Source organism: Nocardia sp. NPDC051052, assembly GCF_044456045.1.
Classification (GTDB): Bacteria; Actinomycetota; Actinomycetes; order Mycobacteriales; family Mycobacteriaceae; genus Nocardia.
Genome location: NZ_JBITFL010000004.1, coordinates 341,841 through 745,127, shown reverse-complemented (window position 1 = coordinate 745,127; position 403,287 = coordinate 341,841). Strand labels below are relative to the sequence as shown.

Annotated in this window: 394 protein-coding genes, 5 tRNA genes and 3 pseudogenes (1 of these 402 cut by a window edge); 138 read left to right on the top strand and 264 right to left on the bottom strand. The window is 66.4% G+C overall.

Translation table 11 applies throughout. The features are described 5' to 3' along the window. Positions 1–183 precede the first annotated feature (183 nt). On the bottom strand, positions 184–918 hold the full coding sequence (locus tag ACIBCN_RS17525) for an SDR family NAD(P)-dependent oxidoreductase (protein WP_396992556.1): 735 nt from the start codon (positions 916–918) through the stop codon (positions 184–186). A 73-nt stretch (positions 919–991) separates the two neighbouring features. Beyond that, positions 992–1,540, bottom strand: a complete 549-nt coding sequence (locus tag ACIBCN_RS17520; protein WP_396992606.1) for a TetR family transcriptional regulator C-terminal domain-containing protein — start codon at positions 1,538–1,540, stop codon at positions 992–994. A 206-nt stretch (positions 1,541–1,746) separates the two neighbouring features. Between ACIBCN_RS17520 and ACIBCN_RS17515 the strand changes: the two genes are divergently transcribed. Next, a complete protein-coding gene (locus ACIBCN_RS17515; protein WP_396992555.1) occupies positions 1,747–2,760 on the top strand; it encodes a DUF559 domain-containing protein in 1,014 nt (337 codons plus the stop codon). Here the strand turns inward: ACIBCN_RS17515 and ACIBCN_RS17510 are convergent. Together ACIBCN_RS17510 and ACIBCN_RS17505 are read right to left on the bottom strand one after the other, a co-directional pair. Then, positions 2,726–3,109: a gamma-glutamylcyclotransferase family protein gene (locus tag ACIBCN_RS17510; protein ID WP_396992554.1), complete on the bottom strand. Its 384-nt coding sequence runs from the start codon at positions 3,107–3,109 to the stop codon at positions 2,726–2,728. The two genes, ACIBCN_RS17515 and ACIBCN_RS17510, sit on opposite strands and share 35 nt — an antisense overlap. Positions 3,110–3,376: 267 nt before the next feature. Next, on the bottom strand, positions 3,377–4,285 hold the full coding sequence (locus tag ACIBCN_RS17505) for a hydrogen peroxide-inducible genes activator (RefSeq protein ID WP_396992553.1): 909 nt from the start codon (positions 4,283–4,285) through the stop codon (positions 3,377–3,379). A gap of 123 nt (positions 4,286–4,408) precedes the next feature. On the opposite strand from ACIBCN_RS17505, the gene ACIBCN_RS17500 reads away from it, so the two are divergent. The 3 genes from ACIBCN_RS17500 (at position 4,409) to ACIBCN_RS17490 (ending at position 6,445) form a co-directional block, all read left to right on the top strand. Continuing rightward, positions 4,409–4,996, top strand: coding sequence for a peroxiredoxin (locus ACIBCN_RS17500; RefSeq protein ID WP_107658151.1), 588 nt, complete (start codon positions 4,409–4,411; stop codon positions 4,994–4,996). An 84-nt stretch (positions 4,997–5,080) separates the two neighbouring features. Continuing rightward, positions 5,081–5,620, top strand: a complete 540-nt coding sequence (locus tag ACIBCN_RS17495; protein ID WP_396992552.1) for a carboxymuconolactone decarboxylase family protein — start codon at positions 5,081–5,083, stop codon at positions 5,618–5,620. Between the two features lie 150 nt (positions 5,621–5,770). Then, positions 5,771–6,445, top strand: a complete 675-nt coding sequence (locus tag ACIBCN_RS17490) for a PhzF family phenazine biosynthesis protein (protein WP_396992551.1) — start codon at positions 5,771–5,773, stop codon at positions 6,443–6,445. Between the two features lie 100 nt (positions 6,446–6,545). On the opposite strand, the gene ACIBCN_RS17485 is transcribed toward ACIBCN_RS17490, so the two are convergent. The 4 genes from ACIBCN_RS17485 to ACIBCN_RS17470 all read right to left on the bottom strand — a co-directional run bounded on the left by ACIBCN_RS17485 (position 6,546) and on the right by ACIBCN_RS17470 (position 9,830). Then, on the bottom strand, positions 6,546–7,274 hold the full coding sequence (locus ACIBCN_RS17485) for an anti-sigma factor domain-containing protein (protein WP_396992550.1): 729 nt from the start codon (positions 7,272–7,274) through the stop codon (positions 6,546–6,548). Beyond that, positions 7,267–7,926: a sigma-70 family RNA polymerase sigma factor gene (locus ACIBCN_RS17480; RefSeq protein WP_396992549.1), complete on the bottom strand. Its 660-nt coding sequence runs from the start codon at positions 7,924–7,926 to the stop codon at positions 7,267–7,269. Before ACIBCN_RS17480 ends, ACIBCN_RS17485 begins: the two co-directional genes overlap by 8 nt. A 69-nt stretch (positions 7,927–7,995) precedes the next feature. Further along, complete coding sequence (locus tag ACIBCN_RS17475) at positions 7,996–8,697, bottom strand: DUF5134 domain-containing protein (protein ID WP_396992548.1); 702 nt, start codon at positions 8,695–8,697, stop codon at positions 7,996–7,998. Between the two features lie 95 nt (positions 8,698–8,792). Then, complete coding sequence (locus ACIBCN_RS17470; protein WP_396992547.1) at positions 8,793–9,830, bottom strand: AraC family transcriptional regulator ligand-binding domain-containing protein; 1,038 nt, start codon at positions 9,828–9,830, stop codon at positions 8,793–8,795. A gap of 271 nt (positions 9,831–10,101) precedes the next feature. On the opposite strand from ACIBCN_RS17470, the gene ACIBCN_RS17465 reads away from it, so the two are divergent. Then, positions 10,102–10,830, top strand: a complete 729-nt coding sequence (locus tag ACIBCN_RS17465) for an SDR family NAD(P)-dependent oxidoreductase (RefSeq protein WP_396992546.1) — start codon at positions 10,102–10,104, stop codon at positions 10,828–10,830. On the opposite strand, the gene ACIBCN_RS17460 is transcribed toward ACIBCN_RS17465, so the two are convergent. Continuing rightward, entirely contained in the window at positions 10,831–12,462 is a 1,632-nt protein-coding gene (locus ACIBCN_RS17460; protein ID WP_396992545.1) for an acyl-CoA synthetase, read from the bottom strand. 128 nt (positions 12,463–12,590) lie between these two features. Here ACIBCN_RS17460 and ACIBCN_RS17455 point away from each other — a divergent pair, with 128 nt between their 5' ends. Then, entirely contained in the window at positions 12,591–13,091 is a 501-nt protein-coding gene (locus ACIBCN_RS17455) for a GNAT family N-acetyltransferase (RefSeq protein ID WP_396992544.1), read from the top strand. A 114-nt stretch (positions 13,092–13,205) separates the two neighbouring features. Here the strand turns inward: ACIBCN_RS17455 and ACIBCN_RS17450 are convergent, their stop codons facing one another. Next, a complete protein-coding gene (locus ACIBCN_RS17450; protein ID WP_396992543.1) occupies positions 13,206–14,429 on the bottom strand; it encodes an aspartate aminotransferase family protein in 1,224 nt (407 codons plus the stop codon). A 209-nt stretch (positions 14,430–14,638) separates the two neighbouring features. Then, entirely contained in the window at positions 14,639–15,265 is a 627-nt protein-coding gene (locus ACIBCN_RS17445) for a Pr6Pr family membrane protein (RefSeq protein WP_396992542.1), read from the bottom strand. 127 nt (positions 15,266–15,392) lie between these two features. Between ACIBCN_RS17445 and hrpA the strand changes: the two genes are divergently transcribed. Then, positions 15,393–19,736: an ATP-dependent RNA helicase HrpA gene (gene hrpA, locus ACIBCN_RS17440; protein ID WP_396992541.1), complete on the top strand. Its 4,344-nt coding sequence runs from the start codon at positions 15,393–15,395 to the stop codon at positions 19,734–19,736. Positions 19,737–19,878: 142 nt separating this feature from the next. On the opposite strand, the gene nrdR is transcribed toward hrpA, so the two are convergent. From nrdR to ACIBCN_RS17425, 3 genes are all read right to left on the bottom strand, one after another. Continuing rightward, positions 19,879–20,349: a transcriptional regulator NrdR gene (gene nrdR / locus ACIBCN_RS17435; protein WP_357378891.1), complete on the bottom strand. Its 471-nt coding sequence runs from the start codon at positions 20,347–20,349 to the stop codon at positions 19,879–19,881. Between the two features lie 220 nt (positions 20,350–20,569). Then, entirely contained in the window at positions 20,570–21,826 is a 1,257-nt protein-coding gene (locus ACIBCN_RS17430) for a hypothetical protein (RefSeq protein WP_396992540.1), read from the bottom strand. Between the two features lie 135 nt (positions 21,827–21,961). Next, entirely contained in the window at positions 21,962–22,501 is a 540-nt protein-coding gene (locus ACIBCN_RS17425; RefSeq protein ID WP_396992539.1) for a hypothetical protein, read from the bottom strand. A gap of 318 nt (positions 22,502–22,819) precedes the next feature. On the opposite strand from ACIBCN_RS17425, the gene lexA reads away from it, so the two are divergent. Further along, entirely contained in the window at positions 22,820–23,551 is a 732-nt protein-coding gene (gene lexA, locus ACIBCN_RS17420; protein ID WP_357378885.1) for a transcriptional repressor LexA, read from the top strand. Positions 23,552–23,695: 144 nt separating this feature from the next. Next, positions 23,696–25,720 carry an ArnT family glycosyltransferase gene (locus ACIBCN_RS17415; RefSeq protein ID WP_396992538.1) on the top strand — a complete coding sequence of 675 codons (2,025 nt, stop codon included), beginning with the start codon at positions 23,696–23,698 and terminating at the stop codon, positions 25,718–25,720. Between the two features lie 154 nt (positions 25,721–25,874). Here the strand turns inward: ACIBCN_RS17415 and ACIBCN_RS17410 are convergent, their stop codons facing one another. The 18 genes from ACIBCN_RS17410 to ACIBCN_RS17325 form a co-directional block, all read right to left on the bottom strand. Next, entirely contained in the window at positions 25,875–26,633 is a 759-nt protein-coding gene (locus ACIBCN_RS17410) for a DUF6390 family protein (protein ID WP_396992537.1), read from the bottom strand. A gap of 15 nt (positions 26,634–26,648) precedes the next feature. Beyond that, positions 26,649–27,728 carry a hydrogenase expression/formation protein HypE gene (gene hypE / locus ACIBCN_RS17405; RefSeq protein ID WP_396992536.1) on the bottom strand — a complete coding sequence of 360 codons (1,080 nt, stop codon included), beginning with the start codon at positions 27,726–27,728 and terminating at the stop codon, positions 26,649–26,651. Continuing rightward, on the bottom strand, positions 27,721–28,833 hold the full coding sequence (gene hypD / locus ACIBCN_RS17400; protein WP_396992535.1) for a hydrogenase formation protein HypD: 1,113 nt from the start codon (positions 28,831–28,833) through the stop codon (positions 27,721–27,723). Before hypD ends, hypE begins: the two co-directional genes overlap by 8 nt. Next, on the bottom strand, positions 28,830–29,165 hold the full coding sequence (locus tag ACIBCN_RS17395; RefSeq protein ID WP_396992534.1) for a HypC/HybG/HupF family hydrogenase formation chaperone: 336 nt from the start codon (positions 29,163–29,165) through the stop codon (positions 28,830–28,832). The genes hypD and ACIBCN_RS17395 overlap by 4 nt, the downstream gene beginning before the upstream one ends. Positions 29,166–29,181: 16 nt before the next feature. Beyond that, a complete protein-coding gene (gene hypF, locus ACIBCN_RS17390; protein ID WP_396992533.1) occupies positions 29,182–31,461 on the bottom strand; it encodes a carbamoyltransferase HypF in 2,280 nt (759 codons plus the stop codon). Continuing rightward, complete coding sequence (locus tag ACIBCN_RS17385; protein ID WP_396992532.1) at positions 31,458–31,700, bottom strand: HypC/HybG/HupF family hydrogenase formation chaperone; 243 nt, start codon at positions 31,698–31,700, stop codon at positions 31,458–31,460. The genes hypF and ACIBCN_RS17385 overlap by 4 nt, the downstream gene beginning before the upstream one ends. A gap of 3 nt (positions 31,701–31,703) precedes the next feature. Then, a complete protein-coding gene (locus tag ACIBCN_RS17380) occupies positions 31,704–32,207 on the bottom strand; it encodes a hydrogenase maturation protease (protein ID WP_396992605.1) in 504 nt (167 codons plus the stop codon). A 1-nt stretch (position 32,208) separates the two neighbouring features. Continuing rightward, entirely contained in the window at positions 32,209–32,532 is a 324-nt protein-coding gene (locus tag ACIBCN_RS17375) for a hypothetical protein (protein WP_396992531.1), read from the bottom strand. A 15-nt stretch (positions 32,533–32,547) separates the two neighbouring features. After that, positions 32,548–32,667 (bottom strand): DUF6893 family small protein, encoded by a 120-nt coding sequence (locus tag ACIBCN_RS17370; protein WP_396992530.1) that lies wholly within the window; start codon positions 32,665–32,667, stop codon positions 32,548–32,550. A gap of 12 nt (positions 32,668–32,679) precedes the next feature. Further along, entirely contained in the window at positions 32,680–34,005 is a 1,326-nt protein-coding gene (locus ACIBCN_RS17365; protein ID WP_396992529.1) for a hypothetical protein, read from the bottom strand. Continuing rightward, positions 34,005–34,673: a DUF6084 family protein gene (locus ACIBCN_RS17360; protein ID WP_396992528.1), complete on the bottom strand. Its 669-nt coding sequence runs from the start codon at positions 34,671–34,673 to the stop codon at positions 34,005–34,007. Before ACIBCN_RS17360 ends, ACIBCN_RS17365 begins: the two co-directional genes overlap by 1 nt. Then, entirely contained in the window at positions 34,673–35,314 is a 642-nt protein-coding gene (locus tag ACIBCN_RS17355) for a DUF5947 family protein (protein ID WP_396992527.1), read from the bottom strand. Before ACIBCN_RS17355 ends, ACIBCN_RS17360 begins: the two co-directional genes overlap by 1 nt. Further along, a complete protein-coding gene (locus ACIBCN_RS17350) occupies positions 35,311–36,120 on the bottom strand; it encodes a NifU family protein (RefSeq protein ID WP_396992604.1) in 810 nt (269 codons plus the stop codon). The genes ACIBCN_RS17355 and ACIBCN_RS17350 overlap by 4 nt, the downstream gene beginning before the upstream one ends. A 162-nt stretch (positions 36,121–36,282) precedes the next feature. Next, positions 36,283–38,079 (bottom strand): nickel-dependent hydrogenase large subunit, encoded by a 1,797-nt coding sequence (locus ACIBCN_RS17345; protein ID WP_396992526.1) that lies wholly within the window; start codon positions 38,077–38,079, stop codon positions 36,283–36,285. An 11-nt stretch (positions 38,080–38,090) separates the two neighbouring features. Then, on the bottom strand, positions 38,091–39,146 hold the full coding sequence (locus tag ACIBCN_RS17340) for a hydrogenase expression protein HypE (RefSeq protein WP_396992525.1): 1,056 nt from the start codon (positions 39,144–39,146) through the stop codon (positions 38,091–38,093). 85 nt (positions 39,147–39,231) lie between these two features. Continuing rightward, positions 39,232–40,074, bottom strand: a complete 843-nt coding sequence (gene hypB / locus ACIBCN_RS17335; protein WP_396992524.1) for a hydrogenase nickel incorporation protein HypB — start codon at positions 40,072–40,074, stop codon at positions 39,232–39,234. Next, positions 40,032–40,406, bottom strand: coding sequence for a hydrogenase maturation nickel metallochaperone HypA (locus ACIBCN_RS17330; RefSeq protein ID WP_396992523.1), 375 nt, complete (start codon positions 40,404–40,406; stop codon positions 40,032–40,034). Before ACIBCN_RS17330 ends, hypB begins: the two co-directional genes overlap by 43 nt. Before the next feature lie 71 nt (positions 40,407–40,477). Beyond that, the gene (locus tag ACIBCN_RS17325) at positions 40,478–41,125 is read right to left on the bottom strand and encodes a TetR/AcrR family transcriptional regulator C-terminal domain-containing protein (protein ID WP_396992522.1); all 648 of its coding nucleotides are present in this window, start codon (positions 41,123–41,125) and stop codon (positions 40,478–40,480) included. Positions 41,126–41,218: 93 nt separating this feature from the next. Between ACIBCN_RS17325 and ACIBCN_RS17320 the strand changes: the two genes are divergently transcribed. Then, positions 41,219–42,694 (top strand): FAD-dependent monooxygenase, encoded by a 1,476-nt coding sequence (locus tag ACIBCN_RS17320; protein ID WP_396992521.1) that lies wholly within the window; start codon positions 41,219–41,221, stop codon positions 42,692–42,694. A 452-nt stretch (positions 42,695–43,146) separates the two neighbouring features. Then, complete coding sequence (locus ACIBCN_RS17315) at positions 43,147–43,449, top strand: hypothetical protein (protein WP_396992520.1); 303 nt, start codon at positions 43,147–43,149, stop codon at positions 43,447–43,449. On the opposite strand, the gene ACIBCN_RS17310 is transcribed toward ACIBCN_RS17315, so the two are convergent. The 5 genes from ACIBCN_RS17310 to ACIBCN_RS17290 all read right to left on the bottom strand — a co-directional run bounded on the left by ACIBCN_RS17310 (position 43,450) and on the right by ACIBCN_RS17290 (position 48,286). Continuing rightward, positions 43,450–43,632, bottom strand: coding sequence for a YegP family protein (locus tag ACIBCN_RS17310; protein WP_396992519.1), 183 nt, complete (start codon positions 43,630–43,632; stop codon positions 43,450–43,452). Positions 43,633–43,710: 78 nt separating this feature from the next. Next, positions 43,711–46,326 carry a hypothetical protein gene (locus ACIBCN_RS17305; protein WP_396992518.1) on the bottom strand — a complete coding sequence of 872 codons (2,616 nt, stop codon included), beginning with the start codon at positions 46,324–46,326 and terminating at the stop codon, positions 43,711–43,713. Next, complete coding sequence (locus ACIBCN_RS17300) at positions 46,323–47,327, bottom strand: hypothetical protein (RefSeq protein ID WP_396992517.1); 1,005 nt, start codon at positions 47,325–47,327, stop codon at positions 46,323–46,325. The genes ACIBCN_RS17305 and ACIBCN_RS17300 overlap by 4 nt, the downstream gene beginning before the upstream one ends. 351 nt (positions 47,328–47,678) lie before the next feature. After that, a complete protein-coding gene (locus tag ACIBCN_RS17295; RefSeq protein ID WP_396992516.1) occupies positions 47,679–47,849 on the bottom strand; it encodes a hypothetical protein in 171 nt (56 codons plus the stop codon). Positions 47,850–47,932: 83 nt separating this feature from the next. Next, positions 47,933–48,286: an ArsR/SmtB family transcription factor gene (locus ACIBCN_RS17290; protein WP_396992603.1), complete on the bottom strand. Its 354-nt coding sequence runs from the start codon at positions 48,284–48,286 to the stop codon at positions 47,933–47,935. 139 nt (positions 48,287–48,425) lie between these two features. On the opposite strand from ACIBCN_RS17290, the pseudogene ACIBCN_RS17285 reads away from it, so the two are divergent. The 5 genes and pseudogenes from ACIBCN_RS17285 to ACIBCN_RS17265 form a co-directional block, all read left to right on the top strand. After that, positions 48,426–49,076 (top strand): annotated as a pseudogene (locus tag ACIBCN_RS17285) (energy-coupling factor ABC transporter permease); the annotation flags it as partial. A gap of 45 nt (positions 49,077–49,121) precedes the next feature. Further along, positions 49,122–49,475 (top strand): PDGLE domain-containing protein, encoded by a 354-nt coding sequence (locus ACIBCN_RS17280; protein ID WP_396992602.1) that lies wholly within the window; start codon positions 49,122–49,124, stop codon positions 49,473–49,475. After that, positions 49,476–50,237 (top strand): cobalt ECF transporter T component CbiQ, encoded by a 762-nt coding sequence (gene cbiQ / locus ACIBCN_RS17275; protein WP_396992515.1) that lies wholly within the window; start codon positions 49,476–49,478, stop codon positions 50,235–50,237. Beyond that, positions 50,222–50,953, top strand: a complete 732-nt coding sequence (locus ACIBCN_RS17270) for an energy-coupling factor ABC transporter ATP-binding protein (protein WP_396992514.1) — start codon at positions 50,222–50,224, stop codon at positions 50,951–50,953. The genes cbiQ and ACIBCN_RS17270 overlap by 16 nt, the downstream gene beginning before the upstream one ends. Positions 50,954–50,996: 43 nt before the next feature. Next, entirely contained in the window at positions 50,997–51,449 is a 453-nt protein-coding gene (locus ACIBCN_RS17265) for a GNAT family N-acetyltransferase (protein WP_396992513.1), read from the top strand. 16 nt (positions 51,450–51,465) lie between these two features. Here the strand turns inward: ACIBCN_RS17265 and ACIBCN_RS17260 are convergent, their stop codons facing one another. The 3 genes from ACIBCN_RS17260 to ACIBCN_RS17250 are packed head-to-tail and all read right to left on the bottom strand — an operon-like array spanning position 51,466 to position 53,991. Continuing rightward, a complete protein-coding gene (locus ACIBCN_RS17260; protein WP_396992512.1) occupies positions 51,466–52,161 on the bottom strand; it encodes a peptidoglycan recognition family protein in 696 nt (231 codons plus the stop codon). A 34-nt stretch (positions 52,162–52,195) separates the two neighbouring features. After that, entirely contained in the window at positions 52,196–53,233 is a 1,038-nt protein-coding gene (locus ACIBCN_RS17255; RefSeq protein ID WP_396992511.1) for an NlpC/P60 family protein, read from the bottom strand. 26 nt (positions 53,234–53,259) lie between these two features. Continuing rightward, positions 53,260–53,991: a hypothetical protein gene (locus ACIBCN_RS17250; protein WP_396992510.1), complete on the bottom strand. Its 732-nt coding sequence runs from the start codon at positions 53,989–53,991 to the stop codon at positions 53,260–53,262. Positions 53,992–54,090: 99 nt separating this feature from the next. Here ACIBCN_RS17250 and ACIBCN_RS17245 point away from each other — a divergent pair, with 99 nt between their 5' ends. Then, the gene (locus tag ACIBCN_RS17245) at positions 54,091–55,560 is read left to right on the top strand and encodes an APC family permease (protein ID WP_396992509.1); all 1,470 of its coding nucleotides are present in this window, start codon (positions 54,091–54,093) and stop codon (positions 55,558–55,560) included. A gap of 624 nt (positions 55,561–56,184) precedes the next feature. Here the strand turns inward: ACIBCN_RS17245 and ACIBCN_RS17240 are convergent. The 6 genes from ACIBCN_RS17240 to ACIBCN_RS17215 all read right to left on the bottom strand — a co-directional run bounded on the left by ACIBCN_RS17240 (position 56,185) and on the right by ACIBCN_RS17215 (position 67,408). Next, positions 56,185–56,457, bottom strand: coding sequence for a hypothetical protein (locus ACIBCN_RS17240; protein ID WP_396992508.1), 273 nt, complete (start codon positions 56,455–56,457; stop codon positions 56,185–56,187). A gap of 1,189 nt (positions 56,458–57,646) precedes the next feature. After that, positions 57,647–57,970: a hypothetical protein gene (locus tag ACIBCN_RS17235; protein ID WP_396992507.1), complete on the bottom strand. Its 324-nt coding sequence runs from the start codon at positions 57,968–57,970 to the stop codon at positions 57,647–57,649. A gap of 421 nt (positions 57,971–58,391) precedes the next feature. Beyond that, positions 58,392–59,198 carry a lytic transglycosylase domain-containing protein gene (locus ACIBCN_RS17230; RefSeq protein ID WP_396992506.1) on the bottom strand — a complete coding sequence of 269 codons (807 nt, stop codon included), beginning with the start codon at positions 59,196–59,198 and terminating at the stop codon, positions 58,392–58,394. Positions 59,199–59,244: 46 nt separating this feature from the next. Next, a complete protein-coding gene (locus ACIBCN_RS17225; RefSeq protein ID WP_396992505.1) occupies positions 59,245–60,315 on the bottom strand; it encodes a hypothetical protein in 1,071 nt (356 codons plus the stop codon). Between the two features lie 303 nt (positions 60,316–60,618). Then, positions 60,619–60,945, bottom strand: coding sequence for a hypothetical protein (locus tag ACIBCN_RS17220; protein WP_396992504.1), 327 nt, complete (start codon positions 60,943–60,945; stop codon positions 60,619–60,621). A gap of 13 nt (positions 60,946–60,958) precedes the next feature. Then, positions 60,959–67,408 (bottom strand): PA14 domain-containing protein, encoded by a 6,450-nt coding sequence (locus ACIBCN_RS17215; RefSeq protein WP_396992503.1) that lies wholly within the window; start codon positions 67,406–67,408, stop codon positions 60,959–60,961. A gap of 1,177 nt (positions 67,409–68,585) precedes the next feature. On the opposite strand from ACIBCN_RS17215, the gene ACIBCN_RS17210 reads away from it, so the two are divergent. Beyond that, positions 68,586–69,563 carry a transglutaminase-like domain-containing protein gene (locus ACIBCN_RS17210; RefSeq protein WP_396992502.1) on the top strand — a complete coding sequence of 326 codons (978 nt, stop codon included), beginning with the start codon at positions 68,586–68,588 and terminating at the stop codon, positions 69,561–69,563. Positions 69,564–69,695: 132 nt separating this feature from the next. Here the strand turns inward: ACIBCN_RS17210 and ACIBCN_RS17205 are convergent, their stop codons facing one another. Beyond that, positions 69,696–70,841, bottom strand: a complete 1,146-nt coding sequence (locus tag ACIBCN_RS17205) for an acyl-CoA dehydrogenase family protein (protein WP_396992501.1) — start codon at positions 70,839–70,841, stop codon at positions 69,696–69,698. A gap of 256 nt (positions 70,842–71,097) precedes the next feature. On the opposite strand from ACIBCN_RS17205, the gene ACIBCN_RS17200 reads away from it, so the two are divergent. After that, positions 71,098–73,101, top strand: coding sequence for a glycosyltransferase family 39 protein (locus ACIBCN_RS17200; RefSeq protein ID WP_396992500.1), 2,004 nt, complete (start codon positions 71,098–71,100; stop codon positions 73,099–73,101). Positions 73,102–73,143: 42 nt separating this feature from the next. On the opposite strand, the gene ACIBCN_RS17195 is transcribed toward ACIBCN_RS17200, so the two are convergent. The 6 genes from ACIBCN_RS17195 to ACIBCN_RS17170 form a co-directional block, all read right to left on the bottom strand. Beyond that, positions 73,144–74,049 (bottom strand): lysophospholipid acyltransferase family protein, encoded by a 906-nt coding sequence (locus ACIBCN_RS17195; RefSeq protein WP_396992499.1) that lies wholly within the window; start codon positions 74,047–74,049, stop codon positions 73,144–73,146. Positions 74,050–74,441: 392 nt separating this feature from the next. Then, positions 74,442–75,896: a GTPase HflX gene (hflX, locus tag ACIBCN_RS17190; protein ID WP_396992601.1), complete on the bottom strand. Its 1,455-nt coding sequence runs from the start codon at positions 75,894–75,896 to the stop codon at positions 74,442–74,444. Between the two features lie 256 nt (positions 75,897–76,152). Then, on the bottom strand, positions 76,153–77,055 hold the full coding sequence (gene dapF, locus ACIBCN_RS17185) for a diaminopimelate epimerase (RefSeq protein ID WP_396992600.1): 903 nt from the start codon (positions 77,053–77,055) through the stop codon (positions 76,153–76,155). 33 nt (positions 77,056–77,088) lie between these two features. Further along, positions 77,089–77,925 (bottom strand): TrmH family RNA methyltransferase, encoded by an 837-nt coding sequence (locus tag ACIBCN_RS17180; RefSeq protein ID WP_396992498.1) that lies wholly within the window; start codon positions 77,923–77,925, stop codon positions 77,089–77,091. Beyond that, positions 77,922–78,854 (bottom strand): tRNA (adenosine(37)-N6)-dimethylallyltransferase MiaA, encoded by a 933-nt coding sequence (gene miaA, locus ACIBCN_RS17175; RefSeq protein ID WP_396992497.1) that lies wholly within the window; start codon positions 78,852–78,854, stop codon positions 77,922–77,924. The genes ACIBCN_RS17180 and miaA overlap by 4 nt, the downstream gene beginning before the upstream one ends. Further along, positions 78,851–79,600, bottom strand: coding sequence for a hypothetical protein (locus tag ACIBCN_RS17170; RefSeq protein ID WP_396992496.1), 750 nt, complete (start codon positions 79,598–79,600; stop codon positions 78,851–78,853). The genes miaA and ACIBCN_RS17170 overlap by 4 nt, the downstream gene beginning before the upstream one ends. Before the next feature lie 253 nt (positions 79,601–79,853). Between ACIBCN_RS17170 and ACIBCN_RS17165 the strand changes: the two genes are divergently transcribed. Beyond that, the gene (locus ACIBCN_RS17165) at positions 79,854–81,215 is read left to right on the top strand and encodes a DUF349 domain-containing protein (protein ID WP_396992495.1); all 1,362 of its coding nucleotides are present in this window, start codon (positions 79,854–79,856) and stop codon (positions 81,213–81,215) included. A 28-nt stretch (positions 81,216–81,243) separates the two neighbouring features. On the opposite strand, the gene ACIBCN_RS17160 is transcribed toward ACIBCN_RS17165, so the two are convergent. The 3 genes from ACIBCN_RS17160 to ACIBCN_RS17150 all read right to left on the bottom strand — a co-directional run bounded on the left by ACIBCN_RS17160 (position 81,244) and on the right by ACIBCN_RS17150 (position 84,061). After that, complete coding sequence (locus ACIBCN_RS17160; protein WP_396992599.1) at positions 81,244–81,876, bottom strand: hypothetical protein; 633 nt, start codon at positions 81,874–81,876, stop codon at positions 81,244–81,246. Positions 81,877–82,114: 238 nt separating this feature from the next. Further along, positions 82,115–83,674 (bottom strand): tRNA (N6-isopentenyl adenosine(37)-C2)-methylthiotransferase MiaB, encoded by a 1,560-nt coding sequence (miaB, locus tag ACIBCN_RS17155; RefSeq protein WP_396992494.1) that lies wholly within the window; start codon positions 83,672–83,674, stop codon positions 82,115–82,117. Positions 83,675–83,785: 111 nt separating this feature from the next. Continuing rightward, on the bottom strand, positions 83,786–84,061 hold the full coding sequence (locus ACIBCN_RS17150) for a hypothetical protein (RefSeq protein WP_396992607.1): 276 nt from the start codon (positions 84,059–84,061) through the stop codon (positions 83,786–83,788). Here ACIBCN_RS17150 and ACIBCN_RS17145 point away from each other — a divergent pair. The 5 genes from ACIBCN_RS17145 (at position 84,045) to ACIBCN_RS17125 (ending at position 89,936) form a co-directional block, all read left to right on the top strand. Next, positions 84,045–84,773, top strand: coding sequence for an amino acid ABC transporter ATP-binding protein (locus tag ACIBCN_RS17145; protein WP_396992598.1), 729 nt, complete (start codon positions 84,045–84,047; stop codon positions 84,771–84,773). The two genes, ACIBCN_RS17150 and ACIBCN_RS17145, sit on opposite strands and share 17 nt — an antisense overlap. Before the next feature lie 97 nt (positions 84,774–84,870). Then, on the top strand, positions 84,871–85,707 hold the full coding sequence (locus ACIBCN_RS17140) for a glutamate ABC transporter substrate-binding protein (RefSeq protein ID WP_396992493.1): 837 nt from the start codon (positions 84,871–84,873) through the stop codon (positions 85,705–85,707). A 95-nt stretch (positions 85,708–85,802) separates the two neighbouring features. Then, on the top strand, positions 85,803–86,483 hold the full coding sequence (locus ACIBCN_RS17135) for an amino acid ABC transporter permease (RefSeq protein WP_396992492.1): 681 nt from the start codon (positions 85,803–85,805) through the stop codon (positions 86,481–86,483). Next, positions 86,480–87,382, top strand: coding sequence for an amino acid ABC transporter permease (locus ACIBCN_RS17130; protein WP_396992491.1), 903 nt, complete (start codon positions 86,480–86,482; stop codon positions 87,380–87,382). The genes ACIBCN_RS17135 and ACIBCN_RS17130 overlap by 4 nt, the downstream gene beginning before the upstream one ends. A 304-nt stretch (positions 87,383–87,686) precedes the next feature. Next, the gene (locus ACIBCN_RS17125) at positions 87,687–89,936 is read left to right on the top strand and encodes a M20/M25/M40 family metallo-hydrolase (RefSeq protein ID WP_396992490.1); all 2,250 of its coding nucleotides are present in this window, start codon (positions 87,687–87,689) and stop codon (positions 89,934–89,936) included. 6 nt (positions 89,937–89,942) lie between these two features. On the opposite strand, the gene ACIBCN_RS17120 is transcribed toward ACIBCN_RS17125, so the two are convergent. The 3 genes from ACIBCN_RS17120 to ACIBCN_RS17110 are packed head-to-tail and all read right to left on the bottom strand — an operon-like array spanning position 89,943 to position 91,591. Then, on the bottom strand, positions 89,943–90,797 hold the full coding sequence (locus tag ACIBCN_RS17120) for a helix-turn-helix domain-containing protein (protein ID WP_396992489.1): 855 nt from the start codon (positions 90,795–90,797) through the stop codon (positions 89,943–89,945). Next, complete coding sequence (locus tag ACIBCN_RS17115) at positions 90,778–91,296, bottom strand: DUF6879 family protein (protein ID WP_396992488.1); 519 nt, start codon at positions 91,294–91,296, stop codon at positions 90,778–90,780. The genes ACIBCN_RS17120 and ACIBCN_RS17115 overlap by 20 nt, the downstream gene beginning before the upstream one ends. Then, on the bottom strand, positions 91,277–91,591 hold the full coding sequence (locus ACIBCN_RS17110; RefSeq protein WP_396992487.1) for a hypothetical protein: 315 nt from the start codon (positions 91,589–91,591) through the stop codon (positions 91,277–91,279). Before ACIBCN_RS17110 ends, ACIBCN_RS17115 begins: the two co-directional genes overlap by 20 nt. Positions 91,592–91,766: 175 nt before the next feature. On the opposite strand from ACIBCN_RS17110, the gene ACIBCN_RS17105 reads away from it, so the two are divergent. Beyond that, positions 91,767–92,168, top strand: coding sequence for a hypothetical protein (locus ACIBCN_RS17105; protein ID WP_396992486.1), 402 nt, complete (start codon positions 91,767–91,769; stop codon positions 92,166–92,168). 362 nt (positions 92,169–92,530) lie between these two features. Here the strand turns inward: ACIBCN_RS17105 and recX are convergent, their stop codons facing one another. The 3 genes from recX to ACIBCN_RS17090 form a co-directional block, all read right to left on the bottom strand. Continuing rightward, entirely contained in the window at positions 92,531–93,079 is a 549-nt protein-coding gene (recX, locus tag ACIBCN_RS17100) for a recombination regulator RecX (protein ID WP_396992485.1), read from the bottom strand. Positions 93,080–93,422: 343 nt separating this feature from the next. Next, a complete protein-coding gene (gene recA, locus ACIBCN_RS17095; protein WP_396992484.1) occupies positions 93,423–94,463 on the bottom strand; it encodes a recombinase RecA in 1,041 nt (346 codons plus the stop codon). 298 nt (positions 94,464–94,761) lie between these two features. Continuing rightward, positions 94,762–95,784, bottom strand: a complete 1,023-nt coding sequence (locus ACIBCN_RS17090; RefSeq protein WP_396992483.1) for an Lrp/AsnC family transcriptional regulator — start codon at positions 95,782–95,784, stop codon at positions 94,762–94,764. Positions 95,785–95,882: 98 nt separating this feature from the next. Between ACIBCN_RS17090 and ACIBCN_RS17085 the strand changes: the two genes are divergently transcribed. Beyond that, positions 95,883–97,289, top strand: a complete 1,407-nt coding sequence (locus tag ACIBCN_RS17085; RefSeq protein WP_396992482.1) for an MFS transporter — start codon at positions 95,883–95,885, stop codon at positions 97,287–97,289. A 263-nt stretch (positions 97,290–97,552) separates the two neighbouring features. Here the strand turns inward: ACIBCN_RS17085 and ACIBCN_RS17080 are convergent, their stop codons facing one another. From ACIBCN_RS17080 to ACIBCN_RS17070, 3 genes are all read right to left on the bottom strand, one after another. After that, entirely contained in the window at positions 97,553–98,002 is a 450-nt protein-coding gene (locus ACIBCN_RS17080; protein ID WP_396992481.1) for a nuclear transport factor 2 family protein, read from the bottom strand. Positions 98,003–98,017: 15 nt separating this feature from the next. Next, a complete protein-coding gene (locus tag ACIBCN_RS17075; protein ID WP_396992597.1) occupies positions 98,018–98,863 on the bottom strand; it encodes a pyridoxamine 5'-phosphate oxidase family protein in 846 nt (281 codons plus the stop codon). Positions 98,864–98,976: 113 nt separating this feature from the next. Beyond that, entirely contained in the window at positions 98,977–99,438 is a 462-nt protein-coding gene (locus ACIBCN_RS17070; protein WP_396992480.1) for a VOC family protein, read from the bottom strand. Positions 99,439–99,590: 152 nt separating this feature from the next. Between ACIBCN_RS17070 and ACIBCN_RS17065 the strand changes: the two genes are divergently transcribed. Beyond that, positions 99,591–100,109 carry a CGNR zinc finger domain-containing protein gene (locus ACIBCN_RS17065; protein ID WP_396992479.1) on the top strand — a complete coding sequence of 173 codons (519 nt, stop codon included), beginning with the start codon at positions 99,591–99,593 and terminating at the stop codon, positions 100,107–100,109. A gap of 3 nt (positions 100,110–100,112) precedes the next feature. On the opposite strand, the gene ACIBCN_RS17060 is transcribed toward ACIBCN_RS17065, so the two are convergent. The 4 genes from ACIBCN_RS17060 to ACIBCN_RS17045 all read right to left on the bottom strand — a co-directional run bounded on the left by ACIBCN_RS17060 (position 100,113) and on the right by ACIBCN_RS17045 (position 103,145). Next, positions 100,113–101,345, bottom strand: coding sequence for a phosphotransferase (locus ACIBCN_RS17060; protein ID WP_396992478.1), 1,233 nt, complete (start codon positions 101,343–101,345; stop codon positions 100,113–100,115). Continuing rightward, positions 101,339–101,530: a DUF3046 domain-containing protein gene (locus ACIBCN_RS17055; RefSeq protein ID WP_396992477.1), complete on the bottom strand. Its 192-nt coding sequence runs from the start codon at positions 101,528–101,530 to the stop codon at positions 101,339–101,341. The genes ACIBCN_RS17060 and ACIBCN_RS17055 overlap by 7 nt, the downstream gene beginning before the upstream one ends. Positions 101,531–101,575: 45 nt before the next feature. Continuing rightward, positions 101,576–101,905, bottom strand: a complete 330-nt coding sequence (locus tag ACIBCN_RS17050) for a hypothetical protein (protein WP_396992476.1) — start codon at positions 101,903–101,905, stop codon at positions 101,576–101,578. A gap of 76 nt (positions 101,906–101,981) precedes the next feature. After that, on the bottom strand, positions 101,982–103,145 hold the full coding sequence (locus ACIBCN_RS17045; protein WP_396992474.1) for a glycosyltransferase: 1,164 nt from the start codon (positions 103,143–103,145) through the stop codon (positions 101,982–101,984). A gap of 141 nt (positions 103,146–103,286) precedes the next feature. On the opposite strand from ACIBCN_RS17045, the gene ACIBCN_RS17040 reads away from it, so the two are divergent. Then, positions 103,287–103,859, top strand: coding sequence for an HD domain-containing protein (locus ACIBCN_RS17040; RefSeq protein ID WP_396992473.1), 573 nt, complete (start codon positions 103,287–103,289; stop codon positions 103,857–103,859). 110 nt (positions 103,860–103,969) lie between these two features. Here the strand turns inward: ACIBCN_RS17040 and ACIBCN_RS17035 are convergent, their stop codons facing one another. From ACIBCN_RS17035 to ACIBCN_RS17025, 3 genes are all read right to left on the bottom strand, one after another. Further along, positions 103,970–104,683, bottom strand: a complete 714-nt coding sequence (locus ACIBCN_RS17035; protein ID WP_396992472.1) for a PIG-L deacetylase family protein — start codon at positions 104,681–104,683, stop codon at positions 103,970–103,972. Between the two features lie 214 nt (positions 104,684–104,897). Then, positions 104,898–105,068, bottom strand: coding sequence for a hypothetical protein (locus tag ACIBCN_RS17030; protein ID WP_396992471.1), 171 nt, complete (start codon positions 105,066–105,068; stop codon positions 104,898–104,900). A 131-nt stretch (positions 105,069–105,199) separates the two neighbouring features. Beyond that, a complete protein-coding gene (locus ACIBCN_RS17025) occupies positions 105,200–106,132 on the bottom strand; it encodes a LysR substrate-binding domain-containing protein (RefSeq protein ID WP_396992470.1) in 933 nt (310 codons plus the stop codon). A 99-nt stretch (positions 106,133–106,231) separates the two neighbouring features. Between ACIBCN_RS17025 and ACIBCN_RS17020 the strand changes: the two genes are divergently transcribed. Together ACIBCN_RS17020 and ACIBCN_RS17015 are read left to right on the top strand one after the other, a co-directional pair. Further along, positions 106,232–106,732 carry a cupin domain-containing protein gene (locus tag ACIBCN_RS17020; protein WP_396992469.1) on the top strand — a complete coding sequence of 167 codons (501 nt, stop codon included), beginning with the start codon at positions 106,232–106,234 and terminating at the stop codon, positions 106,730–106,732. Beyond that, on the top strand, positions 106,729–107,622 hold the full coding sequence (locus ACIBCN_RS17015) for a BTAD domain-containing putative transcriptional regulator (protein ID WP_396992468.1): 894 nt from the start codon (positions 106,729–106,731) through the stop codon (positions 107,620–107,622). The genes ACIBCN_RS17020 and ACIBCN_RS17015 overlap by 4 nt, the downstream gene beginning before the upstream one ends. Positions 107,623–107,930: 308 nt before the next feature. On the opposite strand, the gene ACIBCN_RS17010 is transcribed toward ACIBCN_RS17015, so the two are convergent. Both ACIBCN_RS17010 and ACIBCN_RS17005 read right to left on the bottom strand, forming a co-directional pair. Then, positions 107,931–108,680 (bottom strand): DUF2382 domain-containing protein, encoded by a 750-nt coding sequence (locus ACIBCN_RS17010; protein ID WP_396992467.1) that lies wholly within the window; start codon positions 108,678–108,680, stop codon positions 107,931–107,933. Positions 108,681–108,717: 37 nt separating this feature from the next. Next, positions 108,718–108,885 carry a hypothetical protein gene (locus ACIBCN_RS17005; RefSeq protein ID WP_396992466.1) on the bottom strand — a complete coding sequence of 56 codons (168 nt, stop codon included), beginning with the start codon at positions 108,883–108,885 and terminating at the stop codon, positions 108,718–108,720. A 380-nt stretch (positions 108,886–109,265) separates the two neighbouring features. Between ACIBCN_RS17005 and ACIBCN_RS17000 the strand changes: the two genes are divergently transcribed. Beyond that, positions 109,266–109,460: a hypothetical protein gene (locus ACIBCN_RS17000; protein WP_396992465.1), complete on the top strand. Its 195-nt coding sequence runs from the start codon at positions 109,266–109,268 to the stop codon at positions 109,458–109,460. A 461-nt stretch (positions 109,461–109,921) separates the two neighbouring features. On the opposite strand, the gene ACIBCN_RS16995 is transcribed toward ACIBCN_RS17000, so the two are convergent. The 5 genes from ACIBCN_RS16995 to pgsA form a co-directional block, all read right to left on the bottom strand. Next, a complete protein-coding gene (locus ACIBCN_RS16995; protein WP_396992464.1) occupies positions 109,922–110,797 on the bottom strand; it encodes a hypothetical protein in 876 nt (291 codons plus the stop codon). A gap of 136 nt (positions 110,798–110,933) precedes the next feature. Beyond that, entirely contained in the window at positions 110,934–111,764 is an 831-nt protein-coding gene (locus tag ACIBCN_RS16990; protein WP_396992463.1) for a PspA/IM30 family protein, read from the bottom strand. 200 nt (positions 111,765–111,964) lie between these two features. Beyond that, positions 111,965–112,444, bottom strand: a complete 480-nt coding sequence (locus ACIBCN_RS16985) for a helix-turn-helix domain-containing protein (RefSeq protein WP_396992462.1) — start codon at positions 112,442–112,444, stop codon at positions 111,965–111,967. Between the two features lie 115 nt (positions 112,445–112,559). Continuing rightward, positions 112,560–113,099: a CinA family protein gene (locus ACIBCN_RS16980; RefSeq protein ID WP_396992461.1), complete on the bottom strand. Its 540-nt coding sequence runs from the start codon at positions 113,097–113,099 to the stop codon at positions 112,560–112,562. Next, positions 113,096–113,755 carry a CDP-diacylglycerol--glycerol-3-phosphate 3-phosphatidyltransferase gene (gene pgsA, locus ACIBCN_RS16975; protein ID WP_396992460.1) on the bottom strand — a complete coding sequence of 220 codons (660 nt, stop codon included), beginning with the start codon at positions 113,753–113,755 and terminating at the stop codon, positions 113,096–113,098. Before pgsA ends, ACIBCN_RS16980 begins: the two co-directional genes overlap by 4 nt. Before the next feature lie 235 nt (positions 113,756–113,990). Between pgsA and ACIBCN_RS16970 the strand changes: the two genes are divergently transcribed. The 3 genes from ACIBCN_RS16970 to ACIBCN_RS16960 all read left to right on the top strand — a co-directional run bounded on the left by ACIBCN_RS16970 (position 113,991) and on the right by ACIBCN_RS16960 (position 115,545). Further along, positions 113,991–114,557: an amino-acid N-acetyltransferase gene (locus tag ACIBCN_RS16970; protein WP_396992459.1), complete on the top strand. Its 567-nt coding sequence runs from the start codon at positions 113,991–113,993 to the stop codon at positions 114,555–114,557. A gap of 18 nt (positions 114,558–114,575) precedes the next feature. After that, complete coding sequence (locus ACIBCN_RS16965; protein WP_396992458.1) at positions 114,576–114,860, top strand: YciI family protein; 285 nt, start codon at positions 114,576–114,578, stop codon at positions 114,858–114,860. A 160-nt stretch (positions 114,861–115,020) separates the two neighbouring features. After that, entirely contained in the window at positions 115,021–115,545 is a 525-nt protein-coding gene (locus ACIBCN_RS16960) for a hypothetical protein (RefSeq protein WP_396992457.1), read from the top strand. A 15-nt stretch (positions 115,546–115,560) separates the two neighbouring features. On the opposite strand, the gene ACIBCN_RS16955 is transcribed toward ACIBCN_RS16960, so the two are convergent. After that, positions 115,561–116,532, bottom strand: coding sequence for a TerC family protein (locus ACIBCN_RS16955; protein ID WP_396992456.1), 972 nt, complete (start codon positions 116,530–116,532; stop codon positions 115,561–115,563). 133 nt (positions 116,533–116,665) lie between these two features. On the opposite strand from ACIBCN_RS16955, the gene ACIBCN_RS16950 reads away from it, so the two are divergent. The 6 genes from ACIBCN_RS16950 (at position 116,666) to ACIBCN_RS16925 (ending at position 118,832) form a co-directional block, all read left to right on the top strand. Next, positions 116,666–117,490, top strand: coding sequence for a class I SAM-dependent methyltransferase (locus tag ACIBCN_RS16950; protein WP_396992455.1), 825 nt, complete (start codon positions 116,666–116,668; stop codon positions 117,488–117,490). A gap of 107 nt (positions 117,491–117,597) precedes the next feature. After that, complete coding sequence (locus tag ACIBCN_RS16945; protein ID WP_396992454.1) at positions 117,598–118,215, top strand: hypothetical protein; 618 nt, start codon at positions 117,598–117,600, stop codon at positions 118,213–118,215. 268 nt (positions 118,216–118,483) lie between these two features. After that, positions 118,484–118,556, top strand: a tRNA-Trp gene (locus tag ACIBCN_RS16940). Positions 118,557–118,582: 26 nt separating this feature from the next. Beyond that, positions 118,583–118,664: transfer RNA gene (locus ACIBCN_RS16935), tRNA-Tyr, on the top strand. Between the two features lie 12 nt (positions 118,665–118,676). Beyond that, positions 118,677–118,748, top strand: a tRNA-Trp gene (locus ACIBCN_RS16930). Positions 118,749–118,758: 10 nt separating this feature from the next. Continuing rightward, a tRNA-Leu gene (locus tag ACIBCN_RS16925) sits at positions 118,759–118,832 on the top strand. A gap of 224 nt (positions 118,833–119,056) precedes the next feature. Here ACIBCN_RS16925 and ACIBCN_RS16920 read toward each other — a convergent pair. Continuing rightward, a complete protein-coding gene (locus tag ACIBCN_RS16920) occupies positions 119,057–119,626 on the bottom strand; it encodes a TetR/AcrR family transcriptional regulator (protein WP_396992453.1) in 570 nt (189 codons plus the stop codon). A gap of 80 nt (positions 119,627–119,706) precedes the next feature. On the opposite strand from ACIBCN_RS16920, the gene ACIBCN_RS16915 reads away from it, so the two are divergent. After that, positions 119,707–120,480: an oxidoreductase gene (locus ACIBCN_RS16915; protein WP_396992452.1), complete on the top strand. Its 774-nt coding sequence runs from the start codon at positions 119,707–119,709 to the stop codon at positions 120,478–120,480. A 37-nt stretch (positions 120,481–120,517) separates the two neighbouring features. Beyond that, positions 120,518–120,886, top strand: a complete 369-nt coding sequence (locus ACIBCN_RS16910; RefSeq protein ID WP_396992451.1) for a VOC family protein — start codon at positions 120,518–120,520, stop codon at positions 120,884–120,886. A 223-nt stretch (positions 120,887–121,109) separates the two neighbouring features. On the opposite strand, the gene ACIBCN_RS16905 is transcribed toward ACIBCN_RS16910, so the two are convergent. Next, positions 121,110–122,123: an SDR family oxidoreductase gene (locus tag ACIBCN_RS16905; protein WP_396992450.1), complete on the bottom strand. Its 1,014-nt coding sequence runs from the start codon at positions 122,121–122,123 to the stop codon at positions 121,110–121,112. Here ACIBCN_RS16905 and ACIBCN_RS16900 point away from each other — a divergent pair. Then, positions 122,122–122,469, top strand: coding sequence for a hypothetical protein (locus tag ACIBCN_RS16900; protein WP_396992449.1), 348 nt, complete (start codon positions 122,122–122,124; stop codon positions 122,467–122,469). The two genes, ACIBCN_RS16905 and ACIBCN_RS16900, sit on opposite strands and share 2 nt — an antisense overlap. A gap of 474 nt (positions 122,470–122,943) precedes the next feature. Here the strand turns inward: ACIBCN_RS16900 and ACIBCN_RS16895 are convergent, their stop codons facing one another. Further along, positions 122,944–123,219 carry a hypothetical protein gene (locus tag ACIBCN_RS16895; protein WP_396992448.1) on the bottom strand — a complete coding sequence of 92 codons (276 nt, stop codon included), beginning with the start codon at positions 123,217–123,219 and terminating at the stop codon, positions 122,944–122,946. A 14-nt stretch (positions 123,220–123,233) separates the two neighbouring features. On the opposite strand from ACIBCN_RS16895, the gene ACIBCN_RS16890 reads away from it, so the two are divergent. Beyond that, complete coding sequence (locus ACIBCN_RS16890; protein ID WP_396992447.1) at positions 123,234–123,518, top strand: hypothetical protein; 285 nt, start codon at positions 123,234–123,236, stop codon at positions 123,516–123,518. Positions 123,519–123,616: 98 nt separating this feature from the next. On the opposite strand, the gene ACIBCN_RS16885 is transcribed toward ACIBCN_RS16890, so the two are convergent. Beyond that, positions 123,617–124,621, bottom strand: a complete 1,005-nt coding sequence (locus tag ACIBCN_RS16885) for a hypothetical protein (RefSeq protein WP_396992446.1) — start codon at positions 124,619–124,621, stop codon at positions 123,617–123,619. Between the two features lie 361 nt (positions 124,622–124,982). On the opposite strand from ACIBCN_RS16885, the gene ACIBCN_RS16880 reads away from it, so the two are divergent. Next, a complete protein-coding gene (locus tag ACIBCN_RS16880; RefSeq protein ID WP_396992445.1) occupies positions 124,983–125,213 on the top strand; it encodes a hypothetical protein in 231 nt (76 codons plus the stop codon). A 209-nt stretch (positions 125,214–125,422) separates the two neighbouring features. On the opposite strand, the gene ACIBCN_RS16875 is transcribed toward ACIBCN_RS16880, so the two are convergent. Beyond that, complete coding sequence (locus ACIBCN_RS16875; protein WP_396992444.1) at positions 125,423–125,830, bottom strand: hypothetical protein; 408 nt, start codon at positions 125,828–125,830, stop codon at positions 125,423–125,425. A 423-nt stretch (positions 125,831–126,253) separates the two neighbouring features. On the opposite strand from ACIBCN_RS16875, the gene ACIBCN_RS16870 reads away from it, so the two are divergent. Then, positions 126,254–126,703 (top strand): MaoC family dehydratase, encoded by a 450-nt coding sequence (locus tag ACIBCN_RS16870; RefSeq protein WP_396992443.1) that lies wholly within the window; start codon positions 126,254–126,256, stop codon positions 126,701–126,703. 455 nt (positions 126,704–127,158) lie between these two features. Here the strand turns inward: ACIBCN_RS16870 and ACIBCN_RS16865 are convergent, their stop codons facing one another. Both ACIBCN_RS16865 and ACIBCN_RS16860 read right to left on the bottom strand, forming a co-directional pair. Next, positions 127,159–129,732 carry a DNA translocase FtsK gene (locus tag ACIBCN_RS16865; RefSeq protein ID WP_396992442.1) on the bottom strand — a complete coding sequence of 858 codons (2,574 nt, stop codon included), beginning with the start codon at positions 129,730–129,732 and terminating at the stop codon, positions 127,159–127,161. 247 nt (positions 129,733–129,979) lie between these two features. Beyond that, positions 129,980–130,603, bottom strand: coding sequence for a TIGR03085 family metal-binding protein (locus ACIBCN_RS16860; protein WP_396992441.1), 624 nt, complete (start codon positions 130,601–130,603; stop codon positions 129,980–129,982). A 213-nt stretch (positions 130,604–130,816) separates the two neighbouring features. Between ACIBCN_RS16860 and ACIBCN_RS16855 the strand changes: the two genes are divergently transcribed. Continuing rightward, the gene (locus ACIBCN_RS16855; RefSeq protein WP_396992440.1) at positions 130,817–131,167 is read left to right on the top strand and encodes a DUF4189 domain-containing protein; all 351 of its coding nucleotides are present in this window, start codon (positions 130,817–130,819) and stop codon (positions 131,165–131,167) included. A gap of 29 nt (positions 131,168–131,196) precedes the next feature. Next, on the top strand, positions 131,197–131,757 hold the full coding sequence (locus tag ACIBCN_RS16850) for a hypothetical protein (RefSeq protein ID WP_396992439.1): 561 nt from the start codon (positions 131,197–131,199) through the stop codon (positions 131,755–131,757). A 60-nt stretch (positions 131,758–131,817) separates the two neighbouring features. On the opposite strand, the gene ACIBCN_RS16845 is transcribed toward ACIBCN_RS16850, so the two are convergent. Both ACIBCN_RS16845 and dapA read right to left on the bottom strand, forming a co-directional pair. Further along, complete coding sequence (locus ACIBCN_RS16845) at positions 131,818–133,875, bottom strand: ribonuclease J (RefSeq protein WP_396992438.1); 2,058 nt, start codon at positions 133,873–133,875, stop codon at positions 131,818–131,820. Positions 133,876–133,960: 85 nt separating this feature from the next. Next, on the bottom strand, positions 133,961–134,809 hold the full coding sequence (dapA, locus tag ACIBCN_RS16840) for a 4-hydroxy-tetrahydrodipicolinate synthase (protein ID WP_396992596.1): 849 nt from the start codon (positions 134,807–134,809) through the stop codon (positions 133,961–133,963). Between the two features lie 282 nt (positions 134,810–135,091). On the opposite strand from dapA, the gene ACIBCN_RS16835 reads away from it, so the two are divergent. Beyond that, entirely contained in the window at positions 135,092–135,535 is a 444-nt protein-coding gene (locus ACIBCN_RS16835; protein WP_396992437.1) for a hypothetical protein, read from the top strand. 70 nt (positions 135,536–135,605) lie between these two features. Here ACIBCN_RS16835 and ACIBCN_RS16830 read toward each other — a convergent pair whose 3' ends face one another. The 8 genes from ACIBCN_RS16830 to dapB form a co-directional block, all read right to left on the bottom strand. Continuing rightward, entirely contained in the window at positions 135,606–136,805 is a 1,200-nt protein-coding gene (locus ACIBCN_RS16830) for a winged helix-turn-helix domain-containing protein (RefSeq protein ID WP_396992436.1), read from the bottom strand. Positions 136,806–136,863: 58 nt separating this feature from the next. Then, positions 136,864–137,883, bottom strand: a complete 1,020-nt coding sequence (locus tag ACIBCN_RS16825) for a hypothetical protein (RefSeq protein ID WP_396992435.1) — start codon at positions 137,881–137,883, stop codon at positions 136,864–136,866. Continuing rightward, on the bottom strand, positions 137,876–139,156 hold the full coding sequence (locus ACIBCN_RS16820) for an ATP-binding protein (protein ID WP_396992434.1): 1,281 nt from the start codon (positions 139,154–139,156) through the stop codon (positions 137,876–137,878). The genes ACIBCN_RS16825 and ACIBCN_RS16820 overlap by 8 nt, the downstream gene beginning before the upstream one ends. Before the next feature lie 94 nt (positions 139,157–139,250). Next, on the bottom strand, positions 139,251–139,937 hold the full coding sequence (locus tag ACIBCN_RS16815; protein ID WP_150405770.1) for a response regulator: 687 nt from the start codon (positions 139,935–139,937) through the stop codon (positions 139,251–139,253). A gap of 165 nt (positions 139,938–140,102) precedes the next feature. Continuing rightward, positions 140,103–140,558, bottom strand: a complete 456-nt coding sequence (locus ACIBCN_RS16810; RefSeq protein ID WP_396992433.1) for a flavodoxin family protein — start codon at positions 140,556–140,558, stop codon at positions 140,103–140,105. A 376-nt stretch (positions 140,559–140,934) separates the two neighbouring features. Next, on the bottom strand, positions 140,935–141,432 hold the full coding sequence (locus ACIBCN_RS16805; protein WP_396992432.1) for a hypothetical protein: 498 nt from the start codon (positions 141,430–141,432) through the stop codon (positions 140,935–140,937). Beyond that, positions 141,429–141,554: a hypothetical protein gene (locus ACIBCN_RS16800; protein WP_396992431.1), complete on the bottom strand. Its 126-nt coding sequence runs from the start codon at positions 141,552–141,554 to the stop codon at positions 141,429–141,431. Before ACIBCN_RS16800 ends, ACIBCN_RS16805 begins: the two co-directional genes overlap by 4 nt. A gap of 124 nt (positions 141,555–141,678) precedes the next feature. Continuing rightward, positions 141,679–142,425 (bottom strand): 4-hydroxy-tetrahydrodipicolinate reductase, encoded by a 747-nt coding sequence (dapB, locus tag ACIBCN_RS16795; RefSeq protein ID WP_396992430.1) that lies wholly within the window; start codon positions 142,423–142,425, stop codon positions 141,679–141,681. Between the two features lie 133 nt (positions 142,426–142,558). On the opposite strand from dapB, the gene ACIBCN_RS16790 reads away from it, so the two are divergent. Further along, positions 142,559–143,380, top strand: a complete 822-nt coding sequence (locus ACIBCN_RS16790) for an alpha/beta fold hydrolase (RefSeq protein ID WP_396992429.1) — start codon at positions 142,559–142,561, stop codon at positions 143,378–143,380. Here ACIBCN_RS16790 and ACIBCN_RS16785 read toward each other — a convergent pair whose 3' ends face one another. The 3 genes from ACIBCN_RS16785 to ACIBCN_RS16775 are packed head-to-tail and all read right to left on the bottom strand — an operon-like array spanning position 143,381 to position 144,579. After that, positions 143,381–143,830 (bottom strand): type II toxin-antitoxin system VapC family toxin, encoded by a 450-nt coding sequence (locus tag ACIBCN_RS16785; protein WP_396992428.1) that lies wholly within the window; start codon positions 143,828–143,830, stop codon positions 143,381–143,383. Then, positions 143,827–144,108: a type II toxin-antitoxin system Phd/YefM family antitoxin gene (locus ACIBCN_RS16780; RefSeq protein ID WP_396992427.1), complete on the bottom strand. Its 282-nt coding sequence runs from the start codon at positions 144,106–144,108 to the stop codon at positions 143,827–143,829. Before ACIBCN_RS16780 ends, ACIBCN_RS16785 begins: the two co-directional genes overlap by 4 nt. A gap of 48 nt (positions 144,109–144,156) precedes the next feature. Beyond that, the gene (locus ACIBCN_RS16775) at positions 144,157–144,579 is read right to left on the bottom strand and encodes a hypothetical protein (RefSeq protein ID WP_396992426.1); all 423 of its coding nucleotides are present in this window, start codon (positions 144,577–144,579) and stop codon (positions 144,157–144,159) included. Positions 144,580–144,668: 89 nt separating this feature from the next. On the opposite strand from ACIBCN_RS16775, the gene ACIBCN_RS16770 reads away from it, so the two are divergent. Further along, positions 144,669–145,109 carry a MarR family winged helix-turn-helix transcriptional regulator gene (locus tag ACIBCN_RS16770; RefSeq protein WP_396992425.1) on the top strand — a complete coding sequence of 147 codons (441 nt, stop codon included), beginning with the start codon at positions 144,669–144,671 and terminating at the stop codon, positions 145,107–145,109. 57 nt (positions 145,110–145,166) lie between these two features. Here the strand turns inward: ACIBCN_RS16770 and ACIBCN_RS16765 are convergent, their stop codons facing one another. After that, a complete protein-coding gene (locus tag ACIBCN_RS16765) occupies positions 145,167–146,279 on the bottom strand; it encodes an alcohol dehydrogenase catalytic domain-containing protein (RefSeq protein WP_396992424.1) in 1,113 nt (370 codons plus the stop codon). A gap of 69 nt (positions 146,280–146,348) precedes the next feature. Then, positions 146,349–147,599: a DUF418 domain-containing protein gene (locus ACIBCN_RS16760; RefSeq protein WP_396992423.1), complete on the bottom strand. Its 1,251-nt coding sequence runs from the start codon at positions 147,597–147,599 to the stop codon at positions 146,349–146,351. A 181-nt stretch (positions 147,600–147,780) separates the two neighbouring features. Here ACIBCN_RS16760 and ACIBCN_RS16755 point away from each other — a divergent pair, with 181 nt between their 5' ends. The 4 genes from ACIBCN_RS16755 (at position 147,781) to ACIBCN_RS16740 (ending at position 151,453) form a co-directional block, all read left to right on the top strand. After that, the gene (locus ACIBCN_RS16755) at positions 147,781–148,449 is read left to right on the top strand and encodes a response regulator (protein WP_396992422.1); all 669 of its coding nucleotides are present in this window, start codon (positions 147,781–147,783) and stop codon (positions 148,447–148,449) included. Continuing rightward, the gene (locus ACIBCN_RS16750; protein WP_396992421.1) at positions 148,446–149,528 is read left to right on the top strand and encodes a sensor histidine kinase; all 1,083 of its coding nucleotides are present in this window, start codon (positions 148,446–148,448) and stop codon (positions 149,526–149,528) included. Before ACIBCN_RS16755 ends, ACIBCN_RS16750 begins: the two co-directional genes overlap by 4 nt. A 188-nt stretch (positions 149,529–149,716) precedes the next feature. Further along, complete coding sequence (locus ACIBCN_RS16745; protein ID WP_396992420.1) at positions 149,717–150,064, top strand: VOC family protein; 348 nt, start codon at positions 149,717–149,719, stop codon at positions 150,062–150,064. 261 nt (positions 150,065–150,325) lie between these two features. Next, positions 150,326–151,453: an SGNH/GDSL hydrolase family protein gene (locus tag ACIBCN_RS16740; RefSeq protein ID WP_396992419.1), complete on the top strand. Its 1,128-nt coding sequence runs from the start codon at positions 150,326–150,328 to the stop codon at positions 151,451–151,453. 3 nt (positions 151,454–151,456) lie between these two features. Here the strand turns inward: ACIBCN_RS16740 and ACIBCN_RS16735 are convergent, their stop codons facing one another. Further along, complete coding sequence (locus ACIBCN_RS16735; protein WP_396992418.1) at positions 151,457–152,860, bottom strand: pentapeptide repeat-containing protein; 1,404 nt, start codon at positions 152,858–152,860, stop codon at positions 151,457–151,459. Between the two features lie 218 nt (positions 152,861–153,078). Here ACIBCN_RS16735 and ACIBCN_RS16730 point away from each other — a divergent pair, with 218 nt between their 5' ends. The 3 genes from ACIBCN_RS16730 (at position 153,079) to ACIBCN_RS16720 (ending at position 156,730) form a co-directional block, all read left to right on the top strand. Further along, a complete protein-coding gene (locus ACIBCN_RS16730; RefSeq protein WP_396992417.1) occupies positions 153,079–153,486 on the top strand; it encodes a hypothetical protein in 408 nt (135 codons plus the stop codon). Between the two features lie 97 nt (positions 153,487–153,583). Next, complete coding sequence (locus ACIBCN_RS16725; RefSeq protein ID WP_396992416.1) at positions 153,584–155,056, top strand: SDR family oxidoreductase; 1,473 nt, start codon at positions 153,584–153,586, stop codon at positions 155,054–155,056. A 738-nt stretch (positions 155,057–155,794) separates the two neighbouring features. Further along, on the top strand, positions 155,795–156,730 hold the full coding sequence (locus tag ACIBCN_RS16720; RefSeq protein WP_396992415.1) for an FAD-dependent oxidoreductase: 936 nt from the start codon (positions 155,795–155,797) through the stop codon (positions 156,728–156,730). 173 nt (positions 156,731–156,903) lie between these two features. Here the strand turns inward: ACIBCN_RS16720 and ACIBCN_RS16715 are convergent, their stop codons facing one another. Continuing rightward, on the bottom strand, positions 156,904–157,791 hold the full coding sequence (locus ACIBCN_RS16715) for a VC0807 family protein (RefSeq protein WP_396992414.1): 888 nt from the start codon (positions 157,789–157,791) through the stop codon (positions 156,904–156,906). Positions 157,792–157,864: 73 nt separating this feature from the next. Between ACIBCN_RS16715 and ACIBCN_RS16710 the strand changes: the two genes are divergently transcribed. Next, positions 157,865–158,359, top strand: a complete 495-nt coding sequence (locus ACIBCN_RS16710; protein WP_396992413.1) for a MarR family winged helix-turn-helix transcriptional regulator — start codon at positions 157,865–157,867, stop codon at positions 158,357–158,359. On the opposite strand, the gene ACIBCN_RS16705 is transcribed toward ACIBCN_RS16710, so the two are convergent. From ACIBCN_RS16705 to ACIBCN_RS16695, 3 genes are all read right to left on the bottom strand, one after another. Beyond that, positions 158,337–158,645, bottom strand: coding sequence for a hypothetical protein (locus ACIBCN_RS16705; protein ID WP_396992412.1), 309 nt, complete (start codon positions 158,643–158,645; stop codon positions 158,337–158,339). The two genes, ACIBCN_RS16710 and ACIBCN_RS16705, sit on opposite strands and share 23 nt — an antisense overlap. A gap of 77 nt (positions 158,646–158,722) precedes the next feature. After that, positions 158,723–158,794 (bottom strand) — tRNA-Gly (locus ACIBCN_RS16700). Positions 158,795–158,867: 73 nt separating this feature from the next. Then, the gene (locus ACIBCN_RS16695) at positions 158,868–160,088 is read right to left on the bottom strand and encodes an MFS transporter (RefSeq protein WP_396992411.1); all 1,221 of its coding nucleotides are present in this window, start codon (positions 160,086–160,088) and stop codon (positions 158,868–158,870) included. Between the two features lie 94 nt (positions 160,089–160,182). Between ACIBCN_RS16695 and ACIBCN_RS16690 the strand changes: the two genes are divergently transcribed. Together ACIBCN_RS16690 and ACIBCN_RS16685 are read left to right on the top strand one after the other, a co-directional pair. Continuing rightward, positions 160,183–160,512 carry an ArsR/SmtB family transcription factor gene (locus tag ACIBCN_RS16690; RefSeq protein ID WP_396992410.1) on the top strand — a complete coding sequence of 110 codons (330 nt, stop codon included), beginning with the start codon at positions 160,183–160,185 and terminating at the stop codon, positions 160,510–160,512. A gap of 63 nt (positions 160,513–160,575) precedes the next feature. Continuing rightward, on the top strand, positions 160,576–162,057 hold the full coding sequence (locus ACIBCN_RS16685) for an adenylate/guanylate cyclase domain-containing protein (RefSeq protein ID WP_396992409.1): 1,482 nt from the start codon (positions 160,576–160,578) through the stop codon (positions 162,055–162,057). 4 nt (positions 162,058–162,061) lie between these two features. Here the strand turns inward: ACIBCN_RS16685 and ACIBCN_RS16680 are convergent, their stop codons facing one another. From ACIBCN_RS16680 to ACIBCN_RS16665, 4 genes are all read right to left on the bottom strand, one after another. Continuing rightward, complete coding sequence (locus ACIBCN_RS16680; protein WP_396992408.1) at positions 162,062–163,357, bottom strand: M16 family metallopeptidase; 1,296 nt, start codon at positions 163,355–163,357, stop codon at positions 162,062–162,064. An 86-nt stretch (positions 163,358–163,443) separates the two neighbouring features. Further along, positions 163,444–165,735: a polyribonucleotide nucleotidyltransferase gene (locus tag ACIBCN_RS16675; protein WP_396992407.1), complete on the bottom strand. Its 2,292-nt coding sequence runs from the start codon at positions 165,733–165,735 to the stop codon at positions 163,444–163,446. Between the two features lie 373 nt (positions 165,736–166,108). Continuing rightward, positions 166,109–166,378, bottom strand: coding sequence for a 30S ribosomal protein S15 (gene rpsO / locus ACIBCN_RS16670; RefSeq protein WP_396992406.1), 270 nt, complete (start codon positions 166,376–166,378; stop codon positions 166,109–166,111). A gap of 149 nt (positions 166,379–166,527) precedes the next feature. After that, positions 166,528–167,499, bottom strand: a complete 972-nt coding sequence (locus tag ACIBCN_RS16665) for a bifunctional riboflavin kinase/FAD synthetase (protein ID WP_396992405.1) — start codon at positions 167,497–167,499, stop codon at positions 166,528–166,530. A gap of 236 nt (positions 167,500–167,735) precedes the next feature. On the opposite strand from ACIBCN_RS16665, the gene ACIBCN_RS16660 reads away from it, so the two are divergent. Next, complete coding sequence (locus tag ACIBCN_RS16660) at positions 167,736–168,404, top strand: metal-dependent transcriptional regulator (RefSeq protein ID WP_396992595.1); 669 nt, start codon at positions 167,736–167,738, stop codon at positions 168,402–168,404. A 7-nt stretch (positions 168,405–168,411) separates the two neighbouring features. Here ACIBCN_RS16660 and ACIBCN_RS16655 read toward each other — a convergent pair whose 3' ends face one another. After that, positions 168,412–169,497 (bottom strand): tartrate dehydrogenase, encoded by a 1,086-nt coding sequence (locus tag ACIBCN_RS16655; protein WP_396992404.1) that lies wholly within the window; start codon positions 169,495–169,497, stop codon positions 168,412–168,414. Continuing rightward, positions 169,494–170,963: an NAD-dependent succinate-semialdehyde dehydrogenase gene (locus ACIBCN_RS16650; protein ID WP_396992403.1), complete on the bottom strand. Its 1,470-nt coding sequence runs from the start codon at positions 170,961–170,963 to the stop codon at positions 169,494–169,496. Before ACIBCN_RS16650 ends, ACIBCN_RS16655 begins: the two co-directional genes overlap by 4 nt. Before the next feature lie 142 nt (positions 170,964–171,105). Here ACIBCN_RS16650 and ACIBCN_RS16645 point away from each other — a divergent pair, with 142 nt between their 5' ends. Both ACIBCN_RS16645 and ACIBCN_RS16640 read left to right on the top strand, forming a co-directional pair. Then, positions 171,106–172,347, top strand: coding sequence for an aspartate aminotransferase family protein (locus tag ACIBCN_RS16645; protein WP_396992402.1), 1,242 nt, complete (start codon positions 171,106–171,108; stop codon positions 172,345–172,347). A gap of 78 nt (positions 172,348–172,425) precedes the next feature. Beyond that, on the top strand, positions 172,426–172,923 hold the full coding sequence (locus ACIBCN_RS16640) for a DUF3830 family protein (RefSeq protein ID WP_396992401.1): 498 nt from the start codon (positions 172,426–172,428) through the stop codon (positions 172,921–172,923). 100 nt (positions 172,924–173,023) lie between these two features. Here the strand turns inward: ACIBCN_RS16640 and ACIBCN_RS16635 are convergent, their stop codons facing one another. Together ACIBCN_RS16635 and ACIBCN_RS16630 are read right to left on the bottom strand one after the other, a co-directional pair. Next, positions 173,024–174,409 (bottom strand): amidase, encoded by a 1,386-nt coding sequence (locus ACIBCN_RS16635; protein WP_396992594.1) that lies wholly within the window; start codon positions 174,407–174,409, stop codon positions 173,024–173,026. A 104-nt stretch (positions 174,410–174,513) separates the two neighbouring features. Next, a complete protein-coding gene (locus ACIBCN_RS16630; protein WP_396992400.1) occupies positions 174,514–175,479 on the bottom strand; it encodes a D-2-hydroxyacid dehydrogenase in 966 nt (321 codons plus the stop codon). A gap of 86 nt (positions 175,480–175,565) precedes the next feature. On the opposite strand from ACIBCN_RS16630, the gene ACIBCN_RS16625 reads away from it, so the two are divergent. The 3 genes from ACIBCN_RS16625 to ACIBCN_RS16615 are packed head-to-tail and all read left to right on the top strand — an operon-like array spanning position 175,566 to position 177,719. Further along, positions 175,566–176,306 carry an Asp/Glu/hydantoin racemase gene (locus ACIBCN_RS16625; RefSeq protein WP_396992399.1) on the top strand — a complete coding sequence of 247 codons (741 nt, stop codon included), beginning with the start codon at positions 175,566–175,568 and terminating at the stop codon, positions 176,304–176,306. Positions 176,307–176,320: 14 nt separating this feature from the next. After that, entirely contained in the window at positions 176,321–177,052 is a 732-nt protein-coding gene (locus tag ACIBCN_RS16620) for a maleate cis-trans isomerase (protein WP_396992398.1), read from the top strand. Beyond that, the gene (locus ACIBCN_RS16615; RefSeq protein WP_396992397.1) at positions 177,039–177,719 is read left to right on the top strand and encodes a GntR family transcriptional regulator; all 681 of its coding nucleotides are present in this window, start codon (positions 177,039–177,041) and stop codon (positions 177,717–177,719) included. The genes ACIBCN_RS16620 and ACIBCN_RS16615 overlap by 14 nt, the downstream gene beginning before the upstream one ends. A 225-nt stretch (positions 177,720–177,944) precedes the next feature. Here the strand turns inward: ACIBCN_RS16615 and ACIBCN_RS16610 are convergent, their stop codons facing one another. Both ACIBCN_RS16610 and ACIBCN_RS16605 read right to left on the bottom strand, forming a co-directional pair. Beyond that, positions 177,945–178,367 carry an EF-hand domain-containing protein gene (locus ACIBCN_RS16610; RefSeq protein ID WP_396992396.1) on the bottom strand — a complete coding sequence of 141 codons (423 nt, stop codon included), beginning with the start codon at positions 178,365–178,367 and terminating at the stop codon, positions 177,945–177,947. Between the two features lie 492 nt (positions 178,368–178,859). After that, positions 178,860–179,279, bottom strand: a complete 420-nt coding sequence (locus ACIBCN_RS16605) for a DUF4345 domain-containing protein (RefSeq protein WP_396992395.1) — start codon at positions 179,277–179,279, stop codon at positions 178,860–178,862. Between the two features lie 141 nt (positions 179,280–179,420). On the opposite strand from ACIBCN_RS16605, the gene ACIBCN_RS16600 reads away from it, so the two are divergent. After that, positions 179,421–180,032: a TetR/AcrR family transcriptional regulator gene (locus ACIBCN_RS16600; protein WP_396992394.1), complete on the top strand. Its 612-nt coding sequence runs from the start codon at positions 179,421–179,423 to the stop codon at positions 180,030–180,032. A gap of 181 nt (positions 180,033–180,213) precedes the next feature. Here ACIBCN_RS16600 and truB read toward each other — a convergent pair whose 3' ends face one another. The 3 genes from truB to ACIBCN_RS16585 form a co-directional block, all read right to left on the bottom strand. Beyond that, on the bottom strand, positions 180,214–181,119 hold the full coding sequence (gene truB / locus ACIBCN_RS16595; RefSeq protein ID WP_396992393.1) for a tRNA pseudouridine(55) synthase TruB: 906 nt from the start codon (positions 181,117–181,119) through the stop codon (positions 180,214–180,216). Next, complete coding sequence (npt, locus tag ACIBCN_RS16590; RefSeq protein ID WP_396992392.1) at positions 181,119–181,787, bottom strand: 4'-phosphopantetheinyl transferase Npt; 669 nt, start codon at positions 181,785–181,787, stop codon at positions 181,119–181,121. Before npt ends, truB begins: the two co-directional genes overlap by 1 nt. A gap of 227 nt (positions 181,788–182,014) precedes the next feature. Continuing rightward, positions 182,015–182,974: a metallophosphoesterase family protein gene (locus ACIBCN_RS16585; protein ID WP_396992390.1), complete on the bottom strand. Its 960-nt coding sequence runs from the start codon at positions 182,972–182,974 to the stop codon at positions 182,015–182,017. A gap of 225 nt (positions 182,975–183,199) precedes the next feature. Between ACIBCN_RS16585 and ACIBCN_RS16580 the strand changes: the two genes are divergently transcribed. Continuing rightward, entirely contained in the window at positions 183,200–183,607 is a 408-nt protein-coding gene (locus tag ACIBCN_RS16580; RefSeq protein ID WP_396992389.1) for a hypothetical protein, read from the top strand. Positions 183,608–183,762: 155 nt separating this feature from the next. On the opposite strand, the gene ACIBCN_RS16575 is transcribed toward ACIBCN_RS16580, so the two are convergent. The 8 genes from ACIBCN_RS16575 to rimP all read right to left on the bottom strand — a co-directional run bounded on the left by ACIBCN_RS16575 (position 183,763) and on the right by rimP (position 192,544). Further along, positions 183,763–185,178, bottom strand: coding sequence for an MATE family efflux transporter (locus ACIBCN_RS16575; protein ID WP_396992388.1), 1,416 nt, complete (start codon positions 185,176–185,178; stop codon positions 183,763–183,765). A gap of 229 nt (positions 185,179–185,407) precedes the next feature. Next, on the bottom strand, positions 185,408–186,409 hold the full coding sequence (locus ACIBCN_RS16570) for a bifunctional oligoribonuclease/PAP phosphatase NrnA (RefSeq protein WP_396992387.1): 1,002 nt from the start codon (positions 186,407–186,409) through the stop codon (positions 185,408–185,410). Positions 186,410–186,422: 13 nt separating this feature from the next. After that, the gene (rbfA, locus tag ACIBCN_RS16565; protein WP_396992386.1) at positions 186,423–186,866 is read right to left on the bottom strand and encodes a 30S ribosome-binding factor RbfA; all 444 of its coding nucleotides are present in this window, start codon (positions 186,864–186,866) and stop codon (positions 186,423–186,425) included. Between the two features lie 24 nt (positions 186,867–186,890). Further along, the gene (locus ACIBCN_RS16560; RefSeq protein WP_357378586.1) at positions 186,891–187,181 is read right to left on the bottom strand and encodes a DUF503 domain-containing protein; all 291 of its coding nucleotides are present in this window, start codon (positions 187,179–187,181) and stop codon (positions 186,891–186,893) included. 98 nt (positions 187,182–187,279) lie between these two features. Then, complete coding sequence (infB, locus tag ACIBCN_RS16555; RefSeq protein WP_396992385.1) at positions 187,280–190,303, bottom strand: translation initiation factor IF-2; 3,024 nt, start codon at positions 190,301–190,303, stop codon at positions 187,280–187,282. Between the two features lie 110 nt (positions 190,304–190,413). Then, positions 190,414–190,773 carry a YlxR family protein gene (locus ACIBCN_RS16550; protein WP_396992593.1) on the bottom strand — a complete coding sequence of 120 codons (360 nt, stop codon included), beginning with the start codon at positions 190,771–190,773 and terminating at the stop codon, positions 190,414–190,416. Positions 190,774–190,841: 68 nt separating this feature from the next. Next, the gene (gene nusA, locus ACIBCN_RS16545; RefSeq protein WP_107658281.1) at positions 190,842–191,873 is read right to left on the bottom strand and encodes a transcription termination factor NusA; all 1,032 of its coding nucleotides are present in this window, start codon (positions 191,871–191,873) and stop codon (positions 190,842–190,844) included. Further along, positions 191,870–192,544, bottom strand: coding sequence for a ribosome maturation factor RimP (gene rimP / locus ACIBCN_RS16540; protein WP_396992384.1), 675 nt, complete (start codon positions 192,542–192,544; stop codon positions 191,870–191,872). The genes nusA and rimP overlap by 4 nt, the downstream gene beginning before the upstream one ends. Before the next feature lie 197 nt (positions 192,545–192,741). Here rimP and ACIBCN_RS16535 point away from each other — a divergent pair, with 197 nt between their 5' ends. Continuing rightward, positions 192,742–193,344, top strand: a complete 603-nt coding sequence (locus tag ACIBCN_RS16535) for a hypothetical protein (protein WP_396992383.1) — start codon at positions 192,742–192,744, stop codon at positions 193,342–193,344. Then, on the top strand, positions 193,341–193,775 hold the full coding sequence (locus ACIBCN_RS16530; RefSeq protein WP_396992382.1) for a ferritin-like domain-containing protein: 435 nt from the start codon (positions 193,341–193,343) through the stop codon (positions 193,773–193,775). The genes ACIBCN_RS16535 and ACIBCN_RS16530 overlap by 4 nt, the downstream gene beginning before the upstream one ends. A 57-nt stretch (positions 193,776–193,832) precedes the next feature. On the opposite strand, the gene ACIBCN_RS16525 is transcribed toward ACIBCN_RS16530, so the two are convergent. Both ACIBCN_RS16525 and ACIBCN_RS16520 read right to left on the bottom strand, forming a co-directional pair. Beyond that, on the bottom strand, positions 193,833–195,584 hold the full coding sequence (locus ACIBCN_RS16525; protein ID WP_396992381.1) for an acyl-CoA dehydrogenase family protein: 1,752 nt from the start codon (positions 195,582–195,584) through the stop codon (positions 193,833–193,835). A gap of 161 nt (positions 195,585–195,745) precedes the next feature. After that, positions 195,746–197,503 carry a proline--tRNA ligase gene (locus tag ACIBCN_RS16520; protein ID WP_396992380.1) on the bottom strand — a complete coding sequence of 586 codons (1,758 nt, stop codon included), beginning with the start codon at positions 197,501–197,503 and terminating at the stop codon, positions 195,746–195,748. Positions 197,504–197,561: 58 nt separating this feature from the next. On the opposite strand from ACIBCN_RS16520, the gene yaaA reads away from it, so the two are divergent. Beyond that, complete coding sequence (yaaA, locus tag ACIBCN_RS16515; protein WP_396992379.1) at positions 197,562–198,305, top strand: peroxide stress protein YaaA; 744 nt, start codon at positions 197,562–197,564, stop codon at positions 198,303–198,305. Between the two features lie 727 nt (positions 198,306–199,032). On the opposite strand, the gene ACIBCN_RS16510 is transcribed toward yaaA, so the two are convergent. The 5 genes from ACIBCN_RS16510 to ACIBCN_RS16490 form a co-directional block, all read right to left on the bottom strand. Then, positions 199,033–199,995 carry a DMT family transporter gene (locus ACIBCN_RS16510; RefSeq protein ID WP_396992378.1) on the bottom strand — a complete coding sequence of 321 codons (963 nt, stop codon included), beginning with the start codon at positions 199,993–199,995 and terminating at the stop codon, positions 199,033–199,035. After that, entirely contained in the window at positions 199,968–201,017 is a 1,050-nt protein-coding gene (locus tag ACIBCN_RS16505) for an iron-containing redox enzyme family protein (RefSeq protein WP_396992377.1), read from the bottom strand. The genes ACIBCN_RS16510 and ACIBCN_RS16505 overlap by 28 nt, the downstream gene beginning before the upstream one ends. Beyond that, positions 201,004–202,053 (bottom strand): hypothetical protein, encoded by a 1,050-nt coding sequence (locus tag ACIBCN_RS16500; protein WP_396992376.1) that lies wholly within the window; start codon positions 202,051–202,053, stop codon positions 201,004–201,006. Before ACIBCN_RS16500 ends, ACIBCN_RS16505 begins: the two co-directional genes overlap by 14 nt. Positions 202,054–202,633: 580 nt before the next feature. After that, a complete protein-coding gene (locus ACIBCN_RS16495; protein WP_396992375.1) occupies positions 202,634–203,311 on the bottom strand; it encodes an NADPH-dependent F420 reductase in 678 nt (225 codons plus the stop codon). Between the two features lie 85 nt (positions 203,312–203,396). Then, on the bottom strand, positions 203,397–204,965 hold the full coding sequence (locus ACIBCN_RS16490) for a PucR family transcriptional regulator ligand-binding domain-containing protein (protein WP_396992592.1): 1,569 nt from the start codon (positions 204,963–204,965) through the stop codon (positions 203,397–203,399). 172 nt (positions 204,966–205,137) lie between these two features. On the opposite strand from ACIBCN_RS16490, the gene ACIBCN_RS16485 reads away from it, so the two are divergent. From ACIBCN_RS16485 to ACIBCN_RS16475, 3 genes are all read left to right on the top strand, one after another. Continuing rightward, positions 205,138–206,628, top strand: a complete 1,491-nt coding sequence (locus ACIBCN_RS16485) for a CoA-acylating methylmalonate-semialdehyde dehydrogenase (protein ID WP_396992374.1) — start codon at positions 205,138–205,140, stop codon at positions 206,626–206,628. A 53-nt stretch (positions 206,629–206,681) separates the two neighbouring features. Then, positions 206,682–208,049 carry an aspartate aminotransferase family protein gene (locus ACIBCN_RS16480; protein ID WP_396992373.1) on the top strand — a complete coding sequence of 456 codons (1,368 nt, stop codon included), beginning with the start codon at positions 206,682–206,684 and terminating at the stop codon, positions 208,047–208,049. 98 nt (positions 208,050–208,147) lie between these two features. After that, a complete protein-coding gene (locus ACIBCN_RS16475) occupies positions 208,148–208,561 on the top strand; it encodes a PPOX class F420-dependent oxidoreductase (RefSeq protein ID WP_396992372.1) in 414 nt (137 codons plus the stop codon). Between the two features lie 20 nt (positions 208,562–208,581). Here ACIBCN_RS16475 and ACIBCN_RS16470 read toward each other — a convergent pair whose 3' ends face one another. Continuing rightward, positions 208,582–210,042, bottom strand: a complete 1,461-nt coding sequence (locus ACIBCN_RS16470; RefSeq protein ID WP_396992371.1) for an MFS transporter — start codon at positions 210,040–210,042, stop codon at positions 208,582–208,584. Between the two features lie 234 nt (positions 210,043–210,276). Further along, positions 210,277–211,482, bottom strand: a complete 1,206-nt coding sequence (gene cobA / locus ACIBCN_RS16465) for a uroporphyrinogen-III C-methyltransferase (protein ID WP_396992591.1) — start codon at positions 211,480–211,482, stop codon at positions 210,277–210,279. A gap of 220 nt (positions 211,483–211,702) precedes the next feature. Between cobA and ACIBCN_RS16460 the strand changes: the two genes are divergently transcribed. The 3 genes from ACIBCN_RS16460 to ACIBCN_RS16450 all read left to right on the top strand — a co-directional run bounded on the left by ACIBCN_RS16460 (position 211,703) and on the right by ACIBCN_RS16450 (position 214,319). Continuing rightward, positions 211,703–212,677: a hypothetical protein gene (locus tag ACIBCN_RS16460; RefSeq protein ID WP_396992370.1), complete on the top strand. Its 975-nt coding sequence runs from the start codon at positions 211,703–211,705 to the stop codon at positions 212,675–212,677. A gap of 173 nt (positions 212,678–212,850) precedes the next feature. Next, a complete protein-coding gene (locus tag ACIBCN_RS16455; protein WP_396992369.1) occupies positions 212,851–213,324 on the top strand; it encodes a nucleoside deaminase in 474 nt (157 codons plus the stop codon). 35 nt (positions 213,325–213,359) lie between these two features. After that, entirely contained in the window at positions 213,360–214,319 is a 960-nt protein-coding gene (locus ACIBCN_RS16450) for an isopenicillin N synthase family dioxygenase (RefSeq protein ID WP_396992368.1), read from the top strand. Between the two features lie 10 nt (positions 214,320–214,329). Here ACIBCN_RS16450 and ACIBCN_RS16445 read toward each other — a convergent pair whose 3' ends face one another. After that, positions 214,330–215,691 (bottom strand): DoxX family protein, encoded by a 1,362-nt coding sequence (locus tag ACIBCN_RS16445; RefSeq protein ID WP_396992367.1) that lies wholly within the window; start codon positions 215,689–215,691, stop codon positions 214,330–214,332. A 150-nt stretch (positions 215,692–215,841) separates the two neighbouring features. Beyond that, on the bottom strand, positions 215,842–217,140 hold the full coding sequence (locus tag ACIBCN_RS16440; RefSeq protein WP_396992366.1) for a DoxX family protein: 1,299 nt from the start codon (positions 217,138–217,140) through the stop codon (positions 215,842–215,844). A gap of 430 nt (positions 217,141–217,570) precedes the next feature. Between ACIBCN_RS16440 and ACIBCN_RS16435 the strand changes: the two genes are divergently transcribed. Both ACIBCN_RS16435 and ACIBCN_RS16430 read left to right on the top strand, forming a co-directional pair. Further along, positions 217,571–218,701 (top strand): phosphotransferase family protein, encoded by a 1,131-nt coding sequence (locus ACIBCN_RS16435; protein WP_396992365.1) that lies wholly within the window; start codon positions 217,571–217,573, stop codon positions 218,699–218,701. 8 nt (positions 218,702–218,709) lie between these two features. Further along, a complete protein-coding gene (locus ACIBCN_RS16430; protein ID WP_396992364.1) occupies positions 218,710–219,807 on the top strand; it encodes a hypothetical protein in 1,098 nt (365 codons plus the stop codon). A 1-nt stretch (position 219,808) separates the two neighbouring features. On the opposite strand, the gene ACIBCN_RS16425 is transcribed toward ACIBCN_RS16430, so the two are convergent. The 7 genes from ACIBCN_RS16425 to mqo all read right to left on the bottom strand — a co-directional run bounded on the left by ACIBCN_RS16425 (position 219,809) and on the right by mqo (position 227,381). Continuing rightward, the gene (locus ACIBCN_RS16425; protein ID WP_396992363.1) at positions 219,809–220,201 is read right to left on the bottom strand and encodes a VOC family protein; all 393 of its coding nucleotides are present in this window, start codon (positions 220,199–220,201) and stop codon (positions 219,809–219,811) included. A 74-nt stretch (positions 220,202–220,275) separates the two neighbouring features. After that, positions 220,276–220,659, bottom strand: a complete 384-nt coding sequence (locus ACIBCN_RS16420; protein ID WP_396992362.1) for a cobalamin biosynthesis protein — start codon at positions 220,657–220,659, stop codon at positions 220,276–220,278. A gap of 96 nt (positions 220,660–220,755) precedes the next feature. Next, positions 220,756–222,210 carry a cobyrinate a,c-diamide synthase gene (locus ACIBCN_RS16415; RefSeq protein WP_396992361.1) on the bottom strand — a complete coding sequence of 485 codons (1,455 nt, stop codon included), beginning with the start codon at positions 222,208–222,210 and terminating at the stop codon, positions 220,756–220,758. A 193-nt stretch (positions 222,211–222,403) separates the two neighbouring features. Then, a complete protein-coding gene (gene cobO, locus ACIBCN_RS16410; RefSeq protein ID WP_396992360.1) occupies positions 222,404–223,018 on the bottom strand; it encodes a cob(I)yrinic acid a,c-diamide adenosyltransferase in 615 nt (204 codons plus the stop codon). A gap of 194 nt (positions 223,019–223,212) precedes the next feature. Further along, positions 223,213–225,246, bottom strand: a complete 2,034-nt coding sequence (locus tag ACIBCN_RS16405; RefSeq protein WP_396992590.1) for a magnesium chelatase subunit D family protein — start codon at positions 225,244–225,246, stop codon at positions 223,213–223,215. 137 nt (positions 225,247–225,383) lie between these two features. Continuing rightward, the gene (locus ACIBCN_RS16400; RefSeq protein WP_396992359.1) at positions 225,384–225,833 is read right to left on the bottom strand and encodes a GNAT family N-acetyltransferase; all 450 of its coding nucleotides are present in this window, start codon (positions 225,831–225,833) and stop codon (positions 225,384–225,386) included. A gap of 18 nt (positions 225,834–225,851) precedes the next feature. Then, a complete protein-coding gene (gene mqo / locus ACIBCN_RS16395) occupies positions 225,852–227,381 on the bottom strand; it encodes a malate dehydrogenase (quinone) (RefSeq protein WP_396992358.1) in 1,530 nt (509 codons plus the stop codon). A 206-nt stretch (positions 227,382–227,587) separates the two neighbouring features. On the opposite strand from mqo, the gene ACIBCN_RS16390 reads away from it, so the two are divergent. After that, on the top strand, positions 227,588–228,652 hold the full coding sequence (locus ACIBCN_RS16390) for an alpha/beta hydrolase (protein WP_396992357.1): 1,065 nt from the start codon (positions 227,588–227,590) through the stop codon (positions 228,650–228,652). On the opposite strand, the gene ACIBCN_RS16385 is transcribed toward ACIBCN_RS16390, so the two are convergent. The 6 genes from ACIBCN_RS16385 to ACIBCN_RS16360 all read right to left on the bottom strand — a co-directional run bounded on the left by ACIBCN_RS16385 (position 228,632) and on the right by ACIBCN_RS16360 (position 233,898). Further along, positions 228,632–229,195 (bottom strand): alpha/beta hydrolase, encoded by a 564-nt coding sequence (locus ACIBCN_RS16385; protein WP_357378528.1) that lies wholly within the window; start codon positions 229,193–229,195, stop codon positions 228,632–228,634. The two genes, ACIBCN_RS16390 and ACIBCN_RS16385, sit on opposite strands and share 21 nt — an antisense overlap. A 47-nt stretch (positions 229,196–229,242) precedes the next feature. Next, positions 229,243–229,635, bottom strand: coding sequence for a PIN domain-containing protein (locus ACIBCN_RS16380; RefSeq protein ID WP_150405688.1), 393 nt, complete (start codon positions 229,633–229,635; stop codon positions 229,243–229,245). Beyond that, positions 229,632–229,925 carry an AbrB/MazE/SpoVT family DNA-binding domain-containing protein gene (locus tag ACIBCN_RS16375; RefSeq protein WP_396992356.1) on the bottom strand — a complete coding sequence of 98 codons (294 nt, stop codon included), beginning with the start codon at positions 229,923–229,925 and terminating at the stop codon, positions 229,632–229,634. The genes ACIBCN_RS16380 and ACIBCN_RS16375 overlap by 4 nt, the downstream gene beginning before the upstream one ends. Positions 229,926–230,022: 97 nt before the next feature. Continuing rightward, positions 230,023–231,567: a cobyric acid synthase gene (locus ACIBCN_RS16370; protein WP_396992354.1), complete on the bottom strand. Its 1,545-nt coding sequence runs from the start codon at positions 231,565–231,567 to the stop codon at positions 230,023–230,025. A 34-nt stretch (positions 231,568–231,601) separates the two neighbouring features. Next, a complete protein-coding gene (gene map / locus ACIBCN_RS16365) occupies positions 231,602–232,465 on the bottom strand; it encodes a type I methionyl aminopeptidase (RefSeq protein ID WP_379284638.1) in 864 nt (287 codons plus the stop codon). 422 nt (positions 232,466–232,887) lie between these two features. Beyond that, positions 232,888–233,898: an LLM class flavin-dependent oxidoreductase gene (locus tag ACIBCN_RS16360; protein WP_396992353.1), complete on the bottom strand. Its 1,011-nt coding sequence runs from the start codon at positions 233,896–233,898 to the stop codon at positions 232,888–232,890. Positions 233,899–234,116: 218 nt separating this feature from the next. Here ACIBCN_RS16360 and ACIBCN_RS16355 point away from each other — a divergent pair. Next, positions 234,117–234,353 (top strand): annotated as a pseudogene (locus tag ACIBCN_RS16355) (GIY-YIG nuclease family protein); the annotation flags it as partial. Between the two features lie 140 nt (positions 234,354–234,493). Here ACIBCN_RS16355 and ACIBCN_RS16350 read toward each other — a convergent pair. Further along, positions 234,494–234,919, bottom strand: coding sequence for a universal stress protein (locus ACIBCN_RS16350; RefSeq protein ID WP_396992589.1), 426 nt, complete (start codon positions 234,917–234,919; stop codon positions 234,494–234,496). Positions 234,920–235,383: 464 nt separating this feature from the next. Here ACIBCN_RS16350 and ACIBCN_RS16345 point away from each other — a divergent pair, with 464 nt between their 5' ends. From ACIBCN_RS16345 to ACIBCN_RS16335, 3 genes are all read left to right on the top strand, one after another. After that, complete coding sequence (locus ACIBCN_RS16345; RefSeq protein WP_396992337.1) at positions 235,384–235,722, top strand: PadR family transcriptional regulator; 339 nt, start codon at positions 235,384–235,386, stop codon at positions 235,720–235,722. Then, positions 235,707–236,360, top strand: coding sequence for a permease prefix domain 1-containing protein (locus ACIBCN_RS16340; protein WP_396992352.1), 654 nt, complete (start codon positions 235,707–235,709; stop codon positions 236,358–236,360). Before ACIBCN_RS16345 ends, ACIBCN_RS16340 begins: the two co-directional genes overlap by 16 nt. 465 nt (positions 236,361–236,825) lie before the next feature. Continuing rightward, positions 236,826–237,500 (top strand): hypothetical protein, encoded by a 675-nt coding sequence (locus ACIBCN_RS16335; protein ID WP_396992351.1) that lies wholly within the window; start codon positions 236,826–236,828, stop codon positions 237,498–237,500. 50 nt (positions 237,501–237,550) lie between these two features. On the opposite strand, the gene ACIBCN_RS16330 is transcribed toward ACIBCN_RS16335, so the two are convergent. From ACIBCN_RS16330 to ACIBCN_RS16290, 9 genes are all read right to left on the bottom strand, one after another. Beyond that, positions 237,551–238,012, bottom strand: coding sequence for a hypothetical protein (locus ACIBCN_RS16330; RefSeq protein WP_396992350.1), 462 nt, complete (start codon positions 238,010–238,012; stop codon positions 237,551–237,553). Positions 238,013–238,555: 543 nt separating this feature from the next. Then, positions 238,556–239,713, bottom strand: coding sequence for an acyl-CoA dehydrogenase family protein (locus ACIBCN_RS16325; RefSeq protein ID WP_396992588.1), 1,158 nt, complete (start codon positions 239,711–239,713; stop codon positions 238,556–238,558). 77 nt (positions 239,714–239,790) lie between these two features. Continuing rightward, on the bottom strand, positions 239,791–240,807 hold the full coding sequence (locus ACIBCN_RS16320; RefSeq protein WP_396992349.1) for a 3-oxoacyl-ACP synthase III family protein: 1,017 nt from the start codon (positions 240,805–240,807) through the stop codon (positions 239,791–239,793). A gap of 31 nt (positions 240,808–240,838) precedes the next feature. Beyond that, positions 240,839–241,852 (bottom strand): 3-oxoacyl-ACP synthase III family protein, encoded by a 1,014-nt coding sequence (locus tag ACIBCN_RS16315; RefSeq protein ID WP_396992348.1) that lies wholly within the window; start codon positions 241,850–241,852, stop codon positions 240,839–240,841. Then, positions 241,849–242,130 (bottom strand): acyl carrier protein, encoded by a 282-nt coding sequence (locus ACIBCN_RS16310; protein WP_396992347.1) that lies wholly within the window; start codon positions 242,128–242,130, stop codon positions 241,849–241,851. Before ACIBCN_RS16310 ends, ACIBCN_RS16315 begins: the two co-directional genes overlap by 4 nt. A gap of 9 nt (positions 242,131–242,139) precedes the next feature. Next, a complete protein-coding gene (locus tag ACIBCN_RS16305) occupies positions 242,140–244,482 on the bottom strand; it encodes a hypothetical protein (RefSeq protein ID WP_396992346.1) in 2,343 nt (780 codons plus the stop codon). 2 nt (positions 244,483–244,484) lie between these two features. Continuing rightward, the gene (locus ACIBCN_RS16300) at positions 244,485–245,726 is read right to left on the bottom strand and encodes a hypothetical protein (RefSeq protein WP_396992587.1); all 1,242 of its coding nucleotides are present in this window, start codon (positions 245,724–245,726) and stop codon (positions 244,485–244,487) included. A 181-nt stretch (positions 245,727–245,907) separates the two neighbouring features. Beyond that, a complete protein-coding gene (locus ACIBCN_RS16295) occupies positions 245,908–250,779 on the bottom strand; it encodes an SDR family NAD(P)-dependent oxidoreductase (RefSeq protein WP_396992345.1) in 4,872 nt (1,623 codons plus the stop codon). Between the two features lie 29 nt (positions 250,780–250,808). Next, positions 250,809–252,332, bottom strand: coding sequence for a PfaD family polyunsaturated fatty acid/polyketide biosynthesis protein (locus ACIBCN_RS16290; protein ID WP_396992344.1), 1,524 nt, complete (start codon positions 252,330–252,332; stop codon positions 250,809–250,811). Between the two features lie 1,100 nt (positions 252,333–253,432). On the opposite strand from ACIBCN_RS16290, the gene ACIBCN_RS16285 reads away from it, so the two are divergent. Together ACIBCN_RS16285 and ACIBCN_RS16280 are read left to right on the top strand one after the other, a co-directional pair. Then, positions 253,433–254,527 (top strand): ParB/RepB/Spo0J family partition protein, encoded by a 1,095-nt coding sequence (locus tag ACIBCN_RS16285; RefSeq protein WP_396992342.1) that lies wholly within the window; start codon positions 253,433–253,435, stop codon positions 254,525–254,527. A gap of 77 nt (positions 254,528–254,604) precedes the next feature. Further along, a complete protein-coding gene (locus tag ACIBCN_RS16280) occupies positions 254,605–255,162 on the top strand; it encodes a YbhB/YbcL family Raf kinase inhibitor-like protein (RefSeq protein ID WP_396992341.1) in 558 nt (185 codons plus the stop codon). 42 nt (positions 255,163–255,204) lie between these two features. Here ACIBCN_RS16280 and ACIBCN_RS16275 read toward each other — a convergent pair whose 3' ends face one another. The 3 genes from ACIBCN_RS16275 to ACIBCN_RS16265 are packed head-to-tail and all read right to left on the bottom strand — an operon-like array spanning position 255,205 to position 257,284. Continuing rightward, a complete protein-coding gene (locus ACIBCN_RS16275; protein WP_396992340.1) occupies positions 255,205–255,942 on the bottom strand; it encodes an ABC transporter permease in 738 nt (245 codons plus the stop codon). Beyond that, positions 255,942–256,664: an ABC transporter ATP-binding protein gene (locus ACIBCN_RS16270; RefSeq protein WP_396992339.1), complete on the bottom strand. Its 723-nt coding sequence runs from the start codon at positions 256,662–256,664 to the stop codon at positions 255,942–255,944. Before ACIBCN_RS16270 ends, ACIBCN_RS16275 begins: the two co-directional genes overlap by 1 nt. Beyond that, positions 256,664–257,284 (bottom strand): LppX_LprAFG lipoprotein, encoded by a 621-nt coding sequence (locus ACIBCN_RS16265; RefSeq protein WP_396992338.1) that lies wholly within the window; start codon positions 257,282–257,284, stop codon positions 256,664–256,666. Before ACIBCN_RS16265 ends, ACIBCN_RS16270 begins: the two co-directional genes overlap by 1 nt. A 104-nt stretch (positions 257,285–257,388) precedes the next feature. Here ACIBCN_RS16265 and ACIBCN_RS16260 point away from each other — a divergent pair, with 104 nt between their 5' ends. Beyond that, complete coding sequence (locus tag ACIBCN_RS16260; protein WP_396992337.1) at positions 257,389–257,727, top strand: PadR family transcriptional regulator; 339 nt, start codon at positions 257,389–257,391, stop codon at positions 257,725–257,727. Between the two features lie 611 nt (positions 257,728–258,338). On the opposite strand, the gene ACIBCN_RS16255 is transcribed toward ACIBCN_RS16260, so the two are convergent. The 11 genes from ACIBCN_RS16255 to ACIBCN_RS16205 are packed head-to-tail and all read right to left on the bottom strand — an operon-like array spanning position 258,339 to position 268,101. Further along, positions 258,339–258,737: a VOC family protein gene (locus tag ACIBCN_RS16255; protein WP_396992336.1), complete on the bottom strand. Its 399-nt coding sequence runs from the start codon at positions 258,735–258,737 to the stop codon at positions 258,339–258,341. 10 nt (positions 258,738–258,747) lie between these two features. Next, the gene (locus tag ACIBCN_RS16250; RefSeq protein WP_396992335.1) at positions 258,748–259,746 is read right to left on the bottom strand and encodes a 3-oxoacyl-ACP synthase III family protein; all 999 of its coding nucleotides are present in this window, start codon (positions 259,744–259,746) and stop codon (positions 258,748–258,750) included. 37 nt (positions 259,747–259,783) lie between these two features. Further along, positions 259,784–260,206: a hypothetical protein gene (locus ACIBCN_RS16245; protein ID WP_396992334.1), complete on the bottom strand. Its 423-nt coding sequence runs from the start codon at positions 260,204–260,206 to the stop codon at positions 259,784–259,786. Between the two features lie 35 nt (positions 260,207–260,241). After that, entirely contained in the window at positions 260,242–262,155 is a 1,914-nt protein-coding gene (locus ACIBCN_RS16240) for an anthranilate synthase family protein (protein WP_396992333.1), read from the bottom strand. Then, positions 262,152–262,802, bottom strand: coding sequence for an isochorismatase family protein (locus tag ACIBCN_RS16235; RefSeq protein ID WP_396992332.1), 651 nt, complete (start codon positions 262,800–262,802; stop codon positions 262,152–262,154). Before ACIBCN_RS16235 ends, ACIBCN_RS16240 begins: the two co-directional genes overlap by 4 nt. Position 262,803: 1 nt before the next feature. Next, complete coding sequence (locus ACIBCN_RS16230; RefSeq protein WP_396992331.1) at positions 262,804–263,574, bottom strand: 2,3-dihydro-2,3-dihydroxybenzoate dehydrogenase; 771 nt, start codon at positions 263,572–263,574, stop codon at positions 262,804–262,806. Between the two features lie 10 nt (positions 263,575–263,584). Continuing rightward, entirely contained in the window at positions 263,585–264,778 is a 1,194-nt protein-coding gene (locus tag ACIBCN_RS16225; protein ID WP_396992330.1) for a 3-deoxy-7-phosphoheptulonate synthase, read from the bottom strand. Positions 264,779–264,827: 49 nt separating this feature from the next. Further along, a complete protein-coding gene (locus ACIBCN_RS16220; protein ID WP_396992329.1) occupies positions 264,828–265,844 on the bottom strand; it encodes a 3-oxoacyl-ACP synthase III family protein in 1,017 nt (338 codons plus the stop codon). Positions 265,845–265,858: 14 nt separating this feature from the next. After that, a complete protein-coding gene (locus ACIBCN_RS16215; RefSeq protein ID WP_396992328.1) occupies positions 265,859–266,668 on the bottom strand; it encodes an arylamine N-acetyltransferase in 810 nt (269 codons plus the stop codon). Positions 266,669–266,682: 14 nt separating this feature from the next. Further along, a complete protein-coding gene (locus tag ACIBCN_RS16210) occupies positions 266,683–267,675 on the bottom strand; it encodes an amidohydrolase family protein (RefSeq protein ID WP_396992327.1) in 993 nt (330 codons plus the stop codon). A gap of 21 nt (positions 267,676–267,696) precedes the next feature. Next, positions 267,697–268,101: a YybH family protein gene (locus tag ACIBCN_RS16205; RefSeq protein ID WP_396992326.1), complete on the bottom strand. Its 405-nt coding sequence runs from the start codon at positions 268,099–268,101 to the stop codon at positions 267,697–267,699. Positions 268,102–268,238: 137 nt separating this feature from the next. Here ACIBCN_RS16205 and ACIBCN_RS16200 point away from each other — a divergent pair, with 137 nt between their 5' ends. Next, positions 268,239–268,973, top strand: a complete 735-nt coding sequence (locus ACIBCN_RS16200) for an NAD(P)H-dependent oxidoreductase (RefSeq protein WP_396992325.1) — start codon at positions 268,239–268,241, stop codon at positions 268,971–268,973. A gap of 75 nt (positions 268,974–269,048) precedes the next feature. Here ACIBCN_RS16200 and ACIBCN_RS16195 read toward each other — a convergent pair whose 3' ends face one another. Both ACIBCN_RS16195 and ccrA read right to left on the bottom strand, forming a co-directional pair. Next, the gene (locus ACIBCN_RS16195; protein ID WP_396992323.1) at positions 269,049–269,774 is read right to left on the bottom strand and encodes a TetR/AcrR family transcriptional regulator; all 726 of its coding nucleotides are present in this window, start codon (positions 269,772–269,774) and stop codon (positions 269,049–269,051) included. 86 nt (positions 269,775–269,860) lie between these two features. Continuing rightward, a complete protein-coding gene (ccrA, locus tag ACIBCN_RS16190) occupies positions 269,861–271,093 on the bottom strand; it encodes a crotonyl-CoA carboxylase/reductase (protein ID WP_396992322.1) in 1,233 nt (410 codons plus the stop codon). Positions 271,094–271,311: 218 nt separating this feature from the next. On the opposite strand from ccrA, the gene mce reads away from it, so the two are divergent. From mce to ACIBCN_RS16175, 3 genes are all read left to right on the top strand, one after another. Further along, complete coding sequence (mce, locus tag ACIBCN_RS16185) at positions 271,312–271,731, top strand: methylmalonyl-CoA epimerase (protein ID WP_396992321.1); 420 nt, start codon at positions 271,312–271,314, stop codon at positions 271,729–271,731. 98 nt (positions 271,732–271,829) lie between these two features. Then, a complete protein-coding gene (locus ACIBCN_RS16180) occupies positions 271,830–272,384 on the top strand; it encodes a hypothetical protein (protein WP_396992320.1) in 555 nt (184 codons plus the stop codon). Positions 272,385–272,472: 88 nt separating this feature from the next. After that, entirely contained in the window at positions 272,473–273,441 is a 969-nt protein-coding gene (locus ACIBCN_RS16175) for an isopenicillin N synthase family dioxygenase (RefSeq protein ID WP_396992319.1), read from the top strand. 52 nt (positions 273,442–273,493) lie between these two features. Here the strand turns inward: ACIBCN_RS16175 and ACIBCN_RS16170 are convergent, their stop codons facing one another. Genes ACIBCN_RS16170 through ACIBCN_RS16150 form a run of 5 tightly spaced genes read right to left on the bottom strand, consistent with a single transcriptional unit; the run spans position 273,494 to position 279,742 of the window. Then, positions 273,494–274,426 carry an acyltransferase domain-containing protein gene (locus ACIBCN_RS16170; RefSeq protein ID WP_396992318.1) on the bottom strand — a complete coding sequence of 311 codons (933 nt, stop codon included), beginning with the start codon at positions 274,424–274,426 and terminating at the stop codon, positions 273,494–273,496. Beyond that, the gene (locus tag ACIBCN_RS16165; RefSeq protein ID WP_396992317.1) at positions 274,426–276,384 is read right to left on the bottom strand and encodes an FAD/NAD(P)-binding protein; all 1,959 of its coding nucleotides are present in this window, start codon (positions 276,382–276,384) and stop codon (positions 274,426–274,428) included. The genes ACIBCN_RS16170 and ACIBCN_RS16165 overlap by 1 nt, the downstream gene beginning before the upstream one ends. Then, positions 276,365–277,576, bottom strand: coding sequence for an FAD-dependent monooxygenase (locus tag ACIBCN_RS16160; RefSeq protein WP_396992316.1), 1,212 nt, complete (start codon positions 277,574–277,576; stop codon positions 276,365–276,367). The genes ACIBCN_RS16165 and ACIBCN_RS16160 overlap by 20 nt, the downstream gene beginning before the upstream one ends. Beyond that, positions 277,577–279,163, bottom strand: coding sequence for an AMP-binding protein (locus ACIBCN_RS16155; protein ID WP_396992315.1), 1,587 nt, complete (start codon positions 279,161–279,163; stop codon positions 277,577–277,579). It lies immediately after the preceding gene. A gap of 33 nt (positions 279,164–279,196) precedes the next feature. After that, positions 279,197–279,742, bottom strand: a complete 546-nt coding sequence (locus ACIBCN_RS16150) for an SRPBCC family protein (RefSeq protein ID WP_396992314.1) — start codon at positions 279,740–279,742, stop codon at positions 279,197–279,199. A 574-nt stretch (positions 279,743–280,316) separates the two neighbouring features. On the opposite strand from ACIBCN_RS16150, the gene ACIBCN_RS16145 reads away from it, so the two are divergent. After that, on the top strand, positions 280,317–281,525 hold the full coding sequence (locus tag ACIBCN_RS16145; protein ID WP_396992313.1) for an IS701 family transposase: 1,209 nt from the start codon (positions 280,317–280,319) through the stop codon (positions 281,523–281,525). Between the two features lie 113 nt (positions 281,526–281,638). Here the strand turns inward: ACIBCN_RS16145 and ACIBCN_RS16140 are convergent, their stop codons facing one another. Then, positions 281,639–282,337 carry an NAD(P)-dependent oxidoreductase gene (locus ACIBCN_RS16140; protein ID WP_396992312.1) on the bottom strand — a complete coding sequence of 233 codons (699 nt, stop codon included), beginning with the start codon at positions 282,335–282,337 and terminating at the stop codon, positions 281,639–281,641. A 108-nt stretch (positions 282,338–282,445) separates the two neighbouring features. Between ACIBCN_RS16140 and ACIBCN_RS16135 the strand changes: the two genes are divergently transcribed. Beyond that, positions 282,446–283,159 carry a TetR/AcrR family transcriptional regulator C-terminal domain-containing protein gene (locus tag ACIBCN_RS16135; protein WP_396992311.1) on the top strand — a complete coding sequence of 238 codons (714 nt, stop codon included), beginning with the start codon at positions 282,446–282,448 and terminating at the stop codon, positions 283,157–283,159. A 105-nt stretch (positions 283,160–283,264) separates the two neighbouring features. Beyond that, entirely contained in the window at positions 283,265–284,725 is a 1,461-nt protein-coding gene (locus ACIBCN_RS16130; RefSeq protein WP_396992310.1) for an MFS transporter, read from the top strand. Positions 284,726–284,743: 18 nt separating this feature from the next. On the opposite strand, the gene ACIBCN_RS16125 is transcribed toward ACIBCN_RS16130, so the two are convergent. Next, on the bottom strand, positions 284,744–286,129 hold the full coding sequence (locus ACIBCN_RS16125; protein WP_396992309.1) for an adenylosuccinate lyase family protein: 1,386 nt from the start codon (positions 286,127–286,129) through the stop codon (positions 284,744–284,746). Positions 286,130–286,218: 89 nt separating this feature from the next. Further along, a complete protein-coding gene (locus ACIBCN_RS16120) occupies positions 286,219–287,613 on the bottom strand; it encodes an FAD-binding oxidoreductase (RefSeq protein ID WP_396992308.1) in 1,395 nt (464 codons plus the stop codon). Between the two features lie 218 nt (positions 287,614–287,831). On the opposite strand from ACIBCN_RS16120, the gene ACIBCN_RS16115 reads away from it, so the two are divergent. Next, positions 287,832–288,800, top strand: coding sequence for an NADPH:quinone reductase (locus tag ACIBCN_RS16115; RefSeq protein ID WP_396992307.1), 969 nt, complete (start codon positions 287,832–287,834; stop codon positions 288,798–288,800). A gap of 19 nt (positions 288,801–288,819) precedes the next feature. Beyond that, complete coding sequence (locus tag ACIBCN_RS16110; protein ID WP_396992306.1) at positions 288,820–289,692, top strand: PfkB family carbohydrate kinase; 873 nt, start codon at positions 288,820–288,822, stop codon at positions 289,690–289,692. 214 nt (positions 289,693–289,906) lie between these two features. On the opposite strand, the gene ACIBCN_RS16105 is transcribed toward ACIBCN_RS16110, so the two are convergent. The 3 genes from ACIBCN_RS16105 to ACIBCN_RS16095 all read right to left on the bottom strand — a co-directional run bounded on the left by ACIBCN_RS16105 (position 289,907) and on the right by ACIBCN_RS16095 (position 293,093). Then, positions 289,907–291,259, bottom strand: a complete 1,353-nt coding sequence (locus ACIBCN_RS16105; RefSeq protein WP_396992305.1) for a lipase family protein — start codon at positions 291,257–291,259, stop codon at positions 289,907–289,909. 614 nt (positions 291,260–291,873) lie between these two features. Then, complete coding sequence (locus ACIBCN_RS16100; RefSeq protein WP_396992304.1) at positions 291,874–292,455, bottom strand: hypothetical protein; 582 nt, start codon at positions 292,453–292,455, stop codon at positions 291,874–291,876. Further along, positions 292,452–293,093 (bottom strand): papain-like cysteine protease family protein, encoded by a 642-nt coding sequence (locus ACIBCN_RS16095; RefSeq protein WP_396992303.1) that lies wholly within the window; start codon positions 293,091–293,093, stop codon positions 292,452–292,454. The genes ACIBCN_RS16100 and ACIBCN_RS16095 overlap by 4 nt, the downstream gene beginning before the upstream one ends. A 270-nt stretch (positions 293,094–293,363) precedes the next feature. Between ACIBCN_RS16095 and ACIBCN_RS16090 the strand changes: the two genes are divergently transcribed. Further along, the gene (locus tag ACIBCN_RS16090; RefSeq protein WP_396992302.1) at positions 293,364–294,212 is read left to right on the top strand and encodes a C1 family peptidase; all 849 of its coding nucleotides are present in this window, start codon (positions 293,364–293,366) and stop codon (positions 294,210–294,212) included. 1 nt (position 294,213) lies between these two features. On the opposite strand, the gene ACIBCN_RS16085 is transcribed toward ACIBCN_RS16090, so the two are convergent. After that, a complete protein-coding gene (locus tag ACIBCN_RS16085) occupies positions 294,214–294,942 on the bottom strand; it encodes a GntR family transcriptional regulator (protein WP_396992586.1) in 729 nt (242 codons plus the stop codon). 148 nt (positions 294,943–295,090) lie between these two features. Between ACIBCN_RS16085 and ACIBCN_RS16080 the strand changes: the two genes are divergently transcribed. From ACIBCN_RS16080 to ACIBCN_RS16045, 8 genes are all read left to right on the top strand, one after another. Then, the gene (locus ACIBCN_RS16080; protein WP_396992301.1) at positions 295,091–296,218 is read left to right on the top strand and encodes a TIGR03364 family FAD-dependent oxidoreductase; all 1,128 of its coding nucleotides are present in this window, start codon (positions 295,091–295,093) and stop codon (positions 296,216–296,218) included. Between the two features lie 8 nt (positions 296,219–296,226). Further along, positions 296,227–296,916, top strand: coding sequence for a phosphonatase-like hydrolase (locus ACIBCN_RS16075; protein ID WP_396992300.1), 690 nt, complete (start codon positions 296,227–296,229; stop codon positions 296,914–296,916). An 82-nt stretch (positions 296,917–296,998) separates the two neighbouring features. Then, on the top strand, positions 296,999–298,072 hold the full coding sequence (locus tag ACIBCN_RS16070) for a 2-aminoethylphosphonate ABC transporter substrate-binding protein (RefSeq protein WP_396992299.1): 1,074 nt from the start codon (positions 296,999–297,001) through the stop codon (positions 298,070–298,072). Positions 298,073–298,100: 28 nt separating this feature from the next. Beyond that, positions 298,101–299,288, top strand: a complete 1,188-nt coding sequence (locus ACIBCN_RS16065) for an ABC transporter ATP-binding protein (protein WP_396992298.1) — start codon at positions 298,101–298,103, stop codon at positions 299,286–299,288. Between the two features lie 112 nt (positions 299,289–299,400). Beyond that, positions 299,401–300,297, top strand: coding sequence for a 2-aminoethylphosphonate ABC transporter permease subunit (locus ACIBCN_RS16060; RefSeq protein ID WP_396992297.1), 897 nt, complete (start codon positions 299,401–299,403; stop codon positions 300,295–300,297). Positions 300,298–300,301: 4 nt separating this feature from the next. Further along, the gene (locus ACIBCN_RS16055) at positions 300,302–301,099 is read left to right on the top strand and encodes an ABC transporter permease (RefSeq protein ID WP_396992296.1); all 798 of its coding nucleotides are present in this window, start codon (positions 300,302–300,304) and stop codon (positions 301,097–301,099) included. 80 nt (positions 301,100–301,179) lie between these two features. Beyond that, the gene (locus ACIBCN_RS16050) at positions 301,180–301,776 is read left to right on the top strand and encodes a DUF4126 domain-containing protein (RefSeq protein ID WP_396992295.1); all 597 of its coding nucleotides are present in this window, start codon (positions 301,180–301,182) and stop codon (positions 301,774–301,776) included. 127 nt (positions 301,777–301,903) lie between these two features. Further along, entirely contained in the window at positions 301,904–305,197 is a 3,294-nt protein-coding gene (locus ACIBCN_RS16045) for a hypothetical protein (RefSeq protein ID WP_396992294.1), read from the top strand. Positions 305,198–305,405: 208 nt separating this feature from the next. On the opposite strand, the gene ACIBCN_RS16040 is transcribed toward ACIBCN_RS16045, so the two are convergent. Beyond that, positions 305,406–305,765, bottom strand: coding sequence for a DUF4254 domain-containing protein (locus tag ACIBCN_RS16040; protein WP_396992585.1), 360 nt, complete (start codon positions 305,763–305,765; stop codon positions 305,406–305,408). A 527-nt stretch (positions 305,766–306,292) separates the two neighbouring features. Then, positions 306,293–306,715, bottom strand: coding sequence for a ribonuclease domain-containing protein (locus ACIBCN_RS16035; protein ID WP_396992293.1), 423 nt, complete (start codon positions 306,713–306,715; stop codon positions 306,293–306,295). Between the two features lie 167 nt (positions 306,716–306,882). Here ACIBCN_RS16035 and ACIBCN_RS16030 point away from each other — a divergent pair, with 167 nt between their 5' ends. Continuing rightward, positions 306,883–308,307 (top strand): aminotransferase class V-fold PLP-dependent enzyme, encoded by a 1,425-nt coding sequence (locus ACIBCN_RS16030; RefSeq protein WP_396992292.1) that lies wholly within the window; start codon positions 306,883–306,885, stop codon positions 308,305–308,307. A 311-nt stretch (positions 308,308–308,618) separates the two neighbouring features. Then, a complete protein-coding gene (locus ACIBCN_RS16025) occupies positions 308,619–309,482 on the top strand; it encodes a helix-turn-helix domain-containing protein (protein ID WP_396992291.1) in 864 nt (287 codons plus the stop codon). Here ACIBCN_RS16025 and ACIBCN_RS16020 read toward each other — a convergent pair. Together ACIBCN_RS16020 and ACIBCN_RS16015 are read right to left on the bottom strand one after the other, a co-directional pair. After that, on the bottom strand, positions 309,479–310,303 hold the full coding sequence (locus ACIBCN_RS16020; RefSeq protein ID WP_396992290.1) for an ABC transporter permease: 825 nt from the start codon (positions 310,301–310,303) through the stop codon (positions 309,479–309,481). The two genes, ACIBCN_RS16025 and ACIBCN_RS16020, sit on opposite strands and share 4 nt — an antisense overlap. Beyond that, on the bottom strand, positions 310,300–311,115 hold the full coding sequence (locus ACIBCN_RS16015; protein WP_396992584.1) for an ABC transporter permease: 816 nt from the start codon (positions 311,113–311,115) through the stop codon (positions 310,300–310,302). The genes ACIBCN_RS16020 and ACIBCN_RS16015 overlap by 4 nt, the downstream gene beginning before the upstream one ends. A 213-nt stretch (positions 311,116–311,328) precedes the next feature. Between ACIBCN_RS16015 and ACIBCN_RS16010 the strand changes: the two genes are divergently transcribed. Both ACIBCN_RS16010 and ACIBCN_RS16005 read left to right on the top strand, forming a co-directional pair. After that, entirely contained in the window at positions 311,329–312,711 is a 1,383-nt protein-coding gene (locus tag ACIBCN_RS16010) for an APC family permease (RefSeq protein WP_396992289.1), read from the top strand. Between the two features lie 92 nt (positions 312,712–312,803). Next, positions 312,804–313,304, top strand: a complete 501-nt coding sequence (locus ACIBCN_RS16005) for a hypothetical protein (protein ID WP_396992288.1) — start codon at positions 312,804–312,806, stop codon at positions 313,302–313,304. A 1-nt stretch (position 313,305) separates the two neighbouring features. Here the strand turns inward: ACIBCN_RS16005 and ACIBCN_RS16000 are convergent, their stop codons facing one another. Both ACIBCN_RS16000 and ACIBCN_RS15995 read right to left on the bottom strand, forming a co-directional pair. Beyond that, positions 313,306–313,749, bottom strand: a complete 444-nt coding sequence (locus ACIBCN_RS16000) for a DUF4254 domain-containing protein (protein ID WP_396992287.1) — start codon at positions 313,747–313,749, stop codon at positions 313,306–313,308. 378 nt (positions 313,750–314,127) lie between these two features. Further along, a complete protein-coding gene (locus tag ACIBCN_RS15995; RefSeq protein WP_396992286.1) occupies positions 314,128–314,880 on the bottom strand; it encodes an SDR family oxidoreductase in 753 nt (250 codons plus the stop codon). 72 nt (positions 314,881–314,952) lie between these two features. Between ACIBCN_RS15995 and ACIBCN_RS15990 the strand changes: the two genes are divergently transcribed. The 6 genes from ACIBCN_RS15990 to ACIBCN_RS15965 all read left to right on the top strand — a co-directional run bounded on the left by ACIBCN_RS15990 (position 314,953) and on the right by ACIBCN_RS15965 (position 318,482). Then, the gene (locus tag ACIBCN_RS15990) at positions 314,953–315,282 is read left to right on the top strand and encodes a winged helix-turn-helix transcriptional regulator (RefSeq protein ID WP_396992285.1); all 330 of its coding nucleotides are present in this window, start codon (positions 314,953–314,955) and stop codon (positions 315,280–315,282) included. A gap of 42 nt (positions 315,283–315,324) precedes the next feature. Continuing rightward, positions 315,325–316,389: a MerR family transcriptional regulator gene (locus ACIBCN_RS15985; protein ID WP_396992284.1), complete on the top strand. Its 1,065-nt coding sequence runs from the start codon at positions 315,325–315,327 to the stop codon at positions 316,387–316,389. Then, on the top strand, positions 316,386–316,877 hold the full coding sequence (locus ACIBCN_RS15980; RefSeq protein WP_396992283.1) for a hypothetical protein: 492 nt from the start codon (positions 316,386–316,388) through the stop codon (positions 316,875–316,877). The genes ACIBCN_RS15985 and ACIBCN_RS15980 overlap by 4 nt, the downstream gene beginning before the upstream one ends. 166 nt (positions 316,878–317,043) lie before the next feature. Further along, positions 317,044–317,244: a hypothetical protein gene (locus ACIBCN_RS15975; RefSeq protein WP_396992282.1), complete on the top strand. Its 201-nt coding sequence runs from the start codon at positions 317,044–317,046 to the stop codon at positions 317,242–317,244. 234 nt (positions 317,245–317,478) lie between these two features. Further along, on the top strand, positions 317,479–317,979 hold the full coding sequence (locus ACIBCN_RS15970) for a peroxynitrite isomerase (protein ID WP_396992281.1): 501 nt from the start codon (positions 317,479–317,481) through the stop codon (positions 317,977–317,979). Positions 317,980–318,323: 344 nt separating this feature from the next. Then, the gene (locus tag ACIBCN_RS15965) at positions 318,324–318,482 is read left to right on the top strand and encodes a hypothetical protein (protein ID WP_396992280.1); all 159 of its coding nucleotides are present in this window, start codon (positions 318,324–318,326) and stop codon (positions 318,480–318,482) included. On the opposite strand, the gene ACIBCN_RS15960 is transcribed toward ACIBCN_RS15965, so the two are convergent. The 5 genes from ACIBCN_RS15960 to dxr form a co-directional block, all read right to left on the bottom strand. Next, on the bottom strand, positions 318,476–320,227 hold the full coding sequence (locus tag ACIBCN_RS15960; protein WP_396992279.1) for a penicillin-binding transpeptidase domain-containing protein: 1,752 nt from the start codon (positions 320,225–320,227) through the stop codon (positions 318,476–318,478). The genes ACIBCN_RS15965 and ACIBCN_RS15960 overlap by 7 nt on opposite strands. Positions 320,228–320,498: 271 nt before the next feature. Continuing rightward, positions 320,499–321,365: a GNAT family N-acetyltransferase gene (locus ACIBCN_RS15955; RefSeq protein WP_396992278.1), complete on the bottom strand. Its 867-nt coding sequence runs from the start codon at positions 321,363–321,365 to the stop codon at positions 320,499–320,501. 112 nt (positions 321,366–321,477) lie between these two features. Continuing rightward, positions 321,478–322,635: a flavodoxin-dependent (E)-4-hydroxy-3-methylbut-2-enyl-diphosphate synthase gene (gene ispG / locus ACIBCN_RS15950; protein WP_396992277.1), complete on the bottom strand. Its 1,158-nt coding sequence runs from the start codon at positions 322,633–322,635 to the stop codon at positions 321,478–321,480. A gap of 143 nt (positions 322,636–322,778) precedes the next feature. Then, positions 322,779–323,981: a M50 family metallopeptidase gene (locus ACIBCN_RS15945; RefSeq protein WP_396992276.1), complete on the bottom strand. Its 1,203-nt coding sequence runs from the start codon at positions 323,979–323,981 to the stop codon at positions 322,779–322,781. A 208-nt stretch (positions 323,982–324,189) separates the two neighbouring features. Next, entirely contained in the window at positions 324,190–325,329 is a 1,140-nt protein-coding gene (dxr, locus tag ACIBCN_RS15940; RefSeq protein WP_396992275.1) for a 1-deoxy-D-xylulose-5-phosphate reductoisomerase, read from the bottom strand. Positions 325,330–325,479: 150 nt separating this feature from the next. On the opposite strand from dxr, the gene ACIBCN_RS15935 reads away from it, so the two are divergent. Together ACIBCN_RS15935 and ACIBCN_RS15930 are read left to right on the top strand one after the other, a co-directional pair. Then, complete coding sequence (locus ACIBCN_RS15935; RefSeq protein ID WP_396992274.1) at positions 325,480–325,749, top strand: DUF2631 domain-containing protein; 270 nt, start codon at positions 325,480–325,482, stop codon at positions 325,747–325,749. Between the two features lie 139 nt (positions 325,750–325,888). Next, complete coding sequence (locus ACIBCN_RS15930) at positions 325,889–326,212, top strand: hypothetical protein (protein ID WP_396992273.1); 324 nt, start codon at positions 325,889–325,891, stop codon at positions 326,210–326,212. 159 nt (positions 326,213–326,371) lie between these two features. Here ACIBCN_RS15930 and ACIBCN_RS15925 read toward each other — a convergent pair whose 3' ends face one another. Next, the gene (locus ACIBCN_RS15925) at positions 326,372–327,310 is read right to left on the bottom strand and encodes a LysR family transcriptional regulator (protein WP_396992272.1); all 939 of its coding nucleotides are present in this window, start codon (positions 327,308–327,310) and stop codon (positions 326,372–326,374) included. Positions 327,311–327,427: 117 nt separating this feature from the next. Between ACIBCN_RS15925 and ACIBCN_RS15920 the strand changes: the two genes are divergently transcribed. Further along, complete coding sequence (locus ACIBCN_RS15920) at positions 327,428–327,841, top strand: DUF5997 family protein (RefSeq protein WP_396992271.1); 414 nt, start codon at positions 327,428–327,430, stop codon at positions 327,839–327,841. Positions 327,842–327,888: 47 nt separating this feature from the next. Here the strand turns inward: ACIBCN_RS15920 and ACIBCN_RS15915 are convergent, their stop codons facing one another. Together ACIBCN_RS15915 and ACIBCN_RS15910 are read right to left on the bottom strand one after the other, a co-directional pair. Continuing rightward, a complete protein-coding gene (locus tag ACIBCN_RS15915; RefSeq protein ID WP_396992270.1) occupies positions 327,889–328,485 on the bottom strand; it encodes a hypothetical protein in 597 nt (198 codons plus the stop codon). Further along, a complete protein-coding gene (locus ACIBCN_RS15910; protein WP_396992269.1) occupies positions 328,482–329,099 on the bottom strand; it encodes a papain-like cysteine protease family protein in 618 nt (205 codons plus the stop codon). The genes ACIBCN_RS15915 and ACIBCN_RS15910 overlap by 4 nt, the downstream gene beginning before the upstream one ends. Before the next feature lie 310 nt (positions 329,100–329,409). On the opposite strand from ACIBCN_RS15910, the gene ACIBCN_RS15905 reads away from it, so the two are divergent. Together ACIBCN_RS15905 and ACIBCN_RS15900 are read left to right on the top strand one after the other, a co-directional pair. Continuing rightward, positions 329,410–330,267, top strand: a complete 858-nt coding sequence (locus ACIBCN_RS15905; RefSeq protein ID WP_396992268.1) for a C1 family peptidase — start codon at positions 329,410–329,412, stop codon at positions 330,265–330,267. Between the two features lie 400 nt (positions 330,268–330,667). Further along, positions 330,668–332,638 (top strand): glycosyl hydrolase family 18 protein, encoded by a 1,971-nt coding sequence (locus ACIBCN_RS15900; protein ID WP_396992267.1) that lies wholly within the window; start codon positions 330,668–330,670, stop codon positions 332,636–332,638. 77 nt (positions 332,639–332,715) lie between these two features. Here the strand turns inward: ACIBCN_RS15900 and ACIBCN_RS15895 are convergent, their stop codons facing one another. Then, positions 332,716–334,131, bottom strand: a complete 1,416-nt coding sequence (locus ACIBCN_RS15895; RefSeq protein WP_396992266.1) for a serine/threonine-protein kinase — start codon at positions 334,129–334,131, stop codon at positions 332,716–332,718. Positions 334,132–334,288: 157 nt separating this feature from the next. After that, entirely contained in the window at positions 334,289–334,873 is a 585-nt protein-coding gene (locus tag ACIBCN_RS15890) for a TetR/AcrR family transcriptional regulator (RefSeq protein WP_396992265.1), read from the bottom strand. 85 nt (positions 334,874–334,958) lie between these two features. Here ACIBCN_RS15890 and ACIBCN_RS15885 point away from each other — a divergent pair, with 85 nt between their 5' ends. Both ACIBCN_RS15885 and ACIBCN_RS15880 read left to right on the top strand, forming a co-directional pair. Then, positions 334,959–336,116, top strand: coding sequence for an FAD-dependent oxidoreductase (locus ACIBCN_RS15885; RefSeq protein WP_396992264.1), 1,158 nt, complete (start codon positions 334,959–334,961; stop codon positions 336,114–336,116). Between the two features lie 121 nt (positions 336,117–336,237). Then, positions 336,238–337,188 carry an alpha/beta fold hydrolase gene (locus ACIBCN_RS15880; protein ID WP_396992263.1) on the top strand — a complete coding sequence of 317 codons (951 nt, stop codon included), beginning with the start codon at positions 336,238–336,240 and terminating at the stop codon, positions 337,186–337,188. Positions 337,189–337,347: 159 nt separating this feature from the next. Here ACIBCN_RS15880 and ACIBCN_RS15875 read toward each other — a convergent pair whose 3' ends face one another. From ACIBCN_RS15875 to ACIBCN_RS15865, 3 genes are all read right to left on the bottom strand, one after another. Next, complete coding sequence (locus ACIBCN_RS15875) at positions 337,348–337,647, bottom strand: hypothetical protein (RefSeq protein ID WP_396992262.1); 300 nt, start codon at positions 337,645–337,647, stop codon at positions 337,348–337,350. Between the two features lie 232 nt (positions 337,648–337,879). Then, the gene (locus ACIBCN_RS15870; protein WP_396992261.1) at positions 337,880–338,164 is read right to left on the bottom strand and encodes a hypothetical protein; all 285 of its coding nucleotides are present in this window, start codon (positions 338,162–338,164) and stop codon (positions 337,880–337,882) included. A gap of 289 nt (positions 338,165–338,453) precedes the next feature. Continuing rightward, a complete protein-coding gene (locus ACIBCN_RS15865) occupies positions 338,454–339,167 on the bottom strand; it encodes a MerR family transcriptional regulator (RefSeq protein WP_396992260.1) in 714 nt (237 codons plus the stop codon). 62 nt (positions 339,168–339,229) lie between these two features. On the opposite strand from ACIBCN_RS15865, the gene ACIBCN_RS15860 reads away from it, so the two are divergent. The 3 genes from ACIBCN_RS15860 (at position 339,230) to ACIBCN_RS15850 (ending at position 341,508) form a co-directional block, all read left to right on the top strand. Then, a complete protein-coding gene (locus ACIBCN_RS15860) occupies positions 339,230–339,706 on the top strand; it encodes a DUF6194 family protein (protein WP_396992259.1) in 477 nt (158 codons plus the stop codon). Between the two features lie 181 nt (positions 339,707–339,887). Next, positions 339,888–340,193: a helix-turn-helix domain-containing protein gene (locus ACIBCN_RS15855; protein WP_396992258.1), complete on the top strand. Its 306-nt coding sequence runs from the start codon at positions 339,888–339,890 to the stop codon at positions 340,191–340,193. A gap of 160 nt (positions 340,194–340,353) precedes the next feature. After that, the gene (locus ACIBCN_RS15850) at positions 340,354–341,508 is read left to right on the top strand and encodes an NADH:flavin oxidoreductase (protein WP_396992257.1); all 1,155 of its coding nucleotides are present in this window, start codon (positions 340,354–340,356) and stop codon (positions 341,506–341,508) included. An 11-nt stretch (positions 341,509–341,519) separates the two neighbouring features. Here the strand turns inward: ACIBCN_RS15850 and ACIBCN_RS15845 are convergent, their stop codons facing one another. Beyond that, a complete protein-coding gene (locus ACIBCN_RS15845) occupies positions 341,520–342,305 on the bottom strand; it encodes an SAM-dependent methyltransferase (protein WP_396992256.1) in 786 nt (261 codons plus the stop codon). 360 nt (positions 342,306–342,665) lie between these two features. Here ACIBCN_RS15845 and ACIBCN_RS15840 point away from each other — a divergent pair, with 360 nt between their 5' ends. Further along, positions 342,666–343,343 carry a hypothetical protein gene (locus ACIBCN_RS15840; RefSeq protein WP_396992255.1) on the top strand — a complete coding sequence of 226 codons (678 nt, stop codon included), beginning with the start codon at positions 342,666–342,668 and terminating at the stop codon, positions 343,341–343,343. 727 nt (positions 343,344–344,070) lie between these two features. On the opposite strand, the gene ACIBCN_RS15835 is transcribed toward ACIBCN_RS15840, so the two are convergent. Together ACIBCN_RS15835 and ACIBCN_RS15830 are read right to left on the bottom strand one after the other, a co-directional pair. Next, positions 344,071–344,898: a helix-turn-helix domain-containing protein gene (locus tag ACIBCN_RS15835; protein ID WP_396992254.1), complete on the bottom strand. Its 828-nt coding sequence runs from the start codon at positions 344,896–344,898 to the stop codon at positions 344,071–344,073. 4 nt (positions 344,899–344,902) lie between these two features. Continuing rightward, complete coding sequence (locus tag ACIBCN_RS15830) at positions 344,903–346,207, bottom strand: cytochrome P450 (protein ID WP_396992253.1); 1,305 nt, start codon at positions 346,205–346,207, stop codon at positions 344,903–344,905. 528 nt (positions 346,208–346,735) lie between these two features. Between ACIBCN_RS15830 and ACIBCN_RS15825 the strand changes: the two genes are divergently transcribed. Then, positions 346,736–347,197: a phage tail protein gene (locus ACIBCN_RS15825; RefSeq protein WP_396992252.1), complete on the top strand. Its 462-nt coding sequence runs from the start codon at positions 346,736–346,738 to the stop codon at positions 347,195–347,197. Between the two features lie 21 nt (positions 347,198–347,218). Here ACIBCN_RS15825 and ACIBCN_RS15820 read toward each other — a convergent pair. The 3 genes and pseudogenes from ACIBCN_RS15820 to ACIBCN_RS15810 all read right to left on the bottom strand — a co-directional run. Then, positions 347,219–347,560: pseudogene (locus tag ACIBCN_RS15820) on the bottom strand (23S rRNA (adenine(2503)-C(2))-methyltransferase RlmN); the annotation flags it as partial. 24 nt (positions 347,561–347,584) lie between these two features. After that, complete coding sequence (locus ACIBCN_RS15815; RefSeq protein WP_396992251.1) at positions 347,585–348,262, bottom strand: hypothetical protein; 678 nt, start codon at positions 348,260–348,262, stop codon at positions 347,585–347,587. Between the two features lie 11 nt (positions 348,263–348,273). Next, a complete protein-coding gene (locus ACIBCN_RS15810; protein ID WP_396992250.1) occupies positions 348,274–349,488 on the bottom strand; it encodes a hypothetical protein in 1,215 nt (404 codons plus the stop codon). A gap of 193 nt (positions 349,489–349,681) precedes the next feature. Here ACIBCN_RS15810 and ACIBCN_RS15805 point away from each other — a divergent pair, with 193 nt between their 5' ends. Next, positions 349,682–350,479, top strand: coding sequence for a YbaB/EbfC family nucleoid-associated protein (locus tag ACIBCN_RS15805; protein ID WP_396992249.1), 798 nt, complete (start codon positions 349,682–349,684; stop codon positions 350,477–350,479). Between the two features lie 242 nt (positions 350,480–350,721). Here the strand turns inward: ACIBCN_RS15805 and ACIBCN_RS15800 are convergent, their stop codons facing one another. Both ACIBCN_RS15800 and rlmN read right to left on the bottom strand, forming a co-directional pair. After that, entirely contained in the window at positions 350,722–352,203 is a 1,482-nt protein-coding gene (locus ACIBCN_RS15800; protein WP_396992583.1) for an ATP-binding protein, read from the bottom strand. A gap of 233 nt (positions 352,204–352,436) precedes the next feature. Continuing rightward, positions 352,437–353,546 (bottom strand): 23S rRNA (adenine(2503)-C(2))-methyltransferase RlmN, encoded by a 1,110-nt coding sequence (gene rlmN / locus ACIBCN_RS15795; protein ID WP_379284703.1) that lies wholly within the window; start codon positions 353,544–353,546, stop codon positions 352,437–352,439. Between the two features lie 125 nt (positions 353,547–353,671). Between rlmN and ACIBCN_RS15790 the strand changes: the two genes are divergently transcribed. Beyond that, complete coding sequence (locus tag ACIBCN_RS15790; protein WP_396992248.1) at positions 353,672–354,046, top strand: lipopolysaccharide assembly LapA domain-containing protein; 375 nt, start codon at positions 353,672–353,674, stop codon at positions 354,044–354,046. Here the strand turns inward: ACIBCN_RS15790 and ACIBCN_RS15785 are convergent. The 7 genes from ACIBCN_RS15785 to rpsB all read right to left on the bottom strand — a co-directional run bounded on the left by ACIBCN_RS15785 (position 354,019) and on the right by rpsB (position 359,897). Beyond that, positions 354,019–354,558, bottom strand: coding sequence for a hypothetical protein (locus ACIBCN_RS15785; protein ID WP_396992247.1), 540 nt, complete (start codon positions 354,556–354,558; stop codon positions 354,019–354,021). The genes ACIBCN_RS15790 and ACIBCN_RS15785 overlap by 28 nt on opposite strands. Further along, the gene (locus tag ACIBCN_RS15780) at positions 354,555–355,235 is read right to left on the bottom strand and encodes a hypothetical protein (RefSeq protein ID WP_396992246.1); all 681 of its coding nucleotides are present in this window, start codon (positions 355,233–355,235) and stop codon (positions 354,555–354,557) included. Before ACIBCN_RS15780 ends, ACIBCN_RS15785 begins: the two co-directional genes overlap by 4 nt. Positions 355,236–355,287: 52 nt before the next feature. Then, a complete protein-coding gene (locus ACIBCN_RS15775) occupies positions 355,288–356,130 on the bottom strand; it encodes a phosphatidate cytidylyltransferase (RefSeq protein ID WP_396992582.1) in 843 nt (280 codons plus the stop codon). A 353-nt stretch (positions 356,131–356,483) separates the two neighbouring features. After that, positions 356,484–357,041: a ribosome recycling factor gene (frr, locus tag ACIBCN_RS15770; protein WP_396992581.1), complete on the bottom strand. Its 558-nt coding sequence runs from the start codon at positions 357,039–357,041 to the stop codon at positions 356,484–356,486. A 50-nt stretch (positions 357,042–357,091) separates the two neighbouring features. Next, entirely contained in the window at positions 357,092–357,820 is a 729-nt protein-coding gene (gene pyrH / locus ACIBCN_RS15765; RefSeq protein ID WP_396992245.1) for a UMP kinase, read from the bottom strand. 254 nt (positions 357,821–358,074) lie between these two features. Then, the gene (gene tsf / locus ACIBCN_RS15760) at positions 358,075–358,899 is read right to left on the bottom strand and encodes a translation elongation factor Ts (protein WP_396992244.1); all 825 of its coding nucleotides are present in this window, start codon (positions 358,897–358,899) and stop codon (positions 358,075–358,077) included. A gap of 101 nt (positions 358,900–359,000) precedes the next feature. Further along, positions 359,001–359,897 (bottom strand): 30S ribosomal protein S2, encoded by an 897-nt coding sequence (gene rpsB, locus ACIBCN_RS15755; protein WP_396992243.1) that lies wholly within the window; start codon positions 359,895–359,897, stop codon positions 359,001–359,003. A 392-nt stretch (positions 359,898–360,289) separates the two neighbouring features. Here rpsB and ACIBCN_RS15750 point away from each other — a divergent pair, with 392 nt between their 5' ends. The 3 genes from ACIBCN_RS15750 to ACIBCN_RS15740 all read left to right on the top strand — a co-directional run bounded on the left by ACIBCN_RS15750 (position 360,290) and on the right by ACIBCN_RS15740 (position 361,926). Further along, complete coding sequence (locus tag ACIBCN_RS15750) at positions 360,290–360,745, top strand: hypothetical protein (protein ID WP_396992242.1); 456 nt, start codon at positions 360,290–360,292, stop codon at positions 360,743–360,745. 6 nt (positions 360,746–360,751) lie between these two features. Next, positions 360,752–361,279, top strand: a complete 528-nt coding sequence (locus ACIBCN_RS15745) for a M23 family metallopeptidase (protein ID WP_396992241.1) — start codon at positions 360,752–360,754, stop codon at positions 361,277–361,279. A gap of 134 nt (positions 361,280–361,413) precedes the next feature. After that, the gene (locus ACIBCN_RS15740; protein WP_396992240.1) at positions 361,414–361,926 is read left to right on the top strand and encodes a DUF1990 family protein; all 513 of its coding nucleotides are present in this window, start codon (positions 361,414–361,416) and stop codon (positions 361,924–361,926) included. 26 nt (positions 361,927–361,952) lie between these two features. Here the strand turns inward: ACIBCN_RS15740 and ACIBCN_RS15735 are convergent, their stop codons facing one another. The 7 genes from ACIBCN_RS15735 to ACIBCN_RS15705 form a co-directional block, all read right to left on the bottom strand. After that, positions 361,953–362,318, bottom strand: coding sequence for a hypothetical protein (locus ACIBCN_RS15735; protein ID WP_396992239.1), 366 nt, complete (start codon positions 362,316–362,318; stop codon positions 361,953–361,955). 55 nt (positions 362,319–362,373) lie between these two features. After that, positions 362,374–364,290 (bottom strand): alkyl/aryl-sulfatase, encoded by a 1,917-nt coding sequence (locus ACIBCN_RS15730; RefSeq protein ID WP_396992238.1) that lies wholly within the window; start codon positions 364,288–364,290, stop codon positions 362,374–362,376. 123 nt (positions 364,291–364,413) lie between these two features. Continuing rightward, a complete protein-coding gene (locus ACIBCN_RS15725) occupies positions 364,414–364,722 on the bottom strand; it encodes a DUF202 domain-containing protein (RefSeq protein ID WP_396992237.1) in 309 nt (102 codons plus the stop codon). Beyond that, positions 364,719–365,084 carry a YidH family protein gene (locus ACIBCN_RS15720; protein ID WP_396992236.1) on the bottom strand — a complete coding sequence of 122 codons (366 nt, stop codon included), beginning with the start codon at positions 365,082–365,084 and terminating at the stop codon, positions 364,719–364,721. Before ACIBCN_RS15720 ends, ACIBCN_RS15725 begins: the two co-directional genes overlap by 4 nt. Then, complete coding sequence (locus ACIBCN_RS15715; protein ID WP_396992235.1) at positions 365,081–365,542, bottom strand: DUF3159 domain-containing protein; 462 nt, start codon at positions 365,540–365,542, stop codon at positions 365,081–365,083. Before ACIBCN_RS15715 ends, ACIBCN_RS15720 begins: the two co-directional genes overlap by 4 nt. Positions 365,543–365,692: 150 nt before the next feature. After that, positions 365,693–366,424, bottom strand: a complete 732-nt coding sequence (locus ACIBCN_RS15710; RefSeq protein ID WP_396992234.1) for an acetoacetate decarboxylase family protein — start codon at positions 366,422–366,424, stop codon at positions 365,693–365,695. Between the two features lie 129 nt (positions 366,425–366,553). Further along, positions 366,554–367,276, bottom strand: a complete 723-nt coding sequence (locus tag ACIBCN_RS15705; RefSeq protein ID WP_396992233.1) for a TetR/AcrR family transcriptional regulator — start codon at positions 367,274–367,276, stop codon at positions 366,554–366,556. Between the two features lie 54 nt (positions 367,277–367,330). On the opposite strand from ACIBCN_RS15705, the gene ACIBCN_RS15700 reads away from it, so the two are divergent. After that, the gene (locus tag ACIBCN_RS15700; protein WP_396992232.1) at positions 367,331–368,791 is read left to right on the top strand and encodes an MFS transporter; all 1,461 of its coding nucleotides are present in this window, start codon (positions 367,331–367,333) and stop codon (positions 368,789–368,791) included. A 265-nt stretch (positions 368,792–369,056) separates the two neighbouring features. Here ACIBCN_RS15700 and ACIBCN_RS15695 read toward each other — a convergent pair whose 3' ends face one another. From ACIBCN_RS15695 to ACIBCN_RS15640, 12 genes are all read right to left on the bottom strand, one after another. Beyond that, the gene (locus tag ACIBCN_RS15695; protein WP_396992231.1) at positions 369,057–369,980 is read right to left on the bottom strand and encodes a tyrosine recombinase XerC; all 924 of its coding nucleotides are present in this window, start codon (positions 369,978–369,980) and stop codon (positions 369,057–369,059) included. A gap of 48 nt (positions 369,981–370,028) precedes the next feature. Then, entirely contained in the window at positions 370,029–370,463 is a 435-nt protein-coding gene (locus tag ACIBCN_RS15690) for a type II toxin-antitoxin system VapC family toxin (RefSeq protein WP_396992230.1), read from the bottom strand. After that, the gene (locus ACIBCN_RS15685; protein ID WP_396992229.1) at positions 370,460–370,699 is read right to left on the bottom strand and encodes a ribbon-helix-helix protein, CopG family; all 240 of its coding nucleotides are present in this window, start codon (positions 370,697–370,699) and stop codon (positions 370,460–370,462) included. Before ACIBCN_RS15685 ends, ACIBCN_RS15690 begins: the two co-directional genes overlap by 4 nt. 65 nt (positions 370,700–370,764) lie before the next feature. Beyond that, positions 370,765–371,901 carry a DNA-processing protein DprA gene (dprA, locus tag ACIBCN_RS15680; protein ID WP_396992579.1) on the bottom strand — a complete coding sequence of 379 codons (1,137 nt, stop codon included), beginning with the start codon at positions 371,899–371,901 and terminating at the stop codon, positions 370,765–370,767. Positions 371,902–372,014: 113 nt separating this feature from the next. Next, on the bottom strand, positions 372,015–373,523 hold the full coding sequence (locus ACIBCN_RS15675; protein ID WP_396992228.1) for a YifB family Mg chelatase-like AAA ATPase: 1,509 nt from the start codon (positions 373,521–373,523) through the stop codon (positions 372,015–372,017). Continuing rightward, positions 373,523–373,879, bottom strand: coding sequence for a YraN family protein (locus tag ACIBCN_RS15670; protein ID WP_396992227.1), 357 nt, complete (start codon positions 373,877–373,879; stop codon positions 373,523–373,525). The genes ACIBCN_RS15675 and ACIBCN_RS15670 overlap by 1 nt, the downstream gene beginning before the upstream one ends. Positions 373,880–374,024: 145 nt before the next feature. Next, positions 374,025–374,330, bottom strand: coding sequence for a DUF2469 domain-containing protein (locus tag ACIBCN_RS15665; protein ID WP_011210678.1), 306 nt, complete (start codon positions 374,328–374,330; stop codon positions 374,025–374,027). Between the two features lie 46 nt (positions 374,331–374,376). Next, the gene (locus ACIBCN_RS15660; protein ID WP_396992578.1) at positions 374,377–375,132 is read right to left on the bottom strand and encodes a ribonuclease HII; all 756 of its coding nucleotides are present in this window, start codon (positions 375,130–375,132) and stop codon (positions 374,377–374,379) included. Positions 375,133–375,211: 79 nt separating this feature from the next. Beyond that, positions 375,212–375,973, bottom strand: a complete 762-nt coding sequence (gene lepB, locus ACIBCN_RS15655) for a signal peptidase I (RefSeq protein ID WP_396992577.1) — start codon at positions 375,971–375,973, stop codon at positions 375,212–375,214. An 80-nt stretch (positions 375,974–376,053) separates the two neighbouring features. Next, positions 376,054–376,824: a signal peptidase I gene (gene lepB, locus ACIBCN_RS15650; RefSeq protein ID WP_396992226.1), complete on the bottom strand. Its 771-nt coding sequence runs from the start codon at positions 376,822–376,824 to the stop codon at positions 376,054–376,056. A gap of 78 nt (positions 376,825–376,902) precedes the next feature. After that, complete coding sequence (rplS, locus tag ACIBCN_RS15645) at positions 376,903–377,244, bottom strand: 50S ribosomal protein L19 (protein ID WP_029893064.1); 342 nt, start codon at positions 377,242–377,244, stop codon at positions 376,903–376,905. Positions 377,245–377,405: 161 nt separating this feature from the next. Then, positions 377,406–377,972, bottom strand: coding sequence for a helix-turn-helix domain-containing protein (locus ACIBCN_RS15640; protein WP_396992225.1), 567 nt, complete (start codon positions 377,970–377,972; stop codon positions 377,406–377,408). 75 nt (positions 377,973–378,047) lie between these two features. On the opposite strand from ACIBCN_RS15640, the gene ACIBCN_RS15635 reads away from it, so the two are divergent. Next, on the top strand, positions 378,048–378,482 hold the full coding sequence (locus ACIBCN_RS15635) for a hypothetical protein (RefSeq protein ID WP_396992224.1): 435 nt from the start codon (positions 378,048–378,050) through the stop codon (positions 378,480–378,482). Here the strand turns inward: ACIBCN_RS15635 and ACIBCN_RS15630 are convergent. Both ACIBCN_RS15630 and ACIBCN_RS15625 read right to left on the bottom strand, forming a co-directional pair. Continuing rightward, a complete protein-coding gene (locus ACIBCN_RS15630; RefSeq protein ID WP_396992223.1) occupies positions 378,479–379,633 on the bottom strand; it encodes a serine hydrolase domain-containing protein in 1,155 nt (384 codons plus the stop codon). The genes ACIBCN_RS15635 and ACIBCN_RS15630 overlap by 4 nt on opposite strands. A gap of 22 nt (positions 379,634–379,655) precedes the next feature. Then, positions 379,656–380,075 carry a DoxX family protein gene (locus ACIBCN_RS15625; RefSeq protein WP_396992222.1) on the bottom strand — a complete coding sequence of 140 codons (420 nt, stop codon included), beginning with the start codon at positions 380,073–380,075 and terminating at the stop codon, positions 379,656–379,658. Between the two features lie 129 nt (positions 380,076–380,204). On the opposite strand from ACIBCN_RS15625, the gene ACIBCN_RS15620 reads away from it, so the two are divergent. Then, positions 380,205–381,074 (top strand): sigma-70 family RNA polymerase sigma factor, encoded by an 870-nt coding sequence (locus ACIBCN_RS15620; RefSeq protein WP_396992221.1) that lies wholly within the window; start codon positions 380,205–380,207, stop codon positions 381,072–381,074. Positions 381,075–381,129: 55 nt separating this feature from the next. Here ACIBCN_RS15620 and ACIBCN_RS15615 read toward each other — a convergent pair whose 3' ends face one another. From ACIBCN_RS15615 to ACIBCN_RS15595, 5 genes are all read right to left on the bottom strand, one after another. Then, entirely contained in the window at positions 381,130–382,026 is an 897-nt protein-coding gene (locus ACIBCN_RS15615) for a hypothetical protein (protein ID WP_396992220.1), read from the bottom strand. A gap of 24 nt (positions 382,027–382,050) precedes the next feature. Beyond that, positions 382,051–384,444 carry a Tex family protein gene (locus tag ACIBCN_RS15610; protein ID WP_396992219.1) on the bottom strand — a complete coding sequence of 798 codons (2,394 nt, stop codon included), beginning with the start codon at positions 384,442–384,444 and terminating at the stop codon, positions 382,051–382,053. Positions 384,445–384,677: 233 nt separating this feature from the next. Beyond that, positions 384,678–385,145, bottom strand: coding sequence for a hypothetical protein (locus tag ACIBCN_RS15605; RefSeq protein ID WP_396992218.1), 468 nt, complete (start codon positions 385,143–385,145; stop codon positions 384,678–384,680). A gap of 109 nt (positions 385,146–385,254) precedes the next feature. Continuing rightward, positions 385,255–386,880: an AMP-binding protein gene (locus ACIBCN_RS15600; protein ID WP_396992217.1), complete on the bottom strand. Its 1,626-nt coding sequence runs from the start codon at positions 386,878–386,880 to the stop codon at positions 385,255–385,257. Then, positions 386,880–388,499: an AMP-binding protein gene (locus tag ACIBCN_RS15595; RefSeq protein ID WP_396992215.1), complete on the bottom strand. Its 1,620-nt coding sequence runs from the start codon at positions 388,497–388,499 to the stop codon at positions 386,880–386,882. The genes ACIBCN_RS15600 and ACIBCN_RS15595 overlap by 1 nt, the downstream gene beginning before the upstream one ends. Before the next feature lie 166 nt (positions 388,500–388,665). Between ACIBCN_RS15595 and ACIBCN_RS15590 the strand changes: the two genes are divergently transcribed. After that, entirely contained in the window at positions 388,666–389,517 is an 852-nt protein-coding gene (locus ACIBCN_RS15590) for a LuxR C-terminal-related transcriptional regulator (RefSeq protein ID WP_396992576.1), read from the top strand. Positions 389,518–389,520: 3 nt separating this feature from the next. Here the strand turns inward: ACIBCN_RS15590 and trmD are convergent, their stop codons facing one another. The 14 genes from trmD to ftsY all read right to left on the bottom strand — a co-directional run. Then, positions 389,521–390,210 (bottom strand): tRNA (guanosine(37)-N1)-methyltransferase TrmD, encoded by a 690-nt coding sequence (trmD, locus tag ACIBCN_RS15585; RefSeq protein ID WP_396992214.1) that lies wholly within the window; start codon positions 390,208–390,210, stop codon positions 389,521–389,523. Between the two features lie 89 nt (positions 390,211–390,299). Further along, complete coding sequence (rimM, locus tag ACIBCN_RS15580; RefSeq protein WP_396992213.1) at positions 390,300–390,824, bottom strand: ribosome maturation factor RimM; 525 nt, start codon at positions 390,822–390,824, stop codon at positions 390,300–390,302. Then, the gene (locus ACIBCN_RS15575) at positions 390,825–391,067 is read right to left on the bottom strand and encodes an RNA-binding protein (RefSeq protein WP_011210690.1); all 243 of its coding nucleotides are present in this window, start codon (positions 391,065–391,067) and stop codon (positions 390,825–390,827) included. Then, the gene (gene rpsP, locus ACIBCN_RS15570) at positions 391,067–391,501 is read right to left on the bottom strand and encodes a 30S ribosomal protein S16 (protein WP_396992212.1); all 435 of its coding nucleotides are present in this window, start codon (positions 391,499–391,501) and stop codon (positions 391,067–391,069) included. Before rpsP ends, ACIBCN_RS15575 begins: the two co-directional genes overlap by 1 nt. Before the next feature lie 352 nt (positions 391,502–391,853). Then, positions 391,854–392,405, bottom strand: coding sequence for a dihydrofolate reductase family protein (locus tag ACIBCN_RS15565; RefSeq protein WP_396992211.1), 552 nt, complete (start codon positions 392,403–392,405; stop codon positions 391,854–391,856). Positions 392,406–392,482: 77 nt separating this feature from the next. Continuing rightward, positions 392,483–393,172 carry a class I SAM-dependent methyltransferase gene (locus tag ACIBCN_RS15560; protein WP_396992575.1) on the bottom strand — a complete coding sequence of 230 codons (690 nt, stop codon included), beginning with the start codon at positions 393,170–393,172 and terminating at the stop codon, positions 392,483–392,485. A gap of 115 nt (positions 393,173–393,287) precedes the next feature. After that, on the bottom strand, positions 393,288–394,271 hold the full coding sequence (locus tag ACIBCN_RS15555; protein ID WP_396992210.1) for an LLM class F420-dependent oxidoreductase: 984 nt from the start codon (positions 394,269–394,271) through the stop codon (positions 393,288–393,290). A 129-nt stretch (positions 394,272–394,400) separates the two neighbouring features. Further along, positions 394,401–395,495, bottom strand: a complete 1,095-nt coding sequence (locus tag ACIBCN_RS15550) for an amidohydrolase family protein (RefSeq protein ID WP_396992209.1) — start codon at positions 395,493–395,495, stop codon at positions 394,401–394,403. Between the two features lie 304 nt (positions 395,496–395,799). Further along, positions 395,800–397,365, bottom strand: coding sequence for a signal recognition particle protein (gene ffh, locus ACIBCN_RS15545; protein WP_396992208.1), 1,566 nt, complete (start codon positions 397,363–397,365; stop codon positions 395,800–395,802). A gap of 183 nt (positions 397,366–397,548) precedes the next feature. Further along, a complete protein-coding gene (locus ACIBCN_RS15540) occupies positions 397,549–397,863 on the bottom strand; it encodes a hypothetical protein (RefSeq protein ID WP_357378324.1) in 315 nt (104 codons plus the stop codon). Between the two features lie 118 nt (positions 397,864–397,981). Continuing rightward, the gene (locus ACIBCN_RS15535; RefSeq protein ID WP_396992207.1) at positions 397,982–400,462 is read right to left on the bottom strand and encodes a [protein-PII] uridylyltransferase; all 2,481 of its coding nucleotides are present in this window, start codon (positions 400,460–400,462) and stop codon (positions 397,982–397,984) included. 65 nt (positions 400,463–400,527) lie between these two features. Next, a complete protein-coding gene (locus tag ACIBCN_RS15530) occupies positions 400,528–400,866 on the bottom strand; it encodes a P-II family nitrogen regulator (protein WP_040737447.1) in 339 nt (112 codons plus the stop codon). Positions 400,867–400,871: 5 nt separating this feature from the next. After that, positions 400,872–402,251: an ammonium transporter gene (locus ACIBCN_RS15525; protein WP_396992206.1), complete on the bottom strand. Its 1,380-nt coding sequence runs from the start codon at positions 402,249–402,251 to the stop codon at positions 400,872–400,874. A 405-nt stretch (positions 402,252–402,656) separates the two neighbouring features. Beyond that, positions 402,657–403,287, bottom strand: partial view of a signal recognition particle-docking protein FtsY gene (ftsY, locus tag ACIBCN_RS15520; protein ID WP_396992205.1) — the 3' portion only. It continues 965 nt past the right edge of the window; the window shows 631 of its 1,596 coding nt (coding positions 966–1,596); the start codon falls outside the window, past its right edge — the gene reads right to left on this strand; the stop codon is at positions 402,657–402,659.

Below are 403,287 nucleotides of genomic sequence, written 5' to 3'. Positions count from 1 at the left end.
CCTCGTCACGGCATCAAGTGTCGTCATCACGGCACCTTCCCGCTGAACATCAATCAGCGTGTTGGGCCGGAACCACCGTTAAATCCACAGTCCCCGCTCGTGACGTAGGTTGCAACCTACGTCACGAGGATGCTTCGTACGTCAGGTCGGGTGTGGTGGGGGGCTTGGTGTTGGTGTGGGGCATCAGGCGGGGCGGCCGGTGGTGAAGCCGCCGTCGATGGGGAGGATGTGGCCGGTGGTGAATTCGGCGTCCGCTAGGTACAGGACTGCGGCGGTGGTTTCGGAGACCTCACCGATTCGATTCAGCAAAGCCAGTCGGCCGGAGGTAGTTTCGTCGCGGTCTCCGAACAGGGGGGTGCGGATGATGCCGGGGGCTACGGCGTTGACTCTGATGGCGTCTGCTGCGAGTTCCGCGGCGAGGCTGATGGTGAGCGCGTGCACGCCGCCTTTGCTGACCAATGCCGCGGAGGCGGGTAGGCCGGCGAGGGCGTGGGTGACTAGCACCGTGCCGATATTCACGATGCTGCCGCCGGAACCCTGCTGCTTCAACTGCCGCACCACCGCTTGTGTGGTGAAGAACGTGCCTTTCAGGTTGCCGTTCAAGTAGCTGTCGAGGTCCTCCTCGGTGACGTCGACGAACGGCTTGGCGCCGAAGATGCCGGCGTTGTTGACCAGCACGTCTACGCCGCCGAACCGCTCGACCGCGGCCCGCACCAGCTCCGAACCCGTTGTGGGAGAACCGATATCGCCTGCGAAGGTGGCCACCCGCTCGGGGGCGCCGAGTTCCGCGGCCACACCGGCGAGCCTGCCCGAGTCGCGGCCGTTCAGCACCACGTTGTCCCCCCGCGACACGAAGGCGCGGGCGATATCGCGCCCTATGCCGCTGGAGGATCCCGTCACAATCACTGTCTTCGTCATAAATGCTCCTCATTGATACGACCGGTCGTCTTGATATAGGCCTGCCAAGACAACCTGTTAAGAATGCCCCTGGTCAGGGCAGGAAGTAGTCCCCCAGCAAACGGTCCAAACATTTGGTCAGCGGCGCCACCGTCCGATCGATCTTCATCCGGATCACCGCCCCCTCCCACGATTCGAGCAACAGATCCGCCAGATCGATCGCGTCGATGTCTCCCCGAATCATCCCCAGCCCCTGCGCTTCCCGCAGTTGCTCAGCCACCCGATCGCGCCACATCCCCCACGCACTCGACAGCGACTCTCGAAGCAGCTCACTACCTTCGAGCTCCCCACCCAGATTCGCGATCAAGCACCCCCCGGTGAACTCCGCCTCGACGAACTCATCCCTCAGCTGCCCGAAAAACGCCCGCAACCCGCTCACCGGATCCGCCGCCGCTCCGAACGCCGCACTCAAATCCCGCTGCACACACAGCGAATGATGCTCGATCACCGCCCGCCCAAAATTTTCCTTGCTATCGAAGTAGTTATAAAACGACCCCTTAGGCACCCCCACCTTGTCCAAAACCTGCTTGATCCCAGTCCCGTGATACCCATTAGCCAAAAACCCAGCAGCCCCCTCCTCCACCAAGAGCTGCCGAGTGTCCCCACTCCGTCGCGGTCGCGCCATACCCCCAATATACGACCGGTCGTCTACAAACGCCACTCCCCAGTTGCCCCCTCAAGAGCTGGACGAATGATCACGAGGAACTGGTGCTGGCAACGGCCGAGAGCCTCCCGACACCAGTTCCCCCTCGCTCAACCATGTCGGTGGCCGGGGGCATAGTGCGGCGCATGGGGGTCTTGGATGAGCCGTTTCCTGGGTCTTGGGCCACAGCCGCAGGGCTGGTCACGCGATGGGAACTTCAGCACAACTTCGTACGGGTATTCCCCGATGTCTACCTGCGCAAGGGGCACCTGCTCGACGCGGCGGGGCGCGCCCGCGCAGCAGCACACTGGGCGAAAGGCGCCGGTGTGCTGATCGGACGCTCGGCGGCTGCTTTGCATGGCACCCGCTGGCTGGACCCAGACCAGCCCGCCGAGATCGCGCGAACGTCGCACTGCAAGCCGCCCAACGGGATTCGCACCGTGCGCGCCGACTTCGAACCGTCCGAATGCTGCGAGGTCGACGGTTTCCGGGTCACGACGCCGGCGCGGACCGCATTCGATCTCGCCCGACGGTTGTCTCGCGACCAAGCCTTGCCGATCCTGGACGCATTGAGCGCAGCCACCGGCCTGAATCCAGTGGAAGTCGCCAACGTGGCCGGCGCGCATCCCGGAGTGCGTGGAGTCGCTCGGCTGTCGACAATCCTCCCTTTGATCGATGCCGGTGCCGAGTCACCTCAGGAGTCGCACACCAGACTTCTCCTGATCGACGACGGATTACCCAGACCCATCACACAACTAGTGATCCGCGATGGGTACGGCGGTTTCGTCGCCCGCGTCGATATGGGTTGGGAAACATGGCGTGTCGCCGTCGAATACGACGGCGCCCATCATTGGACCGACCCCACTCAGCGCACAAAGGACATCGATCGCATAGCCGTCCTGGAATCCCTGGGCTGGCGAGTAATTCGCGTCAACGCCACCCTCCTCCACCACCGCCCACACGTAATCCTCGACCGAGTCCGATCCGCTCTGCACGCCCACGGTTGGACGAATGATCACGAGGAACTGGTGCTGGCAACGGCCGAGAGCCGCCCGACACCAGTTCCCCCTCACGTCAAAGGTGCCGCCTTCCGCTCCCAGAAGGGGCGGTGTGGGGGTTCGCATGCTATCGGTGGGCGCGCCATTCGGCGCAGTGGGTGACGAAGTGGGCGAGGTGGGTGGTGGCGAAAAGGTCTGGGTGCCAATTGCCTTGGGATACGGCGGCTGCCCAGATGTAGGTCCAGGTCGGGGTAGGGGTGTTGGCCAGATCGATTGGGCGGAGGTCGTATTCGTCTTCGAAGGCGTCGAGGATCTGCCACTCGTCGGCCGTTAGGCCGTGGAGCACGATGCCGTGGGCCAGAGTGTTCGGTTGCGGGACCAGTCCTGGGTACACGCGGCCGGGTAGCGCCGCTACTCGCCAGCCGGGGGCGGCGGCCGTTGTTTGCTGCGGCACGCGGCCGATCAGGACCTTCAGTACCTCGGGGAACTGCAGGGTCCCGTAGGCGAACAACGAATGCCCCTGTGTAGCAATCGCATTGCATCGCGTGCTGCTCGACGGTGGCCGGTCCATCCGCGTCTCCTCTCGCATGCTCGGTCCGCGCGCTGCATAAGTAGACCCGAACTCGACAACAGCGGACACCGCCGGTGGCTTCTTCGTCAGATGTGTGGCGGCTCGATCATGCCCGCCGCTGCCACCCGCTGCCACGTTCATGCCGTCTTTGCCATCATCATGGCAAGCCCCACTGCCGAAAATGACTGGCGGCGAAGATCTTCAGCCCTACTCCGGCCGTATGGTGCGAATGATCGCGGCGAGGTACTCGTAATCCTCCGCGCGGGCAGTGGACGTCCGATAGGCGAGGCCGATGGTGCGACCCGGTGCCGGGGTGGCGAAGTGGGCGGTATCGAGAGTGCCGCGGGCGGTTTCGGCGGCGACGGCCATCTGCGGGATGAGGGTGACGCCGAGACCGCCTGCGACACACTGCACTACGGTCGCCAGCGAGGCGGCGCGGGTGTCGCCGACCGCGGCTGGATGGATTTCGGCGGAGCGGCACAGGTCCAGGGTTTGGTCGCGCAGGCAGTGGCCCTCGTCGAGCAGCAGCAGGGGCAGCGAGTCGAGGACGGACGGGGCGAGGTCGGTGCGGCCGGCCAGTTCGTGGCCGCGCGGTGTCACCAACACGAATTCCTCGGTATAGAGCGGGATCTCGACCAGACCGGGAATGTCGGTCGGCAACGCGAGCAGTGCGACGTCGAGCACGCCGGTGCGCAGACCGTCCAGCAGTCGCGCGGTCTGGTCCTCGATCACCTGCGGGTGGAGCGTGGGTAACTTCTTCTGCAACTCCGGAAGAAGACCTGGTAGCACATACGGAGCAACCGTCGGAATGATGCCTATGCGCAAGGTGCCCCCGAGACCGTCCCCGGTCGCCGACGCCACGAAACGATCGGCCGCCTCGAGCGTCGCCATCGCCTTGGGCAGCAACCGCATCCCCGCGGCGGTGACCAGAACCCGCCGCGTGCTTCGCTCGATCAGTTGTAGCCCGAGCCCGTGTTCAAGCGCCGCGAGCGCCTGCGATAGCGTGGGCTGGCTCACACTGAGCCGCGCTGCGGCAGTGCCGAAGTGGCGATATTCCGCGACCGCCACGAACGCACGCAGCTGTGACAGGGTCGGCTGATAAGTCTGATCGGTCACGGCTATCAGTGTAGTGCGACTGATCACCTTTACCTTTCACCAGCCCTTCGGCAAGATCGCAAGGGAGCTTTTCTGCTTTTCTGCACAGTGCTAGCAAACCCACCCAGAACGAGGAGATTAGGCATGGCCTTGCTGACCATCGGCGACCAATTCCCGGCATACAACCTCACCGCTGTCATCGGTGGTGATCTGTCCAAGGTCGACGCTCAGCAGCCTGACGATTACTTCACCCAGATCACCAGCGACGATCACGCGGGCAAGTGGCGGATCGTCTTCTTCTGGCCGAAGGACTTCACCTTCGTGTGCCCGACGGAGATCGCCGCGTTCGGCAAGCTCAACGAGGAATTCGCGGACCGTGACGCGCAGGTGCTCGGCGCCTCGGTCGACAACGAGTTCGTGCACTTCCAGTGGCGTGCACAGCACGAGGACCTGAAGACCCTGCCGTTCCCGATCCTGTCCGACCTCAAGCGCGAATTGGCCGCCGCCACCGGCGTTCTCAACGCCGACGGCGTCGCCGACCGGGCGACCTTCATCGTCGACCCGAACAACGAGGTCCAGTTCGTCTCGGTCACCGCGGGTTCGGTCGGCCGCAACGTCGACGAGGTGCTGCGGGTGCTCGACGCGCTGCAGTCCGACGAGCTGTGCGCCTGCAACTGGAAGAAGGGCGACCCGACCATCAACGCGGGCGAACTGCTCGCCGCGAGCGTCTGAGTCCAAAAACGCTGCGTCAGTACATGAATGACTCCCATTTCACCGTCCCCCGCGCAGGCGGGGATGATCCGAGGATAGAGATACATGAGTGTTGAGAACCTGAAGAACTCCCTCCCCGAGTACGCCAAGGACCTCAAGCTCAATCTGTCATCGCTTGCGCGCACCACCGTGCTGAACGAACAGCAGCTGTGGGGCACCCTGCTGGCGTCGGCTGCCGCCACCCGGTCGGCGACCACGCTGCGCGAGATCGCCGAGGAAGCCGCGGACGTGCTGTCCGAGCAGGCGTACAACGCCGCGCTCGGCGCCGCCTCGATCATGGGCATGAACAATGTGTTCTACCGGGGCAAGGCGTTCCTCGGCGGGCGCTACGACGACCTGCGGGCCGGTCTGCGCATGCAGATCATCGGTACCCCCGGGGTCGACAAGGCCGATTTCGAGCTGTGGTCGTTCGCGGTGTCCTCGATCAACGGCTGCGGGCATTGCCTGGAGGCGCACGAGCACACGCTGCGTGAGGCGGGCGTGTCCCGTGAGGTGACCTTCGAGTCGCTGCGCGCGGCCGCGATCGTCGCCGGTGTCGGCCAGGCAGTGGAGTCAACCGAAACGCTTGCCGCCGCCACGGTCTGAGCAATCGAATCGAGGCCGTCGACGAGTCCGCCCAGCGGACCGTCGGCGGCCTCTTTCATGCCCGGCTGACCAGCGTTGACGCTGCGACGAACACTCTGTGTGCGCTACGCGACAGTTCGGTGTCGGCATCGGATAGTAGTCTCGGCAACCATGGGCACACAGCTTGACGTAGTGCGAGTTTTCACCGATTCCGCCGGGCGATTCGGCAACGAACTGGGGATCGCGCGGGCCGCGGACGTGGCCGAAGCCGACCGGCAGGCGCTCGCGGCGAAGGCCGGATACAGCGAGACCGTCGTCGTCGAAGACCCGGTCGACGAGATCGCGCGGGTGCGGATCTACACCCCCGCCGTGGAGCTGCCGTTCGCCGGCCACCCGTCGGTGGGCACCGCCTGGTGGTTCGCCGAGCAGGGCAAGCCGGTACGACGGCTGACCGTCCCGGCGGGACCGGTCGCGGTCGAGCTGTCCGAGGGCCTCACCTGGATCACCGCGCGCGGCGAATGGGCACCAGACTTCACTTTCCATCAGCTCGCCGATATCGACGAACTGACCGCCCTGCGCCCCGACGACTTCACCGGCGGCCCGCACTACTTCTGGGCATGGACCGACGAGAACCGCGGCGTCCTGCGCTCGCGAATGTTCGCGCCCACCTTGGGAATCGCCGAGGACGAGGCCACCGGCGCCGCGGCCGTCGCCATCACCGCACTGCTGCGCCGCGGCTTGGTCATCACCCAGGGCAAGGGATCCCAGCTCTTCACCGCCTGGGATTCCGATGGCTGGGTCCGCCTCGGCGGCCGCGTCGTCGCCGACCAATCAGTGGAGATCTGAGCGCACCACAGGCACCCGATCGGCGGCGGGGCGTCGCACTTCGCCGCCGAATCGCCTGTCGCACAGGGCGGTACAGCGCAGGAACACAAAGCAATCGAGCTCAGGGCAGCGGCACCCCGGTGATCGGGGCAGTCGTGGGCCCCGGAGAGCCACCAGGTGGTTCGACAGTAACCGCCAATGTCTCACCAAAGTCGAAGGCCGTAACGAAAGGCTTTGCAGCCGAAGGCAATCCGTCGAGCACCCCCGCCGACCGCGCCTTCGCCCCCGCACCGGGCGGCACCAGCCACACCTGATACACCCGCCCGGACGGCGGTTTGGCCACTCCATCGAACGCGATCACCGCGAGCCGTTGCTGTGGCGAGAATTCCACCACGACGGTGCCGCCACCGGTGACCGGCTTGGTCACCGTGCGCGCGTCCGGCTGCCGGTGCACCTGCTCCGCGCCAGGCACTCCGGGCGGCGGCGCATCGATCCGGTCCGCGATCACGCTGCCACCGATAACCAGGCACGCCGCGGCGGCCACCGGCACCGCCCAGCGCGTCCGCCGCTGCCACGCAGAGGGAAGTTCAGGGCGCCCGTCGTCGGGCAGCGCCGCCAGAATCCGGGACTCCAACTCCGGCGGCGGCGACTGCGAGTCGAGTTCGGCGACCCGCGCCATCACCTCGTGCATCCGTTGCACCGTCTCCGAGAACGCTTGCCGCACAGCGGGATCAGCCTTCGCCAGTCTTTCCTCGATGTGTCGGCGTTCGATATCACCGACCGCGTCCAACGCGCACGGGTACGCCAGGTCGAGCAGTTCCGCGTCGGACCGCGGGGGGTTCTCAGCCATCGGCGCCTTCTCCGGACAAGCATTTCTCCAGTCTCTTCAGCCCATCACGGATGCGCGTCTTGATGGTGGGTAACGGCACCGATAGCTGGTCTGCGACTTCACGGTACGTCCGTCCGGTGTAGTAGGCGAGGGCGATCGCCGCACGCTGCGTCGCGGTCAGCACGTCCAGGTAACCGAGGACCGCCTGCTCCGCCACCGATTCGGCGACGACGTCGTAATCGCGGCCCGCGTGTGCGGAGGTCTGGTCGCTGACCGCGGCGGCGGCTTCCGCGCGCACCCGGTCGACGGCGCGGCGGTGCGCGAGCATCATGAGCCAGCCGACCGGGCTCGACAACGCGGTGTCGTAGTGGTCGGCGGTCGACCACACCTGGAGATACACCTCTTGGGTGACTTCCTCGGCGGTGGCACGACTGTGCAGGATGCGCACGGCGAGCCCGAAGACCCGCGAGCTGGTGAGCCGATAGAACTCGGTGAACGCGGCGCGGTCCCCCGTTCCGGTTGCCGCGAGCAGTGCGGCGAGTCGGCCGGCCAGTGCGGATCGGTGTCGGTCGAGCTCGCTGGGCAGCACGCACAGGCGTAACGGCTCATCCCGTGCGGCACCCGGCGCCGGGTCGACACATCGATGGGCTGATGCAAGAACGTGCTCCGTCATCGCCGAATCGCTGCCTGCATAGACAGGGGTTCGGTATGAGTTGGCGCGCGGATTGGTCCGCGACGCCGGTCAACTCGAAACTGCCGCGATCAGCATGTAGGCCGTGCCGAGATCCATGACCACATGCGGCACCAGCGCGGACCGCCGTCGCGGACCGGTCAGTGCCGCGACACACCCACCGGAGCGCAGCAGAATGCCCAGGTAGCCGGGCGTGTCATCGACTGGACGGCCGACCGCGAGCGCTACCAGCAGCGCGTCCGCGGCGAACACCGCGGCGAGACCGAGCGCCGGAATCGTGCCGGGCCCACCGGTATGACCCGACATCGCGTGCCCGGACATGGCGTACAGCATGGCGGCGGCGGTTACCGTGTGGTAGCCCAGCGGCACGAGCAGCTCCACCGGCGTGGTGTCAGGCGCGCTGTGCCAAGCCGAGATTCGACTCACCAGCAAGGCCGCGAAGACCACGATCATCGCGGTGAGCACTCCACGCACCGCCGACGGGCTCGCCCCTGTCGGAAACACCAGCATCGCGAGCATCACCAGGCACATGATCAGGTGCGCGGCATCGGACTCGTGATACCCGGCGGTAATCGGGCCGACAGGCGTCGAATCCCCTTGCCGCCAACCGTGATCCACCGCGCCGGATGGTTCAGCTTCGGCGACGAGCCGAACGGGCGCGGCCAGCCTCCCGAGCACGATCGCACCCGCGATCAGAAACGCCACCACCACCGACCACCGCAATGCGGCGTGCTCCTGCACGAACTGCGCCACACCCCACCACCTCTCGTCGCGGCGACCGTGGACCTGCCCGTTCTATGCTCGCACCCGATAACGGCAAGGGTGCCCTTTTCGCCCGCCACGCACGCTCAGTGCGGCACCGTCTGCCGGTATCGATCAACGGCCGAGCGCGCGAATCGCCCCGGCGAAACCCCACGCCACTGCTTGAACGCGTTCGAAAAGCTCGGCGCGCCCGAGTATCCCATCCGGTAGGCGACGTCCTCGACGGTGAGACCGGTCGAGAGCAGTTCCTCGGCGAGCGTGCCGAAGGTTTCGGCGCAGAGCTGACGGTAGGACGTACCCTCGTCGGCCAACCGCCTACGCATGGTGCGCAGGCTCATGTGCAGCCCGGCCGCGACGTCTTCCTGACTGAGCCTGCCGTTCATCTGATGCATCAGCATCGACCGCACCGAACCGGCCACGCCTTGGCGCAGGCCGCGACGCTGCAGCAGGTCGTCACATTGCTCCTCGAACAGTTGCGCGGTGAGTGGACTGGCCTGCGGCATCGGCTCATCGATGCCGGTGGCGTCGAAGACCGCGGTCTGCAGTTCCGCCGAGTCGCTGCTGGGGATCTCGAATTGGTCGAAGATCGGCGCCAGCCGCGGCCGCAGCCCGCCCGCGACCTCGACGCGCAGCACCGGCGGCGGCACGCCGAACACCAGAAACCAGTTCGTCAGCAGCGCGGACACGTCGCGTTCGGCCAGGAAGCCGCGCAATTCGGCGGGCAACTCACGGTCGTCGCCGTAGAGCCAGATCTCCTCGCCCCGGTAGACGTGCCAGGCGCGGGAGAACGAGGTCATCAGGCTGAAGTACCGCATGGCGACGTCGATGGCCTGTCGCATCGTCGGACTGCTGAGCACGGCGAGGGCGAACACGCCGAGGGTGGTGATGTGGGTGCGGGTGCCCGCTTCGAAGCCGAGGCCAGGCTTGTCGTCGAGCAGCGTGACGATGTTGCGGACAATACCGAGTTCTTGCGCGGCCGTGATTTCCGCACCGGGTGTCTTCAGCACCCGAGGATCCAGATCAGTGCCACGCAGGCACTGATTCTGGGTGAGACCGTGATCTTCCCCTAGCTCGACGAGGATCACCGCGTGTGTCACCGACCGCCGCCACTCCCATGAGGCCACTCATCCATCGTTGCTTGCTATGGCCGATATGCGCAAGGTTTTTGGCCGGAGATCGTATGTTCCGCTCTCCCAAAGGGGTTCGGACCGAGAAATAAAACCGTCCGACCGGTTCGACGTGGCCGCTCTCCGCAACCTTCTCGGCCGAAGTCCGCATGGACAACACGAAACCGACCACCCTGGCCGGATTGCGCAAAGTGCTGACCCGATATCGCATGGAACGCCTGCCGGCGACCATCTAGCGTTGGAAAGAGACTAAGGCAGGCGAAATCATATGTCTCGGAAGACACTCGCTGGCAAACGGGTCGCGATCACCGGGGGCGCGCACGGCATCGGACGCGAAACCGCGTTGGCGTTCCTGACAAAGGGGGCCGATGTCGTCATCGGCGACGTGGACGTGGGGGCGGTGCGCGCGGTCGCCGATCAACTCGCCCGGACGCACGCGGGCACGGCGATCGGGCTGGCGCTCGACGTCACCGACAGCGCCCGTTTCGGGAGCTTCCTCACCTTCGCCGAACGTAAACTCGGCGGCCTCGACGTGGTGGTGAACGCCGTCGACGTGATGCCGTCCGGCCCGTTCCTCGCGGAATCGGAGGCCGAGTCGGACCTGCAGATCGATATCAACCTGCGCGCGGTGATCATCGGAACCCGGCTGGCCGCAGAACGATTCATCAGTCAGGGGCACGGCCAGATCGTGAACATCGGCACGGCGGCCGGGGTGCCCGCCGCGCTCGGCGTCGCGGTGTATTGCGCGACCAAGCGCGGCGTGGTCGGTCTCGGCGCGGCACTCGACCTGGAACTCGCGGACAAGGGCGTGACGGTCAGCACCGTGTCCTCGGGGTCGCTCGCGGACCCGGAGGCCGTCGCCGACGCCGTGGTCGATTGCGTCCTGCACCAGCGCGGCGGCCTGATCAGCGTGCCGCCGGCCAGCGCACTGCGTGCCGCGCTGCGCCCGCCTGGCGGAATGCTGCGCCGCATGTTCACCCGCAACGGGCAGCACTGATCAGAGTTCGCGCAGTACGCGTTTGAGCACCTTCCCGGTCGGGTTGCGCGGCAGTTCATCGATGAACACGACATCGCGCGGCACCTTGAAACGAGCCAGATGCGCCTTGACGTGCTCACGCACCTCGTCCTCGGCGAGCGAATACCCCTCCCGCACAACGATCACCGCGCGCAACCGCTGCCCGTACCGGTCGTCGTCCACGCCGAAGGCGCTCACCTCCGCGACCGCGGGATGCGCGGAAAGCAACTCCTCGACCTCGCTGGGGAAGACGTTCTCACCACCGGAAACGATCATGTCGTCGTCCCGGCCGTCGATAAAAAGCCTTCCCGCACTGTCGAAATGACCGACGTCGCCGGACGACATCAGCTTGCCGACGCGCGCCTTGTCGCCGCCGCCGGTGTAGCCGTCGAACTGAAAGTTGTTGCCCACGAAGATACGACCGGTCTGACCCGGGGGCAGCTCCGCACCGTGCTCGTCGAGGATCTTCACGATCGCGCTCGATACCGTGCCACCCACACACCCCGGTTCGACCGCCAGATCGGCGGGGGTGGCGATGGTCGCGTAGGCCACCTCGGTGGACCCGTACAGGTTGTAGACCACCGGACCGAAGGCCTCGGTCACCTTGACGCACAGGTCGGCACCCAGCTGCGATCCGGCGACGAAGATGATCCGCAGCGCGGAGAAATCATGTCCCGCAAAGGCTTCCGGACCGAGATCGACCATCCGCCGCAGCATCACCGGTACCACCACCAGGGCGGTGGCGCGATGCCGGTGCAGGCTGTCCAGCACCACCCTCGGATCGAACCGGCGCCGGATCACCAGCGTCGAACCGAAGCCGAGCGCGATGAACATGTGCGCGAAGCCGAGCGTATGGAACAGCGGGGCCGGGCATTCGGTGATCTGCCGGGCCCGGAACGGCACCTTGTCGAGGATCGCGCCGAGCGGCGCCAGCGAGGTCGGATCGCTGCGCGGCGCGCCCTTCGGGGTGCCGGTCGTCCCGCTGGTCAGCAGGATGACCTTCGCGGTGGTGGTCGCCCGCCGCGGCGTCGAGCGGGTCGCACCCGCGATCAGGTTCGCCAGGGTGTCGACGCCGGGCTGCTCGGCCCAGGCGCGGTAGCGGCCGCGCGGCGGGGTGAGGTCGCCGAGCATCTCCCGGTACTCCTCGTCGAACACCAGCAGGTCGGCACCCTCCCTGGCCACCACCTCACGCAGCTGCGGGCCCGCGAAATCGGTGTTCAGCAACACGATTCGCGCGCCACACTTCGCCGCGGCGAACACCGCGTAGTGGAAGCCGCGATGGTTGCGGGCAAGGATCGCCACCACCTCACCGTCGCGCAGGCCGCGCGCCCGCCAGGCGTTGGCCAGCGCGCTGGTGTGGTCGTCGAGTTCGCGAAAGGTGAGCGAACCCAGTTCGTCGATGAGCGCCGTGCGGTCCCGATAGCGCTGGGCGGCCACCGACGGGATCGCGCCGAGCATGCCGAATCGGTAGACCGCCGCGGCCATCTTGGCGAGCCGATCGGGCCGTTCCGGGGTCACCAAGCCGGCGCGAACGGCCAGTGTGGCGTAATAGGTTTCGTCGGCGGCGCGGCGAGCGGCGCCCGCCGCCAGCGTTGCGACCTTGGCGAGCTTCATGATTCAGACCCCCTGGGCCGGACGGCGACGTCCACCGAGCAAGTGCGGGCAAGTGCCCTCTCAGTAAAGCGCGTCGATCCGGGTCCGTCGAGTGATCATGAGGCCGCGAGACGATGCACTATGTACAAATGTCTAGCAACACCGACCAGTCTGCTACCGCGGGCTCGACCGCGCTGCGCATAGTCCTGGACGACCTCTCCGGGCCCGAGATCGCCGCCCTGCTCACCGAGCACCTGTCCGAATTGGGCGCGCAATCCCCTGCCGAGAGCATGCACGCGCTCGACCTGGACGCGCTGCGCCGTCCGGAGATCACCTTGTGGAGCGGCTGGGACGGCGACACGCTGGCCGGGTGCGCCGCGCTCGAGCACCTCGACGACGAGCACGCCGAGATCAAGTCCATGCGCACCGCCGCGACGCACAAGCGCCGCGGCATCGCGTCAACTCTGTTGCGCCATTTACTGTCCGAGGCGACCGCCCGAGGGTACCGGCGGGTGAGCCTGGAGACGGGCACTCAGGACTTCTTCATCCCGGCCCAGAGGCTCTACGCCGCACACGGTTTCGAGTTCTGCGAGCCCTTCGGTGACTACGTCCTCGACCCGTACAGCCGCTTCATGACGCGCGCGCTCTGAGCAAGACAGCCTCCTGGTTCCCGCACCGAGATTCGTAGCCGATTTCCGGTGCGGGAATCAGAAAGCGTGCCGCCGATCAGTGGGCGTGCGGTAGATCAGCGGGCGTGCGGACGCTCACCCGAGAGCGCGGGTGAAGCCTTCGACCATCTCATCGACCTGCTCGTCGGTCATCACGAACGACGGCGAGATCTGCATGGCACCCTGGCCCGCGGCGCGACTCGAAACGCCATGAGCACGCAGGGTTTTCACCATCGGAAGACCTTCGGCCGGATCGACCAGCTGGACCGCGGCGACCGCACCGAGCCCGCTGCGCACTTCGGCGACGCGCGGGTGTTCGGCCAGCGGGGCGAGCTTTTCGTGCAACGTGGCTTCCAGCCGGGCCGACTCGTCGAGGAGGTTCTCCCGCTCGACGATGTCCAGGTTGGCCAGCGCGGCTGCGGCGGCACCCGCGTGCCCGCCGTAGGTGTACCCGTGCCGCCACCAGACGCCACCCGCGAAGAACGGCTCGGCGATGTGCGGCGCGATGAAGACCGCACCCATCGGGACGTAGCCGGAGGTGAGCCCCTTGGCGGTGGTCATCAGGTCCGGCTGCAGGTCGAAGCGGGAGGAGGCGAACCACGATCCGCCGATCCGGCCGAAGCCGGTGACGACCTCGTCGACGACGAACAGGATGTCGTGCTCGCGGCAGATGCGGCGCACCTCGGCGAGGTAGCCGTCCGGCGGCAGGTAGATGCCGCCCGCGCCGATGATCGGCTCGCAGAAGAACGCGGCGATGCGGTCGGCACCGATCTCCTCGATCAACGCGAGCAGCGACTTGGGGTCATCCCATTCGATGGTGCGCGCGTCGGCCATGAACTCGCCGTAGCCCTCGCGGTTGACCGGGATGCCCGCCAGCGCGGTGCCCGCGACGTGCATGCCGTGGTAGGCCTTCTGCCGCCCGACCACGATGGTCTTGTCCGGCTTGCCGAGCTCGTGCCAGTAGCGGCGGGCGAGCTTGGCGGCGGTGTCCACCGAGTCCGAGCCGCCGGAGGTGAAAAAGATCTTGCTGCCCGGCACCGGTGCCAGCGCGGACAACCGCTCGGCGAGCTGCTGGGTGGCCGGTTCGGCGAAATCACCGAAGTTGGAGTAGTGCGCGATCTGGCGCAGCTGCGCGGCGACCGCGTCGGCGATCTCGCCGCGGCCGTGGCCGACGTTGGTGAACCAGAGCCCCGCCGTCGCGTCCAGGTAGCGGTTGTCGTCGGCGTCGTAGATGTAGGCGCCCTCGCCACGGGCGACGACGAACGCGCCGTCCCGCTCGACCGCACCCATATCGGCAAATCCATGCCATAGCGAGTTCATGTGTCCACCTTTACCGGAGGAAGGTGTCGCCCTCCGAATCGCGCCGACGGCTTACCTGTTCAGCTATCCCCGCAAAACCTGCCCCACCAGGCCGAATACCATCCTGCCCGATGACCCGTATGGCCATCAACACGTCTGCGCGGGCAGCGACCGGGACATGATCGCGGCACACTTCGAGACGCGCCGCCGTGCGATCCCGTTCGGTGAGCTCACGGCGTTCGGCGGCGAGCCAGTCCGCCGACGGCCGCTATGGCCACGGCCAGGAGGGTGAAGACGCCGGTGAGCACGATCAAACCGATCGCCAGCGAGACGTAGCCCTGGTGCCGAGGGTCGATGAAGGGGTACGGATACCAATCGACGATCGGTCCGCGAATCAGGGTGTAGATGCCGTAGATCAGTGGATAGATAAGCCAGAGACAGACCAGGCGCGGCGCGAGCGTGAGTCGCTGGCGGGCCGGGATCAGCACCCAGTCCGCGACCATCACGATCGGCATGACCCGATGCATGATGTCGTTGATCCAGCGATCGGTGAGCATCACATCAATATTGGCCAGCAGCACCGCGTAGATCACGCCGGTGATGAGCAGATACAGCGCACTCGCGCCGCGCACTATCTCCCAGCGGCGGCCGTGCGGGTCGAGTAGACCGCCGATCAGCAACACCAGCACACCGAGCACATTCGATTGAATGGTGAAGAAGCTGAAGTAGTTTCCCGGCGAGAACGTCGCCTCGTGCAGGTTCCGCAGCGGGATCCAGGCCAGCGCCACGGCGCCGAGCACACCGAAGGCGATCCGTAAACCGCGATACACCCAAGCCGTGCCCGAATCGGCGTCCATGGCCCGATCCTCGCATATCAAGCACCGTTGACCCGGGAGATCCGGACGGTCCGCACACTGTGGGCAACCCGGTCGTGCCGCCTGACGGAAATACCACTTGCCGCCCTTCGCTACGCTTATCACTGTAATGACCAGGACAGCTGACACCGGACCCCGCGAGCTCCGCACCCGCCTGGCGAATCTCTCCCTCCGCGACGAATACCGGCTGCGCCGCCAGCTCGACCGGGCGCGCGGTGCCGATCTCGGCAAGGTCGAGGCCGAGATCGCCGCGGCCGAGCTCCGCATAGAGGCGCGCCGAGCCGCCGTGCCGGAGATCCGCTACCCCGAGCAGCTGCCGGTCACCCAGCGCCGCGAAGACATCGCCGCCGCCATCGCCGCGCATCAGGTGGTGATCGTGGCCGGCGAGACCGGCTCCGGCAAGACCACCCAGATTCCGAAGATCTGCCTGGAACTCGGCCGCGGCATCCGCGGCACCATCGGCCACACCCAGCCGCGCAGGCTGGCCGCGCGCACCGTGGCCGAGCGCATCGCCGAGGAGCTCGGCACCGAACTCGGCGACGCCGTCGGCTACACGGTCCGCTTCACTGACCACGCGTCCGACCGCACGTTGATCAAGCTGATGACCGACGGCATCCTGCTCGCCGAGATCCAGCGCGACCGGCTGCTGCGCCGCTACGACACGATCATCATCGACGAGGCGCACGAACGCAGCCTCAATATCGACTTCCTGCTCGGCTACCTCAAACAGCTGCTGCCGCGCAGACCCGACCTCAAGCTGATCATCACCTCGGCGACCATCGATCCGGAACTGTTCGCCCGGCACTTCGCGACGCCAACAGTCGACGACGAGAAGGACACTCCCGCACCGATTGTCGAGGTGTCCGGCCGGTCCTATCCGGTAGAGCTGCGCTATCGGCCGCTGTCGCTGGAACTGCCCGGCGCCGACGACGAAGACGACGAGGACACCCGGGTGGTGGACCGCGACCCGGTGGACGCCATCGGCGACGCGGTCACCGAACTGTTCGCCGAGGGCGATGGCGATGTGCTCGTGTTTCTCTCCGGTGAACGCGAAATCCGGGACGCCGCCGACGCTTTGCGCGATCTGAAGCTGCCGCGCACCGAGATCCTGCCGCTGTACGCGCGGCTGTCCACCGCCGAACAGCACCGGGTGTTCGCGCCGCATCCCGGCCGTCGCGTGGTGCTGGCCACCAATGTCGCGGAGACCTCGCTGACCGTGCCCGGCATCCGGTACGTGGTCGACCCTGGGACAGCACGCATTTCGCGTTATTCGATGCGCACCAAGGTGCAGCGGCTGCCGATCGAACCGGTCTCCCAGGCGTCCGCGCGGCAGCGCGCCGGTCGTTGTGGTCGCGTCGCCGACGGCATCTGCATCCGGCTGTACTCCGAGGACGATTTCGAGTCGCGGCCCGCGTTCACCGAACCGGAGATCCTGCGCACCAATCTGGCCGCCGTCATCCTGCAGATGACCGCGCTCGGGCTCGGCGATATCGAGAACTTCCCGTTCGTAGAGGCGCCGGACAAACGGGCGATCCGCGACGGCATCGCGCTGCTGGAAGAGCTCGGCGCGCTGTGCCAACCCACCCCGCCGGCTCCGCCGGCTGCCGTCCCCCGGGGGCGGCGGACGGGCAGCGACACCGAATCCGATGCCGGACTCACGCTGACCTCGATCGGGCGCGACATGGCGCAGCTGCCGGTCGATCCGCGGATGGCGCGGATGCTGGTGGAGGCGCACAGCAGCGGGAATCTGGCGGAGGTGCTGATCATCGTCGCGGCACTGTCGATTCAGGACGTGCGCGAGCGACCCGCCGACAATCAGCAGGCCGCCGATACCAAGCATGCGCGGTTCATCGTCGATGGGTCGGACTTCCTTGCCTACCTGCGCCTTTGGGACTATCTGACCGAGCAACGGAAGTCGTTGTCGTCCAACCAGTTCCGGCGGATGTGCCGGGAGGAGTTCCTGCACTACCTGCGGATTCGCGAGTGGCAGGACCTGCACGGGCAGTTGCGCACCATCACCAAGGGACTCGGGTGGTCGGCGCCCGACTCGCGGGTAGGCGCCGCGAGCGGGTCGCGCACTGGACGTTCGGGCGACGACGGTGCGTCAAGCGGACAGCCCGACTCACCAGAAGGCACCGAAAGCGGGTCGCGCCGTGGACGGTCGGGCGAGCAGGACGCGGACAGCTCGGCGAGTGGACAGCATGGTTCAGGCGGCGAGAGTGGTTCGCGGCGTCGGCGGTCGGGCAAGGTCGCCGTGCAATCCGCCGAAAATCCGCAGTCGGGCGCACGCGGCGGGGCATCGAACCGGCAGGATGCCAACGCAGCTCGCGGTAGTCGCTCAAAGCGCGGCGGCGCACCGCAGGCCACGGACAGCTCGTCGCTCGAATCCGATGACATGCCTTGGGATTCCACCGGGATCCATCAAGCCCTGCTGGCGGGCATGCTGTCCCATATCGGGCTGCGCGAAGCGGAGTCGCGAGAGTTCCTCGGCGCGCGCAACGCGAAGTTCATGATCTTCCCCGGCTCGTCGCTGGCGAAGAAGCCGCCCCGCTGGGTGATGGCCGCCGAGCTGGTCGAGACGTCGCGGCTGTGGGGTCGGATGGCGGCCAAGGTTGAGCCGGAGTGGGCTGAACGGCTTGCGGGCGATCTGGTGAAACGCACCTACTCCGAGCCACATTGGTCCGCCAAACGCGGCGCGGCCAGCGCCTACGAGCGGGTCACTCTGTACGGCATCCCGCTGGTGACCGGCAGGCAAGTGGACTATGGCCGCATCGATCCCGAGCTGTCGCGCGAACTGTTCATCAGACACGCCCTGGTGCAGGGCGAATGGCAGACCCGCCACGACTTCTTCCACCGCAACCGCGAATTGATCGACGACGTCGCCGATCTGGAGCATCGCGCCCGCCGCCGCGACATCCTGGTCGACGACGAGGTGCTGTTCGAGTTCTACGACAAGCGCCTGCCCGCCGACATCGTGTCGGTGCGGCATTTCGACAGCTGGTGGAAGTCCGCGCGCCGGAAAGACCCGGCCATGCTGGACTTCTCGACCTCGACCGTCGTCAACGCGGGCACCGCCGTGCTGGATCCGGCCGCCTTCCCCGATGCCTGGCGACAGGGCGAGCTCAGCTTTCCGCTCACCTACCAATTCGAGCCGGGCACCGAGGAAGACGGTGTCACCGTCCGCATTCCGGTCGAGCAGCTGGCCCATGTGCGTGCCGTCGGCTTCGACTGGCTGGTGCCGGGCATGCGCGACGAGTTGGCCGCGGCACTGATCAAAACGCTGCCGAAGGCGTTGCGGCGCAGTGTCGTTCCGGCGCCGGATTTCGCGGCGGCGGCACTGGCCGCGCTCACCCCGCGCGCCGAACCGCTGCGCATCGGGCTGGCGCGGGAACTGTCGCGCCTCGGCTCGATCACGATCGACCCGACCGACCTCGACACCGGTGCGCTGCCGGATCATCTGCGGATGACGTTCGCGGCCGTCGACGCCAAGGGCCGAGTGCTGGCCCGCGGCAAAAGCCTGCCGACGCTGAAAACTCAGCTGGCAGAACAGGTTGCCGCTTCTGTTGCCCGCGCGACGGCGGGCGCGGAACGGGCACCCGCGGCGGCGTGGACCTCGGAATCGCTCGGCACCGTGGAGCCGACGGTCCGCCGCGAGGTCGCCGGGCAGACCGTCACCGGCTATCCCGCCCTGGTCCCCGAGGGCGACGGGGTGGCGGTTCGCGTGCTCAGTTCCCCTGCCGCACAGGCCACCGCGATGCGGGCAGGCACCCGCGCCCTCGTCCTGAAGGCGCTGCCGACCTCGGTCCGCACCGTAACGTCGAGCCTGCGCCCCGCGGATCGTCTTGCGCTGAGCCAGAATCCGTCCGGATCGCTGGACGCGCTGATCGAGGACTGCCGCGCCGCGGCCGCCGACGAGCTCATCGCCGCCGCGGGCGGACCGGTGCACAACCCGGACGACTTCGCCGCACTGATCGCCAAGATCCGCCCCGACTTCGTCTCCGCCGTCGCCCAACTCGTCCGCCTGGTGGTGCCGATTCTGGCGGAGGCACACCGGGTTTCGGCCGCACTGGCGGAAACCTCCGAACGCGACATCGCCGAGGACGTCCGCGACCAACTCGACAACCTCGTCTTCCCCGGCTTCGTCTCCGAATGGGGCAGCACCCGGCTGCGCGAACTCCCCCGCTATCTCCAGGCCGCCGTCGCCCGCCTGGAGTCGCTGCCCGCCTCCGCGATCCGCGACCGCCAGGGCATGATCGAACTCGACCGCGCCCTCACCGCCTATGACCGCCTGGTCAACTCCCTGCCGGAAAACCGCCGCCACGCACCGGCCGTGGTCGACATCTGGTGGATGCTCGAAGAGTTCCGCATCAGCCTGTTCGCCCAGAAGCTCGGCACCCCATACCCGGTGTCCGCCAAGCGCATCGAACGCGCCATCGCCGCCATCCGCCGCTGACCCAACTGACCCGCCGCACACCCAATCGCATACCAACCGGTATACGGCACACCAAAGCATCTGCGGCCGTTGCCATTCAACCGCGACAGCCGCGCAAGCGACGCATCCGGCGCCGAAGCAGCCACACGCCTGCGGCTGTTGCTTATTCGGCCGCGACGGCCGCCGCCTCGCGGGCGGTACGCATCTCCTGGATCTCGCGTTCGAAATCCGCTGCGGAGGTGAAGGAACGGTAGACCGAGGCGAAGCGGAGGTAGGCGACCTCGTCCAGGTCGCGCAGCGGGCCGAGGATGGCCAGGCCGACCTCGTGGCTGGGCACCTCGGGAGAACCCTTGGCGCGCACCGCGTCTTCCACCTTCTGGGCGAGCAGGTTCAGCGCGTCGTCGTCGACCTCACGCCCCTGGCAGGCGCGGCGCACGCCGCGGATGACCTTCTCCCTGCTGAACGGCTCGGTGACGCCGCTGCGTTTGACCACGGACAGGATCGCGGTCTCGACCGTGCTGAACCGCCGCCCACAGTGCGGGCACGCGCGGCGGCGGCGGATGGCCGCGCCTTCGTCGGCCTCGCGCGAGTCCACCACCCGGGAGTCGGGGTGTCGGCAGTACGGGCAATGCATCCGAGAGATCCTTCGTCGATGCGCGCGCTCGCGGCCGGCCCGGCAACCGATCGGGGTGACCGTCCCGGCGAGCACGTGTACAGGGGCCTAGACCCCGGCACCAGGTAAACCTCAGGCGATATGCGGAATACCTGCATAGCTCTTCGAGGATACCTGTCCGGGTACCCGGGATGTCCCACTCACCCTGCGTTGCCCCGCGCAATCGCCACCTATGGCCGGACTATTCGACGACCTGCCACTGCGATGTCAGGTCGGCGATGAGCTCGGGCAGGCGCGGAACGAGGCGGCCACGGGCGAGTTTGTTCCAGAACGACTCGCCGAGTACAGCGGGGGCGAGCGCGGGATTCAGTTCCATATCGATATGGCGCGGGACGAGGTCGCCGGTGATGTAGGTCCAGCGAGTGTCGCGGTCGGCCCAGTTGAAGTCGGGCAGCGGGGTGCGCAGGGCCAGGGTGCGGCCGCCGAGATCGGCGCGGACGGTGGCCGGCGCGAACACGCCCGGAGCGCGGACACCTGGCACGGCGGGTTTGCCCGCGATGGTGCTGACGTAGGTGAGCACGCGGCCGATCGGCGCGCGGCCCGCCGAGGTCGCGTCCCACTGGTCGGCGATCACCCGGTTCTGTTCGCGGTCGGTCATCCGGATCAGCGCGTCGATAGTGCCCTCGCGGGTGCCCGCGGCGATCGACCGCCACGCGGTATGGATGTCGGCATCGAGCACACCCGCCTCGGACATCTCGTCGATGCCCCGCATACCCAGCGCCGCATACGCTTCGTGCATCGGAACCAGGTCGGTGAAAATGTGCTTCTGCATGATCATCAGCCGAGTCTGGTACCAGGCGACATCCTCGGCGCTGAGCCGCGATCCCTCCTCGGCGAGCAGACGGATGTCAGCGGGCAACTCGCGCACGAGTTCCGGTGGGGTGTTTCGCAACAGGTCGGCGACGGTATCGCCGAGTTGATGGATGCCTGGCACGTCGAGCACCACACCGACATCGCTCATATCGAAGAATCCGGAGGCGAACGAACCGCCCGCGATGCCGGCCAGCCCGGCCCAGTAGAACTCCGGATGCTGCGTGGCGAGCCGCAGGTAGTTGACGTACACCTGGTTGAATGTGCGCTCGTTGGCTCGCACCCCACGCGCCGGATCCCAGGCCGCAAGATCGATGTCGGCGTTGCGCGTCGCGACGACCAGCCAGTACTGATGCAGCAACGTCGCATACCGGCGCGGCGACACGCCGTCAGCGCGCGCCTTCTCCACCGCGGCGGACAAGGCCGACTCGTCCAGTGGGAGCGCCGGATTCAGCCCGCCACCGCCCGCACCGTCACCGTTGACGGCGGGTAGGTCCAGGTACGCCGCATAGGCAGGCGCCGCCTGAGCGGCCGGAATAGATCCGAACCCGAAAACGAGACACAGAGCGAGCCCGGCGATTCGGGCGAGAAGCCGGGCAGGTCGTCCGGCGGTGGCGAGGTGCGTCATTGCTAGTCCCGAACTCGTTCGAAGGCCAAGGCCATGTCTGGCAAAGACCTTTGCCAGATCACGTTTTCAGCACACTAGCAACATGTTCTAGCCGACGATCAACAAATCCGGCCACATCGCGCCGGGACAGCGGCGTCAGCGCGGTGCGGTTACCCCTTGCGGCAGCAGACTTCCCGGCGCGACATCGACGGGCGCCGACTGTCCATCGACCACAGCGGGCACCGTGGACGTCGAGGTGTCGCCACCCCAGTCCCCCGCCCGCAGGTGCGCCAGCGTGATGAGCGCGGCCACCACGAGCGCACTCAGTAGCGCGGCCACCGCGAGTACGGCGAAACCGACCTGCGCCTGCTCGACCAATTCCCCCGGGTGCGCGCCACTGGGGCGGCGCACCGTCGAAGTTCGTGTGCCACGGTCGTATACCGCGACCCCGCCGGGCCGTGCGCCACGCGGGCGCCGGTCGACGGTGGACCGATGTGTCGAATCCAGTGTCCGCGTACGCAAGGTGCCTCGATGCACGCGCGGGACGGTGGCGAAGGCCAGATCTATCTCGGCCGAGTCGATGTCGCGCGGGTCGACCTCGCGAGTATCGATGACACGGGCCTCGTCGACGAGCGGCACGAGGGCCGCTCCGGTCGTGCCGACCTCCGTGTTGATGTCGCTGATCGCAGTGCTCATCGGACAAACCTCCGTGGTGGGTGCTCCGTCTGTGTTCGAGCTGGGTTGTTCGAGCTGGGCGGGCCGGTCGGGCTGGTCGGTACCGCTGTTCAGTGCCACTTTTCGATGCATTGTTCGCTCAGGTGTTCGAAGAACTGATGTTCGATTTCTACCACGCGCCACCGACAATGTCAGCAGGAAACGCCCGACACTCTCGAACAGATGTTTGAAACATTGGCTCGACCGGACTAGATTCGAAAGACGAAATTGCAAGACAGGCCATGCACAGATATGCCGGGCAACGGATCAGCCCGGACACAGCAAGGAAGGGCGGTTGCGGTGAGGCACACAGACGACACGGGCGTAGAGAGCGAAGGCGGCGCCGACACGGCGGTTACCGGGGCGGATCTCACCGTGCGTCAGCGCAAAGTGCTGGATGTGATCCGGTCTTCAGTGAGCGAGCGCGGCTACCCGCCGAGCATCCGGGAGATCGGCGACGCCGTCGGGCTCACCTCGACCTCCTCGGTGGCTCATCAGCTGCGCGCGTTGGAGCGCAAGGGCTTTCTGCGACGCGATCCGAATCGTCCACGCGCCGTTGACGTTCGCGGCCTCGACGAGGTCGGCCGCGCGGTCACCAGCCTGCACGCCGCCACGGTGGACGAATCCGACAGCGCCGCAGTCGATCCGAGCAGGCCGACGCCGACGTTCGTGCCGGTACTCGGTCGGATCGCCGCCGGTGGCCCGATCCTGGCCGAGCAGGCGGTCGAGGACGTGTTCCCGCTGCCCCGCGAACTGGTCGGCGAGGGATCGCTGTTTCTGCTGAAGGTCGTCGGGCAGTCGATGATCGACGCGGCGATCTGCGACGGCGACTGGGTGGTGGTGCGGCAGCAGAACGTCGCCGACAACGGCGACATCGTCGCCGCCATGATCGACGGCGAAGCCACGGTGAAGACGTTCAAACGCACCGGCAAGGATGTCTGGCTGATGCCGCACAACCCGGTGTTCGAACCGATCCCCGGCAACGATGCACAGGTGCTCGGCAAGGTCGTCACGGTCATCCGCAAGATCTAGCCGAGCTCGATACTCGAACGGCCGCACGGTGATCCGTGCGGCCGTTCGCGGTAAACGCCCTCGTTTGCCCAGGCCACAGGCGTTCACAGCACATTGCCAGCGAGCGCCCAGCGCCTTCACCGCTGCGCCGGTCATGCTCCTGCAGTGACCACGATCAGCGCCGAACCGGCCCTGCCCGATGCGACCGACACCGCCGACACGCCCGACCCGGACGGCCTGCCACCGGCCAGCCGCTGGGAGCGAGTGGGCCTGGTCGCGCTCCTGATCGGGACGGCTGCCGCGTACCTATGGCACATCACCGTCAACGGCATGGGCAACAACTTCTACGCCGCCGCCACCTGGGCGAGCTCCCGCGACTGGAAAGCACTGCTGTTCGGCTCGCTCGATCCCGGCAACTTCATCACCGTCGACAAACCACCCGTCTCCCAGTGGGTGATGGGACTGTCCGGCCAGCTGTTCGGCTTCAGCAGCGCGAGCATGCTGATCCCGCAGGCGCTGATGGCGGTCGCCGCGGTCGGCCTGACCTACGCCGCGGTCACCCGCGCGACCGACAGCCGCGGCGCCGGACTGCTCGCCGGCGCGGCGCTGGCGGCTACCCCGGTGGTGGCGTTGATGTTCCGGTTCAACAATCCCGACGCCGTGATGGTGCTCCTGATGACCGCGGGCGCGTACTGCACCATCCGAGCGCTGCGGCACGCGAGCCCGCGCTGGCTGATGCTGGCCGGTGTCGCGCTCGGGTTCGCGTTCCTGGCCAAGATGCTCGAAGGGTTGATGGTGCTGCCCGCCTTGGGCATCGCCTACCTCATCGTCGCGCCGAACACGCTGCGGAATCGGTTGTGGCACTTGACCGGTGCTGCTGCCGCGTTGATCGTCTCGTCCGGTTGGTATGTGCTGCTGACCATTCTGTGGCCCGCGTCATCGCGTCCCTACCTGGCCGGGTCGACGAACAACACCTTCATGGATCTGGTGCTCGGCTACAACGGGTTCGCGCGATTCCTCGGCCAGAATCATCGGGGTGGCGGCAACCGCTTCGAGCTGCCGCCCGGGTACGAGATGCCGCGCGATCTCGGTGGTGGCGGCTTCGGTGGTTTCGGTGGGTTCGGCGGATCGAGTCATTGGAAGCTGTTCACCGGTGAGATCGGGTTCGAGATCTCCTGGCTGCTGCCCGCCGCGCTGCTGGCGTTCGCCGTGGTGCTGGTGTCCCGCTGGCGCGCGCCGCGTACCGACCAAGTACGCGGTGCCGCTTTGGTTTTCGGGCTGTGGCTGGTGATCGACGGCATCGCGTTCACCACCATGAAGGGTGGCATGCACGCGTATTACACGCTGGCGATCGGGCCGGCGATAGCGGGCATGTTCGCCATCGGCGTGCACGAAGTGTGGCGGCGACGCGACGAGGTATTCGGCCGAATCGGCGCCGCCGCACTTGTTCTCGCGACCGGCGGGTGGGCGTTCGTGTTGCTGAGTCGCAATTCCGATTGGCTGCCGTGGCTGCGCTGGACCCTGCTCACGGTGTCGGTGCTCGCCGCACTGGGACTGCTGGCCACCGCCTTCCCCGCGGTGTCGAGCCGACTGCGCACCCGGACCATCTCGGTGCTGGTGGTCGCGGGCGTGCTGGCCGGACTGGGCGGCACCTCCGCTTACGCGGCCGCCACCTTGCCGCAGGAACATGTCGGCGGCGGTCCCTCCGTCGGACCCGCCAAGCCCGAGAAACCCGGCCCCGCCAACCAGATGCGCCGCGCAGTCACCGCGTTCCTCGACGGCACGACCGAACCTCAGGTCGTCGAGATGCTGCGCAACACGACGACCACGTGGTCGGCCGCGGTCGACCGGTCCTCGACAGCCGCGAGCCTGGAACTCGACAGCCGCACGCCCGTGATCGCCATCGGCGGCTTCACCTCCGACGACCCCGTGCCGACCCTCCCCGACTTCGAGCACCTCGTCAGCACCCACCAGGTGACCTATTACCTGGCCCAGGAGGTACAACTGCCCGACTCCTGGAAGGTCGCGGACCAGCCCGGCGTCCTCTCGGAACCCGTCCAGGCACCGAAGAGCAACGGCCTGTGGCGACCCTCCGGAAACAAGGAAATCGCCGATTGGGTCGCCGCCCACTACAACTCGGTCCACATCGGCAACGTCGCGGTCTACGACCTGACGAAGCCGACACACTAGGCAACCACGTCCGTCGACCTCAACCGCCAAACCCTCGCGCTCCTCGTCGAAATCCGCACTCTCGCTTGGGTTCTGCACTCGGAATAGGGCCGTGAATCGAGTGCGGATCCCGAGGAAGGGTGCGGATTTGATGTGGCGGGGCCGTGGTCTGCGGTCAGTGTGGGCTGGCTAGGCGTTGGTTGGTGACGTGTAGTTGGCGGGTGGTGCTGGTTTCGAGGTTTTGGACTTGGCTGGGGTTCAGGCGGTCGCAGAGGCGGCCCCAGTGCACGGCTACTTGGTCGCCGGGGGTCACGTCGGGGACGGCTGAGTAGCCGTCGGTCCAGATTTCCGCGTGCTGGGGTGCGGGGGCCGACAAGCTCAATTCGTGTCCGTCCCAGACTAATTCGCTGCGGCTCAGGGTGATATCGGTTCCCGCGCAGTCGATTACGGTTCCCCAGGAAATGCGGCAGCCGTCGAGGACCTGCACCGGATGGTTGCTCTTCGCTTTGCCGAGCAGGCGAGTCCATGGGTACACGCCGAATACGTGGAAGCCGTGGTTGGCGGCTGCTTCGGTGGCGAGGTCGGCGGTCAGATGGGTCCAGTAGTGGCCTGCCAGCGGGCCGATGACGGCCAGCAGTTCGGCCGCGAACGCCTCGGGGTCGAGGTCGGCGCCGAGACCGCCGCCCAGCCAATACGACTCGACGAGGCGGTGGTCCAGCGGGTCGGCGATCCCGCTCAGTCTGGACATCACCCGCAGGTAGGGCCACGCGCCGGAGAACTGTCCGGCCACCGCGCGCACGTCGGCTTCGGAGCCGCCGCGCAACGCGACGGCTTCCGGTGGTCCGCAGTAGCCGAGCCGGTTCGGCGCGTACGCGTATCGTGCGAAGAACTCGGTCCCGCTGACGACCTGCTCGATTACGGACTCCTCACTCACTCGACGGCCGGCTGCTCAACAGATGCGCGGCAACTGCTCTCCTGCCGGGAGATCTACCACGCGGGTGCCACCCAGCGCGGTCCGCGCGACCACCATGCCCGGGTGCTCCTCGACGCAGACGCCGATGACAGCGGCGCGGGAGCCGAGCGGATGCTCGCGCATCGCGGCCAGCACCATGTCCGCTTCCTGCGGCGCGATGAAGGCGACCAGCTTGCCCTCGTTGGCGACATACATCGGGTCGAGCCCGAGCAGACCGCACGCGTCGCGCACCGCCGCGGGCACCGGTAGCTTCCGTTCGTCCAGTGACACACCGACTTTCGCGGCCTTGGCGATCTCGTTGAGCGTGGCCGACATGCCGCCACGAGTGGGGTCGCGCAAGACGTGCAGGTCGGCGCCGGTGGCCAGCATCGCGGCGACCAGGCCGTTGAGCGGCGCGGTGTCACTGCATACGGTGGTGCCGAATTCGAGGCCCTCGCGGCAGCTCATCACCGCGACGCCGTGCACCCCGATATCGCCGCTGACGATCACGACATCGCCGGGCCGCGCCCGCTGCGGCCGGATGTCGACGCCGTCATCGACAATGCCGATGCCCGCGGTGTTGATGAAGATGCCGTCGCCGTGCCCGGAATCGACCACTTTGGTGTCGCCGGTGACCAGGGTGACGCCCGCCGCGAGCGCCGCCGTACCCACCGCCTTGGCGACCTGGGCGATGTCGGCCAGCGCGGTGCCCTCCTCCAGGATGAACGCGGTGGACAGCACCATCGGGCGCGCGCCCGACATCGCAAGATCGTTGACCGTGCCGTTCACCGCGAGATCACCGATCGAGCCGCCGGGGAACATCAACGGCTTCACCACGAACGAGTCGGTGGAGAACGCCAGCCGGACACCGCCGAGGGTGACCACCGCGGAATCGCCGAGCCCCGCGTCCGCGGCCGCCCCGAAGGCGGGCAGGAAAAGGTGCTCGATCAGCTCGCCGGACATCGCGCCGCCGCCGCCATGGCCCATCACGATGTTGGGTGAGTCCCGCAACGGCATCGGGCAGACCCAGCTCTCCATGTCGATGGTCGCCCCCGCGACGACCGTTTCGTCAGGCATGAGCCACCGCCGCGGGCAGATCCAGCCGCCGGTACAGGTAGTAGGCCGCGCACGCGCCCTCGGAGGACACCATGGTGGCGCCCAACGGGTTTCGTGGCGTGCACTCCTTGCCGAACGCGGCGCATTCGTGCGGTTTGATCAGACCTTGCAGTACCTCGCCGGAGCGGCAGATCGACGACTCGTCGGTATGCATGTCGCTGACGGAGTACCGGAGCTCGGCATCGTAGTCCTGATAGCGCTCGGACAGCTTCCACCCGCTCTGCGGGATCATGCCGATCCCGCGCCAGGCCCGGTCGGTGACGTCGAATACATCACGCAGCATCGCCCGCGCGGCCGGGTTGCCTGCCGACTGCACCGCGCGCGGATAGGCGTTCTCCAGTTCGTATTTGCCCGCCTCCAGCTGAATCACCGTGCGGCGGATGCCTTCCAGGATGTCGAGCGGCTCGAAACCGGTAACCACCATCGGCACCTTGTACTTCGCGGCGAGCGGCGGATACTCCTCGGTGCCCATCACGCTGCAGACGTGTCCGGCGGCGAGGAAGGCCTGGACCCGACAGCTCGGCGACTCCATGATCGCCGCGATGGCGGGCGGCACCAGCACATGCGAGACGAGCAGCGAGAAGTTCTCGATACCAAGGCGTTTCGCCTGATACACGGTCATCGCGTTGGCCGGGGCGGTGGTTTCGAAGCCGATGCCGAAGAACACCACCTGGCGATCAGGGTTCTCGCGGGCAATGTTCAGCGCGTCCAGCGGCGAATAGACGACACGTACGTCGCCACCCTCGCTCTTCACGTGGAAGAGGTCCTTCTGGCTGCCTGGCACGCGCAGCATGTCGCCGAAGGAGCAGAAGATCACGCCGGGTCGCGCGGCGATCGCCAGAGCCTTGTCGATCACCTCCAGCGGGGTGACACACACCGGACAACCGGGGCCGTGGATCATCTCGATCTCGTTCGGCAGCAACTGATCGATGCCGTGCCGGATGATCGAATGCGTCTGTCCACCACAGACTTCCATGATCGCCCAACGTCGGGTGGTCACGCTGCGGATCTGGTCGAGCAGCTTCGCCGCCAGCTCCGGATTGCTGAACTCGTCGAGATACTTCATGGCGTCACCTCTGTATCTGGTTGTGGCGAAACGGCTGCAGTGGCGGTGGGGTCGGCAAGCCCGGCTTGTTTGGCGGCCAGGGCGAAGCCGTCGCCGAATTCCTCGTTGAGTACGCCTAGGCGCTCGAATTCGGCGAGTGTCCTGAGCGCCGATTCCTCGTCGAGGCGCTGGATCGCGAATCCGACGTGGACGACCACGTAATCGCCGACGGCAGCGTCCGGGATATATTCCAAGCACACGTCTTTGTGCACGCCGCCGAAGTCGACGACCGACATCAGGGTGCCGTCCCGCTCCTGCAGGTCGAGCACCTTTCCTGGTACTGCCAGGCACATGGCCGCGCTCCTTTCCTCATCCCGCGCTGACGGCGAGTAGTTGCCCGAACGCGAGTCCGCCGTCGTTGGGCGGCAGCCTGCGATGGGAGATGACGTGAAAGCCGTTGTCCTGCAACAGGGCGCGGGATCGCGCCAGCAGGAGGGCATTCTGGAAGACGCCGCCGGAGAGGGCGACAGGGATCGACGGTGCCGAATAGGCCACCGCCAGTTGGAGAATCAGGTGCGCCACGGCGTCGTGGAAACGCGCGCCGATCGCGGCGGCCGAGACACCGTTCGCCGCGTCCGCCACTATCGCCGCGAGGACGGGCGCCGGGTCGAGTAGTGCGGGGGCGGTTTCGTCGCCGCGCTGGGCGTCCACCGCGAACCGGTATCCCGCGTCGATCGGAACGCCGCGGGCCAGTCCCTCGAGCTCGATGGCCGCCTGCGCCTCGTAGTCAACCACGTGCCGGACGCCGGCCAGTGACGACACCGCGTCGAACAATCTGCCCATGCTGGAGGTCGGCACGCAGCCGAGGCCGGTCTCGAATTGATGTGCCAGCACGGCACGTTCGCCGGCGGGGCAGGCGCGGACCGACGGGATCGACTCCGACCACTCGATGCCTGCCGCCCACAGGTGGGCCAGCGCCATTCGATACGGCCGGTGCACGCTCACGTCACCGCCCGCCAATGGCGCGTACTTCAGGTGGGCCAGCCGCAGGAAACCCTTGTAGCCGGCCAAGAGCACCTCACCGCCCCACACCGCGCCGTCCGGGCCGAATCCGGTGCCGTCGAAGGCGATACCGAGAACCGTTGCCGCCGCGCCCAATCCGTGCTCACCCATGACCGAGGCAATGTGTGCGTGATGGTGCTGCACCAGGCGCACCGGTCGGTCGCCCGCATTGCGCTGTGCCCAGGCGGTGGAGCGATAGCGCGGGTGCGCGTCGGCGACGAGTTGGACCGGATGTACGCCGGTGAGCTGTTCGAGGTGGTGCTCGGCGTCGTCGAAGGCCCGCAGCGTGGCGAGGTCGTCCATGTCGCCGATGTGCTGACTGAGCCACGCGTATCGCCCCTCCGCCACCGCGCAGGTGTTCTTCAGATCCGCGCCCACTGCCAGCGTCGGCGGCATCGGGACGGGCAGTGCCAGGGGCAGCGGTGCGTAGCCACGAGAGCGGCGCACGGGCAATTCGAGGCCATCGACCAGCCGGACCACCGAGTCATCGCACGGAACGAGGATGCGCCGATTGTGCGACAGCCAACCGTCCGCGAGTCCGGTCAGGCGAGTGCGCGCATCGGTGTCGTCGTAGCAGATCGGCTCACCGCCGAGATTGCCCGACGTCATGACCAGCACCTGCGGGCCGGGCGGATCACCGGGCAACCCGAACAGCAACAGGTGCAACGGGGCGTAGGCGATCATGACGCCAAGGTCAGGATTGCGGGGAGCCACCGAGGCCGCGGGTCCGGCTGCGTCGAGGGGGGCCAGCAGCACGATCGGTCGCGCCGGGCTCATCAGTAACGCGGCGGCCGCGGGATCGACCTCGACAATCGAGCGGGCGGTGTCCAGGTCGGGCACCATGACCGCGAAAGGCTTGTCGCCTCGGCGCTTTCGCTTGCGGAGTTCGGCGACTGCGGATTCGTTGGTGGCGTCGCAGGCCAAGTGGTAGCCGCCGATGCCTTTGACGGCGAGGATGCCGCCGTCACGCAACAGGTTTCGGGCGGCGATGAGTGGGTCGCCGGTGCCCGTATAGGCGAGGGTGGGGCCGCAGTGGGGGCAGGCGATCGGCTGGGCGTGGAAGCGGCGGTCGGCGGGGTCGGCGTATTCGCGGGCGCAGTCGGCGCACATCGGGAAGCCGGCCATCGAAGTCTGCGGGCGGTCGTAGGGCAGGGTCGCGATGATGGTGAAGCGGGGGCCGCAGTTGGTGCAGTTGATGAAGGGGTGGCGGTGGCGGCGGTTCGCGGGGTCGGCGAGTTCGCGGGCGCAGTCAGCGCAGAGCGCGACGTCGGGCGAGGCCAGGGTGCGGCCCGCACCGTCGCGGGTGGTGTCGGCGATATGGAAACCGGTGCCGCCGCGCAGCGGGATAGTCTGCTGCTCAACGGATTCGACCACCGCGAGCGGTGGCGGACTGTCCCGGACGCGTCGCACGAATTCGTCCAGATCGGCCGGCGCGCCTTCGATTTCGATGATCACGCCGGAGCTGTCGTTCGACACGCGCCCGGACAGCGCCAGTTCCGCGGCGGTGGTGTAGACGAAGGGCCGGAAACCGACCCCCTGCACCACGCCACGCGCCACCACTCGGCGCCGGGACCGGTGCCCGGTCATGGTTCCTCACCGCTTCCGAGCATGCGCAGCCCCGCCAGCGCCGATGCCGCGCCGGCCTCGTCGGTCTTCTCCACGACGAAGCCCATGTGGATGATCACCCAGTCGCCGGGCCGCGCCGGGTCGTCTTCCAGCAGACCGATATTCACCTTGCGCTTCTCGCCCTGGACATCGATCAGCGCGATCTGATTGTGGTAGCCGTCGAGGATTTCGACGACGCGGCCGGGAATGCCAAGGCACATCGGTCATTCCTCCTGTCGAGCTGCGGTGGGCGTGGGTGGGTCATCGAGTGGCGACAGATCCGCGAGGACTTCGGCTACCGCTGCGACCGCCATATCCACTGCGGCGGCAACAGGTTCGGACAGGCCCATGCCCTCGTCCACCGATTCGATCTGGCAGCCGATCACATAGGTCGGCGGTAGGGTGCCGCCGAGCGCGCGAACGCTGGCGAACACCGCCGCCGGATTCATCGCGTGCGCGTCGAGGTTCGCGGCGCCGTCGTTGTCCGGTTCGGCCTGGAGCACCTGAACGCGGCCCGGCGCACCGCGATTCGGCACCGCGTCGATCAGCACCAGCGCGTCCCATCCGTCGAGTAGGTCGTAAGCCAGGTGCATGCCGCGGATGCCGTAGTCGACCACGCGCACCGCCGGGTCGGCGTGGGGCGGCAAGCGCCGCACCACCTCTGGCCCGAATCCGTCGTCGCCGAGGAAGATGTTGCCGATCCCCGCGACCAGCACTGTCGTCGTCAGATCACCCCTGATCCTCGGTCGGCGCGGTGGCCCCGCCGACTTCCGCGCCGCCGACCTCGCCGGTGGCGGTCTCGTTCGGGTCGTGCGCTTCGTCTTTGCGGCCCTCGTACGGCGGCACCGCGGGCTCGGCGTCGGAACCGGCGGTTTCATTGGTGAATTCGGCGGTCCGCTCGGACTCGGTGCCTTCGGCGGAGGTCGTCTCTTCGTGTCCGATGTCGCCCGCCGGACGATCCGGATGCCCGGCCACCGTATCGGCACCGGTATCTCGCGAGCCCGGCTCGCCCCGCTCCGACTGGGGTTCCTCGCGCTGATCAGGGTCGGTCATGACATCTCCTCAGTGCTACATGTGCCGAATCTTCAAGTACCGCCGCAAATCCGGGATCGATCGCACGCCGACATAGGCGGCTGCGAGGACGATCACCGCGACGACCGCGGTCGCAATAATTCCGACGATCTCCATATCGGACCTTCCTTACTTTTCGGGGCTGGTGAGTGGTTCGATCTCGTCCGGCGCGAAATACAGGTAGCGGCCGTACCATTCGTGCAGATCCGCCGCCGGGTCGTCGTCGATGACGACGCCGACGTGGGCGTGGCCGTCGACGTCTTCGTGCACCGAGGTGACGCGGGCGATCTTGCCGTCGAAGAACAGGTCTTGCGCATCGGCCCGCCGGGAGGGGTGCAGCCGCACCTTGCTGCCCTTGCGCACCCGCACGCCCGCGATCGATACCGCGTCGGATTCGGGTCGTACGGCGTTGTCGGCCAGTGGATCCCACCAGTCGACGCCCTCGGGGATTTCCGGAATCAGGTGTGGCTGCCCTAGATGCGGGTCGCGCAGTACCCCGTGTAGCTGCTGCATCGACTCCGGCGTCATGGCGTCACAGCGGTCGATGATCTGGGCGGCACGCGGATCGGTGGCGCGGGCCTGCGCCTTCTCGTCGTCGGTCATCGTCATTACGCGCAGCGTGAGGATCTCGTCGATCTCGGTGGAGTCGAACAGCGGACCGTCGCTCTGTTCGGCGATCTCCGGATGGTCGTAGAGGATGATCGGCGTGATCAGCAGCAGGCTCTGGTCACCGGGTGGCCCGGCGAGCACCGGGAACCAACGGTCCCGCACACAGCGGGCGGCGGCATCGGCCGCGTCATCCGGCGGCTCGAGCAGCGAAAGAAACTGTCCGTCAGAGACTTCAGCGATGACGTGCGCGCCGATCAGCGAGCGGGCGATGGCGTCGCGCTGATCCGTCACGGCCGCCCCGGCATTGCGAGCCAGCACCGAAAGCCGTGCGTAGCCCGCGACCTGATCGACGGAGAGCTCGAGTTCCGCGTCCAGCGCGAGGCGAGTGCGCACCAATCGCCCGGCGACCTTGCCTGTCGCGTTGGTGATGTCTTCGATGTCGGTCCCACCCGGCACCCGCACCGGCCAGGTCCCTGCGGCGAGCGGCAGTGGGCCGACCACGAATTCGCGTTCGACGGCCTCGTCCCAGGTGATCCACGAATGCGAGCCCACCGTCAACTCCGCGAGCCGCGCCCCGTCCCGATCCTCGACCGCCCGCCGCTGCAGTTGCAGGAATCGGACCGTCAGCGTGATCGCCGTGTCGGCGGTGGTGTCGACCAGGCATTGCGCCGACATGCTCGACTCTTCGCCGAGCCCGGCCGCGGCGGCACCCACAGGACCGAGCACGCCGAACTGCCAGCGCGACTGATTCTTTCGCGAACTCGCCCGATAGGGATACAGCAGATATCCCTCATACAGCACCGCGTCGGCGACGGCACGCGCTCTGGCCCTGGTCTCGGCGGTCATCACTGCGCCTCGCCGGTCGACGGGGCATCTTCCGCGCGACGCGCCAGCAACTGAGTCACCGCGTCGTCGAAGCCGAGCAGTCCGTGGGCGGACTTGTAGGTGGCGAGCGCGTCCAGCGTCTCTCTGCTCAGTCGCAGCCAGCCGGAGTTCGGGTAGTGCGCGGCCATCACGTCACGCCAGACCGAGACCGGCATGTCGAACTTGTCCTCGCGATCCCACGGGATCTGCTGAATGCCGAAACCCGTTGTCCCTTTGAGGAATACCGTGCCGCTGAACAGAAAGATCAACGGCACACTGCCCTCGTGCAGCGCGTGCAGATACTTGGACCCGGTCACCTCGAAGTCGTAGGTGACCGGCATCGGCAGATCCACCTCGGACCCGCCGTGGAAGCCGCGAATCATGGTGGCACAGTGCATCCAGAGAAAGGTTCGCTGGGTGTCGCGCCAGCGTTCCCTCGGGCCGAACAGATCGGCCAGGCCGGCGCCCTCCTCCTCGGAGTAGCGGCGGCGGTGCGGTTCGATGCGCACCTGCGCGCGTAACGCGATCGCGTGCACGGGTTCGTCGGCGAGCGAGGCGATCCCGATGCGCGCGGACAGATTCGGCGCGGCGGCAAAGGGTTCCGGCTGCACGTCGAGTACCGCGAAGGTCATCGAGTTGACCGGGCTCATCACGCGCCGCCCGGCCTGGCCGGTTTCGCGCGGGCGGACACCGCGGCGAAGAACTCGTCGAGGTAGTCGTGCACATCCTGGCCGCCGTCGAATCCACGCCACAGCGTGCGCATTCGGCCGACGAACTCGTAACAGGTGTCGATCGGCAGCAGCAGGCACACGGCCTCGCCGGTGCCACGTTCGGGAACCCGGATGAGCAGCGCCTCGACATCCGGTGCCAGCACGGCCAATTCGGGATACCGATCCAGCACCACCTGCCATTCGGCGAGCGGCAGTTCGGATTCGGTGGCTCCGGCAGGCCCCGGATAGAACGCGACGGTCCGGTCGAGGGCGGAGTTGCGGAAGAAGAAGGCAAGTCCCACCGGGATTTCCAGCCCGTCCCACTCCCCCTGACTGATGGTGAACTCCGGGAAGTGCAGATACCGGTCCGGCACCGCGCGGTAGCGCAACCGCGCGCCCTGATCGGTGAACAGCAGATAGCACCCGCGACAGGTGCACATCAACTGTCTGCCTTCGACGTTCACCACATGCTGGTGTTCATCGGAGATCGGCTCGGCGCACATCTCGCATCGCTCGCCGACCGGCGCCGCGGGCGGGCGGTCGGCGGTGATCCGCTGTAAGGCGCGAAACGGTGAGGTCACCCGCTCACCCCCGCCGGCACGGCCACCGACAGTTCACCGGAACGGACCAGCACGGGCAGCGGTTCGAGGTGACCCTCGCCGTCCACCCGCGCGCCGGCCCGCACCGCGTCGAAATGCGCGAGGCAGTTCGGACAGCGCAGCACCGCGTCGCCGACCGGATAGCCGACCCGTCGATGCAGCGCGGCACCGGCCAGCGAGCTGTCGCAGGCCGGGCAGTGATCCCGGTAGGCGAACAGGGTGTCGCCCACCCGGCAGGCCAGCACGATCAGCCCGGCGATCGCGAACCCGCCCACCTCGCCCGGCTTCAGTTCCGCGAGTTCCGGTACCGCGACCCAGTTTCCGGCGGGCTGCTGACCGTTGGCGTGCACCCGCGAGAACAGCGAGTCGGCAGAAATCAGACCTGCCGCCGTCTGTGCCTCGGCCACCTCGATGGACACGATCTCTGGCGCGGCGGCCCGCACCGCGTCCTCGACCGCCAGCTCCAACGTCACCGACGACGACGGACAGGTCTTGCAGCTGCCGGACAGTTCGAGCCGAACCACACCGTCGGCGACGCCGAGCAGCGCCACGTCCCCACCGTGCGACCCGAGGTAGGGCCGCACGGTGTCGAGCGCCGTCCGCACCCTGGTGTGCACATCGTGCGGGTGCAGTCCGTGCACCAGCAGCAGACTGGCCACCAGTTCGTCACGGACGAGCCGATCGATCGTGTCGGTGTCGTTGCCGAGCAGCCGCAGCACCCGCTGCAACCCCGCGCCGTACAGATCCGCGATTTCCCGCACCAGGTTCTCGGCGCGCTCACGGGCCATGGCCCCGCCCGCCGAACTCGCGTCCAGCAGGGTCTCGATCCGTTCACCCGCTGTGCGCCACCGTGTCTCGTTATCGAGCGCAGTGTCATCGAGCGCGGTGTCTGGCTGGTCTCCCGGGCGATCGTCCACTGTCATCTCTGCGACCTTCCGCTCGACCGGGCCTCACTCCGCGGTCAGCGTTTGCGTCGGCGAGTGCAGTTTCTCCAGCGTCTTGCCGTTGCCGAGATACATGTGCACGCCGCAGGGCAGGCAGGGATCGAAGCTGCGCACGGTGCGCATGATGTCGATGCCCTTGAAGTGCTCGCGGTCGTTCTCCTCGAAGATCGGCTGACCCTGCACCGCGTCCTCGTACGGGCCCGGCGTGCCGTAGCTGTCGCGTGGGTTGGCGTTCCACGGCGTCGGCGGGTACGGGTGATAGTTCGCGATCTTGCCGTCCCGGATCACCATGTGATGCGACAGCACGCCGCGCACCGCCTCGGTGAAGCCGCAGCCGATGCCCTCGTCGGGCACCTCGAACTTCTCCCAGGTCTTGGTGTGGCCTGCCCGGATCTCTTCGAGGGCCTTCTCCGCGAAGTGCAGCGCACACGCGGCGGCGTAGGCCTGGAAGTAGGTGCGCGCCCGGTTGCGTTCGATCGTGTTGCTGCCGTGCACCGGAACCTGCCATTCGAAGCTGACCGGGCCCTTCAGCGCGGTCTTCGGCAGGTTGATCTGCACGCTGTGCCCGGTCGACTTCACGTAGCCGATGTCGACCAGCCGGGCCAGCGCCGTCGACCACAGGCGGGCCAGCGGGCCGCCGCCGGTATCCAACGCGAGATGGTCCTTGCCGTCGTACCAGCGCGGTGACATGACCCAGCTGTACTTGTCGTCCATGTCGCGCTTCTGCGGCCGGGGATTGGTGTGCTGGTTCCATGGGTGGCGCCGGTCCACCGGGTTGCCGAGCGGATCGGACTTGACGAACATCTCCTGATCGGTCCAGTCGTCGTAATACGAACTGCCCAAAAGGATTCGGATGCCGAGGTTGATATCGACCAGCGAGGTGGTGACCAGCTTGCCGTCGACGACGACGCCGGGGGTCACGAACATCTTGCGGCCCCACTCCGCCATGTCCTGGTAGTTGAAGTTGCAGACGTCGGGATCTTGGAACGATCCCCAGCAGCCGAGCAAGGTGCGGCGCAGGCCGACCTGTTCGTAGCCGGGCAGCGCCTCGTAGAAGAAGTCGAACAGGTCGTCGTGCATCGGCACGACCTTCTTCATGAACTCGACGTAGCGCATCAACCGGGACATGTAGTCGGTCATCAGCTGAATGGTCGCGACGGTGCCGACGCCACCGGGATACAGCGTCGACGGATGCACATGCCTGCCTTCCATCAGGCAGAACATCTCGCGCGTATATCGGCTGACCTGCAAGGCTTCCCGATAGAACTCGCCGGTGAACGGGTTGAGCGCCCGCATGATGTCGGCGATGGTCCGGTAGCCGTGCTCGTTGGAGTGCGGCGAGAGCGTCTTCTCCGCCATGGCCAGCACGGCGGGATTGGTTTCGGCGACCATCTTTTCGCAGAAATCGACGCCGACCAGATTCTCCTGGAAGATGTTGTGGTCGAACATGTACTCGGCGGCCTCGCCGAGATTGACGATCCACTCACCGAGAGCCGGGGGCTTCACCCCGTACGCCATGTTCTGGCAGTAGCACGAGCAGGTGGCGTGATTGTCGCCGCAGATGCCACAGATGCGGCTGGTGATGAAATGCGCGTCGCGCGGGTCCTTGCCCTTCATGAAGATGGAGTAGCCGCGGAAGATGGACGAAGTGCTATGGCACTCAACCACTTCCCGGTTCTCGAAATCGATCTTGGTATAGATACCCAGGCTGCCGACAATGCGCGTGATCGGATCCCAGGCCATCTCGACGAGGCTGTTGGGTTCGATCTTCTTATGCGACGGCTCGGGGACAATGGCAGTCATCGAAGATCCTCCTACCAGGTGCGAGTCGCGCCAGTTGTCAGCTTCTCGCCCTTGTGCCGCCAGCGCGGCTCTTTGTCGACCGTGCGGCCGGTGATGTGTCGGAGGCTGCGGATCATCGATCCGTAGAGTCCGGATGCGGCGGAGGAGAGCTTCCCGCCGGGTGGTTCGTCCATGAACGGCATGAATTTGTCGGGGAAGCCGGGCATGGTGCAGCCGATGCAGATGCCGCCCACGTTCGGGCAGCCACCGACGCCATTGATCCAACCGCGTTTGGGCACATTGCATTTGACGACCGGGCCCCAACAGCCCAGTTTGACAATGCATTTCGGCGAGCCGTATTCGGTCGCGAAATCGCCCTGCTCGTAATAGCCTGCGCGATCGCATCCTTCGTGCACGGTCGCACCGAACAACCACTTGGGTCGCAGCGCCTCGTCGAGCGGGATCATCGGCGCCTGACCGGTGGCCATGTAGAGCAGATAGGTGAGCGTCTCCGACAGATTGTCCGGCTGAATCGGGCAGCCCGGCACGCAGACAATCGGAATGCCCGCCTTGCTCGTCCAGTCCCAGCCGAGGTAGTCGGGCACACCCATGGCGCCGGTCGGGTTGCCCGCCATTGCGTGGATGCCGCCGTAGGTGGCGCAGGTACCGACCGCGACTATCGCGGTCGCTTTCGGCGCCAGCCGGTCCAGCCACTCGCTGGTGGTCATCGGCTGGCCCGTCGCGGGGTTATTGCCGAAACCACACCAATAGCCTTCGTCGTGCAGCTTTTCGTTAGGTATCGAACCCTCCACGACCAGCACAAAGGGTTCCAATTCGCCTCTGTCGGCTTTGAAAAACCACTCCAGGAAGTCGTCGGCCCCACCGTTCGGGCCGCACTCGAAATCGATCAGCGGCCAATGCACCGCGATTTTGGGTAGCCCGGGTAGGGCGCCCAAGGCGATCTCTTCGATACTTGGCTGGGTGGCGGCGGTTAGCGCTACCGAGTCACCATCGCAACTGAGGCCCGCGTTGATCCAGAGCACATGGATCAGAGTCTCTTCGGCGCGCACTGCTTCCTGAGTTGGCATCTAGCTGCCACCTTCCACAGCGGATCATCGGGTTTGCGTCTCGCTGGGCTTGAAGACGCATCAACCGAATGTGATCCTGATCACGTTATTCTAAGCTCAGCTCGACAGCATCCTCAAGGGCGACAGTTTTGAGAGGACGTCGTTGCTCCAAAAGCCATGAGTACCAACGATCTACGCCGTGACCTGTGGTTACCGACAGCGGGAGGATCTCGACACCGGGATTCACCGCCCTGGCAAACTCGCCGCACTTGTCCAGATCGAAGTCGACATAGGGCAGCAGATCGATCTTGTTGATCAGCACCAACTCGGCGGCGGCGAACATGTGCGGATACTTCAGCGGTTTGTCGGTGCCCTCGGTCACCGAGATAACCACGACCTTGCTGCGCTCGCCGAGATCGAAGAGCGCCGGGCACACCAGATTTCCGACATTTTCGATGAACAATAGAGTGCCGCGCGCGGGGTCCAGGGTTTCCAGCGCACGCTGCATCATCTCGGCGTCCAAATGGCAACCGGCGCCGGTGTTGATCTGCACGACTTTGCAGCCGGTCGCTTGAATGCGCTCGGCATCGAGCAGCGTCGCCTGGTCGCCCTCGATGACCGCCACCGGCAGCTCGCCGAGCTCGCGGATGGTCCGTTCGAGCAGCGTGGTCTTGCCCGCGCCAGGCGAGCTCATCATGTTGAGCGCGAGGATGTCGCGTTTCGCCAGCCACTCCCGATTGCGTTGTGCCAGTTGATCGTTCTTGGCCAGGACCTTCAGTTCCAGGCTCACCGTCTCGGTGCGCGGTAGGTGCACATGGTCGGCGCCCGGACCGTGCTGATGATCATGGCCGTGTTCGTGGTCGTGCTCATGATCGCCGTGCTGGTGGTGTTCGTGCGGGACGCGGATCACGGCTGCCGCGTCGTCGCCACATCCACAGGTTGCGCACATGCTTCGCTCACTTCCATCGACCGGATGCGGAGGTCGCGCCCGGAAAGGATCTCGACGTCAGCGCTCCCGCAACGACACAGCACAATCGGATCGGCCAGACCGAATTCGGCGCCGCAAGAACGACACTCGGCGGTGCCGAGTATTTGCTGAATGACGAGTCGCGCGCCTTCCGCGACCGTCCCCTCGGCGGCGAGTTCGAAACAGAATCGCATCGCGTCGGGCACCACCGCACATAACGCACCGACCTCGACGGTGACGCTGTGTACGGTCCGGCCGGCGGCATGCTCACACACGGCGTCGATGACGCTCTGGGTAATGGCCATTTCGTGCATCGCGGTTCTCGGATCATCGAGTAGGAACCCCTTTCGAGGCTACCGCCGCGCCAAGCGCCGTCGTGGCCGAATCAGATCGCTTGTCCCGCTCGGGTAGCGACGACTCCGGCCAGAATGACGCGCAGACCGTGGACGAACTCGGCGTCGAAGTCGGCGGTGAAAAGGGTGTCCACCAATGTGGCCGTCAGCGGGTATCGGGCGGTATCGATGACCTTTTCGATGTGATCGCGCCGGTAGGGATTGCTGTCGTATTCCGTTCCGCCGCGCGCCTGTTCCTCGATGACGAAGCCGACCGTGTAGTGCAACAAGATCGGGAACACGCGGCCGGCCTCGACGGGTTCGAAGCCCGCGTCTTCTAGCGTGCGCAATGTCAATTCCACTGTGCGCCACATTGCTTCGTCGTTGACGTAGGTGCCCGCGAGCACACTCGCGCCGTCCCGGTAGCGCAGCATCGACCGACGCAGCCGGGTGGCGAGCCCGATCGTCCACTCCTGCCAGGTCTGCCCCTGCCGCGGCGCCTCGACGCCCTCAACCGCCGCGACGAAGACGGTCCGCGCCATCGCGTCGAGCAGTTCGCGCTTGTTCTTGACGTGCCAGTAGAGCGCGGGCGCCTGCACGTCGAGCGCGGCGGCCACCTTGCGCATGGTCAGACCCGCGAGGCCGACATCGTCGAGCAGGTCCAGTGCCGCCTGGGCGATGACCTGGGTATCGAGCTTCACAGTCGCCTCCTGTCGGGAACCTCTTGACAGCTTAACAGCGTTCGCTGTCTACTTAACATCGTTAAGTGATTTAACGTTGTTAAGGAGCGGGTGATGGAGACGACCGAGGTGGTTATCGCAGGTGGCGGGCCTACTGGACTGATGCTGGCGACCGAATTGCGACTCGCCGGGGTCGAGGTGATCCTGCTCGACGGGCTGCCGCGGCGCACCGGCGAATCACGTGCCGGTGGCATCCACGCGCGCACCATGGAGATCTTCGATCAGCGCGGGTTGCTCGACGATCTACTCCCCCAGGGCCGCGTCATGCAGGCGGGACACTTCGGTGCGTTGCCCTTGGATTTCAGCGACTTCCCCACTCGCTACCCGTTCATGCTCGCCGTGCTGCAGTCCGTGATCGAGCGCGAACTAGACCGGCGCGCAACCGAATTGGGTGCGCCGGTGCGATGGGGATCGCCGGTCGTCGGGTTCGAGCAGGACGCGACCGGTATCGACATCGAGGTCAGCGGACCGGACGGGACCCGCCGGATTCGCGCCGCCTACCTGGTCGGCTGCGACGGTGGCCGCAGCACGGTCCGCAAGCTGGCCGGCATCGGCTTCAGCGGGACCGACGCGACCGCGACCGGAATGCTGGCCGATGTCGAACTGACCGATCCGCCCGCGGAACCGTTCTTCGGCCTGCGCCGCGGGGCAGGCGATTACTCCGCGGTGCAGTTCGAGCCCGGCTGGTGGCGGCTGGTCGTGCAGCGACACGACCTCGTGATGGCACGCGGCTCGACGCTGACGTTCGAGGACTTCCGGAAGCACTACCTCGAGATCGCGGGTACCGATTTCGGCATGCACAGCCCGCGATGGGTGACGCACTACGGTGACGCCGCACGGCAGGCCGATCGGTACCGGAACGGACGCGTGTTCCTGGCCGGCGATGCCGCGCACATCCACTACCCCGCGGGTGGGCAGGGGCAGAACCTCGGCGTGCAGGACGCGGTCAATCTCGGCTGGAAACTGGCAATCGCGCTGCGTGGCAACGGGTCCGACGAAGTGCTCGATACCTATGAGTCGGAGCGGCTTCCGGTGGGCGCTCGCGTGCTGCACAACACCCGTGCGCAGACCGCGTTGCAGCGGCCGGGGGCGCGCGTGGAGGCGTTGCGGGACATCATGGGCGATTTGATCGATATGGATGTGGTCCGGCAGCGGCTCGGGCTGATGATCACCGCGCTCGATATCCGGTATGACACCAAGGGGGATCATCCGCTGGCTGGACGGCGGGTGCCGGACGGTGATCTCAGCACGGGCGAGGGCGACACTCGGGTCTTCGAGCTGCTGCGGTCCGGTCGGCCGATGCTGTTGCGTCTCAATGGAAATCAGGTTTCGCCGGGGGACGGGTGGCGTGATCGGGTGGAGGTGGTCGATGCCCGTAGTCGCCAGGAACGGTGGGCGGTGCCCGGGGTGGGCGAAATCGCGGTGCCCGGCGCCATCCTCATTCGGCCGGACGGTTACGCCGCGTGGGTCGGTCAGGACGGCAGTGGACTGTCGGAATCGCTCGGTACCTGGTTCGGTCCGGCCTCCTGAGCTGGTCCAGCAGTGCTGGGGAGGGCCCCGTATGGTGCCCTCCCGCGCACGTTCGTCGGCGACCGGACGCGTCGGCTCGAGGGTCTGCTCGGCGTTCTGTCATGTCCAGCACGTTGGTGGACGGCGGCGCGTAATCCGGTCGCGACATCTCACGAATCGTGTGGTGGCAGCGTCTTCATGGCGTGAGCACGCAACGGAAGTTGTCCGGAAACCACGCGTTTCGTTCCCGCGGTGACGCCGATCGTCCCTCGCCGCGGCTACGAAATCTAGGGCTCTTTCCTCCTCGTCCGGCTCCCCCACCGCACACCGAGGCCGAACTCGAGCGCCTCATGGTGACGTTGCGGCAACAAGCTCGAAGTGGCACGACCGTCAGCATCGGACACAGCCGAGATCCCCACTCCGCCGCTGCCGCGCAGGCATTTGCCTCGGCGTGGCGGGAGCGTGGCTACCGCGTGTCGGCCGTCGTCGACTGGCCCGAGGATGCCGCATCCTGGCTGCGCCAAGCCAGCACCCTCACCGCTGGCGCTCCCGACGCCTGGGTAATCGCCGCCGCGGTCGAGGGTTTCGTTCAGTTGAGCCGACGCCTCGTGCACTCCACCCGCTGGTCCGCGCGCCGCACCTTCGCGTTCGCAGCGCTGGCCGACCCGATGGTCCCCGCGCTCGCGGGCCCTGAGGTCCTCGACGGACTACGGGGCGTGACCAGCGCGGGCGGCAGCTGGGCGATCGCCGGCAACGAAGTTATCTTCGCCGACTGACTACCCGGTCTGATCGTCGACCGTGGCGACGGGGGCGTTCTTCTGCACCGACTCGATGCCGTTCTTCGCCGCCGCCTTGCTCTCGTAGGCCTGACTGGCGGCGATGACCTCGCCGTTCGCCGCCTTCAGTCGCCACCGGGTCTTAGCGGCCTTATCCGTATACAGCTCGAATTTGGCGGCCATGACTACCTCACCTTTCACTCGACCGGAAAACATCTGTCCCTGGTCGAGTAACCCGTCAGCACCTGCTCAATCAGGGACCTATCCGGCTGATCGCAGCACTGCCAGCAATTGAGCGAGGTTCACGCCCGCGGCATCGGCAAGTGCCGCAATCGGCGCGGCCGGCGGATCCAACGGAAATTGCGCCTTTGTCGGGGGAAAGCCGTCAGCATTGGCCAGGACCGAGAGCGGTGTACCGATTGCCGACATCTCGAAGACGCGCCATCGCTTGGCACGCGACTCCCCGAAGGCGAGCGTCCGACCACTCTGGATCACCACGCAAAACCCACTCGTATTGGACGCGACGGCGACACACGGATCCCCTGCCAGCGTCGCGATCCGCGCGGCAACCCTCCTGAGCAACTGACCATCGACGGTCGCGAACCATGCGCCATCATGGTGTTCCGCCGCGATCCCCTCCTCGTCCAACGCGGCGCGGATCTCCGCCTCCGGGCCGTCCGCGGATTCTTGCGCGAGGGCGATCACCGCGGCGACACCAGACTCGGTCGCTACCCGCGAATAGCCTTGTTTCGCGCTGATGAGATACCCGGCGACGAGTTCGTCCTCCGCGTACGCCGCCCATTCACCCACTTCGTTCCAGACAGATCGCAAGAGCAGGTCATCGGCAGTGCCGCCATGCAGGCGCGCATCTTGGAACAGCAGCGCGAGCGACACTGCCAGCAGCGAACACATCGCATCGATGGCTCGACCCGGGATGCTGTCGAGCTCGGTTTCGCTGGGCGGCAATGCCTTTACGATGTCGGCGAACTCGGCGCGCCACTCATCGTCCGGCCCCCAGACTCCCGCGGCGAGCAGATCGAGATGCAGCAGGGTGACCACCATCCGCAGTTCCAGCGGCGGCCGAGGCCGAGTGGTGGTGACGCGGCCGCGTAGTTTGGCAGCCCACTTCCGCCATGACTGGCGCTGCGTGGTGTCGATGACCATCGCGCCACGACCACCGCTGACCGAAACCCCGTCGGCTATCGGGTCGACGTCCTCCTCGTTTTCGTCGTCCGCGATGTCGAGTGGAGCCTGCGCGTCGACAGTCCATTGCGCGGTGTCCGCCTGCGCCGGCGACACACTGCCGGGAAACACCAGTCCGGCGAGAGACGGACCCAAAACGCGCTCCGTCTCTTCAAGCCACGCACCCCATCTATCGCTGTCGCGCAACGTCTCGGTAGCTTTCGCCGCTCCCGTCAGCGCGGGTGCGGTCGCACGATATTCACTGATCGTGCTCATCAGGCGCGCCAGATCCGCGTTGAACCTGGCTGCTAACTGCGGGTCTATGAAGACCTCCTCGAGGTTGTAGTCACGAATCAGTCGAGGTGCCGACGGATCGATCGAATTCGGCTGGCAGCGAGCGATATCGGTGACAAAGACCACCGACGACAGATGCCGGGCGCTGCCGTCGTCCAGCCATGCGCGTACCGCGGCGCCTGCGGTATCCAGGGCGGGAAATGACGCGGAGATCGGTCCGGTGGTGTCGACGTCCACGACGTGTCGTGGCAGCCATGTCGCAGGCGCTCCAGTCGGCGAAGTCTCGATAGTGATCGCGCCCCCACGTCGCGCGACCAACTCCACTTCGATCCCGTCCGCGAGGCGGCGCGCGCCCAAGATGGTCAACGGCACCGGCTGCCTGCGCGTCCGTTCGGCGGGAACCGTCGAACGTCGGCGGATCTGGTCGGGGCCTACTGTATCCCCCTCCGGCACTAGAGATTCCGGCGTGGGAAAGAGCGCGACGAGTTCACAGTTACCGGCTTCGCGAGTGGACAGCAGTAGCGCCGATCGACTGAGGTTGGCGCTGCCGACCATTGCGGTTCGCCCGGCGTCACCCGTCCATTCGACGAGCTTTCCGTGGTAAGTGCGTTGGTCATCGATGAACTGGAATTCGACATGGTCTACCGATGACGTTGCGGCGACAAGGCTTTCGCCGCAAAACTGCGACAACTTCTCCTGTAGCGCGATCGTGATCTCGTCGGGTTCGAGTCGCGCGACGAGCGCACGAACCGCATCGGCGGCCGGATCGAAAAACGGCGCGCTCAAACCCAACGACGAGACCGGACCGGTGGGCAATCGCTCGACGATCGGCCGGTTAATATTTCCGAGAATGCGCAGTTGCGCGACGGATTGATCGATTTCCGCCGGTGTGATCAGCGCGGCGAGTTCGGTGATGGTGTCCGCGATCCACTTCGGCATGAACACCACATCCGGCAGCTGCGTGAGCCATCCGGCCAGGTCACCGAATGCTGCCGGACGGGCGCGAGAGGCGGACCGAGCCACCAGCCACAACTCGGCGTTGTGCCCCCAGCCCGAGGTTGTGGGATTGCCCGATCCGATGGCAATCCAGATATCGTCGTCCCCGATAAACACAGCGAGCTTGGGGTGAAAAGCTCCGGTACAGCCGACGTTTCCGTGCTGATACGACCGGCCTGCCTTGCGTACGTCGACCGGCTCGTGCACCGCCTGGTTGGCATCGGACAATACGGTGACCCGCGCGCCGAGACCGCGCGCGGCCGGCAGGAAACGCTGCTCGAAGAACACCAGATCGAGCGTGTAGCCCATAACCAGAGCCTCGCGAAGGCGGGCCCCGTCGGGTCGCGCACCCCATTGCCTCAGCAACGTCAGCGGCGAATGGAATCTGATGGCGATCTCGGTCATCGCGGGAGGCCAAGCAGGTCGCAACCCAACTCCGTCACGGTCCTACGGCTGCCCAACTCGTCGAACAGTCCCAACTGTGTTGCCAACGTGCCGAGTTGTTCGATACGCAGCCCGACGTTTCCAGAACCCTCCGCCCCCGAAGCGAAATATCGTCCCTCACGCTCCTCCAGCTTCGTGAACAGCACCATGCGACCGGCCGTGTCGACTGTCATCTTGCGAAGCGCCACCCGACGGGACTGAGCCAGCATGTCGTCGACAATTGCGCACGCGAAGTCGGCAAGAGGCAGATCGAGATGTTCAGCGCACCGATATCCGATCCAGTTGGGGTCCAGGAACTGTCGCCCGGATCGGCCGCCGCGAAATGCTTCCCGAGTAACTCCGGGTAACTGTTCGTTTCGTTTGGCCCCGAGCATCAGTATCGCCAGATCCGCTTCGACCGGCCCGAGAGAACGACGCAATTCATCCTCGGCGGCCTGTGGTTGTCCTTCGCTGTCGACGGTATCGGGACACGACGCCATGAATTTCCGCACGGATGAACCACTCACGCACGAGCGGATCCATTCGTGCAAGTCGTCTTTGGAGACCGGACCGTCGTCCGCGTCAAGAACTCGGTCGACGAGGCACGACCACAGCCGTCGCCATGCACCTACCGAGTGGTGCCGTAACAACACACCGCGCCATGCCTGCGCTCGTATCTCCTTCGCGAAGACCGGATCCGAACCGATGAGGTCACCATAGGCGAGGACATCGGTAAAAATTCGCGTCCATCCGGTTGCGGTAGGTGATCCGAGTTGAACAGCGCGAGCAAGGATTCGAAACACCGATCGACGGGTGCAGTCTTCGCCTTTCCACTCGGTGGGATCATGTGCTCCATCGCGTACCGCGACCATCAGGTCACCGACTGAGCCGAGATCCGGAGAACCGCTAGCCATCTCCGACAGTTCGGCGAAGTCTCGCACGTCGGCCACGGCCACCGGGCGCATGCCGACCAGTTCGAACAACGGCCGAAACATCGTTCGCAAGGCGGCGGGGCAGCGTCGTGGCCCGGCACGAAGCGCTCCCGCCCGCATTGTTACCGCGCCCAATACGACACTCGGCCCGCCGTACTGTGACCAAAAGCCCCACGCTCGTGGCGAATACGAGCCCGCCCCCAATTCCGCGAGGCCCGCGACGGCGCCCTTGCACACCAGCGACCGCACCCGGTCGGCACCGTGCATCGCGCCAACACCGTCGAAGCTCCCCGTTGCAGGATCGAACAGCGAGCCCAAGGCCAACGCCACCTCCGCACGCCGAAGCACCGTCCGGCACGCCTCGATATCCAGCTCACGATCGGCGGCGAAATCTGCCAGGGCCTAGTACAGGGCGTAATACCGGGCGATGCGAGTCAGCGTGGATACACCGGGAACAAGTTTGTCCACCATGCTGAGCACAGGACTCTCCACGGCAAGTGGGTATCGTCCACTACGGAAGCCGAGGCCGGGCTCACACCACAGCGGACCCTCGATCGATGTCGCTATCGACACCTCGGAATCCTCTCAGGTTCTGTCGCTCACGCGACGTCTATCGTCATCTCCGCGCTCGACGGCGGTTGCCGTCCTGCGTGCGATCAGGGGCTGGTCGCGGCGGCCTGGTCGATCGATTCGTCCGCGTGGGTGGCGCCGATCCAGTGCAGCAGGTCGTGGATGGTGTCGTCGGCGAGGCGGTAGCGGACTATGCGGCCATGTTTCGAGCTGGCGACCCAACCTTGGTGGCGGAGTAGGCGCAATGCGTGCGAGACGGCGGTTCCGGACATGCCGACCGCGGCGGCGAGGTCGCTGACGCTGATGTCGGGTGCGTGGTGCAGACACACCAGGAGGCGGAGCCGGTTGGCGTCGGAGAGCAGGTCGAAGCGACCTGCCCAGTGCTCGATGCCGGCGATATCCAAACCCGACGCGGCACGGCCTGCGTGATCGGGGTCCAGCGGAATGCTCACTGCCACACATCTACTCTGCCGGTCCTGAACGGATACGACCAGTCCTTGGCAACATAGGAACATCTGTTCACCTGAACAGGTATCGCGCGTATCGTCTTCAGGGGTGAGCTCCAGCAGCACCCAGGCCATGCACATGAGCGACGGCATCGTCAACGCGCCGACCTCGATGATCTTCGCGGTAATCGCGGTCGCCGGCCTAGGTTTCGCGGCCTGGCGGGCCCGGGCCGAACTGGACGAGCGAGCCGCGCCGATGGCCGGACTGGTGGCCGCGTTCATTTTCGCGGTGCAGATGGTGAACTTTCCGATCATGCCGGGGGTGAGCGGGCACCTCCTGGGCGGTGCGCTTGCCGCGATTCTGGTCGGCCCGTATGTCGGTGCGCTGTGTGTGGCGATCGTGCTTGTCGTCCAGGCGCTTTTGTTCGCCGATGGCGGGTTGACCGCGCTCGGCACGAACATCACGAACATGTCTTTGATCGGGGTCACCGTCGGGTACACGGTCGCGCGCTTGGTGTTGCCGGTGCTGTCGCGTCGACGAGCCGACGCGGGGATCGGGATGGTCGGATTTGTCGCCGCGTTCGTCGGAACTGTCGGTGCTTCATCGGGTTTCGTCATCGAGTACGCGATCGGTGGTGCGGCAGGCTCGACCGTCGGGGCGGTCGCAGGATACATGCTCATCACGCACGCGTTGATCGGTGTCGGCGAAGGCATCATCACCGCGATCACACTCATCGCCGTGGTCAACGCGCGACCCGACCTCGTTTATCTGTTGCGAATCACCGGTCAGCGCCGCACCTCCGCGACACCGTTGCGGCCGAGACTCTCGATGACCGGATTCCTGTTCGCGTTCGCCGCGGTGGCCGTGCTCGTCGCGGGACTGCTGTCGTACGTGGCGAGTTCGCAGCCGGACGGGCTCGACGCGACTACGCAGCGTGGTTGCACCGTGGTCCAGGTCGACGGTGCCGAACAACTACAGGGCGACTGCATCGCCAAGAACGCCAAGGAGCATCACCTCGCGAAGTCGCCACTGGCGGGATACGCGATCGATGGCGACAACACACTCACCGGCGTCGCGGGCGTGCTGGGGGTGGCTGCCGCGTTCGCGGTGCTGTTCGCGCTGGTGAACCTGATTCGGTCGGGGCGGAAGAACCACGGGCACGCCGAGTCGGAGTCGACGTAGGTGACCGTTGTCAGCCACCGCCTGTATCTGCCGGGAAGTTCACCGGCGCATCGGGTTCCGGCCGAGGTGAAGATCGTCTGCGCGGTCCTCGCGGTGTTCGCTGTCGTGGCGACCCCGCGAGAAATGTACTGGCCCTTCGGTTGTTACGCGCTCGGCTTGGTCATGCTCTGGCGGTGGGCGAGTATCCCGCTGCGCTGGATCGGGCCGCGGTTGCTCATCGAACTGCCGTTCGTTGTACTCGCGGTGCTGCTGCCGTTCGCGACGGGTGAGCCGAGGACGACGCTTCTCGGAATGTCGCTGTCCACGACGGGGCTGTATACCGCGTGGGGAATCGTCGCGAAAGGGACTATTGGCGTGGGTGTTTCATTGACATTGGCGGCCACGACGAACGTGCGTGAGTTGCCGGGCGGCCTGACCAGGCTGCGCGTTCCCGGCATGATCGTCACCATTATTGTTTTGATGCTCCGTTACGTCGACGTGCTGCTCGAGGAGGCGGCGCGGATGCGACTGGCGCGGATCTCCCGCGGCGACGACCCGCGAACCCTGCGCCAGGCAGGCGCGACCGCGCGCGGTGCGGGCACCCTGTTCCTGCGCTCCTACGAGCGTGGCGAACGAGTACACCTGGCGATGCTCTCGCGCGGATTCAACGGCGCTGTGCCGTATTTCGGCACCGAACCCGCGACACGAACGCAATGGCTACTCGGCTGTCTGCCCGCCGCCGCCGCGATCTGTCTCTGCCTGGCCGCATGGGTGCTCCGATGACCGACCTGGCGACCCCCGCAGTACGTTTGGTCGACCTGACCTTCGCCTACCCCGACGGGACCGGCGCACTGCACGGCGTCGATCTCGCCATCGCGCCCGGCGAACGAGTCGCCGTCCTCGGCCCCAACGGCGCCGGAAAATCGACCTTGATGCTGCACCTGAACGGCGTACTCACCGCGGCGTCGGGCGAGGTACACATCGGCGGAATCCTGTTGAACCGCACCACCGTTCGCGCCATCCGCCAACGCGTCGGCCTCGTCTTCCAAGACCCCGACGACCAACTCTTCATGCCGACCGTCGAACAAGACGTCGCCTTCGGCCCCGCCAATTTCGGCATCCGCGGCGACCAACTCACCGAAACCGTCCGCGACGCGCTAGCCGCCGTCGGCATGTCCGACCGAGCCGACCGCTCCCCCACCCAGCTTTCCGTAGGCGAACGCCGCCGAGCCGCCCTGGCGACGGTCCTCGCCTGCCAGCCGGAAGTCCTGGTCCTGGACGAACCAGCGGCCAACCTCGACCCCGTCGCCCGCCGCGAACTAGCCGACGTCCTCACCGCCCTCCCCACCACAATCCTCATGGTCACCCACGACCTCCCCTACGCCGAGCGCATCTGCGATCGCGTCGTGATCCTCGACGACGGCCGCATCGTCGCCGACGGACCGACCGCCGAAATCCTCAACGACACAACTCTTCTCGCCGAACACCGGCTGAGCTGACCGCACCCGACCGACCGACCGGGCCGTCGATTACGTTGTGCGCATGAGTGATATCCAGATCTCTACGGCACTGCACGCCACGGCCGAACTCACCCAGGAGCTGAACGTACTTGTGCGGCAGCTCTCGAAGACCGCCGCTCCCCTCACCATCGACGCGCTCGCCGCCCTCATCGCGTCCGACTCCGCGATGCTGCTCCTCGCCGAGTCCGAGGCGGGCGTCGTCGGCATGCTCACGCTGATCACCTACCCGATCCCGACCGGCATCCGAGCCCGCATCGAGGATGTCGTCGTCGACGAATCCGCCCGCGGGAAGGGCGTCGCGTTCGAACTCACCAGTGCGGCAGTAGAACTCGCGCGCCAAGCCGGAGCCCGCACCGTCGACCTGACCTCGCGCCCCGAACGGGAGTCCGCCAACCGCCTCTACCAGCGAGCAGGCTTCAAACCCCGCGACTCCGTCACCTACCGCCTGACCCTTTCGACCGCGACAGCGCACTGACCTCGGCCGCTGCTGGCTAACCGCAATAGATTTCGGCGGCTTCTGCCCGCAGGAGTGGGAGCAGGTTGTAGAGATGGTCACCGGGGCAGTCGGCCGGGCCTGCGACATCGGACCAGTCCCGGTGGCCCGAGATGGCCGGCTTGTCGACGGTGAGACCGGTGTCCGGATTGGTGTAATGAACCTGGCTCAGTGGATTCAGGCCCAAGCCCGCACACAGCGTGCCGAGGACATCACGCAGTGCGACGACGGCGGCTGTGGTCGGCTGGGTGACATCGAAATTCCCGATCAGGCAGATACCGATATTGCCCGGGTTGGCGTTGTAGACGTGGCCGGCCTGAACGACTTCCGCGCCGGGCCGCAATACCGCACCGGGCCGGAAGATAGGAGCGGAATCGCCGGTATCGCGCCCGGCGTAGACCACCCCGTTCGGATCTATCACCAGGTGGTAGCCGATATCGCCCCAGCCCCGGCCGCCGTGCGCGGGCGAGGCGTGGAATTCGTACACCGCGCGAACGACCTGCCGGTAGTCGGTAGCACCACTACCGTCGAAATCCAGCGTGTGGTGGACAGTGATCAGTTGAGCCGGATCGAACTGGTGATCCGTCCATGTCATCAACGATTCGTCCGCCGCCCAACCCTTCCTGGTCACTGCGGCGAAGCCCCACGCGAACGACGCCTCGGTGGGGTCCCTGAACGGCGGGGCGACAGCCATATCTCCAGGATAGATCCGAAACGCGATCCGGGGCCTAGCTGCGCAGGTATCGTTGCGCGCCCCAATAATCCGGGCCGAACCGGGCCGGGGTGATGCGTACCGGCGTGGCGGAGTCGAATGCCTCGATCATTCGATCGTCGCCCACGTACATCGCCACGTGATAGATCGACTCAGGGTCCTGGGTGTCATGCGCGTAGAACAGCAAGTCACCAGGTTGCAGCTCGTTTCTGTCGACCGCGCTGCCGTGCCCGTCGGTGGCTTGCGGTCCGGCATCCCTGGGCAAGGTGATCCCGTGGACCTGATAGATCGTCGAGGTGAACCCGGAACAATCCACTCCGAATCCGGCGCGTCCGCCCCACAGATACGGCCGATCCACGAACACGGACGCGAACCGCACGAGATCGGCGGCGGTGGGATAGGGGATGTCCGTGGGTTTCCGGTAGACATCGACGGTGGCGGCGTCCAGCCATTTCGGACCACCACGCGGGGTGCCGACCATAATCGCGGCACCGGTGCGATTCAGCACGGGAAGCCGAGTGTTGGCACTGATTTCGAGGTCCCGGTGCGAGAGCTCGGGGTCGCTGTAAAGCCAGGTGGTCGAGTCGTGGTCGGCGAGGGCGAACGGGGCTACCGCCTTCAACTCGGCGAATTCCAGGCTGGTGGTCAGCTGAACGCTCGGTATCCAGCCTGGATAACCCAGAGCATTCTTCGGTGTGGGTTGCCCGGGTACCACCACCTCTGACCAATCACCTTGCTGCCGCAGCACATAGACGCGATCTCCGTACAGCGCCTGCGTTTGTGTCAGGTTGTCGGAGGTGAGGGCTTCCTGCTCCGCCAATGTCATCTCCGCGATCCAGCGGTTGATGTCGACCGGGTTGGTCAGGGCAGGCCGATCGACCGGACGAGGGCTCTGCGGCGTGGTCCATACCGTGGCCGCCGCGACATCGACGTACGCGCTGGGCGGTTCCGACGGCGGCGACTCCGCGTGGGCCGGAAGCGACAGCCCGACAACGACACTCAGTGCGCACAACAGGATGCCTGGACAGCTCAGCCGACGATGCGAGGACCCCATGATGTCATTGTCGCATTACCGACCGGCTATCGCGGGCATCGTCCACTGGGTAATTGTCGAAGATGGCCGCCGACCCACTCGGTGAGCCCGTCGAGCAAGGCAATGCCGTCGGCGAAGGTACCCGACTGCGGTCGAGCGCCCACCACCACGGCGGTCCAGCCCGCCCCATTGGGAATCACCCCCAGTTGCCGGACCAGGTGTGCCCCCTTCTCGTCTGGACCCCATCCGCCCTTAACAGCTGCACCTGGCAAGCGTGCCAACCCCCATTGCTGCTCGGGATCGAGCGTCCGCATCAGCGCGAGGACATCGGGGCCGGCCTCGAGGCACGGGAGATGAGCGGTGAACAGAGCTTGCCGGGTGGTACTCCATTCGGTCTGACCGAAGGCGGTGTACTCCGGCCGGATACGGCGCGACGGCACCCGAGTGACGGTGTCGCCGCCCTCGCTCAGCACGCCCGCTACCGCCGCGGCGGCGGCGGCCGGCGGGCCGAGCATGGACCACAGCTGCTCGGCCGCGGCGTTGTCAGAACGGGTGATAGCCAGTGCCACAGAGGATTTCGCGACCACCGGAGCCGCGCGCAATGCGGCGATCGCCAGCGGCACTTTGCTGGTCGACCAGGCGACGCCATCGATCCACTCGCCGAGCGTGACAACCCGTCCGCCCCCGACCGGGGCATAGGCGAGTCCGACGGTGCCGCGCAGTGACTCGGCGTACGAGGCGAAACTCGAGGCCAGGGAACGGGATTCATCGACGGCCATACCCCAGCATGGTCCCGCGGCAACACAGAGGCGGGAAAACAGCGATTCGGGCGCGCGGGACGGACCCGAGCCGGATGATCGTAGACGAAGGGGGTAGCTATGGCACCCGCTGATTCCACCGGAAAACCGGGCCTGGCGCGCGGCGCTATCGGCCTGCGCGAGGTGCTGTTCCAGTCCGTCACCTCCATGGCGCCGGCGGGCGCGGTCGCGCTGTCGATCGCGGTCGGCGCTACCTATGCCGGTGGTGCGCTGCCGCTCGCGGTGCTGCTGGCGTTGGTAGCGTGCCTGCTGGTCGCGAGTTCGATCGGGCAGCTCGCCAAGCACCTGCCCTCGGCGGGCAGCATCTACACCTATCCTGCTGAGGCACTGCACCCGGTGATCGGTTTTCTGGTCGGCTGGGGGTACGCGCTCGTCGAGGCGCTGATCGGCCCGACGACAACGATTCTCGTCGGTTATCTGGCCGGCTCGGTGCTGCACAGCGAATTCGGCTGGCCGTTCACCACCACCTGGATCGTGGTCATGATCGCGGCGGCCGTGCTGATCGCCTTGCTGAACTATCGCGGCGTACGGGTCAGCGCGCAGGTGGGCACGGCCTTGGGCATGTTCGAGATCCTCGTCTTTCTCGCGCTGGCAGGCTGGCTCGTGGTCAAGGCCGGAACGGGAAACACCGCAGCCGTTTTCACTCTGCATTTCGCGACAATCGAGGGCTACCACGGGTTCTCCGGTGTCGCCGCGGCGTCGATCTACACCATTCTCGCCTTCATCGGCTTCGAGGCCTCGGTACCGCTGGCCGAGGAAGCCCGCAACCCCCGCCGCACTATTCCCATCGCCGTAGTGGCGTCCTGCGCTGCCATCGGCGTGTTGTATGTCTTCACCACCTACGCGGGCGACGTGTTCTTCGGGCCGAACCGATATGTGACCTTCGGGGAGCTCGGCGACGGAAGCCCGTGGATAACGCTCGCGCGCGACGTGTGGGGTCTCGGCTGGGTGGTGGTGCTGTTCGCCATCCTGAATTCGACGTTCGCCAACGGGAACGCGGGCACGCTGGCCACCACCCGGACCTGGTACGCCATGTCCCGGATCGGCCTGCTGCCCGCCGCGCTGTCTCGCACACATCCGCGGTGGAACTCGCCGCACATCGGCGTGATCGCCCAACTGCTGGTGACACTCGCCATCGGCCTGCCGGTCGGCCTGCACTTCGGTCCGGCCACGGCCTTCGTATTCCTCGCCACGATGCTCGCAGGCGTCATGATCGCCGTCTACATCGTGTTCAACCTGTCGTGCACGATGTTCTACCTACGACGACGACGTGCCGAATTCAATTGGCTACTGCACCTGGTGTTTCCGGTCCTCGGCATCGCAGCGTTCGTCCCGGCCTGGCTCACCTCGATGGGGATCGGCGCCACGACACTGAAATTCGTCACCCCACTCACCTACCCGTCGAGTCAAGTCGGCCTGGTCATCGGAATCTGGTATCTGATCGGGCTCGCCGTACTCGCCTACCTGTACCTGCGACACCCGGCCAGGCTCTCGGAGATGAGGCGAGTGTTCGTCGACGAGCCGCATTGACCGCAACTCGACCATCGGCCTCACAGTCCTCCGGTTGACCTCGAAACGCCGCCGACAGACCAATGGCATGCAGGACGAACTCGTCGACGGTCCACACGGGCACGTACTACACGTGATGGACCATCCGACGTGATGCAACCGGCGCTGACCGCAGCGGTACTTGATATCAACCAAACCGCCCGTCGCTCGCGGCAGATTTCGATCGGAGTCTAAATTCTATGACTCGCCACGGTATTTAAAGACGCTTTCAGCCATTTCTTCCAGCCGCTCCGGCCCTATCACCGACTCCACGATTCTCCCAAACGGCCTCGCATCTTCGCCAGTCTCTGAAATACCTCTCTATCGACAATGCACTCCACCAGAATCTGCAGACCAGCGCCGAACGCGATACGCGAGAGGATTCGATCGAGCGATACCACAAACTCTTCCAGGTTACAGAAGATCTCGACCGCTTCAGTAAGCGACAGTGACACGTCGGAATTATCTGGACTCATCGCTCCACCTCGATGTTCGATACAGCTTGATCCATTTCTCTTACCTACTCAGTGATGTTCATATGAGTTTATGGCGTGAAGTAACAGCAAATCCCACGCCATTCGAGGCCCCCGCCTTTCAGCAGCTAGATCATTGCGCCGACGAAGACTCCCCGGGATAGGCGTAGACGCCTTCGGCAATTTCCTCCAGCTGTTCAGCTCCAATTACCGGCTCAACTAGTTCGATCAAGCGGCGTCGCGCCTTCGCCAACCTCTGGAAGACTTCTCTGTCAACAATGTAATCCACCAGAATCTGCGGATCGGCGCCGCCGAATGCGATACGAGAGCGAATTCGATCGAGCGATTTCACAAATTCTTCCATATCGCAGAAGAGTTCGATCGCGTCAGCAAGAGGAAGGGACACGTTACGGTTATCTTGAATTATCGCACCACCTTAACGTTAGACATAAAAACCAACACACCAACACGTCACCCTAACGTGGAAAAGGGCGTGCCGGCCGAACGGATGCGGGAGCGAGTAGCGGGAGACACACGGCCCTCGAGGTTCAGATAGCCGTCCAGAACAAGGGCGCTGCCGACGAACTCTCTGAGTGCTTGGGCCAACGGGTCGCGTGGTCGCTTGCGCGACGAGATCACGACAGAATCAGGGCCGCTCCCGCAGGAGACCCGTGCCGAGTTCGACCGGTTCAGGGCCGCACTCAGCTGAGGGCCACAAAGCAACTGGTCACAGGAACGAGCTGATGGTTACGCTGGGTCGAGCCGGCGTCAAGCGCGCGAATCGCCTGCGCACGCAGGTTCTCATTCGCGCTGAAGTCAAGTTCTTGCGCGTATTCACTCGATGGGCCGCAGCAATCGGTTTCGACCCGGTACCGTTCTACGAGCTGCTTTGTGTGACGCGGGTATCGCACAAGTTCAGCCCGACCGGCCTCGTCCGAGGAACCTCTTACGTATGTCGCTACCAACGCGATCATCAGCACTATTAAACTATTGTCCACGCTGCCGCACTCCGGAAGCCCCACAGCACCAGCAACGGCTGCGGCAACGTTCCGCGATGACAAACCCTGCTCACGTCCACATCCCGATATCGGGCCCCAGCAAAAGGGGCTAATGAAGTTCAACGACATACCGGATTGTCGCGAGCACTTAACGCCCGCAACCATTTTCGCGGCCGCCCCGAGCATTTCCGTCGCACAACGCGCCCGATTGTGCAGCCTCCGTCGAGCCTCCTGGCCCCGAGGCTGCGCAAGGACTACGACTCCACACAAGGTGACGAAAACCTGCTCATGGCAGGGCTTCTCACCGCATTCTCTCGGCCGGAGAATCCTTCAACCCGGCTCGGCGCGCCCTGCGGCCGAGCATCACCTCACCAAACCCGGCCCATCCGGGTAACCGGCGACCGAACGCCATGTCACACATCGACGTAGCGCACGGCCGCCTCCCCATTCACACATCTGCCGCTCGTCCATAGCCGGGCCGGCCATACATCAACGAGTCGACAACCCCAGCACCTGATCCTTGACGCAATCGCCGTCCCGAATAGCCTCTGCGAGAAGCGACCTCGGCGACGGCTGATCGCATCGGAACGCGCATTACTACGGGCAGCCGTTGGTGGTCGGGTTGGTGACGCACAGGGCAGAGCTGCCAGTGCCCGCACTCCCGGTGCCCGCGCTGCCCGTCGACAGCGGGGTGCCGGCAACGTTGCCGTTGCCGACCTTGACGCCACCGCTGACCGAGGAACCGGAGTCACTGCTACCGGTGGCCAGCGAATCGAGCAGGCCACCCAGCGCACCCGCCGACCCGGTGCTCGCGATGGGCGCGGCGGGAGCCGCCTCCTCGGCCGAAGCCGTACCCGCTGCCGCCAGCATCAGACCCGATGCCACGACCATCGCGGCACCGACCGCATGAAACTTCTTCATAGAATTTCTCCTCATCAGGAATTTGTATCGCTACCCATCTGGTCCCCACCGAAAGGGTCGCGGCCGAGTCAACAAAAGCTGCGGCGACGAATTTTTAACATATCTCCGCGAGACTGACAAATCGAAGAACAACCCTGTGTAAACCTTCTGCGATCTGCAAAAACTAATCGACGAACCTGTCCATGAACGATAGGCACGTCGAATCACCCGTACCCTAATTCAGGTACGGGTTGATTTCGACATATATATGCGCCACTGTAATCTTTACAGCCCTGGGCAACGCAAAGATGAACCTTTGCCGTATAGATAAAGTGGGCGGTCACGAGTGCGATACGACGTTCGCGTCCACGGTGACATGCCCAAGGTGTTGGCGCACTGAACTACCAGGGTGGATCTGCGTACTCGCTTGTGTGAGATGGCTTTAAGCGGTGTAGCTGGTGGCGGTGGCGTGTATTTGCCTCACGTAGGTGTCGGAGTGGTTATAGGCGAAGATGGCGTTTCGCCAACCACGCGCGCTGGCCAGGTCACCACCGGAGGCGCACAGGTAGCGTCCCGCTGCCAGAGCTGCGTCGTCGATATTGTCCGGGCTGCCGACCTGTTCGTCGGACGCCGCCGATTTAGCTTTCTGCAACGTGCTGGCCAAAGTTTTGTAGTCGGTGTCGGCGCGTACGCCCCAGCGTTTCCAGGTGTCGGGGATGAACTGGAACGGACCCGCCGCCGTCGCATAAACGGTGTGACCAGTGCGCGCCGAGACGTCGGGATCGATGATGCGAGCGTTGCCGTTGGTGCCATCAAGCGCGACACCACGGATCGGAGGTTTCACTACACCGTCGGTCGCGATCTTCGCGCCGCGATGGCGACCGTGGTCGCTTTCCACGCGGGCGATGCCAGCCAGAGTGGTCCACCCGAGATGGCAGCCGGGTTGGGTTTTGGCCAGCACGACCGTCGCGTACCCGTAGGCCTGCAACGCACGCACCGGAATCCCGTACTTGCCGCCTCGGCGCCGCGCCCAATCCTCCAACGGCCCGGCGGGCCGACCAGCCGCGACCAGCTGGATCACCGGCACCGGCTCACCCGCACCAGGCGGTGCGACACCGACCTCACGATCGGGTCCGCGACCGCATCCCACCACGGCGGTAGTCACGGCGACTACCGACACCAGCAACACAAGAAGTGGCCCGATCCCCCGCCGCCCGCCTGCGCCCGGTGTGTATCTGCTGTTCGTCATCTATCGAAACTCGCTACCGTCTTCGCCGCCGATCCTTGTTCGTCACCTATTTGCACGGCTGGGCCGTGGTCGTCGTGGTGGTCGGCTTCTTCGACGTCGGTGCCGGGGTAGTCGCGCGCGTTGGGGTTGTCGTGGCCTGTGCCCGGGTGGACGTTGTCAGTGACGGTGTCGTCGTTTTCGTCTTCGACGGTGTCGTTGTCGTCGGGCACCCGGTCGGCTTCGACGCCGACGGCTTTGGTTGTTGAGGTGTTGTCGTCGCCGGGACAATCACGGTGACAGTGGACGGTTGCGGTGGCGTTGTACCGGCCGGGACAACCACCGTGACCGTCGACGGACCACCAGGAACCGCCGTAGACGGCTGACGCGAGGCCTGCACCGAAATGCTGCCATCGATCGAGAACCCGGGGCCGGGGCCCGCGGTCGGGGTCTCTGTAATCGTGGACGGCGCAACGGTTTCGGTCGTCACGCTGGTTTCCGTCGACACTGGGTCTCCGCTGACGTTCTCGATCGGGGCCGAGTCGGTCACCGCCACCGTGGCGGGCGTGATCGACTGATCAATGCCCTCGGGTTCCACACTCGGGATATCACCCGGCGGGGGCACATCACTCGGTGTCTCGGAAACGGTCGTCGGAAAGCTCGTCTCGAGCGGTGTCGTCGTATTCGCCAGACCGCCTTGCAGCAGTTGAGTGATGTCATCGAAGCTTTGAGTCCCCGACGACGTATCCGAGGACGAGGCGGTATCAGTCACCTCATCAGTCTTTTTCGGGCCGGTTCCAGTCGCGATCACCACGGTGATCACCGCGATGATCGCGACGGCCGCTGCCGCGGCGTAGGGCAAATGCCGACGAACATCGCCTGTGGTGACGTAGTCGGTAACCCGCCGCCATCGCCGCACCAGCGGCGACACCACCTCCTCGTCAAGACCCTCGTCCTCATCAGAGTCATCCGCATCCGCCACTTCGTCGGCCAAATCGTCCGGCCCGTCGGCTGTATTCGTCTCGTCCGGACCGTGCTCGCCGTCGAAGGCATCAACAGGAATAACGATGACTTTTGTCGCGTCGGGGTCGTTGTTGTCGGGTTCGTTGTTGTCGGGTTCGTTGTTGTCGGGTGCTCGCACGACGGTGCTGCTTTCTCCTCGGAGACGAGCCGACCGACAGACCAATGGCATGCAGAACGAACTCGTCGACGGCCCAGACGGGCACGTACTACAAGTGATGGACTATTCGATGTGATGCGAACCGCGCTGCCCGCAGCGGTCCGCGAATCGCGGGCGGCTATGCCCGTCAGACACAGCACAGCCGCCCTTCCAAGGTCACTCGCACGGCCAACGTGGCTGTGCGATCGCCTGACCTCCAACCTAATTCGATCAGCGCGCCAGCGTCGCAAACGGTATTCACGGGCGAGGCGCGCAAACGGGGGGTTAGCCCGTCCCCTCCGCCCCGACCCAAGCAACAAGACGATTGATGATTCTTTCCAGCTCAGATACATCTTGTGGAGAAAAATGCGTGTACGACGGGTCCTCGTCGCCATCGGCGTCCACGAGAATCAGTTCTACATCGTTAGATCGCCACAACGAAACCTTGCCGCCACGGGAACCGTGATCTATATGTATCCAGAAAACTGGATCATTTCCCGCACTGTCGGCATTTTCACCCCATCCACATTCCGCTCCCGCAGCCTGCAACTGCCCGAGCTCTTCGTCAATCCACATCCGTAAATTCGATATCAGCTGCGAGTTCATCACCATTGCCGCATCCTTACTATTTCGACTCCACCACGACGATGTTCGTCGCGGGTACGCCGCTGTGTATATTGAATTTCTCCGGATATTTCGCCTGCCAGGCCTCGGGAGAGATAATCTGCGCCCACCCTGGATTGCCTCCCGGATTAAGACTCTCCCGAGGTACATTGAATTCCACGTACAAACTACCGGACGGTGCCTGACTTCTGAAACCCTCTGGGTTCGCAGGGTAAAGTACGTACGTTGTCCCCCCGGCCCCGACCTGAACCTGGCTCGTCCCGAGCATCTTCTGATACTCATCAGCACTCATCCAACGCCCAACTCGGACGCTGTCGTCATCCTTGGTGTTAGTCCCCGGGTTCGATGAAGGCGCAGGGTTGATCGGCGCCGGTTGCGTGTCGGGTTTATCCGTCTTCGCCGGATCGTCCTTCATCAACTCTTCGGTCAGGACCCCGGCGATAATCACCTCAGCCAACGGAATGAGCAGAGGTAGGAGCACGGGAAGTTTACCGGTGAGGTCTAGATTGTTGATGGGATCGGCATTGACGTAGTCGTAGTCGTTAGCGGATCCACCGGCGATCGGATCGGTTTGAAGGAATCGTCCCAAAATCGGAAGGTAGGTGCGGGCACCCATCTCGAGGGCTTGCTGGCTGGCGACGTGCTCAACTGGGACGACGTGCTGTCCGAGCCACCCGAAGTCCATCCCACCCTCAGCAGTGGCCGGGATCGGAATGTCACCGATGACACCGGTCACGGAGTCGATATTCTGCCCATACGGGTCATACAAATGCAGTGCGCCGGTACGGGCACCCGAACCGTCTGCAGTGAACAAAATGCTGCCGTGCACATTCGGATACGACCAGTTGGCCGATGTACCTGCGGTGTAGTTCTTGGTCAGCAGGACCCCGCCGGGCAGCTTCACCACACGCTGCCGAAGTGCGCCCTTGTTGTCGAGGACGAATTCGGTACCGCCATCACTATCTGTGAACCCGTATTTGGTTACCTGTTCGGGGTTGGCGCCGTCTTTGGTGCTGCGGGCGGTGATGCGGTCGGTGACATCACGAGTGTAGGTAACAGATTTACCGGCAGCGGTGGTAGTGCTGATGTGGCGGCGCGTCGAGTCGTAAGTCAGGGTATCGCTACCGACTTTGGTTGCGTTGCCGTAGTTGTCATAGGTGAATGAAAGGTCAGTGGCGCCGCGGGTCGACAGCAATCTGTCGGCGTGGTCGTAGCAGTAGTTCGTCACGGTTGCCGGTGCACCGTTGTGACGGTCGGTGAAACTGGTCCGGTTGGTATTCAGCCCCGCCTTGGGGTTCGTGCCGCATCCGCCGTCTGCGGCGAATCCGTACGTCATTTGATGGAACGGTACGTCCGCCGCAGCCAATCGACCGACACCGTCGTAGGTGTAGCTGTAGTTGAACGCAGCACCGCTGTTAGCGGTGTCGGTGACAGCTTCGTCGATAATCCGCTGATCTCGTGAACGAGTCACGGCACTGGTCACCGTCGAACCACCCGCAGCCCAGGCTAGGTCAGTGGTGCTACCGGTGTCGTTGCGCCCGATCGTTAGCCCGGTGTTGTTGCCGTAGGCAACGGTCCGTACTTCACCGGCCTGGTAGGTCGGTGTCGCGACCACCGCACCGTCCAATTCCAGGCTCGTAAGTCGTGAGGCGTCGTCCCATCGATAGTTCAGCGTCGATGAGGTGCCCTTGACTGTGCTGGTCTGGCTGGTTTTTCGACCGGCGGTGTCGTAGGCGGACGTAGTGACCGTGCCGGATGCATCGGTGTAGGACACGACTTGGCGGAGGAGGTCGATGGCAGTCTGGGTCGATCCGCTGGCGTCAGTGACCTTCGTTTTGCGAGGATCGCCGCTGACTGCGTAGTCATAGGAGATAGTCCGTGACGGCTGGCCGTCCATCGCAGGGAAGGACTTGCTGAGGGGCCGGTTACGAGCGTCATAGCTCTCACACGACCACGGTTTGCCGTCGGTTCTCATAGCGACGACCAGGCCAGCTGCGTTGTAGACGGTCTCGAGCGCGTTGACCACACCGTCGGAAGTCTTCGCCGAACGTACGGTCTTGACCCGGCCACCTTGGTACACCGCCGCAGAGTCCGAAACACAAGGATTCGCACGGGTTTCGGTGTCACCGTAGTACTCCGAGGTACCACGAGTGTCGGCGCTGGCCAGGTCACCGGCGGGCCTGGACGCTGCTACCTGGCGCATGAACCCGTCGCCAGGCTTCTCGAATCGGTGCCGACTTGCCAGGCCAACGCCACTGGGGTCGGCGATGTGCGCGGTCCGCAGCCCGAAAACGGGATCGATTCCGTTCGCAGGGTCGGAGTACTCACTCGCAGTGTTGAGCCCCGCCGCACGTTCTGTCCCGCTACCGGTGGTGTTCTCACTAGCCTTGCTGGTTTCCAACCCATAGCGAGGAGCGAGGGCGCTACCCGGCACGGTCACTGCGGTGCGGGTGCCCGGAGGCGTCCACGTGAAGTTCAGCGCGCCCGAGGTGCCGCTGCGGTTGTAGTAGTCCACCCGTACGCGGTGCCAACTGCCCGCGACCGCGTTGGGAACCTTCGCTGATACCGAAGTCGCGGCCTTGTCAGTCCACGAATCCACGACCAGCGCATTGTCGACCCACAGCCGGACCCCGTCGACCGCGGTGAATCCCAGTTGGTATTCACCGGTCGCCGGGAACTGGATCTCGCCCGTGAACCGGCCTGACCAGCCTGCGGTATTGGCTACTGGTGGAGTAGCACCCCAGTTCCGTGACAGCGTGCCGTCGGGTGTACCGACACCGGTACGCCATTCCTTCGGGACACCGACCAGATGCGGATTGTCGTAGATTGCGGTTTCGAGGCCTTGCAACCCCTCGTCGTAGGTCTGACGGGTGTGCGGCATGGCATCCGCGCATTCCGGCTTCGGGAGGTCCCCATCGAAGCACGCCTGCGGCGCCGGGCCGTATGCGTCGGTCGGCCGATCTGCGTGATCATAGATCGCGGTGCTACGACGGCCGGTCGAGTCAATGAGAGCTGTGGGCTTGTCCTTGTCGTTCCATTCGCTGCGCGTAGTGTCGCCGACAGCATCGGTCGACGAGGTTAGCCGGCCGCCATCGTCCCAGGTTACGGTGCGAACATTCAATGTATTGAGCCCGCCAATACCCATAAACGCTTTTTTATTCGCGATATCGTATCGATACCCATGCATTGGCCGCACGCCCCTGTCGCGCCCGTTCGGCGTGGGTAGATCGACCCTGATCACTCGTGAATGAGGTGGCCGACCTGTCGAAACATCGTCGGAGAAGGCGTCGTATTCGATGGTTGTGCGTTCGTAGCCGGGGTCGGTCAATCCCGCGGCGCGCAGGTCAACAGCCAGGCCGTCGCGGATCTCGTTGAGCAAGCTGACGGCGTTCATCGCCTTCAGCTTTTTCTCGGTGTCATTGCCTGCCTGGTCGTAGTCGAGCTTCGCACCTGCCAGGTTCAGATAGCTGTAATCCCGAATTTCCGCGCCGGGGTTCTCGATACGGCCGAGTGCACCCACGATGTACCAGAGCCGGGTTTCGGTACCATCCCAGTATTTGATCCGACACAGCTTCTGCGGCGGCGCTGAGTGCGTGCCGGGCGGGAAAGAGGCTCCGCCATAGCAGTTGTTGGTGTTATCGGTGTTGTAGTGCAGGGTATGCGCGCGACCCGACACCGGGTCCTTGATCTGGGTCAACCGCGCCGGAGCCCCAGAATACAGGTATTGCAGGGAGGCAGGTTTCTTGCTGTCGGCCACCGATGACACTGCCGCCAGGGTGCCGTCGACGTTGAAGACTGAAGCCACACCGTTTCTCGTGACCGAGATTCGGCCACCGGCATCGACGGCTAGAACACCGTCTTCATCCTTCGGCGGTGCGTAACCACCAGCTGAGACCTTGGTCCACGTGGCTGTGCCGCCTGCCGCGTCGGTGAGAACGACCGACCCGTCGAGCATCTCGGCACGAACATACTTGCTGCCCATCAATCCCAGCGTCCAGCCATTCGGCAGGGGCGAGGGGTCTTGTGCGAACAACCAATCCGTGGTCACGATCCGCGGGGCCAGGTTGTGGGTGCGCTGGTTGCTGGCGCCGGTCGTGCTCTTGGCCCACAACACCATCTTCGGTTTCTCGGTCGAGCGGTGATACAGCTCGACCTTGATCGGCACGCGCTGGCCAGCGGTCAGCGATACATCGGTGTTCTTCTTGGCGACCGCATTGGAGAAATCATCGCCGACCGAGGCAGCGTTCGGATTGTCGTAGACGGGCTTGTTGTCGATCCAGATCTTCGCACCGTCGGCGTGCGAACCCGCGAAGCTGAAATCACCTGTCACCGCTGGCATAAAGTGACCCTCCCAGCGGATGACGAACCACTGCTTGTCCAGCGCAGCAGGCATCGGATCTTCCTTGAAGGGCGAATTCTCCGAAACGTTGGACCAGATGTTGCCCCAGTCCAGATTCACTTGCGCTTCGCTGCGCACCATCACTGGCGTCGCGTCCGCGGTCCCGTTGTGATCGGTGTCGTTGAAGTACGAAGCCCGTACACCATGGGAGTCCCCGCCCGCTCGCGAGTTGTACGCGAACGTTATCCCCGCCGACCCACCGAGCGTCTCGAACTTCGGTCCGGCGGCGTCGGTATGGAGGTTGCCGTTGAAGAAGTTGACCGTGGCAGGACCCACCTGATCGTTCGGCGTCGGGCCTGGTTTTCCGATGCGCAAGTCAAACTTGAACTGGCCCACCCAGTTCGCCGGAGTCGGCGTTGTTCCGCCCGACGCTACGGTCGCAACGGTCCAGCTATAGCGACCGCCGTCGTGCAGTACATGTTCTGGCACCCGCCACTTCGGGTCCTTCAGACAACCCGAGTCGACCACGCTGCCCGAACGACCGTCGAAACCAGTAGAAATCTTGAAGCAGTACTTCGTACCCGACGGGCCAGCACTGACCTCCAGCAGTGGTTGATCACTCGCGATCACCGCCTCGTTTACCGGGCGAATCAGGTTCACCTGTGGACCCGGAGTGGGGTTTGTCGGATCAGTCGGGTTCGTCGGACCAGTGGGGTTGGTGCCGCCGTCGCCGTAGTCGATGATCAATGCGGCTTGCAGCTGCTTGAAGGAGTAGGTGTCGGTTTCGGTGCCGCCCAGCATGAACCAGGTGTTCTTGGCGGTGGCTTTCGCACGATCACCGACGAAGGTGGTCAGCGCGGGTGCGGTCAGCGATCCCGATTCACCGACGCTGGCCGCGGCGAGCTTGGCCCCGAGCGCGTCGTAGTCAAGAGGGGTTTTGGCTTGGTACAGAGTCACCTGGGACGCGGTCGTCATTTCTACCGGCGCTAGCGCCGAGGCTAGCTTCAAGTCCAGGCGCGCACCGGTCACGGACTTACCCGCCAGCGGCGCGAGGTCGTAGCGAATCGCCGAGCGCCACAACACGTTCTGGCCCGCCCAGTCCCGCGCGTTGCCGGTCCGGATGCCACAGTCCGCGGTACACGGGGCCGCGCCTTGCTGGTAGGCAATCGTCTCGGCTTGCTGACCGAATCCGAAGGTGTAGGTCGGGTCGACCGTCACCGGGAACTTGCGGGCGGAGTCTTTCAACCACTTCTTGTCCACCGTCACCGTGAGCTGCCACGCTTCACCATCACGGGCCAGGCTGTAGTCACCGCCGGCACGCGCCGAGGGCTTTTTATCCTTATTGCCCGCGGAGTCCCAGACCTCGATCGGCGGCAGCGCGCCGACCACCTTGCCAGCCTTATCGCTGATCTTGACGGTTTTGCCGTCGACCTTCGGCGTCAGTGCACCGGTGTTCAACTTGAACACCCAACGTCCCTCGCCCACCGCAGAAGCGGCTTTCAGGATGATCGACTCTTTGATTGCGTCTGCGGACACGTCGTAGGTGACGTCGGTGTTCGGCAGCGCGTTTTCGTATTTCGCGGTCGAACCGGTGACCTTCCGGCCTACCTTGCCCGCACCCTTCAACTCGAGGGTGACCAGCGCGCCGTTCTGACTGACCCGGAACAGATTCGGGTCGTTGGCGAACTCCGCCAGATCGACGCCGACACCGGTGCGTGCCGCGGTGACCCGCTTGGAGTCTTTCTGCTCTATCAGCCGGGTGTCGATCGGATCCCAACCACCACGGTTGTTGCGCACACTGACCGGCACCTGCGACAACACCATCGTCTTGGTGCCGTTGGCATTGGTGAACTCGACCGAATCCTCGGTACGCGCCGACTCTTTCGATGTCTTGGGATCGAAACCACTCTTCGGAGCAGCAGCTGCAGCGCCACCACCGGCGAGCAATGGTGTGAAGTCCGCTTCCGGCGCGGACTGCTCAACGGTCGGGGAAGGCTTCGATTCAGCCTTCGACATGATCAGCGGAAGATCCCGCGGATTCTTCGTTTTCGGCCCCGCAGCGGCCTCCGGGGAAACAACAACCTGTACCAACGTCGCGATCAACGCGGCCACCAACACCGCCGACCACGACACCACTCTCAACCGATACCAACTAGCAGGGAACCAACGCACCAACGCGTCGCCCTGACGGCGAAATCTCATCACACTCCACAACACCTGAGCCCATCCCCTTGATGGGCCATCCCCAAATCGGGCGAAAGCGTAGCAACGCGACAAAACATTTCAAGGTGGAATCAGTTGTGCACGATCTATGCGAGTTGTGAGATGGATCACTCGAATCCCTTTGATGCATGACCCGAGCAAACATTCATCGGTTTATTCTTCAACTTTGTTCCAGGGCAAGGGATCTGAGTAATTGACACAACGGAGCCCGCTGCGCCGCTCCCCCGAACTGACCAGCCGCTCAAACGGACTCAACTCCCCAACCAGTTCATGACCCGCAATACAGCAAGGCGTTCCGTCGAGTTCCGATAAACGGCAGACCATCTCGTGGATGCAAGCCGATTCCACGAAAGCACCCACTCGCGACTTGAGCCTTAAGCGCCTTCGGCACAACACTTTTCGATACCGTCAGCTATGCAGTCCTGGCACCCTAAACTTCGGGCCGTCAGTAAAACTATTGGCTCCGAACAACATTGGCGCATTATCCTTCCATTCGGAAGAGCTTCACGCATAAGAGACGGCGCCGATGATCGGACTGCGACCCTGTCGCGACCCAGATGCGGCCCACAGGAGGCCGAACCGGCCCGCCCAGCCATCCAGAAGTGCCTACACCACAGATCCGAACACTCGACCAAATCGGCTGCACCGCTTCATATCTGACGAAATCTTCATCTCAGCATCCAGTCAGCGCAGCGCCCAGCGACCAGGGCCCGACCTAGACATCGAGCAAGCACGGATACTGGCGCGCTCAGACTTCTCTCAGCTTCCACTCAGCCTCTCCACATGCGAATACTCCATAACATCGCCCCGAATCGCTCCACTATGTCCAGTTAATGCGTTGTGTAACAAGCATTTTTCGCAATGCCGCCCACAATCGTGCACCTAGGACGGCATCCCATCAGGTGGTACAGCAAACCTCGCGCGACAACCGTCAACGAACACAGCAACCGGCCAGATCAGGGCCCGAAACGTGGGATAGATCACCATTCAGGGGTCCTGCAGTAACGCTTCCGCACGCTCCGATGTCGCGATCAGGCCACGTGGCGGCTCAACCCGTTGTCCCGATATGGCCACTCCCGGAACACATTCCAACTACTTTGCCGAGTTGTCGAACCCCGGCGCATTGTCAGTGCTCGTTCCTAACATGGGCTCTATGACTGAGCTCTCGTACTATGCGGCACAGAGCAGAATGACCGAGCCGGGGTGCCGGGCCGAGCTGCTGACAGGACTTCCCGGCGACATCGCGGAGTTACGACGGGTCGTGTCGGGTCTGGTTATCCACTACCGCGCTGACAAGCCGATGGAAAAGGGCGTGCCGGCCGAGCGAATGCGGGAGATCGACACTCGCTATGCCGAGACCATGCTGGGCAGGCTGGCCGAGCTCGCCGACGGACCGCTCAGCACGCCACGCTCGGCTACCGAACGCCTCGTCGGCTGCTGCCGCGACTTCACGGTGCTATACGTATCGGCACTGCGGGCCCGCGGCATCCCGGCCCGCGCGCGTGTCGGCTTCGCCACCTACTTCGTTGCCGATTACGCCATCGACCATGAGGTGGCCGAAGTCTGGGACACCGACCAGGCGCGCTGGCGCCTCATCGATGCTGAGATCGACGAAGGTCACACCAGCCCGGCCGGCACGCGCGTCGATCCGCTCGATCTGACGCCGGATCAGTTCGTGCTGGCCGGTGCCGCGTGGCAGCAGTGCCGCAGAGTTCTGGCCGATCCGACAAGCTTCGTAGTCGACCCGGGTCTTGACGTCCCAGAGACACGCGGCTGGCCCCAGATCGCGCATGACCTCGTGCAGGATCTGGCAGCGTTGAACAGCACTGAAATGCTTCTCTGGGACGGGTGGGGCTGGGGCGACGGCAGGCGATTCACCGATGCAGAGCATGAACTGCTCGACCGGGTCGCGGCGGTAACGACGGCCGGTGACGGCGAGGACGCACGCAAGCTTTACGAGAACGAGACGTCGCTGCGCGTGCCCGACACAGTTACCAGTGCGGACCCGCTCGGCGGTCCAGACCGTCATATCGCCTGGCGTTGACGGAACGAGATCATTCATCGACGGCTTGTTCCACCGAGAGGGTGGTACCACCCCGGAACGGGGGTTACTCCCACCCCGGGACGGGACACAGCCGGAACAGCCGCATCCGACTGACCTCGAAACCGCCTCGTATCAGGACAGTTTCAGCGAACGCCCGATGATCTCCTTCATGATCTCGGTAGTGCCGCCGTAGATGGTTTGGACGCGGGCGTCCATGTAGGCCTTGGCGATCGGGTATTCCTTCATGTAGCCGTAGCCGCCGTGCAACTGGAGGCAGCGGTCGATGAGTTCGACCTGTTCTTCGGTGCTCCACCACTTGGCCATGGCGGCGTCCTCGACGGAGAGCTTGCCACGGTTCAGGTCTTCGATGAAGCGGTCGACCAGGACGCGGACGGCGGTGGTCTTGGTGGCGAGTTCGGCGAGGACGAAGCGGGTGTTCTGGAAGGTGCCGATCGGCTTGCCGAACGCCTTGCGGTCGCGCACGTACTGGATGGTCATGTCCAGGCACGCTTCCATGGCAGCGGCGGCCATCACGGCGATGGAAAGGCGCTCCTGCGGGAGGTTCTGCATCAGGTGGATGAAGCCGGCGCCCTCCTGGCCGAGCAGGTTGGCGGCGGGCACCCGGACGTCGGTGAAGCTGAGTTCGGCGGTGTCCTGCGCCTTGAGGCCGATCTTGTCCAGGTTGCGACCGCGCTCGAAGCCGGGCATGCCGCGCTCGACGACGAGCAGGCTGAAGCCCATCGCACCCTTCTCCGGGTCGGTCTGCGCGACCACGATGACGATGTCGGCGTTGATGCCGTTGGTGATGAAGGTCTTGGCGCCGTTGAGCACCCAGTCGTCACCGTCGCGGACCGCACGGGTCTTGATGCCCTGGAGGTCGGAACCGGTGCCGGGCTCGGTCATCGCGATCGCGGTAATGATCTCGCCGGAACAGAATCCGGGCAGCCAGCGCTGCTTCTGCTCCTCGTTGGCCAGCTCGGACAGGTAGGGCGCGATCACGTCGTTGTGCAGGGCGAAACCGAGGCCGGAGTACTGGCCGCGGACCGATTCCTCGGCCACGATCGCGTTGTAGCGGAAGTCCTTGACCCCGCCGCCGCCGTACTCCTCCGGCATGGCCATGCCGAGGAAGCCCTGCTTGCCCGCCTCGAGCCACACCGCGCGGTCGACAATCCCCTGCTCTTCCCACTTCGCGTGGTTCGGCGCGACGTGCTGATCGAGAAACTTGCGGAACGACTCCCGGAACAGATCGTGCTCGGGTTCGAACAGTGTGCGCTCCACACCAACCTCCTAGTGACCACACCGGCCGGTCCACACCGACCCGTCGTTGCCTCATACGGTACCCGGAACGAGAATCTCAGTTCACTTCTGGGGCGGAATCGTTTGTTAACCAGGCGCGGCGTGGAGTAGCGCGGAAGAAGACCGAGATTCTCGACAAACCGAGGGCGCGCGTGCAGTGTCCTCGACCACAGAATCACGACGCCGTGTTAACCCGCTGTCCAACTTTTGGTGAACATCAGCATGCGACGGTGGGGCGATGGCGGCGACCCTCATCGCGACGGCTCCGACCGGTTCCGTCGCTTCAACCCCCAGTCCGACAATCCTGCCACCGGCCCGGCCGGTGGAACGTCTCGGCTTGACCGTGCTGCTGCTCGGTACCGCGATCGCGTACCTGTGGCGCATCACCGTCAACGGCATGGGCAACAACTTCTACGCGGGCGCGACCTGGGCGGGGTCGCGGGACTGGAAGGCGACGCTGTTCGGGTCGCTCGATCCGAGCAACTTCATCACGGTCGACAAGCCGCCGGTCTCGCAGTGGGTGATGGGGCTGTCCGGGCAGTTGTTCGGGTTCAGCAGTGCGAGCATGCTGATTCCGCAGGCTTTGATGGCGGTGGCCGCGGTCGGGTTGACGTACGGGGCGGTGGCGCGCGCGACCGGCAATCGGGGAGCCGGGCTGCTGGCCGGGGTGGTGTTGGCGGTTACGCCGGTGGTGGCGTTGATGTTTCGGTTCAACAACCCGGACGCGGTGTTGGTGTTGTTGATGACCGCGGGCGGCTACTGCACGATCAGGGCGTTGGAGCGGGCGAACGAGCGGTGGCTGATGCTGGCCGGTGTCGCGCTCGGGTTCGCGTTCTTGACCAAGCTGCTCGAAGGGCTGATGGTGCTGCCTGCGCTGGGCATCACGTACCTCGTCGTCGCGCCGACCACATTGCGGAATCGGTTGTGGCACTTGGTAGGTGCTGCGGCGGCGTTGGTTGTCTCGGCGGGTTGGTATGTGTTGCTGACCGTACTGTGGCCCGACTCGTCGCGGCCGTATCTCGCCGGCTCGACGGACAACAGCTTTATGGATTCGGTGTTCGGCTACAACGGATTCGGCCGGTTCCTCGGCCATACTCCGGCGACCGGGCAGATCGCGTTGCCGTCCGGCTATCAGACGCCGCCCGGATTACTGCAGAGCTTCAATGATTTCGGCGCGCCCGGGGTCGGACGATTGTTCGTCGGCGAGAGCGGATTCGAGATCTCCTGGCTGGTTCCTGCCGCCCTGCTGTCGTTCGTGGTGGTGTTGGTATCCAGGTGGGGTGCGCCGCGTACTGATCAAATACGCGGCGCGGCACTGGTTTTCGGGTTGTGGTTGATCACCATGGGCGGGGCCTTCAGCGCGATGAAGGCCATCGAGCACTCGTACTACACGCTGACTCTCGCGCCCGCTGCGGCCGGGATGGTCGCGGTGGGAGTGCATGAGCTGTGGCTGCGGCGCGACGAGTTGCTCGGCAAGCTTGGGACCGCCGCACTGATACTGACCATGGGTCTATGGGCTTTTGTTGTGCTGCAACGCAATTCGGGCTGGCTGCCGTGGGTACGCTGGACCGTCGCCGCGACGGCGGTGGCGGCGGCGCTTGGGCTGCTGATTACCGCGATTCCGGTGACGGCTGGATGGCGTGCCGCGCGGACCAGGGCTACCGCGATTCTGGTCGTCGTCGGGGTGCTCGCCGGACTCGGCGGATCGACGGCCTACGCGGCGGCCACGCTGCCGCAGGCCCATGTCGGCCGCAGTCCCGTTGTCGGACCGGCCAAACCCGTCGAGACCGGGATCGCGGCGCTGATCCATCGTCAGACGCAGAACTTCGCCGACGGTGGTGCGTTCACCAATCCGCAGCTCGTCACGATGCTGATGAGCAGCACGACGAAATGGTCGGCCGCGGTGGACCGAGGCTCGATCGCCGCCGCGCTCGAATTGGCCAGCCGCACACCGGTGATCGCCATCGGCGGTTTCGCGGCCGAAGACCCCGTACCAACGCTAGAGGAGTTCCAGAAGATCGTGGCCGACCATGAGTTGACCTATTACCTGGTGCAGGAGATGCAGCTGCCCGCGTCGTGGAAGGTCGGCGGTCAGCCGGGCGCGACGACCACACCGTCCACCCCCGAAAAGCCGTGGCAGGTGACCGGGAAGCCGGAGATCGCGGAGTGGGTCAGCCATCACTACACCGCAACACACATCGGCAACATCGCGGTATACGACCTGACGCCGCACCCGAACTAACCCCAGCCCCGGCACAATTCGGACACCGAAAGTGGTGTGGTGTCAGCGGCGGAGTCGGTCGCGCAGGCGGCCGACGAGGGTGCGGCCGGAGTCGCGTTCGCGTTCGGTGAAGAGGAATTTCAGTTCCTCCTCCAGGGCCTTGCGGGTGACGTCGCGCAATTCCTTTGCGGCGGTGGTGAGGTCGTCGGCGTCGCGCCAGGGCGCCGGGTCGATAGGGGTGCCCGCGGAGAAGTAGAAGCGCTCGGGACGCGGGAGGATGGTCGGGCCGAGGCCGCGCAGCAGTGGGGGTGTCAGCTCGGGGTTCATGCCGAGGGCCTGCACGGTCCAGCGCAAGGGGCGCAGGAGTGGATGGTCGCCGTCGATGACGATGTCGTAGGCGTCGTCGACGCCGATCATCGCGATCGGCACGATCGGTGCGCCCGCTTCGATCGCCATCCGGGCGAAGCCGGTGCGGCCCTCCCATTTGAGGACGTATTTCTCGTTCTTGCGGCGCACCGCCTCGCGGCCGCCGCCGGGGAACACGATGACGGCGTCGCCGCGCTTCAGCAGGGCGAGGCAGTTACCGCGGGTGCCGCGGACCGCGCCGTAGCGGTGCAGGAAATGGCGCAGGCCGGGGACGCCGATGAGTATGTTTTCGGCGAGGCCGCGGATCAGGCGGCCGCGGCGGCGCAGCACCTCGGGCAGCAGCAGCGGGGCGTCGATGCCGCCCATCAGGTTGTGGTTGCCGACGAGCAGGACGGGACCGTCGGTCGGGATGTTGTCGAGGCCGTAGAACCGCGGGCTGGTCCACGCGCGCAGCGGCGACAGCAGCGCCTCGATTACCCGAAGATCGCTGTCGGTCAGCGAAACCGCCAGCGGGGCACCGTCGCTGAGCACCGGCTTGTCGAGCAACAGCGCGCCGGACGCCTTGTTCGCGGAATCGGCCGAACCCACACGGTCGTGCGACATGCATCCCTCCTGATGTCGACACGAACGATACCGTAACGAAATCCACTGTGCCGCATCGAATGTGAGCGCCAACACAGTCCGATCGGTCTGCTATGAACCCGGCGTCCCTAGCCCCACCGCCGAAACCGCCGCCTGCCTGCCGCGCACCCCTCCGCGTCCCGCGCACAAATTTGCTGGCGATTTCATCCCCATCAGCACAACATGTGCGCGCGGCATGACTCATGTGCGCCAGCACAACCATCGCCGAGCCATCCTGCGAACATTCACAGCCGCAGCTCACCTAGCGCTGACAACGCCAGCACTTCGCCAAACCGCACTCGACTCGGGACCGGCCGCCCGCCGAGCGGGACATGGTGCGAGTGGGCTCGCCGTCATGTCCCGCGGCAGGTGGACTAGCCCTCCCCCTGGCCGTTGGTTTCCGGCGAACCGGTGCCGCCGGCGTGGGCGTATTCCGACAGGGCCGCGGCGAGGGAATGGGGTACTCGGGCGTGGACTCGGGTGCCGCCTTCCTCGTGGGTCGAGTCGATGATGCGGCCGTCGGCGTGGATGCGGGCGAGCAGGTCGCCGCGGCTGTACGGGAGCAGGATGCTGATTTCGGCGTCGAGGCCGCCCAATACCTCGGCGAGACGATCGCGCAGCGCGTCGATGCCGAGTCCGGCGCGGACGGAGACGTATTCCGCGTCGGGGAGCTGGCCGCGCAGGCGGGTGAGCGCCATCGGGTCGAGGGCGTCGATCTTGTTGACCACCAGCAGTTCCGGCGGAGCCGAGGTGCCCTGCTCCTTGATGACGTCGGTGATCACCTCGCGGACCGCCTTGATCTGTTCGGCGGGCAGCGCGTCGGCGCCGTCGACCACGTGCAGCAGCAGGTCGGCGCCGGTTACTTCCTCCAGCGTCGACCGGAACGCCTCGACCAGCTGGGTCGGCAGGTGCCGGACGAAACCGACGGTGTCGGTGAACACGACCTCGCGGCCGTCGTCGAGATCGGCGCGGCGGGTGGTCGGGTCGAGGGTGGCGAACAGCGCGTCCTGCACCAGCAGACCGGCGCCGGTGAGGGCGTTCATCAGGCTGGACTTGCCCGCGTTGGTGTAGCCGACGATCGCCACCGACGGGATGCCGCTGGAGGTGCGGCGGGCCCGCATGGTGTCGCGGGCGGTCTTCATCTCGCGGATCTCGCGGCGCAGCTTGGCCATTCGCTCGCGGATGCGGCGACGATCGGTTTCGATCTTCGTCTCACCGGGACCGCGCAGACCGACACCGCCGTTGCTGCCCGCGCGACCACCGGCCTGCCGGGACATGGACTCGCCCCAGCCGCGCAGTCGCGGCAGCATGTACTCCATCTGAGCGAGCGCGACCTGCGCCTTGCCCTCGCGGGAGGTGGCGTGCTGGGCGAAGATGTCCAGGATCAGCGCGGTCCGGTCGATCACCTTGACCTTGACGACCTTCTCCAGCGCGGTCAGCTGCGCGGGCGTGAGCTCACCGTCGCAGATCACGGTGTCGGCGCCGGTTTCCAGCACCACGGCCCGCAGCTCTTCGGCCTTGCCGGAACCGATGTAGGTGGCCGGGTCTGGCTTGTCGCGGCGCTGGATGAGCCCCTCGAGCACCTCGGAACCCGCGGTCTCGGCGAGCGCGGCCAGTTCGGTCATGCTCGCGTCGGCCTGTGCCGCGCTGCCCGTGGTCCACACGCCGACCAGCACGACCCGTTCCAGGCGCAGCTGCCGGTACTCGACCTCGGTGATGTCGGTGAGTTCGGTGGACAGCCCGGCGACGCGACGCAGCGAGCTGCGTTCGTCGAGCTGCATCTCGCCGACCGTCGGGTTGGCGGACGTCCAGCCGCCCGAGCGCTTCATCCGCGCGGCGTGCTCGGCCACGACATCGCCGGTGACGGCGTCGTCGGATGGAGCGCCCTCGGTGGCAGCGTCGAGCTGGATGTCGTCATCGGCCGTCTCGGTGAAGTCGTCGGCCGGAGTGAATTCATAAACTTTAGATTTCGTCATACAAGATCCATGATCCCACGATGCACCGACATGGCGCATTCGGATATTGAGCACAGCGTGTTGGGGGGTTGTCGGGTCAAGTTCGCGCGGCGCGAGGCCTGAGGTGCGCCTAGCGCGAGCCGAGGTGCTGCCACCAGCCCTCGGCGATGGCTCCCGAGGCGACCAGCACCGACGGCCCGCACAGCCACGCGGTGCCCTTGTCCAACCCGACGGTGACCTCGCCGCCGGGAATGCGGACGCGCACCTCGCCGGTGTCGGTGGCGATCCGGAAACCCTCGCGAGCCAGGGCCGCGGCGGCCGCGGCAACGGTTCCTGTTCCGCAGGAACGGGTTTCGCCGACGCCGCGTTCGTAGACGCGCATGTCGACGGAGCCGTCGGCGAGCGCCATCACGATTTCCACGTTGACGCCGTGCGGGAACAGGTCGGGGTCGTAGCCGGGGGGCACGGTGAGGTCGAGTTTGGCCAGGCCGTCGGCGGACAGATCGGGGACAACGCAGGCCAGATGCGGATTGCCGACGTCGATGCCGATACCGGAGTAGGCCCAGCCCTCGACGGTCGCGGTGGATTCGCCCAGTTCGCGCACGGTGCCCATGTCGACCGTGACCATGTCGACGGTGACGTCACCGTCGACCGCGGTCGCGGAGTGCACCACGACCGGTCGCCCGCCCGCCCGGCTGCCGACCACGAATTCGTGCGCGGACTCCAAGCCGGACGACACCAGGTAGTGGGCGAAAACGCGCACGCCGTTGCCGCACATCTCGGCAATCGAGCCGTCGGCGTTGCGGTAGTCCATGAACCAGTCGGTCTCGGCCACCCCCGCGGGCAGCTCGGCGAGCACACCCGCGTCACGCAACGCACCGGCCCGCGCCACCCGCAACACACCATCGGCACCTAGGCCGCGCTGGCGGTCGCACAGCGCGCTGATCCGCTCGGGGGTGAGCTCCAGCCGAACCTCGAGGTCCGGCAGCACCACGAAGTCGTTCTGGGTGCCGTGCCCCTTGGTGAACTCGATATCCGACACGTCCGTGTTCTCCCTACTTGCTCGTCATTTGGCAAACGTCCGGCGCTGCCGGGAAATTTCGTAGAGTGCGACGGCCGCGGCCGAGGGCGCGCCGAGCGAGCTGGCCGTGCCGCCCATCGGGATGTGCACCATGGCGTCGCAGGCCTCCTGCCAGGCGGCGCTCATCCCGCTGGTCTCGTTGCCGACGACGAGGATGGTGGCCTCGGTGAAGTCGTGGTCGTAGGCGGCGTGCGGGCCGTTCTCGTCGGTGCCGATGATCCGGGTGGGGATGCCGCGCCGCACCTGCCGGTCGCGGAATTCGAGGACCTGCGCGGCCCCGGCGGCACGCACCACCGGCATCGCGAACAGCGAGCCCGTCGACGCGCGAACGGCCTGCGGGTCGTACTGGTCGGCACCGTGGCCGGTGACGATCACGCCGCTGGCACCGAACGCGTCGGCCGACCGGATCAGCGTGCCCAGATTGCCCGGCGAATTCGGGCGGTCGAACACCACGACCACGGGCGCGTCCTCGCCGGGCTCCCCCGGCTCGAAGGCGTCGAGCTCCTGCTGCCGCGACACCGCGACGGCCACCAATTCCGGTATACCGCCGACCTTTTCGCCGAGCTCGGCCATCAACTCCGGAACCAGGCCGACCTGCGGGACGTCGCTGGTGTCCAGCAGCTCCCTGGCCCAGTGGGACAGGTCGGGGGTGCCGAGGCGGTAGAGCAACGTCTCCAGCGGCCAGTCGTTGGCCACGGCCTGGGTGATCGGGCGGACGCCCTGCACCAGGAAGCGCCCGTCGCGGTGGCGTTTGGTCCGGTTGTTCAGGTAGGCCTGCCACACCTGGACCGAGGCATTGCGGGTGCTCACACGTCGGGTCACTGCGGGGTCCGTTCTTTCTCGTCGAGCAGGGCGAGCGCGGTCGCCACCAGATCGGGGGCGGCGCCGTCCACCCAGCGCACCCGCGGGTCACGCCGGAACCAGGAGCGCTGCCGCCGAACGTAGCGCCGGGTGCCGATCAGGGTGCGTTCTCGCGCGTGCTTCAAGTCGTATTCGTTGTCGAGGTAGGCCAGGACTTGTGCGTACCCGATGGCGCGCCGAGCGGTGACGCCGTCGCGCAGGCCGTGCTCGATCAGCGTGCGTACTTCGTCGACGAGTCCGGCGGCGAACATCAGCTCGGTGCGCCGTTCGATCCGTTCGTCGAGTTCGGCGGTGTCGCGGTCGACCCCGATGATCACCGTGCCCCAGCGCGGCGTGCCGATCTCGGGTGCCGAGGCCGCGAACGGCCGACCGGTGAGTTCGACGACCTCGAGCGCGCGCACCATGCGGCGGCCGTCGGTGGGCAGGATGGTGGCCGCCGCGGCGGGATCGGCCGCGCGCAATGCCGCGTGCACGGCGTCGACTCCGCCCTCGGCGAGCATCGCCTCCCAGCGGGCGCGCACCACCGGGTCGGTGGCCGGAAACTCCCACTTGTCCAGCAGCGCTTGGACATACATCATCGAGCCGCCCACGATGACCGGGACGCGGCCGCGCGCCATGATGTCGGCCACGTCCGCGCTGGCCGCGGACTGGTAGGCGGCGACGGTCGCGGTTTCGGTCACGTCGAGTACATCGAGCTGATGGTGCGTGAGGTCACGGCGTTCGGCGACGGTGAGTTTGGCGGTACCGACATCCATGCCGCGGTAGAGCTGCATCGCGTCGATATTGACGATTTCGCCGCCGAGCCGTTCGGCGAGGTCCAGACCGAGATTCGATTTGCCGGTGGCGGTGGGCCCGACGACAGCGATCGGGGTGATGCCGGAGGCACTCACGACGCGCCACCTGGTCGCCACAGGCTCACGTCGTAGCCGACGCCGAACGGTGCGTCCTGATAGAGCGTCTCGACCATCGGATCAGTGTCGAACAGTCCGGCCAGCACCTGGTAGGCGGCCCGGCCGGACATCACCAGTTCTGCGCACAGCGCCGGATCGAGCGCGCGCAACGCGGCCAGATCCCCCGCGGCCAACGCGCGATCGAGCTGGTCCTGCACGGCACCGGCCCGCTCGTCGAGATAGCCCGGAGCCTTCAACGACAGCGTCGCGGCACCGTCGGCGATCATCAGCACGCCGTGCCGTTCGTCCGAATCGTCCGATTCCGCGCGCAATTTCGCGCCGAGTTCCAAGCAGCAATGCGCCGGAGTGTCTTCGGCGACGATGCGGACCTCGGCGTTCACGGCGGGTGCGACCTGTCCCCGCAACCACCCGGCGATCAACACCGGCAGCGGATGCTGAGGATCCGGCTCCGCCGTCGCGCCCGCGGACAGCGCGACCCGCACGTCCGCGCCGAACCCGCGGAACGTACCGACCGTCTCGGAACCGAACACCTGGTCGGCGGCCCCGGTGCCGATTACTGTCCAGCGGTCTGTCACTGTCGCAAGGACTTCCGCGGCGGCCAGCACGGCCGCGCGCAGCACCGCTCGCGGGTCACCCTGCTGCCCGGGAAGCGCGCCCGTCGCACCGCCACAGAGCTCGGGCACCAGGATCGGTGGCGACGGGACCAGCGCGGCAATCGAGAACACGTGGTAACCGTAACCGTTGGGCGCGACGCCGCTACGCACCCCGGGTACCGCCCGGCTTCGAGTGTCTCTGCCGCAAAGCTGGTCGAGATTGCTACTGTTCGATGAGCTACAACCCAGGTCATCAGGGGTTGCAATCCCCGAGATTCCTCCGCGTGAAGGCGTGGGTCGATGGTCACAAGGGCTCAAACCGGGTTCAATGGGATGAGCTAGGGCGTAACCAGGCAGCCGTGACGCGCGGCAGGGACGAGGAGCAATGACCGACAGCAACGGAACCGCGAAAGCCAGCCCCGGCGCGATGCCGCGCTCTTCCGGTGCCCCGAAACCCGGTGGCTCGATCCAACCCCCCAAGCCGCACGCGACGCCGGGCCAGGCTCAGCATCCGCATCCCGTGGTGCCGACCACCTCCGACCCCAGCGCGTGGGGCCGGGTCGATGACGACGGCACCGCCTGGGTGAAGACCGCCGACGGTGAGCGTCAGGTCGGCTCCTGGCAGGCCGGTGACGCCGCCGAGGGTCTCGCCCACTTCGGCCGCCGGTTCGACGATCTGGCTACCGAAGTCGCACTGCTGGAAGCCCGCCTCGCCGCAGGCGCGGACGCCCGCAAGACCAAGGCCGCCGCCGTCAGCCTCGCCGAATCGCTGCCCACCGCGGCCGTCATCGGCGATATCGACGGGCTGGCCAAGCGCCTGGCCGCGATCGCCGAACACTCCGAAGAGGCTGCCGCGCATGCCAAAGAGGAGAAAGACAAGGCGCGCCACGAGCACACCGAGCGCAAGGAAACGCTGTGCGCGGAGGCCGAGAAGATCGCCGCCGAGTCCACCCAGTGGAAGGCCGCGGGCGACCGGCTGCGCGAGATTCTCGACGAGTGGAAGTCGATCCGCGGCGTGGACCGCAAGGTCGACGACGCGCTGTGGAAGCGGTACTCCAAGGCGCGTGAGGCGTTCAACCGCAGGCGCGGTGCGCACTTCGCCGAACTCGACCGGGAACGCGCCTCCGCGAAGACGCGCAAGGAAGAGCTGTGCGTGCGCGCCGAGGAACTGTCCGGCTCGACCGACTGGGTCGGCACCGCGGGCATCTTCCGCGACCTGCTCGCCGAGTGGAAAGCCGCGGGCCGCGCGCCGCGCGAGGCCGATGAGGCGCTGTGGCGGCGCTTCAAGAGCGCGCAGGACGTGTTCTTCGCCGCCCGCAACGCCGCCGTCACCGAACGCGACGCCGAGTTCGACACCAACGCCGCCGCCAAGGAAGAGCTGCTGCAGGCCTACGAGCACATCGACCCGGCCAACGGCCTGGAGGCCGCCCGCGCCTCGTTGCGCGAGCTGCAGGACAAGTGGGACGCCATCGGCAAGGTCCCGCGCGAACGCATGCAGGAGCTGGAAGGCAAGCTGCGCACCATCGAGAAGCGGGTTCGCGACGCCGTCGACGCCCAGTGGCGCCGGACCGACCCGGAGGCGATGGCCCGCGCGGCCCAATTCCGTGAGCGGGTAGCGCAATTCGAGGAACAGGCCGCCAAGGCCCAAGCCGCGGGCAAGGCTCGCGACGCCGAAAAGGCCCTCGAACAGGCCAAGCAGTGGCGAGAATGGGCCGAAGCCGCCGAGGGCGCGGTCACCAACCGCTAGCGCGCAGCACAGAAAGTGTGCGGCTACTTCAGTTTTCGCCGGTGCGGCGGCGGCGGTCGCGTTCCTCGGCGGCGATGGAGGCGTTGCGGCGTTGTTCTTCGGCGGCCAGTTGCAGGGCGGTGCGGCTCCAGACCACGCGAATCCAGTGGAAGGTCAGCACGATTGCGGCGATGGTGCCGAGGATGAGGCCGATGGCGGGGCCAGCGCCGTGGTAGTTGTTGATGCCGGGGGTTTGCCGGTGCCAGATGGAGAAGACGCCGAACACGCTCGTGATGGCGGTGCCAGCGACCGCGATCCAGGCCAGGAACCAGCGGCGGGTCATCAGCGCCAGGGTCGAGAAGCCGACGCCGAAGACGACGAGGAACCAGACGAAGATCCGGGACGGCAGCCCGATGTGCTCCAACCGGGCGGCCTCGGTGCCGAGCAGCACGTCGAAACCGCGCGCGCCACCGGCATGCGGCAGCACCAGCGAGAGCAGCAGGACGAACACCGCGCCGGCCACCACCATGGCGCGCACGCCGGGGTCGATCTCGCCCGCGATGCGGCGTTCCACCGCGTCCAGGTCGTCGCGGAACTGCTCGAAGTTGCTGCTCTCGACCGAGTTCACTGAACCCTCGTTTCGTTCGGCTTGTTCGTGGTTCGCTGCACTGCCCGCGTCCACTGTGCCATCACCGGGTTCGTTTGCCTCGGCCGACCCACTACCGCCGGTAGTAGGTTTGCGATGCGTGGGCCGATCGCTGGGCTCCGCGCCGCCGGCCACGAAGCCGTCTTCGCCAGGCTTGTCGTTCACGCTTCCCCTTCGCGGATACTCGGTTCCGTCTCGCGCGCTACGCGTCGACCCGTATCGCGTTCGGCTCCAGCATGACCGAGTGCCTCGGCGATGTCCGCGGTTCGCGAACTCACGCGCCACAACCGGTCGAACAACCCGCGGCCGACACCGGCTCCGGCGCGGGGGCACCGATGCGGGGCAGACCGAGGCCGACGCCGATCGGGGCGGTCTTCGGGGTGATGCCGCGTTCGTGCGCGTCGCCGGCGGCGGTGCGGCGGTGCGTCTTGATCGGCGCGTCGGCGATCAGGTGATGCGGTGCCGCCGCGGTGATATCGACGGTGATGATGTCGCCGGGACGGATCGACTCGGGTGTGCCACCCGGCCGGAAATGCACCAGCCTGCCGTCGCGGGCACGGCCGCTCATCCGGGCGGTGGCGGCGTTCTTCTTGCCTGCGCCGTCGGCGACGAGCAGTTCCACCTCGGTGCCGATGAGTTCGCGGTTCGCGTCGAGCGAGACTTCCTCCTGCAACGCGATGAGCCGCATATAACGTTCCTGCACAACGGCTTTCGGCAGCTGATCGGGCATCTCGGCGGCGGGCGTGCCCGGGCGCTTGGAGTACTGGAAGGTGTACGCGCTGGTGAACCGCGCCTGCCGGACCACGTCCAGGGTCTCCTGGAAGTCTTCCTCGGTCTCCCCCGGGAACCCGACGATGATGTCGGTGGTGATCGCCGCGTGCGGCATCACGGCCCGCACCTTCTCGATGATGCCGAGGTAGCGCGCCTTGCGGTAGGAGCGGCGCATCGACTTGAGCACCTTGTCCGAGCCGGACTGCAGCGGCATATGCAGCTGCGGGCAGATGTTCGGTGTCTCGGCCATCGCCTCGATCACGTCGTCGGTGAACTCGGCCGGATGCGGCGAGGTGAAGCGCACCCGCTCCAGTCCGTCGATGCCGCCGCAGGCCCGCAACAGCTTGGCGAACGCGCCACGGTCGCGCGCCTCGTCCGGATCGGCGAACGAGGCACCGTAGGCATTCACGTTCTGCCCGAGCAGCGTCACCTCGAGCACGCCCTGGTCGACCAGTGCCTGTACCTCGGCGAGCACGTCACCGGGGCGGCGGTCGACCTCCTTGCCGCGCAACGACGGAACGATGCAGAAGGTGCAGGTGTTGTTGCAGCCCACCGAGATCGACACCCAGCCCGAGTACGCGGACTCGCGCTTGGCGGGCAGGCTCGACGGGAACGCCTCCAGCGATTCCAGGATCTCCACCTGCGCCTCGGCATTGTGCCGCGCCCGTTCCAGCAGGACGGGCAGCGAGCCGAGGTTGTGCGTGCCGAACACCACGTCCACCCACGGCGCCTTGCGCACCACGACGCCGCGGTCCTTCTGCGCCAGGCAGCCGCCGACGGCGATCTGCATGCCGGGCTGGTCGGCCTTGATCGACGCCAGCTGGCCGAGGGTGCCGTAGAGCTTGTTGTCGGCGTTCTCGCGCACCGCGCAGGTGTTGAGGACGACCAGATCGGCCGTCGCCCCCGCCGCCGCCTTCACGTAGCCCGCGTCCTCGAGTAGTCCGGACAGGCGTTCGGAATCGTGCACGTTCATCTGGCAGCCGAAGGTGCGGACCTCATAGCTGCGGGTGCCTTCAGAGGCGAGGTGGGTGGGTGTCACCACTGCCTGTCCGATCGATTCCACGGGTCCAGGGTACGGGCTCGCTTAACCCCAATTTTAGGGGCATGCATCCTGCGAACGCGCCGCCAAACGACGGCGCGTTGGACGTCGGCCCGCTCGGTCGCGGTTGTGGCCTTACTCACCCGCACCACCCCTGATCAGGCATGGCGCGACGGTGGCGCGCCCGGACGCGGCCGGAAAACCGGCGATCCGGACGAACCGGTCGATCCGGTTAACGTGACGTGTCATCTCGGCGTGGCAAAACGGTGTGTCGCGGAAACTCGGGCAAATCCGCATTTTGCCTTTACAGTCTTGGACCATGACCGACGACGCCGCCGCGCCCGATACAACCGGGATCGCTTCAACCGGGGACGCCAGCGCCGCCAGCGTGCCGATGATCTCGATGCGCAACGTGCAAAAGCACTTCGGTGAATTGCACGTTCTGCGCGATATCGACCTGGAAGTCCCCAAGGGACAGGTAGTCATTGTTCTCGGGCCCTCGGGCTCCGGGAAATCGACGCTGTGCCGCACCATCAACCGCCTCGAACCCATCGACTCCGGTGACATCGCCATCGACGGTGTCCCCCTGCCCGCCGAAGGCCGCGGCCTGGCCGCGCTACGCGCCGACGTCGGCATGGTTTTCCAATCGTTCAACCTGTTCGCGCACAAGACGATCCTGGAGAACGTCATGCTCGCGCCGATCAAGGTCCGCAAGGTCAAGAAGGACGCGGCGCGCACGCACGCCATGGAACTGCTCGACCGGGTCGGCATCGGTAACCAGGCCGACAAATACCCGGCCCAGCTGTCCGGTGGCCAGCAGCAGCGTGTCGCCATCGCCCGCGCACTGGCGATGAGCCCCAAGGTGATGCTGTTCGACGAGCCGACCTCGGCGCTGGACCCGGAAATGGTCCAGGAAGTGCTCGACGTGATGGTCTCGCTGGCCAAGGACGGGATGACCATGCTGGTCGTCACCCACGAGATGGGCTTCGCCCGCCGCGCGGGTAACCGAGTCCTGTTCATGGCCGACGGCCAGGTGGTGGAGGACGCCGAACCCGAGGTGTTCTTCACCGCGCCGAAGTCCGAACGTGCCAAGGACTTCCTCGGCAAGATTCTGAGCCACTGAAACATAGAGATCGACCCGCTGAGCTCGTGCCGAACCGAGGGACGGCCTCGTCCCCCGCGCACGGCCGGCAAACCCATGAGAGGGAGAAGGAAACTCGATGAGGATCAACCGTGCTCTGCGACTCGGAGTCGGCGCGATCGCGCTGACCGTCGTCGCCGCGACCGCCACCGCGTGTGGCGGCGGTGACAGCAAGTCCGCCCTGGATCACGCCAAGGACGGCAAGCTCACCATCGGCATCAAGTTCGACCAGCCCGGCATCGGCCTGCGCAACAAGGACGGCTCCTACAGCGGCTTCGACGTCGAGGTCGCCAAGTACGTGGCAGGCAAGCTCGGCGTGAAGCCGGAAGGCATCACCTTCAAGGAATCGCCGTCCAGCCAGCGCGAAACGCTGATCGAGAACGGCCAGGTCGACTACATCGTGGCCAGCTACTCGATCAACGACGCACGCAAGCAGAAGGTCGACTTCGCCGGCCCCTACTACGTTGCGGGACAGTCGTTCCTGGTGCGCGCCGACAACACCGACATCGGCACCCCGGAGTCGCTCAAGGGCAAGAAGGTCTGCTCGGTGAAGGGCTCCACGCCCGCGCAGAACATCGATAAGAACTTCAAGGACACCCAGCTGCAGGCCAACGACACCTACTCGCTGTGCCTCGAGGGCCTGCGCGCCGGTTCGTGGGACGCGGTGACCACCGATGACATCATCCTGGCCGGCTACGCCGCCCAGAGCACCGGTGCGTTCAAGGTCGTCGGCAAGCCGTTTACCACGGAGAACTACGGCATCGGCCTGAAGAAGGGCGACAAGGAGCTCCGCGACAAGGTGAACGACGCGATCGAGGCGATGTTCGCCGACGGTTCCTGGAAAAAGGCCTTCGACGCGAGCGTCGGCGGATCCGGATACCAGGCGCCGACGCCGCCCAAGGTCGACCGGTACTGAGTTCTACCCCGCACGGGTGGCCCGATCCCACCGGGCCGGGCCACCCGCCGCATTCCCCCTGACAATCGAGACCCGATGGGAGGGACACGTACGCCGTGTTCGACCTGATCTCGAGGTATGACGATCAAATCCTCGACGCCTTCTGGGTGACCATCAAACTGACCGTTCTTTCCGCGGTCGGCGCGCTGATCCTGGGCACTTTAGTCGCCGCGCTGCGTGTGTCCCCCATACCGATCGCCCGCGTGGTAGGCACCGCCTACGTCACCATTTTCCGCAACACCCCGCTTACGCTGATCATCGTCTTCATGTCGCTGGGCCTCTACACCACGATGGGCTGGAAGCTCGCCGGCGAGGGACCGGATTCGGTCGCGCAGAACAACTTCCGCTACGCCATCGTCGGCCTCAGCATCTACACCGCGGCGTTCGTCTGTGAATCCCTGCGCTCCGGCATCAACACCGTCGCGATGGGCCAGTCCGAGGCGGGTCGCTCGCTCGGCCTGTCCTTCAGCCAGAATCTGCGGCTCATCGTGCTGCCGCAGGCCTTCCGGGCAGTCATCGCGCCGCTCGGCAGCGTGCTCATCGCGTTGACCAAGAACACCACGATCGCCTCCGCCATCGGCGTGGTCGAGGCCGCGTTCTTGATGGCGGACATCAACGAGAACGCCGCAGACGTCATCTCCGTCGGCGCCATCTTCGCCCTCGGGTTCGTCATCCTGACCCTGCCGACCGGCCTGTTCTTCGGCTGGCTCGCCAAACGATTCGAGGTCGCACGATGACTGCTGCGCCTTCGGTGCTGTTCGATGCACCAGGCCCCCGCGGACGCCTTCGGCACCATCTCTACTCGGTCGTCGTTGTCGTGGCCGTGGCATCCTTTCTCTGGGTGCTCTACAGCGGCTTCGCCGACAAGGGGCAGTTCACCGCCGAGAAGTGGAAGCCCTTCCTCGACCTCCAGGTCTGGCAGACGTATCTGCTGCCCGGCCTGAAGGGCACCGTCGTCGCGGCATTGCTGTCGATTGTGTTCGCGCTGGTGATCGGCATGGTCTTCGGCATTCTGCGGATGTCCGAACATCGCGTGGTCCGATTGGTCGCAGGCACGATCGTCGAGGTGGCGCGAGCCATTCCGGTGCTGATCCTGATGATCTTCCTGTTCTTCACGTTCGCCAAGTACCAGACGTTCAAATCAGACGATCTGGCGTTGGCCGCCGTCGTGATCGCGCTGACCATCTACAACGGCTCGGTCATCGCGGAGATCGTGCGAGCGGGCATCCGCTCGCTGCCGAAGGGCCAGACCGAGGCCGCGGTGGCCCTGGGCATGCGCAAGAACCAGCTGATGCGACTGATCCTGCTGCCGCAGGCGATCACCGCCATGCTGCCCGCGTTGATCTCCCAAATGGTTGTCGCCCTGAAGGATTCGGCGCTGGGCTACCAGATCACCTATGTCGAGATCGTGCGCTCCAGCCAGCAGCTCGGCTCGGCTGAACAGAACACGATCCCCAGCCTCATGGTGATCGCTGTCGTCATGGTCATTCTCAACAGCGCCCTGACCCAGGCGGCCACCAGGCTGGAGCGACGACTACGCGCACGCAAGCGAGGCAAGGGTGCAGGCGCGGTGGTCGGGGCGGAATCGATCCTCACCGATGCCGCGCCAGGAATGGACCTCACCGGCAAGAAGTAGCTGTTCGACTCCGACGCGACGCGGCGGTGCCTTGGATGCGGTAACCCGCTCCAGCGCACCGCCGTTCGTTTGCGCTCTGAAACAGGCGCACAGGTTTTGACATACGCACGCGTGTTTGCGCGGCGAGTCGTGGTACGGGACATAAGAACCCGTGCGGCGGGTCGGCGGTGGCCGCAGCAACCTGTCTGGACACTGCACTCACGGACCTGTGCGCGGGTCGAGTAACCGTGCGCGAGGCCGGCGGGGCAGTGACATTGGGGGCGGCGGGGTGTCAGGGGGGCCGACTACGATCGAGGTGGTGCAGATGGGGCGACGGGTTTCGGGGTTCTTGGCGTTTGCTGTGCTGCTCGCTGTCGCGGTGTTGACCGCGTGGGATCAGCAGCCGCACGGGCATCGGGCGGAGTCGGCGCCGGGCGATGTGTTCAGTGCTGAGCGGGCGTTTCGGGTGGTGCAGGAGATCGCGCAGCGGCCGCATCCGATCGGTACGGCGGAGCATGACCGGGTTCGTGACCATCTGGTCGGGGAACTGCGGAAACTCGGGGTGGACACCGAGATTCAAGAGGGGGTGGGGCGCTACCCGACCGGACTGCAGCGAGACGTGCTCGGGATGGGGCGGGTTGCCAACATCGTCGCCCGGCTGCCCGGCACGGATTCGACCGGAACGGTTTTCCTGACGGCGCATTATGATTCCGTCGCCTCGGGGCCCGGTGCGAATGATGACGGCGTCGGGGTCGCGGCGGTGTTGGAAGCCGTGCGCGCGCTGCGGGCCGGCGGTACGGCGTTGCGTAATGACGTGGTCGTGCTGCTGACCGACGGCGAGGAGACCGGGCTGCTCGGCGCGGAAGCGTTCGTCGCGGCCGGTCCGGGCGGTCGCGGCACCGGAGTCGTCATCAATCATGAGGCGCGCGGGGCAGGCGGCCCACCGTTGTTGTGGCGGACCACCCATCCCGACGGCACGCTGGTGGACGCCGTCGAGCAGGCCGCGCCGTATCCGAACACCGACTCGTTGACCACGACGCTGGCCGGCGCGCAGACTGGAAGCAACACCGACTTCACCTCGTTCAAGCCGGGCGGCCTGCGCGTGCTGGACTGGGCCTTCGCCGGTCGCAGCGCGTACTACCACAACCGTCTCGACGATCCGGCGCACGTGGACCTGGCGACGGTGCAGCAGATGGGCGACAACAGCCTCGCACTGGTCAAGGAGTTCGGCGGCAAGGACCTTACCGTCGCGGACGACACCGATCGCGCGTTCTTCCAGCTGCCGTTCGGTGTGCTTGTGGTGCTGCCGTTCTGGGCGATCATCGCGCTGGCCGCGGTCACCCTGGTCGGCGTGGCGTGGCTCTGCTGGCGGCTCCGGCGGACCGGCGAGACCAGTCTGCGGGGGATACTCGGCGCTGCCGCAATGGCTTTCGTCGCGGCACCGCTCGCGGCGGTCGCCGTGTACGGGCTGTGGGAAGTGGTGCAGACGATCCGGCCGGAGTACCGGCCGCTGATCGGCGACCCATATCGGCCCGAGTTCTATTACGTGGCGATACTCGTGTTGTCGGCCGCGGTGCTCGTCGCTTGGTATGCGATCGCACGACGACTGTTCGGCACCACTGGCGCCGTGGCCGGGTTGTTGTGCTGCCTGGCGATAGTGGGCGCGGCACTCGCGATCCTCGCGCCAGGCACCGCGCACGTGGCGGTGGTGCCCACCCTCGGCGCGCTGGTGGGGGTGGCGGCCACCTTCGCGGTGCCCGATCGATGGCGGCTGCCGGTGCTCACCGTCTTCCTCGTGCCGGCGGCGATATTCCTCGGCAGCGCAACGTGGCCCGCGTTGCAAACCGGCATCACCACGGCCCCGTTCCTGGTCGCGCCCACGGTGGTGCTACTCGGCGGGCTCCTCCTGCTCACCCTCACCCAGGCGTGGCCCGATCGGCGCGGCTGGGCGATCCCGTCGACCGCGTTCGTCCTCGCCCTCGTGCTCGCGGCTGCCGGGCTGGCGGTGGACCGCTTCGACGATCAGCATCCGCTGCCGTCCCAGCTCATCTACGCGCTCGACGCCGACCACAACGAGGCGCTGTGGCTTTCGCGTGCAGCGCCCGATCGCTGGACCCGCCATCTCGTCGACGACACCGCGCCCGGTGCGCGATTCGCCCAACTCTGGCCGGACATCGTCGCGAGTGGCGTCGCGCCTGCCGAGAAACTCTCCCCGCCGGTCGCCGAAATCCTCTCCGACACCACCGAATCCGGACAACGCACCGTCCACCTGCGGTTGCGTTCCACCCGCGGCGCGACGAACATCGCCCTGCGCTACGACACCGCACCCCTCTCCCTGCGGGTGGCAGGCCGCGACGTGACTTCCCCGCCGAAATCGGGCTTCCAGTTCTACGCCCCCTCACCCGACGGTGTCGACGTGCAGCTGGTCGCACCGGCCGGACCGCTGCCGCTGCGACTGGTGGACTACACCTGGCTCCCCGACTCCGGGATACCGTCCTACCGAAATCCCCCGGCCGACATCTTCTTCCGCCAGGACAGCCTGGGCGCCGTCTTTGTCACCATCCCGGGACTGTGAGCGGTCCTATCCGTCCAGCTCGCTCAGCACCCGCAGGATGAGTCCTCGTGCGTCGCGGCCATAGACGGCCGCGCCCTTGAGCACCTCGAACATGCGCGCATACATCGCGCACTCGGCAGGCTGGGTGACCTGAATGCCCGCGGTCGGCGTCTCCAACGCGACCATGGCGTCGTCGAAGATCCAGAATCCGGTGGAGCCGACCGCCTCGCGTTCGGTCATGAGCGGAATGATGCCGAGCGAGATGTTCGGCATCGACATCAGTTCCAGCAGCCGACCCAGTTGTCCCGCTTGGATTTCCGCCGTGCCGAACCAGGTGCGCAGCGCCTGCTCCTCGAGCACGGCCACGAACCGTTTGCCGCCACGATGCAGCACGCGTTGCCGCTCCATGCGCACGGCGACGGCTTCCTCGAGGTCGTTGGGGGTGTCGAGAAAGCGGATCCAGAACGCCAGCATGGCCGCCGTGTACTCCGCCGTCTGAAAGAGGCCGGGGATGACGTTGTGCTCGTAGATGCGAAACACCTTCGTCGCCTGGTACCGCTCGGGCGTGTGCGCGCCGAGCACCCGCTTCATGCCTGCCCGGCTCTGCCGACGGTATTCGAGATAGGCCGTGTCGACCGCGCGCAGTGTCGCGACCAAGTCGAGTTCCTGATCGACGGCGGCGCAGACCTGGCACCAGGCGCGAATGTCGCGATCGGTCGGGAACTGCACGCCGTTCTCGATCTTGGACACTCGCGTGAAATGCTGGCCGGTCTCCGCGCCGAGCTGGCGGATGGTGATACCGGCGGCTTTGCGGATGTCCCGCAGCCGGCTGCCGAGGGCCCGTCGGGCCTCCTGCGCGGAACTAGCTGGGCCGGTAGTCACGGTGCGGTGTGGCCAGCCGCCACACGGCCTCGAAGGCGGTGCGGCACAGCTGAATATCGTGCGGGTCGATGGAAGTGACCCTATCGGTGGCCACGCCGCTGCCCGCATAGTGGAGGAAGATCACGAGTCGGTTGTCCAAGAGGTAGAAGTCGTTGCCGGGGATGGCCACCGACGACGTCAGGCGCCGAGGAACCCAGCGGATGTCCTCGCCTGCCTCGACCATCGGCGCGGCGATACTGTGCGACCAGCGCTGATAGTCGCTCAACGGCTCCGACACGATCCTGGCTCGGCGCACCGACCGGCCCGCCGACACGTGGTCGCGGACGGTTGCGCACCAGCCCTGCAGCCAGGCCAGGTCATCGGGCTCACCGGCGGTCCACTGCGCGATGTGTGGCAGCTCGATCGCCGTCCGGTAGGTGTCCCGAGTCTCCAGATGTACTGACTTCACCACGAACTCGTCCAGTAATCGCTCGAACTCTTCATAGGCTATCGATGCCACGGTCTCCCTTCCTGAAGAACTGGATCATCCTGTCGGGGATCTCCACGCAGGTTTCGCCCTGCGGAATGTTCATGTGGGCAAGAGCATCGGGGTCGGTCACTACCCATCCCTGCACGATCCACGAATCCCGGTCGGTGCGATACACCGTGGGCGAGCCGTTCGGATTCGAGCCCGGATCCTCGCCGATAAAAGTCAGACGCATCGTTGACCCCTTGTCATGGGATGTTGCGAACTGTTGCCCCGAGCGTGTCGATTGTCTCGCTTCGCCCGACCACGGGTCAAGAGGAAAGAGCATCTGGGAACTAGCGAAAATGTATGCTGTGCAGGGGAATCCGCCACTATGACCAGTCATCTAGAGGCAGAGTGCTTCACTCCCGCAACCTTTCGCAACATGCTTCCATCCGGCACTAGCCACTTCTAATCTCGGAGATTGCACGGGTCACGAGCAACCGACGAGAGGGCAACTGGGGATGTGGGGAAGGCCTACCGCGATCGGCTATCTGCGCCGCGATGTGTCGGGGGTGTCGCAGGTCTGGGACGAGACCCAGATCCGCAGCGTGGCAAAGAGACTCGGCTACGAGCTGGCCAAGATCGTGGTGTTCGGCGCGCACACCGACGAGCCGGTGGCGCAACTGTTGAACACGATCACACGAGTCGACGCGGACGCGGTGGTCACGCCGACCCTGGCCCATCTGGCAGACGAGCTGGACCGGGTGGTGCGAGTATGCGATGTGATCACGGTGAACCCGGAAAACACCTACGCCCGCTGGGCATTGCCGACAGACCGCTGGCCTGCCCCCGGAACCGACGCGGCAACCCCCCTCGACACGACAGGCCGACAACGGCCGGACGGCGCCGAATACCCGGACTAACGTCCAGCCAGGCAGCGGCGGCGTCAACCGCCGAACTCAGCTACGGCGAAGAACCTCCAACCTCGAATTCCAACCAGGTGCAGCAAGCAACGGCCCGACACCGGGATAAGGCACGGCAAGCACAGGCGACCTTGACCGTCCGATTCGGGTCAGCGGCAAGAGGCCTCACAGCTGGCGAGAAAACTACGGCCCCGAACATACGAACTCAGGTCCGCCGAGCAAGCAGCGGACCGAACATCCGACTCGAACACCGGAGCTCAGCCACGGCAAGAAACCCACTCGACCGTGCTGATTCCAGGTTGGCGGGCAAGCAGCTACGTTGCACATCCGAGCTCGGACCTGGCGGACAAGGGAATTCGCCGTTAGTTCTGTTCGAGGTCCGAGGTGTCGAATTCGGCTTGGGACAGTTCGGATTTCACCACGGTGAAGGCGGTGGACTGGTTGTAGCCGCGGCGGGCGAGCATGCCGACCAGGCGGCGGAGTGTTTTGTCGCGGTCGAGGCCGGACGGGATGCTGCGGAGTTTGCGGCGGACGAGTTCGCGGGCGCGGGATTCCTCGTCGTCGGAGCTGATGGCGTCGAGGGCGGGCGCGGCGTCGGTATCGGCTACGCCTTTGCGGCGGAGCTCCTGGGCGAGCGCCTGTTTACCCTTGCCGGAGAAGGTGTGCCGGGCGTGCACCCATTCTTCGGCGAAGGCCGCGTCGTCGATCAGGCCGACCTCGGTGAGCCGGTCGAGGGCCGGGTCGGTGACCTCCGCGCTGTAGCCCTTGGCCGCGAGGCGTTGGGCGAGTTCGGCGCGGCTGCGGGCGCGGACGGCGAGCAGGCGAAGACATGCCTCCTTCGCCTGCTCGACCGTCCCGCCTGGCGGGGTGAGCTCCGTAGAGCGGGCACCCCGCTCGGATCCGGCCGCCACCGGATCCGCCCATCGGCCTTCGGCATGTTCGGAGTCAGCCGACTGGGAGTCTGTGCGCCGGGACGCCTTTCGACGTCCGCGGCCGGACCCAGTCGAACGCGCCCGCTGCGGATCGGACGCGCTCGACCGAGTTCCCAACGTGTCCGGTTCGGTCGAACCACCTTCGACCGACCGGACTCGTCCGGGGTCCTGTTCGCCGGGCCAAGATCCAGCAGGATCGGTGGAGGCACCAGAGGCGTTCAGGAGTTCAGTGAGCCGACGCCGCATCTCCTGCACCGTTTCGGACCGCGACTCATCGGGCGCGGTCCAGGGCGGCTGGGGCGAGTGTCGGCCGTTCATCGGATCAGAAATCGGCGGGGGCCTCGGCGGCCGCCGCTGTCACGTCGGCGCCGATGCCGAGCTTCTCCTTGATCTTCTTCTCGATCTCGTTGCAGACATCTTTGTTCTCCAGCAAGAACTTGCGGGCGTTCTCCTTACCCTGGCCGAGCTGGTCGCCCTCGTAGGTGTACCAGGAGCCGGACTTGCGGACGAAGCCGTGCTCGACACCCATATCGATGATCGAGCCCTCCTTGGAGATGCCATGGCCGTAGAGGATGTCGAACTCGGCCTGCTTGAACGGCGGCGCCACCTTGTTCTTCACGACCTTCACCCTGGTGCGGTTACCGACCGCGTCGGTGCCGTCCTTGAGCGTCTCGATGCGGCGCACGTCGAGGCGCACGGAGGCGTAGAACTTCAGCGCCTTACCGCCCGTGGTGGTTTCGGGGGAACCGAACATCACGCCGATCTTCTCGCGCAGCTGGTTGATGAAGATGGCGGTGGTGTTGGAGTTACTGAGCGCACCAGTCATCTTGCGCAGCGCCTGGCTCATCAGGCGGGCCTGCAGACCGACGTGGCTGTCACCCATCTCGCCCTCGATCTCGGCGCGCGGCACCAGCGCGGCCACCGAGTCGATGACGAGGATGTCGATGGCGCCGGAGCGAACCAGCATGTCGGCGATTTCCAGCGCCTGCTCACCGGTGTCCGGCTGCGAGACGAGCAGCGCGTCGGTGTCGACACCCAGCTTCTTGGCATAGTCCGGGTCGAGCGCGTGCTCGGCGTCGATGAACGCGGCGACACCGCCCGCGGCCTGCGCGTTGGCCACCGCGTGCAGCGCGACGGTGGTCTTACCCGAGGATTCCGGGCCGTAGACCTCGACGACGCGGCCACGCGGCAGACCGCCGATGCCGAGCGCGACGTCCAGCGCGATGGAGCCGGTCGGGATCACCGCAAGCGGCTGACGTACCTCTTCACCGAGGCGCATGACCGCACCCTTACCGAAGCTCTTCTCGACCTGAGCAAGAGCGAGTTCGAGAGCCTTGTCGCGGTCGTACGCCTGTGGTGCCATGTCTTGATCCCCTTTTCGACGGATAAGTCTCTGCTGTGGTTGGCGCCAACATTAGAGGGCGGCACCGACAAGTTCTGGCGCCAAGATTAGACGAACACGTGTTCGAGTCAAGCGACGCGCCCGGGAACACGGAGTAGAACTTCCGCGGCCTCGGCAAACGCCGCGCTAGCGATTCCGCCTCTCCGGGTATTCAGGCCGGACTCGTGTGCCACCGAGGTGCCGTCGGCGGCCGGCGGCGGATCGCAGCCGGTACCCGGCGAGTTACCCATGTACGAGCGAAATCAGTGGTCGACCTGGGTTAATGCACGGGCGATACCCGGTCGCTGTCGAGCAGCGTCTGCGCCTGCTTGAACACGCGTAGCGCCGGTGTCACCTCCAGGTCGGTGATGCCGTCCAGTGCGCCGAGGCGTTCGGTGATGTAGCGGTAGAGGTGGGGCGTGTCGCGGCAGAGGATCGACGCCATCATGTTGGTCGGGCCGGTGGTCGCGGCAACGAACACGATCTCGGTGTGGTTCACCATCGCCCGCCCCACGGCGTCCAGGTCGGCCGGGCGCACCCGCAACCACAGCGCCGCCCGCACGGTGTAGCCCATGCCCTCGATCGCGAAGTCGAGGTCGAAATAGAGCACGCCGGACTGCGCGAGCTCGGTCATCCGCCGCGCGACTCGTGGTGCGGTCCAACCGGTTTGGGCGGCAATCTGCGCGTAGGGCGCCCGCCCGTCGCTGCCGAGCAACGCGAGCATCGCCTCGTCCTCGGGCGTCAGGTCCGGCGGCGCATCCGGTCCCGGTCCCGCCGCCCGGGAGCGCTGTGGGCCCAGTTCGCGCAGCTGCTCGCCGGTGAAGAGGTGGCTGAGGCGCGGCCATTCCTCGTCGGCCTCGAACCGGTGCATCACCTCGTGCGCGGTCACCTCGCGCACCTGACTCGCCCGCGGCAGCGTGTGCAGTAGCAGCGCGTCGCGTCGTTCGAGGGAGCGTGGCCTGCTCACACACGTCACCTCGGAGCCGGTGGACAGCAGCGTGACCCAGCTCAAATCCGGGAATCTGGCCAGTGATTCGGCCAGCCGCAGCGCCTTGTCCGGTGTGGACTTGATCCGCAGCACCCACCGCGCGTGCCCGAGTGGCACCGCGTTCACCTGCCCCGACACGTGCATGATGCCGCGCTCGCGCAGCGCACGGTAGCGGCGCGCGACCGTCTGCTCGGAGACATCGAGAATGCCGCCGAGCTTGGCGAACGGGATCCGGGCGTCATGCACCAGCGCGTGCAGGATCTGCCAATCGAGAATGTCCAGCGCGGAGGATTCCGAAGGGACATCGTGCTGCATAGGAGGAATCTAACGCAGCTGGCCGTCTGACTAGGTAGATACATTCGATTGCCGCACGCTTGGCGTCGATATCGTTCGATTCCGCCGTGGAGGCCCCCGTGAAGAAATGGCTCCCCCTGTTCGCCGCGTGTCTCGGCACGCTCATGCTCCTCATCGACGTCACCATCGTGAACGTCGCGCTGCCCAACATCGCGGTCGATCTGCACGCCGGACTGTCCAGCCTGCAATGGGTGGTCGATGGTTACGCACTGGCCTTGGCGGCACTGTTGCTGGTCCTCGGTTCGCTCGCCGATCGGGTCGGCGCGAAACGCGCCTATCTCGCCGGGCTCGTCTTGTTCGCCCTCGCCTCGCTCGGCTGCGGCATCGCCGATACCTCGTCGAATCTCATTGCGGGGCGGGTACTTCAGGGCATCGGCGGCGCCGCCATGTTCGCGACAACGCTGTCGCTGCTGCACTCGACCTACACCGGACGCGACCGCGGCATCGCCTTCGGCGTCTGGGGCGCGGTGTCCGGCGCGGCGGCGGGCATCGGCGTGGTGCTCGGCGGCGTGCTGACCGAGGCGTTGTCGTGGCGGTGGATCTTCTTCGTCAACCTGCCGATCGCGGTGCTGGCAATCGCGTTGACCGCCAGCGTGTTCCCCGCGTCGGTGCGCCGCGCGGACCGGGCCGTCGACGTGCCGGGGATGCTCGCCTTCGCCACCGCGGCGACCGCACTCACCTACGGCGTCATTCGCGGTGGTGAGCACGGCTGGTCGGATGGTCGCGCGGTGACGGCGCTGATGCTGGGTGTCGTCGCGGTGATCGTCTTCGCGGTCGTCGAATCCCGCAGTGCGGCACCGATGTTCCCGCTGGCCCTGCTGCGCAATCGCGACTTCGGGGCGACCCTGCTCGGGGCCTGCGGGCAAACGTTCGCGGCTTTCGCCAGCGCTCCCCTGGTTTCGCTGTGGTTGCAGCAGCAGTTGCAGATGACGCCGTTGCACGCGGGGTTGGCGTCGCTGCCGATGGCCGCCACCGCGTTCCTGGTCGCCGGGGTGTTCGGTCGGTTGATGCACGACGCGCCGCCTAAGTGGACCATCGGCGCGGGACTGGTGGTGGTCGGCATCGGCACCGGTCTGCTCACCGTGATCGACGCCGGATCATCCTGGCCGGCACTGATTCCGGGGTTCGTGGTGATCGGCGCGGGGATCGGCATCAACGCACCCGCCCTCGTGTCGGTGGGCATGGCGGCGGTGCCGCCGCAGCAAGGTGGCACCGCGGCGGGTGCGGTGAACACGGCACGGCAACTCGGGCTCGCGCTCGGAGTCGCGGTGCTGGGCACGGTATTCCGTGGCGTATCGAACGGGGATCAGCCGATGACGTTGCCCCACTTCGTAGCCGGGCTGGACGCCGCTTTCACGGTCGCCGCAGCCGTAGGCATCGTCTTCGGACTACTCGCCTTCGCCCTCTTCCACCGCCAACGCCCCGTGGTGACATCGAGCGAAGCCGAGCAGAAAATCGCCGCCTGACCGCGCAATCCACGTTCCCCAACCACGGCGCCGTCCACCCGGACGGCGCCGCTGCGCATGAGTCCTCTTGCTCCGCATGCACTTGCTGACGATTCGTACGCGCCAAGACAATCGGTGCGCGGCCGGAAGGACTGCGCTTGTTCCGGTTGGACTACTGATGGGCAAGATCGCGACCATCGCCGTCCGCTCACCAACCTCCCATCGCAACGGGATACGTTGGCGTGGCCGCATTTCCCGCCGCCATACCCGATTGGGCAAGATGGCTACTGCTGGGGCAGCGGTGAGTCGTCGCCTGGTTCGCGGGGGCCGAAGACGCGGCGGTCGGATTCGGCGATGGGGACGTCGTTGATGCTGGCCTCACGACGCGACATCAGACCGTCGGGCGCGAACTCCCACTGTTCGTTGCCGTAGCTGCGCCACCATTGGCCGGATTCGTCGTGCCATTCGTATTGGAAGCGCACGGCGATGCGGTTGCCCTCGAAGGCCCAGAGGTCTTTGCGGAGCGCGTAGCCGGTTTCCGAAGCCCATTTGCGGGTGAGGAATTCGATGATGGCGGGGCGGCCGGTGAAGAACTCGCCGCGGTTACGCCATACCGAGTCCTCGGTGTAGGCGGCGGCGACCTTCGCGGGATCGCGAGTGTTCCAAGCGTTTTCGGCGGCGAGCACCTTGGCTTTGGCGGATTCGAGATCGAAGGGTGGTAGTGGTGGGCGCACGAATGACTCCGTTCTTCAGGGGTTGACCGGCGAGAGTTCGGGCGGGCCCCAGCGCAGCGGGCCCGCACCGGAGCGCTCGACGACTTCGGCGATGGTGAAGTCGATCGAGCATTGTGCACCGACGGCGAAGGTTTCCGGTGCCCAGGTCAACTCGGCGGTGCCGGTGAGTTGCAGGGTGCCGCCGGTGGCCCAGTTGGGGATGAGGATGCCACAGCGCGGGTTCACCTCGATGTTCCCGAGCGTCATGAACATCGAGTTGCCCCGGTAGTCGGGCCAGCGCAGCCTGGTCGGCGAAAGCACTTGCAGAAAGCCGGGATTGCCGCCGCGATGCGAGGCGTCGGCATTGCCCTCGGTGTCGGCGGTGGCGACGAAGAACGCGTCGGCCGCCGCGATCGCCGCCTGCTGGCGGGCGTCGAGCGCGGTGCCGTGCCGTGGCAGCGGCGGTTCTACATCCGGCTGGTACGACTCGATGTGCCTGCGGGTGATGTACTTCGGGCAGTTCGCGTAGACCTGCTCGGTCGCGATGCGTAAGCCGTCGCCCGCCGCCGTCGCCGAGCCGTTGACGCGCATCCGCCTGCGCCGCTGCGGTTGCAGGGCGATCATGCCGATCCGGGCGGGGTGGGTCAGCGCCTCCCGCAACGGATCTCCCGCGGTGGGGCGCGCGTCGACGGCGATGGTGTCCGCGTCGAGGGCGTGCAGAAAGCCGGGCGGTCCGACCAGTTCGCTCGCCCACAGCCTGCCCGCGGCGTCGGCGGCGGCGATCACCACCATGGGCTGCTCGGCCAGGAAAGCGGCGGCGACGGCCGGAATGTCGGCGCGGACCGACCGGCCGACCCGGTCGGCGATATCCGTCTGACCCATGCGCTGCTGGACGGCGAGTTCACCGGAATGGAAGGGCGCCACCGTAATACTCCTGTCGCGGGAAATGCTCCGACGACGGGATGCGCCGTCGAAACGTTCAACAGCACTGCGGCTCAGAAGAATCCACAGGTCGGCGCCGCGCCGCTGGGCGCGGGTGCGGACTCGGCGCCGGTCGGCGCGTAGACCTCGAGCCGGATGCCGTCGGGGTCGGTGAAGAAGATGCCGCCGGAGGCCGTGCCCTCGCCGTGCGCGACGACGCCGTCATGGATGATGGCCACCGAACGCTCGCGCAGCGCCGCCTCGATCGCGCGCACCTGGTCGATGTTCTCGACCTGGAACGAAAGATGATGCAGGCCAGGGGTTTCAGCGGAGAACACACCCGCGCTCTGCTGCCATAGCGTCAGCGAGAGCTTGCCGCCCGCACCGAGGAACGCCCATTTCCGGTCGCCGTCGGTGCTCGCGGTGAGCTGCTCGAAACCCAACGCGCCTCGATAGAAATCGACCGAGCGGTCCAGATCGGAGACGTTCAGGCCGATATGCCCGGTGGCGAGCTGGGGCGCGGCGACAGTTGTCATGCAGTCCTCCTCTAGCGGCAAACCGTCTTTATCGGTTTGACTGGTTAGACGATAACCGCGATCGCACCACCGAGTCAACCTGTAAACTCAAATTAACCGGTTAGAGAATCGGTGGTTGTCACGACCACAGAAGGAGCTGGATACCCTCAGTCATGCACGATCCACGCCCCCACCTCGGCGAACCGCTGGCACTCGACCTGCTGGACACGCGGTGGAACCAGCACGGGCACCCGCAGGACCTGCTCACCGACGTGGCGGGCCTCGGCGTGTGGCTGGCGTCGGCCGGGCTGACCGACCGCACGATCGCCGACCAGGCGACACTCGACGCGCTCCGCGCGGCGCGCACCGCCGTCTACGACGTGGTGCAAAGCGCCACGCACACCGCGCTGAACGAGGTCCTCGACCACGGCCGGATCCGGCGCACACTCACCGACGCCGGACCCGAGAACGTCATCGACGTCCCCGACATCGCTTGGCTGCCCGCGTGGTTGGCGGCCGACAACCTGCTGCACCTACTCGCCGAGGCACCGGACCGTATCCGCCAGTGCGCCCATCCCGACTGCGTGCTGTTCTTCTACGACACCTCGAAAAACGGCACCCGCCGCTGGCATTCGATGGCGACGTGCGGCAACCGCGCCAAGGCGGCCCGCCACTACGCCAGGAAGCCTTGAGCCTCAGAACAATTCGTCGAGCAGGCGGTAGTACTCCAGGCGCCGGTGATCCGGTTCGGTGAGACCGTACGCGGCGAAGAAGGCGGTCACTTCGCCCTCGCCGAAGTCGTCGCGTAGATCGCGCACGGCAAGCGCCAGGTCGCGGTACCGGTCCGCCACGCCGAGCGCGCCCACGTCGAGCAGGATCGCGCCTTCCAGCACGTTGGGTGGCGTGAAGTCGCCGTGCGCCACCACCAAGTCCTCCTGGTCGGGACGCTCGCTGCGCAGTTGCGCGAGAACGTCCTCCGGGGTGCGGTCCCGGTTTTCTGCCTCGAAATCGTCGAGATCCACCAAGCCCTCGACCACCTGACGACGCGCCTGCGTCAGCACTACGTCGAGCCGTCCATCGAAGGGACACTCGGCAACCGGAATGCTGTGCAACCCGCGCAGTAGCTCGCCCATGACCGTGCCGGCACCCGCATCGGTTCGCGCGGCCAGACTCGCGGCACCCGCGTCGGCAAGCACCAGCACGTCACCGTCGAACGCGACGACCTCCGGCAGCCGGATCCCGCGGTCGCGCAGCCAGTTCAGCCGCTCGTGTTCGGCAACAGCCTTCGGTCCCCGCTTGATCCAATAGGTTTCGTTGACGAACGCGACACCGCCGCTGCGCCCCTCGTGCTCGGCCGACCAGGTCGGCGCGGCACCGAGCAACGCGGCGACCGTCGGTGGCAACGGAATCGGCAGCGCGGGCAGTCTTTCCAACGCCACCCGAGTCGATTCGATCAGTTCGGTGTCGCCCTCGGCCGTCCGCAAGTCGAGCGCCTCACGCAGCAACGCATGCGCTTCGGTCAGCTGATCCTGTTCGGCCAGCGCCTTTCCGAGATGTTGCACGGCGTATGACAGCACGTCCGGCGCGGCTACCCGCGCGTGCTCGACGGCCCGCCGGTAGAGCGTCTCGGCGGTGGCGGCGTCGCCCTGATAGCGATAGACATCGCCGAGGTTGATCCACACCGTGATCCGGCGTTCCTCGGTGTCCACGAGTTCCAGCGCCCGATCCAGCAGGTCTAGGGCCTGGTCGTAGCGTCCGAGCAGCATCGCTTCGATGCCGGTCTGCCGGAATCCGGCGAAGTCGACTGGCTCGGCCTTGGCCAGCCGCGCGGCCAGCCGTTGCGGATCGACCGGGATCATCCGCTCGCGCTCGTCGAACCGATACAGCGGCCCGTCCCGATCCACCGCCCGGTCCGGCACGCTCACCATCGCCCGCGCGGCACGTCGAATTCCGAGCAGAGCGCCCGCCACACGTCGCGCGGGTCAACCCCCGCCTCGATGGCATCGGACCCCGTCCGGCCCAACGACGGGATCACATGATCGGCCAGCAGGGCATCGCCCCGGGCCGACCCGAATTGGGTATGCAACAGCTCCTGAAACTCCGTCAATCGCACCGTGCCCAAGATACCCGCGCCGACCCGCGAGCCCCAGCTGCCCCGCTACTCGCCGACGGTGGCTGCGCGGAGCAGCTCCTGAATCACTTCCCAGCTGTTCCACTGGATCGGCGTTCCCCGACTGGCGTAGTGACCGTTGGCGTTCTCGAGCCGACTCAGCAACGCCGTGAGGTAATCCGGGATCGTCTGGTTGTCCCAGTTGGCCGGTGGGCCGTCCGACCAGTCGTCGAGCAAGGCCCGGACGGCGCCGGCCAGCCGTTCCTCTTGGCGAACGGCCGGCGCCGACGGACACCCGGGGACACCGCAGTCCTCGTCCGGATCTCCGTCGATGAACGCGTCGTGCTCGAATTCGTAATGGAAGCAGACGTAATGCATCTGTTCGAATACGTCGTAGTGGCTTCGGTTTACCTGAACAGGCCGTCCACAACGACGACAGTCGAAGTCGGCCATGCTAACTCGCGCGGACCGTGTCGAGGACCTGGTGGCACAGCCGGATCGGGTCGGCGACGTCCGAGGCCGTCGACGCCGCCTCTTTCGCGGCGGTGGCGAACTGCGGAGTCGACAGGATCCGCAGGACGGCGGCGCGCACGGCGGCCGGTGTCAGCGGTCGGACGAGGAGTGAACTCCCCTGGCGGACAGCTCTATTGGCCAGCTCCCATTGGTCGCCGCCACCGGGGACGGTGACGACGGGGACGGCGGCCGACAGCGACTTCGCGAGCAGGCCGTGACCACCGCCACCCACGACTACCGAAGCGTGCGTGAGGAGTTCGTCCTGGCGACCCAAACCCGCCGTGGCCCAGGGTGGTAGATCCGCAGGCGGGGTGTCGAGAGTCGAGATCGCCACGCGCACATCGGCACCCGCGAGTGCGTCGAGGACCGTCTCGACCATGCCGGTCACGCCGGTGTGTGCGGTAGAGGGGGCGACCATCACCAGCGGCGCGTCGCCCGGCGGGGGTGCCAGGATCGCGTCGGTGGGTTCCCAGAAGAGCGGGCCGATGACGTGCGCGTTGTCCGGCCAATCGGGACGCGGCACCTCCAGGGCGGGGAGGGTGGCGATCAGGCGGGCGGCCGGACCCGGATCGGTGGCGGGCAGGCCGACGCCCTCGCGGGCCTGTTCACGCTGACGCAGGCCGTTGCGGATGTCGCGGGCGGTCATGGTGCGCAACATGCCGTCCCGCATCCGTCCGCGCAGCCCTTCGCCGGGGGCGAGGCCACTTCCGATGGGCGGCAGGGCTTTCGACGGCAGGTACAGCGGGTGCGGGGACAGCTCGACCCACGGCACGCCGAGCCGTTCCGCGGCCATTCCGCCACCGGCGGTGAGCACGTCGGAGACGACCAGCTCGGGCAGCATGGCGCCGAGGTCGGGCAGGATCTCGGTGGAGATGTGCGCGGCGCGCTCGTGGATGCGCTGGCCCGCGTCGGTGTCGTCGTCGGCCGGGCGTGGGGCAAGGCCCTTGAGCCGTCGGACACCGATTCCGGCGTCGCGGGCGGCGTCGAACCAGCGCGGGGCCGTGAACAACACCGGCTCGTCACCGGCGGCCAGGAAACGCAAGCACAACGCGATGGCGGGAAACGCATGCCCGGGATCGGGCCCCGCGACTACGGCTACTCGCATCCGCATAGCCTGCCACACCGCCTGATGGCTCGGACGCATCCGCATCCCGCGTCTTCACCTGCTCGACAGCAGAACTTCACGTGACCTCCGATCCGCACGGCGTTATGGTCTAGACCAATTGGTATCGGAGAGGGAGCGATCGTGCTGGTGTCCACGGTGGACGAATTGATGGTGCTGCTGGCGAACGGCGAGGACGTCTGGGACATGCCGGACCGCAGCGGCGATCCGGTCGACATCCTCGACCACGATCGGCAGTGCGCGGAATTGCTGCGGCAGCGGTATCCGCGGGATGAGGAGCTGCAGGTCGCCGGGTTGGTGCACGACATCGGTCATCAGCTGTTCCCCGGCGACGACGCGGGCCACGGCAGGCACGGCGCGGACGCGATCCGCGTGCTGCTCGGCGCTCGCGTCGCCCGTTTGGTCGAGCTGCATGTGGTCGCGAAACGCTATCTGGCAGCGACGGATTCAGCGCACACCGCAGGCCTGTCCCCGTCCAGCCAGCGCACATTGGTAGCCCAGGGCGGCCCGATGGACGCCACGGAGATCGCCGAGTTCGAGGCCGACCCGGACTTCGCCGCCGCCCTCGCCCTGCGCCGTGCCGATGACGCGGGCAAGGTCGTCGGCCTCACCGTCGCTCCCCTCGACTCCTGGATCCCCCTGATCAGGCGGGTCGCCCAGCAGCGGCTCGATCAAGATCAGGGGGTGTCGGAGTAACGCGAGAGGCTCCTGACGCCAGTTCCCCCTCGCCGGCATCCGCGACCAGGATGCCCCTTGCCTCGGGGAGCGTCGGTTCGGTTCAGCGGCAACGGATCTCGTCGGGGAGGTCAGTTCGCGGGGTCGCTGAAGTAGTAGAGCTCGAAGCCGACGGCGCGCTCGGCCGGGAAGCCTTCGATCGGGCCGGTCGCCCTGTCGACAATGGCGCGAACCTGCTCTTCCACTGGTTCCGAACTGAGTACCTCCAGGTAGCGGCGATGCTCGGCCAGCGATGCCCTGGCCTGATCGATGTGCGCGGTGACGTCGACGGCGTGAGTTACCTTGGGGCCCATCACCGCTGCCCAACGCGGCGACCACGGCGCCTCGGTGAGTTCGGGGAAGATCCACTCGTTGCCCGCGTCGGAGATGGCGTCCAGCGCGGCGCGGCCGACGGCGCGGTGATCGGCGCTGTTGGCGTAGCCGGGCGCCCAGGTGTCGCCGAAGTTGAAGAGCACCACCAGTTCTGGTTGATGGCGACGAATGGCGGCGGCCAGGTCGCGGCGCAGCGGCAAGGATTCCTCCACCCGTCCGTCCGGGTAGCCGAGGAATTCCACCTGGTGCACGCCAACGGCTTTGGCGGAGGCGATCTCCTCGGCCTCGCGCACCGGTCCGCATTCCGCGGGCGGCAGGCCCGCGATCCCCGCCTCGCCGCTGGTGACCAAGACGTAGCGAATGTCCTTGCCCTGCCCCGTCCATCGGGCCACCGCGGCTGCGGCACCGTATTCGATGTCGTCGGGATGCGCGACGATCACCACCGCGCGCTGCCAATCCTCCGAAAGCTGCACTTGTCCGCCTCTCTGCGTATTCAGGCCGGACTCAAACATAGAAGGGGCCGTGCGCTTTCCCCTCATCGGGGAGCGCACGGCCCCTGGTCGGGCGGGTTCGCGACTTCGCTCGCGCCTCCCGGTGGCATCCCGGCCACACCTGGATCCGCCCGACTACCGCCCACCCGGCTTCGCAGCGCTACCCGGCGCGCGGAAGCCGCTCCGCAGGCGGAAGCTACAGCTTGCTGACCGAGGAGTCCTTGCCCGACACCGCCTTGTACAGCAGGTACAGGCCGAACACGATGGCGCTGATCACCAGGATCGGGAACAGCCCCTTGATCAACGCACCGATGATGGCCAGCGCGATCCAGACAACCGCGACGACACCGATAATCTTCCACAACATTTGCCAGCCTCCGAGAGTCTCCGCGAACCGCTCTCCCACGATCCGACAGGTTCTACTCTGGCAGCTGCGCGGCGATAAATCACCAGGTCAGCAACGATATCCGGGTGAAGATCAGGGTGAACCCTGACTACCTACCCGCCGGGAGTACTACCCGGCGGGTCGGTCGCGCCCTCGGCGGCCAGTTCGGCACCTACCTTCGTGGCGGTTCGAATGAAGGCCGCCACCAGGGGCCGGGTGTCGCCCGCCCGGCAGGCGACGGCCAGCACCGCGGGCGCGACGTCGAGCAGTGGCCGGGTGATAACACCAGACCAGGGGAAGAAACGGGACACGGAGGCGACCGAGACCGCGACCGCCTGGCCGCTGCCGACCGCGGCAAGCAGGTCTTCCAGGGTGGCCACCTCGGCACCGATGATCGCCTGACCCTCGCGGTATTCGGCCAGTGTCATGAAGTCGCGCGCGGCGACATCGCGGTTGTCGGTCCACCACGCGAACGGCTGGACGGCCAAATCCTCCGGCCGGACCGCGGTGTCGGCGGCGAACGGATGATCCGCGGGGAGCAGGGCGATCCGCTCCTCCGACAGCAGTGGCGTCACGTCCAAGCCCGCCGGCGCGGGCAACCAGATCAGCCCGACATCCGAGGCGCCGGCCAGCACGCCCGCGCTCGCGTCGTCGAATTCGACCTTGCCGACGGTCACCGCGACGTGCGGATACTCGGCGGCGAAGGCGCGCAACACCCGGGGCGTGATATCCAGTCCGGTGACGCCGCGGATGCCGACGATCAGTTCGGTGCGCTCGCCGGATTCGGTGTCGCGGGTGTCGGCGATGGCCGAGCCGACGGTGTCCAGGATGTCGGGCACCCTGGCCAGCAGCGTCCGGCCGGCGTCGGTGAGCGTGACCTGACGGCTGTTGCGCTGGAAAAGGGTCGCGCCGATGCGGGTTTCGAGCTGCTTGATCTGATTGCTCAACGCCTGCTGGGTCAGGTGTAGCCGGGCCGCTGCCCGGGTGAAATTCAGCTCGGTGGCCAGTGCGTGGAAAGCGCGCAGGTGCCGGAGTTCCACATCCACAACTCTGGATTGTAGATCCGACAGCCGATCGGTGTTTCCCTTCTCGGCTCGCCGGATCGAGCATGGATCACATCGAGTTATCAATCGAGGAGCCATGCCTTGCCGGAACAACGTCACGAACTCGGGCCGCACCAGCCGATCGCGGAGTGGGCGTTCGGGTGCCTGATGATCTGGCATCAACGCGCCGAAACCACCGGCGGGGTGCTCTCGCTCGCCGAGGTGGTGCTGCCGAAGGGTGACGAGCCGCCGGTCCATTTGCACTCGCGGGAGGACGAACTGTGCTTCGTTCTGGACGGTGAGCTCACCGTGCACCGCGGACTGGCTCGCATCCAAGCCGGACCCGGTACCTCGGTGTGGCTGCCTCGCGGTATTCCGCACGGGTTCGCGGTGCACACCGCCACGGCGCGGGTGCTGCACCACTACACCCCGGCGGGCGTGGAGCGGGCGCACCGGACGTTCGGCACCGCGGCCACGGAACTCGTACTGCCGCCCGCCGATACCCGGCGACCGTCCGGCGCGGAGGTCGAGGCCGAATTCGCGCGCTACGGAGTCACTGTCGTCGGTCCCGCGCCATCGAATCCGAGAGAGGAGCGAAAATGACTGTGCCGCAAGGCATTGTCTGCTCGACCCGGGCATCCGAGCCGGGGTGCGCGCAGGTGCGCATCCTCGGGCCGGTGGCGGTCACCGACGGGGCGCGGATGATCGCGGTCGATCGTCCGCTGGAGCGCGCGGTGCTGGTCCGGCTCGCGCTCGCGGGCGGCGTTCCCGTCCCCGACCGGCGACTTGCCGCCGACCTGTGGGGCGACGGTGAGCTCTCGCGACCCGTCGAACGATTGCGCGTTGTCGTCTCCCGACTGCGAACAGCGTTGGGCGCGTACGGCGGAACGGTCCTGCGCACCCCGGCGGGCTACCGGACGACGATGGTCGTCGGCGACCTACTCGCCGCCGAAGCCATCGCGGACCGGCTGCATGCCGCGCAGCGGGCCGGTCGATACGCCGAGGTCGGCGCGGCCGCCGACGAAGCGCGGCGACTCTGGCGCGGACCGGCATTGGCCGACCTGCAGTGGGCGCCGTACGCGGTGGTGGAAGCCGCGCGACTGGACGCGTGGCGACTGGAACTCACCGTCACCGGATTGGCGGCCGCGCTGCGCCTCGGCTCCGGCCTCGAATGCCTCAGGGAGATGAGCATTTTGGCGGGCGAGCACCCGCTGAACGAGCCGCTGGCTCGGCTACACGCGCTGGCCCTCTACCGGGCGGGCAGGCAGGTCGACGCACTCGATCGCCTGCGCAACGTGCGACTCGGCCTCGCCGAACAATTCGGCGCCGTCCTCGCGCCGGAAACCGTCGACCTCGAGGTCCGCATCCTCCGCCACGATCCAGACCTACATCCGACTCGGACCACCGTAACGCCAAGTAGCCCAGCATATTCGAACGCCCAACGGATTACGCGGTACCGCGACGTCGCAGCACTCGCGCATCGCTTCCGGTAGCCGAAACCTGGCTGCTGACCGACCACCACAACCGCCAGCCGACAACAACCTCGCCAATACCGCTGCCGCCCTGCACAATTGATTGATCCGCGTGAACAAAGGGGGCTCGGCGTGCTCGACCTTGCCGCGGGACACCCGGTGCAGAGACCCCGCACGCATTGCTTCCATCGCCTGACTTATGACCCGACGTATCCGATACCGTTGCTGCCCTGGGTGATTGGCCGACACGAGCCGTCGACGGCAGATATCTGGGTGAGGATCAGGTTCAGCTGATCCTCACCCAGTGATATCAATCGAGGGACCGTCGGTCACTTATTGCGCGGGTTGCGGCGATCGTTCTCCACACCCTCGGTCTCGATCCGCTCCTTGCGCACCGTGTCGGACACGGTCTGCTCGTCCTGGACCTGGTCGACGGCGAGGCGGACCCGCTCGACCGGCACCGCTTCCTTCTGCACCGTCACGCGCTCCTCATGCAGGGTGACCTCGGCCTCCTGCTCGCCGATGTCGGTGCGACCCACCTGCGACCGGTCGGTGATCGGCTCGCGCTCGATCCGGACCTCTTCATGGGTGGTCGGCACGGTGACGGTCTGCTCCTCGGTCACCACGTACTTGTGCAGGCGCGCGTGGCCGGCCTCTTCGTTCTGCTTGTTGACCGCCAGCCGCTCCTCGGAGCGCACCATGCCCTGGTCGTCGGGGCGGCGACCGCCGCGCATCTGCTGCTTGCCGCCCATTTCCATGCCGGCCCGGTTCGGGTCGATGTGGTAGTGGTCGAACAGTTCGCGCTCGGCTTCGGGGCTGATCAGACCGTCGTGCTCGAGATGCGGCGCGGTCTTCACCTCCTCCTTCTCGACGCGCACCTGCAGTGCTTCCGGGTCGTGCCGCAGCTGTGCGCCGGCCAGCGGGACCAGCGAGTCACCGCTGAACATGCCGGTGGTCACCGACACCCAGGTCGGTGCGCCGGAGGTGTTGTCGACGTAGATCCGCTTGACTTTGCCGATCTTGTCGCCTTCCGGCGAGTACACAGCGCTTCCGATGAGTTCTTCCAGCATTCCGGTCATGATTCGATTCCTCCGCGTTGCGTTCGATGAGAGTTGTTCAGGCACTTGCCTTTTGATCGGACTGGTCGAGATCCTCGGCGATTCGCTGCGATTGCCGCGAGCGTCGGACCGGATCATCGACGTTGCCCCAGGCCAGATATCTGCTGATATCCAGCCGTTGCGTGTCCTGGTCGATCGCGGATTTTCGGTAGGCAATATCAAGCATCTGACTGCTCCTGCCTTGTAGTGAATGTTCCCGATCCCTGTGATGGAATCCGGCCGATCAGCTACATGAAGGCAACTACCCGGCGTGATCTACACCAAACGCCTCGTCGGTGAAATCGGCTCCCGACCGGGCGATGTGTCGCGGACGAGCAGTACGGTCCGGCAAAGTTGGAGTTCCGGACGGCCCCGCCGCCTATTACGCTTCGCGAAAGGCTTGGGTTTTGCGCTCTCCCGGCCGCTCCGCCGGTCAGTGTACGGTTGTACTCTGATCTTGCGCGCAGCTTTCCGGATAGTCGCAGTCAGGAAGGGATGGTCGGCTTATGTACACACCATGTTCGGCACACACTCATACACTGAATCCCACGTGACGGTCGGTGCCTGATGGAAAATGAACTCGCCCAAGAACTCGCGGCGGCGGCCCGTCGCCACGGTGGAGCCATCGCCGGGATCGTCGGCGGCGCCGCCCGCAAAGCCTCCTGGGAGGTGCTCGACCTGATGGCCGAGGGCCGCGAACTGGTGAACGCCGCGCTGCGCGCCCGAGCCGAAGACCTGCGACGCAAGGACACCCTGCGCTGAACCGGTAGCGCACGGATCACGAACGCGGCACCCTGTCGACTGTTCGACGGATACAGCGATGCCCGTCGAACAACGACGATGAACCGATGAGCGAGGCCACGACGTCCCCCGAGCACTTGACGATCCGATACCTCGACCCACCGCGCCCATCAGCCCATCGCACTTCACCTCGCTACCTGGCCGCACAGTATCCGGGTCCGCCGTACCGCGCACCCCGGCCCCCGCCGCGCCGAACATCGTAAGCCTCACGGCCACAGTGCTTTTCGTGCTGCTGACGGTCAGCCTCGTGCGCCCGCTCCGCAAGCTACTGATACGCCGGCTGCTGCCCCGCCGGTGACTGTCTGTCCGGCAAACTCCTCCCGCCGGACAGACCAAAGGCCACCTTCCCTCTGCCGCCTGCACGCGGGGGAGGGTGGCCGCTCCGTCTCTGGGCGATAGCCGATGTCAGTGCCGTGCGACGCTCAGTGTTGCCCCGGGTGCCCGAGCGGCACCTGCTGGTCGGCGACCTCGGTGAGGGCTTGGGCCCAGCCGTCGAGGCGGTCGGCGGCGTGGCGTAGGTCGGCGACGATCGCGTCGAAATTGTGGCGTAGGACGGCGCTTTCGGGGACCGCGAGGATGCGGCCTGCGGCGGCGACTACCTGTTCGTATTCAACTACGCCGGTGTCCAGGCGGCCGAGGGCGAACTGGAGGTTGTCCGTGAGCCCTGCTGCCGCCGGGGATTGGGAGCGGCCCATGGCGCCGAGGGCTTGTTCCATCGCGGTGATGTCGGCGGCGAGAGCATGCAGGGCAGCGGAGCCGGAGTGTGCCGTTTCGAGCATGTCGGTGAGTTCGTCGTCGGGCAGCCGGTTGCCGCGGGCGATCTGGGTGCCGAGGCCGTGCAGGGCGCGTTCGGCGCGGACCAGTCGGGCGATGGGTCCGCGCGCGCGAGACCACAGGCGTGGCTGCTTGCTGGGAATGAAGGTGGCCTGGGGCAGCGGCGTGTTACGCAACCGCAGGTAGCGGCGGGCGCTGAGCGCGGTGCCGGTGACGAGGGCGACCGCGCCGCCGCCGATCACCACGACGATCCAGGCGGGCGCCGTCAGGACCACCAGCCCGACGGCTCCCGCAGTGGTGATGCCGGAGGCGGTGCCGAGTTGGAAGCTGCGGCGGCGGGCCCGGCGCCGACGGCGCAGTTCCCGTTCGCGCGGGTCGGCCCAGCGACGCACCGTGACCAGTGCGTGCTCGCCGACCTCGCGCAGACTGTCGGGCAGGCTTCCCGGTTGCGGAGCTAGCGCGGCTTGCGCCCGCACGATCGCCGCATCGCGCCTGCGGCCCGGAAGCGCCTTATCCCGAGTCATGCCATCTCTCCCACTGGTAGCGCGGATCGGACCAGCACGGTCCCGGCGCGGCCGACGGCCGGCCCGCCGGGAACCCGTGCAGTACTTGCCAGTGAACCATCCACCACCGACAAAGTCCGCGCCGCGCGTCCGACCGTTACTGCTGTGCGGCCTGGCCCTTGTTCATCTGCGGCTGCGCCGGATTGGCCTGGGCCGGTGCGGGATTGACGGCGGGCTGCGCCGCGCCACCCGCGGGCAGCTGATCGCCGCGCATCGACGCACGGATCTGCTCGAGCTTGCTGTGCCCGGCCATCTGGATGCTGGCCTGCTGCACCTCCAGCATGCGACCCTGCACGGTGTTCTGCGCGAGCTCGGCGGAACCGAGCGCGTTGGCGTAGCGGCGCTCGATCTTCTCGCGCACCGCGTCCAGGCTCGGCGTGGAGCCCGGCGCCGACAGCGTCGAATCCATCTGCTGCAGCGACGCGGAGACCTGCTCCTGCATCTTGGCCTGCTCCAGCTGGCTGAGCAGCTTGGTGCGCTCGGCGACCTTCTGCTGCAACAGCATCGCGTTCTGCTCGACCGCCTTCTTGGCCTGGGTGGCCGCCTGCAGCGACTGGTCGTGCAGCACCTTGAGGTCCTCGACCGACTGCTCGGCGGTGACCAGCTGTGCGGCGAACGCCTCGGCGGCGTTGGTGTACTGGATTGCCTTCTCGGTGTCGCCGGCGTTACCAGCCTGGTCGGCGAGCGTGACCGCCTGGCGCGCGTTGGCATTGAGCTTCTCGACCTCATCGAGCTGCCGGTTCAGCTTCATCTCCAGCTGACGCTGGTTGCCGATGACCGATGCGGCCTGCTGGGAAAGGGCCTGATGCTGGCGCTGAGCTTCCTCGATAGCCTGCTGAATCTGGACCTTCGGATCCGCGTGCTCCTCGATCTTCGAATCGAAGAGGGCCATCAGGTATTTCCAGGCCTTGACGAACGGATTAGCCATCGATTGATCCCGCCTCCATCTGACGTGCCGCGCCCTCGACGCGGCTCCGGTGCGCGACCGTCACGCACTCGATATATGCCTATCCTCCACCATGCGACCGGTGGGCCGGGTATACCCGGCCCAACCGACGCCTAGTGAGAATCTATCCGCTTCGGGCGCCGGCCCGCAGCGTTGCCGCGGCAGCCACCTGTTGCTCGGTGTCACATGCCCTTCACCAGGACCAGCATGTCGGCCTTCGGTGCGGGAATGACGATTCGGGTGTCCATGGCCAGCGGCAGCGGACGGCCGCCCGCTCCGGCCACCGACAGGCTGGCACTAGCGGGTGCCAGCGCGGGCTCGGCGGCGGGCGCGTCCACGGCGGGCGCGGCCTCGGCGTCGGCGGTCTGCTCCGCATCGACCGGCAGCGGCGCGGCCGCGGCGTCGGCCGGGGTGCGCGTTGGCAGGCCGTCGGCACCGGCCATGATCGTGCTCACATCCCAGAGCACCCGGGACAGCGGCACATCGAGGGCCGCGCAAATGGCGGCCAGCAACTCACTGGAGGCTTCTTTGCGGCCCCGCTCGACCTCGGAGAGATAGCCCAGGCTCACGCGCGCCGAGGTGGACACCTCGCGCAGGGTCCGGCTCTGGGCGAGACGAGCACGCCGCAGACTGTCCCCGATGGCCTCTCGCAGCAGCGTCATCTCGTTCTCCTTCGCTCCCTGTCAGGGGACCTGCATGACACTCACGAGTGCCACGCACGCCGTTCTTTCTGGCACAACGTCGGACATGGGCCGGTTGGTTCCCGCCCGGTACAAATCACTCACCTTGCCCGACCGGACTCGGGTCCGGCCGTCGTACACAGCGCAGTAACTCGCGCACCGCGATGTGCGTCGCACTGATCCTGATCGTCCACCGGTCCCCGAGGAGTTTCAACCGCATCACCTCGGTGTGCCCAGGGCCGGCCAGACCGAGGAAAACGGTGCCGACCGCATGTCCATCCTGCGCGTCGGGCCCGGCGACACCGGTCAGTGCTACTCCCCAGTCTGCCCCGCACTGGGTTCGGGCGCCCACCGCGAGCTGTTCGGCGGTGCTGGCGGCGACCGGACCTTCCGTCTTCAATACTTCGTCGCTGACGCCGCCGAGGCTGTGTTTGAGGTCTGTGGCGTACACCACGAGTCCGCCCCGCAGCACCGCGCTGGCGCCGGGCACACCGGCGATGGTGGCGGACAACAGCCCGGCGGTGAGGGATTCGGCGGTGGCGACGGTCTGGCCCGCCGCGGTCAGCACGTGCACCAGGTCGGCGGCGGGCACGTCCGCGATCAGCGGATCGGTCGGCACCGAGGAGGTCGCCGTCATGCGCCCCGCGCTCGGCCCGGCCCGCCCGCGAACCACACCCGAGTCGCCTGGCCGACATAGTCGAGGCCGGTGATCACGGTGAGCGCGACGGCCACATACATCAGCACCATGCCCGCCGAGGCGAGCCAGCCGCCGAGCGGCAGCAGCAAAACCGCGATGGCTAGGGACTGCACAAGGGTTTTCAGCTTGCCGCCGCGTCCGGCGGGAATCACGCCGCGGCGCACCACGGCCAGCCGCAGCAGGGTCACGCCGACCTCGCGGCCGCAGATGACCAGGGTGATCCACCAGGCCAGGTCGCCGAGCACGGACAACCCGATCACCGCGGAACCGATCAGCGCCTTGTCCGCGATCGGATCGGCGAGCTTGCCGAAGTCGGTGACCAAACCGTATTTGCGCGCGAGTTGCCCGTCGAAGCGATCGGTGATCGCGGCGATGCCGAACAGCGCGGCCGCGACGAGCCGCCACCCGGTCTCGTGCCCACCGTCGACGAACAGCGCCACCACGAACAACGGGACCAGTGCGATCCGCAACATGGTCAGGATGTTCGCGATATTCATCAGCGGCACGACGGGTTCGGCGTGCGGTGCGACGATGCCGGAGCGGACCGGACTGGCAGCGGACCAGCGTCGCTCTATTTCTTCAGGCTGTGCACTCATGCCTCCACCTCGCTAGCGCTCGGCTCCGGCATGAGCGCACGAGGCAGCTGCAACATTGCTCGCTCGCTGCGCTCGCTCATGCCTGCCCCGGCCCTAACACGGCACAACGACGCCCGGCGCCTGCCCGGCGTGCGTCATGCCGGACCCGCTGCCCGGCATTATGCGGTGAGCGGGACGACTGGATGTGTGGCACACGTTCAGCCTATCGGTAACCCACCCGACTACTCTGCACCCCATGAACTCTCGGGGACCACTAGGTGGTTCGACCAGCGACGCACATCCAGGCGTGCCGTTAGGCGCGCACAGCTCCGCACTGGTTGTCCGACGCGCTCGAACCTCCGACGTGCCCGAGATCAAACGCCTCGTCGACGTCTACGCCGGCCGGATATTGCTGGAAAAGAACCTGGTCACGCTGTATGAAGCGGTGCAGGAATTCTGGGTTGCCGAACTCGACGACCGGGTGGTCGGCTGTGGTGCGCTGCATGTGTTGTGGGCCGATCTCGGCGAGGTGCGCACGGTCGCGGTGCATCCGGATGTCAAGGGCGGTGGCGTCGGCCGGATCGTGGTGGAGCGGCTGATCTCGGTGGCCCGCGAGCTGGAGCTGCGGCGGGTGTTCGTGCTGACGTTCGAGGTGGATTTCTTCGCGCGGCACGGTTTCGCGGAGATCGAGGGCACGCCGGTGACCGCCGAGGTGTTCGCGGAGATGTGCCGGTCTTACGACACCGGCGTCGCCGAGTTCCTCGACCTGAGCTACGTGAAGCCCAACACCCTCGGTAATACTCGGATGCTGCTCACTCTCTGACATAGGAAGCGATTCGCCGTGCCGATCTTCGCCGTTCACTACACCTACTCCGAGGCCACGGTCCCGGGCCGGGACACCCATCGCCCCGAGCACCGCGGCTGGCTCGCCGATCAGCTCGCGGCGGGCGCGCTGCTGACCAGCGGACCGTACCCGGATGGGTCCGGCGCGCTGATCCTGTTCCAGGCCGAGGACGCCGCTGCTTTGCAGACGCTGCTCGCGGCGGACCCGTTCGCGAAGGAGCGGTTGATCGATGACGTTCGCGTCGTCGAATGGCTTCCGGTGCTCGGCGCTTTCGCGTCCTGAAACCTGCCGTCCCACGCACGCCCTGATGCCTCGCTCGCCGGTTCGACGGGCGGGGCATCAGGCGGCGAGCCCGAGTAGTTAGTCGAAGTCAGCTAACTTGCGGCGACACACCGTGCGTGATACAGACATACCCGATACCTCACACGGCAGACTCGCGGCCATGCGCACATACGTAGCGGTTTTCGCGTCGACGGCTGCCACCGCCGGCCTGTTGTACGCGTACCTGGGTGTACTGGACAAACCGGACCCAGCAACCTCTTCCTCCGCCCGTCCGCTGACCCAGCCCGGCGTCGCCGACCCCGTGCTATATCGGAACGCCGACGGCTATTACTTCCAGACCGCGGACCGCCAGATCACCTGCGGCATCCTCGACGAGCCGACCGGCCAGCCCCGCCGCACCGCGGGTTGTCAGGGCGCGACCGGCCCCGCACCGCCGCACATGCGGAAATGCTGGAGCACCGCGCCGGCCGCCGCCGCGGTCGCGGTCGGCGAGGACGCCGGATACCTCTGCGTGAACCAGGGTTTCTACACCGGGCCGCAGGTCGCCGGACCGGTGCTGCCCGCCGGATCCACCCTGCGTGCGCACGGATTCACCTGTCGGGCCGAGACTTTCAGCGTCATCTGCAGCAACGACAACGACGGGCACGGGTTCGAGATCGCACCGGACAGCAACCGGGTGTTCTGAGCGTTCGCGTCCCGCTCAGTCCGAGCGGGTGCGCAGCAGGCTGGCGACCGTCGCGATGATCAAGATGCCGAGGATCACCCCGAGCGAGACCCCGGTGGAGATTTCCGGCACGCTGACATGCTCGCCGCCATTGATGAACGGCAGCGTGTTCTCGTGCAGCGCGTGCAGCACCAGCTTCACGCCGATGAACGCGAGGATCGCCGACAGGCCGTAGGACAGGTAGACCAGACGATCGAGGAGCCCACCGATCAGGAAGTACAACTGCCGTAAACCCATGAGCGCGAACGCGTTTGCGGTGAATACCAGGTACGGCTCGCTCGTCAGACCGTAGATCGCCGGGATCGAGTCCAGGGCGAACAGCAGGTCGGCGAAGCCGATCGCCAGCAACGCGAGCAGCAGCGGGGTCACCGTGCGACGTCCGTCGACGCGGGTGATCAGCTTGTCGCCGTCGTAGCTGTCGGTGGTCGGCAGTACCCGTTTGGCCAGCGCGACGATCCGGCTGTCGCGCTTCTCCTCATGCTCGGGCTCGTGCCCGCTCTCGCTGATCAGCTTGATCGCGGTGTAGACCAGGAACAGGCCGAACAGATAGAACACCCAGCTGAACGCGCTGATCGCGGCCGCGCCGACGGCAATGAACACGCCGCGCATCACCAGCGCGATCACGATGCCGATCAGCAACGCCTTCTGCTGGTACATCCTGGGCACCGCGAAGGTGGACATGATGATGAGGAAGATGAACAGGTTGTCCACCGAGAGCGCCTTCTCGGTGACGAAGCCCGCGTAGTACTCCCCCGCGAATGTCGAACCCCACCGCCAGGCGACGAAACCGCCGAAGGCCAGGGCGATTCCGAGGTAGACGGCGGACCAGAAGCCGGATTCCCGGAAGGTCGGTTCGTGCGGGGTGCGCACGTGAGCGAAGAAGTCGAAGACGAACAAGCCGAGGATCACCACGATGGTGATCACCCACTCGACAGCGGTTACCTGCATGCGGTGCGTCGATCGATAACGAAGGTCATGGCGTTCATCATGCCCGATTTGTCCATTCTTGTCGGCTAGCGGAGTGGTTGCTGACCATAATTTCACATGCGCTAGCCGCACCGTCCATGCCAGAGTGACGACCGTGACCGACGACTACCGCCACCTCAACAGGGCCAACTGGGACGAGCGCGCGCCGGTGCACGCCGCATCGCGCGATTACGCGGTACACCGATTCCTCGCGGAACCGGACTTTCTCAGCGAGGTGGTGCGGTTCGATCGGCCGCTGCTCGGCGACGTCAGCGGGCTGCGCGGGGTGCACCTGCAATGCCACATCGGCACCGACACGCTCTCGCTGGCCCGGCTCGGCGCCACCATGACCGGACTCGACTTCTCCCCCGCGGCACTGGTGCAGGCCCGATCACTGGCCGAAAAGACCGACACGCGCATCGATTTCGTCGAGTCGGACGTCTATGACGCGGTATCCGCGCTCGGCGGTGCGCAATTCGACCTGGTGTACACCGGAATCGGTGCGCTGTGCTGGCTTCCGAGCGCCGACCGCTGGGCGCGGACCGTCGCAGGCCTGCTGCGCCCCGGCGGGCGGCTGTTCATCCGGGAGAGTCATCCGATGCTGTGGGCGACCGACGAAAATCACACGGACCGACTGGTTCTCGGTTACCCGTACTTCGAAATGCCGGAGCCGATGGTGTTTTCCGACGGCGGCACCTACGTCGACACCGACGCCGAGTTCGTTCAGACGACGACGCACGAATGGAACCACGGATTCGGCGACCTGGTGACCGCGCTGTTGAACGCGGGCCTCTCGATCACCGGCCTGGTCGAGCATCGGAGCGCGCCGTGGAACGCGTTGCCCGGATTGATGACGCTCGGGGACGGCGGCGAGTGGCACCTCACCGAGCACCCTGAGCGGTTGCCGCTCAGCTACACCTTGCAGGCGCGCAAGCACTGATCCCGCTCGTGCAGCGTCACTACCTGGGGTGATGACGGAACGCGTGCGACGACACCGGCAACGGCGCGCCTAACCGAAAGCTTGCTGTCGCACGACAGAATGCCGTCATGCAAATCCGAGGAGCTCGTATCGCCGTGCTGCCGTGCGCCCTCGCGCTGGCGTTGCTGGCCGGGTGTGGCAGCGACGACAAGGGTTCGGCCACACCGACGTCCAGGACTTCGGTGCCCAGTTCTGTCCCGGCGAGCTCATCCGCCGCACCGGTTCCGACGACCTCCTCGGCCGCCCCCACCGCGACGCGGCCGCCGGCGTCCGGTCCGGTCGATCCGGCCCGGTACCGGCAGCAGATGGGGTACTACTTCCAGTCGCCGAGCGGGTCCTTCCTCTGCGCGATCCTGGATCAGCCGATCGATGACAACGCTCAAGTCGGCTGTCAGGGACCCACCGCGCCCGCGCCCGCGGAGTTCAAGGAGTGCTGGAGCAAGAATCCGCAGGCGAGTGCGCTCACCGTCGGCGCACACTCGGGGGCACGGTGCTTGAATCAGGGTGTGTTCGTCGGCGCGCCGATCGACGGCGGTAATCGTGGCGGCGGTCGAGTGTTGCCGTACGGCGGAGTGCTCACCGTCGGACCGTTCACGTGCGACTCCGCCGAGAGCGGGGTGACCTGCACGAACGACAGCACCGGCGCCGGATTCAAGATCACGCGGGAAGGCAACCGAACCTTCTGACCGAAAATCGGTTCCCATCCCGAAATTCGGATGTTAACGTCGGTACCACAGAAAGCACACCACTCAGGAAGGCGAAGACGATGACCGGGACCCCGCAGCGACAGTGGTCGCGCAGCGGTGCCTGGCAGTCGTACGCCGATGCCGTGCTATCGACGGTCGCCTATCGACGGCTGACCGTCCGGAGCGGCCCCTGACCCGTGTCTTTCATAGACCCGAGCAAGGGGTCACTCCGCGGCAAACGCCAAGGGGTGACCTCTTTTTCGTGTATACGGACGTAGCTCAACTGGAAGAGCAGCGACCTCCAAAGCCGCCGGTTGTGGGTTCGAGTCCCGCCGTCCGTGCTCGACAACTTCATAGCGACGGACACGGCAGTATGCCCGAGCGGCCGAAGGGGCCTGACTGTAATTCAGGTGTATTCACCACCGGAGGTTCGAATCCTCCTGCTGCCACCCGTGTTTCATATCCGTGTAGCTCAGTGCAAGAGCGGCACCCGCCAAAGGTGCAGGCCGGTGGTTCAACTCCACCCACGGATACGAAACCCGATCCCTCGTAGCCCAATCGGTAGAGGCACCGGACCTAGATTCCGGGAGGTGCGAGTTCGAATCTCGCCGAGGGAACCTTAGCGGCCTGGTCACGGTGTCACCACATCAGAATCGTCCGGCTGAACTTGACCCGCTCCCACGGTTATCCCACTGTTCGTCGACGATTCTCCCACGAACATCTCCAGCGCCGGAGTCGAGTCCGGCACCAGGGCATCGCGTTCGATGTAGTGCATCGGAGTGACCTTGGAGCCCGGCAGATGCCCAAGCTGTGCGCCCGCCTTGTCGGGACCAGAAGACGTCTAGGCGTTTGTTGCGCCGTAGCGCAGACCGTCATACAAAATCGTGGCGATGCGTACCGCGTCGTCCTTCCAGCCGGTGGTGCGGATTCCGCAGATGCCGCCGAGAGCGCGCAGGACAATGCGCCCACTGATTCCCCTACGGAGCAGGCCGACGGCAGCGCCCGCGGTGAGCAGTTCGTCAAGGGCGTGGGCCATCTCCTCGCGCGTGTCCTCGAAGGTCGGGGAGTCGGTCGCCATGATGCTCTCCAGCACTTCGCCCATCCCCCTGCCGACTGCCGCATGCTCCACGAGCAGCAACAGGAAAAGGCGCAGAGCTTCGTCCGGAGCGTGTAGCGCGAGCAGCCGGGCAGGGGCTGTGCAGAGCTCGGCCACCTCCTGGCGGTAGACCTCCGCGACGAGCACTTCGCGCGCGTCGAAGTGGCGGTACAGGGTGCCGACGGACACGCCGGCTCGCCGAGCGATGTCCTCCACATGGGCGTCGCCGTCGGCAAGGAACTCCGCACGCGCCGCGGCCAAGAGTGCTTCGCGGTTGCGGCGGGCATCGACGCGCAGCGGGCGTGATGAGGGCACTGATCCTCCATAAGGTGAGTCCGACTCCGTTTAGGGGTACAGTTTCCGGAGTCTGGTTCACTTTACTGAAGGATATCTCCGTGACGTTCGTAGACGAAGGACTCGCAGGCCTCCGGGTGCTGGTGACCGGCGGTAGCCGGGGGCTGGGGCAGGCGACGGCTCGTCGCTTCGCCGCAGCCGGCGCCACCGTGCTGACGGCCTCACGTACCGCACCCCCGGAAGACTTGCCCGCCACCTTCATTCCCGCCGACCTGCGGACAGAGGCGGGAGCAGCGGAACTCGGGCAGCGGGTGCTCGACAGCGTCGGAGGCGTTGATGTCCTGGTCAACAACGCGGGAGCGGCGACCACGCCGATGCCGACCCTGGAGCGGTCCGACGCGTCCTGGCTCGCCGACCTGGAGATGAACCTGCTCAGCGCAGTCCGTCTCGATCGGGCGCTGGTCCCCGGGATGGTCGAGCGCGGCTCCGGCGTCGTGGTGCACGTCTCCTCCATCGCCAGCCACCTCCCACAGCCTGCCGAGGCGTCCTACGCCGCGTCGAAAGCGGCACTCAACGCCTACAGCCGCGAATTGGCGACGGCGGTGGGAGAACACGGCGTCCGCGTGGTGTGCGTACTGCCGGGCTTCGTCCTCACCGAGGGAGCGGCCGGTCACCTCCAGCAGATGGCCGACAGCCAGGGCGTCGGCATCGACGCTGTCACGCAGCAGATCATGGATCACCTCGAGGTTCCGATGGGGCACCCCGGTGAACCCGAGGACGTCGCAGAGTTGATCGCGTTCCTCGCCTCCGGCCGCGCCAAATGGCTCACCGGTGCGCAGTTCCGGGTCGACGGCGGCATCATTCCCGTGGTCTGAGTAACCCTCTCCCACAAAAGAATTGGAGACAGACACCATGAACCTCAGCCTGACGTCACTGATCGTCGAAGCTGCGGACCTGGACAGCGAGAGCTCGTTCTGGCACCGGCTGCTGGGCGGTTCTATTACGAAGACGGCAACGCACCACTTTCTGCAGACCGACGGTTTCCCCGTGCTCGTGATCCAGCACGCTCCCGGCCATGAGGCGCCACAGTGGCCCGACGGCGCCTCTCAGCAGATGCACCTCGACCTGGCTACCGACGACGTGGGGACCGCGGACAACAAGGTGCTCGACGCCGGCGGTCGACGGCTGCGACCGACCGACGATGTCGGCGCTTCCGACCAGCAGGGCTCCCGGGTATACGCCAGCCCGGCCGGACATCCGTTCTGTCTCCGCTCAGTCTGATCTCGATCGCGCGCCGACCATTCCCGGCAGTCAACGCACTCTCGTAGCCGCCGAGCGGGCGTTCGATCGACGACAAGCCGCGGCCCGCAGTTGATCTCGCGAGCGTCCGCTCACTTCCGATGAGCGTGTGGGGCGGCGTTAGTCGGTGGGTATTGGGTCGTTGTTGGCGGATCTACACCAAGGTGGCCGTGGGCAGACCCTGGTCAGGGAGCAGGACCGCTGTTCATAGGCCGGCACCGCCGGTTACATCGATCGTGGCGCCGGTGATCCAGCGGGCGTCCTCGGACGCCAAGAAGGCCACCGCGTCGGCGATATCGGGGACTTGGCCGATCCGGCCGAGGGCGGTCAGGCCGATAGTGCGGGCCATGTTCGCAGGATCGGCCAGCGCCTCGGCCATCATGTCGGTGCGGGTGTAGCCGACCGCGACGGAGTTTACGGTGATTCTTTGTGGCCCAAGGTGTTTGGCCAGGGTATGACTGAACACGTCGAGTGCGCCCTTGGTGAGCGCGTCGCCGATGCCGGGGACCGGGGCGAGGCGGGCGACGACGGAGGAGATGTTGATGATCCGGCCGCCGTCACGCAGCCGTGGCAGCAGCCGCTGGGTGAGGAATACCGGCGCCTTGACGTTGACGGCGATCATGCGGTCGAACTCCTCGGCGGCGAGAATCTCGATCGGCCGCCCCATGACGTAGCACCCCGCGTTGTGCACCAGGATGTCGATTCCCCACTCTCCGTGCGCGTTCAGTTCAGCATCCAGACCGTTCGCGAGGGTCTCCACATCGCCGGGAACGCCCAACTCGGCACCCACGATGAACACCCGGCCACCTGCCTCGGCGATGGCCGCTGCGGTCTGCTGCGCCGCTGCTTCGTTACTGCCGTAGTGCACCGCGACCAAAGCGCCGTCCCGGGCCAAGCGTTCGGCGATGCCTCGCCCGATGCCGCGGCTGCCGCCGAGGTCGTAGACGGAGTCGCGGTGTGCGATGTGCCAGACGCCGTCGTCACGGCGCACGCGATCGAGGAAGCGGTTGTGGATCGTCGCGCCGAGACCGGAGTCGAGGTGGTCGGCCAGCAGGATCGCATTGGTCTCGACGAACGCGCGATCGCCCGCGAATTCGATGGCCGGGGAGCCGATGAAGTGCTTGTTGGGCAACGGGCCGCCGCTGAGGCGACGGGAGCCGTCGATGAAGTCGCGGGCACTGCCGGAGAACCATTTGTCGCCGGGCGAGGTCGTCGGCATGCTGGCTGATCGATTACGCCTGCTCGAGCCCGAAGTATTGGTGCCTGGTTCGGTGTCGGCCAGATCCGCTGTGTCCGAGCAGTTTCCGGTACTACTCCTCGTTGGCCCGACCGCCGTCGGCAAGTCGACCGTGGGTTGGGAGGCGCTACAGATGCTGTGGGGTCGTGGCCTCACCGCTGCCTATATCGACGCCGATCAACTCGGGTTCTTCACAGCGGACTCGGCGCCGAAGATCAAGGCCGACAACCTCATTCAAATCTGGCGCGGCTATCGACGCGCGGGCGCGGGCGCTGATCGTCGTAGCCAGAGGGACGCCGCACCCATATCAGCATGCCCTCGCCGGTGAACATGTCACCACGGTGTGTCTGCAAGCGTCGCAAAGCGAGCTGGCGAAGAGAATCGCGCAGCGTAGTCGGGGCGACGGAGCCCGCCTGGCAGGAGACTCGCTGATCGGGACCTCGGCCCAGCAACAGCAGCGTTTGCTATCACGTTCCAGTACCGAAGCGGCAGTCCTGCAACGATGCCACGATGGCGCTGTGACCATCGACACCGAGCATCGAGCGAGTTCGGCAGTAGCCGCCGATCTGGCCGATCTGGCCGATCTGCTCTATGCCGACACCGCCAGCAGTCCTCCATAATCGCGCTTGCATGAGGCAGGGAGATCAGAGCAGCTCAGGTGTCGGTGACGAACGTCCGGAAATCAGCGTAAGGCGTTTTGTGTCAAGCGGTTTGGTCGGTGCCCCGTGGTCTGTCGTCGTCCTGGGCCCGGTGGTGCCCGCAGGAGCGCGCACAACCGACAGATGCGTCGCAAGTGCGCGTTTTACGCGTTCGGGTCCCAGTCTGCGAGCTGCTCCATCGGCTCGGTGTCGCCGGTGGTCTCCAGGCCGTCGAGCGGGACGCGCTCGTAGAAGTAGAGGACCAGTTCGCTCGCTGCGCCTTGCATCGCCATGTCGCCCGGCTCCGCTTCGGCGGCGAGATCGTCGCAGCGGACGCCGTCGGCGTTGAGGGTCAGACGCCAGGAGCGGCCCTCGGTCGTGTGCAGGTCGAGCCGGTCTACGCCGCCAGAATCCAGAATTCGATGCAGTCTTCGACCCACAAGCGCTCGGCGCCATGCCCGCAGGGACACCGGCTGGGGTATTCCTGCCCCAGTTCGTGCCGATCGCCGACCGCGACGCGACGACACTGTTCATCGACACCCGAGGCGGCGAACTCTTCGGTTGCGTCACCGAATACGCCGACGAAAACGCCGACGACGAAGGCCCACTGTGGGTCTCGCTCACGGCGATGCTCACCGACCTCGCCGACAGCCTCAAGACCGGCACAGCATTCATCCGCTACCGACCCACCGCCGTGGCAGGCGAGCTGATCTGGGAACGGGCGCACGATCTGCGATAAGCGGTTGCCGCATCACCGTTGCGTTCTCCAACATCGGCTGGCCATTCCAGCCGATACGGGTTGACTTGATGATCTGACTCCTGTCAGACCTGGGGGGGTCAGTTCGAGCCGGGGCGTTGGTTGCTACCGCTCGGGGCGTTGGTGCTGTTGCTCGGCGGTGAGTTCGGGGTCCGCGATGTGTTCGTCGGCTTCGGCACGCTGGTGGACGGTGTCAATGACTCGGGCATGCTGGTCGATGGTGTCGACGATCCCCGCTCGCTCATCGACGGTGCCGAACCGCTGGTCGTCGGCCTTTTCGCGCCGTCGCTGCCGTTCGGCGGGGTCGTGGTCGTCGGCACCCGGCTCTGACCGGGCTGCACGTTCTCGTCCTCGTCGCCTGTCGAGGGCTTGTCGGGCTGGCCACTCCCGCCACCACTCCACAGGTGGCCGACGGTGGTGACCTCGTCGCCCGAGATCGACTTCCCGATGACGCCCTCGAAACCGGTGATCGCCAGAATCGCGATGACGAACCCCACCACGCTGGTGCCGATGATCAACGGCCAGTGCAGGCTATACCGGCGACGTAGCTGCTCTGCACCGGTTTCGGCACCCGCGACCGGCGATTCGGGACTCAGCCGGGGAATGAACACCGTGGGTTCCCCGTCGACGGGCCGTCCGGCACTGGCCCGTGGCACCCCGTGGGGTGTGGGGTGCCTTGGCCCCCACTGAGTTCGGTACCCGGCACCGGCTCCTGGACGAATGTCGTTTCTACCCGTTACCCGGTGCTGCGCGGCAGGTTGGTAGCCGATCGCTCGTTGTCCGGGCACCTGTCGCGATTGCTGAACCGGCCCGGCCTGCTCCCGAGTACTCGAGTCGGTCAGCGCCAGCGCCGCCTCCTTGGTGCGCTGCGCCGCCTCCTTGGTCTTGCTCAGTGAGCGCAGGTACAGCTCACCGCCTACCGTCGAGACCACGCTCGCGATCCCGGCACCCACCACGGTGCCGGCCACGCCGAGCGTCGATCCCAGAAAAGCCGCAGTGACCGCCGCCAGCGCCGCCGCGGTGACCTGTGACGGTTTGATGCCGCCCTTTTCCTCAGAGGTGCCTTTCTGCTCTTCGCTCATCATCCCGATCTGCTCGCAGTGTTACCGCTTCGATTCCGCAACGGTATAAGCCGTGCGGGCCGCTACGTCTGTTGCCGGGACTACTTGTGACACAACGCATTCCGGACCCTTAACGCGCATAAAGTCGCCCTAACAATTACCAACGATCCAGACATGGGGATTCAGCTCCGCCCCCGGGTACCGGAGCTGGCGGAACGAGAAGGTGGGCGAGCTGTGCCGCGTGGATGTCGTAGCCCGTGTCCCCGGTCTGGCTCTTCGCCCGCCGCGGTCCGAACGAGCGGATGGTTACTTCTGTGCAATCGGGATATTCCGTGTCCGTAGATCGAGCAAACTCACACGAATGCGATTCGAAGGAGGAGATCTCATGAGGTTCGCTAAAGCGGGTTCCTCGGTTGTACTACTGGCAGGTTTGCTAGCGGCCGGGGCAGGTGTGGCCCACGCCGACCAGACCGTCACCGTCACCGCCGATCTGCTCGGCTGCGCAGCTCGCGCTGACATCGACGTTTCCGCACTAAATGGCGTCACCGTCGGATCACAGGCGACGCTATCGGACTCGTTGGCAGCGCAGCTGCAACAGAACGGCTGCTTGCCCTAGACGTTCGCGAGCTCCGGGCGCTCGCAATCAGGGATGACTGCGAGCGCCCGCACCACCCCGTCCTGCTTGCTCGAGCCGCAACGAGATTCGCCAACTCGTCGAGTCCCTGGGCGGCCTTGTGGAGATCTTGCAGCCCGCCGCCGGAACCGACGAACCCGAGGTCTACCGCCAACTCGCAGTGGCGGGTCACTCGAGGCCTGGTTGTCGTTTCAGCCGATGAGGGCGGGATGGCGTCGATCATTCGCAAAGGTCACCTGCGGCTCCCCGCGAAGCTGCGGCACGCCGCCGGTGCCGAGATCGGTGAGCGTGCCAGACAATCCGCCAACGATCACCGATGCTGTAAGCAGCGAATATCGTCGCAACACACAGGTCGCCTGGACGGTGACCCGTGTGTCGAGTGACCGGTCGTCGACAGTCTTCACCAGGCCGGAGCCATCCCGTAACCTCGGCTCTGCTTGCCCTACGACATCCGCACCCTGCTCACGGTCATCGAACGCCTCAACGAACACGGCGCCACCGTCATCGTCATCGTCATCGAACGCGACCTCGACATCATCGCAAACGCCGACCACATCATCGACATGGGTCCCGCCGGCGGCGCCGCCGGCGGCCGGCATCCTCGCCACCGGCACCCCCGACAAGATCACCGCCGACCCGCACAGCACTACCGGCCGCTACCTCACCGACCACCTCTGTGCCCATGTGTGACCGCCGAGGTTGCCAGACCACGGCCACTGCGGGCAGCAGGGGCACATGTTTAGGGGAAATCGATTTCTTCGTGCCGTAGATCAGGCGGATCTTCGCGGCTCGAGGAGCGGGCGGGTGCTGCTGTAGATCGTGCTGTTTTTATAGTCGGCCCTGTCGATTGGCCATCTAGCTCGAGTTAACCCCAGTGAGCTGTAATGGCTAGCCGCATGGCGCGCTGTTCGAACCGGCCGTGGCGGCTGCGCATCTGCCCCGACGAGCGTGCATACCTGTGAGCGCGCCGCATCGCGGGGGTATGCCGGTCGGCGTGGTGCTGGGGTCGTTAGCATCGGGCGATGATCATCATTGAAGGGGTGGACGAGCTGGTGACCGCCGCTGGGCGGGAAGCAGTTTCGGATTGGCAGACGATCACACAGTTCACGATCAACCGGTTCGCCGATGTGACCGGGGATCGAAATCCACTGCACGTGGACCCGGAATTCGCGCAGCAGACACCGTTCGGTTCGACGATCGCGCATGGCTGGTACCTGGTCGCGGCGGCGCCTTCGCTGATGACCGAGCTGTGGCGGCTGGACGGGTTCGCTTTCGCGGTGGCCTATGGCGTCAACCGCGTCCGCTTCCCGGCACCACTACCGGTGGATGCACGATTCCGAATGCGGTTGGCGATCAAGGCGATCAACAAGATCAGCGGAGGCGCGGAAGTGGTGACGGAGTTGACCTTCGAACGCGAGGGATCGGACAAGCCGGTATGCGCGGCCGAGGCGCTCTACCGCGTCTACAGCTGACTGGCCGCGGATTCCTTCTCTGTTCTGTCCGTCGTTGGCCTTGGCAGCGGGTACGGGCGAACACTCGCTCTATGCCGCTTATCGCGCGATCAAAAGGTGCCGACACGAGTGCACAAAAGATCAACTGGCGGAGACTGACTCGGTATGCCGAACGCACTGTATTAGCCGATTCCAGGACGTTTCAACGTGACGAGTCACGAGTACACCGTCAGGCGTTGCCGAGACCTGTATTGCAGACAGCAGGACGCGGCAGATACACCAAGAGGAATGTGCAACCAAAGCGCCGCCTCCGACTGGGCGGCTAGAGTCTGTCGACTTCCTCCATGATCACGCAATCACCCTAACATTCGTCCCGGTTTCGGGCCGGTAGCCGTCGACGCCTCGATCGCAGCGCGTGTTGGCGGTTCTTGCCGAATCGTGACGGTAGCTCAGCCGCAACGCCGGCTGGCTGGTTCCTAGTCGGACTCCTCCGGAGGGGGCTCGTCACCACCGCCGCGGATGGTCCACAGCAAACCATCCAGCTCGTCGGGCTTGATGAGGACGTCGCGGGCCTTGGAGCCCTCGCTGGGGCCGACGACGCCGCGGGTTTCCATCAGGTCCATCAGGCGGCCCGCTTTGGCGAAGCCGACGCGGAGTTTGCGTTGCAGCATTGAGGTGGAGCCGAATTGGGAGGTGACGACGAGTTCGACGGCTTGGATGAAGACGTCGAGGTCGTCGCCGATGTCGGGGTCGACGTCTTTTTTCTCGCCCTGCTTGGCGGCGGTGACGCCCTCTTGGTATTCGGGCTCGGCCTGGTTCTTGGCGAAGTCGACGACGGCGTGGATTTCCTCGTCGCTGATGAACGCGCCCTGTAGGCGGGTGGGCTTGTTCGCGCCCATCGGCAGGAACAGGCCGTCGCCCATGCCGATCAGCTTCTCGGCACCGGGCTGGTCCAGGATGACGCGCGAGTCGGTCAATGACGACGTGGCGAAGGCCAATCGGGACGGCACGTTGGTCTTGATCAAGCCGGTGACCACGTCCACCGACGGGCGCTGAGTGGCCAGCACCAGGTGAATGCCTGCGGCGCGGGCCTTTTGGGTGATCCGCACGATCGCGTCCTCGACGTCGCGGGGCGCGGTCATCATCAGGTCGGCGAGCTCGTCGACGATGGCGAGGATGTAGGGGTAGGGCCGGTACACCCGCTCGCTGCCCAGCGGCGCGGTGATCGCGCCGGACTTGACCTTCTTGTTGAAGTCGTCGATGTGGCGAACCTTGTTGGCCTGCATGTCCTGATAGCGCTGCTCCATCTCCTCGACCAGCCAGGTCAGCGCGGCGGCCGCCTTCTTCGGCTGGGTGATGATGGGCGTGATCAGGTGCGGAATGCCCTCGTACGGGGTGAGTTCCACCATCTTGGGGTCGATCAGGATCATCCTGACCTCGTCCGGTGTGGCCCGATGCAGCAGCGAGACCAGCATCGAGTTCACGAAACTCGACTTACCCGAACCGGTGGAACCCGCGACAAGCAGGTGCGGCATCTTGGCCAGGTTCGCGGCGAGATAATCACCTTCGATGTTCTTGCCGAGCCCGATCACCAACGGATGGTGGTCATTTCGGGTCGACGGTGCCTTGAGCACGTCGGCGAGCCGGACCAGCTCACGGTCGGAGTTCGGCACCTCGATGCCGACGGCGGACTTGCCGGGAATCGGGGCGAGCAGCCGGACATTCTCGGTGGCAACGGCATACGCGATATTTCGGGCCAGCGCAGTGATCTTCTCGACCTTAACGCCGGGTCCGAGCTCCACCTCGTAGCGGGTGACCGTCGGCCCGCGCACAAAACCGGTGACGGCGGCGTCAATCTTGAACTGCACCAGCACCTCGGTGATCGCCTCGATCATCGATTCATTGGCGGCACTGCGCTTCTTGGGCGGATCGCCGTCGGTCAGCAGCGACATCGGCGGCAGGATGTAGTCGCCCTCGACCTCCCGGTCCGCGACGAATTCGAGCTGCTTCGGCGGCGGCGGGGTCTGGTCTTCGACCTTCACGACCGGGCGCTGCTTCTTCGGTTTCGGCTTGACGGCAGGCTCTTCCGTCGCGATCGGCTTGGCGTCCTGCAACGGCGGCTCACCGATCACCTCGGTCACCGCGTCGGGATCGCCGAATTCGTCGGCCGGGTAGTTCTCCACGGGGGTGCGGCCGCGGCGCTTGGCCTTGGCGGAATGCAGCGGGAACCCATCGGCGTCGTATTTGGCCGGGTCGTACCCGAATTCGCCGTCGTACTCGCCGTATTCGTCGCCACCGCTGCCGGTGCCGAAGTACTCGCGCAGCCTGGCAGGCACCTCGCGCACCGTGGTTCCGGTCAGCAACAGCACGCCGAAGACGATGGCCAGCAGCAGAATCGGCACCGAAAGCCAGGCGGTGAGTCCATTGGTGAGCGGTCCACCGACCACGAAGCCGACGAAACCCGCGGCGCGCGAACGCCCGTGCGGATCGGCCGGCGCCCCGGCGATGACGTGCCACAGTCCGAGAATCGGCAGCCCGACCAGCAGGCCGCCGAGCACCAGCCGCGGCCGGATCTCCGGATGCGCCTCGGTCCGCATGAGAATGACCGCGATCGCGGTGGCCACGAACGGCAGCCCGGCCGACGCCGAACCGGCCACGGCGCGGATGGCTTCACCCACCCAGTGCCCCACCGGCCCGCCCGCCGACAGCCACACCGCCGCCGCGATCACCGCGCTCAACGCGATCAGCGCCAGCGCGATGCCGTCCCGGCGATGGCCGTGCTCGATCTCGCCCGCCTTGCTCAGGGTCCGGGTGGTGGCGCCGAGGCCGCGCGCGAGCATGTTCCAGCCGCTGCTGATGCCACGGGTCAGCACCGCGAGCGGCGCGGTGTTCGACCTGCGTTGCACCGGCCTGCGCGCGGGTGGGCGGCGCCCGCGCGGGGTCGCCGTGGTGCGGGGCGTGGCCGCGCGAGAGCGAGCCGCCGTGGTCCTCCCCCGCGCCGATCCCGCCCGCGCCCGAGTAGTCGTGGTGCTGCGGGACTTACCTGCCATGAACCTAGGCTAGCCGCAAACGCCCCTCCCAGACCATCCGCAACACTAGTATCGCCCGTCTCAGGAGTGCCGAACTGTGCAGATGCCCAGGTCGCCGGGGATCCGGCTGCGCACGCCCCCAGCGGCCGATCCCGCGTGTCGAAGCCGACCGGTCGGGCCACAACTTCACACAGCAAACCGCGTCTTCACACCAGTCTTCACCGCCGACTCGGTGTGCGAAGAACTGAACAAGTCTGTGAAGTAGCCGTCAGACGGAGCGATCGAGGGCCAAAACGGCTTGGACGGCTTCCGGAGTGCCGGTGGTCTCGATGCGAACCTCATTGCGGCCGAACGAGTGCAGCAGCAGCTCCGACGGCGCGCCGGTCAACACCACCTCCTCGCCCGACTTCGACCGAACGACCGCCCGCTTTTCGTCCAGCGTCTCCAGCACCACCTGTACCGGCGATTTACGGTAGGACCGCCGGGCCATGCGGCTGACCAGCGACCAGTATTTGTCCTCGTCCTGCTGCGACAGCGCACGCGGCTCCCAGCCGGGGCCGGCGCGGCGCACATCCTCGTGGTGGACGAACATCTCGGTCAGATTCGCGAGGGCGTCGACCGGTCGGAGCGGTGACCACCACGGCGGCCCGGTCCGAACCAGTTCCAGCAGCTCGGGGAACGGCTGGCCGGCCACTTTCGCCTGCACGCCTTCGAGATACCCGGCGAACGGCTTCAACATGATGCCCGGCGCGGCATCGAGCCGCCGCTCCCGAACCACCAAGTGCGCGGCGAGGTCTCGCACCGTCCAGGTGCCACACAGCGTCGGCGCCTCCGGCCCGACCGCCGTCATGGTCTCGACGAGCTTCTGACGTTCCCGCTGCGCGATGCTCACCCCCTGAACATACCGACCACCGCACCTTCCGGTTCCCGCACAGGCATCACGGACTGCAAAAGGGGCGTGCGCCACCGCCGCCCGAGGCCCCGAATTCTTGGGTAGCGCAATGAGTGTTCGCTATGTACCTTGTCACTCGGTCCATCGGGTCGTGGACCTAATGACAAGAAGGGCAAATTCCCTGTGAAGAAGTTTGTTACTGGTGCAGCCGTTGTGGCCGCCGCCAGTTGCGCGCTGGCTATCAGCGCGCCTGCCGCTCAGGCCAAGGCGTACAACTACGGCGCGATCGCGTTGTCCACCTCTACCGGACTTATCGGCTACTCCTACGACTATCCCGATTCGGGGGCGGCGCAGGCGCGCGCGATCCGCAGCTGCGGTGCGGGTGACTGCGAGACGGTGGTCTGGTTCGCCAATGGCTGTGGGGCGGTAGCCTATTCCAGCCGGACCGGCGCCTACAGCTGGGGCTACGCCGCCTCGCGTAGCGGCGCGCAGAGCAAGGCGCGGGCCAACAACTCCTCCGACGCCTACATCGTGCACTGGAACTGCACGTCCAACCACGGCTGACGTCCGCGAATCGATTCAGGGGAAACATCGTGAAACACCGCACTTTCCGGGCCGCCGTGGCCGTCGTGCTGACCGCCGCCGCATGCACGCTCACCGCCTGCGCCTCCGGCGACAAGGAGACCGCGTCGCCGAGCACCACCGCCAATGCCGACACCAAACCCGGCGAGCTGCAGGGCGGAAGTGACAAGGGCGACAAGGAAACCGGCTCCGCGCCGACCACTCCGTCCTCGCCGGTGCTGGCCAAGCCTTCGGCCCAGCAGCTGAACGACCGCCTGACCAAGGCGTTCGATCCGAACGTGCCGAACAAGGAAAAGATCAGCTGGATCCAAGCCGCGGAGCAGGATCCCTACCTGGTCGCCAACCTCGTCGACGCCGCCAAGAAGCAGGGCGTCAAGGTCGAGATCACCAAGGTGAACGACCCCAGCGACGGCAAGCTGAAGGCCGACGCGAAGGTCACCATCAACGGCAGCCCGGTCGACGACGCGTTCGTCTCCTTCGTGTCCGAGGGCGGCGAATGGAAGGTCGACCACACCTTCGCGTGCAACATCGTCAAGAGCGCGAAGATCGCTTCCGCGGCCTGCGAGGAATGAGCTAGGACAACCGAAAGCGCCGGAAGCCAATGGCTTCCGGCGCTTTTCAGTATTCGTCGATCAGACGCCGATCACCGTCGGCACGATCATCGGGCGACGACGGTAGGTGTCGGCGACCCAGCGGCCGACGACGCGCCGCACGCTCTGCGCGATCCGGTGGATGTCGGTGACACCCTCGGTGGCCAGCCGCTGCAGCTCCGCGTCGACCAGCTCGGCCGCGACGGTGAGCGCCGTCGGATCGTCGGAGAAGCCGCGTCCGTTGACCTCGGGCGCGCTCACGGCCTTGCCGGTGGTCTCGTCGATCGCGACGGTGATCGAGATGAAACCACCCTCGCCGAGCACCAGCCGGTCCGACAGCGTCGATTCGCCGACGTCGCCGACCGAGAGGCCGTCGACGTACACGTGCCCGACCGGCACCCGGCCCACGATCGAGGCGATGCCGTCGACCAGGTCGACCACGACGCCGTCCTCGGCGAGCATGACCCGATCTTCCGGCACGCCGGTCGCGATGGCGAGCGCCGCGTTGGCGCGCAGGTGCCGCCATTCGCCGTGCACCGGCATGGCGTTGGTGGGCCGCACCGCGTTGTACAGGTACAGCAGCTCACCGGCGGACGCGTGCCCGGAGACGTGCACCTTGGCGTTCTGCTGGGTGATCACCGTGGCGCCTAGCCTGGCCAGGCCGTTCACCACCGCGAACACCGAGTTCTCGTTGCCGGGGATGAGCGAGGAGGCCAGCACCACGAGATCGTCCGCGTGGATGGTGATCTGGCGGTGATCGCCGCGAGCCATCCGGGACAGCGCCGACAGCGGCTCACCCTGCGAACCGGTCGAGATCAGCACCAGTCGATCGCCGGGCAGCGTCGCGGCCTGATCGAGGCTGACGACCACGCTCTCCGGCACCGTCAGATAGCCGAGATCCTGCGCGATCTCCATGTTGCGCACCATCGAACGACCGACGAAACAGACTCGCCTGTTGTACTTCTGGGCAACGTCGACGACCTGCTGGATGCGATGCACGTGGCTGGCGAACGAGGCGACGATCACCCGGTTGCGCGCCTTGCCGATCACCGTGTCGAGTACGCCGCCGATCTCACGTTCCGGCGTGACGAAGCCGGGCACCTCGGCATTGGTGGAGTCCACCAGGAACAGGTCGACGCCCTCGTCGCCGAGCCGGGAGAAGCCGGCGAGGTCGGTGAGGCGGCCGTCCAGCGGCAGCTGGTCGAGCTTGATGTCGCCGGTGTGCAGCACCACGCCCGCGGGGGTGCGGATGGCGACGGCGAGCGCGTCCGGAATGGAGTGGTTGACGGCGAAGTATTCGCAGTCGAACGGGCCGTGCTCGGTGTGCTGGCCCTCGATGACCTCGATCAGCTTCGGCTGCTGGCGGTGCTCCCGGCACTTCGCCGCGACCAGCGCGAGAGTGAACTTCGAGCCGACCACCGGAATATCGCCGCGCAGCCGTAGCAGGAACGGCACCGCGCCGATGTGGTCCTCGTGGCCGTGCGTGAGCACGACGGCGACGACATCGTTGATCCGGTGCTCGATGGGCCGGAAGTCGGGCAGGATCAGGTCGACGCCGGGCTGCTGGTCCTCGGGGAACAGCACGCCGCAGTCGACGATGAGCAGCTTGCCGCCGTACTCGAAAACGGTCATGTTGCGGCCGATTTCGCCGATGCCGCCGAGCGCGAAGATGCGCAGGCCGTTCTTGGCGAGCTTCGGCGGGGCGCCCAACCGCTCGTGCGCGAGCGACGCGGGACGCGAATCCTGTTGCGGCGCGGACTGGTCGGCGCGGCCACGGCCGGACTGCTGCCGGCCACGGCCGGATTTCCTTGCCTGCTGGCCGTTTTGCGGTGCCTCGGCACGCGGACCCGACTTCTTCGCGGGCGCGGACTTCTTCGCCGCGGTGGCCTTCCTCGGCTGCGAGGTCTTCGCCGCCGCGGGCTCGGATTGCGCGGTCACTTCGGACCGCACGGCGACGACCTCCGCCTGCACCGTAACCTCGGGCTGCGGCGCGGCTTTCGGCGGCGCAACGGGCGCGGGCTGCTCGGCCGGAACAGGCGGCGGCGCGCCCGCGGCGCGGGACGCGGTCCGGCGGGGACGACGTGCGACAGGCTCGGTCATGCCCACACCTCGCTAACCCTCGTGCCCGAGGTGCCCTGAATAATCAGCTCGCTCTGCTGTGTGGTGATTCGCTTGCTCCGCTCTCTCATCCGAGCACCCCCGCTGCCCGTAAATCAGCAGCAAGGAGCTCGAGTTGTTCAGGATTCGGCATCAACTGCGGCAATCGCGGCTCGCCCGCGTCGATCCCGAGCAGGCGAAGGCCGCCTTTGCTCATCGCGACACCGCCCAACCGGAACATTGCCGAGTTCAACGGCACCAGGGCCGCGTTGATCTCCCTGGCGCGCGCCACCGCGCCGGAGGTGTAAGCAGTAAGCAACTCGCGCAGCCGTTCGGGCACGAGATGTCCGATGACGCTGATGAATCCGGTCGCGCCGATCGACAGCCAGGGTAGGTTCAGCGTGTCGTCACCGGAGTAGAAGGCCAGGCCGGTGTTCGCGATCAGGTCGGCGCCCGCGTTCATGTCGCCCTTGGCGTCCTTCACCGCGACGATGCGCGGGTGCTCGGCCAGGCGGCGGATGGTGTCGCTGGCGATCGGCACCACCGAACGCGGCGGAATGTCGTAGAGGGTGACCGGCAGGTCGGTGGCGTCGGCGACCGCGGTGAAGTGCGCGAACAGACCCTCCTGCGACGGGCGCGAGTAATACGGCGTCACCACGAGCAGGCCGTGCGCGCCCGCGCGCTGGGCGTTGCGGGCGAGTTCGATGGAATGCGCGGTGTCGTAGGTGCCCGCGCCCGCGATCACGGTGGCACGGTCGCCGACGGCGTCGACGACGGCGCGGAGCAGGTCCGCCTTTTCCTGTTCGCTGGTCGTCGGCGATTCGCCGGTGGTACCGGAGATCGCGAGGAGATCGACACCGCGATCGACCAGGCGGGCGGCGAGCGCGACGCCGGCATCGATGTCGAGCTTGCCGTCGGCACTGAACGGGGTCACCATCGCGACGCCCACGGTGCCGGACGCCTGCGGCTCCGACTGACGCGCGGTGCTCGCTGCCACTCCGTGGTTACGCACGCTGCCGCCTTCGGCCCCCACGCTCGCATCGCGGGGTGGCGTCGATTCACCGTTCGTCATGGTCAGAAAGGCTACCCGGTCGAAGGAACGCCCTCGACACCGTCGTCACTGAATGGACCGGCCGGTCGGGTGTACGGTCATCCGCCGCACGTTTGTGATGCCACCCCCGTCCTTGCGTGACATCAAATTTGGCGTCACACTGATGTCATGGATTTGAACAAGTACACCGCCCGCCTGCGCGAGGACCTGATCGCGGCTGCCGCCCTCGGCGACGAAAAGACCCAGGCCACCGCGGCGGCGTTGGCCGCGGCGACCGAGAGCTCGGCCCGGCTGGTGCTCCTTGCCGCGCTATCCGAACTCGCCACCGAACTCAGCACCGAACTGAGCGACCGCACGGTGCACCTCTCCTTCGACGGCACCGAAGCCAAGGTCGACCTGCGCAAGAAGTCCGGCGCCGACGACCACCCCAGCTTCGACGAAATGACCGGCGACATCAGCCGAGTCACCCTGCGCCTGGTCGAAACGTTGAAGTCCAAGGCCGAAGAGGCTGCCGCACAGAGCAACCAGTCCCTGAACTCGTGGTTGTCCGGCGCTGTCTCGGGCGCCCTGCGCGACCAGATGCGCGGCTACGGCCAGAAGCGCGACGTCTGACCGACAGCCGCACTCTTTCTCGGGATCCGCACCGTGATACGCGGGCCGCAGCTGGCCAGGCTCGGGTTGGTCACAGCAGGGGTGCGAGGTTGCCGCGGGGGCCGAGTACTACCTTGTCCAGTTCTAGCCAGTCGGCCATGTCGCGCAAGGCCTCGGTGAGGGCGTGGGCGGTGGCGGGGGTGTCGTGGCCCGGTTCGGCGAAGGCGGCGGGGACGGAGAGGCGGCCCGCGGCACGTTCGGCGCGGAGGTCGACGCGGCCGACGAGTTCGCCGTTGAGTAGGAACGGAAAGACGTAATAGCCGTGTACCCGTTTGGGTTCCGGAGTGTAGATCTCGATGCGGTAGTGGAAATCGAAGAGCCGTTCGGTGCGGGCGCGGAAGAAGATCAGCGGGTCGAACGGGCACAGCAGGGCGGCGCCTTCGACCCGGCGCGGGATGGGGGTGCCCTCGCGCAGGTAGGCGGGCTTATCCCACCCTTCGACCTCTACCGGGAGAAGTTCGCCCGCGTCGACGAGGTCGGCGATAGCGGGTTCGGTTTGGCTGCGGTGTAGTCGGTAGTAGTCGCGCAGGTCGGTTTCGGTGCCGATGCCGTGCGCGGTGGCCGCGCGGAGCACCAGTTCGCGCACCGCGTCCTCCTCGGAAACGGTGCGCGCCAAGACGTCCGGCGGGATCACCCGTTCGACGAGGTCGTAGTGCCGCGCGAAGCTGACGCGCTTGTCGACCGAGAGCGCACCGGAGGCGAACAGCTGCTCGCAGATCATTTTGGTGTCGCTGAGATTCCACCAGGAACCCTTGGCGCGCGGCTTGTCCAGTTCCAGATGCCGCTCCACCTCGCCGGCGGTGCACGCGCCGACCTCGGCGATCACATCCAGGATGTCTTTGCCCAGGGTGGGATTGCGCTCCACCACCTTGGTGGCCGACGACCACCGGCCGTTCTCGAACCGCTTCATCCGCCATCGCATCAACGGCCAATCCTCGACCGGGATCAGCGCCGCCTCGTGCGCCCAGTACTCCACCAGCCGCCGCGGCCGTCGCGCGTTGTGACTCCATGCCGCCTCGTCGAGCAGCGCCCGATCGTAGGCCCCGATCCGGCTGAACACCGGCGCGTAGTGCGCCCGCACCACCGCCGACACCGAATCCAGCTGCAACAGTTGCGTTTTCTCGACCACCCCGAGCACCGACCGGCGCGTACTGCGCACCGGCTTGCGCGCCGCGAACCCCTGCGCCGCCAGCGCCACTCGCCGCGCGACCCCCACACTGATCTTCCGCATGCTTGCACAATGCCACGCGGGTCCGACACCTTTTCCCGGCGCGTCAACCGGCCGGGCCCTAGGTGGATATCTTGATGCTTCCCGCCGCGTCTATCTCGGTGCGGCGATCCTGGTGGGGCGCGTTGGCGAGGACGGTGGCGAGGATGCGGCGACCCATGGGCAGCACTCGGACGGTGACCGAGCCTACGTTGGCGGCGTCCAATTCCTTTGTCGCCGCTTCGATCACCTGCTGGCGGACCCAGCGGGGTACGCCGGCGAAACCGCCGTCATCGAGTAGCACCACCTCGACGCCGCGACTCCTGGCACCGCGGGCGGCGCTGCTGAGTTCGTCGGTGACGAGTTGCGGGGCGCGCAGGCCGTCGCGAAGTTCGGCTTCGAGCAGTCGGCATTGCTCGCGTTCGGTGGCGGTGAGTTCGACACCGTCGGCGATGCGTTCCAGGATCGGCCTGGCCACCTTGTCGAGGCGGGCCAGCTGACGATCGCGTTCGCCGTTCTCCGCGGCCATGGTGGCCTCGGCGGCGGCGCGCATCGTCGACTCCTCCCGCAGCAACCGCAACGAACGCTGGGTGGGTCGCATGATCACCGCGAAGAGCGAGACGCCGGCCACCGTGGAGATCGGCACGATCGAGCCGGCGATCACCTCGCCGCGCAGCCCGTTCACCACGCCGACGGTCGCGATCACCACCGCGACACCACCGACCCCGAGCCACGCCGCACCCAACCGACCGCGCAGCACCAGCACCGCGAGCACATAGGACGACGCGAACGCGGTCCACACCTGCCTCGACCAACCGTGCTCGGCATCGAACGAGGTGAGCGCGGTCGCCAACGGTCCGGACGCGGCGACGAATATCGTCGCGGGCAACGGCAGCGGATCGACCGGGATCACCAGCACCAGCACCCCGGCCGCGGCCAGCAGCACCAGCGCGGCCACCGCCGCGATCAGCGGCGAGTCACCGAAGTTGCGGACCATGTACAGCACGATGGTCGCCTGCAGGATAAGCAGGAAAAGCCCGGCCGCCGGATCCCGCAGTCCGAGCAGATCGCGCAGCCCGAATTCGGTATCCGTGTCAGCCATCGCTGCCCCACACCAACGTCACCGTGGTGCCCTCGCCCGGTTGTGATTCGACGAAGCCCGCGCCGCCGGCCAGCTGCCGCATCCGCCCGAGAATGCTCACCGAGATGCCGAGGCGATCGGCGGGCACCTGACCCATATCGAAACCCGCACCGTCGTCACGGAATACGACCCGGATGCCGCCAGCGCTGATGGTTACCGTGACGGTGCGCTGCACCTCACGTCCGGGCACGGTGGCGTGACGCAAACTGTTGCGCACCGCCTCGGTGAGCGCCGCGGCGATGGTGCCCGCCGCGTCCACCGGCAACCGGAGGTCGTCGAATCCGGACCAGCGTCGAGCGGTGAAACGGATACCGGAGTTGACCTCATGCACCGCCGAACGCAGGAAACCGGTGGCGGACTGGGCATCCAGCCGATTCGGTTCCACGTCGCCGACCCGGCATTCGTCGAGCTGTTCGAGTGTCCGTTCGGCTTGCCGACGCAGCACCGGCGAATCGGTGCCCGCCCGGGACGCGTCCAGCAGGGTGGACAGCACCGCGTCGTGAATCAGCGCGGCGAATCGCGCGCGTTCGCGGTCGCGGGCCGCGGCACCGGCCACGGCGGCCGCGCGCCTGCTCTCGATCGCCGACTCCCGGTCGACCCGATCGGCGGCGGCCTTCGCGTAGATGGCGCACCACAGGAACAGCGCGCACAGTCCCGCCGCGCGCACGAAGTCACCGGCCCACACCACGGGCGTCGCGTCGGGCAGCACGAAGACGTTGGCGAACGCCGACAGCGCGGCACCGATCACCAGATAGCCGACCGCGAATATCGGGCGCCACGCCAGCACCGCCGCGAGCACGCCGAGCGCGAGCACGCGATACAGCCATACCGAGGAGGCCTGGGGCACCGGATCCGGATACGCGAACGGAATCACCGCCATCGCCGCGAGAAAACTCACCGCCGCCGCGCCGGAAACCAGCTGGATGAGCTGCCTGCTCGAGGCGATCGACACCGCGGCGAGCACCGGGAACAACCCGAACGCCAATATCACCGTGAGGATCGTCCAGCCGCCCGCGATCAATCGGCTCTGGTCCGCGATCTCCGGCAGTTCGACCACCGCGACGATCACCCCGGCGATCCCTATCGCCAACCCGAAGCGACGCAGGATTCGATCGGACGCGCCCTCGTACCCACTCTTCTTGGACACCTGAGTCGCTCCCCTGCGCCAACGGCTCGGCGCGATGCGATCGAGCGACACAGGGGCGTGGGTGTCCAGCATGCTGGACGCAGTCATGACTCCGCCTCGCTACCGCTCGGCTCCGTCGTGCTGACGCTCGACTCCATCACGCGCACGTGAGCGGCTGTGCCTACGCGCTCGCTGCGCTCACTCATCCGCGTGGATGCCGCTCGGGCACTGGGAGCCAGCCGTCCTCGACCGCCCGCTTGTACAGGTCGGTCTTGGTCGGCGCCGGGCGTCCCGCGTCGGCGTACTTCTGCCGGATGCGACCGAGGTAGTCGTTGACCGTCTGTTCGGACAGCCCGGTCAATCGTGCTACCCGAGAAGCCTTCTCACCAGACGCGTACAGCGTGAGCACCTCTTCCTGACGCGGGCTGAGCCCGACGTCGGACAGCTGCGGATCGCCGTCGATGGCGGCGGCCCAGTCGGTGGTCACCACCTGCTCGCCGGAGCCCGCGCGGCGCACGGCCGCGACCACGGTCTGCACGTCCTCGGATTTGCGCACCACGCCGAGCACCCCGGCCCGCGCGGCGGACCGCACCAGAAACGCGTTGTCCGCGCCGGTGAAGATCAGCACCTCGATGCCACGGTCGCGCAGTGCGCGCACGTTGTCCTCGGGCGTCGACCCATCGGCCAAGCGCAGATCGAGTACGACCAGATCCAGTTGCGGTAGATCCTGAGCGGCGGCCAATAATTCCGGTACCGTGCCCGCGGTCAACACCAGGTCGAGATCGGGTTCCGGCGCCAGCATGGCTGCCAGTCCGATCGCTACTGATTCGTGGTCCTCGACCACTCCGATCCGGCGCGGTGCGTTATTGCCCCCTTCGGCCAACGTCACCTGAAATCTCCATTCCCGAGCAAACTCGTCACATCCCCACCGCAACAACGTTCTGTCAGTATGCCGGGCCGAAGCACCGAATGGTCAGACACCAGAAATCGGGGCCGTCCCGAAATCGCTTCCGGCAGCGATTGTCACGCCCAGCTATTTCGGGGACAAAAACTGTCAGTCGCCCATTAGTTGCGCGGCAATGGTCGCACCGAGCTCCCAGCACCGCTGGATGTCGTCCTTGGTCGGCGGTCCGGACACGATGACCGACGCGGCCGCCTGTTGCCAGCCGAGGCCGGTGGTGACGCGTTCCACACCTCGTTCAGCACCCTCGGTCCCTTCGTTGCCGTGCAAGTAGAAACCGAATGGGCGGCCGATGGTGGAGTCTAGACATGGGTAGTAGAACGTGTCGAAGGCATGCTTGAGCGCGCCCGACATGTAGCCGAGGTTAGCCGGGCTGCCGAGCAGATATCCGTTGGCGGCCAAGACATCCGAGGCCGTAACGGCGAGGGCCGCGCGGCGCACGACCTGCACTCCTTCGATCTCCGGGTCGGTCGCGCCGGAGACCACCGCCTCGAACATGGCCTGCATGTGCGGGGACGGTGTGTGATGAATGATCAGCAATTGCGTCACAGGAATGAGCGTAGTGCGCGTGGCGCGACGCGCGATCGACGCGGCCCGTCCAGGATGCCGCGAAGCCGCGTTCGAATCATCGCGCCGAGTCGGTCCGGGATATCTGCCGCGGCACTCCGTAACGGGCGCTATGCCCTGGCGGTGAGCTGATACCAACCGCGAATATCCGCAGACGAGAGCGAATTTGCCGGTCGTTTGGCGGTACCCGGCCGATTCGTCCAGCACGGCGCCGGGCTCGTAGCAGCTGTCCGTCGCCGCGTCGACTTTGTCATCGGCGAAGTTCGCGTCGGTCGAATATCCGCGGGTTTGTTCCGAATTGCGCAACGGCGGCGGGTCCACTCGTGGGGAATGTCACCGATCAGTGCGCGCGGTCCGCCTACCCGGCTTGGTCGCGTTCCAGTTTTTCCAGTGCTACCGCGCGGCGCATGGTGTCGCGGGCGCGGGTGCGATCGCCGGCGTAGTCGTAGGCGCGAGCGAGGCGGTAGGAGACGCGCCAGTTGTCGGGGTCGGCTTCCCATTCGGCTTTGACCTGGGCGAACAATTCGTCGGCCGCGTCGCGTTCGATGCGGCCTGAGGGGCGGTGGGGTAGGTCGGAGGTGTCCAGTTCGCGGCCCTCCTCGTGGATGCGCCGGGCGAGGCGCTGGTGAGCGAGGGCCGCGCGCACGGTGGCCGCGACGACCCAGACGCCGACGAACGGCAGGATCAGCACGCCGATGCCGATGAGGATGGCGGCGACACCGCCGGTGCCGATGAGGCTGAACGCGATTCGGCCGAGGAGCAGGAAGTAGAAGCCGAGCACGAGCACCAGCACCGCGAGGAACGCGACGACCTTGACGACTTCCCGGTTCTGCTCGGTCCCGTCCGCGGCGTTCATTCCCGGACCTCGATGCTCCTGGCCGCCCGCTCGCCCACCACATTCGCGCTCGCCTCGTTCTCGGCCACGCGTCGGCGTCGCGCGGCCGTTCCATGCACGGTGTCGATGGTTCGCTCGCTCACTACCGCACCCCGCTCATCCGCGGTTCTGCCTTGCGCGAGAGCGCATGATGTTGCCGGTTCGCCCGCTGACGCTCGCTCACAACCCCGCTCACGCGCTCCCGCCGGTGCGCCCGTTGACGCTCGTTCACAGGTCGAGGAACGGGTCGAGCCCGACGGTGAGGCCGGGGCGGTGGGCGATCTCTCGCACGCCGAGCAGCACGCCGGGAGCGAAGGAGGTTCGGTCGATGGAGTCGTGCCGGATGGTGAGGGTCTCGCCCTGGGTGCCGAACAGCACCTCCTGGTGGGCGACCAGACCGGCCAGCCGCACCGAGTGCACCCGCACGCCGTCGACGTCGGCGCCGCGCGCGCCGTCCAGTTCGGTGGTGGTGGCGTCGGGACTGCGGCCGACACCGGCCTTGTCGCGAGCCGCGGCGATCAGGCCCGCGGTGCGGTAGGCGGTGCCCGAGGGCGCGTCGGCCTTGTTCGGGTGGTGCAGTTCGATGACCTCGGCCGATTCGAAGAACCGGGCGGCTTGTTCGGCGAAGCGCATGGAAAGCACCGCACCGATGGCGAAGTTCGGTGCGATCAGCACGCCGGTTTCGGGGCGGTCGGCCAGCCAGCCGCGCACCTCGTCGAGGCGGGCGGCGTCGAAGCCGGTGGTGCCGACCACCGCGTGGATGCCGTTGCGCACCAGGAACTTCAGGTTCCCCATCACCACGTCCGGGTGGGTGAAGTCCACGACGACCTGCGCGTTCGCCTCGGTGAACGCGTCGAGCGAATCGTCCTTGTCGACGGCGGCGACCAGTTCCAGATCGGCCGTCGCGGTTACCGCCGCACAGATGGCCTGTCCGACTTTGCCGCGCGCTCCGAGCACTCCGACCCGTATGGTCACCGCACCTCCTCATTCCGCTTTCGTCGGTGTCAGCCTATCGACCGTGTCGGGGCGCGGTCCGCTGACCTCTGTGATTTACATTGCTACATGCGCATGTTTGCGCATGGCCGCCCGCTCCCCTACCGTCGCGGGCGTGACTTCGATTCGGGAACGGGCGGCGACCTTCCTACGGCAACACGACCGCAAGAAACTTGCTGCCGGGCAGCATGATTGGCAGTACTACGTGGGTGGTGCGGGCGATCCGGTACTGCTGCTCGGCGGCGGCTCTGGCATCGGCATCGGCTGGCTCGATCTGGCGGATGCGCTGGTGTCGCGGTTCCGAACGATCGCGCCCGATTACCCGTCGGGCGTCGGGTCCTGCGCTGAGTTGGTCGACGGTTTTGTCGCGATACTCGATGCGGAGGGGGTCGATCGGGTTCATGTGGTCGGCCAGTCGGCGGGCGGCATGTACGCGGAGCTCCTTTCGCGTCGTGCGCCGGATCGGGTCCGGTCGCTCACCTTGTCGAGCACCGGGTTGTATGGGGCGGAGGATGTCGATCGATTGCGGATGCGGGTGGACACGACCCTGGCGACGCCGTGGCCGGAGACGCAGGAGGCGATTCGTACCGCGTTGCGGAGCACCTGGCGGGACTCCGACGACGCCGAGTTCTGGATCGAGCAGGTGGCGACGGCCACCGATGCGGCCGGGAGTGCCGGTGCCGCCAATTCCTATCGTCTACTTCTCGAACTTGCCGAGGGGGTCGACGAACTCCTGCGGGGTCCCGCCTGGGATGGCCCCGCGCTGATCTTCCGAGCGGACGACGATCCGCTGATCACCAGCACCCACACCGGACGCCTGCGCGACCTGCATCCCGGCTGCGAATTCCGCACCTTCCCCGAGGGCGGCCATTCCTTGCTGATCAGCCGAACCGCCGACTACATCGACCTGGTGACCGAGTCCCTCACCCGCACATAGCTATTCATCCCACGGGCACAATAATCGCACGCCGGTGCCACGAAAGTCCTTGCGGTTGCGCGTGACAACGGCGAGTCCGTGCGCTTCGGCCGTCGCCGCGATGAGGGCGTCCACCGCGTCTACGCGCTGCCCGACACCTTCGGCTCTGGCGCGGATTCGCCCCCACGCCTGCGCGACACCGAAGTCCACCGGCAGTAATCGCTGATCGAATCTGTCGGCGACCTGCTCCGACAGCCAGGTAGTCAGGCGAGCCTTCCTACGTCCGTCCGACATCCGATCGACGCCGCGGCGGATCTCGCCGATCGTGATGACGCTCAAGAACATCCGTTCCTCGTCGGCTTCGTGCAACCAGCCGATCAGCCCCGGGTCAGGGCGCGGTTTGATCCATTCCGAAACGGCGTTGGTGTCCAGCAGATAGCCCGCGGGCTCGACTTCGAATGCCGTGCTCACAGGGTCACGTCGCGGTGTTGCGGATCCGTCCTGTCACGTTCCACCACTAGACCCGAATCGCGTAGCGGCGAGTCGGCGAAGAACTCGGCGAGACTCCCCTGCCGCGCGTTACGACGACGCCATTCATCGATGGGTACGACAACGACGACGTCCCGACCGTGCTTGGTGATCACTTGCGGTCCCTCCCGTTCCACGGTGTCGATCAACTCGGACAATCTGGCCTTCGCGTCGGCAAGGGGCCATGCGATATCGGGCCGCTCCGACCGTTTTCGAGGCATGACCCCTCCGTTTCGACCATTTTGACTACTCTGACCAGATCAGGTTACCTACCGCACCTGCTCAGCGCCAGACATATTCGCGGCCATCTTTTCCAGCACCCGCATGGTCTCGGCGAATTGCTCATCGGTGATGCCCTCGGTCATCTGCCGACGGCGCGCGCCGATCCGAATCCAGGCCTGGCCGTGCACATCTCGACCCGCGTCGGTCAGCGAGAGCGTGCCCGACTCGTCGACCACGAGCCCCCTGGTGACGACCGCGGCCAGCTCGGCGTCCCACTCCGCCTGGCCGTTCAGGAAGGTGTCGAGCGCGGCGTGCAGCTCGCTCGCCTGCTGCGGACCGTCCGACAGCGAGTGCAGGATCTGCCAGTGCCTGCGGCCCAGTTCGCCGGCGGCGAGATCCTCGTCGAATCGCTCGGTAATCAGTCGATCGAGCTCTACGAGCCAGTAACCGATGTGGCGCCGAACGGCCATGATGTCCTCCAAAAGCATGTAGCTAAACAACTACATGTACTATTACATACAACTCCGACGGATGGAAGAGCGCACGACAGGAGGAACCGATGAACGAGCACGACGCGATCACCGAGGCCGTCGAAGCGGCGATGGTCCGGATCCGGCGCAGACAGACCCGAGGGGCACTCGCAGGCAACTCGCCGATCCCGATCGCCCTGCACCGACTCCTCGACGCGGTCGCCGCCACCGATTCCCCCACCGTCAGCACCCTGGCCCCTACCCTCGGCGTAGATCAACCCCGAGCCAGTCGCCTTGTCGCCCAAGCTGTTTCGCACGGACTACTGGAACGCGTCGCCGACCAGCACGACGGACGCCGCGCCGTACTCCGCCTCACCGCCGACGGACAGCAGGCCATGACGGCCGCCAGCACCGGCCGCCGCACCGCGATGGCCGCCGCCATGGCCGACTGGACCGCGACCGAACGCCGCGAATTCGCCCGCCTCCTAGCACGTTTCGTCGACACCGTGGACGCGCCGAACTCACCCTGACCGCAGTGCACCACGGCGCGACGTTCTCGCTTGCCGCCATGAGCCACTCGCGGGCGGTCAGTCGAAGATGATGACCTGACGCAGGGCGTGGCCCGCGGCGAGTTCGTCCATGGCGTGGTTGATTTCGTCGAGGCCGATGTGGGCGGACACCAGGCGTTCGACGGGCAGGCGGCCCTCGCGCCACATCTGGACGTAGGTGGGGATATCGCGCGCCGGCACGGCCGAGCCCAGATAGCTGCCGACGATCGAACGGCCCTGTGCGACAAGGGCAAGCGGGGAGATGCTGGCGCGGGCATCAGGGGCGGGCAGTCCGACGGTCACCGTGGTGCCACCGGGAGCCGTTGCGGCGACCGCGGTTTCGAAGGCGCGGATATTGCCCGCGGCTTCCACGACGATCTCCGCCTGCACACCCGACTCGGCCACCTGCGCTGGGGTGTAGGCCGCAGTAGCACCCAATTCCTTTGCCAGCGTCAGCTTTTCCGAAACCGTGTCGACGGCGATGACCTCGTGACCAGCGGCGGCCAAGGACACCGCGACCAGCACCGCCGCCATGCCGACACCGCCGAGCCCGACCACCATGATCCGATCTCCCGGCCCCGGTCGCGCCGAATTCAACAGCGCGCCACCGCCGGTCAACACCGCGCAGCCGAGCACCGCCGCGACCTCGGGCGGCACGTCGTCGTCCACCGGAACCACCGACCTGCGGTCCACCACGGCGTGCGTCGCGAAGGCGGACACCCCGAGATGATGGTGCACCTCCTCGCCCGCCCGGCTCAACCGCCGCCCACCGCCGAGCAGTTCGCCCGCGTTGTTGGCGACGCTGCCTGGCACGCACGGCGTCCGCCCCTCGGTCGCACAGCCCGCACATTCACCGCAGCGCGGCAGGAAGGTCATCACCACGCGCTGGCCGACCGCGAGATCGCTGCCACCCGGCCCGATCGCCTCGATCCGCCCGGCCGCCTCGTGACCGAGCAGCATCGGCACCGGCCGCACCCGGTTCCCGTCCACCACCGACAGGTCCGAGTGACACAGCCCGGCCGCCTCGATCCGAACCAGCAGCTCCCCCGCCCCCGGTTCGCCGAGCTCCAACTCACCCACACTGATCGGCGCCGATTCGGCGAACGGCACGGGCGCCGCGATCCGCTCCAGGACCGCCCCACGAATCTTCATTCCGCCGACGCTACCGTCCCCACTGTCCCAGGCACAGGGGCCGCGCTCCGCCGACGACGCCGAGCGTGACTATCGGACGCGATCGGCTACGGCGGTTGCGCGGTGCAGCAACCATTCGAGGGGGCCGCGGCGGAAGAAGCGGCTCCAGTAGTAGGCGAACATCATGATGATCGCGCTCAGGCCCAGCAGGACAGGGAGGCTGCCGGCCGGCAGGACGTCGAAGCCGAGCACCGCGATCGCGACCACGTGGAATACGTAGGCGGTCAAGGACATGCTGCCGACCGCGATGAGTGGCGTGGCCAGCCGCCGGAATTGCTGGAATCGGTCGCAGGCGGCGAGGCAGGCGATCAGGACCGTGAGCGCGACACCGGTGTTCGCGACGATCGACAACGTGGTTTCGCTGTGCGGCATCGCCACCACCAGCTGTCGCCAGCCTGTCGGATCGTCGGCCACGTCGGACCACCATGGCGCGTACAGGATTCCGGGCCGCGCCGCCGCGCCGGGCGCGAGAGACAGGGCCAGCGCCGAGCCGCCGTATCCGAGCACCATCAGTCCGAGGCCGGTCGCCGCCAGCCGACCGCGAATCACGGTGTCGGACAAGTCGAGTCGAGCGACCGCCATGCCCGCGAACACGAACGGCAGCCAGCTCAGCGCGGGATAGCCGCCGTTGAGCAGCAGCCCGATCAACCCATCGTTGCTCGAGCTCGGATCGCCGCGGCCGCTCAGCCAGGCCAGCGGATCGAAGCGATTGACGGCGGCGGTCCAGCCGGAGTCGGTCGCGATCACCGTGAACATGATCTGTGGCAACACCAGCACGCTCGCCACCGCGATCACGGCCAGCGTATCGGCGCGCAGTCGAGCCAACGGCAGTGCCAGCAGGAAGTACAGCCCGTAGTAGGCCAGGATCACCTCGACCTTCGTCCCGGACGCGGTCAACAAGGTACCGAGCACCAGCAGGATGGCGGCCCGGATCAGGATCTTCACCCGCGCCTGTCGACCGGCCGGCCCGGTCTTCGGCACGCGCCGCCCGGTGATCAGCAGAATCGAGAATCCCGCGAGAAACGCGAACAACGCCGAGGACCGCCCGTGCGTCACCTCCATGACGAATCCGATTACCCCACCGTCCCCCGGGTTCGGCCCCACATGCGCCGCATACATCCCGAGCACCGCAAGACCGCGCGCGAGGTCGACGCCGACCAACCGGGTAGTGGTCCGCGCCGCGTCGCCACCCTGCACCACATCCCCCACCCGCACCGTGTCAGCTCCCCGAGTCGACTGACCGACGCCATCACCAGGGGCCGGAAGTCCGTTGTGTCCCATGCTTTCAGCGTCGAGAACGCGCGATCCATCCGGTATCCGGCACGCGTCCAGTCCCGCTCCGTCCATCAGCCGCCGGTACCCCGCCGAACGGCTGGACCATCCCCGCCGATCGGCCGTCCGACCGCCGCGCCGACAGGTCGCCCGCTCGACCGGATCTAGGCTCACGTGCGGAAATGACACTATGGTGCAGGAGGTGTGGCGGGTGATCCGGGTGGTGGTCGTCGACGACGAGGCGCTGGTGCGCTCCGGGTTCGAGTTGATCTTGAACGCGGCCGCCGATATCGAGGTGGTGGCGACGGCGACCGGGTCGGCGGCGCTGCGGGCGGTCGAGTCGACCCGGCCGGACGTCGTGCTGCTCGATATCCGGATGCCCGACGTCGACGGCCTGACGGTGCTGCGGCGGCTGCGCGCCCTACCCGACCCGCCGGTGGTCGCGATGCTAACCACCTTCGACACCGACGACTACATTCTGTCCGCATTACGTTCCGGCGCAGCGGGTTTCGTACTCAAGGACACCGAACCCGAACAGCTCGCACAGCTGACGCGCACCCTCGCCACGGGCGGCGTCGTGCTGTCACCGAAGGTCTCGGCCGCCCTGCTGCGCAACGCGGAGCCCGCCACCACCGCGGACATCGACGCCGACGCCGCACGCGTCGAACGGCTCAGCGAACGAGAACGCGCGGTACTCGTGCTGATCGCCACCGGCCTGTCGAACGCGGAGATCGGTCAGCGGATCCACCTGAGCGTCGGCACGGTCAAAGACCATGTCAGCGGGATCTTCACCAAACTACGGGTGTCCAGCCGCGTGCAAGCGGCGCTGCTCGCCCAGCGGGCCGGGCTGCTGCCATGAACCGGCTCCCGCCGTGGCTGATCGACCTGGGGCTCGTCGCCGTGGCCGTGGCCGACGTGCTCGTCGACGGCCAGGACAACTCTCGGATCGAGTTCGCCGCAGGCATTGTCGCGTGCGCCGCCCTCCTGCTGCGCCGTCGCTACCCGCTGCTGGCCTTCGCGCTGACGCTGCCCGCCAGCTGGATGCTCGCCAACCTCGCCGCCCCCGCCATCGCGCTGTACACGCTGGCCCAGCGCATCAATAATCGCCCGCTGCTGTGGGGTTCCGTGCTCGCCACCTCGATCGCCGCGTCCGCGCCGTGGCCGCCCGGGCACAGCCTCGACCAGCGCGGCATGATCGTCACGTTCGCGTACTCGCTGGCCTGGGCGGGTGCCCCGGTGCTGCTCGGTCAGCTGGTGCGGACCCGCCGCGATCTGTCCGTCCGGTTGGTCGAGATCGAGGAGGCGCGCGACCACGAACGGCAACTGCACGCGCAGGCGGTGCTGGCCCGCGAACGCGCGCAGATCGGCCGCGAAATGCATGACGTGGTCGCGCATCAGGTCAGTTTGATCGCGGTGCGCGCGGGCGCGCTCCAGGTCGCCGCCACCGACCCCGACGCCGCCGAGGCCGCACGCACCATCCGCAGGCTCAGCGTGGACACCTTGGACGAGCTCCGCCACATGGTCACGCTGCTGCGGGCCGCGGGCGGTCAGAGCACCGAGCTCACACCCCAGCCGACGCTCGCCGACCTGCGAAAGCTGCTCGACTCCAGCGGCATTCAGCTCGAGCTGCGCGGCGAGCTGCCCGACGAGCTCGCCGCGCCCGGCCAGCGCACCATCTATCGGACGGTGCAGGAGGCGCTCACCAACGTGCGCAAGCACGCGCCCGGCGCGACCGCGACCGTGACGCTGTGGCATGACAGCGACCACTTCGGCGTCACCGTCACCAACACCGAGCCGACCCGTCCCGCGGTGGCGCTGCCCAGCTCTCGGCACGGGCTGATCGGCCTCGCGGAACGGGCGGAACTGCTCGGCGGCAGCTTCGAGTCCGGGCCGACGGCCGATCGCGGCTATCGCGCGGTGCTGCGCCTGCCGCGCTGACGCGAAACATGGTCTGGGTCATAGGATGGTGGCGAGATCCATGGGATGTTTGCTAGCGTCGTTGACCGTGACGGTGCTCCCGTTGGCCGCCTTGTACCGAGCCCGGGGTCGGGACCGTCACGGCACAAGGAGAAATTTCACTGTCAGTACAGTTCAATCACACCATTGTCGGTTGCCGCGATAATCGAGTGACCGCCGAATTCTGGGCGGACATCCTCGGCACGGAACTCGGGGCCGAATGGGGCCCGTTCATTCCGCTTCCGCTGGATAACTCGGTAACCTTCGATTTCGCGAACGTGCCACCGCACGTCACCGAAATCTCGCCCCAGCACTACGCCTTCCTGATCTCCGAACCCGAATTCGACGTGGCCTACGCCAAGATCCAGCGCTACCAACTGGACCACTGGTCCGACCCGCGTCAACAGGGCGTCAACGAGATCAACCACAACGACGGCGGCCGCGGCGTCTACTTCCTGGACCCCAACGGCCACTTCATGGAATTGATCACCGTCCCGTACGGCGGCTGGCCGAGCTGATAGACCAGGGGCGGCGTCCGTACGGACGCCGCCCCTCGTCATCTCCTCACCAAGCGTGGGGAATAACCGCTGGCTAAACCGACTGATCGCTTTGCGCATCATGATTTCCGCTGTGCCGGTTTGTTTTTCGAGTTGGACATGGCGGCGCTTCCAGATGAGTACCCTTGACGTACTCCGGAAGGCCTTGCGGTGGTTCGCGTTTGCGAACGCTCATATCGAAACTCGTGCCCATGGCACGAGAAACAGAACTGCGAGTTTTCCATGCCTATCGCACTGCAGAATTTGATCGTGCTCGGGGACAGTCTGTCCGACATCGGGAACAAGAGAGAAGCAGCTACGGGGCTGTTCGCGCGCGCCATCAAGGCGATGCGCACCAACGAAATCGGCCGGTACAGCGACGGAAAGAACTGGACGGATTTCCTGATCGAGTGGGCGGGAGCGGATCCGCTGGTCCGGTCCACCAAGGGACTCACCGAGGAGGCGACCGAATACCACCGCGGTCTGACGAAGCACTCGCTGCTGCTGCGGACGGACGTCGACGCGAATCCGCCTGTGCGCTATGCCAATTACGCCGAGGGCGGCGCCATCGCGGGTTCGGACTGGAGTCCGAAGGCCGGCGCGCTGGGCTACCTGAAGACGCAGGTCGCCGAGTACATCAAGGCACGCAAGGCACTCGGCGACCAGTACACCGGTGACACCATGCATATCGTCTGGATCGGACTGAACGACATCGTCACCGCCGAACGCGCCGAGGGCATCACCATGACCTCCCCGGACGGCGTGTACGAAGTACCGAAAGGTCTCAAAAACCAGGCGGGCACCGGCATTACACCCGTGGTAGCGGAGATCAAGAGTCTTGTCGACAGCATCGCCAACGCCTTCCCCGGCCCGCCCGATCGCAACCATTTCATGCTGATCGATCTGCCGAGCCCCACCGTCTCGATCCGGTTCCAGGACCAGATCGCCGACGGCAAACGCAAACAGGTGGACCGGTTTTCGGCCAACACCGCCCGCTTCAACGACGTGCTCGACTATTTCACCACCCACTGGCCGATGACCGCTGCGGATCCTCAGCCCGGGGCCACGAAAGCCCAGGTGTCACTGGTGCGCATGTGCGACTGGATGACCTACGTCGCCGACAACGCCAAGGCCTTCGACCTCGCCGGCTTCGCGCAACTGCACGGCGTCCCGGTGCCCTACCTCGGCCAGCCGGACAACGTCGAGCCGGAGATCCGCCGCTGCCTCACCACCAGCGACCTCGCCCACCCCACCCAGGCGGTGTACGAGCTGATCGCCAGGAAGATCGCCGACGACCTACTCGTCGGATACACCCTTGGCCGACTGAACGCGCAGTCCTGGCACGCGATTCGCCCGTACACGGACGCGTAACCCTCACTCGCCGGACAGCTCCGGCGGCCACGGGTTGGGTTTGACGTTGGCCGGCTTGCGCGTCGGAATGTCGTCCCAGTCGAAATGAGTGCCCACCCAGGCCGTCGGGCGATCGAAGGTGACCTCGGTGGCGGTGAAGCGCGCGTCGACGAAGGAGATGTCGCCGAAGAAATCGCCCTCGGTGAAATCGACGGATCGGCCGGCGAAGGTGGTACCCGCGAAGGTGATCGTGCCGTGGAATTCGGCTCGGCTGAAGTCTGTTTCGCGGGTGCCGCGGTTGCGCATGCGCGCGGGGGTGCCGATGCGGGTGTCGTCGAACGCGACGGCACCCGCTTCGAACTGGGCGCCAGCGAAGGTGATTCGGGGGCTCGCGAGGTCGGCGCCGGTGAAGGCGAGGTGCTGACCGTCCAGGGTGGCGCGCTCGAACGAGGTGAGCTCAGCGTGGAACTTTGTGTCCTGGAACGAGGTTCGGGCGCCGGTGGTACGGATACCGATGAAGGTCGTTCGCGACCCTACGAAGGTGGACTTTTCGAACGACACCGAACCGTCGAACGTCGCGCCGTCGAAGGTGGTGCCGTACCCGGCGCGTTGGACCTTCTCCGGACGGGTCGACCCGAATTGCGCATGGTCGAACAGCACGGGACCGTCTTCGAAAACCGCGTCCCGGAAGGTGACGTGCGGACCGGCGAAGATCGCGTGCTCGAAGCTGGTGCGGCCGACGAATACCGCGCGGGCGAACGAGACATTGCGCCCGGTGAACACCGCGTGCCGGAAGTCCGCGCGTTCGATGACGGCATTGGTGAAGGTGAACTCACAGTCGGACCAGGAGACGTCGGCCGAGCGCTGCAGATGATCGGCGATCACCTGCACGATGGTGCGGCGCACCTCCCGATCGTTCTGCCGGAACTGGTAGACCCGTTCGACCTTCAGGCCGGACTCGTCCACCGTTTCCGCCTGCGACACAAGGTGATTCGCACCGGCCACCGGGTCGTAGGGCAGGCGCAGGTAGGCACAGAGCACGTCGACACATTGCTGGCGTCGAGTCGGGGAACGGAACTCGTCGGCGATCCCGGTCATCGCGTAGACCCCGGCGATCCGCACCGCGACGTCGGAATCGCCGAGCTGCCGCGACGCCGCCCCGAACAGTTCGGCGAACCGCCCGCGTTCGAGGTCGCGCTGCCGCCGGTAGGCCACCACCAAGGCGACCGCGCCGCCGACTCCGGCGGCCACCGCCAACGCGATCTTGGTGAGATCCAGCTGATTCGGTGTCTCGGCCTTCGCGCCGAGCGCCAGCCACAGCAGCCACCAGGTGAGCGCCGCGATACCGAGGCCGCAGGCGACCGCCACCAGCACCGCAAGCAGCAACGCCGCGCGGTGCAGTCGGTCGCCCAACCTCCCCCATCGCATTAGCGCATGGTAGCCGCATCGCCGCCCGTCGACTACCGGACAAGATCGGCTATTGCTGCGCCCCAAACGCTTTCAAATGTCCTCTATCCATGCGTCGCACACCATGTCCAGCTGTGCCGCCATCAGCCGCGACGCGTAGGCGCCGGATGGCACAATACGGACAGTAGGTGGCCGCGTCGTTGGGTCACTCGGACGGCTCGCTCGAGTAGTCTGCGGACATGTCTGCTTCCGATTCGCTCGATCCGTCGGCCGAGGTCGAGGCCGTGCACGCGCTGCTCGCCACGTGGCTGGGGACCGAGGCGGAGCCGGACGTCCTGGAACGTTTCGCCGCGACCCAGCACGACACGATGTCCATGGTGACCACCTCTGGCGCTCGGTTGAGTCGCTCTGAGCTGCTGTCCGGACTGCGGCGCGCGCGCAACTCCCGGCCCGGCCTCGATATCGAGATCTCCGAGGTCGAGGTGCTGCTCACCGAAGGAAATGTGACCGTTGTTCGTTTCATGGAACGCCATCACTTCTCCGGCAAACACACCGATCGCTGGACGACCGCGGTACTGACCACCGAGTCCATCCCGCCCCGCTACAGCTGGCGGGTGCTGCACGAGACCGCGACCCCCGGCGACTGATCCGCGTCGATGTCACCTGGGTCCGGTAGAAAGGGTGGAGCGAACGTGTGGCACCCAGTCCGCGCACCGGACTGTCCCAGCGCACCGGAGGCTCTCCATGAGATGTGTGGTGTTCGGCGCGACCGGCTACATCGGCGGACGTTTGGTCCCGGCACTCGTGGCCGAGGGCCACTCGGTGCGGGTGCTGGTGCGCACCCCCGGCAAGCTCGACGACGTGCCGTGGCGCGAGGACGTCGAGATCGTCACCGGTGATGTCACCGATCCGGCCTCGGTGACCGCCGCGCTGGAAAACCAGGACGTCCTCTACTACCTGGTGCATTCGTTGACCCAACGCGACTTCGTCGACATCGATCGCCGCGCCGCGCGCATCGTGGCGACCGCGGCCTTGACGGCCCGACTGTCCAGGATCGTCTATCTGGGCGGCATCATCCCGCAGGGCGAGCGGTTGTCGCCGCATCTGTCGTCCCGGGCGGAAGTCGGCGAAATCCTGCTCGGCTCCGGCGTTCCCACCGTCGAGTTCCGCGCCGCGGTGATCATCGGATCCGGCTCGGCGAGCTTCGAGATGTTGCGCTACCTGTCCGAACGGCTGCCCGCGATGATCACGCCGCGCTGGGTGCGCAACCGCATCCAGCCGATCGCCATCCGCGACGTGCTCTACTACCTGACCCGCGCGGGCACGCTCGGCGCAGCGGTGAACCGTTCCTTCGACATCGGCGGACCCGACGTCCTCACCTACCTCGACATGCTGCGCAGATACTCGGTGATCGCCAAGCTGCCGCGGCGCGCGGTGATGCCGGTTCCGGTGCTGACGCCGTGGCTGTCGGCGCAGTGGGTCAACCTGGTCACCCCGGTGCCGCGAGGCATCGCCGTGCCGTTGATCGAGTCGCTGGTGCACGAGGTGGTCTGCGGCGACCACGACATCGCCGAGCACATCCCGGACCCGCCGGACGGCCTGACCGGCTTCGAACGCGCGGTGGAACTCGCGCTGGCCCGGATCCGCGACTTCGACGTACCGACCCGCTGGTCCGACGCCGACACTCCAAGGGCACCATCGGACCCGCTCCCCAGCGACCCCGACTGGTCCGGCGGCACCCTCTACCAAGACGTGCGCGAACGCCACACCGACGCCGCGCCGGACACCGTCTGGCAGGTCATCGAATCCATCGGCGGCGAACACGGTTGGTATTCGTTCCCCCTGGCCTGGTCGATCCGAGGCTGGATAGATCGGCTCGCGGGCGGCGCCGGACTGCGCCGCGGACGCCGCGACCCCCACCGCCTACGGGCGGGCGAAGCACTCGACTGGTGGCGCGTAGAACACCTCGACCGGCCACGCCTACTCCGTTTACGCGCCGAGATGCGAGTACCAGGCGACGCCTGGCTAGAACTATCCGCCGCCCCCGACCCCAACGGCGGCACAACATACCGCCAACGCGCAATCTTCGAACCCCACGGCCTATCCGGGCACGCCTACTGGAAAGCAATCTCCCCATTCCACGAAATCATCTTCGGCGGCATGATCCGCAACATCACCGGCGCAGCCGAAGCAACTGAACGTCGACAAGATTCGTAGCTGACCTTCCATGGTCACTCGAGACCCCCCGGCGAACAGGTCGCATGGCGCCAGGCACCGGAATTCCATTGGTGCTGAGCACTTCCCAGCCCACCCACAACCGCACCTCTCAGGCGCACTCGACGCAAGTCGCACTCTCTTAACGCACGTTGCAACCCACGTCAAGAGCACACTCGCTACGTCAAGTCGGCGGAGGGGTAGGGCGTCCGACCAAGCATGCGCATCCACCGATTCTGCACGTCGACGCTGGTGATGCGGTCGGGCGTGCATCCGCCTGGGGCAGGCCTCGGCGTTCGTAATCGCTAGCCCCATCCATGCGCGGCGAGCCGACTCAACTGCGGTGGGGCCAGCCTCCGTGAACCGACTCGCATCCAGGACTCCGCTGCACGCAGCCTCCGGCCAAGAGCTGTTCGGTTGCGCAAGAACGTCGCTAGCAGTTCCATGCGCGGCAGGCTGTCTCGTGCGCAGGCATCCGGCGATCGCAGCCTTGCACACGAATCATTCTGCCGCGCACGAGATTGCTAGGCACGTCATGCGCGACGGCTGCTTACCCGTGCGTGTTCGCCGAGCGCAGTCCCGCGCACCTATTGTTCGTCTGCGCATGGAATTGCTGGCAGTTTCGTATGGGACTTAGCGACTCGTGCGCGGCTGGTTGTCTCGTGCGTGGGGCGGGGTGTGGGGTGCGTGCATTCGTTCTTTCCAAGGTGGAGAACGGGATTCGTGGGTACCGTCGCGAATATGGCTAATGATGTGTTGGTGCTGGGGGCGGGTGTTATTGGTTTGACTACCGCGGTCTGTCTGGCGGAGGAAGGTCATCGGGTGCGGGTGTGGGCGGAGCGGCCGCCGGGGCGGACTACCTCGGCGGTGGCGAGTGGGTTGTGGGGGCCCGGTACTACGCCAAGGGATTTGGCGTGGAGCCGGGTTACCTTCGCCGAATTCTCGGAGCTGGCCGATGATCCCGCGTCCGGCCTGCATTTCGAACGCGGACTGCAGGTTTCGAGCTCCTGGTCCGAACCACCTTCTTGGGTGCATGATTTCGTCGACGTGGACATGTGTGCTCCCGATGAACTGCCCGACGGCATGCTGTTCGGCTTCTGGTGCACCGCCCCGCTCATCGATCTGCCGCGCTACCTGCGTTATCTGACCGACCGGCTGGCAGCGCAGAATGTCGAGATCGAGCAGCGGACGGTGCGCGATCTCGCCGAGGCCGCGGCCGCCGCACCCGTCGTGGTGAACTGCACCGGCGTGGCCGCGGGCAAACTCGCCGCTGACGATGCCGTGCAACCGGTGCGCGGGCAGCACGTGATCGTGCGCAATCCCGGTCTGGCCGACTTCTATGTCGAGATCGGCGGCGAATGCGAATGGGCAGGCTTCTTCCCGCACGGCGATCGCCTGATCCTCGGCGGCGTGCGCCAACGCGGCGAGTGGAGCCTGGACCCGGATCCCGAAGTGGCGGAACAGATCCTGCGCCGCTGCATCGCGGTCGAGCCAAAACTCGCCGGCGCCGAGGTGATCGGTCACGAGGTCGGCCTGCGCCCCGGCCGCACCGAGGCCAGGCTCGACGAGGAGCGCATCGACGGCTCGAGGGTCGTGCACAACTACGGTCACAACGGGCTCGGCGTAAGCCTCTCGTGGGGCAGTGCCCGCGAGGTCGCGGAAATGCTCGCCGACTGACCGCCCTGGATCCCCTCGGGACGAATCAACGCGCCGGAGCACCCGCAATGCGGATCCTGCTGAGCCAAATCCGCACCCCCACTTGGGATCCGCACTTTCTATGGGGTCCCAGAGCGAGTGCGGACCCCGAGACAGGGTGCGGATTTTGGCGACGACGCCGTCGGCGCGTGAGATCACCCTGCGGTGAGCTCGTGATCGGCATCCGAAATTCGTGACGCCTCAGTCATTTCCAGGTCGAGTAACCGCTCCGCTCGCGGCACGACGAAGGTGCGGTTGATGAAGAGCCACAGTCCGATCAGCACGATCAGCGGTAGGCCGGACACCAGCGATGACTCCCCTGCCTGGTCGGAGGAGTAGCTGTAGATCACTACGACACGCAGGACCGCGTCCGCCAGTAGTACCGCGCCCAATGTCGCGGTGACGAACCGGTAGATCAGCCGGAACCGGGCCGATTTCAGCCAGGTTCGGTCGAATCCTTCGGCGCGCAGCGGATCACCCTTTGCGGCAACAGGTTTGAGTGCGTCGCGCATGAACGGGTGTTCGGTCCAGGCACTGGCGAGGATGACGATACCGGCGACCGCGATGTACAACGAACTCCGTGCCAGCACGAACCGGGCGTCGCCACTGATCGAGGTCAACACGATCCCGGCCACGACTTCGGCCAGCACCAACACCGCGAAACGGTCGATCGGGTGTGTCCGGTTGCCTCGCAACCGAGTTCGCAGGAGGTCGCCGACGATGATCAGCCCGGCGACCACCGTGCTCGCCACCATGCTCGTCGTATCCGCGCACCCGCCGAGGTAACACCCGATGAGCACCGCGGTGGATACCGCGGTCACCACGATCGCGAATCGCCACCGGAACGCACCGGTCTGCAGGCCGCCGCCGATGGCCTTGGCGGCCAGCAATGTGCCGCCGAGAGACAACCGGATCACAACAGGCAACCCCGTCGGCGCTAGCAGCGCGAACACCACCGTCGGGAGGAACAGGTCGATGGCCGTGTTCGCCACCATCAAGGCCAGCCAGCCGGCCTTCTTCCGCTTCTCGATCGTGCCGTGCATGGACTCCCCAATTCTCTCAGCGAATAATCCTCTTAGTTACTAAGATAGTGAGAGACTAAGGTATATTGAGAACATGACGCAAGAGCTACCCCCACCGGAAACCGCGGACCACACCATCCTCGGCCGCGAATTCGCGTCGGCCATGGTGAACTTCCACGCCGCGACAGGCAAGCTGCTCGGACTCAGCGCGGTCGAGCGCAAGTGCATGGACACGCTGCGCATCCTCGGCCCGGTAACCGCGGGCACCATCGCCGAGCACACCGGCCTCACCACCGGCGCGGTCACCGGGTTGGTGGATCGACTGGAGAAGGCCGGTTATGCGAAGCGCATCCGCGACCCGCACGACAGGCGCAAGGTTCTCGTGGAACTCGTGCCCAACGAACAGGTCGACGCGCTGATGGCCGCGGTCTTCATCCCGTTCGGCACCGAGTTGACCGAACTGATGTCCAGGTACTCCCCCGCGGAATTACAGGCGATCAGCGACTGGATTCGCCGAACCACCGACATCCTGGTAAGCAACACCCACCGGATCTCCGACCCCGATTTCAAGCAGACGACACAGCGGTGAGTCGAGCTGTCGCCTTGCGGCAGAACGGGACTCGCACCGCTCGGGCGCCGTCCAATAGGCGATACCAGGTACGCGCCATGTTGAACGAATTGCCGCCACCGTTGTCCCGCGAGCAGTACACGGACAGGCCGTTCTCGTCGGATGCGGCACAGACGAACCGGCCGAACCGCTGATGGTCGCCGGGCTGCCATTTGGGAATGTTCGTGCCGCCGGGAAATTCGCGGCACGCGTAGTGCACGATCGCCGGTCCGGATACCGCGAGGCGGCCGGTAATTGATCTCTGCATGGGAAAGACGGTAGGAATAGCCCGTCTCAATCCCGTTTCACAGCCATCTCGCGCACTGCGCGAACGACTTTCCTGAGAGCGGATGACGGGATTTGAACCCGCGACCCTCACCTTGGCAAGGTGATGCGCTACCACTGCGCTACATCCGCGTTCGCACCCCGGGTGACTCCGTGATGCGAGAAAAACTTTAGCCGATCGACGGCGGAAAATGCCAATCCGCGCTCATGCGACCTGTTCGACGTCCGCACGGGGGCTGCGCAGACCGAGTCCGGCGGCGGTCAGGCAGGCCAGCGAGACGACCACGACGAACCAGGGGAACACCGTGCTCAGGCCCCAGGTGGTGGCGGCCCAGCCGGCGAGGATGGTCGGCAGCGCCATGGCCGTGTAGGCGAGCAGGTAGTACGCCGACATGGTCTCGCCCCGCTTGTGTTGCGGCACAACCTCGGACAGGTGGCGCAGCGATCCGCCGAAGCCGAGCCCGAAGGTGGCACCGAGCAACACGCCCGCCAGCAGCACCACGACCCAGTTGCCGGTATGCAGCGCGGGCACGGTGAGCAACAGCGCCACCGCCATACCGGTGTCGCCGCCGATGGCCGCACGACGAGCCGGAATCTTGGTCGCGAACAGCTGCGCGGTAGCACCGGCCAAGGCGGTCGACGCGACCACCGCGCCGCCGAAAACCAGGTTGTGGATACCGGTTTCGGCCGAGGCCAGCGACGGGTACAGCGACAGCAGCACGCCGAGCACCGACCAGGCCGCCATCACGCCGAGCGCGGAGAACCAGAAGTCGCTCCGAATCTCCTGCGGCACAGATGGTTTCACGATCCGGATGCGACCGGGGAGGCGGCCGGTGTGCGGTTCCTCCAGCGCGATGACGCCGATACCGATCAGCAGGCACACGACGGTGATGACGACATAGGGCGTGCGCAGCGGATGCGGCGCGTATTGCGCGAGCAGCGCCGAGCCCAGAATCGCCACGGCCATACCGACATTGAACGCGACACCGGTCAGCTGACCGGACCGCGCACCGTGTTTGGGCCGCAGATCCAGCAGCGCCGCCGCACCGGCGACCACCGTGGCGCCGACCGCGAAACCGTGCAACGCGCGCGCCACCAACAGCATCACCACGTTGTCGGCCAACAGGAAGACCGCCAGCCCGGCGATCATCGTGACGAACGCCCCGAGCAGCACCGGCTTGCGCCCGACCACATCGGAAACCTTGCCGGACACCAGCACCGCGCCCAGGGCCGCGAACGCGTACACCGCGAACACGAAGGTCGTGGTCAACGGCGAGAAGTGCCATTCCTTCTGATACATGCCATACAGCGGGGCAGGCACCCCGGACACCCCGAGCGCGACCCCACCCGCAGCCAAAATGAGCCCGTAGGCCCAGCGTTGTGATGTCCGCTCGCCCGCGGCGGGTACCGCCGTCGTCGCTGCCATCGAAAACCCCGATCAGGTAAGTTTGATAATGATCGAACCTCGCCTGACAGTACAGTTAGTATGACGATCATCAAACCCCATAGTGAGGTAGATCATGACCGACGCTAAAGAAGCGGCGGCTGAGGCCCCGCCGGTGGCCTCGCTGGCCGCCGTGCTCGGCGCGATCCAGGACCCCATCCGCCTGGAGATGGTGCGCAGGCTGAGCAACGCGGGCACCGCGGTCCGCTGCAACGAGCTCTACGAGGTGATCAACAAGTCGACCGCGACGCATCACTTCAAGATCCTGCGCGAGGCGGGCGTCATCGAGCGGGTGATCGTGGACGGCCAGATCTGGCAGCGCCTGCGCGCTGCGGACGTCGAAACGGCGCTGCCCGGCCTGCTCACCTCAGTGGTCGACAACGCCAATCGCGCCGGCGACGCCTGACCCGCGCAGCTCACCCGTCGCGCGTCCGCCGAAATCGGCAAGCGATAGAGCATTATCGAGCGGGTGGCGCGCAAACACGATGTCGCATTCGTCACCAAGGCGCTGAGGCTGCTGCCGGTGCTCGGCTGTCTCGTCGGCATGTGCAGCGCGCTCCTCACGATCTTGTACGTCCCGATGCCGTTCGGCACGCTGTGCGTCATCGCCGTCGCTTCACTGCTCGTCTACGGCAGTGATGCCGCGCTGTGGGTGGGCCCGACCCGGACCCGGCTTCGAGTCCTCGACACCTGGTCGCGAACCCGAGAGAATGCTGCCGACGCCTGGCAGGCGGTCGCGGACCTACCCTTCGCGCCGCTGCGGCAGAAGCGCACTTATCCGGTGGTCATCGCACTCACCGTGGCGTGGAACAGCGTCGGCGTCCGCCTGGTCGGGCTGTCACCACAGTCGTTCCTGCTGTTCTTCCCGGCGTCGATATTGACCTGGCTGTACTGGCTGGCGCTGCGTTTCTACCTCACCGAACTGCTGATCCGCCCGGTCCTTGCCGACATCAGCGCCGACCTTCCGCACAGCGAGGTCGCACCGGCTCCGCGCCTCACCCTCCACCGACGGCTGCTAATCGCGGCGCCTGGGCCGATGCTGATCGTCGGCACCGTCGTCGCAGGCTTGGTCGGTCCGCACACCATCGGGACCATCGTGGTCGGGATCGGGGCGTCCGCGCTGGCCGCGGCGGCCATCACCAGCTGGCCGATCGTGCTACTCGCCAACTCGGTGACCGCGCCGATCGCACACCTGCGCGATGCGGCCGAACGCATCGGGACCGGCGATCTGACCGCCCGGGTGCCGATCGTCTCGACCGATGAGATCGGTGTGCTGGCGCACGCGTTCAACGCCATGGCCGACGGGCTACGCGAACGCGAACGAATCCGCGCCGCGTTCGGGACTTACTTGGATCCCGTTGTCGCCGAGCACATTCTGCGCGCGGGACCGTCATTAGCGGGCGCGGAGATCGAGGTGACGGCCTGGTTTCTGGATGTGCGCGGCTTCACCGGTTATGCCGAACGGCTCCCGGCGCGACAGGTGGTTGCCTCGCTCAACAACCTGTTCGAGCTGGTGGTGCCGATCGTGCGCCGCTACGAGGGACACGTCGATAAATTCGTCGGCGACGGATTGCTCGCTGTCTTCGGCGCGCCACTGCCCCGCCCCGATCATGCCGACCAGGCTTTGGCCGCGGCCCTCGACGTCGCGGCGGCGGTGCATGGGCAGGAACTACAGATCGGGATCGGCCTGAACTCCGGCCAGGTCATCGCCGGAAACATCGGCGGCGCAGGGCGATTCGACTACAGCGTGATCGGTGACACGATCAACGTCGCGGCACGCGTTGAGGCCGCGACCCGGCAGACGGGCGACATCGTCCTGCTCAGCGAGCAGACCCGGAGGTTACTGCGCGCCGAACAGAACGAGCTGATCGCGCGGCCAGGGATCACGCTCAAAGGCAAGTCCGCACCCGTAACGCTGTACGCGCCCACGAATTTCAGCGTCGAGAACTAACGCCTCAGCCCTCGACCAATCGGCGCACCGCGGCGGGCAATTCACGAGTTCGCTTGTACGGCCCGGCAATCGACGCCGCGAAGGGCCGCGACAGCAGCGTGTTCGCGACGGCGGAGACCTCGTCGGTGGTGACCGCGTCGATCCGCGCCAACGTTTCCGACACGCTGCGGTGATTGCCGTAGCTGAGTTCGCTGCGCCCGATCCGATTCATCCGGGACGCGGAATCCTCCAGGCCGAGCACGAGCCCACCGCGCAGCGAGCCCTTGGCACGAGCGCATTCGGCATCCGTAATGCCGTTCGCCGCAACCTCTTCGAGAACGTCACGAGCCAACGTGGCTACCTTGCCGAGGTTTTCCGGCTGACAGCCGATATACACCGAGAACGCGCCGGTATCGGCGAAGGTGTCCACGCTGGAGTACACCGAGTACGCCAGCCCGCGTTCCTCCCGGATCCGTTGGAACAGACGGGAACTCAGCCCACCACCGACCACGGTGTTGAGTACCGAGAGCGGCCAGCGCCGCTCCCCCTCGTGCCGCCCGAAGGCGCGCACACCGAACGCCAGGTGCGCCTGCTCACTGTCGCGGTGGCTCCAGTGCAGTTCCGGATCGCTGGCAGGCCGGAACCGGCCCTCGCGCCGCTTGGCCGGCGTGGCAGCGGGATCGAGCCGATTCTGGAACGCGCGGTGCACCAGCTCCACCGTGTGATCGTGTTCGACATTGCCCGCGACGGCGACGACCATCCGGTCCGGCCGGTAGCGCCGCAGATGGAAGCCGCGCAACTGTCCCGCGTGCATCGACTCGATGGATTCGATGGAGCCGATCACCGGCCGCCCGATCGGATGGTCCCCGAACAGCGCGGACAGGAACGCGTCGCCGACCAGGTCCTCCGGGTCGTCGTCGCGCATGGCGATCTCTTCGAGCACCACCTGACGTTCCAGGTCGACGTCCTCGGCCCGGCACAGCCCGTTGAGCACCACGTCGGAGACCAGGTCCACGGCCAGCGGCAGGTCCTCGTCGAGCACGTGCGCGTAGTAGCAGGTCTGTTCCTTCGCGGTGAACGCGTTGAGCTCACCGCCGACGGCGTCCATCGCCTGCGCGATGTCCAGCGCCGTCCGCGTGGGCGTCGCCTTGAACAGCAGGTGTTCGAGGAAGTGTGCCGCACCGGCGACGGTGGGCCCCTCGTCGCGCGAGCCGACCCCCACCCAGACGCCGATCGACGCCGAGCGCACGCCGGGGACATGTTCGGTCACCACACGCAGCCCGCCGGGTAGCACGGTGCGTTGTACGCCGGGATCGATCATGTTGGCTCGCAGCTCCAGTGACGAACCCCCCTGCTCGCGTCGGAGCAGAGGGGCTGTCGTCTTCTTCGTCGTCACAAAGACAAGTACTACTCGGTCGCTGCCGCGCCCGCATCAACGGTCTCGGCTTCCGCGGAGTTCCCTGCCTCTTCGGCGTTATCATCCTCGACCGGGACCAGCGAGATCTTGCCGCGGTTATCGATATCGGCGATCTCGACGCGCAGCTTGTCGCCGACGTTCACCACATCTTCGACCTTGGCGACGCGCTTGCCGTTGCCGAGCTTGGAGATGTGCACCAGGCCGTCGCGGCCCGGCAGCAGCGAGACGAACGCGCCGAAGGCGGTGGTCTTGACGACCGTGCCGAGGAAGCGCTCGCCGACCTTCGGCAGCTGCGGGTTCGCGATGGCGTTGATCATGTCGATCGCCGCCTGCGCCGCGGGGCCGTTGGTCGCACCGACGTAAACCGTGCCGTCATCCTCGATGGAGATGTTGGCGCCGGTCTCCTCGGTGATCTGGTTGATCACCTTGCCCTTGGGCCCGATCACCTCGCCGATCTTGTCGACCGGGATCTTGATCGCGGTGACGCGCGGCGCGTACTGGCTCATCTCGTCCGGGGTGTCGATGGCCTCGGCCATGACCTCCAGGATGGCGGTGCGAGCGTCGTGCGCCTGGCTGAGCGCGCCGGCGAGCACCTGCGAGGGGATGCCGTCGAGCTTGGTGTCGAGCTGCAACGCGGTGACGAAGTCACGGGTGCCCGCGACCTTGAAGTCCATGTCGCCAAAGGCATCTTCGGCGCCCAGGATGTCGGTGAGGGCGACGTAGCGCACCTCGTCCTCACCCTTGTCGTTCTTGATCGTGTCGGATACCAGGCCCATGGCGATGCCTGCGACCGGCGCCTTCAGCGGCACACCGGCGTTGAGCAGCGACAGGGTCGAGGCGCAGACCGAGCCCATCGAGGTGGAACCGTTGGAGGACAACGCCTCCGACACCTGACGGATGGCGTACGGGAACTCTTCCTGGCTCGGCAGCACCGGCATCAGGGCCCGCTCGGCGAGCGCGCCGTGGCCGATCTCGCGACGCTTCGGCGAACCGACGCGGCCGGTCTCACCGGTCGAGTACGGCGGGAAGTTGTAGTGGTGCATGTAGCGCTTGCTGGTCTCCGGGCCGAGCGAGTCGACCTGCTGGGCCATCTTCACCATGTCGAGGGTGGTGACGCCGAGGATCTGCGTCTCGCCACGCTCGAACAGCGCCGAACCGTGCGCCCGCGGCACCACGGCGACCTCGGCGGACAGCGCGCGGATGTCCGCGAGACCGCGGCCGTCGATGCGGAAACCGTCGGTCAGGATGCGCTGGCGCACCAGCTTCTTGGTGACCGAGCGGAACGCGGCACCCAGTTCCTTCTCGCGGCCGACGTAGTCGTCGCCGAGGCGGGACAGCACGTCCAGCTTGATCTCGTCGATCTTCGCCTCGCGCTCCTGCTTGTCGGCGATGCCGAGCGCCTCGCCGAGCTCACGCTTGGCGGTGCCCTCGACGGCCTCGTACACATCGGACTGGTACGGCGGGAACAGCGGGAACTCGCCGACCGGCTTGGCGGCCAGCTCGGCCAGATCCTGCTGCGCCTTGCACAGCCGGGCGATGAACGGCTTGGCGGCCTCCAGGCCCTCGGCCACGACGGCCTCGGTCGGCGCCTGCGCGCCGCCCTCGATCAGCGAAATGACCTTCAGGGTGGCCTCGGCCTCCACCATCATGATCGCGACGTCACCGGACTCGACCACGCGGCCCGCGACGACCATGTCGAACACGGCGCCCTCGAGCTGCTCGACAGTCGGGAACGCGACCCACTGGCCCTCGATCAGCGCGACGCGCACGCCGCCGATGGGGCCGGAGAACGGCAGGCCGGAGATCTGGGTGGACGCGGACGCGGCGTTGATCGCGACGACGTCGTACAGGTCGTTCGGGTCCAGGCTCATGATCGTGACGACGACCTGGATCTCGTTGCGCAGGCCGTCGACGAACGACGGGCGCAGCGGGCGGTCGATCAGGCGGCAGGTCAGGATCGCGTCGGTGGACGGACGGCCCTCACGACGGAAGAACGAGCCGGGGATGCGGCCCGCGGCGTACATGCGCTCTTCGACGTCGACCGTCAGCGGGAAGAAGTCGAACTGGTCTTTCGGGTGCTTGCCCGCGGTGGTGGCGGACAGCAGCATGGTCTCGTCGTCCAGGTAGGCGACGACCGCGCCGGCGGCCTGACGGGCCAGTCGGCCGGTCTCGAAGCGGACGGTACGGGTGCCGTAGCTGCCGTTGTCGATCAGCGCTACCGATTCGAACACACCGGGCTCGACCTCTACGGCCGAGGACTTGCGTTCAGTTGTTTCGGTCATTCTCTTCTCTCAACCTCTCGTCTTCGCCGGATCGAGCGCCATCTGGCGCGATCCGGCTCTTCGTCAGCCGTACCTGGTACGGACGCGCGGCAACCATCCTGGCTACGGCACGAGCACCCGGCCGGATCCCCTTGGATCACGGCGACGCGGAGGCGGTCATCGATCGAAGCCCGCCGGCGGTGTTTGCCCTGCCGGGAGGCCACTACCGAAGACCGACGCCACGCGGGCGGGTGCTTACGGCTGTGCACTGTCGTCGTATTTCCGGGCTCGCTCGAAGGCGGCGGCCCGCATACACGAATAGCCAACGGGGAGATTGTACGTCTCCCCGTTGGCCGGGTCTGCGGCTACCTCGGGTAGCCGGCGTGTGGAGCTATCAGCGGCGCAGGCCGAGACGCTCGATCAGCGAACGGTAGCGGTGGATGTCGTTGGCGGCCAGGTACTTCGACAGCCGACGACGGCGACCGATCAGCGCGAGCAGGCCGTGCCGGGTGTGGTGATCGTGCTTGTGCACCTTCAGGTGCTCGGTGAGGTCGGAGATACGCTTGGACAGCAGCGCGATCTGGGCCTCCGGCGAGCCGGTGTCCTTCTCGTGCAGGCCGTATTCCTTGAGAATCGTCGACTTCTGCTCAGTGGTCAGAGCCATGCGGCATCCACTCCCTATTTCAGTCCCGCGCTCGAGTGTCCGGTTACCCGGGTCGGGTGCCACCGCGGACCGCAGCAAACCCGAGGATCCACCTTACCGGATCGAATCCGGCAGACCGAATCGGCCGGGGGTTTATCCCCTGGCGCGGATTATCGGTCGTCGACGGCGGCGAGGATCTTGCGCGCGTTGTCCACGTCGCGGCCCATGTGTTCGATGAGCTCGTCGATCGAGTCGAACTTGCGCTGACCGCGGACGTGGTCGACGAAATCGACCGCGACGTGCTGGCCATAGAGGTCGGCCTCGCCGTCGAGCACGTAGGCCTCGACGGTGCGGGCGCGGCCGGAGAAGGTGGGGTTGGTGCCGACCGAGATGGCGGCCATCGCCCGCTCGCCCGGCGTGACGGTGCCGATGGTCGGGCCGGGGCCGAGCACGGTGAACCAGCCCGCGTACACGCCGTCGGCCGGGATCGCGGCGTGCATCGGCGGCGCGACGTTCGCGGTCGGGAAGCCGAGCTGGCGGCCGCGGCCGTCACCGTGCACCACCACGCCCTCGACCCGGTGCGGGCGGCCGAGCGCCTCGGCCGCGGCGGCCATGTCGCCCGCGTCGACGCAGGCGCGAATGTAGGTGGAGGAGAAGGTGACCGCGTGTTCGCCGAGCAGCTTCACGCCGTCGACCTCGAAGCCCCAGCGCCCACCGAGCTCGCGCATGGTGTCGATGGTGCCGGCGGCCTTCTTCCCGAAGGTGAAATTGTCGCCGACCACGACCTCGACCACATGCAGCCGCTCGACCAGCAGGTCGTGCACGTAGCGCGCCGGGGTCAGCTTCATGAAGGCCTGTGTGAAAGGCATCACGCAGAACACGTCGATGCCGAGTTCCTCGGCCAATTCCGCCCGCCGGGTCAGCGTGGTGAGCTGCGCCGGATGCGAGCCGGGCCGCACCACTTCCATCGGGTGCGGATCGAAGGTCATCAGTACCGCGGGAACCCCGCGCGCGGCTGCCGATTTCACCGCTCTGCTGATCAGCTGCGCGTGACCGCGGTGCACACCGTCGAACACCCCGATCGTGAGTACGCATCGGCCCCAGTCCGCGGGAACGTCGTCCAGCCCTCGCCATCTCTGCACAGTCGGCAGCTTATATCGCGCGGCTGAACGGGGTTCGACCGAAGCCCGCGATGTCACACGACGCATCCGGTGTTGTGTACGGGTAGTGAATCCCTGATTCCACTGTGCGGCGAGCTGTGTCATTCGGCAGCCATGTGCCTAAGCTCGAGTATGTGCCCGGTAAACGAGACATCGCCACCCGCCGTGAGCTAGCCGCTACCGCCGCGCCGAAACCAGCCACCGGCGGCACCGCGACGATCGCGCCGGTGCTCTCCTCGGTCGCCCAGGACTATCTCAAGGTGATCTGGACCGCACAGGAGTGGTCGCAGGACAAGGTGTCGACCAAGCTGCTCGCCGAGCGCATCGGGGTGTCCGCGTCCACCGTCTCCGAGGCCGTGCGCAAGCTCGCCGATCAAGGACTGGTCGAGCACGCCCGCTACGGTTCGATCACCCTCACCGAGGGCGGGCGCCTGGCCGCGATCGCGATGGTGCGCAGGCATCGGCTGATCGAGACGTTCTTGGTCAACGAGCTCGGCTACGGCTGGGACGAGGTGCACGACGAGGCCGAGGTGCTCGAGCACGCGGTCTCCGAACTGCTGATGGCGCGGATCGACGCGAAACTCGGCTACCCCGACCGTGATCCGCACGGCGACCCGATCCCGTCGGTCGACGGTGCCGTGCCGACGCCGCCTGCCCGTCAGCTCAGTGACTTCCGGGCGGGCGAGTCCGGTCGGGTGGCGCGCATCTCCGACTCGGATCCCGACATGCTGCGCTACTTCGACTCCGTCGGCATCGCGCTGGACACCGCCATCACCGTGGTGGAACGCCGAGACTTCGCCGGCACCATCGCGATTCGCATCGGCACCGGCGAAACCCCTACCGATCTGGGCAGTCCTGCGGCGGAAGCCATCTGGCTCACCACCTGACCTTCGCTCAGCCCGATTCGGCGCCTACCGCGTCGACCAATTCGGCGGCGCGACTTGCGATGGCCGTGGCCAATTCCGTAGTTGTCGCGGTGCCACCCAGGTCCGGAGTGCGGACCTGGCCCGCGCCGAGTACGTCACAGGCGGCCCGGTCCACCGCCGCGGCCGCGGCGTGTTCGCCGAGATGGTCGAGCAGCATCGCGCCCGCGAGAATCTGCGCGACCGGATCGGCGATGCCCTGCCCGGCGATATCGGGCGCGCTGCCGTGCACCGCCTCGAACATCGACGGGCACGCACCCTCGGGATTGATGTTGCCCGACGGTGCCAGTCCGAGCCCACCGGTCACCGCGGCGGCCAGATCGGACAGGATGTCGCCGAACAGGTTCGAGCCGACGATCACATCCAGGCGGTCCGGGTGCAGCACGATCTCGGCGGCCAGCGCGTCGACATGCATCTGCCGGGTCGCCACGTCGGGGTATTCGACGGCGATCTGCTCGAACACGCTGTCCCAGTACGGCATCGAGTGGATGAGGCCGTTCGACTTGGTGGCCGAGCACAAGCGGCCGCCGCGTTCGCGGGCCCGCTCGAAGGCGTACCGGATGATCCGTTCGCAGCCGACCCGGGTGAAAACCGACTCCTGCAGCACGAATTCGTCGTACCGGCCCGGATTGTGCTTACCGCCGATCTCGGAGTATTCGCCCTCGGAGTTCTCCCGCACGATGAGAATGTCCAGGTCCGCGGCGGTCCGGTCGCGCAACGCCGACTCGGTGCCTGGCAGCAACCGGACCGGACGCAGGTTGACGTACTGACTGAACGCGCGCCGCAACGGAATCAGCAGCCCCCACAGCGAAACATGGTCCGGCACACCGGGAAACCCGACGGCACCGAGCAGGATCGCGTCGAACCCGGCCAGCAGTTCCGGCCCATCCGGCGGCATCATCTGGCCGGTGCGCAGGTAATTCGCGCAGGACCAATCGAATTCGGTCCACTCGATCCCGGGCAGCACGGTGTCGAGCACCGCGACGGCGGCCGCGGTCACGTCGACGCCGATGCCGTCGCCGGGGATGGTCGCGATGCGGTAGCGGCAGTCGTTCACAGGCGCACTCCGATGTATTTGGTCTCGAGGAATTCGTCGATGCCGACCGAACCGCCTTCGCGGCCCAGCCCGGATTCTTTGACGCCGCCGAAGGGCGCGGCGGGGTTGGACACGACGCCCTGGTTGAGGCCGACCATGCCGGTCTCCAAGGCCTCACAGACGCGCAACCCGCGGCGGAGGTGCTCGGTGAAGACGTAGCCGACCAACCCGTACGGGGTGTTGTTGGCGCGCGCGACGACCTCGTCCTCGGTGTCGAAGACGGCGATCGACGCGACCGGCCCGAAGATCTCGGTGTGGCACATCGCCGCGTCGTCGGGCACCCCGGTCAGCACGGTCGCGAGATAGAAGTTGCCAGGCCCGTCGATCGCGGCACCGCCGGTCAGCACCCGCGCGCCGCGGCGGCACGCGTCGGCGACCAGCTCACTCACCTTGGTCACCGCCGCCGCGTCGATGAGCGGACCGACGACAACCCCGGGCTCGGTGCCCCGGCCCATCGGCAACGCGGCCATCCGAGTGGCGAGTCGTGCCGAGAACTCGTCGATGATGCCGCGCTGCACGAAGATTCGGTTCGCGGCGGTGCACGCCTGCCCGATATTGCGCATCTTCGCCGCGAGCGCGCCTTCGACGGCCTCGTCCAGGTCCGCGTCGTCGAACACGATGAACGCCGCGTTGCCGCCCAGCTCCATCGAGGTGCGCATGACCGTCCGCGCGCACTGTTCGAGCAGCCGCTTGCCGACCGCGGTCGAGCCGGTGAACGACAGCTTGCGCGAGCGGCTGTCCAGGATGAGCGGCGTCATCAGCGCGCCGGGGTCGGCGGTGGTGAGCACGTTGACGACCCCGCGCGGCACGCCGACTCGATCGAGCAGGTCCGCGAGCGCGAGCATCGACAAGGGTGTCTGCTCAGCGGGTTTCACCACGCAGGTGCAGCCGGCGGCCAGCGCGGGCGCGATCTTGCGGGCGCCCATCGCCATCGGGAAATTCCACGGCGTGATCAGCAGGCTCGGGCCCACCGGCTGCTTGGTCACCAGGAACCGCGCGCCGCCGGTGGGTGCGGGCAGGTAGCCGCCGTCGAGGCGGACGGCTTCCTCCGCGAACCAGCGGAAAAACTCTGCCGCATAGGCGATTTCGCCGCGCGCCTCGGCCAGTGGCTTGCCCATCTCGAGCGTCATGATCAGCGCGAGGCGGTCGGTGTCGCCGAGTAACGCGTGGTGTGCGCGCATGAGGACATCGGCGCGCTGCCGAGGCGGTGTCGCCGCCCACGCCGATTGAGCCGCGGCTGCGGCGGCCAACGCGTCGAGTCCGTCCTGCGGGCCGGCGTCGGCGACCGCGCACAGCGGCTGGCCGGTGGCCGGATCGAGGACGGGTAGCTCGGCGGTCGTCTCGCACCACTGGCCGTCGATATACAAACCCGTTGGCACAGTGTCGATTACGGCCCGCTCCGCGGCGGACAAGGTCTCGGTGAGCATCGGCGCCGGACTCCTTTCGCTACCGGGCGCGGCCGCAGGCTATTGCTGCGGCCGCTGTCGCCATGTTATGCATATTGTCAACAATCCGACAATAGACAATCTGCGGATGTTGAGCGCACCACTTCCCGGGAGGCGGATCACCATGACCGAACTTTCGCCCGTTCTGCGGCAGGCCACCCCGGTGACCGTCGACCACGGGTCAGGCTGCTACCTCTACGGCACCGACGGGCGCCGCTATCTCGACTTCACCGCGGGCATCGGCGTCACCAGCACCGGGCACTGCCATCCGCAGGTGGTCGCGGCGGCCCAGGCCCAGGTAGCCAGCCTGATCCACGGCCAATACACCACCGTCATGCACCGGCCGATGCTGCGGCTCATCGAACGCCTCGGCACGGTGCTGCCGGACGGCTTGGACACGCTGTTCTTCGCCAACTCCGGCAGCGAGGCGATCGAGGCGGCGCTGCGACTGGCCCGCCAGGCGACCGGACGGCCGAACGTGGTGGTCTTCCACGGCGGCTTCCACGGCCGCACCGTCGCGGCGGCGACCATGACGACCTCGGGCACCCGATTCTCGGCCGGGTTCAGTCCACTCATGTCCGGCGTGCACGTGGCGCCCTTCCCGACCGCGTACCGCTACGGCTGGACCGAGGCGGAGGCCACCGCGTTCGCGCTGCGCGAGCTCGACTACCTGTTCGCGACCATCACCTCGCCCGCGGAAACCGCCGCGTTCGTGGTCGAGCCGATGCTCGGCGAAGGTGGCTACATTCCGGGCAATACGGAGTTCTTCCGCGGGCTGCGGGAACGGGCCGACCGGCACGGCATCCTGCTCGTCATCGACGAGATCCAGACCGGCTTCGGGCGCACCGGAAAGTTCTTCGGACATCAGCACTTCGGGGTACGGCCCGACATCATCACCATCGCGAAGGGACTCGCCAGCGGGTTCCCGCTGTCCGGCATCGCGGCCTCGCGCGAGCTGATGGCCAAGGCGTGGCCCGGCTCGCAGGGCGGCACCTATGGCGGCAATGCCGTGGCCTGCGCCGCGGCCGTGGCGACCCTCGAGGTGATCGAAGCCGAGCACCTGGTGGACAACGCGGCGGCACGCGGCGCGCAGCTGTTGACCGGACTGCGGACCAGCGCCACCAAGGCGATCGGCGACGTGCGCGGCCTCGGACTGCTGGCCGGTGCCGAATTCACTACCGCGACAGGCGAACCCGACACCGAGACGGCCAGTGCCGCGCAACGCCTCGCGGTCGAGAAGGGGTTGCTGCTGCTCACCTGCGGCGCGCACATGAACGTGGTGCGGATGATCCCGCCGCTGATCGTGACCGATACTCAGATCGAGGACGCGCTCGCGATCTGGACCGAAGTACTGGCCGAGCTCTAGACACAGCGGCCGCGCTCAGCCGACTGGCCGCACCGCTCGACCCGAACGCCCCGACCGACGACCAGAAAGCAGAATCCGATGGCCCGCTATATCACCATCACCCTGACCAAGGCCGCCGTCACCTGCCGCGCCCGGCTCCTCGACGCGGAGGCCCCGCACACCTGCGCCGCGGTGTGGGACGCGCTGCCGCAGGAAGGAGACGCGTTCCACGCCAAGTACGCCCGCAACGAGGTGTACACGCTGGTCCCCCGCATCGCCGCGGCCCCGCACCGGGAGAACCCGACCGTCACCCCCATCCCCGGCGACGTCTGCCTGTTCGATTTCGAAGCCTGGGAAATCGGCAACCCCGCCTACGGCTACGAACCCGGCTCGACCGCCCACCACGACCAAGGCGCCACCGACCTCGCAATCTTCTACGGCCGCAACAACTTACTCATCAACGGCGACATGGGCTGGGTCCCCGGCAACGTATTCGCCACAATCGAGGACGGCCTGGCCGACATAGCCGCCGCCTGCAACGACCTCTGGCTACACGGAGTCTCCGGCGAAACCCTCTCCTTCGCCCGCACCCCATAGCTCCTAGTTGAGGTGAGTCAAAAGGTCGCTGCCAAAGATCAACAAGCGACCTTTTGACCAACCTCGGCTGTCGAAACCTCTAGTGCCGCAGCGGCGGTGGTCAGGGGGCGAGGATGCGTTCGGCGTAGCGGGCTACGGCCATGACCAGGTCGTCGGAGTGGCGGGGGCCGATGATTTGCATGCCGACGGGGAGGCCGTTTTTTGTGATGCCGGCGGGGATGCTGATGGCCGGTTGCTGAGTCATGTTGAAGGGGTAGGTGAATGGGGTCCACTGGGGCCAGGTTGTCAGGCCGCTGCCCGGCGGGACGTTGTGACCCGCTTCGAAGGCGGTGATCGGCATTGTCGGGGTGATCAGTACGTCGTAGGCGGTGTGGAAGGCGCCCATGGTGATGCCGATTTCGGCGGCTACGTTGCGGGCGGCGAGATAGTCGACAGCTTTGACTTCGTCGCCCTGTGCCCAGACCTCGCGCAGTGCCGGATCGACCCGGTCGCGCGAACCCTCGGGGAACTTCGACAGCATGGTGGCGGCGCCCGCCGCCCACAGCAGTTCGAATGCCTCGCGGGGATCGGCGAAGCCGGGATCGCTTGCGACAACCCTTAATTCGGCGTCGGCGAGCTTCTGTACCGCCGCGTCGACCAGTTCGGCGACCTCGGGGTCGACCGTCGCGTAGCCGAGCGTCGGCGAATAGGCGACGGTGAGGCCGCGGACATCGCGAACGACCTGCCCGCGGAAGGTCGTCAGGGTTGGCGCGAGGCTCGTCGGGTCGCGTGGATCGGGCAGCGACAGGATGTCCATCAGCAGCGCGGCGTCCTCGACGGTCCGCGTCATCGGCCCCGCGTGCGCGAGCGGACCGAACGGGCTTGCCGGATACAACGGGATCCGGCCGTGTGTCGGCTTGAAGCCGACGATGCCGCAGAACGCCGCCGGAATGCGAATGCTGCCACCGCCATCGGTGCCCACCGAGACCGGTCCCATACCGCCGGCGACGGCGGCGGCACTACCACCGGACGAACCGCCCGCGGTCGTCCTCGGGTCGACGGGATTGCGGGTGACACCGGTCAACGGGCTGTCCGTCACCGCCTTCCAGGCGATCTCCGGCGTCGTCGTCTTGCCGAGGAACACCATGCCGTCCTCGCGCAGCCGAGCCGCGACCGGACTGTCCACTGTCCACGGTCCGGCCGGGTCCACCGAGGTGGATCCACGCTTGGTCGGCCAGCCCTCGGTGAGGAAGATGTCCTTGATCGAGATCGGGACGCCGTCGAGCAGCCCGCGGGCATGCCCCGAGTGCCATCGCCCCTCGGAATCCTTGGCCTGCACCAACGCCCGATCGGGGTCGACCAGGCAGTACGCGTTCACGTCCGGATCGCGGGTGGCGATGGCGTCGAGCACGGCCTCGGTCGCCTCGACCGGGGAGAGCGCGCCCGCCGCGTACGCCGAGACCAGCTGGACGGCGGTCATCGCCGCCGGGTCGGTCGGAGTATTGATGTCGGGGTAGCTCATGGCTGCGCCTCGCTCGCGCTCGGCTCCGCCATACCTACGGCGCGCTGGCACATGATTCGCTCACTACGTTCGCTCATGTATGGGCTCCTTCAGCCGGGCACGTACCCCAGCTCCTTGTCGACCACGTTCTGCAGTGGCCGGCCGGCGATCCAGTTGTCGAAGTTCTCGGCGAACGCGGTGACGATATCGGTCCGCCAGCCGATGAAATCGCCCGAATTGTGCGGTGTGATCGACACGTTCGGCAGATCCCACAGCGGGTGGTCGGGCGGCAGCGGCTCGGGGTCGACCACATCGAGCGCCGCCCCCGCAATCGATCCGGCGCCGAGTGCGGCGACCAGATCTTCGGTAACTACGAGTTCCCCGCGGCCCACGTTGACAAACCTCGCGTGTGGTTTCATCGCGGCGAATTCTCTGGCGCCGAACATCTTCCGGGTCTGCGGCGTCAGCGGGGCGATCGCCACCACATAGTCGGCCACCGGTAGCTCGGCGTAGAGGTCGGTGCCAACCGTGCCGAAATCTGGGTCGTCCGAGCGCATTCGGCGGCCGACCGCGCGAATGTTCATCCCGGCCGCGCGCAGCAATCGCGCGATGGCCCGGCCGATCGAGCCGGTGCCGACGATGAGGACCGTGCTGCCCGCGACCCGTTCGTTCTCGCGATGCTCCCACTCGTGGCGCAGCTGCCTGCGCATCGATCGGGGCAGGTCCTTGGCGAAACCGAGGATCTGCCCGAGCACGTATTCCGCGATGGCCGTGTCGAACAGACCGCGCGTATTGGTGACGACGACGTCGCTGGCCCGCAGTTCGGGGAACATCGCCGGGTCCACCCCGGTCGATCCCATGTGCAACCAGCGCAGCCGGTCGGCCGATGGCCACGCGCCGGGGATCGCGCGGGTCAGGAAGTCGTAGACGAACAGCACGTCGGCACCGCGCAGCGCCACCGCGAGACCGGATGCCTCGGTGTAGCGCACAGTCGCCCGAGCTGACACGGCGGCCATCAGTTCCGCCTCGGGCACGCGGTCACTGTGCAGGACGGTGACAATGGGGCCCGTTTCCACATTGACACAGTAAGATCGCATCGTATGATTGTCAACAATCCGACTCTGCTCGGAGGTCAACGCAGCTGAGTGCGAGAGGGGCCGGAGTGGAACTCAGCTTTCCGGATATCGAGGGCCCCGTCGCCCAACGGGGCATCGGCATCATCGCTCCGTTCGACCTCGCGCTCGAACGTGAGCTCTGGCGCTGGGCACCGATGGAGGTCAGCCTGCACCTGGCCCGAACGCCCTACGAGCCGGTTCCGGTCTCCCTGGCGATGGCCGAACTGGTATCGAACCCAGCGCATTTGACCACCGCGACCCGCGATGTGCTACACGTGGAACCGGAAGTCGTTGCCTACCTGTGCACTTCGGGCAGCTTCATCAAGGGCCTGGAGTACGAGCGGTCGCTGCGCGAAACCATCTGCGCGGCAGGCGCGTTGGACGCGGTTACCACCTCGGGGGCGCTGATCGAGGCGATCCGCCATCTCGACATCAGCCGGGTCTCGGTGCTCACCCCGTACGACGAGATCCTGACCAACAAGCTGCACGACTTCCTCGGCGAAGCGGGCTGCCGCGTCATCCGTTCCGACCATCTCGGCTTGGGCGGTGGCATCTGGAAAGTCAACTACCGCACCATCGCCGAACGCATCGTCGGTGCCGATGATCCGGCCGCCCAGGCCATCTTCGTCAGCTGTACCAACCTGCCAACCTACGACGTCATCGAGCCACTGGAACAAGCACTCGGCAAACCCGTGCTCACCGCGAACCAGCTCACCATGTGGGCCTGCCTCGGCCGGATGAAGCTGCCGATGATGGGTCCGGGCAAATGGCTACTGAACGTCTTCTGATCGGGAGAACAGACATGCGGACACCCACCATCGGTTTCATCTACCCGGATCACGCGGCCGAGGACGACTACCCGCTGGCCGCCGCCGCGCTCGGCGCGGGCCTGCCGGTAGCGCATATCTACGGCACCGACTTGCACGCCATCCCCGAACTGCTGGATCTGGGCAGCCCGGACAAGCTGCGGCACGGGGCCGAACTACTCGCCCCGCACGCGCCGGAAGCAGTCGTATGGGCCTGTACCTCAGGCAGTTTCGTCTACGGACCGCGCGGTGCCCGTGATCAGGTCGACGCGCTGGCCGCGGCCGCCGGGGTGCCGGCGACCAGCACCAGCCTCGCCTTCGTCGACGCGGTGCGCGCACTCGGTGTGCACCGTGTCGCCATCGCGGCCAGCTACCCGGACGACGTCGCGGCGCTGTTCGTCGAATTCCTCGCCGACGCCGGGATCCAGGTGGTCTCCATGCGCAGCGCCGGAATCGACACCGCCGCCGAGGTCGGCACCTTGGACGCGGACCAGGTACGGCAGCTCGCGGTGGCCAACGATCATCCCGACGCCGAGGCGCTGCTCATCCCCGATACCGCCATGCATACTCTTGCCGTGCTGCCGGAACTCGAAGCCGCCCTCGGCAAGCCCGTACTCACCGCCAACCAGGTCACCATCTGGGCGGGGCTTCGGCTGGCCGGCGCCGCCGTGACCTGCCCGGCCCTCGGCACCCTGTTCACAGAAAGGCACGCGCATGCCGCTCGTTGAGATCGAGCCGGTCAGCAGACAGTCCACGGCGGAGGTGATCGCCGATCGGCTCCGCGAGGCGATCATGCGCGGCAGTTTCGCACCGGGCGACCAACTCGGCGAGGCCGACCTCGCGGCCCGCTTCGACGTGTCGCGCGGGCCGGTACGCGAAGCGATGCAGCGACTCGTCTCCGAGGGGCTGCTGCACAGCATTCGCCATCGCGGCATCTTCGTCATCGACCTGACCATCGACGACGTCGTCGACATCTACCAGGCCAGGACCGCCATCGAAGGTGGTGCGCTGGAACTGATCCTGGACGGCCGCCGCGATATCGCCTACGCGGCGCTCGGCGACAGCGTCACCCAGATGTGCGCGGCCGCCGAAATAGGCGACGCCGCCGCCCTTTCCGACGCCGACCAGGCCTTCCATGTGGCCCTGGTAGACAGCGCAGGCAGTCCCCGGCTGGCCCGCGCCGCCCGGACCCTGCTGATCGAGACCCGAATGTGCTTGGGCGCCTTGCAGACAACAAATCCGGACTTGACCGAACAGGCCCGCGAGCACGTCCACCTGCGCACCGCCATCGGCACCGGCCCCGCCTCCCGAGCCAGAAAGCTGCTGATCGACCACATGCAGGATGCGGTCCGAGCCATCGCCGCCGACAGGAACTCGGTACCAGCCGAAGCCTGACCCCGCGAACGGGGCCGGACGGCACGATTATCAGCGTGTCGCCGCCACCACATCCCGCTCGGCGAAACTCCTGGCAGCCAAGCGATCCCAGGGTGGCGCTGGCTACCGCTGCGAACGGGATATGAGGGCGGGCGGATCGGCGTGTTGCCGCCATCATGTCCCGGTCGGCGAATCGCTACCGGTCGGCTGGCGGGGCGATCAGGGTGGCGGCGCGGTCGGTGGCGGTCAGTGGGAGAGGAAGTTGAGGAGGGTGCGGAATTCGGGGAGGGAGAGGTAGCCGTCGTTGTCCTGGTCGGCGGCGGTTAGGAGGTCGGCGGCGGGCTCGTCGATGCGGCCCTCGCCGACGTGGCGGATGAGGGATTCGAGTTCCTCGACCGAGATGCGGCCGTCTTGATTGGTGTCGAAGACCTTGAACGCGGCGTCGGCGTCGGTCACCTCGATGCGACCGCCCACCAGCGCGGCATCGAATTCGGCTCGGGAGACCAGGAAGTCGCCGTCGGTGTCGGCGGCGGCGACCATCCGCTGCACGGCATCGTCGTCGACCGCGAGGCCGAGCGACCGGATACCCGCGGTGATGTCGGCGACCGAGACGAGCCCATCGCCGTCCCGATCCCACAGCTCGAACATATCGATCGGTCGTTCACCCATTGCCCACTGCCTCCCACTGTCGCACCGTCGAGCGGCCAGTGCACACTGTACGGATTCCCTTGCCGGAGAGCAGCTCAGACCAGATTCACCGACCGCGACACAGTCGCGGTTCACTGCGGCCAAGTCCTCGTTCGGCGCAGTCGTCCTGCCTGCCACGCCTGGCAGACGGCTCCGCACGCGCCCGCGTCAACCGAAGGTGGTGCCTGCCACCGCAGATTGTAGCGGCGAGCTTTCGTCGGCAATGGCGAGCCAGAAACAGACCGGCGGCAGGACTACCTCAATGCCAAGTCCTCGTTCGGCGCACTCGTCAGATAGACGGCTCAGCACACGCCCACGTCAGCTGAACGCCGGGGCGCTGCCTGCCATAGGAGTTGTAGCGGTGCGCTTTTCGTCGGCGGTGGCAAGCCAAAAGTAGACCGACGGCGGGACTACCCCAATACCAAGCCCTCGTTCGGCGCACTCGTCAGATAGACGGCTCAGCACGCGCCCGCGTCAGCTGAACGCCGGGGCGCTGCCTGCCATTGGGGTTGTGGCGGTGCGCTTTTCGTCGGCGGTGGCGAGCCAGAGGTAGATCGGTGGGAGGGCGACCTCGATGGCGGTGAGGGCGATCTGGAACCAGTGCGGCCAGCCGTAGACGGCGACGGAGATGAAGCGGCCGACGGCGCCGAGCAGGAAGATGCTCGCGAGCCAGCGGATGACGGTGGCCGGGATCGGGGTCTGGCGCGCGGCCCAGATCCAGACGACGCCGTAACCGAGGAAGATCGCGCCGAAGAACCTGGTCTGACTGTCGGCGGTGGCGCCGTCGTCACCCATGTCGGGGATGCCGTCGATGCCTGCCGCCAGGTGGAAGATGCCGATCGCGACGCAGGCGACACCCATCGTCATCGAAAGCCATTTGAGTGCGGTTGCCATGCTGCCCTCCACGGACGTGCGACGAATCCTGCTGACGGACAGCGGATTACCACTCTCAGCACCGGCCGCGCGCAAGTTGACGTTTGTCTACTACCAGACCCTACGACCCTAAGTAGACAGACGTCAACTAGAGTTTTCGACATGAGCACTCGCCGCCGCCTGTCCCCCGACAAGCGCCGTCAGGTGCTGCTGGCAGCGGGCGCGCGACTGTTCGCCGAGCGCGCCTACGACGCGGTTCTGATGGAGGACGTCGCGGCGACCGCCGGGGTCTCCCGGGCCTTGCTCTACCGCCATTTCCCGAGCAAGCGCGACCTCTTCGCCGGGGTCTACGAGCAGGCCGCGGACCAACTACTGGTCGCCACGCCCCTCGACAACGGGGGGCCGCTCGCCGAGCAACTCGCCGCCGGACTGAACACCCACTTCGACTACTTCGAGGCCAACGCCAACAGCGTGCTCGCGGCGAATCGCGTCCTCGCGGGCGATCCCACCATCCAAACCATCATCGCGGGCGAACTCGGCGAACTGCGCCGTCGGCTCCTCGACGCCATCGGCGTCGAAGGAGCCACCCGAACCCAGGTGTCCTCCGTGCTGCTGAGCTGGCTCACCTTCGTCCGGGTACTGACGGTCGAATGGTTGGAGAATCGCCATTTCACCCGCGCCGAACTGCTCGAAATCAGCGTCAACTCACTCCTCGGCGCCCTGCAGCCGATCCTTGGACCCGATCTCCACGCAGCCGTGGCGAAGCAGTCATGATCGGCTTCCAAAACCTCGCTGGGCAACGGCCTGCACACGGTCATCACGCACGCTGCCGCCCTGTCGAGGTAACGATAGCTCGGGCGCGGCCGTGCCCGCATCGCCCGGTCGAGACCAGAGTCCGCCTGCGTCTTCGAGCACGCCGCCTACGCGAGCAGGCCGACGGGCACCTGCCGCAGGGCTACAGATTGGACGGGCGGACGACCATTACGGACGCCGCGCGCTTGCCGCTCTCCTGGAGCAGGGCGATCGCCCGACCTTCCTGATCGATCGCGGCGTAGATGCCGGGGAGGCCGATGGGGTCCAGCCAGCGGCCGTTGCGGAGGTCGTTGGTTTGGGCGTCGTCGATCTCCCTGTGCGGGAACGCGGTTCGCACCGCCTCGTCCATGTCGAGGCTGAGCATGGCGGCCTCCGATTCGGCGGCTGTCGCCAAATCGGCCAGGGTGCGGGCGTGTTCGAGGGTGAAAGGGCCAACCCTGGTGCGGCGCAGGGCCGTTAGGTGGCCGCCGACGCCGAGTGCGGCGCCGAGGTCACGGGCCAGGGCGCGCACATAGGTGCCGGAGGTGCATTCGACGATCACGTCGAGGTCGACGAACGCGCCGTCCTCGACGTCGCGGCGGGCGAGGATGTCGAAGCGGGACACGGTGACCGGGCGGGCCGCCAGCTGCACTTCTTCGCCCGCGCGGTGCCGGGCGTAGGCGCGTTCGCCGTTCACCTTGATAGCGCTCACGGTGGCGGGCACCTGTTCGATGTCGCCGGTGAGTTTCGCCGTGTGCGTGGCGATTTCGTCATCGGCGAGATGCAGCGCCGGAGCGGTCGAGAGCACCTCGCCCTCGGCGTCGTCGGTGGTGGTGGCCTGGCCGAGGCGGATGGTCGCGGTGTACGCCTTGGTGGTCAGCGTGAGCAGGCCGAGCAGTTTGGTAGCCCGTTCCACGCCGAGCACGAGCACGCCGGTCGCCATCGGGTCGAGCGTGCCCGCGTGCCCAACCTTCTTGGTGTGCAACAGCTTCCGGCATTTCGCGACGACGTCGTGGCTGGTCATGCCGCTGTCCTTGTCGACGATCAGCAGCCCGCCGAGACCGTCCATCAGGCGTGCACGATCGCGGTGAGGATGAACCCGTCGGCGATCAGCCACCGGCCGTCGAACGAAATCAACGGCACCCCACCATCGTTGGTTTGTCCCGGCACCAGCAGCTCGCTGTGGAAGGTGCCGTGGCCGGAATCCTCGGAGCTGTCCTGGATCTCGAAGGTGATGTGCGCGTCCTCGAAACCGAGCCAGCGATCGGTCAGCGGCCACCACGCCTTGAACGTCGCTTCCTTGGCGCAGAACAGCAGCCGGTCCAGGTTCAGCCCGGAATAGGTGGTATTCAACCACTCTCGCTCCGGCGGCAAACTCACCGAATCCAGCACGCCCTCCGGCAGCGCCGCGTGCGGCTCGGCGTCGATGCCGATCGACCGGAAGCGCATCTTGTGCGCCAGCGCGGCGGCCCGATACCCGTCGCAGTGCGTCATGCTGCCGACGATCCCGCGCGGCCAGATCGGCGCGCCCCGCTCCCCCTTGCCGATGGCCACCGGCGGTTCGCCGAGCTCGGCCAGCGCCAGCCGCGCACAATGCCTGGCCCCGATGAAGTCCCGGCGCCGCTTCTCCACCGCCTTCGCGATGAGATGCTCCTCCGCCGGATGCGCCTTCAGGTCCTCCGGATACTCCAGCAGCTCAGCCGACGCGACACCCGCGGGCAAAATGTTCTCGATCAACTCGTCCGCCTCCTCGAAACTTCAGGCCGGACTCGTGAGCCACCCACGTACGAATGGCGTCCGGCGGTCAACGAGTGGCTGAGTGTGCCCGCACCCGACGAGTTACCCATGTACCCACCAAATCAGTAGTCGCGTTGGTAATCAAATTGTCGTGCGGGAGCTGGCAACCGGTCACGCGGCGAGCCGCCCGCACTCACCCGGTCGACCAGCTTCGCGACTGCCGGCGGTCACACCCCGCGGCGACGCTCGGCTTTGGCGCGCATCTCCGCGGCGGCGGCTTCCATCTCCGGGGTGACCTTGAAGTGTCCGCCCCACTCGTTCAGCGAGCCCGGCGGATATTCCGGGGCGGGGAGGATCTGGCGGAGCAGGCGTTCGGGGAGGCCTCGGCGCTGCCATTCGCGGGGGTAGCCGAGGGACACCTCCTCGAAGCGGACGCCGTCGTAGTGCGAGGTGCGCGGGATGTGCAGGTGGCCGTAGACCGAGCAGAGCACGTTGTAGCGGGTGTGCCAGTCGGCGGTCAGTTCGGTGCCGCACCAGAGCGCGAACTCGGGGTAGAACAGCACGTCGGTCGGCTGGCGGACCATCGGGAAGTGATTGATCAGCACCAGCGGCGTGCCTTCGGGCAACGCGTCCAGCTTGCGCTTGGTGACCTGCACGCGGGCATGGCACCACGCGTCACGGGTGAGGTAGGGGTCGGCGGAGAGCAGGTATTCGTCGGTGGCCACCACGTTGCGGTCCCGCGCGATGGCGAGCCCCTCCGCCTTGGTGGTGGCGCCCTTCGGCAGGAACGAGTAGTCGTACAGGAGGAACAGCGGGGCCACCGTCACCGCGCCGCCGTGCTGCTCGGCGCCGGCACCCTCCCACACCGGGAACGGATCCTCCGGGGTCAGCACGTCCAGATCCCGGCAGATCGACACGAGGTAGTCGTAGCGTGCGACGCCGGTCATCTGCACCGGGTCCTTCGCCGTCGTCCACAGCTCGTGGTTGCCGGGCACCCAGATCACCTTGGCGAAGCGGCGACGCAACAGCTCGAGCGCCCACCGGATGTCGTCGGTTTTCTCCCCCACGTCCCCGGCCACGATCAGCCAGTCCTCCGGCGAGTCGGCATGAATCTGCTCGACCACCGGCCGATTCCCCTGGTGCCCGACGTGAATGTCGCTCACCGCCATCAACTTGGGTATCACCATATCTACCTTGGCACACCCGCCCCGTTCTTCGCCTGCCACCCCGCCGCGCGTCCCCGGCCGGGTGGCTCGCGACGCGAGCGGTGCGCCATGCGGGATGGACCGTCGAGAGCCCGGTCAAACCGAAATGAGGCATTTGTCTCGGAACCCGCTACCTCGCGGATATCGACCCACCACCCGGTAGGTTGTCCGAACATGATCGCACGCAACACTTTCCGAGGGATTGTCGTGGCATCATCGGCCGCGGCAGCCATTGTCCTCGCCGTTCCCGGCCTGGCCGGAGCGACCATTACGCCACCGAGCAGCGCGAAGTTGGAACTCGCCGGCGAAACCGTCGCCGCGACGCTGAGCCAGATCAGCACCGACGTAGCCGACGGCACGGTCCAGTGCACGCTGCTGATCGACGGCGATCCGCGGCAGAACGCGCTGTCCGAGCGCAAGCCCGCGCCGTCAGACTTCACGCTGACCCGCCCGCTGGCCGCGGGCGAGCATCTGGCCCTCACCTACTGCGCCGACTTCCCGGCCGATAGCGATACGCCGAACTCCTACCCGACCCTGGCCTGCGCCAAAATAACGGTGCCCGCCGCGACAGTCGAAGCATTGCCCAACGACCAGTGCTTCCTCACCAACAGCTGACCCACCCCAACGGCGAAATCTGCACCCCGCACTCGGAATACAGCCCTATTCCGAGTGTGGATCCCTAGTCCAGGTGCGGATCTTCAGCACCTTTACGCGGGTCTAAGCGGGTCGCTCCGCACGCGAGACCTCGGGCGCTGTCGGGGTTTCGTTAGTTATCCGGCGTTGCGGACGGGACTTGGGACTTCGGATCCGACGCGAGCCCACCGGCCGGACCAGGCACGCCAGGAGACAGCTATCAGGCGCAGCAGCATGAAAGCGACCAGGCCGGACCAGATTCCGGCGATGCCCCAGTCGAAGACCAGGGACAGCCAGATCGCGGGCAGGAAGCCGAGCAAGGCCGAGCCGAGGGTGGTGGTGCGCAGGTAGGCGGCGTCGCCCGCGCCGAGCAGGACGCCGTCGAGGGCGAACACGATGCCTGCCACCGGAATGATGCATACGAAGAACCACCACGTGACGTGGGTGCGGTCCAGCACCGCGGGATCGTCGGTGAACAGTTTCGGGATCAGCCCGGCACCCGCGGCGAAGCACGCGGCGAGACCGAGCGCGAAGATTTCCGACCAGCCGGTGACGCGCCGGGCCAGCGCGCGGGCACCGGGTGCGTCGCCCGCGCCGAGCGCCGCGCCGACCAGCGTCTGGGCGGCGATGGCGAGCGCATCCAGGGTGAGCGCAAGGAAATTCCAGAGTTGCAGCACCAGCTGATGCGCGGCGACCGAGGCGGCACCGAAGCGGGCGGCAACGGCGGCGGCGGAGACAAAGCAGGCCTGGAAGGCGAGGCTGCGGACGATCAGGTCCCGGCCGAGGACCAGCTGCGCACGCATCACCGACCAGTGCGGCGCGAGCGAAACCCGTTCCCGAACAAGGGCATTCAGAAACAGCCCGGCCATCACCAGCTGACCGGCCACATTCGCGACCGCGGAGCCGGGTAACTCCAGCCGCGGCGCGCCGAGCAGCCCGTGCACGAGCACCGGACACAGCACACCCGAAACACCAAGCCCGGCAACAACATAGATGAGCGGCCGCCGGGTCTCCTGCACCCCGCGCAACCATCCGTTGCCCGCCATGGAGATCAGGATCAGCGGCACCCCGAACAACGCGATTCGTACCCAGTCGAGCGCCTCGTCGGCGATATCCCCACCACCGGCGATCGCACTGGTCAGCGGCACCGCGAAGAGCTGAACCAGCAGCAGGATCAGCAGGCCGACCGCGATCGCCAGCCAGGTCGCCTGTACGCCCTCGGCCACCGCACCGCGTTCGTCACCCGCGCCGTGCTTGCGCGCCGCCCGCGCGGTCGTGCCGTAGGACAGGAACGTCAACTGCGAACTCGTCTGCGCCAGAATCAATCCGCCCACCGCGAGCCCGGCCAGCGCGAGCGCGCCGAGCCGCCCGACCACGGCGAGATCGAACAGCAGATAGATCGGCTCGGCGACGAGCACGCCGAGGGTCGGCACCGCGATCCGGAGTATCCGCCCCGGCCCGGCCTCGGCCGCCGGGTCGAGCACGCCCGCACCGGTGGCCGACGGCACCGCATCCGCCGCCGGATCGCCCTCGGCCGACAACTTGCCGTTCATCAAACCTCCCTCACCACAACGCATCCAGCGCGCCGGACAGTCCGGGCCCACGAACGGATCGCGATCATCCGCGCACCCGGCAAACGCGGGCCGGGGTAGCGCCTACACCCGTTACCCTGCCATGAGCCACCGACAGATCAGCGACTTCGCACCCCTCATCGCCACGCGTATATAGATGTCCGGACGCGAGGCCTCAGCAGTGGAGGGCAAGAGCGCGAGCAACCCACGCTCAACCCAGCGCGGCAAGCAGCCCGGCCACCAGGTCATCGGGACTGCCATAGGCCGTATACCCGGCGGCGAACCGATGACCACCACCCCCGAGCGCGGACGCTACCTCCGCAACGTCCACCCCATCGTCGGCTCCCGGCTGACTGTCGCGAGCACGCAACGACACCGTCCACCGGTCCCCACCGGTACTGGATTCCTTGAACACCGCCGCGATCCCCGCCTCCGAGGTCGTGCGAACGATGTCGATAACGCTCTCTGCCTCTTCCGAACTCACCTCGGCGATATCGGCGAGCCGCACGAACGCGTACACCAGCCCGATGCCACCGTGCACGCCCGGCACCAGCTGCGCGGTGCCGAGCACCCGGGACAGCATGGTCAACCACCCGAACGGATGGGTGTCCAGCAGCGCCCTGGCGATCTCGGCCCCGTCGATGCCGGTGGCCAACAGCCGCTGGGCCAGCTCGTGCGTCCCGGGACGAACCCACCGGAACGAGCCGGTATCGGTCACCAGGCCCGCGTAAAGGCAATGCGCCACTTCGGCATCGATCGCCACGCCCCACACATCGAGCAACCGCACGATCAGGCTCGTCGTCGACTCCGCACCCGCGTCGACCACATTGATCGTCCCGAACCGGGCATTGGAGCGATGATGGTCGATCACCAAAGTTTGTGCCGCACCGGGCATTCGATCGGCCAGCGCACCGAGCCGACCGGCACTACCGCAATCGACCGCGATCAGCAGATCGACCTCGGCGGGCACGTCGGCAGGCGCCACCAGGTGCCGCACACCGGGCAGCGACCGCATGGACTCGGGCAGCTCGGCCGGTTCGGCGAACGACACCCATACCGGCACCCCGCGCCGGTGCAGGATCAGCGCCAGCGCGAGGCCGCTGCCGATGGTGTCGGCGTCCGGTTGTACGTGGCAGACGATGGTGACCGAACGGGCGGCGTTCAACGCCTCGACGGCAGATTCGAGGTCGACCGCGTCCCGCATTATCGTCATCGTCTACCGCAGGTCACTCTGCGTCGTCGCGTTCGACCTTGTATGGGTCGGCGTCGCCCGCGTGCCTGGCGTTGGCGGCCACCTTCGCCACCTCTTCGTCCGCTGCCTTGGCCCTGGCCAGCAGCTCTTCCATGTCCTTGGCGACCTCGGGCACCTTGTCGAGCACGAACGTCAGGGTCGGCGTGAACTTCACGCCGGTGCCCGCGCCCACCTTCGAGCGCAGCACCCCCTTGGCCTTCTCCAGGCCCGCTGCCGCGCCCAGATAGTCCGGTTCGGCATCCAAGGTTTCGCCGAGCACCGTGTAGTACACCGTCGCGTCGCGCAGATCGCCGGTGACCTTGGCGTCGGTGACGGTCACGAAACCCAGCCGCGGATCCTTGATCTCGTACTCGATCGCGGTGGCCACGATCGAGGAGATCCGCTTGGCGAGTCGGCGTGCCCTGGCTTGATCCACCATGGCTGAACCTTCCTCACTAGATAGTTAGTCTTCGGGTCCGAAGATCCTGCGGCGCACTGCCAGCAACTGTAACTCCGGACGTGCCGCGACGTGCCGCTCACAGCGGTCGAGTACCTCGGTCAGGTGATCCATACCGGAACTGACCAGGGCAACCCCCAGCAATGAGCGACGATGGCGGTCTTGCTCGCCGCCCTCGGCGGCACTCACCCCGAAGCGCTGCAATTCGGCCAGGATCGGCCGGATCACGGAACGCTTCTCTTTCAGCGAGTGCACGTCTCCGAGGAGAAGGTCGAACTCGAGTGCCCCCAGAAACAACTACGCACCTCTTTGTGTCGAAAAAGGCCCGAGCTTCGCAGAGCTCATCCCGCACGTCACGCCGAGCGGGTGCCCGGCGTGACGTGCGGTGTGTGAACTCAGTCGCGCGGCTTCTCGCGCAGCTCGTAGGCCTCGATGATGTCGCCTTCCTTGATGTCGTTGTAGGTCAACGTCAAACCGCATTCGAAGCCCTCGCGGACCTCGGTGACGTCGTCCTTTTCCCGCTTCAAGGAAGAGATCGTGACCGTTTCGGCGACCACCACGTTGTCGCGGAGCAGGCGCGCCTTGGCGTTGCGCTTGACCGAACCCGAGGTGACCATGCAGCCGGCGATGTTGCCGATCTTCGACGAACGGAAGATCGCGCGGATCTCCGCCCGGCCCAGCTCGACCTCTTCGTAGATCGGCTTGAGCATGCCCTTGAGGGCCTTCTCGATCTCGTCGATGGCCTGGTAGATCACCGAGTAGTACCGGATGTCCACGCCTTCGCGGTTGGCCAGCTCGGTGGCCTTGCCCTCGGCCCGGACGTTGAACCCGATGATGATCGCGTTCGACGCCGATGCCAGGTTGACGTTGGTCTCGGTGACACCACCGACACCGCGGTCGATGACCCGCAGGCGAACCTCGTCGTCGATCTGGATACCGAGCAGCGCCTCTTCGAGGGCCTCGACGGTACCGGAGTTGTCGCCCTTGAGGATCAGGTTGAGCTCCGAAGTCTCCTTCAGTGCGGCATCGAGATCTTCCAGGCTGATCCGCTTGCGGCTGCGTGCGGCCAGCGCGTTGCGCTTGCGCGCATTGCGGCGGTCGGCGATCTGGCGAGCGATCCGGTCCTCGTCGACAACCAGCAGGTTGTCACCGGCACCCGGCACCGACGTGAAGCCGATGACCTGGACCGGCCGCGACGGCAACGCCGCGATGACATCCTCGCCGTGCTCGTCGACCATGCGCCGGACGCGACCATAGGCGTCGCCCGCCACGATCGAGTCGCCGACGCGCAGCGTGCCGCGCTGGATGAGCACGGTCGCCACCGGGCCACGGCCGCGGTCGAGGTGCGCCTCGATGGCAACACCCTGCGCGTCCATGTCCGGGTTCGCCCGCAGGTCCAGTGCCGCGTCCGCGGTGAGCAGCACAGCCTCGAGGAGGGCCTCGATGTTGATGTTCTCTCGCGCGGAGATGTCGACGAACATGGTGTCGCCACCGTATTCCTCGGCAACCAGGTTGTATTCGGTCAGCTGCTGCCGGATCTTGTCCGGGTTCGCGCCTTCCTTGTCGATCTTGTTGACCGCCACCACGATCGGCACGTCGGCCGCTTGCGCGTGGTTGATCGCCTCCACCGTCTGCGGCATGACGCCGTCGTCGGCGGCGACCACCAGGATCGCGATATCGGTGGCCTTCGCACCACGGGCACGCATGGCGGTGAACGCCTCGTGACCCGGGGTGTCGATGAAGGTGATCAGGCGATCGTTCTCGCCGAGGTGCGTCATCACCTGGTAGGCGCCGATGTGCTGGGTGATGCCACCGGCCTCGCCCTCACGGACGTTGGCCTTACGGATCGTGTCCAGCAGTCGGGTCTTACCGTGGTCGACGTGACCCATCACGGTCACCACCGGCGGACGCTGCTCGAGGTCGTCTTCGCCGCCCTCGTCCTCGCCGTAGGTCAGGTCGAACGATTCCAGCAGCTCGCGGTCCTCGTCTTCCGGGCTGACCACGTGCACGACGTAGTTCATCTCGCTGCCGAGCAGCTCGAGGGTCTCGTCGTTCACCGACTGGGTCGCGGTGACCATTTCGCCGAGGTTGAACAAGGCTTGGACCAGTGAGGCCGGGTTGGCGTCGATCTTGTCCGCGAAGTCCGACAGCGACGCGCCGCGGGCGAGACGGATGATCTCGCCGTTACCGCGCGGCAGCCGCACGCCACCAACGGCGGGCGCCTGCATGCTCTCGTACTCGGCGCGCTTCGCCCGCTTCGACTTACGGCCACGGCGAACAGCGCCACCGGGACGACCGAACGCGCCGGCCGCGCCGCCACGTCCACCCGGACCACCGGGACGACCGCCACCGCCACCGGGACGACCACGGAAACCACCGGCCGCGGGAGCACCGGCACCCGCACCGGGCGCACCCGTGCCGCCACCGCCACCACCGGGACCGCCGCGGTAGCCACCGCCACCGCCGCCGCCACCGGGACGACCGCCCGGTCCACCGGGACGACCACCCGGACCACCGGGACGACCGCCACCCGCGCCGCCGCCCGGAGCCGGACGAGCCGAACGAGCGGGCATGGCACCGGGATTAGGCCGCGGCGGCATCGAGCCGGGGCTCGGCCGCGGACCGCCGGGACGGGGACCGCCCTGACCGGGCGCTGGGCGCGAACCCTGCGCCGGAGTACCCGGACGCGACGAACCCTGCGCCGGGCCGGGACGCGGGCCACCCTGAGCCGGGCCGGGACGCGGGCCACCCTGACCGGGGGCCGGACGCGGCGCGGGACGCTCGGGAGCCGACGAATAAGGATTGTTGCCGACCCGGGGGGTCTTCGGACCCGGACGCGGGCCCGAACCACCGGGACGCGGCGAACCCTGTGCCGGGGCACCGGGACGCTGCTGCTGACCCGGACGCGCGGCGTTCGGCGTCGGGCGCGGCCCGGCCGGTGCCGCGGGTGCGGAGCTCGCGGCCGCCTCGGTGGACGCCGACGCGGCGGCTGCCGGTGCGACTTCCTGGGCGGGCGCGGGCTTGGCCGCGGGAGCCGGGGTGGGACGTGCCGCGGGTCCCGGCTTCACGGCCGGTCCCTCGCTGGTACGCGGGGTCTCGCGGACGGTTTCCTGCTGAGCCGCCGCGGCCGGTGCGGGCGCGGGAGCCGACGGACGCGGGCCCGGACGGGGACCGTTTCCTGCGGGCTTCGCGGCCGGACGGGCCGACGAGGACGGGCCGGGGCGTGATCCCGACTTGGTGCCGTTCGCGGGGGCTGATTTGGATGCGAACGACTCACGCAGCCGACGCGCGACGGGAGCTTCCACCGTCGAGGACGCCGACTTCACGAACTCGCCCTGCTCTTTGAGCTGTGCGAGTAGTTCCTTGCTGGTGACACCGAGTTCTTTGGCCAACTCGTGCACGCGGGCCTTGCCTGCCACTGCTCTCCTCACTGAGAGGTCGAGCAGGTGCACCCGTTGTTCAGGGACGGGGCCCGCACGACCTCGGGTTATCTCCGATGGACGTTCATCGTTGGTGCTTCACGGTGTGCTCATGAGTGCTCGTGCCTGTTCTCGAGGTACTTCTCCAGGGCTGAGATATCCAGATTTCCGGACACTCTTAGTGCTCTGCCGAATGCTCGGCGCCGCTCTGCCGCGGTCAGACAAGCCGAGACGGGGTGCAACCAGGCACCCCGTCCGGGAAGTCTGCGCCGCGGATCGGGAAGGATCGTGACGGAATTCGGGCCGTTTCCGGTATCCGTTTCCCGTGCCACGATCCGCAACAGATCGGCGGCCAACTCGCGCTTCCGGCATCCGATACAGGTCCGAATCGGTTGCGCGTGCTGAACCTGTGTCCACTCTACCGCCGACCCGGTCGGATCAACGAACCGCTCCCCCGCGGAAGTTACCAACATGTCATCCCGACGGTCCGATTCGCGACCCGAGATGTCCAACGGACGGTGCGCCGCGTCGGTTCCGGTCAACTCCGGTGCGCCTCCGTCCGCACCGAGCCGCCGCCCATGTCCGGGGCGGCGTCGCTGCGGATATCGATTCGCCAGCCGGTCAGCCTGGCGGCCAGGCGGGCGTTCTGCCCCTCCTTGCCGATGGCGAGCGAGAGCTGGAAGTCCGGCACCACCACCCGCGCGGCACGCGCCTCGGGATCGACGATGGTGACCGACACCACTTTCGACGGCGACAGCGCATTGCCGACGAACGTCGCCGGATCCTCCGCGTAATCGATGATGTCGATCTTCTCGCCGGCCAGCTCGCTCATCACGTTGCGCACCCGCTGCCCCATCGGGCCGATGCAGGCGCCCTTGGCGTTGACCCCGGACACGGTGCTGCGCACCGCGATCTTGGAGCGGTGCCCGGCCTCGCGCGCCACCGCGACGATTTCCACCGAGCCGTCGGCGATTTCGGGCACCTCGAGCGCGAACAGCCGCCGCACCAGATTGGGGTGCGTGCGGGAGAGGGTGATCTGCGGGCCGCGCGGACCGCGCGAGACACCGACGACGTAGCACTTGATCCGGTCGCCGTGCTCGTAGGTCTCACCCGGCACCTGCTCGGCGGGCGGGATCAAACCCTCCGCGCCGTGCAGCTCGCTGCCGATGCGCACCACGATGGTGCCTCTGGCGTTGGCTCTGGCGTCGCGCTGCACCACACCGCCGACGATGTCGCCCTCGTGCGTGGAGAACTCGCCGAAGGACTTCTCGTTCTCGGCGTCACGCAGCCGCTGCAGCACCACCTGACGGGCGGTGGTCGCCGCGATGCGGCCGAAACCCTCTGGGGTGTCGTCCCATTCGGAGACCATGTTGCCGTCGGCGTCCAGCTCGCGCGCCATCACCCGGACCGTTCCGGTCTTCTGGTTGATGTCGATGCGCGCGTTGGGCTGGTGGCCCTCGGTGTGCCGGTACGCGGTGAGCAGCGCCGACTCGATCGCGGAGATCACGGTCTCGATCGAGATCCCCTTGTCGGCGACGATCGCGCGCAGGGCTTCGATTTCGATGTTCATTCCACGATCCCTTCGGTCGGCGAATCGGACGCTGTTACTGATTCGGGTAGTAATGGTGTTGATCCTCGAACATCCGCGGCGTCGACCGCCGGCTCATCGTCTTCCTGGCCAGGTACCGGGCGACCGGGGATGATGCCCCCGGCGAGTGCCAATTCCTTGGCGCCCGGCTTAGAGAATTCCACTTGCACGACCGCCTCGGCGATATCGGCGAGCGGGACGTGCACCACATGTGGTTTGTGCTTACCGCCGAGCACCAGCGCCACCGTATCGCCGCTGAGCTCACCCACCCTGGCCTCGAACTTCGCCGATCCGCCCGGCTCGGGGGCCTGCGCACCCTCGCGTAGGTGGACGCGCGCCTTGCGTCCGCGCGCGCGACGCCAGTGCCGGTCCGCGGTGAGCGGACGGTCGACGCCCGGGGTGGTGACTTCCAATAAATACGGCGTCTCGCCGAAATCGCCTGCCTCGTCGAACAACTCCGAGAGCTCGGTGCTGAGGGTGGCGATGGTGTCCAAATCGGAAGGGCCGTCACTGTCGACGGTCACCTTCAGTCGAGCCTGCGCGTCCGCATGCTTACCGGTCATCGAAATCTCGACGCCCTCGAGGTCGAATCCTCGGCGTTCGACGAGTCCAGCTACCAGCTGGCTCAGCCTTTCCTCGGTCGGCATCGGCATATGGGGCGGCTCCTGGTTCAGTTGTCACGGCGGTGTCGTTTCTTGCGCGCTGCGAGCAGTCGCAAGCGGTGGGAATTTTCTACCGAGGGGTCTAGCGTAACGCGCCCAGAGAGTGTAAAGGACCAATGGGCAGGCACTACGCGCGCCACGTCTATGCCTGGCCCGGTGCGGTCTCGCGAATCTGGCACGATGGTGCCGTGCCTATCCGCCTTCCCGCGCAGCCGATCGTCCTGTGCACCTCCGGCATCCCCTCCGACCGGCACGATTCCCGGCTCGCCATGGACCGCCGCGGCATGTTACGGCTCGCCGGTGGCGGTGCGGTCGGTGTGCTCGCGCTCGGCGCGGCGACCGGCTGTGGCGATGACAAAGTGTACGAACCGGATCCGCTTGCCACCCAAGAGATTCAGGCCCGCACCGATGCCGCCGCGGCGACCGCGGCCATCGCGTTGGCGCCGCAGCGGCACAGCGCGCTGACCGCGATCGCGACCGAAAGGACCGCGCACGCAGACGCTTTGAAGGCTGAGATCGATCGACTGATCGGCGTTTACGGTGACGGCACCAAGCCGGTCCACCGGACCCGCGCGAACGGCCCTGCGCAGTCCTCCGGCCCGTCCACGGTGTCGTCCGGGACGGCGATACCGCCGAGCCCGCCGCCGACGGTCGAGGCGCTACGGGTTCAGCTCACCAAGTCGCAGCAGGCGGCCGCCGAGCTGGCTCGCGGCCAGTCCGGGTATCGGGCGGGGCTGCTCGCCTCGATCAGCGCGGCTTGCGCCGTTCACGCAGGAGTGTTGCTCGCATGACAGATGCCGAACGCCAAGCACTGCTCGATGCGCTGCGTGCCGAATACGGGGCGGTCTACGCCTACGGTGTGATCGCCGCGTATGCCTCCGCCGAACGCGGCCGCCTCGTCGCCGCGAACACCGCCGCGCACCGTGCCCGCCGGGACGCCACCATCGACGCGCTCACCGCGGGCGGCGTCACCGCGCCACCGCCGGACGCCGCCTACACCGTCCCGTTTCCGGTCAACGATCCCATTCCGGCCGCCCATCTGGCCGCGACGGTCGAAGCCGACACCGCCGTCGCGTGGCGCTCGGTGGTCGAACGTGGCGACTCCGAACCCATCCGCCGGTTGGGCGTCGACGCGTTGACGGAAAGCGCTGTGCGGCTTGCCACTTGGCAGTCGATCCTGGGCACGAACCCGCCGACGATCGCCTTTCCAGGCAAAGCCTGACCCCTAACTCACCGAAAAGGCCGGTCCCGCTGTGGACCGGCCTTTTCGCGGCAGCGACTACGGGCGCATCGCGTACGCACCGTCATAGGACGCGACCTCGGCCCAGACGCGGTCGAAGCGCGGGCGGTCGGCGACCGGCGGACGCAACGCCGAAGCGGCCCAACCCTGTTGGTCGGGAGTGGCGGACGGCTTGCCGTACAGCGTGGTGGCGTAGGTGTTGAAGTCGCGGATCTGGAAGTCGAAGATCTGGTCGAGCAGATCGCGGTCCAGGCCGGTGATCGCCGCCTGCTCCAGGATCAGCTGGCCGTAGACCACCAGGGAGAACAGGTGGCCGATGGTCAACATGAAGTCCAGGTCCTGCTGCTGGTCGGCGCTGGGGGCGGCGGTGGACAGCAGCGTGCGCAGCGCCTGGGCCTGCTCGAAGAAGCGGCCGACGTTCGGGATGTCGGCGTGCTTCTCGTAGGCGGGGGTCCAGTCGGCGAACTGCACCTTGCCCGCGCCGCGCGCCGGGCCCTGCTGCCAGAAGAACCCGTCGTCGGCGGCGTCGCGCCGGGTGCCGATCTCCGGGTAGTCCTTCGGGTTGAACAGGTAGTTCGGCATGAACTTCAGGATCTGCCCGACGTTCACGTGCACGGTGCCCTCGAGCCGGGGCAGCGTGTTGATCAGTCGCGCCACCTCGGCGAAGTAGGTGTTCTTCTCGAATCCCTTGGCCGCGAGCACATCCAGCAGCAGCGTCATCACGGTCTCGCCCTCGGAGGTCACCTTCGACTTCGTCATCGGGTTGAACAGCAGGTAGCGCCGGTCCTCCAGGCTCGCGCTGCGGAAGTAGTCGACGGCGCGATCGCTGAACAGCTTCATCGCCACGATGCGGGCGTAGGCATCGACGAAATTCGTTCGCACATGCGGGAACTCGGTGACCGGGTTGCCGTAGAGGATGCGGTTGTTCGCGTGCGTGATCGCCTCGTAGAAGGAGTGCTCGACCATGCCGATGCCGCCGTGGCAGAGGTTGAACTTGCCGACGTTGACGGTGTTCAGCGCCGCGGAGAACGCCTCGGGTCCGGTATGCAGGATGTCCTGCGCGCGCACCGGGTAGTTGTCCAAACGGAAAGTGCTGACGTACATCTGCTGGTGCACCACGTTGCCGAGCAGCTGATAGTTCTCGTGCCTGCTGTCCGCGGCGAACCACACGTAGCCGTCCGCGCCCTCGATGTCGTCGCGCCGCGAGAACACCGAAACCATGCTCGCCACATTGCCGTTGCCGATGTAGTACTTTTCACCGTTGGCGCGGAACAGGATTCCGGCCTCGGCGTCGGCGCTGCCCGGCTCGCTCGGGGTCAGCACGAGGTCGGTGTTGTAGATGTCGGCGCCGTGCTCACGCTCGGACAGCCCGAACGCCATCACCTGTCCCTCGGCCAGGTCGGCGGCCGCCCGTCGCTTGGCCTCCTCGTTGTCGCTCTGCCAGATCGGGCCGAGGCCGAGGATGGTCACCTGCTCGGCGTACCAGTACGCCAGGCCGTAGAAACCGAAGATCTCCGACAGTGCCGCGTTGCGGGCCGCGTCCCAGCGCCGGTTCTCGTCGCCGTCGGCGTACGCGGCGGGGGTCAGGAAGGTCGCGAACAGCTTTTCCTTCGCGACGAAGTCCAGGAAGTCCGCCGTCCACACCGCGTCCGCGTCGTCGGCCAGCAACTGCTGCTTACCCCGCGACTCGAACCACTCGATGGTCGCGCGCAGCAGCCGCCGAGTCTCGGCGTCGAACTGCTGCGGGTCGTAGGTGGCCGGGTTGAACAACAACGCGTCGGTGCTCGTCATGCCGTTAACTTACCAGCGGGTAATCGCACTCCGGAGCAGGTCTGTCCTACCTCACACAGCAAATCCCGCCTACGCCACCGTAGGTCCGCCGGTCTGTTCCCCGGCAAAAACAGCGCGGCCCCGATGGCGTATCCATCGGGGCCGTGCCGCAGCGTTGGTGGCTAGCCGCGGACCTTCGCGACGACGGCGGCGACGGCCGAGTCGGCGGGCAGGTCTTCGGCTTCGCCGGTGAACCGGTCGCGGAGTTCGACCTTGCCCTCGGCCCAGCCGCGGCCGACCACGAGAACCAGCGGCATGCCGAGCAATTCGGCGTCCTTGAACTTCACGCCGGGGGACGCGGTGCGGTCGTCGAAGAGCACGTCGAGGCCTTGGGCGTTGAGGCCGGCCACGACTTCTTCGGCACCAGCGCGGGCGGCCTCGTCCTTGTTCGCGATGACGACGTGCACGTCGTAGGGCGCGACCTCGGCGGGCCAGCGCAGGCCCTTGTCGTCGTGCTGCTGCTCGGCGATCACCGCGACCATGCGGGAGACACCGACGCCGTAGGAGCCCATGGTCAGGCGCACCGGCTTGCCGTTCTCGCCGAGCACGTCGACGTCGAAGGCGTTGGTGTACTTCTGGCCGAGCTGGAAGATGTGGCCGATCTCGATGCCGCGGGAGGCGACCAGGGGGCCGCGGCCGTCGGGCGAGGGATCGCCGTCACGGACCTCGGCGGCCTCGATGGTGCCGTCGGGGGTGAAGTCACGCCCGGCGACCAGGCCGACGACGTGCTTGCCCTTCGCGTCCGCGCCGGTGATCCAGGCGGTGCCGGTGACAACACGAGGATCGACCAGGAAGCGAACACCGTTGGCCTGCAATGCCTTCGGCCCGATGTAACCCTTCACCAGGAACGGGTTGGCGGCGAAGTCGGCCTCGGTGAGCAACTCGACCTCGGCGGGTTCGACGGAGGCGCCGAGGCGCTTGTCATCGACCTCGCGATCGCCGGGGACGCCGATGCCGACGATCTCGGACTTGCCGTCCGGGTGGCGCAGCTTCACCATCACGTTCTTCAGGGTGTCGGCCGCGGTGACGGGACGGCCGAACTGCTCCGCGATCCCGGCGCTGTTGGCCCAGTCGACGAGGGTCGCGATGGTGGGCGCGTCCGGGGTGTCGTGCACCACGGCCTCGGCCAAACCCTCGAGGGGCAGCGGCGCGGGCGCGGGCGTGATCACGGCCTCTACGTTGGCCGCGTAACCGGACTCGACACAGCGCACATAGGTGTCCTCACCGACCGGGCTGTCGGCCAGGAACTCCTCGGACGCACTGCCGCCCATCGCACCGGACGTGGCCGCCACGATGACGTACTTGACGTGCAGCCGGTCGAAGATCCGCTGGTAGGCCTCGCGATGCGCGGCGTAGCTCGCCTTCAGGCCGTCCTCGTCCAGGTCGAACGAGTACGAGTCCTTCATGATGAATTCGCGCCCACGCAGGATGCCCGCGCGGGGCCGTTCCTCGTCGCGGTACTTGTTCTGGATCTGGTACAGCATGACCGGCAGGTCCTTGTACGAGTTGTATTCGCCCTTCACGGTGAGCGCGAACAGTTCCTCGTGGGTCGGGCCGAGCAGGTAGTCCGCGCCCTTGCGGTCCTGCAGGCGGAACAGGCTGTCGCCGTACTCGGTCCAGCGGTTGGTGGTCTCGTACGGGTCGCGCGGCAGCAGCGCGGGCAGCGAGATCTCCTGGGCGCCGATCGCGTCCATCTCCTCGCGCACCACGTTTTCCACCCGGCGCAGCACGCGCAGTCCCAGCGGCAGCCAGGAGTACACGCCCGGCGCGACGCGCCGCACGTATCCGGCGCGGACGAGCAGTTTGTGGCTGGGCACCTCGGCGTCGGCGGGATCGTCGCGCAGGGTACGCAGGAAAAGGCGAGAGAGGCGGGTGATCACGGATGCACAGGGTAGTCGCTGGCTGAGCAATGTTCACAGCGCATTACCGTTATCGCTCGTGCTGGTGCTGCTGCCTCCCTCCGAAACCAAGTCCGACGGTGGTACGGACGTTCCGCTCGACCTCGGCGAGCTGTCGATGCCGCAGCTCACGGCGGTGCGTGACCGGCTCGTCGATGAGCTGACCAAGCTAGCCACCGACCCGGACGCCAGCCGCGCGGTGCTCGGCCTCGGCAAGGGGGCTGACAGCGAGATCGCCCGCAACGCCGCCCTGCGCACCTCCCCCACCCGGCCCGCGCTCGAGCGCTATACCGGCGTGCTCTACGACGCGCTGGACGCGAACTCGTTCAGCAAGCCGCAGCGCGCCAAGGCGTACGCGCGACTCGGCATCGGCTCCGCCCTGTTCGGCGCGGTGCGCGCGAGCGACCCGATCCCGGCCTATCGGCTCTCCGGCGGCTCGAAACTGCCCGGCCTGCCCACCCTTTCGGCCGTGTGGCGCGACTCGCTCGCGGAGGCCCTGCTCGCCGAGGCCGCCGGCGACCTCGTTGTCGACCTGCGCTCGGGCACCTATCAGCAGCTCGGCCGGGTTCCCGGGGCCGTCACCGCCAATGTGCTCACCGAGCATGCCGACGGCAGTCGCACCGTGGTGAGCCATTTCAACAAGCATCACAAGGGTCTGCTCGCCCGTGCCCTGGTCCTCACCCGCGCCGAGCCCACCGACGTCCGCGGCCTGGCGAAGGTCGCGGACAAGGCGGGCTTGCGTGCCGAAATCGCCTCGCACACCGAGTTGTTGATCATCACCTGAGCGGCTCGTCCTACCGCGTCAGGCCGCCGGTCCGGTGAGTTCGGTCAGCTCGCGCAGGTTCGTCTCCGTCGATGTCCCCATCCGCACAGTCTGACGAGCCACGCGGCCGCCGACAATGCGCGGGCGCTGTGGCCTACAGCACGTGCGTGGAAAAAATGAGATGCGCCGACCCGCGGCGGTTCCGTACCGTGGCATGGGAGCTCGGGGGTTGCCGGAACGGGAGGATTCGGCGGCCCCGAGCTGAATGTAGGTGCACCGCGCGGTAATGCGCGGCGGGGACGCCACTTTCGTAGAAATACCGCTCGGGGCCGACCGCCATCGGCCCCGAGCCCCACAGACTCCCTCGCCGCGCGCGGGGGGAAGCGCAGCAGCGCACAACTCGATCTGAAGCCAAAGCTGAATCACGCGGCGTCAGTGGGGGTTCGAGTCCCCCTCCGGGCATCCAGGTCCGGGTAGCCCAACTGGTAGAGGCAACCGTGGCCAACCTCAGACTCTCGCTCCAGCACGAGTATTCGCCGCCGAACACCGCAGGACGAGGAAAGGACATCCCGCGACGAGATGCCGGTTCAACTCCGGCCTTCCGCGCCCATGCGGAGGTGGTCTAACCGAATGACACGTCGCTGACCTCGGGCTCATCCGATCCCGACGCCGGGGTGTGCGATCGGGCGGCATTCTCGAGCCCGGGAGCAGGCTGCGCTCCCGGGTTCTGCATATCCGGCGCCCTCGATCAGCCCGAGCCACTGCGCGCCTCGCCCTGCTCGACCACGATGTCCTGCGACACCTCGTCGTCTTGTCCCTCCGTGTTCGCACCCGCGAGCGACTCTCGTCGATCGATGGCGTATTGCAAGGCCAGCGCGCCGAAGACGATTGCGGCACCGGCAATCTGATGTGCGTAGAGCACATCGCCGCGCAGTCCTACCCCGAGTGCCACCGCGACCAGCGGCATCAGATAGAAGGCGAGCCCGGCCTGCAACGGCCCGACCGCACCGATCAGCCAGTAGTTGAGCAGGAACGCCACCGCCGTGCCGATGCCCATCGCGATCAGCGAACCGGTCACCGCGGGAGTCGGATTCATGGTTTTCAGCAATTGCGGCGCGGTGACCACGAGCATCAGCAGACCGGCGACGATCGCCTGACTCGCCGCCAGCGCCACCTTGGAGTAGCCGAGCGTGCTGATCAAATGCTTCGCGTACGCATAGGCCACGGCGTAACAGACAGCGCCGCCCAGGCACGCGAGCTGCCCGGTCAACGTCGAGCGTGACTGTTCGCCCCACGGCGCCATCAGCACGATGATCCCACCGAACCCCAGCACCGAGGCGACCACCTCGCCACGACTCCCCTTGTGCCGCAACAGCAGCCAGACAACAGGCAGCGACGCCAACGGCGTCACGCTGTTGTAGATGCCGGCCATGCTGACCGACACGTTCTGCTGCCCCCAGGCGAACAGCATCCACGGCAGCGCCTGCCCGAGCACCCCCATCAGCAACAGCCGCGCCCAAATGCCCCAGCCGCGCGGCAACTGCCGCCGCATCGCCACGCAGATGGCCAGCAGGATGGCGCCACCCAGCCACAGCCGTGCCGCCACGATCTGCGCCGGATCGGCGCCATCCAGGGCCACATCGACCAGTAGGAAGTTGGAGCCCCAGATGGCCGCGAGTGCGATCAGAGCAAGGCGGCTAGCGGCGAGCACGTGAGCGCCCTTCCCGTCTCCACTGGATAGTTGTCGGTGAATATGCGCAGCCCGCCGTCGGCGTACCAGGACATGATCTGGCTATCCAGTCGAGCGCGCAGCTCGATGATATCGACGACCGCCTTGGCGCATTCGTTGAGTTCCTCGTGGCCGACGAAGGAGAATTCGGCGAGCAGATCGAGGGTGACGGCCTCGTGCTCCTCGTCCTCGTTGACACCGGAATGCGCGGCGATCGGCTTGGCGAATTCCTCGGACAGCTCGTGCTCCCGGCAGCGGGTGAGGAACAGTTCGAGGAAATCGGGTTCCGGTTCCTCCATCGGGAACAGCGTGCTGATGATGCCGAGCGGGAACTGGTAGGCATGCACCCCCATCGTCGCCATGATCGACATGGTCGCGGGCAACGGCTGCATCCGCAGCAGCTGATCCCGGGTGATGCCCACGGCTTTCAGCGACTTTTCCAGCATGCGGTCGTGGTTGCGTTCGGCTTGATAGAACGCCATGAACTGCTGCCAGACCTCGATACCGATATCGTCGCGCGCCAACAGCGGGGCCAACGCGCGCGGGCACAAATGCGTGACGTGCCAGTATTCGATGGCATAACCGATGATCTGGTCCCTGCTCAGCTCGCCGGAGACGAGCGCATCGCTGAACGGGCTGTTGATGGTCGCCCGCGCCGCGTCGGCCGCGCGCTTGAGGTGGGCGTAGGCGCCGACACCGGTGGTTCCGCTCGACGGATCGACCGCATCCGAGTCGGCCAGCATGCCCTGCTCGTCGAGGGCTTCCAGGACCGCGTCGAACTCCTCCCGGCTCCCGGGGAACTCGGCGGCGAGATCGTCGGCCGACCGGGCACCGGATGCCAACGACAGAAAGAACTTTCGTGATTCGTCCGCGCGACCCTCGAGGTATTCGAGCTCGATCCAATGCTTGTCCGCCAGGTAGGACAGCCGGATGCCGTCGGCCGTCTCGGTCCGCTCGACCTCGCGGCGCAATGTCGGACGCCGCAGCATCTCATGACCGGCCATCTTCAACTCCTGCGGTGGTAGTGACGGGTGACGAGCCGATCGTGCGCACCAGCGGCCGACCGGGATCGCCGTAATATTCGAGAATTCCGTTGAAGAACTCGGCATAGGCCTCGACGAACAGATGCGCCTTACCGACCAGGCGCGCTTCGGTGCCGACGGGAAGCGGCGGCAGCGCCGCGAAGAACTCCCGGCTCACGCTGCCGTGATCATGGCCGGCATTGACCTTCGCGTGCTGCCGCAGCGGCTCGACGAAATGCGGCGCGATTCCCGCGGTAGCACAGGCGCGCAGGAACGAATCGTAGTAGGCGCCTTCGCCTTCGGCCTTTTCCAGACGTCCTTCGAGAATGCCGATGGTGGCGATGAAGAACAGCGGATCGGTCCGCGCCCACCAGGACAGCAATTTGATCAAGCCCGAGGTGGTGGACAGCGGCCGGGCGGCCACCAGGTCCTGGCGACTGATGCCCAAGCCTTCGAAGGCCCGGACCACGATGTCGTCGTGGCGGTGCTCCTCGTGATAGAAGTCGTTCGCCATGACGCGGATCGCGTCGCTGCTCGGATAGGACAGGATCGCGGAGTCGAATTCGCTTTCGCGGGACAGGAAGAACCAGTTCTCCAGTCCGAACCCGTAATACACGTTCGGCTCGACCTGTTCCGGGTGGTCGAGGATGGCGCGCCAGAACGGGCCGTCGTAGATCAGTTCCTCGAGCAGTCGATTCACCACGTGTTCGACGCCGCTGAGCACCGCCATCGGCGATTCGGCCTCGGGCACCGAGCGGTCGGCGAGCAGGCCGGCGATCTGCGCGGGTAGCAGGATCGTCGTGAGCTGGTCCGGCGCGACGCCGGTCTTCGCCGAGATCTCCGCGAGGGATGCGGAACCATCGGTCGAGCGCAGTACCGCGCCGAGCTGCTCGGCGGTGATGTCACCTTCCGGCTCGACCTCGAATGTCACCTCCCCACTGCGCAATTCGAGAGTGTTGGCGGAGGTGTCCGATACCTCCGCCAAGAGCTGGGGCTTGCCCGGGATTGTTCGAGTCACCGCGCCGTCGACCTTTCGTACCAAGGAATTCAAGGGGCGGGTGGGGCGCCCCGATGCAGGGCCGCCCCATCCTTACTCTGCTGCGAACTCAGAGATGAACTGCGGTCAGAGCGACAACCTTCGAAGTACGACGAATTTTCATGACAAACCTCCCCTCGGAGACCATGCGCTGGTGCGCCAACCGCTGCGTGGGCTGACGCCGAGCGGCTAACGAAATGTCCGATATCGGACGCCCCAAGAATAACAGCGGCCACACAGAAGTGAGGCGAAATCTATTGCCCCCCTTAACATTTAGATAGTCCACCCCTATTATTCGGGGCATGACACCACACATTCTGTCAGCGGTGAAAGCTCAACGCCCCTGCGCCCGGCGCGGACTAGACAATCGGCACAGCAAAGGAGGCGGAGGTAATTGAGTGGTCACTTACTCGTATCGAACCGAGTTCACCTGCACGGCAATGGATCAGGCGCACGGACGACACGTCGTCGAAAGCTGACACGACATCGAAAGGGTAGGCCACCCTCGGACGGCACTGAACCCGGGAGCGCCGCAACGCTCCCGGGTTCATGGTGGCCGGCGTTACCGCTGGGCCGCGTCCACCAATGCGCGAATCGTCTCGGCGCCGGCCGGCGCGCCCGCGTTCTCCCAGAACGGAAGTGCCGACGAGTACACATCCCCGTACACCGGCGTGTTCACCTGGAAGCGCCAGCTCTCGCGCAACGGGCCGACGTCGACGATGTCGTACCCGAGTACGTCGAGCAGATGTGCCGCAGCGGCTTTCGCCGCCGGGTCATCGCCGGCGATCGGCAGCGCCGTGCGGTCCGGCGCGCCGGCCGGGCGGGCCAGCTGGCCGAGGTGCGCGAAATAGATGTTGTTGAACGCCTTCACCACCTTCGAGGTCGGCAAATGCCGCTGCAGCAGTTCGCTGCTCGTGGTCGACCCGTCCTCGATCTCGGCGAACGTGCCGTCCCGATCCGGATAGTAATTGTTGGTGTCGATCACGACCTTGCCCGCCAGCGGCGCCACCGGCACCTGCCGGTAGTTGCGCAGGGGCACGGTCACCACCACGATGTCGCCCGCCGCGGCCGCCTCCTCGGCGGTGGCCGCCCGAGCCCGTGGACCGAGCTCCGCGACCAGATCGGCCAGCGTCTCCGGACCACGCGAATTGCTGAGCACCACATCCAGCCCCGCGACGATGGCGAGCCGCGCCACGGTACTGCCGATATTTCCACTACCGATCAATCCAATGGTGGTCATACAGCGTCAAACGACGCCGCGACCTGCGATGTTCCCGCGCGCGACGCGGGCCGCTCAGCGGCGTGAGCGGCGTCACGCGGGGCCGCTACGGTGCGTCGGCGGTGGCGGTGAGGTCACGGATGAGCAGCGCGGCATGCAGCGACGTGCGAGACTCGCCGTCCTCGAGATCGACGGCGAGGATGCGCTCGATGCGGGCCAGCCGGTCATAGAGGGTGGGTCTGCTGATATTCAGCCTGCGCGCGAGTTCGGTCTTGTTGCCCGCCAGGTCGAGGAACTGGCGCAGGGTGCGGGTCAGGTCGGCGGTGTGCCGAATGTCGTAGCGCAGCAACGCACTCAGCTCGGTCTCGGCGAAGCGTTGCACGCCCGGCTCGTTGCGGATCAGCGAGAGCAGGCCGCGCAGCCGCACGTCGCCGCTGCGGTAGAACGGCCGAGGCGCCGAAGTCTGCAGCGAGAGTGCCACTTCCGCGACGTGCGCGGCGTGCGGTAGTTCGTGCGCGGTGTCGAGCAGCGAATCCGATTCCGCGCCAACGCCGATCACCACCCGCTCGACGCCGTCGACCCGGCGCACCTCGCCGGTGATCGCGGTGCACGCGGCCGTCAGGCTGTCGTCCAGGTCGCCGCTACGCGGCAGCGCCAGCACCATGCCGACCCGGTCGCCCTGGTCGGCGGCGGCGAGCGCGGTGAGCTTCGCCAGGCCGAGGCCGTGCGTGACCGCGTCCAGGATGCCCGCGGCCCGGCGCTGCCGCGCCACCGGATCGGTCTCCGCGACCGCGGCGACATCGATGGCCAGCGGCACGTAGGCGGCGCGGCGAGCCAGGCCGAGCGCGGCGGCCCGCGCCACCGCGTCCCGCTCGTCCAGCACCCGGCCATTGACCATGTCGTCGATCAGGCCGGTCTGCGCCTGACGATGCAGGCCGAAGCGGTCCTTCTCGATCATCCGATGCAGCGTGAGCGTCTGGGCGGCCCGTTCGAGCACCATTCTGGCGCGGGCGGTCGGCGTGTCCGTGGCGGGCAGGATCAGCCGCCCCCATCGCTGGGTGTGCGGGCCGACGGCCACCGCGTCCCACCCGTCGGGCAGCAGCCGCGAGGTGGTCTCCCAGTCGTCGAGCAGCGCCGAGGTGGACGCGTGCTTGGCGGTGAGCGTGAGCACGCGATGCGACAGGTCCTCCAGCACCACCGACGAATCGAGCATGTCCGCGGCGGTTTTCACGATCTCGGCGAGGGAGGCGCGGCGCACGCTGAGGTCGGTGAAGGTCTCGTGCACGGTGCGCGCGAATTCGAGCTCGGCGTACTGCTCGGCCACGATGACCCGGTGCACCGCCTCGGTGATCTCGACGAATCGGGTGATCTTGTGCAGCACGACCAGCGGAAGACCGAGCGCGTCGGCGGTCGCGGCGACGACCGGCGGGAGCTCGGGAACGTAACCACCCAACTCGATGACCAGCCCGGCCACCCCGGCCGCCGCCAGCGCGGTCAGGTAGCCGACCGTGGCGATGTCGCCGTGACTCATGGCCTGCCCGGTGGTGAGAATCAGTTCCCCGCCGACCAGCAGCTGCGCCACATCCGCCACGTCGCTGACATGCACCCAGCGCACCGGCCGGTCCAGCGAACCGCCCGCCACCACCTCGGGCTCCCCCGCGCACACCACCGGCATCGCCAGCACATCGGCCACGGAGGGAAGCACCGACGAATCGTAATACGAAAACGGAAATCACGTACAGATCGTCGGGCCATCGAGGAAGGTTGATGCCGGAGAGTAGTACCGAGGAGGCGTCCATCCCGCCGACGCACCGCCACGCTCACGGATCGAATCGAATCGAGGAGACATGCAGACAATCGCGCACTGGCTCGACGGCAAGGCTTTCGCAGGCACCAGCGAGGCGACCGCGCCGGTGACCAATCCGGCGACCGGGGTGGTGACCGGACAGGTCGCGCTGGCGAATGTCGCGGACACCCGCGCGGCCATCGACGCCGCGGCCGATGCCTTCCCGGCCTGGCGGGACACCTCGCTGGCGCGACGCACCCAGATCCTGTTCCGGTTCCGCGAGCTGCTGAACGAGCGCAAGGAAGAGGTGGCGAAGCTGATCACCGCGGAGCACGGCAAGGTGCTCGCCGACGCCATGGGCGAGGTCAGCCGCGGTCTGGAGGTCGTCGAGTTCGCCTGCGGCGTACCGCATCTGCTGAAGGGCGGCTACACCGAGAACGCGTCGACGAAGGTGGACATCTTCTCCATTCGTCAGCCGTTGGGCCCGGTGGCGGTCATCTCGCCGTTCAATTTCCCGGCGATGGTGCCGATGTGGTTCTTCCCGCTGGCGATCGCGTCGGGTAACACCGTGGTGCTCAAGCCGAGCGAGAAGGATCCGTCGGCGTCGCTGTGGCTGGCCGAGCTGTGGGCCGAAGCGGGTTTGCCCGCAGGCGTTTTCAATGTTGTGCAGGGCGACAAGGTCGCGGTCGACGAGTTGCTGGACAACCCGGCGATCAAGGCGGTCTCGTTCGTCGGCTCCACCCCGATCGCGAAGTACGTCTATCAGCGCGGGACCACCGCGGGCAAGCGGGTGCAGGCACTGGGCGGCGCGAAGAACCACATGGTGGTGCTGCCGGACGCCGATCTGGATCTGGCCGCCGATGCCGCGGTGAACGCCGGATTCGGTTCCGCGGGTGAGCGATGCATGGCGATCAGCGTGGTGGTCGCGGTCGGCGACGCGGCCGACGAACTGGTCGGCAAGATCACCGAGCGGGCCACCACCATCAAGACCGGCGACGGCACCCGCGGCACCGACATGGGTCCGCTGGTCACCCGCGCACACCGCGACAAGGTCGCCGAGTACATCGCGGCGGGCGAATCCGCAGGTGCCAGTGTGGTACTCGATGGGCGCGGGATCGAAGCCGACGGCGCGGCGGACGGGTTCTGGCTCGGGCCAACGATTCTCGATCACGTCGGCACGCAGATGAGCGTCTACACCGACGAAATCTTCGGCCCCGTCCTCTCGGTGGTGCGGGTGGACAGCTATGACGACGCGCTCGCGCTGATCAACGCCAACCCCTACGGCAACGGCACCGCCATCTTCACCAACGACGGCGGCGCGGCCCGGCGCTTCCACAACGAGGTGGAGGTCGGCATGGTCGGCATCAACGTGCCGATCCCGGTTCCCATGTCCTACTACAGCTTCGGCGGCTGGAAGAACTCGCTGTTCGGCGATTCGCACGCGCACGGAGCCGACGGGGTGCACTTCTTCACTCGGGGCAAGGCCGTCACCACGCGCTGGCTCGACCCGAGCCATGGCGGCCTGAATCTCGGCTTCCCGGAGAACAAGTAGACCTGCCCCGCGAACAAGCAACCACAAATCCAGCGACGCAGGAGAACTCGCCGATGACCCTCCCGAACGGATTGACACCGGAGACCGCCCGCGCGGCCGCCGAACACGCGTACGAGCTCGACCGCCGCCACGTCTTCCACTCCTGGTCCGCCCAGGCGCACCTGAACCCGATGACGATCAGCGCCGCCCAGGGCTGTTACGTCTGGGACGGCGAGGGCAATCGGCTGCTCGACTTCTCCTCCCAGATGGTGAACACCAATATCGGCCACCAGCACCCGAAAGTCGTTGCGGCGATCCAGGAGCAGGCGGCCAAGCTGTGCACCGTCGCACCGCCGCACGTCAACGACGCCCGCTCGGAGGCGGCCAGGCTGATCGCCGAGCGGACACCGGGCGAGCTGAACCGGATCTTCTTCACCAACGGTGGCGCCGAGGCCGTCGAGCACGCGGTGCGGATGGCCCGGCTGCACACCGGCCGCTACAAGGTGCTGGCGCGCTACCGCTCATATCACGGTGGCACCGAGACCGCGGTCAACCTGACCGGTGATCCGCGGCGCTGGGCCAACGATCACGGCAACGCCGGCGTGGTGCACTTCTTCGGCCCGTTCCTCTACCGCACGCAATTCCATTCGACCGACGAAACCGAGGAAACCGAGCGCGCTTTGGCGCATCTCGAGCAGACCATCGCGTTCGAGGGACCGGACACCATCGCGGCCATCGTGCTCGAATCCATCCCCGGCACAGCGGGAATCATGATTCCACCGCCGGGGTACATGGCGGGTGTCCGAGCGCTGTGCGACAGGTACGGCATCATCTTCATCGCCGACGAGGTGATGTCGGGGTTCGGCCGGACCGGAAAATGGTTCGCGATAGAGCATTTCGAGGGCGTTGTGCCCGACCTGATCACCTTCGCCAAGGGCGTGAACTCCGGGTACGTGCCGCTCGGCGGGGTGGCGATCAGCCCGGCCATCGCCGCGACGTTCGACGACCGGCCCTACCCCGGCGGGCTCACCTACTCCGGTCATCCGCTGGCCACGGCCGCTGCGGTCGCGACGATCACTGCGATGGCGGACGAACACATCATCGAGAACGCCGCCGACGTCGGTGCCCGGGTCCTCGGTCCCGGCCTGCGCGAGATCGCCGAGCGCCACCCGAGCATCGGCGAGGTGCGCGGCACCGGGGTGTTCTGGGCGTTGGAATTGGTTCGCGATCGGGTGACTCGCGAACCGCTCGCGCCCTACGGCGGCACGAGTCCGGCGATGAACGAGGTCGTCGCCGCCTGCAAGGCCGCCGGGCTGCTGATGTTCGTCAACTTCAATCGGTTGCATGTGGTGCCGCCGTGCATTGTCACCGAGGCCGAGGCCAAGGAGGGTCTCGCCATTCTCGACCACACGCTGACCGTGGCCGACCGGCACGCTTCCTGACCGCAGGCATTCTGGCGACGGCCGGGGCCGACCGCATGGTCGGTCCCGGCTTTCGCCGGACCGGAATGCCATTGGCCCCCGGGGTGTTCCAGTTAGGCGTGACCGATACCACTGAGCTTTCCGACGATCTGAAGAAGTATCTGGACGAGTCGAAGGTGTTCGCGACCGCGGCGACGATCGGGCCCAATGGGCAACCACACCTGACCGTCATCTGGCTGAAGCGCGACGGCGACGATCTGCTGTTCTCCACCACCACCACGCGTCAGCAAGGCAAGAACCTGGCCCGCGATCCGCGGATCACCGTGCTGATCCTGCCGCCGGAAGACCCGTACAAGTACGCGGAGATCCGCGGCACCGCGACGCTCACGCCGGATCCGGACAAAACCCTGCCGGACGAGCTGTCGGACAAATACACCGGGCAGAAGTACTCGGACTTCAATCCCGCCTCGGTCAACGACGGCCCGCGGATCACCGTCCGCGTAACGCCGCGCAAGGTCGCCGGTCGATTCTGAAAACCGCGGGCCCGGCAGGTTCAGGCCTGCTGGGCCTCTTCCTGCGCGTGCTGCGCCTGGGCGACCTGCGCCGCCGTGTATCGGATGGCCAGCGCGACCAACAGGGTCAGCAGGACGCCGACGCCGCATAGGAACAGCGCAAGGGTGTAGCCGCCGCTCAGCGCGTCGAGCTGCGAGGTGTTCATCGCGCTCGGCTTGATGGTGTTGCTGCCGCCCAGCGCCAAGCTGCGCGAGACCACGACCGGGCCGAGGAATCCCAGGGCCAAGGCCGGTCCGAACGCCAGCAACATCTGGCCGACCGCGCTCAGCGGGCCGATCTCGGTGATCTCGACGCCCACGATCAAGCACAGCGGCACGATGACCAGCACGATGCCGACGCCAGTGCCGATCACCAGGAACAGCACGAGCAATGTGGGCAGGTTCGCGGTGCGGTCCAGGGTCGAGCCGAACACCAGGGCGACGGCCGCCAGGCCCGCGCCGGCGCCGATCAGGATCCGCGGCGCCACCCGCATGACCAGCTTGGAAGTCAGCCCGCCGCCGATGCCCATGCCGATGGTGAACGGAATGAAAATCAGACCGGCCTGTAAAGCGCTATAGCCCAGCACATTCTGCACGTACTGCGCGCCGAAGACAGAGATGCCGCCCATCACCCCGCTGGCCAGCAGCACCGCGACGAAGGTCGCGACCCGGTCCTGGCTGCTGAACAGCGACCAGGGCAGCAGCGGATTGTCCACGTTGCGCTCGGCCAGGATGAAGGTGATCAGCAGGACGCCGCCGGTCACCAGCGAACCGATGATCACGGGGTGGCCCCACCCCAGCACGGGACCCTCCATGCCCCCGAACACCAGCGTGGCGACGCCGATGGTGGCCAGCACGGCACCGCGCACGTCGAGGGAGAGGCGATGGTGTCCGGTGTCGCGCAGGTAGCGCAGCGCCCCCACGAAAACCAGCAGGCCGATCGGCACGTTTATCAGGAAGATGCCGCGCCACCACACATCGGCCAGCGCGCCGCCGACCACCAGGCCGCCGACCGAGCCGACACCGACCATCGCGCCGAAGATCGCGATGGCCTGATTGCGCGCCTTGCCCGGCGCGAAGGTCGTCGCGACCAGGGCCAGGGCCGTGGGCGAGGCGAAGGCCGCGCCGACGCCCTGTACGGCCCGCATACCGATCAGCATCCCGCCGTTGATCGCCAGACCACACAGCAGCGAGGAGAAGGTGAACAGGCCGACCCCGAGCAGGAACATCTTCTTGCGCCCGAATGCGTCGCCGACCCGACCTCCGAGCAGCATGAGCCCGGCATAGGTGAGTGCGTAGGACGTGATCACCCAGTTCGCGCTGGACGCGGACATCCCGAAATCCGCCTGCAACCGCGGGACCACCAGAATCATGACCGTGCCATCCAGCACGCTCATCAGCTGCATCCCACTGAGGACGAGAATCGCGAGCCCGAAAGCCCGCTGTGTCACTGGATACTGCATCTGCGCAGCGGGATTCTGGAGCACAGTGAGCCACTGTAATTGATTCCGGCGGGCACCCGGCTTCGGATGCGCGCCCGGCCGATGCGCCAGGCTGTGCGCGCTGCCGCCGGTCCCCACACACGGTCGCCGCGGAGCTCGACCGCCCGCGCGCCGAAGGTAGTCAGCCGACAGCTCGGGCAGCCGATGCCCCGAATCGCGCGTCGCTCACCGCCGGTCGATAGACAACCGCTCGGGTCAGCCGGCCGTCGAATCGGCGGCCGCCGAGAAACCCGCGGTCGGACCGATCACTACGATCGCGGGCGGGCGGATGCCTTCCGCTTTGACGCGCGCGGCGACGGTGCCGAGGTCGGCGCGCACCACGCGTTGGGTGCGCATGGTGCCCTCTTGGATGACCGTGGCCGGGGTGGTTGCGGGGCGGCCGTTCTCGATGAGGACGGTGGCGAATTGTTCGATGCGTTCGACGGCCATCATCAGGACGACGGTGCCGCGCAGGCGCGCGAGGGCGGGCCAGTCGACCAGGGAGTCCGGATGGTCGGGGGCCACGTGGCCGCTGACCACGACGAATTCGTGGGTGACGCCGCGGTGGGTCACCGGGATGCCCGCCGCCGCGGGAACGGAGATCGGGCTGGTGATGCCGGGGACAACGGTGACCGGAATGCCCGCCTCGACGCACGCCTCGAGTTCCTCGAAGCCCCGGCCGAATACGTACGGGTCGCCACCTTTGAGCCGGACCACGAACTTGCCCGCTTTGGCGCCCTCGATGAGCGCGGCATTGATCGCGTCCTGGGCCATCGCTCGCCCGTACGGGATCTTCGCCGCGTCGATCACCTCGACGTCGGGACCGAGTTCGGCCAGCAGTTCCGGCGGGGCGAGGCGGTCGGCGACCACCAGATTCGCGCGACCGAGCAGGCGGCGGCCGCGCACGGTGATCAGGTCCGGATCGCCGGGCCCGCCGCCGACCAGCGCGACGCCCGGCGTGATCGGCGTCGAATCATCGGTCACCACACCGGATTGCAGCGCCTCCAGCAGCGCGTTGCGGACCGCGGCCGAGCGGCGATGCTGGCCGCCCGCCAGTACGCCGAGGGTCATGCCGTCGTAGCGGGCGGTCGCCGGAGTGACCGCGGTGCCGAGCCGTGCGTTGTCGGCGCGCACGCAGAAGATCCGGCGGCGCGTGGCCTCCTCGACGACGGCTGCGTTGGTTTCCGGTTCGTCGGTGCAGGCCATCACGTACCAGGCGCCGTCCAGGTCGCCGTCGGCGTAGGCCCGCAGCGTGACGGTGAGCTGCCCGGACGTCGCCATGCCCTCGACCGCGGGGGTCACCTCGCGGCTCACCACATGCACGTCCGCGCCGGAGGCGATCAGCAGCCCGAGCCTGCGCTGCGCGACGGTGCCGCCGCCGACCACGACGACGCGGCGGCCGTCGAGATCGAGCCCGACCAGATAGTTCGGGTCGCCCTCGTGTGGCGCGGCGGTATCGGATACCGCCTGGTCGGCGGTGTGGTCTGACGTGTTCGGCACAATTTTCGAGCCTACGGCCTCGGTTCGGCGCGACGGCAATCGACTCGGTCACCGCGGGTCCGAGGGCGAGTCAGCGGGAACCGGTCGAGGGCCCGGTGCGCACCGGATCGGCCATCGGCTGATCGTTCCTATACTCGGGCGCATGAAGCGCTGGAGCCGGACAGTAGAGATGGCGGCCGCCTCGATAGCTCTGGCCGTCGTGCCCGCCACAGCCGGTGTGGCGCACGCTGATCCGGCACCCTACGTGCCGACGCAGGGTGTCGAGTCGAAGTACTTCCAGGCGGGTCCGGCGGCGGTGACCGAGCGGCTCGGATTCGGGTGCTGCGACAGCACCGGGGCGAAGTTCGATATCTGGTATCCCACGGATCTGGGTACCGCGCGGCATCCGATCGTGCTGTGGGGTGACGGGACCGATGCGGTGCCGAGTCAATACTCCTATCTGCTGCGGCATTTGGCGTCGTGGGGCTTTGTCGTGATCGGCACCGAGAATCAGAAAACTGGGTCCGGGGCCGACATTCGGAAGTCGCTGGATTACCTGCTTGCGCAGGACGATGATCCGGCGAGCGTGTTCTACGGGAAGCTGGACAAGGCGGCGATCGGCGCGATGGGTCATTCGCAAGGAGCCGCCGGAGTGCTGAACGCACTGCGCGATTCGGGCGGGGCCATCAAAACCGCGGTGCCGCTGGAGCTTCCGGCTCAGCACTTCTGTTCTACCGCCAGCACCTGTGCCGATACCCGGTCGCTGACAACGGGTTCGGTGTTTCTGGTGAACGGGTCCGCCGATGGACTCATCTCGCCCTCGCAGCAGCTGGTGCCCTGGCAGGTGGAGGGGTTGCAGTCGAATCAGGGGTATTACGAGGCGACTCCGGCGAATCTGGCCAAGGTGTGGGGCACGCTCAACGGTCCGAATCACAACGACGTGCAGGGGCAGCCGGACTGCGCGGCCGCGTCGGTTCCGTGTGTGACCGGGGTGTACGGCTATCTCGGGTATCCGACGGCGTGGCTGATGGCGCAGTTGCGCGGCGATGCCACCGCGGCCGATATCTTCCGCGCCGGTGGTGAGTTCTGCACGCCAACGCCGAATTGGCACAACCAGATCAGCGCCGTCACCGGATGAGCCGGCCCGGACGGGCGAACTGTCCACTCCATGGTGCCGACTGGCTTACGGTTCGTCCGTTGCCCAGCGGCCCGGCACTAACGAGTTCAACCTAGCCCGCACCACCGACACAGAATGGAGGACGGCGCTTCCCCCCTCGTGGTGAACGAGGGGGTATCCGCGCTAAACATCCAATGACGCAGTCGATACCGGCACGACAACTGCTCGAGGTGGCCTACGACGAGGCGCGGCTCGGGCTCGCCGAGGGTGGCATCCCGATCGGCGCGGCGCTGTTCGCCGCCGACGGCACGCTGCTCGGCCGCGGCCACAACCGCCGTGTGCAGTCCGGCGATCCCAGCATGCACGCCGAGACCGACGCCTTCCGCGCCGCGGGCCGCCGCCGCGACTACGGGTCGACGATCATGGTGACCACCCTGTCGCCGTGCTGGTACTGCAGCGGCCTGGTCCGCCAGTTCGGCATCGGCTCGGTGCTCGTCGGCGAATCGCAGACCTTCTACGGCGGCCACGACTGGCTGGCCGAGAACGGTGTCGCGGTAACGGTTCTGGAGGACGATCGTTGCGTCGAGATGATGACCAAGTTCATCACCGAGAACCCCGCGCTCTGGAACGAAGACATCGGCGTCGCCGACGAGGTCGAGCCGCAATGAACACCTGACCTGCCGCAGCAGAGAGTGAGACGTTGATGAACGCGATCGCATCGATCGATCTGTCCCGGTGGCGAACCGGCGGTGCCGCGGCCGCCGAGGTCGAGCGCGAGGTGGACGAGGGGCTGCGTCGCGCCGGGTTCCTGCTGGTCCACGGGCACGGCGTACCGGAGGGTCTGGCAGGCCAGGTGCGCGCGGCGGCGCGGCGGTTCTTCGCGCTGCCGCACGCGGTGAAGGAGAAGTACGCCGTCACGGTCGGCGGGCGCGGGTGGATCGGGCCGGGCAAGGAGGCCAACGGCTACGCGGAGGGCACCGAGACGCCGCCCGATCTGAAGGAGACCTTCGCCATCGGCGCGGACACCGCGACCGGCGATCGACGGGTCGACGACGTCTGGTTCCTGCCCAACGTCTGGCCGGACGAGGTGCTCGAGCTCCGCGAATTGGCGACCGCCTACACCGCCGCCGCACACATCCTGTCCGACGAACTACTCGCCCTGTTCGCGGCCGCACTTCACTTGCCCGCCAACCCCTTTCAGTCCTTGGCCGCCTGCCCCACCTGGACCTGCAACATCAACCACTACCCGCCGATGACCGTGGTCGGCGCACCGCAGCATGGCCAGTTCCGGATCGGCCCGCACACCGATTTCGGCACCGTCACCGTGCTGGACCGCGAGCCCGGCGCGGGCGGCCTGCAGGTGTTCACCGAGGTGGAAGGCTGGGCCGACGCACCCTACGACCCCGCCGCCCTTACGGTGAATATCGGTGACCTGCTTGCCTATTGGAGCGGCGAACGCTGGCCGTCCGGCCGGCACCGGGTGCTGCCACCGCAAGCGCAAGCGCCAGCGGAAGACCTGGTGTCCCTCATCTACTTCTACGAACTCGACCACGACGCCGTCGTCACCCCACTCGAACCCCCGATCGGCCGAGTAACCGGCCGACCCCCGGTCGTCTCCGCGGCCTTCCTACGCACCCGCCTCGACGCCATCACGATCGGCTGAACACAGTTGGTCAGCTGAAGTGGGGGTAGTCCTGGACCCACTTGAACTCGGTGCTGCGCAACGGGAACGACTTCAGGTCCACCTGTTCGAGCGACAGAGTCACCTGGTGGCCGCGCAGCTGACCGTCCAGCCGTAACCGATCCGGTGCCGATTGGCTGTAGGTGAAGGTCCCGATCGGAGTCGGCGCACGCTTCCCACGCACATCGTCACCCGCCGCCTGCGCCACCGTGATCGTGTGCGCCGCACTGTCGACGACGCCGCGCACCGGAACCAGTCTGCCGTCCATCTGCTGGTATGCCATCCCTCTGATGTCGAAAACAACCCGCCGCCAACGATTTTGATCCGTCGTCAACGGCGCGACGGGCTGACCGTCCTGGCTGAACTCCGACACCGCCCAAATCCCGTACAGCGGTGGCTTCGGCGCACCTCCGCCGGCCTCTTTCCAGCCCTTCAGATCGTCGGGGACGATGCTGACCAGCACCCACAGCAGCAGCGCGACCTGCCCGGCGATCGCCACCCGCCGCCACCGTCGCGCGTGGAACAGCTCCGGTTGCCGCGCCGGATCCGTCGAACGTTGCAGGACAAGCACGTTCGCCAGCCTCTTCGCTTGCGGCGCCAGCACCACCAGCGACAGCAGCAGCAAATGAAACGACAGAATCTTCACCGGCACAGCGAAGGTCATGTTCAGCACGAACACCTGGGCCATGCTCACCACGCTGATCATCGCGCCCAGGGTCGTGGTCCTCGGCAGGAACAGCAGCAGTCCGCCGAGCACTTCCGCGGAGCCGAGCAACATCTCGTAGACGGGGGAGCTGCCGACTTGCAGCCACAGCACACCGGTCAGCGGGAAATTCCCATAGGGCGTGAGCAAGTTCATGAGCGACGGCTCGGGCATCTGCAAGGGAATCAGCTTCCCGAACCCGTAGATCAGCATCGTCGCGCCAAGGCACAACCGGACGAAGAGCAGGAACCACGCGTGCAGCGCTTGGTAATTCGGGCGCCGTCGATCCAGCACGGACCACCCGACGGTCGCCGCGACGGCTGTTACCAAGATGCAGAACACGAAGATCCAGATGATCGCCTGGTCGCCGCTGCCCGAATCCAGGTGCAGCGCGACGTCGGCCCCGAAGACGCTCCTGCCCACCCACTCGAGCGCAGGACTCAGCGGGTACAACAACCCCTGGGATGCCCAGGCCGGGAGCTGCTTGCCGAAAATCCCGGCGTAGACGAGCGGCAACCCGAATCCCACGCAGATCAGCACGAAATAGCCGAAAGAGAAGCGGAACGCGATGCGGGTCAACAGGCTCCACTCGGGGTGCGCGGCTTCACCAGGGCTATCGTGCTCGACCGTTTTCACACCGACCGCCGTCACAACGAACCTCCAGATCCCCGTACGTCCCGTAAGCCGACGGTATCCAGCCGAACGAGGTTCCGCCTCCGGGAGATCCCCGAGTCCCCCCTCCATCGCAAGTCGTACCGGCACCCGCAGCCGCACGCCCTTGATAGCGTGCGGCTGCGTTCGTCAGCTGAAGTGAGGGTAGTCCTGAACCCACTTGAACTCGGTGCTGCGCAACGGGAACGACTTCAGGTCCACCTGTTCGAGCGCGAGGGTGACGTGGTGGCCGTTGAGTTGGCCGTCCAGGTTCAACCGGTTCGGTGTGGGTTGGCTGTAGGTGAACGAAGCGAGCTGGGTCGGCTGCGCCTGCGCGATGCCACCTGGCAAGGTGTCACCTGCCGCCTGGGACACCGTGAGGGTTTGTGCCTGGCTGTCGACCGCGCCGACGACCGGCACCAGTGTGCCGTCCATCTTCTGATAGGTCATGCCGCCGATGTCGAAAACCACCCGCTGCCAACGGTCTTGGTCGGTGGTCAGCGGCGGGATCGGCTGACCGTCCTGACTGAACTCCGACACCGTCCATATCCCGTACAGTGCGGGCTTCGCGGCTCCGCCACTTTCGTTCCAGAACTCTATGTCCGGTTGCACTTGGCCGACCAGCACCCACACGGCGAGCACCGCCTGCACACCGACCGCGATCAACCGGACGCGACGCGAACGGAACGGCTCAGGCTGCGTGGCAGGCTCCGACGACCGTTGCAGCACAAGCACCTTCGCCAGTCGCCCGGCCTGCGGCGCGAGCAGCACCAGCGAGATCAGCATGAGGTGACCGGCCAGGATCTTCACCGGCACATCGAAGGTCATGTTCAGGATGAACACCTGCATCATGCTCACCAGGCTGATCATCGCGCCGAGCGTCGCGGTCCGCGGCAGGAACAGCAGCAGGCCACCGAGCACTTCCGCGCAGCCGAGCAGGATCTCGTAGACGGGCGAACTACCGACCTGCATCCAGAGGACGGCCGCCGGGGTGAAGTCGCCGTACTGCGTGAGCAGGGTGGCCAGCGGCGGCTGCGGCATCTGGGACGGAATGACCTTGGCCATGCCGTAGAAGAGCATCTGCCCGCCGAGGCAGAGCCGCAGGAAGAGCAGATACCAGGCGAGCAACCGCTGATAGTTCGGGCGATGGCGATCCAGCGCGGTCCACAGCGCCGTCGTCAGCACGGCGACTACCAGGATGCTGAACAGGAATACCCAGATGATCGCCTGGTCGCCGCTGCCGGAATCCAGATGCAGCTGGACGTCCGCGTCGAAGACGTGCCGTCCGACCCATTCCCAGACCGGGCTCAGCGGATACAGGAATCCATTGATCGCGCGCTCGGGGAGCTTTGGACCGAGCACTCCGGCGAACACGAACAGGAACTGCGAAAATATCAGGCAGAACAGGCCGAAGTAGGTGAAGCAGAACCGGAAGGCGATGCCGGTCAACAGGTTCCACCTCGAGTTCGCACTCTCGATGTCCGAGACCTTCGTGACGCTGTCCCGATCGACCGATTCCGTACTGACAGCATTCACAACGAACCCTCCCGATCCGAATACTCATGACGAACCGACGGTATCGATTGGCGCGGTGCGCGGACCTCCAGGAAACCCCTGGTCTTTACCTCCCTCATCAGTCGTACGTGCCAGCCACACCTAGCCGGTGGTGCCAGCCCGCGCAGGGCGAGCTGATCGGCCGGGCAGGCGCGGTACTCCCATGTCAAGGCCCGGTTCCGGCTAGTGAGCGGGTTCGCCGAACCTCGATCTTTTCCGCCCACGGCCCGACTAGAACGAGTTACTGTCGCGTATCGCGGCGGACCGCCGCCGATGTGGGCTGTGCGCAGGCACGCCCGCGCTTCATGGCGTCAGGAGGACAACGATGGCCGAAGATCCGGATCCCGCCAAGCGGCAGCAGCTGACCGTGAGCGAGCGCGATCTCGACGTGCTCGCCGAGGACTTGGCGCGCTGGCTGGATTCGAGGGTCTCCGCCGATCACCCGCCCAAGGTCTCCAACTTGTCGCGCCCGCAGGCGGGCGGAATGTCGAGCACCTCCATCCTTTTCGACGCCGAGTGGAGCGTGGACGGGCGGCACGAGAGCGGGTCGTTCGTCGCCAGGATGGCGCCGGAGACCGGGTCGTTCCCGGTGTTCGAGACCTACGATCTGGCCACCCAGTACCAGGTGATGGCCGCCGTCGCCGCGGCCACCGACGTACCGGTGCCGGGGCTGTGCTGGCTCGAAGAAGACGAGAAGGCGCTCGGCACACCGTTTTTCGTGATGAAACGGGTCGACGGACGCGTCCCGACGGACAACCCGCCGTACGTGTTCATCGGCTGGCTGTTCGACGCGACCGCGGCGGAACGCGCGCAACTCACCGCGAACACCGTCGAGGTGATCGCGAAGGTGCACGCCATCCCGGATCCGGCGGTCCACTTCCCGGCCCTGCGCGGGCCGGGCCAGTCGCTGCGCAGGCACGTCGAGGCCCAGAAGGCTTGGTACCGCTGGGCTTTGGCCGATGACGGCTTCGAGATCCCGTTGCTCGAGCAAACTTTCGCCTGGCTCGACGAGAATTGGCCCACCGATCCCGGACCGGACGTGCTCAGCTGGGGTGACGCGCGGCCCGGCAACATCATCTACCGCGATTTCGAGCCCGCGGCGGTGCTGGACTGGGAGATGGCCGCGCTGGGTCCGCGCGAACTCGACGTCGCCTGGGTGATCTTCATCCACCGGTTCTTCCAGGACATCGCCACCCGGTTCGACCAGCCGGGACTGCCCGACTTCCTGCGCCGCGCCGACGTCGTCGCGAAATACGAAGAGCTCACCGGTCATTCGGTGCGAAACCTGGAATGGCACATCATCTACGCCGCGCTGCGGCACGGCATCGTGATGGCCAGGGTGAAGCGCCGGATGATCCATTTCGGCGAGGACACCGACACCCCGGACCGGGACGACTATGTGATGCACCGAGCCAGCCTGGAGCGGCTGCTCGATGGAACCTACGAGTGGGATTGAGATAAGCCATGCCAGTTCCGTTGGACGAGTACCCAATTCATCAGACCGGACTATCGCTGGCCCGGGTGGCCAGCAGCGACCGAAACTTCTATGACCGCAGCTATTTCAACGGTCACAATCGCGACGGCGGCACCTTCTTCATCACCGGGTTCGGGGTGTACCCGAACCTCGGCGTGACCGACGCCTACGCCCTCGTCCGCCGCGGCGACGTGCAGCGCAGTGTTCGCTTCTCCGACGCGCTCGGTGACCGCGGCTTGGAGCAGCGGGTCGGCGGCTATCGCATCGAGGTGGTCGAGCCGCTGCAGCGGCTCCGGGTGATCTGCGAGCACGACGAGCTGTCGTTCGACCTCACCTGGGAGGGTGCCTTCCCCACCGTCCAGGAGCAGCCGCACCTGATCTTGTCGGGCAATCGGCCGATCATCGAGGCGAGCAGGTTCGCGCAGGTCGGCTCGTGGGCCGGGACGCTGCACGTCGACGGGGACGACATCACCGTCGACCCGGCCGTGTGGACCGGCACCCGGGATCGGTCGTGGGGCATCCGCCCGGTCGGCGAGAGCGAGCCGCCCGGCCGGATGGCCAGTGAGCCGTCCGGCGGTTTCTGGTGGATGTATGTGCCGCTGCGGTTCGACGATTTCGCGATCGTGATCATCGTGCAGGAGGAGCCGGACGGTAAGCGCACGTTGAACGATGCCGTGCGGATCTGGCCGGACGGGCGCACCGAGCAGCTCGGCTGGCCGCGCATCTCGATCGATTACCGTTCCGGCACCAGGATTCCCGTCGGCGCGCGGCTCGAACTGACCACGCCGGACGGGAAGCCGCTGGAGATCGAGGTGACCACGGGCACCAATGTGCCGCTGCATGTCGGTTGCGGGTACGGCGGCGATCCGGACTGGCTGCACGGCCAGTGGAAGGGGCGTGACTGGTCGTTGTCCAGCACGTACGACCTGACCGACCCGGCCATCGCCGCCCGAATTCCCTACGGCGTCATCGATCACGTGGCCCACGCCCGCTGCGGCGACGCGGAGGGCTGGGGCCTGTTCGAGCACGCCAGCCTCGGACGGCACGATCCCACCGGCTTCGCCGACTGGGGTTCGGTCGCCCCGTAGGTCAGTACGCGGGCCGGGCCAGCTCGGGGCGCTTGAGGTAGTCGGTCAGGCCGATCACATTGCCCCATGGATCGGACACCTCGACACTCCATCCGGTCGCGACTTCGAAGGGCGCGGTGAGCATTTCGACACCGCGCGCTTCGAGCTCCGCCGCGGCGGCCTGGGCGTCGGGCACTTCCAGCCAGACCCGCATCGCAGGCGGGGCGCCTTGGCCTGCGGCGGGGTCGACCATCGCCATGATGCCCGGTGTTTCCGCCGCGACTCCGAACAACGCGATCCCGCGCTCCGGCACTGTGAATCGCACCGAGAGCCCTAGCTGGTTCTCGTAGAACTCCACTGCCGCGGCCAGGTTGCCCACGGGAACCAGTACGTTATCGATCCCTCGGATATCCACTTCGTCATCAAACCACTCGGTGTCTGTCGGTTCACCTGATTCAATACACGGTGTGGCCCGGGCAGCCGCGGCGGCTATGTGCGCTGACGGTCGGGCGCGGGTGCGTCGCGTTGTGCCGCAGCGATAACGACGCCGTGAACGGTGCGTTTGGGGACGACCAGGATGCCGCCCTCGGCGGCGAGGATGGCGGCGGCCTCGGCGACACTAGCGGTACCGACCGCGGCCACCGTTCGCGAGTCCGGGTTGGGCACCGGCACTTCGGCCAGTTCAGCGGCGGTATAGGTGCGAATCGGCACGCCCAGTTCGGCTGCCGCTTCGATCAGACCGGGCTCTGCCCGTCGGTCGATGGTCGCCAGGCAGCTGATCTCGTTGAAGCCCAACACTTTGCGTACCACCGCCACGATACGATCCGCGGGGGTGCCGGGACGCAAGCCCAGGCCGACAGCTAGTTCAGTCACTGATCACCTTTCGAGCTGAGCACAATGGAGAGTGTCACACGCGGGCCGAGGCTCGGCGGCGTGCCATTTCGGCAGTAGTCGTCTTGTCGAACAGATTCAACGACTGGCACGGGCACCCGCGTACACCGCCGCGACTTCGACGAAACGGGTTGTGGCTTCGGGGTTTCCGGCGGGGTGGGTGTGCAGGTAGGAGGCGTGCACCTGCCGGACGAGCGCGCCCTCGCGTACGCGTGTGCCGTCGCTGCCGTGCCAGCCCCAGGCCGGGTTGCCTGCGGCTGCGGTGGTCAGGCGGGTCCGATGGAATTCGTGCCCACGGACGCGTTCCCCGGCGCGCCACAGCGGGGAATCCGCCAGCGCCACCGCATCCCGGTAGCCGAGGGTCAGGCGGGGGCCGAACTCGGCGTCGGCGTCGATCACCCCGGCCATGGGATGTCCGTCGAGTGAGCGTGTCAGGTACAGCAATCCCGCACATTCCGCATGCACCGGCATCCCCCGCCCGGCCCGCTCCGCCACGGCGGTCAGCAAGGCGGTGTTCGCCGCCAGTTCGGCCGCGTGCTCCTCCGGAAAACCGCCGGGGAGGACCAAACCTGCTGTACCGCCCGGCAATTCGTCAAGTAGTGGATCGAACACCGCCACCTGCGCGCCGGCAGCCAGCAACAGCTCGCGGTGCTCCGCATAGCCGAAGGTGAACGCGGGACCACCGGCCATCGCGATCAACGGGCCCGAGCTGGTGTCGTTCCATCCAGTCGAGTTGTCGGCCCCGGCCTGCGCGGCGACATCGGGACTGCCTGCACCGTTCTCGTGCGCCTCGGCAACTGGGTCCCAGGCCGGGCCGGCCGCGGTCGAACGCGCCAGCGCGGCGATCGCAGGCAGATCTACATGGGCCGCAACCAGATCCGTCATCGCGGACACGGCGGCGGTCGCGGCGGCTCCGTGCTCCACCGCGGGGATCAGCCCGAGATGCCGCGAGGGCACCTCCAATTCGGCCAGCCGCGGCAGCGATCCGAGCACCGGCAATCCGACCCGATCGCACGCAGCCCGCAGCACCTGATCATGCCGTTCGCTGCCGACCCGGTTCAGGATCACCCCGCCGAGCCGAACACTGCTGTCGAAGGTCGCGAAACCATGCAGCAGCGCCGCCAAACTCTGGCTGTGCCCGCGCGCGTCGACCACCAACACGACGGGCGCGCCGAGCAGACTCGCGACCTGCGCGGTGGACCCTTCGGCGACCGGGCCGGCATGGTTCTCATCGATGCGACCGTCGAACAGCCCCATCACGCCTTCGACCACCGCGAGATCACACTCCCGCGCACCGTGCTGATACAGCGGCACCACACGTTCCGCCCCAACGAGCACCGGATCAAGATTGCGTCCCGGCCGCCCCGCCGCCAACCCGTGATACCCGGGATCGATGTAATCCGGCCCCACCTTGAACGGCGCAACCCGATGCCCGGCCCGCCCCAACGCCCCGATCAACCCCGTCGCCACCGTGGTCTTCCCACTCCCCGAAGCCGGAGCGGCGATCACCACAGCGGGCACGCCCGCACTCACCAGGCACCCCCATCCCGCACTCGCTCGACGAGTGGCACCCAATAACCGCCGCCACTCGCCCCAAAGCCCGCCGCGGTCCGGTGTGGTGCGCCGACGGCAACCCGGCAGCGGCGGAATCCGCACTCTCTCTCGGGATCCGCACCGACTCTAGGGCCCCACACCTGGTACGGATCCCGAGAAAAGGTGCGGGAGTTCACCATTCGATGCCTCGTTGGCCCTTGCGGCCGGCGTCCATGGGGTGCTTGAGCTTGGTCATTTCGGTGACGAGGTCGGCGGCGTCGATGAGGGCCTGGGGGGCGTCGCGGCCGGTGATGACCACGTGTTGGTTGCCGGGGCGGTTGGTGAGCGTGTCCACGACCTCGTCGAGGTCGACCCAGCCCCATTTGAGCGGGTAGGTGAATTCGTCTAGGACGTAGAAGCGGTGCTGTTCGTCCTTCAGCCTGCGGGCGATCTCCTGCCACCCGGCCAGCGCGGCGGCGGCGTGGTCCTCGTCGGTGCCCGGCTTGCGGGTCCAGGACCAGCCTTCGCCCATCTTGTGCCACTCGACCGCGCCGCCCGCGCCGGTCTGCTCGTGCAGGGTGCCGAGGGTGCGGAAGGCCGCCTCCTCCCCCACCTTCCACTTGGCGCTCTTCACGAACTGGAACACCGCGACATCGAAACCCTGGTTCCAGGCGCGCAGCGCCATCCCGAACGCCGCGGTCGACTTGCCCTTGCCCGGGCCCGTATGGACCGCGAGCACCGGCTGATTCCGTCGCTGACGCGTGGTGAGTCCGTCGTCGGGCACGGTCTCCGGAACACCCTTAGGCATCGAATCTCCTTGTCAGTCCACGACTCATCGTCGAGCCGCTCACATCGTCGCGCCGATCCACCGACTGGTCCGCACCAGCACCTTGCCCGAACAGCGAGACCAGCCCACAACTACCCGAAACGGGTGTCAGCCACCGACGCCGGTCTCGCAGGCACCGAACTCCCGCGCAATGACGCCCGGCCACCGGCTGCGCGTCAAGCCGCGCGCACCGACGCCGGGCCAGACCGCCCAGCCCCCGCGCGCACCACGTCGGCGACCGAATCCCCGGTCAGTTCAGCCAATCTCAGGTATCCACCGCGCAGTTCGCGCGCCAGCTCGGCCGCGAGACCGAGCCGAATCATCCCGCGCTCGCAGTCGACCACGATCGAGGTGACCCGATCGTTCGCGAGCCGGGCCGCCGCCGCGCGGGCGCGCGGCAGCGGATCTATCCCGCCGGTGGCACGACCGTCGGTGAGCAGCACCAACATCGGGCGGCGACGCGGGTCGCGGACCCGCTCCCGCAGCACGATCTCGCGCGCCTTCAATAACCCCGCGGCGAGCGGCGTCTTGCCGCCGGTGCGCATCGCCGACAGCCGGCGCACGGCGATATCGACCGAAGACGTCGGCGGCAGCACAAGTTCGGCGTCCTGCCCACGCACGGTGATGACCGCGACCTTGTCGCGCCGCTGGTAGGAATCGCGCAGCAACGTGACGACCGCGCCGGTGACGGCGGACAGTCGATCCCTGGACGCCATCGACCCGGAAGCATCGACCACGAAAACGACCAGATTGCCTTCGCGCCCTTCGCGATACGCGCCACGCAGGTCCTCGGCAGCCAACTTCAGCGGACCATCGCCCCGGCCACGAGACCGCTGATGCGGCGCGGCGGCGAAGACGGTGCCGAGCAGGTGCAGACCGGTGGAGGTATCGGTGCTGGGACGAACGACCCGGCCGTGCCGTGACTCGGCTCGGGAGCGGCGACCGGGAGCTCCTTCTCCGATGCCGGGCACTTCCCAGCGCGGCGGCGACGCGGCAGCGGAAGCCGGTGTGCCACTGCGTCCTTCGCGAGCACTCGGCCGCTGCCCGCTGCCGGGACCGTCGGGCGGGGAGTCCGGGTCATCGTCCGGATTCTGATCCCCGTCAGCGGCGGACTGATCAGTGCCGAGATCCTCGGACTCCGGCTGATTCGCCCGCTCCGGCCCCTGCTCGCTCGACTCGAATTCGTCTGTGTCGCTGGGCGACTGCGCCTCACGATCCACTTCCTCGGCGGCCTCGCGCATCGCGTCGTCGAGCTGGTCCTCGCTGATCCCCGGCTCGTCGAACGGATCACGCCGACGCCGATGCGGCAGCGCGAGTTCGGCGGCGATCCGCACATCCTCCTCGGTGACCGCGTCCACGCCACGCCACGCGGCGTGCGCCGTCGCGGTCCGCGCGACCACCAGGTCCGCGCGCATGCCGTCGACGTCGAATGCGGCGCACAGCGCGGCAATTCGACGCAATTCCCCGTCATCCAGCCCGACCCGCGCGACCCGATCCCGCGCACCGAGGATGCGCTCGGCCACCGCCCGGTCCGCGCCGGCGTAGCTCTCGGCGAACCCCGCCGGATCGGCTTCGTAGTCGAGGCGTCGCCGCACCACCGTCATCCGGACGTCCACGTTCCGCGAGGCCGCCACGTCGACGGTGAGCCCGAACCGGTCCAGCAGCTGCGGGCGCAGTTCACCCTCCTCCGGATTCATGGTGCCGACGAGCACGAATCGTGCCGGATGCGAATGCGAGACGCCGTCGCGCTCGATGTGCACCCGGCCCATCGCCGCGGCATCGAGCAGCACGTCGACCAGATGGTCGTGCAGCAGGTTGACCTCGTCGACGTAGAGCACGCCGTGATGCGCGGCCGCCAGCAGTCCGGGCCGGAACGCCTGCTCGCCGTCGCGCAGCACCCGCTCCAGATCCAGCGAGCCGACCACGCGATCCTCGGTGGCGCCGACGGGCAGCTCGACGAGCCGCGCGGGCCGCGCACCGGTCTCGTCGACCACCGGCGGCAGCAGCTGCGCCAGCGCGCGCACCACGGTCGACTTCGCGGTGCCCTTCTCGCCGCGCACCAGCACACCGCCGATGCCGGGGTGTACCGCGCACAGGATCAGCGCCAGTTGCAGTCGCTCCTGACCGACCACGGCGGAGAACGGAAAACCTGCTTCCCCGTCGCCCGCCGTACGCGTGCGTGATCCGGTCGGCGAGTGCGGCGACGGCACTGTTTCGGCATGGGACAAAGACACGCCCCAACTCTATGCGCGCTCACCCCGCCGACCGACGCTGCCCTGCCCCGAACAGACAACCGCCCTCGTCGCAGGTCTGCGACGAGGGCGGCGGCCGAACAACGGCCCGACGATCACCCCTTGCGCATCGGAATGTGCAGGATCCCGTCTTCGTCGAATTCCTCGCCGTCGGGCTTGAACCCGTGCTTGGCGTACATGTCGACGAGATAGGTCTGCGCGTTCAACCGCACGGTCGCCGAGCCCACCTCGGCGAGCGCGGCCTGCAGCAGGCGGGTGGTGTAGCCGTGGCCGCGTGCCGGGACAACGGTGCAGAGGCGGCCGATGCGGAAGGACTTCACCCCGTCCTCGTGCTCCTCCAGCAACCGCAGCGTGGCGATCACCTCACCCTCGTCATCGAGCCAGAAGTGCCGGGTCTCCGGCAACAGGTCGAGCCCGTCCAGTTCCGGATACGCGCACTTCTGCTCCACGACAAAGACTTCTACGCGAAGTTTCAACAGCTGATAGAGGGTGGCGTTGTCGAGATCCAACGCCCATGACCGTTTGAGAGCAACCGTTGACATCATCGCCTGTTGCTATCACACCTAGCGGTTTGCCGCGACCCCCGCGTGCTTGGGCGTGTTATCTGTGCCACCCGTCAGGTTCAGCGTCTTGGACGTCCAATCCCACACTTCGCGGTACAACGCCTGGTCCTCGGACAGCTTGACGCCCAGTGAGGGAATCATCTCCTTCAGCTTCGGTGCCCAACCGGCGTACTCGGTGGGGAAGCAGCGCTGCATCACGTCGAGCATCGCGGTGACCCCCGTCGACGCACCCGGCGAGGCGCCGAGCAGACCCGCGATGGAGCCGTCCGCCGCGGCGACCACGGCGGTGCCGAATTCGAGCACGCCGCCCGCGCCCTTGCGCCGGATCACCTGCACGCGCTGGCCCGCGGTGATCAGCTCCCAGTCCCGGCCGTCGGCGCGCGGGATGAACTCCTTGAGCGTGTCCACCTTGCCCGCCTCGGACTTGAGCAGCTCGCTCACCAGGTACTTGGTGAGCCCCAGCTCGGTGACACCGACGCCGAGCAGCGAGAACAGGTTGTTCGGCTTCACCGACTTGAACAGATCGGTGAGCTTGCCCTCCTTGAGGAACTTCGGCGTCCAGCCCGCGTACGGGCCGAACAGCAGGCCGGGCACGCCGTTGATGACGCGAGTGTCCAAGTGCGGCACCGACATCGGCGGCGCGCCGACGGCGGCCTTGCCGTACACCTTGGCCTCGTGCTGTTGAATCAGGTCGGGGTTGGTGCAGCGGAAGAACTGACCGCTCACCGGGAAGCCGCCGAAGCCGTCGATCTCCTTGATGCCGGACTTCTGCAGCAGCGGCAGCGCACCGCCACCCGCGCCGACGAAGACGAATTTGCTGATGAGCGTGCGGGTTTCGCGGGTGCGCAGATTACGCACCTTGACCAGCCAGGATCCGTCGGACTGCTTGGACAGGTCGCGCACCTCGTGGCCGAAGGCCAGGTCCGCGCCGCTGGCGCCGAGGTAGGCGAGCAGTTCCTTGGTGAGCGAGCCGAAGTCGATGTCGGTGCCGCCGTCGGTCCAGTTCAGCGCGACCGGATCGGAGTAGTCACGACCGCGCGCCATCAGCGGGAGCCGCCGCGCGAATTCGTCGGGGCTGTCGATGTACTCCATGCCCTCGAACAACGGATGCCGCGACAGCGCCTCGTAGCGCTTGCGCAGGTAGTCGACGTTATCCGCGCCGTGCACGAAGCTCACGTGCGGAATCGGGTTGATGAACCTGGACGGGTCACCGAGGATGTTGTTCGCCACGGCGTAGGACCAGAACTGGCGCGACACCTGGAACCGCTCGTTGATGTCGATGGCTTTGCTGATGTCCACCGACCCGTCGGGGTTCTGCGGGCTGTAGTTCAGTTCGCACAGCGCGGAGTGTCCGGTGCCCGCGTTGTTCCACGGGTCGCTGCTCTCCGCCGAGGCGGCGTCGAGCCGCTCGAACAGGGAGATCGACCAATCGGGCTGCAGCTGGCGCAGCAGCGCACCGAGGGTGGCACTCATGATGCCGGCGCCGATGAGTACAACATCGGTCTTTTCAGTCATGGCAGCGTTCGGCACGGCTAGATCGACTTCCTTGTCCTTCTACGCGGGCCCACCGGGCGGGTGGACCTGCCTGGGCACGGTGCTTACGTGTTATTGCCTCGGTTCCGGTTCGTAAACCCTGGCGGGAGCTAGGTTACCCGCCGTTCACCTAGCCTCAATTGTGCACCTCACCACGTCGATCCTCGGCGCCGAACCCGCCGAATGTGACCTAGATTGTGTATGTGACAAAGGAAACTTCACTTGCCGCTCCGATAACCGACACCCAGGGCGATGGCCAGTGGAAAGCCGATGTCCTCGGCGAGAAGTACCAGCAGCGCACGCTGAGTTTGGGGCAGGATCCCGACGGCGAAGGCGAGGCCGTTGCCACCTTGGTGCGCTATCTGCCCGGCGGAAAGGTCGAGGCCACCGCGGGGGCCGTGCTGTATGTGCACGGGTTCACCGACTACTTCTTTCAGGAACATCTCGCGGAACATTTCGCGGCACTCGGGTACCACTTCTACGCGCTGGATCTGCGTAAGTGCGGACGGTCACTGCGCGACGGGCAGACACCGCATTATGTGACCGATCTCGCACTGTATGACGACGAGTTGAACGAGGCATTGCGAATCGTGCGGGAAGAGACCGGCGGGCCGGTCGTCTTGAACGCGCATTCGACCGGCGGACTGATCCTGCCGCTGTGGCTGGATCGACTCAACCGGGCGGGCGGCACGGCGGCGGCCGGGATCTCCGGCGTGGTACTCAACAGCCCCTGGTTCGATCTGCACGGGCCGTCCTACTACCGGACCGTCGGAACGCCGATCATCAAGGGACTCGGGCGTTTTCGGAAGATGTTCGAGCTGCCGAGCGCAAAGGTCAGCACCTACGGCGACAGCCTGCATCAGAGCGTGGCCGGCGAGTGGGACTACAACCTCGATTGGAAACCGTTGCACGGCTTCCCGATTCGGTTCGGCTGGCTGCGGGCGATCCGCAACGGCCACGCGCAACTGCACGCCGGGCTCGACATCGGCGTCCCATCGCTGATCCTGCGCTCCCGGATAACGAAGTTCGCCCGCCGCTACGGCCCCGCCGTCGACGTGGCCGACGCGGTGTTGGACGTCAAGCAGATTCAGCGCTGGTCGGGCTGCCTGGGCGACCGCACCAACATCGTGCCGATCGACGGCGCCAAGCACGACGTGTTCCTGTCCTCGGCGGAGCCGCTCGCGCACGCCTTCGCCGAACTCGACAGCTGGCTGGCGTGGCTGACGGGCTATCGAGCCGAGTCCAGCTCACCAGGTACTGGTGCGTAGCACGATCTCGGTGGCCAGCTCGTGGTCGGCCTCGGTCGCCACATTGGTGACGTCGATGTCGACCACGCGGAACTCGCCGTAGACGAAGCGTCCCGACGCGTCGGCCACCGAGCGCGGCAGGTTCTTGGTCACCAGCACCGTGGTCGGCAACTCCACTGGACGGACCGTGGCGTCGGCGACGGTCCCGTCCGGGCCGGGAGCCGCCGGATGGCCGTGATCGGCCACCACGAGGCTGATGAAGCGCCCGAATCCGGCCGCGCAGGCCCGCCACGCCAGTTCCGCGCCGGTGCCGCGCGCGGCCACGTTCGCCCATGGCACGCCGATCTGGTCCAGGATCGCGGTGACGCCCGCGGCGTCGAGACCGTCGATCGACTCCAGTACGACGGTGCGCAGATCCGAATTGTGCAATCGAGCACATACCTGGTCGTAGACGTCCGCCGGGTCATTCGCGTCGGGCAACAGCAGCACGCTGTGCCGGGATTCCGGGCCGTCTACCCGCACGGTCCATGCCCGGTCGCCCACCGTGATCTGCCGAGATTTCATGCCGAATGACGCTACACGGCTCACCTGAACGAAGTCCTGTCTTCGTGTCAGGCCAGTAGCCGCATACCGGCGCGTTCACCGGCGTTGTGGTCGAAGGTGACGGTGAGGTCGCACCCCGCCTCCTGGCCGAGTTGCTGGATGAGCGCGTCGGCGAAATCGGCGCCGTCGGCGGCCTGGCGCAGCGCCTGGCGCACGGTGTCGGCGCGTTCGACCACGATCTCGGTCGAGTCGAGCAGGCCGAGCAGCACGTCGGTGACCGCCTCCGGGTCCTGCTTGTAGCCGCGGCGCAGCACCCAGTGGATCTCGGCGAGCACGATCATCGTCACGTAGCCGGGCCTGCTCTCGCTGAGTCCGTCGATCACCTGATTGGCGCGCGCGGACTGCTCCGGATCGTCCTGGGTGAGGTAGCGGATCAGCACATTGGCGTCCAGACCGATCATTTCTGCTTGCCTTCCACGACGTTTCCCGTGATCGCCTCGTTCATTTGCTCGAGGCCGATCGGCGAGCCGGACCAGCCGACTATGCCCTTGAGCGACTTGATGGTTCGGGTCTCCGGCACCAGTTCGTAGGTGCCGTTGACGGTGGGCACGAAGGCGACCCTGACCCCGGCGCGCAGACCCATCGCGACCCGCACGTCGATCGGAATGGTGATCTGCCCTTTGCTCGTCACGGTCGCGGACACCACGTTTCCCGCCCTGCCGTTGGACTTCTTGTCTGCCACTTCGCTCACCGACCCGTGTTACTCCCACGCCCATCGCCCCGCGTGCCTTACCCGGAGCCGAATTCCTTACTGAAAGGTAAGGGGCAGCGTACGTGGCGTCAACAGTTCAGGTACGCGAGATTGCCGAAGTGGGGAGCGCGTGGGTTGCCAGGGTGGGCAGATCGAGGGGCGCGCCCTCGGTGAGCAGACGGTCGAGCGCGGCGAGATCGAGGTGATGCTCGATCAGGTCGGCGAGCAGATCGAGTTGGGTCGAACGCACGGTGGCGACGGAAGTGTCTTCGGCGACAACGAAACCCGTGCGTCCGGCCGCCGTGGCCACCGAGCGGAGCCAGGTGCGGCGGAATTCGTCCGACTCGAGTAGACCGTGCAGGTGGGTGCCCCAGAGTGCTTCGCGCACACTGCCTTCCGGTTCACCGGCGAGGTCGAGCCAGGATGGATCCGCGTTCGCGGTTACCCGTCCGTGGTGGATCTCGTAGCCGTGCACCGGAATTCCCGTTGCATCGTGGCCGCTGGTGCGGCGCAGCACTTTCGGGTCGGCGAATTCGACCTCGACGTTGAGCAGGCCGAGTCCGTCGACCGAGCCCGCGCCCGACTCGATCGGGTCGACGATCCGCTTGCCGAGCATCTGGTAGCCACCGCAGATGCCGAGGATCGGCCCACCCGACGATGCCCGTGCGCGCAGGGCGTCGGCAATCCCGGTGCGGCGCAACCATGCCAGGTCCGACACCGTCGCCTTGCTGCCGGGCAGCACCACGAGGTCGGCCCCGGCCAGCCGGGACGCCTCGCTCGCCCAGCGCACCGAAACCCCCGGCTCACAGGCCAGCGCCTCGATGTCGGTGGAGTTGGAGATGCGCGGCAGCCGGATGGCGGCGACGGTCAGCCACTCGGTGCCGACCGGCGCGCTCGGGCGGCCGACCGGTGCGTCCGCGAGCGTGCTCAGGGAGTCTTCGGCGTCGATCCAGAGGTCGTCGGTGTACGGGAGCACGCCGAGGGTGGGACGGCCGGTCAGCTCGGCCAGCCGGTCCAGGCCGGGACGCAGCAGTTCCACGTCGCCGCGGAACTTGTTGATCACGAAGCCGGAAATCAGTTGCTGGTCTTCGGGTTCCAGGATGGCGACGGTGCCGAAGAGGTGGGCGAGCACGCCGCCGCGATCGATATCGCCGACGAGCAGCACCGGAAGCCGCGCGGGTCGCGCGAGCCCCATGTTCGCCAGATCCGTTGCCCGCAGATTGATTTCGGCGGGCGACCCGGCACCCTCGCAGATCACCACATCGAATTCGGCACGCAGCGAAGCGAGTTCGTCGGCGACCACCTCGCGCAGCCGCTGCCGGTGCTGGAAGTAGTCCCGTGCGCCGACCGTGCCGACCGCCTTACCGCGCACCACCAGCTGTGAGCGCCGATCGCTGCCCGGCTTCAACAGCACCGGGTTGAACCGCACGCTCGGCTCGAGCCCGCACGCCTGCGCCTGCAGTGCCTGCGCCCGCCCGATCTCGCCGCCGTCCGGGGTGACCACGGAGTTGTTCGACATGTTCTGCGCCTTGAACGGCGCCACCCGTACCCCGCGCCGCGCCAGCATCCGGCAGATGCCAGCCACCACAACGCTTTTGCCCGCGTCCGAGGTGGTTCCCGCGACGAGCAGGGCACCTTTCACGGCAGGATGCGAATTTCCGCGCGGTCCACTCCCGTCACGGCAATGTCAGAATCTCGGCACCGGTGTCGGTGACCACCAGGGTGTGTTCGAACTGGGCGGTCCACTTGCGGTCCTTGGTGACCACGGTCCAGCCGTCGTTCCAGATCTCGTAGTCGATGCCGCCGAGGTTGATCATCGGCTCGATGGTGAAGGTCATGCCGGGTTCGATGATCGACTCGATGGCGGGCTGGTCGTAGTGCAGGATCACCAGGCCGCTGTGGAAGGTGGGGCCGACGCCGTGGCCGGTGAAGTCGCGGACCACGCCGTAGCCGAATCGGTTGGCGTAGGACTCGATGACGCGGCCGATCACGTTCAGCGCCCGGCCGGGCCGGACCGCCTTGATCGCCCGCAGTGTCGCCTCTTCGGTCCGCTCGACCAGCAGCCGGACGTCCTCGTCCACGTCGCCGGCCAGGTAGGTCTTGTTGGTGTCGCCGTGCACGCCGTGGATGTAGGCGGTGACGTCGATATTGACGATGTCGCCGTCCTCGATCACCGTCGAGTCCGGAATCCCGTGGCAGATCACCTCGTTCAGCGAGGTGCAGCAGGACTTCGGAAAGCCCTTGTAGCCCAAGGTCGACGGGTACGCGCCATGGTCGCACATGTACTCGTGCGCGATCCGGTCCAGCTCGTCGGTGGTGACGCCGGGCGCGACCGCCTTGCCCGCCTCTTCCAGCGCCTGCGCCGCGATCTTGCTCGCGATGCGCATCTTGTCGATCGTCTCTGCCGTCTGCACCCAGGGCTCCCGACCCTCGTTGACGGTCTTCTTCCACGCGTACTCCGGGCGCTCGATCGTGCGCGGAACCTCGCGGGTGGGCGACTGGGTGCCGGGGACGAGCGGCTTGCGAGTGCGGACAGACATAGCGAACAGCGTAATCGGACCCCGCCCCGAGCGCCCAAGCGCCAGACCGACTCGGCACCGGGGCCAGGCCCCTTTCCACCACACGCCGCTGAGGCACCCCTGCGACCTGCGAATTTACCAGGTAGCGAGGTGGTTGCCATGAGCGATGGACCGCTGACCTCGATGAACCAGGGACGCCGATCGGCCGGGCCGGATTCCGACGACGATCCCCGGCTTGACCCCGTCCGTTCACGGCCTGCCGCAGCTGCACACAGCCCGCAAGAGTGGCGCCCTGTATTGCGTGCGCACCATCGACCACAACTCGCGGGTACGGGCGATGACCGTGCTGCCGGTGCGCTCGCCGACCTCACGTCCCGTCCGAGCGAGCCGCAGCCAGCCCGGACCAGTGCTGTTGAGCCATCACGACAGGGTTGGCTCGGTGCTCAGCGCACTTGCGGGGCGACCTTGGCGCCGAGCAGGTCGATGTTGTGCAGGACCTTGTCGTGCGGCAGCGTACCGACGCTGGTGTGCAGCATGAAGCGGTCCAGACCGAGAGTGTCGCGGATGTCGGCGATTTTTTCGGCGACGTAGTCGGGGTTGCCGACGAACAGGGAGCCTTCCTGCGAGCGGAGGCCGTCGAATTGGGCGCGGGTCATCGGCCCCCAGCCGCGTTCGCGGCCGATGACGCTCATGGCTCGGGCGTAGGGCTCGTAGAAGTCGGCGATGGCTTGTTCTTCGGTGTCGGCGATGTAGCCGTGGGCGTGTACTGCCACGGGCTGCGTCTCGTGACCGCCTTCAGCGAGCGCGCGGTGGTACAGATCGACCAGCGGCTTGAACCGGGCCGGCTGTCCGCCGATGATCGCGATGGCCAGCGGGAGACCGAGAAGTCCGGCGCGAACCACCGATTCGGGGCTGCCGCCGACCGCGATCCAGACCGGCAGCGGCCGATTGTCGGTGCGCGGGTAGACGGCGGCGTCGCTCAGCGGTGCGCGGAACTTGCCGGACCAGGTGACCGGTTCATCCTTGCGGATATGCAGCAGCAGTGCCAGCTTCTCCTCGAAGACCTCGTCGTAGTCACTGAGATCGAGGCCGAACAATGGAAAACTCTCAGTGAAGGACCCCCGCCCCGCCATCAGCTCCGCGCGACCGTTCGACAATCCGTCCAACGTCGAGAAATCCTGGAACACCCGAACGGGATCATCCGAGCTCAGCACGGTAACCGCGCTGGTCAGCTGGATACGTTCGGTTCGACCCGCGATCGCTGCCAGCACGACCGCCGGCGCAGAGGCCGCAAAATCCTTGCGATGATGCTCGCCGACGCCATAAACGTCCAACCCGGCCTGCTCGGTGGCCACAGCTTCCTCGACCACCTCGCGCAACCGCTCGGCCGCACTCGGCGCGGGCCGGTCACCGACCGGATACAGCTCGGCAAACGTCGTGAGTCCCAATTCCACGGTCGAGCCTCTTTCTTCAGCAGTGTCTATGTCAACCAATAGCGTAAACGGACCACGGTCCGCAGGTATTCCGTCCACGTCGAACACTGACCCGTCCTGATGCGACGACAGGACGAGAGCCTCGCGGCCGCAGATCCGCGGCCGCACTGGCACTCCAAGCCGTCGCGGCGGATCGGTGCCGATGGACGCACCACAGGCTGGAGGGCTACCGGATCCAGGTGGAGCCCGCGGGCGAAAAGGACACCACGGACGCGGAAGACCTGCGGGCACGGTTGACGGCCCGGGAGCGTGCGCTCACCACGATCACCAACCAGGAGAATGACATTCGCATCGGCCACGTCTACGTCATTTTCAACATCGGCGCGTTCGGCGAGGTAGTCCAGATCGGTATGACCCGCCGCCACGACCCGTCAGAGCGCATCCGTGAGTTGGGCAACGCATCGGTGCCGTTCCGATACGACGTCCACGCCATTTTCTACGCCGACGCCGCCGGAGGCGAAATTGCTCCGATCGGGTTCTCACGGCGCAAACGAAAGTGGGCCCGACTCCCGTATTGGACAGGTGTACGCCTCGACCGCCGTCCTCAGCCGGCAACTTATCGATCGGCAGAGTTGATGATCAACACATCTGTTCTCGACCGACGTGCGATTTCGGTAGAAAATGACCTGAATATCCGATCCCAACGACTGCTGAAGTCACGGTCACCGACGACGATGAGGTCCGCGCGGGTATCGGCGGCGATCATGAGTAACGTCTCTTCCGGCGCACCGCGCATACTGCGTTCCACGATCCGTCCGACGCCCTGCCCCCGTGCACAGGCCGCGGCCGCGTGCACGAGTTCGTCCGCGGCAGCCGCCGGGCTCACACTGTAGGCATCCCTGCCGAGCCACCTGGCGATCAATGCCCGATCCTGCGCCGAGACCTCGCCGTAGGCACAGGTTACGGTTAGATCCGCGCGGGTATCACGGGCCAGTCGGGCGGCTGCCTCGACGGTATGCCGCGATCGTCGTGTGCCATCCATACTGACAACGATCGAACGGTAACTGCCCATATCTCTTCCCTCTTTTCGGCACATCACGGGTGATCGAACCAATTCGCGATGCGCTATGCCGTACACGTGCTGCCGTGCAAATTCAGCTGACCCGTGATCAGTAGATGCAATCCGCCGGACTGACCGGTGATGAGATGAAGGAACCGCATATCTGCCAATGTCGAGGTCGGCTTGCCAACGCATCGAAGATCCGATCAGCACTTCGAGCCGCACTGCCGGATCCGCCAGCAACTCGGCAAGTTCGGCTGCGTACCCAGACGATCTGTTCGAACTCGGCCTTGGTCGTCTGGGCAGTCCGCCGTCGAGCGAGCAGCTCGCGGCGACGAGCACGAGCGCGACGATGCCGAATGTTCTACGCACCTCCACCTCCGCATGGGTAGCGTTCCTACCCTTAGTCTAGATCACCACGGCCCCAGAGGGTAGCGTTACTACCTGTGAGCGCGGAGGCATTGAAAGGTCATCTCGACGGAATGATCCTCGCCGTGCTCGCAGCCGGCCCACGACACGGCTACGGCGTCATCGATTCACTGCGCACGCAGACCAGCGGCCGGTTCGACCTGCCGAAAGGAACGATCTATCCAGCACTGCACCGCCTCGAGCGCGCCGGGCTCATCGACGGCCGATGGTCCGACGAACACGGCCGACGCCGCCGCACATACGAGCTGACCGTCGCCGGGAAACGACGACTCGGCATCGAGCGCCGATCATGGCAAGAGTTCGCGGCCGCAGTGGGCGCACTGCTCGACGAGGAGAAACCATGGCCGGCAACATGATCGACGACTACCTCGCCGAGCTCGACAAGAGGCTCCTCGGACGAAAGGCAGCGATCGTCGCCGAGATCGCGGACGGCCTCGCAGAGGCGGTCGAGTACCATCGCGCACGCGGCCTTCCCCTCCACGAGGCACAGCGCGCAGCAATCGCAGAATTCGGCGAAACAGCCAGCCTGGCAAATGAATTCGCGCCCGAGATCGCCGCCCGCCGGGTGCGACGTTACGGCTTCGGACTAATGGCGACCGGGCCGCTGATCGGCACGGCGTGGTTCGCCGCCGCGTTTGCCGGGTCGTTCGCGGCTGTTCCGTGGTGGCTGACTGTCGCCGGTGTCGCCACTTTCGTAGCGATCGCGCTCGTTATGCAGCCACTCGCCGCGTACACGACTGCCGCGATGGGACCGGCCAGCCGATGGATCCGCCTATCCTGCCACGCGGCGGCCCGCGGCTTGCTGGTCACTGCAGTCGGCGCGATCACCATCGACGTCTCGCTGATGACCGCGCTCGCCGCCGTGCTCGTATTCGCACCCACTAGTGCTGCCACACTGCCCGCCGCGGCGGGGGTCGCGCTCAGCATCGTTCGAATCGCCATCGCGGTCACGAGCGTCCAGCGCCTCGCCGACGTGCGCGCGCTGACCGCTTGACGGTTACGCAGAGCCGGCGATAGAACAGGGGCCGTTCTCGAAATGAGGCCTGTCGAGCCTGCGAAATGTGTTGTGCGTCAAGCCGGCCCAACGTGGTTGTCGTCCGAACATGCCGCACTGTTCAACCATCGCCGGCCGACCGGGGTGACCGGTAGAGTTCGACACTCAACGAAGGGAGGGATCGTGCCGACGTTCTACTCCAACCTTGTTCGGCAACGCTGGCCCCTTGTCGTTTCGGCCGTCGTGGTAGTCGGAAGCGTTGCGTCGGCGGTGACCGCCGTGGCAGAGGAATCGCCGTGTACGCCCGCCACCGTGACGACAGCGATCGCAGCGCCGGTCCCGGTTGTGGACTGGGCGGAGAACGTCGGATTCGACACGGCCGGGAATCTATGGGTATCTCGGGTACTGCGAGACGAGGTGCAGCGCTACGACATGTCCGGTCACCGCACTGCTACGGTACCGGTTGTGGGCCCCGGTGCCATCCGGCTCGGGCCGGACGGCATGCTCTACGTCACTTCAGGAACAGTGGTCAACCAGCTATTCGGCACTGTGCGCGAGGGCACGATCGTCCGGTTCGATCCCGCTGCTTCCGCACCGAGACCGCAGACATTCGCGTCCGGGCTCCGGACGCCCAACGGGGCCAGCTTCGACCCCACTGGGAATCTCTATGTGGCCGACAGCAGTGCGGGTGTGGTCCGCATTCGTTCGGACGGAACGCTCGACCAGGAGTGGACAGCGCAGGCACCGCGGAATTTCGATGTCCTGCACGGCGTGAACGGTTTCTTCATCAATGGTGCCGCAGTCGCTGGCGATGCCCTGTATGTGACGGTCACGGCGACCGTTAACGGGCGCATTCTGCGCATCCCACTCGACGCACCGGCTCGTACGACTGTTGAGGCAGACTTATTCCCAGGCGTTCCTTCCGCCATGCCGGACGATCTTGCCGTCGGCGCCGATGGAATGCTCTACGTCACAACGAGATTCGGCCAGTTGGTCCGTGTCGATCCGCGCACGCACATGACCTGCACCATCTTGTCAGGGCTGCCGATGACCTCCGTCGCAGTGACGCCAGGCGCCGACAACGAGCTCTTCATCGGCACTGACGTCGGCGACATCCTGCGGGTCCGCTTGACCAGCTGAGATCCGCGGCGGAGTCGGGTGCCCTCAGCCTTGGTCGGCCCGCATTCCGTCTAGCCTTGCCGAGCTGAAGCGAACGCCGTCTCCAGCTCACGTCGCAGGTTCGTTTCGACATGGCGAACCGCCTGGCCGACGACCACGTCGTTCATCCTCCGAAGTGGTCGCACGAGCAGCGCGCGTGGGACCTGGAATCCGATCTGCACGCGAATCTGTGTCACATCGTTACCGCGAGTATCGAACTCGAAGCGAGCGGTCGCACGTGGCGCTTCTGCGGATTCCAACGCGATCGTCTCTCCCTCATCCCAAGCTGTGGCCTCGAGTTCAAAAGTGAAGGACCTCAGCGCCGAAAACGTGACCTCGAAAAGAGCACCTGGGCCGGTGGCCTGATCGCCCTTGGGTTCGAACCTGGAGATCCCGAACATCCATTTCGGCACATTGCGATAGTCCGCAACAAAACCGAACGCGAAGTCGCGGGACGCGGCGACTTCACCATAACGATCGACTGACATGAGCATTCTCGCTCCTGACTATGCTATCGAGCGGACCAGTCGGCACGGCCCATCAGCTTGACGATCACCGCACCATTTCGAAACACCTTCGCGCACAGCCTCTTCCGTAGTGGCACCACGGTCGTGCGCTTCGATCATGCGGGACACACCGCTGAGGAGGATCACCGCCGTCGCGACAACCAGTCGTGGATGCCCGGTCACAAATCGTCTCCACCACTGCATTTTCGCGACCCCCAGATCGTTGCGCGACATCGAACAATCTCTCGCCGCGCTATGCAGGGCGGCAATGTTCGATGTGGCCGCGGTCACAATATTACTTCATCAACTTCGTCACCCCAGCGAGATCGTCGTCGCTTGCCGCCGGTGTAGCGCGCGACCGTGTCCGGCGCCTCATAGACCTTCTTCAGCTGCCCGAGCAGGGGTCCTACAGCTGTTCACGGACTCCCTTCCTGGCATTCATGAGTCGAAATCCCTCGCAGTGCAAGAGATTTCGACTTCTTGGTTGGTGTGGCCAGATTTCTTGGCGGCGTGCGGGGATCTAAGCGTGGCTCAGCTCGGCTCCTCCGGGATCCAGGTGTCGTACAGGTCGTCGTCCACCGGCATTTCGCTGGCGACGAGCTCCCACATCACCTCGTCAGTTCCCGCACCAACCCGGCCCACTCGCAGATCTCGCCACAGGCGTGCCATCGGTGTCTCATCTTCCAGATATCCCCGGCCGCCGAAGATGTGCATACATTCGCTGACGATGGGCTCGGCCATCCGGGCAATGGTCACCTTGACCCCGGCCAGGTCGCCGAGACTGGACGACCCGGCGCTGAGCCCGGCAATCACGCCATACAACGCATGCCGTGCCAACGCGGTTTGCGAGACGAGGTCGGCCATGCGCAGTCGTAGCGCCTGATGTTCGAACAATGCGACGCCGTGCTGCTTTCGCCGACGCAGATGGGTCGACGCGAGTGTCAACGCCAGCTCGAGCGAGCCGACCGCACCGGCCGCGATGGCCAGCCGTTCGAACAACAACCCGAAGGTAACCATCGGCAATCCCAATCCCGGCCCGGCGATGATCGCCTCGTCGGAAACGTGCGCGTCGATGTCGAGGCGCGCTGTCCCCAGTCCCCGCATCCCCGTAGTCTCAAGGCGCTTGACCACCGTGATGTCCTCCTGCGGGACCATCGCAATCGCCAGTCCGTCTTCGGCGCGACACAGGACCAGCACCACGTCCGCGGCGGCTCCGGGAGAGACGAACCACTTGATACCGCGGACCCGCCAGCCTGAGCCGTCCCGGGTCAGCGTGGTGCTGCCGACCTCAGCCAGATTCGAGCCGACATGCTGCTCTGTGGTCGCAAGGCAACAGACGTACCGCCCGTCCAGCGCATTCTCGCGAACCTCGATGGCGTAGGGCGTCCGCGCACAGCGACGAAGAATGGCAGTCGCAGCCTCGAAATGCAGGCTCACGCCTGCGCCGACGCCCCCGAGCCCGGCGCGGCCCAGTTCCTCGGAGATCACCACGCTTCGGCCGAGATCTCCGTACGGCCCTCCCGTCCATCGCTCGCGGAACAGACCCTCCGCGCCCATAGCCGCTATCCCCTCGCGGGGAAATATTCTGGTTTGTTCCGCCTCCGGCACCAGCGGAGTGAGGTGGGTCGCGACCAGCTTTCGGACGCGCGACCGGAACGCGGTCGTTTCCGCACTCGCGGTGCCCTGCACCAGGAGTGCGCCAAGATCTAGTTGTTCACCGGTGGTCACGGCTTCTTCCTTTCGGTTCTCAGTGGCTCCGTCATTGCTCACCACCTGATGACGGCGATGCCGAGGCTGACGCCGGCTGCCAGTCCGACCAGTCCGACGAGGTCCCCTCGGTGCACACGCCCGGATTCCACCGCCATAGCCAGCTGAAGAGGTAGGCCGGCCGCCACGACATCGCCGTGGTCAGCGAGGACGTCGACAATTTTGTCCAGTGGAATGCCTGCATGACGACAGAAAGTTGGCAGGAACGGCAGGGCGGCCACGTGCACGCAGACGGCCGCGAGGTCGTCCATGGTCAGCCCCAGCCTCGCCATCGTGCCGGTAATCGGCTCGAGGTCCATCGTCTCCAGGACATCCTTGAGTTCGTGCATCTGGAGCTCGAACGGCCCGAGTCTGAGTCCTTCGGGTTCTTGTACAAACGTCATGGCCGTCGTCTCACACGCGCTGGACCGGGCGGCGCATTGGTGGGCCAGCACACCGGGTTCCGAGCTGGACTCCAGCAGCAGAGCTGCTCCCGCATCGGAAAAGATATGCAAGGCTCCTCGCTCGAGGAGTTCGTCGAGGTCGCGGAACTTCCATTTGACGATGCGACTGGGGTTTTCGCCGCAAGTGATCAGAACGTTGTCGTAGCTCCCGCCGCGAATCAACGAATCCCCGACCTCGATGGCATTGATGATCGAACAGCAGGTGTTGTTGACGTCGAACACCGGGCAGCCTGCTCCCAGCTTGTCCGCGACGAAGTGCGCGGTCGCCGGCTCCATCCCATCCCCGCTCGTCGCGGCGAAGATGATCAAGTCGATGTCCGCGATGTCGCGCCCGGTGGCGGCGAGCAGCTTCCGCGCCGCCGCCGCCGCCAGGTCCGAAGGCCGCCAGTCCGGCGGAGCGACGTGCCGGTGGGCGACCCCGCTCATCCGCTCGAGCAATCCTTTCGGCAGGTCGAGTCCCGGATTGAGTGCGGCGACCCGTTCCTCTACCTCCGTTGTGGACGGTCGCGATTCCGGGAGGTGCATCGCGACGTCGACCACCCTGCTGTACCGACCGTTGCCGGAGTCAGGCATCGCTCCTCCTCTGTGTTGCTGCACAGGCGGTTCACCACCTGATGACGACCATGCCGAGACTGACCCCGGCCGCGGGTCCGATGAGGGCGACGAGGTCGCCGCGCTTCACCTGACCGGATTCCACGACGTGGGCCAAGTCGACAGACAGACCGTTTGCCGCCAAGTTGCCATGCTCGACGATGGTGACCGTGGTCTTCTCCAGCGGAATTCCGGCGCGAGCGCAGAAACGGTCCCGGAACCCCAGCGCGGCCACGTGGACGCAGACACACGCGAAGTCGTCCATGGTCAGCCCCAGCTTCGCCATGGTGCCGGTGATCGGCTCGAGATCGACCGTGTCCATCGCGATTGCGTACTCGTGGTAGTTAACCTCCAGTTGCCCGATCCCGAGTCCTTCGGGCTCGATACGTTCATAGGGCAGCCACACAGTCCGCCAGGCAGCTGAATTGGCGGTGAACCGGGTTGCCAGAATGCCGGGCTCGGTGCTCGACTCCATCAGCACAGCCGATCCGGCGTCGGACCACGTGAATACCGGGCCTGTCCCCAGGAACTCTTCGACGCTGTTCATCGTCCACCGCGCATAGTGGCTCGGAGTTTCCCCGCAGACGATGAGAATCCTCTGATACGTGCCGGCGCGGAGGAACGCGTCACTGATCTCGATGGCGTTGATGAAGGCGTTGGCGGCATTCTTGACGTCGAAAACCGGACAGTTCGCGCCCAGCTTGCCGGATACGACATGCGCGGTCGCGGGTTCCACACCGTCCGAGCTGGCTGCCGCGAAGATGATCAAATCGATCTCTGCGATATCGCACCCGGTCTTGTCGAGCAGCTTCCGCGCTGCCGCTACACCGATGTCCGAGGGCCAACAGTCCGGCGGAGCGACATGCCGGTAGGCCACGCCGCTCATCCGCTCCATCAGTCCTCGCGGGATGTCCAGATCAGGATTCGTGGCCGCAATCCGGTCCTCGACTTCCGCCGAGGACATTCTCGTCTCCGGCAACACCACCGCGACATCGACAATTCGGCTGTACGCCGGTGTGGTGGTCACGACTGGTCTCCGTTGATCGTGTCGACCAGAAGATCGGCGAGCTGTTCGACGGATTGGACCGTGATCGCCTTGTTGGTGTCGACCGTGACACCGAATCGTTGCTCCACCAGGAGCATGCCGTGCATGAGCCGCAGCGAGTCCATACCTGGAAGCTCGAACAGCACGTCATCCGGCTGCACCTCGTCGACTTCGAGCTCGAGCCGCTGGGCGATGAGTTCACGTACTGCCAGCAGGACGTCCGCCCTACTGGCGGGCTCGGTCTTGACCGTATCGGACATTGCATCTCCTTATTTGTTTTGAACTGACGACAATTTCGACAGATCTACCGGCACGCCGTGGCTGGTCAACCTGGCGAGAACGCGTGCAATCCCCGCTGCGGTGCCGGCCCCTCGGCGATCGACGGACGCCGCGACGTGTGCTTGCGCGGCGAGGATCTCGTCTATCCACCTGGTGGCAGTCGCACCCGGGCCTACCTCGATGAAGTAGCGGTATCCACGTCGATGCATGGCCCGGACCAGCCGGGGAAAGTCCATCGTGGATCGCAGGGTGTCGGTCACTTTTTCGGCAGCCGCGGTAAAATCGGTGACCTGGCTGTAGCCGTAGGCGCTGAACAGCTCGATCCCATCGAGAGGGTCATCCACCGCTCCGAGCCGCTTGTCGATGTAGGCGGCCATTTCGCGTGTGTCTACCACCGGACAGTGCAGTACATAGCTGACCGACGTGGGCAAGCTGGCACAACCCAGGGCGCGGGCCAGCGCACGACACTGGCCAGGGTCGCCTGCGACGACGACCTCGCCCGGGGTGTTCACATGGGTGAGAAAGACGCGGTCATAGCCAACTATCTCGGCGCGGACCGCGGCCACATCTGCGACCAGCAACAGCGTGGTCCAGACGGCGTGATCCGGTACGTCGCCTGCGATTCCCCACAGTTCGCGAGCCGCCAGCTTCGGGCCCCCGAGCCGCTCTCGGAAAAGGGCTTCGTCGTCGGGAAAGTCCAAGCCTGACTGCTTTCGGGCGCTCAGCGAGTACAACATGCTGACCTCGCCAAGGCTGTAACCGAACGCACCATGTACCGGCACGCCGAGCAGGCGGCGCAGCGCCCGGGTTTGCAGGAAACCGAACCCGAGCCCGATGTTGAGCGCGGTGGGAAAATCCTGGTGCAGCCGACTTTCCAGCACGAGCGGATCGGTCTCCTCGGCTGCGGACTCGAGCCCAGCGTAGAGCGGCTCAGCGTGGGCGAAATAGTCGTGCGGAAGCCCGTCCGGTGCCTCCGCAATCGGGATCAGACCGGGAAAGCACCGGTGCAAGTCTGCGGCGAGCTCGGGATAGGCCGTCATTCCGCCGGGAAACACCAGCGCGACCCGGCCAGTAGGGCCGATCGGGCTCGAGGCGTAACTGCTCCCAGCTGGAGTCACCCATTCCCGGTTCGCCCGATGGGCCGCGGGCAGCAGCGCGAGAGCGGCCGCCAACTCGGTGCGCATGGCGTCGATTCCCACCGCGCAGAAGACAACCCTCGACGCGGCCTCGGCGAAACCGTGGCCGACTTCTCGCGACAAAGTCGACAGGTCGGTGCCGTCGTGGAGAGCATCGCGTACCTTCGTGATCCGGCGCATCAAATCATGAAGGTCGGCCCCTGCGACGGGCAGGAGCGCCGGGCCACCGGCGCGCCGCCAGTCCACCTCGACCATCTCCCCGCGTACCGTCGCACCGGACAGCACAACGTGGACATGCGTTCCGCCGCTGTCGGTTCCGGCGATGGCCGCGTGTACCGGTTCGTCCCGCCCTGCCCGCACCGTTGGGCGGCTCGCGGTCAGCGCGAAGAATGCGGCACCTTCCACCATCACCGCGTAGTCCTCGAGTCCATCGGTCCACGGCGGCACATAGCTGTGGTGCAGGCACAAGGCCGCCTTGATCAGGCTGAACAGGAAGCCGGCACCGCCGGTGTCGCGCACGCTGCCGAGCGCACTGATCGCCGTGCGGCGCGACCCCGACCGCTCCGGCGACCAAACATCGGACAGCCCGCTCAGCACTTGCCCATCAGCATCGCGTTTTCCGGACAGGTGCAGTTCGACGTAGCCGATCTGTTCGGGTGTGGTCCCGGCGTCGGCCAATGCGGTGCGCGCGGACCGCGCGGCGAGGTGGAAGTCGGTGTCGGTTGCCTCGAGAATCGAAATGGCGTCGATGACGGCGTAGATCCGTCCTGAGCGGACCCCGGTGCGGGCGAGGACGACGGCGGTGACGCCGTCTCCGATGAGCACGGTGTCTTCCGTCCCGTCGGCCAGCAGCAGCTGTGCGATATCGAGGGCCCCGGCTGTGTCCGATGTGTCGAACGTCGGGCCGGTGAGATTCCATCGCGTCGCGATGTCGGCGGACGCCTGTTCCTGCACTGAGATCACGGCGACCGGCTGTCGTTGCCCGGACAGGGTATAGCCCGCGTCCTGTAGAGCCTGTTCAGCGGCGGCTCGCGGTTCCTCACGGATGTACGGGGGTTCGGCTGACGGTGCCCCTGCAGGAGACGGCACAGTACCGGCATGAATGGCGCCCTCCAGCTCGTCGATACTCGTCAACGAGCCGAGGTTGCACCCCATGCCGATAATGCCGAAACGCGGCGACACAGGTTTATGACTCATGGTCAGATCACCGCCCCTGACGCTGGCGGAGCGCTGCTGCGTACCCGCACCGTGTCCTTCTCCCACGTGACCTCGACATGGTGCTGTTCGTCGGGCAGATCGGGAATCCAGGCGGTACGCAGGTTCTCGTCCACCGCCACGGTCGAAGGATGCACCGCCAGCTTGCGCGCGATGTGCTCCTTCACCGCGATCACGGGAACGCGGTCCGAGGCCTCCGGCGGTAATCCGTATATCTCCACGATCGAACCCGACGGCCAGTCGACCAGGTGAACCGCCGCACTGGACAAGGTCGTCGTCTCACCGTCTGCGGTAGCCAAAGCCATGCCCGCCACATACCGCCGGTCACGCAGGAACGTCCGCCGATCTGCCGGTGACGCCTTCGCCAGGCGGCCGAGGCCAGGCAAGCCCATGATTATCCGGAAGGCCGCGAGCATCGTGCCCGCCGCGGACAGCTGCAGGTCGACAACAGGTAACGACGGCTCGTCGGTGTCAAAGCCGGCGAACCGCGCCTCGACTCGCACCTCGCCGGTGTCGGGCAGCGGCTCGTGCAACTCCAGCCATGCGATCCGGTGCGGTATGGCGACGACGCCCCGGTCGATCTCCGGTATCCACCGCCACAGGCTCTGTGCCGGTATCACGTGCAGTGCGGCGTCGAGGAGCCCTTGGTGCAGCAGGCCTCGTGGCACGGCTCCTCGGCTCGGGTCCAGCACACCGGACGCGCCGGTCGGCGACAGCGACAGCGAGACCAGGTACTGGAAGCGCGGACCGTGGAACAGGGCGCCGGTGCGGTAAGGATCCGGTTCGAGTGATGCGTTCCGGAGGGGGTCGAACGGCTCCGGCGGTGGGAGTCGGGGCACGCCGATCTGCACCGTGGCGGTCGCCACCAGTTCGAAACGGGAAAGGTCCGAGTTCGCCGACTCACGCCAAGCCAGCAAGGACACCTCGAGCTCGCTGGTACCGGAATCGACCTTTGTCTGCAGCCGCACGCAACCCTGCACCGTCAGCCAACGGTGCAGCCGGATGTCGCGAAGCGCGACCACATCTTGACCGGAGTACGCTGCGGCTGCTTGGGCCATTCTGTCCACCATGGACATCAGGGGAAGGACCGGGATTGTCCAGTTGGGGCGGTGATCCGCGATCCAGCTGTCGATCTTCGGGTCGAGAAGACTCTCGATAAGAGCGGGCCGAGGCGTCGGCAATCGGCGGCCGGTACCTTCTGCCGCATCGGCCACCTGTCGACACATCGACAAGAAATGGGTGTGTGATTCCGCTTGCAGCTCTAGGAATGTTCGGTGCAATTCGGTGGTTTGCGCGTGCTGAGCCAGTGCCATCGCGGAAATCCGTGGCACGGGCCGATCCACTGGCACAGCTGGCTCATCGGACGGGGTTGGTAGCGACGGCGCGCGTGACATCACCTCGGCGGGTTCACTCGGCATGGCGATCACCCCGCAGGGGGTCGTTGTCGCCGAACGGAATGTGTCCCGTCGGGTCGGCGACCGCAAGGATGACGTTGACGTCGTCCCGAGCACCCTCGAGCTCGGTGACAAAAGCCTGCGCACCGGCGGGCACGGATATCAGCGGAACCCCACGGGCGCGGAACAGCTCGGCAAGGGGCGCGGTGACCATGCCGCCCGCCCATGGCCCCCAGGCGATAGAGCGAACCAGGCAGTCCGGACGATTCGCCGCCTCTGCGGCGGCGACGCCGGCAAGAATGGCATTCGCCATCGCGTAATCGCACTGACCGGGATTGCCGTAGTGGCCGACCACCGAGGAGAAAGTGCACAACACGCGAAGCGGATCGTCGATGGTCGCGGCGAGCAAGGCACGAAGTCCGTCGACTTTGGTCGTGAACACATCCTCGAACTGCTCATCAGTCTTGTCTGCGATGAGTTTGTCCGCGAGAACACCGGCGCCATGCACGATCCCGGTGATCGGCCCCCACTCGCGCCGAGCCTGCGCGACCGCGTCCGCGACCGCCTCGTCGTCGCGGATATCGAGTGAGCGATAACGGACCTGGGCACCGGTGCGTTCCAGCGCGGCCAACGTGCGGTGGAGTTCTCCGCCGACATCCTCGGTCGCGATCGGAGTGCGGCCGAGCAGAAGCAGCCGTGGCTGATACTTCTCGGCGAGCGCGCACAGCGCGGCCGCCGTTATTCCACGACCGCCTCCGCTCACCACAATGACCGCATCCGAGAACCGGTCGACCGAGCCCGCAACGTTCGGCCTCTCGACTGCGCGGAGGGTGACGCGGCCACCGGCGTCGCGTAGACCGACGTTGAGCTCCGGCCCACCGCTTATCAACTCGTCTGCGATAGCCGCGGCAATCGCTTCGGGCCCGTCCCGATCACAATCGATAGCCTTGACCGATGCGCCCGGCCATTCTCGCGCCACGGTACGGCTCAGCGCGGCCAGCCCGCCGAGCCATGCGCGAATCGGGTCGGCACCCCCGAGACCGAAGTCACCGCCGGTACGCTGCACCGTCACGAAGACACCACGGTTGGCTGTCAGGTGCACAGTCTTGGCGACATGAAAGGCCTCGCGCTGGACTGCCAGCGCATCCTGCGTTGAACCAATGTCGCGTAGCCCACCAAGGAAGACGACGCCACGTGACGTGGGTGGCACGCTGGAGACGACCTCCGCCGCGATGCCACGCTCGACCAGCATCCGGGTGAGTAGCGCAGCCACGCCGATGCCGTCCTGTGTGATCGCGATGGGTCCACGTTCGAGTCCCGCCATGGCGACTCCGGATGGGGGCGCCGCCACGGTCTGGATCACGAAACGGGCGAGCGCGGCGGGTTGTGACTCCTGCTCGGGTGCCGAGGACGACGTGGCTCCCGCCGACTGCCGCTCGCGCAGCTTTCCCACGATCTCATCGAGAGTGCGCAGCGTCGCGAGCTGTGCCAGTTCGTCCGGTTCCGCAGACGGCAGGGCGGGAATGTTCTGGCGCACCGCGGCGAGGATCTCCATCCGCTTGATGGAGTCGATACCGAGATCTGCCTGGATATCCATGTCGGTCGCCAGCATTTCCACCGGATAGCCGGTTTTGTCCGCCACGACCGACAGCAGCGTCGCCTCGAGATCGACCTGGCCCGTATTCACGTCCGTCGACTGGGTTGCTTTCCTGCCATTCAGACCGGCCGGTAGCACCAATTCCGGTGCGCTGGTTTCGGTCCGATCGGCCACTGCGGGAAGGGAAACGGGATCAGGTGGCCACGTGGCGGGCTCTGTGCTGCGTAGTTTCGCCACGACGGCGAGCGAGGCTTCAGTTGTTTTGAGGTAGGCCGTGTGGGCCTCGGCCGTCGTCCGCTGATAAGCGGCTTGTGCGTCGGCAGTCTGCCTCTGCATCTCCTGGAACACGCGCGCCCATTCGGCGTCGGCATGGGATCCGTTGGTAGAGTGCGAAACCGGTACTCGCTCGGTATCGTGCCGAGCGGGATTCGGTGGCGGTAGTTCGGCCGCTCCACCCGGCGGCGGGTAGGGCCGGCCGTAGTTGGTGCCGCTGATCTTGACCGTCATCCTCGGTTGTCTTCCCGAGGCTTCCGCTTGTGCGGTCTCGACCGGCGCGTACTGATCCCACAGCGCGTCGAGATCCATGGCGATACCCCGCACTGCGAGCCGACCAAGGGCTTCGAAGAGGCTACCTACCCCATTGCGGCCCTGGCGGTCGGTGCTGACCGCGCAGTGTTCGCGCTCGCCGAGAATGCGACCGACCAGCGTCGTCAACGTCGCACCCGTACCGACCTCTACGAAGGTGCGGACGCCGCGGTCATACATTGCCTCGATCTGCTCGGCGAAACGAACCGGCACACTGAGCTGCTCGGCGACTCTGCGCCGTATCTCGGTTGGCTCCAGCGGATAGGGTGCGGCGTCCGCGTTGCCGTACACCTCGATCTCGGGCCGTCTGATGTCGATGCCGCGCAGGAAGTCCAGGAGCGGTTCGGCCGCCGCGGCGACCAGCGGGCTGTGGAAGGCGGTTGCGGTCCGCAGCCGCCGAGTGGTGACCTGGTCGGCCACGAGTTTCCGCTCGACCACCTCGATTGCTTTCGTCGTACCGGAGACCACGACCTGCTCGGGCGCATTGTGGTTGACCACCCAGGCGTCGGAAACCCCACAGGCGGCAATGGCCGCCGTGACTGTTTCCGCGCCGGCGTTGACAGCCAGCATGGCTCCCGGTGCCGCCGCGTCTCGGATGAGCTCACCGCGCCGCCGGGCCAGGCGGATCAGCACATCGGCGTCCACAACACCCGCCACGTGCAGGGCGGTCAACTCGCCAAAGCTGTGCCCCGCAACACAATCCGGTTGCAGATTCACCGCGCGGAGGAGCTCTAGGAGCACCATGCTGTGCACCGCCAGGGCCGGCTGCGCCCACTCGGTCGCGGTGAGCCTGTCCTGCTGAGCGTTGCGGTCAGCGTCGGTGTATGCCGACGGCGGAAAAACCACCTCGGCAAGCGAACCTTCGGCGGCGTCTATGCCGACCACCCGGTCCCATACGGTCTGCGCGGCTGGGAAATGCATTGTCACGTCGCCGCTCATGCCGACGTACTGGGCACCCTGTCCAGGAAGCAGGAACGCAGTCCGGCCACCGGCGCCGACACCCGTGCCGTAGTAGATGCCCGCCGGGGTGGGCCCAGGCGGCTGCGGCGGGGCGTCGATCATTGTGCGTGCCATAGCGAGCTTTTCGGCCAGCTCGCCACTGTTCGAAGCGACCACGGCGAGCCGCGCGCCATCAGTGGATCGGAAACTCCGTTGGGTCTCGCGTGCGAGAACCGCGATCGCGCGATCCAGATCGAGCTCTCTAGTGCGAGCAGACAGTGTCGTCGGTGAATCGGCACTCAACAGCACAAGCTCGGCGGGGGTGGTGCGGAGCCGCCATGCGGGCATCCCCGCCCTATCCACCTTCGGTACGTACTCCTCCACTGTCACGTGGAAGTTGGTGCCGCCGAACCCGAAACTCGACACGGCTGCCCGGCGGGGTGTGGGCGTGGCGTGCACCCAAGGACGAGCGGCGGCGTTCAGATAGAACGGACTGTCTTCCAGACGGAGCTCGGGATTCGGGCGGTCCACCTTGATCGTGGGTGGCAGAACCTTGTGTTGCAGCGCCAGTACGGCTTTGAGTAGTCCGGCCGCACCAGCGCAGGACTTGGTATGACCGATCTGCGACTTGACCGAACCGAGCGCGCACCGCTGTCGGCTGTACCGCCCGCTCTCAGTGAATACCTGAAGCAAGGCAGCCACTTCGGCGGCATCGCCCACGGCGGTTCCCGTACCGTGCGCCTCGACCAACTCGACGGTATCCGGCGAGTAACCGGCGGTCCGATATGCCCGCCTCAGCGCCTCCACCTGGCCTTCGGGTCGCGGCGCGTAGATGGATGTCGCCCGCCCGTCCGAGGATGAGCCCACACCTCGGATCACGGCATAGATACGGTTGCCGTCCTGCTCGGCGTCGGCCAGCCGTTTGAGCGCGAACATCGCGATACCCTCGCCGAGCATCGTGCCATCGGCCGCGTCGGAGAACGGACGGGCGTCGCCCGACGGGGAAAGCGCGTGCGTCTGGCTGAAGCACACGTACATCGTGTGGTCGTTGAGCGTATCGACCCCACCTGTGATCACCATGTCGGCATGGCCGAGGGTGAGCTCGCCCACCGCCATGGAGAGTGCCGCCAAAGAGCTGGCGCACGCCGCGTCCACAACGCAGTTGGTCCCCTTCAGATCGAAGCGGTTGGCGACTCGACCGGCTACTACGTTGTTGAGCAGTCCGGGAAAGGTGTTCTCCTGCCACGGCACGTAGTTGGCGGCTATGCGGTCACAGATCCGCTGCGCTTCCGGCTCGGCGATGCCGCTTTCGCGAAGGCCTTTGAGCCAATGGGGACGACCAGCTGCCATGCTCATCTCACCGAGCAGCGCCAAGGCCGACGAGCCGAGGATGACGCTGACTCGATCCCGGTTTACCTGCGCGCCCGCGGTGACATCCGCCAGGAGCTGCCGTGCCGCGATCAGGGCAAGCAGTTGGGAGGTGTCGGTTGCCGGTAGCGCGGTTGGTGGAATGCCGAACGCCGCCGGGTCGAACTCGATCTCTGGCAGAAAGGCGCCACGACGTCCGTACGTCTTTCCAGGCGTCCCTGGGTGCGGATCGTAATAGTCGTCGATCAGCCAGTGCGTCGATGGAATGTCGGTCATCAGGTCACGACCCTCGATGACGTCGCGCCAGAAACCCCCGACATCGACGGAGCCGGGCATGAGAGAGCTGATCCCGACGACGGCGATCGGAAGCTGACGTGGCAGACGGTCCTCGGTCATGATTACCCCCTTTGTTCGGCTGGCGCTGTTCAGCTCAGTCGGCGTGGTGTGAAGGTGAATGCCGCCGCCGGCAACGCGATCCCGTACGTACGCAACTGGTGTGCACGGGTGCTGACGGCGGCACCCTCCAGCAGGTTGCGAGCGATTTGGACGACTGATCGTTGCGCAGGCTCAGCGAGGAAGCTTCCCGCCACCCACCGATTGAACGCACCCGCCGCCGGACCACACCACAGCTGATAGTCGCGTCGCCGCGCGAGGTCTCCCTCGATCGCCCACCGGCTGGACATGCCGAGATACCAGCGGAAAACCAAGGCCATGCGGTGCTTGGGGTCCGCTTCGGCGCGAACGATCTGGTGTGGGTCGCGCTCCAGCCAGAAGCTCTGGGTCTGTTCCCATATCTGCTCCAGCGAGGCGTGCAGAACATTGTGCTCGAGCTTGGTGCGGACCTCGTCCGTAATCGCGTCGAGCCCTGTGTAAGCACGATATGTTTCGAACAACCGGGCGGCGTGTGCCGCGAACAGCGTGCCGCGGCGCAGAACCTGTACCCGGACTCCGAGTTCGAACATGTCCGCGGACGGAGACATGGTCACATCGGCGATATCCGCCTCCGCCAACAGGCTTTTGGCGTCCTCGGAAACACCCGACTCGACTGCCATCTGGTTTATCGAACCGGTCAGGACGTACGCCGCACCGAGCGCGAAAGCCGCGGCGACCGCGGCCGGCGTGCCGAGACCTCCGGCGGCGCCTACATGGATTGGGCGGTCATAGCCGAAGCGTCGGCTGAGCGTGTCACGCAGAGCGAGAATCGCCGGCAGTACCCCCACCAACGGCCGATTGTCCGTGTGGCCACCGCTATCGGCCTCGACGGTGACAGTCTCAGCTACCGGCACCTGCGCTGCGAGCTGTGCCTCTGCCTCGGTGAGCAGACCCCGGTTCACCAGGGCGTGCAACAGCTCTCCCGGTGCGGGAGACATGAATAGTTCGGCGATCTCGGGTCGCGAGACCTTCGCGAACAGGTGGACTCCGCGAACAATTCGGCCCGAACTGTCAAGGTGTAGGCCGGCAGCCGAACATCGGATCAGCGCGGGTGTCAGTTGCATGAACGCCGACGCGGAGATCCGGGTGACACCGTACCGCAGGAGCAGATCAGCCACGCGCTCCTCCAGCTCGGGACTGCCCGGTGCATGGATAAGGTTGACGCCCCAGTTGGGGCGTGCTCCCAGCTCACCTTTCAGCTCGGAGACAGCGCGCTCGAGCGCAGGAAGACCGAGCCCCGCCGCGCCGAAGAAACCCAGCATCTCCGCGCGGGCCATAGCGCTGACCATCCGTGTGGTGGCAATGCCATTAGCCATCTCGCCGGCTATGTATGGAAAGCGCATTCCATGCGTGGCGCAGAACGATCTGTCACCCAGCCATTCCGGGTATATCGGTGGCAAAATACCGACCAGTGGATAACCGTCCTCGTCCGATTGGCTTTGGATCTCACCGTATAGCGCCAATCCCAGCGCACCTGCGGATTTTTGGCCGATAATATGGAGCGGCTCGCGAACCATGCGGACGCACGCCACCAATTCGGTCGGTGTGAATGCGGGAGGCTGCGTAGTCGGATGCCAGCGCGGCGGGCTCTCCAACCTGTCCAACGCTCTGGTCGACGTCATTGAAAGACTCGCGAAATAGCCGGACGGTTAGTATCCGCACCACTCATCGTTGCCCCTACCAAATTTCGGATGTCCGAGTAATTAGCGTTCTTTCCGAGAACCCACGGGTAAGTCTCACGGAGACGTTGGTGATACGCAACGAATCGCGGCATGCATCGAAATTTCTCCGCGGAAATGATGATCTTGGTCGTGCCGCTCCAGATAGGCCGCAAAGGATGGTGCTGTAGATGTTCGCCATGGCTTCCTGACGCCTCCGCAGTGGGCAAAAAGAGCGCTGACGGGCATCACTCGAGTGTCAATTACTTCGATTACCGCAAACGCGCAGCGCGATGTCGGCCGACGCCCAGATCGCCTGTGCAACTGGGCCTCACGCCCAGTTGCACGCTCGCGTTCCGCGCTTCGCATGTGATGGGAAAGCCCATCTGGTGACGAGCCTGCCTGACCGGCGTGGATTAAATCATCATTGGCGCGGCACCCGCATGCGGAATCTCCTCCTGGGCATCGGAATTGTTCCCCAGGTAGCACACCTCGAATTCTACTGACAGAGGGGCCAGCGCGACGACGGCCATACTGTAAATAGGTCACGACACACCGATTCAACTGCATGGGAACGTCAGCACCGTGCACTACAGCCGAGATCCGGTACCGATCTTGCCCAACCGTCCGTCTCCGGATTACGCCGGAGAATAGCGACGCACTGCGCGTTGACATTCTCTGATGAGGTTATCCCTTACACGGGCATTGTTGTCGAGTCAACACGTTTCATCGTCGCATCGGCCGCGCAATGCTAGACTTCAGGAGCCTGTTCAGTGAACGGCCCTGTGCTCGGGGAAGCGGATTCGCCACACAGGCCGGTTCCGGCGGTATGGGAGGGGGCCCGAAGCGTAGCTCGGCACTTCCGGCGGCGCATTGCGCCGTAAACGTGCAACACGGAATTGGCTTGCCGACAAGTCACTCTGGCACGTATCCATTAAAAGGTCATAATTACGATGCGCGTGAGAAATGATGTGATGGAACGAAATGCACAGATAACCTCACAAGGTTTAACAGATCACGATATATCAACTATTCAACAGTGGCTGAATAACGCAGGCTCCATACCGGCCGCAACGGTCTCCATCAGTTCGATAAAAGTTGGACCGACCCCCAGGTTGGAAGCAAGTAGGAGTGCTGAACACATTCGCTTGCTCGCCCAAGCCTCGACGCCACTGCCGCCGATTATTGTTCATCGCAAGTCAATGAGATTGATTGATGGCGCTCATCGCCTAGAAGCTGCGCGTTTGATGAAGCGGGAAGAAATAGCTGTTAGATTCTTCGACGGCGATGACGCGGATGCATTCGCCTTGGCCGTGCAGGCAAATGTTGAGCATGGGCTACCGCTATCCCTCGCTGAACGTAGAATGGCCGCCGCGCGTCTGGTGGGCTCTCATCCACACTGGTCGGACAGGTTGATCGCCCGAACCACCGGGCTTTCCCATCACACGGTAGGCGCGGAGCGTCGGTATGCGGCTGGGCATGACGCTGAGCTGCGCAGGCGGATCGGGGAGGACGGCAAGTCGCGCCCGATCAGCACCGTGGAGGGCCGCCGCGTTGCGGCGGAAGTCATTCGAGATAATCCCGGCGCATCCCTGCGTCGGATATCTGAGCTGGCAGGCATCTCGCCGGGGACAGTCCGCGATGTTCGGTCGCGTCTGGATCGTGGCGAGGATCCCGTGCCACTCCCGCGGGTGGCGAAATCAAAGCAAGAGGCCGGCAGCGGACGAGCCGCAACGGAACCGACCGTAACGTCCGAACCTGTCAGCGAAAAAGAACGATCATCACCCCGGACAACGCCGACCAGGGATAAGGGAAGCGAGGCTGCGAGGAAAATACAGTATGACATCTTGCAGAGACTGAAGAAAGATCCTGGGTTACGATTCAATGATAAAGGGCGTTCTATCCTGCGGTCTATTGCGGCATCGGTCAACGAAATTGATATATGGGAGAATGTACTACTCGACGCACCGGCCCATTGTCATGGATCGTTAGCCAAGCTGGCCAGGGCTAATGCAAAGACTTGGGATGATCTGGCACGAAAGCTGGATACTTAAGATTTCGGTTTTCAGACCAGAATGACGCCTTTCACCCACCACCACGCCGACGTAGCAACGCTGAGGAGCCCTGCCGAATGTCTACCATATCGAGCCGAGATCAACACCTTGCCTGGAACCATCGAGCCACGACCACCGCACCGGATTCGATCGCACTGACCAGCACCGCATTCGCCGAAAATGGCAGGATCCCGACACGTCACGCTGGGAAAATCGTAGGTGGCAGCAACGTTTCGCCACCTCTTGCCTGGACCGGCCTGCCTGCCGAAGCCGTCGAAGTTGCACTTATCGTCGAGGATCCCGACGCACCGCTACCGCGTCCATTCGTGCACTGCGTCGTCATAGGCATCCCCGCCGACATCACCGGCATCCAAGAAGGTGCGATCTCCACTCGATCCACCGACACGGCACCACCATTCACGGTCGGGAAGGCCTCGATGGGACTGTCCGGATACGTCGGCCCCGCCCCGATCGACCCTCGACCGCACCGCTACATATTCCAGCTCTTCGCTCTCGACCAACCGACAGGACTAGACGACCAAGTATCGAAAAAACTTGTTCTGCAAGCCATTCACGGCCACATCGTCGCACGCGGACGACTCACCGGCATCTACCTACACCGTCGAACGCCATGACCCAATGTCGCGAACGCGTACTGCGTCGCTGGGTTCCGTGAATTACGCGGCCCTCCGCCGCAGTGTCGCGGTTGCTGCGAGAAGTAGGGCGATCGTGAAGACGATGAGGATCAGCAGGTCTCGGAGCATGGTGGTCGTCGGTGTCGGGAACGTGCCGACCTCGGTCATCGCGTCCGCGGCATAGCGCAGGGGCAATAGGTCGCTGGCCGCCTGCAACGGCCATGCCATCTGCTCGCGCGGCCAGATCAAGCCGCATAACAGCAACTGGGGGAGGATGACCGCCGGCGCGAACTGCAGCGCCTGGAACTCGGTGCGCGCGAACGCACTTGTCAGCAGACCCGTCGAAGAACCGAGCACAGCAGTGGTTATCGCGATGATGATCACCATGCCGAAGCTCCCCTGCGATTGCAGCCCGAGCAGCCCGTAGGCGACTGCCGCCGCGACCGTTGCCTGCACCGCGGCCAGGAGTGCGAAGGCGATGCCGTAGCCGAAGAGTAAGTCCGCCTTGTGGGTCGGTGTGCTCAACAGCCGTTCCAGCGTCCCGCTCGTACGCTCGCGCAACATCGCGACGCTCGTGATGAGGAACATCGAGATGAACGGGAAGATCCCGAGGAGTGTCAGCCCGATCTGATCGAAGATGTCCACCCGATCGCCGAAGATGTACCGCAGCAGTACGAGCAGAGCGCTCGGCACCGACAGGAGCACCACAACCGTCCGCTTGTCGTGGCGGATCTGCGTCAATACCCGGGCCACCGTAGCGAGCGTGATCGTGACCGACATCAGGATCGCACCTCGGCTGCTTCGTGGAGGATGAGCCGAAGGAATGCGTCCTCCAGATCGGTTGCCCCCGTGCGTGATCGGAGGTCCATAGGGGTGTCCTCCGCGAGTAGCCTACCCTCCCGCAACAGCAGCAGGCGGTCACACCGGTCGGCCTCGTCCATCACGTGACTCGACACCAGCAGCGTCGTCCCGGCGTCGGCGAGCGCGTGGAATTGCTGCCAGAGATCGCGGCGCAGCACCGGATCCAGGCCGACCGTCGGCTCGTCGAGCACCAGCACATCCGGATTCGCGAGCAGCGCACAGGCGAGCGAGACGCGCGCGCGTTGCCCGCCCGACAGCGTGTCGACAAGCCGATCAGCGATGTCATCGAGACCGACGTCGGCCACGGCCCGTGTGGCGGCGCGATTGCCGGTGCCATAGATCGTCGCGAAGTAGCGGGCGTTCTGGCGAATCGTCAAGTCGCCGTAGACCGATGGTTGTTGCGTGACATAGCCGATTCGATGCCGCAGCGGCGCCGAACCGGCGGGTTCGCCGAGCACGCGGATGCTCCCGGCCTTGATCTTCTGCACGCCCACGATCGCCCGAATCAGCGTCGTCTTACCGGAACCGCTCGGTCCGAGGAGCCCGGTCACCGTGTTCGGCGGCACTACGAAGGTCACGTCGTCGAGCGCTCGTATCCCGCCGCGGTCGACGATCAGGCCTTCGATTTCGATTGCGTTCATTATCGTAACTCCGGAGTCGTGATCGTTACCTGCTTGTTGACGTCGGAAAACTTGATATCCAGCAGCGAAGTGGTGTTGGGAAACGTCAGTGTGGTGTCGACCGGGACGTGAGTACCCTTCACGCGCAACCAGATCGTCATGTTCGCGTCGGTGCGGACATCGGGAAGCAGCTGCTCGATATCCTCGGCCGGCACGACGCCGGTGACCTTGAACGAATCGATGCCCAGTCTGTCCTCCCTGTCGACGGTTTTGGGCTGTCGGATGTTGGCAAGCACGTGCGCGAGGCCGCGATCCGGGTCGAGGAGATTCGGTAGCTGGATTACCCTGGCGTTCGCTGGGGCGAACGTGCCGGATGGGCTCTTCGTGTACAGCGCGCCGTCCAGGCTCACAAAATCCATCGGTGGACCGAGTATCGGTTTGATGGAACCCTTTGCCGCATTGGTGTGCCCGGTAGTGAGATCCGCATCGATTCGGCGCACGGGAAGACCCGGCACCGCACCGTCGGATTCGAGCACAACGTGGGCACTGTGGATCGAGCCGCTCGCGAGCGCGGCGTTACGCACCATTAAGGCCGCATCGGGCAGTCCGCCGTCGAGCGAGCAGCTCGCGGCGACGAGCACGAGCGCGACGATGCCGAATGTTCTACGCACCTCCACCTCCGCATGGGTAGCGTTCCTACCCTTAGTCTAGATCACCACGGCCCCAGAGGGTAGCGTTACTACCTGTGAGCGCGGAGGCATTGAAAGGTCATCTCGACGGAATGATCCTCGCCGTGCTCGCAGCCGGCCCACGACACGGCTACGGCGTCATCGATTCACTGCGCACGCAGACCAGCGGCCGGTTCGACCTGCCGAAAGGAACGATCTATCCAGCACTGCACCGCCTCGAGCGCGCCGGGCTCATCGACGGCCGATGGTCCGACGAACACGGCCGACGCCGCCGCACATACGAGCTGACCGTCGCCGGGAAACGACGACTCGGCATCGAGCGCCGATCATGGCAAGAGTTCGCGGCCGCAGTGGGCGCACTGCTCGACGAGGAGAAACCATGGCCGGCAACATGATCGACGACGTCGCCGCCACCATGCCGTTTCCGGTTCGGGGTATGAACAGCGAGCCATGTGGAACAGAAGAACTGGGCTATCGTGCACACCATCGTCGGCTATCCGCGCTAAGACACAGGTCAGCTGAGTGGAAATACCTTGTGCCGCACACATCGGCGCCCCCGCGCACGAAATCGCCGACGATTCCGTGCGCGGCAGGCGGTGCCGCCCGAGATCAGCGGCGGCTGCCGATAGGCTGCTGCAGGAGGCCACCAAGCACGGTGTTCACCCCTTGCAACCAGACCGGCCAGGACGCCGGGTCCAGGGCCATCGAACCTTCCTGATGGCTATCGCAGCCGCGTCCACGACACCGAACCCACCACCGCTGACCGCCCCGCCGCCTAGGGCCATTTTCCGAGAACTGCTCGAACGGCCGCGCCGAAGCTGAGCACACGCCTCGAAGCACGGAAATCGACTCCGCACGAACAACTCTGATCCGACACCACTCAACCTGACGGAGACTGCGGGCGGCGGAGCTGCGCTCTGTGAGTTCTACGGTGCCCGGAGCTGAGTAAGGCGCTGCTGGTGGCCAGGTGGTCAACTGGTGGCCGAACTCGACCGCCTCGCGGTGCTCATCGGCGACCCATACCACCAACTCGGCCTCGATTGAGCTCCAGCAGGTGGCCGTTGGGGTCGAGGAGGAAGAACACCCTGCCGCCGTCATAGTGGTAAGAGCGGCCTTCCTCGTGCCGATGCGCGTCCGCCCAGTAGCGGATTCGGCGCGTCTCGATCAGCTTCAACGCCGTCCGGAAATCGGCGTCGGAAACGACGATCGCGTAGTGCCGCTGTTGAATCTCCGCCGCATCGGAGAGCCGGCTGATGTCGGCGAATTGGACGGTGACGCCGTTGTCGAAGTCGAGCCGGATGTTGTACCCTGCCACGCCGCCCAACCTGCCACCCAGGATGTCCGCCCAGAATTCGGCGGTCTCGTCGGTGTCGCGGGACCAGACCACCATGTGATCGAGTTTCATGGCACCGCTCTCAGGCCCGGTCCGCGGTCCAGCGCATCAGGCAGTGGCCCATCGACATTCCGCCGCCGAATGCGGTGAGCAACACCAGATCTCCGGTGTGCAGCGCCCCGGCACGGTTCGCATCGTCCAGCGTGACCGGCACCGACGCGCTGCCGACATTGCCGTAGCGCTCGAGCGTGCGGTGCGTGCGCGCATGACCCAAACCAACCCGTTCGATGAGCTCACCGAGCAGCACCCCGTTGGGCTGATGGGGCACGACATGCGCCACTTCGGAGTGGCTGATGCCATTCTCCGCGAAGAACTTCCCCACCGCGATCGGAACGTTCTCCATCACGAAATCCCGCACATCGCGACCGTCCATTCTGAAGTAGTGGCCGCCGCTGTCGACGGTCTCGTGCGAGGCGGGAAACCTACTTCCACCCGCCTCCACCCGGATCAGTTGCTGCTGATCGCCGCGCGACGCCAAGTGCGTTGCGATGATTCCGTATCCGGCCGGCACCCGCCCGACCACCGCCGCGCCCGCTCCGTCGCCGAGCAGCACCGCGGTCCGCCGATCGCCGAAGTCGAGCGACCGTGAGTACACATCGGCCGCTATCACCAGCACGCGTGCCGCCGGCTTGGTCTCGACGAGGCTGCGGGCAAGTTCCAGAGCGTAGACGAAGCCGCTGCAGACCACATTGATGTCGAAGCAGGCCGCGTTCCAGGCGCCGATCTGCGCCTGCACCAAACACGCGACGGGTGGTTGCGGGGAGTCCGGTGTGGACGTCGAGACGATGATGAAGTCGATATCCTCGGCAGTCAGGCCGCCGCGATCGATGGCATCGGCTCCGGCCTTTGCCGCGAGATCGGAGGTGGCTTCGTCCGGTCCCGCGAAGCGGCGTTCCGCGATCATCGTCTTCCGCAAGATCCATTCCACCTCGACCCCGACACGATCGGCGATCTCGGCACTCGACATCACCTCCTTGGGTAGATAGGAACCCGTTGCGAGTATCCCGATTTCGGTCCGCATCGCCTTCGTACCTCCGTTGAAGAAAAATTCTCAGTGCTCACAGAATCGACTGCGTGCCGGTCGCGCAATGCAGCTGTCGGCACGCTCGGGCATTGTCTTGGAAGCGAATCGACCGCCATCCGAACGCATTCGCTGCGGCACAGGTCTCCGCATCGCGATCGATCAGAATCGAAACTTTCGGCGGAATACCGGCCAACTTCTCCGCGATGCGGAAAATGTCCCACCGGGATGCGCGCGCATCGGCCGTTCCGGAATCGACAATCACGGTGACCTCGCCCAGATCCGCCACGATCCGTTTCCGGGCAGGACCCCATTCGCAGTGGTCGCCCGCCAATATACCGACGCCGAAACCCGCGAAGTCGCGGAGGTAGCGCAGTGTATTGACCATGACCGGGTTGGGCTCGACGAGCGGGGAAGACAGCACCCCGTCGAGGCCGAACCAGAGAAAAGGTCTGTCCATGACAGTCTCCATTCATCCAATCGATCGGCTGATAATTACCTCGGGGACAGCGGAATTCGCGCTTCGGACGCGAGTAACTCGGCGAGCCGATCAGAGATGATGCGCATGCCGTTCTCGGACAGAATTGATTCCGCGTGAAACTGCATCGAGGCGAAATGCGGCCCACGAATCGCGTACACCTCGCCGGTTCCCCGGTCCCGGCTGATCTCGACGGCACCGACACCCTCGCACACCCGCTCGTCGGTATCGCTGTGCACGATGTAGGTGTTGTAGAACGCCACCCGTTCCCAACTGCCGAAGAGCGGAATTCGCCGCTGCACACCTTGATTCGGCACCTCGCGGCGGACGATGTCGAAGCCGAGTCGTGCGCCGAGAACCTGGTGGCTGAGGCATACCGCGAGAAACGGCCGCCGCGCGGCGAGCAGGGCGTCGATCGCACGGCTCAGCGACGCGATCTTCGGATCGCCGACGCGGCGGGGATCGCCGGGCCCTGGCCCCATGATCACAACGTCGTGCCGATCGAAATCGTCCGCCTGGTCGAAGCGGCACACGGTCACCGCCAGGCCTATCGAACGAAGCTGGTGACCGAGCATCGCGGTGAACGTGTCCTCGGCATCCACCACCAGAACGCTGCGCTGCGCCAGTGTGTCGCCGGTCCGGATCTGGCCGGGGCCGTTGAGCCAAAAGTCGGCGATGGCGACATTACGCTGGGCCAGCGCGGCGCGAACGGCAGGATTTTCGCCGAAGCCGACGCGTTCGACCGCGCCGAGCGCCGTCAGCAGTCCCGTCACCTTCGCCTGGGTTTCGGCGACCTCCGAGGCCGGATCGGAATCCTGGACGATGGTGGCCCCGACGCCGATGCGCAGTCGGCCGGCGCGGTCGATGTCGGCGGTGCGGATGAGAATCGCGGAATCCATTGTGCGACCGCCATGTCCATCTCGGCCGACAAGTGCGGCGACGCCACTGTAGTAACCGCGGCCGCCCGACTCGTACCTGCTGATGACGTGGCAGGCGTTCTCCAGCGGACTGCCGGTCACCGTCGGCGCGAACATCGTCTCCCGCAGAATGTCGCGCGGATCGCTCTCAGTGCGGCCCTCGATGAAATACTCGGTGTGGGCGAGGTCGGCCATTTCCTTCAGATACGGTCCGATCACCCGGCCCCCGGAAGCACAGAACCGCGACATCATCTTCAGTTCCTCATCGACGACCATGTAGAGCTCGCTCGCCTCCTTGTGATCCGACAGGAAATCCAGCACCTCGCCGAGCTTGGGCCCGGACGGCGGGTAGCGATAGGTGCCGCTGATCGGGTTCATCACGGCGACGCCGTCCCGCAAGCTGACATGGCGTTCGGGGGTGGCGCCGACGAATGTGCGATCTCCGGTGTGCACGATGAAGGTCCAGTAGGCGCCCGATTCGCGGATCAGCAGCCGACGGAACAACGACAGTGCCATCGGCACGCCGTAGTCGGAAATGTCGGCCAGATACGATCGGCGCAGCACGAAATTGGCCCCGGCCCCGGTGCCGATCTCCTCGGCCACGATCCGGGTCACGAGGTCGGCGTAGCCCGCATCGTCGATATCGAAACCCTTGTTACGCAGGGTGATCGGAGTGTCCGGTAGCTCCCGCAGCAGCTCGGCCATCGACAGCTCCGCCCGATCGGTGATGTGCAGGACGAGCAACGGGCTACCGTCGTCGACGCAGGCGAAACCTCGCTCGACCACCTGGCGGTACGGCACGACGATCAGGACGTCGTCGACCGGGGCCGCCGTGGAATCGGTTGGGGGCAGTCGGATCTCGCTCAGCAGCGGGGGTTCTGAGACCGTGCCGACCAACAGGTCCACCGCCTCAGCCGAGCCGTTCACCGGCCGGTGAACGATCGCGAACGGCGGTGGCGCCGAAGCCATCAGCCGGTCCAGTACGGCGGGCGCATGATCGTCGATGCCGATCATGCGAACACGTCCGCGGTGGTCGTGACCACGGCGCACCGCTCGGCGGCGAACTCGATGGCCAGCCGATGGTAGTCGGCAGAGAAATCCGCGATCGCGTCGGCGATCAGGAACGGCTGGATGTCGTTGGTGAACGCGTCGACGGCACTCATCAGCACGCCGATATGCGCGTAGACGCCGCACAAGACGAGCTGATCGCGGCCCTGCGCACGCATCCGCCCGAGCAGCTCCGACCGGAAGAACGCGCTGTAGCGCCACTTCGTGAACACCCAATCGTCCGCCGCCGGGGACAGCGCGTCGATGACCTCGCGCTCGATCGGATCTACGCTCATACCGGGCCCCCAGAAATCCTTGAGCAGTCCGCGCTGCGCGTCGGTCATACTGCCGGGCTGAGTGGTGTAGGCGACCGGAATCCCCCGTTCGTTGCTCAGATCGCGCAGCGTCGAGATATTGCCGACCAGCCCAGCGCGGACGGCGCTGGCAAAGGGCCGCAGGAAATATCGCTGCATATCGTGGATGAGCAGCACAGCACGATCCGGCTCGACGGTCCATCGGGCTACGTTGGGAGGCAGATCGGCAACGGTCGGCATCGGATATTCACCGATTGCGGGAATCCCGGCCGCCGCCGGTGCTTCGGTCTTCGTGCGCATGTCAAACCCCCAAGGTGGCGCCGCCGTCGACGGTAATGGTCTGCATAGTGATATGGGCGGCCTGATCGGACAGCAGGAACAGGACCGCATCGGCGATATCATCGGGCTCGGCCAGTTTCCGCAACGGAATGCCGACGCGGTAGGCCGCCAAACCACCGTCGAGGGTGAGCTCGGGTCCGGTCTCGTCATGCCACATCGATGCGAGCATCGGCGTATTCGTCGAACCCGGCGCCACCAGATTGCATCGAATTCCATAACCGGCCACCTCGAGGCCGAGACATTTGGTGAACGTCGCCGCGGCGGCCTTCGAGGCCGCATAGGCTGCCATCTGCATCCGGGCCGTCCCCGCGGCATTGGAGACGACCGTGACGACGGCGCCCGAGGACCGCGAAATCATCCGATCGACAACACATCTCGACATATGGAAGACGCCGGTGGTATTGACGCCGAGCGTGGTAGCCCAATCCTCGTCGGAGAGTTGCCAAGCCGCGCCGAGCCGTAGCACCCCTGCGGCGTTGACGAGGTAGTCCACCGGCCCCAGCCGCGTTTCGATAGCGTCCACCACGCACTCGACCGATTCGGCGTCGGCGACGTCGGCCAGAAAGGCATGGACCTGCAGCCCCTTTCCGGTCAGCACATCCGCCACCTCGCGCAGCCGGTCCTCGCTGTGATCCACGGCCGCGACCGTGGCGCCTCGTTCGCCGAGCACCCGGACGATCGCGGCGCCGATGCCGCCGGCCGCGCCGGTGACCAACGCGATTTTGTTTTCCATGAGTTCCTCCCTATCCACGCCATTGCGATACGACCGCAACCGCCTGGTCCGGATTGAGCCGCGGATCGCACAGGCTGGTGTATTTCCCGCCAGCACAGTCCAGCGACAGCTCGTTCTCAACGCATTCGGCCACACCCTCGGGTGTGGTCTCGAGGTGCAGTCCGCCCGCAATGCCACCGGCGCCGCGCACCGCCTGCTGGAATAGCTGCGTTTCCCGCACGATCGCGTCGAGGTAGCGGATCTTGCCGTGACCGGGCACCGTCACCGTGTTGCCGTGCATCGGATCGCACAGCCAGATCACCGGATGGCCGGCCGCACGCAGGGTCGTGACCAGATCCGGAAGTCGTTCGGCGACAAGGTCGGCCCCCATCCGAGCGACGAGTGTGAGACGGCCGGGCTCTCGCTCGGGATCCAGACGCTCACACAGCGCGAGCAGTTCGTCGCTGTCCATCCCGGGACCGATCTTGCAGGCCACCGGATTCGCGACATCGGCGAGCATGGCGACGTGTGCGCCGTCCACCCCGCGGGTGCGTTCGCCGATCCAGGGCCAATGCGTCGATCCGAGCAGCAACTGCCCCGACGCGTCCTCGCGCAGAAACGGAATCTCGTAGTCGAGCAGCAACGCCTCGTGGCTGGTCCACACCGGCGAATCGGTCCACGATCGCCGGGTCCTGCCTCGCCACGAGAGGTGGTGCATGATCTCGGCGGCCGCCTCGTAACAGCTGACCATCCGGAACGGATCCGGACGGCGATGTTCCGGCGTGGCCTCCGGTGCGTTGACCATATGACCGCGGTAGACCGGTAGGTCGAGGCCGCCCACCCGCTCATAGGCAGTGGAGCGCGGTTTCGCGAATTGGCCCGCGATGCGGCCCACGCGCAGGATCGGCTTGCGTGTGTTCATCTTCATCGTGCCCGCGAGCACTTCCAGCAGGCCGACCTTGCGGGCGATATCCGCGGCCGTCCGCTCGGACGGATCCTCGGCGCAATCGCCGGCCTGAATGATGTAGGCGCTGCCCACCGCGACCGACGCCAGCAGGTTGCGCAGATTGTAGACATCGACGGCATTGACCAGAGCCGGGCGCGCGGCCAATTCCGCTCGCACGTGCTGGATCTCCGAGACGTTGGCCCAATCCGGTTGTTGCAGAGCATGTTCCAGTCGGATGTCGGCGACCGTCATCATGCCAGGTCTGAGAATATTCTTCATCTGTCGGACTCCCCCGTATGCGGCACGCCCGGGTGTGCCGGCGATCGGCTCAGTTGCTGCCCACTCGCAGATCTTCCGCGAGTTCGAAGCACATCGATCCCCACATGTATCCGGCGCCGATGGCGCCCATGAGGATCACGTCTCGGCGCTTGGTCTGGCCCGACTGCGCCAAGCGGTGCAGCGAGGTCAGTACAGCCACAGCGGCGGTATTGCCCAACGTGTCCGCCGTGACGGGCACGAGTTCGGGATTTGCGCCCAGGGTGCGCGTCATGGATTCCAACATTCGAACGTTGGCCTGGTGCAGCGCGAATCCGCTGACGTCGGCTACCTTGACACCCGCCGCCGACAGCGCCCGCAGCAGTGAATCCGGCAGCAGCGTGACCGCGGCCTGCCAGACGTCTCGGCCGTCCAGATGGAGGTAGGGACCGCGCGGCAGCTCCGTCGACGCCGTAGCGCCGCGCAGCTGCCAGGGCGTGGGCAGGCGCGCGCCGCCCGCAGGCTGATTGCCGAGGTCGTAGCTGAGCAGCCCACCGGTGTCGGACCTGCGGATGACCATCGCGGCGGCGGCGTCGCCGAAGAGGATGCGGGTCCGCCGGTTCTGTGGGTCGGTGATGCTCGAATACCGGTCGGCGACAACGATCAAAGCGTTCTCCAGATCCGGCTCCTGCAGCAGGCACCCCGCGGTGTAGATGGCATAGATCACTCCGGCACACGCGGTCTGGGTCAGATCCACGATGCGCGTCGTGGCGATGCCTACCTCGCCGGCGATGGCGACACCGAAGGAGGGAAAGAACCAGTCGGGTGTGGAGGTCACCGAAATCACCACATCGATGTCGTCAGCCGTCAATCCGGCCAGCTCGATGGATTTCTCGACGGCCTCGACGGAGTAGTCGACGAGACTCACGTCGGGGTCCATGAACCTGCGTTCCCGGATGCCGACCCGCTCCTCTATCCACTCGGGTGTGCTGTCCAGCTGTTCACACAATTCGGCATTGGTGACACGCCGGTCGGGGATCTTCAGGTAGAGGCTCAGCGGGGTCACCGGCGCTAATGTCCATTTCGGCATGATCACACTTTCCGTCAATCCAGTTCGAACGACATCCGCAGCGGGTACTGCTCGTACGGTCCCTTTTCCGGCAACTCGTCCACCTTGACGCCGAACCATTTGTCCAGTGCCGCAATGATCTCGGCGTCATCGACGAGTTTCGTCACCTCGGACCCCTCCGGGGTGGTCAGGGTGAGCGTGTCGTTCTTCAATGTGGCCCAACCGTTTTCGGCGGGCATCGAGCACAACAGATGGTGGCGGGGCGAAGCGTCGGGCGCGGTCCGATACCACCACAGGGTGTAGGTGAAATCCGACAATTCGACCGGCGCATCGTAGAAGCGGTATAGCAGCTGTCCGTCACGGATCACCTCCGTCGCGTCGGTACCGACCCGTCGGGTGGAGAATTCGCCGTGCGGGTCGAGCTGTGCCTCCGCCGAACCCAGTCGCAGCGGATAGCGACTCAATTTTCCGAAGCCCACATCGACCAGCCAGGAAACGCCGTCCAGCCGCACCTTCAGGACCAGATGGTTGTACGGTGGCGTGAATCCGTCGATGATCCATACTCGCCCCTGGTGGATTGTGACGTCGTAGCCAAGCGACTCCAGCAGGAAATAGAAGGCCGGATTGACCTCGCAACAGCCACCACCGCGCCGCCGATCGATGATCTTCTCGAGAATTCGCTCATCCAGCGGAATCTCGTCACCGAGCCGAAGTGCAAGCGTCTCCCACGGGACCGACAGTGCGTGCCGCTCCTGCAGATGCCGGAGCGCATCCAGGTCGGGCCGGGCCGGCCGGTCCGCAGAGATGCGGTTCAGATACTCGTCGATTCTTTTCTCATTCAGCATTTTTCACTCGACCTCTATGACGATTTGAATCTCGGAAAAAGTTCCTCGGCGTTCAGGTGATCGATGCGAAGCCGTTCGTCCTCCGCGAAAGCACCGTTGTCGAGAAACGACCGGCCATCGTTCGAGCTGAACGAGTCCGGCATGAGCGGAAAATCGGTTCCCACGAGTATCCGGTCGCTGCGGGCAAACGATCGCAACCCTGCCAGGCTGTGCGGATCCCCGCTCATCGCCGCGTCGAGGTAGAGCCGCCGCAGATCGCCGATCGGATCGGCCGACAATCGATCGGCGAGCGAGCGGCTGATCTGTGGCCCGTAGGTGAGTCGACCGGCGTACTGGGAAATGCCGCCGCCGCCGTGGGACAGGATCATGCGTAGGGCTGGGAAACGCTCCAGCGTCCGGTTGTAGAGCAGTTGCGCTGCCAACCGGACGGTGTCGAAGGGAAATTCGTAGAGCGAGCCGGGCAGACCGAAATCGGGCTGCCCGCTCGACGGTGGCAGTGCCGGGTGGACGAACAGCGGGACGGCCCGTCGTTCGGCCTCGGCGAGAAACGGGTCCAGTGCGCGATCGCCCAGGTAGATTCCGTTGTAGTTGGTGATGAGTCCGACTCCGTCGAGACCAAGCACCTCGACGCAGTACTCCAGTTCCTCGAGCACCGCGTCGAGGTGCGGAAACGGCAGCACCGCGAAGGCGCCGAAGCGCTCCGGACGCTGTGCGACGAAGTCCGCGAGAAATTGGTTCGTTCGCCGGGCGAACCGCATGGCCGAGGTCCGGTCCAGGGCGGGAACACCCGGCCACAAGCTGACCACGGCCGCCCGAATGCCCTGGCGGTTCATCATCGCCAGACTGGCCTCGACGCTCCACACCGGCCTGTCCACGTGCGAAAGCACGATGTCGCGCACACCCACCTCGCGAAGCAGGTCGAAGTAGAACTTCGGCAAGATGTGGTGATGCACATCAATGGCGTCCCGCCATGGGGTGCCCGCCGACTGCGTCGTCTCCGCGTTCATGTGATCGAACCGATCGCGATGTCAGGCGCGGCTGGCGCCGGGCGGATTGCTCACCACGATGCGCCATATTCCGTCCTGGCCGCGTCGGGCGATATCGGTCGCGGTGCCCTCGATACGGGTCATCTCGCCGTTCGGGCCAAGGCCCTCGTGCACATAGTCGTTGATCAACAAGGCGACATCGCCGACCGCGTATACATGCCGTAGCGTCGAGGTGACCGGCAAAGGGTTCTCGAGTGCCTTTCTGGTGGCCTGTCGCCGTTCTTCTCCGCTCAGATAAATTCCCGGCGTGAGAACGTGAATAGCACCCGGCTCCAGCAGCTGTTCCATGAGCTCGATATCACCGGAGTTGAAAGCGTATTCGAATACATTCGACAGTTGCCCTGGTTCGGTGGGGAGCTCGATCTTCGCATTGATGGATTCTGTCATGAGACCAGTTCAGCGCAGTAATCTACTTACGGTCAACACACTTCGAAACGATACGTCAAGTCGGCAGCAGCGGACCGAATCGAGGACCTGACAAACAATGACGCGAGTGCGCCCGAGCGACCGCGAATATCGCTACGGTGGTCTGCAGTATTCGCGACTCTCGCCAGAAAAATACAGCAAGGAGAATACTCGTGATCAGAGTGTCGATCATTTACCACTCGCAGAGCGGAAACGTCCATCAACTCGCCGCCGCGGCCGCCGCAACGGCGGAGAAACTGGGCGCACAGACGCGCCTGCGCAAGGTTCCGAAGCTGGCGAACCCTCGATTGTTGGACGAGCAAGCCTACGCTGATCTCACCGCCACCACCGCGGACATTTCGGACGCCACCCACGAGGATCTGGTCTGGGCCGATGCGATCATGATCGGCACGCCAGTCGTCTTCGGGCTGCCCGCACCGGAACTCATTCATTTCATCAATCACTCCGGTTTGGTCTCGATTCCGGGAAAGTTGATGAACAAGGCGGTCACCGTATTCACTTCTGGCGCCGGCCTGCATGCCGGTCAGGAGACGACGATCCTCGCCGTACACAACGCGGTCTGCCACTGGGGCTCTCTCATCGTCCCGAACGGCAGTAGTGTAGACATCCTGACCACCGAGCAGAACGGCGGCCTGCCCTATGGCACCTGCAATTCCTCGTGGCATAAACCGAACAATGTGAGCGACGACAATCTGGCCGCCATCGACTATCAGACCACCCGCCTGGTGGAGGTCTCCACCGCTTATCAGATCGGCTTGGAGCAGACCACGTCTTCCATCGAATTCACCGATATCTCGAAACTGAGCAAGAAATACAACTTCGGGCTCGCCTGACCCGGGTGGCCACAGCGCGAATGGCCCCTATCGTCGCCGATCGGGGCCATTCGTATGCCTGCCGTTCGTATTCGTTCAGCGCAGGTCCGCCACGTGCTTCTCGATTCCGTCCAGGAGCACATTCAAACTCAGGACGAACCCGTCGTCCCAATCGCGGTCGACCAGGAACCGGTGGTCGATGAGTGTGGGATAGCACTCCGGGTGCGCCAATATCTGCTCGCGGCCGGCCTGCGCGTCGTCGGCCGACAGCCGCATGCTGGACTCGCTGGTCGCCGAGCCCTGCACGTGGCTGAGCAGCATCCAACTCACCGCGGCGATCTGCACATCGACGAAGCCGGTGCGGGCGAGCATCGCGTACAAAAACTCCATCCAGCGCAGAAAGTTCGGCCCGATGGGCGGCGACTGTCGCGAGGGCATCACCGCGGTCCACGGGTGGCGCAGCAATGCGGCACGGTGGCTCGTGAGCAGAGCGACGATATCGTCACGCCAGCAATCAGCCGGCTGGTCCGGGATCGCGATCTCGGCGAAGACAGCATCGATGGCCAGATCAATGACATCGTCCTTGGTGTCGACATGCCAGTACAGGGTGGTCGAGCCGACCTCGAGCCGCTCGGCGAGCCGGCGCATCGTCAGCCGTTCCATACCTTCCTGATCCAGCAGCGCGACCGCGGCATCGGTGATCCGCGCGCGGCTCAGCGGGGGGCCCTCCCGCGCGATAGGCGCGGGACGAAGCCACACCGAGCGCGAGCCGGCCCTCTGCTGTGACCGGCCGCTGGCTCGCCGCTGCGTCGCGTCACTCATGGCGGCAAGTGTAGTACAACGATCCACCGATAGATCGCCGTTCTTTACCAGGAACAAGATTCCGGCTTACTGGTCGATCCATAGGTTCACACGGTGCTCGACGGGGCGTTGACCAAGAGGGCCATATTGCCGGGGTGATGGTTGTTGTCGCGCATCATCTGGTGCACAGCGCCGATGTCATCGAACTCGCCGACATAGGACAGGCACGGCGAGATGTCTCCGCTAGCGATCAGGTCAACGATCGCCCGGCACTGCTGAAAATTAGCGAAATGCGAACCCTGCAAACGCTTTTGGCGCATCCACAGATAGCGCAGGTCCACATCACCGTGGTAGCCGGACGTGCCGCCGCAGATGACCACCATACCGGCGGTATCGCAGACGTACATCGAGGTGGGGATGCTGTCCTGGCCGACGTGTTCGAGCACGATCTTGGGCGCGCGGCGCTCGCCGAGGGCCTCCCAGAACGCCGCACCGAACCGTCGCGCCTCACTCAGCCACGCGCCGCTGGCCTCGGCGTCGGAAATATCGGGAATCCGCCCCCAATGGGTGTATCCGCGGCGATCGATCACCCCGTGCGCTCCCAGCTTCGTGCAGTAGTCCGCACGATCCGGCGACGACACCACCGCGATCGGTCGCCCGCCGAAGGTCCGCACGATCTGTGTGGCCATCGATCCCAGACCGCCCGCCCCACCCCAGATCAACACCGGCTCTCCGGGCCGGACGACATTCGGGTACCACCCGGTCAGCTGGCGGTAGGCGGTGGCGCCGGTGAGCATGAAGGCCGCGGCCTCGGCCCACGACAGTCGCTGCGGTTTGGGATGACACTGGTATTCGTCCACGACAGTGAACTGGGCGAAGGAGCCGAAGTTCGCCTCGTACCCCCACACCGTCTGGGTGGCCGACGTCATCGGGTCCGCACCGGCCCGGATATCGGCAGCGGATTCGTTCCATTGACAGCTCGACAGGACGATATGGTCTCCGACCTTCACCTGCTCGACGCCGTCGCCGACCGCCCAGACGATGCCGGAACCCTCCGACCCTCCGATGTGGTAGTCCTCGACTGCACCTGCGTGCCGACGCGCCGCGATAACGTCGAAGGGACGGCCCATTGCCGCCCAGACATTGTTGTAGTTCACTCCCGCGGCCATGACATAGACGAGCACCTGTCCCCGGCCGGGGCGCGGCACGTCCACGACCTCGGTCTGAAATGCCGCCGCCGGCGGTCCATAACGCTCCGGCCTGATCAGCGAGGCATACATTTGCTCCGGGACATAGCCAGTCGGCGGCGTTTCACCAAGCTCGTACAATAATTTCTTCACGGTTACTCCTATTCAATCCCGGAACTAGTCGGTAAGGATCACTCTCCGCACCGCCGGATCGGCGGTCAAATCAGAAAACGATTCTTCGTCAACTAGCGCATCGCTCGCGCACCGAAACCGCAACACCTGACAAACCCTGCGCGGATCGGTTCAAGCGGGCGTCGAGGGCGTGGACGATCGAGTGAAGTATCCGTACGACCACGCAGACGGGAGCGAAAATGCTGACGAGGGTCGATCACATCGGAATAGCGTGCACCGATCTGAACCAAGCCATTCAGTTCCATCGCAACGCCTACGGTTTCGAGGTCTGCTACCGCGAGATAAATGACGAACAGGGCGTGGATGAAGCCATGCTGCGCATCAACGGGACCGACGACGGTCACGCCACCTATCTGCAGTTGCTGAGCCCGACCCGACCCAATTCCCCGGTGGGCAAGTTCCTGGCGTCCCGAGGCGAAGGGGTGCACCACATCGCCTTCGGAACGCCGGACGTGGACGCCGCGGCCGCGGCCTTTCTGGACAGGGGCATGCGCGTCCTGTTCACCCCGCCCCGCCCGGCGGCGATGGGGTCACGCGCGACGTTCCTACATCCCAGCGAGTGTGGGGGCGTCCTGGTGGAGCTGGTCACCCACACATAACAGCGGTCTGCGCGGGCCACCTCGGGTTCGACTCTGGTACGTTGGACGTGCAATGGATCATTGATCCACCTCTAGGACGACGATCTAGGAACTTCGCAATGAGTTTGCTCCTCATGGCGGCGCATGTCGGCCTCCTATGCGCGTCCGTCATGGCCGTCGGCGTCCAAAGCGCCGAACTGCATCGCATTCGATCGCACCCGATGACCACGGATTCATCGCGCTCCGCCAAAATCGCGATGTTGTCGATTTCCATTCTCTGTCCGGAGGCCGCGATCACCGGTATTCCGGTCGGCGCCGACAGGGCCGAATCGGAAATCTGGACGTTACCCTATGCGCTGTCGACAGCAGCGATCGTGGTGATGTCGCTCGCCACCCGATTGCAGCTGCGACGGCTCCGGGCACGATATTTCGGGCGCCTGGATTTCGGGCGGCGTTCCGGCCTGCCGGGTGCAACACAATACGGCGTTCCGGCATTTCTGGCTGTCACCGTATTTCTCCTGATCGCCCGGCCACAGAATCTACTCACCGCGTGGACTCCGGTCGTGCCGGCGACCGCCGTGACCCTGACCGCATGGCTGGCAACCAGAAAACCTGCGGACACGTTTGCCGAAATTGCGCACCTTCGCGAAGCTCTGAATTTGCCGGGAAGTTGACACACTTCCCTGATATTGATGGTCACGAATATGTGCGGGAACCAGAATCTAATACATGAAAACCGGATCTACACCGCAGGAATCTGCCATGAAACACGTCATACCTGTTATCGACCTCAGCACTCGCGACCGCACGGACGGGCGCAAATCGATCGCCGCGGCGATCGACCAGGCATGTTCGGACTCGGGATTCTTCGTGATTGTCGGCCACGGAGTGCCTCAGGAGCTCGTGGACCGGACGTACGCGACGACGGCCGCGATGTTCGCATCCTCCGACGAGGAAAAGGAGACGATTGCCAACCGACCGGGCTTCGGCGGCCTGTTCCGTACCACCAACGCGGCGCGCACCCGCGATCGCGAGAGTCCGCCGGATCTGGCCGAACTGTTCGGCGTGCATGTCAAAGGTGATTTACCGGACTACGAACGAGCGAAGCTCGGTGACGAGTGGCTGCCCGCCCGCACCGCCAACCTGTGGCCGAAGAAGCCCGCCGAGTTCCGGAGCACCTGGAACGAATACATCGGCGCCATGACCGGGCTGTCCGCCGAACTGCTGCATCTGATGGCGCTCGGGTTGGGCCTGCACGAGGACTACTTCGACGACCGATTCGTCGACCACATGTCCTCGCTGTCGGCCAATTACTATTACCCACAGATCGAGGCCCCGCTGCCGGGTCAGCTGCGGCGCGGGCCGCACTCGGACTGGAGCGCGTTGACCGTCCTGTACCAGGACAACGACATCGGTGGTCTGGAGGTCCTCGGGAAGTCGGACGAGTGGTGCGACGTTCCGGCCATTCCAGGCAGCTTCGTCGTCAACATCGGTGACGTCATGGCGAGGTGGACCGGCGGCCGTTGGGTCTCCGCGATGCACCGGGTGGTCAATCCCGAACGGGGACACCGGTCTTCGCGCATCTCCATCCCGTTCTTCTACCAGTCCGGTCCCGGCGCCCCCTTCGAACCGGTTCCGTTGCTCGGCGACGCGACCGCCGAGAGCGAGCCCGCCGGTATCACCGTGGGGGAATGGGCATCGAAGCAGAGTCGCGCATTCATCGCGACATAGCCGGTCGCCGTGCGGGCCCACATTCTCGACAGTCGAGCCGGGCCCGCACAAATCACAATGGGGGCAGATCAACCAGCACCGCCTGCCTGCCGACGAACCGCGCCGGCCACCCGACGCGTGCCCCGCACACATAGGCGCGAGCGACGGTGTGCGCGAACGTGATTGCGCCGGCAGCCCGATCGCTCGAAACCTTCGGAAGCACCTCCACATTCGCTTCGACCGTGCTCGCGCACTCCGCAGCGAGCACAGGACGGGGGCTGATCTCGATCATGGTGCGCGCGCCGTGCGCTGTCGCCCGGCGCAATTGCTCGTGCAGGCGATCCCGGTCGTGCCGGGCGCGCGCCGGTGAGCGGACGATCGCCTCGGCCGCGTCCGCCATGCGAAAACGCCCGGCAATCACCTCGACCGCCAACGTGCTGCCGGTCTCACCCACGACCAGATCCGGAACCACGCCATAGGACCGCCAGGCCATGGCGAGCGCGACCTGCACCGCGAAACCGGCCGGACCGAGCACCTCGACCGCGTCGGGAATCGAGGTGTCGGCCCGCGCCAGCAGGTCGGCGACGTCCCATCCCAGATGCTCGGCCAGGACGGCGGAACACCGGCGCAGCGGTCCGGCGAACACCGGCACCTCCCGCAGCAGCCCCCGGGCACCGAGCAGGGCGTCGACGTCCGGCGCGGGAACGACGAACATCGTCGAGGGCCGGCCCACCGGCCGCCCGATACAGACGTTCGGTCCGCAGTCGCCGAGCGTCAGCGCGTGTAGCCCGGCGAGCAATTCCGACCGGTCGTGTCCCATGATCACTGCGCGGCAGCCGTCCTCGCCACGGCGAACGGCCAACGAGTAACCGATATCGATGACATTCCACTCCGGATGTGCCAGTACCCGCTCGTGCAACCGACGGGCACCGGCGCTCAGTCGCGCGGGCGTGCTGGCCGACAACACCCACGGCAGCGGCGGGGATGTTGTCGGCGGGCGCGGCATCAGACCACTACCTGGGCGAGATCGGCCCCGCCGATGATCGAATCGGCGACCACCCGCCCGGGTGCTACCGGTGCCACGCCGAGCACCGCGCGCGCGATCGCGTCGGAATCGACGAGCGTCACCGAATTCACTCCCGGCCGAATGCCGGCCGCGGTAACCCAGTGCACTCCCTCGGTCGGCACGCCGAAGGCGAAGCGACGCGGATGCGGACGGCCCGCGGCATCGACGAGGTGATACGGACGTTCGGTAACGGCCAGGCCTCCCGTCTCGTAGGGCCCCTGCCCGGCATGCGGAATCCGGTAATCGGCGCACTGACCGGTCGCCAGCAGGTGCCGCAGCAGCGGGTCGGCGGTCCGGCGGAGATCCGGTTCGGGCAACCGTGCCTCGATCAGGATCTTCGACCGGACCGGCGGACCCGGCACGCGCGACGACCACGCCACAAATGCGGGCTCGTGCACGTCGATGCCGATCGTGGTGCCCGGTCCGGTGAGTTCCAGAACCCCGGCCTCGAGCAGCGCGATCATCTCCTCGATCCGGGAAACCGGTGGACCGATCGATAGGAACGCGTTGAGCGGGGTGTACCACCCGTCGAGTTCGTCTCGATGCGATCCACCATCGAGACTCCCGTGGTCGATCGCGAGCCGGATCTCGTTGCGCAGGTCGCGCAGCACATCCAGCGCCGCCTTCATGGGCCCACTGACATTGCCCGCGCGCGCCGCGGCGACGTCGCTGGCCAGATGATCCAGCAGCCAGGATCGGAACTGATTCCGATCGTCGAACCGACGGTGCGCGAGCGGATCTACGATGCGTTGCCAGTCCCATCGCCGATCGGCAAGTCCGTATGCGTCGATGAGCGCGACGGGATCCGAATCCAGCGGCAGCGCAAGATATTCCGCGACGAACCGGGCGCTGTCGGCCTGCCTGTCCACAGCGCGGAGCAGCGCCTCGTAATAGACGATCTCTACTTCCCTCGCGATCAGTGGCCACACCTGCGCGCCGAATCGCAGCGGGTGGGCGGCGCGCAGTGCGAGCGCGTGGACGCCGGTGAGTATCCGAGGTTCATGTCGACCGGATGTGCCCTTCTCGTTCTCGCCTCTGGCGTGATAGGGCAGGCCACGCCGAGAGGTCGCATAGAGCCGCGGTTCGTCTCCCGACCGGACGTACCGGCAGCGCCCGTCGGCTCGCACGAATGTGCCGCCGCGTCCCACGGTCAGTAACGCCATGTAGTCGAAGAAACTCAGCCCCAACCCACGCAGCAACACTGGTTCATCCGCGATCTCATCGAGATGCACATCGGCGGGATTGGCGGGCTGGATATAGCAAAGGCGGTGGATGCGAGCCAAGCTGGCGACCCTGGCCTGGTTCGAGGTCGGGTGCACCGATGTATGGCCCAGCGCCAACACGATCGCATCGAGGCGATCGAGCCGGGTGCCGTCGCGCAGCCGAATGCCCTGCGGCCCGGTTGCCATGCCGTAGGTGTCGGCCATCGCCACTGCACGCGATCGGTGAATCCGCACCTCGACGTGCGCCGGCGCCGTGGCCACCGTCCGCTGGAAGCAGTCTCGCAGGTAACAGCCGTAGAGGGCACGGGTCGGGTAGCTGTCGGGGCCGAGCGCCACCACCTCCGCGCGGATCCGGGGATCCTGCGCCGCGCCGGACGCCACGCCGAACCCGCGGGCCCACTCGTAGAGGCTCGGACCATATTCGACGGGTCCCTCGATGCGGACACTGTCGTCGGTGTAGAGGGTGATCTGGGAGGCGACCGTGTTCATCAGCAGATGCCGCGATTGGTCCGTGCGCCAGACCGCGCCGGCGCCCGGCTCCGCGTCGTCGATAACGTGCACTGTCAGCCGCTGCCACGATCGCGCCGCTCGTTCGTTGGCACACAATCGCTCGAGGACCGACAGGCCGCGAGGTCCCATGCCGACGACGCAGACCTCACAGTGTTCGCGGTACATCGGGCACCACCTGTTCACCAGCTGCGGCAGAGGTTCGGGGCCGGTGCAACCACTCGATGTGATCGTGTAGCTCCGACACCGAGAGTGCGGACAGGGCGGCATTTCTCGCATCGGCGGCGGCGCCGGCCGGATGCCAGAGCCGAATGCTGTCCCGAGCGGCGAGCTGAATTCGGGCGGTGTGCTCGCGCCGCTGTGCGCAGTAGTCCGACAATCGGTCCGGTATTTCGCGCGTGGGGCAGTCGAGCAGATCGCCCAGGGTGATCGCGTCCTCGAGCGCCTGACACGCACCCTGAGCCAGATAGTGCAGGCTGGGATGGGCCGCATCACCGAGCAATGTGACCCGCCCGTCGGTCCAGTCCGGCACTGGATTGCGGTCGACGAGCGCCCAGGACTTCCAGTCCTCGCCCAGTTCGAGCAACCGTCGAGCAGTCTCGCACAGTGGCCGGAATTGCCTCAGCACCTCGGTATCGGTCACGGGCACACCCGAGAGTTCCGCTGTCACACCGGTTTCCCGGCTGGGCGCGAGATTCATGTATGCCCCGCCGACGATCGGATAGTGGACGAAGTGCAGTCCAGGGCCGGCCCACCAGCTCACCGCATTCCACCGAAGTTCGGCGGGCACGCGATGCATTGGGACGATCGACCGGTACACCGTGATGCCCGCGGCCCGCGGCGCGCCGTCGCCGACCAGCTGTCGTCGGATGGCCGAGCGCACGCCATCGGCCCCGATCAGCGCGTCTCCCTCGACGGTGTGGCCGTTGTCGAGTACGGCCGCGGCCGTGGTCGCGATCTGCTGGTAGCCCACCGCGGTCACGCCGCCGACCAAGTTGATCCGGGGATATTCACGACAGGCGCCTAGCAGCGTCCGATACAACTCCCCCCGATTGATCACGACGTAGGAATGGCCGAAGCGCGCCCGATACGTTTCGGTCAACGGCATGCTCGCCACCTGCTGTCCGCGCACGCCGTCGAAGAAGCGCAGTTCGTCGACGTGCACGGCGATCTCGCGGATCCGGCCACCGAGTCCGAGCCCGTCGAGCGCGGATATTCCGTTGGGCGCCAATTGAATTCCCAGCCCGAGCTCGGCGAAGTCGCCGCGCTCCAAGACGGTTGCCCGATGGCCCTTGCGCACGACACTCAGGGCAGCGGCGAGTCCACCGATGCCGCCGCCGACGATCACGATGTGCGACATCTACACCCTCTGCGGTTGGTCGGAACGGTTCTGGTCGTCGCCGAGCAGGCGCGCGAGCTCGAGCCGTTTGATCTTGGTCGTCGCGGTGTGCGGTAGGTCGGCCAGCCGCCACTGCACGGGGTCCGACATCGGCGGCAGCGTCGCGGCGGCAAGGCGCCAGGCCTCTCGGTCCAGCGGCTGGTCGTCCTTGGTACACACGACCGGAATCGGCGCGCCGTCCTCGTTCGGGACGATCACCACCTCGGTGATCTGGTGCAACCAGTTCAGCAGCACATCCTCCGCGGCAAGCGTGCTGCCGAAGCCGGGAATCATGTCCACCTCACGATCGAGCAGATGCACACAGCCCCACCGGGTCCGATAGCCGACGTCGCCCATTCGCCACCAGCCGTCGTTTTCCTGGCAGGCATAGCGATCGTCCTCACCGAAATAGGTGAGGATCCGGCCGTCGGTGCGTACCTCGATGAATCCGGGCGAATCCGCGGACGGACGACCGCCGCCGCGGCTGACGACGCGAATACCGGTCATTCCCGGAAACGGCATACCGACACAGCGACCATCGGATGCTCGACTGCGGAACTTCGTGAACGCCCGCGCGACGACCGGCCCGACCTCACTCTGCCCGTACAACTGACCGAATACCGGAAGTCGGTGATCCGACGCGTCGAGCATGCGCCGCACGGTTCGTGGGTGCAGTGCGTCGAAGGTGCTGCTGAAGAATTTCACCGAGGCCAGCGGCCGCCGTGGGTCTTCGGCCAGGTCTTCCCAGCGCATGAACGAATTGGGATGGGCCTCGATCGCACCCGGCCGGACCCGCAGAAACATTTCAGCGACCCGATCGGGATCGTCGTCGGCCAGTACGAGCAGCGGAAAGCCGCGCAGCAGGGTGACTGCGAGCGCGGTGAACAGACGCGAATGGACGAACGAGACATGTATCGCCACGGGCCGACGCGTGCGGACCAGACCCGTCGCGAGGGCCTGCGGCCGAAACCGGGCCTGCAACGTCCGGCCGGTGTGCACCGCCAGCTTCGGCGTGCCGGTGGTGCCGGACGTGTGGGTCACCAGCGCCGGCCGGTCCGCCGAGACGGCGATCGGGGTGATCCGTTCGGCCGCATCGAGCGACGACAGCTCCGTGGCCCTCGGATGACGTCCGGAGGCGAGCAGGACCCGGCCCGCCGCATCGAAGATCGCGGGGTTCAGGACGTCGGCCAGCATGGGCTGGTCGGTCAGCAGGTAGGGGGCGCCGATCCGGCGCACCAACGTGTCTACGACGCCGCCGTCCAGCTTCGGCGACAACAGGACCGGGATGCCGCCGATCCGCGCGATGGCACAGGCCAGCAGCGGGATGTCGAAGGAACTGGATTTGAACACGACGACGTGCTCGCCGGGCCGCACGCCGGCCGCCCACAGGCGGGCAGACCAGTCGTCGACCAACTCGGCGACCTCGGCGATCGTCGGCCGACGTCCCAGCTGCGGCGCGATGTCGAGATCGTGGTCGAGGATCAGATGGTTGGCCGTGTGATTCCGAGCGGCTCGTTCGAAGAGGGTGCCGAGCCGAATGCCACGGTTTCCGATGCGCTGCAATATCATCGTTGTTCAAAACCTTCCTAAATGGCCGAACGACTATCGGCGCGAGTCTTCGACGATTCTTTTTATTCGGACCAGCGTTGCCTTCATATCCGCCGCAACCTTCTCGGACCATTCTTCGATGAATTTTTCGAAGGTCGATCGATCCATATCGGCAGTGATGCGGTGAATTCCTTCAGTGGCCGTTCCCATGTGGAACCGGTGCACGAGAAGGCAGCCGTAATCCGTCGATTCGAGGTCGAAAGACCAGCGACTGTCCTGCACATTTCCCGCGCTGTCGCGCATTGCCCAGGCGAAGCGGCGGCTGGGTTCCGCAGCCACGATCTGGGCTTCTGTGGTCCACTGTCCCCGCACCACCGGCGCCCAAGCCACCGCACCGATGCCGCGAACATTGTCACCACGAAAGACCGACCCCACCGCGCGTGGTGCTCCAGAAATCCACTGCCCACCGATGCACTCCGCACTCCATTCCCGGCTGCGCGGCAGATCGCTGACCGTTTCGTAAACCTCTACGGGCGACGCGAAGATATGGATATCGACTTGTATTCGGAAAAGGGCAACCCTCGTCAAATTGTCCGTCATGGAATTCAGAGTGCGGATGACGGGCCGGGCGAGTCAACGCCGCTCGGGCAAGTACGTCAAGTCAGCGCCAGGGGCGCAATTTGTCAGGTCGGGCGAAATTTGTCAAGTATTGTTGCATGGACGTCAAGTGTTTTCGTACGGACGCCGATGGGAACGATTGCAAAGAAGTTGCGCAGGCGGCGGCCGCTGGCCGCGAAGAGCCCTCAGAAATCGGGTCCAGCCGTCGAACCGGGTCTGTTCTTGCGCACTATTCAACGCCAGCCACGTTCTATCACGGTCCTAGATGCACCGCACGATGGATTGCTGCCGGATTGCGCAAGTGGAATGACTTACAGCGATTGCGCATAAAATCTATGCCATATGGAATGAGTTGATCTTCTCCCAACAGCTGGGTAACATCAAAGTCATTCGGTACGTGGTGGCACCCGCTCGGTGGGCCATCTCACGAAGGGGGGCAGCAGCTGCAGTCGCGCACAGGGATGCACGAAAATGTAACCTCTAGTTCAACTTATTCATTTGCTCGAAAGACGAGCTTTACCATACTCATAGTGCATGACGTATCGTCGTCCGGCGCATGTCTTTGCAGATATATATGGTTACGAAACTCGGGGGGCCGACGGCTTTGTACGATCCGGTATTCTCAGAAATCTCCAGAGCAATATTCACAGGTCTCCCGCGGAGCGATCAACGCAGCCGCGGGATGGATTACCTCGGAGGCCTGCTCCAAACATCCGGCCGAAAGTCGATACGCAGCATATCGAGGTCGGCCGAGGGGCAGGCGTCCGATCAGCGACTGCACCATTTCATCTACGGATCCACCTGGGACTGGGTGCCGATGCGCAAGGCACTCGCCGCCTATCTGCTCGAGCGTCTGCAGGTGGAGGCATGGGTCGTACAACCCATGGTCATCCTCAAGGCCGGGCGCCACTCCGTGGGAGTGGAGCGCCGATTCGTCCAATCGGCCGGGCGCGCACTCAACACGCAGCGCGCCGTTGGCGTGTGGGCGGCGGCGAACGAGGTTGGCACCCCGGTCAATTGGGGGCTCGACCTGTCCGAGGCCTGGCTGGACGACAAGATGCGGCGTCGGCGCGCGGCCATTCCCGACGAGGTGCGATCGGGCGGCCTCGGCGATCGCGCGATGGAGCTGTATCGGGACATCCGCGCCTGGCCGCTACCCGCCCGGCCCGTGGTGCTCGACGCGCGCGAGATGGACGCCTCGGTGGTGCGCAAACTCAGCGATTCGGGTGCATCAGTGATCGCACGTATCGATGGATCGGTACCACTCCGAAGTGCCGACGAGGCATTGATCGGGCACAGCACCACCAAGTCGATGGCCGCCGCACAGATAATCGCGGCGACCAAGGGAATCAGGCGTCGAATTCCGATGCACCTGCACCGCGAACGTCGGGACCGCTGGGTGGCAAGCGTCTGCGTGACCATGCCGGTTGATTCGCTCGGCATCGAGGGCGGGGGCGAGGACAGGGAATTTATCCTGATGGGTTCGGGCAGGTACGGCGAGCACGATTCGGGCACGCTGTACCTGACCAATATACGGTCCACTCCGTTCATCGATTTGTTACGGCTCTGCAGCCTGCTCAACAGAGTCGAGACCGATAATTTGCGAACTGCGGAGAACGTCGGAATTCGCGATTACACCGGCCGATCTTTCTCCGGCTGGCATCGACACGTCACGCTCGCCTCTGCCGCCCATGCGATTGACGCCCTGCGTCGATTGGACGGTTATGTGGCCGACGAATCGGGCGACGAACAGGCCGCCAACTGAGCCCAACTCAGCATGTTTGCCAACTCATTGCTGTCGGCCAACTATAAATAGATGATTCAAATCTCTCGGCGGGTGGCGGTGACCGGAAAGGCACCACCACCCGCTTGTCTCTGCTATTGGGAGCGGCCGAAGGCCTCGCGGCGGAGTACATCGATGATGGTCGGCGTGCCCTCGACCGTGATCACCTCGACGGTCTTACGGGACTGGCGCCCGTCGACGACCGCGCGCAACAGGGCGTCGGCGAGGTCGATGCGCGCGGTGTAGTGACCGGCTGTGGGGGGCGTACGAATCTCGTAGCTGGTGCGGGTGTCGCTATCGAACAGGCCCGACGCCCGCATGATGGTCCAGTCCACCTCGCTGCTCCGCACGATCTGCTCCATGCGCGCGTTGTCCTCGTAGGCGGTGCGGCCCATGCGCAACAGCATCGGAAGAACGATGAAGCGTACGAACAGGTTCTCGCCGGGCGGGGCCTTGAACGTCACACCGGTGGTGCTGATACAGGCCACTCGCCGCACGTCATGCGTCGCCATCGCATCGAGGATGTTCGACATGCCCCTGGAGTAGAGCGTGACCTCCTCCTTGGTGTAGCCCTGACTCCCAAGCGCCGAGACCACTCCCTCGCTACCGGCGACGACGCGTTTCACCGCGTCCGAATCCATCGCGTCCGCCTTGGCGACGGTCAAGTTGGCAGCGCTGAACGTGTACTCGTGCGGACGTCGGACGACTGCGGTGACCTCGTGACCTTCGGCAACCGCCTGCTTGACGACCAATCGCCCGGTCTGCCCGTTGGCACCGAATACGGAGAGTTTCAATGTTCCTCCTTTAGAACGATGATCCATACTCTAGAACAATGATCCTGTGCAGATCAATGTACTACCCTCTGAAGGTCGTTCGACTCAGCGATAAGGGTGGTGCAATTCATGGTGGACAGTGCGCAGGACAGCGGGCGCAACGACGGCCGGACGCGCAGCGTGTGGCTGCGGCCGTCACCATCCGGACGCAGCGAACCGCCGATAACGCGCGCACGGATCATCGACGCCGCGGTCGCCCTGCTCGACGAGGAGGGCCTCGAACGCCTGACCATGCGGCGCCTCGCCCAGCGACTCGGCACCGGATCCACAACGCTCTATTGGCATCTGGACACCAAGGACGACGTGATCGACCTCGCGGTGGACGCTATCTTCGGCGAGACTCCGATCCCGAAGCGGCACAGCGACGACTGGCGCGCCGATATCACCACCCTGCTCATCGGATGGCGCGCCACCCTGCTCCGCCATCCGTGGACGGCCGGCCTGGCGGCGAACCGGCGGCCGCTCCTCGGTCCGAACTTCCTCGCGTGGATGGAATTTCTCCGGGCGACGCTGGTGCGGGCCGGGCTCGCCGACCCCCACATCTCCGCGGCGAGCTGGGCGCTGATCAGCCATGTCGCAGGCTCGGCCGCGAGCGAGTCGAGCCTGCGACTGTCCGAGGAAGACATTCGCGCCAGCGAGGAACTCGTTGCGACCCAACCGGATCGGTATCCGACCCTCGCCGAGCGTGGGTATCTCGGCGGCTCCGATTGGACCGCGAACTTCGAGAACGGCCTGACCTACCTGCTCGACGGACTCGCCGCGCATCTCCAACGGCGCAACTGAGCTGGCACACCCCCATGATTCGACACATTGATCCAATTTAGGAACGTTGATCCTGAACTAGATCTATGTTCTAGTTGGATGGATGGTTCGAGGTCGGAGGGGAACATGAAAACGAACGACCGGGCAACTATGCGGCTCTGGCCGACATTGCTGGTGGTGAGCCTGGTTCAGATGATGATCGTGCTCGACGCGACCATCGTGAACATCGCCCTTCCCTCTGCGCAGCGCGACCTGCACATGTCCGATGGCAGCCGGCAGTGGGTGATCACCGCCTATGCCCTGACCTTCGGCGGGCTACTGCTCCTCTGCGGTCGCATCAGCGGTTCCATCGGGCATCGCCGCACCTTCATCGTGGGCTTGATCGGGTTCGCCGCAGCCTCCGCACTGGGCGGATTCGCCACCGCCGCACCCGTCTTGTTCGCGGCCCGAGCCGCTCAGGGCGTCTGCGCGGCCTGCCTCGCCCCGGCGGCTTTGTCACTGCTGTCGATCGCTTACGCCGACGCGACGGCCGCGGTGCGCGGACAGGCGTTCGGGGTCTTCGCCGCGGTGGGAGCGGGCGGTTCCGCGCTCGGACTGGTCGTCGGAGGGCTGCTCACCCGGTATCTGGACTGGCGCTGGTGCCTGTTCGTCAACGTTCCGATCGCGCTGTGCGCGCTGATCGGCTCGCTGGTGCTGCGGCGCGACCAGCCCGCAGGCCGCCTTGCGCACCTGGATTTCCCCGGAGCCCTGGTCAGCATCGCGAGCGTGACCTCAGTCGTCTTCGGCCTCGATCAGGCGCAATCGCGGGGCTGGTCCGATCCCCTCGTGCTGGCGCTGCTGTGCGTCGGCGCCGCGCTGGTGCCGCTGTTCGTCGCGGTCGAGTCACGAGTGCCGAATCCGCTGTTGCCCATGCGGATCCTGGCGGACCGTGCCCGCAGCAGCGCCTTCGCGACGATATGGCTGATGCAGGTGGCCCTGTTCGGCTTCTACCTGTTCATGACGTATTACACCCAGACACTGCTGGGGTATTCGCCCTTGCGGTCCGGCCTCACCCTGGTGGTGATCACGGTCGCGAGCGCGGTGGGTTCGACCCTGATCGCCGGGCGGCTGCTCGCCCGGGTATCGATCGCGGCGCTGGTGGTACCGGGATTGGTGACGACCGCCCTGGGGCTGTTGATCCTGGTGCGGCTCACCCCCGGCGCATCGAATGTGTTCCTGCTATACCTGCTGCCGTCGCAGATTCTCATCGGCCTCGGAATCGGCTGCGTTATGACGGCGACCACGAGCGCGGCCACCGCGGGCACCCGCTCGGACGACACCGGCACCGCCTCCGCGATGTACAACGCGACCCAGCAGGTGGGCGGCGCGCTCGGCACGGCGTTGTACAACACCGTGGCGACCGGAGTCACAGCGAGCTACCTGGCCGGCCACACCGTTATGGACGCTGCGGCACAAGGCTATTCGATTGCGCTGCTGATGGACATCGGGATACTCGTGGTTGCGGCGGGCCTCGCGCAGATCCTGCGCGCACCCCACCGCACGCGAGTGACCGACGACCAACGGCCCCGCATCACCACTGTGTCGTGACGTCGCTGCGGTCGGGACTCAGCGGCGGTCCAACATCCGATCCACGAAGGCGGGTGCGGCGCCGAGATAGCCCTCCGGACGCAGGAGTTCCGCAATCTGTTCAGCGGTGAGGTGGGCCGACACCACCGGATCCTCGGCGAGGATGTCGGCGAACGCCCGGCCGGTGTCGCAGGCCATGAACGCCGCCGCCTGCAGCGTCTTCTTCGCCACTGCCCGACCCAGCAGCGGGGCCAGTCGAATCGACAACCGCTCGGAAACCAGCTGCCCCCTCGTACTTTCCAGATTCGAACGCATCCGACCGGCGTCCGCTGTCAGGCCGACCGCCAGTTCGGCGGCCGTCTGCGCCGCACCACCGACGAGCAGCAGACATTCACGCAGCGCCTGCCATTCGGCGTGCCACGCCCCGGCGGGACGCTCGTCCTCCGCGAGCATCGCGCCGAACAGGATCGAGACCAGCGCGGGCACCTGGAGGGACGCGGTGCGAATCATGGTGCTCAGTACCGGATTTCGCTTCTGCGGCATCGCGGAGGACTCACCCCTGCCAGCGGCCGTCGGTTCGGAGAGCTCGAGGATCTCGGTCCGCGACAGCGTGATCACGTCGACGGCGAACTTGCCCAATGCGCCGGACGTCGTGGCCAGTGCACCGGCCAGGTCCGCGATCGGCGTGCGAACGGTATGCCAGGGCATGGCCGGGAGTGCCAGTCCGAGGTCACCCGCGAGTTCTCCGGCCAGCCGCTCGTAGATCTCCGCCGCAGAAGCGTTGGCCAGCATGGAATTTCCGGTCCGTGCCCATTCGACATACGACGCGACTGTTCCGGCCGCACCACCGAGTTGGATCGGTAGTCCGGTCATGCGCAACCGGTGCAGGCGATCGCGCGCATCGAGCACGCCGTGCATCCAGCCGGCAACCTTGGCGCCGAATGTGGTCGGCACGGCATGCATCGCCAGGGTTCGCCCCGCGATCGGTGTATCCCGAAACCGCTGGGCCAGCCGGGCGAGGTCGTCGACGATGCCGTCCAGGTCCGCGATGATCTCGGTGAGCACGCGCGCCGAGATCATCATGGTGGCGGTGTCGAGGATGTCCTGGCTGGTCGATCCGCAGTGCACGTAGTCGGCAGCGACCGGGTCCACCACCGCCACCATACGATGCAGGTGCTCCACGAAGGCCACGACCGGGTTGGCCGCACCACGCGACGCCTCGGCGATCGCTCGGATGTCGAATCGGCTCTCCCGTACTGCCGACGTGATGGCTCGCAATGCCTCCGGCGGAATGAGACCCAGCCGAGCCTGGGAGCGAGCCAGCGCGAGCTCCACGTCGACCATCGCGCGAATCCAGGCGTCGTCGCCGAGCAGTCGTGCCGTTCGGCTCCCCGCTCGCACGGGCGCCAGCAATCCCTCGTCCATCACCGCCACCCTGCCCACCCTGGCACCGAAATCTTCTCAGCGGCAAAACATTTCGGGGCAGTTTGTCAGCTCTGGCCCGTACCCGGTGGCTACTCCGAAGTCAGCGCTACCGGCGGAATATTGTGATTGAGGCGGAAAATGTTGGCGGGATCGTAACGCGATTTCAGTGTGGCCAACCGCTGATAATCCTCCGGGTCGTATCCGTTGCGCACGTGCTGGGCGCCGCGCTCGCCGGTCATGAAGTTGAGCATCTGCCCGCCGGCGCTCCAGCGTGAAAACGTGTGCAGCAGTTCGGTATGTGCGTACCGGATGACATCGGCATCGGCCATATCCGAACGGGTCGCGAGCACCAGCACGAAATGCGCGGAACGGTGCCCGATCGCGTTACCTGCGGCGGGCCTGCACGCGAGCGCGCCGCCCAGATGCCGTAGCTCGACGACGTGGGGCACCGGCGCGCCGGATCGGACCAGGTCGAACAGGGTCGCAGCCGCCTCGATGCCCAGTGGGCCGAGCATCAGGTTGTCTCCTTCGGTGGGGACGGGCTCGACCGGATCGTTGTGTATGGTTCCGGCGGCCGAATAGGGCAGCTCCGCAAGGGTGTCGATCGTCGGCGTGGCGATCGCCCGAAGCGGCGCGACCAACCGCTCGCCCGCCTCGGCGCCGCCGAGATAGGCGATGCGTATCTGAACGATTCGCCGCCCGCGCAGACGCGGCGGAACGGTTGCCGCGTCAGGAAACGAGATCAGCGCGATCGACGAGGACAGTTCGTCGGGAACGAACTCGGTCCACTGCACATACGCCTCCACCACCTCGGCGGCCTCGTCGAGATCGAATGTCATCGACCCGCCGTAGAACCGCTCGACCGGCATGAGATCGATCTCCAGACCCGTGACGATGCCGAAGTTGTCCCGCCCACCGCGTAACGCCCAGAACAGATCCGGGTCGAATCGGGCAGTCACGTGCCGCAGTTCGCCATCCGCGGTCACGACGTCGAGGCTGCGCACATGGTCGGCCGCGTACCCGTAGCGCCGCGACAGCAGTCCGAGCCCACCACCGAGAATGTAGGACACCGCACCGACGTGTGGGGCGGAGCCCGACAGTGGTGCCAGGCCGAATTGCGCGGCCTCGTGGATCACCTGATCCCACCGGACCCCCGCACCCAGCCAGGCCGTACCTGTCTGGCTATTCACCCGAACACCGCGCATCCGTCGGGTGTTGATCAGCACGCCTTCCGCCGCCGCGACGGCCAACACGGCGTGGCCGGTGCCCTGCACACCGACCGGCAAACCCTGATCGGCCGCGAAGCTCACAGCGGCGCGAATATCCGCGGGCCCGGTCGCGCCAACGATCAAATCGGGCCGATGCCACCGGGCGGTCTGAAAACCGGCTCGTTCGACGTCGTACCCGTCGTCGTCTCGAGTGAAGACTGGGCCGCGTAGCGAAGTGGTCAGACTCCGCAGGTCCACGCCATCAACGGTGCGCATATGACGACATCCCATCCGGGCACTAGAACGCTGCCCCATCCGTAGAACAATGGTCCTGTACTAGACCAACGTTCCGGAGACCGTACCATGGGTAGCGGCACCGGCTTGATCACCAAGGCGCCCTGCTTGGCGAGCGGGGCGATTTCCGGTCACGACGACCTGACAGACGCGGTGAGGAATGCTCGACCAGCGGGCCGCGAGCGAGAAAATTGATCATTATGCGCGCCGCCTACATCGAAGAATTGGGACCGGCCGAGAACATCAGGTTCGGCGACCTGCCCGATCCGACACCCGGACGGGACGAGGTCTTGGTGCGCGTCAGCGCGACCACTGTGAACCGCGTCGACACCCTGATTCGTTCGGGACGATATGTCACGCCGATCGATTTTCCATTCGTCATCGGCCGCGATCTGGTCGGAAATGTCGCCGAGTCCAATTCCGAAAATTTCCTCCCCGGCGACCAGGTCTGGTGCAACAGCCTCGGACACGACAGGCGCCAGGGCGCGGCTGCAGAATTCGCGGTGGTCCCCGCCGAACGTCTATATCACCTGCCACCCGGGGCGTCGCCCACCGATATCCTTGCGGTCGCGCACCCGGCGGCCACCGCGCATCTTGCGGCGTTTGCCCGCGGCAAACTAGCATTCGGAGAAACGGTATTGATAGGGGGAGCAGCCGGCTCCGTCGGGGGTGCACTGGTAACCTTGATCGCGAACGCGGGCGGTATCGTCATCGCAACCGCGCACCCTCGCGACCACGTTTACTGCCTTGGCCTCGGAGCGACGCATGCGGTCGACTACCACCGTACCGACATGGTCGAGCAGATTATGAAACTCGGGCCACGAGGTATCGATCTCTATATCGATACCTCGGGCGGAAATGACCTCTCATCAGCGGTCGAGGTACTCGCTCCCACAGGGAGAATCGTGCTCCTCGCAGGCCCCGACACTCAACCGACGCTACCTGCCGGCCAATTCTATATGAAGGACGCGACAATCTGCGGATTCGTCATATCGAGGGCAACGGTGGTCGAGCTGAAGGAGGCCGCGTCTGTCATCAATAGATATGTGCTTGATTTATCGTTCCGTCCAAGGGCGGTAGAACTACTCCCCCTTTCCGAGGCGGCGAAAGCTCATCGACGAATCGAATCCGAAAATCTGCACGGAACCCGGCTCCTACTCGAAATCTAGATCGGAAGGCGGCACGACAATGCGCATCGTTGTTACCGGTTCCATCGCGAACGGCGCCGGGAATATCAGTTATGGCCTCGCCCGTTTAGGCGCGGCGCCGATCCTCGTGAGCACCGCGCGCCCGGATTTCGCCGAGCAGCAGCGCCGGCTGGCCCGCTCTGGGGTGAACACGCAACGGACCGGCACGGCCAACCCAGTGCCGATTCTGATGAAATTCGACGATGTGCGGTGGGTTGTTGTCGCGCCGGATGATCCCGAGGTCATGCTCGCGCGCACGCATCACATTCTGGCGGGCGGATATCCGCTCGTAGCCTGTCCATCCCCGCGACTTTCCGATCTCGAGCGCGACGAGGCTCGGGCGCTCGTGGCGGGCGCAGACCTGCTATTCACGGACGAGAACGAACGAGAGTTGTTGTCGGTCCGAACCGGGTGGACAACCGCCACGGTCCTGTCGAAAGTGCGGCACTGGATCACCACCTTCGGTCCGGACGGCGCGCTCGTCGAATTCGGCGGCGGCGCACCGGCCCAGCGGGTCGCCGCCGTGCCATCGGACACCATCGTGGGCGGCACGGGCGCGGGTGACGGATTCCGTGCCGGATACCTGGCCGGGCTGCGCTACGGAGCAGATCCGGTAAACGCCGCCTATCTGGGCGCCACCGTCGCGGCACTCGTCCTCGAATCGCCTGCCCCACAGGGCTATCAGCTCGATCTGGCGACTATGCTGGCCCGGATCCGATCCACCTACGGACCCACGACTGCGCGCCATATCGGCAGGCTGCTGACAAGCACCCGAGGGAAGTCCGCCACGAGTGCGACAATGCGCACGGCCCGAGTCGACCACGACGTCCGGCTCCTACCCCGCAATCGCGCACGGACACAGCCAGGTCCATGACGAACGCCGCCGGTAAAACCAGCTGACCCAGCGCCTGCTGTTCGACACCGGCACCATCGACACGCTCGGCAGCGTCGGTCTGGACCGCTTTATGCTCGGCGCCAAGGTCGCCCCGCAGGTCAGCTGAGTGGAAATACCTTGTGCCGCACACATCGGCGCCCCCGCGCACGAAATCGCCGACGATTCCGTGCGCGGGAGGCGGTGCCGCCCGAGATCAGCGGCGGCTGCCGATAGGCTGCTGCAGGAGGCCACCGAGCAGGGTGTTCACCCCTTGCAACCAGACCGGCCAGGACGCCGGGTCCAGGGCCATCGAACCTTCCTGATGGATATCGCAGCCGTCCGGCACGGGCACCCCGTCGAAGCGATCCTTCAGCCACGTCAAAACCTTTGCCAGCGAGATGATTTCAAGGCTGATGTGCTCACTGAAGTTGTCGCGGACATAGGTCACTCGCGCCTTCGGATCCTGACAGTACTTGTCCGCCAGCCGATTCACCGGGCCGACCGGCGCGAATTCATCGGGATTGGACTGGTACAGGTACCGCGGCATATCCGGTGTCGAATGACCCAGCGAGATCGCGTCGAATACCTTGGCGGGCACCGGATCATGGAACGGGTCGGGACTGTCGAACAAACCGGTGATGTTCACGAAAGGCAGGATGCCCGCACCCCACAGGCACAGTGAGTTCTTCGGCCAGCCGAACATAGCCTGGCCGAAGCCGTTCATGTGCTGCTTGAAATAGGCGTCGAGTTCGGGGTACTCCCGCGAGACGCCGATCATGCCGCCCATGATCAGCGCCGAGCCGACATTGTTGTTGGCCAGCGCGATCGTGTCCCGCAGGTCCGGCTGATTGCCACCGGAGATCGCACCGACGATATTCAGGTCCGGCGCGTAGGAGGCGTGCAGTTCCGCGGCATGGCCCGTGGCGATGGCGCCACCGGAATATCCGGAGATACCCACCTTGGTGTCTCGACCGGGCAGGCCCGCCGGCGCGAAATTCTCGGCGGCGCGGATACTGTCGAGGGTGATCCGCCCCTCCAGCGGTCCCGCGGCGAACGCGGTGTTGGGGCCGTCGTGATCGGGCATGTTGACGACCCAGCCCGCGCCGAGCCCGGTGAGGGGTGCGACGAATTCGAACGGGACGTCGAACTGACCGGTGATCGTGCCCGGAACCGACGCCTGCTGCAGCACGTAGGACGGTTGGCAGTACTGGGCCAGCGAATCGGTAGGAAATTGATACGACAGCAGATTTCGTGCCTGCCCGCCGTTGTCGCCGCGCGGCTTCATCACCGTGGTGACGGCCGCGATGGGCTCGTCCCGGGTGTTGGTCGATCGGAACGACAGCTGCCAGGCATCGATGTTGAACGGGATCACGGAATAGAACGCGAGATGTACCTCGCGCGCGGCGATGATCTCACCCGGCTGTTTCGCTGCCACCACATCGGCTGGCGGATCGTAGAAGGCCGGATCGAGTTCTGGCGGAGCGGGCGGCACCGGGAATTGCGGGGCCGGTTGAACTGGTACCGGTTGCGGATCCGCCGCGGCCGCCCCCGTCTGAACGACGGTCACGACGGATGCTGCGACAAGACAGAGAATCAACGGCCACCGACGACGTGGTGCCGCACGAAACTTGGTGATATTCACCTGGTGCCTCCTTCCTGAGTCGAACGTGATCGAAAGCCGAGCTCACTGACCGAACGCACCCGCTCCGGCCCGCAAAGCCTGCGGCACCCACTACCTAGAAAGACCTACTCGACGGACCGATGCCACTACCTGCCGCTCCGACAAGCAGGATGTGTGATCGGGAGTACATCACAACAACTCATGTGTCACCGTTCACAAAACACCGTTTAGCAGTTGTCCGATACCAGCAGTTTCACGAAGAACAGGGCGTAGCAACCCAGCAACATGCACAAGAGGGCTGTCATGAGCCTCATCGGAAGCGAACAAGGCCGATCGCCGACACCCTCGGCCTGGACCGCTTCATGCCGCACACCAGCATCAGCACACTGCCGCATGACAATGTGTTGCACAATATCGAATCGCCGGCACGAAGGTCGCTCCGCAGCTCGGCTGAGCGCGAACCCATACACCGCGCGCACACTGGCGCCCGCCTACGAAATCGATGACGATTCCGTGCGCGGCACGCGATTGGGTGCGCGGCACGCGAACGGCTCGGCGGGTCAGCGCGTTCGCAGCCAGGCGTGGAAGTCCTCGCCGTCGAATGTCTTGCCCGCCAACGCCGGGGTCGTACCCGAGGAAATCACGGCGACCTGAGTTCGCGTCCAGGCGAACCAGGTATGAGTCGGGTAATCGAGCAGCAGTCGAGCATCGGCGGCACGTGGTTGGTTCGTCTCCTCCAACCCCGTTGCCATCGCCCGGGGCAGATACGGTGGCGACGGTTCCAACTGCACCGTATCGGTGGCGCTGCGCCCGGCCACGTGAACCGGCACCGCTATATAGGACTTGTTTCCGGCGCGCTCGAGGCTGGGCTCGTCGCTGTAGGACGGATAGGTCGCGTACACCGTGACCGGTGCGCCATCTCGCCGCAGCGTTGCGACCCCAATATCGTTCGACGCACTCGACGATCGAAGAAACGATCCCGCGAGACGCTGCGCCGCCGGAGTATCGAGCGCGCTGTCGATGGCACTGCTGTCCGGCTCGCTCTCCCAGGCCGCCGCGGGCGGACCGTCATTCGCACACCCCGACAGGGCCAGACCGACGGCCCAGAGCCCGATCGCGAAGCGCGGCACCGGTCCGCTCATCGGAGCGCGATGCCGTAATCCTCGCCGAACCATGTCCAGTCCGAATTCCGGGTGTACGAGTCGAGCGACTGGGTAACGCTGCGCCGCGAGGACGGCCAGGGGTCGCCATAGGTGATGGTGCCCGCGTCCACGTCGAAGCCGTAGATCACCTGCGCATGCCCGCCACCCGCCGCCCACGCGATGCCGGTGAGGATCGGCCGATCGGCCGAGATCTCGTCGATGACCTTGGCCATCGACAAAGGTGCGCCGACAGCCGCATCGAATCCGATCCCCCGAAAAGCCGAGGCGATCTGCTCGAGCGATGCCTCCTGATCGGGGCACGTGCCGTCCGCGCTGACGCCGTGCACCAGGGCGCAATACTGATTCTGGCTGATCGGCCGGTGCAGATACGTGGCTATCGATGACCCATCGGCGGCCCAGCACCACTGATCCGCGCGCTGGGTCTGCTGCAGATACGGCAGGGTCTGCGCGCCGAGGACGGCAATGCGAGGTTCCGGAACCCGAGGCAGGTTCGGCGTCACCACCAAACCGTAAGAATGCCCGTCGGCGGGACCCGGCTCAGCGACGGCGGATCCGTGGAGTGCGAAGGCGAGGAACATCGCGACCGCGGCGCAGCACAGCTTCCATTTCGACCCCACGATCAATCCTTCCGAGCGGAAATACCATGGCACGGTACATATCCGCGCCCTCGGCCGCAATCCGGGCGCTTCGAATCACAGTGCGGCTGGGCGCCTTGCCTGAATTTACTTGCGAGACACCACCGTTAACATCGACTTAAATGAATCAGGGTGACTTTTATATTGTCGCCGCCGAAATGCCCTGGAACACTCCCTGATCAGTTCACAACTCATTCCATCCGGAAGTGATGGATCGTGGGGTCAGCAGGAGGAACCTTGCAGTATTCGCGCTTGTCCGCCGCTTTCGTATGCACCCTGGGGATCGGCTTCGCGGCCTCCGGCACCGCGCACGCCGCCCCGGACGCACCCGCTCCGCAGCTAAAGCACCACGCGTTCGGACTCGACCGCGCCGCCGCCCACGACAGCCTCGGCCGGGATACCACCGTCGGCTCGGCGCTGCCGGTTCAGCTGGGCACGATCGGTGCACCACCTACCGCATATTCGCTGCGCCAGTACGCTTTACCCGCGGGCGACCAGGGTCCGGTCGGCTCGTGCGTCACCTGGGCGACCGGGTACACCGGGTACGGGGTACTGATGAACGAGCAGCAGATCGCGGGCGACCCGATGGCCCCCATGTTCATCTACTCGCAGATCGCGCAGGGCGACGATGAGGGCACCTACGCCGGCGTCGCGTTGCCACTGGAACAGCAGCAGGGCATCGACACCAAAACCGACTACTGGCAGGGCGATTTCGACTACACGACCCAACCAGACGCCAAGGAACGCGCGAACGCCACCCACTACAAATTGTCCGGAGCCCAGGATCTCACCAAGGGCGACATCGTCACCAACATCAAGAAGGCGATCGCATCCGGCCTGCCGGTGCCCTTCGGATTCGACGTCAGAGAGAGCTTCGAGGATCTCGATGGCACGCACGACAATTACAATCCCTCAGCCCGCGAGAAAATCCTGGGCGGCCACGAGGTCACCATCGTCGCCTATGACGCACAGGGGGTGACTGTCGAGAATTCATGGGGCCCCAACTGGGGGAAGAACGGCTTCTTCACCGCCCCTTGGTCTTTCATCACCGGCGCCGACGTGAACGAAATCCACTCGATGGGCCGGCTGTTCCCCGCCTGAGCTATTTCGTGAGGTGGGCTTCGAAGGCGATGCGGTCACCGCGGTAGAGGCCGCGCACTCGCTCGATCGGGTCGCCCGCGGCGTCGAGGCTGCGGCGGTGCAGCAGCAAAAGCGGTAAGGCCGTGGTGCATTCGAGCAGTGCGGCCTCACGCGGCGAGGCCAGCACCGTTTCGATGCGTTCGGTGGCTCGGCCGAAAATTACGCCGGAGTCACGGACCGCGGCGTAGAGCGAGGTCGTGGGGTCGTAAGTGGTGCGGAGGCCGGCGAAGCGGTGGAGTGGGAGGTAGGTGCTTTCCAGGCCGATGCGTTCGCCGTCGGCGAGCAGGACTCGTTCCAGGTGCATGACCGAAGTGCCAACCGGGACAGCCAGATCGCGGGCGGTGTCGGCGTCGGCGGGGACGTCGTCCCAGCCGACGAGCAGCCGCCCGGGGACGCGGCCGTAGCTGATGGCGCCCTCGGTGTAGGAGCGAAGCGACAGTGGCTGCACCATTTTGGGACGGGAGACCACGGTGCCGCGACCTTGCCTGCGAATTCGACCCTCCACCAATAGGTCTCGCAGCGCCTGACGGACGGTCTCGCGCGCCACCTCGAACCGGACCGCCAGATCGCGTTCCGAGGGCACCGGATCGCCCTCGGCCAGATCGCTGAGGATCGTTTCCAGCTCGGTGCGCACCCGATACGACTTCGGCAGCCGGTCGGGCAGCGCGAATTCGGCTCGCCCGCCGGACATCTCGCCGGATGCCGCCCCGGCATCGACCCCGTCCACCTCCGTTGCTTCCATGTGGCACAGCATACCCACAATTGGTCTATACCAATTGTTAACCTGGCGTTTCCGCAGGAAACACCCGTTGGTCTAGACCAATGTGCACCATGGGTCCATGCGATTGGTCATCATCGGAGGCGGGATCCTCGGCACCGCACACGCCCTGGTCGCCGTTCGCCGTGGGCACGAGGTCGTGCAGTTGGAGCGGGAGACCGAGGCTCGCGGTGCCACGGTACGCAACTTCGGTCTGGTGTGGGTGTCCGGCCGCTCGGCCGCCGAACTGGAGCTCACGCTGCGTTCGCGGGAGCTGTGGGAGGAGATCGGCGGCCGGGTGCCCGGTGTCGGGTTCCGTCCCGCCGGGTCCATCACGCTGGTCCGCACGCCCGTCGAGCTGGCCGTCGCCGAGGCCGCCGCGGCCGGGCCGTCGGCCGACGCACGCGGCTTCGAGCTGCTCGAACCGGAGCAGGTGCGTGCGATCAACCCCGCGGTGCGCGGCAAATTCTTTGCCGGACTGCACTGTTCGAAGGACGCCGCGGTCGAGTCGCGGCAGGCGCTGCCCGCGCTGCGCGCCTACCTGGCGGCCAGCGGCCGCTACACCTTCCACGCCGGCACCGAAGCCAGGTCGGTCATCGACACCGGTGCCGGTGCCACCGTGCGCGACGATCAGGGCCGCCACTTCGACGCCGACCTGGTACTGGCCTGCCCCGGCGCCGCACACAGCGGCCTGACCCGCGAGCTGGTCGACGACCTGCCGGTGCGCCGGGTCCGGCTGCAGATGATGCAGACCGCTCCGCTCGGCGAGCCACTCACCACCGCCATCGCCGACGGCGACAGCTTCCGCTACTACCCCGGCTTCGCGGGCGACGAGGTGGACACGCTCAATCGGGAACAGTCCCAGTCGGCTACCGCCGCCGAGCACAAGATGCAGCTGCTCTGCGTGCAACGGCTCCATGGCGGCCTCACCATCGGCGACACCCACGAGTACGACGAGCCCTTCGCGTTCGACGTGGACGAGGCGCCCTACGAGCACCTCACCGCCGTCACCGAGGAACTGCTCGGACGCAAACTGCCGCAGGTGGTTCGGCGCTGGGCCGGCGTGTACAGCCAGAGCGTAGATCCAGCCGCCATCGTCACCCGCGCCAAGGCAGGCGAGCACACCTGGGTGATCACCGGACCCGGTGGCCGCGGCATGACCCTTGGACCCGCGCTCGGCGAACAAACCGCCGACCTGCTGAATTTGTGAGGATTGCGTTGTCTGACAACACCATTCAACTGGCCGTGCTCGACATGGCGGGCACCACCGTCGCCGACGGCGGTCTGGTCCTGCGCGCGTTCGACGTGGCCGCCACCGCGGCGGGCATCGAAGCCGAAGGGCCGGAACGCGAGCAGGCCCGAAAGTACGTGCTGGACACGATGGGCCAGTCGAAGATCGCAGTCTTCCGTGCGCTGCTGAGCGACGAAGCCCGGGCTCAGGAAGCCAACCTGGCGTTCGAGGCCGCCTACGAGGCGCTGATCGACGAGGTCGACATCACGCCGATTCCTGGTGCGGCCGAAGCCATCACCAAGCTGCGCGACGCGGGAGTCAAGGTCGCACTCACCACCGGCTTCAGCCGCAGCACCCAGGATCGCCTCCTGCACGCGCTGGACTGGACCGACATCGCCGACCTGACCCTGGCGCCTTCCGACGCCGGGCGCGGTCGCCCCTACCCCGACCTGGTCCTCACCGCGCTGCTGCGACTGCACGCCGACGCCGTGCATCGCGTTGCGGTGCTCGGTGATACGACCAGCGACATCGCCACCGGCGTGGCCGCGGGCGCCCGGATCGTCGCGGGCACGCTCACCGGCGCGCACGACGACGCGCAGCTGCGCGCGGCGGGCGCCACCCATGTCGTGCCGTCGGTGGTCGAGTTCGCCGAACTGGTACTGGCCGACCACCCCTGACTCCGTCGACCGGCCCCGCCGCTGACGGTCCACCCGCCCCTTCGACTCCGACACTCCTCACGAACCGAAAGTTGTAGTCATCGTGCGTACTTCGTACACGCCGGCCCAGCTGGCACGCACCCTCGCCCGCACCGCACTACTGCTCGCCACCGCCACGGCCGTCGCGGCCACCGCGGCCTGCGGCGGCACCGGCACCGAGAGCGCCAGCGGCAAGACCGTGACGGTGTACTCCGCCGACGGTGTCGGGCCCTGGTATCAGACCCAGTTCGCGGCATTCCAGCAGCAGACCGGGATCGCGGTCAACCTGGTCGAGGCGGGCTCCGGCGAGGTCGTCAACCGGGTCGACAAGGAGCAGGCGAACCCGCAGGCCGACCTGCTGGTCACACTGCCGCCGTTCATCCAGAAGGCGAAAGCCAGTGGGCTGCTGCAGGACAGCGGCGTCGACACCAGCACGGTCCCCGCGACCGACAAGGACGCCGAGGGCAAGTACGTCACGCTGGCCAACAACTACCTGTGCTTCATCGCCAACCCGTCGGTCGACGCCACCGCGGTCACCTGGGACGACCTGCTGAAGCCGGAATTCAAAGGCAAGCTGCAGTATTCGACGCCGGGCCAGGCCGGTGACGGCACCGCCGTGCTGATCCTGCTGCAGAAGCTGCTCGGCAAGCAGGGCGCGCTGGACTACCTGAACAAGTTGCAGGCCAACAACGTCGGGCCGTCCTCGTCGACGGGCAAGCTGCAGGCCAAGGTCGACAAGGGTGAACTGGCCGTGGCCAACGGCGATGTGCAGATGAACCTGAGCACCATCAAGGAGAAGGCGTCGAAGTTCACCGTCTTCTTCCCGGCCGCCGCCGACGGCAAGAAGTCCACCGTCGCGGTCCCCTACGTGATGGGCCTGGCCAAGGGCGCCCCGCACAAGTCCGACGCGACGAAGCTGATGGAGTTCCTGCTCTCGGCCGAGGTGCAGAAGACGCTGGGCCCGGACGCTTTCGCGGTGCCTGCCCGCGCGGAACTGCGCGATGCCCCGGTCACCGGCTCGGGTCCGTCGCCGAGTGCGGCACTCAAAGGTGTCGAGGTGCTTCCGGTCGACTGGAACAAGGTGCTCACCGACCTGGACGGCGACCTGGCCGCCTACCAGAAGGCCACCGGTAGCTGAAACGCCGTCAACCACTAAGGGAGTCGACATGTCCACCGGTGACGCACTCACGAAATCGATTACCGCCCAGTCTCTACCCGCCGCCACCGAACCGGCGATCGTGTTCGACCGGGTCGGGGTCAGCTACCGCAGCGGCCGCAAAACCACTGTCGCGCTGGCCGATTTCACGCTGCGCGTCGCCGCGGGCGAGACCGTCGCCCTGCTCGGACCGAGCGGCTCCGGCAAGTCGACCGCGCTCAAGGCACTGGCCGGATTCGTCCGGCCGACCTCGGGCGCGGTCCGGCTGGCCGGGCGCGACGTCACCGACCTGTCGCCCGCCAAACGCGGCATCGGCGTTGTCGTGCAGTCGTACGCGTTGTTCCCGCATATGACCGTGCACGGCAATGTCGCCTTCGGGTTGAAGTCACACCGGGTGCCGCGCACCGAGATCGGCGCCCGGGTGACCGAGGCGCTGGTCATGGTCGGCATGGGCGCATACGCCAAGCGGCTGCCCCGGGAATTGTCCGGCGGCCAGCAGCAGCGGGTGGCGATCGCCAGGGCGCTGGCCATCCGGCCCAAGGTGCTGCTGCTGGACGAGCCGCTCGCCGCGCTGGACGCGCAACTGCGCCAGTCCATGCTCGGCGAGCTGCAGCAGCTGCGAAAGGCGTTGCCGGACACGGCGATGCTGTATGTGACGCACGATCAGTCCGAGGCGCTCGCGCTGGCCGATCGCATCGCGGTCATGCGTGCCTCGCGCCTGGTCGATATCGACACCGCGGCGAACCTGTGGCGGCGGCCGCCCAGCGACTTCACCGCCGCCTTCCTGGGTGGTGCGAATCTGCTGCCCTGCACGGTGAATCGCCTTTCGGGCGGGTCGGCGCTGGTTACCGTCGGCGCCAAGACGTTGCGCGCCGAGGCGCCCACACCTGGTGTCGGCCAAGAGGATTGGGGCCTTGATGGGCCCGCCCTGCTGTGCGTACGCCCGCACACCGTGCGCGTCGGCGCGCCCTCGGAGCGAGACGCGTTGCGCGGTACGGTGCGCTCCGCCGTCTGGCGCGGCGCCTCCACCCGCCTGTACCTGGACGTCGACGGCTTGGCCGACGAGGTCACCGCCGACGTCCCCGGCCAGGTCGACACCGCCATCGGTGCCGTGGTCGGTGTCTGCTTCCCCGATCCGGCCGGAGTACTCATCCCCCGCCCCGTGGGCCGCACCACCCCCATCGAGGTCCAGAAATGACGCGCAGCCAGAGTTCGCGCACACCCGCTGACTTCCCCCACGCGCAATCGCATGCGATTCGGTGTGCGGGAGATCAAGGGGTGTGCGGCGAGTCAGCGGAGGGGGGCCGGTCATGAGCGTCCCCGCGGTACTCGAGCCGATCGCCGCACCGGAGTCACCGAGTCGGCCCGCGCGGCAACGCTATTGGCAGCCGGTGCTGTGGAGCCTGCCGCCCCTGCTCGTAGTGCTGTTCATCGCCGTGTACCCGATCGTGCGGGTCCTCGCCGAGTCCACCGTGACACCGACCGGCCGGAGCACGTCGGTCTGGACGCAGGTGCTGGGTTCGGAATCGTTCCGGGATGCGTTGTGGCGCACCGTGTTCATCGCGGTGAGCTCGGTCGCCGGCTGCCTGGTGCTCGGCACGATTCTGGCGATCGTGCTGGCCTTCGTGCCGTTTCCCGGTTCGCAGGTGGTCGGGCGGCTCATCGATACCGTGCTGACGCTGCCGTCGTTTCTCATCACGCTGGCGTTCACGTTCCTCTACGGCACCGCGGGCGCGGTGAACGCGCTGATCGCCCGCATCACCGGGCACAACGAGCCCGCACTGAACTTCCTGAGCACCCCGCTCGGCGTAATCCTGGCCGAGATCACCTTTTTCACGCCGTTCGTCGTGCGCCCGCTGCTCGCCGCGTTCGCGCAACTGCCGCGCGAGCAGCTCGACGTGGCAGCGAGTCTCGGCGCATCGCCATGGCGGGTGCTGCGCCAGGTGGTGCTGCCCGAGGCGTGGCCCGCGCTCGCGGCGGGCGGCAGCCTGGTATTGCTGTTGACGCTCAACGAATTCGGCATCGTGTTGTTCACCGGCGCCAAGGGCGTGATCACGTTGCCCGCGCTGATCTACACCCGCGGCATCGTCACCTTCGATCTGCCCGGCGCCGCAGTGCTCGCCTCGGTGCAGGTGCTGCTGTCGCTCACGCTGTACATCGGGTACCGGCTGATCTTCGCCCGGTTCATGGCCAGGAAGGAGAACTGACGCGATGCTGATGTGGACCAAGCGCGGGCGGGCCGTCGTGCTCGCCGTTTTCGCGCTCGTCGTGTTCGTGGTGTTCGTCGCGCCGATCGCCACCGTCGTCGCGGCCGCGTTCGCCGGGCACTGGACCGGCCCGCTGCCGTCGGAGATCGGCTTCGCCAACTTCGGGCGCGCGCTGTCCGGCGAGCAGGCGGCCAGCCTCTCGGTGAGCCTGCAGACCGCACTGCTGGCCGGTGCCGTCTCGCTGATCCTCGGCACCTGGGCGGCGCTGGCCGCACGCGAGGCACCCGGCTGGTGGCGACGCTGCACCGACGCGGTGTTCCATCTACCGGTCGCGGTGCCGTCGGTGGCCATCGGCCTCGGCGTGCTGATCGCGTTCAACGAGCGCCCCGTGCTGCTCGGCGGCACCAAATGGATTGTCATCCTTGCGCATTCGGTGCTGGTGTTGGCGTACGCGTTCAGCGCGGTCGCCGCCGCGCTCGACCGCCTCGACCCGGGATTCCGCGAGGCCGCCGAATCCCTCGGCGCGGGTCCGGTCCGGGTGCTCTGCCAGGTCACGCTGCCGCTGCTGCTGCCCGCGCTCGGCGCGGCCGCCGGACTGGCTGTCGCCCTGTCCATGGGCGAGCTCGGCGCCACCATCATGGTCTATCCGGCCACCTGGAAGACCCTGCCGGTCGGCATCTTCGCCCAGACCGACCGCGGCGAGGTTTTCGACGCCGCCGCGAGCACCACGCTGCTGGTCCTGGTCACCCTGGTAGCGCTGATCCTGCTCGGCCGCCTGCGTAGCCGGGCCACTCTGCGCTGACCAGCACCGAGGAAGGTGCGGCCGCCCAGCGGCGCGCGGCGGTCAGGGCGCCGGGTCGGGTCTCGACCTAGGATGACTTCGTGTCAGCACTTCCCCTGATCTTCACCGCGAGCTGGGCGAGCGGGGTCAACGCCTACGCCGTGGTGCTGCTGCTCGGCCTCTTCGGCCGCACCGGCCTGTCCGACTCGGTGCCGGATGCCCTGCAGCGCACCGACGTGCTGATCGCCGCCGCGGTTCTGTTCTTGATCGAGGCGGTCGCCGACAAGATCCCGTACTTCGATTCCTTCTGGGATGCGCTGCACACCGTGGTCCGCCCCGCCGCGGGTGCCGTCATCGCGGCTTTGCTTGCGGGACAGGACGGTTCGCTGCCCCAGCTGGCGGTTGGCGCGGTCGGCGGCGTGACCGCGCTGGCCAGCCACCTGGTCAAGGCCGGTACCAGGATGGCGATCAACACCTCGCCGGAACCGGTCACCAATATCGTGACGAGTACCGCCGAAGACGTCTCGGTCGCGGGCATCGTGACCCTCGCCATCTTCCACCCGCTCCCGGCGGCCATCGTCGCAGGCGTCCTGCTGCTGATCGGGGTGGTGCTGGTGGCCTTCCTCGCCACCCGCATCCGCCGCTCCCTGCGCCGCCGCAGACAACGCAGGGAGGCACGCGCCGCGGCCGCGACCTGACCGCGGCTGGGGTGCCGCACGGGCCGCCGTTTCGATCGCGGTCCGGCGAAACCCGGTGTGCGCGACATATCCTCACAACGACTACGGGGGTTCCCTCCGCATCTGAGAGAAGGTTGGCGGTCGATCAATGGCAGCACCGGCGACGAAGCTAGTGAAGGACATCGAGCCCTTGTCCGCGCCGCAGCGGCGCCGGGCCATCGCGGCGGTGGCGCTGCGGTTGGCCGGTACCGCGGAACTCGGCGCGTTGCTGACCGATCTGGCGGGGCGGGGCCGCTACGAGCGGGTGCTTTCGATCCACCTGGCCGCGATCGCCGTCGACCGCGAACATCTTGTCGGGCAACTGGATTCGACGGGACAGGAGTTCGTATCGCGCGCGGTAGTCGCGCTGGTCCGGCTCGGCGTGCAGCCCGAGGTGCTGGTCGAGCGGTTGCCACGGATGGCGTACCGGACGCGGCACGTGCTGTATCGCGCGGTCGGCCGACGGACGCGCGACGCCGGACTGGCCGACGCCTTGCTGCCCGAGGTCCGGCGGCTGTTCGGGGACGCCGAGGCGGCGCGGATCCTGCCCTATTGCTCGACACGGATCGTCACCGAGCAGCTGCCCGAGTTCGCCTACGCCGCGCCGAACTGGTGCACGTTGAGCCGCAGGCACACCGAGGCGGTGCTCAGCTATCTCACCGATCTCGCGGCCCAGGCGGGTGAATCGGACTGGCCCGAACTGTGGCCGCGCATCGCCGCCGGAGCGAGCGCCTTCGCTCGCCACGACCCGGACCGTTTACTCGCGCTCGCCGCGCAGGCGGTGCGGTACGTGCAGATCAGGGGCTTGGATGCGATAGCGGGCGCGCTGACTCGGCACGACCCCGGTGCGGTCGTCGAGCTGATCGCGCATCCGAGCGGGCGCGGCAACTGCCTCGCCGGACGTGCCGTGTTCACCGCCTTGCGTGCGCTCCCCGACGATCGACTACTCGCCGTGTGCGCCGCGTATTCCGGATACCACCGGCGGCGATTGCTGCACGAACTGCCGCCGAGCCGGCGCACCGAGCTGGTGCGGCAGGTGTTCATCCGGCCCGGCGTCGATGCCGCGCAGGTCGATCTCGACGCACTGGACAGCCTGCCCCGGGACGATCGGGTGGCACTTGCCCGTGAATTGCTGGCGCGCCAAGGCGGTTCCGACGATCGGCCGGTCCGTGAACGGCTGATCGCGCGGCTGTCGTGGGAGGAAGCCGAACCCGTGCTGCGCGAAAGCATCCGCCGCCCAACGGCCGACGAGCGGGCCGAGGCCTACCCGCTGCTGGTGGTCGCCGCGGTCGGCAGCCGCGATCCCGCGGTGGTCGGCGCGCTGCTCGATTCGCTGCGTCGCCTGCGCAATGAACAAGACCCGGTGCGGCGCATCGCTTTACAGGCGGTCACCGAGATCCCGCCGACCTTGTTGCGCGCCGAACATCTGCCGGCACTGGAAATACTGGGTACGGACGCGCTGCAAGCCCGCGATCGATCGGTCATGACCACCGACGCGGTCGGCGTGCTGGCTCGCGCGCTGCTGGTGCACGGTGCCCGCGCCGACCAACCGGCCTACACCGAGTCGGCGCTGCGACTCACCGAAAGTCTTGCGGCCCATGCCAGCTCGCTGCCGCTGCGGCACCTGGACCGCAACCTGCCGCGCGGCGCCGAGCACCGACTATTCGCGGCGCTGCGCCGGCGGCTGGACGGCGACGCGGCACGCGATGAATGGGGCCTCACGCTCGGCCTGGCCGCCGGGCTGAACGAGCGCGCCTGGCAGGTCGCGCCATTGCAGCAACTGATCCTTCGGGCCTGCGGCGCCCGCGACGACTCGGTGATTCGCGGCGCGGTGGAACTGGCCTTGGCCAACCCGGCCACCCGCGACGAACACCTCACCACCCTGCTGAACCGGGACCGCTCGCTCATCTCGTTACCGCGGGTCCAGCACGTGATCGCCACGCGCCGAACGGATCTGCTCGACGCGGTGCTCAGCAATGCCACGCCGGGCCGGTTCATCGCGCCGAAGGTGCGTCTGGTACCCGACTTTTCGGCGGGCTTCGACGGATGGACGCCGCGGCAGATCGAGCTGTACGCCCGGGCGCTCGCCGCGCTGGTGCGGTCGAAGGAGTCTTCGCTCTGGGAGAAGTCGTGGGCGGTCAAACGATTGGGCCGCCTGCCAGGCAGCTTCGCGCGGCTCGTCGGTTACACCGACCACCCCGATCTCACGGTGGCGGAGGCGGCGCTCACCGCGCTCGGCCGCAGTGCCGACGTCGAGGTCGCGATCGGCGTGCTCGGCCGGTACGTGGACTCCGATCGGGCGCGAGTCGCGGTGAGCGGCATCGCTTCCCGCGCCAGGAGCGTCGCACCGGACCGGCTCGCGGGCGCGCTCACGCGGCTGCTCGACTCGCCGAAGATCACGTCGCTGAAAGAGGGGGTGCGGCTGCTCGCGGCGCTGCGAGTACCGGAGGCGATGGCCACCATCCGGGCGATCTGGGACCGCCCGAACCAGCATCGCGACGTCAAACGCGCGGTGGTCTTCGCGTGCCGCTGGCTGCTCGACCACGACGAGGCCTGGCAGATCCTCGCCGAGGCGTCACACGACCCGGCGGTGGCGGGCGAGGCTTTGAATCTCACGCCCGCGCTGCTGCCGATTCCGCAGCGGCGCAAGATGGCCGGGCTGGTGCGGGAGATGGCGGGCGGCACCGATGTCCAGCTGGCCACCGAGGCGATGCGCGTGCTCAGCGGGTGGCAGCGCTGGGCGCCCGCCGACACCGGCGACATGCTGGTCCGCAGGCTCGCCGATCTGGGTGAGGCCGGGCTGTGGCGGCAGGCCGCGCGGGTGCTCGTCGGCGGGGATTTCCGGGCCGAGGTGCCCGCGGCGGTGCAGCGGCTGCTCGCCGCCGAGGACATCGTGATCGCCGGTCGCGATCTGCCCGCGCGCCAGCGGCTCTCGACGCTGCTCAGCAATCTCGGCGCCGCGGCAGGCCAGTCGGATGAGGCGCGGGCAACGGCGGTGATCGTGGCCGAGCGATTGGCGGGCGAAACGCAGTGGCGACGGTTTGCGATCGATCTGCTGCTCGCCCAGATCCGGTGGGCCGATGCCGCGTCGAGTGTGCGGTCGATCCAGCAGGCCTGCGGGCTGGCGCGGGGCGCCCTGGTGGTCTATCCGGCCGAACAGCTGCGGATACAGCTGGCGCGGACCGGGCAGATGGTCGACGCCGAGACCATGACGACCCTTGCGCGCGACTTGTCCGCCGACGTGGACAGCGCGACCGCGTTGGCGGCGCTGGCGTTGATCGCGCAGTGCGGCAATCACTTCGGCTGGACGGCCACCTGGGTGGAGCTGCTCGCCCGAATGCGGACGCACGGGCAGAGCAACGTCCGGGTGGCGGCGCACGAAATCTACATTATCGCCGAGTGAGGGCGGAGAATTTCAGCGGGCGTGCCGCGCCAGTCGACCACGCGGCACGCCGGGCGGGGCGCCCCGTTGCGCCCGCCGTCACTGTGCAGGCGAAGTAATCGTCCAGAGAAAGTCACTGGTCGGATGACAACTCTGGGACATCGCCTTGTAGCAAGCGACGCTGTCGGGGCAGTGTCACTAGCACGATGGAATCCGTTGCTTCAAAGGATCACTGCTCGGGCAAACGACGACGGCCGCCGGCCACGTCGGTTACCAAATCAGTGTACCCATCGACAAGTTCTGCCAGGTGGTACCAATGTTTATGGGTGTTGTCACTGCGCGCGCCGTCGACGTCGATGGCCTGGTTCGCGTCCACCCAGCTGCGCGCCATCCGGTCCACCACCGCACCGAGGCTTTCCGTGTGCAGCGAGGCGCCGTTGCGATGCTGCGGGATCTCCTTGCCGATCCAGTCGTTGATGTCGTCGACAAGTTCGCTTCGGCGGCAGTCGATTTCGACAATCAACGCGGTGTCGCGGACCTGCCGCCTGCGCGCATGCAGCTCGGCGAGCGCGTGGGCGGAGCGCAGCATTTCCCGATCTTGGAAACGGCGGCCCTGAAAGGCGCACAATAACTGCGGAGCAGTTGGCAAGACCCCCACCGTCGGTGCACTCATCTCCACACCTCGAGTTCGCCCGACACCAACACGCTTTGTACCAACATAATTGGCTCTCGATTCGGTTATCCCGGTCATCGGATCGGTTGTTCACAACTAGGCTAGCTGGATCATGCGCTTACCGATGCAAGAACGCAAGAGTGCGTCTGCACTGCTGCGACTCGCTTGCGTGCGCACCTTCAGACACCCGATCTCACGGCTGGACAACAGCTTCAGCGCCTGGTGAGCAGGGGGCATCGTCGATGACCTCGGGCGATGCGAGAACCTACTTGGCGTGTGCGCACCGACCCGCTTTCGGCGCGTCGATCGCGCGTCTTGATAGCGGATCAGCATGCGCCAGAAGGGATGCCAACCGGTTGCTCACGAACCACTCGGGCCGCGGTTTCCGGCGCATAACCTGTCAAGGCGGGTTGCGAACCGCGCCCGAGTCTGATTGCTCCCGCTCAGCGCATTCGGGTGAACGAGACGTAGTGATCGCCGGTGTACCAAGCGGAACGATCGTTGCCGGTGACAATGCGTTCGGCATCGCGGTTCTGCCCCGGCTTCTTGATATTGACGTCCCACTCCTGATAGGTGATCCGTCGTCCCGAGGAATCGGTGCTCGGCAGCGTCGCATCCCGATTCGACCAGGTCCCACCGCCTTTGGTGCCGGACCCGTCGTTCGGCGGCCAGGTGCCCACATCGATCCGCGCCAGCGTGTCCCACGCGCGCTGCGGCACGGCGGCACTGACCAGCACGACCGAATCGCCCCGCACGGACCGCGGCGCCTGCTCACCCGTCGACAGCCCGAAAACCAAGGTCAAGGCCGCCGCGACGACAGCGAGGATGTGCACGAACCGCTTCGAGGTCGAACCCGCCCCAGTCATACCGCGTGAACCTACGCGTCGAAGTCGAACACCAGGTTTCCCCAGGTTTCCGATCCGTGAAGCCTTGGTGCCCACAACACTTTTCTTAGACCGTGGCCTATCCGGATGAGCCGCGCGATCGATTATCGGAGGCGCACGCCATGGCCGATTTCCCGCCACCTCGTCATATGACCGCAGCAGAATTTCGCGAGCACGGGCGCGCGGTGGTCGACTGGGTCGCCGACTATTGGGATCGAACGGCGTCGTTGCCCGTGTTGTCGCAGGTGAAACCGGGGCAGGTGCGGGCCGAGTTGCCCGACGCGCCGCCGGAGACAGGCGAACCGTTCACCGCGCTGCTGGCGGACCTCGACTCGATCGTGGTTCCCGGGCTGACGCACTGGCAGCATCCGGGATTCTTCGCCTACTTCCCGTCCAGCACGTCGGGTCCGGCGGTGCTCGCGGAGCTACTCTCCGCGGGGCTCGGCGTGCAGGGAATGTTGTGGCAGACCAGTCCCGCCTGTACCGAGCTGGAGCAGCACGTGCTCGACTGGCTGGCGGGCTTGCTCGGACTGCCCGAGCGTTTCACCTTCGCGGGCAGCGGCGGCGGCGTGATCCAGGATTCCGCGTCCAGCGCGCTGCTCGTCGTGTTGCTCGCGGCGCTGCATCGGAAGTCGGACGGACGCGCGCGGACCGACGGCGTCGACCGTGGCCGTTACCGCGTCTACGCCTCGATCGAGGCGCATTCGTCCTTGGAGAAGGCCGCGCGCATCACGGGGTTGGGCACCGCGTCGGTGCGATTCATCGAAACCCGCGCGGACCTGTCGATGAACCCCGAGGCGTTGCGAACGGCGATCGCGAGCGACGTGGACGCGGGTCTCACGCCGGTGCTGGTGATGGCCACCGTCGGAACGACATCCACGAGTGCCGTCGACCCGGTGGACCGGATCGGCCCGATCTGCGCCGAGTTCGGCGCGTGGCTGCATGTGGACGCCGCGTACGCGGGAGTGGCCGCGATCTGCCCGGAACTGCGGTGGATTCATCACGGCATCACCGACTACGCCGACTCCTACGCGACCAATCCGCACAAATGGCTGCTCACCGCGTTCGACTGCGACGCGTGCTATGTCAGCGACCGTGCGGCGCTGGTCGGCGCGCTCTCGGTGGTGCCGGAGTACCTCCGCAACAGCGCGAGTGAGTCGGGCACGGTGGTGGACTATCGCGACTGGCAGGTGCCGCTGGGGCGCCGGTTCCGCGCGCTCAAACTGTGGGCGGTGATCCGCTGGTACGGCGCCGAAGGGCTGCGTGCGCACATTCGGCACAGCGTCGCGCTGGCGCAGCGGTTCGCGTCGTGGGTGGCCGCCGACGATCGCTTCGAACTGATGGCCCCACATCCCCTTTCGCTCGTCTGCTTCCGGTTGCGCGGGCCCGACGAGCCGAATCGCCAGCTACTGCAGGCAATCAACGACTCCGGCCGAATCTATCTGTCCCACACCACGGTTCGCGACACGTTCACCCTCCGGCTGGCCATCGGCGGCACCGCTACTCGCGAGGAGCACGTTACCGCAGCGTGGGACTTGCTCAGCCGCAACGCATCTGAGCTGGCGCGCGGCTGACCGCCGTCAGAAGACGCGGAGAGTCCCGGTGAGGCTCCCGACGGACGCGCCGGGGCAGGCCCCCTCGAGCGTCACCGTGCTGCTCTCCTCCGCGTCGTGACCCGCGAAGTATCCAGACGTGATGGTGATCGGAAAGACACCGGGTCCTGAGGACCGAAATCTATTCATCGCCGACGACACGGCGGATGGAACCTGCAACTTTGGAACCGGAAACCTGTCAACCTGACGAGTGGGAAAGCGTACGCTTTCGTCCTACGAACGCGCCTATGTCGCATATTTGCCGCTGTGGGCGGGACCGAAGGGATGTTGGCATGGCAGGCAAGCGCACCGTGCTGACCGTGCGATTGCGCCGGTTGGCCGCGATGTTGCACGAGATGCGCGAACACGCCGAACTCAGTAAAGAGGAGGTGAGTGCGCGGACCGGGATCAACGTCACCACGTTGTATCGGATCGAGACCGCGCAGGCGCGGCCGCAGCGGCGCACCCTCCAGGCGATGCTCGACCTGTACGCCGTGAGCGAGGAGCAGCGCGACGACGCGATGGAACTGCTGTCGGACGCACTGAAGCCGGGTATGTCGCGGGCGTACGAGGGCAGCGTGTCGGAGGTGTACGCGGCGTACATCAACTTCGAGGCCGAGGCGTTGTCCGCCCGGCATTACCAAACCTCCACCATCCCAGGGCTTTTGCAGACGATGGAGTACGCGACGGCGGTGATCGACACCTCGATGCCGAAGGTGGAGGCGGCGATCATGGAGGACCGGGCGCGCGCCAGGATGGACCGGGCCGCCAACCTGACCAAGGAGGAGCCACTCGAGCTGTGGGTGGTGATGGACGAGGCGGCCATCCGGCGCACCGTCGGCGGGCCTGCGGTCATGCACGGCCAGCTGGATCGGCTGCTCCAGGAAACCAAGCGTAAGAACGTGATCCTGCAGATCCTGCCGTTCAACGCGGGCGCCCATCCCGGCATGGCGGGTTCGTTCACCCTGCTGGACTTCCACGACCCGGCCGATCCGGAGTTGGTGTATGTGGAGGGCATCGCGGGCGACGAGCTGATCGAGGGTCATCCCGAAATCCGGCGCTTCGGCGTGATTTTCGACCAGCTGCGCGCGATGGCGTTGAGCCCGCGCGACTCCGCGGAGATGATCATGGAAACCGCCGCGCGGATCGGTAACTAACTCCGGCTGGCCCGCCGGTAGCCGACCGTCGCGGGCACCGCGAACACCACGATCGCGCCGACCGACCACGCGACGGTGGCCAGCAGCGGGCCACGCACCGCCCCGCCCAGCGACAGCCCGCGCATGGCGTCGATCGCGTAGGTCATCGGCTGATGCGCGACGATCGGCTCGGCCCAGCGCGGATACGCGGTCAGCGGCACGAAGCCGGTGCTGAAGAACATCATGATCGACGATCCGAGCGAGACCGCCTCCACCAGTGCGCTTTTCGCGCTGAACACGGCAACGGCGGTGACCAGCGTCGCGAAGCCCAGCCCGTACAGCAGCGGCACACCGAACAGGGCGATACCGGCGAGCACACCCTGCTCGAACCGGAAGCCGAGCGCCATCCCCACCGCGAACAACACCATGGTGCACAGCAGAATTCGGACTCCCTCTGCGAGGATCCGCGAGGCAAGTCCGGACGCGCGATGCACCGGCAGCACCCACAGCCGGGCCAGCAGGCCCTGATCCCGTTCCCGGCCGAGCGTGATCGCGCCGGCCAGCGACCCCGACATCACCCCGACCAGCGCCACCATCGGCACCGAGCCGTACAGCGCGCTCGCTCCGGAGAACGTCGAAATCTGCTTGCCGAGCACGGTATTCAACACGATCAGCAGCATCGCCGGGAACACCAGCGACTGCACCATGGTCAACGGGTCACGCCACCACCGCAGCAGCAGCCGCCGGGTCTGGATGACGGTCTGCGGCATCAGCAGCCGCCAGGTCTCGGTCCGGCCGTGCACCAGCGGCAGATCCGCGGCGCGGCTATCCGCCCGGGTCATTCCGACCTCCGCACCGCGACCACCGCACCCAGCGCCCCGCACACCACGAGTATCCCTATCGCCCAGGCCAAACCGGGCCCGAGCACCGCCCATCCGACGACTCCCGCGTTGCCGCTCGAATCACCGGCCAGCGCGCGCAGCCCGTACACGAACTGCGACACCGGCTGATTGCGCGCGAAACCCTGAAGCCAGGACGGGAATTGGCGCGCGGGCGCGAGACCGGTGGACACCAGACCGAGGATCAGCTGCGGAAAGATGAGCACCTGCGTGATCGCCTCTGGACTCTTGGCGAGGCTGCCGATCAGGTCCGCGCCGAGACACAGCGCCAACGCCACCAGCAGCCCGAAGGCCACGAACCCGATTGTTTCCCACCAGCTTCCGTAGAACTCGACGCCGATCGCCCGGCCGCACAGCATGGCGACGGCCAGCGAGATCGCCGCGCGGTACATGGCGGCGGTGATTCGCGCCGCCAAGGGGGCCGCAGCGGGCATCGGCATCGATCCGAACCGGATAGTGAGCCCGTCCTTGGCGTCGCTGGCCGCGCGGAACGCGGCCGAGGTCGCGCAGAAAGCCACCGACTGCATCACGATCATCGGCATCAGAAACTGCGCGTAGCTGCTCAGTCCGTGCCCGTACACGCTCATCACCAGGTTCAACGGCACGTAGAAACCGAGGGTGAACACGGTGGGCGCGACGACGGCGGTGACCAGTTCCCCGTTGCGCCAGAACGGCCGGATCAGGCGGCAGGTCAGCACCCACCACTGCGCGACCGCCCCGATCCGCGGCCGCGACGACACCGTCAGCAGGCTCATCTGCACGCTCTCATCCTGCGGATACCCGCGCCGGTTTGCCGGGAACCGGCACTTGTCCGCATGTCGCGGGCGGCTGTCCTAGGAGATACCGAGATAGCGTGCGGTTCGGTTCATCCGTCGGTGGCTTCACGCCGGAAACCAACGCCGGTCGGCTATTTTCGACCGATTCGGGGTACTTCAACCATCTGTTGCGAAACATCTGGGAGGGACCACATGGCCGACGTCACCGCACAGCGGGAAACGGAACCGGAGCTGAAGCGGGTGATGGGCCCGTGGCTGCTGTTGCTGTTCATCATCGGCGACATCCTCGGTTCCTCGGTCTACGCGCTCACCGGGAAGGTCGCCCATGAGGTCGGCGGCGCGGTATGGGTGCCATTCGTGGTCTCGTTCCTGGTCGCGCTGGTCACCGCGATGAGCTACCTGGAGCTGGTCACCAAATATCCGAACGCCGCGGGGGCCGGGCTCTACACGCACAAGGCGTTCGGCCGCCAATTCCTCACGTTCATGGTCGCGTTCGCGGTGATGTGCTCCGGGATCACCTCGGCCTCGACCGCGTCGCGGGCCTTCGCCGCCAACTTCGCCGAGGCCTTCAACCTGGATATCGGCACGGGCTTCGTGATCACGGTGATCGCGCTGGCGTTCATGGCGGTGATCGCGGTGATCAATCTGCGTGGCGTCAGCGAGGGCGTGAAGCTGAACGTGGTGCTCACCTGCGTGGAGCTGACCGGCCTGCTGATCGTCATCGGGATCGGCTGCTGGGCACTCGGCGCCGGTGACGGCGATTTCGGCCGGATCACCGAATTCGATACCGGTGACCGCACTGCCGTCGGCGGTGTCATCGCGGCGACCACGCTGGCCTTCTACGCGATGGTCGGCTTCGAGGACTCGGTCAATATGGCCGAGGAGTGCAAGGAGCCGAGCCGGATCTTCCCGAAGGTGCTGCTGGCCGGGCTGACGGTCACCGTCGTCGTCTATGTGCTGGTGTCGATCACCGCGGTCGCGCTGGTGCCGGTCCCCGAGCTCAGCCAGGGCGACACCCCGCTGCTGCAGGTGGTGCGGGTGGGCTGGCCGTCGTTCCCGACGCATGTGTTCGCCTACATCAGCATGATCGCCGTCGCCAACACCGCGCTCATCAACATGCTCATGGCCAGTCGCCTGCTCTACGGGATGGCCAAGCAGGGGGTCTTGCCGCGGTCGCTCGGGCGCGTGCATTCCGGTCGGCGCACGCCCTACATCGCGATCCTGTTCACCACGCTGCTCGCGCTGTGCCTGATCGCCTTCGTCAGCGAGGTGCCCGAGCTCGGCGGCACCACCGCGTTGCTGCTGCTCGCGGTGTTCACCATCGTGAATGTCACCGTGCTGGTGCTGCGCCGAGATCGCGTGACACACGAGCACTTCCGCACGCCGACGGCACTACCGGTGATCGGCGCGTTGTCGTGCGGGTTCCTGGTGACGCCGTGGACCGACCGCAATCCGCAGCAGTACACGATCGCGGGGATCCTGCTCGCGATCGGCGTCGTGCTGTGGGGGGTGAATCAGCTGCTGATCCGCTACCTGCATGCCGATCCCCCGGCGGCGGAACCGCCCGCCGAGTAGTGGATCTTGTTGGTGGACGTGACAATTCCCCCGTCGGGTAAGTCCGTATCGGTAGGTGACTACTCGCGACGCTGTGAGTAATGTGTGCCGAGATGACCAGCATGGACGCTCGTTTCGGTGACGCGACCCGAACCGTGCCCCTCCCCAACCCGTGGAATCTGAACGCCTACCTCGCCGCCGTCGCCGCGCACCGTGGCCGCTCCATCGGCCTGCACACCGCGGCCAAGGCCCTGGTGAACGAGATCGGTTGCGGCGGAGGAGGTCTGTGGGTCGCGCGCAAACACGACGACCTCATCATCTACGACGCCGAAGCCACCGACCGCAACGCCGATCACATCATCCTGCACGAGGTGGGGCACATGCTGCTCGGTCACGGCACGCGGGAATCCGATCGCCGCGCACCGGCGCCGCCGGCGCTCGCGCTGATGCTGCCCTCGGTGTCGCCGCAGTCGGTCGAGCATGTGCTCGGACGCCGCGAGTTCGGTGTCGATCGGGAGCGGGAGGCGGAGGTGTTCGCCGATATGACCATGGTCTACGCGACGCTGCCGCAGCGCCGGAATCGGTCGTTCCGGCTGTTCGGGCGCGGGAAGTAGCTCACCACTGGTCGTACGGGTCGTCGGGTAGCCGCCGGATGCCGGTGCGCAGGTCGTCGATGAGATCCTGGTAGCCGTCGGCCATTTCCTCGATCTGCACCCAGGCGTCGTAGAAGACCGCCTCCGGCGCGAAGGCCAGCGTGGCGAAGGCCTGCGCGGTCATGCAGGCCAGCCGATCCACCATTCTGCCGACGGTTTCGGTGTGCTCGGGCGCGGCGATTTCCGGGACCGGGGTTCCCAGGGTGACCCACCGATCGATGGTGCGCATCAATTGGATGCGCCGCCGATCGATCTTGACCGACTCGGCGGCCGGGGTCCGCTCACGCACCAGGTGCAGCTGGGCCAGTTCGCCCGCCGCCTCCAGCATCGGATGGTCGTCGTGCGGGAAGCCGCGGAAGGCGGCGAGCAGTAGATCTTTCGCGGGCAGCGTCCGGTCCGGATTCATGTCAGCGCCCCCGCCTGGCCGCGCGTCGGTACGCCCCCGCCCCTCGGGTGGTGACGTCGCCGCAGCACATCCCGCACCTGGCACACATCGATAGCGTGAACGAGACATCCCCCCTCCACGTCGATTTCACCCACTTCCGTTATCCGACACGCGCTGGTCAGCCACCTCCCCACCAGCCTGCCGCCGCATAAATCGAACTCGGCAAACCTCGAGTGACCACACCTTAATCTGCCACTCGGAAGTAATCACCTGCGGCTATGCCCAGCCGACCCGGCGCCGACAGCAATCCTGCGCAAGTCGGGCAAATCTTGCTCGATGCGCGCGCAGGCTCCGCCCAGGCCGCCTCGGCAGGCCGTGGACCGATCGACAACGCGCAGGTCAGGCCCTGTCGGCGATGAGGTAGTCGGGTCCGCCGACGTACACGGTGTGGCCGGTTTCGGCGGGGCTGGTGGTGGCTTCGGCTACCGCGGCAGCGAATTCGGGGATGGTGGGCAGCGGGGCGTTGCTGCGGCGGGCGGAGACGGCGGCCGGGTTTCGGCGCTCCAGGAGTTGGACGATGATGGTGCCGTCGATCATGTCGCCGGAGACGGTGTGCAGGGTGATGCCATGGCTGGTGAGGGTGGGGATCATGGCGCGGAGGGCGTCTTCGCCCGCGCGTTTGCTGGCGGCGATGGGTTCGTAGTCGGCGGGGACGGGTTTGCGGCCGTGGAAGTGGGCCTGGTGGCTGGTGACGAAGACGATGCGCGAACCCGGCGGCATGTGGGGTACGGCCAATTGGACGAGGCGGGTTTGCGCGTCGCGGTTGATCGACATGGCGTAGTCGGGGGCGGCGTTGCGTTCGAGGCCGCCGGAGGCATTGAGGATGAGGACGTCCAGGCGGCCGAATTGCTGAGTAATGGTTTCGATAAGCGTGCGGGCGGCGGCTTCGTCGGAGATGTCGGCGCCCGCGGTGGCGGCGCTGCCGCCCGCGGCGGTGATCTCGTCGGCGATCGCCTTGGCGCGCTTGAGCTTTTCGCGATAGTTGATGATCACGTGATCGCCGCGGGCGGCGAGCACGCGCGCGGTTTCGGCGCCGATGCCGCGGGAGGCACCGGTGATCAGAACGATTCGCTGTCCGGCTGGATGGCCCACCGTTTTCCTCTCGATCGCGGGCCGTCGGCCCGGCGGATTGCTTCTAAATCAGAATCACTATGGTAGTTCTAAATGAGAAGTGCAAGCGGGGCGAAGCCACCCACCGGCCGGATCGATCCGGCGGTACTGGCCGCGATGGAACTGCTGGGACAGCGGTGGATACTGCGCGTGCTGTGGGAACTGGCACCCGGACCGCTCGGGTTCCTCGAACTGCGGCGACGGATGGACAACTGCTCGTCCAGCATGCTTTCGGTGCGGCTGCAGCATCTGCAGGGCGCGGGGCTGATCGTGAAGAACGCGGACAAGTCCTATGAACTCACCACCGCGGGAACCGAACTGGACACCGCGCTGCAGAGCGTGTGGGAATGGTCGCGGCGATGGGAAACCGCACTCACCGACTGAGCGGTTTGACCTTCCGCCTACCTGAGACTCCATGATGACCTGATGACAGAGTCCGACGGGTTGATCACGATAGGCGTACTGGCGCGAGCGAGCGGGCTCACGGCGAGTGCGCTGCGGTTTTACGACGACTGCGGGTTGCTGGCGCCCGCCAGGGTCGATCCGCTCACGGGGTATCGGTACTACACCGAGGCACAGCGAGAACGCGCGGCGTTGATCCGGCGCCTGCGGGCGATCGAGGTACCGCTCGATTCGATCTCCGACATCCTGTCCGGGGATACCGGGCGCGCTGAGCGGCTGTTGGACGAGCACGTCGACGAGTTGCGGCGACGCGCGCGGACGGCCGCCGATATCGCCGAGCAGATCAAGCAAACACTCGGATCGATGGGCGACGGTGTCACGCTGTCCGCCGCACTGCTGGCGGAGGCGTTCGAGCAGGTACGGGCCGCCGCGGCGGATGACCGCGAAATACCTGTTCTTGCCGGGATTCTCGTAGAGGCGAGCGCGAATTCGTTGACGCTCACCGCCACTGATCGCTACCGGCTCTCGACCCGGACCATGGTGTCGCGGGATCGGCACGGTGACGACTGGTCGGTGGTGGTCGATGCCGGTGATCTCACGCCGATCATCGGCTGGCTTCGCCATTTGGACGAAATCGTTGCCGCCCCAACCGATCAGGGGCTATCGCTGGTCGGCGACGGTGCCGAGCGGCGTTGCCGAGTGATCGATGAACCATTCCCCGACTATCGAGCGGTGCTGTCCGGCCTCGCGCCGGTGCGAACCCGAGTGGTGACGGCCCGCACGCCACTGCTCACTCTCCTCGAAAAGAGCTCCGCCACAATGCGATTCGAGGTCGATCACACCGGCCTCACCGTTTCTGACAGCAACCACCGACATCATCTACCCGCCGCGGTGACCGGCTCCGCCATCGACCTCTCCTTCAACATCACGACTCTGCTCCCCGCCATTCACGCCGCATTGGGCCCAGACCTGATGCTCGACATCGCCGCGCCCGACCGCCCGATCGTCCTTCGGTCCGCCACCGACGGCGACCTCACCACTCTGGCCATGCCGACCTGGCAATCAACAGATAGGAACCCCCAGCCATGACAGACGACACCATGGATGCCATCACCCGCGCGGTAACGCTCGGGCGTGAAGGCCAACCCGACACGGCCCGCGAGGCCCTGCGCACCCTCTGGGATTCCTTTGGCCCGCAGGGCGACCCCCTGCACCGCTGCACCCTCGCCCACTACCTGGCCGACCTATATGACGACGCGGCCGAGGCGCTCGCCTGGGACATCCGCGCGCTGGACGCCGCCGACTCGCTCACCGACGCGCGCGCCCAGGAATATCATTCTTCCCTGGACGTCCAAGGTTTCTACCCGTCCCTGCACCTCAACCTGGCCGACAACTACCGCCGACTGAGCTCCTTCGCCGCCGCCCAGCGCGAACTCGCCGCCGCCCGGGCCACGCTGCACACTCTCCCCGAAACCCCGTACGGCGCCATGATTCGCACTGCCGTCGACGAAATCGAAGCAGCAATCCAAGTCGAAGACACCAGCCCGCGCCCCTCGGCCCCGACCGGCCGCGGGTAAACGCGGCCACCCACCGCCGAACGGGACATAGCGGTAGGCAACTCAGCCACGGCCCGCTCGACGTTTGCTGGACTGCGCTCGTCGGCAAAGGGATTGGGGGCATGCACCCGAATCGCATGCACCGAATACTCCTCGGGGACAAGATCATACGACGTAAAGGATGTGCATGATGAAAAAGACAGTCGTTATTGCTGCCATGCTCGCCGGGCTCGTCGCGCCGGCCGGCCTCGCGGCCGCGGCGCCGGTCTCCGCACCGACCCCCGCCAACACCGTCGCCGGGCCGCCGACCGGTTCGTCGTCAGCCGATATCTTCTGCGGGGTGCTCTGGATCTTGAAGGGCGGCGGAAACGCCGACTGCTCCTTCTGAGCACGCCGCGCACACGAATGGCCCGCACCCTCGGAGTGCGGGCCATTTGCGTCAGACCAGGAAACGCACTGCACCTCAACGGAAGCGCGTTTGCCGAGCGGTCGAATAATCGGGTCGGCGAGCGCGGCGCGCCGAACACCGCAACAACCGATTAGGCGACGCTAACCTTAGGCACGAAACCGAATTCGGGAGTATGCGAACACCCCGAGAACCAACAGGTTTAGGCTGTGCGCCGTGGTCGAACCCCAACCGTCAATCGCACCCCATCCCGACATCGCCCCCTTGGCTCCGCTGCTCGGCACCTGGCGTGGCGACGGGCACGGCGAATACCCGACCATCCTGTCGTTCGATTACCTGGAAGAAGTCCGGTTCGGCCATCTCGGGCGCCCGTTCCTGACCTACCGGCAGCGCACCCGCGCCGCCGACGGCAGCCGACCGATGCACGCCGAAACCGGTTATCTGCGCTGCCCGAGCCCGGACCGGGTGGAATTGATCTTGGCGCACCCCACCGGCATCACCGAAATATGCGAGGGCGCACTGAATGTCGCCGAAGGTACGCTGCACATGGAATTCGACTCCACCAGCATCGGCCGCACCAGCACCGCCAAACTCGTTACCGCCCTTGGCCGGACATTTCAGCTGAAGGGCGACACCATCGATTACACATTGCGGATGGCGGCAGTCGGCGAGCCCTTGCAACACCACCTCGCCGCCACCCTGCGCCGGGCCGACTAACCCACACCCGCAGGCCATAGCCGAGCGCGCCGACAAAGCGCACGCAGCATGGCCGACGGTCCGGCCGATCCGCCCGTTCCGCGTGAGTTGTTTTCGCGTTTGGCGAATTCCACGAAAAGACCAACCCGTGCCGAGGTAGTCTCACCGAGATTCGCCAGGAATGTGATCTGCGCCATGTTCTTGCTGCCATGTGTCGTCGGCCACTTGCGCTTGTTCGGTGTATCGATCTCGGTTTACGGTTCAAAAGCCAGCAAACTTTCAGATAACTTCGCGCGGTCATCCCTGCGCGGAACAGCTAGAACCCTTCCCCCCGTCGACACCCCCTGACCCGAGGGAGCCGAACAATGAAGCGTTCCACCACCATTCTGGCCAGCGTTGCCATCGTCCTCGGCGGCGCGGCAACCGTGCAGATCCTCGACGGCGGCGACGCCGGGGCGGCGATCACGGACAGTGCCGCCCCATCCAGCAATCAGGCAGCCTGGCACGACAGCGCGCCTCAGTAACCCGGTGGCAGCGCGGCGACCATGTCGCGACTGACCGCGACCGCGTTGTCGGAACTGCCACCCTTGACCACTAACGTCGCGAACGCGATATCGCCGCGATAGCCGACGAACCACGAGTGCGACCCGCCGTCGACCTCGGCCTCACCGGTTTTCCCGTATACCTCCCCCTGATCGGCGATCCGCTCGGCGGTACCGCCGGTGACCACCCTGCGCATCATCGCCCGCAACCCGGTGATCACCTGCGGCGCGAGCGCGGGAGCCGCGCCGTCGACCGTCGTGGTGCGACCCGCGATCAGGTACGGCACCGGTACCGAGCCGTGCGCGACCGTGGCCGCCATCAAGGCCATGCCCAGCGGGCTGACCACCACCCTGCCCTGGCCGATGCCGTCCTCGGTGCGCTGGATCAGCTCGTCCGACGGCGGCACCGAACCGGAAAACGTCGGCAGCCCGTCGACCGTATAGCCAGGGCCGACACCGAGTTTCGCGGCGGCCTCGTGCAGCGCGCCGCCCGGCAGCCTGCTGGCCACGTCGGCGAACGCGGTGTTGCACGACCGCTCATAGGCGGTGATCATCGGTGCGTCACCGATCGTGAAAAGGTTGTAATTGGGGATCGTGCGGTCCCCGATGGTGATTCGGTTCGGACACGGCAGCACCGTGTCGGGTGCGGCGAGGCCGGTCGACATGGCGGCCGCCGCCGTCACCGTTTTGAACACCGAACCCGGCGGGTACTGGCCGATGGTCGCGACCGGTCCGTCCCGGTCGGCCGCCGTGTTCTGCGCGATCGCCAGGATCGCGCCGGTGGACGGGCGGAGCGCCACCATCATGGTCTGCTCTTCGCGCAGGTCGACGGCCCGTTGCGCGGCGTTCTGCACGTTGCGGTCCACGCTGAGTGCGAACGACGGTGCCGGCTGCGACGGCACCTCGGTGAGCACGTCGGTGTCGGCGCCGTTGGCGTTCATGGTGACCACGCTCCAGCCCGCCTTGCCGTCCACCTCGGCGATCACCGTCTTGCGGATCTGCGCGAGCAGGTCCGGCGCGAACGCGCGGTCGGTGGGCACCAGGTCCCACTCCGAGGTGATCATGACGCCGGGCAAGCCGATGAGATCGGTACTCACCTGGTCGAATTCGTTCTCGTTGAGCATCGCGACGGTGTACGCGCCCTTGGCGGCGATGGCCGCGTCCCGGATGGATTCGGGGGTGAGTTGCGGGTCGAATGGGCTCAGTGCCGCCGACAGCGCGGTCGCCACCGCGCCGGGGTCGGCGGCATTCGCCGCGGTGAACGCGACCCGCGACACCTGGCCCGGCACCAGCACATCGCTGCCCGCCTGCTCGTTCACCCGCGCGCGGGGGGCCGGGTTGGCCCGCAGCGACATCGTCTGGGTGTCGCCGAGCTTGGGGTGAATGTTCGACGAGGTCCAGCGGACCTTCCAGCGGCCGCCGCTGCGACCCATCTGCAACTGCCCCGTGTAGCGCCAGGTCCGGTCCTTGGGCAGGTGCCACTCGTAGGTGTAGTCGACAGTGGCGGTGTCGCCGCTGACCCTGGCCGAGCCGGTGTACGCCGTGAGCTTCTCGGCCTGCAGGTGATTCCACGCGGAACCCAGTGCGGCACTGGCCTTTTCGGGCTGATTGGTGAGGTCGGCGGCAGCCGCCAGGTCGTGCTTCGCGAACGCCGTGACGAAGTCGTCCGCCGCGGGCACCGGCCCCTGCGGGCCACGCGCGCAACCGGCGGCGGGCAACGCGAGCATCGCGACAGCCAGCGTGACGATTAGCGGTTTTCTCAGCGGATCAGTCCTAGGGGGGCGGCAGCCGGCGGAGCCGGCGGGGTGGGTGAGCACTGGGGGACGGCAGCCGGCGGAGCCGGCGGGGTGGGTGAGCACTGGGGGACGGCAGCCGGCGGAGCCGGCGGGGTGGGTGAGCACTGTCGACATCGGCACCGATGGTAATAGCCAACGCTGAGCAAACCTGCGCGCCGCTCCGTGTTTCTTTCCACTGAAACAGCTTTCAGCGTCGGCGTGGTCAGTCGAGGAGGATGGTGGAGAAGGTAGCGATCTGCCGGAAGCCGACCGTGCTGTAGGCGCGACGCGCGACTTCGTTGTAGTTGTTCACGTACAGGCTCGCGGTGCGGCCGGACGCCACGACCGCGTTGGCGATGGCTGCGGTGCCCACCGTGCCGAGTCCGGTGCCGCGATGTTCGGGGTGCACCCAGACGCCCTGAATCTGGCCGGTGCGCCGGGACAACGAACCGACTTCGGCCTTGAACACGACCTCGCCGTCCTCGAAACGTGCCCAGGCACGGCCGGATTCGATCAGGCTCTGAATGCGGCGCCGGTAGCCGCGGCCGCCGTCGCCCGCGCGGGGGTCGACACCGACCTCCTCGATGAACATGGCGATCGCGGCGCAGAGGTAGCGGTCGAGTTCATCCGGACGCACTCGACGCACGTTCGGGTCGGGGGCCACCAGCGGCGGTTGCACGAGGGCGAGCAGCGGCTGTTCGCCGCGCAGTTCCCGCGCCGGACCCCAATGGTCGGCCAGCATCTCCCACAGCGGCAAGGCCAGTTCGCGGCGCCCGACCACCGATGAGGCGATGCGCGGCCACCTGAGCGCGCGGTCCGCGAACGCCCGCAGCGCGTCGTGATCACCGCGCAGCGGGACCAGGTTGGCACCGGAGAAACACAGCGACTCCGACGGGGCGCCTCGACTCCACAGTTCGCCCTGCCCACAGCGACTGGTGTCCAGACCGAATTCTTGGAGCCGGGCGGCGACCATGCACGAGGCCACCGGATCGGCATCCAGCACTCGGAGGACCTGTCCCAGGTCCCGGTTCGCGAGCTGCCGCGCGGGGACGTACTTCGCCCTGCGCGTCGGCTCCAGCAGACTCCGCACGTTGATAGCCTGCCACGAATATCGGCGATGTGGTACGGCTATGCCGAACGCAACAGTTCGCGGAGCGTTCAACTGAACCAGGCCAAGTCCGGCTACAGCCCTGGGCGGCGGATCAGCCGACCGTGACGACCGGCTCGCCGGCCCCCGCGTCCACGCCCATCTGCTCGGCGATGCGCAACGCCTCCTCGATCAGGGTTTCCACGATCATCGCCTCCGGCACGGTCTTGATGACCTCGCCCTTGACGAAGATCTGCCCCTTACCGTTGCCGGACGCGACACCGAGATCCGCCTCGCGCGCCTCGCCGGGCCCGTTCACGACGCAACCCATCACGGCCACCCGCAACGGCACCTCCATGCCCTCGAGACCGGCGCTGACCGCGTTCGCGAGGCTGTACACGTCCACCTGGGCGCGGCCGCACGACGGGCAGGACACGATCTCGAGCTTGCGCGGGCGCAGGTTCAGCGACTGCAGGATCTGATCGCCGACCTTGATCTCCTCGGCGGGCGGCGCGGACAGCGAGACCCGGATGGTGTCGCCGATGCCCTCCGACAGCAGCGCACCGAACGCGACCGCGGACTTGATGGTGCCCTGGAACGCCGGACCAGCCTCGGTCACGCCGAGGTGCAGCGGGTAGTCGCTGCGCGCGGCCAGCTGGCGGTAGGCCTCCACCATGATCACCGGGTCGTTGTGCTTGACCGAGATCTTGATGTCACCGAAGCCGTGGTCCTCGAACAGGCTCGCCTCCCACAGCGCGGATTCCACCAGCGCCTCCGGGGTGGCCTTGCCGTACTTCTCCAGCATCCGCTTGTCCAGCGAACCGGCGTTGACGCCGATGCGAATCGGGATGCCCGCGGCGGCCGCGGCCTTGGCGACCTCGCCGACCCGGCCGTCGAATTCCTTGATGTTGCCGGGGTTTACCCGGACCGCCGCGCAGCCCGCGTCGATGGCCGCGAAGATGTAGCGCGGCTGGAAGTGGATGTCGGCGATGACGGGGATCTGGCTCTTGCGCGCGATCGTCGCCAGCGCGTCCGCGTCTTCCTGACGCGGACAGGCCACCCGGACGATGTCGCAGCCGGACGCGGTGAGCTCCGCGATCTGCTGCAGGGTGGCGTTGATGTCGTGGGTCTTGGTGGTGGTCATCGACTGCACGGAGATCGGGTGATCACTTCCGACCCCGACATTGCCCACCCTCAACTGGCGAGTCTTGCGTCGAGGAGCGAGAACGGCCGCAGGAGCGGCGGGCATCCCCAATCCGATTGTGCTGGTCACTTTCGGCTGCCTACTTTCGGTACGTACATTGTGGGCCGTTCGCCTTCCGAGCTTAGCCGCGCACGCCGAACGACCACCCTGTGACGCCCACGACAACGTGCTGTCCCCCAGCGCCGGCGACAGGGTACCGCGTCCGGCGAAGGTCAGAACAACTTGATCGGATTGACGATGTCGGCGGCGAGAGTGAGCAGCATGTACGCGCCGCCGATGACCACAACCACGTATGTGGCGGGCAGGAGCTTCAGATAGTCGACCGGCGTGCCGGGCGCGAGCCCCCGCCGCCGACGGAAGACGTCGCGGATCTTCTCGTAGATCACCACCGCGATGTGTCCGCCGTCGAGCGGCAGCAGCGGCAGGATGTTGAAGGCGCCGAGGAAGAAGTTCAGGCTGGCGAGCACCAGGATGAAGATGTTCCACAGCCCGTGTTCGGCGGTCTCACCGCCGATCTTGCTCGCGCCGTACACGCTGACGGGTGTCTCCGCGTCCCGCTCACCACCCGTCACCGCGGTCCACAGTGCGCCGACCTTCTGCGGCAACTGCGCCAACGACTGCACGGTGCGCACGGACATATCGGCGGTGAACACGGCCGAGTCCGGGAGCGCGGCCAGCACGCCGGACTTGACCGGCGGGTCGTTGAAGTCTTGGCCGACTCCCACGACACTGACCTCGCGGCCCGCGCCACCCCCCTCCGGGTAGCGCACGACGCGCTCCGGGGTGACCGGGACAGTGAGTGTCTGGCCGTTACGGTCGATCGTGTAGGTGAAGGGCCCGGACTGCTTCTGGGTTTCGGACTGGAATTCCTTCCACGTCTGTACCTGCACGCCGTTCACCGACTTGACCACGTCGCCGCGCTGTAGGCCGGCCCGCTGGGCAGGGCCGTCACCGGTGCACGGTTGGGTCGTGCCGTCCGGATTCTGTTGTGCCACACAGCCCGGGTTGCCGAGCGCGGTGGCAGGCGGCTGCGCCAACCGCGGCAAGCCCCACCCGAGGGCGAGAATCACGATCAGGATATAGCCGAGCACGAAGTTCATCGCGATGCCGCCGGACATGACCACGAGCCGCTTCCAGGTGGCCTGCCGGTACATGGCCCGGTCGATCTCCTCCGGTTCCAGCTCGTCCAGCACGGTCATGCCCGCGATATCGCAGAAGCCGCCGAGCGGCAGCGCCTTGAGGCCGTATTCGGTCTCGCCGCGCCGGAACGAGAACACCTTCGGCCCGAAACCGATGAAGTACCGCCGCACCTTCATGCCGGTGGCCTGGGCGGTCCACATGTGCCCGCATTCGTGCAACGCGATCGAAATCGTGATGCCTAGCGCGAACAGCACGAACCCCAACGCGTAGACCATGTGTTTAGCAGCCCTCCTGCATAGCGCAGCTCGCTTTATGAAGTGCGACCGCCGGATCGGCCGCCCACAAACCTAGACCCGCACATCCGTCACGGCCGCGAGCACCCCGACCACAGTAACCGGACCCCGCACGGCCCTGCGTGTTCAGTGTGCCAGGCGGCGGTCGACGGGCGAGTCCGAGCCCGCTGGGGATATCGCCGCCAGCGGGTCAGGCAACCACCCGGGCCCTGGCGAATTCGCGGGCCCAGCTGTCGGCGGCGAGTACTTCCTCGAGCGAGTTCGGTTCGGTGCGCCACTGGCCGGCGGCCTCGACCGCGGCGGCCACGGTGCGGACGATGTCGGGGAAGCGGATGGCGCCGTCCAGGAAGGCTTGCACCGCAACCTCGTTGGCGGCGTTGTAGACGGCGGTGACGCTGCCGCCCGCCTCGCCTGCCTGGCGGGCCAGGTCGATCGCAGGGAAGACCGCGTTGTCGACCGGCTCGAAGGTCCAGGTGGCGGCGGTGCCGAAGTCGCAGGCCAGCGCGGCGCCGGGGACTCGATCGGGCCAGCCGAGGGCCAGCGCGATGGGCAGTCTCATGTCGGGCGGGCTGGCCTGGGCGAGGGTGGAGCCGTCGGTGAAGGTGACCATCGAGTGCACGATCGACTGCGGGTGCACGGTGACGTCGATGCGGTCGTAAGGAATGCCGAACAGCAGGTGCGTCTCGATCAGCTCCAGGCCCTTGTTGACCAGCGACGCCGAATTCAACGTGTTCATCGGGCCCATCGACCAGGTCGGATGGGTCTTGGCCTCAGCGGGATTCACCGATTCCAGCATCTCGGCGGTCCAGCCGCGGAACGGGCCGCCCGAAGCGGTGAGCACCAGCCGGTCCACCTCCTCGGCGCGACCGCCGCGCAAGCACTGGGCCAGCGCGGAATGTTCCGAATCGACCGGCACGATCTGGCCGGGCGCCGCGGCGCGAGTGACCAGCGAGCCGCCCGCGACCAGCGATTCCTTGTTCGCCAGCGCGAGCCGGGTACCGGATTGCAGGGTGGCCAGGGTCGGTTCCAGGCCGAGCGAGCCGACCAGCGCGTTGAGCACGACATCGGCCTCGGTGCGGCGCACGAGTTCGGTCGCCGCGGCCGGGCCCGCCAGCTGAATATCGAGCTGCTGGGCGGCTTTCGGGTCGGCGACCGCGACATTGCGGGTCCCGGTGGCCGCGATCTGCGCGGCTAGCAACTCGGTATTACCGCCGCGCGCGGCCAGGCCGACCACCTCGAACCGGTCGGGGTTGGCGGCGATCACCTCGAGCGCTTGGGTACCGATGGATCCGGTACTGCCGAGGAGCAGGACTCTCACAATGTCGGACACGGGTTCATTGTGGCGCACAAAAGTAGGCTCGGTGCCCACCCGCCCACCCGCTACCGTCCCCCGAACAGCGTGTCCCGACTTACAACGACGCACCGTCGTATGTCACGATATCGAGCAGCAGTCCATCCCGAACCAGCTAAGGAGCGAATCGTGGCCGCCACGGAAATCGAACCCGCCAGCACCGAGCGCGGCATCGTCACTCACGTGGACACCGCCGAGGTTCCCTCCGCCGCGTGGGGGTGGAGCGGTGAGTCGCCCCGCACCTTCCGCGTCGCGGGCTGGATCGTCGCGTTCATCCTGGTCGCGATGGTCATCGGTAACCACAAGGGACATGTCGAGGACATCTTCCTGGTCGGTTTCGCCCTCGCCATCATCGGCATTCTGGTCCGGGACTCGTTCCTGCGCCGCAAGCCGCGCTAGTCGGGCGTCCCGCTGGGCCGAATGCCCTCAGATATATCGGCTTTCATCGAGCCAAACCGTCTAGTACGGTTTGCGTCGAGAGGTCCGCGATCCGATTCGGGTTGCGGACCTTCGCTGCTGACCAGACCGTGAGGACGTTATGCCCAAGATTTTTGCCGCCGCGCTGCTGACCGCCAGCGCCGTCGGTTCGTTGTTGCTGCTGCCCGCCGCGACGGCCAACGCCCAGTCCGAGACCTGCGGCCGCGCCGTCGACGCGATCAACAAGGCCATCGACGGATCCCCCAACGGTGTCCTGGAGGCCCCGGTCGCGAAGGCGCTGCACGTCACGCTGCTGTCCATCGCCGCGAGCGGCGGCGAACAGGCCGAGAAGGACGTCATCCTCGCCTACGCCAACGCACTGGCCGACGACAACATCAGCGACCTGGACCCGGTCACCGACCAACTCAACCGAGTTTGCGGCTGAACTCGCCGATAGGCGAATAGCTTTCGGCGTTACGGCGCCAAATCCGCACTCTTTCTCGGGATCGGCACTCGCTTTAGGGCCCTAAAGCGAGTGCCGATCCCGAATGAAGGTGCAGCTGTAGTCGATTGGTTCGGCGGGGTGGGTCGGCTCGCCCGGGAGCTAGCGGCCTCGGCGTTTCGCGGGCTTCTTCTTGGCGACCGAGTTCCTTGCCGGGCTCGGCCGTCCACTGGCCCGCTTCGCCGCTGATTTCTTCTGCGGCTCAGGGCTTTTGGCTCGCGCAGCCGGAGACCGCGAGCTGCGCTCGGAACGGCCTCGAACGACTCCCACGAAATCCTCGACCAAGTCGCTGGTCCGATCCGTCGGCCACGCCAAAGCGATCTCGGTGTCCGCGACGTCGGTGACCGTGCGGTACACGAGGTCGCGACGAGCGTGCAGCCGAGCGATCGAATGCGGTACCACGGCAACACCCACGCCCGCCGCGACAAGTTCGATGACCCCATCGACTGCGTCGATATCGGCGGCGTCCTGCATCCGCTCATCGGCCAGGTCCGCCATGCTCACCTGCTCGAACACCGAGATCGGATGATCCTTCGGCACCACGACCACCGGCAGCTCCCGATAGAGCGGAATCGCACTCATCCCGTCCCGATCGATCGGCAACCGGACAAAGCACAGATCGACCCGCCCCTCCCGCAACGCCACGTTTTGCTCGCCCATCGGCACTCCGACCACCTCGAGCGACGTATCCGGAAACCGTTCACTCCAGATCCGCGTCCACTTCGACACCGTCACCCCCGGCACGAAGCCGACCCGCAACGCGGCAGGGCCGGCCGGAACCTCCTCGACAACCGCCGCCGCCCGCGCGATCAACTCCCGCGCCTCCCCCAGCAGCTCCTCCCCGTCCTCGGTCAACCGCGTCGGCTGCGCACCGGGCACGAACAGCTTCGTCCCCAGCTCCTCCTCCAATTCGATCACCGTTTGACTCAACCGCTGCCGCGAAATATTCAACTCCTTCGCCGCCCGCGCGAAATGCAGCTCCTCGGCAACCGCGACAAACCACCGCAGCCGCACGACATCGATCGACTCGAACCGGCTCATGACAGGAACACTATCGCCACCCGATACGCTGGTTCCAATGAGCGAGCGACAGCGAGTAAATCAATGGCACAGCCCCCTCGGGCGCACGGCGGAGCCGAGCGCCAGCGAGGTGGAGTCGTGAGCCCGGAACCTAACCCCCAGATGATGAAGCCGTTGACCGCAGCCAACAAGCTCGGCATCTACCTTCCCGCGGCCCCCGAATCCTTCCGCAACACCCCCCTCTCCCGCACCGACCTCGACGCCCTCCGCACCAACCCCCCGGAGTGGCTCACCGACCTCCGCCGCACCGGCCCCTTCCCCCGCGACATCACCGCCCGCAAACTGGGCGTCTCCAACTCCGGCCTCTCCCGCGCCGAAGTCTCCGACGCCCTCACGGCCGACGAAATCGCCGCCCTCCTCGCCGACCCCCCGGAGTGGCTGGTCCGCGAACGCGAAACCTACGCCGAGGTCCTGAAGGAAAACGAGCGAATCGCCACCAAGGAAGCCGAACGCCGCGCCGCCACCAACCGCCCCGCCAAAAACCGCACATAGGGGTTCTCGGACGGCCTCCAGGCCGCAGCGTTACGCCATGGCGGAACTCACCGTGATGTCAGCCATTGTTTGAATTGGTTCGTGTCGAATTCTCGCCCGTTCATATCGGGGTTTGTGCTGGATGAGATTGTGGTGACTTGGGTTTGGGTCCAGGCGAACCAGGTGTGGGAGGGGTAGTCCAGGAGTAGGTGGGCGTTGGGCGGTAGGGACTGGGCTGCTCGGGATTCCTCGGTTCCTGTTGCGATGGCTCGCGGGGTGTAGGGCGGGGTCGGGGTGAGTTGGATTGTGTCGGGGTCGGTCTGGGGGTCGATTCTTACTGGTACGGCGATGTATGACGGGGTGCCGGCGGTTTGCAATGAGGACTGGGGATCGGTCGCGAACTCGAGGTTGGTTGCGTAGATCGTCACGTTGTCGCCGGTTCGGTGGAGAGGCGGCGAGGTTTCGTTGATCGGCGGTTGTTGGGATCGCAGGAATGAGGCGGCCAGTTGGGTTGTCGCCGGTGATTCGAGTACTCGGTCGATCGTGTCGGCGTCGGGGGTGGTTGCCGAGCTGACGTCGGTATTTGCGGGGGCGTGGGCCGCGCATCCTTGAATTGCGCAGGCGGCGCACAGGAGTGCTGCTACGTAGAGCGCGCGCCGGGTCATTTCTTTTTCGTTATTCCGTAATCTTCGCCGAACCATGCCCATTCGGAGTTCTGTGTGTACGACGCGAGGGTCTGCGTGACTATCCGCTGCGAGGTCGGCCACGGGTCTCCGTAAGTGACGGTGCCGGTATCCGCGTCGTAGCCGTAGACGACTTGGGCGTGGCCACCACCCGCGGCCCATGCGATTCCGGTGAGGATCGGGCGGTTCGACGAGATCTCCGCGGCGATTTTGGTCATCGAGAACGGGGAGCCGACCGACGCGTTGAAGCCGATCTTCTTGAATGCGCTGGCGATCTCCTCCAGCGAGGCGCTCTCATTGGGGCACAGCTTGTTTCCGGCGGTGGCGTGCACGAGTTTGCAGTAGTCGGCTTGGGCGATGCGATGGCCGAGGTAGGTGGAGATGGCGGCGCCGTCGGCTGCCCAGCACCATTGATTCCACTCTTGCACTTGCTGTGCATAGGGAAGCGTTTGGGAACCGGAGGCCATGACCCGCGGTTCGATGACGCCGGGTAGTCCGGAGGTGACCTTCAGTCCGGTCGGGCGCGCGGTGAAATCCTTTCCAGGAGATATCGGTTCGGCGATCGATGCACCATGACCGAACGAAATGATCACCACTGTCGCGGCGATTATCACGGCATGAAATTTTCTTCGCGACAGCACTCGGACACCCTCTTTCGGGGTTATTGAAATTTCAGGAAAAGCTACGCCGCGACTTCCGACGGCGGCAAGTGGGGAACGTCCCCAATCCGAAACATGATGTCAACACCCAATGCTGTTGCCGCACTGAAGTTTTGCGAGGAGCATTCGCAATGTAGCAACGGAACGCCCGAACTGTTCCACAGTTCAACAATTTTCGACGTCCGGTGCGCATCAGGGCCTGCGCCCTAAATCGACAAAACGGACAAATCACCAATCAGGAGTCACCATGCGTTACTCATTCATGCCTGCCGCAGTGGCATTCGCGGTGGGCGTCGGACTCGTCTCGGCGGGAATCGCGCAAGCACAACCGCCCACGTCACCCGAACTCAAGCACCATTCCTTCGGATTCGATGTGAAAGCCGCGAAGGCCAACAAGGGCAGGGACACCAGCACCGGATTCGCGCTGCCCGTCCGTGTCGGCTCCGCCGTGGCGCCGCCGTCCTATTCGCTCAAGCAGTTCGCGGCGCCGGCGGGCGACCAGGGCCCGGTCGGGTCCTGCGTGACCTGGGCGACCGGTTACACCGGCTACGGCGTATTGATGAACGAGCAGCAGATCAGCGGCGGTCCGATGGCGCCGATGTACATCTACGCACAGATCGCGAAAGGCGACGACCAGGGCACCTGGGCCGGCGTCGCCTTGCCGATGGAGACCAGCCAGGGGATCGACCAAAAATCACACTACTGGCAGGGCGATTTCGACTACACCACCCAGCCCGACGCGTCGGAGCGCGCAAATGCCGCGCACTACAAGCTCTCCGGCGCCAAGGATCTGTCTTCCGGCGATCGGGTGACCAACATCAAGAACGCGATCTCGGCAGGTCTGCCGGTCCCGATCGGATTCGAGGTCAGGCAGAGTTTCATGGACCTGGGCCCGGGCCACTCCCGCTACAACCCGTCGCGCAACGAGCGCACCGTTGGCGGCCATGAGGTGACGATCGTCGGATATGACGCAAATGGCGTCACCATCGAGAATTCATGGGGATCGAGTTGGGGTGACAACGGATTCTTTACCGCACCGTGGTCCTTCATCACCGGCGGCGACGTCGATGAGGTTCACTCGATGGGTCGACTTGTCACCGGATGATTGATCATGCCATGAGAAGTTCGAAGTCCTGATTCCTGTCGGCGCAACCACCGGCAGGAACCGGGCGTTTCCATCGGTTCGCCACCAGACTCCCCCTTCGACAACCGTGCGTCTATACCGTTGGAACTGGGGAAATAACGCGCTGACGTGCCGAGTTCCCCACTCTCACACTGGGGATCCGGACGCCTTCTTTCATGTCATGATTCAAACGGCTGTCCAGCCTCGGCGGCACTCCCATCGACCGGAACAGCCACCAGCACAACATATTTCGGTTCTCGTTCGCCTACGATCTTCGGGCCATCGCCGCGCGCACACAGAAATGTCGCGGTGAACGATTCGCTGACCCTTATGCGACTCCGTTCATCGGGGACCGATCCAATGTCCCCATAGGGAGGACCCCATGCGAACGGCGAAATCTACCGGGCTCGTCGCAATGGTCGCGAGTCTATTGATCGGCATAGCGGCGGTGTTGGTGGGATTCACCAACGCGCCGGCCCAGACCGCGGCCACTGCTCCCCCGACCTCCGGCGGCGTCAAAATCGGCTACTACAACCAATGGTCGGTCTACGAAAACGCCTTCTACCTCAAGAACGTCGACACCTCGGGTATGGCGGGCAAGCTCGACTACATGATGTACGCGTTCGCGAACATCCACCCCACCGACCTGACCTGCTTCGAGGCGAACAAGGCGGCGAGCCAGGACGAGAACAACCCGAATGCCGGTGACGGCGCGGGTGATTCATTCGCCGACTACGGCAAGTCGTTCGGCGCATCAATCAGTGTCGACGGCACCGCGGACGCCTGGAACGACCCGATCGTCGGCAACTTCAAGCAGATCAAGGAGCTGAAAGCGAAGCACCCGAACCTCAAGGTGCTGTTGTCGATCGGCGGCTGGACGTACTCGAAGTTCTTCTCCGATATCTCCGCGACCGATGCCTCGCGCAAGAAGTTCGCGTCCTCCTGCATCGACATGTTCATCAAAGGCAACCTGCCGAAGGCCGATGGTTACGGCGGCCCGGGAACCGGTAAGGGCATCTTCGACGGTCTCGATCTGGACTGGGAGTATCCCGGCGGTGGCGGGCATCTCGGCAACCACGCCTCGCCCGCCGACCGGGCGAACTTCACGTTGCTGACGGCCGAGTTGCGCAAGCAGCTGGACGCGCAGGGCGTGACCGACAACAAGCATTACTCGCTGACCGCGGCCGTGGGGGCGGGGCAGGACAAGATCCGCAACTACGAGACCAACAACCTCGGCAACTACCTCGATTTCGTCAATGTCATGACCTATGACATGCATGGGGCGTGGGATGCCAAGGGCCCGACCAACTTCCAGGATCCGATCTACAGCAGGCCGGACGACCCGATGAACCCGGTCCCGCCGGGCAACGCGAAATACAACATAGATGAGGCGGTCACCGCGTGGACCACGGGTGACAGTTCCTACGGCATCCCCGGTGGCTTCCCGGCGAACAAGCTGACCATCGGCTATCCGTTCTATTACCGCGGTTGGACGGGTGTGCAGCCCGGCAACAACCATGGGCTGTTCCAACCCGCGACCGGTCCGGCGCCGGGCGGCCCGTCCTCCGGGAACGTCCCCGGCATCCGGATGTACAAGGAGCTGTCCGGAGTCGTCGACAATCCGTCACGCACGTTCTACGACCCCGTAGCGCAGGCCGCCTACTTCTATGACGGCACCAACTTCTGGGGCGGCGACTCGCTGCAATCCATCCAGGCCAAGTCGGATTACCTGCACTGCAAGGGACTCGGCGGCGCGATGATGTACTCGCTGGAAAACCTGGATCCGGCATCGACGTTGTTCAACCAGGTGATCAAGACCGTCGACGGTAGCGCCGCAGGCTGCACCCCGCCGACGACCACACCGACCACGCCGCCGACGTCGACGACGACCACCGTTCCACCCACCACAACCACGACGGTTCCGCCGACCACAACCACGACGCCGCCCACCGGAAACGGTGTGGTCAACGGCGATTTCGAAAGCGGCGCACTGACCCCGTGGTCTTGCGCGGGCAACCTCGGCTCGCTCGTCACCAGTCCGGTGCACGGTGGCAAGAACGCCCTGACCGGTGCGACGAGCAACGGCGACACCGCTCAATGCGCGCAAGAGATCACCGTCGAGCCGAATCACGCGTACACGTTGTCGGCATGGGTAAACGGTAACTACGTCTACCTCGGCGTCACCGGCTCGGGAACCACCGACACGTCCACCTGGACACCGGGAACCGGCGGTGCGTACCAACAACTTTCCACCAAATTCACCACCGGTGCGTCGACCACCAAGGTCACCGTATGGGTCCACGGCTGGTATGGCCAAGGGTCCTACAGCGTGGATGACGTCACCCTGAAATAAGAACCCGCGAGCACAAAGGTGGGCCTCGCGCAACGAGGCCCACCTTTGTCACGCGCCCAGTCCTTATGCACGCCAACTCATCTAGGCTTGCCCGCAAGCCACCGGCCGGTAGAGCGCGACGTCGCGCACCACAACCCGGTGAGCGAAAGTACCGGCACCCAGCCAATAATTGTCAAGACGACATAATCATGGTCGGTGAGAGAAGCACCTACGGCGGCCACACCGATAAGTGTGACGATCGCGGAACCGCCAGCAACCACCAGCCTTCCGACGCGCTTTCGCGCCAGTAGCGCCAACGAACCGCCGATCAGCAGCAGCGATAGTGAGGTGGCGATGACCGCTACGGTGATCTGAGTAGCCACATCGGCGTCAGGTCCGGTATCCAGGTCGACCACTGCGCCGACTGCACCCGTTCCAACGATCAAGCCGAAGAGCAAGGCAACGACAGCGGCAGTTTTCGCGGTCCAGCCCGACAAACGGGGTGGGCCCGCCACCGGCGTCAGCTGCCACGGATACACGGACTCGCCGACCGGACCCGATGGGCGGTTCAGCGCCGTCGGGGCAGTGCGGCGCCGCAGATCGCCATCAATAGCGGTTGCCGGATCGGGTCGACTGTTCAGCACGGTCGGCGACGTTCGGGATCCGAGCACAGCGCTTCGACCGGACAGGGCAGCCACCGCCGCTTCCGCGAATTCGCTGCAGCTGGCGAATCTTTCGTGTCGCGGCTTGGCCATCGCGCGGGCGATCACGTCGTCGAGCGGCGCCGGTAAATCGGGGCGACGATCGCTGAGCCGTGGCACGGGTTTGGTGATGTGCCCGGCGACGATCTGCCCCGGATTGGTTGCGGGATAGGGCGTCTGTCCGGCCAGCAGGGTGAAAAGCGTGCAGGCGAGCGAATACTGGTCGGCGCGGTGATCCACCCGCTCGCCGGATAATTGTTCCGGTGACGCGTAAGCGAGTGTGGCGGTGAAGGTTCCGGTGGCCGTCAGCTTGGTGTCGGCGTCGAGCATTCGAGCGATACCGAAATCGGTGAGGACCGCGCGCGGCCCACGTCCCGATATCGGTTCGGACAGCAGGATATTCGCGGGTTTGATGTCACGATGCAGCACTCCGCGCCCATGGGCGTAGTCCAGCGCGTCCGCGGTGTCGGTGATGATCCGCACGACGTGTTCCGGCGGCGCGGTTCGAGGATCCACGCGCGCGGCATCGGTACCGGCGATGTACTGCATGGAAATCCACAGATGCCCGTCCTGGGTGCCGCGGTCATAGATCCCGACGATCCCCGGATGATCCAGGCGTGCAACAACATTGGCTTCCAATTCGAAGCGGCGCCGCAACTCCTCGTCCTCGGACACCGCCCGGTGCAACAGTTTGAGCGCGACCAGTCGCGGCAGGCGCGGATGCCGAGCCCGATAAACGGTTCCCATGCCACCCTGCCCGAGCACACCCTCGACAAGGTAACCGGCGAACGAGTCACCCACAGCCAGCACCACGCCCCCTCCCCTCGCGCCTTCCGATCGAGCGCAGCATAACCTGCGGCCGATTCGCGAAGGGCGAGTCCATCTGCGTCTGCGGGCCAGGTCGCAATTCCGCGTTTCCGAGATCCGCCATGCCCGATCGCACGTGCCACCGGCGCGGTGGGGCGATCAGCTATACGGGATGGGTTGTGTTCCAACCATTTTCGAGGAGGGCGAAGATTTCTTCCGCGGCACGGCGCGGGTTGGGGTGCCGTTCGATGAGGTCGCTGGCGTCGAGGGCGAAGCGGGCCAGTGCGGCGCAAGAAAGGTCGTCGGTGGGGGCGTCGACGGCTGCCGCGATCGCCTTCGCCAGGGCGTTTTCGTGACGCAGCCACATGCGGCGGGCGTATTCGCGCAGGACCGGGGTGTCGGCGATCATGCGGGTGAAGGCCGCCGTTTGGGCAGCCTCCGCAGCTACTTTGTTCGCCCGCAACAGGATGTGCTCGCTTAAGGCCCCGGGGATGGATTGGCCGGGGGCGCGGTCGTGGACCGCTGCGACGAGTCCAGCTTCCAGATCGTCGTCGAGGTCGAAGAGCAGCGCCTCTTTGCTGGGGAAATGCTTGAACAGCGTGGTCACCGAGACGTCCGCGGCTTCGGCGACGTCTTTGACGCTGACCCGGTCGTAGCCGTGCTCGAGGAACAGCCGCAGCGCGGCGTCGGCCAGCGACGTACGGGTCTGGGCCTTCTTGCGCTCGCGGCGCCCGATCGGTTCGTCCACGCCGCCCACCCTACCCAATGAAGATGCAGTCACTACCAAAGTTTAGTGATTGCACTTTTTTAGTGAGTTAGGTTTCATGAGTGGCATGAGTTCTTCCACCTGCCCCCGCATCGCTGTCGTCGGCGCCGGTCTCGGCGGCCTCGCCTGCGCGCGCGGCCTCCAACTGCATGACCGTGCCGTCACCGTGTTCGAACAAGAGATCTCCCCCACCGCGCGTACCCAGGGCGGAACTCTCGACCTGCACGCCGACACCGGGCAGGTTGCCTTGCGCGCGACAGGGCTGTTCGAGATGTTCCAGACCTTGGCGCGGCCCGAAGGCCAGGAGCTGCGCGCACTCGACCCCCGCACCGCCGAGATCCTGCATCACCAGCAACCGGCCGAGGACTACGCGCCGGAGATCGACCGGGGACAGCTGCGCGGTCTGTTCCTCGAATCCCTCACCCCCGGCACCATCCGCTGGGGGAAGGCTGTCGAGTCCGTCGATGGCACCACCCTGCGATTTCGCGATGGCTCAACCGAGCAGTTCGATCTCATCATCGGCGCCGACGGCGCTTGGTCACGCATCAGATCCGCCCTCTCCCCGGCTGTCCCCACGCACACCGGCACCACCCTGGTCGAAACGTTCCTCGACGATGCCGACACCCGCCACCCCGCATTGGCCCGCTTGGTCGGCAACGGCACCACCATCGCCAAGTCCGGTCGCACGATGCTGTCCGCCCAGCGCAACAGCGGCGGCCACATCCGCGTCTACGCCGGGCTCGAAATCCCGCACGACTGGTACACCACCGCGGGTCTGGACCTGGACGACACCGCGGCAGTACGCGAACATCTACTGACTCTGTTCGACGGCTGGCACGACAGCCTGCTCGACCTATTGCGTTGCGGCGACGGCGGATTCGTCAACCGTCCGCTGTTCGTCCTGCCCGTCGGCCACAGCTGGGACCACGTCCCCGGCCGCACCCTGCTCGGCGACGCCGCCCACCTCATGCCCCCGTTCGGCATCGGCGCCAACCTCGCCATGCTCGACGGCGTCGACCTGGCCGCCGCCATCGCCGCACACCCCACCCTCGACGACGCGGTGCGCGCGTACGAATCCGTCATGCTGCCCCGCTCCACCGCGGCGGCCCAAGCCTGCGTCGAGCTGGACAAGTCCATCGCCACGGGCGAGCCGATCGACGTCGACGCGGTGCGCAAACAGCTCAACGAACGGCTGCTCCAGGCGTCCGCGGATCGACCGGGGTAGCGCACACCCTGGGTGGTGATCTGCTCCACCTTGGAGGACCGAGCCCAGCACTCGGGGGCCTGATGTCGGCGCCGGCCGTGGCGGACAGTTAAACCTGTCACCCAGCGAACCGGAGCCTCCGATGTCGATCTCGAGCACCATCGTCACCTCGGCGGAACGTCGTGTCACGGTCTCGACCGAAGACGGTGTGGCGCTCGCGGTTCGTGAGTACGGCCCACGGAATGCGGAGCTGACAGTCGTTCTGCTGCATGGACATTGCTTGCGCACCGAGTCCTGGACCGACGTCCGCGACGCGCTGCTGCGCCAGTATTCCGGCGCACGGGTGGTCTGCTACGACCATCGGGGCCACGGCGATTCGGCTGCGGCGTCCCGGCAGACCTACACCCTCCCGCAGCTCGGGCACGATCTGCGCGACGTCCTCGATGTCGTGGCCCCCACCGGCCCGGTTGTGCTCGTCGGCCACTCGATGGGCGGCATGGCCGTGCTGACCTACGTCAGTCAACGGCCGCACGAGATCGGAACCCGCATCGTGGGTGTCGGGCTGATCGCGACCGCGGCGAGCGGGCTAGCCGATGCCGGGTTCGGGCGGCTGCTGCGCAACCCGGTCGTTTCGGTCTTCCAGGCCGCGGTCCGCCAGGCACCGGTGTTGATGCAGCACGCGAAGCTGTTGGCCTGCAAGGTTTTCGCTCCCGTCATCCGGACTGCCGAGTTCGGCAATCGACGGGTCAGCCCCCGCGTGCTCGCCCTTGCCAACGCGATGCACAACGAGACGAAGATCGTGACGATGGCGAGCTTCTTGAGCGGCTTCATGGTCTACGACCGGACCGATACGCTCGCGGTGCTCTCGCGGATTCCGACGTTGGTGCTGTGCGGTTCCGCCGATCTGATGACGCCGCCGTCGCACTCCGTCGCGATGGCCGCGGCCGTCGAGTATTCGGATTTCGTGCTGGTCGAGGGTGCCGGGCATTCGGTGATCATGGAGCAGCCGAGTCGGGTTGCCGAGGCCGTTGCGCGCCTGATGACGCGAGCCTGCGGGGCGAATAAGGGCAGTCATCTCGCCCTCGTCGCTTGATCCGCGCGCACGTTATCGGCAGACCCGACGCGAGTTTCCCTAGCGAGAACGGCTTCCTATCCTGAGATAGGAAGCCGTTCTGCCGATTTCGTCAAGCGCTAGCGCCGGCCGTCACGGCGATCGCCGCCTAGATCTGGCCGAATAGACGGAGAGGCGGGCTCAGTTACCGGTGGTGAACTGACTCTGCTGGGCAATGACGAAGCCACCTTCGCCGTTGCGGTCGGTGCCGGTATCGAGGACCTTGTCGTCCAGGAAGGCGGCGGCCTCCCGGTCCAGGAAGATGCGCGATCCCTCGGCCGTCAGGACCTGATCTTGCTCAGCCGGTATCGCGGCCACTTCGAGTTGCAGCGTCTCGGCACCGTCCGCGGTGGAGATTCGCAGACCAGCCTCCTCCGGCGCGCCGTCCGCGGACGTGATGTTGCGAACGACCTCGATGGCGGTGGGGGTGAGCATCAACATGAATTTGGTTCCTTCCCGCTGTCGTGACAGTCCGCCAAGTGCTGGCGAACTCCATTCCGCCGACCAGCCGGTGACGCCATCGTGGCGTCACCGGCCAGCGCTGGCGTTCTCCAAGGGGTAGCCACCTGCCGCTTCGCGAAACTATTTTTCTCGGCGGTCGCCGCATTCGCCCAGCTCAGGAGCGAATTGTGAGCCTGGACGCACCCGCTCAGTTAGCGGCCAGCGGCCGGGACTACGCGGAACGGTTGCCGGAACGGCCCAGCGACTTGGCCCACTGGAACACCAGCAGGATGGGCAGGATGAATGCCTGGAAGAACATCCAGTACGAGCCGCCGTCGAAGATGAAGGTGAGATAAACGCCGTAGCCCACGAACAGTGTGCCGAAGACGGCGTTGAGTATTTGGCCCACGTTGCCCTGAGATTTAGCGAAGGACAGGACGATCATCGCCACACCACTCACCAACAGCAGGACCACGTACCACGAGAACTGCGGGTCGGCGCTGAAGTCCAGATTCACGAATTTCCCCCATCAAAGTTTGTCGAACACAGAGTTCGGCGAATCCGAACGAGCCCCCCGAACGTGCGAATCGTGCCATTGCCGCCGAGCGACCGCAAGTCGTCGGCGTGAGCCTGCTCGAATCAGAAGCGAATTGTGTTTGTGTTCGAGCTATTTCACTCGATGACCGGGGTCGGTGCGGCTCGGCAGAGGCGGCGGGCTGAGTTCGGTTCGCCGATCACCGATCTCGCCGCCGATGGGGCGAGCGAACCGAGTCCGCCGACACTGGTGTGCCACGGCTGTCGAAGAGTCATGTCGCCAGCGAAACCACGGCGCGTAGTTCCGCGGCGGCGTCGAAAAGCGCGGTGGCGCGGGTGGTGATGCCTGCGTCCCGGGCGGCCAACGCGGACCGCACGTCCGCCGATCGGTGTGCGCGCCGCAACTCCGGCAGCACAGCACGCAGGTGCGCGATGGGGTAGCCCGCTTTTCGGAGTTGATGAACGATTCGGGCATCCCGAACCTGATTCGGTGTGTAGTGGCGCGCACCTTGCCGGGTGCGGCCGGGGATGACCAGACCTTCGATGTCCCAGTGCCGCAACGTCGATGGACGAACACCGAGTGCGTCGGCGAGTTCGGCGATGGTCATGGAGTCAGAGCTGTGCACGTCATCGATCGGCTCGACGGAGATCGACGCGGCGGCCTGCTTGGCATGCCCGAGTTCGATGCGTTCGGTGTGCAGTCGGGCGTGTGCCGCGCCTAGTAGAGCGAGCGCTTCCGAGATCGGACCCGAGTGGACCGTTCGGAGAATCTTCTTGGCTTCGGTCGGCCCCGCGCCGACCGCAAGCGCTCGGTAGGCAAGTGCGGAATGCAGGTGTATCTCCCCGTAGATCCGGTGGCCGGTTGCCGTGCGCGTGGCGGGCGGCAGCACACCGTCACGCTCGAGATTGCGCACCTGCTGCACCGAGTAGCCAGCACGCCGGGCGATATCGACAGTGCGCCTGCCCTGCGATTTGAGGTTTTCCACGCGAACCTCCTCGTAATCGCGCACCAAGTCCACACAAGCACTTGAATGAGACGCTGGAACCTATGACCATAGACGAAATCATCGACGTCATAGCCAGCCTCGACGGCGTCCTCACCCTCAGCCCCAGCGCCGGCGACCAATGGCCCGAAATCAGCTGGGGCGACACCTTCTTCTACTACTCCCCCGACGGCACCGTCCCCACCAACACCCAGCCCTTCGCCACCATCGTGACAAAGGACTACCCCGACGATCAGAGCTCACTTCTCAACCGCCCCAACACCTTCCGAGTCAACATAGCCGCAGGGAAAGAAGCATTCATCGACTGGACCGGTCACCCACCACAGCAGCCCACCACCAACGCGGTCGACTACAGCGTCACCGACACAGTCATCCCCCACCCCACCTACGGCGCCGCAGGCTGGCTCGCAGTCGTAAACCCCGGAAACCACACCGACGCACCAACCCGAGAACTCCTGCACACGGCCTACGACCGCGCCCGTTCCCGCTACGAGCGACGCGCCGAATCAAACCAACGGTAAGCCATCAACCTCGGCTTAACATTCTTATAGCAACGATTAGCCTGGGCGCCGCAGATAATCCCACCGCTGGCGATGCTATCGTTGCTATAAGATCGATAAGATATGACACGTAGTCACTCAGTAGGCCGATTCCTTCGGCCGGAAGCGCTAACGCTGCAATAGCAACGATAGGAGGGGATCAGTGAACAGACCAGCCCCTCGTCGGCGAACACGCAGCGAGACCGCCCCGCTCGCAACCTTCGGGGACTTCATCGCCGAGCGACGCCGCACACTGCGACTGACCCAACTCGATCTGGCCGACCTTGCCGATGTCGGTGTGTCATCAGTGCGCAGACTGGAGGCGGGTCAGACCTCACCGACCCTCGAGATGACCCTGCGCATCCTGGACACACTCGGATTGACGCTCGCCACCATGCCCCACGCCGCCGCGAGGGAGCTGCCGGACAACGTTGCCGAACTGCGCGTGACCAAGGCTGATCAACAGTGACCGCGGCGCCTGATCTCGACCAGCTCCGAGCAGTCGACGAAGCCGATGTGTACACGTTGCCGAAGCTGAAGGGCCCCTTCCGATCGCCCCTGGACTGGCTGTGGTCTAGGTCATAACCAGAAGGGGACGGACCTAGCGCTCGGTGACGTTGGCTTAATTCATGACCTCTGCGAACGAAATTGTCGACTCGCGTACTCAGGGCGTCGACGGCTTGTACGAGCCGTTCGAGCTCAAGTCCTTGCATCTGCGTAATCGGTTCGCGATGGCGCCGATGACGCGGCAGTTCTCGCCGGAGGGGGTGCCTGGCGAGGACGTGGCGGAGTACTACCGGCGTCGGGCCGCGGGAGGTGTTGGGCTGATCATCACCGAGGGGACCTATATCCCCGATCCGGCAGCCGGCGAAAGCCCGCGGGTGCCGCGGATATACGGCCAGGACAGCCTGGCGGGCTGGCGTCGGGTCGTCGATGCCGTGCACGAGGTCGGCGGTGCGATTGTTCCGCAGTTGTGGCATGTCGGCGTCACCCGCGGCGAACGACCGGACCTGAATCCCGATGTCCCGTCGGTCAGCCCGTCTGGTCTGACGCTCGACGGCGATCCGTTGGGGCATGAGCTCAGCAGCGAGGATCTCGATCAACTGCGGCAGTGGTATGTCGACGCGGCGCTCGACGCGCAGCGGGTCGGGTTCGACGGACTGGAACTGCACGGCGCCCACGGTTACCTGCTCGATCAGTTCATGTGGGAACGAACGAATCTGCGGACCGATTCCTACGGTGGCTCGATACCGTCACGCAGCAAGTTCCCCGCCGAAGTGGTGGCGGCGATCCGCGCGGCCGTCGGCCCTGACTTCGCCATCATCTACCGCTTCTCGCAGTGGAAATCGAACAGCTACCGCGCTCGTCTCGCGCAGACACCTGCTGAACTCGCAGACGTTTTGACTCCGCTGGTGGACGCCGGCGTGGATATATTGCACGCATCGACCCGCCGCCATTGGCTCCCCGCTTTCGAGGATCTGCCCGGGACGGACGGCGTGCTGGGACTGGCGGGATGGACCAAGAAGGTGACCGGCGTCCCGACGATCACGGTCGGCTCGATCGGACTGGACACTGAGTTCACCAGCGCCCTGCGCACCAAAGACGGCGCGGCCGGTGTCGCGGACATCGACAGACTGGTGCAACAGTACGAGCGCGGCGAATTCGATCTCGCCGCCGTAGGCCGCGCACTGATCTCAGACCCGGAATGGGTCAACAAGCTCCGCGCCGGTCGAACGGATGAATTCATCCCGTTCGACAACACGCACCGAAAGACGCTGCACTGACACCCGGAGAGCTACGGCTTGCAACAGATGCTGCCGAGGATCTCGACGCGCGTGACGGGTGAGTCATCGTCAAGCCAGTCTTGGATGACGGCCAATCCGGGGTCGAGGATGGTGAATCCGTCCAAGTAGGAAGCGATCTCGGCGTGCGAGCGTAACCTCGGCACGGCCGTACTTCCTTTGGTGGCGGCCGTAGCCTGCCTGATGAAGTGCGAGTCGGAGTCACTCGAGGCATGGGTGAGAACGAGGTAGCTGCCGGGAGCCATCGCGGCACGCAATCGGGCGATGATATCGGCAGGGTGTTCATCGTCCATGATGAAATGCAGGACGCCGACGACCAGAAAAGCGACCGGCTTGTCGAAGTCGATCAGCGCTTCCGCGGCCAGCCGATCGATCATGGTGTCGGGGTGCCGAAGGTCGGCCAGCATCGGCGTATCACCGGACGAGCTCGACGCGGTGGCGTGCGCGAACACGACAGGGTCGAAGTCGATCGAGACCACCCGCGCCGACGGGTCGACTTCGCAGGCCGCGTCGTGGACAGACGGTGAAATCGGGATCCCCGCACCGATATCGATGAACTGACGGACCCCGGCTTCGGCGGCGACCCTGACACCTCGCAGCAAGAACCGACGGCTCATCTGCGCCAAGGCTTTCGAGTCCGGCGCAACCTTCAGCACCCGCTCGGCATACTCCTGATCCGCGTCGTAATAGTCCTTGCCACCGAGCATGTAGTTGTAGATCCGCGCCGAACTCGGTTTGTACGGATCCACACCCATCGGCAATCGCCTGAAGTCCGACACCCACCCTCCTCGGTAGCGCGCAGATCGTAACAAGGTGGCATGACCGCGTTCCCCGTGGACAGGTGGGCACTCTGTCGAGTCACTGACACCGCTGGCTCTCGGTCCGTGCGATCAGCCCTCGGCACCCGGTGGCCAAGATCAGTCTCGCCGACCGGCCGGCTAGCGATCCTGTGCCACAGTTAACAACAGCAAGTCTTATTTGTGGCGACTCGCCGACTTACCTTGGACCTATATCGTCATGCGGGATGGCTATCGTCAGCGGGGCTGCGCGGCGTACACGATGTCCCGGCAGCATGTCCGAAACCCGATCTGATGCGCGGTACCACCGTGCCAACAGGCCGAATCGAAGGTGGTGTGCGCATGAATGTATCGACGAAATTCGTTGCCGTGTCGGTGTGTACGGCAGCCATCGTGGCGGGTTCGCTGACCACGGCACAGGCCGATAACGACCCCGCCGGCATCCAATACACGGCACAGGCAAGCGGCGATTCGATGACCCTGGTCACCGACTCGGGTTCCCTCGATACCGCCGACGACCGGCTGGAGATCCGCGACGACTCCGGCAACCTGATGGCCGCGTTCCCGCTCGGCTACTACCGAGACAACCAGCGGTGGCCGATCGCGGCTCGGATCGACGGAAACACCGCGACATTGACACCTAGCGTGGATCTCGCGAGCGCGACACCGGCGCCAGGCACCACCGACCAGTTGAACGACATCGCCTTGGACCCACAGTCCCCTGCGTTCGGCGCGGCGTTGTCGAACTTCTCCACCATCGTCGGCATCGGCACCGCACTCGGCACGGTCATCGGCACCCTGGTCGGCGCCTCCCTCGGCTGTCTGCTCGGCGGTCTACTGGTCGGCGGCGCCGCGACCATCCCCACCTTCGGCGCACTCACCATCCCCGGCTTCCTCGGCGGCTGCATCGTGACCGCCATCCCCGGCGCCGCCCTCGGCGCCATCGTCGGCACCATCGTTTTCGGCGTGCCCGCGATCATCATCGGCGCAATCCTGCTGGGCGGAGCATTGGCCGCTTAGGCCGCGAGGTCCGGGCGCACAGTCTGGTTTCGCACCAGCCGTTCTCGCCCCTGAAGGTGCACCGATTGGGCAGCACTCAGTGCGGTCCCCTCCCCTCCAGAAATGGGGGACCGTACTTGCTCGGACCAGGCAGTGCACCTTCAGCGGCGGGAACGATGTGGCCGCGACTAATGCGCGGCGGTCGCCGACAGGCTTGGTAGACAGCACCATTGGACGCTGCGGATGCTCCGGTATGCGGTGCCGTCCGGAGGTCGTGTCCCGGGCCGTCTGGGCAACGTCTTATCCGCGCATGGCCTGGTATGGTGCGACGATTCCGGCTACCGAGTCTGAAGAAGAATATCTGTTGCTGAAAGTTCTTCTCGGCCTGGTTATTCCGTCAGTGGAACCCAGATGGTGCTGGGCATGCGAATGTTTGGGCGCGTCCGCAGTTTCCGAACCTGAGATGCGGCCGAGCGCCGCAATGATCGCGGTCGTCGGCTGTTCGCCTCCTTGATGTCGGATTCGATCAGGTGATCGGATCGTTAACGGTATGTGCCCTAAAGCTTTCCAATCGTCATGGGTGAAGTCTTTGACCACGCCCGACGCTTGTCAACCGTCTCGCGGCCTCCTCATGCGCGATCACGCACGCGGCCAGCGACTTTCGGCGCGCCGGACGAAAAATGTCTACAACTTGTAGCACTTCCCGTACCCCCAGCGCTTCCGAAGAACCGCCGGGCAGTAGCCGGCGCTACCGCGTCTCGACGGGGATCAGCGAATGAAAGAGCACCGGCGGCAGCGCGGGTGTGCCGGTGCGGGGCAGCGGGTTGGCGTCTCGGTGAACGTTGACGTAGTAGTCCCGCTGACCGGTGTGATCGCGCAAGTGCAGTCTCGCGCGGCCGGCGTAGAAACGTGCGGCGGGCCGGGTCGACATGATCTGGAATTCCGGCGCCCTCGACATCCTTTCGAGCGCCCGTAGATCGTCCTGGCCGGTGAAATGATGCCGTAGCTGCGTGGCCGTCCAGACACCGAGATGCGTTTCCGGCCACCAGTCTTCGCCGAGCACGTGTTTGGAATGGGGGTCGAGCACCAGCCACTCCAGGAACGAGCTGCCCGCCCGGATGCCAGGATGGAGCCGTTCGTAGGCGGTATTCGCCTCGAGAACCCACAGCAGTCCCGGGATCATCAGCGCGGCGGGGAAGGGCATGCTGTGCACCCATGCCTTGTCCCGCGGTTCCGGGCTGATCCGTTCGCCCGGTACCGCGTGCTGCAGCTGAATGCCCTGGACGAGGATCTCTTCCAAACTGTGCAGATCAGGCAGCTTCAGCACGGCGGCGACCGTCGCCAACGTCCGATGGGTCACCTTCCTGGCGCCCGACTCGTACGCTTTGATCGTCGCGACCGACAGGCCGGTGAGGTCGGCCAGGTCTTGCTGGCTGAGCCGAGGCTCGGCTTCGATCCTGGCCTTTGCCAGCCGATCTCGCACCGCGGCTTGGCCGGCCGTCAGCGTCGGCCTGCTGACCGGCGGCACCGCGTTTCGTCGGGTGGCGGCCGGCGCGGATCGGTCTTCGCTCGCCATGCCCTCAAACCCGAGCAGGAGTGAGCCGGACCGGTAAGTACTGCGGCGCCGCGGTGAGAATCGACTCGGCCCACGGAAGGTCGGCGGGGGTGGCCGCCAGACACAAGTCGGGGTAGCTCGCCAGCAGCGCCCGCAGCGCCACCTGCCCTTCGAGCCGAGCCAGTCGGGCACCGATGCAGTAGTGCATGCCGAGGCCGAACGCGAGATGGATCGGGCCGCTGCGGTCGGCCAAGTGCACCTGCAGTGGATCGTCGAAAACCGTGGGATCGGTGTTGGCCGCGCCGAGGCCAACGATGACCACCCGGCCGGGCGGGATCTCCACCTGCCCCAATGGCAACGGTGCCGTGGTGTATCGCAGAGTGGCGAACGGACCCGGGCTCAGGATACGCAGTACCTCCTCGACATAGGTGTCGATGCGATCCGGGTTGGCGACGAGTTCGTCGCGGATCTCAGGTCTCAGCAACATGATGCTGTTGGCGATCAGCCCGCGGGTGGTTTCGTATCCGGCAGCCAGCAGCACGGTGGTGTTCGTTGCGATGGCACGGTCGGCCGCGGTGAGCCTGTCCGCCGGAGGCAGCTCGGCGTTAGCGGGGTCGTCCGCGACGGCGGCATCGCAGCGAATGATCAACGTGCCCAGCAGATCAGCAGGCAAGGGGTCCTCGGATGTCCAGGACACCAGGTCGGCTCGCTGTCGGCGCTGACGCACCTGCTCGATGAGGTAGTAGGCGAACTTCTTGCTTGCTCGAGCACGTTCCTGCCCCGGGCTCTGGGACAGCAACATCGTCTGCACCCATTCGCCGAATTGCTGGTGATCCCCGGCAGGGACACCGAGGATTTCGCAGATCACCTGCACCGGCAGCGGTGTGGCGTATGCCGGTAGCAGGTCGACCGGCTCCTCGGCGGTGGCGAGGTCAGTGAGCAGTTGCTCGGCGATCTCTTGCACACGTGGCTGGAGCGCGGCCACGGTCCGAGGCGTGAACGCGTCGGCCACCAGCGCCCGCAGACGGGTGTGCTCGGGCGGATCCGACCACGGCAGTCGCTCCGCCAGCGCGAGCGCGGGCAGCGTGAGGTCAGCAAACTCCTTGACCTCGGGACTGGTGGTCGCGGCGGGGTTCTTCCGCAGGCTCTCCGCACCCAGCGCCTGACGAGCCAGCTTGTAGTCGGTGATCAGGATCGCGGTACCCCCGCCGGGAAAGGTCACCTCGTGGACGCCACCGGCCTCCCGCAAGCTCGGGTAGATCTCGTAGGCGCGGCGGAAGAAATCGTCGGGCAACTGCACCCGCGGCGGCGGATTGTGCGAGTTGGTCATCTGTGAGCCTCTGCTTGTCTCGATCGGCACGGGCGCGCACAGTGGTGCCCCCCTCTGCAGCGGGGGGTCGACCCCGCTGCAGACGATCATGCAGCAAAAATCGCAACAGGTTCCAGTTTTGGGGTTGCGCCAGTGGCGGCAGTGAGCCGAGAATCTGTTCGTTCCGTCGCTGGAGTTGTTGCACGCCAACGCTTTTCGTCTCACCGAGACAAGCGGAAACGCCCTCGCTGCATCCTCGAAAAGCACAGCCAGGCGATGTACGGCGTTCACAACGGTTGTGCCGAAGTCGGTTGCGCTGAAGACAGATACATCGGAGTATGCGCCCGTGAGCGGATGCTCGCGGGCGCGTCCAACAGTTGGGGCACATTAATCGCTGCGTGGCCCACCGACTCGCCTTGAGCAGCCCTTCCGTTCATGATCGGCCGGGCTGGACAGATCCACGGCTAGGATTGCAATCCGGAAGCACTGTTCAAAAGTAAATGAACGTACCCCTTCAAAACGTCGACGACACATGCTGAGGAATTCACCATGCCTTATACCGTGGACTTCGATACGGTCTCGACCGCCGGTCTGGAATCATCCCCCGTCGCCGCGGCGCTCGCTGGTTTGCGTGCGAACGAGGCCCGGTACTTCAAGAACAAGTACGACCATGTCTTCACAGTCGAGCCTGCCGACGACGCCAAAGCGACCATCGACTGGGTAAACAAGATCCTTCAGGAGGAACGTGCCATCGTCATCTCCTCCCGCCCGCTGCAAGCTACATCCTTTGAGGTCGAGAACATCCGAATCGCCTACGTCTTCTACGAGAGCGGCCTGTCGATCAACGTGATGTACACCCTCGAAGACGCCAAGAAACGGGCCGTCGGATTCAAACTCTCCGAGGGAATGGAAGTCCCCGAAGAGCTCGCCTCGTTCAAATTCGCGAGGCAGAAGTCGAAACTGGCCGGGACCATTCGCGGCTCCTACTTCGTCATCAAGAACGAATACTGACCCCAGTCCGCCTTACTATCCTTAAGCAGCCGCGATTTCCACACCCAGGGTGCCCCTGCCCCGCGCACGGGGCACCCTGAACGTAGACGCGCCGAACAAACTCGCCCTCAACAGGTTTCGTGCTGGCGTCCCATGTGCGGTCGGCAGTCGAGCTCAACGGAACGACGTTGACATGCACGCGAGAACCCCACGCCCTGTGCAGCCCATGCCCGCGGCCAATCATTGGCGTCACGGATCAACGCGTACTCGATGGACTCGGCGCCCGTACTTGACTGCGTAATAGCGAGCGGCGTTGAGGATGTCGGAGATCGGCCAACGGTTGCTCACCGGAACCAACATGTCGCGGGGTTCGTCGCCGGGGGTGCGGGGAGGTGGACGCGCCTCGCGCTACTGGGACTTGCGCCGACGACGGATGCGGTCGTAGCGCGAGTCCTCGCGGGTGCGGAAGGAGGCAGGAGTCCAGTCTCTGGCTCCTTCGGCAACCGACTGGCGGACGTCGGTGCCTTCTTCCATCTCCATGCGGATAAAACACGACAGCAACAGCAGTCGGTTGATCCGCGGGTCATGCACCGAGAAGTGGCAGCGCTTCGAGATACCCATGGGTTTGACCACATCGAAACCGGCACTGTCGGGACCGCGGTACCGAACGTGCACGCGCGCTACATCATTCGCCATATCCGCCAGCGGGATGAATCTCATGCCGCGGCGGCGGGCGAACACCGCGCCGAGGCCGACCTGCTCACCGGCCAGGACGCCCAGATCATCCTGACGGAACTCGCGGACATGCCCCAAGCTCCCCCAGCGGATCCGCTCCGACGTCACCTCACCGACCCGCTTGCCGTCGAGGTCTACCGCGAAACGCAGATTCACCGAGCCGATTCGCTCTTCGAGACCTGGCCCGGTAAAGACGTCGTATGGCTCCAACTCCGCACCAAAGAATGATTCGTCACGACGCATTCGAGCAACGGCGTCCTTCGACTCGGCCGGAAAGACATCGAAGGTAGTGCTCCGAACTCGATAGGTGGGAACGACCGAAAATTCACTGAGTTCAGCCAAATTCTGCATATTTCACATTCCTACGTCGCCGACGGCAGCATGCCGATACGTGCGGCACCCAGAATCGGGTCCCATCCACTGTTCTTCTCGAATTCGAATCCACGCTGCTCGACGTAATCCGTCAGACTTTGATCATCATTGATGAAACTCCCGACAGATTTTGTCACCTTCGAGATAGCGTCCGGAATCTGCTTCGCAGCCTGCTCGATATTGTTGAATATCGTGACGATCGTGGTCACGCCGCGCACCACTGCTCGCACCTTCTCATAGATCTTCACCATTTTGTAGGCCGTCCATCCGAGTGCGACGACATCCGCAACGGGGTCCTCCGGACCTAGCCCGACCACTTCGATGGCGGCGTCCCCCGCGACCATCTCCAACGCCTCCTTGGCCAGCGCCTTGATCGCCGAGTCGATCAGCTGATCGATCGCGCCGACTGCGGCGCGCACGAGCGTGAGGATGGTGTCGTATCCGTCTTTACACGCCTTTGCGACTTCCTTGGCGGCGTCACCGACACCGCCGAGACCCATGGTCCATCGAAACATGTAGGAGTCGAATGCGGTCGCTGTGTCGCCTTTCCACTCGCTACCGATCTTCCACGATCCCTTTCGGAGCGTCGCGGTGACCGTGTAGCACGCATCCCCGAGAGTGTCGTACGCGTCGTGTAGATACATGAGCCGGTCCCAGTCACCGGTCAATGGCTTGAACAGCTGATCTATCAGGCTTTCTCCGGTAACCATCTTGTACGCCTTGTTGGCGATGATCATCTCGTGCCCGGACTTCATCCCCGCCAAACGCCCGACAACTCCTTGCGAGAATTCCTTCGGCGGATCGGGCGTCTTCAGCGTCACGGCCTCGTCCGAGAAATTACCGAGGTTCGCGCCACCCGAGACCGTCGAGATATCCGGAAATCCGCTCAGCTCCTCCGGGAACAGCGCGCGGATCGCGGAAGCATTCCGCTCATCTTCCGTACGAAGTTCCCGATCGACGGTGGTGACCTTGTCCTTGATCGTGCCCATACCGGTCTGACACAGTCTCAATTTGTCGCCGAGGAAATGTGCGGCCTCAGGCACATACGGCTTGATAAACGCCAGCAAGCCATCCAGCCCGTCGGTGTCCGAGCATTCTTTACCGGTCCAGTCGACCATTGGCCCCAGATGCTCCCCCTGCCTAGCCACCAGCCCATTGAAGGCGGTGAAGTCTTCGGTCGGCGGCACGTTCAAAACGCTTGCCACACAGCCCCCTTCGGTTCCCAATCCAAACGTGATGCACGCTACCCGACCGACCGAACATTCGCACCGTTCGAACGCCGAGCACTATTCCCAGCCAGCCAACATGCCCGCAATATCCGAATTGTCCGATGCGGAACGCCGAGCCACGGCGATCTCATCTACGCTCGACCGGACAGCGCGAGACAGGGGTGTTCGAATGGAACAAATCAACTTCGACGACATGCTGGCGAAGATTGATCGGAAACAGGCGGAACTGGAGGGAATCGGCCGGCAATTGGCGACGATCTCCGCGACGGCACGGTCGTCGGACGGACTCGTCGAGGTGACCGTAAACGCCGCGGGCACAGTGCGTTCGGTCCGCCTTGCCCCGGAAACGTTCCGCCGCAGCAACCCTCGCTATCTCGGCCACTCGGTCATCGAAGCCATCAACACTGCGGCACACGAGGTGGGTCCGCACCGCAAACACATTGTCGCGCCGATCATCGCAACCGGACGGGCGTTCGCCGAGTCGGCAGCCGAGCCGAATTCGGTACCGCCGAAGAGCGCTCCAGCTTCGACCGCTACCGAAGTCGAAGCATCGTCGACCGATCGGACCGTCCGGGTCGCATTGACTCCGGTCGGCACCGTCACCGCGGTCGACATTTCTCCGGAGGCCTTCCGGTCCACTACGACAACACATTTGGCCACAACGATCACCGATGCGGCTCAACGCGCTACCCGGCAGCTGTACGAATCCCGAACCGACGCACTCGATCCGGAGCTTCGACAGGCGACCGACGCGACGGAAACAACGGGGCCGACCGCCCTGTTCCCGATCCCCACCGGCACCGCAGCGCTGGCACCGACAGCGCAACCGAGGCGGGCCGACACTCCCGCCCCGGCGCCACACCAACCGACACCAAGAACACGTCACCCTCGGGATCAGATTGTCGGGCCATCGGACTGGTCTGAGTTCGACGAGTACGGCGAACCACCGAAGACCTGGCTCGTCTAGTTGCACGCTGACCACCGTCGACCCCGACCGTTTCCGCGTGCTCAAACCGCAGCTCGTCTTGTTCGGCATTCGATCACGCAGAGAGACGGCGAACTACGCCCTAACCCTGGGCCGTCAGCTGACGGCAACCGGCGATTTTTGGCCGCGGGTGTCACGCTCCGTGCGCGGGACGCCCTGGGCATCAACACGCCGATCGAGCTCGGCCTCAACGGGTTTCGGTCCCGCCTTGTGCCTCGAACGCACTAGGGCCGACCATAGAGTTGAGGGAGTCCGACAAGCAGAATTTCGGGGTCCTCGGCGGCCCGAATGCGAAGCGCCTCGCTGAACCCAACTCCGCTGAAACAGGCCAGACGACAGCTCGAGACATCCCGACCACTACCTGCCAGCAGCTCTCGCGCCCGAGCTAGACGATCCAGGTGATTGACGCCCATCGTCACGCCCCACTTCGCCTCACCGATCAGCGACACCGCCGCCCTGTGGCCGCCATCCCCCGCCTGTGTGACAGCTACGTCAAGCTGGATCTGGCTGCGAGAAGTCGGGTCGGTGATGACTCCACCACCGACATCACCGAATCCCGCATCCGGACCGAGCATGTCGATGCCGTCGCCGAGCATGAACTCCCGGCACATGGCCTCGAAATGCGGGCCAGCGACCTGAGCCGCGAACCGCTCCTTCGAACGCGCCCAAACCTGCTGAGCTTGACCACTTTCCAGCCGTGCCCACGCTGGACGCATGACGGCCTCGTAGAAAGTGATCAACGGCTCGGTGATGCGGTAAACGGATTTGCCCGCACGAAATATGTCCTGTTCGCGGGCCAGCAGGTGGCAGTCCTCCAGCACCGTCAACGGATGGGAAATATCCACCGACTTGCGGCCGATATAGCCCGCGATTCCACCGCGAGTGTTGTTTCCCTGTGCCACCGCAGCCAGCACCGAGTGATACAGCGCTGGGTCACGGATCTCGGCTTCCTCGGCTAGCAGATAACGTGCTTCCCGAAAAAGCGGACTCAATGGCGACAGCACCGTGCGACACAGCCACGGATCGAAGTCATCGAGAGTGGCCGGCACATCGTCGGCCAGAAACTGCCGCCGATAAGCCGGGGTTCCGCCCAGTACCGCATGCAGCCGTGCCGCCAGCGCAGGATCGACAGCTACACTCCAAAACTCCGCAGCCTCGCGATACCTGAACGGCCGGACTACCAACTCCAACTGGGCGCGCCCACGCAGCGGCGCGTTGCTCGCAAGCAGCCCACCCATCACCGACATCGCTGACCCGCACAGCAGCATCCGGATTCCACTCGGTTCGGTCTGATACCGGTCGACCTCCCGTTGCACCAGCGATGGCAATTCGGGTACTGCCTTCACCAGGTACGGGAACTCGTCGATCACCACCAGCATCGGGTTGTTCGCGCGGGCACGCGCCGCCAACCCGAACAGATAGGCCATCGCGTCATCCCAGTTGCTGAACGAGATAGGTACCTCGGCTCCGGTGAACTCGGCAACCGCAGCGCCGAACTGCCGCAACGACTCCGCGCCGGTAGCGGTCGTCGCTCCAAAATAAAATCCGCCGGACTGCTCGACCAACGCGCGGAGTAAATACGTCTTCCCCATCCGCCTACGACCACTCACGATACCGAGCTGCGCAGTCTGAGCCGACCGCGACGCAAACGACACCAGGCCGTCCCACTCGACAGCCCGGTCGAACAAATGCTCCGGCTTCACCATGCGCTTCACACCCATCGACTGTTAGGAGTACATCCCTAAGGACTGTACTCCTAACGATGCCAGTCACCCCCTCACCGGCAGTAGGACCTCGGTCGGCGTGCCCCTCCCCGAGCATTCGAATCACTTGCACCACAGCCAACAGCGCAGGGCAGTCCGATTTGGCGTTGCTGGCGCCCTCGTAAAAATGCCCCTGGCGATCGAACTGACCAAGAACACCTACTGGCCGGGAGACCTTAGCCTTCGGCAGCTAACTGACCGCAAGCGGCGGCGATTTCCTGGCCGCGGGTGTCACGGACGGTGCAGGGAACGCCTTGGGCGTTGACGCGCCGAACGAACTCGGCCTCAACGGGTTTCGGGCTGGCGTCCCATTTGCTGCCCGGGGTCGGGTTCAACGGGATCACGTTGACGTGCACCCGCGAGCCCAGTGCCTTGTGGAGTTTCTGCCCGAGCATGTCCGCGCGCCACGGCTGGTCGTTGATGTCGCGGATCAGCGCGTATTCGATCGAGACTCGGCGGCCGGACTTGTCGGCGTAGTAGCGGGCGGCGTCGAGGACCTCGGAGATCGGCCAGCGGTTGTTGACCGGGACCAACGTGTCGCGGAGTTCGTCATCGGGAGTGTGCAGGGAGACGGCGAGGGTGACCGAGAGGTCTTCATCGGCGAGTTTGCGGATCGCGGGCGCGAGGCCGACGGTGGAGACGACGACGTTGCGCTGGGAAATGCCGAAGCCGTCAGGTGACGGAGAAGTGATGCGGCGGACCGCGGCGACTACCCGCTTATAGTTGGCAAGGGGTTCGCCCATGCCCATGAAGACGATGTTGGACAGGCGGCCCGGCCCCCCGGCGACCTCGCCGTCGCGCATTGCGGCTGCGGCGGCGCGGACCTGGTCGACGATTTCGGCGGTGGACAGGTTGCGGTTCAGGCCGCCCTGGCCGGTCGCGCAGAACGGGCAGGCCATGCCGCAGCCGGCTTGGCTGGAGATGCAGAGGGTGGCGCGGTCGGGGTAGCGCATGAGCACGCTCTCCAGCAGGGTGCCGTCGCCCGCGCGCCACAACGTTTTTCGCGTCTCGCCCGCATCGCAGGCGACGTGCTTGACGACCGACATCAGCGGCGGGAACAGTGCCTCGCCGATCTTTTCGCGCACCGGCGCCGGCAGGTCCGTCATCTGTTCCGGGTCGGCTTGCAGCCTGCCGTAGTACTGGCGGGCGATCTGGTCGGCGCGGAACTTCGGCAGTCCGAGCTCCTCGATGGCCGCCCGCCTGCCCTCGGCGTCGAGGTCGGCGAGATGCCGAGGCGGCATGCCACGGCGCGGAGCATCGAAAACGAGGGGCAGGGAGACGGTCATAGTTCGTCCATTCTCCCATCTGGGCGAATAGGCCGCACACTCGCCCGTATGCCGGGCCTCCGACATGACCAGTTCGTTGCGAGGAAATACGTGTAACTGTCATAGCAGTGGGCAATGATCGGGATATGTCCACCAATGCTGAACACCTGCCGGATCGCGACCCGGCCTTCCCGGACGAGCCGATGACCACGACTCCCCCGGCCGGTGCGCCGCCCGCCACCACCGCACCACCGGCGATGCCGGCCGCCAAGCGTCGCCAGTCGCTGTCCTCGCGCACCGGTAACACCTGGATCGGTCTGATCGCAGGCGCGCTGATCCTGATCGTGCTATTGGTTTTCATCCTGCAAAACCTCGACCAGGTCCAGGTCGGCCTGTTCTTCTGGCACTTCTCGCTGCCGCTCGGTGTCGCTGTGCTGCTGTCGGTGATCGGCGGCGCGCTGGTGATGGCGCTGGTCGGCGGCGTCCGCATTCTTCAGCTCCGCCGAGCCGCGAAGAAGTAGTTTTCGGCAGGTTCGGCGTAGCAGACAAGCCGCGTCGTCAACCGCGCGGTGGAGCAGCCAGTGCCCGAACCAGCGCACGGATGCGCGCTGGGTTCCCGGTCCACTTCCGTAGCGCGTGTCCTGGCCTGTCGAAGTGCTCCCGCAACAGTTCCGGGCATCGGCGAAAGTGGTTCCGTGGGGCCAGGACGCGCGATCCGCATACCCGCATTCCAGCAGCCGCCCGATGTCTTCGGCGTCACGCGGCGTGAGCCGCTGCGCGTAGGCGAAAGCCTTGATATGCCGCGCGATCGATCCAGCAAGACGCCGTCACGAATCGTGAGCAGCTCTACTGCGAGATCGGCGTCCCTGGTGGCGCGCAACGGAATCGAGACGCCGCTGCGCAGCACATGAAGGTTGACCATGTGCCCACCGACCACCGCCCACGAATCCAGTGCGGCCGCCGCGGCGTCGGCCAGCGCAAGATAGGCACCATCCTCGGCCCGCGAACTGCTGTCGATCGCCAGCTCGATCACGCGACAAGCTCGTCGCGGGCGAGAAGGAACCGCTGTTCGAGCTCGGCCACGGCTTCAGCGGCGTCGGGCCGGTCGTCGGCGAGGACGTGCCTGGCTATCTCGGTAATAGGTGCGAGCGGCCACGCTTGGGCAGCGGGACCACCCATCGCCGTGGCGATGGCTGGGTCGAGGCGTAGTCCTGGCGCGAGTTTTCCGACGGTTACCACGACGGTCGCATCGGCGGGGCCCGTGTCGACCGGGACGAAACCGGCGGCTTCCAGCTCCAAACGCGCGTCGGCATGCAGGTAGACGATGTCCGGGATACGCCACGGCGCGACCCGGTCCGCCGCCCAGTCGCCGCAGACATGGAGCGAAACTCGCTGCGCGGCGGCGTGTTCCAACGCCACCTCGATCTGTCGCGGCATGCTGTCGAGGCTGTACCAGGATTCGACCGCCTCCACCTTGGGCGGGCGGGTGGCGACAAGCCGTTCGCACAGCTCGCGCGGCCGTCGGACCCGCCAGCCGTCGGTGCCCCGTTCCGTCCAGCCGAGTGCATCGGCGGCGGACAGAATTTGCGAGACCCGCGCCTGCGTCACGCCGGTGGCGTCCGCGATGCCGACCTGACGCTGGGGAGCAGGGCTGCCGAGTAGCAACGACAGCACTGCGATCTCGGCGCGCGACGGTCGGGTATCGGACATCCTGCGAGTATGAATTTTTGTCGACAGGCTGGCAAGAATTTATAGTGCCAGGTCAGAGCAGGGTGCTGAGGACCAGCCAGGAGACGAAGGCGGACGGGAGCATGGAGTCGAGGCGGTCCATGATGCCGCCGTGGCCGGGCAGCAGAGTGCCCATGTCCTTGATGCCGAGTTCTCGCTTGATCTGGGATTCGATCAGGTCGCCGCAGGTGGCTACGAGGACGAGGCCGACGCCGAGGACGACGCCGATCATCGAGTTGGCATCCAGCAGCAGGGTCACGGTGAGCAGGCCGCCGATGACGCTGAAGACCAGGGAGCCGCCGAAACCTTCCCAGGACTTCTTCGGGCTGATCGACGGCACCATCGGATGCCTGCCGAACAGCACCCCGGCGACATAGCCGCCGACGTCGGAGCAGACGACCAGGATCATGAAGGTCAGGACCCGCAGGTTGCCGTCCGGCTCGAGCAGCAGCAGCGTCGCGAACGAGGCGAGCAGCGGGATCCAGGCCAGGGTGAAGATGGCAATGGCGGTGTCGCGCAGGAAGTTTCGCGGCGCGGTTTGCAATCCGTGGTCGAAAAGGCGCCACACCATGCAGGTCAGCGCGGTGGCCGCGAAGGCACCAGCGACACCGCTGGCACCGTATGGCCAGCCGAGCCAGAACACGGCCTGGCCGCCGACGATGAGCGGGATCCGCGGTACCAGAACATCGGCCTCACGAAGACGTTTGGCGACTTCCCAGGTGGCGACACCCACCGCGACGCCGACCACACCGATGAACACCTTCGGCACGAACAGCAGGATCGCGATGAGCGAGAGCCCGAGGCCGAATCCGACGGCGAGCGCCGCGGGCAGGTTCCGGCCCGCACGTGAACCGGACGGTGGGGACGCGGCGAGCACCGCGTTCGGACCGTGTGCCTCCGGGTCGTGCTCGGCGGCCGAGACGGCAGGCAAAGTCGGCCCGGTAAGCGCGGCATCCGCCGCCCACGACGCGTCGGCCGCGGCACCATCGGCGGCCGGAGCGTCGTGACCGGTCGCCGCAGCCGAGGCTAAGGGCTCGTAACTCGATGCTCCCGCATCGGGCACGTGCTCTTGCCTCGTATCAGCTGTGCCGTTCACCGGCCTCGGCTCCTCAGCCGCACCGGTCGCGGCGGCGTTCTCGGCCACGATTGTCCCGTCGCTCAACTCGTCGTTCCGTTCGTCCCCCGCCCGGGCGGCCTGCTGCGTCGATCGGCGGCGCGCCGCCGTCAGCGTCAGACCTCGAGCAGTTCAGCTTCTTTGTGTTTGACCAGTTCGTCGATCTGGCCCACATACTTGGCGGTGGTCTTGTCGAGGTCCTTCTCGGCACGCCCGACCTCGTCCTCACCCGCCTCGCCATCCTTCTGGATGCGCGACAGTTCGTCCATGGCTTTGCGGCGGACATTGCGGATAGACACCTTGGCGTCCTCCCCCTTGCCCTTGGCCTGCTTCGCCAGCTCGCGGCGACGCTCCTCGGTCAGCTGCGGCACCGAAATGCGAATGATGTCACCGTTGTTGGTGGGGTTGACACCGAGATCGGAGTTGCGGATCGCGGTTTCGATCGGGCCGAGCTGCGCCTGCTCGTACGGCTTGATCACAACCATGCGTGGCTCCGGCACCGTGATGCTGGACACCTGGGTGATCGGGGTAGGCGATCCGTAATAGTCGACGACGATCCGACTGAACATCCCCGGGTTCGCGCGTCCGGTGCGGATGCCCGCGAGATCGTCCTTCGCTACCGTGACAGCCTTTTCCATCTTCTCCTCGGCGTCGAAGAGCGCTTCTTCAATCACGACCGTTTCCTCCACAGCGTCGTCATCGTCATGATCCGCGGGTCGCGGGGTCAGGACCGAACCAATGTGCCGATCTTCTCACCGGCGACCGCTCGGGCGATATTGCCCTTGGTCAACAAATTGAACACCAGCATCGGCATCTGGTTGTCCATACAGAGGCTGAAGGCCGTCGCGTCGGCGACCTTGAGCCCCTTCTCGATGACCTCTTTGTGGGTGATCTCGGAGTACATGGTGGCGTCTTCGTCGACCTTGGGATCGGCGGTGAACACCCCGTCGACCGCCTTGGCCATCAGCACCACCTCGGCGCCGATCTCCAGGGCACGCTGGGCGGCCGTGGTATCGGTGGAGAAGTACGGCATGCCCATGCCCGCGCCGAAGATGACCACGCGGCCCTTCTCCAGGTGACGCTTGGCGCGCAGCGGCAGGTAGGGCTCGGCGACCTGACCCATGGTGATCGCGGTCTGCACCCGGGTCTCGATCCCCTGCTTCTCCAGGAAGTCTTGCAGCGCAAGGCTGTTCATCACGGTACCGAGCATGCCCATGTAGTCCGAGCGGGCGCGTTCCATGCCGCGCTCCTCCAGCTCGGCGCCGCGGAAGAAGTTGCCGCCGCCGATCACCACGGCGACCTGCACACCGGTCGCGACGACCTCGGCGATCTGCTCGGCGACCGCCTCCACCACGTCCGGGTCGAGCCCGACGCGGCCGCCGCCGAACATCTCGCCACCTAGTTTGAGAAGCACCCGGCGATATCCTGGGCGATCGATCCCCGGGTCCGTCATGGGTGTTCTTCTCCTTCGGCGGTCAACGTTGTTCTCGGCAGGCAAAGTGCGTCAAAGAATTCGGCAGCTCGGAAAGGCTCCTCAACACGGAGCGGCCCCTATCCTGCCCTATGTGTGTTCAGCGGCATAAGAAGACCCCCCGTCAACCGGCAAATCGGTCGACAGGGGGTCTACTCGCTATGGTGCTGTGAGTGCGGCTAGACCCGGTCCCGCGGGTGCGTCCCGGCGTCGGCCGGGACGGTCGCGGGTCGCGATCAGTTGGCGCCGACCTCGAAGCGGGCGAAGCGGGTCACGGTGACCCCGGCCTCGTCCAGCAGGGCCTTGACGGTCTTCTTCGAATCGGTGACCGACGACTGCTCGAGCAGCACGACGTCCTTGAAGAAGCCGTTGACGCGGCCCTCGGTGATCTTCGGCAGCGCGGCCTCGGGCTTGCCCTCTTCGCGCGCGGTCTGCTCGGCGATGCGGCGCTCGTTCTCCACGATGTCGGCCGGAACCTCGTCGCGGGTCACGTACTTCGCCTTGAGCGCGGCAACCTGCATGGCGGCGGCACGCGCGGCGTCGGCCGCCGCGTCGCCGTCACCGGTGTACTCGATCAGCACGCCGACAGCGGGCGGCAGATCAGAGGCGCGCTTGTGCAGGTAAGCGGCGACCGGGCCGTCGAGCGAGATCACCCGGCGCAGCTCGAGCTTCTCGCCGATCTTGGCGGCGAGCGCCTGCACTGCCTCGTCCGCGGTCTGGCCGCCGAGGTCGACTGCCTTCAGCGCGTCCAGGTCGGCCGGCTTCGAGGCCGCGGCCGCGGTCACGATCTTGTCGGCCAGCTCCTGGAACTCCGCGTTCTTGGCGACGAAGTCGGTCTCGGAGTTGATTTCGACCATGACGCCGCCCTTGGCGATGACCAGGCCCTCGGCGGTGGTCCGCTCGGCACGCTTGCCGACGTCCTTCGCGCCCTTGATGCGCAGCAGCTCGACGGCCTTGTCGAAATCACCCTCGGTCTCGACCAGCGCGTTCTTACAATCCATCATCCCGGAGCCGGTGAGCTCCCGGAGCCGCTTCACGTCGGCAGCGGTGTAGTTCGCCATCGGGGGCGAGCCTCCTTCGGAGAAAGTTCTGGAAATACTGGGCAGCGGTGATCACGATCGCACGCGATCATGATCACCGCTGGAACAGCGGGTTACGAGACTCAGGCCTCGGCCGGGGTCTCCACCGGAGCCTCGACGGCAGCCTCGGCCGGGGCGGCCTCAGCGGCAGTCTCGACGGGGGCCTCGGCGGCAGGCGCCTCAGCAGCAGGCGCGTCGGCGGCGGGTGCGGCGGAAGCGAGCAGCTCCTGCTCCCACTCGGCCAACGGCTCGCCCGCGCCGGCTTCCGGCTTGTCGTCGCCGGAGGACAGGCCGGCCCGCGCCTGCACGCCCTCGGCCACCGCGGAGGCGACGACCTTGGTCAGCAGTGCGGCGGAACGGATCGCGTCGTCGTTACCCGGGATCGGGTAGTCGACCAGGTCGGGGTCGCAGTTGGTATCCAGGATCGCGATGACCGGGATGTTCAGCTTGCGCGCCTCGCCGACGGCGATGTGCTCCTTGTTGGTGTCGACGACCCAGATGGCCGAGGGCACCTTGGCCATGTCGCGGATACCACCGAGGGTGCGCTCCAGCTTGTTCATCTCACGCGTGAGCATGAGGATTTCCTTCTTGGTGCGACCTTCGAAACCACCGGTCTGCTCCATGGCCTCGAGCTCCTTGAGGCGCTGGAGGCGCTTGTGCACGGTGGAGAAGTTGGTGAGCATGCCACCCAGCCAGCGCTGGTTGACGTAGGGCATCCCGACGCGAGTCGCCTCGGCCGCGATCGACTCCTGGGCCTGCTTCTTGGTGCCGACGAAGAGAACGGTGCCACCGTGGGCGACAGTCTCCTTGACGAACTCGTAGGCCTTGTCGATGTAGGTCAGCGTCTGCTGCAGGTCGATGATGTAGATGCCGTTGCGGTCGGTGAAGATGAACCGCTTCATCTTCGGGTTCCAGCGCCGTGTCTGGTGTCCGAAGTGCGCGCCGCTGTCAAGCAGCTGCTTCATTGTTACGACAGCCATAGCTCTCGTATCTCTCTTTCGTTGCCGGTTGACGCAGCGAATCGGTGATTCGCTGCCCTGGCGCCTCCGAACCGTCGGACCCGAACCGCGAGGGTGGGACCAGCCGACGATTCCCTGCTCCGCACAGGCGCCGCTACGAACCGATTTTGCTGAGTCGATCCGAACAGCGCCGCTGCGAACAAGCACGGGTGGCGCGCGAAGTCGGTCCATGCAGGCACAGACCGCTCAACCAGTCTACGTCTTAGGAGTCCAGCCGCTAAATCGGCCTGTCAGGGGAGGTGCGGGAGTGCGTCGCGGCAGGTGGAACGGGAGATATCCACAGTCGAGAAAGTTGTCCACAATCGGGGTAGTTGGGGTACCGCGATCGGGCGGGGCGGATGAGGCTTTGTGGCATGCCTTCCACTCCGATTTCCTCGATGACCACGCTGGTCATACCGCTTTTCTTTGTGCTCGCCGTGTTGACGGCGCCGCCTGTTGCGGCTGAACCGAGGGAAGGAGCAGGCCCGAATACGGCGGCCTTTATCGGCGGGCCGCCGCGGAACGAACCCGTGCTCGGGGCGTGCACGGGTTCGTTCTGCGGGCTGGTGCGTCCGGCGCCGCTGCGGGTGACGGACGGTGTGCGGGTCCCGGCGCCGCCGAGCGTTCCGCGATTGTGCGCGCCCTTCGGTCCCTCGGGTTTGGTCGAGTCACCGAATGCCGCGGACTGCGGCCTCGATCCGTTCGCGATATCGCCGCTCGATCCCGAGTTCTGCGAATACGTCGGTCCCGCACCGTTTTTCATGTCGCCGAGTGATTCCGAGTTCTGCGGGCTCGTCTCGCCTGCCCCGTTGGCGTTGCCGAGCAAGTGATCTCCCGTGCTGCCAAGCAACCGTGCACGCCGCACCGCGGTACTCATCGGACTCGTGCTGGCCCTGCTGACCGGTGCGGAACCGGTCGCTACAGCCGGGCCCGTGGGGCCGTTCGGCTGGCCGCTACAGCCTCGGCCGATCGTGCTGCGGCGGTTCGACAAGCCTGCGCAGGACTGGCTGCCGGGGCATCGCGGGGTCGATCTGGCCGGTGCGCCGGGGCAGGCGGTGCTGGCGGCCGGCGACGGGATCGTGGTGTTCGCCGGGACGGTGGCCGATAAGCCGGTGGTGTCGATCGATCATCCGGGTGGTCTGCGGACCACGTATGAGCCGGTGCGTGCCGAAGTTTCAGTCGGGCGTCGGGTCGAGCGGGGTACTCGGATCGGCACCTTGGAAGCCGGGCACGAAGGGTGCGGGACGTGTCTGCACTGGGGACTGCGCAGCGAAGGTGGTGGACGACGGCGACGTGAGTATTTGGACCCACTCGGCCTGCTCCACCTGACTCCCCTACGCCTGAAGCCGGTTGCGCCGCCCTGAGTTCCCCTGGCCAACGCCCCGCGCCGTACACAGACACACCAAGACGAGGGTGGCCCGCGCGAGGCGCGCGGCGTGTCCGAACAGACGCTGCCGAATGCTTCCCAACGGTGTCGGCGGAGGGTCAAGATCAGAGCATGGAGCCCAGTGATCCGCCGTTCACCTATTCGGAAGTCGGTGCCACCAGTAGCGAGTTACCGGAGGGATATCACCGGTTTCGGCTGCGGCGGCGGATCGGGCACGGGCGCGCGTTGTTCGAGCATGCCGGTGCGGCGATTCTGGACTATCGGATGCAGAAGGGCACGGGCGTCTTTCATGACGCGTCGACGGTGCAGGCCGAGCCGGGTACCCGGCTGACGGTGCGGCTCGGCGTCGGGCCGTTGGCGATCATCGCGCCGTGCCGGGTGGTGTACGTGCTTGCCGCGCCGGATGAGCGTGGGTTCGCCTACGGCACCCTGCCGGGGCATCCGGAGATCGGTGAGGAGCTGTTCGCGGTGGAATACGACCCGGCCGATGAGTCGGTGTACGGCGTCGTGACCGCGTTCTCTCGGCCGGGGACTTGGTACACCCGGCTCGGCGGTCCGGTGGTTCGGCTCATCCAGCGCTTCATCGCCGGGCGGTACATCAAAGCCCTGCCCACCTCGGTGTGATTCGACAGGTGCGGTGGGCGAAGGGCCTAGAGCAGGTCGGCCAGCGCTTTGGCCTGAGCGCGTAGGTCTTCGGCGTGCTCCGAGCGCCCGAGGCCGTCGTATTCGTCGGCGACGGTGTGGCGTTCGGCGATCTCGGCGCGCACGATCTGTTCGATGTCACCTTCGGTCAGCTCGCGGCGTGCGACCTCGGCGACGCCAAGGCCGACCGCGCTGCTCTCCAGCGAGCCCGCCTGATGGTCGCCGACGTCCACGGCCTCCGCATTGTCGATGGCGCCCAGGGTGGACCGCAGGGCGGTGATGGCCTGACGGTCACGCGCTTTCATGGCGACGGACAGCGCGGCACGCAGGCGCCCACGCAGGGGCAGCCGATCGGTCGACGGTTCGGTTGACATGATCACCACCGTAAAGAGAGTCGGTTTCCGAGTCGAACGGATTTAGGCGGGCCGGCTAGCCGACCGTTCCGCGCGGCGTGACGATGGTGAAATCCGGGTCCGGCGCGTCGAATACGCCGACGAGCTCAGCCAGCTTGGTGACGTCGCCCTCGATCAGGATGTCCCCCGCGGCGGCCGCGACCCCGAAATCGTCGCCGACCAGCAGTACTCGGATGAGCGTCGACTTGCTCAGCGTGAAAACCGCGTCGGGCTCCGGCAGCGACACCCCGTCCGGCCGGTCGTAATGGGTCAATCGCCCGTTGCGGAGCTCGAGCCGGTGCACCCGCTCTTCATCGCCGATCTGCCAATCCACGACGACCCGCTGGTTCCACGCCTTCGGGCCGTCCACCCGCAGCGCCATGGCGTCGAAGATCTGCTCCACGGTCAGCGCGGCAAGCATGGTCGGCGCGTTGGCCTTCGTCGGCGTGCCGAACGAGCCGTAGCGCAGTTCGTAGGCGCCGCTGAGATAGAAGTTGCGCCAGGTCGCGTTCTCCGCGCCGTAGCCGAGTTGCTCGAACGTGCTGGCCTGCAACGCTTTCGCGGCGTCGTTGGCGGGATCGGCGTAGATCACGTAGTTGACCACCTGGGCGACCCACCGATAGTCGCCCGCGGCGTAGGAGACCCGCGCCTTGCGCAGCACCTCCTCGGCGCCGCCCATGAACTCCACGTGCCGGATGGCGGATTCGACCGGTGGATGCTCCCACAGATGCGCGGGGTTGCCGTCGAACCAGCCCATGTACCGCTGGTAGATCGCCTTGACGTTGTGGCTGACCGACCCGTAGTACCCGTGCGTGTGCCAGCTGTCCTCGACCGCCGAGGGCAGCGTGATCATTTCGGCGATCTCGGCACCGACGTAACCCTGGTTCAGCAGGCGCAAGGTCTGGTCGTTCAGGTATCCGTATAGATCGCGTTGCAGCGCAAGGAATTCCACCAGCCGATCGGTGCCCCAGGTGGGCCAGTGGTGGGAGGCGAACACCACGTCGGAGCGGCGCGCGTACAGGTTGATCGCCTCGGTCAGGTACTTCGCCCAGACGTGCGGGTCACGCACCAGCGCCCCGCGCAGGGTTAGCAGGTTGTGCAGTGTGTGCGTGGCGTTTTCGGCCATGCACAGGGCCCGATGGTCCGGGAAGTAGAAGTTCATCTCGGCGGGAGCTTCAGTGCCGGGGGTGATCTGGAAGACGATCCTGATGCCGTCGACCGTCTCCTCCTGCCCGGTCGCGGTGATGTCGACGGTCGGCGGGATCAGGGTCACCGTGCCGACCGAGGTGGTCTGCCCGAGCCCCGCGCCTACCGCACCGAGCGGTCCGCGCGGCAGCACCGCGCCGTACATATAGCCCGCTCGGCGGGCCATCGCGGTGCCCGCGTAAACGTTCTCGGCCACAGCATGTTCCAGAAAGCCGGCCGGGGCGAGCACCGGACAACGCCCTGCCGCAACGTCTTCGGTGGTGGTGACCCCCATCGCGCCGCCGAAATGATCGACGTGCGAATGGGTGTAGATGAGACCGGCCACCGGACGATCGCCGCGATGCGCCCGATAAAGCGCGAGCCCGGCGGCGGCGGTCTCGGCGGAAATCAACGGATCGATCACCAGCACACCGGTTTTGCCCTCGACCAGCGTCATGTTGGACAGGTCGAGCCCGCGAATCTGATAAATCCCCTCGGCGACCTCGAACAACCCCTGCTTGATGACCAGTCCGGCCTGCCGCCACAGGCTGGGATTGACCGAGGCGGGACAGGATTCGCCAAGGAAGTCGTAGGAGTCGTTGTCCCACACCACGGTTCCGTCAGCCGCGGTCACCACGCCGGGCTCCAGCGCGGCGATGAACCCGCGGTCGGCGTCCGCGAGATCGGCGGTGTCGGCGAACGGCATCGCGGCGGCGACGCGCTGCTGCTCCGCGACGATGAAGTCGCTCGGTTCGGTCGCGGTGCTCATTTCCGCACCGCACTCACGCTCGGCTCCGGCATGCGCGACGCGCACCGGCACACGATTCGCTCGCTTCGTTCGCTCATGTCATCCTCCTGGGAGTCGGTGCACAGTTGCTGTGCCGGCGGATATCTAGGGCAACGGGTCGGTGAACTCGATAACGAACGCGAGGACCGCGACCGCTACCACTGTCGCGGTGGCCGAGGCGACGACCCAACCGCCGCGACTGTGCCTGCCCTCGCGCAAGCTGCGGTTGCGCAGGTAACTCAGGCCCGCCAGCGCCGCCATGGCGACCGCCGCGCCGATCGGCGCGATCAACGCGAGACGCCACCCGTTGGTCACGGCATGGTTCAGGAACAGCGCGCCGGTGATCATCGATGCCACCGCCGTCCGCCGCCAGGCCAGGGCGGAGCGCTCCGCGGCAAGTCCGGCGCGGCTCATCGCAGCAACACCGCGATACCCGCGAGCACCGAAACGACGGCGATGCCCGCGGACAGAATCGGCACCAGCACCGTGTCGGGCAGCGGACGCCCGAGCCGCATCGCGACGCCGACCCGCCGCCAATGCGCGTACGCGCCAACGGCAATGACCACCGCGAGCACCAGGCAGCTCAAGGCGATCGCATGCCGCGCGCCGCCCATCCGGAACGGCTGCACCAACGTGTGCACCGCGACACCACCGGCGAGCAGGCCGAGCGCGGTGCGCATCCACGCCAAGAACGTGCGCTCGTTGGCCAGCGTGAACCGGTAGTCGACCTCTTCTTCCCCGTCCTCCGACTCGGCGTCGGGGCTAGGCAGCGTCATACCGCCCCGGTCCGGGCCGTGGACCTGTCGCGCACCCACAGCCAGGTCAGCGCGAGCGTCACAACCAGGGCGAAGGAGCCGAGGAGAACGACTTTGCCGGCCAGGTAGAGCGGCACCATCACCGCCACTTGCACCGCCCAGAAGACGAACCAGGCGAAGGTGATTCGGCGATGCGGCCACATGTGGGCCGCAGGGTCTGTGGTCTCGGCCGGTTCGAGCCGGATCTTGCGGGTCACGGTATAGCTCAGCGGTTGGCCGGTGAGCAACGTCGCGCCGAACAGCACGGTCATCACGACACTCAACGCTACTTCCGGCAGATAGAAACCGCGCCCCGCACCGGCGATCTCGACGAACAGCGAGAACACCAGGATCACCAGCACCACGACCGCCACCACGCCGCGTGATTCCGCTGGGCCGTCGCCAGGGTCCAGCACCTGGCGATGGTCGTCGGAATTCACGGGCACCTCTCCCACACAGGTCGGCATCGTGCTGCGAGCAAACAATCCGCTACGTCACCCTAACCGGCCGTCCCTGGTGCGTCCACGAACCGCGCTGGCCGTGATCATGCGGTTACTCGATGAGCGGTTCCCGCTGGTTGCCGCCCGTTACTACACGATGGCGGCGTCCTCGAAGGTCATCGCCAGATGGGAAATGGTCGAGGTCATGACGGCGCGTCGAGGCAGACGCAGCGACCTCAGTTCGTCGGCGATGGGGTGGTCGCCGAGGGCGAGGGTGGCCCCGCCGGGGCGGGCGCGCATGCCGGACGGTTCCATCCGCCACGGTGTGCAACGGGTGATGCCGTCGATGTGCGAGTAGGCATCGAAGGAAGAGGCGATGTTTCGCCGTTGCGGGGTGGGAATGCCCTGGCGGACAGTCAGATCGACGACGAGTTCGTTGTCCTGACGCAGCGCACCGCGGCGCACGCCCGCGTCGTGGCGCACGCTGAAATCGGCGAGCTCCTTGGGAAATCCCCAGATTCCGCGACCGGCCGCGAGAGTGAAGTCGCCGTCGACCTGCAGTCGATGGATGAGGACGCCGGCTTGATTCGTCGCCAAGGCGCGGAGGTCGCCGAACCGGGCGGCGGGATCGGCGGTGTGGTGCCGGACCATGAAGGAAACGCCGAACTCGTTGTACGGGCCGAGGTCACCGTCGACATAGTCGACGAACACGAGCGAACACATCGCGCGACCGCCCGGCAGGCGTAGCACCCGCAGGCCGGAATAGTCGATCAGCCGCTGGGCGGCGTCGGCGGGGACCAGGTAGCTCGCCATGAACGCGCGCGCGAGCCGGATACGAACCGGCATGCGAACTTCCTGACCCAGGACGGTGTGGGTGCTCATGCGAACGCCTTCCTGTGCACCCACGCCGGGAACCGTGCAGGTACACCGCATCTCCGGACCGGCCGGTCGACAAACTAGAACACGTTTCAGGTTAGCAACACACCCGGCATCGGATACGGCGAATGCGCCCTACCCCTCGGGTCGCTCCCCGGACGCCCCGGGCAGCCGATGCTCCAAACCATCGAGCAGGCACAGCAATCCGAAATCGAACGCCATCGCTCGCGCGGCCCCGGGATCGATCGGCGTGTCCTTCCGATAATCCGCCATCATCTCGGGATAGTCGCCGGTCACCTGCTCCATCATCTGCACAATGACATCCCGGTTGATATCGACGGTGCCGTACGTTTTGGCCCACGCGATCTCCGGCGTCACCACCCCGAGCACATAGGACATCACCGTGCCGCTGGCGAGGTAGGTGTCGACGCCACGGAAGCCCGCGCGGATGTACGCACGACGCAGCCGATCGGTGAGCCGCAATGCATTCGGCCCCATGCTGGGCAGTTGACCGATCAGCGAGGCCGCCCAGGTGTGTGCGCGCAGCGTGTCCCGGAAGTTGTAGGCGAACGTCGTCAGCGCTGCCCGCCACGACGCCTCCTCCGGCTCCGGGACCTCCACCAAGCCCCAGAACTCGTCGAGGACACACTCCAGCAATTCGTCCTTGTTCGCGACGTACCAGTAGAGGCTGGTGGCGCCCGCGTCGAGTTTGGCGCCGATCTTGCGCATACTCAACGACTCGAGCCCCTCGGCATCGAGGATCTCGACGGCGGCGCCGATGATGTGGTCCAGGCGTAAGCCTGACGCCTTCGGTTGCCGAGGTTCGCGGAGCCATACCGAATCGAACTGCTTGGTCACCGGCCAATCCTATATTGATTCGCACACTGTTCGAGTTCATCGTACGCTGTGCGAGTGGAATCGAACGTTGTACGAGACCCCCGCCGCTGGTGGATTCTAGGGGTCCTTTGCCTGTCCCTGCTGGTGCTGATGCTCGACGGCACTGTGCTCAACCTCGCTATCCCGTCGCTGATCCGCGAGCTGGGGGCCACGCCGTCGGACGTGCAGTGGATCCTGGACGCCTACGTGCTGGTCTTCGCCGGACTACTACTCACCTCGGGCAGCCTGTCCGACCGATTCGGCAGGCGCCGGATGCTGATCTACGGCCTGGCCGTGTTCGGCGTGGCCTCGCTGGTCGCGGTGCTGGCCACCGAGCCGTGGCAGGTCGTCGCCGCGCGGGTGTTGATGGGTGTCGGCGGTTCACTGCTGATGCCGTCGACCCTGTCCATCCTGATGACCACCTTCGCCGAGGACGAGCGGCGCAAGGCGATGGCCGCGTGGTCGACCGTCTCGATGGTCGGCATCGTCGCCGGGCCGACGCTGGGCGGCGTGCTGCTGCAGCACTATTGGTGGGGCTCGGTGTTCCTGCTCAATATCCCGGTCGCGGCCCTTGCCATCGTCGCGGCGCTGGTGCTGATGCCTGAGTCCAAGGGTGAGCAGCGATCGGTCGACCTGATCGGTGTGCTGCTGTCCATCGTCGCGCTCGTCTCGACGGTCTACGTGATCATCGAACGCGAGTGGAACATCGGCATGATCGCGCTGGCGGTGCTGAGCGCGATCGGATTCGTGGTGTGGGAGAGCCGGTCCGAGCATCCGATGCTGCCGCTGGCGGTGTTCCGCAATCGGGACTTCACCGGCACCGCGCTCACGCTGTTGCTGATGGTGTTCGGCATGGGTGCGGTGATGCTGATGCTTACCCAGTACCTGCAGTTCGTGCTCGGCTACGGGCCGATGAAGGCCGGACTCGCGCTGCTGCCCTACGCGGTGGCCGCCGCCGTGTGCAATGGTCTCGGCGCGACGTTGGGCAAGAAGCTCAGCAACAAGACGCTCATCGTGGCCGGGCTGCTGGTCATGGGTGGGGCCTTCGCGATCCTCGCCGTCAGCGAGGGATATGTGTTGATCCTGGTCAGCATGCTGGTCATGGGCATCGGCGGCGGTTTGGCCGGTCCGGCCGCGTACGCCGCGATCATGAGCGCCATTCCGCTCCAACACGCGGGTGTCGGCTCGGCCATGAACGACACGTTGCAGCAGGTCGGTATGGCGATCAGCATCGCCATACTCGGCAGCGTGCTCGCCGGTGTGTTCACCGAGAACATGCCGGCCGATGTCCCCGAGGCGGCCCGCGAATCCATCGGTGCCGCATTCCAGCTCGGCTTCGCCGAGCCCGCCAAGTCCGCCTTCACCACCGCCATGTCGACGGGTTCCTGGATCAGCGCAGGCTTCTGCGTCGCCGCCGCACTCCTCGGCGTGGCCTTGCTCCGTGCCCGGCGCACACCGGCCGAGCAGCCACAGGAGTCTGCGGTCGAGATCGGATAAACCTCCGCCGCCCCACCACGCAGTACGTGGGGCGGCGGTGGTCCACGTACTCCACTGCACCGCAGCCTGATTGCCGCGCCATTCACCTAGAGCCGGTCCGCGGCAGCGTCCAATCGCTTGACAGCGCAACAGCAATCGGCAGTGACAAGGCGAAGTCCTGGCCCGGCGACTGGTTTCGTCCGGCAGGCACGGACCAGCTCGGCGGGAGCGGTGGTGAACGAGCCCGCCAGGCGAAACCCGATGCGCACAGCCGGTTCGCCGCGCCTCAGGCGCGGGGGTGGGCCTGGTCGTGCACCTTTTTGAGGCGTTCGATGGAGACGTGGGTGTAGAGCTGGGTGGTGGCCATGCTCGCGTGGCCCAGGAGTTCTTGGACGACACGGAGGTCGGCGCCGCCCTCCAGTAGGTGGGTTGCGGCGGTGTGACGCAGGCCGTGCGGACCCATGTCGGGGGCACCGGGAATGGACGAGACTACTTCGTGCACAACGGTTCTGGCTTGACGCTGGTCGAGGCGTTTGCCGCGGCGGCCGAGGAGGAGGGCGCGGCCGGAATCCGCCGTGGCGAAGGCGGCTCGGCCGTGCTGGAGCCAGTTGCCGATCGCGTCGTCGGCGGGGATGCCGAAGGGCGCCGAGCGTTCCTTGTTGCCCTTGCCGAGCACCCGCACCACTCGACGCTCCCGGTCGACGTCGTCGATGTCTAGGCCGCACAACTCGCTGACCCGAATCCCGGTGGAGTACAACAACTCCACGATCAGACGGTCGCGCAAAGCCATCGGATCGTGCTGTGCGGCACCGGATTCCGCGGCATCCATGGCGCCGATGGCCTGCTGGCGGCCGAGTACGGCGGGCAGCACCCGGTGCGCTTTGGGAGAACCGAGTCGAAGTCCGGGATCGACGGTCAACCGTCCGGTCTGGGTGAGCCACGCGGTGAAGGTGCGCGCCGAGGAAGCCCGCCGCGCCATCGTGGTCCGCGCTACCCCCGCTTGGGCCTGCTGCGCCAGCCAGGAACGCATCAGCATCAGATCCAGTTCGCGCACCGCGGAATCCGCCGACCGGGCATACAAGTGCGCCAGCAGCGAACGCGCGTCGCCGAGGTAGGCGCGCACCGTGTGCGCCGACCGGTTCCGGCCGAGCCGCAGGTGCCTGCTGTACTCGGCCAGCAGCGCCACCAAGTCCTCGGGCAGTTCTTCCATCTCACCACCGTCCTGACAGTTGTCTCCGTTGGCAAGCCACCGCGCCGGTCACAGGTCGTCGGGCAGCACCCGGAAGGCCTGCTCGCCGGTCAGTGGCCGGATCGCGCGAAAATCCTTGCGGTCGAGGGTCAGTATCGCGTCGGTCTCGTATTCGGCTGCCAGCACGACGTTTACCGCGTCGGTGAAGTCGAGTCGCAGATCGGCGTATCGGTCCTGCACCCTGCGCGCCTTGCGTAGGTGGTCGCTCGGCAGGGCCGGTATGGCGACGCGGCCGAGCGGTTCCTGGGCGAGCAGCCAGTCGTTGAGGACGCCCACTGTCTGCCGGTCGAAGTCTCGGGTCACGATGTGTTCGATCTCGAGCAGCACCAGCGAGCAGATAACCGTCAACGACGCCGCGGCCAAAGCGATGCGCGCGCCCTCGTGTTCCGCATGAGCGGTATCGAAAGCGGCGACCAGGGCGGAAGTATCGCCGATGACAATCAAGTGTTCCGCCGCACGATCGCCTCGTGCACCACCTGCCCCATTTCCTCGGCGGTCCGCGATCTGCCGGAATTGATCTTCGGGATGTCCCAGTCGTCGTCCCAGCGTTTTGTGCGCAGTGCGGCGATGTGGAATGCCTCGCGGAAAATCTCGGACTCGGGCCTGCCCTCCCGCACGGCAGCCGCCTTGATGAGGGCCAGGTCCTCTTCGTCGACCATCACTGTCGTCTTTTTCAACATGGAGGTTATGGTACCAGCACCATACATTTTGGTCAGCTTTCGTTTCTTGGGTGAATTGCACTTGGTCACTTGCCCTCTGGGTGGCGGCGGCCGGTTCGCTTTCGGTACCAACCGCCCTCGTCCGTGCCGACAAACTCGGCGAGTTCGAGGGCGGGCAGTGCCGCACGAACAGCGGGCAGCGACAGACCGGATTGTTGGGCCAGTTCGCGGGGCAAGCGCGAACCGATCTTCGGAAGTGCGGCGAAGACCAGGGCTTCGTCGCCGGACAGCGCATCCTCGGGGCAGGCGATCGGGCCCGCGGATCCTGGCAGCGACAAGCGGAGCGGGCCCGCTTCGTCGATCACCTCTTCGGCGCGGGTGACGAGGAGGGCTTCGCCGTCGCGGATCATCCGATGGCAGCCGACGGAAGCGGCCGAGGTGACCGGGCCGGGGATCGCCAATGCCGGACGACCAAGTCGCCGCGACCATTTCACCGTGTTGCGCGCTCCGCTGCGCAGTCCCGCCTCGACGACCAGCACGCCGTCGGCCAGGGCGGCGACGAGCCGGTTGCGGGCCAGGAACTGATGTTTGTGCGCGGTGGTTCCCGGCGGATATTCGCTGACCACCAGCCCGGTCTCGGCGATCTGCGCCAGCAGCCGATCGTGCTGGGCCGGATAGGGACGGTCGACGCCGCAGGCCAGTACCGCGATGGTGGCGCCGCCCACGGCCAGCGCCGCGCGATGCGCCATGCCGTCGATCCCGAAGGCCGCGCCGGACACGATCGTCCAGCCTTGGGCCGCGAGGTCACCCGCGATCTCGCCGGTGACCTGGTTGCCGTACCCGCTGCTGCATCGCGCGCCGACGACCGCCAGCGCCCGGTCGCTCGATTCCAGCAACGACCTCGGACCGCGCACCCAGAGCACCAGTGGTACCGCACAGTCGCGGTCACGACTCGGATCGAGTTGCGCAAGGCCCAGCAGTCGCCACGACGGCCACTCCGGATCGTCGGGTGTCACGACTCGCCCGCCGATCTGTTCCATCACGTCGAGATCCCGTGCGGCCGAATCCGATCCGCGCCGCTGCTCGGTCGGTCCACGCAACGACTGCGGTAACGCACAGTCGCGCACGGCGCGCGCGGCCTCGACCACGCCCACCGACTCGATCAAGGCCGAAAGCGGCGCACACGGCCCCGCCACCACCCGGGACAGATACACCCACGCCAATCGTCGCTCGTAGGCGTCGATATCGACCGGTGCGCAGCTGCTTCCGGCGGCACCCACCGCAAGGTCGATGCCACCCTGACACAGCGCCGACCCGACGCTCGCGCCCACCGCATTCACTGTGCACCCCGCTGACGAAAGTTCAACGCCGCCAGCACATCCTGAGCGGTCGGCAGCTCCGCCCCACGCAGGTCACTGACCGTCCAGGCGACTCGGATCGCGCGATCGGCACCACGAGCAGACATCCGTCCGAGCCGCAGTGCCGTCTCGACCGGCGCGATCGCCTCGCGCGGCAGCCGGAATTGCTGACGCAGAATGTGGCCGGGCACTTCGGCATTGGTCAGCCAACCGTGCTCCTGCCAGCGCCGCACCGCCGCCTGGCGCGCCACCGCGACGCGCGCCCGCACCACCACACTGCTTTCGGCCTCCTCGGTGCTGAACGCGGCACCGGACTGGCCGCGCATCTGCACCCAGATATCGATGCGATCCATCAGCGGCCCGGACAGTTTCCCGAGGTAGCGGCGCCTGGCGAGCGGCGCGCAGATGCAGTCGACGTCCCGCGCGGGTGCGCACGGACAGGGGTTGGCCGCCAGCACCAGCTGGAATCGCGCCGGATACCGGGCGACGCCATCGCGACGGGCGATCCGAACTTCGCCCTCCTCCAATGGGGTTCGCATCGCCTCCAGCACCTTGGTACCGATCTCGGCGCACTCGTCGAGGAAGAGCACGCCGCGATGCGCTCGGCTCACCGCACCCGGTCGTGCGGTGCCCGAACCGCCGCCGACCATCGCGGTCACCGAGGTCGAATGGTGCGGTGCGACGAACGGCGGCATCGTGATGAGCGGATGATCGCCGGACAACGCCCCCGCCATCGAGTGGATGGCGGTGACCTCCAGCGACTCCGACTCCGACAGCGGTGGCAACAGGCCGGGAAGCCGTTGCGCCAGCATCGTTTTCCCGATGCCGGGCGGGCCGGTGAGCAGCAGATGGTGGCCGCCCGCCGCGGCAACCTCCAACGCCCAGCGGGCTTCGTCCTGTCCGACCACCTCGCTCAGATCACCGCCGGAACGCACCGGCTCCGGCAGCTGCCCGCTGGGTTCGGGCAGCGTGCCTTCACCGCGTAACCAGGCCACCACCGTGCGCAGGCTCGGTGCCCCGAAAACCTCGACCCCGTCGACCAATCCGGCTTCGGCCAGCGCCTCCTCCGGCACCACGACGGCGGACCACCCCGCATTGCGGGCCGCGATCACCGCGGGCAGGATGCCGCGTACCCGCCGGACGCGGCCATCCAACGCGAGTTCACCGAGCAACACCGTCTTCGCGAGTCGCTCCGACGGCACCGCGCCCGACGCGTCGAGCACCGCGACGGCCAGCGCGAGGTCATAAACACTGCCGATCTTCGGCAGTGTCGCGGGCGAGAGCGCCAGAATCACCCGGCCGTCCGGCCACTTCTCCCCCGAGTTCGCCACCGCCGACCGCACCCGGTCCCGCGATTCCTGTAGCGCCGTATCCGGCAGTCCCACCAGGTGCACCGACGGCAGACCCTGCCCGATATCGGCCTCGATCTCGACCAATAGGCCGTCGACGCCGGTCACCGCGACCGAGTGGGCCCGGCCGAGTGCCATCAGAACACCGCCTTGAGGTGGTCGATCACCGGCTCATGCCCGCGGGTCAGCAGCACCGAGACGACGTCGAACCTGATGTGCCGCCACGGACCGTCCTGCTCGGCCAGCCATAGCAGGGCGAGTCGCCGGATGCGTTGCTGCTTGGTGAAGGTGACCGACTCGGCCGGTATACCGAATCCGAGCCCCGACCGAGTTTTCACCTCCACGAACGCGGTGGCGCCCGCATCCCGGACGATCAGGTCCAGTTCACCGTATTTGCATCGCCAGTTTCTGCTGACGATCTCCATTCCCGCGGCCTGCAGGAATCGTGCTGCCAGCTCTTCCCCGTGTGCGCCGAGCGCTTTTCTGTCTGTCACCCGGCCAGCGTGCCGGGCACCGCGGTTCGGCTTCGGGCGCCGACCTGGGCAAATACCAACCCTGTGGATAGCCGATGCCCTGTGCACAACTCGCGGTGCGTGGGTCTCGGCGGACGCCGAGTTGTCGGTGGGCCGTGCTAGGCGGCTACTCCGGCAGGCGCAGGTCGGGCTTTTCGAGCTCTTCGATGTTGACGTCCTTGAAGGTGATCACCCGGACGTGCTTGACGAAGCGGGCCGGGCGGTACATATCCCAGACCCAGGCATCGCTCATCCTGACCTCGAAATACACCTCACCGTCGGCGTTTTGCGGGCGCAGCTCCACGGAGTTGGCCAGGTAGAAGCGGCGCTCGGTCTCCACCACGTACGAGAACTGACCGACGATGTCTTTGTACTCTCGGTACAGCGAGAGCTCCATCTCGGTTTCGTACTTCTCGAGGTCCTCGGCACTCATCGGGTGGGACGTCCTCCTTCTCGCCGCGCTGCGTCGTGTGCTGACATCATCGCGCATGGGTAGCGCCGGTAGCCACTCGGCTATCCGGACGCATGGCTGGGAACTCATCGGACATCGTCGAGTCGACCTCGCCCGCGAGCATCGCGTCGGCCTCGTCGGCCACCGCGGCGACCGGCCGCAGGCCCGCGAGCTCCCGCACATTGCGCCAGGAACGGCGGTGTTCGTCGCTGGGGCCGAGGCGGTGCAGGGCGGCGATGTGGTCGGGCGTGTTGTAGCCCTTATGGGTCGCGAAGCCGTAGCCGGGGAACCGCTCGTCGAGATCGACCATCATCCGGTCCCTGGTGACCTTTGCCAGGATGCTGGCGGCGGCGATGCAGGCCGCGGCCGCGTCGCCGCCGATCACCGGCAGCGACGGCGCGGGGATGCCGGGCACCCGGAACCCGTCGGTCAGCACGTATCCCGGCGCCTGGCCGAGCCCGGCGACCGCGCGGCGCATGCCCTCGATATTGGCGACGTGGATGCCGATCGAGTCGATCTCCCAGGACGGGATAACCACCACGTTCCAGGCCAGCGACAGCCGGATGATGACCGGATACAGCTCTTCCCGGACCGCCTCGGTGAGCTTCTTGGAGTCATCGAGCCCGGACAGCTTGTCATAGGCCTTGGGCGCGAGCAGGCAGGCCGCGACCACCAGCGGCCCCGCGCACGGTCCGCGACCCGCCTCGTCGACGCCGGCGACCGGGCCGAGCCCGCTGCGGATCAACGCCGCTTCGAGCGTGCGTAACCCACTGGCCTTGCGCATCACCACGCGCGGCGGCCACCCATTGCTCTGTACCACTCGGCTCTGCCCCACCGTCCAATTATGCTGCGGCCGCTGATGATCAGTTCGCTTGGGCGTTCTGCGAGCGGACCGGGCCGATCCGGTTCGGCGGCCAAATCTTGAAGACGGCCTTGCCACGGACGTTGTCCACGGGGACGGTGCCCTGCAGTTCGTCGGTGATGTGGGCGCGGGAATCGGCGGACTCGTTGCGGTTGTCACCCATCACCCACAGATTGCCCTCGGGCACCTTGACCGGCTTGAACTCGCGTCCGCCACCGGGGCCGTACGGCTGACCGGGGACGTACGGCATGAGGTAGCGCGCGTACGGCTCGTCCAGCGGCTTGCCGTCGACCAGGACTCTGCCTTGCGCGTCGCAGCACTGCACGGTCTGGCCGCCGACCGCGATCACCCGCTTCACCAGATCGTTCTCATCCGGCGGCACCAGACCGAAGAAGGAGAAGAAGTTCTGCACGCCGCGCATGGCGGCGTTGTCGGAGCGGATCGACTGGTAGTGCGTGTTCCACGACGGCGGGCCGACGAACACCACCACGTCACCCGGCTTGGGATCACCCCAGTAGTAGCTCAGCTTCTGCACGTAGATGCGGTCGCCGGTGCACCCGGCGCAGCCGTGCAGCGTGGTTTCCATCGACTGCGACGGAATCACGTACGGGCGCCCGACGAAGGTGACCATCAGCGCGGCGATCACCGCCGCGATCACCACGAGGATCGGCAGCTCCTGCCAGAACGGTCGCTGCTTCTTCTCGCGCCGCCGCCTGCCACGACGCGACCGCACCCCCTCGTCGTCCGAATCGGACACCGACACCGACCCACTTTCGTCTGCCACGCCGAACAGATTAGCCCGGCACCCTGAGACTCGTCCGACGCCGTGCGATCGGCGTCACACTATTTCGATTGCGGATCCTGCGAACGCACCGGCCCGATGCGTCCCGGCGGCCAGATCTTGAACACCGCTTTGCCACGAACATTGCCGGCGGGGACGGTTCCGTGGAGCTCATCGCGGGCGTGCGCGCGGGAATCCCGCGAGTTGTTGCGGTTGTCGCCCATCACCCACAGATTGCCGTCCGGCACCTTGACCGGCGCGAACTCACGTCCGCCAACGGCACCGAAGGGCTGGCCGGGTGTGTACGGGATGGTGTAGGTGGCGTATGGCTCGTCCAGCGGCTTGCCATCGACCAGCACTCGGCCTTGCGCGTCACAGCACTGCACGGTCTGACCGCCGACCGCGACCACCCGCTTCACCAAGTCGTTCTCATCCGGCGGCACCAGACCGAAGAAGGAGAAGAAATTTTCGACGCCCCGCATGGCGGCGTTGTCGGAACGCTTCGATTCGTAAGTGTCGTTCCACGATGGCGGCCCGACGAACACGACGACGTCACCGGGCTTCGGGTCGCCCCAGTAGTAGCTCAGCTTCTCGACGTAGATGCGATCCCCGGTGCAACCGGCGCAGCCGTGCAGCGTGGTTTCCATCGACTCGGACGGGATCATGTACGGCCGCCCGACAAAGTTGACCAGCAATGCGGCGATCACCGCCGCGATCACGACGAGGATCGGCAGCTCCTGCCAGAACGGCCGCTGCTTCTTCCCGCGCCGCCCGCGGCGACGCCCTACCCCCTGGTCAGCCGGCTCTGCCGATGACTCACTGTGCTCTGTCACACCGAAAACAGTAGCCCGGCACCGGAACTGAGTTCCGAGGCCGGGCTACCAGACGCTCTATCGCGCGGAGAAGCTACGTCAGCGCTTTTCCTTGATCTTGGCGGCCTTGCCGCGCAGATCGCGCAGGTAGTACAGCTTGGCGCGGCGGACGTCACCACGGGTGACGACCTCGATGTGGTCGATGTTCGGGGTGTGCACCGGGAAGGTGCGCTCCACGCCGACACCGAACGACACCTTGCGGACCGTGAAGGTCTCGCGGATGCCGCCGCCCTGGCGTCGGATGACGACGCCCTTGAAGACCTGGATGCGCTCCTTCGAGCCTTCGATGACCTTTACGTGCACATTGAGGGTGTCGCCCGGCCGGAAGTCGGGGACGTCGCTGCGCAGCGACTTCTCGTCGACGAAGTCAAGGGTGTTCATTTCCATCCTTATGGGTTCGCGCGAACAGAGGACCCTGGCGGCACATCGCGTGCTCGACCGGTTCATGCTCCGATTAAGGGGGTGCGCCGGGCAGAGACTCTCCCAGGGCAACCTGAGTATTGTGCCAGATCAGCGGGTCGCGGGGAAAATCGGCCCCTGGATCAGGCCGGCGCCTCGGGCACCGCGAACAGGCGGATCCGCATCGGCTCGGCCCCATCGGGTGCGTTCTCCCGGTCGACAGTGTATCGCTCGAGCAGCGTCAGATACTCCGACATGAACTCTCCGACCTGGTTTTTCGTCAGGTACGTTCCGTGCCGCTGCACCTGGGCCCAACCATCGGGGCCCGCCCATTCCCGGACGGCTCGCAGGTACAGCTCGATGTCGTGGCCCGACTTCAGCCGGGCCAGATGCTCCGCCGCCGCGTACTCCTCCGGTGCCATGCTCGCCGGGTCTGGTGTGGTGTGGCTGAACGGCAGCGACTTCCACCAGCGCTCCCGACCGGCCGACTTCTCCGCGATCTCGGTGATCAGGCCGAGCTCGGCCAGCTTGCGCAGGTGGTAGCTGGTGGATCCGGTGCTCTCGCCGAGCACCTCGGCCAGCGTCGCCGAGTTCGCTTCGCCATATTTGCCCAGGTAATCGAGGATCCGACCGCGCAATGGGTGCGCGAGCGTGCGGTACAGCGCGGTGCGCTCGGCGCTGGTCATGTCGTCGCTTCTGCGCGGTGCCATGCGACGAAGGATAGCAAAGCTTTCTTTGCAAAGATACGTTTGCAAAGAACTCTTTGCGGCCGTAGCGTGGCCGTCATGCGAATGACAGCCCTGGCCCCTTCCCCGACCCGATTCATCCGCGACAAGGCGCACGTGTTCATCGCCGCCAGCGCGGTCGCTCTGGTGCCGTGGGCCGCAGTCCTCTGGAATACGTTGCCGGACACCGCGCACGTGCGGAACTGGTCGTCGGCGTGGGTCGGCTTGGATCTGTTTCTGGCCGCCGGTTGCGGATTGACCACCGGGTTGTTGCGCCGCAACGACTCCCGAGCGCGACTGGTGGCGTCGGCGGTGGCCGGTGCGGCGGTGATCGACCTGTGGTTCGACCTGGTCACCGCCGACCCCGGCGCCCCGTTCGCGCAGGCGATGCTCTGCGCGGTGGCCGAGACCGCATTGATCGCCGCGTGCATGCATGTCGCGCTGTCACCGGACGGCACGCTGGCGCCGCCGCGCGTACAGCGAATTACTGTTTAGCCCTGCGCATTTCGAGTGGCGCGGTGCAGCGCTGCCGCCAGTCTCTCGTTCTCCGCAGCGTTGAAGCCGAAGGCAGCTCGCCTGCGGGTGTAGCCGTAAGACAGACCGCTGTGCGGGTCGGCGAAGCCATCGGAACCGGCGGCGCCGGTGTGGCCGAAGGCATTCGCGCCGAAGAACGGGTAGTTCAACCCCTTGGCTTCGAAGCCGACCAGGTAGGGCGCGTTGTCGCCGCGGACCAAATCGTGACCGGCGGTCTGGATCGTGGTGAACACAGCGAGCATGTCAGGCTTCAATAGCGCTGCCCGGCCGTCGATTTCGGAGATTGCTGCCGCGTACATGGCGGCCAAGCCACGCGCGCTACCCACACCGCCCATCGAGGCGGGACCGTTCGCTCGCACATCAGCGTTGTTGGGCAGCGAAAACACATCGTCGGGGGTGAAACCAGCGGCATTGAGGTTGTAGGAGATACCCGGAATGCTGTACGGACCAGGTGAATTCGCCTCGAACGCGGCGCGCATCTCCGGCGTCGCCGACCAAGGCAGGATCGCCAGGTACCGATCCTCCAGTGCCGCAGGCAATCCGAGATAGAGGTCCAGATCGTAGGGGGCTCTGATGCGTTCCTCGAACAGCTCCTGGATCGAACTGCCCATGACGCGGCGAATCACCTCGCCGAGGATGGCGAAGGTGACGAATCCGCCGTAACCCTGCAACACACCCGGCCGGAAGAACGGCCGTTGACCGGCGACGCGTTCGGCGATGAGCCGGTCGTCGGCGAGTTCGGCCGGACGGAAGCCGCCGTCGGCCCCGATCACGCCGGATTTGTTGGTGAGTACCTGCCGCAAGGTGATCGTGACCTTGCCCGCCTCGGCGAACTCCGGCCAGTAGGCGGCGACCGGCCGATCGAGGTCGAGCATTCCGTCCTGCACCAGCAGCGCCACGACCAGCGTCGCGGCACCCTTGGTCGAGGAAAGCAGGCCGGTCAGTGTTTCGCCGGTCACCTGCGGACCGGCCCAGAGGTCGACCACCGGCCTGCCGTGCACGAAAGCGGCCAGCTGCGCACCGGATTCGCCGTTCTCCTCGGCTACCACATCGGCGAATTCGGCACGCACCGCCTCGAATCCCGGTGCGACAGTTCCCTGTACGTCGTTCATGGTCTTCTCCTCTCTCGGTATTTCAGGCCACCGCTGAACGGCGCAGCAACGTCAGTGGATTGCGCCGGCCGCTGGGCGGCCGCAGCCCCCAGGACGCCAGGCTCAGCCCGGCGAACACCAACGGCCCGATCGCTGCCTTCGGCTCGTCACCGGCCGCGATGTGCGATACCGCCGCGCCGCCGTAGACGAAAGTCAGTCCGGCATAGGCCCATTCCTCGGCCCGCGGATAGCCGGGCAGCACGATCGCGGCCACCGCCGCCGCCTTGGCGACGCCGAGCATCGTCGCGAAATACATCGGATACTCGAGCCGATCGAAAACGTCACGGACGTAAGGAATCCGGGCGACGTCCCAATAGGAGCCGACCACCGATTCGGTGAGCACGACCCCGGTGGCACCCAGGTAGGCAACGCGCCGTGCGAGGTCTTTCGTACCGGTGTTCATGATTTCGTTCCTTCCGTCGCTGTTGCCGCTCTGACGGATGCGGCGGCGAAGAGGTAACAAGCCGCGAGTTGTCACACCTAGCGCCCGCGCTTCGTCATCACTGTGGGACGACAATGCGGAGGAGACCACGTGGACGAATACCTGGCCGACCGATTCGAGACGCACCGCGCACATCTGGTCGCGGTGGCCTACCGGATGCTCGGATCGCTGACGGAGGCCGAGGACGCGGTGCAGGAGTCCTGGCTGCGGTTGGCCCGCACCGATCAGGACGGCATCGACAACCTCGGCGGCTGGCTGACCACCGCCGTGAGCCGGGTGTGCCTGGACGTGTTGCGCGCTCGCCGAGCGCGGCGGGAGGACTTGTTCGAGGAGCAGCTGCCCGACCCGATGGTCCGCCTCGACGACGGCACCGATCCGGAACAGCAGGCGATGCTCGCGGACTCGGTCGGCATCGCGCTGCTGGTGGTGCTCGACTCACTGAATCCGGCGGAACGGCTCGCGTTCGTGCTGCACGACATGTTCGCCCTGCCGTTCGACCAGATCGCGCCGATCCTCGGCAAGACGCCCGGCGCCGCCAAGATGATGGCGAGCCGCGCCCGCCGACGCGTCCAAGGCGGCGCCCCGCCGCTCGACCCGGACCTCCCCCGCCAGCGCCGCGCCGTCGCCGCGTTCCTCGCCGCCGCCCGCGACGGCAGCTTCGACGCCCTGCTGTCCCTGCTCGACCCCGACGTGGTGTTGCGTGCCGACGCCGGCGCCGGTGGCATCCAGATCATCCGGGGCGCGCCCGCCGTCGCCGGACTACTGGACACCTTCCACCGGTTCGCCAACCGCTACGACGTCGCGCACGCCGTGGTCAATGGTGTTGCGGGCCTGCTGAGTACGGCCGACGGCGCGCCGATGTCGGTCATCGCCTTCAGCGTCGCCGACGACAAGATCACCGCCATCGACCTGCTCGCCGACCCGGCCCGCCTGGCAAACCTCCCGCTGCCGACCCCCTAACGCGCAGCCCCGCCCAATTCCTGCGCCCCACCACAACTCTCGCGCGGCGGGTGGCTCAGTCGCGGTCCGGGGTGGTGGCCACCGGCTCGGGGTCGTGGTCCGAGGGGAACAGGGAGAGGTGGTGGCGGTGCGGTGCCGGTGGGGCGGGGACGACGGTGCGGGTCAGCTCCGCCTCGGCGGCGGTGAGCACGTGTTCGACGTCGGGCTTACCGGCGACCAGGTCTTGGACGAAGATCTTGGCGCGAATGACGGGGCGGCGGTAGCGCCGTTCGCGGACGATGGCGCGGTACATGAGGCGGCGGCGATCGGAGTAGCGCCAGCGAGCCCACGGCGCGCCCGGCCGGCTCAAGCGCAGCGCGCCGACAAAGAGCAGCGGCAGGAAGAACATGCCGAACAGGCCGGTCCAGATCTTCCCCTTGGCGATGACGATCGCGGCTAGCGCGAGGTTCACCACCGCGAAGAAGACGACGAACACCCGCACTTCGATGCTCGGGTCACTGCGGAAGTCGTTGATGTCGAGCAACCACAGCGGATGGAAGCCCAGCAGCAGCAACCCGGTCACCGCGAGCGCGACGAACACCGCGTCCACCGAGGTCCGCCCCTGCTCCTCCCAATACACGTCGCGCAGGTAGAAGATCAGCGCGAATTCGTCGAGGGTGAGGGCGGCACCGACACCGAAGGCCGCGGCGAGCACGGCGGCCGTTGTCGCGTCGGCGGTCTGGTACAGGGTGACCATGCCGACGCCGGACGCCAGCACCAGGATCACCCCGAACACCATGTGGTGGATGTGCACCCCGCCGGACCGCAGGTTGCCCGGCCACCAGCGCACCTGTTTCCGGATCAGCCGGACGCTGAGCCGGATCAACAGGAAGCCGACGATGAATCCGAGAAGAAAGCACAGCAGCGGAAGCCTGCCCTGCGCGATCACATCCTCATCGAGCCATCGTCGCATGGGCGCCTGAAACCTCCGTCCGACCTACTGTCCGAAACCGGCCCGGCGCAACGCGTCCGCCATCGAACCGGTCGGCGCGGGCGCGTTGCGGCGTTGGTTGCCGCCGCCGTGCGCCTGGCCTTGGCCCTGAGTCCGTTGCCCAGGATTCCGGCCCTGCTGGTTCTTGCCCTGTCCATTCTGCCGCTCGGGCGCGCCGCCCTTGCGATCACCTTGTCCACGCTGCCGGTTTTCGCCCCGCTCGCCCTTCGCGGTGGCGCCCGGCTCGTCGTCCAGCCGCAGCGACAGCCCGATGCGCTGCCTGGCGACATCGACCTCGAGCACCTTCACCTTGACCACGTCGCCGGTGTTCACCACCTCGCGCGGATCCTTGATGAAGTTGTGCGACATGGCCGATACGTGCACGAGACCGTCCTGGTGCACGCCGATATCGACGAACGCGCCGAAGGCGGCGACGTTCGTGACCACCCCTTCGAGCACCATGCCCGGCTCCAGGTCGGCGACCTTCTCCACGCCCGCGGCGAATTCCGCGGTCTTGAACTCCGGTCGCGGGTCGCGGCCCGGCTTCTCGAGCTCGGTGATGATGTCGGTCACCGTCGGCACACCAAAGCGTTCGTCGGTGAACTCGTCGGCGCGCAGCGCGCGCAGCACGGTGGTGTTGCCGATGACCTCGGTGATGTCGCGTCCGGTCGATTCCATGATCCGCCGGACCACCGGGTAGGCCTCGGGGTGCACCGAGGAGGTGTCCAGCGGGTCGTCGCCGCCGCGGATCCGCAGGAAGCCCGCGCACTGCTCGAACGCCTTCGGGCCGAGCCGCGGCACCTCGAGCAGCGCGGTCCGGCTGCGGAACGGACCGTGCTGATCTCGGTGCGCGACAATGCTTTCCGCGACCGACCCGGCGATGCCGGAGACCCGCGACAGCAGCGGCACCGAGGCCGTGTTGACGTCGACGCCGACGGCGTTCACCGCGTCCTCGACCACCGCGCCCAGCGAACGCGCCAGCAGGGTCTCAGACACGTCGTGCTGGTACTGGCCGACGCCGATCGACTTCGGATCGATCTTCACCAGCTCGGCGAGCGGATCCTGCAGGCGGCGCGCGATGGACACGGCGCCGCGCAGCGACACGTCCATGTCCGGCAGTTCCTGGGTGGCGTACGCCGACGCGGAGTAGACCGACGCGCCCGCCTCGGACACCACGATCTTGGTCGGCTTGTTCTCCGGAATGCGCGAGATCAGCTCGGTGGCAAGGGCATCGGTTTCCCGTGACGCGGTGCCGTTGCCGATGGCGATGAGCTCGACCCCGAACCGGGCGACCAGCGCGCCGAGCACGGCGAGGGACTTCTCGGTCTGTCCCTGCGGCTTGTGCGGGTAGATCACCTCGGTGGCGACTGCCTTGCCGGTGGCGTCGACGACGGCCACCTTCACGCCGGTCCGGTAGCCGGGATCGAGGCCCATGGTGGTGCGGGTGCCGGCCGGCGCGGCGAGCAGCAGGTCGCGCAGGTTCGCCGCGAACACGTCGACGGCGTCCTTCTCGGCGGCCTGCCGCAGCCGCATCCTGGTGTCGATGCCAAGGCTCACTTGCAGTTTGGTCCGCCATGCCCAGCGCACGGTGTCCAGCAGCCACGAATCCGCGGCGCGGCCCTTCTCGGCGATGTTGAACTTGATCGCGATCCGGCCCTCGTAGATGGACCGCTCGCCCGGCTCGAGCTCTTGGGTGTCCGGCTCGAGGTGCAGCGAGAGCACGTCTTCCTTCTCGCCGCGCAGCAGCGCGAGGATCCGGTGCGAGGGCAGCTTGGTGAACGGCTCGTCGAATTCGAAGTAGTCGGCGAACTTGGCGCCCGCCTCTTCCTTGCCCGGGCGCACGGTCGACTTGACCTGACCCCGGTTCCACATCAGCTCGCGCAGCTCACCGACCAGGTCGGCGTCCTCGGCGAACCGCTCGACCAGGATCGACCGCGCGCCGTCGAGCTGCTCGGCGTTGTACTGCGCGGGATCGGTGGTCGGGTCGTTGATGAGCGCGTCGGCGACCGGTTCGTGGCCCGCCTCGCGCGCGATCTGCGCCTTGGTGCGTCGTTTCGGCTTGTACGGCAGGTAGATGTCCTCGAGCCGGGCCTTCGTCTCGGCGAGCATGATCTGCTGGTGCAGCGCGTCGTCGAGTTTGCCCTGGCCACGGATGGATTCGAGGATCGCGCCGCGGCGCTCGTCGAGTTCGCGAATGTAGTGCAGGCGCTCGTCCAGTAGGCGCAGCTGCGCGTCGTCGAGACCGCCGGTGACCTCCTTGCGGTATCGCGCGATGAACGGCACGGTCGAGCCGCCGTCGATCAGCTCGACGGTGGCACGCACCTGGCTCTCCCGCACCGCGAGCTCGTCGGCGATGCGACGGTTCACGCTGGCCTGGCTCGCGACACCGGCGGACGTCACGGGTGGAAGCACGGCGGGGTCGGACTCTGCACTAACGGTCTCGGGCGCTGTCGTCACGTCCGGAGACACTACCGGGACCGCCTGACATGAGGCTCGCACCCAGTGGAACCGGGTCGCGCGTGCCGCATCATCGGCTGGTCCGGCCGCGTCCGCCGCCCGTACCCCGGGACGCGCCGAACCCGGCCGAGCACGCTCGACCGGGTTCGATAATTCCTGCGCATGTGCCGAATCGCTTACTGCAGGACCAGTTCCGGGCTGTAGATAGGACTGAACGTCTGACCGTTCTTGGTGACAGCGGTGAAGCTGACATACCGATGCCCCGGCTTGGCGAATGCCGCGTCCACCGTCAATGGCGGCGAGGGGTACCTGCCGTTCAGGCAGGGGAACGGACCGCTGGTGGCGATTTGTTCATTGGTGCCACCGCCGGCATAAGCGTCTTTATCTACGACCGTAACGACCATGGTGCAATTCTTATTGTTGATGGAATCATTTTTGATATTGAGTCCACCGAATGCCCTCGGCACACCGTTCTCCGCGTAAATGCATGATTCCACTTCTGCGGAGCCATCGCTGGTGAGATATAGACCCGAGCAGCTGTACGGACTGTCCGGCGCGGCGACGGCCGCCGGTGCGAGCGCGAGCAGTGGTGCGGCACTGGCGATTACACAGGACAGGACACGTGAAAACGAACCGATTGACATATTAGACCTTTCGCGACCAGATAAAATCAGATCCCCGACGAACGACCTTGTCTCACCCTATGTGTTACATCAGCAAGTCACATGACCACATTAATCGGGGCACCCGATATCAGGTCTCGTCCGGCAACCCGAGCAGCGCTCGGGACAGCTCGCGCATTTCGGCCTTGCGGATCTTGCCCGTGACGGTCATCGGAAAATCGTCCACCACGTGCACATAGCGCGGAATCTTGAAGTGCGCCAGCTTGCCCGCGCAGAACTCGCGGACGGCGGTGGCGTCCAACGGCGGCGCGCCCTCGCGCATCCGGACCCAGGCCATCAGTTCCTCGCCGTACTTCGGGTCGGGCACGCCGATCACCTGGGCGTCCAGGATGTCGGGGTGGGTGTAGAGGAATTCCTCGATCTCGCGCGGGTAGACGTTCTCGCCGCCGCGGATGACCATGTCCTTGATCCGGCCGGTGATCGCCAGGTAGCCGTCGTCGTCCATCACGCCGATGTCGCCGGTGTGCATCCACTGGGCCGCGTCGATGGCCTCGGCGGTCCTTGCCTCGTCGTTCCAGTAGCCGAGCATCACCGAGTAGCCGCGGGTGCAGAGTTCGCCCGGCTCGCCGCGCGGCATCGTGAGACCCGTTGCGGGGTCCACGATTTTGACCTCGAGGTGCGGGCCGACCCGGCCGACGGTGGCGGTGCGCCGGTCGATGCCGTCGTCGCGGCGGGTCTGGGTGGAGACCGGCGAGGTTTCGGTCATGCCGTAACAGATGCACACCTCGTGCATGCCGAGCCGGTCGATCACCCGCTTCATCACCTCGACGGGGCAGGGCGAACCCGCCATGATGCCGGTGCGCAGGCTCGACAGATCCGGTGTGGCGGAATCCAATTCGGTGAGCAGGGCAATGAACATGGTCGGCACGCCGTAGAGCGAGGTGCACCGTTCGGACTCGACGGCGGCCAGTGTCGCCTTCGGATCGAAGGCCGGTGCCGGGATCACCACTGTCGCACCGTGACTCGTGCTGGCCAGGTTGCCCATGACCATGCCGAAGCAGTGATAGAACGGCACCGGCACGCAGATCCGGTCCTGGTCGGTGTAGCCGCACAGCTCGCCGACGAAGAAGCCGTTGTTCAGGATGTTGTGATGGCTCAGTGTGGCACCCTTGGGGAAACCCGTTGTGCCCGAAGTGTATTGGATGTTGATCGGATCATCGATGGATAGCTCCGCCGCGAGCACAGCCAAGCGGTCCGCATCGATCGCCGTCCGCGCCAGCGCTTCCCACTCCGGGGTGCCGAGCACCAGCACCTGGTCCAGCTTGGGACAGTTCGGCCGGACCTCCTCGATCATCGCGACATAGTTCGACGTCTTGAACTCCGGCGCCGCGACCAGCACCCGCACGCCCGCCTGGCGCAGCACGTATTCCAGCTCGCTGGTGCGATAGGCCGGGTTGATATTGACCAGGATCGCGCCGATCTTCGCCGTCGCGTACTGCACGAAGAACCACTCGGCACAGTTCGGCGCCCAGACGCCGACCCGGTCGCCCTTCCCGATGCCGCGCGCGGCCAGGCCGGTTGCCATCGCGTCGATCGCGGCACCGAGCTCGCGATAGGTCCAGCGCCGACCGGAAGCCTTGTCCACCAACGCCTCCCGGCCCGCGAAGGCGGCGACGGCGCGGTCGAGGTTGCCGCCGATGGTGTCACCCAGTAGCGGCGTGTCCGAGGTGCCGGACGCATAGCTCGGGTTCGACATCACTTGTTTCCCCGCTGCCGCAGCACGAATCGTTGCACCTTGCCGCTCGGCGTCTTCGGCAGCTCGGTGAGGAAGTGCACCGTGCGCGGGTAGGCGTGCGCGGCGAACTTCTTCTTCACCAGATCCTGCAACTCGGCCTCGAGCCGGGTGCCGACCGCGGATCCGTCGCGCACCACCACGAAGGCCTCCAGCACCTCGCCGCGCAGTTCGTCCGGCATGCCGACGACGGCCGCCTCGGCGACCTGCTCGTGCAGCAAGAGCACACTCTCCACCTCGAACGGGCCGATACGGTAGCCGGACATGATGATCACGTCGTCGTCGCGGGCGGAGAAACGGAAGCAGCCGTTCTCGTCCTGCGAGCCCGCGTCGCCGGTCAGGTACCACCGTCCGTCCGCGGTGTAGCGCTGGGCGGTGCGTTCCGGGGCATCGAGGTAGCCGAGGAACCACAGCAGTGGACTGTTCTCGGTGTCGATGGCGACGCGGCCGAGCTCACCGGTCGGCGCGACGGTGTCGGCGTTGTCGGCCAGCACCGCACAGGTCCAGCCGGGCAGCGATCGGCCCATCGAGCCCGCGGGGACGTCGGCGTCGAGCGCCTCGTGCCAGGAGTTACAGATGAGCATGCCGTGCTCGGTCTGCCCGTAGTGGTCGCGCACGGCGACGCCGAGATGCTCCAGCGACCAGGCGACGACCTCGGGGGTCAGCGGCTCCCCCGCGGAGGAGGCGCGCCGCAACGTGGCATGCAGGTGCGGTGCGGTCCGGTCGGCACGCAGTGCGCGATACACCGTCGGGGCGGCGGTGAAGTTGGTGACGCCGAAGCGTTCCAGCACCTGCCAGGTGAGCGTCGGCGAGAACGCGGCGTGCAACAGGATGCTGCGGACGCCGCTGGCCAGCGGGGCCATGATCGCCCAGTAGAGGCCGTAGGCCCAGCCCGGATCGGCCGCGTTCCAGAACACGTCATCCGCGCGAACGTCCAGGGCGAACTCTTGATACGCCTGGAACGACGCCAGCGCGCGCAGCGGAATCGGCACGCCCTTCGGGGTTCCGGTGGTGCCACTGGTGAACAGCTCGACCAGCAGTCCGTCACCACCCACCGCGACCGGCGCACCGGGTGAGTCGTCGGCAAGCAGGTCCGCCATGCCCAGCGTGCCCTCGGGCGCGTCACCGCTGACGATGACCTGCCACGACGCGTCGGCGGGCATATCCGGGCCGGGGGCCAGCTTGGGTGCCTGATCGGCATCGGCGATGACGATCGACGTGCCGCTCGCGTCCAGACGGAACGCGATGGCGGGCGGGGCGAACGCGGTGAACAGCGGAACATGCACCGCCCCGAGACGCCAGATTCCGAGCAACGCCACCACCAGGTCGGTGGACTTCGTCATTAACGTCGCGACCCGATCATGCTGCCGGACCCCGAGTTCCGCCAACCCCGCGGCGAAGCGAGTCGACCGCTCGCGCAGCTCGCCGTAGGTGAGATCGATCGAGGACAGATCGCGCTCGATGATGGTGAAGGCGATGCTGTCCGCCGGATGCCGATCGCACAGTAGGTCCGCCGCGGACGCGTCGGGCCGGTCGTACATGCCCAGCAGTTCGCGCACCCGGGGATTCAGGTCGGTACCCATCTTCGCCACTCCTCATCGTGATCCAGCTCACCCAATAGGATGTGGGTCACACCGAGTCCGCTACTACCCCCGAAAAGGGGTGAGTCCCATGACCGAGCGCAGCGAGGGAGTCATGATGCAGCCCGCCCTGGGGCATGACGGAGCCGAGCGCCAGCGAGGTGGAGTCATGATCCACCCCGCACTGCTGCGACCGCGTGACGCGGACGCGTTGCGCGCCGAGATCCGCTGGGTAGCGGGCGCGGCCGGGGTGCCGGTGGCGTTCGGCGGGGAAGTACACGACGACGCGCTGTTGCTGTCGGAATTCGTCGGCACGTTCACCAACGGCCTGCGCGGCCTTTCCGTGCTGCGCACCTCGGGCCTCGGCGGCCGGGTGATGGATTCCGGGCGCCCCGCCTCGGTCACCGACTACGTCAATACCTCCAGCATCACCCACCACTACGACGGCCCGGTCTCCGGCGAAGGACTCCGCTCGATCGTGGCCGTCCCGGTGGTCGTCGACAAACGCTCCCGCGCCGTCCTCTACGCCGCCACCCGCAGCGCGAGCCCGCTCGGCGACCGCACCGCCGACCTGGTCGTGCAGGCCGGTCGCCGCCTCGCGGCCGAAATCACCATCCGCGACGAGGTGGACCGCCGCCTGCGCCTGCTAGAGACGACCATCCCCACCTCCGACACGGTCCCCGCCGTCTCCGAGGAACTCCGCGATATCCACGCTGAACTCCGCGGCATGGCCCGGTCCGCCGGCGATGACCAGCTCCGTAGCCGCCTGCACACCGTCTGCGAACGCCTGATCCGGGTGATGGTCGGCGACCCGCTTCCGGATGCGCCCCGCCTCTCGCGCCGTGAACTGGACGTGCTGTCTCAAATCGCCCTGGGTTGCACCAATCAGGAAGCCGCCCAACGTCTCTCGCTCGCCCCCGAGACCGTGAAGAGTTATCTCCGCAACGCCATGACGAAACTGGACGCGCACTCCCGCCACGAGGCCGTCGTCACGGCGCGCCGCCACGGTTTGCTTCCCTGAGGGTTAGTGGTCCGCCTCGGGGAGCAGGTCGGGGCGGCGGGCTCGGGTGCGTGCGAGGGATTGTTCGCGGCGCCAGGCGGCGACCTTCGCGTGATCGCCGGAGAGCAGGACCGGGGGGACCTCGAGGTCGCGCCAGGTGACGGGGCGGGTGTAGCTGGGGCCCTCGAGGAGGCCGTCGGAGAACGAATCCTCTTGGTGGGATTGCTGATTGCCGAGCACGCCGGGCAGCAGGCGGACTACGGCCTCGGTCATCACGAGGACGGCCGCCTCGCCGCCGATCAGGACGTAGTCGCCGATGCTGACCTCTTCGACGCGGACGCGTCGGGCGGCGTCGTCGAAGACGCGTTGATCGATGCCTTCGTAGCGGCCGCAGGCGAACACGAGGTGGTCCTCGGCGGCCCAGCGGTGGGCGGTTTCCTGGGTGAACGGGACGCCGGCGGGCGTGGGGACGACGAGCAGTGCGTCGTCGGGGCAGACCTCATCGAGTGCGTCGCCCCATACGGTGGGCTTCATGACCATGCCCGGTCCCCCGCCATAGGGCGAGTCGTCGACGGACTTGTGCACGTCGTGGGTCCAGCCGCGCAGATCGTGCACGTCGAGGGAGATCAGGCCTTTATCGATTGCCTTGCCCAGCAACGCGGTTCGCAACGGTTCCAGGTATTCCGGAAAGATCGTGACGACATCGAGTTTCATGTAATCCCCCGTGCTCTGCGGGACATCGAGTAGGTATACGTCGGCCGGGTAGGCGCAAGACCCCGGTCACCGACCGGGTGCCGACCCACTTATTCCGGGTCGAGGAGGCCTTCGGGCGGATCGATGACGATCAGCCGGTCCGCAAGCGACACGGTGGGCACGATGGCGTTCACGAACGGGATCAGGATCTCCCGGCCGTCATCGGCGGCCTGCACCGAAAGCAGCTCTCCCGCAGCGGAATGCAGCACTTCGCGCACGGTGCCGACCACGGTGGCGTCGGTGAGCTGAACGGTCAGCCCCTCGAGTTCGTGGTCGTAGTATTCGTCCGGGTCGCCGGACGGCGGCAGGTCCTCGCTGTCCACGAAGAACAGCGTGCCGCGCAGTGCGTCGGCCGAGTCCCGGTCGCCGACGCCGGTGAGAAACACCAGAAGCCGGCCCGAGTGCTCTCGGGCCGACTCCACGGTGAAGTCGCGGACTTCCTTGGATCGCGCCAGCCGCCCGCGCAGCGTGTTGCCCGGCGCGAACCGGGCCGCCGGCTCATCGGTACGTATCTCGACGACCAGTTCACCGCGCACGCCGTGCGACTTGGCGACCCGTCCTACGACAAGTTCCATCTACTGATCGGTGTCGACCACGTCGACCCGGATACCCCGGCCGCCGATGCCGGCGACGAGGGTGCGCAGCGCGGTCGCGGTACGTCCACCGCGACCGATCACCTTGCCCAGATCGTCGGGGTGCACGTGCACCTCGACGGTGCGTCCGCGGCGGCCGGTGATCAGCTCGACACGGACGTCATCGGGATTGGCGACGATGCCACGAACAAGATGTTCGACAGCATCGGCCACAACGGCACTCATTACTCGGCGGCCTCAGCGGCGGGCGCCTCGGCGGCCTCTTCCTTCTTGGCGGCCTTCTTCTTCGGGGTGGTGGCTTCGCCGGACGGGGCGTTGTCGGCGGCGGCCAGCGCGGCGTTGAACAGGTCCAGCTTGGACGTCTTCTCGGCCTTGACCTTCAGCGTGCCCTCGGTGCCCGGCAGGCCCTTGAACTTCTGCCAGTCGCCGGTGATCTCCAGCAGGCGCTGGACAGGCTCGGTCGGCTGCGCGCCGACACCCAGCCAGTACTGAGCGCGCTCGGAATCGATCTCGATGAGCGACGGCTCTTCCTTCGGGTGGTACAGGCCGATGGACTCGATGGCCCGGCCGTCCCGGCGGGTGCGCGCGTCGGCGACGACGATGCGGTACTGCGGGTTGCGGATCTTGCCCAAGCGGGTGAGCTTGATGCGAACAGCCATGCTTGTTCTGCCTCTTTCGTAGGTTGGTCACGGCGCAATTCAGCGACCCGCACGGTCTGCGAGCCCGGTTTAGCGCATGGAGTGTGTGACCGCCGCGCGGTACGTAACCGGAGACGGGCTGACACTTGTCCGGAAGGACGGTTGTTCATTGTGCCAGACGGGCAGCGTTCACCTGAAATCGCCCTGCCCGCCTCTCCGCGACTTCAGGCCAGACTCAGGTGCGTCGCCTGTAGCGCTGGCGGCCGACGGTGAAGGGAGAGGTGAGTTAGCCCGTCCCCGACGAGTTACCCATGTCCTGCCGAGATCAGTCGGCCGTCTTGAATACGGCTCCCAAAGTAACCTCATCCGACGGCTATGACCTGCGGTAACGAAGCAGAACCACCCCGGAATCGAACGGGCGCGTCTCGGTGAGTCGCAGCACCGGAATCTCCAGCGCCTCGGTGAACAACCGCCTGCCCTTGCCCTCGACCACCGGATAGATGAACAGCCGATACTCGTCGACCAGGTCGGTGGCGGTGAGTGCATGCACAAGCTGGATGCTGCCGGTCGCCACGATGTCCTTGCCCGGCTGGTCCTTCACTCCGTGGAGCTCGTCGAGCGAACGCAGGACCACCGTGTTCGCCCACTCGGGATCGTCGAGTGTGCTGGATACGACGTATTTCGTCACCATGTTCAGGTGGTCGGTGACACCGCTGGTGTCGTCGGTCTGGTTTGGCCAGTACCCGCGCATCTGCTCGAAGGAGACCCGCCCGAACAGCACCGCGTCGGAACCCGCCATGTGCGCGTTCAGCGTCTCGGTGATGTCGGACTGATCCACCCCCGCCGCGTTGGCCACGTTGAACCATTCCGCGGCCTCGATCACGCCGTCGAGGGTGATGTTCTCGGTGACAATCAGATCCCGCATCGTTGCTCCTCAGGTCGGAAACCTTTGCTGGAGAAGACGCGGCGCGGCAACCGAATTCATCGGTACCGGAAGAACTCTTACGCGGCCGGGGCCGCTGCGGTGAGGGCGCGGGTCTGCGTCCACGGCCCGCCCCACCACAGCTGCCAGCCGAGCGAACGGGCGGTGAGGCTTCGGGCGCCGTTGGCGGTGAGGGTGGTCTCGTATTCGCCGGTCCGGCCGATATCGACCAGTACCAGATGCCCGCCGGGGCGCAGCACGCGCAGCGCCTCACGTACCGCGGCGGCCCGGCCCGCGGACGCTTTGATGTTGTGGATGGCGAGACTGGAGACGATCACATCGAATTCGTCGTCGCGGAACGGCAGCGCGGTCATGTCGCCGGTGTGCAATTCGATGCGGTCGGCGACGTTTTCGGCGACAGCGTTGCGTTCGGTGGTGGCGATACTGTTGCCGGACTGGTCGACCGAACGCCACAGATCGATGCCCACCGCACGCCCTTCCGGCAGCCGCTTCGCCGCGGCGAGCAGCACCGCGCCGCGGCCGCAGCCCAGATCGAGCAGTCGCTCATCGCCGCGCAGTCCCAGATCGTCGAGCAGGCCGTCCCACGCGCGGAACTTGCCGCGGCGGGTCGCATGCAGGAACAGTCCGAACTGCGCGGCCATGACGAGGCCGATCACGAAGGTCAGCCACGTTTGTACAGTGTTGCCTGCCAGCGCGTTGGCGATCGCGGCGATCAGGAAGCCGATCGCCAGAACGCCGAGCATGAGCATGATGGGTGGCGCGTCGAAGCCGTAGGACGCTCGCCGCGATGTGGTCGTCGTCACAGGGTCGATTCTATCGAGCTCTGAAGTTTTCGCGCCCCAACAGTTTTCAGGGCTGCCACGATCAACGGACCAGCGGAGCGAGCGTGCGTCCGGCGAGATCGACCGCGCCGGACTGATGTCCGTTGGTGATCATGTTGACGATGATGCCCTGCACGCCGTGGTCGAGGACCCTGGTCTGCAACTGCTCGGCAACCTCATCGGGCGAGCCGGCGAATTGCCGATCGGCGATGCTCTCCTTGCGTTCTTCCTCGGAGAGCGCGTCCACATCGACGCCGATGCCGCGCAGCATGTCCCGCTGTTCCTTGCGCGCTTGATCGCCGTCCTCGTCGACCATCAGGAAGCACAGGTAACTGACCTCCAAGGTGGACGGATCGCGGCCGACTTCGGCACAGCGCTGGTGCAGTGCCGCCATCTTTTTCGGCAGTTCCGAGGCATTGCAGATGATGTTGAGATGGTCGGCGAAGCGGGCGGCCAACGCGAAGGTCTTCTTCTCGCCCGACCCGCCGAGCAGGATCGGCAGATCGTCACGCAGCCGAGGCTCGTTGATCGCGTTGTCGGTGTGATACCACTTGCCGTCGAAGGTGGCGTGCTTGCCGCGCAGCATCGGCTGGATGATCTGCAACGCCTCGTCGAGGCGCTCGAAACGATCGGTGAAGGTACCGAATTCGAAGCCATAGGACTGATGCTCCAGCTCGAACCACCCCGCCCCGATGCCGAGTATCGCGCGACCCGCACTGACCAGATCGAGCGTGGTAACGGTCTTCGCGAGCAACGCCGGATTACGATAGGTATTACCGGTCACCAAGGCGGACAACTGAATTCGCTCAGTAGCCGCGGCAATCCCGGACAACGCGGTATAGGCCTCCAACATCGGATCTTCCGGCGTACCGATACCAGGCAACTGATAGAAATGATCCATCACGAACACGGTGTCGAACCCCGCCGCCTCAGCCTCCCTGGCCTGCGCGACCACCGTCGGAAACAGCTCGGAAACCGGCTGTCCATAGCTGAAGTTAGGCATCTGATAACCGAGACGAATGCTCATACCGCCCGACGATACGCGCGCCCGCCGTACGCAAAATCCGCACCCTCACTCGGGATCCGCACCGAGAATAGGGCCCTAGAGCGAGTGCGGATCCCGAGTGAGGGTGCGGATCTTCGGTGCGTTGGCGCGTTAGCGGTGGGCGGTGACGGGGGTGTGGCGGGGGTAGAGGCGGCCGCGCAGGATTACGGCGTAGGGGGTGGTCAGGATCTCGGGGGTGGTGCGGGGGTCTTGTTGGTAGACGACGAAGTCTGCGGGGGCGCCGGGTTCGATGGTGGGGTGGCCTAGCCAGGTTCGGGCGTTCCAGGAGGCGGCGCCCAGGGCGTCGTGGGGGGACAGGCCCGCCGTGGATAGGGCGGTGATTTCGTCGGCGATGCGGCCGTGGCGGATGGAGCCGCCCGCGTCGGTGCCCGCGAAGATAGGGACGCCCGCGTCATGGGCGTTGGCGACGGTGCCGCGGACGCGGCGGTGCAGGTCGCGCATGTGCGCGGCGTAGGTGGGGAATTTGCCTGCGCTGTCGGCGATTTCGGGGAAGGTGTCGATGTTGACCAGGGTGGGCACGAGGGCGGTGCCGTGTTCGACCATCATCTCGATGGTGTCGTCGGTGAGGCCGGTGCCGTGCTCGAGGCAGTCGATGCCCGCGTCGATCAGGCCGGGGAGCGCGTCCTCGCCGAAGACGTGCGCGGTGACCCGGGCGCCGTTGGCGTGCGCGGCGTCGATGGCCTCCTTGAGGATGGCGTCGCTCCAGAGCGGCCGCAGGTCGCCGGCGGAGCGGTCGATCCAGTCACCGACGATCTTCACCCACCCGTCGCCGAAGCGGGCCTGCTCGGCGACGATCTCCGGCAGATCGCGTTCGTCGTCGAGTTCGATGCCGAGCTCGCGGATGTAGCGCCGGGGGCGGGCGATATGACGGCCCGCACGGATGATCCTGGGCAGTTCCGCATGATCGTCGATGAACCGGGTGTCGATCGGCGACCCGGCGTCGCGCAAGAGCAGCGCGCCCACGTCTCGTTCGGTCTCGGCCTGCGCGATCGCCCCGTCCCGATCCTCGTCTCCCCCGCCATATCGGATCCCGACATGGCAATGCGCGTCGACCAGTCCCGGCACGATCCACCCTGTGCGACACAGTGTTTCAGCACCCGGAACCGGCTCGAACGACACCAGCCCATCCCGCACCCAAAGGTCGCGGACTTCCTCCCCAGGGAGAACCACACCCCGCAGATGCACTGTTCCGCCTCTCCGCGACTTCAGGCCAGGCCTAGGTGCCGCATTGGTGTCGTTGGCGGCCGACGGCAACGAGGGGGTAGGTCAGCCGGTCCCCGACGAGTTACCCATGTGCTCGTGAAATCAGTCGTCACCTCGCCGATCCGACGATAACAGCCTCCGCATTTCACCTGCATGACAGCGCGACCGCGCGAAGTCGCCACTGTCCCGAACGGCGGCAGTCCAGCACGATGCCGCGTACCGACCCGCTCGCCGCGCACGAAACAGCTGGCGAATTCGTGCGCGGCGAACAAGTCCCGCGGTGGGATTACTTCTTGGGGAACTTCAGCTTGGAGATGTCGAAACCTTCGAGGCCGGGGGGCAACTGGTCCAGGCCGGCGGGCATGTTCGAGATGTCCGGCATTCCGGCGGGGAGACCGGGCATGCCCGCGGGCATGCCTGGCAGACCACCGCGCACCTTCGGCGGTGTCGGCCCGCGGCCGCCCTTCTTGCCCTTCTTGCCTTTTTTGTTGTTGCCGCGGCGGGAGCCGGGCATGCCCATTTGGCGGCCCATCATCGCCATCATCTTCTTGGCCTCGAAGAACCGGTCGACGAGCTGGTTGACCTCGGAGACCTGGACGCCGGAACCGTTGGCGATGCGCAGCCGGCGGGAGGCGTTGATGATCTTCGGGTTGTCTCGTTCGGCGGGGGTCATGCCGCGGATGATGGCCTGCACCCGGTCCAGCGACTTGTCGTCGACGGCGGCGAGGGCGTCCTTCATCTGGCCCGCGCCGGGCAGCATGCCGAGCAGGTTGCCGATCGGGCCCATCTTGCGGATGGCGAGCATCTGATCGAGGAAGTCCTCGAGCGTCATCTCGCCGCTGCCGATCTTGCGGGCGGCTTCCTCGGCCTGTTCCTGGTCGTAGATCTGCTCGGCCTGCTCGATCAGGCTGAGTACGTCGCCCATGCCGAGGATGCGGCTGGCCATCCGGTCCGGGTGGAAGACGTCGAAGTCTTCGAGCTTCTCACCGGTGGAGGCGAACATGATCGGCGCGCCGGTCACCTCGCGCACCGACAGCGCCGCACCACCGCGGGCGTCGCCGTCGAGCTTGGTGAGCACGACGCCGGTGAAGCCGACGCCGTCGCGGAAGGCCTGCGCGGTGGCGACCGCGTCCTGACCGATCATCGCGTCGAGCACGAACAGCGTCTCGTCCGGCTGCACGGCGTCGCGGATGCCCGCGGCCTGCCGCATCAGTTCTTCATCGATGCCGAGTCGGCCGGCGGTGTCGACGATGACCACGTCGTACTGCTTGGCGCGAGCCTCTTCGATACCGCCGCGGGCGACCTCGACCGGGTCGGCGGCGCTGACGCCGAGCGCGTTCTCGCCGCCGCCGATGGAGGTGCCGCCGTGCGGCGCGAACACGGGCACACCCGCGCGCTCGCCGACCACCTGCAGCTGGGTGACCGCGCCGGGGCGCTGCAGGTCACAGGCCACCAGCAACGGCTGATGTCCTTGTCCCTTCAGCCATTTGGCGAGCTTGCCCGCGAGGGTCGTCTTACCGGCACCCTGCAGACCGGCGAGCATGATCACGGTCGGCGGGTTCTTGGCCAGGGTGAGCCTGCGGGTCTCGCCGCCGAGGATCCCGACGAGTTCCTCGTTGACGATCTTGACAACCTGCTGCGCGGGATTCAGCGCCGCGGAGACCTCGGCGCCCTTGGCGCGCTCCTTGATTCGGTTGATGAAACCGCGCACCACCGGCAGCGCGACGTCGGCCTCGAGCAGGGCAAGCCGGATCTCACGACAGGTGGCGTCGATGTCGGCCGGTGACAGACGCCCCTTACCACGCAGATCCTTGAGGGCACCGGTAAGCCGGTCGGACAGGGATTCGAACACCGATCGCGCTCCTGATCTCGGGGGACGTCAATTGCCTCCCAGGGTAATGGGATAGCCGACATGTCTGTGCACGGGGCGGCCTCGCCCATTCACGGCTCGCAAGCGCTCCCTACGGAACGCACGGGAAAGCGACCGGGGCATTTCGCTTCCCGGTCGCTGTATTTCCCACGCTGACAACAGGTCTTATTCCAGCGAACGGCGACGCGGTTTGGCGGTCTTGCGGTAGTCGTGATTTTCCTTGGCCACCATGTACACCGCCTCGCGGGCGGTCAAGCCCAGTTCCAGTGCCAGGTCGTCGAGGATGGCCCATTCCGTGGTGGTGGGGATGCGTGAGTTGGCGACCGTGGAGGCGATGGTCATGGCGGTCACAGCCTGCTGTCCGGTCAATGTCCGACCGGGTAGCCAGGAAACAACCCAGCGATCCCCGCCGACGCACCGCGCCATATGCGTGGTTTCGTCGCTCGTCATCATCGACGCCGAAACAACTTCAATTGCCACCGACGTGCTCCCCTCATGCTAGCGATAGCCAGACGCTCTGATACTAGAACGTGAGGGAGCCTCGAGATATGGGTTCCAGCAAATCATGTGCAACAGATTGGTTACTTGGTAGCGAAGGTCAGGACCCGATGATCTCCGGCCCCGGCATGCCGTCCGCGGGCTTCTTCGGTGCCGGGCGCGGGACGACGGCCAGGATCGCCTTTTCGATGTCCGTCCTGCGGTCCGGGCTGTCCGCGGCGCCGAGGTCGAGGCAGAAGGTGTCGACGACCGCGGACCCCATGGTGACCACCTTCGCCCAGCGGACATCGGCACCGCAGCCCGCCAAGGCGGCCGCGAGTCTGCTCAGCACTCCGATCCGGTCCTCGGCCCGCAGTTCCAGCAGCACCTGCCCGGGCACCGAGGTATCTGACCAGAGCACCCGGGGCTGCGCCTGCGCGTATTGGCTCGGCCCCAGGCCGCCCGCCTCGCCTTCGCGTTTCGTGAGCACAGCGGGAACGTTCAGGTCACCGGCGATGGCGCGAATCAGTTCCTGACGCAACAATCCCGCATCCGGCGGGTCACCGAACTTCGGGGTCACCACGAAAGTGTCGATGGCGGAATCACCTTCGACGCCGAGCGAGGCCGAGAGCACACGTAGCGAGTGCAGCGCGAGCACCCCGGCGGCATCGGAGAGCAGGCCTGCGCTGTCCGGCGCGATCACGGTGACCGTGTAGATGTACTTGCCCTCCCCCGGCTTCAGCTCGACGTGCACGCCGCCCGCCTTGGCCTTGTCGACCAGTTCCGGCGCGATCGGTTCCGGCGTCGGCAGCTCGCCGCCCGCCATGACCAGGCGGCAGCGCCGGACGAGGTCGCCGATCAGCGAGGCTTTCCAGTCGCCCCACACACCGGGACCGGTGGCCAGCGAATCGGCCTCGGCCAGGCTGTGCAGCAGTTCGAGAAGTTCGGGATCGCCGCCGAGCGCGTCGACGACGTGCTGGACGGTGGCGGGGTCGGCCAGGTCGCGGCGGGTCGCGGTGTCGGGGAGTAGCAGGTGGTGGCGCACGATGGCGCTGAGGGTGCGCACGTCGGACGGCCACAGGCCGAGGCGGCGGCCGATGTGGGTGGCCAGTTCGGCACCGACGACGCTGTGGTCGCCCGCGCGCCCCTTGCCGATGTCGTGCAGCAGCGCGCCAAGGGCGAGCAGATCCGGCCGCGCGACCCGGGTGCTCATCGCGCTGGCGTAGGACACCGTCTCCATCAGATGACGATCGACGGTCCAGGTGTGCAGTGCGTCGCGTGGCGGCAGATCCCGCACCGCTCCCCATTCCGGAAGTAGCCTGCCCCACAGGCCCGTTCGATCGAGCGCCTCGATCGCATCGATGGCACCGCGCCCCGCGCCGAGCAGCACGAGCAGGTCGTTGAGCGCGTCCTTGGGCCACGGCTCGCGTAGCTCGGGCGCGTCTTCGGATAGTCGGTTGAGGGTGGTGGCCGACATCGGCAGCCCCGTCTGTGCCGACGCGGCCGCCACCCGCAGGATGAGGCCGGGGTCGCGCTGCGGCCGCGCATCCCTGGCCAGCACCACCTCCCCCGCGTGCTCGACCACCCCCTCATCGAGTGGTCGGCGCACGGGCATCCGACGGAGGCGGGCCAGCCCGCGGCGCGGCAAAGCGTTTGCCGCGGTACGCAATCCGACATCCACCGAGTAGCTCACCGTCCGCGCGGAATCACTCAGGGTGCGGGCAAGATCGAACCGGTCACCGATGCGCAGCGCCGCCCCGATCTCGTCGGCATCCTGGGCTCGTAGCTGGTCACGGGCTCGACCGGCCACCCGGTGCAGCTCGGTGCGAACGTCCAGCAAACGTCGATGTGCTTGTTTCAGGCCACCTCCCGGCACGTCCGGGCCGAGTCCCGGCATGGCATCGGTCAATTGGGCGATGGCGAGGGCATCGAGCAACTGGATGTCGCGCAGTCCGCCGCGCCCGTTCTTCAAATCGGGTTCGGCGCGATGCGCGATCTCGCCGCTGCGCTGCCAGCGCGCCTCGGCCTGGGCGATCAGCTCGTCGAACCGGGACCGGATGCCGGTCCGCCACTCCCGGCGCACCCCGCCGATCAGCAGGTTGCTCAGGTCGTGATCGCCGACGATGTGCCTGGCCTCGAGCATGCCGAGCGCGGCGATCAGGTCGTCGGCGGCCACCCGCAGCGCCTGCGGGACGGTCCGCACGCTGTGGTCGAGCTTGATGTGGGCGTCCCACAGCGGGTACCAGAGCTGGTCGGCGACCTCGGCGACCCTGGCCGGGTCGACATCGTCGTGCAGCAGCACCAGGTCGAGATCGGAGTACGGCAGCATCTCCCGGCGGCCGAGCCCGCCGACGGCGACCACGGCGAGGCCGCTGTCCTTGGTGATGCCTAGTTCGGTGCCCTTGCTGGTAAGCCACAGCTCGTAGAGGTCGACGAGGGCCTGCCGTAAGGACTCGGCATCGAGTCGTGGGTTGCGCGGCATACCGCCGTCGAGCAGTTGGGTTCGCGCGCGGACCAGATCGGCCGCGCCATTGGATACCTTGCCGCCGTTGGCCGCTCTGCCGTCGTGCTCGTTACTACCCACAACCCACCACCCATCCATACGCCGCGGCCCCGCCCCGACCGGTGCTCCGGTGGGAGGCGGGGCCGCCACTCGATCGATCTTCGTTACAGAGCGTCGGTACCGCGTTCGCCGGTCCGCACCCGGATGATCGTGTCGACCGGAGTCACCCAGACCTTGCCGTCACCGATCTTGCCGGTGCGGGAGGCCTCGACGATCACCTCGACGACCTTGTCCACGGACGCGTCGTCGACGACCACCTCGACCCGAACCTTGGGCACGAAATCCACGGAGTACTCGGCACCGCGGTAGACCTCGGTGTGCCCCTTCTGGCGGCCGTAACCCTGCACTTCGCTGACAGTCATGCCGAGCACGCCCGCCTGCTCGAGCCCGGTTTTGACGTCCTCGAGTGTGAACGGTTTGACGATTGCGGTGATCAGTTTCATGTTCGTCATGCCTCCTTGACGGCCGAACGTGCCGTGCTGCCCAGCGCGGCGAAATCGTAGGCGGTTTCCGCGTGCTCGGACTCGTCCAAGCCCACCGCCTCGGCCTCGTCGCTGACTCGCAGCCCAATGGTGAACTTCACGATATAGGCAATGATCAGGCTGGCGATGAAGGAGAAGGCAAGTACCGCACCGGCACCCACCGCCTGCCGCCACAGCTGATCGACGCCGCCGCCATAGAACAGGCCGGTCTTGCCCGCGCCCGCCTCCGGCGCGGCGACCAGGCCGACCATCAGGGTGCCGACGATGCCGCCGACCAAGTGCACGCCGACCACGTCGAGCGAGTCATCGAAACCGAACTTGAACTTCAGGCCCACGGCCAGGGCGCACAGCGCGCCGGCGACCGCACCGATGATCAGCGCGCCGAGCACGTTCACCGAGGAGCAGGACGGGGTGATGGCGACCAGACCGGCCACGACACCCGAGGCCGCGCCGAGCGAGGTCGGCTTGCCGTCCCGGAACTTCTCCACCAGCAGCCAGCCGAGCATGCCCGCGCAGGTCGCGAAGGTGGTGGTGAGGAAGGTCGAACCGGCCAGGCCGCCCGAGGTGACCGCGGAACCCGCGTTGAAGCCGAACCAGCCGAACCACAGCAGACCGGCGCCGAGCATGACGAACGGCAGGTTGTGCGGGCGGAACGCGGTGGTCGGCCAGCCCTTGCGCTTGCCGAGGACGAGCACCAGCGCGAGACCGGCCGCACCGGCGTTGATGTGCACCGCGGTGCCACCGGCGAAGTCGACCGCGAGCAGCTTGTTCGCGATCCAGCCGCCCTCGTGCACGACGGTGCCGTCCGCGTCCTTCACGTCGAAGTCGAAGACCCAGTGCGCGACCGGGAAGTAGACCACCGTGGCCCAGATGCCCGCGAAGAGCAGCCAGGAGCCGAACTTGAGGCGGTCGGCGACCGCACCCGAGATGAGGGCAACCGTGATGATGGCGAACATCAGCTGGAAGGCGACGAACACACTCATCGGAATGGTGCCCGCGAGGGGAATGTTCGCCGCCGCGGTGGTCACCGCGCCGCTGGCGTCCTTGACCTCGGCGACCGAGTTGCCACCGATCAGACCCTTCAGTCCGAAGAACTGCGCGGGGTCACCGATCACGCCGAACTTGTTGTCGCCGAATGCCGTCGAGTATCCGTACAGCGACCATAGGACGCCGATCAATCCCATGGCACCGACACTCATCATGATCATGTTCAGCACGTTCTTCGAACGGACCATGCCGCCGTAGAAAAATGCCAGACCGGGCGTCATCAACAACACAAGCGCTGAACTCGCCAGCATCCATGCGGTGTCACCAGTGTCCGGTGCACCGGTAAGGGGAAAAGCCACCTTGAAGTCCTCCTCATCTCGGGCCCTGCCGACTCCGGCAAATGGACCTGCACAGAAGGGTGCTCACTTGGTGTTTCATCCACAGAGCTGGCGTGTTTCGCCTGCGTGAACGGATAGGCCAGTTGTGTTGCTTCCACGTTTCGTGGCTTACGCCCCGAGTTTCCGGGCGGACCGGCGGCTAGCTCCGGACAAAAGGGATATGCGGTTACCGGCGAGTAGAGCTAGCAAACATTCCGTTTGCGGTGCCTTTCACCGCAAACACAACGGATACCAACTCGAATTTCACCACGCACTCGAATAGCTCGAAATCATCCCACCTAATACGGCCATACCCGAACCGACCGAAGGCGCCCTTCATACTGTCGGGAAGTGCGAAGGGCGCCTTCGGTCGGACTGTATTCAGGCCTAGCCGAGTAGGGCGTCCACGAAGGCGCCCGGTTCGAAGGGGGCGAGGTCGTCGGCGCCCTCGCCGAGGCCGACCAGCTTCACCGGGACGCCGAGTTCGTGCTGGACCTGGAAGACGATGCCGCCCTTGGCCGTTCCATCGAGCTTGGTGAGCACCACGCCGGTGATGTCGACCACCTCGGCGAACACCCGCGCCTGCATCAGGCCGTTCTGGCCGACGGTGGCGTCGAGCACCAGCAGCACCTCGTCGACGGCGGCCTTCTTCTCCACCACCCGCTTGACCTTGCCGAGCTCGTCCATCAGGCCGGTCTTGGTGTGCAGGCGGCCCGCGGTATCGATCATCACCACGTCGACGCCGCGGTCGATGCCCGCGCTGACCGCGTCGAACGCGACGGCGGCCGGGTCGGCGGATTCCTTGCCGCGGATGGTGTCGGCGCCGACCCGCTCACCCCAGGTCTGCAGCTGGTCGGCGGCGGCGGCACGGAAGGTGTCGGCCGCACCGAGCAGCACGCGGCGGCCGTCGGCGACGAGCACGCGGGCGAGTTTGCCGGTGGTGGTGGTCTTTCCAGTGCCGTTGACGCCGACGACGAGCAGGATCGACGGGTGGTCGGCGTGCGGCAGCGCGCGGATC

Bases quoted from the DNA above. Each gene is read 5' to 3' on its own strand.
- ACIBCN_RS17525 (WP_396992556.1), bottom strand. From the start codon at position 918: ATGACGAAGACAGTGATTGTGACGGGATCCTCCAGCGGCATAGGGCGC.
- ACIBCN_RS17515 (WP_396992555.1), top strand. From the start codon at position 1,747: ATGGGGGTCTTGGATGAGCCGTTTCCTGGGTCTTGGGCCACAGCCGCA.
- ACIBCN_RS17500 (WP_107658151.1), top strand. From the start codon at position 4,409: ATGGCCTTGCTGACCATCGGCGACCAATTCCCGGCATACAACCTCACC.
- ACIBCN_RS17495 (WP_396992552.1), top strand. From the start codon at position 5,081: ATGAGTGTTGAGAACCTGAAGAACTCCCTCCCCGAGTACGCCAAGGAC.
- ACIBCN_RS17490 (WP_396992551.1), top strand. From the start codon at position 5,771: ATGGGCACACAGCTTGACGTAGTGCGAGTTTTCACCGATTCCGCCGGG.
- ACIBCN_RS17485 (WP_396992550.1), bottom strand. From the start codon at position 7,274: ATGGCTGAGAACCCCCCGCGGTCCGACGCGGAACTGCTCGACCTGGCG.
- ACIBCN_RS17480 (WP_396992549.1), bottom strand. From the start codon at position 7,926: ATGACGGAGCACGTTCTTGCATCAGCCCATCGATGTGTCGACCCGGCG.
- ACIBCN_RS17465 (WP_396992546.1), top strand. From the start codon at position 10,102: ATGTCTCGGAAGACACTCGCTGGCAAACGGGTCGCGATCACCGGGGGC.
- ACIBCN_RS17460 (WP_396992545.1), bottom strand. From the start codon at position 12,462: ATGAAGCTCGCCAAGGTCGCAACGCTGGCGGCGGGCGCCGCTCGCCGC.
- ACIBCN_RS17455 (WP_396992544.1), top strand. From the start codon at position 12,591: ATGTCTAGCAACACCGACCAGTCTGCTACCGCGGGCTCGACCGCGCTG.
- ACIBCN_RS17450 (WP_396992543.1), bottom strand. From the start codon at position 14,429: ATGAACTCGCTATGGCATGGATTTGCCGATATGGGTGCGGTCGAGCGG.
- ACIBCN_RS17445 (WP_396992542.1), bottom strand. From the start codon at position 15,265: ATGGACGCCGATTCGGGCACGGCTTGGGTGTATCGCGGTTTACGGATC.
- hrpA (WP_396992541.1), top strand. From the start codon at position 15,393: ATGACCAGGACAGCTGACACCGGACCCCGCGAGCTCCGCACCCGCCTG.
- nrdR (WP_357378891.1), bottom strand. From the start codon at position 20,349: ATGCATTGCCCGTACTGCCGACACCCCGACTCCCGGGTGGTGGACTCG.
- ACIBCN_RS17430 (WP_396992540.1), bottom strand. From the start codon at position 21,826: ATGACGCACCTCGCCACCGCCGGACGACCTGCCCGGCTTCTCGCCCGA.
- ACIBCN_RS17425 (WP_396992539.1), bottom strand. From the start codon at position 22,501: ATGAGCACTGCGATCAGCGACATCAACACGGAGGTCGGCACGACCGGA.
- hypE (WP_396992536.1), bottom strand. From the start codon at position 27,728: ATGCCTGACGAAACGGTCGTCGCGGGGGCGACCATCGACATGGAGAGC.
- hypD (WP_396992535.1), bottom strand. From the start codon at position 28,833: ATGAAGTATCTCGACGAGTTCAGCAATCCGGAGCTGGCGGCGAAGCTG.
- ACIBCN_RS17395 (WP_396992534.1), bottom strand. From the start codon at position 29,165: ATGTGCCTGGCAGTACCAGGAAAGGTGCTCGACCTGCAGGAGCGGGAC.
- hypF (WP_396992533.1), bottom strand. From the start codon at position 31,461: ATGACCGGGCACCGGTCCCGGCGCCGAGTGGTGGCGCGTGGCGTGGTG.
- ACIBCN_RS17385 (WP_396992532.1), bottom strand. From the start codon at position 31,700: ATGTGCCTTGGCATTCCCGGCCGCGTCGTCGAAATCCTCGACGGCTAC.
- ACIBCN_RS17375 (WP_396992531.1), bottom strand. From the start codon at position 32,532: ATGACCGACCCTGATCAGCGCGAGGAACCCCAGTCGGAGCGGGGCGAG.
- ACIBCN_RS17370 (WP_396992530.1), bottom strand. From the start codon at position 32,667: ATGGAGATCGTCGGAATTATTGCGACCGCGGTCGTCGCGGTGATCGTC.
- ACIBCN_RS17365 (WP_396992529.1), bottom strand. From the start codon at position 34,005: ATGACCGCCGAGACCAGGGCCAGAGCGCGTGCCGTCGCCGACGCGGTG.
- ACIBCN_RS17360 (WP_396992528.1), bottom strand. From the start codon at position 34,673: ATGAGCCCGGTCAACTCGATGACCTTCGCGGTACTCGACGTGCAGCCG.
- ACIBCN_RS17350 (WP_396992604.1), bottom strand. From the start codon at position 36,120: ATGGCCCGTGAGCGCGCCGAGAACCTGGTGCGGGAAATCGCGGATCTG.
- ACIBCN_RS17345 (WP_396992526.1), bottom strand. From the start codon at position 38,079: ATGACTGCCATTGTCCCCGAGCCGTCGCATAAGAAGATCGAACCCAAC.
- ACIBCN_RS17340 (WP_396992525.1), bottom strand. From the start codon at position 39,146: ATGCCAACTCAGGAAGCAGTGCGCGCCGAAGAGACTCTGATCCATGTG.
- hypB (WP_396992524.1), bottom strand. From the start codon at position 40,074: ATGTGCGCAACCTGTGGATGTGGCGACGACGCGGCAGCCGTGATCCGC.
- ACIBCN_RS17330 (WP_396992523.1), bottom strand. From the start codon at position 40,406: ATGCACGAAATGGCCATTACCCAGAGCGTCATCGACGCCGTGTGTGAG.
- ACIBCN_RS17320 (WP_396992521.1), top strand. From the start codon at position 41,219: ATGGAGACGACCGAGGTGGTTATCGCAGGTGGCGGGCCTACTGGACTG.
- ACIBCN_RS17310 (WP_396992519.1), bottom strand. From the start codon at position 43,632: ATGGCCGCCAAATTCGAGCTGTATACGGATAAGGCCGCTAAGACCCGG.
- ACIBCN_RS17305 (WP_396992518.1), bottom strand. From the start codon at position 46,326: ATGACCGAGATCGCCATCAGATTCCATTCGCCGCTGACGTTGCTGAGG.
- ACIBCN_RS17280 (WP_396992602.1), top strand. From the start codon at position 49,122: ATGACCGGATTCCTGTTCGCGTTCGCCGCGGTGGCCGTGCTCGTCGCG.
- ACIBCN_RS17270 (WP_396992514.1), top strand. From the start codon at position 50,222: ATGGGTGCTCCGATGACCGACCTGGCGACCCCCGCAGTACGTTTGGTC.
- ACIBCN_RS17265 (WP_396992513.1), top strand. From the start codon at position 50,997: ATGAGTGATATCCAGATCTCTACGGCACTGCACGCCACGGCCGAACTC.
- ACIBCN_RS17260 (WP_396992512.1), bottom strand. From the start codon at position 52,161: ATGGCTGTCGCCCCGCCGTTCAGGGACCCCACCGAGGCGTCGTTCGCG.
- ACIBCN_RS17255 (WP_396992511.1), bottom strand. From the start codon at position 53,233: ATGGGGTCCTCGCATCGTCGGCTGAGCTGTCCAGGCATCCTGTTGTGC.
- ACIBCN_RS17250 (WP_396992510.1), bottom strand. From the start codon at position 53,991: ATGGCCGTCGATGAATCCCGTTCCCTGGCCTCGAGTTTCGCCTCGTAC.
- ACIBCN_RS17245 (WP_396992509.1), top strand. From the start codon at position 54,091: ATGGCACCCGCTGATTCCACCGGAAAACCGGGCCTGGCGCGCGGCGCT.
- ACIBCN_RS17235 (WP_396992507.1), bottom strand. From the start codon at position 57,970: ATGAAGAAGTTTCATGCGGTCGGTGCCGCGATGGTCGTGGCATCGGGT.
- ACIBCN_RS17230 (WP_396992506.1), bottom strand. From the start codon at position 59,198: ATGACGAACAGCAGATACACACCGGGCGCAGGCGGGCGGCGGGGGATC.
- ACIBCN_RS17220 (WP_396992504.1), bottom strand. From the start codon at position 60,945: ATGGTGATGAACTCGCAGCTGATATCGAATTTACGGATGTGGATTGAC.
- ACIBCN_RS17210 (WP_396992502.1), top strand. From the start codon at position 68,586: ATGGCCACTCCCGGAACACATTCCAACTACTTTGCCGAGTTGTCGAAC.
- ACIBCN_RS17200 (WP_396992500.1), top strand. From the start codon at position 71,098: ATGGCGGCGACCCTCATCGCGACGGCTCCGACCGGTTCCGTCGCTTCA.
- ACIBCN_RS17195 (WP_396992499.1), bottom strand. From the start codon at position 74,049: ATGTCGCACGACCGTGTGGGTTCGGCCGATTCCGCGAACAAGGCGTCC.
- hflX (WP_396992601.1), bottom strand. From the start codon at position 75,896: ATGAAGCGCTCGGGCGGCTGGACGTCCGCCAACCCGACGGTCGGCGAG.
- ACIBCN_RS17165 (WP_396992495.1), top strand. From the start codon at position 79,854: ATGACCGACAGCAACGGAACCGCGAAAGCCAGCCCCGGCGCGATGCCG.
- ACIBCN_RS17145 (WP_396992598.1), top strand. From the start codon at position 84,045: ATGATCTCGATGCGCAACGTGCAAAAGCACTTCGGTGAATTGCACGTT.
- ACIBCN_RS17140 (WP_396992493.1), top strand. From the start codon at position 84,871: ATGAGGATCAACCGTGCTCTGCGACTCGGAGTCGGCGCGATCGCGCTG.
- ACIBCN_RS17130 (WP_396992491.1), top strand. From the start codon at position 86,480: ATGACTGCTGCGCCTTCGGTGCTGTTCGATGCACCAGGCCCCCGCGGA.
- ACIBCN_RS17125 (WP_396992490.1), top strand. From the start codon at position 87,687: ATGGGGCGACGGGTTTCGGGGTTCTTGGCGTTTGCTGTGCTGCTCGCT.
- ACIBCN_RS17110 (WP_396992487.1), bottom strand. From the start codon at position 91,591: ATGCTCTTTCCTCTTGACCCGTGGTCGGGCGAAGCGAGACAATCGACA.
- ACIBCN_RS17105 (WP_396992486.1), top strand. From the start codon at position 91,767: ATGTGGGGAAGGCCTACCGCGATCGGCTATCTGCGCCGCGATGTGTCG.
- recA (WP_396992484.1), bottom strand. From the start codon at position 94,463: ATGGCACCACAGGCGTACGACCGCGACAAGGCTCTCGAACTCGCTCTT.
- ACIBCN_RS17090 (WP_396992483.1), bottom strand. From the start codon at position 95,784: ATGCAGCACGATGTCCCTTCGGAATCCTCCGCGCTGGACATTCTCGAT.
- ACIBCN_RS17075 (WP_396992597.1), bottom strand. From the start codon at position 98,863: ATGGGTCAGACGGATATCGCCGACCGGGTCGGCCGGTCGGTCCGCGCC.
- ACIBCN_RS17070 (WP_396992480.1), bottom strand. From the start codon at position 99,438: ATGACAACTGTCGCCGCGCCCCAGCTCGCCACCGGGCATATCGGCCTG.
- ACIBCN_RS17065 (WP_396992479.1), top strand. From the start codon at position 99,591: ATGCACGATCCACGCCCCCACCTCGGCGAACCGCTGGCACTCGACCTG.
- ACIBCN_RS17060 (WP_396992478.1), bottom strand. From the start codon at position 101,345: ATGGTGAGCGTGCCGGACCGGGCGGTGGATCGGGACGGGCCGCTGTAT.
- ACIBCN_RS17050 (WP_396992476.1), bottom strand. From the start codon at position 101,905: ATGCATTACGTCTGCTTCCATTACGAATTCGAGCACGACGCGTTCATC.
- ACIBCN_RS17045 (WP_396992474.1), bottom strand. From the start codon at position 103,145: ATGCGAGTAGCCGTAGTCGCGGGGCCCGATCCCGGGCATGCGTTTCCC.
- ACIBCN_RS17030 (WP_396992471.1), bottom strand. From the start codon at position 105,068: ATGTTGTGGAAGATTATCGGTGTCGTCGCGGTTGTCTGGATCGCGCTG.
- ACIBCN_RS17015 (WP_396992468.1), top strand. From the start codon at position 106,729: ATGACTGTGCCGCAAGGCATTGTCTGCTCGACCCGGGCATCCGAGCCG.
- ACIBCN_RS17010 (WP_396992467.1), bottom strand. From the start codon at position 108,680: ATGACCGGAATGCTGGAAGAACTCATCGGAAGCGCTGTGTACTCGCCG.
- ACIBCN_RS17005 (WP_396992466.1), bottom strand. From the start codon at position 108,885: ATGCTTGATATTGCCTACCGAAAATCCGCGATCGACCAGGACACGCAA.
- ACIBCN_RS17000 (WP_396992465.1), top strand. From the start codon at position 109,266: ATGGAAAATGAACTCGCCCAAGAACTCGCGGCGGCGGCCCGTCGCCAC.
- ACIBCN_RS16995 (WP_396992464.1), bottom strand. From the start codon at position 110,797: ATGACTCGGGATAAGGCGCTTCCGGGCCGCAGGCGCGATGCGGCGATC.
- ACIBCN_RS16990 (WP_396992463.1), bottom strand. From the start codon at position 111,764: ATGGCTAATCCGTTCGTCAAGGCCTGGAAATACCTGATGGCCCTCTTC.
- ACIBCN_RS16985 (WP_396992462.1), bottom strand. From the start codon at position 112,444: ATGACGCTGCTGCGAGAGGCCATCGGGGACAGTCTGCGGCGTGCTCGT.
- ACIBCN_RS16980 (WP_396992461.1), bottom strand. From the start codon at position 113,099: ATGACGGCGACCTCCTCGGTGCCGACCGATCCGCTGATCGCGGACGTG.
- pgsA (WP_396992460.1), bottom strand. From the start codon at position 113,755: ATGAGTGCACAGCCTGAAGAAATAGAGCGACGCTGGTCCGCTGCCAGT.
- ACIBCN_RS16970 (WP_396992459.1), top strand. From the start codon at position 113,991: ATGAACTCTCGGGGACCACTAGGTGGTTCGACCAGCGACGCACATCCA.
- ACIBCN_RS16960 (WP_396992457.1), top strand. From the start codon at position 115,021: ATGCGCACATACGTAGCGGTTTTCGCGTCGACGGCTGCCACCGCCGGC.
- ACIBCN_RS16955 (WP_396992456.1), bottom strand. From the start codon at position 116,532: ATGCAGGTAACCGCTGTCGAGTGGGTGATCACCATCGTGGTGATCCTC.
- ACIBCN_RS16945 (WP_396992454.1), top strand. From the start codon at position 117,598: ATGCAAATCCGAGGAGCTCGTATCGCCGTGCTGCCGTGCGCCCTCGCG.
- ACIBCN_RS16910 (WP_396992451.1), top strand. From the start codon at position 120,518: ATGAACCTCAGCCTGACGTCACTGATCGTCGAAGCTGCGGACCTGGAC.
- ACIBCN_RS16900 (WP_396992449.1), top strand. From the start codon at position 122,122: ATGCTGGCTGATCGATTACGCCTGCTCGAGCCCGAAGTATTGGTGCCT.
- ACIBCN_RS16905 (WP_396992450.1), bottom strand. From the start codon at position 122,123: ATGCCGACGACCTCGCCCGGCGACAAATGGTTCTCCGGCAGTGCCCGC.
- ACIBCN_RS16890 (WP_396992447.1), top strand. From the start codon at position 123,234: ATGCCCGCAGGGACACCGGCTGGGGTATTCCTGCCCCAGTTCGTGCCG.
- ACIBCN_RS16885 (WP_396992446.1), bottom strand. From the start codon at position 124,621: ATGATGAGCGAAGAGCAGAAAGGCACCTCTGAGGAAAAGGGCGGCATC.
- ACIBCN_RS16880 (WP_396992445.1), top strand. From the start codon at position 124,983: ATGAGGTTCGCTAAAGCGGGTTCCTCGGTTGTACTACTGGCAGGTTTG.
- ACIBCN_RS16875 (WP_396992444.1), bottom strand. From the start codon at position 125,830: ATGCCGGCCGCCGGCGGCGCCGCCGGCGGGACCCATGTCGATGATGTG.
- ACIBCN_RS16870 (WP_396992443.1), top strand. From the start codon at position 126,254: ATGATCATCATTGAAGGGGTGGACGAGCTGGTGACCGCCGCTGGGCGG.
- ACIBCN_RS16865 (WP_396992442.1), bottom strand. From the start codon at position 129,732: ATGGCAGGTAAGTCCCGCAGCACCACGACTACTCGGGCGCGGGCGGGA.
- ACIBCN_RS16845 (WP_396992438.1), bottom strand. From the start codon at position 133,875: ATGACCGAGCCTGTCGCACGTCGTCCCCGCCGGACCGCGTCCCGCGCC.
- dapA (WP_396992596.1), bottom strand. From the start codon at position 134,809: ATGGTGACCCCGTTCAGTGCCGACGGCAAGCTCGACATCGATGCCGGC.
- ACIBCN_RS16835 (WP_396992437.1), top strand. From the start codon at position 135,092: ATGGATTTGAACAAGTACACCGCCCGCCTGCGCGAGGACCTGATCGCG.
- ACIBCN_RS16830 (WP_396992436.1), bottom strand. From the start codon at position 136,805: ATGCGGAAGATCAGTGTGGGGGTCGCGCGGCGAGTGGCGCTGGCGGCG.
- ACIBCN_RS16825 (WP_396992435.1), bottom strand. From the start codon at position 137,883: ATGGCTGACACGGATACCGAATTCGGGCTGCGCGATCTGCTCGGACTG.
- ACIBCN_RS16820 (WP_396992434.1), bottom strand. From the start codon at position 139,156: ATGACTGCGTCCAGCATGCTGGACACCCACGCCCCTGTGTCGCTCGAT.
- ACIBCN_RS16805 (WP_396992432.1), bottom strand. From the start codon at position 141,432: ATGAACGCCGCGGACGGGACCGAGCAGAACCGGGAAGTCGTCAAGGTC.
- ACIBCN_RS16780 (WP_396992427.1), bottom strand. From the start codon at position 144,108: ATGCCTCGAAAACGGTCGGAGCGGCCCGATATCGCATGGCCCCTTGCC.
- ACIBCN_RS16775 (WP_396992426.1), bottom strand. From the start codon at position 144,579: ATGGCCGTTCGGCGCCACATCGGTTACTGGCTCGTAGAGCTCGATCGA.
- ACIBCN_RS16770 (WP_396992425.1), top strand. From the start codon at position 144,669: ATGAACGAGCACGACGCGATCACCGAGGCCGTCGAAGCGGCGATGGTC.
- ACIBCN_RS16765 (WP_396992424.1), bottom strand. From the start codon at position 146,279: ATGAAGATTCGTGGGGCGGTCCTGGAGCGGATCGCGGCGCCCGTGCCG.
- ACIBCN_RS16760 (WP_396992423.1), bottom strand. From the start codon at position 147,599: ATGGGACACAACGGACTTCCGGCCCCTGGTGATGGCGTCGGTCAGTCG.
- ACIBCN_RS16755 (WP_396992422.1), top strand. From the start codon at position 147,781: ATGGTGCAGGAGGTGTGGCGGGTGATCCGGGTGGTGGTCGTCGACGAC.
- ACIBCN_RS16750 (WP_396992421.1), top strand. From the start codon at position 148,446: ATGAACCGGCTCCCGCCGTGGCTGATCGACCTGGGGCTCGTCGCCGTG.
- ACIBCN_RS16740 (WP_396992419.1), top strand. From the start codon at position 150,326: ATGCCTATCGCACTGCAGAATTTGATCGTGCTCGGGGACAGTCTGTCC.
- ACIBCN_RS16735 (WP_396992418.1), bottom strand. From the start codon at position 152,860: ATGCGATGGGGGAGGTTGGGCGACCGACTGCACCGCGCGGCGTTGCTG.
- ACIBCN_RS16730 (WP_396992417.1), top strand. From the start codon at position 153,079: ATGTCTGCTTCCGATTCGCTCGATCCGTCGGCCGAGGTCGAGGCCGTG.
- ACIBCN_RS16725 (WP_396992416.1), top strand. From the start codon at position 153,584: ATGAGATGTGTGGTGTTCGGCGCGACCGGCTACATCGGCGGACGTTTG.
- ACIBCN_RS16720 (WP_396992415.1), top strand. From the start codon at position 155,795: ATGGCTAATGATGTGTTGGTGCTGGGGGCGGGTGTTATTGGTTTGACT.
- ACIBCN_RS16715 (WP_396992414.1), bottom strand. From the start codon at position 157,791: ATGCACGGCACGATCGAGAAGCGGAAGAAGGCCGGCTGGCTGGCCTTG.
- ACIBCN_RS16710 (WP_396992413.1), top strand. From the start codon at position 157,865: ATGACGCAAGAGCTACCCCCACCGGAAACCGCGGACCACACCATCCTC.
- ACIBCN_RS16705 (WP_396992412.1), bottom strand. From the start codon at position 158,645: ATGCAGAGATCAATTACCGGCCGCCTCGCGGTATCCGGACCGGCGATC.
- ACIBCN_RS16695 (WP_396992411.1), bottom strand. From the start codon at position 160,088: ATGGCAGCGACGACGGCGGTACCCGCCGCGGGCGAGCGGACATCACAA.
- ACIBCN_RS16690 (WP_396992410.1), top strand. From the start codon at position 160,183: ATGACCGACGCTAAAGAAGCGGCGGCTGAGGCCCCGCCGGTGGCCTCG.
- ACIBCN_RS16680 (WP_396992408.1), bottom strand. From the start codon at position 163,357: ATGATCGATCCCGGCGTACAACGCACCGTGCTACCCGGCGGGCTGCGT.
- ACIBCN_RS16675 (WP_396992407.1), bottom strand. From the start codon at position 165,735: ATGACCGAAACAACTGAACGCAAGTCCTCGGCCGTAGAGGTCGAGCCC.
- rpsO (WP_396992406.1), bottom strand. From the start codon at position 166,378: ATGGCTCTGACCACTGAGCAGAAGTCGACGATTCTCAAGGAATACGGC.
- ACIBCN_RS16650 (WP_396992403.1), bottom strand. From the start codon at position 170,963: ATGCTCACCGAGACCTTGTCCGCCGCGGAGCGGGCCGTAATCGACACT.
- ACIBCN_RS16645 (WP_396992402.1), top strand. From the start codon at position 171,106: ATGACCGAACTTTCGCCCGTTCTGCGGCAGGCCACCCCGGTGACCGTC.
- ACIBCN_RS16640 (WP_396992401.1), top strand. From the start codon at position 172,426: ATGGCCCGCTATATCACCATCACCCTGACCAAGGCCGCCGTCACCTGC.
- ACIBCN_RS16620 (WP_396992398.1), top strand. From the start codon at position 176,321: ATGCGGACACCCACCATCGGTTTCATCTACCCGGATCACGCGGCCGAG.
- ACIBCN_RS16615 (WP_396992397.1), top strand. From the start codon at position 177,039: ATGCCGCTCGTTGAGATCGAGCCGGTCAGCAGACAGTCCACGGCGGAG.
- ACIBCN_RS16610 (WP_396992396.1), bottom strand. From the start codon at position 178,367: ATGGGTGAACGACCGATCGATATGTTCGAGCTGTGGGATCGGGACGGC.
- ACIBCN_RS16605 (WP_396992395.1), bottom strand. From the start codon at position 179,279: ATGGCAACCGCACTCAAATGGCTTTCGATGACGATGGGTGTCGCCTGC.
- ACIBCN_RS16600 (WP_396992394.1), top strand. From the start codon at position 179,421: ATGAGCACTCGCCGCCGCCTGTCCCCCGACAAGCGCCGTCAGGTGCTG.
- truB (WP_396992393.1), bottom strand. From the start codon at position 181,119: ATGGACGGTCTCGGCGGGCTGCTGATCGTCGACAAGGACAGCGGCATG.
- ACIBCN_RS16585 (WP_396992390.1), bottom strand. From the start codon at position 182,974: ATGGTGATACCCAAGTTGATGGCGGTGAGCGACATTCACGTCGGGCAC.
- ACIBCN_RS16575 (WP_396992388.1), bottom strand. From the start codon at position 185,178: ATGAACGGCAAGTTGTCGGCCGAGGGCGATCCGGCGGCGGATGCGGTG.
- ACIBCN_RS16570 (WP_396992387.1), bottom strand. From the start codon at position 186,409: ATGACGATAATGCGGGACGCGGTCGACCTCGAATCTGCCGTCGAGGCG.
- rbfA (WP_396992386.1), bottom strand. From the start codon at position 186,866: ATGGTGGATCAAGCCAGGGCACGCCGACTCGCCAAGCGGATCTCCTCG.
- nusA (WP_107658281.1), bottom strand. From the start codon at position 191,873: ATGAACATCGAAATCGAAGCCCTGCGCGCGATCGTCGCCGACAAGGGG.
- rimP (WP_396992384.1), bottom strand. From the start codon at position 192,544: ATGCCGATGCCGACCGAGGAAAGGCTGAGCCAGCTGGTAGCTGGACTC.
- ACIBCN_RS16530 (WP_396992382.1), top strand. From the start codon at position 193,341: ATGACAGATGCCGAACGCCAAGCACTGCTCGATGCGCTGCGTGCCGAA.
- ACIBCN_RS16525 (WP_396992381.1), bottom strand. From the start codon at position 195,584: ATGACGAGCACCGACGCGTTGTTGTTCAACCCGGCCACCTACGACCCG.
- ACIBCN_RS16505 (WP_396992377.1), bottom strand. From the start codon at position 201,017: ATGGCCGGTCATGAGATGCTGCGGCGTCCGACATTGCGCCGCGAGGTC.
- ACIBCN_RS16495 (WP_396992375.1), bottom strand. From the start codon at position 203,311: ATGACCACCATTGGATTGATCGGTAGTGGAAATATCGGCAGTACCGTG.
- ACIBCN_RS16490 (WP_396992592.1), bottom strand. From the start codon at position 204,965: ATGCCGGTGGTGTGCGCGGGGGAGCCCGAGGTGGTGGCGGGCGGTTCG.
- ACIBCN_RS16485 (WP_396992374.1), top strand. From the start codon at position 205,138: ATGCAGACAATCGCGCACTGGCTCGACGGCAAGGCTTTCGCAGGCACC.
- ACIBCN_RS16480 (WP_396992373.1), top strand. From the start codon at position 206,682: ATGACCCTCCCGAACGGATTGACACCGGAGACCGCCCGCGCGGCCGCC.
- ACIBCN_RS16470 (WP_396992371.1), bottom strand. From the start codon at position 210,042: ATGCAGTATCCAGTGACACAGCGGGCTTTCGGGCTCGCGATTCTCGTC.
- ACIBCN_RS16460 (WP_396992370.1), top strand. From the start codon at position 211,703: ATGAAGCGCTGGAGCCGGACAGTAGAGATGGCGGCCGCCTCGATAGCT.
- ACIBCN_RS16455 (WP_396992369.1), top strand. From the start codon at position 212,851: ATGACGCAGTCGATACCGGCACGACAACTGCTCGAGGTGGCCTACGAC.
- ACIBCN_RS16450 (WP_396992368.1), top strand. From the start codon at position 213,360: ATGAACGCGATCGCATCGATCGATCTGTCCCGGTGGCGAACCGGCGGT.
- ACIBCN_RS16435 (WP_396992365.1), top strand. From the start codon at position 217,571: ATGGCCGAAGATCCGGATCCCGCCAAGCGGCAGCAGCTGACCGTGAGC.
- ACIBCN_RS16430 (WP_396992364.1), top strand. From the start codon at position 218,710: ATGCCAGTTCCGTTGGACGAGTACCCAATTCATCAGACCGGACTATCG.
- cobO (WP_396992360.1), bottom strand. From the start codon at position 223,018: ATGCCTAAGGGTGTTCCGGAGACCGTGCCCGACGACGGACTCACCACG.
- ACIBCN_RS16400 (WP_396992359.1), bottom strand. From the start codon at position 225,833: ATGATGTCAACGGTTGCTCTCAAACGGTCATGGGCGTTGGATCTCGAC.
- ACIBCN_RS16385 (WP_357378528.1), bottom strand. From the start codon at position 229,195: ATGAAATCTCGGCAGATCACGGTGGGCGACCGGGCATGGACCGTGCGG.
- ACIBCN_RS16380 (WP_150405688.1), bottom strand. From the start codon at position 229,635: ATGATCGGTCTGGACGCCAATGTGCTGATCCGCTACCTCACCCAGGAC.
- map (WP_379284638.1), bottom strand. From the start codon at position 232,465: ATGTCTGTCCGCACTCGCAAGCCGCTCGTCCCCGGCACCCAGTCGCCC.
- ACIBCN_RS16350 (WP_396992589.1), bottom strand. From the start codon at position 234,919: ATGGATGGCACACGACGATCGCGGCATACCGTCGAGGCAGCCGCCCGA.
- ACIBCN_RS16340 (WP_396992352.1), top strand. From the start codon at position 235,707: ATGGCCGGCAACATGATCGACGACTACCTCGCCGAGCTCGACAAGAGG.
- ACIBCN_RS16330 (WP_396992350.1), bottom strand. From the start codon at position 238,012: ATGCTCATGTCAGTCGATCGTTATGGTGAAGTCGCCGCGTCCCGCGAC.
- ACIBCN_RS16320 (WP_396992349.1), bottom strand. From the start codon at position 240,807: ATGCCTGACTCCGGCAACGGTCGGTACAGCAGGGTGGTCGACGTCGCG.
- ACIBCN_RS16310 (WP_396992347.1), bottom strand. From the start codon at position 242,130: ATGTCCGATACGGTCAAGACCGAGCCCGCCAGTAGGGCGGACGTCCTG.
- ACIBCN_RS16305 (WP_396992346.1), bottom strand. From the start codon at position 244,482: ATGAGTCATAAACCTGTGTCGCCGCGTTTCGGCATTATCGGCATGGGG.
- ACIBCN_RS16300 (WP_396992587.1), bottom strand. From the start codon at position 245,726: ATGTGTCGACAGGTGGCCGATGCGGCAGAAGGTACCGGCCGCCGATTG.
- ACIBCN_RS16295 (WP_396992345.1), bottom strand. From the start codon at position 250,779: ATGACCGAGGACCGTCTGCCACGTCAGCTTCCGATCGCCGTCGTCGGG.
- ACIBCN_RS16290 (WP_396992344.1), bottom strand. From the start codon at position 252,332: ATGGTTCGCGAGCCGCTCCATATTATCGGCCAAAAATCCGCAGGTGCG.
- ACIBCN_RS16280 (WP_396992341.1), top strand. From the start codon at position 254,605: ATGTCTACCATATCGAGCCGAGATCAACACCTTGCCTGGAACCATCGA.
- ACIBCN_RS16275 (WP_396992340.1), bottom strand. From the start codon at position 255,942: ATGTCGGTCACGATCACGCTCGCTACGGTGGCCCGGGTATTGACGCAG.
- ACIBCN_RS16270 (WP_396992339.1), bottom strand. From the start codon at position 256,664: ATGAACGCAATCGAAATCGAAGGCCTGATCGTCGACCGCGGCGGGATA.
- ACIBCN_RS16255 (WP_396992336.1), bottom strand. From the start codon at position 258,737: ATGAAACTCGATCACATGGTGGTCTGGTCCCGCGACACCGACGAGACC.
- ACIBCN_RS16250 (WP_396992335.1), bottom strand. From the start codon at position 259,746: ATGCGGACCGAAATCGGGATACTCGCAACGGGTTCCTATCTACCCAAG.
- ACIBCN_RS16245 (WP_396992334.1), bottom strand. From the start codon at position 260,206: ATGGACAGACCTTTTCTCTGGTTCGGCCTCGACGGGGTGCTGTCTTCC.
- ACIBCN_RS16240 (WP_396992333.1), bottom strand. From the start codon at position 262,155: ATGATCGGCATCGACGATCATGCGCCCGCCGTACTGGACCGGCTGATG.
- ACIBCN_RS16235 (WP_396992332.1), bottom strand. From the start codon at position 262,802: ATGCGCACGAAGACCGAAGCACCGGCGGCGGCCGGGATTCCCGCAATC.
- ACIBCN_RS16230 (WP_396992331.1), bottom strand. From the start codon at position 263,574: ATGGAAAACAAAATCGCGTTGGTCACCGGCGCGGCCGGCGGCATCGGC.
- ACIBCN_RS16225 (WP_396992330.1), bottom strand. From the start codon at position 264,778: ATGAAGAATATTCTCAGACCTGGCATGATGACGGTCGCCGACATCCGA.
- ACIBCN_RS16220 (WP_396992329.1), bottom strand. From the start codon at position 265,844: ATGCCGAAATGGACATTAGCGCCGGTGACCCCGCTGAGCCTCTACCTG.
- ACIBCN_RS16215 (WP_396992328.1), bottom strand. From the start codon at position 266,668: ATGCTGAATGAGAAAAGAATCGACGAGTATCTGAACCGCATCTCTGCG.
- ACIBCN_RS16210 (WP_396992327.1), bottom strand. From the start codon at position 267,675: ATGAACGCGGAGACGACGCAGTCGGCGGGCACCCCATGGCGGGACGCC.
- ACIBCN_RS16205 (WP_396992326.1), bottom strand. From the start codon at position 268,101: ATGACAGAATCCATCAATGCGAAGATCGAGCTCCCCACCGAACCAGGG.
- ACIBCN_RS16195 (WP_396992323.1), bottom strand. From the start codon at position 269,774: ATGAGTGACGCGACGCAGCGGCGAGCCAGCGGCCGGTCACAGCAGAGG.
- mce (WP_396992321.1), top strand. From the start codon at position 271,312: ATGCTGACGAGGGTCGATCACATCGGAATAGCGTGCACCGATCTGAAC.
- ACIBCN_RS16180 (WP_396992320.1), top strand. From the start codon at position 271,830: ATGAGTTTGCTCCTCATGGCGGCGCATGTCGGCCTCCTATGCGCGTCC.
- ACIBCN_RS16175 (WP_396992319.1), top strand. From the start codon at position 272,473: ATGAAACACGTCATACCTGTTATCGACCTCAGCACTCGCGACCGCACG.
- ACIBCN_RS16170 (WP_396992318.1), bottom strand. From the start codon at position 274,426: ATGCCGCGCCCGCCGACAACATCCCCGCCGCTGCCGTGGGTGTTGTCG.
- ACIBCN_RS16165 (WP_396992317.1), bottom strand. From the start codon at position 276,384: ATGTACCGCGAACACTGTGAGGTCTGCGTCGTCGGCATGGGACCTCGC.
- ACIBCN_RS16160 (WP_396992316.1), bottom strand. From the start codon at position 277,576: ATGTCGCACATCGTGATCGTCGGCGGCGGCATCGGTGGACTCGCCGCT.
- ACIBCN_RS16155 (WP_396992315.1), bottom strand. From the start codon at position 279,163: ATGATATTGCAGCGCATCGGAAACCGTGGCATTCGGCTCGGCACCCTC.
- ACIBCN_RS16150 (WP_396992314.1), bottom strand. From the start codon at position 279,742: ATGACGGACAATTTGACGAGGGTTGCCCTTTTCCGAATACAAGTCGAT.
- ACIBCN_RS16145 (WP_396992313.1), top strand. From the start codon at position 280,317: ATGTCTTTGCAGATATATATGGTTACGAAACTCGGGGGGCCGACGGCT.
- ACIBCN_RS16135 (WP_396992311.1), top strand. From the start codon at position 282,446: ATGGTGGACAGTGCGCAGGACAGCGGGCGCAACGACGGCCGGACGCGC.
- ACIBCN_RS16130 (WP_396992310.1), top strand. From the start codon at position 283,265: ATGAAAACGAACGACCGGGCAACTATGCGGCTCTGGCCGACATTGCTG.
- ACIBCN_RS16125 (WP_396992309.1), bottom strand. From the start codon at position 286,129: ATGGACGAGGGATTGCTGGCGCCCGTGCGAGCGGGGAGCCGAACGGCA.
- ACIBCN_RS16120 (WP_396992308.1), bottom strand. From the start codon at position 287,613: ATGCGCACCGTTGATGGCGTGGACCTGCGGAGTCTGACCACTTCGCTA.
- ACIBCN_RS16115 (WP_396992307.1), top strand. From the start codon at position 287,832: ATGCGCGCCGCCTACATCGAAGAATTGGGACCGGCCGAGAACATCAGG.
- ACIBCN_RS16110 (WP_396992306.1), top strand. From the start codon at position 288,820: ATGCGCATCGTTGTTACCGGTTCCATCGCGAACGGCGCCGGGAATATC.
- ACIBCN_RS16100 (WP_396992304.1), bottom strand. From the start codon at position 292,455: ATGAGCGGACCGGTGCCGCGCTTCGCGATCGGGCTCTGGGCCGTCGGT.
- ACIBCN_RS16085 (WP_396992586.1), bottom strand. From the start codon at position 294,942: ATGTCCGGCGGGCGAGCCGAATTCGCGCTGCCCGACCGGCTGCCGAAG.
- ACIBCN_RS16080 (WP_396992301.1), top strand. From the start codon at position 295,091: ATGCGATTGGTCATCATCGGAGGCGGGATCCTCGGCACCGCACACGCC.
- ACIBCN_RS16065 (WP_396992298.1), top strand. From the start codon at position 298,101: ATGTCCACCGGTGACGCACTCACGAAATCGATTACCGCCCAGTCTCTA.
- ACIBCN_RS16060 (WP_396992297.1), top strand. From the start codon at position 299,401: ATGAGCGTCCCCGCGGTACTCGAGCCGATCGCCGCACCGGAGTCACCG.
- ACIBCN_RS16055 (WP_396992296.1), top strand. From the start codon at position 300,302: ATGCTGATGTGGACCAAGCGCGGGCGGGCCGTCGTGCTCGCCGTTTTC.
- ACIBCN_RS16045 (WP_396992294.1), top strand. From the start codon at position 301,904: ATGGCAGCACCGGCGACGAAGCTAGTGAAGGACATCGAGCCCTTGTCC.
- ACIBCN_RS16040 (WP_396992585.1), bottom strand. From the start codon at position 305,765: ATGCTGCGCTCCGCCCACGCGCTCGCCGAGCTGCATGCGCGCAGGCGG.
- ACIBCN_RS16035 (WP_396992293.1), bottom strand. From the start codon at position 306,715: ATGACTGGGGCGGGTTCGACCTCGAAGCGGTTCGTGCACATCCTCGCT.
- ACIBCN_RS16030 (WP_396992292.1), top strand. From the start codon at position 306,883: ATGACCGCAGCAGAATTTCGCGAGCACGGGCGCGCGGTGGTCGACTGG.
- ACIBCN_RS16025 (WP_396992291.1), top strand. From the start codon at position 308,619: ATGGCAGGCAAGCGCACCGTGCTGACCGTGCGATTGCGCCGGTTGGCC.
- ACIBCN_RS16020 (WP_396992290.1), bottom strand. From the start codon at position 310,303: ATGACCCGGGCGGATAGCCGCGCCGCGGATCTGCCGCTGGTGCACGGC.
- ACIBCN_RS16015 (WP_396992584.1), bottom strand. From the start codon at position 311,115: ATGAGCCTGCTGACGGTGTCGTCGCGGCCGCGGATCGGGGCGGTCGCG.
- ACIBCN_RS16010 (WP_396992289.1), top strand. From the start codon at position 311,329: ATGGCCGACGTCACCGCACAGCGGGAAACGGAACCGGAGCTGAAGCGG.
- ACIBCN_RS16005 (WP_396992288.1), top strand. From the start codon at position 312,804: ATGACCAGCATGGACGCTCGTTTCGGTGACGCGACCCGAACCGTGCCC.
- ACIBCN_RS16000 (WP_396992287.1), bottom strand. From the start codon at position 313,749: ATGAATCCGGACCGGACGCTGCCCGCGAAAGATCTACTGCTCGCCGCC.
- ACIBCN_RS15990 (WP_396992285.1), top strand. From the start codon at position 314,953: ATGAGAAGTGCAAGCGGGGCGAAGCCACCCACCGGCCGGATCGATCCG.
- ACIBCN_RS15985 (WP_396992284.1), top strand. From the start codon at position 315,325: ATGACAGAGTCCGACGGGTTGATCACGATAGGCGTACTGGCGCGAGCG.
- ACIBCN_RS15980 (WP_396992283.1), top strand. From the start codon at position 316,386: ATGACAGACGACACCATGGATGCCATCACCCGCGCGGTAACGCTCGGG.
- ACIBCN_RS15975 (WP_396992282.1), top strand. From the start codon at position 317,044: ATGATGAAAAAGACAGTCGTTATTGCTGCCATGCTCGCCGGGCTCGTC.
- ACIBCN_RS15965 (WP_396992280.1), top strand. From the start codon at position 318,324: ATGAAGCGTTCCACCACCATTCTGGCCAGCGTTGCCATCGTCCTCGGC.
- ACIBCN_RS15960 (WP_396992279.1), bottom strand. From the start codon at position 320,227: ATGCTCGCGTTGCCCGCCGCCGGTTGCGCGCGTGGCCCGCAGGGGCCG.
- ACIBCN_RS15945 (WP_396992276.1), bottom strand. From the start codon at position 323,981: ATGGTCTACGCGTTGGGGTTCGTGCTGTTCGCGCTAGGCATCACGATT.
- ACIBCN_RS15930 (WP_396992273.1), top strand. From the start codon at position 325,889: ATGCCCAAGATTTTTGCCGCCGCGCTGCTGACCGCCAGCGCCGTCGGT.
- ACIBCN_RS15925 (WP_396992272.1), bottom strand. From the start codon at position 327,310: ATGAGCCGGTTCGAGTCGATCGATGTCGTGCGGCTGCGGTGGTTTGTC.
- ACIBCN_RS15915 (WP_396992270.1), bottom strand. From the start codon at position 328,485: ATGACCCGGCGCGCGCTCTACGTAGCAGCACTCCTGTGCGCCGCCTGC.
- ACIBCN_RS15905 (WP_396992268.1), top strand. From the start codon at position 329,410: ATGCGTTACTCATTCATGCCTGCCGCAGTGGCATTCGCGGTGGGCGTC.
- ACIBCN_RS15900 (WP_396992267.1), top strand. From the start codon at position 330,668: ATGCGAACGGCGAAATCTACCGGGCTCGTCGCAATGGTCGCGAGTCTA.
- ACIBCN_RS15885 (WP_396992264.1), top strand. From the start codon at position 334,959: ATGAGTTCTTCCACCTGCCCCCGCATCGCTGTCGTCGGCGCCGGTCTC.
- ACIBCN_RS15880 (WP_396992263.1), top strand. From the start codon at position 336,238: ATGTCGATCTCGAGCACCATCGTCACCTCGGCGGAACGTCGTGTCACG.
- ACIBCN_RS15875 (WP_396992262.1), bottom strand. From the start codon at position 337,647: ATGTTGATGCTCACCCCCACCGCCATCGAGGTCGTTCGCAACATCACG.
- ACIBCN_RS15860 (WP_396992259.1), top strand. From the start codon at position 339,230: ATGACCATAGACGAAATCATCGACGTCATAGCCAGCCTCGACGGCGTC.
- ACIBCN_RS15850 (WP_396992257.1), top strand. From the start codon at position 340,354: ATGACCTCTGCGAACGAAATTGTCGACTCGCGTACTCAGGGCGTCGAC.
- ACIBCN_RS15840 (WP_396992255.1), top strand. From the start codon at position 342,666: ATGAATGTATCGACGAAATTCGTTGCCGTGTCGGTGTGTACGGCAGCC.
- ACIBCN_RS15835 (WP_396992254.1), bottom strand. From the start codon at position 344,898: ATGGCGAGCGAAGACCGATCCGCGCCGGCCGCCACCCGACGAAACGCG.
- ACIBCN_RS15830 (WP_396992253.1), bottom strand. From the start codon at position 346,207: ATGACCAACTCGCACAATCCGCCGCCGCGGGTGCAGTTGCCCGACGAT.
- ACIBCN_RS15825 (WP_396992252.1), top strand. From the start codon at position 346,736: ATGCCTTATACCGTGGACTTCGATACGGTCTCGACCGCCGGTCTGGAA.
- ACIBCN_RS15815 (WP_396992251.1), bottom strand. From the start codon at position 348,262: ATGCAGAATTTGGCTGAACTCAGTGAATTTTCGGTCGTTCCCACCTAT.
- ACIBCN_RS15805 (WP_396992249.1), top strand. From the start codon at position 349,682: ATGGAACAAATCAACTTCGACGACATGCTGGCGAAGATTGATCGGAAA.
- ACIBCN_RS15800 (WP_396992583.1), bottom strand. From the start codon at position 352,203: ATGGTGAAGCCGGAGCATTTGTTCGACCGGGCTGTCGAGTGGGACGGC.
- rlmN (WP_379284703.1), bottom strand. From the start codon at position 353,546: ATGACCGTCTCCCTGCCCCTCGTTTTCGATGCTCCGCGCCGTGGCATG.
- ACIBCN_RS15790 (WP_396992248.1), top strand. From the start codon at position 353,672: ATGTCCACCAATGCTGAACACCTGCCGGATCGCGACCCGGCCTTCCCG.
- ACIBCN_RS15780 (WP_396992246.1), bottom strand. From the start codon at position 355,235: ATGTCCGATACCCGACCGTCGCGCGCCGAGATCGCAGTGCTGTCGTTG.
- pyrH (WP_396992245.1), bottom strand. From the start codon at position 357,820: ATGACGGACCCGGGGATCGATCGCCCAGGATATCGCCGGGTGCTTCTC.
- tsf (WP_396992244.1), bottom strand. From the start codon at position 358,899: ATGGCGAACTACACCGCTGCCGACGTGAAGCGGCTCCGGGAGCTCACC.
- rpsB (WP_396992243.1), bottom strand. From the start codon at position 359,897: ATGGCTGTCGTAACAATGAAGCAGCTGCTTGACAGCGGCGCGCACTTC.
- ACIBCN_RS15750 (WP_396992242.1), top strand. From the start codon at position 360,290: ATGCCTTCCACTCCGATTTCCTCGATGACCACGCTGGTCATACCGCTT.
- ACIBCN_RS15740 (WP_396992240.1), top strand. From the start codon at position 361,414: ATGGAGCCCAGTGATCCGCCGTTCACCTATTCGGAAGTCGGTGCCACC.
- ACIBCN_RS15735 (WP_396992239.1), bottom strand. From the start codon at position 362,318: ATGTCAACCGAACCGTCGACCGATCGGCTGCCCCTGCGTGGGCGCCTG.
- ACIBCN_RS15730 (WP_396992238.1), bottom strand. From the start codon at position 364,290: ATGAGCACCGCGACCGAACCGAGCGACTTCATCGTCGCGGAGCAGCAG.
- ACIBCN_RS15725 (WP_396992237.1), bottom strand. From the start codon at position 364,722: ATGAGCCGCGCCGGACTTGCCGCGGAGCGCTCCGCCCTGGCCTGGCGG.
- ACIBCN_RS15720 (WP_396992236.1), bottom strand. From the start codon at position 365,084: ATGACGCTGCCTAGCCCCGACGCCGAGTCGGAGGACGGGGAAGAAGAG.
- ACIBCN_RS15710 (WP_396992234.1), bottom strand. From the start codon at position 366,424: ATGAGCACCCACACCGTCCTGGGTCAGGAAGTTCGCATGCCGGTTCGT.
- ACIBCN_RS15695 (WP_396992231.1), bottom strand. From the start codon at position 369,980: ATGGAAGAACTGCCCGAGGACTTGGTGGCGCTGCTGGCCGAGTACAGC.
- ACIBCN_RS15685 (WP_396992229.1), bottom strand. From the start codon at position 370,699: ATGTTGAAAAAGACGACAGTGATGGTCGACGAAGAGGACCTGGCCCTC.
- ACIBCN_RS15675 (WP_396992228.1), bottom strand. From the start codon at position 373,523: ATGGCACTCGGCCGGGCCCACTCGGTCGCGGTGACCGGCGTCGACGGC.
- ACIBCN_RS15665 (WP_011210678.1), bottom strand. From the start codon at position 374,330: ATGAGTGCCGAGGACCTCGAGAAGTACGAAACCGAGATGGAGCTCTCG.
- ACIBCN_RS15660 (WP_396992578.1), bottom strand. From the start codon at position 375,132: ATGCGCAAGGCCAGTGGGTTACGCACGCTCGAAGCGGCGTTGATCCGC.
- rplS (WP_029893064.1), bottom strand. From the start codon at position 377,244: ATGAACACCCTTGACTTCGTCGACGAGAAGTCGCTGCGCAGCGACGTC.
- ACIBCN_RS15640 (WP_396992225.1), bottom strand. From the start codon at position 377,972: ATGGCACCGCGCAGAAGCGACGACATGACCAGCGCCGAGCGCACCGCG.
- ACIBCN_RS15635 (WP_396992224.1), top strand. From the start codon at position 378,048: ATGCGAATGACAGCCCTGGCCCCTTCCCCGACCCGATTCATCCGCGAC.
- ACIBCN_RS15630 (WP_396992223.1), bottom strand. From the start codon at position 379,633: ATGAACGACGTACAGGGAACTGTCGCACCGGGATTCGAGGCGGTGCGT.
- ACIBCN_RS15625 (WP_396992222.1), bottom strand. From the start codon at position 380,075: ATGAACACCGGTACGAAAGACCTCGCACGGCGCGTTGCCTACCTGGGT.
- ACIBCN_RS15615 (WP_396992220.1), bottom strand. From the start codon at position 382,026: ATGCGACGATGGCTCGATGAGGATGTGATCGCGCAGGGCAGGCTTCCG.
- ACIBCN_RS15605 (WP_396992218.1), bottom strand. From the start codon at position 385,145: ATGTCAATCGGTTCGTTTTCACGTGTCCTGTCCTGTGTAATCGCCAGT.
- ACIBCN_RS15600 (WP_396992217.1), bottom strand. From the start codon at position 386,880: ATGTCGAACCCGAGCTATGCGTCCGGCACCTCGGACACGCCGCTACTG.
- ACIBCN_RS15595 (WP_396992215.1), bottom strand. From the start codon at position 388,499: ATGGGTACCGACCTGAATCCCCGGGTGCGCGAACTGCTGGGCATGTAC.
- ACIBCN_RS15590 (WP_396992576.1), top strand. From the start codon at position 388,666: ATGATCCACCCCGCACTGCTGCGACCGCGTGACGCGGACGCGTTGCGC.
- trmD (WP_396992214.1), bottom strand. From the start codon at position 390,210: ATGAAACTCGATGTCGTCACGATCTTTCCGGAATACCTGGAACCGTTG.
- rimM (WP_396992213.1), bottom strand. From the start codon at position 390,824: ATGGAACTTGTCGTAGGACGGGTCGCCAAGTCGCACGGCGTGCGCGGT.
- ACIBCN_RS15575 (WP_011210690.1), bottom strand. From the start codon at position 391,067: ATGAGTGCCGTTGTGGCCGATGCTGTCGAACATCTTGTTCGTGGCATC.
- rpsP (WP_396992212.1), bottom strand. From the start codon at position 391,501: ATGGCTGTTCGCATCAAGCTCACCCGCTTGGGCAAGATCCGCAACCCG.
- ACIBCN_RS15565 (WP_396992211.1), bottom strand. From the start codon at position 392,405: ATGCGGGATCTGATTGTCACCGAGAACATCACCCTCGACGGCGTGATC.
- ACIBCN_RS15560 (WP_396992575.1), bottom strand. From the start codon at position 393,172: ATGCTCATGCTCGGCGTTCTGGCGATCGGCTTCCTGATCGCCGCGATC.
- ACIBCN_RS15555 (WP_396992210.1), bottom strand. From the start codon at position 394,271: ATGAGCATTCGTCTCGGTTATCAGATGCCTAACTTCAGCTATGGACAG.
- ACIBCN_RS15535 (WP_396992207.1), bottom strand. From the start codon at position 400,462: ATGGATGGGTGGTGGGTTGTGGGTAGTAACGAGCACGACGGCAGAGCG.
- ACIBCN_RS15530 (WP_040737447.1), bottom strand. From the start codon at position 400,866: ATGAAACTGATCACCGCAATCGTCAAACCGTTCACACTCGAGGACGTC.